This is a genomic window from Nocardioides panacisoli, assembly GCF_019448235.1.
In the GTDB taxonomy this organism is placed as follows: Bacteria; Actinomycetota; Actinomycetes; order Propionibacteriales; family Nocardioidaceae; genus Nocardioides; species Nocardioides panacisoli_A.
This window is the reverse complement of record NZ_CP080409.1, coordinates 2,033,170-2,485,125: the sequence shown is the minus strand read 5'-3', so window position 1 is coordinate 2,485,125 and position 451,956 is coordinate 2,033,170. Positions and strand designations below refer to the sequence as shown.

The window sequence follows — 451,956 nt, the reverse complement described above, 5'->3', positions numbered from 1 at the left end:
CAGCTCGTCGGCGAAGCGACCCTCGTCGTGGGCGGCGCCGGCGCGCTGCTGCGAACGCACCGCGAGCTCGTCCTGCTCCTCGCGGGCGATGTCGTACTCCGCGCGCAGGTTCTCCGCGGTCTCCAGCATGCCGCCGGGCACCGGGTGGTGACGGCCGCCCGCCGTGGTGCGGGCGCGGTCCAGGCGGTCCATCAGGTCGACGCCACCCTGCTTCACTCCCGAGCGCAGGCCCAGCGCGTAGTGCTCGACCTGCGACATCGACTCCGCGCCCCCGGCCACGACGAGGCGTGCCGCTCCGGTCGCGACCTGGCCGGCGGCGTACAGCACGGCCTGGAGGCCGGATCCGCAGCGCCGGTCGATCTGGATGCCCGGGACGCCGGTGCCGAGGCCCGCGTCGAGGGCGGCGATCCTGCCGATGGCGGGGTTCTCCCCGCTGGGGTAGCAGTTGCCGAGGATGACGTCGTCGACGTCGCCCTCGCCCAGCCCGGTCCGGTGGACCAGCTCGCGCAGCAGCCCACCGGCGAGGTCCACGGCGGACACCGCGGCGAGCTCGCCGCCGAACCGGCCGACCGGGGTGCGGAGGGGTTCGCAGATCACCACGTCAGTCATGTCGTCCACGGTAGGGACGCGCAGCGATACTGTGAAATACTCAGTTCGTGCGGATTGGGACGTCACAGATATCACTGGGTGAGGACGCCTGATGGAGCTCCGCCACCTGCGCTACTTCCGGGCCGTCGCCGAGGAGAAGCACTTCGGCCGCGCCGCCGAGCGGCTGCACATGGCCCAGCCGCCGCTGTCGCAGCAGATCCGTCAGCTGGAGGACGAGCTGGGGGTGCGGCTGCTGGACCGCACCACCCGCCGCGTGGAGCTGACCGCCGCCGGCCGCGCGTACCTCGACCGCGTCCGGGTGGTGCTGGGCGAGGTGGAGGCCGCCGGCGACGAGGCACGTCGGATCGCCAGCGGTGTGGAGGGACGCCTGGTCATCGGGTGCGTCGGCTCGGCGACCTACAGCCTGCTTCCCGCCCTGGTGGTCGCGTTGCGTCGCGAGTTCCCGCTGCTGGACGTGGCCGTGCGCGGCGAGATGCTGGTGCCGGACCAGGTCGCGGAGCTGATGGCCCACCGCCTCGACGTCGCGTTGCTGCGGCCGCCCGTCGAGGAGCTGGGGGTGCGGCTCACCACGCTGCGCCGCGACGGCCTGATCGTGCTCCTTCCCGACACCCACCCGCTCGCCTCGCGGCGCCGCCTCCGGGTCGAGGACCTGCGGGGTCAGGACATGGTCGTGCACGCCTCACGCCGCTCGGTGATGCACGGCGCCGTGGTGTCGCTGTGCCGCGAGGCCGGCTTCGAGCCGCACGTGCGCCACGAGGTCGAGGAGACCTCGACGCTGGTCACCTTCGTCGCCGCGGGCCTGGGCATCGCCGTGGTGCCCGAGCCCGTGGCGGCACTGGGCGTCGACGGCGTCACGCACCGGCCGCTCGCCTCGCCGTCGGCGTACGTCGACCTCGCGGCGGCCGTGCGGGCCGAGGACGACCGGCCGGCACCGGCACGAGCCCTGCAGGTGCTCGCGACGGTCCTGGCGCAGACCTAGGGCGCCGCCCCGCCTCAGTCCTGGTCCGGGAGGCCGAACCGGGCGCGCTCGCCGCGGGGGACGAGGTCGAGGTAGCGGTCGGGGTGGTCGGCGATCGTCTTGCGGACGAAGGGGCAGACCGGGACGACCTCGTGGCCGCGCTGCGCGGCGTCGTCGAGCTGCGCGCGAACCAAGTGACTGGCCAGGCCCCGGCCGCCGTGGGCGGGGTCGACCTCGACGTGCGCCAGGGTGACCCGGCGGTCCGCCAGCTGGTAGGCGGAGAACCCGACGACCTCGTCGGCCAGCAGGATCTCGTAGCGGCTCCGGTCGGGGTTGTCGCGCACGGCGACGTCGGTGCTCGTCTCGCTCATCGAAGGGATCCTCCGGCTCAGTGCCACGGGGTCTTGGTCGCGCTGGGGTCGTCCACGAGGGGCAGCACCATGGCGACCTCCTCCTGCGGGGTGGCGGCCTCGGTGGCCGGCGCCGTACGACGCTGGGAGGTCGGCCGGAAGCCGAAGGTGCTCGCGAAGGCGACCGCCGCGCCACTGTCGGAGGCGACCCAGAAGAAGAGCTGCGTGCGGCCCTGGTCGCGGGCACGATCAGTCGCTGCGGCCACCAGCTCCCACGCGATGCGGCTGCCGCGCATCGTGGGCGCGACCCACAGGCCGAGGACCTCCGCGACGTCGGGGTCGTCCGGCGCGGGGTGCAGTCCGACGATGCCCACGGCCTGGCCGTCGCGCTCGGCGACGAACCGTGGCTCCTCGCGCAACAGGTCGCGCCAGAATGCCTCGTCGTGGTCGGACTCGGCCTCCCGGCTGCCGACCACGCTGTCAGGGGACTCGCGGAGTGCCTCGAGACGGAGGTCTCGATAGATCCGCCAGTCCGACTCGTCCAGGACCCGAACCCTGCTGTCGCTCACTCATCAATGGTGACACGTGTGTCCACACGCCCGACTTGCCCCATCTGAAGGATGCCCCGCGCCGGGCGTACGCCGCACCGTGGAGTGGTGGACCCCCATCCTCCCGCGCCGGAGAGCCGGCAGGGCTCCCGCCCGATCCGTTCCCGCGCCGACACGACCGCTCGTGGGCGTCGCGGTGGCACGCCCCGGTGGCAACGGCGTGCTTCGATGCAGTGCGACCACGGACCTCGCGACTGCCGCCGGGGTCCCGTTGCTCCCCGGATCGAGGTCAGGCCCCTGCCCGTGCATGCCAGCGAGATGGCAATTGTGCCAACGGGTGTGAAAAGCATCGCGGCCCCCGGTACCCGTACCGGGGGCCACGCCACTGCGTGTCATGGGGCATTCCGTGCGCTGGGGGGTGCGCTGGAAATCCGTGGACACTCGCGCTGGGAACTTCACGGGGGGGACGGACAACGGTGGGGACGGATCCGAAGGTCTTTCGGCTCCATCCCCGAGATTGTCCTAGCAAAGTGCCAAGCGCTTGTGACAGATTGTGCCACAGTACGTCCGTTGGGCAAAACCCCTTTCACGAAGGTGAGAAGAAAATGACGAAGCGCATGAAGCTCGCGATGGTGTCGATGGCTGCCGTGGCCGCGATGGGTCTGGGTGCGGTCACCCCCGCCGAGCCCGAGGGGACGATCTCCGCCGGCCGCGACGCCTGGTGCTGCTGACCGAACCACGACGTACCCGTCGTACCCCGTCATGAACGGGGTGAGCTGACGAGGCAAGCGGGCAACCCCGCCGGTGGCCTCGTCGGTGGACCTCAGTCCGCCGAGACGTCCGCCGTCTCGACCTCGGTGATGGCGCTGGGGATGTGGACGCCCCGTCCGGTGTTGAGGTGCGCCCGCGTGCGCAGTCCGCTCGCGGCAGTGGCGCTGCGGAAGGCGGCGATGGCGGCCTCGGTGTCACCGAGGCCGTTGAGCAGCTCGCCGAGCTCGAGCCACAGCTGTGCGGCTCCCCGGTCCGAGCCGGCTGCCGAGAGCAGGTGGACAGCCCGCTGGTAGGCGGACTTGGCCTCGGTCTCGCGACCCCGCGCTGCCTCGGCCTGCCCGAGGATCACCAGCGCCTCGGCTCGCACCATCGAGGCCTCCTCGGGGGCGTTGTCGAAGGCCTGGTGCGCGATCTCGGCCGCCGCGTCGGGGTCGCCGTTGATCACGTGGGCCTGGGCGAGGGACACGTCACTCAACGAGACGTCCACGACGCTCGCGCTCGAGGAGCCGAAGTCGGTCCGTGCGCGGGTGATGTGCTCGACCGCCTCGGCGATGTCCGGCTCGGGGGCGGAGAGGTGGAGTCGACCGAGCGTGAGGCGCAGCCGGGAGAGGTTGCGCTCGTCGGTGCCCTCGGCGAGCAGGGCCAGGGCGCGCTTGGCCAGCGGGATCGCGTCGCTCACCTCGCCCCGGCGGGCGTAGAGGATGCTGGCGTTCCAGTAGGCGGCACTGCGGGCCTGGGGTGAGGAGACGGTCTCGGCGCGACGCACGGCGTCGGCGCAGATCCGGGTCGCGCGGGCGACGTCGCCGCGCTCGGCGTACGCCGCCGCGACGGTGACCGCGAGCCGCACCGCTTCGTCGGTGTTGCCCAGGTCGGCGTCTTCGATGACCCGCTTGAGGCGTTCGCCGACCTCGATGGCCAGCGCCAGGTCGCCGGACTCGCGGTAGCACCGGCTCAGGGCGATCCCGGCCTGGAGTGCGAGCAGTCCGGTGGCGGACTCGAGCGCCTTCTCGTAGTCCAGGATCGCGTCGTTGAGCGATCCCAGGGACTCCAGCGCGCGGGCGTGCAGCAGGCGCGCCCGCAGGGCGAGGTCGGCCTGCGAGGCCGCCTGGGCACGCTGCAGTCCGCTGCTCGCGCGGGCGTGGGCGTCGCTCGCCTCGCCGGACTCGAGCGCGATCTCGGCGAAGTCCAGGTCGAGCCGGATCTCGTCGTAGGCCGCGGCCGACATGCCGCGGAGCAACTGGTCCACCGACGTGGACAGGCGCAGGGCGATGTCCTGGAGCACGGGCAGTGCGGGACGTCGCGCGCCGTTCTCGATGCGCGAGAGGTAGCCGGCGGACAGGTCCGCTCCGCCCAGCTGCTGCTGGGTCAGGCCGCGTGCCTCGCGTGCGGCCCGGATGCGGCCCCCGAGGACGCGTGGGTCCATCGCGCGCAGCAATTCGGCATGACCGACCTCTGTGACGTCCAATGTGCCCATTTGTGCCTCCTGCGGTCGATTATAGGCACAGTCGACGCTGTGGCGCGCCGAGGTTGCGACAGGGCTGTCGGTGGGCTGCTGCCAGCGGGTCGGGTGCGACCGCCGAGTCGCGCGTCGCGTGGCGGACGACGAGTGATGGATGACGCCGGTGGGGATCGAGACCTCACGCGAGGGCTGCACGGGCAGCTGGCACCTCGTGCGGCGACGGTCGCGGCCGCACCCCATGTGGTGGCCGCAGTGCACCCGCCGTCCCCCCAGGTCGATGGGGACACTACGGCCGCCGAGCGGTCGGACTGAGCAGGGCTCGGGCGACGCCGCCCGAACAGCTGGTCCCAACCTAGTCGGGACGGAGTGGCGCCGGACCCGATGATCGGGTGGTGGGCATGGTCCGAAAGGACCGGAAGGAGCCACCCGCCCCAGGGGGGAGGAGACGGGTGGCTCCATCGCGGCACCGCGTGCGGGACGCGGTCCACCGTGACACTACGGGTGGGGTGGTGGAGTGATGTCGCATCACCGTCGACGAGCGGCGCCGGGCCCATGAAGAAGGTGCTCCGGGCCGAGCCCCGGAGCACCGATGGTCACCAACTGCCGTGAATTCTCATCGGGTGGGTGTTCCCCCTCATGTCGTTCCGTGCTCGCCGCCGTCCCCCCGGGGCCGAGCACATGGTGCAACTCCGACTCACGTTACGGGCCCCCAGGTCGCAGGGCGCATCCACGACGCCGTGAGCCCGGTCACCCTGCGCTGGATGGGACCATGGCGGCAGCCGAGCACCGAGGGGTGAGCCGACCGTGGCGAGGGAACGCGACCGCAACGCGCAGGGCCGTGCCGAGCAGGCGAGGCCGCGCGACCGCCTCGGCCGCCCGCTGCCCTACGGGGTCGAGGGCGTCGAGCCGATCTCCGAGGAGCCCCTGCCGCCGGCGGAGACGCTCGCCTACGCCCGCCAGCTGCTCGACGCGGGGCGCCCGTTCGCCGCGCACGAGGCGCTCGAGGTCCGGTGGAAGTCCTGCCCGGAGGAGGAACGCCCCCTGTGGCAGGGGCTCGCCCAGGTGTGTGTGGGCCTGACCCACCACGAGCGCGGCAATGCCGTCGGGGCCGAGCGCCTCGTCGAACGTGCCGCCGGCCAGCTCGAGGCGTACGCCGCCACCGCGGCCCCGGCGTACGGGCTCGACCTCGCGGGCCTCGTCGACTGCGCCCGCGCCCGGCTGCGGGGCGACGCCGCGCCCTGCTGAACCGTCCCCTGTCACTGTCGAGACCTACCGAACTCGACGGTCCAGTCATGGCAATTGACCTCGTGTCCGGATGCGGCGGTTCCTCCCTACCTTGAAGCACCACTGTCGCTTCGACACCCGAGGAATCCGCCATGAGCACGACTGCCACCCCGCTGCGCTACGGGCCCGACGACCGCCCGCCGCTGCGCACCGCCGTCCCGCTGGGGCTCCAGCACGTGATGGTCATGATGGCCAGCAACGTGACCATCCCGGTGATCCTGGCCAGTGCGATCGGGTCCAGTCCCGAGGACACCGCGTTCCTGGTCCAGATGGCGCTGCTGGTGGCCGGCATCGCCACGCTGATCCAGACCGTCGGCATCGGTCCGGTCGGTGCGCGACTGCCGATCGTGCAGGGCACCAGCTTCGGCTTCCTCGTGGTGGCCATTCCGCTCGCCCAGGAGTACGGCCTGGCGGCCGTGTTCGGCGGTGCCCTCTTCGCCGGCGCAGTCCAGATCACCTTCGGTGCGGTCTTCACCAGGATCCGTCACCTCTTCCCGCCGCTCGTGGCCGGCGTGGTGGTACTGGTGATCGGCATCGGGCTGATCCCGACCGGCATCCTGCTCTTCGCCGGTGGGGCCGGCAGCGATGACCTCGGCTCGCTGCGCAACCTCGGCGTGGCGACCTTCGTGCTCGTCGCGATCCTGCTGATCTACCGCTTCGGCAAGGGCTTCGTCGGTGCCGCCGCCGTCCTCTTCGGCCTGGCGCTGGGCTACCTGCTGGCCACCACGCTCGGGATGGTCGACTGGGGTCGCGTCGCCGACGAGCGCTGGGTGGCCGCGCCGCAGCCGTTGGAGTTCGGACTGGAGTTCCCCGCCGCCGCGCTGATCGCCATGGGCGCCATGGCCGTCGCCACCTCCATCGAGACCGTCGGCGACATCTCGGCGCTGACCAAGACCGGCGACGGTCGCGAGCCCACGCCGCGCGAGATGCGGGGCGGCCTGATGGGTGACGGCCTCGGCACCGCGGTCGCGGCGCTGTTCAGCGCCCTGCCCAACACCTCGTTCTCCCAGAACGTCGGCCTGGTCGCGTTCACCGGCGTGATGAGCCGCTTCGTGGTCACCATCGGTGGCTGCTTCCTCATCATCTGCGGGTTCGTGCCCAAGCTGGCCGTGGTGATCGCCGTCGTCCCGGCGCCGGTCATCGGCGGTGCCGCGGTCGTGATGTTCGGCATGATCATCTCGGCCGGCATCAGCCTGATCACCACCAACCCGCTGACCCACAACGACCTGATCATCATCGCGGTCTCCGTCGTCGTCGGCCAGGGCTTCGCGCTGCGCCCCGAGGTCGCTGCCCAGCTGCCCGACAACCTCGCGGCGCTGTTCACCTCCGGCATCGTGCCGGCCGCGGTCATCGCCGCCGGCCTGTACTGGATGAAGCCCAAGCACGAGCGCGATGCCGACCGGCCCGTGGGCGCCGAGGGCCACGGCTGACCGGCGGGCCGCGTCGTACGCCGAACCGCGCCGAGAACCCGACACCGAGAGCAAGGAGCAACCACGTGCCCCGCATCGACCCCCTGGACCGTGCCGACCTCCCCGAGCACGAGCCGACGTTCGCCTCGGTCGAGCGGGCCCTGGGCGTGCTGCCCAACAGCACGCTGACCATGGCCCGCTGGCCCGAGCTGATGGAGGCCTTCGCCCGGCTCAACGCGGTGGTGATGGCCGAGCGCGGCGTCAGCGGCGTCCTGAAGCAGATGGTGGCGGCGATGGTGTCCTCCGCCGCCGGCTGCACCTACTGCCAGGCCCACACCTCCCACGTCGCCGAGCAGCGGGGGGCCGATGCGGACAAGCTCGCCGCGATGTACGAGTTCGAGACCAGTCCGCTCTTCGACGAGGCCGAGCGGGCCGCGCTCCGGGTGGCCCACGGTGCCGGCTGCATCCCCAACGCCGTGACCGACGAGCAGATGGCCGACCTGCGACGCCACTTCTCCGACGAGCAGGTGGTCGAGCTGGTCGCGGTCATGGCGAACTTCGGGTTCCTCAACCGCTGGAACGACACCATGGCGACCGAGCTCGAGCAGTCGCCCTTCACCTGGGCCCGCGAGCACCTCACCGGCGCCGGCTGGGAGGCCGGCTCCCACGCACCGCAGGACTGAGCCACTCCGTCGCCGCCGGTGCGCCCGGCGTGCTCAGAAACCGATGGGGAGCCCGGCGTAGTTCTCCGCCAGGCCGGCGGCGCCGGCGCGACTGGAGGTGATCCAGTCCAGCTGCGAGACCTGGAGCTGGTGGTTGAACGGGTCCCCGTCGGTGTGCAGCATCGTGGTCATCCACCAGGAGAAGTGGGTGCAGCGCCACACCCGCCGCTGGGCGGTCGCGGAGTAGGCATCGGCCAGCGTCGCGTCGTTCTTGCCCAGCAGCGCGGCGAGCGCGGGGGCGAGGAGTGCGACGTCGGCCACGGCCAGGTTGAGCCCCTTCGCCCCGGTGGGCGGCACGATGTGCGCCGCGTCCCCGGCGAGGAACAGGCGGCCGTGGCGCATCGGGCTCATCACGAACGACCGCATCGGCAGCACGCTCTTCTCGGTGATCGGTCCGGTGGCCAGGGTCCAGCCGTCGCGGTCGTGGCCCAGCCGGGTCGCCAGCGCCTCCCAGATCCGGTCCTCGGGCCAGTCGGCCAGGTCGGTCTCGTTGGGCACCTGCAGGTAGAACCGGCTGACCTCGCGCGAGCGCATCGAGTGCAGGGCGAAGCCGTCGGGATGGCGGGCGTAGATCAGCTCGTCGGTCGAGGGGGCGACGTCGGCGAGCACGCCGAGCCACGAGAACGGGTAGGACCGCTCCCACCGGCGGCGTACGCCGTCCGGCACCGTCGCGCGGGACGGGCCGAAGGAGCCGTCGCAGCCGGCGATCACGTCGGCGTCGAGCCGGCAGGGCCGGCCGGCGGCGTCGACGTACTCCACCCACGGGTGGTCGGTCTCGACGTCGTGCAGCGTGGTGCCGCTGACCTCGTAGTGGATCTCCTGGCCGTCGCGGTGGCGGGCGGCGACGAGGTCCTTCTGCACCTCGGTCTGGCCGTAGAGCCACACGGAGCGGCCGATCAGCTCGGCGAAGTCGAGGTGGCGCCGCTCGTGGGGCCACTGGAGGTGGATGCCGTGGTGCTCCTCGCCCTCGCGCTCCAGCCGGTCGGCGAGGCCGAGGTCGCGCAGCAGGTCGACCGTGGACTGCTCCAGGATGCCGGCGCGGATGCGGGAGGCGACGTACTCCTCCGAGCGGGTCTCGAGCACCACCGACTCGATGCCCTCCAGGGAGAGCAGGTGGGAGAGAAGCATGCCGGCGGGTCCGGCGCCGATGATGGCTACCTGTGTCCTCACCCGCACCATCCAAGGGGCCCGGGGCCGTCCGGGCTAGGTGGGGTTTCCGTTCACCGAAAGCGGCGACAGGGCGCGGCCGATGCTGCGCGCCGAGACCTGCATCGCCGAGGCCAACTGGGCCTGCTGCTGCAGGTTCGGCACCACCACGCCCAGGGAGGCGACGACCTCGGTGCCGCGACGGATCGGCACCGCGATCGAGCACGCACCGAGGGTCATCTCCTCGGTCGTCGTGGCGATGTCCTCCTCCAGTACCCGGTCCAGCTGCCGCTGCAGGAGCCCGGGCTGGGTGATGGTGTACGGCGTGTGCCGGCGCAGGTGGGCGAGCACCTCGGTGCGCACCTCCGGCGGTGCGTGGGCGAGCAGCACCTTGCCGACGCCGGTGGTGGACAGCGGCAGCCGCACCCCGATCTCGCTGATGACGGGCACGGAGGCGTGGCCGGCGAGCCGGTCGAGGTAGAGCGCCTGGGTGCCGTCGCGGACGGCGAGGTGCACCGTGGCGCGGGTCGCGCCGTAGAGGTCGTGCAGGAACGGGGAGGCGAGCTCGCGCAGTCCCGTCTCCACGGGGGCGAGCAGGCCGACGCTCCACAGCCGGCGCCCGATCACGTAGTCCCCGGAGTCGCGCCGCTTCACCGCGCCCCACGCCGCCAGCTCCCCGAGCAGGCGGTGCGTCGTGGCCACCGGGAGGTCCGCCCGGCGGGCCAGTTCGCTCAGCGTGAGCGCGCGGTGGCGGGTGTCGAAGGCGGCGAGGATCGACAGCGCTCGCGCGGTCACGCTGCGGGTCGACGCGACCGATCCCACGGCCTCGACGTTCCTTCCGCTCACCGGAAAACCGTACTGCCGACGTGGTCGTCGTCACTCCTAGGGTCGCGGCCACGGTGAGACCGGCGTCACGCACGCCGCCTCGCGATCGACCAGACGACCGGCGTACGCCGGGCCCGGGCCAGGCGCTCCACGCGCCGGGAGGAGAGAACGACATGACTCGATGGGGATGGACGCTGCGGGCGTCCGCAGCCGCCGTGATCGCTGCCGCCGCGCTGGCCGGGTGCGGCGCCGGCGGCGGTGGCGGGGAGGTCCAGCAGAACGAGGCCGGCCTGGACGAGGTGTCGGTGGGCGTGATCCCGATCCTCGATGTCGCCCCCATCTATCTCGGGCAGGAGCAGGGCTTCTTCGAGGACCAGGAGATCGAGCTGGAGCTCGAGACCGGACAGGGCGGCGCCGCCATCGTGCCCGGCGTCGAGTCCGGACAGTTCCAGTTCGGCTTCTCCAACAACACCTCCCTGCTGCTGGCCAAGGAGCAGGGCCTCGACGTGCAGATCGTCGCCGCCGGCAACAGCTCCAACGGTGAGGTCGGCTCCGACTTCGGCGCCGTCGTGGTGCCGAAGGGCAGCGACATCAAGGAGCCGGCCGACCTCGCCGGCGCCCGCGTCGCGGTCAACACGCTCAACAACATCGGCAGCACCACGATCAACAAGGTGGTCCGCGACGACGGCGGCGACCCGACCGCCATCGACTACGTCGAGCTCGGCTTCCCCGACATGCCCGCTGCCGTCGCGCAGGGCCAGGTCGACGCCGCGTGGGTGGTCGAGCCGTTCGTCTCCATCGCGACCGGTCAGGGTGCGACGCCGATCATGTCCAACTTCGCCGAGACCGACCCCGAGCTGATGGTGGCCAGCTACTTCACCTCGGGCGCGACCGCCGAGGCCAACCCGGAGCTCGTGGAGCGCTTCACGACCGCCATGAACGAGTCCCTCGAGTACGCCGAGGAGAACCCCAACGAGGTGCGTCGCATCGTGCAGAGCTACACCGAGCTCGACGCGGCGACCGCGGAGCAGGTCGCGCTGCCCGCGTGGCCCACCGAGATCAACACCGACTCGCTGGACCTGCTGGCCGACCTCGCCGTCGAGGACGGCGCCATGGAGGAGAAGCCCGACATCGAGGCGATGCTTCCGTGACCTCGGCGGTACTCACGACCCGGCGGCGGGGGACCATGGGGGGATCCCCCGCCGTCCTGGGTGGCCTGGGCGTGCTCGGGTTCCTCGCGATCCTCGAGGTCGTCCCGCGCATCGGCCTGGTCGACGCCCGGTTCTTCCCGCCCTTCAGCGAGATGGCGGTCGCCCTCGGTGAGCAGCTGGGCACCGCCGGCTTCTGGACCGACCTGCTCGCCACGCTGCGCGGCTGGTTCCTGGGCCTGGCGATCGCCGCCGGCGCCGCCGTCCTGATCGGCATCGCCATCGGGTCCAGCACGCTGTTGCGCACCTACACCGCGTCCACGATCGAGTTCCTGCGGCCGATCCCCTCGGTCGCGCTCATCCCGCTGGCCGTGCTGCTCTACGGCACCGGCATGGAGGCGACCCTGCTGCTGGTGGTCTACGCCAGCTTCTGGCAGATGCTGGTCCAGGTGCTCTACGGCGCCCAGGACGTCGACCCGGTCACCCGCGACACCGCGCGGTCGTTCCGCTTCAGCACCTGGCGGCGCATCCGGTCGGTGCTGTGGCCGACCGCGCTGCCCTACGTCATCACCGGCTTCCGGCTCGCCGCCTCGGTCGCGCTGGTGCTGGAGGTCTCCGGCGAGCTCATCATCGGCAGTCCCGGCATCGGCAACCGCCTCGCGGCCGCCCAGACCGCCGGTGCCGTCGACACCCTCTACGCCCTCGTCATCGTCACCGGCGTCCTCGGCGTGCTGGTCAACCTGCTCGCCCGGTTCACCGAGCGCCGCGTCCTGCGGTGGCACCCCTCCCAACGACAGGAGGCCACCTCATGACCGCCCTCAGCCGCGCCGCCCAGGTCCTCGCGCTGCCGGTGCTCCTCGTGCTGGCGTGGTGGTTCGCCACCGCCAACAGCACCAGCTTCTACTGGCCGCCGCTGAGCGAGATCCTCGGCTCGGTCCACGGCACCTGGTTCGAGGGCCGGCTGACCACCGACGTGCTGCCGAGCCTGGGCCGACTGCTCGCCGGGTACGCCGTCGCGGTGGTCCTCGGTGTCGGGCTCGGCGTGCTCGCCGGGTCCTCGCGCACCTTCCGCGCGATCGCCGAGCCGCCGCTGGAGTTCCTGCGCGCCATCCCGCCGCCGGTGCTGGTGCCCATCCTGATCCTGCTCGCCGGCGTCGGTGACCAGATGAAGATCCTGGTCATCGCCACCGGGTGCCTGTGGCCCATCCTGCTCAACACCATCGAGGGCGTCCGCGCCGTCGACCCCGTGCTGCGCGACGCCGCGGCGGCGTACCGCCTCTCCCTGCCCACGCGGGTGCGGACGGTCATCCTGCGCGGTGCCAGCCCGCAGATCGCCGCGGGGTGCCGCCAGGCGCTCTCCATCGGCCTGATCCTGATGGTGATCAGCGAGATGTTCGCCGCCACCAACGGCCTGGGCTTCACCACCATCCAGTTCCAACGCAGCTTCGCCATCCCGGAGATGTGGAGCGGGATCATCCTGCTCGGCGTCATCGGGGTGCTCCTCGCCCTGGTGTTCCGGCTGGTCGAGGGCTGGCTGCTGGGCTGGTACCACGCGCTGCGCGCTGCCGAGAGGAAGGGCTGACCGTGCCGACCCCCGCCCCTGACGCGATCGAGGAGACCGCCGTGACCGAGGCCGCCACCGACCCGGTGCTCGCCGTCGAAGGACTGCAGAAGACCTACCGCGGGAAGGGCCGCGACGTGGAGGCCATCCGCGACCTCACCTTCTCCGTGGACCGAGGGGGGTTCGTCTGCATCGTCGGCCCTTCCGGTGCCGGCAAGACCACCCTGCTGCGCTGCATCGGCGGCCTGCTCGCACCGACCGACGGCACCGTCACGTTGGACGGCACCACCGTCGACGGCCCGCCCGCCGACATGGCGGTGGTCTTCCAGGAGTACGGCCGCAGTCTCTTCCCGTGGCTGACGGTCGCGCAGAACGTCGAGCTGCCGCTGAAGGAGAAGGGCCTGTCCAAGGACCGCCGGCGCACGCTGGTCGAGGAGTCCCTCGACGCGGTCGGCCTGGCCGACTTCGCCGCGGCGCACCCCTACCAGCTCTCCGGCGGCATGCAGCAGCGCGTCGCGATCGCCCGGGCGGTCGCCTACGAGCCGAAGGTGCTGATGATGGACGAGCCGTTCGCGGCCGTCGACGCCCAGACCCGCGCCGAGCTGGAGGACCTGGTCCGGTCCCTGTGGTCGCGGCTGGGCATCACCGTCCTCTTCGTCACCCACGACATCGACGAGTCGGTCTACATCGCCGAGCGGGTCATCGTGCTCTCCGGCAGCCCGACGGTCGTGCTCGGTGAGGTGCACGTCGACCTGCCGGCCGAGCGCGACCAGCTCGCGACCCGGTCCTCGACCCGGTTCGGCGAGCTGCGCTCGGAGGTCTACGGGCTGGTCCAGGACGCCAAGCGCGGAGTCCGCCCCGACGCGTCGTGATCCCCGCCGGCCGCCACCCGGGGGGACGTGCGTGGCCGGCGGCCCTCCGGGGGCGTCAGCGCGCGCGTGTCAGCGGCCTCCCGGCCCTCCCCGGGCGGAGCGGTTTCGGGGAAGTGACAGGTGCCTCGCGTGAATGCCCCGACACGCCCCTGTGAGGCGCTTGTCCGCGCGGACGACCCGTGGTGGGTACCCCGGTTTTCCTGAGGTAGCGTGCCCTCGTTCCCTGACGGATCCCGAAAGGCTGGCAGGCATGGCCGACGTGACCAAGGCGCTCGATGACGCCGGGTTGACCAACACCCATGTTCGTGAGTACGTCGCACACTGGGCTGAGGTGACCGGCGCCGACCGCGTCGAGGTGGTCAGCGCGGCCGATGACGCACGACTGATCGACGAGGCCCTCGAGGCCGGGGAGCTGCTCCCCGTGGGTGAGGGGCGCTACTACTCGCGCTCCTACCACAAGGACACCGCCCGCGCCGAGGAGCGCACGATCGTCGCCACCAACGACGAGTCCGACCGCGGCGTCTACAACAACTGGCGTCCCGCCGAGGAGATGAAGCCGCTCCTCACCGGCCTGATGCAGGGAGCCTCGGCCGGCAAGACCATGTACGTCATCCCCTACCTGATGGCGCCCAAGGGATCCCCGCTGGAGAAGTTCGCCGCCGGCGTGGAGCTGACCGACAACCGCAACGTCGTACTGCAGATGATCCGCATGGCCCGCGTGGGTGCGGAGTTCGTCAACGACCTGGGTGACTCCTTCGTGCGCGCCGTCCACGTCACCGGAGACCTGGAGAACCTCGGCCAGGGCACCGAGGACGACAAGCGCTACTTCGTGACCGTGGCCGACGAGCGCACGATCCTGCACTTCGGCTCCTCCTACGGCGGCAACGCGCTGCTGGGCAAGATCGCCCACGGCCTGCGCCAGGGCTCCTACGACGGCTGGAAGAACGGCTTCCTGGTCGAGCAGTTCATGCTGCTGGGCATCGTGGACAAGGAGACCGGCAAGAAGTACCACATCTGCGGTGGCTTCCCGAGCGCCTCGGGCAAGACCAACCTCGCGATGACGCTGGCCCCCGACGCCCTCGGCGACCGTTACTACGTCGAGTTCTACGGCGACGACATCGCGTGGCTGTGGGTCGGCGACGACGGCAAGCTCTACGGGATGAACCCCGAGTTCGGCGTCTTCGGTGTCGCCAAGGACACCAACGAGAAGACCAACCCGACCGCGATCGACTCGATCGTCCCCGGGACCGGCTCGATCTTCACCAACGTCGCCTACAACCCGGAGACCCAGGAGGTCTGGTGGGAGGGCAAGACCAAGCAGAAGCCCACCGACGAGGGCTGGCTGGACTGGAAGGGCGAGCCGATCGCGGACCGGAGTCCCGAGGACGCCGACCTCCCGTGGGCCCACCCCAACAGCCGCTTCACCACCACGCTGGACAACGTGCCCAACGTCGCCGAGGACTTCGAGGCCCCGGCCGGCGTCCCGATCGACGGGATCATCTTCGGTGGCCGCACCAGCGACCGTGAGCCCCTGATCCGCGCCATCGACGACATCGCCGAGGGCGTCTACGACGGCCTCACGCTCGGCGCCGAGGCGACCTTCGCCGCCGACGGCCTCGAGGGCGTGCTGCGCTACGACCCGATGTCGATGCGCCCGTTCATGTCCTACCCCGAGGGCGCGTACGCCGAGCACTGGCTGAAGGTGGTCGGCGCGGCGACGGAGAAGCCGCAGTTCGCCCACGTCAACTGGTTCCAGAAGGACCCCGAGGACGGGCACTTCCTGTGGCCGGGCTTCCGGGAGAACCTGCGTGCGCTGGTGTGGATGATGCAGTACAAGAACGGCGAGGTGAAGGGCGTCGACACCCCCGTCGGCGTCATCCCGGCCAAGGACGAGCTGCTCCTGGACGGCATGGACCCGCAGGCGCTGGCCGACCTGGACCGGATCCTCACCATCGACATCACCCGCTGGAAGCAGGAGATGGGCTTCCGCGAGGAGCACCTCAACCACTTCCACAACCTGCCCGACGCGATCTGGGACGCCCACCGCCGGGTGTCCGAGGCCATCGACGCCGCGGAGTAGTCACTCCTCGCACTCGCTCCGGACCGGCCCCGTGGACCTGACCACGGGGCCGGTTGCGTTGTTCTAGGGTCGGCCCATGCGGGCGGTCACGTGTCACCAGGGCCAGTTGCAGGTCACCGAGGTCGCCGACCTCGACCCGGGCCCCGGGCAGGTGCTGCTCGACGTCGAGCGCTGCGGCATCTGCGGCTCCGACCTCCACGCGCGCGTCCACGCGGACGCGACGGCCGACGACGTCGCCGAACTCGGCTACCCCGACTTCATGCGGTCGACCCACACCGTGGTCATGGGCCACGAGTTCGTCGGCACGGTGGCGGCGTACGGTCCGAAGTGCCGGGAGGCGTGGCCGATCGGCACCCGCGTGGTGGCACTGCCGATGCTGCGGCAGGACGGCGAGATCCAGCTGACCGGGCTCTCGGAGAAGGCGCCGGGCGGGTACGCCGAGCAGGTGCTGGTCGCCGAGGCGATGGCGATGTCGGTGCCGGACGGTGTCAGCGCCGAGGACGCGGCACTCACCGAACCCCTCGCGGTCGCCCTGCACGCGGTCCGCAAGGGTGCGGCGGGGCGGCGTGACACCGCGGTGGTCATCGGCTGCGGCCCGATCGGGCTGGCGGTGATCGCGATGCTCAAGGCGACCGGGGTGAAGCGCGTGGTCGCCAGCGACCTGTCCGCCGGCCGCCGCCGTCTCGCCGAGGCCTGTGGCGCCGACGTCGTGGTCGACCCGCGCGAGGACCCGCCGTGGGACCACCTGGGCCGCCGCTACCTCACCGAGGCGACGGCGCTCGCCGACACCGGGCTCGCCGCGATGGAGAAGCTGCGACGCGTGCCGAAGCTGCCCTGGTGGCAGGCGATCCGTGCCGCGGAGCGGGCCGGGGCGACCCCGCGGGGCCCGGTCGTGTTCGAGTGCGTCGGCGTACCGGGCATGATCGAGCAGATCGTCACCGACGCGCCGCTGCTCTCGCGGGTGGTCGTGGTCGGGGTCTGCATGGACGCCGACTCCTTCCGCCCGTCGATGGCGATCAACAAGGAGCTGGAGCTGCGCTTCGCGTTCGCCTACGACCCGGCCGAGTTCCACCAGACCCTGCAGTGGATCGCCGCGGGCAAGGTCGACGTCTCGCCCTTCGTCACCGGCACCGTCGGCCTGGCCGGCGTCGCCGACGCCTTCGCCGACCTCGCCGACCCCGAACGCCACGCGAAGATCCTCATCGACCCCCGCCGCTGACCCAGGAGTGTTGAGTGCTCACTTGTTGCGGTCGAGTCTGCAGAAGTTGACGGTTGAGTCGGCACTTCCTGCGCCGAGGGCGCGAACAAGTGCTGACTCGACGCGCAAGAACTCACGACTCGACGCGCAAGAAGTGAGCACTCAACGGCGGGGGACGGCCAGGGGTGTCGGGTCGGAGCGGCCGCGGAGGACGGTCTCGCCCTGCTGGCACCAGTGGGCCGCCTCGGCGTCGTTGGCGGCGCAGACGGCGTCCCAGGTGGCCAGCAGGTGGCCGTCGACCTGCTTGGCGAGCTCGGTGAGCCGCGCGGCGGAGTTCACGCTGTCGCCGATCACGGTGTACTCGAAACGCTGCTCGTGACCCACGTTGCCGGCCACCACGGTGCCGGTCGCGACGCCGATCCCCGCACCGACCTCGGTGACCTCCTCGGTCAGTCGCGACGCGACTGACCGGGCCGTGGCCAGGGCCGCCCCGGCGTGGTCGGGCAGCTCGACCGGGGCGCCGAAGATCGCCAGCACCGCGTCGCCGACGAACTTGTTGACCAGCCCGTGGTGCCGGTCGACCTCGTCCACCACCACGCCGAAGAACCGGTTGAGCACGTCGACCACCTCGACCGGCGTGTGCTCGGTGGCGTACGTCGTGGAGCCGATCAGGTCGACGAAGAGCACCGACACCGTCTGCACCGAGCCGCCGAGCGCGACCCCGCCGGTCTCGTCGAGTGCGGCGGAGGCGACCTCGTCGCCCACGTGGCGTCCGAAGAGGTCGCGGATCTGCTCGCGCTCGCGCAGCCCCTGGACCATGTGGTTGAAGCCGGACTGGAGCAGCCCCAGTTCGGTGCCGTCGTACACCACGATGTCGGCGTCGAACTGGCCACGGCGCACCTCGGCCATCGCATCACGCACCGAGAGCACCGGAGCGACCACCGCACGAGCGTTGAGCGCGGTCACGAAGAGGCCGATCAGCAGCACCACGCCGCACACGACGATCGTCACCACGGCCAGCTCGGTCAGGCTGGTCTCGTCGTCGACGAGCGCGATGAGCCCGGTCACCATCAGCCCGGCCAGCGGGGCCGCGGTGCCCAGCATCCAGAAGATCACCATGCGTCCGCCGACCCCGACGCCGCGCACCCGCACCGTCGCCGGGGCGTCCGCCATCGCACGCGCGGCCACCGGGCGGAGCGTGAACTCGGTCAGCAGGAAGGAGATGCAGCAGACGACGACGGCGGCGATGCCGACCGTGAGGCCGGTGGCGACTGCCCGGGACGGCTGGATGATCACCGCCAGCAGCGTGAACACCACGGTCGCGAGCAGCCACAGCGCCAGCTGCATCGCCGTCAGCTGGAGCGGCACCTTCAACGCGCGGCGCCGCTCCCGCAACGTCGGTGCCCCGCGCGCGGGATCGGTCGCCCACTGCAGGGCGTGCAGCGACTGGGTGGTGCCCCACACGACGCCGACCACGATCGCCACGCCGAGGTAGGTCGGCACGGCGATCGACCAGGCGATCCACGTCTCCCGGCTCGGCGCCGGGGTCGGCACCACGAATTGCGAGATCACGAACACCACGACCGCGCCGGCCAGGTTGGTGGTGATCAGGAAGACGGTCAGCAGCAGCTGCACGCGCACCCGCAGCCGCCGCAGCGACTGGTCGGCCGATCCCAGGATCCGGGCCCCGAACGGCGCGCGGCGGCGTCGGGTCTCGGAGCGGCGGGCCATGGTCGGGAGCGTAGTGGCCCGCCGCGGCCGCGACGGTCAGTTCCGCGCAGCGGCGAGTACGCCGTCGCGCACCGAGCGCTCCTGCTGCACCGCCCAGCCGATGCCGGAGAGCCACAGCGCCGCGATCACCGACGCCAGCGCGAGCACCGTCGTGCCGGCGGCGCCCGAGGCCTGGGCGATCGTCACGGTGTTGGTGAGCACGATGAGGCCACCGGCGGCCACGCCCAGGACGCGGGCCGGGAGCCGGCGGACCAGCCACGCCGCGATCGGCGCGGCGACCACGCCGCCGGCGAGCAGGGCGCCGGCGTACCCCCACGGGATCTCGGTGTGGGCCAGGGCGAGCAGGAAGCCGAGCGAGCCGCCGACCGCGACCACGAACTCGGAGGTGTCGATCGACCCGACCACCTTGCGGGGCTCGAGACGACCCGAGGAGAGCAGTGTGGTGGTGCCGACCGGGCCCCAGCCGCCGCCCCCGATCGCGTCCAGCGTGCCGCCGGCGAGGCCGATCGGCACCAGGAAGCGAGCCGAGGGGCGTGCGGCGAACGTGGGACGGCGGCCGCCGAGGACCAGGAAGCGCCAGATGACGTAGCAGCCGAGCGCGAGCAGGATGCCCGCGACCCAGGGCTTCGCGGTCGCGGCGTCGAGGCTGACCAGGAACGTCGCGCCCGCGAAGGCGCCCACGAAGCCGGGGCCCGCGAGGATCCCGACGGTGCGCCAGTCGACGTTGCCCAACTTGTGGTGGGAGAAGCCCGAGACCAGCGAGGTGCCGATCTCGGAGAGGTGCACCGCCGCGGAGGACGCGGCCGGGGCGACGCCGACCGCCAGCAGCAGCGTGGAGGACGTGACGCCGTACGCCATGCCGAGCGAGCCGTCGATGAGTTGGGCGAGGAGCCCGACGAAGCCGAGGACGAGGAGTTGGCGCACCGGACGCCCCTTTCTGTGCAAACCCAATTGACATTACAAACTCTAGTGAGTTGCTAGAGATTAGACGGTGGTGCTGCGCTGCGCAACCTGATGGGATCGACGGCGTGTCCTTCAGCGCCGCCGAGATCACCGACGCCTACGCCGCCTTCCACGACCGTGTCGCCGGATTCGTCGCGTCCCGCGACTGGCACGGGTACGCCGACCTGTTCACGCCCGACGCCACCTACGTCGAGCACGCCATGGGCACCTTCGTCGGCCGCGAGGAGATCCGCGCGTGGGCGGTCCGGACGATGGGCAGCTACCCGGGCAGGGTGATGACCGGGTTCCCGGTGTCGTGGCAAGTGGTCGACCCCGACGAGGGACGGCTCGTGTGCGAGGTGCGCAACCCGATGCCGGACCCCGGCGACGGCACCCTGCTGGAGGAGCCCAACATCACGATCATGACCTACGCCGGCGACGGCCTGTTCTCCCGCGAGGAGGACGTCTACAACCCCTTGCGGTTCCACGCCCTGGCGGTGCGGTGGGCCCGCCTCGCGGTCGCGCACGGGCACCCGGACGCGGAAGCGGACGACGTACGCGCGTTCCTCGAGAAGTTCGACCGCTAGCCGCCCGCGTGTTGGCAACGTCTGACAGGCTCGCCCCATGAACGTCCCCGGCGGTGGCGCCGCCAAACGACTCGTCCTCGAGGTCGTCGGCTGGGTGATGCTGGTGGTCGGGATCGCGGCCCTGTTCCTGCCGGGGCCGGGGCTGCTGCTGATGTTCGGTGGTCTCGCCGTGCTGTCCCAGCAGTACGACTGGGCCGCGCGCTGGGTCGACCCGGTGCGGCTGCGTGCCCTGCGCGGAGCGGCTGAGGGCGTCGAGACGTGGCCACGGATCCTGATGTCCAGCACGCTCGCGGTCGCCCTGATCGGGTTCGGCGTGCTCTGGGTCGTGGGTCCGGCCGCCCCCGGCTGGTGGCCGGTGAGTGACGCGTGGTGGCTGCCCGGTGGCGCCTGGACCGGCGTCACCCAGATCGTGTCCGGGATCATCGCCGGCCTGCTGATCGTCTACTCCTACCGCCGCTTCCACGACAACCCCGCCGCGGTCGCCGCGCTCGAGGGCGACATCGACGACGCCGACGACGACCTGCCCTGGCACGAGGATGAGGACGCCGACGCCGACGCCGACGCCGAGGGTGGAGGGTTGTCGGGCACTCGCTGACCTTGTCTGGCACTGCAGTGCCGGACAAGGTGGGTGATCCCCGGTCGGCCGGGGATCGCTCCCCGCGATCTGTCGACCCCGACGGATAGGGTCGGGCCCGCCATGGGACTCCACCTGCACCGCGCGACGCGGACCGACCACCTCGCCGACGGGCTGGGTGCGGTGTTGGCCGAGCCGCTGGCGGATCCGTTCGCGAGCGAGGTGGTCGTGGTGCCGGCCAAGGGGGTCGAGCGGTGGCTCTCGCAGCGACTCTCGCACCGCCTGGACCCCGACGGCCGTGACGGGATCTGCGCCGGGGTCGACTTCCGGTCGCCGCGCTGGCTGGCGCGCGAGCTGCTCGGCATCGGCGAGGACGACCCGTGGGACCCCGAGGCCCTGACCTGGCCGCTGCTGGCGGTCATCGACGCCAGCCTCGACGAGCCGTGGGCGGCGACGCTCGCCACCCACCTCGGCCACCACCACAGCGGCGAGGAGGCCGAGCTGCGACGCGGTCGCCGGTTCGCCACCGCACAGCGCCTCGCCCGCCTCCTGGCGTCGTACGCCGTCCAGCGGCCCCGGCTGCTCGCCGACTGGTCCGCGGGGCGCGACACCGACGGCCTCGACCGCGACCTGCCCGCGGACCTCGCCTGGCAGCCCGAGCTGTGGCGCCGCCTGGTCGCGGCGGTGGGGGAGCCGGACCCCGTGCAGCGCCACGCCGAGGCCGTGCGTCGATTGCGGGAGGGCGCCGCCGCGGTCGACCTGCCCGAGCGGATCTCGCTGTTCGGCCACACCCGGCTGCCCCGCACCGAGATCGAGCTGCTCGACGCCCTCGCCACGCAGCGCGAGGTGCACCTGTGGCTGCCGCATCCCTCGCCCGCGCTCTGGTCCGCGCTCGCCGGTGTCGACACGGCGGTCCCCCGTGCGGAGGACCGCAGCCACGAGGCCGTCGGGCACCCGTTGTTGGCCTCGCTGGGGCGGGACGTCCGCGAGCTCCAGCGCACCCTCGGGACGGTCGGGGCGGATGCCCCCGATGAGTCCGGACGGGCTCGACCACCGGTGGTCGAGCCGGTCGAGACGCTGCTCGGTTGGCTGCAGGCGGACCTGCGGGCCAACGCCGTCGGCGACGCGACCGCGCGGCCGTTGGACCGCGAGCGTGACCGGTCGGTGCAGGTCCACGCCTGCCACGGTCCGGCGCGCCAGGTCGAGGTGCTGCGCGAGTCGCTGCTCGGCCTGTTCGAGGACGACCCCACCCTGGAGCCGCGCGACGTGGTCGTCATGTGCCCCGACATCGAGACCTACGCGCCGCTGCTCGCGGCCGGGTTCGGGCTCGGCGAGGTCGTCGGCGACGACGGCCACCCCGCCCACCAGCTGCGACTCAAGCTCGCCGACCGCGCCCTGGACCGCACCAACCCGTTGCTCGCCATCGCCCTGCGCCTGCTCGACCTCGCCGGCGGACGGGCCGGGGTCGGCGACGTGCTCGACCTCGCCCACGCCGACCCGGTACGCCGCCGCTTCGGCTTCCGCGACGACGACCTGCAGCTGCTCACCACGTGGGCCGCCGAGGCCGGGGTCCGGTGGGGCTTCGACGCCGCCCACCGCGCGGAGTACGGCCTCGAGGCCTACGTCGCCAACACGTGGCAGTTCGGGCTGGACCGGATGCTCGCCGGAGCCGCCATGTCGGCCGACACCGGCACCTGGCTCGACCGCACGCTGCCGCTGGACGACGTCGGGTCGGGGGAGGTGGAGCTGGTGGGCCGCCTCACCGAGTTCGTCCACCGGCTCCGCGAGGTGACCGACCTGCTCACCGGTGCCCACCCCCGTGAGCACTGGGTCCACCACCTCCACGAGGGCATCGTCGCGCTGGCGTCGGTGCCGCCACGCGACCACTGGCAGCTGGCCCAGGTCCAGCGCGAGCTGGCGCGCGGCACCCGGGAGCGCGCCACCGAGGGAGCCGAGGCGACCGAGCTGCGGCTGCCCGACGTCCGGGCGATGCTGGGCGACCGGCTCCAGGGGCGGCCCACGCGCGCCAACTTCCGCACCGGCGCGATGACGGTGTGCACCATGACCCCGATGCGGTCGGTGCCCCACCGTGTCGTCGCGCTGCTCGGCCTCGACGACGGCGTTTTCCCCCGGGTCGGCATCACCGACGGCGACGACGTGCTCGCCCGCGACCCCGTCACCGGCGAGCGCGACGTCCGCAACGAGGACCGCCAGCTCCTGCTCGACGCGATCGCCGCGGCGACCGACCACCTGGTCATCACCTACACCGGCGCCAACGAGTACAGCGGTCAGGAGCGGCCGCCGGCCCCGCCGCTGGGGGAGCTGCTCGACGCCCTCGACGCGACCGCCCACCACCCCGAGGGCACGGTCTCCCGCGCCGTCACCGCCCGCCACCCGCTGCAGCCCTTCGACCGCCGCAACCTGCTGCCCGGCGCGCTCGTGCCCGGGGAGGCGTTCAGCTTCGACCGCGCCGCCCTGCGCGGCGCCCGCGCCGCCGCCGGGCCCCGGGTGCAGCCGCCGCGGCTGCTCGCCGGGCCGCTGCCGCCGGCACCGCCCGAGGACGTCGCACTGGAGGACCTCCTCGCGTTCTTCCGCTCCCCGGTGCGCGGCTTCCTGCGCGACCGGCTCGACCTCACCCTCCCGCGTGAGGAGGAGCGCCTCGACGACGCGCTGCCCGTCGAGGTCGACGCGCTGGTCAAGTGGGCCGTCGGCGACCGGGTCGTGCGTGACCTGCTGGGTGGGCTCGACCCCGAGCAGGCCAAGCAGCAGGAGTGGCGGCGCGGCGTACTCCCCCCGCGTCAGCTGGGGTGGCGCATCCTCGGCGAGGTGCTCGGGCAGGCGCGCCCGATCGCGGCGGAGGGGCTGCGGCTGCGCACCCGGCAGGCGACGGCCGTCGACGTCGAGGTGGACCTCGGCGGCGGCCGGATGCTGCGCGGCACGGTGCCGGAGGTCTTCGGCGACCGGCTGGTGCCGGTCCACTTCGGCCGTCTCAACGCCGGCCACCGGCTCCAGTCGTGGATCCAGCTGCTCGCCCTCGCGGCCGGCGACGAGGACCGCGCCTGGACCGCGTGCACCGTCGGTCGTGCCGGGGGCCGTGCGGAGTCCCCGGTGACCACCTCCCTGCTGGGGCCGCTGGACCACACCGCGCGCGACCTGCTGCGCGACCTGGTCGAGCTGCGCGACCGCGGGCTGCGCGAGCCGTTGCCGCTACCGCTGAAGACCTCGCTCGCCTACGCCCGCAAGCGGCGTACGCGCGTCGATGCGCCGCAGGCGCTCTCCGACGTGACGCGGTTCGAGTGGAGTGACGGTCGGTTCCCCGGCGAGCAGTCCCAGGACGAGCACGTCCGCGTGTGGGGTCCGCGCGCCGACCTGCCCGGCGCCGACCGGGCGCCGGAGCCGGGGGAGGAGCAGCCCGCGGAGGAGACCCGCTTCGGCGCCCTCGCGCTCCGGTTGTGGGGCCCGTTGCTGACCAGCGAGCAGGGGAGCTGGTGACCGGCATGGAGGACCCCGTGACGACGTCCACGCCGACACCGCAGCCCTTCGACCTCGCGGGCCCGCTGCCCGAGGGCACCACGCTGCTCGAGGCCAGCGCCGGCACCGGCAAGACCTTCACCCTCGGCGCCCTGGTCACCCGGTACGTCGCCGAGGGCCACGCGCGCCTGGAGGAGATGCTCGTCATCACCTTCGGTCGCGCCGCCACCCAGGAGATGCGCGAACGGGTGCGATCGGCGATGGTGGGTGCCGAGCGGGCGCTGGCCGACCCGGCCACGGCCGACCCCGACAACACCCTGCTCACCCACCTGCTCGACGCCGACGAGGCCGAGCGCGCGCGGCGCCGTCGTCGGCTCCGTGACGCGCTCGCCTCCTTCGACGGCGCGACCATCGCGACCATCCACCAGTTCTGCCAGCTGGTGCTGCGCTCGCTCGGGGTGGCCGGTGACTCCGACACGACCGCCGACCTGGTGGAGTCGCTGGACGACCTGGTGGTCGAGGTGGTCGACGACCTCTACCTGCAGACCTACGGCGACCACCGGGGCACCCCGCCGTTCGACCGGGCGGCCGCCCTCGCCCTCGCCCGCAAGGTGGTCGACGACGCGCAGGCGGACCTCGCCGAGCCCGACGAGGGCAACACCGCCGCCGAGGCCCGCGTCGGCTTCGCGCGCGCCGTCCGCACCGAGGTCGAACGACGCAAGCGACGCCGCGGCGTCCTCTCCTTCAACGACCTGCTCAGCCGGCTCGCGACCGCGCTCGAGCAGGCGGACGGGCCGGCCCGCGCCCGGATGCGGGCGCGGTGGCGGATCGTGCTGGTCGACGAGTTCCAGGACACCGACCCGGTGCAGTGGCAGGTGCTGGACCGGGCCTTCACCGGGCACGCCGCGATGGTGCTCATCGGCGACCCCAAGCAGGCGATCTACGCCTTCCGCGGCGGCGACGTCGAGACCTACCTCCGGGCCGCCGCCACCACGACGACCCACGCCACGCTCGGCACCAACTGGCGCACCGACGCCGACCTGCTCGACCGGCTGCAGGTGGTGCTGCGCGGCGCTGGGCTGGGCCACACCGAGATCGTGGTGCGCGACGTCGCCGCCCGCCACGCGGGCACCCGGCTGGCCGGGGCGCCGTACCCCGCCCCCTTCCGGGTCCGACAGGTACGCCGCGACGGGTTCCGGTTGAGTCGCTACGGCGAGATCTTCGCCGGTGACGCGCGCAGCTTCATCGCCGACGACTGTGCGGCCGACATCGCCGGGCTGCTCGGCTCGGGGGCGACCTGGGACGGCCGGGAGGTGCGTGCGGGCGACATCGCGGTGATCGTCGCCGAGCGCGCCCACGGCCACCTGGTGCAGCGTGCATTGGCTCGCCTCGGCGTCAATGCGGTGCTGCCCGGCGGCGACCTCTTCGCCACGCCGGCCGCGGACGAGTGGCACGCCCTGCTGACGGCGCTCGCCGCACCCCACCGGTCCGGACTGGTGCGGGCCGCGGCGCTGACCCACTTCTTCGGCCTCACCGCCGAGCAGCTCGACGCGGAGGGGGAGGATGTCACCGCGCGCGTCGCGGACGTGCTGCGCGGCTGGGCGGTGCTGCTGCGCGGGCGAGGCGTCGCCGCGCTGGTCGAGGCCGCCGAGGAGCGCGGTCTCGGCGCGCGCGCCCTGGGCGAGGTCGACGGCGAGCGCTTCCTCACCGACGCCCGCCATCTCGGCCACCTGCTCCACGACGTCGCGGTGCGCGGCGACCTCGGCCTCACGGCGCTGCTGGACTGGTTCCACGACGAACGCACCCGCACCGCCCACCGGGGCGAGCGGCCGCGACGCCTGGACTCGGACGCGGCCGCGGTGCAGATCGTGACGATCCACGGCAGCAAGGGGCTGGAGTACCCGATCTGCTACGTGCCCTTCGCCTACCAGTACAACGTCCGCGAGCCCGACGCCGCGCTGTTCCACGGCGAGCACGGCCGCACCCTCGACGTCAGCGGATCCGGCCGCGGTTGGCGGGCCAGCGTGGCGCGCCACCGCTCCGAGGACCTCGGCGAGGAGTTGCGCGACCTCTACGTCGCCCTGACCCGCGCCCAGTCCCAGGTCGTCACGTGGTGGGCGCCGACCGCGATCACCAGCACCGGTCCGCTGCACCGGGTCCTCTTCGGTCGCCAGCCCGGCACCGCGGAGGTCCCCGACGAGCAGGACCTCGTCGACGACGACCGGGTGGGTGAGATCCTCGGCCTCATCGAGCAGCTGGGCGGTCCGGCTGCCGAGGTCGCCCGGGTCGCGGCGCCGGCGCCGCTGGCCGCGGAGGAGTCGCGTCGCGACGTCACGGTGCGGGAGTTCACCCGCGACATCGACCACGGGTGGCGCCGCACCTCCTACTCCGGCCTCATCCGGGTCGAGGAGGCTGCGCCCGGCCCGGTCGACCTGACCGCGCCCGACGGGGCCATGGTGGCCAGTGAGCCGGAGACCACGGGCCGCGACGACGAGGAGGTCGTCGACGAGCCGCCGCAGGCGGTGGTCCCGTCCCCCGGGTCCGACGAGGTGCCCGTCTCGCCGATGGCCGACCTGCCCGCCGGGGCGACGTTCGGGTCGCTGGTCCACGCGGTGCTCGAGCACGCCGACCCCGACGCCGAGGACCTGCGCGCCGAGCTGCTCACCCACGTCCACGAGCAGTTGCGCTGGTGGTCGGTCGACGCGGCCCCCGGCGACCTCGCCGACGCCTTGGTGCCGCTGCACCACACCTCGCTGGGCCCGCTGACCGGGGGACTCACGCTGGCCGGGATCCCGCTGCGCGACCGGCTGTGCGAGCTCGACTTCGAGTTCCCGCTGGCCGGCGGCGACCTCGGCGACCGTGACGCCGCACGTCGGGCGGAGCCACGGCTGCGCGACCTGGCCCCGCTGCTGCGCCGCCACCTGCCCGACGGCGACCCGATCGCGGCGTACGCCGACCGCCTCGAGCAACCGGTGCTGGGCGACCAGCCGCTGCGGGGCTACCTCTCGGGGTCGGTCGACGTCGTGCTGCGGCTGCCGTCGGGGCGCTTCGTGGTGGTGGACTACAAGACCAACCGGCTCGAGAGCGCCGAGGACGACGCGCCGGCGACGGCCGCCGACTACGCGCCGGACCGGCTCGCCGAGGCGATGCTGCACTCGCACTACCCGCTGCAGGCGATGCTCTACTCCGTCGTCCTCCACCGCTACCTGCGGTGGCGGCTGCCCGGCTACGACCCGGCCACGCACCTGGGCGGCGTGCTCTACCTCTACGTGCGCGGCATGTGCGGGCCCGACACCCCCGAGACCGACGGCCACCCGGCCGGCGTCTTCAGCTGGCACCCGCCCGCCGAGTTCGTGGTCGCACTGTCGGACCTGCTCGCCGGAGGTGGTGCCTGATGCTGGAGCGCTGGGAGTCCGAGGACCCCGCCGACGCCCGGCTCGCGCGGGAGGCGACCGGCGTGCTGGCCGCCTTCAACGCCGCGGGCGTGCTCACCGCCGCGGACGTCCACGTCGCGGGGCGGCTGGCCGAGCTCGTGGGGGAGGCGGGTGACGACGTACGCCTCGCGGTTGCGCTGGCCGTGCGTGCGGTGCGGCACGGCTCGGTGTGCGTCGACCTCGCCGCGCTCGTCGCCGACGAGGCCGACGCCGACCTGCCCTGGCCCGAGGCGGACGGCTGGCTCGACCGCGTCGCCGCGAGCCCGTACGCCGCCCGGTCGGTGGTGCAGGTCGAGGACGGCCTGCTCTACCTCGACCGCTACTGGCGCGAGGAGACCCAGGTCCATGCCGACCTGCTCACGCGCCTGGACCATCCCGTTCCGACCGTGGCCGACCGCGACGGGGTCACGACGGACGCCGAGCGACTCTTCCCGGGCCCCGGCTACGACGAGCAGCGCGCGGCCGCGCTGACCGCGGTGACACAGTCCACCACGCTGCTCACCGGCGGCCCCGGCACGGGCAAGACCACCACGGTGGCGGGCCTGCTCGCGCTGCTGGCGGCGGATGCCCGGTCACCGCTCCGCATCGCGTTGACCGCGCCGACCGGCAAGGCGGCCGCGCGGCTGCAGGAGACGGTGGAGTCGGCGCAGCAGGGGGTCGGCTTCGAGGAGGCCGACCGTGCGCGCCTGCGCGGGCTGAGCGCCTCGACGCTGCACCGCCTGCTCGGCTGGCGGCCGGGTTCGCGCACGCGCTTCAAGCACCACCGCGGCAACCGGCTGCCCCACGACGTGATCGTGGTCGACGAGACCTCGATGGTGTCGCTGACGATGATGGCGCGGCTGCTCGAGGCGGTGCGACCCTCGACCCGGCTCATCCTGGTGGGCGACCCCGACCAGCTGGCCTCGGTCGAGGCCGGCGCCGTGCTCTCCGACCTCGTCGGCGGGTTGGCCACGCGGGCGCCGGCGGCGGTGGCCGCGCTGGCGACGACGCACCGCTACGGCAGCACCATCGGGCAGGTCGCCGAGGCGCTGCGCGACCGCGACGCCGACCGGGTGCTCGACCTGCTCCGTGCCGGTGCCGACGGGGTCTCGCTGGTGGACCCCGACGACGCCGCGGCGATGGAGCACGTCCGCGCCACGCTCGTCGACCACGCGGTCGCGGTCCGGGAGGTCGCGGCCCGCGGCGAGCGCGACGACGCGCTGGACGCCGTCGAGCGGCACCGGCTGCTGTGCGCCCACCGGGAGGGGCCGTGGGGGGTGCAGCACTGGAACCGCCAGGTCGAGCGGTGGCTCGGCGAGGAGACCGGCGCCGCGATCGGCGCCGGCTGGGGCCAGGAGTGGTACGTCGGTCGGCCGGTCCTGGTGACCGCCAACGACTACGGCCTCGGGCTGTTCAACGGCGACTCGGGCGTGGTGGTCGCCGAGGGCGAGCAGTTGCGGGCGGTCATTGCCAGCGGTGAGACCCGTTCGTTCGCGCCGTCGCGGCTCAGCGACATCGAGACGCTGCACGCGATGACGGTGCACAAGTCGCAGGGATCGCAGGCCGACGCGGTGACCGTGCTGCTGCCGCCGGAGGACTCACCACTGTTGACTCGGGAGCTGTTCTACACCGCCGTGACCCGCGCGCGGACCTCGTTGCGGGTGGTCGGCTCCGAGGCGGCCGTGCGTGCGGCCGTGACCACGACGGCCGGGCGGGCGACCGGGCTCAAGCGTCGGCTGGGCACGGAGCGGTGACTCTCGTTTCGTTCGGCGATCCGGCAATCTCGGCGCAACCAACGGCGACTACGCTCCGAGGCATGCCTTACTTGATGCGGGTGGAGCTCCCCGACGTACCCGGTTCGCTGGGTCGCGTGGCCACCGCGATCGGTGTCGCGGGCGGTGACATCGAGGCGATCGAGATCGTCGAGAAGACCGGCGACGGCACCGCTGTCGACGACGTCCTGCTCGAGGTCGAGGACGGCACGATGCCCGACTCGATCGTCTCGGCCTGCAACCAGCTCGACGGCGTACGGGTCCTGTTCATCAGCCGCTACGCCACGGGCGGCAACGTGGTGCTCGACCTGGAGGCCGTCGAGGAGCTCACCGGCGACCCCCGCGCGGCGATGGACAAGCTCATCGACCTGCTGCCGATCACCTTCCGCACCGACTGGGCGATGCGGATCCACCGCGCCAAGGGCGTCACCTACCGCACGCCCGCGGCCCCGGACGACTTCGAGTTCGTCGAGATGGAGGGGGCGTCCCGGCTGGAGATCGCCGAGGACGACGTCACCCTCTATGCGGCGTCGCGGATCGACGGCAACGAGATCGCCGTCGTCGGGCGCCGTGGCGGGCCGGAGTTCGTCGACTCCGAGGTGGCCCGGATGGGTCACCTCTGCGGGCTCGCGGTGACGATCTCCCAGCAGTAGCCCGCAGAGGCGTCCGGAAGGGCGCTACTCGATCGGCTCGAGCAGGAAGACCGGGATCTCGCGGTCGGTCTTCTCCTGGTACTCCGCGTACGTCGGCCAGGTGGCGACGGCGTGGTCCCACCACTCCGCGCGCTCCTCGCCGGTGACGAGACGGGCACGGTAGGTGCGCTTGTCAGCGCCGTCCTGCAGGTCGACCTCGGGGTGGGCGACGAAGTTGTGGTACCAGCTCGGGTGCTCCGGGGCGCCGCCCTTGGAGGCGACGGCGACGTACTTGCCGTCCTTCTCCACCCGCATCACCGGGTTCTTGCGGAGCTTGTCGCTGGAGGCGCCGACGGAGGTGATGACCACGATCGGGTCGTCACTCTCGCCGAGGGTGTTGGCGCGGGCGCCGTCGGAGGCCTCGTACTCGGCCACCTGGTTGCGGACCCACTCCCACTGGCTGGGCTCGTACTCTCCGGTGAGTGTCATGCCCAGCACAACGGGCAGCCGCGTCCGGTTGTTCCTCGAGGCGTTAGCCTCGGCGACCATGAGTGCGATCGCAGGCGTGTCGGACACCTTCGACCCCGAGCAGTGGGACGAGGTGCCGGGGTTCGAGGACCTCACCGACCTCACCTACCACCGGGCCCGGGCACACGGGACGGTGCGCATCGGGTTCGACCGGCCCGACGTGCTCAACGCCTTCCGGCCCCACACCGTCGACGAGTTGCTCCGCACGCTCGAGCACGCGCGCACCACCGGTGACGTCGGCTGCGTGATCCTCACCGGCAACGGTCCGAGCGCCAAGCACGGCAAGTGGTCCTTCTGCACCGGCGGTGACCAGCGGATCCGCGGCAAGGCCGGCTACCAGTACGAGTCCGGTGACGCCGGCGGTAGTGACACCGGCGGCGAGGAGCCGAGCCCGATCGACAAGGCCCGCCTGGGACGGCTGCACATCCTGGAGGTGCAGCGCCTGATCCGCTTCATGCCCAAGGTCGTCATCTGCGTCGTGCCCGGCTGGGCGGCCGGCGGCGGCCACAGCCTCCACGTGGTCTGCGACCTCACCCTCGCCTCGACCGAGCACGCCCGCTTCAAGCAGACCGACGCCGACGTGGGCAGCTTCGACGGCGGCTTCGGGTCGGCGTACCTCGCCCGCCAGGTGGGCCAGAAGTTCGCCCGCGAGATCTTCTTCCTCGCCGAGGAGTACGACGCCGAGGACGGCATGCGCATGGGCACGGTCAACCGTGCGGTCCCGCACGCCGAGCTCGAGGCCACCGCCCTGGAGTGGGGCCGCCGGATCAACGGCAAGAGCCCGACCGCGCAGCGGATGCTCAAGTACTCCTTCAACGCCATCGACGACGGCCTGGTGGGCCAGCAGCTCTTCGCCGGAGAGACGACGCGGCTGGCCTACATGACCGACGAGGCACAGGAGGGGCGCGACCAGTTCCTGGAGAAGCGCGACCCCGACTGGTCGCCCTTCCCCTGGTACTACTGAGGTCGGTGCGCAGGTTGCTCTCCCTCGTGCTCCGTTCGCTGGCCGCGCTGCTGTTGCTGAGTGCCGTGACGGGCTGCAGTGACGACGCCCCCGCTGCCGAGCCGTCGGTGCCGGAGGGGTGGAGCACGACCGGTGCCGCCACCGCGGGTGCGCCGACCTCCCTCGCACGGGCGGACCTGGTGGACCAGCTCACCGACGCGCTGCCCGTCGACGCGCCACTCGGCTCCTTCGACGTGACGTGTGAGGGCGACCTGGCCGGCGTGGTGGGGGCACGACAGGTCTGCACCATCGAGCGCGACGGTGGGCGCACCGGTGCGCTGGTCGAGACGATCGCCGTCGACGGCGACACGGTGCAGTGGGAGGAGCAGTACTTCGTTCACGCCGCCGACCTGGAGGAGGCGCTGCCCGGTCGGATCCGCGAGCGCGGCGGGGACGTCGACACGGTCACCTGTCCCTCGTCGCTGCCGGGCGAGGTGGGTGCGGAGATGACCTGCACTGCCACCGGTGGCATCCGCGAGGTGGCCCTGACGGTTCGGTCGATCGACGGCCTGCGGGTCGACTTCGACTTCGAGGCCCGCTGACTCCGAGGGACCGACCGATGTCGGTGGTCCCTGCCTGACTGCGGGTATGGCCATCGCAGCAAGCATCGCTCCGGACCCCGGCGTGGGGGAGCGGATTGCTGCGGTGCGGCGCGAGGTGATGGCCGCTGCTGCGGAGCCTGCCGGTCGTCTCGACGATGCTGAGCTGACCGACGCAGTGGCGTCGTTGGCGCGGTTGGAGTCGCAGGTGCAGGCGTGGCAGCTCGAGCTCGCCGCGGAGGCGGACCGGCGGCGGGTGGCCGAGACCGCAGCGGAGACGGGCACGGATGCGTGGTTGGCGCGGTTGACGGGGATGCGTCGGGAGATGCTCAGGGGGGGCTGGTGCTGGCCCAGCAGCTGGAGTCGACCTACCCCACGACGCTGGCCGCGTTGGCTCAGGGCCGGATCCGGCTCGAGCAGGCCCGGGTGATCGTGCAGAGCCTGGAGGTCACCGAGGACACCGCGAGTGATGCTCAGCGCGAGGCGGCCCAGGAGCTGCTGATCGGCAGGGCCACCGGCGAGGGCACCCGCTCCGGGGTCCCGATGTCGGCCACCCAGCTGCGGCGGGCCGCGCGTCGGGTCTACCGCACCATCGACACCGACCTGCACCAGCACCACATCGCGGCGACGGTGCGGACCAACCAGCACCGTGGTGAGACCGACACCTGGCTGACCCTCCACGACCAGGGCGACGGCCGCTACGTGGGCCGGTTCAGCCTGCCCGAGCGGCACGGCCACCTGCTCACCACGATCCTGCACAACCTCTCCACGCCCCGGCGCTACGGCACCGACACCCGCGGCGTGGCGCGCTACGACGACACCGTCGGTGGTCGTGGCGGTGAGCTCGGCTGGGCCGACCGGCTCGGCATCGCCTTCTGCGAACTGCTCGAACACGTCCCCACCGACCACCTGCCCCGCTCCGCGATCAGCCTGCTGGTCCACCTCGACCTCGCCACCCTGCGCGAGGACCTGACCGGCGTCGGGGTCGCGTCGATGTCCACCGGGGCCGACCTCACCCCGGGCGAGGTCCGTCGGATGGCGTGCGAGGCCGGCATCATCCCCGCCGTCCTCGGCACCGGCTCGGTGCCGCTGGACCTGGGCCGCAGCAGCCGACTCCACTCGGACAAGCAACGCCAGGCCCTCGCCATCACCCACGACACCTGCGCCATCGCCACCTGCGACCGGCCCTTCTCCTGGACCGAGATCCACCACCCCCACGCCTGGGCCACCGGCGGCACCACCAGCCTGGCCAACGCCCTCCCACTGTGCTGGCACCACCACCGCGCCGCCCACGACGACCGCTACCACCTCACCCGACTCAGCCGCACCGAGTGGGAACTCCGATCACGCCGACGACCACCGCCGTCGTAGGGCGTCGCCGCCACTAGGCTGGCGGCGTGAGGATCGTCGTACTGACCGGAGCCGGGGTCTCCGCGGAGAGCGGGGTGCCCACCTTCCGCGACGCCGACGGACTCTGGGAGGGCCATCGCGTCGAGGAGGTCGCCACGCCGGAGGCGTTCGAGGCCGACGCGGCGCTGGTGCACCAATTCTACGACGCCAGGCGCGCGGCCCTCGACACCGTCGAGCCCAACCCGGCCCATCGTGCGCTCGCCGAGCTCGAGCAGCACCTGGGCGAGGACCTGCTCGTCGTCACCCAGAACATCGACGACCTCCACGAGCGTGCGGGGTCGCGACGCGTCCTCCACATGCACGGCGAGCTGCGGAACGCCCTCTGTGCGGGCTGCCGACAGCGGACGCCGTGGCAGGGCAGCCTGTCCGGCGACCACGCCTGCGCCCACTGCGGCGCCAGTGCGCTGCGACCCGACGTGGTGTGGTTCGGCGAGATCCCCTACCGGATGGACGAGATCGACGACGCCCTCGCGGCCGCCGACCTCTTCGTCTCCATCGGCACCTCCGGGGCGGTCTACCCCGCGGCCGGGTTCGTCACCGCCGCCCGTGCGTACGGCGCCCGCACCCTCGAGCTCAACCTCGAGCCCAGTCAGGGCTCGCACCTCTTCGACGAGACGCGACACGGGTCTGCCAGTAGCATCGTGCCCGCCTGGGTCGACGAGTTGCTCCCGACTGACTCGTAGCGCCTGTCTTCTGCTCCACCGGTCCGACCCGTTCTCGGGGGGCCGGTCGCGCGATCGCGCGACCGTCGCGGCGCGCTGCGCCCTGCCCGAAGGGGACGACAGATGAAGATGCAGGAACGACTCACCTTCGCCAACGTGGTGTCGGTGCTGGCGTTGATCGTGGCGCTGGCCGGGACCGGGGGTGGGGTGGCCTACGCCCACGGCAAGATCGGCTCGGCGCAGCTGAAGACCAATGCGGTGAAGTCCCACCACATCAAGAACGGCCAGGTGAAGGGCGGCGACCTGAAGAGCGACGCCGTCGGCAGCGGCAAGGTCAAGAACAATAGCATCGGTTCGGGCGACCTCAAGGACAACAGCATCGGCTCGCGGGACGTGCGCAACGGCAGCCTGACCGAGGCCGACCTCGCCACGAGCACCGACGGTGTCGCCCTCGCCGGTGCTGCGGTTCACCTGACGTCAGTGGACCACCAGTTCAATCGATTGGGTGGTCAGATCAGTCTCGTCAGGGTCGGCCCAGGCAAGTACGACCTCCGGGTGCCGGGTGCGCGCTTCGCAGAGTACGGGCAGCAGATTCTGGCCTCGGTCAGCAACGCTCGCGAGGCCATCTGCTCGGTGGCGGGCCGCACCGTCGCCGACACGATCCAGGTGCGGTGCTACGACTCCGAGGGGGCCTTTCGTGACGCGTCGTTCCAGATCTTCCTGTTCGACGACGACGCCACCACCCCGTGATCGTCACCCGTTAGCTGAGGTCCCGAGGTATCAACCCGGGCGGTCGCAGCTCTTGGGGGTCGGTGGCGCACCGAGCGCCACCGACCGGGCGCGGAGCGCCCTCGAACCCAAGGGGGAAGACATGCAGTTCCAGGAGCGACTCACGTTCGCGAACGTGGTCTCCGTGCTGGCGTTGATCGTGGCGCTGGCCGGGACCGGGGGTGGGGTGGCCTACGCCCACGGCAAGATCGGCTCGGCGCAGCTGAAGACCAATGCGGTGAAGTCCCACCACATCAAGAACGGCCAGGTGAAGGGCGGCGACCTGAAGAACAACGCCGTCGGCAGCGGCAAGGTCAAGAACAACAGCATTCGTTCCGGCGACGTCAAGAACCGCAGCCTGACCCACGCCGACATCTCCACCGGCGCCGACGGCGTCGCTCTCGCCTCCGTGTCCGTCGTCGGCACCGCGGTCCCGCACCAGTTCAACCGCCTCGGCGGTCCGATCACCGTCACGAACCCCTCGCCGGGCAACTTCGACGTCAAGGTCCCCGGGGCCGACTTCGACTCCTGGCAGACCGTGTTGGCCGACCTGAACGCGGTGTCGGGCAACTGCTGGATCAACTTCGTCGCCAACGCCGCACCGGACACGCTCGAGGTCCGGTGCGACAACGCGGCCGGCGCTGCGGCCAACCGGTACTTCAAGCTGACCGTCTTCGATGACAGCCCGAACGGCGCCTCGCCGCGCGTGTCGCTGCGGCCGGCCGACCGCAACTGAACGGATCGCACCGCAGGACCAGCGGCGGGCTCGGCGACGGGGGGTACGTCGAGTCCGCCGCTTCCGCGCGCCCGTCGCCGGTGGCGTGCGGCGCCGGTCAGTAGTCCTGGTCAGGAGCTGGTCGCGGCGATCCCGATGTCCCCGTCGCGGAACGCCTCGACGAAGGCGGCGTGGTCGGCACGCACCTGGTCGGCGTACCGCAGGCCGAAGTCGACGACCCAGTCGCGGAACTCCGAGCGGCGCCCCTCGAGCGTCGCGCGGATCGCGTCCTCGACCTGGAACTCCACCAGGTCGTGCTCGGAGTCCTCGTCCGCGGCGCAGTGGACCTTCGCCGTCGCGCGCCCCAGCAGCCCGACGACCGCGGCCATCTCCTCGGGCTCGGTCAGGTCCGACCAGTCCAGGTCGACCTCGAACGGCGACACCTCGTGCACCACGAACCCGGCACCGTCCATCCGGGTGTGGCCCAGCAGCGGGTCGGTGTGCACCTGCAACGCGCGTTGGCTGACCACGGTGCGCTGGCCCTCGTGGACGAAGTAGTCCTCGATCGCGGCCGCGTCCACGTAGCGGCTGACGGCCGGGACGTTGCCCTGCTTCATCGAGAGCAGGACGTCGTTCTCGAACGCCTGGCTGTAGCCCTCGACGAGGATGTTGTACGCCGGCAGCCCGGCGCTCCCGATGCCGAAGCCGGACTTGCCCACCACGTCGAGCACGTCGTAGAAGACGTCGCGGTCGAAGCGCTTGTCCTCGGGGATCGTGCCGAGGTACTCCTCGAAGGCGGCGAGTACGGTGGCGCGCTCGTCCTCGTCCAGGCGCCGGACGGTCGGGTCGTCACGGAAGCGACGGTGGCCCTCGACGATGTCGGTGTTGGCGTCGAGGAGGTCGCTGCGACGCTGCGCCCGCGCCTCCCCGAGGGCCGCGCGGATGGGTCCGTCGGTGTTGCCCAGGTGCAGGGCGAAGTCCTCGTCGTGGGCGGTGTCGGCGTAGGCGTCGACCTGGTCCAGGTAGGCGTCGAGGTAGCGGTGCAGCAGGTCGACCACGGCGTCCCGCGGCAGCGCCTTCTGCCAGCCGAGGAGGGCGAGTGAGGCCGCGAAGCGCTGCAGGTCCCAGGTGAAGCGGCCCAGGTAGGCCTCGTCGAAGTCGTTGACGTCGAAGACCAGCAGTCCGTCGGAGTTGAGGTAGGTGCCGAAGTTCTCCACGTGCAGGTCGCCGTGGACCCAGATCCGGCCGCTCTCGCCGGTGGCGAACGGGTCCTCGGCCGGCACGACGTCGGCGTAGAACAGGCAGGCGGTGCCGCGGTAGAAGGAGTGCGGGTCGGCGGCCATCTTGCGGAACTTGGTGCGGAAGGCGGCCGGGTCCCGCTCCATCAGGTCGGCGAAGGCGTCGTCCAGGACGGCGACGATCTGGTCCCTGCGGTCGGTCGACGGTTGCGGCATGCCTGCCACTGTGCCACCGCAGCACGAACCCGCGGCGTGGCTCAGGCGGCAGCCAACTCGGCGTCCAGGATCTCCACCAGCCGCTCCTGCTCCTGGGCCAGGCCGAGCGGCGCGAGCCAGTCGATCAGTGTGGCGCGGAAGAGCGCCCCGCTGGCGATGACGCGTGGATCGCAGTGGCCGGTCGACTCGAGCGTGACGACGCCGTACAGCGCCGACCAGGAGCGCATGTAGATCCAGAGCAGGCCGCGGTGCTCGGTGGCGATGTGGTCGGACTTGGCGGGCAGCAGCGGATCCAGGACCGCCTCGCCCACGCCCGGCGGCAGGTCCTCCACCGCCGGCACCGGGTACCCGTAGCGCTCCCAGACCTCGTAGAGGAGGTCGGTGAAGAAGTGGCCCGAGGTGGAGACCGTCAGCAGGTCGCGCCGCGCGGTGTCACCCTCCGCGACCGGGTTGGCGAAGACCAGGTGGAACTCCCGTGGCTTGGCCAGCGCCCACCGACGGAACGCCACGCACCCGACCGTCAGCCGGGCTGCGGGGTCATCCGCCGGGTACCGCTCGGCCGCGGCGGCGAAGCCCTCGGTCGCCATCCGGTCGAGCTCGAAGGCCACCAGGTCGACCAGCTCCTGGTAGTTCGCCACGTAGCGGTAGAGCGCGGGTGCGGTCATCCCCATCCGGCCCGCCACGGCGCGCAGCGAGAGCTCCGCACCCTCGTCGAGGAGCTGGGCGGCCACCCGCACGATCTCGTCGTAGGTCTCCTCGCGTCGACGCTCGCGACGGTTGGGCGCTCGCAGGTGGGCCACGTGTCTCCTCGGTCGGGTCTTGACCAGCGCAGTTTACGCCGTTTACTGTTTACAGCGTTCACCGCAATGATACCTGTTCACGATGGAGTCTCCCATGGTCGATCGCTGGGGCCGGCTGATCGCCCGCCGGGCGCGTCTCGTCCTCGTCGTCGGGGTGCTCCTGGTCGCCGGGGCCGCGGCGTACGGCGTGGGGGTCTTCGGCGCGTTGAGCCAGGGTGGCTTCGACACCCCCGGGTCGGAGTCGGCCCGCGCGCTCGAGATGGAGCGTGAGGCGTTCGGCAATCGGGGCGCCGACGTGGTCGCGATCTACTCCGACGACGACCTCGCCGCCGACGATCCGGAGTTCCGTGAGGCGGTCGCCGAGGTGGTCCAAGGCCTGCCCGCCGACGCGGTGGCCCAGGTGACGCCGTACTACGAGGCCCCGCCGGAGGCGGGTCTGGTGACCGCGGACGGCCACGCCGCCCAGGTCGTCATCGCGCTCGACGGCGCCTCGCAGGACGACTTCCTCGTCTCCTACGAGGAGGTCGAGCCCCTGCTGGAGGCCGACGGCCTGCGCACCGACGTCGCCGGCTCCTACGCCGTCTACAGCGACGTGAACCACCAGACCGAGGAGGACCTTCAGCGCGCGGAGCTGATCTCGCTGCCGCTGGTCATCCTGCTCGCGCTGGTGATCTTCGGCAGTGCGGTCGCCGCCTCGATGCCGGCCATGGTCGGCGTCATCGCGCTCGTGGGCGGCCTCGGGGTGGTTCGGCTCCTCACGACCGTCACCGACGTGAGCGTGTTCTCGATCAACGTCGTCTCGGTGCTCGGCATCGGACTCGCGATCGACTACGCCCTGTTCGTCGTGAGCCGGTTCCGCGAGGAGCTCGCCCGGCTGCCCGAGGACGACCCGGACGCGTCCCGCACGGCCATCCGCATCACCCTGGCCACCGCGGGACGCACCGTCCTCTTCTCCGGCCTCACCGTCGCCGCCTCGCTCGCCAGTCTGCTGCTCTTCCCGCAGATGTTCCTCAAGTCGATGGGGTACGGCGGCGTCGCGGCCGTGCTGATCGCGATGCTGGCCGCGCTCACCATCCTGCCCGCCACCCTGGTCCTGCTGGGCCGTCGCATCGACGGTGGTCGGATGCCCTGGCGCCGTGGCCGCCCGGTCTCGGTCGAGGACGACCACGGCCGGTGGGCGGCTCTCGCTCGCGGTGTCATGCGCCGTCCGGTCACCGTCCTCGCGCTGACCGTCGTGCTTCTCCTCGTGGTCGCCTCACCGTTCCTCGGTGTGAAGTGGGGCAGCGTCGACCACCGGGTGCTGCCCGACGACTCGCCGTCCTACATCGCGGCGGAGAAGCTCGCCGACTTCGGCGGCGAGACCTCCCGGGCAGGTGTCGTCCTCACCGGCGTCGACGACGCCGCGGTGCAGTCCTACGTCGCCGACGCCGCCGCGGTCACCCCGGACGCGGCGGCCGAGGTCACCGCGCGCGACGGCGACACCGCCCTGGTGGGCGTCACCTGGCCGGGCAGCTCCCAGGCAGAGGCGTCACTGGACCTCGTCCGCGACCTGCAGGCCATCGAGCCAGCCGCGGGGGAGGCGCTGGTCGGCGGCATCACCGCGGAGACCGTCGACCTGCTTGCCTCCGTCGGCGACCACCTGCCCTGGATGGGCGCGGTCGTGGTGCTGGTCATGTTCGTGCTGCTCTTCGTCGCGTTCGGGTCGCTGGTGCTCCCGCTCAAGGCGGTGGTGATGAACGTCTTCTCCATCACCGCCAGCTTCGGGGTGGTGACCTGGATCTTCAGCGACGGCAACCTGTCGGGCCTGCTCGACTTCGAGCCACAGGGCTTCCTCGACGCCACCAACCCGATCCTGATGCTCGCCATCATCTTCGGGCTCTCGATGGACTACGAGGTCTTCCTGCTCTCCCGGGTCCGCGAGCAGTGGGACGCCACCGGGAGCAACGACGTGGCGGTCGCGACCGGCGTACAGAAGACCGGCCGGATCATCACCAGCGCCGCGCTGCTGCTGGGTGTGGTCATCGGCGCCTTCTCCACCAGTGGCGTGGTCTTCATGAAGATGCTCGGCGTCGGCATGCTCGTCGCCCTGCTCATCGACGCGACCATCGTCCGTGCGCTGATGGTGCCGGCCACGATGAAGCTGCTCGGCCGCTGGAACTGGTGGGCGCCCGCACCGATGGTGCGCTGGTGGGAGCGGTACGGCTTCCGTGAGGAGATCGCCGAGCCCGCGGTCCAGCGCCAGCCGGAACGGGTCCCCTGAGCCCGGTCCGGTTGGGCGTCACCACCATCGTGCCAGTCGATCGTTGTGCTGGCTGCCCATGATCGGGGCGGCTACCAGCGAGTAGAGTCGGGCCCATGAAGCGCGAGATCTACGACGAGGACCACGAAGCCTTCCGCTCCTCGGTGCGGGAGTTCCTGGAGCGGTCGGTCATCCCCGACGTCGAGCAGTACGCCGTGGACAAGGCCATTCCGCGGGACTTCTGGATCGAGGGTGGCAAGAACGGCTTCTGGGGCCTGGAGATCCCCGAGGAGTACGGCGGCGTCGGGGCCGGCGACTACCGGTTCAACGCCGTCCTCATGGAGGAGCTCAACAAGGTCAACGCGGCGCTGGGGTCGTGTGCCGGGATCCACGCCGACATCACCGCGCCCTACATCGTCGAGCTCGGCACCGAGGAGCAGAAGCAGCGCTGGCTGCCCGGCGTCGCCTCGGGCGAGACGCTGCTCGCGATCGGCATGACCGAGCCCTCCGGTGGCTCCGACCTGGCTGCGCTGAAGACCACGGCCGTGCGCGACGGCGACGAGTGGGTCATCAACGGGTCCAAGACCTTCATCACCAACGGCTACTCCGCCGACCTGGTGATCACCGCGGTCCGCACCGACCCGGAGAAGGGCCCGAAGGGCATCACGCTGTTCGCGATCGAGACCAGCTCGGAGGGCTTCAGCCGCGGCCGCAAGCTCGACAAGGTCGGTCAGGACGAGTCCGACACCGCCGAGCTGTTCTTCGAGAACGTCCGCGTCACCGACGCCGAGATCATCGGCGAGGTCGACCAGGGCTTCATCCACATGATGCAGAAGCTGCCGCAGGAGCGGCTCGGCTGCGCGATCTCCAACGTCGCACACGCCAAGCAGATCCTCGACGAGACGCTGCAGTACACCAAGGACCGCAAGGCCTTCGGGCAGTCGATCGGACAGTTCCAGCACAACAAGTTCCTGCTGGCCGACATCTACACCCGCATCGACGTGACGCAGGCCTACATCGACCAGTGCGTCGTGGCCCACGACAAGGGCGAGCTGACCGCGATCGACGCCGCGAAGGCCAAGTGGTGGTCCTCGCAGGTGCAGAACGAGGTGCTCGACCACTGCGTGCAGCTGCACGGCGGCTACGGCTTCATGAACGAGTACCGCGTCGCCCGTGCGTGGCGCGACGCCCGCGTCTCGAAGATCTGGGCGGGCTCGAACGAGATCATGAAGGAACTGATCGGTCGCGACCTGGGGTTGTGACCCCGACCGGTGGACCGACGAAGCATCGGCAGGGTCGCCCGGGTCGGTTGCACACCGATCAAGGGGTGCCAGCACACGTCCTCGGACGAGCTGGTCCTCGACGAGGACGGGCCACGCGGTGACCGTGCGTGGTGCCTGGTGCCGCCCGAGGGTGGACGGGTGCTGCGCACCATCGACCAGCCCCGACTCGTCGGTGTCCGGGCACGCTGGGACGGCCACGCCCTCGACGTCGTACTCCCCGGAGGCGCGGCGGCGACGGGGGCACCCGAGCAGGCCGGTGCCTCCCTCGCGGTCGACTACTGGGGACGGACCATCGACGCCGTGCCGTACGACGGCCCGCACGCGCGGCTGCTCTCGGACTTCCTCGGCCGGCCCGTGCGCCTGGCGCGGGTCGCGCCCGGCGCGGCGGTGTACGGCGCCCCGGTGAGCCTGGTGAGCACGGCCTCGGTCGTCGACGCCGCCACCCGTGCCGGACGCCCCGACCTGGCCGACCAACCCGAGCGCTACCGCGCCACCGTCGTCGTCGAGGCCGACGAGCCCTACATCGAGGACCAGTGGGTCGGGCACGACGTCGCGATCGGCGACGCCGTGGTGCGGGTCCACGGTCGGATGGGCCGGTGCGGGGTCGTGAACCTCGCTCCGTCGACCGGCGACGCGGACGCCAGCCTGCTGCGCTCACTGGCCGACCACCGGCCCCAGAACTCCCGCGGCGAGCCGCTCCTGGCGGTCGACGCGACCGTCGTCGCACCCGGATCCGTACGGTGGGGGGACACGTTGCAGCTCCACAACGACTCGCGACGTACTGCAGGGTAATGCTGGACGCCATCACCGTTGACTGGCACGATTTCAAGGATCGAGCCGGTGGCCGCGTCGGTCGTCCGGCACCGTGGACAGCCCAGAGGAGATGCCATGGCGGACGGCACACCAACCACCCAGGGTGACGAACGGATCAACGAGGGCAAGCTCGGCGAGCTGGCCCGTGGGCTCGGTCTGCGCACCGACCCGATCATCTTCTTCGTCGCTGCCGGCCTCATGGTGGTCTTCCTGATCACGCTGCTGATCTGGCCGACCCAGATCGGCGATGCCTTCGCCGACGGCCGCACGTGGGTGGTCACCAACCTGGGCTGGTTCTTCATCCTCGGTGTCTCGTCCTGGCTGGCGTTCCTGATCTGGGTGGCGATCAGCAAGTACGGCAGCATCCGCCTCGGCGGCGACCAGGAGCGGCCGGCGTACAGCAACATCTCCTGGTTCACGATGCTCTTCGCCGGTGGCATCGGCACGGTCCTGATGTTCTGGGGCGTCGCGGAGCCGATCTTCCACTTCGAGACCCCGCCGCGGGGCGAGGCGCCGTTCTCCTCGGGCGCCGCGAACGACGCGATGAGCATCGCGATCTACCACCTCGGCCTGCACACGTGGGCGATCTTCACCCTGCCGGGCCTGGCGTTCGGCTACTTCATCTACCGCTACGACCTGCCGTTCCGCGTCAGCTCGGTGTTCTACCCGTTCCTGGGCGAGAAGATCCACGGCCCCATCGGTCGCACCATCGACATCTTCGCGGTGCTGGGCACCCTCTTCGGTGTCGCGGTCTCCATCGGCCTGGGCACCAACCAGATCAACTCCGGCCTGACGCGGCTCTTCGACGTGCCCAACACGGTCCTGCCCAAGGTGCTGATCATCGCCGTCCTCACCGCCGTCGCGGTGACCTCGATCGTGGTCGGCCTGGACAAGGGCGTGAAGGTCCTGTCCAACGTCAACATCGGCATGGCCGTGGGCCTGATGATCTTCGTGCTCGTCGTCGGCCCGACGGTCTTCCTCTTCCGCGAGATGATCGAGACGCTGGGCCTCTACCTGCGCAACCTCGTGCCGCTGGCGCTGTGGAACGACTCCATGGCCTACGTCGACGGCGGAGCGTACGGCGAGGGCTGGGGCTGGCAGGGCGGCTGGACCGTCTTCTACTGGGCCTGGACGGTGACGTGGGCGCCCTTCATGGGTGTCTTCCTCGCCCGCATCTCCAAGGGCCGCACGATCCGTGAGTTCATCGGCGGCGTGATGGTGGCGCCCTCCCTGTTCACGTTGGTCTGGTTCGTGATCTTCGGGTGGACCGCGATGCGCCTGGACGGGATCGGCAGCAGCCCCGATGCGGCGCACCCGATCACCGAGGCGGTCACCGGCGAGGGTGGTGGTGCGGAGTTCGCGATGTTCGCGTTCTTCGAGTCGCTGTTGTCCAACGACGCGTTGATCACCTTCATCTCCGGCTTCGTCGTGGTGATCGTGGCGATCTTCTTCGCCACGTCCTCCGACTCCGCCTCGCTGGTGGTGGACATGCTCTGCACCGGCACCGAGGACCCGGGCCCGACCCGGCAGCGGGTCTTCTGGGGTGTCTCCGAGGGCGCCCTGGCGATGATGCTGATCGTGCTCGCCGGCGACGAGGGACTCGACGCACTGCAACAGGTGATCACCGTGATCGGGCTCCCGATCTTCATCCTGATGTTCCTGGCGATGGTCTCGCTCTACAAGGGACTGCGCACGGAGAAGTTCGTGATGGTCAAGGTGCCCGTCGCCGGATCCCAGGAGCCGCCACGGGAGGACGCGGCGGTCGACTGACCCGCACGGCGTGCCGGCCCGGGCGGCGCAGGGCATCATCGGAGCATGACTGCCCCTGTGCGCCGACCCGGTCCGCACGCCGACGAGCCGCACCGTGGTGGCCTCAACGACCGGCTCAACTCGCTGCGGGCCGGCGTACTCGGTGCCAACGACGGGATCGTCAGCACCGCCGGCATCGTGGTCGGTGTCGCGGGAGCCACCACCGAGCGCTCGGCGATCCTGGTCGCCGGTGTCGCCGGGCTCGTTGCCGGCGCGATGAGCATGGGCGCCGGGGAGTACGTCTCGGTCAGCACGCAGCGTGACTCCGAGGAGGCGCTCCTCGCCCGGGAGCGCCGCGAGCTGGCCGAGGACCCCGAGGACGAGCTGGCCGAGCTCGCCGGCCTCTACGTCGAGAAGGGGCTCGACCCCGACGTCGCGCTGGAGGTGGCGGGGCAGCTCACCGCCCGCGACGCGCTCGGCGCGCACGCCGAGGCCGAGCTGGGCATCGACCCCGACGACCTGACGAGTCCGTGGCGTGCGGCGCTGGCCTCGATGACGGCGTTCACCGTCGGGGCGCTGCTCCCGCTGTTGACGATCCTGTTGGTCGCCGCGCAGGCACGGGTCTGGGTGACGATGGCCGCGGTGACCGCCGCGCTGGCGCTGACCGGTTGGGCCTCGGCCCGGTTCGGCTACGGGCCGGTGCGACGGGCGGTGGTCCGCAACGTGGCGGGCGGCCTGTTCGCGATGGCCGTCACCTACGCGGTCGGGTCGGCGCTCGGCACCCAGCTCTGAGGTGCCGCCTCAGCCGCGACCGACGGTGGACTCGCGCACGACCAGTTCCGGCTCGAGCACCACGTGGCGTGCCGGCGCCGACGGCGCGGACATCACCTCCAGCAGGATGCGCGCGGCCTCGCGGCCGAGCTGCTCGCGGGGCTGGCGCACGCTGGAGAGCGGCACCGCGGCCGAGGCGGCGAAGTCGATGTCGTCGTAGCCGATCAGCGCGACCTCGTCCGGTACGCCGACCCGCAGCTGGGTGAGCGCCTGGAGCACACCGAGAGCGACCAGGTCGTTGGCGGCGAAGACCGCGTCGGGCCGCTGGTCCGCCGGTCGTTCCCACAGTGCCTCCACGGCGCGACGACCCGCGGTCGCCTCCATCGCGTCGGTCTCGACCAGCTCGGCGGTGGCGCCGGTGACGCCGGCCACGGCCTCCTGGGTCGCCGCCCACCGGTCGCGGACCTGGGTGAGGTGGGCGGGGCCGCCGATGAAGGCGAGGTGCCGCCGCCCGGCGTCGAGCAGGTGCCGCGCGGCGAGGGTGCCGCCGAGGTGGTCGTCGACGGAGACGGAGGAGAAGTCGGCGGAGTCGATGATCCGGTCGACCAGCACCACGGCCACGCCCCGCTCGCGGAGCTGGTGCAGGCGCGTGAGGACGTCGCCGACGGGGGTGAGCAGCATGCCCTCGACCCGCTGCTCCTCGAACAGGTCGAGGTAGGACGCCTCCCGACGCGCGTCCTGGGCGGAGTTGGCCAGGATCAGCGGGCGGGCCTCCGCGGCGAGCTGGTCCTCGACGCTGTGGGCGACGTCGGTGAAGAACGGGTTCGCGACGTCGAGCACGATCATCGCCACGGCCCGGTTGCTGCCGGCGCGGAGCTGTCGCGCGGCGTCGTTGCGCACGAACCCGAGCTCGTCGATGACGGTCTGGATCCGTTCCCGCGTCGCGGGGGAGACCTTGTCGGGGCGGTTGAGCACGTTGGAGACGGTGCCGACGGAGACGCCGGCCGCGGCGGCGACCTCCTTGACCGAGACCCGTCGCCCGGTCGCGCGCTCCGTCGTCATGCGTTTCCTCCTCGTCAGCGGCACCCTAGCCGGTCGGGACCAGCGCGACCCGCGGGATTGAAATGTTTCAAGTTCTTTGCGGGACCTGTTGACCCTGTGATGGCCGTCACCTAGTCTGGCGCAATCATTGAAACCTTTCAATGACCAGTGGGACCGCCCCGGAAGGAGACCGATGACCACCGCAGCCGACACCACCCCGGTGCTCGAGATGCGCGGCGTGGCCAAGAGCTTCGGACCCGTCGCCGCGGTCCGCTCCGGCGAGCTGAGCGTGCAGGCCGGATCCGTCCACGCCTTCGTCGGGGAGAACGGCGCCGGCAAGTCCACGCTCGTCAAGGTGATCGCCGGCGTACACCGGCGCGACGCCGGCACCTTCCGGTTCCGCGGCGAGGACGTCGACTTCTCCTCCACCGCGGAGTCCAAGGACGCCGGCATCGCGGTGATCTACCAGGAGCCGACGCTCTTCCCGGACCTGTCGGTGACCGAGAACATCTTCATGGGGCGCCAGCCCACCCGCTCGGGGCGTCGCATCGACTACGCCGCGATGTACGCCGAGGCCGAGGAGATCTTCACCCGCCTCGGGGTGGCCGTCGACCCCCGGCGCATCGCCGAGGGCCTCTCCATCGCCGACCAGCAGGTCATCGAGATCGCCAAGGCGATCTCGCTCGACGCGACCCTGCTGGTCATGGACGAGCCCACCGCGGCGCTGAGTGGCGTCGAGGTCGAGCGGCTGTTCACCATCGCCCGCAGCCTGCGCGACGAGGGCCGTGCCCTGGTCTTCATCTCCCACCGCCTCGACGAGGTCTTCGACCTGTGCGACACCGTCACCGTCATGCGCGACGGGGAGTACGTCGCCACCCGGCCCATCGCGGAGACCTCCCAGGAGGACGTGGTCTCGCTGATGGTCGGCCGCGAGGTGGCCGACCTCTTCCCCAAGGGGGAGTCCGAGATCGGTGAGGTCGTCCTCGACGTCGCGGGGCTGTCCTCCACCGGCGTCTTCCACGACGTCAGCTTCCAGGTGCGCGCGGGCGAGATCGTCGGTCTGGCCGGCCTCGTCGGTGCGGGACGCAGCGAGATCGCACGAGCCGTCTTCGGCATCGACGGCTACGACTCCGGCACCGTCACGCTCCACGGCGAGCGCGTGCCGCCGCGCAGCCCGCAGGCGGCCATCCGCGCCGGCGCCGCACTCGTCCCCGAGGACCGACGCCAACAGGGCTTGGTGATCGAGCAGTCGGTCGCGCGCAACGTCGCCTCGGTCATCCGCCGTCGGCTGACGGGCCTGGGCCTGCTGACCTCCCGCGCGGAGAACATCGCCGCGGGCCCGTGGGCCGGACGCCTCGAGGTCAAGACCAGCGCGTTGGACATGGACGCCAGCACCATGAGTGGCGGCAACCAGCAGAAGGTCGCCATCGCCAAGTGGCTGGCCACCGAGCCGCGGCTGCTCATCATCGACGAGCCCACGCGCGGCATCGACGTCGGCACCAAGAGCGAGGTCCACCGGCTCCTCTCGGACCTGGCGGCTCGTGGCATGGCGGTGCTGATGATCTCCTCCGAGCTGCCCGAGGTCCTCGGCATGGCCGACCGGGTCGTCGTCGTGTGCGAGGGCCGCGTGACCGCCGAGATCGACCGCGCCGACGCCACCCCGGAGAACGTCATGCACGCCGCGACCCACGTCGGCGACCGGGAGGCCGGCGCCACTCACGACGACGCGGCACGAGCCGAGGAGGTGTCGGCGTGACGCAGACACTTGTGCGACCCAGTGCCGAGACCCGGGCGCAGCGACTGCTGAGCGGGGCCCTGCGGTCCCGTGAGATCGCCGTGTTCGCGGTCCTGGTGGCGCTGATCGTGGTCGCCACGCTGTCCAGCCCGTCCTTCCTCTTCGGCAGCGACGGCTGGCGCAACCTGCTGGTGACGCCGTCGATCCTGCTGCTGCTCGCGGTCGGCCAGACGATGGTCATCATCACCCGCAACGTCGACCTGTCGGTCGGCTCGACGCTCGGGCTGACGGCGTACCTCGTGGGGCGGCTCTTCGTCGACCAGCCCGGCATCCCGATCGTGGTGGTCTTCGTGCTCGGCGCGCTGTTCGGGGCCTTCCTCGGCCTGATCAACGGCGCGCTCGTCGCCTTCGGCCGGGTGCCGGCACTCGTGGTCACCCTCGGCACGATGTACGTCTACCGCGGCGTCTTCCTCGAGTGGGCCGGCAGTGACCGCATCAACGCCGGCGACATGCCCCGCGACTTCCTCCGCCTGGGCACCGAGCAGGTCCTCTTCGTCCCGGTGCTGACGCTGATCGCGCTCGTCGTGCTCGGGGTCGCCGGCTACTACCTGCGCTCGATGCGCTCGGGCCGCGAGCTCTACGCCATCGGCTCCGACCCCGCCGCCGCCCGGCTCTACGGGCTGCCGGTGACGCGTCGGGTGCTGACGGCGTTCGTGATCTGCGGCGCCCTCGCGGGCCTGGCCGGTGTCTTCTACGCCGCCCGCTACGGCACCGTCAGCTCCGGCGCGGGCCGCAACATGGAGCTGGAGGCGGTCGCCGCCGCCGTCATCGGCGGCGTCGCGATCTTCGGCGGCAGCGGCACCGTGTGGGGTGCCGCCATCGGCGCCTTCCTGCTGGTCACCATCGACCGGGTGCTGCCGCTGCTGGGCATCTCCAGCTTCTGGCAGCGGGCCGTCGTGGGTGCGCTCATCATCGCCGCCGTCGCGCTGGACCGCATCCTGCAGAAACGGCGCGAACGACGGCTCCGACAAGCCCGCGACGAGGCGAGGAGTGGGTCATGACCGAGACCATCGAGCACGCCGTCGACGAGCGGACGTACGCCGCCTGGTCCCGCCCGCTGTGGTGGCGGGTCGTGATGACCCGCGAGTTCGCGATGATCGCGCTGCTGGGCATCGTCTACGCCTGGGCGACGGGCAACGTCGACAACTTCGACAACCCGCTCACGCTGTACTACCTGTTCCTGGACGTGGCGCCGATCCTGATGATCGCGCTGCCGATGACGCTGGTGATCATCACCGGCGGCATCGACCTCTCGGTCGCCAGCGTCATGGGCCTGTCCAGCGTGCTGCTGGGCATCTTCCACGTCGACCTCGGGATGTCGTTGCCGGTCGCGGCGCTGTTCGCGATCGCGGCGGGCGTCCTGTGCGGCTGCTTCAACGGCTTCCTCGTGGGCTACGTCGGCCTGCCGCCGCTCGCGGTCACCATCGGAAGCCTCGCCCTCTTCCGCGGGATCGCCGTCGGCCTGCTCGGCACCGAGGCGATCACCGACTTCCCCGACCGGTGGTCCGACCTCGCGCGGGAGCGGATCGTCGAGGGGTCCAGCTACCCCGTGGTGCTGGCCCCGATCGTGGTGCTGATCGTGGCCTTCGCGCTGCTGCTGCACTACTCGCCCTTCGGGCGCGGGATCTACGAGATCGGCCTCAACGAGCAGGCCGCCCGGTTCTCCGGAGTCGACGTGCAGCGCACCAAGCTCATCCTCTACGCCCTCTCCGGTGCCGTCGCGGCCTTCGCCGGCATCTACTACACGCTGCGCTACGGCAGCGCCCGCGGCGACAACGCCGAGTACCTCGAGCTCCAGATCGTCGCGGCCGTGCTGCTCGGCGGGGTGTCGATCTTCGGTGGCCGCGGCGCGCTGCACGGCGTGATCGCCGGCGTACTCCTCATCGGCGTGCTGCAGAGCGCGCTGCGTCTGGAGTCGGTGTCGAGCAACGTCATCAACATCGTGATCGGGGTGCTGCTCGTGCTCTCCGTGATCTCCACCAGTTTCCTCTCGTGGGTCTCGGGCCTGCGCGCCACGCGGAGGAGGTCGCCGGCGGGGGCCGCGCGACCGGACGGGTCGCCGGGCGACCGCGGTCCGACCAACCCAGCCGGATGAATCCAGGGATCGAAAGGTTGAAACGATGAAGTTCCAGAATCGGCGCATGGCCGCCGTGGCGGCACTCACGCTCGTCGCGGGCCTCGGGCTCAGCGCGTGTGGCAGCGACTCCGAGGGCGGAGGCGGCAGCGACGGCGAGGCCAGCATCACGCTGCTGCCCAAGAACCTCGGCAACCCATACTTCGACGCGTCCCGCACCGGTGCGCAGAACGCCGCCGAGGAGTTCGGTGGCGCGGTCGAGGAGGTCGGTCCCGAGACCGCCACCCCCGACTCGCAGGTGTCGTTCATCAACACCGCCGCCCAGCAGGGCGTGGACAGCCTCGTGGTCTCGGCCAATGACCCGACCGCGATCTGTGACGCCCTGACCGAGGCCAGCGACGCCGGCGTCGGCGTGGTCACCTTCGACTCCGACACCGACGCCGAGTGCCGCGACGTGTTCGTCAGCCAGGCCGACGCGCAGGGCATCGCCACCAAGCAGGTCGAGCTGATCGCGGACCAGATCGGCGGCAAGGGCAAGATCGCCATCCTCAGCGCGGCGGCCAACGCCACGAACCAGAACGCCTGGATCGAGCTGATGGAGCAGGACCTCGCGGACAACTACCCCGACATCGAGCTCGTCGACACCGTCTACGGCGACGACGACGACCAGAAGTCCTTCGACGAGACCGAAGCGCTGCTGCAGCGCCACTCCGACCTGGCCGGCATCGTCTCGCCGACCACGGTGGGCATCGCGGCGGCCGCGCGCTACCTGTCCTCCTCGCAGTACCAGGGCAAGGTCGCACTGACCGGGCTGGGCACGCCGAACCAGATGCGGCCCTACATCGAGGACGGCACCGTGACGGCGTTCGCGCTGTGGAACCCGCAGGACCTGGGCTACCTGGCGGCCTACACCGCCAACGCGCTGGCCGCGGGGGACATCTCCGGCGAGGAGGGCGACACCTTCACCGCCGGTGACCTCGGTGAGTACACCGTCGGCGAGGACGGCGTCGTGCTGTTGGGCGACCCGTTCGTCTTCGACGAGAGCAACATCGACGACTTCGACTTCTGATCGCCGTCAGTCGTCGAGCAACCGTCCGATCGACCGCAGGAACAGGGACATGCGCTACTGCTTCGAGCTCCGGGTCCGGCCCGACCGGATCCCGGAGTACGTCGCCCGGCACCGGGAGGTGTGGCCGGAGATGCTCCGGGCACTCGCCGAGTCCGGGTGGCGCAACTACTCCCTGTTCCTGCGGGACGACGGACTCCTGATCGGCTACGTCGAGGCCGACGACCTCGCCGCCGCGCAGGCCGCCATGGACCGCACCGAGGTCAACCAGCGGTGGCAGGCGGAGATGGCGGAGTTCTTCGTCGACCTCGACGGGGCCGCTCCGGACCGGGGCTTCCACCTCCTCGAGGAGGTCTTCCACCTCGAGGACCAACTCGACCGCATCGCACCCACTGACGAAGGCAGCTGACCCACCATGCACACATTCGCGCAGATCGCTCCGTTGCTCGAGGGCCAGGCGATCGAGGTCCCCTCGTGGGCGTACGGCAACTCGGGCACCCGGTTCAAGGTGTTCGGCTCGCCGGGCACGCCGCGCACCGTGGAGGAGAAGGTCGCCGACGCCGCGACGGTCCACCGTTTCACCGGGCTCGCGCCCAAGGTCGCGCTGCACATCCCGTGGGACATGGTCGACGACTTCGGTGCACTGCGCCGCCACGCCGAGGACCTGGGCGTCGCGCTCGGCACCATCAACTCCAACACCTTCCAGGACGAGGACTACAAGTTCGGCGGCCTGACCCACAGCGACCCGAAGATCCGGCAGAAGGCCATCGACCACCACTTCGAGTGCATCGACGTGATGCATCGGACCGGGTCCCAGGACCTCAAGATCTGGCTCGCCGACGGTTCCAACTACCCCGGCCAGGCCGACATCCGTGGCCGCCAGGACCGGCTGGCCGACAGCCTCGCCACGATCTACGAGCGCCTCGACGAGAGCCAGCGACTGGTGCTGGAGTACAAGTTCTTCGAGCCGGCGTTCTACCACACCGACGTCCCCGACTGGGGTACGTCGTACGCCCAGGTGGCCGCGCTCGGCGAGCGGGCGGTGGTGTGCCTGGACACCGGGCACCACGCTCCGGGCACCAACATCGAGTTCATCGTCGCCCAGCTGCTGCGGTTGGGGAAGCTCGGCTCGTTCGACTTCAACAGCCGCTTCTACGCCGACGACGACCTGATCGTCGGCGCCGCGGACCCGTTCCAGCTGTTCCGCATCCTCTTCGAGGTCGTGCGCGGCGGCGGCTACGGCCCCGCGAACCCCGACGGCACGAGCGAGGTCGCCTTCATGCTCGACCAGTGCCACAACATCGAGCAGAAGATCCCCGGCCAGATCCGCTCGGTGCTCAACGTGCAGGAGATGCTCGCCCGCGCCCTGCTGGTCGACCTCGACGAGCTCGGCGCCGCCCAGGTCGCCGGCGACGTGCTCGGCGCCCACCAGGTCTTCATGGACGCCTTCTACACCGACGTCCGCGCCGACCTCGCCGCCTGGCGCGAGGAGCGGGGACTGCCCGGCGACCCGATGCGCGCCTACGACGAGTCCGGCCACCAGGCCGAGATCGAGGCCGCGCGCGTCGGCGGCTCCCAGATGTCGTGGACCTGACCCGACGCGACACCGACCCCTGCGAAGGAAAGCAACTCATGACCAACCCGGCCGTGGCCGACCTGATCGCCCGCTCCAACAAGCTGGGCGCCGACCCCAAGAACACCAACTACGCCGGCGGCAACGCCTCGGCCAAGGGTGCCGAGACCGACCCGGTCACCGGTGAGCCGGTCGACCTGATGTGGGTCAAGGGCTCCGGAGGCGACCTGGGCACGCTGACCGAGCAGGGACTGGCCGTGCTGCGGCTGGACCGGATGCGTGCGCTGGTCGACGTCTACCTGGGCGTGGACCGCGAGGACGAGATGGTGGCGGCGTTCGACTACTGCCTGCACGGCAAGGGCGGCGCGGCGCCGTCGATCGACACCGCCATGCACGGCCTGGTCGACGCCCCCCACGTCGACCACCTCCACCCCGACTCCGGCATCGCGATCGCCACCGCCGCCGACGGCGAGGCGCTGACCGAGAAGGTCTTCGGCGACAAGGTCGTCTGGGTCCCGTGGCGCCGGCCCGGGTTCCAGCTCGGACTCGACATCGCCGCCATCAAGGAGCAGAACCCGCAGTCCATCGGCTGCATCCTCGGCGGCCACGGCATCACCGCCTGGGGCGACACCTCCGAGGCGTGCCGCAAGAACTCGCTGTGGATCATCCGCACCGCCGAGGCCCACATCAAGAAGCACTCCAAGAAGGAGCCGTTCGGCCCGCCGGTCAAGAAGTACGCGCCGCTGACCCGCGCCAAGCGTCGCCAGCGCGCCGCCGAGATCGCGCCGCTGCTGCGTGGCGTCGCCTCCCACGACAAGCCGATGGTCGGGCACTTCACCGACGACAGGGCCGTCCTGGACTTCCTCGGTGCCCGCAACCACCGCAAGCTCGCCGAGCTCGGCACCTCCTGCCCGGACCACTTCCTGCGCACCAAGGTCAAGCCGATGGTGCTCGACCTGCCGGCCGATGCGCCGCTGGAGAAGGTGCACCAGCGGGTCGCCGACCTGCACGAGGCCTACCGTGCGGACTACGCGGCGTACTACGACCGGCACGCGACCGCCGACAGCCCGGCCATGCGCGGGGCCGACCCGCTGATCATCCTGGTGCCCGGCGTCGGGATGTTCTCCTACGGCAAGGACAAGCAGACCGCGCGCGTGGCGGGGGAGTTCTACCTCAACGCCATCAACGTGATGCGCGGCGCCGAGGGGCTCTCGACGTACCAGCCGATCGACGAGGCGGAGAAGTTCCGCATCGAGTACTGGGCGCTGGAGGAGGCCAAGCTGCAGCGGATGCCGAAGCCGAAGCCGCTGGCCACCCGCATCGCGCTGGTGACCGGTGGTGCGTCCGGCATCGGCAGGGCGACCGCCGAGCGACTGGCCGCCGAGGGCGCCTGCGTCGTGGTCGCCGACCTCGACCTGGCCAAGGCCGAGGCGGTCGCCGCCGAGATCGGCGGCCCCGACGTCGCCGTCGGCGTGCAGGCCGACGTGTCGGACGAGAAGCAGGTGCAGGCCGCCGTCGACGCGGCCGTGCTGGCCTTCGGTGGACTGGACCTGGTCGTCAACAACGCCGGACTCTCGTTGTCGAAGTCGCTGCTGGAGACCACCGAACGCGACTGGGACCTGCAGCACGACGTGATGGCCAAGGGGTCCTTCCTGGTCTCCCGCGCGGCCGCGCACGTGCTCATCGACCAACAGCTCGGCGGGGACATCGTCTACATCTCCTCGAAGAACTCCCTCTTCGCCGGACCCAACAACGTCGCCTACGGCGCGGCCAAGGCCGACCAGGCCCACCAGGTCCGGCTGCTGGCCGCGGAGCTCGGCGAGCACGGGGTGAAGGTCAACGGCATCAACCCCGACGGCGTCGTCCAGGGGTCGGGCATCTTCGCCGGCGGCTGGGGCGCGAAGCGCGCCGAGGTCTACGGCGTCAAGGAGGAGGACCTGGGCAAGTTCTACGCCCAGCGGACCCTGCTCAAGCGGGAGGTGCTGCCCGAGACCATCGCGAACGCCGTCTTCGTGCTGTGCAGCCCCGACCTGACCCACACCACCGGCCTCCACGTGCCTGTGGACGCCGGCGTCCCCGCCGCGTTCCTGCGATGAGCGCGACGCCCACCTCGCTGCGCGTCGCGGCCGTCGACCTCGGCGCCACGAGCGGTCGCGTGATGGCCGGTCGGGTCAGTGGCCGCGGGATCGAGCTCGAGGAGCTCCACCGGTTCCCGACCGGCGGCGTACGCGTGGCGGGCTCGCTGCAGTGGGACGTCCTGGGCATCCACCGGGAGGTCCTCGCCGGCATCGCCCGCGTCGCCGCGACCGGGCCACTGGACGGCATCGGGATCGACTCGTGGGCCGTCGACTACGGACTGCTGGACCGCGACGGGCAGCTGGTCGGCAACCCCTTCAGCCACCGCGACTCCCGGACCGACGGCGTGGCCGTGCGCGTGCTCGAGCAGGTCCCGGCCAGCGACCTCTACGCCGTCACCGGGCTCCAGCAGCTGCCGTTCAACACGCTCTACCAGCTCGTCGCGGCTCGGGGGAGTGCCGCACTGGAGTCCGCCGCGACGCTGTTGCTGCTGCCCGACCTGCTGGCGTACTGGCTCACCGGCCGCATCGGTGCCGAGCGCACCAACGCCTCCACCACGCAGCTCTACGACGTCCGCACCCGCGAATGGGCCACCGACCTGCTGGGCAAGCTCGACCTGCCGGCCGGGATCCTGCCGCCGCTGCGCGACCCGGGCACCGTCATCGGGCCGCTGGCGCCCGACCTCGCCCGGGAGTTCGGCGTCAGCGACCTGCCGGTGGTCGCGGTGGGCTCCCACGACACCGCCTCCGCCGTGGTGGGGGTCCCCGCCGAGGCGCGCGACTTCGCCTACATCTCCTCGGGCACCTGGTCCCTGGTCGGCCTGGAGCTCGACCAGCCGGTCCTGACCGAGGAGGCCCGCGAGGCTGACTTCACCAACGAGGGCGGCGTCGACGGCACCGTGCGCTTCCTCAAGAACGTGATGGGCCTGTGGGTGCTCTCGGAGTCGGTGCGGACCTGGCAGGGGCGGCGGCTGCGCAACGCCGACCTGGCCTCCCTGCTCGCCGCCGCGGCCGACTTCGAGCCGCTGCGCACCGTGGTCGACATCAACGACCCGCGGTTGCTCGCGCCCGGCACCGTCGAGGACCCGATGCCCGAGCGGGTCGCGGCGCTGGCGGCGGAGGCCGGCGAGGTGGTGCCCCGCTCACCCGTCGCCATCACCCGCTGCATCCTCGACAGCCTCGCCATCGCCTACCGGCGCCAGGTCCGCACCGCCGCCGCGCTGGCGGGACGTGACCCCGAGGTGGTCCACGTGGTCGGCGGCGGGACGCAGAACGAGCTGCTGTGCCAGCTCACCGCCGACGCCTGCGGCCTGCCCGTGCTCGCCGGGCCGACCGAGGCCGCGGCGCTGGGCAACGTCCTGGTCCAGGCACGAGCCCTCGGCGCCGACCTGCCGGACCTCGCGGCCATGCGGGCACTGGCGCGGGCGTCGTTCGACGTGCGCCGGCACGACCCGCGCACCGACCTGGACTGGGACGCGGCCGAGGCCCGTGCGACCCGATGAGGCGACGAACCCACCCGCCCGACGATCCCGGTCGGGCGCCGCGGCGAGCGGACCCGCGGTGCCGCCGGAGTCGCTCGACGTGCTCCGGCTGCTCGCCGAGGGCCACACCACGACACGGATCGCCCGACAGTTGGGGCTGTCCGAACGCACCGTGCGCCGACGGCTGCGCGTCGCTTCCGACGCGCTCGGCGGTGACTCCACGATCGAGACCGTGGTGCGCGCCGTACGCCGCGGCGTCATCTGAGACGGCCGCCCACCGACGTACCGTGGCGGTCTGAAGGGAGGGAGTCGATGCGGGTCGCGCTGATGGTCACCTGTGTCAACGACGCGATGTTCCCCGGCACGGGGGCCGCCGTGGTGCGGCTGCTGCGCCGGCTCGGGGTCGAGGTCGACTTCCCCGAGGCGCAGACGTGTTGCGGCCAGCCGATGGTCAACACCGGCTATCTGGACGAGGCGGTCCCGGCGGTCCGGTCGTTCGTGTCGGCCTTCGAGGGGTACGACGCGATCGTGACGCCGTCGGGCTCGTGCGCCGGCTCGGCGCGCCACCAGCACGGGCTGGTCGCCCGCCGCTCCGGGGACGCAGCCCTCGGGATGGCCGTGGCCGAGGTGTCGCCGCGGACGTATGAGCTCTCCGAGTTCCTGGTCGACGTGCTGGGCGTGACCGACGTGGGCGCCTACTTCCCGCACCGCGTGACCTACCACCCGACGTGCCACTCGCTGCGGATGCTCGGCGTGGGCGACCGCCCGCAGCGGCTGCTGTCGGCGGTGCGGGGGCTGCAGCTCACCGAGCTCCCGGCAGCGGACCAGTGCTGTGGCTTCGGTGGGACCTTCGCCCTGAAGAACACCGACACCTCGGTCGCGATGGGCGCGGACAAGGCCCGTCACGTGGCCCAGACCGGCGCCGAGGTCCTCGTCGCCGGCGACAACTCCTGCCTGATGCACGTCGGCGGCCTGCTGTCGCGCCAGCGTTCGGGGATCCGGGTGATGCACCTCGCCGAGGTGCTGGCCGCGACGGAGGACGAGCGATGACCGGCACCTTCGTCGGGATGCCGGCGTTCCCCGAGGCGGCCCGTGCCGCGCTGGCCGACACCCAGCTGCGCCACAACCTGGCCCACGCCACCGCCACCATCCGCGGCAAGCGGGCCGCGGTGGTCGGTGAGGTCGAGGACTGGGAGTCGCTGCGACTGGCCGGTGCCGCGGTCAAGGACCGCGCCCTGCGCGACCTGGACCAGCAGCTGGTGACCCTGGAGGAGCAGCTCACCGCCCGGGGCGCGACGGTGCACTGGGCGCGCGACGCCGCCGAGGCCAACGCGATCGTGGCCGACGTCGCCCGCGCGCACGCGGTCGAGGAGGTCGTGAAGGTCAAGTCGATGGTCACCCAGGAGATCGGCCTCAACGAGGCGCTCGAGGCCGAGGGCATCGCCGCGTGGGAGACCGACCTCGCCGAGCTCATCGTGCAGCTGGGTGAGGACCTGCCCAGCCACATCCTGGTCCCGGCCATCCACCGCAACCGGGCAGAGATCCGCGACATCTTCCGCCGCCGCATGGCGACGGCGGGACGGCCGGCGCCGGCCGACCTCACCGACGAGCCCGCCGTCCTGGCGGCGGCCGCCCGGGAGCACCTGCGGGAGAAGTTCCTGCGCGCCAAGATGGCGGTCTCGGGGGCCAACTTCGCCGTCGCCGACACCGGGACGCTGGTCGTCGTCGAGTCCGAGGGCAACGGCCGGATGTGCCTGACCCTGCCCGAGGTGCTGGTCAGTGTCGTCGGCATCGAGAAGGTCGTGCCGACGTGGGCCGAGCTGGACCCGCTGCTGCGGCTGCTGCCGCGTTCCTCCACCGGTGAGCGGATGAACCCCTACACCTCCACCTGGAGCGGCGTCACGCCCGGCGACGGGCCCCAGGAGGTCCACGTCGTGCTGCTGGACAACGGCCGCTCCCGGGCACTGGCCGACGATGTCGGGCGACAGGCACTGCGCTGCATCCGCTGCTCGGCGTGCCTCAACGTCTGCCCGGTCTACGAGCGCACCGGCGGCCACGCCTACGGCTCGGTCTACCCCGGCCCCATCGGCGCCATCCTCAACCCGCTGCTGAAGGGGACCGGCGTCGACGAGCAGACCGACGCGCTGCCCTACGCGTCCTCGCTGTGCGGCGCCTGCTTCGAGGCGTGCCCCGTCCGCATCGACATCCCGGAGGTGCTGGTCGAGCTGCGCTCGCAGGTGGTCGACTCCCACCGCGAGGACCGGGTGCCCAAGCCCGAGACGGCTGCCATGCGGGGCGCCGGATGGATGTTCGGTGACGCCGCGCGCTGGGCGCGACTGGGGCGGGTGTCCGGCCTGGTCGGCCGCGTCCTCGGCCGCGTCGGCGGCCGCGCAGGGCCGGGTGGACGGCGTACGCTCTCGCGGCTGCCGGGACCGGCCGCCGCCTGGACCGACGCCCGGGACCTGCCGGCGCCCCCACGGGAGTCGTTCCGTGCCTGGTGGCGCCGCACCGACGGCCGGCTCGACGAGGAGGATCAGGGCCGATGAGCGCGCGTGACGAGATCCTGCGGCGCGTGCGTGAAGCGGTGGCGGGCCTCGACCCGGACCCCGATCCGGTCGTCGCGCCCGTCGGTGCCACCACCGCGGACCCGGTCGCCCACTTCGCCGAGCGGGTGGCCGACTACCGGGCGGTCGTCGTGCGCGTCGTCGCCCAAGGGCTGGCGCAGGCGGTTGCCGAGGCGATCCCGGCAGGGGAGCGCGTGGTCGTGCCGCCCGGGTTGGCCGAGGAGGTGCGCGCCGGCGTCCCCGAGGCGATCGTCGACGACGGGCTCACCGCGGCCGACCTCGACGCCGTCGACGCCGTCGTGACCGCCTGCCGCGTCGGCATCGCCGAGACCGGCACGCTCGTGCTCGACCACACCGAGGACCAGGGACGTCGCGCCCTGACGCTGGTGCCCGACCGGCACGTCTGTGTCGTGCGCGCCGACCAGGTCGTCGCCGACGTGCCCGACGCGGTCGCGCTGCTCGACCCCGACCGGCCGTTGACCTGGATCAGCGGCCCCAGCGCGACCAGCGACATCGAGCTCGACCGCGTGGAGGGCGTCCACGGCCCCCGGCAGCTCCACGTGATCGTCGTCGACACCGAGGGGTGACCGGAACCGGTCAGGGTGTTGCCCCGGTGGTGTGACCGTCGCCACAATGCGGATGAATCGTTTCACGACGGGCCACCGATCGAAGGAGCACTCCGTGCGCCAGTACCTCGCCGGCATCCTCGCCGCAGCGGTCGTGACCGCCGCGGCACCCGCCGCCACCGCGGCGACCCCGACGGCGGCGCGCGGGAGCGCGCCCTCCCCGGTGTCGGTGGGTGAGCTCCGGGTCAACCACCTCGCCGAGCCGCTCGGCATCGAGGTGGCCGACCCCGTCCTCGGGTGGCAGCTCGACGCCGACCGGCGCGGCGTGGGCCAGCAGGCCTACGAGGTGCACGTCGCGACCTCGGCCGGCGCGCTGGACGACCCCGACGTGTGGGACAGCGGCAAGGTCACCTCGGCCCGCTCAGTCGACGTCGCCTACGACGGCCCCGACCTCACCGCCGGCACCGAGTACGCCTGGTCGGTACGGGTCTGGGACGACCGCGGCACCGCCTCCGGCTGGAGCGAGCCCGCCCGCTTCGGCACCGGGCTCGGCCACGAGGGCTGGACGGGTGAGTGGATCGGCGCCGACACCGACGGTCCCGGTGCCGAGTGGACCGACTACACGATCGCCTTCACCGCCTCCGACATCAGCGGCGCCCTCGGCGTCTACTTCCGCGGGGAGGACACCGAGCACGCCTACATGTGGCAGCTCAGCGAGGCCGACCACGCGCTCCGTCCGCACGTGAAGAACGGCGGGTACAGCGTGCTGGACCCGACCGGGTTCCCCGACGGCTTCGACTTCGCCGCCGAGCACGACTACGAGATCACCGTCGACGGCGCCACCATCACCACCCGCGTCGACGACGAGGTCCTCGACCAGCGCACTGACACCACCTTCGGTGGCTCCGGCACGATGGGTTTCCGCACCAACGGCGAGGAGCGCGGACTCGTCCACGACCTGACCGTCACCAGCGCCGACGGGACCAGCCTGGTCAGCAGCGACTTCGCCGGGGGTGACCAGACCTTCGTCGCCGGTGAGGTGACGGACGACGGCCTCGACGTCAGCGGCGACAGCGAGGCCTGGCTGCGCACCGACGACTCCGTCCCGCTGCTGCGCACCGAGGTCGACCTGGCCGAGAAGGAGGTCGTGAGCGCCCGCGTCTACGCCTCGGCGCGCGGTGTCTACGAGCTGCGACTCAACGGCGAGCGCGTCGGCGACGCCGAGCTGGCACCCGGCTGGACGGCGTACGACGAGCGCATCGACTACCAGGCCTACGACGTCACCGACCAGGTCCGTGCCGGCGCCAACGTGCTCGGCGCCGAGGTGGCGCCCGGGTGGTACACCGGCAAGGTCGCGATGTTCGGCACCGACGTATACGGCACCGACACCTCCGTGATCGCCGAGATGCACGTCGAGTACGCCGACGGTACGACCGCCGTGATCGGCACCGACGACACCTGGCGCAGCACCGACGGCCCCACCCGCGAGGCCGACCTCCTCGACGGTGAGTCCTACGACGCCCGCCGCGCCGCCGAGGTCGAGGGCTGGGACGAGCCCGGCTACGACGCCGATGGCTGGAGCGGCGTCGCGGTCCGCGACGAGCCGACCGACGTGCTCGAGCCGCAGACCGCGGTCGACGTGCGCGTCACCGAGGAGCTCGAGACCGCCGAGCAGATCGACTCGCCGACCGAGGGCACCTACCTCTACGACCTCGGCCAGAACATGGTCGGCCACGTGCGGCTGACGCTCCGCGGCGAGCCCGGCCAGACCGTCACCGTCCGCCACGGCGAGGTGCTCAACCCCGACGGCACCCTCTACACCGCCAACCTCCGCACGGCGAAGGCCACCGACCGCTACACCTTCGTCAGCGACGAGCCGGAGACCTTCGAGCCCTCCTTCACCTTCCACGGCTTCCGCTACGTCGAGATCTCCGGGGTCGACGAGGCGCCGGACGCCGAGGACCTGGTCGGCGTCGTGGTCGGCACCGACGGCGACCTCACCAGCGAGCTGGACACCAGCTCGGACCTGGTCGACCAGCTGCACAGCAACATCGTGTGGGGCATGCGGGGCAACTTCCTCTCCATCCCGACCGACACCCCCGCACGGGACGAGCGCATGGGCTGGACCGGGGACATCAACGTCTTCGCCCGCACCGCCGTCTACAACATGGACTCGCAGTCCTTCCTGACCAAGTGGCTGCAGGACCTGCGCGACACCCAGCGCCCCAACGGTTCACTGCCCGGCGTGGCACCCGTCGTGCCCGGCCGCTTCGACGGTGGATACGAGTCCGCCGGTTGGATGGACGCCGGCGTGCACGTGCCGTGGACGCTGTGGCAGGCCTACGGCGACACCGACGTCATCCGCGAGAACTACGACATGATGCGGCGCTACGTCGACTTCCTCGAGGCCGACTCGACCGACCACATCCGCTCCGCCGGTGGCTACCTGGACTGGCTCAACCTCGACGACCCCACTCCGGCCGACGTGCTCGACACCGCCTTCGTGGCCAAGAGCACTCGTGAGCTGGCACAGATGGCGGCCGCGATCGGCCGCGACGGCGAGGCCGCCGAGCTGACCCAGCGCTACGAGGCGATCCGGGCGGCATACCAGGACGCCTTCATCGGTGGCGACGGCACCGTCAAGGGCGACAGCCAGACGTCCTACATCCTCACCCTCACCAACGACCTCGCACCCGAGGACGAGCGCGACGCCGTGGTCGACCAGTTCGTCGAGACCCTCGAGCGCCGCGACTACCACCTGTCCACCGGCTTCCTCGGCGTCGACGGGCTGCTGCCGGCGTTGACCGAGGCCGGCCGCTCCGACATCGCCTACCGCCTGCTGCAGAACGAGGACTACCCGTCCTGGGGTTATGAGATCGGCAAGGGCGCGACCACGGTCTGGGAGCGCTGGAACTCCATCAACCCCGACGGCTCGTTCAACAACGTCGGCATGAACTCCTTCAACCACTACGCCTACGGCGCGGTCGGGGAGTGGATGTACCGCACGATGGCTGGCGTCTCGGCCGCCGAGCCCGGCTACGAGAAGGTCCTCGTCGACCCCGAGCCCGGGGACGGCATCGACCAGGTCGACTTCAGCCACGAGACGCCGTACGGCACCGTGCGCAGCGCCTGGGACACCAGCGACGGGCCGATGCGCCTGGACCTGACGATCCCGGCCAACACCACCGCGGAGGTGCGGATCCCCGCCCCGAACCAGTGGGCCGTCACCGAGGGCGGTACGCCGATCGGCGACGTCGACGACGTCCGCTACGTCGAGCAGGCGGACGGCGACGTGGTGCTCGAGGTCGGCTCGGGCGACTACACCTTCGCCGTCGACCGGGTGCTGGGTGACCTGGGCGCGGCACGGGCGCAGGCAGCGGCGTTCGCCGATGCCGTCGACGCGCTCGAGGTGCGTGGCCTCGGCAAGATCGCCCGGCGCCACCTCGCGCTCCGCACCAAGCTGATGCGGGGCGAGATCGGGGCCGCGTGGCGACTCCACGAGCGCGGCGCCCGCGACGAACTCACCGCGGCTGCCGTCCACCGGGCGTTGGCCAGCGCGGCCGACCTCGACCGCTGGGCCACGACCTACGCGGACCGGGGTGCGATCGACGAGGCCGCGGCGGAGTCGCTGCGCAACGCCCTCGCCGGCATCGAGCGCAAGCTCTCACGCGCCTCGTCGCGGCTCATCGGCGCGGTGGCCGGGATGGAGGTGACCGGGGAGGAGATCCTGCCCGGCGACGTGGTCCGGGTCCGCATCTCACTGGAGAACGCCGGGAAGCGACCGCTGACGGGGGTGGAGTCCACCCTGGAGGTGCCCGAGGGGTGGTCGGTCGAGCCCGTCGGTCGCCACCGCTCGACGGTCAAGGGCAGCGCGACCCAGTCCCACGCGTACGACGTCTCGGTGCCGGCCGGCGCCGAGGCCAGCACCGCAGAGCTGACCGGCGAGGTGAGCTATCGCTACGTCGGCGGGTCGGCGCGACTCCCGGTCTCGGCAGCCCTGATGGTCGCACCCGGTGTCGGTATCGACGACGTGTCCACGACCCCGGACGCGGTCGAGGGCGGAGAGAGCGCCAGCGTGACGACGACCCTGACCAACCGGACCGACGTCGAGCAGACCGGACAGGTCACGCTCACCGTGCCCGAGGGCTGGGAGGCGCCGGCGCCCGTCGATTACCGGCTCGAGCCCGGTGGAACAACCACGGTGTCGGCCGACGTCGCCGTGCCCCGCACGGTCGCCGACGGCCAGGCCGCGGTGACCGTCGCGACCGGCCCGACCGACGCCGAGCAGGCCACCGGCACGATCCGTGTCGACCTCCCGACGCCGCCGGAGGACCCGACCGACCACGTCGACCTCGGGGACGGCGCGTCGGAGTCCGACCACGGGCTCACGGCCTCCGAGCACTCCGGCATCAACACCGAGGCCGGGCTGACCCGTCGCTACACCCACTCGTCCTACCCGGGCGGCTGGTTCGAGTTCGACGTCGCCGTGCCGACCGACGGTGCCTTCGTGGTGCGGGTCGTCGAGACCTTCGACGGCGCCACCCGCAAGACCTACGAGGTCCGGACGGACGGCGAGGTCGTCCACGAGGTCGACGTGTCCCGTTCCGAGGGCGGCGCCGGCGCACGCACCCACCAGTTCGTGGTCGAGCCCTCGGCGGCCACCGCCGACGGCACCGTCCGGATGCGGTTCCAGGACGTCGACGGCGACTACGACCCCTCCGTCGCCGACGTCTGGGTCGTGCCGACCGATTGACCTGCGACTGAGCCTGCCCCACCCACCCGTTCCCGCCTCACCCCCGACGGAGCACCCATGCATCTCGCACCCCGCCACCGCGCCGCGGCACTGGTCGGCACCTTGGCCCTGGTGGCCGGCCTGTTCTCCCTCGCCGCCCCGACGTCCGCGGCCCCCGGCAGCCCCATGCCGGACGGGCTGACCATCGGCCAGCGGACGGCGCCCGCCGACCTCGACGACACCGACGCCCCGCTGCTGGGGTGGCGGGTCGGTGCCGAGGCGCAGTCGGCGTACCAGGTGCAGGTCGCCCAGACCCGGCCCGGGCTGATGTCGGGGAAGGACCTCCACTGGGACTCCGGCCGGACTGTCGGGGCGCAGAGCACCAACGTGCCCTACGCCGGCCCGCAGTTGGAGCGCGGTGAACACTACCTGTGGCGGGTCCGCACCTGGACCGAGGACGGCAAGCGGTCCCCGTGGTCGCGCGTCGCGGAGTTCGGCACCGCGTTGGGCGGGGACTGGGGCAACAGCGAGCCGATCTGGCTCGGATCCCCGGCGGTGCTGGACTGGCAGGACTACACACTGGAGACGACGTTCCGGATCACCACCCAGAACGCCACCATCCTCTTCAACGCCCAGGACGCCGAGAACTACCTGATGTGGCAGTTCCGTGGGGACGGCGTCAACCAGCTCGCACCCCACCAGCGGGTCAACGGGTCGTACGCGGTGCTCAAGACCGTGCCGCTCGACGTCGACCTCCAGCGGGACACCGACTACCGGCTGCGGCTGGAGGTCGAGGGAGCCACGGTGCGCACCTACCTCAACGACGCGCTGGTCGACACCACCGAGGACGTCCGGTTCAACAGCGGCACCGTCGGGTTCCGCACCGGCGGGTCCGAGCGCAACGCGTGGGACGACCTGCGGCTCACCTCCGCCGACGGCCGCACCCTCTACGACAACGACTTCGAGGATCCCTCCACCGACTTCTCCTGCGGCACGGTCGAGGACGGGTGGCTCCGGGTCGGCACCGGGCAGAACTGCGTCCACGGCCTCAGCGGGACCGACTGGGCCTTCCTGCGCGGCGAGTTCGCCACCGCGGCCGACAAGGAGATCGCCTGGGCCAGCGTCTTCGCCACCGGGTCCTCTCCCGAACCGGGCCGGCAGTACGTCTACAAGCTCTGGCTCAACGGCGAGTTCGTCGGGCTCGGCCCGGTCCGCTCGATCGCGGGGGAGACCCGCTACGACGGCTACGATGTGACCGACCTCGTCCGTGAGGGCGGGGCCAACGCCCTCGGCGCACTGTCCTGGACCCGCCAGGACCAGCGCTTCCAGGCACAGCTCGTCGTCGAGTACGCCGACGGCAGCCAGCAGACCTTCGGGACCGGTGAGGAGTGGTCCTCCATGGCCGGCGGCGAGGTCTACCCCTGGGCCGGGTCGATCGGCACCAACTACTTCACCGCCCCCAAGGAGGACCTCCAGGCCGCCGCCTACCCGGTCGGCTTCGACGAGCCGGGCTTCGACGACACCGGGTGGACCGCGGCCACGCCGCAGTCGGCGTACGACGACCTCGTCGCGACGCCGACCGACAAGGTCGGCCAGCGGCTGGAGTACCCCGCCGAGGTCGTGGAGAAGGAGCCGGGGCGCTACTTCATCGACTACGGCCGCACGTGGATCGGCGGGGTGCGCCTCGCGCTGGACGGTGAGGCCGGCCAAGAGGTCGAGCTGCGCTTCGGTGAGGAGCTGTGGGGTCCGCAGGAGGTGCGCTCCAACATGCGCACCGGCAACCAGTACCAGGACCACTGGACACTCACCGACGAGCCGCTCGAGCTCGAGACGTGGGGGATGCGCGTGTTCCGCTACGTCGAGGTGCTCGGCGCGCCGACCGGGCTCGGCGCCGAGGACTTCCCGGCACTGGCGCAGGTCTACCCCTTCGACGTCGACGGCGCCGTCTTCGACTCCTCCGACGAGTCGCTCAACCAGGTCTGGCAGCTGTCCAAGGACACCGTGGAGACCACCAACCACAACCTCTACGTGGACTCCTGGACCCGGGAGCGGGAGCCCTACGAGGCCGACAGCTACCTGCAGATGATGGCCAACTTCTTCACCTCCTCCGACCCCACGCTGGGCAACTACTCCATCGACTACCTGCTCACGCGGCGTACGTGGCCGACCGAGTGGCCGCTCTACACGATCCTCGCCATGCACGACAGCTACGAGCAGACCGGTGACGTCGCCCAGCTGGCACGCAGCTACGACCAGCTGGTCGACAAGCTGCCGACCCAGTGGATCGAGGAGGAGACCGGGCTGATCCGCAAGGACTTCCGCTCCAACGGGTGCAACAGCCAGACCGACTGCGACATCGTCGACTGGCCCTCCACCGAACGTGACGGCTACGTCTTCGGTCCCTACAACACCGTGATCAATTCACTGGCCTACCGGACCTTCATGGACATGGCGACGATCGCGGAAGCGCTTGGCAAGGACGACGACGCCGCGTCGTACGCCGCCACCGGCGAGCGCCTGCGCGCCGCGATCAACGAGTACCTCTGGGACGACGAGGTCGGCGCCTACCGCGACGGGTTGCGGGGCGACCGGACGCCGGTCGACCACCACGCGGTGCACGCCAGCAGCTTCGCGAGTGCCTTCGGGGTGCCCGACGAGGAGCGTGCCGCCGAGGCGGCCGAGTACCTGGGTAGCCGCGGCATGCAGTGCAGCGTCTACTGCGCGGCGTTCCTGGTGGAGGCGCTCTACAACGGCGACCGCTCCGACCTCGCCCACGAGTTACTGACGGGCACCGGCCGCCGCAGCTGGCACAACATGATCGCCAACGGCGCCGGCGCGACGACCGAGGCCTGGGACGCCTCGCTGAAGGGCAACATGACCTACTCCCACCCGTGGGCGGCCTCCCCGGCGTTCAACGTGCCGCAGGGCATGTTCGGCATCCGGCCGACGACGCCCGGCTACGCGACGTACGACGTGCGGCCGCAGCCGGGGGCCATCGACTGGGCACACGTCACGCGGCCGACCCTGCGCGGGTCGATCGGTGCGGCCTTCCACACCGTCGGGGACCGCACCGACGTCGGGGTGCACGTGCCGGGCAACTCGGTGGCGACGGTCCACGTCCCCGTGGGCGATGCCGACCGCGACGTCGTCTACGTCGACGGCCGCGCGCGGGACGCGGTGCGGGAGCGTGGCTACCTCCGAGTCGAGGGCGTGACGCAGGGCTGCCACGTGCTCAGCACCCAGCGGGGTGGGGCGCCGAAGGACGACCCGCGGCTGACTGCTGCCTGCGAGTGAGGCCATGGTGGTAGGCAGGGCCCATGAGGCTGTTCGCTGCGCTGGTGCCGCCGCCGGAGGCGGTGGCGGACCTCGAGGAGTTCCTCACTCCGCGGCGTGCGGCGGCGGACTTCCGGTGGGCGCCTGCTGAGCAGTTCCACGTGACGCTGGCCTTTGTGGCCGACGCCGCGGAGTCGCGGGCCGACGAGTGGCTCGAGCGCCTCCCGGAGGCGCTCGAGCCGGTGCCGGTCGTCCGCGTCCGGTTGGCGGGGCCGGTGGCGTTCCCGGATCCGGCGCGGGCGCGGGTCCTCGCCACCGGCGTGGACGCCGAGGACGAGGCGGCGGGTGCCGAGCCGGTGCTCCCGCGGTTGGCGCGGCGTACGCGCACGGCGGCGGTGCGCAGCGGACTCGAGGTCGACGGTCAGCGCTTCCGGCCGCACCTGACGATCGCTCGGATGCGCCGCCCGACCGAGGTCAGTGACTGGGTGCGGTTGCTGGATACCTACGAGGGGCCGTGGTGGCCGGCGGACCGTGTCGCGGTGGTCGCCTCCCACCTCGGCGAGGGCCCACGTGGACGGCCGCGCCACGAGACGGTGGCCGAGGTGCCGGTCGGGACGTGAGCCGCGGGCGCGGGGTGTGGTTCACTCACTCCCGCCATGGTCCTCATCGTCCTCGACCTCGCCGGTGTCGCGGTGTTCGCCGTCTCCGGGGGGCTCCTCGCCGTACGCCGCCAGCTCGACGTGGTCGGCGTGCTCGTGCTGGCCGTGGTGACCGGCCTGGGTGGTGGGGTGATCCGCGACGTGCTGATCGGCGACGTCCCACCGCCGGGGTTCGCTGACTGGCGCTATCTCCTCACCGCGGTGACCGCGGGCGTGGTGGCGTTCTGGTTCCACCCGGCGCTGGAGCGCACCATCCGGATGGTCAACGTCTTCGACGCCTTCGGCATGGGCCTGTTCGCCACCGCCGGCGCGATCAAGGCGGTGGAGCACGGTCTCGGTCCGGTGCCCGCGGCGCTGCTGGGCATGGTGACCGCCGTCGGGGGCGGCATGATCCGCGACGTCCTCGCCGACCGCGTCCCACAGGTGCTGGTCAGCAACGAGCTCTACGCCATCCCCGCGCTCACCGGCGCCGCCCTGGTGGTGCTGGGGCTGGAGCTGGGACTGCCCGCGGTGGCGGTCGCCGTACCGGCTGCACTGGCCGTGATCGTGTGGCGGCTGCTGGCGATCTGGCGCGGTTGGACCGCGCCGTCGCCGCGCTCGCCCCGCTGACGAGCCCGGGGGTTGTCGGGCATTCGCCTACCTTGTCCGGCGTTGCAGTGCCCGACAAGGTAGGCGATCCCCGGCCGACCGGGGATCGCTCCCCGCCCCCGCCAGCACCCTCAGTCGGTCGCGAGCCCCGGGAGCCGGTCGGCGCCCCAGGTGCGCTCGACGGCGGCGATGACCCGGGAGACCTCGGCGGCGTCGACGGAGTCGCCAGAGCCGAGCTCGAGCGGGTCGAAGTGGAAGATGTAGAGCCGGGAGGCGAACTCCTCGAAGGGCAGTGACGCCTCGCCGAAGCGCTCGCCGTTGCCGGCGGTGCTGACGACGACGCCGTCGCCCCAGTCCTGGCCACTGTCGTTGTTGGGGTTGTAGAAGTAGACGCGCATCGTGCCGGAGGGGTCCAGGGCGACGCGGAGCACGGTGATGGCGTGCCAGCCGATGAAGCGTCCCGAGGTGTCGGTGACGGCGATGCCGGCCGGCTGCGGGTGGATCAGGGGCTGGTTGCCGTTGTGCAGCGGGTGGTAGCCGGCGTAGAAGTCGCGGACGAAGCCCTCGAGGTCGGCCAGCTTGCCGGTGGCGACGTCGACGTTGATGCGGAACCCGCGACCGGACCACCAGCCGTGGAACTCCGGGTTGACCCAGCGGTGCGGGTCGTCGCCGCGGTCGGCGCAGCGTCGGCCCATCTCGGCGTAGATCCGGTCCAGGTGGGGTACGACGAGCAGCGACACAGCATCCAGGTCGACCGGCAGCGTCGTGGCCAGGCCGGCGCCGGACTCCCGCGAGGAGACCGTCTGCCCCTCGAAGTGCATGACGACCTCGTCGTCACGTGCTGCCCACGCGATCGTCTGCAGCAGGTAGTCGGGGTCGTTGTAGGCCCACATCGACAGGGCGCGTGCCGACTGGCAGGTCGGGTTGTCGCCCTGCCCCACGCCGAGCGGCAGCCCGAGCATCGACAGCGTGCCGGCCAGCAGCCAGACCCGGGCCTCGTGGGCGGGACCGAACGCGAGCTCCAGACGCTCCTTGGCGTGGTCGGACAGGGGGAGCGCCAGCTGGCGCCAGAGGCCGGGCGCGACGGGCGGCTCGAAGAGCACGCCCCGCTCCAGCAGCAGCGCGAGGCCGTAGATGCTCTGCGCCGTCTCGGGGTGCACCGTGGCATCGATGAGCTCATCGACCAGGTCGCGGAAGCACAGCAGGCTCTCCCGACCGGTGCTGGACAGCCCCAGCGCCTCACTGAGCAGGAAGTCACCGCGGTCGCGCAGGAAGCGCAGCAGCACCGCGTGGTACGGCGACACCAGTCCGGTGTCGTGCATGGACCGGGCGAAGCCGGTCGCCTCGGACTGCAGCGCACCGTCGTCCATCGAGGCCAGCCGCTCCAGGTAGGCGTCGACGCCGGGGTCCTCACGAGAGGCCTCGGTGGCGCCGAAGAGGCTGCTGACGAGCCGGTCGACCCCGACGCCGCCGTTGCCGGTGGCGATCGCGGGGTCGCTGTGGGCCACGGCGATCTGCGTGATGGTCGCCTTGACCTGGTCGACCTGGATGGGACGTTGCCGCAGGATCCGCCAGATCTCCTCGACCACCTGGTCGATGACGCCGTCGTACCCCAGCTGGTCGACGATGTGGCGCATCGCGGCGCGCGAGACGTGGGCCATGCGACCCAGCTGCTCGCGCTCGGCCTCCGAGGGGGCGGAGAACAGCAGGTCCGCGTTGAGGGCGAGCACCTGCATCACGTGCTCGCGGGCGTCCTCCGCGGAGATCTCGGGGTGGGCGCACTCGCCGAGGGCGATGGCCAGCAGCCGCAGGTCGCTGACGATCTCGAGTACGACGGTGTCGGCGTCACTGCTGCGCAGCGAGCCGCGGCTCAGCGCCGGGGCCAGGGAGTCCGGGGTGGCCCAGTCGGTGCCCTCGAAGATGCCGCAGGCCTCGAGGTCGGCCGCGCGCGCCTGAACCGCCGCGGGGCCGCCCGGCTGCCGCAGCACCAGGCGCAGGCCGTCGAGGACCCGTCGCAGGCCGCTGGGCCGACCGAGGTCCCCGGCCTGGCCCAACGCCTCGATCCCACGGGTCAGGGTCGCCAGTCGCTTTTCCAGCACCGACCCATCATCGTGCACCGATGTCACCTCCGAGTGGTGCGGCTCGCAGAGTGTGCCGATCCGACGTGCCCTCGGACACACCCTGCGAGCCGTGACTGCGCTGCGCTCACACGTAGAAGTCGAGGTCCTCCTGCCGCTTGAGCAGTGTGCGCATCTCGAACGGGTCGTCGCCGAAGAAGTACACCAGGCCCCAGTGGGTGCCGAACGCCGTGCGCTTGGTGACGGTCTCCTCCATCGGCGCGGTCAGCTCGTGGGACTCGAAGTACTCGTGGTCCTCGGTCTCCTCAGGCATCTCGAGGGTGTTGACCACGCGGCGGCGCGGGTAGACGCCGAAGCAGCCGGCGAACCCGGTCGCGTCCTCCACCTCGGTCGGGAAGAAGGCCTCGATCTCCTCCTCGGTGGTCTTCGGGTCGAAGGCCAGCACGAGCGCCTGGTAGGCGTTGAAGCCGTACGAGCGCTCCAGCAGCTCGAAGACCTTGAAGCCCGGGGGCCGGTAGGCGACCTCGCCGAAGTACATCTCGCCGTCGCTGGTGACGAAGTACTCCGGGTGGACGAAGCCGAACTCGATGTCGAAGGTCTTGATGAGCTTCTCGAGCTGACGGGTGATCTCCGGGCGGTACTTCTCCAACTCCGGCGAGGCCGGCACGAACACCGAGTAGCCGAGCGTGACGTACTCGGAGATGTTGAGGAACCGGATCTTGCCGTTGTGCACCCACGCCTCGACGGCGAACTCCCAGCCGTCCAGGTGGGACTCCATCAGGACCGGGAACTCCTCCTCGGGGATGGAGTCGACCTCGTCGGGCGTCCGGATGATGCGGTGGCCCAGGCAGCCGGCCTTGTCCAGCGCCTTGAGGTGGATCGGGTCGTTGGGGTCACCGTCGAGCTTGAGCAGGGTCTGGTTGACCCGCTTGAGGAAGCGGATCACGTCCTCCTGCTCGAAGGCCTCCTCGAAGATGCCCACGCGGATGCCGCCGAGCTGGGCGCGACGCTTCATCAGCGCCTTGTCGCGCAGCAGCAGGGCCTGGCCGAACAGCTTGGGGTCCTCCATCAGGACCGCGTTGATGGCGCCGGCCCACTCCACCGTCTCCTCGAACAGCGGGATGGCGACGTCGACACCGAGGTCCTGCAGCGTCTCGGCGATCTCCATCGAGCGGTCGTTGAGTCGCTCGAAGTTCCACGGGATGTAGGGCAGGCCGTGCTCGCGGCAGTAGTCCTCGGCCCAGTCCGGCGCCACGATCACGAAGCGGCGGTCGAACTTCTCGACGGCCTCGATCGCGCCCGGGCTCCAGCCCAGCAGCGCCACGAACCCCTTGTTCGGGTCGCGCCGCTCCGGGTTGGGATCGGTCACCGCGGGGGTGTCCTTGGTCGTGCGGTCGTTGGCCGTGTCCGTGGTCGGAGTCAAGGCCCCTACCTCCTGCCGTGCTGCGGGATGTACGGGCCGCACGATCGGCGTGACCGCGGCCCCGCTTACCTCGCCCACACTACAGACGGAGAGCGAGAACGCCACCGGCCCGCAGTCCGCTCCTCCGTTCGGACTACGGGCCGGTGGGACGCGGCCTCGCGGGTGCTTCTCAGGCGTTGACCGAGGTCAGTGCCGACTCGATCTCCTCGACCTTGGCCTTGGCGTCGCCGAAGAGCATCCGGGTGTTGTCGCGGAAGAACAACGGGTTCTGCACGCCGGCGTACCCGGGGTTCATCGAGCGCTTGAACACGATGACGTCCTTGGCGTTCCACACCTCCAGCACCGGCATGCCGGCGATGGGGGAGGCGGGGTCCTCGGCGGCGGCCGGGTTGACGGTGTCGTTGGCGCCGATGACCAGGACGACGTCGGTCTCGCCGAAGTCGTCGTTGATCTCGTCCATCTCCAGCACGATGTCGTAGGGCACCTTCGCCTCGGCCAGCAGCACGTTCATGTGGCCGGGGAGGCGGCCCGCGACGGGGTGGATGCCGAACCGGACGTCGACGCCCTTGGCGCGCAGCTTCGAGGTCAGCTCGGCGACGGGGTACTGCGCCTGGGCGACGGCCATGCCGTAGCCCGGCGTGATGATCACCGAGCTGGCGTCGGCCAGCAGCTCCGCGGCCTCGTCGGCCTGGATCTCGCGGTGCTCGCCGTAGTCGGTGTCGCCGCCCGAGCTGGCCTCCATGCCGAAGCCACCGGCGATCACGGAGATGAAGGAGCGGTTCATGCCCTTGCACATGATGTAGGACAGGAACGCACCCGAGGAGCCCACCAGGGCGCCGACGATGATCAGCAGGTCGTTGCGCAGCAGGAAGCCCAGTGCCGCGGCGGCCCAGCCCGAGTAGCTGTTGAGCATCGACACCACGACCGGCATGTCACCGCCGCCGATGGAGGCGACCAGGTGCCAGCCCAGCGCGAGCGCCAGCGCGGTCACGATGATCAGCAGCCACAGCGACGGGGCGATGACGAACCACACGGTGAGCGCGACGAAGCCGACCAGGGCACCGATGTTGAGGAAGTTCTTGCCCGGCAGCATCATCGGCGAGGAGCTGATGTGGCCGGCCAGCTTGCCGAACGCCACGATCGAGCCGGTCAGCGTGACCGCACCGATGAAGACGCTGATGGTGACCTCGGCGGCGTGGATCCCGAGGAGGCCCGCCGCGTCGAGCTCGCGGGCGGCGTACCCGTCGGGGTGGGCCTCGACGTGGAAGTAGCGGTTCCAGCCGACCATGACCGCGGCGGCACCGATGAAGCTGTGCAGCAGCGCGATCAGCTCGGGCATGCCGGTCATCTCGACCACGCGGGCCCGCCACAGGCCGATCGCGGCACCGATGCCGACACCGGCCACGAGCAGCACCAGCGGCAGCGCGTCGATGCCGTCGTCGATGACGACCGACGTGGTCGCGACCAGCGCGACGGCCATGCCCAGGATGCCGAACACGTTGCCGGCCTTGGCCGTCTCGTGCTTGGAGAGCCCGGCCAGGGCGAGGATGAACAGCAGCGCGGCGACGACGTACGCCGCGGAGACAGCGGTCTCGAGAGTAAACATGTGGATCAGCCCTTCCTCACGACCGCGAGAACATGGCGAGCATGCGGCGCGTCACCGCGAAGCCACCGAAGATGTTGATGCTGGCGAGCAGCACGGCCACGAACGAGATGACCGTGATGATGGTGTCGTCGCTGCCGATCTGCAGCAGGGCGCCGACGATGATGATGCTCGAGATGGCGTTGGTGACGCTCATCAAGGGCGTGTGCAGCGCGTGGTGCACGTTGCCGATGACGTAGACGCCGACCACCACGGCGAGTGCGAACACCACCAGGTGGCGCTGGAGCGCGGCCGGTGAGATCGCGATCAGTGCGAACAGTGCCGCGGCCGCCGAGGCCACGAGGGTGATGCGGCCCTGCTCGGTGAGCTTCGCACGCTCCTTGCGCGGCTCGGCGGGCTCGGCCTGTTGCAACTGCTCCGGTGCCGGCGCGGCCGACACCTTCACCTCCGGCGGCGGCCACGTCGACTCCCCGTCGCGCACCACGGTGATGCCGCGCTGCACGACGTCGTCGAAGTCCAGCGTCAGCTCACCGTCCTTCTCCGGGGTGAGCAGCTTGAACAGGTTCACGATGTTGGTGCCGTACAGCTGCGAGGTCTGCGCCGCCAGGCGGCTGGACAGGTCGGTGTAGCCGAGCACCGTCACGCCCGACTCGCTCACCACCCGCTGGTCGGCCTCGGTCAGCTCGCAGTTGCCGCCGTTGGCGGCGGCCATGTCCACGATCACGCTGCCGTTGGACATGCCGGCGACGGTGTCGGCGGTGATCAGCTCCGGCGCCGGGCGGCCCGGGATCAGCGCGGTGGTGATGACGATGTCGGCCTTGCGGGCCTCCTCGTCGTACATCGCCGCGGTCGCCCGCTGCTGCTCCTCGGTCATCTCCTTGGCATAGCCGTCGGAAGACTTCTCCGACTCCATCTCGACATGGACGAACTCGGCGCCCATCGACTCGACCTGCTCGGCCACCTCGGGCCGCACGTCGAAGGCCCGCACGACCGCGCCCATCGAGGACGCGGCACCGATCGCGGCCAGCCCGGCGACACCGGCGCCGACCACGAACACCCGCGCCGGCGGCACCTTGCCCGCCGCGGTCACCTGACCGGTGAACTGGCGGCCGAAGACGTGGGCGGCCTCGATCACCGCGCGATAGCCTGCGACGTTGGCCATCGAGGACAGCACGTCCATCGACTGCGCCCGCGAGATGCGGGGGACGGCGTCCATCGCCAGCCCGGTCACGCCCTGGGCCTGCAGCTGCTCCAGCAGCTCCGGCGACCGCCCCGGTGCCATCATCGACACCACGGTGGCGCCCTTCTTCAGCCGCGAGACCTCCTCCGAGGTCGGCGGGTTGACCTTCACCACCGCGTCGGCGGCCCAGACCTCCTCCGCGGAGCCGATCTGCGCCTCGGCGCCACGGAAGGCCTCATCAGAGACGTCGGCCGCCTCGCCGGCGCCGGACTCCACGATGACGTCGTAGCCGAGCTTGCGCAGTTGTTCGGTCGTCTTCGCGGTCGCAGCGACGAGTGTCTCGCCTGCCTTGGACTCGCGGGGAATGCCGATCAGCACGGGGGTACTCCTGCAGTTCGAGGGGGTACAGCGGAGCACAAGTTACCCCGGTCGCCCCCCGTGGACCCCCGGTGTCCACCGACGGGGAAGGCGGTGTGAGCCAGATCGCTCCCAGTCCTTCTCCCCATGACTGGGCGGCGGCGCGTCGCTCAGTCGTTCGCGATCCCGTAGAGCCGGTCACCGGCGTCACCCAGGCCCGGCACGATGTAGCCGTGCTCGTTGAGCCGCTCGTCGACGGCGGCCGTCACCACGGTGACCGGCACGTCGACGCCCTCGAGGTAGCGCTCGAGCGCGTCGCAGCCCTCCGGTGCCGCCAGCAGGCAGACGGCGGTGATGTCGTCGGCGCCGCGCGCGACCAGGAACTTGATCGCCGCCGCCAGCGTGCCGCCGGTGGCCAGCATCGGGTCCACCACGTAGCACTGCCGCCCGGACAGGTCGCTGGGCAGCCGCTCGGCGTACGTCGACGCCTCGAGGGTGTCCTCGTTGCGCACCATCCCGAGGAACCCGACCTCGGCGGTCGGGAGCAGCCGGACCATGCCGTCGAGCATGCCCAGGCCCGCCCGCAGGATCGGCACCACCAGCGGCTTGGGGTCGGCCAGGCGCACGCCCGTGGTCGGTGCGACCGGCGTCTCGATCCCGTGCTCCTCGACCCGGACGTCGCGCGTCGCCTCGTAGGCGAGCAGCGTCACGAGCTCATCGGTCAGGGACCGGAACGTCGCCGAGTGCGTCTCGTGGGAACGCAACTTGGTGAGCTTGTGGGCCACGAGCGGATGGTCGACGACTTCGATGCGCATGGCGGGAGCCTAGGACGTCGACGCCCGCTCACGCACAAATGCCCTTCCGCAGGGGCCCGGCACGTGTCACGCTGGTGCCGGAGTCATCCGCAACCGCGGGTGCCGAGCGTGGGAGGTACGCCGATGGCCGGTCCCGAGGCGATCGACTTCGCCGTCGCGGCCTACCGCGAGGAAGGCGTGTGGCAGGTCGCCGAGCTGACCCTCGACCACGTGGTCGACGTCGACACCCTCGCCGACGCGCTCCGGCGGTTCCCCGGTGACCACGGCTCGGTCGGCCTCGTCGCCGTCGACGAGGACTTCTTCCTCATCGTGCACGTGGTCGGGCAGCGCGCCCGCGTCCTGCTCTCCGACATCACCGCCGCCACCGAGTGGGAGATCGCGGCCTCGGCCGTGGAGTTCCTCGGACTGCCCACGCCCGACGACGAGGACGACGAGCCCGAGCCGGCCGGTGAGCTGGACCTCCTCGACGACCTCGGCGTCGGCGCGATGGACCTCGGCATGTTGCTCGACGACCCGGACTACTACCCCGACGAGCTGCTCTCGGAGGTGGCGCGGCGCATCGGCTTCGGCGAGGCGTTCGACGAGGTCGTCGGCCTGACCTCTGCATGAGGCGCGCATTCCCGGGCCACCGTGGGGTGGCGGGATGAGGCCGTCGCAGCAGTGGGAGCCCGCCATGCGGATCGCCCTGGAGCAGGGGCGCACCGCACTGGCGACCGGCGACGTGCCCATCGGTGCCGTCGTGGTCGACGGGGACGGCGACGTCGTCGGCGCCGGTCGCAACGTCCGCGAGGTCGACGCCGACCCGACCGGCCACGCCGAGGTCGTCGCACTCCGGGAGGCGGCCCGTCACCGCGGCGAGTGGCGGTTGTCCGGCTGCACGCTGGTGGTCACCCTCGAGCCCTGCACCATGTGCGCGGGTGCGAGTGTGCTGGCGCGGGTGGACCGCGTCGTCTTCGCAGCCCACGACGAGAAGGCCGGCGCGGTCGGCTCGCTGTGGGACGTCGTACGTGACCGGAGGCTCAACCACCGCCCGGAGGTCGTCGCCGGCGTGCTGGCCGAGGAGTCCACCGCGATGCTCGAGGAGTTCTTCGCGAGTCGGCGCGGCTAGCCGGGACCACGATTTCGACGCGTCCGCGACGCTCCGGTAACGTGCGGAGCGGTGGCGTGTCCGAGCGGCCGAAGGAGAACGCCTCGAAAGCGTTTGAGGGGAGACCCTCCGTGGGTTCAAATCCCACCGCCACCGCCAATGTGATGCCAGACAGGCATCCCCGACGTCCGGGTCCCTCCCAGGGGCCCGGACGTCGTCGTCCGAGGCGGGCTGGTGCGCGTCGGTATCGTCCTGAGCGGGAACGACCGACGACCCCGACCGAGGACCCATCGATGACCGACGCGACCGCTGCGAGCCCGGATCCGACCCGGGCGCGCACCGTGCTGATCACCGGCGCCACCGACGGGATCGGCCTCGGCGCCGCCCGCCGCCTGGCCGAACTGGGCCACCGGCTCGTCCTGCACGGCCGGGACGAGACGCGGGTCGCCGCTGCCCGTGAGGCCGTCGACGCCGCCCGGTCGGGCGCCGTGCTCGACACCGTGCTGGCCGACCTCGCCGACACCGATGACGTCGACCGCCTCGGCGAGGCCGTCGCCACCCTCGACGTCGACGTGCTGGTCAACAACGCCGGGGTCTTCAGCGCCGAGGAGCCGGTGACCGACCGCGGCCTGGACGTGCGGTTCGTGGTCAACACGCTCGCCCCCTACCGACTTGCCCTCGGTGCGCTCGCGGCCATGCCGCCCACCGGCCGCGTGGTCAACCTCTCCTCGGCGGCCCAGACCACCGTCGACCTCGACGCACTCGCCGGCCGGACCCGGTTGCCGGACAGCGCGGCGTACGCCCAGAGCAAGCTGGCCTTGACGATGTGGACCCGGCACCTCGCCGACCAGGTGGGTCCGGACGCGCCGGTCATCGTCGCGGTCAACCCCGGGTCGCTGCTGGCCACCAAGATGGTGCGCGACGCCTACGGCATCGACGGGAACGACGTGGCGATCGGCATCGACGTGCTGGTGCGCGCCGCGGTCGGTGAGGAGTTCGCCGACGCCTCGGGGCGCTACTACGACAACGACGCCGGGACGTTCGCCGACCCGCACGCTGACGCCCTGGACCCGACGAAGAACGCCGCCCTCGTGGCTGCCCTCGACGAGATGATCGGCTGACCCGACGCTCAGCGCGCGCCGAGGCAGACCGCGACCAGCGTGCCGGGCGCGTCACCGGTGAAGGACGCCCACCCGCGGTCGAAGCTGACCAGCTCGGTGGTGCCGTCCTCCTGTCGCAGGATGGCCTGCGAGGGCACCATCCCGTCGCCGAACCCCGTCGCCGAGCACTGGTGCTCGGCCATCAGCCGGGCCTCGCCCGGATCGAGGGCCACCAGCGGGTCCAGTGGTGCGTCGGGCGTGGTGACGCCCAGGCCGCTGAGTCCGCCGAAGCCGACCAGCATGCCGAGGGCGGCCACGGTGAGCGACCGTCGGAGCACGGTCACCACGCGAACTGCCTGTCTGTGCGCCTCGCCGTCGACCATGCGTTCCCCCTTGCGTGCGGACGACGTTCCAACGACGCGCCCGCCGGTGAGGTCACGTCGCGGACCGCCGGCCGACCGGGGCGGCCCGGCACCCGGCGTACCGCGAACGCCGTGACAGGGCAGGATGGGGGAATGACGTGGTTCGACGATCCCTCCGCCGCGGCCGCGCGGCTCGCCGAGGTCGGCTACCTCGCCGACGGCGCCACCGCGACCACCACCTATCTCGCCGGGGCGCTGGGCAAGCCGCTGCTGCTCGAGGGGCCTGCCGGCGTCGGCAAGACCGAGCTCGCGAAGGCGGTCGCCCGCGCCACGGGGAGCGACCTCGTGCGGCTGCAGTGCTACGAGGGCCTCGACGAGGCGCGCGCGCTCTACGAGTGGAACTACAAGAAGCAGCTGCTGCGCATCCAGGCCGCTGGTTCGGACCAGGGGTGGGAGGAGACCCACGACGACATCTTCTCCGAGGAGTTCCTCCTCACCCGGCCGTTGCTGACCGCCATCCGCCGCGAGGAGCCGACCGTGCTGCTCATCGACGAGGTCGACAAGACCGACGTCGAGGTCGAGGGCCTGCTGCTGGAGGTGCTCTCGGACTTTCAGGTCACCATCCCCGAGCTCGGCACCGTGACCGCCACGCGTCGCCCGTACGTCGTCCTCACCTCCAACGCCACCCGGGAGCTCTCCGAGGCGGTCAAGCGGCGCTGCCTCTACCTCCACCTGGACTACCCGAGCGTCGAGCGGGAGCACGAGATCCTCGCCAGCCAGGTCGACGGGCTCGACGACCGCATCGCCGAGCAGTTGGTCGCGACCGTCGCCCGGCTCCGTGAGCTGGACCTGAAGAAGGCGCCGTCCATCGCCGAGTCCGTCGACTGGGCACGGACCCTCATCGCCCTGGAGATCCGCGACCTGGACGAGGAGGCGATCGCCGCCACCCTCGGTGTCGTGCTCAAGCACGCCTCGGACCACGAGCGCGCCGTGAAGGAACTCAAGCTCAACCGGAGCTGACCACCATGGCCGATGATCGCCAGTCCTCCGGACTGCTGGACCGCCACCTCGCCTTCGTCGAGGCCCTGCGCGGCGCCGGGCTGTCGGTGTCGTTGGCCGAGGACCTCGACTCCGTGGCCGGGCTCGGATCGGTCGGCTGGGGCGACCGCGAGCAGGTGCGCCAGGTCCTCGCCGCCACCCTGGCGAAGCGACAGACCCAGCGTCCGACCTTCGACGCACTCTTCGACGTCTACTACCCCGCACTGGTGGGGGACGGGGTCTCGACAGGCTCGACCAACGACGACGGCTCGACCGACGAGGGCGATGCCGAGGAGTCGCCGACGTCGAGCACGGCCGATGCCCAGGCGCTGCAGGACTTCCGCGACGAGCTGGCCGAGGCGCTCCGCAGCGGCGACGAGCAGGAGCTGCGGCGCCTCGCCGCGCAGATGGTGGGCCGCTTCGGCGCCATGCCCGGCCGCGGCCCGGGCCTGTCCTCCTGGTCGGCCTACACCGCGCTCCAGCGCGTTGCCCCGCAGCAGCTCGTCGACCAGGTCGTGCAGGGCCTCCTCGACGAGGGCATGGACGAGGAGTCCGCCGGCCGCCGGGCCAACCGCCGCGTCGGTGCCTTCACCGCCCTCGTCGAGGGCGACGCCCGCCGGCGCATCGCTGAGGAGAAGGGGCCCGACCACGTCGCCGACGTCGCGGTTCGCCCGACCATCGAGCAGCTCGCCTTCACCTCCGCCCGCCGTGCCGACCTCGACGAGATGCGGCGCCAGGTCTTCCCGCTCGCCCGGCGGCTCGCCACGCGCCTCACCCAGGAGCACCACGCCAGGCGGCGAGGCCCGCTGGACTTCCGGCGTACGGTCCGCGCGTCGGTGGCGACCGGTGGCGTCCCGATCACCACGCACCACCGGCCCAAGCGGCCGCACCGCACCGACCTGGTCGTGCTCTGCGACGTCAGCGGCTCGGTCGCGAACTTCGCCAACTTCACACTGCTCTTCGTCTTCGCCCTGCGCGAGGTATTCCAGAGCATGCGGGCGTTCACCTTCATCGACCACGTCCACGAGGTCACCGACCACTTCCGCCCCGGGGCCGACCCCGCCCAGGTCATGGCGGACCTGTCGGCGGCCACGGCCCACGCCGCGCTCTTCGGGCGCACCAACTACGGTCGCGCCTTCGACAAGTTCGAGCAGTCCTACCCCGACGCCCTCGGCCCGCGGACCACCCTGCTCATCCTCGGCGACGCCCGGTCGAACTACTCCGACCTCCACGAGGACACCCTGCGCCGGCTCGCCGGGTCCGTGCGCCAGTCGTGGTGGCTCAACCCCGAGCACCAGCGCAACTGGGGCACCGGCGACTCCGCCGCCCCCGCCTACGGCGCCATCGTCGACATGGTCGAGTGCCGCAACCTCACCCAGCTGTCGGAGTTCGTGCACGACCTCGCCGGCTGAGCATCACCCGCGGAGCAGCCCCGACCCCTCCAGCCGGTCCAGCGCCTCGGTGATCTCCTCGGCGGTGCCGGCGAAGCTGAACCGAAGGAAGCGGTCGCCCGCCGCGGTGTCGAAGTCGATGCCCGAAGCGATCGCGACACCGGTCGCCGCGAGCACCTGTCGGGCAAATCCCATCGAGTCCTCGGTGAGGTGGCCGACGTCGGCGTAGGCGTAGAAGGCGCCATCGGCCGGGGCGAGGCGGGTGAGGCCGAGCCGCCCGAGCCCGTCGAGCAGCACGTCGCGGTTGTGCGCGTAGCGCTGCACGTGGCCGTCCAGCTCGGCGTACGCCGCATCGGTGAAGGCGGCGAGGGCGACGTGCTGCGCGAGCACGGGCGGGCAGATGGAGAAGTTGCCGGCCAGCACGTCCACGGCCCGCCTCAGTCGCGGCGGGGCCAGCATCCACCCCAGTCGCCAGCCGGTCATCGAGAAGTACTTGGAGAAGGACCCGAAGACGACGGCCTCCCGGCTGGTCTCCCAGGCGCAGCGTGCCGCGCCGGCGTCGACGTACTCGATCCCGTGGTAGATCTCGTCCGAGATCAGCTGCACGCCGGCGCCCTCGCACCAGGCGGCGATCGCGGCGAGCTCCTCGGGCAGCAGCATGGTCCCGGTCGGGTTGGCGGGGCTGGCGACGACCAGGCCGCGGATCGGATGCCGCGCATGGAGGTCGGCCAGCTGCTCGACGGTGGGCTGGAAGCGGCTCTCGGGGCCGGCGTCGACCTCGACGACCTCGCAGCCCAGTGCGGCGAGCACGTTGCGGTAGCAGGGGTAGCCGGGGCGCGCGATCGCCACCCGGTCGCCGACCTCGAACGCCGCCAGGAAGCTGAGCAGGAAGCCGCCGCTGGAGCCGGTGGTGACCACCACGTCCTCTGCGGAGACGTCGATGCCGTAGCGGCGACGGTGATGGGTGGCGATGGCCTCACGCAGGTCCAGGATGCCGGTCGCGGGCGTGTAGCCGAGCGGGTCGCCGGACCCCAGGAGGGCGATCGCGGCGTCACGGACCGGCGCGGGGGCACCCGTGCTCGGTTGGCCGGCCAGCAGGTTGACCAGGTCGCCGTGGCTGCGGGACCGGTCGGTCGAGGCCTGCAGCAGGTCCATGACGTGGAACGGCGGGACGTTCGCACGTCGCGCCGCGGCGAGGCGGTCGATCACGTGCCTACTGTGCCAGCCCGGCCGCGTGCCGCCCGGCGCGACGACCGAAGAACGACCCCTCCCCGAGCTGGGTGCCGGAGCAGTAGCCCGCACCGTCCTGCGCGATGTTGGACGCGCAGGCGCCCGCGGCGTAGAGCCCGGCGATCGCGGAGCGGTCCTCACGCAGCACCCGGCCGTCCAGGTCGGTGCGCATGCCGCCGAGGGTGAAGCCGGCGTACAACGCGGTGCCGAGCGAGAGGTCGAACACGCCCCACGGTCCGGTGGTCTGGGGAGCGAGCCAGTCGGGGTGCTTGTGGAAGTCGGGATCCTCGCCACGGGCGGCGTACTCGTCGTAGCGGGCCAGGGTCGCGGCGAGGGAGCCTGCCGGCAGGTCGAGCGCGGCCTCCATCTCCCCGACCGTCTCGTAGCCGTCCTTCAGCGGCACCAGCGGCATGCGTTGCTCGCCCATGTGGTCGCTGTCGGCGATGAGGTACGCCGTCGCCCCGGGCTCGCGCAGCACGGCCGCCGACGTGCGGGCGTGGTAGGAGTCCTCGGCGACGAAACGCTCGCCGCGACGGTTGACGATGACGCCCTTCACCAGCGACGAGGGTGGGTAGAACGGCGCGGTGATGAACGGCTCCTCCATGTGCTCGAGTGCGGCGTCGACGGACTGGCCGAGCCGGATCCCGAGACCGTCGTCGTAGGTGGAGCCGAGCGTGAACAGCTTCTCGGTCAGCGCCGGCGTGTACTCCTCGAGCATGTCGGTGTTCATCACGAAGCCGCCGGCGGCGATGACGACCCCGGCGGCGCACACTGCACCGGTGTGCTCGAAGGAGCGCCAGGCCACGCCGGCCACGTCGCCGGACTCGGTGACGACCAGGTGGGTCGCGCCGGTCTCGTAGCGCACCTCGACGCCGGCCTCGGTCACGCGGTCGCGGAGCAGGTCCATGACCAGCTTGGTGCCCTCGGTGTCACCGGGGACGGGCACCTTGTGGCCGCGCGGGGCCGGGGCGATGTCGTCGCGGAACGGCCACACCTTCTCGTTGCCGGTGAACATCAACCCCTCAGTGCCGGGCTGGATCACCGCCTTGCCGGGGAAGTAGCTGCGCTCGAACTCGAAACCCAGCGCCTCCAGCCAGTCGAAGTGGGCGACGGAGCCGTCGGCGTAGCAGCGGATCTTGGTCTCGTCGGGGTCCTTGGTGGAGGCGATGAGGTAGCGCGCCATCTCCTCGGCGGAGTCCTCGTGACCGGTGGCCTGCTGCACGGCGGTCCCGCCGCCGAGGTAGAAGTGGCCGCCGGACATCGAGGAGGTGCCGCCGTGCACCGCCGCCCGCTCCAGCAGCAGCACGCGGGCGCCGGCCCGGGCCGCCTCGAGTGCCGCGCAGCCGCCGGCGATGCCGAACCCGACCACGACGACGTCGTACTGCTCGGTGTCGGCGGGCAGGGACGAGACCGGGACGGTCTCGGGGACGGTGAGTCCGGAGCGTTCGGTCGCCATGCCCACCAATGTAGAACACGTTCCACTTTGCTGGGTAGTCGTCCGCGCGCGGGCGGGGCCGCGCCCCTCGATAGACTGCGCTCCCAGACGCCCAGGAGCCAGAAGGTGCCATGACTTTCGACGTCAACCAGCTCGACACGTTCGTGCTGGTCGGGGCCGGGGTCACCCTGCTGGCGGTGCTGGCGGTGCGCGCCTCGACCCGGTTGGGGCTGCCCTCGCTGCTGTTCTACCTGCTCATCGGCGTGATTCTCGGCGAGGCCGTCGTGGGCATCCCGTTCGAGGACGCCCAGCTCGCGCAGGCACTCGCCTCCGGAGCGCTCGGGATCATCCTCGCCGAGGGTGGCCTGAGCACCGACTGGCGCCAGGTGCGCTCGTCGATGCGGCTCGGGGTCTCCCTGGCGACGGTGGGCGTGGCGATCTCCGTCGCGATCGTCGCGCTCGGCGGCCACTACGTCCTCGGGCTGTCCTGGGAGCTCTCCCTGCTGCTCGGTGCGGCGACGTCCTCCACCGACGCCGCGGCGGTGTTCTCGGTGCTGCGGCAGGTGCCGCTGCCCAAGCGGGTCATCGGCGCCCTCGAGGCCGAGTCGGGGCTCAACGACGCCCCCACCGTCGTCCTGGTGACCCTCATCTCCACCGGCGCGGCACTCGACCACGGCGTGCCCGCGATGCTCGGCATCATCGCCTACCAGCTCGCGGCCGGGGTCCTCATCGGCCTCGCGGTCGGTGCCGGCGGCGCCTGGATCATGCGGCGCGTCGCCCTGCCCGCCTCGGGCCTCTACCCGATCGCGGTCATCTGCCTCGCGCTCTTCGCCTACGGCGCCGGCCCCGCGCTGGGCGCCAGCGGCTTCGCCGCGGTGTACGTCGCCGCCCTGGTCCTGGGCAACTCCGAGCTCCCGCACCGCATGGCCAGCCGCTCCTTCTCCGAGGGGCTCGCCTGGCTCGCCCAGATCGGGCTCTTCGTGATGCTCGGGTTGCTGCTCTCGCCGTCCCGGCTCACGTGGGAGACCCTGGGCATGGCGGTGGTCGCCGGGCTGGTGCTCACCTTCGTCGCCCGCCCGCTGTCGGTGCTGGTCAGCTCCGTCGTGCGGCCCATGCCGTGGCGGGAGTCGGCCTTCGTGTCCTGGGCGGGGCTGCGCGGCGCCGTGCCGATCGTGTTCTGCACCATCCCGCTCGCCGAGGGCGTCGAGGGCGCCGACCAGCTCTTCGACATGGTCTTCGTGCTGGTGGTGGTCTACACCTTGGTCACCGGACCGACGCTGCCCGCGGCGGCTCGGGTGCTCCGGGTCGCGCGGCGCTCCGAGCCGCGCACCATGGACCTCGAGGCCGCGCCGCTGGACCGGATCGCCGCCGACCTGCTGCAGGTGACGATCAGTCCCCGGTCGCGGATGCACGGCGTCGAGGTGGGTGAGCTGCGCCTGCCGGTCGGGGCGTCGGTCTCGCTGATCGTGCGGGAGGGGCACACCATGGTGCCCGAGCGGCGTACGGTGCTCCGCCACGGTGACGACCTGCTCGTCGTCACGCCCCGGCGCGAGCGGGAGGCGACCGAACGCCGGCTCCGGACCGTGAGCGGTGGGGGGCGGCTCGCGCAGTGGCTCGCCGAGGACTGACGCAGCGGTCGGGTCAGTTCGGGACGCACACGGTCGTGTCGTTGTTGGCGGTCACCTGCTGGCGGCCCTTGCTGAGGCCGGCGAAGTCGGCGCCGAGCACGACGGTGATGCCCGGGTAGGAGGACGGCTGGTCGACGATCTCGACCTTGCCGCCGAGGTGGGAGGCGACGAGCCAGGCGCCGGCGTCCTTGCGGCTGGCCCACACGACGGCTCCGGCGTCGACGGAGTTGGTGCGTGCGTTGGCGAGCTCGCCCTCACCGAACCCGCGGTTGACCAGGCCGGCCATCGTGCGCCCCGCGAGGCCGCCACGGTCGCTGGCGTTGAGCACGCTGACCGTGACCTGCGCGGGCCTCACCTTCTCCCCGGCCGCGATCGACTGGTCGGTGCAGGGGCCGGCGTCCTCGGTGGGCGTGGGCAGCGTGCCCGTGACCTGGGACCACCCCCAGCCGACGGCGGCGACGAGCGCGACGGCCAGCACGACAAGGGTGAGGGCGGACCTGCTGCGCGCCCCCGGGTCGACCATTGCCTCAGTCTTCCACCTTGATGACCCGGGCGTGCAACACCGTGCGCTGTTGCAGGGCCGCCCGGAGGGCCCGGTGGAGGCCGTCCTCGAGGTAGTAGTCGCCGCGCCAGTAGACGACGTGGGCGAAGAGGTCCCCGAAGAAGGTCGAGTCGGCGTCGAGCAGCTTGGTCAGGTCCAGCGTGCTGGTGATGGTGACCAACTGGTCGAGTCGGATCTGGCGGGGCGGCACCGCGGCCCACTGCTTGGGCGTCAGTCCGTGCGCAGGGTAGGGCCGCTCGTTGCCCACCCGCTTGAAGATCACGGCGGGGAGTCTAGCCAGCCGGATCCACGCCGTTGGCCCCGCATCCGGGTGCCCCGGTCATGACGAGCGTCGAGTCGGCGCGAACTCGGCTGACCCGCGCCGACTCGACCCGGGCGAGTGCCGAGTTGGCGCCGACTCGACGGTCTGCTCAGGCGCCCCAGCGGACGGAGTCGTCGACGAAGTCGGCCAGGGCGTGGACGCCGCGCAGGTCGCCCCGCTCGGTCATCAATCGGGTCAGTCCCTGGGAGTGGCGGTCGCGCAGCGAGGCTCGACGTGCGCGCTGGCGCTCGAGCGCCTCGGCGTGGGCCTCGAGCGGGGTCGGGGTCGGGTGCAGGGGAGCGTGGGTGTCGTGGTCCATGGCGTTGATTCTTCGAGCCGCTCGTCGCGCGGACGTTGACGAACGGTTACGGATCGATGTCGCGGCACCGTGATCTGCGCGACACTGCCCGACGGGTGCCCGGATCGCCCCGTCGGCCGGCCCGGATCGCGCCCGGATCGCGACGCTACGGCGCTCTCAGCCGGCCGAGGGGCCGAGCAGGTCGTGGGCCTCGACCATCGCCGGCCCGTACCAGGTGAGCAGGCGCCCGGAGACGAGCTGCGTGGGCACGCGGGTGAACGCCTCGGGGCCGTCCTCGGCGGTGAAGGCGTAGGGCTCGTCGGGCAGGAGCACCAGGTCGACGTCGTCGCGGTCGAGGTCGGCCAACTCGGCGTGGGGGTAGCGGTCGGCCGCGGTGGCGAAGACGTGCTCGTACCCCAGCCGCTGCAGCACGTCGCCGGTGTAGGTACGCGAGCCGACGACCATCCACGGGTCGCGCCAGATCGGCGCCACCACCCGGCCGCGGCGGGCCGGCGGCGGCGCCGACCACTGGTCGTGGGCCCGGGCGAGCCAGTCCGGCCGCTCCCAGCCGAGCCCCTCGCGCCAGAGTCGGTCGAGCGAGGACAGGGCCTGCGGCACGGTCTCGATCTCGGTCACCCAGACCGGGACGCCCCGCTCGCGCAGCCGGCGTACGTCGAGCTCGCGGTTCTCCTCGCGGTTGGCGACCACCAGGTCCGGCGTCAGGTCGGCGATCGCCCGCACGTCGGGGTTCTTGGTGCCCCGCACCCGTGGCACGGCGAGGTCGGCGGGGTGGGTGCACCACTCGGTCGCGCCGACGAGCGCGTCGCGGTGGTCGACCGCGATCGCCTCGGTGAGGGAGGGCACCAGCGAGACGACACGGGTCGCGACGGCGGGGCCGTCGTAGGGGTGGCCGAGGTCGTCCTGCACCCGGCCGACCCTACGCGGCCCCGCGCCGTCGGCGATGGTCGGTCAGAACAGGTCGGGGACCGTCCAGCCGTCCAGGTCGTACTCACCGAGGAACTCCTCCGCGAGACCCTTCATCGACTCCACCCCGCCCCGGTTCTGGGCGGCGAAGAGCAGCTCCGCCTTCACGTTCTCGTGGTTGCCGGAGTAGTTGCGCTCGTAGAGCTCGTGGCGGCCGCCGAACTCCGATCCGATGGAGTCCCACAGCGCCTTCATGACCTTGACCCGTTCCACCGCGGTCATGCCGTTGGAGCCGCGCACGTACTTGTCCAGGTAGGGACGCACCTCGGGGCTCTTGAAGTCCGCGGCGCCCGAGGGCAGGTAGATCAGGCCCGAGGCGACGTCCTGCTCGATGATCTCCTTCACCCGCGGGTAGCCGTGGATCATGAACATCCGGTAGGTCAGGCCGTACTCCAGCTTCGGGATCACCGCGTCGCCGATCCATGGCTCGGGGTCGCGTGCCATGGACTCGGTGAGGGACCAGAAGAGGTTGCGCCAGCCGATGACCTCGCCCACCCGGGTCTGCACCCCGCGGAAGCCGCCGGAGCCGGTTGCGTCGAGCGCCTTGAGCAGCAGGCCCGCGAGGAAGTCGAGCTTCACCGCGAGGCGGGTGCAGCCCTGGAAGGTGAACCGGGGCAGGAAGCCCGACTGCGGGAAGAACGCGTTGATCCGGTCCACGTCGCCGTACATGAACACGTTCTCCCAGGGCACGAGCACCTTGTCGAAGACGAAGATGGTGTCGTTCTCGTCCATCCGGCTCGACAGCGGGTAGTCGAACGGGGTGCCGTTCTTCGCCGCCTGCTCGGTGTAGGACGGCCGGCAGATGAGCTTGATGCCGGGCGCGTCCATCGGCACCGTGCAGATCAGGGCGAACTGCTTCTTGCGGATCGGCAGCCCGTAGTGGGCGATGAAGTTGTAGTTGGTGATCGCCGAACCGGTGGCGACGACCTTCGCGCCGGAGACCACCAGGCCGGCGTCGGTCTCCTTCTCCACCTTCATGTAGACGTCGCCGACCTCGTCGGGCGGGAGGTCGCGGTCCACGGGCGGGTTGATGATGGCGTGGTTCCAGTACAGGACCTTCTCCTGCGACTCGCGGTACCAGCGCTCGGCGTTGTCCTCGAACGGCGCGTAGAGCTCCTTGTTGGCGTGGAGGGTGCCGAGGAAGCTGGCCTTGTAGTCCGGCGACCGGCCCATCCAGCCGTAGCTCATCCGCGCCCACCGGGCGATCGCGTCGCGCTCCTTGAGCAGGTCCGCGCTCGAGGTCGGCGTCTTGAAGAAGGGCATGGTGACGCCGCCGTTGCCGGTGTCGGTCGGCACCGTCAGCTCGTCGACGTGCGGCCCGGTGTGGAGGGCGTCGTAGAGCCGTGCGGTCATCCGGATCGGGTTGCGGAAGGCCGGGTGCGTGGTCACGTCGGCCACGCGCTCGCCGTGCAGGTAGATCTCGCGGCCGTCCTTGAGGCTCTCGATGTACTCGTCGCCGGTCATCGGGCGCGAGGCGAAGTTCTTCTGCTGGTTGGCCGGGGCGTCGGCCGCCGGGTTGCTGGTGGGCGGGGCGTCGCTGGTGCGTGGGGCCAGGGTCTCGGTCATCGTGGGTCTCCTCAGTAGTGGGTGTCGGCCGGCATGGCGTACGCCGGCGCGGGGATGGGGGTGAAGCTCGCGGTCTCGTCGAACCAGCCGCGGTGCGGGTCGTCCTGGCAGCCGAACCAGACCGTCTCCGAGGACTGCGCGCCGATCTCGTGGAAGGCGCTGTCGTGGAAGAGCAGCGGCGCTCGCGTGGAGGTGGTGACCTCCACGATCTCGCCGAGGTGCAGCAGGTGGTCCCCGCCGGCGTCGGTCCGCCACGGGCGGCACGAGATGGTGGCGGCGGTGCCGGCCAGCACCGGTGCGGTCGGCCCCTCGCGCCAGGGGAGCGGGTCCTCGCCCGGGCGTCCGGCGAAGTGCATCGCCAGGTCGCGCTGGTCGGCGGCGAGCACGTTCACCGCGAACGGCGCGTCGGCCAGGTACTGGCACGCCTTCGACCTGCGGGTCAGTGCGACCTGGACCAGGGGCGGGTCGAGCGAGATCGGCGTGAAGGCGGTGACGGTGGCGCCGTGGGCCCCACCGTCGGGTGCCCGGCAGGTGATCACGGTGACGCCGGTCGCGAAGCGGCCGAAGGCCGATCGCAGGCTCTGCGGGTCCATGTCTGCTCCTCCTCAGGTGTGGCGGTGGTCACGTGGTCGAGGACGTTATGGCCGGTCGCGGGCCCGCGCGATCCGCTCTGCGCAGCACCTGGCCGCGATGCGCAACGTTCTGTGCGACGGCGGTCGTGCCGCGGCGGGTGGCCGGTAGTGTGATGGGCGTCACCGCGGCCGAGGAGGTGGAGCATGAGCAGCGGATCGGCGCAGCGGGTCACCGCGCGAGGCGGCGACCTCGGTGAGTTCTCCACGGCCGTGGGGGACGCCTACTTCCCGCACCGGCTCGACGTGCGCGGCCGCCCCGAGGTGGGCGCGGACCTGCGCGCGGTGGACCTCGGCCCCGTCCGGCTCGCGCGCATCGGCTGGGGCTCGGAGGTCTCGGTGACCTCCGACCACCCCGGCGCCTGGGCGGTCAACGTGCCGCGCAGCGGCGTCCTCGAGGCGCAGGTGTCCGGCGCGCACGTGTTGTCGCTGGACGGTCAGGCGACGGTGTGCCCGCCCGACGAGCCGACCCGGATGATCCGGTGGTCGGCGGACTGCGCGATCGTCGGCATGCGCATCGACCGCAGCTACCTGGCCGACGACGTGACCGCGCTCGTCGGTCTCGCGGCCGACTCGATGCCGCGCCAGCTCGACCTGCGCTCGGCCGAGGGGCAGGCGTGGTGGGGACTCCTGGCCACCCTGGGCTCGGAGGCGCTGCGCAACCCGGACCTGGTGGCGAACCCGACCGTGGCCCGACGCATGGCGGCCACCCTCACGGCGGCCCTGGTGACCGCCTGCTTCCCCGACGAGCCGGGGTGCGGCGAGGCCCGGCCGCGCATCGTCTCGCGCGTGTACGACGCGATGGAGGCCGACCCCTCACGGGACTGGACGGCCGCGGAGATGGCGCGGGAGGCCGGAGTCGGCATCCGGCGCCTGCAGCAGGGCTTCCGGCGCTACGCCGGCACCACCCCGACCCACGCGCTGCAGGAGATCCGGCTGGCGCGCGTCCACGACGACCTGCTCGCCGGCGCCACCGACACGGTCGCGGACGCCGCCTACCGGTGGGGCTTCACCCACCTGGGCCGGTTCGCGGCCGCCTACCGGGCGGCGTACGGCGTCCCGCCCTCGGCGACCCTGCGAGGGGCGGGCCGCTCCTAGGGTGCGCGGTCAGCGCAGCGCGACCGAGCCCGACAGCACGGGCTCCCAGCCGATCGCGGCGTCCTCGGCGACCCGCTCGTCCATCCGGGTCGCCACCGCCGAGGGCCACGGCACCGTGCGGCGCTCGTCGAGTTGCACGCACAGCATGATCTCCTCGAACACGCAGGCCAGCCGCTCCTCGGTGTCGTCGAGGACGTAGACGATCGCGTGGGCCGCACGCTCGGCCCGCCCGAGCAGTCGTACCCGGATCGACATCCGGTCGCCGGTGCGCAGCTCGTGCAGGTAGGTCACGTGGTGCTCGGCCGCCAGGCACGCCAGCCCCGAGATGATCGGCCAGTTCTGCGGGATGCCCACCGAGTGCAACGACTCGTCCAGGCCCTCGCTGCCGATGCCGAGGTAGTGGCGCACGTTGAGGAACCCGTTGGCGTCCTCGAACGCCATCGGCACCGGCTGGACGGCGTACGCCGGGAGGCCCTCGAGCTGCTCGTAGGTCGGCTGGTTGCTCATGCCGGGACCCTACTGCGTTCGGTACTCATGCTCGGTTCCCCGTAGGTCTCGGCACGGCGGTCGCAAGCGTTCGCAGGCTCACGCTCGCGCGCCTGCTCGACCTCGTCGGCCACGGCAGCCTGCTCGTCCCTCGCAGCCTGCCCGGCCTCAGACGTTCCGCCGGTACTGGCCGCCCACCTCGAAGAAGGCCTCGGTGATCTGGCCCAGCGAGCACACGCGGGCCGCGTCCATCAGCGCGGCGAAGACGTTGCCGTCCTCCATCGCCGTCTGCTTCAGCCGCGCCAGTGCCTCGGCGGCGTCGTCGCGGTGCCGCGTCTGGAAGTCGGCCAGCCGCGTCAGCTGCGACTGCTTCTCCTCCTCGGTCGCCCGGGCGAGCTCGACGTGGTCCGGCGTCCCGTCGTCGTCGGTGTTGCGGAAGGTGTTGACGCCGATGATCGGCAGGGAGCCGTCGTGCTTGCGGTGCTCATAAGTCATCGACTCGTCCTGGATCCGGCCGCGCTGGTAGCCGGTCTCCATCGCGCCGAGGACGCCGCCGCGCTCGGAGATGCGGTCGAACTCCTTCAGCACCGCCTCCTCGACCAGGTCGGTCAGCTCGTCGATGATGAACGACCCCTGGAGCGGGTTCTCGTTCATCGCCAGGCCCCACTCCTTGTTGATGATGAGCTGGATGGCCATGGCGCGGCGTACCGACTCCGCCGAGGGGGTCGTGACGGCCTCGTCGAAGGCGTTGGTGTGCAGGCTGTTGGCGTTGTCGTAGATCGCGATGAGCGCCTGCAGCGTGGTGCGGATGTCGTTGAAGTCCATCTCCTGGGCGTGCAGCGACCGCCCGGAGGTCTGCACGTGGTACTTCAGCTTCTGCGAGCGCTCGTTCGCGCCGTACTTCTCCTGCATCGCGACCGCCCAGATCCGGCGGGCGACCCGGCCGATGACGGAGTACTCGGGGTCCATGCCGTTGGAGAAGAAGAAGGACAGGTTCGGCGCGAAGTCGTCGATGTCCATGCCGCGCGCGAGGTAGGACTCGACGTAGGTGAAGCCGTTGGCCAGCGTGAACGCGAGCTGGCTGATGGGGTTCGCCCCGGCCTCGGCGATGTGGTAGCCCGAGATCGAGACCGAGTAGAAGTTGCGCACGTCGTTGTCGATGAACCACTCGGCGATGTCGGCCATGCAGCGCAGCGAGAACTCGGTGGAGAACAGGCAGGTGTTCTGCCCCTGGTCCTCCTTGAGGATGTCGGCCTGCACGGTGCCGCGCACGGTCGACAACGCCGTCGCACGGTCCACGCCGCGCTCGTCGGCCTGGTCCAGGACGGTGTTGAGGAAGAACGCCAGCACCGTCGGCGCCGGGCCGTTGATCGTCATCGACACCGACGTGGTCGGGTCGAGCAGGTCGAAGCCGTCGTAGAGCGCCTTCATGTCCTCCAGCGTCGCCACGGAGACGCCGGAGGTGCCGACCTTGCCGTAGATGTCGGGACGCTCGTCGGGGTCGCGACCGTAGAGGGTGACCGAGTCGAACGCCGTCGACAGCCGCGTCGCGGGCAGTCCCTCGGAGAGCAGCTTGAAGCGCCGGTTGGTGCGGAAGGGGTCGCCCTCGCCGGCGAACATCCGCGCCGGGTCCTCGGCGTCGCGCTTGAACTTGAAGACCCCGGCGGTGAAGGGGAAGAAGCCCGGGAGGTTCTCCCGCCGCCAGAAGCGCACCAGCTCGCCGTGGTCGTCGTACGACGGCAGCGCGACCCGGGGGATCCGGGAGCCGCTGAGCGATTCGCGGGTGAGCTGGGTGTGGATCTCCTTGTCGCGGACGGTGACGACCTGCTCCTCGCCGGAGTAGGACTCGACGACGTCGGGCCAGTTCGCGACCTGGTCCGCCACCTCGCGCGGCAGGTCCCGCTCGGCGGACTCGAGGAGCTCGTCGAGGTCGGTGGTCCCGGCACCCCGACCGTCCAGCTCCTCGCGCACGGCGAGGATCCGCTGCACCCGCTGCGCCGTCCGGGCGAGGTCCTCGGTCCGGGCGTGGTAGTCCCGCACCGTGCCGGCGATCTCGGAGAGGTAGCGGACCCGCTCGGCGGGCAGCACCTGCTGGATCCGGGTCGAGGTCTTGCCGCTGACGGCGGGCAGCCGGCCCTCGCCGACGGCGAGGCCGTGCTCGGTCAGGGCGTCGCGCAGGAACTGGTAGAGCGCGGTGACGCCGTCGTCGTCGAAGGTCGCCGCCGAGGTGCCGTAGACCGGCATGTCGTCGGGGCTGGAGCCGAACGCCTCGCGGTTGCGGACGAGCTGGCGCGCGACGTCGCGCATCGCGTCCTCGGCGCCGCGGCGCTCGAACTTGTTGATCGCGACCGCGTCGGCGAAGTCGAGCATGTCGATCTTCTCCAGCTGCGAGGCGGCACCGAACTCGGGCGTCATGACGTAGAGCGCGGTGTCGACGTAGGGCACGACCGCGGCGTCACCCTGGCCGATGCCGGGCGTCTCGATGACGACGAGGTCGAAGCCGGCCGCCTTGATGACGGTCAGCACGTCCTCGAGGTGCTCGGGCAGCTCGTGGGCGCCGCGGGTCGCCAGGCTCCGGAAGTACACCTGGTCCCGGCCGAGCGCGTCGCTCTCCAGGTCGAGGCTGTTCATCCGGATGCGGTCGCCGAGCAGCGCGCCACCGCCCTTGCGGCGGGTGGGGTCGACGGCGATGACCGCGACGCGGAGCTTGTCCTCCTGGTCGATGCGCAGCCGGCGGACGAGCTCGTCGGTGAGGCTGGACTTGCCGGAGCCGCCGGTGCCGGTGAGGCCGAGGACCGGCACGGGGCGGGAGGCGACCGCGTCGCGGAGGCGCGCCATCTCGTCCTCGGCGAACCGGCCGGTCTCCACGCCGGTGATGGCGCGCGCCAGCGTGGTCCGGTCGCCGGCGAGCACCTGGTCGGCGGTGACCGACGAGGTCGACCACAGGTCGTGGTCGCAGTCGGCGACGACGGAGTTGACCATGCCGGGCAGTCCCATGGACTGGCCGTCCTCGGGGGAGAAGATGGTGACGCCGGAGTTGCGCAGCCGGGCGATCTCGTCGTGCACGATGACGCCCCCGCCACCGCCGACGACCTTGATGTGCCCGGCGCCGCGCTCGCGCAGCAACTGGACGAGGTACTCGAAGTACTCCACGTGGCCGCCCTGGTAGGAGGACACGGCGATGCCCTGCACGTCCTCCTCGATGGCGGCCTCGACGATCTCCTGCACCGACCGGTTGTGGCCCAGGTGGATGACCTCGCAGCCCTGGGACTGGAAGATCCGCCGCATGATGTTGATCGAGGCGTCGTGGCCGTCGAAGAGGCTGGCCGCGGTCACGATCCGGACCGGGTACTGGGGCTGGTGCAGGCTGCTCATCGCGTACTCCGCAGGAGAGAAGGTTGGACGTCCGACTAAATAGTAGGACGTCCAAGTAAATTGCGCCAGCCGTGGTCACCGCGCCAGCTGTGCCACCAGCTCCTCGCAGGTGCGCTCCACCATCGCCAGGACGTCGGTGAAGCCGTCGTGTCCGCCGAAGTAGGGGTCGGGGACGTCCTCGCCGGTGCCGACCGGGTCGAAGTCGCGGAACTTGCGCAGCCGGCCCTCCGGAGTGTCCCCGAGGGTCACCACGTCGTGGAGGTTCGACTCGTCCATCATCAACAGCACGTCGTGGGACGAGAGCCACGACGGGTCGATCTGCTGCGCGGTGTGGTCGACGGCGTAGCCGGCCGCGGAGAGCGTCGCGGCAGCGCGGTCGTCCATGGGGCGCCCGACGTGCCAGTCGCCGGTGCCGCAACTGGTCACCGCGACCCGGTCCTCCAGTCCCGCGCGGGCGAGGCGCTCGCGCATCACCGCGGCCGCGATGGGGGACCGGCAGATGTTGCCCAGGCACACCATGGCGATCCGGTACGTCGCCCCGTCGCGTGGCGCGGGGAGCACCGCCGTCGGCGCGGGGTCGTCGGGCAGGTCGGATCCCATGGTGCCTCCGTCGGGTCGGTCGGGTGTCCGTCGCGGTCAGCCCGGGACGGTGTCCAGCAGCCTATGGGCCGTGGCGGCGGCGTCGGCGTCGCCCAGCGTCGCGTTCTCGTACAGGCGCGTCGCCATGTCCAGCGTGTGCAGGACCCGGACCGTGCGGGCCGCGGGTCCGCGACCGTCGTGCAGGTCCCGCTGGCGCGCCACCACGCGCGGTGCCGGGACGCCGCGGATCGTGGTGGCGACCGCGTAGTCCCAGTGCAGCTCGTCCAGGCCGCGCGGCGCCCGAGGATGGCCGAACTCCCAGTCCCACAGGGCGACGCGACCCGAGGAGGGCAGGTGCGCCATGTTCCAGAACGACCAGTCACCGTGGCCGACGTCGTGGGGGAGGACGACGTCACCGGCCAGGTCGACGACCCGGTCGATGCCGGCGGTGACGCGCTCACGGTCCGCTGGAGCCACGTGGCCCGCCCGCCGGCGCAGCGAGTGCAGCCACGGGGAGTCGCCGACGGCGTGGGGGATCCGCTCGGTGGTCAGCGAGGCGAGTGCGCGCGCGGTGTAGCCCGCGTCGCGGGGGCGCAGCGGCTCGACCTCGCGGGGCAGCGGCTCGACGGCCAACAGTGCGTGCCCGTTCCAGTGCCGCCAGAAGGCCGGCGCCGGGGTGTGGAACCCGGGCAGCCGCCGGTCCGCGAGGGCGCCCAGCATCTCGTACTCGTTGCGCAGTCGTCGCTGGTGCAGCGCGGTCCCGGCCAGCTTCACGAAGAGCAGGGGGCGTCCGCGCCGATCGGCCACGGTGACGATCGGGCGGGCGATGCCGTGCGCGACACGTACGCCGCAGGCGAGGGCGATGGTGTGCGGGTCACGGCCCAGCTCGCGGGCGAGGAACCCGCGCAGGCCGGTGTCGTCGAGGTCGCGGTGGTGCACCTGGACCCGGCGCGACGACGTACCGGCGCTCCAGCCGAGGCCGGCCAGCAGTGCGAGGCCCGCCCGGGCCAGCCGCGGTCCCGTGGCGCGGAGCGAGTTGTACTCCCGCAGCAGCCGCGACGTCGCGGTCGGGCCGAGGTCGGCCGACACCAGGAACCGTGGCCGCTGCGCCGAGGGCACGGCGACGTACTGCTCGTCGTGCACCTGGCAGTGGGCGCCCGGCGGGGGCGGGCCGACGGCGATGTCGGCGTCCCCCCACAGGCTGGCGCCGACGGTGCGGAGGTCCTCCAGCGGGTCCATGGTCAGTAGGCCCCCCGTCCCTTGACCACCGCCGGCACGGTGCGGGCCAGCACCGAGAGGTCCAGCCCGATCGACTGGTGCTCGACGTAGTGCAGGTCCAGCGCGATGGCCTCCTCCCACGGCAGGTCGCTGCGTCCGCTGACCTGCCAGAGCCCGGTCATGCCGGGCTTGACCCACAGTCGCCGGTGCACGTCGGCGGGGTACTGCTCGACCTCGTGGGGCAGGGCCGGTCGCGGGCCGACGAGGGACATCGAGCCCCGGGCGACGTTGATCAGCTGCGGCAACTCGTCCAGCGACGTACGCCGCAGCCAGCGACCCACGCGTGTGATGCGGGGATCGCGACGCATCTTGAACAGCGGACCGGCCGCCACCTCGTTGTGCGACTCCAGCGGCGCACGCATGCGCTCGGCGTCGGCCACCATCGACCGGAACTTGTAGACCCGGATCCGTCGGCCACCCTGACCGATCCGCTCCTGCCGGAAGAGGGCGGGGCCGCGGGTGTCCAGGCGCACCAGGGCGGCGATGAGGACCAGCAGCGGGGCGAGGCCCACCAGCAGCGTCCACGCGACGCTGACGTCGAGCCCCCGCTTCAGGCGCTCGTGCCGGACACGTCGTGGCTCGGGTGGTGCGGTGGTCGGCGGTGGCACCGGCACCGGTGTCGACGGCGGGTGGACGCTGGGATCGGCGGTCATCGCGACACTCCTCGTCCGGGGGGCGCATCGCCGCTCCCCGGTTCGGTGAGCGGGGAGCCGGCTCCGGGGACGTCGATCGCGGCGCGTGCGCGACGCGCCATGTCCTTCAGGGTCGCCGCGACCGTGTCGGCCTCGTCCAGGCGCGAGGTGAGCACGTCGAGTCCGACGGCACGCACCTGGTCGGCCTGGTCGTGGGCGGCGCGGATGATGTCACTGGCCTCGTCCTGGGCCTCCGCGATCCGCCCGGCGGCGAGGCGCATCACCGTCGTACGCAGTCGCCGTGCCTCGTCGTCGACGAGGCGCAGCAGGCGCTCGGCGTCACCGGGCTCGGTGCGCTCCTCCTCGAGGCGTTGGAGCAACGCGTCGATCTCCAGGTGGGGGAAGCGCAACGGCCACGGCGCCCCCGACACCTGGTCGGTGTGGTGGCTGTCGTCGGCGTTCTGCTCGGTCAATGCAGCGGGCTCTCCGGTCGTTCCGGCGAGGCAGGTGGCCTGCGCTCGCGGTGAGCCGACGGCTCACTACACCACCAGTGCGCCCGAGCAGGGTTTTGATTCGTTCGGGGTGAACTTTTCTCCTCGTCCGCCCCGAGGGGTCACCAGGAGCCGTGGACCCTCATCGTGGTCGACGGACCGCCGGTGAAGGTGCCCGACGAGTCCTGCACCTCGCTGGTGGTCGTGTCGTCCTCGGGGGCCGGCTTGGCCTTCTTGGCGGTGGCCGGGTCGGCGACGCCCCACTGGAGGACGAGGGCGATGAACAGGGAGCAGACGAAAGCGCAGGCACGGCGCATGGGATGAACCTTCCGGTCAGGAGCAGAAATAGCGGAACGGTGCCCAGTGGTAGGGGTGGGGGAAGGCTCGCCGGACGTCGCGACGCGCGAGGTCGACCGCCTGGGCCAACCCCGCACCGCTCCCGAGATGTACGTGCAGCGATTTCATGAACAGTGCCGTTGATCCGTCGTCGACGGACCAATTGCATGCCACCACTGAGCGGGCCCCGGCCACGAAGAGTGACCAGGTGAATCCGAGCGCCTCGGTGTGGACGTCGGAGGCCCGACCGAGGTCACAGCAGCTGAGGATGACATCACTGTCGGTGAGGTCCAGTCCCGTCATCTCAGCACCGGTGACCCATCGGTCGGCCATCCGGACCCGCGAGAACACCGGATGGGGATCGTGGAACTCGCCGTGGCAGGCGAGGTGGAGCAGCCCTCCGCGGAGGTCGCTGCTCAGGAGGGTGTCGGCGGTTGCTGCCTCGCCGACGTGGACCGCAGCGCCCGGGGCGCCGTCGGCGATGGCTCGCGCCTCGGCCCCGATCTCGGGGGCCACGTCGTCGGGCACCGCGAGCACCCGGGGGGACCGGCGGTCCGGGGCCGTCGCGTCGCCGCCGTGGGCGGACCGGCCGGGGGAGAACCACAGCGCCACCGTGTCGCCGAGGGTGGCACCGTCGAAGGGGAGCGCCTCGAACGGCACGGCGTGCAGGTGGCGGTGCGGGTTGACCTGGAGGGCCTCGCCCTCGAGGTCGGCCAGCAGGTCCCGCAACGGCTCGAGGAGCACCTCGCCGAAGGCACGCAGCAACGCGTCGACGTCGGCGCTCTCCGCCGGCGAGTCACGATGCTCGGTGACCGCCGCCATGCGGGCGCACTCCGAACGCCACTGGCGCACGAGGTCGCGGCACTCCTCCGCGGCCCCGGTGAGGATCCGTGCGTCGGCGTACCCGTCGCGCAGCACGAACGCGATGACATCGGCGCCGGTCACGTGGAAGTGGAGGACCGGGTACTCCGGCACCGGCGCCACCGCGGGGTCCGGATTGGGTGGCACCTGCAGCTGCAGCAGGTAGTGGCGGATGGTGCGGTGCTGCAGGTCCCGGATGCGGCCGCCCAGGACCTCGCGTCGGGACTCGTGTGCGGCGTACTCGTCGTAGAGGTCGGAGAGCTTGTGCCACACCTCGGTGGCCGGGCCGTCCGGCCCCTGGGCCGAGGTGGTGGCGCGCGCCTCGGCGGAAATGCTGCCCAGGCGGGTGAGCAGCGAGCGACTGGCACGGGTGGCGAATTGCCAGGCGCGGATCGTGTCGGCGTCGGTGCCCGACCGGACCAGGACGTGGATCAGCTGGTCGACGATCTGGCTGAGCCCGGTGCTGGCGCGCAGGTAGAGCTCGTGGCCGCCGGCGCTGACCAGCTCGCTGCGCTGGTGCGCGAACGCGGTCTCCAGGATCCGTGCGGCCTCGGTGAGGTCGCCGCGCTGTGCCGCCAGGTGGGCGGCGACGAGGTCGCGCCGCAACCCGAGGAGCGGGAGGTCGAGGCGGTCGATGATCGCGCTCGCCGACGCGAGGTGCTCGGCCGCTTCGTCCGGGTCGAGGGCGTGGTGGGCGAGGTAGAGGTGGGCCTCGGCGGTGTCGGCTCCCTGCTCGGTGGTGAGGAACCGCGACAACGCGCGCTCACCGAGGGTGCGGGCCTCCTGGTCGCGTCCGTTGACGGCAGCGAGATGGCCCTGGAGCAGCCACGTCCGCGCGAGGCTGCTCTTGTCGTTGGCGGCGTTGGAGAGGCGCTCGGCGGTGCTGAGCTCGGACGCGGCGGTCTCCCGGTCCTGGAGCTCGAGCGCCATCAGGCCGGCGAGGCGCGCCGCCTCCCCGCCCTCGGCGAGCATGTTCAGGGCCCGGAAGGTGTCGGCCGCGGCGTGCGCCTGGCGGTGGGCGTCGTCGCGGAGCCCCATCTCGCTGAGCGCCTGGGCACGCACCAGCTGGAGCCGGGCCAGCTCCGGGACGGCATGGAGCTGCTCGAGCTCCGCCTCGGCCTCGACCAGCGTGCGGTTGGCCTCGAAGGGCTGGCCGAGCAGCAGTTGTGCCTCGGCGAGATCGGGCAACGTCTTCGCGGCGGCGAGGTTGTGCTCGAGGTCCAGCAGCACCTCGCGTGCGCGCCGCAGCTGGGCCACCGCGCGGTGGGCCATCCCGAGCTTGATCATCGCGATCGCGCCGTTGGCATCCATCTGCGCCTGCATCTCGGTGCGCCCGAGCGCGGCGAAGAGGTTGGCCGCGACGTCGTAGTTCTGCAGCGACAGTCGGTGGTTGCCCATCAGCGTGTGCGCGTTGCCGATGTTGCCGTGGGCGCCGGCCACGATGGTGCGGCGCAGCGTGGGGTCGCTGCCGGGGGCGGCGTCGAGGGACTCCAGCAGCCGCTCGGAGACGTCGATGGCCTGCTGGTGGTCGCCGACCTCGATCAGCACGGTGCCCGTGCCGAGGTCGGTGCGCAGCGCCTCGAGTTCGTTGCCGGCGACGAGCCAGTCACGACGAGCGGTGCGGATCGCACCCAGTGCCTCGTCGTAGTGCCCCTGGTCGGAGAGCAACCGGGCACGCAGGTAGGAGGCGCGGGCGGCCGTGGCGGGCTCGGAGCGCCGCATCAACGGGGTGATCGCCTCCTCCAACAGGGTGAGTGCCGCGACCGGGTCCGTCCAGGCGGCCTCCTCGGCGCCGGTGACCAGGTCGCGTGGTGACGGGGCGGCCGTCTCCGCCCGGTCACTCCCCGCGGTCACGATCCGTCCCGGACCGTCAGCCGAGCGCGGATGACGCCGCCGCCGGCCACGACGCGCAGCTCGTCGACCTCGACCGGCACACGCGTGGCGAAGTGCCCGCGTCGGTCGACCGGCACGGTGGCGAGCTCCTCGCCGGCGGCCAGGAACACCACGGCGACCGGCCGTGACGTGCGCGACGCGTCCGCGTCCGCACCCCGGATCGCGCCGTCGACGTCGAGGTGGGTCTCGTCGACCCGGGTGAGGTCGACACTCACCGTGAGGCCGTGGCCCTCGAGGTCGAGGTGGAACGAGGCGGGTGCGGTGCCCGTGGTGCGGATGCCGGCGGCGGGGGCCAGCCGGGAGTCGAAGCGCACCGTGAACCACCGCGGGTCGACGCCCCGCGGGGTGCGCAGCTGGCGGAAGGCGTCGCGTGCGGCCTCGCCGACCTCGGGAGGCGGTGCCTGGAGCGGCAGGAGGCCCGCCGCCTGCTTGAACTCACGCAGCCATGCCACGGCGTCGCGGGTGTCCGCGTCGCCGCTCGCGACGTACGCCGCCACCGTGGCGGCGCGCTCGTCGTCGAGTCGACCGTCGATCCAGTCGGCGAGCTCGCGGAAGGTGGGCTCGGTCATCGGACGTCCTCCCCGACGATCTTGCGCAGCCGGAGCAGGCAGCGGCCGCGGAGCGGTCCGATGCTGCCGATGGAGCGGCCCATGCGGTCGGCGATCTCGGCGTAGCTGGGCTCGTCGGGATCGAAGTAGAGGGCGTGGAGGAGGTCGCGGCACTTGCCGCCGAGCTCGGCGAGCGCGTCGTGGAGCGTGGTGAGGGTGCCCCAGTCGGAGAACGGGTCCTCGGACTCCTCGGGGAGGGAGTCGCTCGGCTGCACGCGCCGGAGCCGGGTGCGCAGCTGCCAGGCCTGGCGGCGGGCGACGGTCATCAGCCACGACGCCAGCTTGTCGTCGTCGCGGAAGCGGTCGAGGGCGTCGACGAGCTCCACGAAGGTGGTCTGGGTGATGTCGGCGGCGTCGTCGCCGGAGAGTCCGTTGCGCAGGGCGACGGAGTAGATGAGGCGTTGGTAGCGCTCGACGACCTGGTCCCACGCTGCGGCGTCGCCGGCCCGGCAGGCCTCCAGCAACTCGGCGTCGGACGGAGGTCGGAACTCCGCCAACCCTGGTCGCAGCGGGGTCACCGTCGCGTGTCCCGTCCCCGGGGACACGTCGGTCCCGCTATGGCTCACTTGCTCCCCCAGAAGAAAGTATGGTGCGAGGTCGTTCGGACCCCACGAGTTGTCCCCCGGCCGGGGGTCTCCCGGCCACCCTGCTCAACGCAGGTCGGTGGCCGACGTTACGCGTCCCAGACAAAAACTCTCCACCGTGTTCGTGGCGTGGGCACTTGACACGCGGGCCGGGCAGGGTGGTGCCACCGAAACTTTTTCCAGATCCGCTGGATCAAACCGGCCCCGGGCGGCACTAGAGGGGCATGTTCAAACGGCACAAGCCCTACGACGCCTCGCCCGGCGACTCGTGGCGCACGGAGATGAAGAAGTGGTCCGACCAGCACGGCGCGGCCGAGACCGCCGAGGACGCCGCGGCGTCCCCCGTGCACCCCAGTCCCGGGGCGGAGCCCTTCTCGGGGTCGACGGGCACCGGCGGCACGACCACGCCCTCGGAGTCGCCCGCCCGCGACACGGTGGACGAGATGCTCGCGCGACTCGGGTCGCTCAGCTCCGAGGAGCCGGTGGAACGCCCCGAGGTGTGGCACGAGGTCACCGAGGAGGCGACCAGCCACAGCGAGGCGCTGAAGTCGGCGCTCCAGGCCCAGCAGCAGGCGCAGGCCATGCTCGAGCTGGCCGCACGCGAACGCGCCGACGCCACCTCCCAGGGTGAGCAGATCCTCCTCGAGGCACGGGCCATGGCCAACCGCCTGGCCGAGGAGGCCGAGGGTCACGTCCAGCGCTCCCGCGCCGAGACCAAGGCCTGGGCCGCCGACCAGCGTCGGGCGGTCTCCGAGCTCGTGGCGAACCTCGAGGTGACGGCTCGCGACGACGCGGAGGAGATCCGCCTCGAGGCGCGTCGTACCGCCCGCATCGAGGCCGAGGAGGAGGCCGCACGCTACGTCGCGCGCGTCACTGCCGCCGGTGCCAAGGACGCCGAGATCCTCCGGGCCCGCGCGAGCGACCTGCTCGCCCAGTCGACCACCCTGCTCGCCGACGCGCGGGCCAGCGTCGCGGAGTTCGCCGACGCCGCCGGCTCCTTCGTGGTCGGCCTCCAGCGCCGCGTGGAGGAGATGGAGGCCATGCTGGTCGAGCACCGCACCGCCGACGCCGCCGCGACGACCGCGCCCGAGGACCTGACCGACGACGAGGTCGACGCCCTGCTCAGCGACGCCGGCCTGGACGCGATCCGGCCCGAGGGCACCGACGAGGACGCGGGCGGGGCCACCGACTCCGCGAGCGACCCCGAGGACGACCCGGAGTCGGCGGCCGACACCGAGGACGCGGGGGACGACGCCGAGGAGTCCGCGACCGAGTCGACGATGATCGGCGGCACCGACCACGGCGAGCGGGGCCGGTAACCCGTCATGGCCTTCCTGCACACCGGGGAGGTGCGTCTCCGCGCGGCAGCCCCGCCGCGGCCCGACGTCCTCCTCGTCACCAGCCAGGGCGGACACCTCGCCCAGCTGCTCACGTTGCGTGAGTGGTGGGGCACCCGGCGCCGCCTGTGGGTCGCCCCGCCGACGCCGGACGTGCAGGACCGCCTCGAGCGCGAGGTCGTGATCAACTCCCACTTCCCGACCACCCGCAACGCGCGCAACGCGCTGCGCAACGTCGTCCTGGCCTGGCGCGTGCTGCGCCGCCACCGGCCGCGGCTCGTGGTCAGCGCCGGTGCCGGCGTCACCGCACCCTTCTTCGTCGTGGCGTGGCTGCTGCGCATCCCGACGGTGTTCATCGAGGTCTACGACCGCGTCGACAGCGCCACCCTCACCGGCCGGCTCGTGGGTCCCTTCACCACGCGCCAGGTGGTGCAGTGGGAGAGCCAGCTCGCGGCGTACCCGGATGCCACAGTGGTGGGGCCGCTGCTGTGAGTGGCCTGATCGTCGCCTCCCTCGGCACCGACCACCACCCCTTCGACCGTCTCGTGGGGTGGCTCGATGCGCTCGCCGCCGACCTCGGCGCCGACCGGGTGTTCGTCCAGCACGGCCACTCCGCGGCGCCGGCGGTCGCCGGCGCACGGCCGTTCGTGCCCCACGCCGAGCTCCTCGACCTGATGGTGCGGGCGGAGGTCGTCGTGTGCCACGGCGGCCCCGGCACCCTGATGGACGCCCGCCATGCCGGGCACGTCCCGGTGCTGGTGCCGCGGGACCCCCAGCACGGCGAGCACGTCGACCATCACCAGCAGCGCTTCGCGGCCGCGGTGCGCGACGGCGGCCTGGCCGAGGTCGCCGAGGACCGGTCGACGCTGGAGCGGCTCGTCCGCGCCCGCCTGGCCACGACGCCGGCCGCCCGGGAGACCCGCACCGCCACGATCGCCGAGCCGGCCGGCCTGCGGGCCCTGGTCGCCGAGTTGGAGCAACTTCCGGCCCACCCCCACCGCCGCACCCCGATGCTGCGGTCCGTACGCCGGGCGGTGCAGCGATGAGTCGCCCCACGACCTCCCTCGTGTCCCGACTGCTGGCCGCCGCCGGCCTCGACCTGGGCATCGCGGTGCGCCACGTCGTGCTCAACGTGGTCGCCGGGTCCGTCCTGCTGCCCCGCCCGCTGCGCCGGCTGGTCTACCTGCTCGCCGGCGTGGATGCGCGGACCTCCAACGTCTTCCCCGGTGTGCGCCTCACCGGCACCGCGCTGAGCCTGGGCGAGCAGACGTTCCTCAACCACGACTGCTACCTCGACGTCGGCAAGGGCCGCATCGACATCGGTGCGCGCTGCCACCTGGCACCGGCCGTGATGGTGCTGACCGCCACCCACGACCTGGCCGCGGCGGACCGCCGCGCCGAGCGCTACCTCACCACCACCATCGAGGACGACGTGTGGCTCGGTGCCCGCGCGACCGTGCTGCCGGGCGTCACCATCGGCCGCGGCTGCGTCGTCGCCGCCGGCGCGGTCGTCACCGAGGACTGCGCGCCCGGCGGCCTGTACGCCGGCGTGCCGGCCCGACGGGTCCGCGACCTGGCGCCAGCCGCGCCGTCCGCTCCGTCCGAGGCCGTCCTCGCGGGGGGCCGCGCATGAGCACCCTGCAGAAGAAGGTCCGCCCGCTGTGGTGGTCCGCGCTGCCCCTGGTCATGTGGTGGGTCGCGCTGCCGGTGTGGTGGGCGCTGGGCATCCAGCGCGCCGCCGCGCCGTTGGCGGCCGTCCCGCTCGGGCTGTGGCTGCTGTCGCGGTGGCGACGGGTGGAGGTGCCCGCGCCGTTCGTGCTGTTCGCCGGCTTCCTCGCCTGGGTGCTGCTCTCGGCGGTCGCCCTCACCACGATGCGCTACGGGGCGTCGTACGCGATGCGGCTGACGATGTACGTCGCCGCCTTCGTCATCGGTCTCTACGTGTGGAACGCGCTGCGCCGCGGACTCACCCCGCGGCTGCTGATCTGGCCGATCGTCGCGATGTGGGCCAGCGCCCTGGTGCTCGCCCTGCCCGGCGTCATCGTGCCCGGGCTGACCTTCACCAGCCCGATGGACTGGCTGATGCAGCACGCCGGCATCGGCAACTCCTTCCTGCGTGACAGCGCCCGGCCGCAGTTCTCCGAGTGGGACCAGGTCTATGGCATCGCCCGCCCCAGCCCGCTGTTCGCCTACACCAACGAGTGGGGGGCCGCGGTCGGGATCACCACCCCGATCGCGATCTACGCCCTGGTGACGACCCGCCGGGTCGCGCTCCGAGTGGCCCTGGTCGCGCTGCTGGTCATCGGGGCGATCCCGGTGATCATCTCGCTCAACCGCGGCTGCTGGATCTCCATCGGCCTCGCGGTCGCCTACGTGCTGGTGCGGCGTGCCCTCGCCGGCGACTTCCGGCCCCTGGTCGCCGTGGTGACCACGGCCGTCGTCGGGACGTTCGCGGTGCTGCTCTCGCCGCTCTCCGAGCTCATCGCGGACCGGTTCGCCTACTCCAACACCTCCACCCGCGCCACGCTGTACGACGCCTCGCTCGGCCTCGCGATGAAGTCGCCGCTGGTCGGCTACGCCTCGCCGCAGTCCTCGGCCGGACTGGCCGACAGCAACGACGTGGCCGTCGGCACGCACGGCCAGATCTGGACCCTGCTGGTCTCCCAGGGGTTCATCGGTGCCGCGCTCTTCGTGCTCGCGCTGCTCGCGGCCCTGTGGGCCTGGCGTCCTCGCGAGGGCCGTGCGCCCGAGGTGTGGCTGCACGCGGTGGGCTTCGTCCTGCTGGCCCAGCTGGTCTTCTACGAGGTCGTGCCCGACGGCCTCGCGGTCGCCTTCGTCGCCCTCGCCGTGTGCGCCACCACCGCCGGTCGCCACCGGCCCGATCCCCCAGACCCCCGCGACACCTCGTCGCCGTCTCGCCAAGGAACCCCCGATGAGCTCCCGATCCCACGCTGAAGGACCCCGCATGCGCGCTGCCGAGATCATGTACGTGCCCCAACTGACCGTCGCGCTCCGTGCGCGCCGCTGGCTGGTCGCCGTGGGCGTCGTCGTCGGCCTGCTCGGCGGACTGCTGCTCGCGAGCCAGATGCCGACGCAGTACTCCGCGACCGCCACCGTGAAGCTCGGTCCGGGCTTCGCGCCGGCCGGCCAGGTCTCCGACGACACCCGTGCCGGTGACACGGAGGCACAGATCGCGGCGCTGCAGCCCCAGGTCGACGAGGTCGCCCGGATCCTGGAGGTCGAGCCCGACGCCGTGGCCGAGAACCTGCGGGTCGCCAACCGGTCGGGGACCTCGCTGGTCGACTTCACCTACGACGCCGAGACCGACGAGCGGGCCGAGCGCGGTGCCGCCGTGGCCGCCCAGGTCTACCTCGACCGCGCGATGCAGACCGCCCGCGACGAGATCGACGGCCGCATGGCGTTGCTGCGTCAGCAGGCGACGGTGACGGCGCCGGACAACCGCGACGCGGTCGCCTCGGAGCTGCGCAACCTCGAGCTCACCGTCGTGGAGCCCGGCAGCATCGTGCGCGACCCCGCCGACTCCGCGGAGCAGTCGGTGCTGCGGCCGGCCACCTACGTCGCGGTGGGCCTGGTCGGGGGCGCGATCCTCGGTGCCCTGCTCGCGCTGCTCGTCGAGGCCGCGGCGCCCCGGATCCGTGCCGGCGTTCCGATCCCCGGCCTGCGGCTGCTCGGTCGCATCACCGAGGAGGTGCGACCCCGCCAGGCGCACCGGATGTTCCTCCCGGCCATGGTCGGCTCCGACGCCCGCGTGCTGCTGGTGCCGATCGGGCGCTGCGCCGACGCGGTCGCCGAGCTGCTCACCCGGACGCTGCCGGACGTGGCGACGATGGACCACGCGGACCGCGACGACCTCGAGGAGGCGGCGGCCGGTGGCCAGGTGGTGCTGCTGGTGCTCGAGGACCAGCCCGTGAGCGACGTGCGGGCGCTGGTGGAGCGGCTCGCCATGGTCGAGGTCGCGCCGGCCGGCATGGTCACGGTGACCGAGCAGGCCACCGAGCTGGCGATGCAGGTCCTCGTCGAGGCCGAGACGGACGCCGCTGGACGCGAGGAGTCCACGGGCACTGCCTCGTCCTCGCAGCTCGACGCCCTGCTGGAGTCGCTGCGATGACCACCACGGGCCCGACCGCCGGGACCGCGCAGCCCGACGTCACGGTCCTGATCTCCACCCGCGACCGGCTCGCGCTGCTGCGGGAGGCACTCGCCTCGCTGTGGGCACAGGACTACGCCGGGGACGTCCACGTCATCTGCGTCTTCGACGGCCCGATCCCGGCCGACGCCGACCTGCCGGCGCCGCCCCGTCCCACGTGGTCCCTGCGTGTCGAGGACAACGAGGAGCACCCGGGTCTGGCCCGCGCCCGCAACAAGGGCCTGGCGCTGGTCGGCACCGGGCTGGTCGCCCTGTGCGACGACGACGACCGGTGGCTGCCGGGCAAGCTGCGCGCGCAGGTCGCCCTGCTCCAGCAGCGTCCGGACGCGGTGTGCGCCGGCGGCGGCATCCGCGTGCTCAGCGGCGACCGGACGGTGGAGCGGCCGGCGCCGGCCGACGTGGTGAACCACTCCGACCTGTTGCGCGACCGGATCATGGAGCTGCACCCCTCGACCCTGCTGATGCGGACCGGGGCCCTGCGCGAGGTCGGGGGGTGGGACGAGCACCTGCCCGGCGGCTACGCCGAGGACTACGACCTGCTGCTGCGGCTCGCCCGCGCGGGCAGCATCGTGCTCGTCGAGGAGATCGTGGCCGAGATCGTCTGGGCGGGCCAGTCGCACTACTTCAGCAAGTGGCCGATGATCGCGGCCGCGCTGGACCACCTGCTCGCCAAGCACCCCGAGTTCGCGACGTCGCCGCGTGGTCGTGCCCGCATCGAGGGCCAGATCGCGTTCGCGCTGTCCGCCTCGGGTCGCCACGCCGAGGCGAAGTCCCGCCTGCGCCGGGTACGCCGCGACAACCCGTGGGAGCCGCGCGCTGTCCTGGCGCGCCTGGTGGGCGGGAGTCCGGCTCGCGCCGAGTTCGTGCAACGGAGGCTGCACGCGTATGGCCGCGGCATCTGAGGCCCCCGTGGTGACCCCGCTCCGTCCCGGCGCGGGGGAGTCCTCGGCCGACAAGCAGACCATCGCGCGCGGCGGGCTGCTCACGATGGCGGGCTCGATGTACGCCGGGGTCGCCGGCTTCGCGCTCACGCTGCTCGTGGGGAGCCTCTTCGGCGCCCACCAGGCCGGCATCTTCTTCGAGGCGGTCGCGATCTGGACCATCCTCAACGGCATCGCCGTGCTCGGTGCCGACACCGGGCTGCTGCGGATGGTCTCGGGACGGCGCTCGCTGCACGCGCACGAGGACGTCTGGGCGACGGTGCGGGTCACGGCCGTGCCCGTGCTGGTGTGGAGCGCGCTGCTCGGCACCGCCCTGTGGCTGGCCTCGGGCCCGGTCGCCTCGGCGCTGCTCGCCGACGACGCCGAGGTGCTGCAGACCCACCTGCGGGTCGTCGCGGTGACCCTGGTCTTCTCGGCCTTCGGCCAGGCGGCGCTGGTCGGCTCGCGCGGCTTCGGCGACCTGCGCCCCTACATCCTCGCCTACCAGGTGGGCCTGTCCACCGCGCGCGTGGCGCTGATCGCCGCGATGGCGCTCGCCACCGGCGGCAACGGCGGCCTGCTGGTCCTCGTGTGGGCCCTGCCGCTGGTCGTGATGGACCTCGGCGTCGTCTGGTACGTCGTCCGGCGGGCCGCCGACGAGCGCACCCGCTGCGCCGAGCCGCTCCCGCCCACCCCGGCGCGGCAGCTGGCCGGCGAGGTGTGGCGCTTCAACGTCCCGCGCGGGTTCGCCTCCTTCTTCGAGACCTGCATCGTGTGGGTCGACGTGCTGATCGTCGGCTACTTCCTGGGTCCCGCCATGGCCGGTGCGTACGCCGCCGCCAGCCGGTTCGTGACCACCGGCACCATGGCGATGGAGGCCATGCGGGTCGGGTCCGCCCCGACCATCGCGGCGGCGTACGCGCAGCAGGCGCACGGCCGTGCCAACCGGGCCTACCAGCTGTCCTCGATCTGGCTGGTGCTGCTGTCGTGGCCATGGTTCTTCCTGCTCGCGACCTTCGCGCCGCTGGTGCTCGGCTGGATCGGCGAGGACTTCGTGGTCGCGGCCGACGGACTGTCGGTGATGGCGCTGGGCATCCTGTTCTACCTGCTGATGGGCAACATCAACGCAGTCGTGCTGATGGCCGGCCACAGCGGCCTCACCGCCACCAACACCTTCTTCACGCTGCTGGTCAACATCGGCCTCAACCTGGTGCTGGTGCCGGCGTACGGCCTGGTCGGTGCGGCGATCGCGTGGTCGTTCTCGCTGGGCCTGGACTCGGTGCTGTGCCTGGTGCGCGGCCACCGCCACACCGGAGCGGTGCCGCCCTACCGCGGACTGCTGGTGGCCGCCGCCGTGTGCGCCGGCTCCTTCGGCCTGCTGGGCCTGGTGGTCCGCCTGGTCGGGGAGCAGTCGATCGGCTGGCTGGCGCTCCACGCACTGGCCGGGGTCGCGGCCTACGTCGGCCTGATCTGGGCCAACCGCCGTGCGCTCCACCTGGAGGACCTGCCCGAGATGATCGGAGGACGACGATGAGTACGACGGACCCGGCCGCGGTGCGGCTGCTCAAGCGTGGCCTGCCCCGGGGCGCGAAGGACACCGTCGAACGCGGCATCCGGTGGGGCACGACGGCCACCGCCGCGTTCCGCCCGGGACCGGACTTCCTGGTCGTGGGCACCAAGCGCGGCGGCACGACGACGTTGTGGAACGCGCTCGCGGACCACCCACAGGTGCAGTCGATGGTGCCGGCGGCCAAGCACCTCAAGAGCCCCCACTTCTTCTCCCAGTACTACGTGCGAGGCCCGGCCTGGTACCGCGGCCACTTCCCGACGACGGTGGCCCGCCGCCGCCACGCCCGCGCCCACGGCGCGTCGCTGGTGGGGGACGCGTGCCCGACCTACCTCTTCGACCCCCGGGTCCCGGCCCGGGCGGCCGAGCTCTTCCCCGAGGTGAAGGTGCTGATCTCGCTGCGCGACCCGGTCGAGCGGGCGTACTCGCACTGGAAGGAGCGGGTGAAGGAGGGCACCGAGGACCTCGACTTCGCCGCCGCGCTGGCGGCCGAGCCGGCACGTCTTGCGGGGGAGCTCGACCGCATGCTCGCCGACCCCGACCACGACTCCCGTGCCCGGGACTGGTTCTCCTACCGCTCGCGCGGTGAGTACGCCGACCAGGTGGCCGGGTGGCTGGCACACTTCGACCGGTCGCAGGTCCTCGTGGTGCGTGCGGAGGACCTCTACCGCGACCAGCCCGGAGTCCTCGGCACCGTCCACGACTTCCTCGGCCTCGCCGATCACGAGGGTGATCCGCGCTGGCGCAACCACATGCCGAGCTCGCCCATGGCGGCCGAGGTGCGGCGTGACCTCGAGGAGCACTACGCGCCGCACAACCGCCGCCTCGCCGACGTCCTCGGGGACCCCACCTGGACCGACGCCTGGTCCGCCCCCGCCACCCCGACACCCGAACCCCTCCTGGGAGGAGCCCGATGAACACCCCCTCGCTGCTGCGTCGTACGACGGCAGCCCTCGCCGGCCTGGCGATGACCACCGTCGCGTTGGCGGTGGCGACGCCACCTGCCGTCGCGTTCGACGACACCCACACCCTGATGCAGGGCAGCGCCACCGCCATGGGGCAGACCAACGGCCCGGTGTGGGACGTCGAGGTCGCCGGTGACCGCATCTACGCCGGCGGCGGCTTCACCTCGACCCGACCCCACGGCGCCGCTCGCGGCAGCCAGGAGACCGGACAGGCCTACCTCGCGGCGTTCGACGCCCAGACCGGAGCGCCGATCGCCTCGTTCACCCCCGAGCTGGTCAACACCTGGAGCTCGGCGCCGCCGATCGTGCGGGCGCTGGAGCTCTCGCCCGACGGGGAGACCCTCTACGTCGGTGGTGACTTCAACCAGATCGACGGCGAGCGCACCGAGCACGTGGCGAAGTTCGACACCGCCACCGGCGACTTCCTCGGCGTCGTCGGCTGGAACGGCACCGACGGTTTCGTCGACGCGCTGGCCGCCTCCAACGACGGCGAGACGCTCTACGTCGGTGGCGCCTTCACCCGCGCCAACTGGTCCACGCGCAACGACCTGGCCGCCTTCGACCTCACCGACAACTCGCTGCGGTCCTGGGCGCCGCGGATCTCCAACCGGATCGACGGCGAGTCGCTGCGCGTGGTGGACCTCGCGGTCTCCAGCGACGACTCCCAGGTGTTCGCCGCGGGGCCGTTCCGCGCGATGAACGGGCAGGCGACGCAGGGCTTCGCGGCGGTCTCCGCCCAGACCGGTGCCAACGTGTCCTTCTACGACAGCGAGTACCTCTACTCACCGACCAGCTGGGGCACCTCACTCGCCGTCCAGGACGACACCGTCTACGTCGGCGGTCGTGACGACCGCGCGTCCACCTCGCGGCGTACCGAGGGCGTCTTCGCCATCGACACCAGCAACGGCAACGAGCGGTGGTACGCCAAGTGCTACGGCGACACCTTCGGCGTCCTGCCCATCGGCGACGACGTCTACGTCGCCAGCCACGCCCACGACTGCGCCGACGCGGGCGGCATGCCCGAGCAGTCGCCGCGGGTGAACCTGGCGATCCACGCGCTGGACAAGGACACCGGGACGGTGCGTCCCTACTTCGTGCAGACCGGCGGCACCAGCGCCAACCCGGACTCGCGGCTGCTGTCCCGCGCGCTCGCCACCGACGGCGAGCAGCTCGTGATGGGTGGTGGCTACGACACCCTCAACGGCAGCGCCCAGACCAACATCAGCCGGTTCGGTGTCGGCTCGTCCGCCCCCGAACGTGCGGCCTGGCCCTCGGGCAGCACCTGTGACGGCTGCGCGCGGGTCAACCTCCGGGTCCTGGAGGCCTCCGACCGCGACGACGTCGACCTGACCTACGAGGTCTATCGCGACTGGCACACCACCAACCCGATCGCGGTCGTCGACTCCGAGACGGTTCCCTACGAGCTGGACACCTTCGACGTGGTCGACACCGGCGTGACGCGTGGCCAGCGGGTCTACTACCGCGTGTTGGTCAAGGACCCGGCCGGCAACCAGGTCTGGTCGGTGCGCACGCCCACCTTCGTGGTCGGAGACACGGCGGCGACCCGGGCGCAGGCGGCCTCCTCCAGTGGCACCGCGACGACCTCGAGCCTGGTGTGGACGGGCGGACCGTCGGGTGCGGCAACCGCCACGCGTGGTGGTCGGGGCGCACCGAAGCCGACCGTGGAGCCCCGTACGGCGGCCCAGCGCGCGGCCGAGGACGCCGCGGAGCGCCTGGGCCTGCGACACAACGGCCGGGTGGTTCCGCCGAAGGTCAAGGAGAAGGTGCTCAAGCCGGTCCTGGACGACCAGAGCGTGCCGACCACCATCCGCGAGCTGCGTCGCTGGCTGCCCGACCGCAAGGACGTGCGGGGCCTGGTGAAGGGCTTGGGCGGCAAGCGCTGAGCGGGCACTGACCCGGACTGATCGGCACCGGGGCGGGGCGAGTGATGCCCCGTCCCGGTGCCGTCGGGCTCCGGCTCCTCAGTCCTCGCCCACCAGGGCGTCGAGGATCCAGGTGGTGAGGCTGATGATGATCGCGCCGCCCACTGCCGGCCAGAAGCCGTCCACGTGGAAGCCGATGCCGACCTGCTCCGAGAGCCACCCGGTGAACATCAGCATCAGTGCGTTGATCACCAGCAGGAAGATCCCCAACGTCAGCAGGATCAGCGGCAGCGACAGCAGCTTCACGACCGGCTTCACGAAGGCCGTGACGGCTCCGGAGATGGCGGCCACCAGTAGCAACGGGACGAGCTTGTCCTGGATCTCCTGCTGGCCGGAGTCCGCCCCGTCGAACCAGATGCCGTCGAGGAAGTGCGCGGCCACGGCCAGCGAGATCGCCGTGATGGCCCACCGCACGAGGAGGTTGGTCATGGACCTCAGTGTGTCAGCACCGCGCCGTCGGCGGGGTGACTCCCGGCCGCGTCGGGTCCGGCGTGGAAGGATCGCGGCGTACGGTGCCCACCGCAGGACCGAGGCGACGAGGAGCGCGCATGAGTGAGGACACTCCGGCCCCCGGCTGGTACGTCGACGGGGACGGCAACCAGCGGTGGTGGGACGGCACCGGGTGGACCGAGCGCACCCTGCCGCCGCCCGGCGCGGGGCCGACCGAGCCCGGGCCGCCCCCGGCCGCCACGGCCACCGGCGGCGCCGCCAAGCCGTTGCTGGTCACCGCGCTCGTCCTCGGCGTCATCGCGTTGCTGGCCCTGCTCGGCATCAACGCCGCGCTGCTGGCCTCCTGACCCGCCGGGTCTCGACACGGTCGCTGGCGCCCGTGAGTGCTTGGGACTCCTTGGTGGTCGAGCCGCCCGTGAGGGACGAGCGGGCGTGTCGAGACCCCCTCGAGCCGGTCTCCCTCCCCGAGCCCACGCGTCGGCAGGAACGCCCTTTTCTCATCGACCCGCTAATGTGGTTGACATGGGAACCAAACCGTTCGAGCGCGACATGAACTACGTCCCCGACCGCATCACCAAGGACGCCCGCACCCCCGAGCACGGCGAGGTGGCGGGTGAGCTGTGGCCGGTCGAGCCGGGGCGCTACCGCCTGATCGCCGCCGCGGCGTGCCCCTGGGCCAACCGCGCGATCATCATCCGCAAGCTGCTCGGCCTCGAGGACGTCATCTCGCTGGGCATGCCGGGCCCGACCCACGACGAGCGCAGCTGGACCTTCGACCTCGACCCGGGGGGCAAGGACCCCGTCCTGGGCATCGAGCGGCTGCAGGAGGCCTACTTCGCCCGGATCCCCGACTACCCGCGCGGCATCACCGTGCCCGCGATGGTCGAGGAGTCCACCGGCAAGCTCGTCACCAACGACTTCCCGTGGATCACCCACGACTTCTCCTTCGAGTGGCGTGAGTTCCACAAGCCCGACGCGCCGGACCTGTGGCCCGACCACCTCCGCGAGGAGATGGAGGAGGTCATGCACCGGGTCTTCACCGAGGTCAACAACGGCGTCTACCGCTGCGGCTTCGCCGGCGACCAGAGCTCCTACGAGGAGGCCTACGACCGGCTGTTCGCCGCGCTGGACTGGCTCGAGGAGCGGCTGACGGACCGCCGGTACCTGATGGGCGACGCGATCACCGAGGCCGACGTACGCCTCTTCACCACGCTGGCCCGCTTCGACGCCGTCTACCACGGCCACTTCAAGTGCAACCGCAACAAGCTCACCGAGATGCCGGCGCTGTGGGGCTATGCCCGCGACCTCTACCAGACGCCCGGCTTCGGCGAGACGATCGACTTCGACCAGATCAAGGCGCACTACTACGTGGTGCACGACTTCATCAACCCGACCGGGGTCGTTCCCAAGGGTCCGGACCTCTCGGTCTGGGACGAGCCGCACGGTCGCGGCTGACGCGGCGCGCTCGCGCGGGATCGGCGGTCGCGCCTGCGACCGCCGACCCGCGGCGACTCAGTCGGCCTGGAACTCGCCGAGCCGGTCCCACTCGGCGGGCTGGCCCTGGATGTTGCGGATGAGCGGCGTCTCCTGGACGTACTGCGGCAGGTCCTGACGCGCCTTCTGGAAGTGGTCGGAGGTCACGTGCGCCTCGGCCGCGTCGTCGTCGAACGCCTCGAGCAGCACGTACTCGTTGGGGTCCGCCAGGCTGCGCGACCACTCGAAGAAGTGGTTGCCCGGCTCAGCGCGCGTCGCCTCGGTGAACTCGCGCGTGATCTCCGGCCACGCCTCGGCGTGCTCGGGCTTCACCTTCCACTTCACACAGATCAGGATCATGCCCTTCAGGCTACGGCGCGGCCGGGTGCGACTCATCGGCTCCGCGACGGGGTGCGCGGCGGATTGGCGTCGGTGGTGCGGCGCGGTACGTTGTGACCCACGAGATGTGGGCCGGGTCACAGCCGCCACCCATGCGGTTGTCCGGCACGCCTCTCAGCCTGAGCAAGCCTGACTGCCCGAGCACGGAGACCCCGTTCGGCGGCGAGAAGAGGAGTGGCGCAGCGATGACCGACGACGTCGTACCCGACCTGGCGGAGTCCTACGGACCCGTCCAGCTGAGCCGGGCCGAGGAGGACGGCGGGCCGGAGCTGGTCCAGCTCCTCACCCCCGAGGGCGAGCGGGTGGAGCACCCCGACTTCGCCATGGGCTTCACCGCCGAGCAGATCCGCGGCTTCTACCGCGACATGGTGCTCGTACGCCGACTCGACACCGAGGCGACCGCGCTGCAGCGCCACGGCGAGCTGGGCATCTGGGCGCAGCTGCTGGGCCAGGAGGCCGCGCAGATCGGCGCCGGCCGCGCACTGCGCTCGCAGGACCACGTCTTCCCGACCTACCGCGAGCACGGTCTCGCGTGGTGCCGCGGCATCGACCCGGCCAAGCTGCTGGGCCTGTTCCGGGGCACCGACTACGGCGACTGGGATCCCGTCGAGCACCACTTCCACTACTACACGATCGTGATCGGCGCGCAGATGCTGCACGCGACCGGCTACGCGATGGGGATGCAGCGCGACGGCAACGTCGGCACCGGCGAGTACGGCCGCGACAGCGCCGTGCTGGCGCACTTCGGTGACGGTGCGTCCTCCCAGGGCGACGTCAACGAGGCCTTCGTCTTCGCCGCCTCCTACAACGCACCCGTGGTGTTCTTCTGCCAGAACAACCAGTGGGCGATCTCGGAGCCCATCGAGCGCCAGTCGCGCATCCCGCTCTACCAGCGTGCCCTCGGGTTCGGCTTCCCCGGCGTGCGCGTCGACGGCAACGACGTCCTCGCGACGTACGCCGTCACCCAGGCCGCGCTCAAGCACGCCCGGGAGGGCCAGGGCCCGACGCTGATCGAGGCCTACACCTACCGGATGGGCGCCCACACCACGACCGACGACCCGACCCGCTACCGGCTCGGCAGCGACGTGGACCACTGGAAGCTCAAGGACCCGATCGCCCGCGTCGAGGCGCACCTCAAGCGCAAGGGGCTGGCCGAGCAGTCCTTCTTCGAGGACGTGGACCAGGAGGCGAACGACCTCGGCGAGCGGATGCGCAAGGTCTGCAAGGAGCTGGCCGACCCCTCGCCGCTCTCACCGTTCGACAACACCTACGCCGAGCAGACCGAGGAGCTGGCCGCGCAGCGCGACGCCTACGCGCAGTACCTCGACTCGTTCGCGCCGGCCGAGGGAGGTGCCCGATGACGACGATGACCCTGGCCAAGGCCCTCAACGCGGGGTTGCGCCGTGCGATGGACGACGACCCCAAGGTCCTCATCATGGGTGAGGACGTCGGCCAGCTCGGCGGCGTCTTCCGCATCACCGACGGGTTGCAGAAGGACTTCGGCGAGGACCGCGTGATCGACTCGCCGCTGGCCGAGTCCGGCATCGTCGGCACGGCCGTCGGCATGGCGCTGCGCGGCTACCGCCCCGTGGTGGAGATCCAGTTCGACGGTTTCGTCTACCCCGCCTACGACCAGATCGTGTGCCAGGTCGCGAAGATGCACGCCCGCAGCGGCGGCCGGCTCGCGATGCCGATGGTCATCCGCATCCCGTTCGGTGGCGGCATCGGCGCGGTCGAGCACCACAGCGAGTCCCCCGAGGCGCAGTTCGCGCACACCCCGGGACTGAAGGTGGTCGCCTGCTCCAACCCCGAGGACGGCTACTGGATGATCCAGCAGGCCATCGCCTCCGACGACCCGGTGATCTTCCTCGAGCCCAAGCGGCTCTACCACGGCGCCAAGGCCGACGTGGACGAGACGGCCTCGCCGGCGTCGCTGTGGGAGTCCCGCGTGGTCCAGTCCGGCGACGACCTGACGCTGCTGGCCTACGGGCCGACGGTGAGCACCTGCCGTGACGCCGCCAAGGTCGCCGCCGACGAGGGGCGCTCGCTGGAGGTCATCGACCTGCGCACGCTGTCCCCGCTGGACATGGGCCCGGTCGTGGAGTCGGTGCGCCGCACCGGCCGCGCGGTCGTGGTCCACGAGGCGCACGTCAACCTCGGCATGGGCTCCGAGCTCGCCGCCCGGATCACCGAGTCCTGCTTCTACTCCCTCGAGGCCCCGGTGCTGCGTGTCGGCGGGTTCGACACGCCGTACCCGCCGGCCCGGATCGAGCACGACTGGTTGCCCGACCTGGACCGAGTGCTGGACGCCGTCGACCGCTCGCTGAGCTTCTGAGAGGGACCCGAGACACCGTGGCTGAGTACAAGCTGCCCGACGTGGGCGAAGGACTGACCGAGGCCGAGATCGTCACCTGGCGCGTCGCCGTCGGTGACACCGTGGCCGTCAACGACATCATCGTCGAGATCGAGACCGCGAAGTCGATCGTGGAGCTGCCCTCGCCCTACGCCGGCGAGATCACCGCACTGCTGGTCGAGGAGGGCGAGACCATCCCGGTCGGCACCCCGATCATCGACATCGGCGAGCCCGGTGCTGCCGCAGCGGCACCGGCCGAGCCCGCACCCGAGCAGGCCGCCGAGCCGGCTGCCGAGGCCGAGCAGGGGTCCGGGGCCGAGGACGTGCCGGTCCCCGAGACCACCGAGACGCCGCAGCCGCCGGCCGCCTCGGAGCCGATCGACACCAACGTCCCGCCGGAGGGCAACCCGACGCTGGTCGGCTACGGCCCGAAGGAGACCAGCCTCAAGCGCCGCGCCCGGGTCAGCCCCGGCGGCGAGGAGGCGGCCGGCAGCAGCGGCAACGGCGTGCTCGCCAAGCCCCCGGTCCGCAAGCTGGCCCAGGACCTCGGCGTCGACCTCGCCGACGTCGCGCCCACCGGTGACGGTGGCGTGGTCACCCGCGAGGACGTGGAGCAGGCGGCGGGCGGCGGTGGCGCCGCTGGCGCGCCGGCCGCGGGCAGCCATCGCGCCGCGAGCCCGGTGGTCTCCGGCGAGGAGGTCCGCGAGCCCATCAAGGGCGTCCGCAAGCACATGGCGGCCGCGATGGTGTCCTCGGCGTTCACCGCGCCCCACGTCACCGAGTGGGTCACCGTCGACGCGACGCCGACGGTGGAGCTGGTGCGGCGACTGCAGCAGCACCGCGACTTCCGGGACCTCAAGCTCTCGCCGATGCTCGTGGTCGCGCGCGCCGTCACGCTGGCGATGCGGCGTACGCCGATCATCAACTCCTTCTGGGACTCCGACGCCCAGGAGGTCGTGATCAAGCCGACCGTCAACCTGGGCATCGCCGCGGCGACGCCACGCGGACTGGTGGTGCCCAACATCAAGGGCGCCGACCAGCTCGGGCTGCGCGACCTGGCGGCCGAGATCAACCAGCTGACGGCCACCGCCCGCGAGGGACGCACCCAGCCGGCCGCCCAGGCCGGCGGCTCGTTCTCCATCACCAACGTGGGCGTCTTCGGTGTCGACGCCGGCACGCCCATCATCAACCCCGGTGAGTCGGCGATCCTGTGCCTGGGGGCGATCCGTCGCGAGCCGTGGGTGGTCACCGACGAGACGGGCGCGGAGCGCGTCGAGCCCCGCGACGTGGTGACCCTGGCGCTGTCCTTCGACCACCGCCACATCGACGGTGCGGCGGGATCGACGTTCCTCGCCGACGTCGCGGGCATGGTGTCCGACCCCGGCACCGCGATGATGTTCTGAGCCCTGCGCGTCCCGGGGGCCGCGCAGGCCCCCGGACGCTCAGGTGGCGTCGCCGAGCAGCCACCCCTCGAAGAAGTCGGTGAGCTCCGCGCCGGTCTGCTCCTCGACCCAGGCGACGTACTCGTCGCGGTCGCGCGCGGAGTTGGCCATCTCCTCCGGCCAGGCCCGCAGCATCTCGCGGAAGGCCTCCTCGCCGATGCGCTGGCGCAGCTCGTGCCACATGATCGCGGGGATGAAGTAGATGTTGGACTGTCCGAAGTTGTCCGGGTCGTACGCCGCGGGCGGGCCGGCGAGGCTGCGCATGTCGGGGACCTGCTGGCGGGCGCCGGTGACGATCTCCTCCAGGGTGAGGTCGCCGTGCTCGGCCTCCCACCACCACTGCAGGTACATCGTCATGCCCTCGTTCATCCACACGTCGCTCCAGTCGGCCGGCGAGACCGTGTTGCCGTACCACTGGTGCACGACCTCGTGGACCACGACGGGCCGCGACGTGGGATAGGCCGCATCGCCCAGGGTCATCATCGTCTGGGTCTCCATCGCCGAGGCGCTGTCGACGATCACGGCGCCGAGGGTGTCGAAGGGGTAGGGGCCCAACAGGTCCTCGGCCCAGTCGAGTGCCTCGGCGGTGTAGCCGGTCTCGCCCAGCGGCTGGTCGCCGGTGCCGCGGCCGGTGGGGGACCACACGGTGACCGGGACGCCGGACTCGGACTCGGACTCGTACGCCGTGTAGTCGCCGAACGCGACGGTGGTGAGGTACGACGACGCCGGCTCGGACAGGTGCCAGGTGGTGGTCCGCCGGCCGTCCTGCTCGGTGGTCCCGGTCAGCTCGCCGTTGGCGATGCCGGTCCACGGCGCCGGGACGGTGAGGGTGAAGTCGTAGAGGGCCTTGTCGGCCGGCTGGTCGTTGACGGCGTACCAGGTGTGGGCGCCGTAGGGCTCCTGCATCGTCCAGGTCTCGCCGGAGTCGGTGACGTGCCAGCCGAGCCCGTCGAAGTCGCTGCGCTCGGTCGGTGCCGTGGCCGGTCGGGGCGTGCCTTCATAGGCGAGCTGGACGACGTAGCGCTCGTCGCGCTCGACGGGGCGGTGGATGCGCAGGTCGTGCTTGCCCTGGGTCCAGTCGGTGTCGCGGCCGTCGACCCGGACCGCGGTCACGGTGAGGGCGTCGCTGAGGTCGAGGCGGAGCTCGCGGGCGTCCTCGGTGGCCCGCAGGGTCACCTCCTCGACCGCGTCGAGGTGGCGACGCTTCGGCTGCCAGGTGAGGTCGAGCCGGTAGTGCAGTGCGTCGACGCCGGGGTCGCCCGACTCGGGGTAGACCGAGTCCTCGCGCGGCTCGCTGAGGGCCACGGCCAGCTCGTCGTCGGCACCGTCCTCGGTCGCCTGACCGGCCGACGCGCTCGCGCTGGGGTCGGTGGGGGAGGCCTCTTCCGAGGCCGAGGTGCTGCAGGCGGCGAGCAGCACCAGCGCAGCGGTCCCGAGGGCGGTGGAGCGGAGGCGGGCGCGGACGAGCACCCCTCCATGATGCCTGCCGGGCCCCGACGGGCCTCGGCGCCGGCGGCGGGACCCGGCCGCCGTTGCCTCGTTGGAGGGACATGGGCACCGGGCGAAGCACGCGCACGACCACCCGCCACCTCGCGATCACCGGGGCCGCCGCGGCCGCGGTGATCGCCGTCGCGGTGATCGCCCCCGGCGGGGGAGGGTCGGTCGTCGCGGCCGACGCGCAGCTGCTCGCCGACGCACCGTCGGGCCACGCGCACCTCCCCGGCACCCCGGACCACGACCACAGTGACCCGGCCACCAAGAACTCGGTCTCCCGCGCGGCGGTCACCGGAGAGGACACCGTCGACCCCACCACGGCCGCGGAACGGGACGACGCCGAGCAGTTCGTCGCCGCCGAGCGCGACCTGCCCGACCCTGAGCTCACCACCGCCTCCTTCGCCCGCGAGCGGTCGAGCGTGCCCGCCGACCGCTACGAGATGGCCGGCGGCTGCTACACGGTCCGCGCACCGGACGGCCGCTTCCTCGCCACCACCGGCACTCGCGTGCAGCTGTCCGACACCCCCACGCCCTTCCGCTTCCAGGCGACCGACCTGGGCAGCTACCTGCTGCACACCGCCGACGGGGAGCTCGCCTGGGCGGTGGTCACCTCGTGGGCCAAGCTGGTCGCGCAGCCCAACCCCCGCGCCGACTGGGCACTGACGCCACGCGGTGACGGCTTCGTGCTCGCCGCCGACGGCAAGGAGCTCGCCGTCCGTGGCAACCGCGTCGTCGCCCGTCCGGCCGGCGCCGTCTTCCGGCTCCGGCTCGCCGAGGGGTGCGACCCCTTCCCCGAGGCCGACGTCAACGTCACCGGTGACCCGCACGCAGGAGTGACGCCGTACCAGGAGGTCCGGGGGTACGTCGACGCCCACACCCACGGGATGGCGTTCGAGTTCCTCGGCGGACGCGTCCACTGCGGCCGGCCCTGGCACCGCTACGGGGCGCCGACCGCCCTCCAGGACTGCCCGGACCACACCGCCACCCTCGGCCTGGGAGGCGTGCTGGAGTCGGCGCTGTCCGGCGAGCCGTACCACGACCCCGTCGGCTGGCCGACCTTCAAGGACTGGCCCGCCCCGAACTCGCTGACCCACGAGGGCACCTACTGGAAGTGGCTCGAGCGCGCCTGGCGCGGCGGCGAGCGGCTCTTCGTCAACCTGTTGGTGGAGAACAACAAGCTCTGCCAGCTCTACCCGTTGAAGAAGAACTCGTGCGACGACATGGACTCGCTGCGGCTCCAGGCCCAGCGGATGTATGAGCTGCAGGACTACGTCGACGCCCAGTACGGCGGCCCCGGCCGCGGGTTCTACCGCATCGTGACCGACCCGTTCGAGGCGCGCGAGGTGATCAACGCCGGCAAGCTCGCGGTCGTGATGGGCATCGAGACGAGCGTGCCGTTCGGGTGCACCTTCAAGCAGGTCGGCGGCCGCGACGTGGCCGCCTGCGACCCCGCCGACATCGACGCCCAGCTCGACGAGATGCACGACCTCGGGGTCCGGCAGATGGAGCTGGTCAACAAGTTCGACAACGCACTGGCCGGGGTCGCCGGTGACGCCGGCGAGGTGGGCGTGGCCGTCAACGCCGCCAACTTCCTCGAGACCGGCACGTTCTGGGACATGGAGCACTGCGAGCCGGCCGACGGTGAGAGCCACGACAACCCGCAGTTGACGTTGCCCGACATCTCGGCCGGCCAGCAGGACGCGCTCTTCGGCGCGATCGGCAAGGTCTTCGGCGACGTGCTGCCGGCGGTGCCGCTCTACCAGCAGCCCGCCCACTGCAACCGGCGCGGCCTGACCGACCTCGGCACCCACACCATCGAGGCCCTGGCCGACCGGGACATGATCTTCGACCCCGACCACCTCAGCGTGAAGGCCCGTGCCACCGCGATGGACACCATCGAGGACCTGGGCCACCAGGGCGTCATCTCCTCCCACTCCTGGTCCACGCCCGACACCTACCCGCGCATCTACGAGGCGGGCGGGTTCATCACGCCCTACGCCGGTGACGCCGAGGGGTTCGTGCAGAAGTGGCGTCGCCATCTCGGGTGGGCCGACGACCGCTACTACTTCGGGTTCGGCTTCGGCGCCGACATCAACGGCCTCGGTGCCCAGGGCGACCCGCGCGGCGCCGACGTGCCGAACCCGGTGACCTACCCGTTCACGGGTCTGGGTGGCGTTGAGATCGATCGGCAGACCGCCGGTGAGCGGACCTGGGACATCAACGTCGACGGGGTCGCGCAGTACGGCCTCTACCCGGACTGGATCGAGGACCTGCGCCGGATCGCGGACCGCCAGAACGGCGACGGCGACGCCATCGTCGAGGACATGACCCGCGGCGCCGAGGCCTACCTGCAGATGTGGGAGCGGGCGACCGGCATCGCGCCGGACTCGTGCCGCAACCCGGACCGGCGCCTCACGCCGGCCGCGGTCCGCCGCGAGGTCCGGCCGGGCATGGGAACCCGCGAGGTGCTGCAGGCGGTGGGCCAGCCCCACCAACGACTCGGGGACGCCTTCGAGATCTGTGCCGAGCGCGGCAACGGCGACGAGGTCCGGCTGCGGATCGCGTTCGACGCCGGGGGCAACGTGGTCCGTGTCTCACGCTGACCGGTCGTCGGCGGAACCACCGGCGCGGTAAGTTACCCGACGGTAGGATCGAGGAACCCCGACCGTAGTAAGGCTTCCCTTGCAGCGCGGACGGGGGGAGTGGGGCCTAGGCTCACCCGCAGGCCCGCGTCCTGAGCCGAGGAGCGTTAGAGAAAATGTTGCAGATCTTCGCGATCGTGGTCTCGTTCGCACTCACTGCGGTCGCAGTGGTGCTCACGGCGAACGCGGTGACGTCCATGCTCGGTGTCATCCGGGTGGGCCAGCCGGCCCGCCGCACCGACCAGCCGGTGCAGCGCACGCTCACCATGCTCAAGGAGACCTTCCTCCACACGCGCATGCTGCAGTGGACCTGGGTCGGCATCATGCACTGGTTCGTTTACGCGGCGTTCCTCTTCCTCTCCACCGCGGTGCTCGGCGCCTACTTCCAGCTCTTCGACCCCGAGTGGGTCTGGCCGGTCTTCGGCCACTGGTACCCCTACGAGTGGTTCGCCGAGTTCATCGGCCTGCTGAGCAGCATCGGCATCATCTTCCTGATCATCTACCGGCAGAAGCACCACCCGCGCACCGAGGGACGCGACAGCCGGTTCTACGGCTCCACGCAGTGGCAGGCCTACTTCGTGGAGTACCTCGCCCTGCTCGAGGGTGGCGCGATCCTGTTCATCCGCGCCGCGGAGTACAACCTCGGCGTCGCCGAGGGCCACACCGACGTCGCCACCCGCGCCCACTTCCCGCTGGCCTCCTGGCTCGCGGAGATCTACCCCAGCAGCGCCGGTGCCAACGAGCAGATCATCTACTTCATCGCGATGTTCAAGATCGCGCTGGCGATGGTCTGGCTCATGGTCATCGCCCGCAACCTCACCATGGGCATCGCGTGGCACCGGTTCACCGCCTGGTTCAACATCTGGTTCAAGCGCGAGGGCGACGGCGGCACCGCGCTGGGCGCGGTCAAGCCGATGATGATGAACGGCGAGCCGGTCGGCCTGGACGACCTCGAGGAGATGGACGAGGACTCCACCCTCGGCGCCGGGTCCATCCAGGACTTCTCCTGGAAGGGCATCCTCGACTTCACCACCTGCACCGAGTGCGGCCGCTGCCAGTCGCAGTGCCCGGCCTGGAACACCGAGAAGCCCCTCTCGCCGAAGCTGCTGATGATGGGCCTGCGCGAGCACGCCTATGCCAACGCCGGCGGCGACGGGGAGAAGGCGCTGGTCGGCAAGGCCGGCGACAACACCGAGGACGTCGCGTGGAGCGACTGGTTCTACAACCCCGAGGACGGCGACTTCGTCATCGACGAGGACGTGCTGTGGTCCTGCACCAACTGCGGCGCCTGCGTGCAGCAGTGCCCCGTTGACATCGAGCACGTCGACCACATCATCGACATGCGTCGCTACCAGACGCTGGTCGAGTCCAACTTCCCCTCCGAGCTCAACGGCCTCTTCAAGGGCATGGAGAACAAGGGCAACCCGTGGAACATGTCCGCCAGTGCCCGGCTGGACTGGACCCAGGGCCTCGACGTCGACGTCAAGGTCGTCGGCAAGGACATCGAGTCCCTCGACGAGGTCGACTGGCTGTTCTGGGTCGGCTGCGCGGGTGCCTATGAGGACCGTGCCAAGAAGACCACCCGGGCCGTGGCCGAGCTGCTGGACATGGCCGGTGTCTCCTTCGGTGTGCTCGGCAACGGCGAGACCTGCACCGGCGACGCCGCCCGTCGCGCGGGCAACGAGTTCGTCTACCAGGGGCTCGCGCAGCAGAACGTCGAGACCTTCAAGGAGTACAAGGTCAAGAAGGTCGTCTCGACCTGCGCCCACTGCTTCAACACCCTGCGCAACGAGTACAAGGACCTCGGCGTCGAGCTCGAGGTCGTCCACCACACCCAGCTGCTCAACCAGCTGGTGCGCGAGGGCAAGCTCACCCCGGTGGCCGACGGTGCCGGGGCCCACCAGCGGTCCATCACCTACCACGACCCGTGCTTCATCGGGCGCCACAACCAGGTCTACGAGCCGCCCCGCGAGCTGCTGCAGATCATGCCCGGCGCGGAGTACAAGGAGATGGAGCGCTCGGGCGAGCGGTCCTTCTGCTGCGGTGCCGGTGGTGCCCGCATGTGGATGGAGGAGAAGCTCGGCTCGCGGATCAACCTCAACCGCACCGACGAGGCCGTCGGGACCGGCGCGGACCAGATCGCCGTCGGCTGCCCCTTCTGCCGCGTGATGCTCTCCGACGGCCTGACCAAGATGCAGGCCGACGGTGGTGCCCGCGAGGAGGTCGAGGTCCTCGACGTCGCGCAGATGCTGCTGGCCTCGGTCAAGGGCACCCAGGCCACGAAGCTCGCGCCGGGCGAGGGCGCGCCGGCGGGCGCGGCCGTGGCCACCGAGGAGAAGGCCGAGCCCGAGGCCGGGGACGCCACGATCACCGAGGACACGGTCACCGACACCGAGGACGTCGGGGCCAACGCGAAGGCCTCCGGCGGTACGTCGATGTTCGACGACCCGAGCTCGATGTTCGATGACGCCGACGCCGAGCCCGCCTCGACGCCGGCACCGTCCTCGGGCGGTTCCCTCTTCGACACGCCCGCCGAGGAGCCGGCCGGGGACACCGCGTCGGCCCCCGAGAAGTCCGGCGGCGAGGACGGCTCGCTCTTCGACGAGGGCGGTTCACTCTTCGACACCCCGGCCGAGTCCACCCAGGCCAAGGCCGAGCCTGCGGATGCCACGGCCGAGCCCGAGGACAAGGCGCCGGAGAAGCCGGCCGAGCCCGAGGCCGACCTCGGGTCCGGTGGCTCCCTCTTCGACGTCGCGCCGACGCAGGAGGCGGAGAAGCCGGCACCGGCGGAGCCTGCTGCCGACACCGCGTCCGCCGAGCCTGCCGCGGCCGAGAAGGCACCCGAGGCAGAGAAGCCCGCCGAGCCGGCCGCCGAGGAGTCGCCCGCGCCCGCCACCGAGATCGGGTCGGGGTCGTTGTTCGACATCGAGGCGCCCGAGCCCGCGCCCGCCGCGAAGGCGCCCGAGCCGGAGCCGGAGCCCGCGTCGGAGCCGGCGGCCGAGGAGCAGGACACCGGTCAGGACACCGCGCCGACCGAGGAGCCCACCGCGAGCGCGGCGAGCGCCCCGGCGGAGCCGGCGACCGAGATCGGGTCGGGGTCGTTGTTCGACATCGAGGCGCCCGAGCCCGCGCCCGCCGCGAAGGCGCCCGAGCCCGAGCCCGAGGCGAAGTCGCCCGAGCCCGAGGAGTCGAAGGAGCCCGCGCAGGACGAGGCGGCGCAGGACGACGAGTCCGGGGACGCGCCGGACGAGACCGAGCAGGTCGAGTCCGAGGAGGAGCCGGAGCAGGAGAAGCCGGCACCGAAGTCCTCCGGGCCCGCCCACCAGCCCCGCACCGACGCCGACATCAGCGGATCGGACTCCCTGTTCGACCTGTGATCCCGTGGGGCGGGTGGCATCACCCGCCCCCGGGGTCCACGATGGTCCGATGGAGTCCTACGCCGCCGGAGAGACCACGACGCCCCTGCTCGAGGAGACCATCGGGGCGAACCTCGAACGCACCGTCGCGGCGTACCCCGACGAGGAGGCGCTCGTCGAGGTCGCCACGGGACGCCGGTGGACCTACCGCGAGTTCGACCACGCCGTCGACGAGGTGGCCCGCGGCCTGATCGCGCTCGGCATCGCCCAGGGTGACCGGGTCGGGATCTGGGCACCGAACTGCGCGGAGTGGACGATCACGCAGTACGCCACCGCCAAGGCGGGCGCGATCCTGGTCAACGTCAACCCGTCCTACCGGACCCACGAGTTTGCCTACGCCGTCAACCACTCCGGGATGCGGCTCCTGCTCGCGACGACGTCGTTCCGGACCAGCGACTACCGGGCGATGGTCGAGGAGACCGCGAGCCAGTGCCCGACGCTCGAGCGGACGATCTACGTCGACACCGACGACTGGGACGACCTCGTCGCCGCCGGCCGCGAGCAGCCGGCCGACGTCCTCACGCAGCGGGCACGGGACCTGCGGCCGGAGGACCCGATCAACATCCAGTACACCTCGGGGACGACCGGCTACCCCAAGGGCGCCACGCTGAGCCACCGCAACATCCTCAACAACGGCTACTTCGTCACCGAGACCATCGCGTTCACCGCCGCCGACCGGCTCTGCATCCCGGTGCCCTTCTACCACTGCTTCGGAATGGTGATGGGCAACCTCGGCTGCACCACCCACGGCGCGACCATGGTGATCCCCGCGCCGGGCTTCGACCCCGCGATCACGCTGCAGGCCGTGCAGGACGAGCGGTGCACCGGGGTCTACGGCGTCCCGACGATGTTCATCGCGATGCAGCACCACCCCGACTTCGACGGCTTCGACCTCGGGTCGCTGCGCACCGGCATCATGGCCGGCTCGATCTGCCCGGTCGAGGTCATGAAGCGCTGCGTCAACGACATGCACATGGCCGAGGTCTCGATCGCCTACGGCATGACCGAGACCTCCCCGGTGAGCTGCCAGACCCGCGTCGACGACGACCTCGAACGGCGTACCGAGACCATCGGTCGGGCGGCCGCCCACGTGGAGATCAAGGTCGTGGACCCGGTGACGGGGGAGACGGTGCCGCGCGGCGAGGCGGGCGAGTTCTGCACCCGCGGCTACTCGGTGATGCTCGGCTACTGGGACGACGAGGAGCGCACGGCGGAGTCCATCGACGCCGACGGCTGGATGCACACCGGCGACCTCGCCGTGATGCGCGAGGACGGCTACTGCAACATCGTCGGCCGCATCAAGGACATGGTCATCCGCGGCGGGGAGAACATCTATCCCCGCGAGGTGGAGGAGTTCCTCTACACCCATCCCGACGTCGAGGACGCCCAGGTGATCGGCGTCCCGGACGAGAAGTACGGCGAGGAGCTGTGTGCCTGGATCCGGGTCAAGGCCGGGGCGGCGCCCCTGGATGCCGACGGCGTCCGCGAGTTCGCCACCGGCAGGCTCGCCCACTACAAGATCCCGCGCTACGTGATGGTCGTCGAGGAGTTCCCGATGACCGTGACCGGCAAGGTCCGCAAGGTCGAGATGCGCGAGCGCGCCGCCGCCGAGCTGGGCCTCGGAGAGGGTTGAGTGCTCACTTCCCTCCGCCGAGTGCTCACTTCTTGCCGGTCGAGTCGGCAGTTGTCGTCGCTCAGGAGCGCATGGCGACGCCCTCGCGCCAGTAGCCCATGAAGGCGACCTGGCGGCGGTCGATGCCCAGGTCCTTGACCAGCTGTCGGCGCAGGCCGGTGACGACCTTCGACTCGCCGGCGATCCACGCATACAGCCCGGCGTACGGCGTCCCCTCGCTCGGGACCGCCGTCGAGGTGGCCGTGTCCTCGCCGGAGGAGGAGTAGACCGGGGTCTCCCAGAGGTTGGGGTCGATGGCGTCGTCGGGCACGCCCGTGTCGTAGGTGGCATCGGCGGCGCCACCGGTGAGGTGGGCGATGGCGGCGGCGTGCAGGTCCTCGCCGCGCGGGCGGCCGTTGCGTGGCAGCCAGGTGACCTCGACGCCGTCAGGGCCCGGCATGTCGTCGTAGACGTCGGCATCGGTCACGGTCTCGAGGAACACCGCGCCACGCGCGTCGGCGGGAAGGTCGCGCAGGACGCCGCGGATCGCGGGGGCAGCGGTCTCGTCGCCGACGATGAGCAGGCGTGAGGCGTCGCCGGGTGCCCACTCGATGCCGCCGAACTCGTGGCCGCGCCGCGGGCAGATGATGACCAGCTGGTCGCCGGCGTTCGCGCGGAGCGCCCAGGCATTGCCCGCTCCCTCGGGCCCGCCACTGGTGGGCTCGTGGACGACGATGTCGACCACGAGGCGGGTGTCGGTGCCGCTGCCGAGGACGTCGCGGATGGTGTAGGTGCGCATCGAGCCGCGCTCCTCCTCGGGCAGCTCCAGCCACGTGCTCCACCAGGACTCGTCCATCCCCTCGAAGGAGGGGAGGGTGCCGGCGGCGCCGGGGAAGACCAGCTTGATGCGCTGGTCGTGGACGTCACCGGGGACGCCGAACTCGGCGAGGCAGTCGCCGGCCAGCTCGATGCGCACGACCGAGGGGCTGACCCGCTGCACCGAACGGGCGGTGACGCGGTCCAGCACCATGGGCAGGCTGGCGACGTAGGTGTTGCTGGAGGTGGTCATGCCGGCGAGCCTAACTGAGGGTTGCCTAACCTGACCAACGCGGCCGGTGTGCGGTCAGATCTGCGTGCGGTGGAATCCCTGGTAGGAGCGCGACGGCGTCGGGCCCCGCTGGCCCTGGTAGCGCGACCCGTACTTCGCCGAGCCGTAGGGGTGCTCGGAGGCCGAGGTGAGTCGGAAGAAGCAGAACTGCCCGATCTTCATCCCCGGGTAGAGCTTGATCGGCAGCGTCGCCACGTTCGCCAGCTCCAGGGTCACGTGACCGGAGAAGCCCGGGTCGACGAACCCCGCGGTCGCGTGGGTGAGCAGGCCGAGCCGTCCCAGCGAGGACTTGCCCTCCACGCGGGCCGCGATGTCGTCGGGCAGGCTGACGACCTCGTACGTCGACCCCAGCACGAACTCTCCCGGGTGCAGGATGAACGGGTCGTCGGCGTCGGTCTCGATCATCCGCGTCAGGTCGGACTGGTCCGCCGCCGGGTCGATGTGGGGGTACTTGTGGTTCTCGAAGACGCGGAAGAACCGGTCCAGGCGCACGTCGATCGACGACGGCTGCAGCATCTCCGGGTCCCACGGCTCCATCGCGACCCGTCCGGAGTCGATCTCGGCCAGGATGTCGCGGTCACTGAGCAGCACGTGGGCACCCTACCGGCCGGCCGGCACGTCGTGGGCGACACAATGCCCACATGTCCGTGGACGCGCTGATCCCCTCGCACTTCCGCCGCTACGTCGCCCTCGGCGACTCCTTCACCGAGGGCGTCGGCGACGCCGACCCCACGCGCCCCAACGGCGTCCGCGGGTGGGCCGACCGGGTCGCGGAGCAGCTCGCCGGCAACGTCCCCGACTTCGGCTACGCCAACCTCGCCATCCGCGGCCGCAAGCTGCGCCCCATCCTCGACGAGCAGGTCGAGGCCGGCATCGCACTGGGGCCCGACCTGGTGACGATCCACGGCGGCGGCAACGACGTGATGCGCCCGCGCGTGGACCTCGACGACCTCGCCGCGGCGTACGCCGACGCCGTACGCCGCCTGCGCGCCACCGGCGCCACCGTCGTCATGTTCACCCTGGCCGACCCGGGGATGAACCCGGTGATCAAGGTCGTGCGCGGCCGCACGGCGATCTTCAACGAGTGGGTGCGCCAGATCGCCGACGACCACGGCGCCATGGTGGTCGACATGTGGCGCATGCGGGACTGGAAGGTCGAGGAGGTCCTCGACGCCGACCGGCTCCACCTCAATCCCGTCGGCCACCAGTCGATCGCCATCGCAGTGCTCGACGCCCTGCGGATCCGGCACGACCTGGCGCCGCTCGCCCCGGCGCCCGTGCCGGTGCGCACCCGCCGCGAGCGGTGGCAGGAGGACCGCGCGTGGGCGCGGACCCACCTCGCCCCGTGGGTGAAGCGACGGATGACCGGGCGCTCCTCCGGCGACGGGGTCAGCCCGAAGCGACCGACCCTGCAGCCCATCGGGTAGCATCCTCACCGCCGGTGCGGTGGACCCCGTCGCCCGGCACGCGGATGTAGCTCAGTTGGTAGAGCGCGACCTTCCCAAGGTCGATGTCGCGAGTTCGAGCCTCGTCATCCGCTCTTGACCTTCACCGGCTTCCCCGTCGCCGCGCTCGACTTCTACGACGACCTCGAGGTGGAGAACACCAAGTCGTTCTGGGACGCCCACAAGCAGACCTACCGCGACCAGGTCCGCGCCCCGATGCTGGAGCTGACGGCGGCGCTGGCCGACGAGTTCGGTGAGGCGAAGGTGTTCCGGCCCCACCGCGACGTCCGCTTCAGCAAGGACAAGACGCCCTACAAGACCCACCAGGGCGCCTTCGTCGGCGTGGGGCCCGCCACCGGCTGGTACGTCGAGATCGCGGCTCCCGGCGTACGCATCGGCGGCGGGGTGTACCACGCGGCGGGCGACCAGCTGGCGGCGCTGCGCGAGGGCATGGCCGAGGACGACGACGGCGCCCTGCTGCTCAAGATCCTCGCCGACCTGGAGCGCGGTGGCTTCCGGATCGAGGGCGAGCAGCTCAAGACCGCCCCGCGCGGCTATCCCAAGGACCATCCGCGGATCGAGCTGCTGCGCCACAAGACCCTGTTGGGGATGAAGTCCTACGGGTTCGAGGAGTTCATCCACACCCCCGAGCTGCTCGACCGCGTCCGTGACGACTGGCGCCGGCTCCGGCCGCTGGTCAACTGGCTGGCCGACCAGGTCGATAGTCCCTGACGAAAAGCACCCGAACAGGTTCGATTCAGGTGCTTTTAGTCAGGGACTATCGCGTCGGGTCACGCCGGGGTGAAGGTCGCCATCGTCCGCTCGGGCTCCCAGAAGGCCTTCATCGACGTCACGCGGCCGTCGTCGTCGACGACGTAGACCATCACCAGGTCGGTGGTGGTGTGGCTGCCGTCGGGGAACGCGGTGCGGATGCGGCCGACGTTGGCGCAGGTGTTGGATCCCGGATTGGCGAAGGAGTCGTTGATCTCGAACTCGAAGGTCGCGATGGGGGCGATCGCGGCCTCCCAGAACGCCCGGATGCCGTCGTGGCCGCGGTGGCCGCGGCCCTCGGAGTCGAACATCGACGGCCCGACCGGGTCCTCGAGCACCGCGTCCTCGGCGTAGACGGTGAGCCACTCCGCCAGGTCTCCCCGGGCGACCGCGGAGTAGGACCGCTGGGACGCCGCCCGCGCGGGGTGGGGGGCGTCGGGCGCGTTCCAGGTGATGGCGTCGCTGGTGATCATGCCGCGATCGTAGGCCGAAACGAGAACACGTTCTAGCCCCTCGGGCATCGGTCACGCACGGCTGCGCGGCCGTCGACGAGCGTGTCCTCGGCCGTCGTACGCCGTTCACCCGCCGCTCACCGGCATCGGCCACGCTCGCACCATGGCCACGAAGCGCAAGGCGTTCATCCACGTCGGGATGCCGGGTGTCGGCGACGTCCTCGGCCCCGCCCTGGCCCACCACCGCGACGCGCTGGTCGAGCTCGGGATCAACGCACCCGCCAAGCACGCCCAGGAGTCCTTCCGTGCCGCGGTCGAGGTCACCCGCAGCCACCGCACCTGGGGCATCCGCCGCAAGCACGTCGAGGGCACCTGGGCCGACGTCTACCGTCGCGCCGGCAAGGGCCGCGACACCGTCGCGTTCAGTGCGCCCCTGCTCGCCACCGCGGAGCCGGACCAGATCGACCTCTTCGTCGACGGCCTGTCCCGGTTCGAGGTTCACGTCGTCGTGACGGCCTCCGCGCCCCATGCCTTCACCGTGCTCGGTGAGCCCGACGCCGACCTCGGCGTGGTGCTCGAGCGGTGGGGACGCGCCGTGCGGAGCCCCGAACGGATCCACGTCGTCCTCGCCGACGGCGACCCGACCCGCCACGGCGACGAGCAGGCCCGGATCTGGCGCACCTTCGGCGACATCGTCGGATTCGGCACCGCCTCGCTGGGCCTCGAGGAGGTCCCGCAGCCGGTCGCCGCCCGTGCGGCCTGGCTGGTGCCGACTGCGCCGATGGCCCGCGCCGGTGTGCTCGACGCGATCGCGCGGTCCTGGGTCGACCACCTCCACGCGCAGCCGTACGACGTCCACGGCGACCCCACGGCTGACCTCACCCCGCGCACCGAGGAGGCCTCGGCGCGCGAGGAGCACCTCGACCAGGTGCTGGAGGAGGCGATCCGCGAGATCGAGCGGCTCACCCGCCGCAACGAGGCGCTCGCCGCAGAACTGGCGACGGCCCCGCCGCGCCGCTTCGGTGCGCTGCGCCCCACGGCCTGATCGCAGGGGCCCCGACCCGGAGGCGGACCCGTCGGCGAGGAAGCCTCAGTGGGACTGCCAGGCGTCCTCGTGGGCCGTGCGGGCCGTGACGGCATCGGGCAGGTCGCCGCTGGCGAGCTGGGCGAGCGTGACCTCCTCGAAGACCTCGCGGAGGGCGACGCGGGCGGCGATCCACACGTGTTGCAGCACCTCGGCCGAGGCCTGGTAGCGCACCGACTCCGGCCGCATGTCGTAGACCGAGACCAGGGGGCCGTCGACGGCGCGGATCACGTCGGCCACCGACACCGCGGTCGGCTCCGTCGCCAGGCGCCAGCCGCCGGACTGCCCGCGCTGGGAGCGGACGATGCCGGCGCGGCGGAGGTCGGCGAGGATCGCCTGGAGGAAGCCGGAGGGGACCTCCTGGGCGCGACCGAGCTCCTCGGCGCTGACGGCGCGCTCCGCGGTGCGGTTCGTCATCTCGATCAGGGCCCGGAGGGCGTAGTCCGACTTGGCGGAGACGCGCATAGGTCAAGTGTGTCAGATAAGTCGATCATCTCACTCGAGGATGGGGTCACATCCCGGTTTGCTTGCACGGTGTTAGCGCCCGCCGTATGATTGAAGTTACTGATGAGTAGGTAGCCGGACCGGCTGCCCTGGAGACGAGAAACGGTGGGGACAAGTGAGCCACTACAAGAGCAATCTGCGCGACATCGAGTTCAACCTGTTCGAGGTGCTCGGCCGGGACCAGGTGCTGGGCACCGGCCCGTTCGCCGAGGTGGACGCGGAGACGGCGAAGGAGATCCTCGCCGAGGTGGACCGCATGGCCCGCGAGGACCTCGCAGCCTCCTACGAGGACAGCGACCGCAACCCGCCCGTGTTCGACCCCGCGACGCACACCGCGCCGCTGGCGGAGTCGTTCAAGAAGAGCTACCAGGCGTGGATGGACGCCGAGTTCTGGCGCCTGTCGGTCAACGAGGAGCTCGGCGGTACGCCGGCGCCCTCGACCCTGAACTGGGCCATCGGCGAGATGGTGCTGGGCTCCAACGCCCCGATCCACATGTACGCCGCGGGCGCGCCGTTCGCACAGGTGCTGTGGAACAACGGCACCGACCGCGACAAGAAGGTCGCCGAGATCATGGCCGAGCGTCAGTGGGGCTGCACCATGGTGCTGACCGAGCCCGACGCCGGCTCCGACGTGGGCGCGGGCCGCACCAAGGCCACGCCGAACGAGGACGGCTCCTGGAACATCGAGGGCGTCAAGCGCTTCATCACCAGCGCCGAGTCGGACCTGCAGGAGAACATCATGCACCTGGTGCTCGCGCGCCCCGAGGGCGTCGAGGGCGCCGGCGGGCCGGGCACCAAGGGCCTCTCCCTGTTCTGGATGCCCAAGGAGCACTTCGACCACGAGACCGGTGAGCTGACCGGCGAGCGCAACGGCGTCTACGTCACCGGTGTCGAGCACAAGATGGGCCTGAAGGTCTCCAACACCTGCGAGGTCACCTTCGGCGACCCGCAGGTCGGCGGCGGCGAGCCCGCGAAGGGCTGGCTGGTCGGCGAGGTGCACGAGGGCATCGCGCAGATGTTCGACGTCATCGAGAACGCCCGCATGATGGTCGGCACCAAGGCCATCGCGACGCTGTCCACGGGCTACCTCAACGCGCTGGAGTACGCCAAGTCGCGCGTGCAGGGTCCCGACCTGACCCAAGCCTCGGACAAGACCGCGCCGCGGGTGACGATCACCCACCACCCCGACGTACGCCGTTCGCTGATGACGCAGAAGTCCTTCGCCGAGGCGATGCGCGCGCTGGTGCTCTACACCGCCACCTGGCAGGACGACGTCATGGTGGCCGAGCACGAGGGGCGGGCGGACAGTGACGAGAACAAGCTGGCGGTCGCGGTCAACGACCTGCTGCTGCCCATCGTGAAGGGCTACGGCTCGGAGCGCTCGTGGGTGCTGCTGGGCACCGAGTCGCTGCAGACCTTCGGTGGCTCCGGCTTCCTGGCCGAGTACCCGATCGAGCAGTACGTCCGTGACGCCAAGATCGACACCCTCTACGAGGGCACGACGGCGATCCAGGGCCAGGACTTCTTCTTCCGCAAGATCGTCAAGGACCAGGGCAAGGCGCTGGGCCACGTCGCGGGCGAGATCAAGTCCTTCCTCGAGGCGGAGAGCGGCAACGGCCGGCTCAAGAACGAGCGCGAGCTGCTGACCAACGCGCTCGCCGACGCCGAGGCGATGGTCGGGCTGATGATCAACGACCTGATGTCGGCCGACGAGAGCTCCGGTGGCGAGCTGCGCAACATCTACAAGGTGGGCCTCAACACCACCCGCCTGCTGATGGTGCTCGGTGACGTCGTCTGCTCGTGGCTGCTGCTGCGCCAGGCCGAGGTCGCGCTGGGCAAGCTCGACGGGGAGCCGGGCAAGGACAAGTCCTTCTACGAAGGCAAGGTCGCGGCCGCGCAGTACTTCGCACAGAGCGTGCTGCCCAAGGTCGCCGCCGAGCGTGCCATGGCCGAGGCGACCGACCTCGCGATCATGGACCTCGACGAGGACGCCTTCTGATCCGCTGAACCATCGCACGACCCGCGGGGGTCCGGCACCGCACGGTGCCGGACCCCCGCGTCGTCGTGTGGGGGTTTGATCGGTGTTGGACGTGGGTACCGGCCCAGCCCTAGGGTCGACACATCGCACCGCCGGGACCGACCGGCGGGCAGAGGGGACGGAGCAACCATGGGTATCGGACTGGGGATCGTGCTGCTGCTGGCCGGTCTCATCCTTGCGCTCGACGTGGTCAACGTCGGCACCGAGTTCGTCGACGAGGGCGCCCTGGGGTGGATCCTCATCCTCGTCGGCGTGCTGTCGATCGTGCTCGCGCTGGTGATGAACCGGCAGCGTGCCCCCCGCGGCGGCGGTGGCGCCGGCACGGTGGTCGACCAGCGCCAGCCCCCGCCGCAGCAGCCCCCGCAGCAGCCGCCGCCGCAGGACCCTCCGCGCGGCTGAACCACGTCCTCTAGGCTCGCGGCCATGAGCGACCGCGAGCTGCTGGCCACCTACGTCGAGGCCTGGTGGACCTCCGTCGGGGACTTCGTGGACCTGCTGGAGGAGGTGCCCGAGGACGAGTGGGGCACCCCCACCGACCTCCCCGGATGGGACGTCAAGGCCTGCGCCTCCCACACCGCCCACCTGGAGTCGATCCTCGCGGGGCGTCCGGAGGAGACCGCCGACGTCGGCGAGCCACCCCACGTGGCGGGCCTGATGGGGCTCTACACCGAGATCGGCGTGGTGAACCGGCGCGACCGCAGTCCCGCGGACATCGTCGAGGAGATCCGCACCGTCACCGCCGAGCGTCACGCTTGGCTGCTGGAGCACATGCCCGAGGACGCTGCGGCACAGCCGGAGACCACCTTCGGCGGGGTGCCGTGGAACTGGGGCACGCTCCTGCGCAACCGACCCCTGGACGTGTGGATGCACGAGCAGGACGTACGCCGGGCGGTCGGCCGCCCCGGCCACCTGGACACCCTCGGGGCCCAGCACACCGCCGACTACCTCAGCGAGGGCTTCGGCTACGTCGTCGGCAAGCGCGTCGCGCCGCCGGCCGGCACCACCGCGGTCCTCGACGTGGAGGGGTCACCCACCCAGGCCGTCGAGGTCGACGACGACGGACGCGCCCAGCGGCTCTCCGCGCCGCCCGAGGAGCCCACCGTGGGCCTGGCGATGGACCGCGGCACCTTCATCGTGCTCGCCGGCGGGCGCCGTACGGTCTCCCCGGACGCGGTCACCGTCACCGGCGACGCCGCGCTCGCACAGCAGGTCCTGGCGAACCTGGGGACCACCCCGTGAGCTCGACCGAGGCGATGTTGGCCGGTCGGCCGTGGGAACTGGCCGACATGCCCGACCAGGGCGGCCGCACGATCGTCGTGACGGGCCCGACGCTGGGCGGACTGGGACACCACACGGCGCGGGAGCTGGCCCAGCGGGGCGCCCGGGTGGTGCTCGCGGGACGCAGCCCGGGCAAGATCGACGAGACCCGTGAGGCGATCCTGGCGACGTCGCCGGAGGCCCAGGTCGAGGCCCTGGTCGTCGACCTCGCCGACCTCGACTCGGTGCGGCACGCGGCCGGCGTCGCGGCACGGATCGGCGCGATCGACGCGCTGGTCAACAACGCCGGCGTCATGGCGCCGCCCCACCGCCGGACCGGCGACGGGCTGGAGCTGCAGCTGGCCACCAACCACTTCGGGCCCTTCCTGCTGACCGGGCTGCTGTTCCCACAGCTGGTGCAGAGCAGCGACGGCCGGGTGGTGACGGTGTCCTCGCAGTACCACCGCATGGCACGCCGCGTCCCCCTGGGGGACCCGCGCCAGCAGCACGGTCGCTACCGCCGCTGGACGGCGTACGCCGAGTCCAAGCTGGCCAACCTGCTCTTCGTCGGCGAGCTCGATCGACGCTGCCGCGCCGAGGGACTCCCGGTGCGCGCACTGGCCGCGCACCCGGGGTTCGCGGGCACGCACCTGGCCGCCAACGGCCAGTACGGCCGCTCCTCCGGCGGCGTCGCCAGCATCCTGGACGGCGCGATCAAGGCGGTGTCCCAGTCGGCGGCCCACGGGGCCCTCCCGACGCTGATGGCCACCACCGCCGAGCTGCCCGGCGACACCTACTGCGGCCCCAGTGGGCCGGGGCAGATGTCGGGCCCGCCCCGCGTGGTGGGCCGGACCCGGCTGGCGCGCGACGAGGCCGCGGCCCGCCGGCTGTGGGAGCTCAGCGAGGAGATCACCGGGATCGCCTACCCCTGACCGGGGGCCGACAGCGGCTCAGCGCCGCCGCGGACCGAAGACCGGCGGCACCTTCTTCGCCAGGGCCGAGCGCAGGATCTTGGTGTTCTCCGCGAACAGCAGCGGCAGCTGCTCCATCCGCTCCTTGGCGAACGTACGCCGCGGCGAGGCGTCCCAGCTCTCGTTGAAGAGCCGCTTGCCGGCGGCGAGGGCGTCGGGGGACTTCTCGGCCAGTCGCTCGGCGAACGCGGTGGCCGCGGCGACCGGGTCGGCGTCGAGCTCGGTGACCAGGCCGAGGTCCTTGGCCTCCTTGCCGGAGACCATCTCGGCGGTCATGGTGAGCCGCTTGGCCTGGTCGATGCCGACCAGCTCCTTGAGCGCCTGGACGCCGGACATGTCGGGGATCAGGCCCCACTTGCCCTCCAGGACGGAGATGGTGGCGTCCGGGGTGGCGAACCGGAAGTCCGCGGCCAGGGCGATCTGGATGCCGCCGCCGAGGCAGTGGCCGTGCACCGCCGCGATCACCGGCACCGGGATGCGTCGCAGCGACCACGGCGCCTCCTGGAAGAGGTTGGTGCCCGTGAACGGCGAGGGCACGAAGGCCTTGGCGATCCCGGCCGGGTTCTTCATGACGGTCGCGAAGTCGAGGCCGGCACAGAAGGCGTCGCCCTCGCCGGCGATCACCACGGCGCGCAGCGTCTTGTCGCGCCGCAGCTCGCGCGCGACCGAGCGCAGCTCGGCCAGCAGCGGCAACGTCAGGGCGTTGAGCTTGTCGGGCCGGTTCAACCGGACCTGGGCAATGCCGTTCTCGACCTGACACGTCACCAGACTCATGGTCCGAGTGTAGGCGGCGACCCGCCTCAGCGGGCCCCCGGCGGGGGACCGGCGGCGCCCACGGCCGCCTCGGCGGCCCGGTCCACCCAGCGCGGCCGGTCGCCGTACCGCTGGCTCGGGACGAGCTCGCCGGCGGCGCAGCACTCGATGAGCTGCGCCATCCGGCGTTCGCGGGTGGCCTCCTGCTTGGCCGAGGTCACCCAGACCGTGCACACCCGGCGGTACGTCGCGGTCGCGGCCTCCCAGAAGGCCGTCGCGGCCGGTGAGTCGGCCAGGCGCGCGGCGAAGGGCGCCGGGAGGGTCGCCTCGTCCCCGCGGCCGTACGGCGCGACGTCGGTGCGTCGCTGCGCCCAGATCGCCTCACCGCTGGGCTGCATCCGCCCCTCGGCACGCAGCTGCTCGACGAGGTCGAGGTTGACCCGGCTCCACTGCGAGGTCGGCTTGCGGGGCGTCCACCGCTGCCGCCGGGAGTCACCGTCGATGCGTTGGACCAGGGAGTCGATCCAGCCCCAGCACAGCGCCTCGGGGACCGCCTGCTCCCAGGTCAGGCCGCGGTCGGGAACGTGCTTGCGGTGCAGGCCCATCCACAGTTCGGTCTCGGTGTCGTGGTGGAGCGCCAGCCACGCCGCGAACTCCTCGGGACCGGCGAAGAAGCGCGCCGGCCGCTCCGGAGTCCCGCCGAGGCGGCCGGGGACCTCGTCCGCTGCCATGGCGCCAGCCTGCCACCGCCCACCGACAGTGTCGGCCGACGTCGCTCAGGCCGCGGTGTCGGCGTACTCCTCCGGCTGCGCGGCGGCACGGGCCTCCAGTGCCTTCAGCTCGCGCCGGCGCGTACGACGGTCGGCCCGGGCCAGCTTCGCGAGCAGCTTGAGCTGGCTGGGGAGGTTCTTGCGGTTGGTCGTCTCCAGCCAGCCGTTGGGCAGCGAGAGGCGCACCACCTTGTGCCAGGCCGAGTAGACCTGCGGCACCAGCGGACGGGTGCAGTAGGCCAGGTCGTACTTCTCGAACAGCTCCTGCACCCGCGGCGCGATCTCGGCGTAGCGGTTGCTGGGCAGGTCGGGGAAGAGGTGGTGCTCGATCTGGTGGGAGAGGTTGCCGGTCATGACGTGCATGGCCGGCGAGCCCGAGATGTTGGCCGAGCCCAGCATCTGGCGCAGGTACCACTCGCCGCGGGTCTCGTCGTCGGGGATCGAGTTGAGCTCGAAGGTCTCCACGCCCTCGGGGAAGTGGCCGCACATGATCACCGAGTGCGACCAGATGTTGCGGGTGAGGTTGGCGACGGCGTTGGCGGCCAGCGTGGGCAGCAGCGACCCGGTCGGCAGCGCGAGCAGCGGGTGCACGACGTAGTCCTTGGTCGCCTGGCGGCGGATCTTGCGCAGCGTGGCGCGGGCAGCCTTCTTGAAGCCCTCGGGCCGCTCGTCCTTGGGCTTGGTGAGGTTCTTGCCCAGCTCGAGGTCGTAGGCGGCGATGCCGTACTCGAAGAAGCAGGCGTTGAGGAAGTTCCACAGCGGCTGGGCGAGGTACATCGGGATCCAGCGCTGCTCCTCGTCCACGCGCATGATGCCGTAGCCGAGGTCGTTGTCCTTGCCGACGATGTTGGTGTAGGTGTGGTGCACCTCGTTGTGGGAGTGCTTCCAGCCGTCGGCGGTGGAGGCGTTGTCCCACTCCCAGGTGGTGGAGTGGATCTTGGGGTCACGCATCCAGTCCCACTGGCCGTGCATGACGTTGTGGCCGATCTCCATGTTCTCCAGGATCTTGGAGATCGACAGGCCGACGGTGCCCAGCAGCCAGGCCGGCGGCAGCACGCTGAAGAGCAGGACGGCGCGCGAGCCGAGCTCGAGGTTGCGCTGCACCGTCACCATGCGACGGATGTAGGCCGCATCGCTCTCGCCGCGCTGGTCGATGATGTCCTGGCGGATCGCGTCGAGCTCGGCGCCGAGCTGCTCGACCTGCTCGGGCGTGAGGTGGGCGGTCGGGTCGACGGGCTTGTTCGTGATGGTGGTCAACGCGCTTCCTTTCGGTCGGTCGCGGGAGGTGCGTCAGTGGTCGAGGTGGCAGTCGCCGGCGGCGGTGTTGATGCAGGTCTGGACGGGTACGCCGCCCGGCCCGGTCTCGCCGGGCACGGCGACGGTGAGCTCGCCGGTGCGGAGGTCGCGCACGGCGCCCTCGGTCATCGGCAGCACGCAGCCCATGCAGATGCCCATGCGACAGCCGCTGGGCATCAGGACGCCGGCGTCCTCGGCCGCGTCCAGGATCGGGGTGGTGCCGTCGACGGCGACCTCGTCGCCGGCGGCGGCGAAGGAGACGGTGCCGCCCTCGCCGTCGGTGAGGACGGTCGCGGCGCGGAACCGCTCGGTGGTGAGGTCGAGGTCGTGCTCGGCGCAGTAGTCCTCGAGCGCGTCCAGGAGTCCCGCCGGCCCGCAGGCGTACGCCGTGCGCTCGGCCAGGTCGGGGACGAGCGTGGGCAGCGTGGCCACGTCGAGGAGGCCGTCGCGGTCGTCGAAGTGCTCGATGAGGCGGATGCGGTCGGCCGCGGCGTGGCGGCGCAGCTCGTCCTTGAAGATGGAGTCGGGCTCGGTCGCGTTGACGTGGAGCAGCGTGATGTCCAGCGACGGCGCCTCGGCGGGGGAGAAGAGGTTGCGCAGCATGCCGATGACCGGCGTGATGCCCGAGCCGGCGGTGACGAGCAGCAGCTTCGGCGGGTGGGGGTCACCCAGGACGAAGTCGCCGGCTGCCTGCTGCAGGTGCACCAGCTGCCCGGGGCGGGCGCGGTGCACCAGGTGCGGCGAGACGATGCCGCCGGCGATGGCCTTGACGGTGATGGAGATGTGGCCGTCGCGGCGGGGGCCGTGGGTGAGGGAGTAGCTGCGGAACCGGCGGGTGCCGTCGACGTCGATGCCGACCTGGACGTACTGCCCGGGGCGGTGGCCGGCCCAGTCGCGGCCCGGCTTGATGACCACGGTCGCGGCGTCGGCGGTCTCGCGGCGTACCTCGACGATCCGGCCGCGCAGGTCGGTGTTGCGGCGCAGCGGGTGGAAGTGGTCCAGCACGTCGTCGAGGTCCAGCGGCGTGACGGCGGCGTCGGCCACCGAGCGCAGGCGCTGGCGCAGCGTCGCCCCCAGGCCGGGGCCGGCGGTGCGGGTGGTGGCGCTCGTCGTGCTCACGGCTCCCAGTCTCCCGGGCAAGGGAGGTAAAGTCATGACCGTCAGTGGTGAACCGAGCGTAGGTTTTTGTTCACAGCGAACAAATACGGAGATGACATGGCCCAGTCGGAGCAGACCGACCTCATCACCCTCCCGCCCGACGTCGCCGCCGGCATCCGCGCCGAGCTGCCGCACGCGGCCGACGAGGTGGTCAACGCCATCATCGAGGAGGTCCCCAGCTACGAGGACGCCTTCTCCGGGCCGATGGGCCGCACCATCCGCAACGCCGTCGAGGTCGCCCTCGACGGCTTCCTCGCCCTGCTCGGCGAGAACCGCGGCGCCGACGCCCCCATCTCCCGGGCCGCCGCCGTCGACGGCGCCTACCAGCTCGGCCGCGGCGAGGCCCGCAGCGGCCGCACCACCGACGCCCTGCTCTCGGCCTACCGCATCGGCGCCCGCGTCGCCTGGCAGCAGATGGCCGGCGAGGCGGTCCACCAGGGACTCGACGCGACCACGCTGGCCGCCTTCGCGCAGCTGGTCTTCACCTACATCGACGAGATGTCCGCCGCCAGCGTCGCCGGCCACGCCGACGAGTCGGCCAGTTCGAGCCGGTTGCGCCAGCAGCGCCTCGAGCGCATCTCCCGCCACCTGCTCGCCGAGTCACCCCCCGCGACCGTGGTCGACGCCGCCGAGCGGGCCGAGTGGTCCGCGCCGGAGACGCTGACCGCCGTCGTCGTGCCCGAGGCACAGGTGGCCCCCCTGCTGCAGCGGCTGCCCGCCCGCACCCTGCAGGCCGCCGACCTGCCCGAGCTGGAGGAGCGGACGCTGCTGCTCGTGCCCGACATGCACGGCGCGGCCCGGCCGCGGCTGCTGCGCGACGCGGCGGACCGCGGGTGCCTGGTCGGGCCGGCCCGCCCGTGGCTGCGGGTGCGGGCGTCGTACGACCGGGTGCTGCGCGCCGACGCGCTCGGCCTCACCGAGGACACCGAGGCCCACCTCCCGGCCCTGGTGGTCGCCGCCGACGCCGACGCGCTGGCCGACCTCCGGGAGCAGGCCCTCGCGCCGCTGGAGGGACTGCGGCCCGCCACGATCGAGAAGCTCACCCAGACGCTGCGCGCCTGGCTGCTGCACCAGGGGCGCCGCGACGACGTGGCGGCGGCACTGTTCGTGCACCCCCAGACCGTGCGCTACCGCATGGGGCAGCTGCGCGAGGCGTACGGCGACGCGCTGGCCGACCCGGGGACCGTGCTGGCGCTGACGATCGCGTTGGGGGCCGATGCCTAGGCTGCCTCCCGTGCGCTGGTGGGTCCTGCTCCTGTTGCTCCCGCTGGCACTGTCGGCCTGCGGCCGGGCCGCGGAGGACAGTGCCTGGGCGGGACTGGACTACGTCGCGCTCGGGGACTCCTACACCGCCGCCCCCGGCACCGGCGTCGACTTGGGCGAGGCCTGCTACCAGTCCGCCCGCAACTACCCGCGGCTCGTGGCCTCGGCGCTGCAACTGGACCTCACCGACGCCAGCTGCGGTGGCGCCCGCATCGGCGACCTCACCGGCGTGCAGCGGCGTACGGCGGCCCCGCCCCAGTTCCGCGCGCTGTCGGTGGACACCGACCTGGTGACGCTGCGGATCGGTGCCAACAACTCCTCGCTCTACGCCCGCACGGCGTACCAGTGCCCGCAGCTGGCCCGGCAGGCGCCGCACGGTGCGCCGTGCGCCGACGAGCTGGGTGGCGCGGCGTTCCTCGACGCGGTGGCGACCGAGATCCGGACCGAGCTGGAGGAGGCGCTGGCGCGCATCGAGCGGCTCGCGCCGAGCGCCCGCATCGTGGTGGTGGGCTACCCCGAGTGGGCCCCGCCCGCGACGACCCGCGGCTGTGACGAGCTGCCGCTCGCCGACGGCGACCACGCCTTCGTGCGCCGCGCCAACGAGGTCATGGTCACCGAGCTCCGCGACGCCGCGCTGGCGGCCGAGGTGGCCTACGTCGACGTCTGGGCCGCGACCGAGGGCCACCACATGTGCGCTCCCGACCCGTGGATCGCCGGCGTGACGCCCCGGTCGACCGCCGCCGCCCTGCACCCCTACCCGCGCGAGCAGGCGGTCACCGCCGACCTGGTCGAGGAGCTGCTGCGCTCGGAGGAGATGTCGCCCGCCGCGGCCGGTGCCGGGGACGACGGGGCCGCGACCGTAGGCTGAGGCCATGCGCTGGGTTGCCGCTGCGGCGGTGCTGCTCCCCCTCCTGGCGGCCTGCGGCGAGGATGACCCCCGCTGGGGCGGCCTGGAGTACGTCGCGCTCGGCGACTCCTCCACGGTGGCGCCGGGCACGGGGGCGGACGACGGCGAGGCCTGCTTCCAGTCCGAGCGCAACTACCCCCGGCTCGTCGCCGACCGGCTCGACCTGGACCTGACCGACATGAGCTGCGGCGGCGCACGCACGCAGCACCTCACCGAGGAGCAGCCGCCCTTCGGCAACCCGCCGCAGCTGGACGCCCTCTCGGCCGACACCGCCCTGGTGACGATGCGCATCGGCGCCAACGACGCCTCGCTGTTCGCCCACTCGGTGATCAACTGTGGCAAGGTCGCCGACCGCGACCCGGACGGCAGTCCGTGCGCGGAGGAGTTCGGGGCCGACTACTTCGACGACGCGGTCGCCGACACCCGTGAGGCGCTCGACGAGGCCCTCGCGGAGATCGCCCGACGCGCACCCGAGGCCCGGGTCGTCGTGCTGGGCTACCCCGAGTGGGCACCGCCGGAGGCCCCCGAGGACTGCGACCAGCTCGACCTCGCGCGCGGCGACTACGCCTACGCGCGTCGTGCCAACGAGCTCATCGTCGAGACCGTCGCGGCGGCCGCCGCTGCCGCGGAGGTGGACTACGTCGACGAGTGGGCGGCCACCGAGGGCCACCACATGTGCGCCGAGGAGCCCTGGATCGCCGGAGCCAGCCCCAACGGCCGCGCCGCCCCGTTCCACCCCTACCGGCGCGAGCAGCTGGTCGCGGCCGACCTCCTCGTCGCACTGCTCGACGAGCGCGGTCCGCTCGGCCCATGATCCGGCACCCCCGCCGTGACGTCGGCGCCCGCTCGTAGGCTCACCCCCATGCGGTCGAGGGCAGTCGTGGGGATGCTCGCCGTGGCACTGGGGGCCGTGGCGATGCTCACCGCCTGCAACGACCCGGCCGCCGGCGAGGGCGAGTCCGCACTGGCGGGCCAGTCCTACGTCGCGCTGGGCGACTCCTACACCGCGGCGCCCGGCACCGGGCTCAACCGTGGCGAAGAGTGCTACCAGTCCGCCATCAACTATCCGCGGCTCATCGCGCTCGAGCTCGACCTCGCCCTCACCGACGCCAGCTGCAACGGCGCCCAGCTGGGCAACCTCACCGAGGTCCAGCAGCCCAGCGGCAACCCACCCCAGCTCGACGCACTCGGCGAGGACACCGACCTGGTGACCATCCGGCTCGGCGCCAACGACACCTCGCTCTACGCACTCAGCGTCATCCGGTGCGCCCAGCTGGCCTCCCGCGACCCGGCGGGGTCGCCGTGCACCGACCAGCTCGGTGAGCAGTACCTCGCCACTGCTGCCGAGCAGATCCGCACCCGCTTCGACCGGGCGCTGGAGGAGATCGCCGACCGTGCCCCGAACGCGCGGATCGTCGTGGTCGGCTACCCCGAATGGGCACCGCCCACGGCCGAGCAGGGCTGCGAGGTCTTCCGGCTCGCCGAGGGCGACTACGCCTACACCCGCCGCGCCAACGAGATCCTCGTGACCACCCTGGCCGATGCCGCCGCAGCCGCCGACGTCGACTACGTCGACACCTTCGCCGTCGCCGAGGGCCACCACATGTGCGCCGACGACCCGTGGATCGTCGGACTGGAGCGCACGCCCAACGCCGCGGCGGTCCACCCGTTCCCGGCCGAGCAGCAGGCCGTCGCCGACCTCGTCGTGGACCTGCTCCGCTCCTGAGCCCGCCTCAGCCGGCGGTGTGGATGAGCCGCCCGGCCACGGCCGTCAGCGCCACCGGCGGTGACGGGACGTCCTCGCGCAGCGGGTCCGCGTCGAGCAGCACCAGGTCGCCCCGCGACCCCGGCCGCACCATCGGCTGGCCGTCCACGGAGGCCGCCAGCGCCTCGGCGCGTGTCAGGGCCTGCTCGGGGTGCCACGGGGCGTCGTCGGCGGCGGCGCGGCGTACGGCGGCGTCGATGGCGAGCCACGGGTCCAGCGGCGCCACCGGGGCGTCGGAGCCGAGCCGGATCGGCACGCCCGCGTCGTGGATCCAGCGCAGCGCGAAGCACCGGTCGGTGCGGCCCGGCCACACCTCCTCGCTCAGGTGACGGTCGTCGAGCAGGTGCGAGGGCTGCATGCTCGCCCGCAGGCCCAGCGCGGCCATCGTGGCGGCGTGGTCACGCTCGACCAGCTGCGCGTGCTCGATCGAGCCCTGCGCTCCCGTGGCGGCGTACGCCGCGAGCGCGGCGCCGACCGCGGCGTCGCCGATCGCGTGGGTCGCCACCTCCAGACCCGCGCCGTGGGCCGTGCGCAGCAGCGCGGTGAGCTCCTCGGGGGAGAGGTTCGGGGCGCCGGTGGGGCCGTCGGGCCCGGGAATCGCGTACGGCTCGTGGCACCACGCGGTGCGGGTGTTGAGTGAGCCGTCGCTGATGATCTTCAGCGGGCCCATCGTGAGGCGGTCGTCGCCGGGCACCAGCGGGTCGCCGGTGCGCAGCGCCACCGACAGCGCCTGGTCGACGTCGTCGGGGTAGAGCGCCACCCGGACGCGGATCCGGTCGCACCCGTCCGCCCAGCGCTCCTGCCAGCGGTAGAGGGAGTTGCCGAACTCGAAGTCGGTCAGCCCGACCACCCCGAGCGACGCGGCGTGGTCCAGCGTGGCCCGGTAGGCCGCCGGGGAGGTGCCGTCCTCGCCCGCGAGCTCGAGCACGTGGTCCTGGATCGCGAACCACTCGTTCTCCGCGACCATGCCCTCGCGCACCGGGAGGCCGAAGCGCTGCTGGGCGGTGGTGTTGAGCCAGGCGTGGTGGGCGTCGCCGGCGATGAGGACCACCGGGACGTCGCGGGCGAGCGCATCGAGCTGCGCGACCGTCGGCTGCTCGGTCCACGCGCCCGGACGGTGGCCGTAGCCGACGACCGGGCCGTCGGGAGCGGCCTCGATCCAGTCGGCGACCTTGGCGAGCACGTCCGCGGGGGAGGCGGCGTCGCTGGTGTCGATGCGCTGGGCGTTGAGCGTCCACTGGCCGAGGTGCACGTGGGCGTCCCACAGCCCCGGCACCAGCCACCGGCCGTCCGCGTCGTGCTCGGGCACGGCGGTGTCGGGCTGCGCGAGGTCGGGCCCGACGTCGGTGACCACGCCGTCGCGGACCAGCACGTCGACCGGCCCGGCCGGCGCGACGTCGTACGCCGTGATCGGGACGAGGCGCGCGCGGCGGATCAGCAGGCTGGACACGTGGACACCGTACGGGGGTCGAGTCGGCGTGAACTCGGCGGTGGCTCGACCCCGGAGGCCGAGTTCACGCCGACTCGGCGGGTCCGGGAGCCGAGTTCGCGCCGACTCGGCGGGTCGTCAGTCGTCGCCCAGGGCGGCGATGGCCTCGGCCATGGTGAGCGTGCGGCGTGCGGAGTCGACGTGGAGGTTCTCCACCATCTTGCCGTTGTGGGTGACCACGCCGGTGCCGGCCGCCTCCCACGCCTCGATCAGGCCGCGGGCGTCGGCGACGGCCTCCTCCGACGGGGCGAAGGCGGTGTTGGCGCCCTCGACCTGGCCGGGGTGGATCAGCGTCTTGCCGTCGAAGCCCAGCTGCGCGCCCTGGCGGCACTCGGCGAGGAAGCCGTCGGTGTCCTTCACGTCGTTGTAGACGCCGTCGATGATCGCGATGCCGGCGGCACGGGCCGCGAGCAACGCCTGGTGCAGGCTCGGCAGCAGCGGCTCGCGACCGGGCACGTGCTCGGCGTAGAGCTCCTTGACCAGGTCGTTGGTGCCCATCACGAACGCCGTGAGCCGCTCGCTCGCGCGGGCGATGGGCAGGGCGTCGAGGATCGCGATCGGCGTCTCGATCATCGCCCACAGCGTGGTGTGGTCGGGAGCACCGGCCGCCTCCATGGCGGCCACCAGCTGGGCCACCTCCTCGGCGGAGTTGACCTTGGGCACGACGATCGCGTCGGGACCGGCCTGCGCCGCCGCGGCGAGGTCGGCCTCGTGCCACTCGGTGCCGATGCCGTTGACGCGGATCGTCAGCTCGCGGCGGCCGTACTCACCCGACTGCACCGCCGCGCACGCGGCGTCGCGCGCCTCGGGCTTGGCATCGGGGGCCACGGCGTCCTCGAGGTCGAAGATGATGCCGTCCGCGGCGATCGTCTTCGCCTTCTCCAGGGCCCGCTCGTTGGAGCTGGGCATGTAGAGCACCGAGCGGCGGGGGCGGAACTTCTCCTCGGTGCTCGCGTCGGCACCGGCGGTCGAGTCGTGCGCGGCCATCACGCATCCACCTCGATCGCGTCGTACGCCGCCTTCAGGTCCGGGTCGATCGCGGCCAGCCGGTCGGCCAGCTCGACCATCACCAGGCACTGCTTGAGCGAGGCGTCGTCCTCCATCTTGCCGTCCAGCATCACCGCGCCGGTGCCGTCACCCATCGCTGCGACGACCCGCTTGGCGTGGGTGACGTCCTCGACGCTGGGGGAGAAGACCTTCTTGGCGATCGCGACCTGCTTGGGGTGCAGGCTCCAGGCGCCCACGCAGCCGAGCAGGAAGGCGTTGCGGAACTGGTCCTCGCACGCCACCGTGTCGGCGATGTCGCCGAACGGGCCGTAGTAGGGGTAGATCCCGTGCATCGCGCACGCGTCGACCATCCGCGCGACCGTGTAGTGCCACAGGTCCTGCTGGTAGGAGGTCCGCTGTCCGTCGATGTCGCCGTCCACCGGGTCCTGGCGCACCAGGTAGCCGGGGTGGCCCCCGCCGACACGGGTGGTCTTCATCCGCCGGTCGGCGGCCAGGTCGGCGGGGCCGAGGGAGAGGCCCTGCATGCGGGGACTGGCGCCACAGATCTCCTCGACGTTCGCCACACCGCGCGCGGTCTCGAGGATCGCGTGGACCAGGATCGGCTCGCTCAGGCCGGCCTTGGCCTCGAGCTGGGCGAGGATGCGGTCGACGTAGTGGATGTCCTCGGCGCCCTCGACCTTGGGCACCATGATCACGTCGAGCTTGTCGCCGATGGCCGGGACCAGCGTCGTGAGGTCGTCGAGCACCCAGGGGCTGTCGAGCGCGTTGATGCGCGTCCACAACTGGGTCGGGCCGCTGCGTCCACCGATATTGGCGGTGGCCTGCGCGATCTCGACCAGTCCGTTGCGGGCGGCCTCCTTGTTGTCTGCCTTGACCGCGTCCTCGAGGTTGCCCAGCAGCACGTCGACGGTGCCGACCATGTCGGGCACCTTCGCCGCCATCTTGGGGTTGCTCGGGTCGAAGAAGTGGATCGCGCGACTCGGCCTGGCCGGGATCTCGGCCACCGGGGTCGGCGCACCGACCGCGAGCGGCCGGAAGAAGTCCTTGGGGCTCTTGCTACTCGCCATGTCCCGGAACCTATCGCGGAGCCCACGACCCGGGTATGGCGCACGTCTCGCGGAGCGGTCGGGACGCTCAGCCCCGGCGGCGCTGCCACCACCGGCGTCGGGGCGGCGCGGGTGCGGCAGCGGCCGTCGTACGCCGTGCCGCGCGGCGCTCCCGCCAGGCCGCGACCGTCTCCTCCACCTCGCGCGGCATCGTGATCAGCGGCGGGCCCTCGGGCGGCCGGTAGCGGGCGGCGATGACGCGGTCGTTGAAGTCCTCGACCGTCGCGCGGACCTCCCGCTCGGCGCCGAGCCGGTCGAGCTCGTCGTCGAGCTCGGCGTCCTCCTTGCGCAGCTGCAGCGACGGCGGCAGCACGGCGATCTGCTCCCGTTCGACGAGCTGCTTGACCCACCACTCGGGGTCGTGGGTGGCGCCGAGTCCCTTGATCGGCTCGCCCTGCCCCGGGAGGTCGTCGAACTCCCCGCGATCCATGGCGGCCTTCACCTGCATGTCCACCCACCGGTGCTGCTGCGCCATCCGCGCGGCGGCGGCCGACTTGCCGGTCAGCCGGTCGCGGGCGCGCGCCGGGCGCTGCTCCTCGCGTCCCTCGTGCTCCTCGTCGGACATCGTGCTCACCTCGTCGTCTCGATAGTCCCTGACGAAAAGCACCTGGATCGGCTGGTTCGGGGTGCTTTTCGTCAGGGACTACCTCACCTCGCTCACAACGGTACGTCGGCCCGCCGCCCGGCGTCGTCCCCGCCGGTGTCGCGGGAGAACTGCTCGAGGTGGAGACGAGCGTAGAGGCCGTGCGGGTCCTCGAGGAGCTCGTCGTGGGTGCCGCGCTCGACGACGCGGCCGCTCTCCAGCCCGAAGATCACGTCGGCGGAGCGGATCGTGGAGAGCCGGTGGGCGATCGCGATGGTGGTCCGCTGCGAGGTCGCGCGCTCCAGGGCCTCGCGGACGAGCCGCTCCGTCGCGCTGTCCAGGGAGGAGGTGGCCTCGTCGAGGATCAGGATCGGCGGGTCCTTCAGCAGCACCCGCGCGAGTGCCAGCCGTTGCTTCTCCCCGCCGGAGAGCCGGTAGCCGCGCTCGCCGGTGACGGTGTCGTAGCGGTCGGGGAACTCCATGATCGCGTCGTGGATGTTGGCGGCCCGGGCGGCGTCCTCGATCTCGGCGTCGGTGGCACCGTCGCGGGCGTAGGCGAGGTTCTCCCGGATCGTGCCGTGGAAGAGGTAGGGCTCCTGGGTGACCACACCGACGGCGTCGGCCAGCGAGGAGAGCGTCAGGTCGCGGACGTCGTACCCGTCGATGAGGACGGTGCCCTCGGTGGCGTCGTAGAAGCGGGGGACGAGGTAGGTCGCGGTCGTCTTGCCCGCCCCGGACGGGCCCACGACGGCGGCGAGCTGACCCGGCTCCACGAGCAGGTCGACCTCGCGCAGCGCCCAGGACTCCTCGGTGGTCGAGCCCGTCGAGACCCCGTCGGCCGGCGGCGCGGGCTCGCCGGGCTGGCGGGCACGGGGGTAGGCGAACCACACGCCGCGGAACTCGATGCGGCCGACCACCTGCTCCCGGTCCAGCACCACCGCGTCCGGTCGCTCGGTGATGGCCGGCTCGAGGTCGAGGTATTCGAAGATCCGCCGGAAGAGGGCAAGTGAGGTCTGCACGTCGAGCGTGACGCGCATCAGGGCCAGCAGCGGCATCTGCAGCCGTCCCTGCAGCGTGGTGAAGGCGACCAGCGTGCCGGCGGTCAGCGCGTCGGCACCGATCGGGAGCGATCCGGTGATGATGAGGCCCGCCGCGAGGTAGATCAGGGCCGGCGTGATGGCGAAGAAGGTCTGCACCACCGCGAAGAACGCGCGGCCGGTCATCGCCTGCCGCACCTGCAGCTCGGTCTGCACCCGGTTGGCCTCGCGGTAGCGCGCGACCTCGGCCTCGGACCGGTTGAAGACCTTCGCCAGCAGGATCCCCGAGACGCTGAGCGCCTCCTCGGTGATGGCCGTCATCTCCGAGAGCGACTCCTGGGTGCGGCGCGCCAGCCGCTGCCGGCGCCGCCCGACCCGCAGCTGCAGCCACACGAACAGCGGCATCAGCACCAGCGTCAGCACGGTCAGCTGCCAGGACAGGATCACCATCGCCACGAACGCTGCCGAGACCGTGACGGTGTTCTGCACGATCGTCGTCGCGGTGTCGGTCAGCACGGTGCGGACCCCCGCGACGTCGTTGGCCAGTCGCGACTGGATCGCGCCCGTCTTCGTCGCAGTGAAGAACGCCAGCTCCATGCGCTGCAGGTGCGCGAAGAGGTCGCCGCGCAGGTCGGCCATCGCGGAGTTCCCGATGGTCGAGGTCAGCCAGTTCTGGCCCAGGCCGATGAACGCCGTCACGATCGGGATCGCGCACATCCCGGCTACCAGCCAGCCCAGCAGGTCCAGCCGCGGCTCGCCGCCGTCGAGCGGGAACAGCGCGTCGTCGAAGACCGCCCGGGTCAGGAACGGCACCAGCGAGGTCAATGCCGCCGCGGACACGACCGCGACCAGCACCAGCCCGATGCGGCGGCGGTAGGGACGCAGCAGGCGCGCGATGCGGGGCAGTACCGGCTCGGACCGACGCAGGTCCTCCGCGGAGAGGTGGGTCGCCACCAACGGGGGACGGGGCATCGGGCCTACCCGGGGGACTCGTCGGTCGAGCGGAGCCCGCTGGTCGAGCGGGACCCGTCGGTCGAGCGGGACCCGTTGGTCGAGCGGGACCCGTTGGTCGAGCGGGACCCGTTGGTCGAGCCTGTCGAGACCCACCCCGCGCCGTAGCGCCCGCGGTGCGCGACCTGCTGCCACGGCGTACGCCGCCGACGGGTGGGGGAGCCCTGCGCGCCCTCACGGCGTGGTGCGGGGTGGCCCAGGGTGATCGCACCGATCGGGTGGGGGGCGTCGGCCCCGGTGAGGCCCAGCGCCTCCCGCACGGCGTCGATCCGGTCGGGCACGATGCCGAAGAAGCAGGACCCCAGACCGGCGTCGGTCGCCGTCTGCAGCACCAGCAGCGAGGCCATCGCGGTGTCGAGGTCCCAGAACGGCATCGGCCACCGCGCCTCGTCACGGTCGCTCCAGCCCTTGTCCGGCTGCGCGTAGCGGTCCAGGTACGCCGCCTTGACGCTGCACGGCACGATCACCACCGGCGCCCGCATCATGCCCGCCAGCCACGTGTCGGGGTCGTCGACGTCGTCGGAGGAGGCGCTCCAGAAGCGGCGGACGTCGGCCGGGGTGTCGAGCACGACGAAGGCCCACCCCTGGCTGAAGCCCGCGCTCGGTGCACGCGTCGCGTGCGCCAGTGCCTGCTCGACGACGGCCGGGTCGACCGGGTCGGTGGTGTAGTTCCGCGTCATGCGGCGACGGCGTACGACCTCGCTGAACTCCATGGCCCCATCCAACCCCACGGCGGGTGGCACGATCGCCGCGCCCGACCCCGCCGATCTCCTACCGTGGTCGGATCCGGCACCGGTGACCGACGAGTAGCGTCAGGCAGATGACGACCACGCACGGCGCCCCCGACGACACCGCAGCCCTGACCCGGCGCCGGCTGGAGCGGATGAGCGGGCTGTCGGAGGACGGCAGCCTCCCACCCGTCCCGCAGCAGGACCTGCCGCCGGGGCCGCGGTGGCCCGCGCTGGTGCAGACGATCGCGTTGTTCCGGTTCCGCCACCGGCTCCACGCGTGGGCACGCCGTCGCTACGGCGACACCTTCACCCTGCGGCTCGTGCCCAAGGGGCGGCCGCTGGTGATGGTCACCCGGCCCGAGGACACCAAGGAGGTCTTCACCGGCGACCCGGAGCACTTCCTCGCCGGCAAGGGCAACTCGGTGCTCGGCCCCATCATGGGCGAGCACTCCCTGCTGCTGCAGGACCGCGACGAGCACAAGCGGGCCCGCAAGCTGCTGATGCCGGCATTCAACGGGCAGGCGCTGCGCAGCTACCGGTCACTGGTGGCCGAGGTCGCCCGCGACGAGGTCGGTGGCTGGCGCTCCGGGGCGGAGTTCCGCTCGCTGGACCGGATGAACGCCCTCACCCTGGAGGTGATCCTGCGGGTCGTCTTCGGCGTCACCGACGAGGAGCGCCTCGCCCGGCTGCGGCCGCGGGTGACCGCCACGGTGGAGATCAGCCCGGTCGTGCTCATGGGCTGGGCCTACCCGTGGCTGCAGCGGTTCGGCCCGTGGCGGCGCACCATCGAGAACCAGGTCGAGCTCGACCGACTCATCTACGCCGAGATCCGCGAGCGCCGGCAGGCGGGCGACCTCGCGGAGCGGCGCGACGTACTCTCCCGGCTGCTGCTGGTCGGCGAGGGCGATGACGCCGACGCCACCGGTGACGGCGGCGGGCTGGACGACACCGAGCTGCGCGACCAGCTGGTGACGCTGCTGCTGGCAGGCCACGAGACGACCGCCAGTGCACTGGCCTGGGCCCTGCACGAGGTGGGCAGTGACCCGGAGCTGCTCGCGCGCACCCAGCGAGCCGCGGACGAGGGCGATGACGCGTTCCTCGAGGCGGTGATGAAGGAGTCGATGCGACTGCACCCGATCATCCCGATGGTGGTGCGCACGCTGACCCGTCCCGCCGTCATCGGTGGGCGCGAGCTGCCGGCCGGCACCACCGTCGGGCCGTCGATCATCGTCTCCCACGCCCGCGCCGACAACCATGAACGGCCCGAGGAGTTCCGCCCCGAGCGGTTCCTGGACGGCAATGCCCCCGAGCCCAACACCTGGATCCCCTTCGGGGGCGGCGTACGCCGCTGCATCGGTGCCGGCTTCGCCCAGATGGAGGGCACCGAGATCCTGCGCGAGGTCTTCTCCTCCTACGCCGTCACTGCCCTCGGCGAGGACCGGCCGAAGGTCCGCAACATCACCAGCGTCCCCCGCCAAGGTGCCCGCGTCCGCCTCACCGCCCGCTGAGCGCACCAGCAGCTGGTCGAGTGCTCACGTGTTGCGGGTTGAATGCTCACTTCCTGCCGTTCAATCAGCAGTCGTCGGTGAGGAAGTGCCGACTCGACCCGCAAGAAGTGAGCATTCGACGGGAGGAAGTGAGCACTCGACCCTCACGTCGCGTCAGCGAGCGAAGGCGGCGTGGACCTGGTCCTCGGTGAGGCCGTAGTCGGCGAGGTCGTAGGAGTGGGAGGGCCGGGCGCGGCCGGAGCGGGACTCGGCGTCGATGCGCTCGACCTCGGCGCGGGCGGCGTCGCTCCACGTGAGGCCGAAGGCGTCGTGGATGCCGCCGACGGTGCCCACGGGGTCGGCCACGAACTCGCGGTAGTCGACGTCGACGAACTGGGTCGCGTCGTACCGCTCCCGGGCGTCCCAGAAGGCGTGCCAGGAGCGGGCCAGCATCTCCAGCTGGGTGCGTCCTATGGTCTCGCCCACGAACGTCGTCGACGTGCCGGCGGTGGCCTCGGACGACAGCGAGCAGGCCGAGGCGATCGAGGTCACCGGGTCGCGCCGGGTCATCACCACCAGCGCGTCGGGGTAGACCGTCATCAGCTCGTCCAGCGCGGCCAAGTGGGAGGGGTTCTTCAGCACCCACCGCTTCTCGGGGTCGTTGAGCCCGATCAGCTGCAGGTTGCGCCGGTGCCGCTGGTAGGCATCGGTCCAGTCCTGCTTCGCCAGCCAGGCGGAGTAGCGCGGCACGTGCGCCAACGACTCGAAACCGATCGACTTGCCGGTCTGGCGCAGCAGCCGCCAGCACTCCTCCGGCGAGGTGGCATCCATGTAGTGGATGCCCATGAACTCCGGGTTGGTGACGTGGTGCTCGGAGAACGCCGCCTGCATGGCCGCGAAGACCGGGTCGTCCTCCCACGTCTCCCGCGGCGGCCGGGGCTGGGGGAACTCCGTCAGCCATGCCTCCAGGCCCTGGTTGGCGGGGTCCGCGCACAGCAGCCGGTGCAGTGCGGTCGTGCCGGTGCGGGGGAGGCCGAGCACGAAGATCGGCCGCTGGATGGGGACGTCGCGGTGCTGCGGGAACTCGGTGAAGCGCGCCTGGGTCAGGAGCCGCCCGACCAGGGCGCTCTTCACCTGCGCGCGCTGGAAGTAGTTCCCGACCGGTGTCAGGCCCGCCTCGGGCGAGGCGAGGTCCTCGACCAGGAGCCGCAGCCCCTCCTCGTGCTCGCGCTCGTCGGGGCCACCGAAGTCGTCGAGGCCGGTGGTGCGCGACGCGGCCGCGCAGATGTCCTCGAACGTGCCGACGTCCGCGCGCTGCCGCGGCGGGGGCGGAGCCCCCGGAGCCTCAGCTGCCATGGAACTCACCGCAGTCGACGTTGAGCAGCTGCCCGGTCACCGCGGAGGCCAGGTCACTGGCGAAGAAGAGCGCGGCGCGGGCCACCTCGTCGGGGGTGGCCAGTCGCTTGAGGTCGTTGAGGTCGGCCTTCTCGGCGTACACCTCCTCGTGGGTGCGTCCCGACTCCTGCGCGAGGTAGTCGAAGTAGGCCTTGTTGACGTCCTCGTAGATGTAGGACGGCGCGATGGAGTTCACCCGGATGCCGCGCGGCCCCAGCTCGGTCGCCAGTGACGAGGCCAGGTGGGCGAGCGTGCCCTTGGAGAGCTTGTAGCCGGCGAATTCGGGCTGGCTCTGGTGGAGCACGCACGAGTTGACCATCAGGATCGAGCCCCCGGTCGCCGCGAGCGCGTCCGCGAACAGGCTCGAGAGCCGCAGCGGGGCGAACACGTTGGTCTCCTGCGCGCTGCGCAGCACGTCGAGCCCCAGCGTGCTGATCGGCGCCATCGGGGGGATCCCGAAGGCGTTGTTGACCAGGCAGTCGACCCGGCCGAACTCGGCCAGGGCGGCCTCGGCCAGGTTCGCGCGGTCCTCCTCGTCGGTGATGTCGGTCGGGCAGACGAGCGCACGGCGGCCGTGCCCACGCACGACCTCGGCCATCTTCTCCAGGCGTTCGGGGGTGCGGCTGGCCAGCACCAGGTCCGCGCCCGCCTTCGCCGCCTCCTCGCCCAGGGAGCGGCCCAGCCCGGGGCCGACCCCGGAGAGGACGACGACCTTGCCGTCGAGCAGTCCGGTCACGAGAGCATCCTTCGGTTGACGGCACGCTGCCGCGCGGCGATCCGGGCGGCGTACTCCTCGTCGGTGAGGGCGTGGTGGTGCGGCACCAGGGTCGGTATTTCGGCCAGCGGCACACGCTCGATGGTGGGGCCGTCGGCCTCGGTCAGGTCACGTTCGAGGCGCTGCCAGCGCAGCATCATCGGCCCGGTGGCGTGACCGGTGGTCTCGAGCCAGTTGGCGACCGGCGCCGGCGACCCGTCCGGGCCGGGCGGCGGTTGCTCGGCGATCACGAAGCGCATCACCCCGTCGGGGTCGGTGACGGCCTGGGCCTTGGTCAGCGAGGTCTGGTGGGTCTCGTAGTCGGTGGAGGCGTACCAGTCCGAGCCGATCTGGATGGCCTGGTAGCTGCAGTCGTGGCACTCGGGCACGCTGACGACCAGCGCCTCGCCGGGCTCCAGTGCGTAGTGGCCGATGGAGGAGAACTGGGAGGCCAGGCCGCCCGGGGTGGCCTTCGGGACGGTGAGGGTGTTGACCGGCTCCCGGTACTGGAAGAAGTGGGGGAAGGCGAACCACGTCTGCACCGAGCCCACGAGCGATCGTGCGGCGACGTCGTACCTCTTCTCCAGCAGGGCGCGGGTCAGCGGCTGCTTCGGGCGGCCGAGGGTGTCGGGCCGCTCGATCCAGTGGCTGCCGCGCTCCTCGGAGTCCCAGTCGTTGAAGACCTCCCGCACGATCATCGTCTTCGCGCCCGGCTCGGCGAGGTAGCGGAACTCGTAGCTGCCGTCCTCGGCGACGTCGAGCTCGCGGTCGTCGAAGGCCATCAGGCTGGTGGCGGCCGAGTCGGCGGAGTAGGTGCCGCCCATGACCTGGAAGGAGAGGTCGGCCGAGGTGCCGCGGCGCCCGCGTACGACGTACTCGACGCCCTCGCGCAGGTAGGCGTGGAAGTAGATGGCGTCGGGGTTGTCCAGGCCCTGGCGGGAGAACTGGTGGGTGGGGTTGATGAAGAGGGGGTGCTCGAGGTCGTAGTCGAACGCCGTCTGCACCGCCATCCGGATCCGGCCGGCGAGGTAGTCGTAGCCCTCCAGCAGGTCCTGCTCGGTGCGGATGAAGTCGGCGGACTCGATGAGCTGCTCCGCCTCCGCGATCGCGTCCTGGAACGGCTTGCTGATCACGGGTGCACCTGGGCGATCACGTTCTCGGCGTACTGCTCCAGGTGCTTGACCTTCGTCTCCAGCGGCTCGGTGTCGGGCCCCTTGATGTAGGGGACCCGGAAGCCGACGATGCAGTCGGTGACGCCCTTGTCGGCGAGCCGCTTCACGCCGTCGGGGGTGTAGGCGTCGTAGGAGATCACGTGGACCTCGAACTGCGAGGAGTCGCGGGTGTCGCCCTCCTCCCGGCGGATCTCGGCGAGCCGGGTCAGCAGCCGGTCGAGCTCCTCGCCGTCGCCGCCGGCGTGCATCCAGCCGTCGCCCTTGCGCACGGCGCGGCGCAGCGCGGCGTCGGAGTGACCGCCCACCAGGAGGGGGACGGGCTCGGTCGGGGCGGGACACTGCTGCAGCGGCTCGAAGGAGTGGAAGTCGCCGTCGTAGCCGAAGAACTCACCGCTGGTGAGGCCGCGGAGGATGTCCATGCACTCATCCATCCGCTTGCCCCGCTTGGCCCAGGGCACGCCCAGCGCGGCGAAGTCCTCCGGCCAGGGGGAGAGGCCGACGCCGAGGCCGAGCCGGTTGCCGGACAGGTACGCCAGCGAGGACGCCTGCTTGGCCACCAGCACCGGGGGCCGCACCGGCAGCTTGAGCACGAACGGCGTGAGCCGCAGCGTCTCGGTCACCGCGAAGAGGTGGGCGCAGAGCACCATCGTCTCGATGAACTCCTTGCCCTGCAGGAACTCCCGGTCGCCGGTGTCGGTGTAGGGATAGGTCGAGTCGGACTCCTCGGGGTAGATGAGGCTGTCCGCGACCGTCATCGAGGTGTAGCCCGCGGCCTCGGCCGCGCGGGCCAGCGGGGCGTAGTACTCGGCGTGGGTCATCGCCTCGGCGTAGGTGAACCGCATGACGCCACAGTAGAACGTGTTCTAGATTTCTGCCACCGCCGTCTGCCAGAGTGCTGCCATGGCGATGCCCTCCGAGAAGCCCAAGGGACTGGACTCCCCGGTCACCGCGAAGCTCATCAAGTACGGCGCGAGGCTCAACGTCGCCGCCTTCCGCGCCACCAACGGCCGCCTCGGCGCGAAATGGCGCATCGGTGCGGGATGGAAGAAGCCGGTCCCGGTACTGCTGCTCGACCACGTGGGCCGCAAGAGCGGGCAGCGGTTCACGACGCCGCTGCTCTTCCTCGACGACGGCGACCAGTACGTCGTCGTCGCCTCCCAGGGCGGGCTGCCCCGGCACCCCCAGTGGTACCACAACCTGCGGGCGAACCCCGAGACCGAGATCCACCTGCCCCGCCGCGGCCGCCACCCCGTGCGTGCCCGGGTCACCGAGCCGGCCGAGCGGGCGGCACTCTGGCCCCGGCTGGTCGAGCTGTACGCCGACTTCGACAACTACGCGGCCTGGACCGACCGGGAGATCCCCGTCGTCGTCCTCGAGTCCCGGGCCTGAGCAGATGGACCTCGCCGAGCTCGCCGACCGGGCCGAGATCAACGACCTGCTCGCGCGGTACACGCTTGCGGTGGACGCCCAGGAGTGGGACCGGCTCGACACGGTCTTCACGTCCGACGCCCACGTCGACTACACCGAGTCCGGGGGCATCGCCGACGCCTACCCGGTCGTCAAGGAGTGGCTGGCCGCCAACCTCCCGCTCTTCTCCCAGCGCTACCTGCACACGCTGGGCCAGGTCGTGGTCGAGTTCCCCGAGGGCGGGAGTCGCGACGAGGCCGTCGTGACGGCGTACTTCCACAACCCGATGCGGGTGGTCGACGGTGATGCCGAGCGAGTCGTCGAGGTCGGCGGGCGCTACCACCACCGCCTGGTCCGTACGCCGCAGGGCTGGCGCTCACGCCGGCTGCGCGAGGAAGTCGTCTGGACCCGGGGCTTCTGAGGATTTCGCCGGTTTGGCGGTCTCATCAACAATGTCGACATGAGTGACCTCGACGAGCGCCCGCAGCGAGCCGTCCGCAACGGCTTGGTCGCGCTCGTGGCCGTCTCGGTCGCCGTGGGGCTCGTGCTGGCCGTCGTGGCCTTCGTCGGCCTGCAGTTCCTCGGCTTCGGTGGTGGCGACGACGACGGTGGCTCCACGGCGCAGCAGGAGCGGCTCTCCATCCCGCCGATCCAGGCGACCGACGGGCCGAGCGGGCCCGCCATCACGCTGTTCTCCCCGCCGGCCGAGGACGGGTCCAGCTCGGCCTCCGCATCGGCGTCGGAGGAGTCCTCCGAACCGACGGAGGAGGAGAGCGACAAGGACGGCGAGATCTCGCTCTCGGCCGGTCAGACCCAGGTCGGCAACTTCGACCGGATCGACCTCACCGGCGTCTATCCCGGCGGTGAAGGGGTCGTGCTCCAGGTGCAGCGCTTCGAGAACGGGTCGTGGCAGGACTTCCCCGTCACCGCGGCGGTGTCGAACGAGACGTTCTCCACCTACGTGCAGACCGGGGTCAACGGCCCCAACCGGTTCCGGATGGTCGATCGGAAGGCGGACGTCACCTCGAACCCGGTCAAGGTCACCGTCGGGAACTGACGCGGGGCCGAGCGGGCCGGTGGCCCGCCCGACCCCGGGCGTCGTCCTGGCGTGTCAGCCTCGGCCTCAGTCGGGGATCCAGTCCATCGTGTCCGGGTCCGGACCGATGCGCCCCTCGGCGCCCTGGTCGAGGCCGTCGATGGTGGCCATCTGGTCGGCGCTGAGCTCGAAGTCGAAGACGTCGAAGTTCTGCGCCGCCCGCTCGGCCGACATCGTCTTCGGGAACACGATGTCGCCGCGCTGCAGGTGCCACCGCAGGGTCACCTGCGAAGCGGACTTGCCGGTCTCCTCGGCGACCTTCGCGATCGTCGGGTCGTCGAGGACCTTGCCCTGCGCGATCGGCGCCCAGGCCTCGACGCGGGCGTCGACCGCGGCCGAACCGGACCGTGCCGCCTCGTTGGCGAAGAAGGGGTGCACCTCGATCTGGTTGACCACCGGCGCGGTGCCGGTCGCCTCGACGATCCGCTCCAGGTGCGCCGGCTGGAAGTTCGAGACGCCGGCGGAGCGGAGGCGACCGTCCTCGCGCAACGCGAGCATGGCCTCCCAGGTCGAGACGTAGTCACCGTCGTAGCGGGTCGGCAGCGGCCAGTGGATGAGGAACAGGTCCACGTGGTCCAGGCCGAGCTTGGCCAGCGACTCGTCGAAGGTGCGGCGTACGTCGTCGGTGGCGTGGGAGTTGTTGTTGAGCTTGGTCGTGACGTACAGCTCGTCGCGCGGGATCCCGGACGCGGCGATGGCCGCGCCGACCTCGGCCTCGTTGCCGTACATCTGGGCGGTGTCGATGTGGCGGTAGCCGGCCTCGAGGGCCGCGGTCACCACCTTCTCGGTGTCCTCCGGCGGGACCTGGAAGGTGCCGAAGCCGAGCTGGGGGATGGACGTGCCGTCGTTCAGGGGAATCGAAGGAACAGTCATACCCACAGCCAACACCGGGGGTGGTGACACCATTCCTGCGCTCCGCAGGCGCCGACGCGACAACGTTGAGCGCGTCGGGAACAACCCGGGTTGGTCCGCCGTTGTGCCCAGTGGCAGACTTGAGTGCACACCACTCAACAAACTTGTGAGTCACCCCGGAACCTTTCGGAAAGGAAGTTCATCCCATGGCACGTGCAGTCGGTATCGACCTGGGTACCACCAACTCCGTGGTCTCCGTCCTCGAGGGCGGCGAGCCCACCGTGATCGCCAACGCGGAGGGTGCCCGTACGACGCCGTCCGTCGTGGCCTTCTCCAAGAGCGGCGAGGTGCTGGTCGGCGAGGTCGCCAAGCGCCAGGCCGTCACCAACGTCGACCGGACCATCCGCTCGGTCAAGCGCCACATGGGCACCGACTGGAAGACCGAGATCGACGACAAGGACTTCACCCCGCAGCAGATCAGCGCCTTCGTGCTGCAGAAGCTGAAGCGGGATGCCGAGGCCTACCTCGGCGAGGACGTCACCGACGCGGTCATCACCGTCCCGGCGTACTTCTCCGACGCCCAGCGGCAGGCCACCAAGGAGGCCGGCGAGATCGCGGGCCTCAACGTCTCGCGCATCGTCAACGAGCCGACCGCGGCCGCCCTGGCCTACGGCCTGGACAAGGGCGACGACCAGACCATCCTGGTCTTCGACCTCGGTGGCGGCACCTTCGACGTGTCGCTGCTCGAGATCGGCGAGGGCGTCGTCGAGGTCAAGGCGACCTCCGGTGACAACCACCTCGGTGGTGACGACTGGGACAACGCGGTCGTCGAGTGGATGGTCAAGAAGTTCAAGGACAACAACGGCGTCGACCTCGCCGCGGACAAGATCGCCGCGCAGCGCCTTCAGGAGGCCGCCGAGAAGGCCAAGATCGAGCTGTCCTCCTCCTCGGAGACCACGATCCACCTGCCCTACATCACCCACGGCGAGTCCGGCCCGCTCCACTTCGAGGAGAAGCTGACCCGCGCGGAGTTCCAGCGCCTCACCGAGTCGCTGCTCGACCGCACCAAGGCGCCGTTCCAGAGCGTTCTGAAGGACGCCGGCGTCAAGGTCGGCGAGATCGACCACGTGGTCCTCGTGGGTGGTTCCACCCGCATGCCGGCCGTCACCGAGACGGTCAAGGAGCTGCTGGGTGGTCAGGAGCCCAACAAGGGCGTCAACCCCGACGAGGTCGTGGCGGTCGGTGCCGCGCTGCAGGCCGGTGTCCTCAAGGGTGAGGTCAAGGACGTGCTGCTCCTCGACGTCACCCCGCTGAGCCTGGGCATCGAGACCAAGGGTGGCGTGATGACCACGCTGATCGAGCGCAACACCACGATCCCGACCAAGCGGAGCGAGATCTTCTCCACCGCCGACGACAACCAGCCGTCGGTCGAGATCAAGGTGGCGCAGGGCGAGCGCCCGATGTGGGCCCAGAACCAGCCCCTGGGCAACTTCGAGCTCACCGGGCTGCCCCCGGCGCCGCGTGGTGTGCCGAAGATCGAGGTCACCTTCGACATCGACGCCAACGGCATCGTCCACGTGACCGCGAAGGACCAGGCCTCGGAGAAGGAGCAGTCGATGACCATCTCCGGTGGCTCGGCGCTCGGCAAGGACGAGATCGACCGGATGGTCAAGGAGGCCGAGGAGTACGCCGCCGAGGACGCCGCCCGCAAGGAGGCCGTCGAGGCGCGCAACTCCGCCGACCAGCTCGTCTACTCCACCGAGAAGTTCCTCGAGGACAACGGTGACAAGCTGCCCGAGGACGTCAAGACCGAGGTCGGCGCCGACGTCGAGGAGCTGAAGAAGACGCTGGAGAACGAGGACGCCACCGCCGAGGACATCAACGCCGGCGTGAGCAAGCTCGGGGAGTCCAGCCAGAAGATGGGCGCCGCGATGTACGCCGCCGCCGAGGCCGACGAGTCCGCCGCCGGCGGGACGACCGGGGCCACCGGTGAGGGCGACGAGGACGTCGTGGACGCCGAGATCGTGGACGAGGAGGACACCTCGTCCGAGAGCGAGGACAAGTGACCGACGCCGAGCAGGAGCCCACGTCGCCGGGCCCGGACCACCCGGGCACCAGCGGCGTGGACGACATGGTCGAGGAAGGCGCCCCGGTCGAGCCGCAGGACGTCGCGGCGGTCGAGGAGGACCAGCCCGCCGGCGGCGACCCGGTGACCGAGGCCGAGCAGGCGCTCGCCGAGCGCACCGCGGACCTCCAGCGGCTCCAGGCGGAGTACGCCAACTACCGCCGCCGGGTCGAGCGTGACCGGGAGCAGGTCCGGGAGAACGCCACGTTCGCCGCGCTCACTCCGATCGTCGAGGTGCTCGACACCATCGACCGGGCGCGTGAGCACGGTGAGCTGGAGGGCGGCTTCAAGGCCGTGGCCGACCAGCTCGAGCGGATCGTGGCCGACCGGGGCCTGGAGCGGTTCGGCACCGTCGGGGACGAGTTCGACCCGACGCTGCACGAGGCGTTGTCCCACATCGGCACCGACCCGGAAGTCAGTGTCACCACCTGCAAGGTGATCGCCAAGAGCGGCTACCGCATCGGCGACCGTGTCGTGCGGGCCGCGCAGGTGCTGGTGGTGGATCCTGAGGAGGGTGACCAGCCGGCCCCGGCGCAGTCGCCGTCCGGAGAGTCCACCCAGCCGGAGGAGCCGGCCGAGGAAGTCGTCGAGAACGAGGAGTGAGGGGAGGCGCGCGTGAGCCAGGACCAGGAGATCCGTCCCGAGTGGGCGCACAAGGACTACTACGCCGACCTGGGCGTGGCGAAGTCGGCCTCCCAGGACGAGATCAAGAAGGCCTACCGCAAGCTCGCGCGCGCCAACCACCCCGACTCCAACCCCGACGACACCGCCAAGCACGACAAGTTCAAGGCGGTCGCCGAGGCGTACGACGTCGTCGGTGACCCCGCCAAGCGCAAGAAGTACGACGAGGCGAAGGAGCTCTTCGCCAGCGGCGGCTACCCCGGCGGTGGCTTCGGCGGCGGTGCCGGCGGGGTCAACTTCGAGGACATGATGCGCCAGCAGGGCGGCGGGGCCGGTGGCTTCGGCGACCTGTTCGGCGACCTCTTCGGCGGGTTCGGGGGCGGCGGCGGTGCCCGTCGCCGCCCGCGGCCCGCCCGGGGTGCGGACCTGGAGACCTCCACGACGATCGGGTTCACCGACGCGCTGGACGGTGTGACGGTCTCGCTGCGGATCTCCTCCGACGGCCCGTGCGCGACGTGTTCGGGGTCCGGCGGCAAGCCGGGCAGCAGTCCGCACACGTGCCCCACCTGTGAGGGGAGCGGGTACGTCGTCGCCTCGCTGGGCGGCGCGTTCTCGATGAACGAGCCGTGCCCGGCGTGTGGCGGTCGCCAGTTCGTCTACGACGAGGCGTGCCCGACCTGCTTCGGATCCGGCCGTGGCAAGAACACCCGCACCATCCAGGCCAAGATCCCCGCCGGGGTCAAGGACGGCCAGCGCATCCGGCTGCGCGGCAAGGGCGCGCCGGGGGAGAACGGCGGCCCGTCCGGCGACCTGTTCGTCACCGTCAAGGTCGCCACCCACCGGGTCTTCGGTCGCAAGGGCGACCACCTGACGGTCGAGGTGCCGATCTCCTTCCCCGAGGCGGCGCTCGGTGCCGAGATCAAGGTGCCGACACTCGGCGGCACCCCGGTCACGGTCAAGGTGCCCGCCGGCACGCCCACCGGCCGCACGTTCCGGGTGCGCGGTCGGGGCGCGAAGAAGCCCGACGGCAGTCGCGGCGACCTGCTCGCCACCGTGGAGGTGCAGGTGCCCGGCTCGCTCACCGACGATGCCCGCCAGGCGCTCGAGGCGTACGCCGCCACGACGGCCGACGCGCGGCTGCGCGGCAACCTCTTCGCCGAGGGTGAGCAGTGATGGTCGGCCCGCGCGGACCGGTGGACCCGGCCCCGGACGCCGCCGTCTTCGTGATCAGTGTGGCCGCCGAGCTCAGCGGCCTCCACCCGCAGACGCTGCGCACGTACGAGCGCATGGGGCTCATCACGCCCCGTCGCACCGGTGGCGGTGGTCGCCGCTACTCCTCGACCGACGTCGAGCTGCTGCGCAGCATCGCCGAGCTCACCTCGTCCGGCATCGGCATCGAGGGCGTGCGCCGCATCCTGGAGCTGGAGCACACGGTGGCGGCGCTGCGGGCGCAGAACGCCGAGCTCGCCGCGGAGCTCGACGCCGCCAAGGAGGTGCTGCGCCAGACGATGAGCACCCGTCCGGCGAGCGCCCCGAACACCCTGCCGGTGCTGCGGACCGCGGCGCCGAGCCAGTCATTGGTGGTCTGGCGCCGCGGCCGCTCCTAGTGCTCCTGCCGGCTCACTCCAGCCGCAGGAAGGCCAGGTGCTGCTCGTACTGGTCCAGGCAGTCGTGGATCACCTGGGTCTCGGTGTAGCCCATGACGTCGTAGTCCTGGCCGCCATCGCCCAGGTGCACCTCGAGCCGGCCGTACCGGTCGCGGTCTCCCAGCACGCGGCCGCCGTACGTCGGCACCGGCGCCACGTCGAGCTGCACCCGGTAGACGAACGGGTGGGTGTCGGCGTCGCTGCGCAGCTCCACCCACGGCGAGCCGTCCTCGGCGTCGCCGGTGGTGACACTCGCGGTCACCGACCGCTCGGTGAGTTCCACGGCCACGGCCTCCAGGGCGGGGTGGATCACCGTGGTCAGATGCCGCGTGGCGTCCTCGGGGGCCACGAAGCTGACCGCTCGGGCGAGGCGGGTGCGCCAGGCACCGCGCCCTCCCTCGTGCTCGGACCGTGCCGAGAGCAGCGCCGGCAGGTGGTGGTCGGCGGAGTCCGCCCGCCGTCCCTCGACGCGGAGTGCGCGGGCCAGTCCCCACATCACCAGGATCAGCACGATCGCGAACGGCACCGCGAAGATGATCGTGGCGTACTGCAGCGCCAGGATCCCGCCGACCAGCAGCATCGAGATGGTGAGTACGCCGGTGACCGAGGCCCACACGATCCGCATCCACGGGGCGGCGTCGTCGTGCACCGACCGCAGGTCCGAGCTCAGGTTGCCCGTCACCAGCGCGCCGGAGTCGGCGGAGGTGACGTAGAACAGCAGCCCGACCATGAAGGCGAGCGTGATGACCACGCCCGAGGCGGGGTACTGCTGGAGCAGCGTGTAGAAGCCGGCGCCGTCGTACTGCTGCGCCTCCTCGGCGAAGCTCGTGTCGCCACCGCGGACGCGGTCGATGGCGGCGTTGCCGAAAATGCTGATCCACATCACGATGTAGGTGAAGGGGATGATCATCGTCCCGGCCACGAACTGCCGGATGGTGCGGCCCCGCGAGATCCGGGCCAGGAAGAGGCCCACGAAGGACGCCCAGGCGATCCACCACGCCCAGAAGAACAGCGTCCACAGCGACATCCACTCGGCGTTGTCGACGAAGGCGAACGTCTCGGTCGTCTTCGCGGGGAAGGTGCGCACGAAGTCGCCCACGTTCATCACGATGGCGTTGAGGATGAACGTCGTCTTGCCGGTGAGCAGCACCCAGCCGGCCAGGCCGAGCGCGAGGATCACGTTGAGCTGGGACAGCATCCGGATGCCCTTGTCGACGCCCGTCGTCGCCGACACGGCGGCCATGCCGACGGCGAGTGCGGCGAGCGCGATCTGCGCGCCGGTGCCGACGCCGATCCCGAACAGCACGTTGAGGCCGACGTTGAGGAAGACCACGCCGATGCCGAGGCTCGTGGCGACGCCGAAGACGGTGCCGAGCACGGCGGCGGTGTCCACGGCGTGCCCGATCGGCCCGTTGATCTTCGACCCGAGGATCGGGTGGAGCGCGGAGCGGACGGCGAGCGGCAGGTTGAGCCGGTAGGCGAAGTACGCCAGTGCCAGCCCCATCAGCGCATACATCGCCCAGCCGGTGATCCCGTAGTGGAACAGCGTCCACACCGTCGCCTCGCGGGCCGCCTCGACCGACTCGGCCTCGGCCCCGCCCGACGGGGGAGCGACGTACTGCGTCACCGGCTCGACGACGGAGAAGAACATCACGTCGGTGCCGATGCCGGCCGCGAAGAGCATCGAGGCCCAGGCGAAGGTCGAGTACTCCGGGCGCGAGTGGTCAGGACCGAGCCGGACGTGCCCGTAGCGGGAGATGCCCAGGAACAGCACGAAGCCCAGGATCACCGTCGCGAGCAGGATGTAGAACCAGCCGAACCCGGTGGTCACCTTGTCCACGACGGTGAAGATCGTGCTCTCGGCGTTGCCCGGCGCCACGATCGCCCAGATCGCCATCAGGCTGATCCCGACGACCGAGGACAGGAAGACCGGCCATCGCGCCGGTGGCCCGCCGCTGTGGTCGTCGCGGCTCGCCGCGCGTGGTTCGACGGGGTCGGTGTCGATGCTCATGACGTCTCTCCTGTCCTGTGCGCGGCCTCGGCGGCTGCTGCACTCGGTGGTTCGGTCGTCGCGTCCCAGGCGTCGTTGCGGGGATCACCGGGCGGGTACGGCGGGTCGCCCCGGCCGTGGCGGTACCACGGCACGTCGGGCAGCGGCGGCAGTGGCGTGTTGCCGGCGATCAGGTCCGCCGCCTTCTCCGCGACCATCATCACGGGGGCGTAGATGTTGCCGTTGGTGACGTAGGGGAACACGGAGGCGTCCACGACGCGCAATCCCTGGGTCCCGTGCACCCGCATCGTCTCCGGGTCGACGACCGCGTCCTCGCCGGTGCCCATCTTCGCGGTGCACGAGGGGTGCAGTGCCGTCTCGGCGTCGCGCGCCACCCAGTCGAGGATCTCCTCGTCGGTGGACACTTCGGGCCCGGGGGAGATCTCGCCGCCGCTGAAGGCGGCGAACGCCGGCTGCTCCAGGATGGTGCGTGCGGCGCGCACCATCTCGACCCACTCGCGGCGGTCGTTCTCGGTGGAGAGGTAGTTGAACTGGATCGCCGGGTGCTCGCGCGGATCGTTGGAGCGGATGCGCAGCGAGCCGCGGGTGTCGGCGTACATCGGGCCGATGTGGACCTGGTAGCCGTGGATGCCGTGGTCGCTCTCGGCGGGCTTGCTGCCGTCGTAGCGGATCGCGATCGGCAGGAAGTGGAACATCAGGTTCGGCCAGCCGACCTCGTCGTTGCTCCGGATGAAGCCACCGGCCTCGAAGTGGTTCGACGCCCCGACGCCGCGGCGACCGAATAGCCACTCCGCGCCGATCCGCGGCTTGTGGTGGTGCGCCAACCAGGGGGCGATCGAGACGGGCTGCCGTGCCGCGTGCTGCACGTACACCTCGAGGTGGTCCTGCAGGTTCGCGCCCACGCCGGGCAGGTCGAGCCGGGGAGCGACGCCGACGCTCGCCAGGTGCTCGGCGTCGCCGATGCCGGCGAGCTGCAGCAGCTGCGGGCTGTTGAAGGCACCGCCGCACAGGATCACCTCACCCGCGGTGACCGAGCGCTCCAGCTTGCCCGCGCGCACGTAGTCGACACCGGTGCAGCGCGTGCCCTCCATCCGCAGCCCGGTGACGAAGGCACGGGTCTCGACGTCGAGGTTCTTGCGGTGCTCCACCGGGTGGAGGTAGGCCCGCGCGGCGGAGAGCCGCCGCCCGCGGTGGACGTTGCGGTCGAACTTGGCGAAGCCCTCCTGCCGGTAGCCGTTGACGTCGTCGGTCAACGGGTAGCCCGCCTCCTGCACGGCCTCCAGGAAGGCGCCGAACAGCGGCGACGTCGCGGGCCCGCGCTCGAGCACGAGCGGGCCGGAGCCGCCGCGCCAGGCGTCCGGACCGGCGAGGCAGGTCTCCATCCGCCGGAAGTAGGGCAGGCAGTGGGCGTAGTCCCAGTGCTCCATGCCGGCGTCGCCGGCCCACCGCTCGAAGTCCATCGGGTTGCCCCGCTGGAAGATCATGCCGTTGATCGAGCTGGAGCCGCCGAGCACCTTGCCGCGGGCGTGGTAGACCCGGCGGCCGCCCATGTGGGGCTCGGGCTCGGACTCGTACTTCCAGTCGTACAGCCGGTTGCCGATCGGGTAGGGAAGCGCTGCCGGCATGTGGATGAACGGGTCGAGGATCGAGTCGTTGCGGCCCGCCTCGAGCACCAGCACGCTGGTGTGCGGGTCGGACGACAGCCGGTTGGCCAGGGCGGACCCGGCCGAGCCGCCGCCGACGATCACGACGTCGTAGGACTTCATCGTGCTCCTCCTCTGCGGTCGACGAACCAGTCAGCCGGCGCGGGACGGGTGTTGTGCCACACGTGCTTGGTCTCGCGGTACTCCTCCAGCCCGGCCACGCCGAGCTCGCGGCCGACCCCGGACTGCTTGAAGCCGCCCCACTCGGCGCCGGCCACGTAGGGGTGGAAGTCGTTGATCCAGATCGTGCCGTGCCGCATCCGGGCCGCCACCCGTTCGGCCCGTCCGGCGTTCTCGGTCCACACGGCGCCCGCCAGGCCGTAGATGGTGTCGTTGGCCAGGCTGACCGCAGCCTCCTCGGCGCGGTCACCGTCGGCACCCTCGAAGGTCTCCACCGTCAGCACCGGGCCGAAGGACTCCTCCTGCACGCACCGCATGTCGGCGGCGCAGTGGTCCAGGATCGTGGGCAGGTAGTAGAAGCCGTCGTCGTACTCCGCCCCCTCGGGTGGGCCACCGCCGCAGCGCAGGTCGGCCCCGTCCTCGACGGCGTCGGCGACGTACTGCGCGACCTTGTCCCGGTGCTCGGCGCTGATGAGCGGGCCTGCCTCGGCCTGGTCGTCGAACGGCGCGCCCAGCCGGATGCCGCGTGCGCGCTCGACCAGCTCGTCCACCACCCGGTCGTGGATGCTGGACTCCACGATGAGCCGGGTGCCGGCGGAGCAGACCTGGCCCGAGTCCAGGAACACTGCGGTGAGGGCGTTGTCGATCGCGGCCGGCAGGTCGGCGTCGGCGAAGATCACGTTGGGGTTCTTGCCGCCCAGCTCCAGGGCGACCTTCTTCACCGTCGCCGCGGCGCTGGCCATGATCACCCGGCCGGTGTGGAGCCCGCCGGTGAAGGAGACGAGATCGACGGCCGGGTCCTCGACGAGGGCCGCGCCGACCTCGGCGCCGGTCCCCAGCACCAGGTTGCCCACCCCGTCGGGCAGGCCCAGGTCGGCGAGGGTCCGCAGCAGCCAGATGCAGGTGCTGGGGGTCAGCTCGCTGGGCTTGAGGACGAAGGTGTTGCCCGCCGCGAGGCACGGCGCGACCTTCCAGGCCGTCTGCAGCAGCGGGAAGTTCCACGGGGTGATCAGGGTGCAGACCCCGACCGGCTCGTGGACCACGCGGCTGCGTACCTCGGGCACCCCGGTGTCGACGACCCGGCCGGCGTCGTTCGCGGCGAGGTCGGCGAAGTGCCGGAAGACGCTGATGATGTCGTCCATGTCGATCTGCGCCTCGACGAAGCGCTTGCCGGTGTCGAGTGACTCCAGCTCCGCGACGTGGTCCTTCTCCGCCTCGAGCCGGTCGGCGAGGCGACGCAGCAGGTCCGCCCGGTCGGCCGTGGGCGTGTGCGGCCACGGCCCGTCGTCGAAGGCCGAGCGCGCCGCGGCGACCGCCGCACGCGCATCGGCCGCCGTTCCCTCCGCCACCGTCGCGACCTCGCGACCGTCGGCGGGGCAACGGATGGTCCTGGTCCCCGAGTCGTCTGCCGGCCGCCAGGTGCCGGCGATGAAGATCGTGTCCATGGGCCCCTCTGAGGTTGTGATTGTCATCTTGCCCCGCGGGCGCCGGTCCGTCCACCGTCGACGGCGTCGCGTGCCCCGTGGGGTCGACGCGTCGTCCGCGGTCCGTACGGCGGATCGCTGTCCCCGGCGCTCCGCGCGGCACTAACCTCGCACTGTCCCGTTGTTGGTGTGACATGGGGTGACGGGCGAGGCGAAGGGGATGTGACGTGGACGCAGTGCTGGGGTGGCTGGCCGACTGGGCGGCGCACGTCGACTGGTTCGCGTTCGCATCGATCCCGGTCTTCACCGGCGTCGTCGGCTGGCTGATCAACTGGTCGGGACTCTGGATGCTCTTCAGCCCGATCCGGTTCTACGGCGTCGCGATCCCCGGCTGGCGTGAGGCGGTCACGCTGTTCCCGCGCAAGCTGCAGGAGGTCCCCGGCTGGCCCGAGGGGCGTCTCGGCTGGCAGGGCATCGTGCCGGCGCGCGCCGCGAAGATGGGCAGCATCGCCGTCGACAAGGTCATCGCCAAGCTCGGCACGCCGGCGGAGTTCTACCAGCAGCTCGAGCCCGACCAGATCGCCGAGCACATCGTGGCGATGTTCCGCCCCGAGCTGCCCGACATCGTCGACGAGGTGATGCGTGAGGAACACCCGCGGCTGTGGCGCGACCTGCCGCCGGCGGCCAAGCAGGCCATCATCGACCGGGTCCAGGCCCAGCTCCCCGAGCTCATCGGACGCATCACCGACGAGATCGGCGTCCACATCGACCAGCTGCTCGACCCGAAGATCATGGTCATCGACCACTTCCGCAACAACCCCGAGCTGGTGGTCCGCGTCTTCCGCGACGTCGGTCAGCGCGAGCTCAACCTGATGGTCGCGTTCGGCTTCATCTTCGGCTTCGCGCTCGGCATCCCGGTGGCGATCGTCGACCAGACCTGGCACATCTGGTGGCTGCTGCCCATCCTCGGCGTGGTGGTCGGCTGGATCACCAACCTGCTGGGGATGTGGCTGATCTTCGACCCGCCCGAGCCCAAGCGCATCCTGGGCATCAAGGTGCAGGGCCTGTTCCTGCGCCGCCAGGACCAGTGCGCCGAGGTCTATGCGCGGATCATCGCCGACGACGTCATCACCCTGGAGCGGATCGGTGACTTCTTGATGGACGGTCCTCGCGGCGACCGCACGCGCCAGATGCTCGCCGACGCCCTGCGGCCGGCCATCGATCGGGCGGCCGGCCCGATGCGGGGCGCGGTCCGTGTGGCGCTGGGCGGGGAGCGCTTCGACAACATCCGCGAGGGCGTCACCCGGCAGGCCGTCGGGCGCACCATCACCCCCTTCAAGGACCCGGAGTTCTCCGCGCGGCAGTCGGACAAGATCCAGGGCCTGCTGGCGCGGCGTACCAAGGAGCTGCCGCCGCGGGACTTCGTGGAGATGATGCGCGCCGCCATCAAGGAGGACGAGTGGATGCTCTACGCCCACGGTGCCGTCATGGGGGCCGCCGGTGGCTTCCTCCACGTCGCCATCTACAACTGGGGGCTGATCCCGGGGTTCCCGCCGTGAGAGAGGGGCAGGCGTCATGAGCGAGGACGAGTACGGCGACCCGTCGCGGCTGCCCGCCGTCCGGGAGTACAACGTGGTCGACTCCGTGCCCGGGCTGGCCCGCGTCGCCGGCGCCGCCGCCCTGCACACCGCGGAGTGGGGCCTGCGCACCACGGCCAGGAGCTGGTTCCGCGTCGGCAAGGCGGTCACGGACCGCAACGAGGCGGCCTCGCTGGTCCACGACGTCGGGCAGTACGTCGGCACCGTCGGCGACCTCGCCCGTCAGGTCGCGGACGGTACGCCAGTCGCGAAGGCACTCCTCAACGCCGGCGAGGCACTCGGCGCGGTCTCCGACCGTCCGGTGGCCGTCAACGGTGAGGTCCTGGCCAACCGGCCGCAGACGCTGCGTGAACGGGGCGAGGACCTGCTGCACCGCTCGCGCGACGTGTGGAGCACCGACGACCGGCACCCCGCCTTCGACCGGATCCTCGACGAGCTCGCGCCCGACGAGGGGCGGATCCTGCTCCTCCTGCTGCGCGGCGGCCCCCAACCCAGTGTCGACATCCGCACCGGTGGACTGACCGGGATGGTCAGCAGCCAGCTCATCGCGCCGGGGCTCCAGATGATCGGCCCCCGTGCCGGGGTGCGCTACCTCGAGCACGTGCCGTCCTACCTGCACAACCTCTTCCGACTCGGGCTGGTCTGGTTCTCCCGGGAGCCCGTGACCGACCACCAGGAGTACCAGGTGTTGGAGGCGCAGCCGGACGTGCTCGACGCCCTGCACTCGGTCAAGTTCGCCAAGGTCGTGCGCCGCAGCCTCCACCTGACGCCGTTCGGCGAGGAGTTCTGCCGACTGGCCCTGGTCGACGCCGAGGAGGCCGCGAGCGACCTGCCCGAGCACGCCGCGCCGCCGGATGCGGACGGCAAGGACCGACCCCGCCCCTGACCTGCAGAAATCGATGTCTCTCGACACCGAGAATTCACTGCACGTGACGCTTATCCGGTGTTAATCTCTATGCCCGACTCGGGCGCCGGGGTTGTCCCCCACGGGATCAAGCCGGTGGCTGTGCCGTTGCCATGACGACCTACTCGTACTGGGGGACACAAGGTGTTGCGATCGAGGCGTGCTTCGCGGGCCGTGAGGATGCTCGTCTCGGGCGCCCTGATGGTGAGCGTGGCGCTCGTCGCCGTGCCCGCGCTGGCCACCGAGCAGGGTCCGACCACCGTGACCTTCAACGGCACGACCGGCACGACCACCGAGACCATGCCCTCGGGGCTGACGGTCAACTCCAGTTTCGCCGAGACCGGCGGCGGCATCGACGTCGCCGGTGGCGTGACGATGTCGGCCAAGAACGCGACCAACGCCCTCTACACGCCCGACCTCGACCTCAACGAGTCCGCGACCGACCTGGACATCTCCGCCAGTGACGGCTTCGGTGGCAGCAACTGCACGGCACCGGCCTTCAACGGTGCGGTGACGACGTGCACCAACCGGGGGACGATGCAGGTCAACTTCGGTCAACCGGTCCGCAACCCGGTCCTCCACCTCACCGGTCTCGGTGGCTGGAGCGGCAACGGCAACCGACGGGTCGCGGCCACTGCGGTCCTGCGCCTCACCGGCGGTCCGCAGTTCGGAGCCGTGCAGCCGGGCAGCACCAACCTGGTCTCCACGGGCGACACGGTCGAGACCGTCAACGCCCTCGCGGGTTCGGTCTGCAACACCGGCAACAATCCGAACGGCGGGAGCACGGCGGGGTGCGGCTCGGTCGTCGTCCCCGGCACGTTCACGTCCCTGTCGCTGCGCCTGGACGTCAAGCTCCACTGTTCGCGCGGCTTCGGTCAGGACTGCCAGGACGCGATCGACACCAGCAACCTCGTCGACGAGATCCACTACACCTGGACCACCGGCCAGGACTTCGGCGACGCCCCGACCAGCTACCAGGGCCCGGTGGCCCCGCAGCACACCGTCGGTGACCTGCAGCTGGGCGCCTTGGTCGACATCGACGACGCCGACACCGACGGCGTCAACACGACCACCTCGCCGTACGCCGTGGCCGCGGGCTCCTCGGCCAACCTCCCGGCCGGTGACGGCGCCGACGAGGATGCCTTCCTCGGTGGCCTGCCCTCCATCACCCAGGGCAGCGCCTACAGCCTCACCGTCCCGATCTCGGGAGCGAGCAAGGCCGGCACGGTGGCCGGCTGGATCGACACCAACCGCAACGGCAGCTTCGACGCAGGCGAACGCGCCTCGGCGAACTTCGCCGCCGGTGCGACCTCTGTGCAGCTCAACTGGCCGGCCACGGCCACGGCAGGCGCGAGCCCGGGGGCGACCTATGCCCGGTTCCGGACCTCCTACGTCGGGAGCCAGGTCACCAGCCCGACCGGCCGCGCCACCTCCGGTGAGGTCGAGGACTACAGCGTCCAGATCGTCCCCGAGGCGCCCGCGATGACGCTCACCAAGACCGCGGGCACCGTGCAGGACACCAACAACGACGGGATCGTCTCGGCCGGCGACCGGCTGCCCTACACCTTCACCGTGCGCAACACGGGCAACGTCCCGCTGACCGGGCTGACCGTCACCGACAACAAGATCGCCTCGGTCACCTGTGCCAACCCGACCGTCGCGGTGGGTGGGTCCACGACCTGCACCGGCACCTACACGCTGACCCAGGCCGACATCACCGCCGGCCAGGTCGACAACACCGCGACCGCACGGGCGACCTCCAGCGGTGGCGCGACCGTCCAAGCCCAGGGCAGCGTCAGCAAGCCGCTGGAGCAGACCCCCCGGATCCGCGTGGTCAAGAGCGCGGGCACCTTCAACGACGCCAACGGCAACAACCGACCGGACGCGGGCGAGACGCTGCCGTACTCCTTCGAGGTGACCAACACCGGCAACGTGCCGCTCACCTCGGTCGGCGTCACCGACCCCAAGACCGGTCCGGTCTCCTGCCCGGCGAGCCCCGCCACGCTCAACCCGGGCCAGTCGAAGACCTGTTCGGCGACCTACACGCTGACCCAGGCCGACATCAACGGCGGCGCGGTCGACAACACCGCGACGGCGACCGGCACCCCGCCCTCCGGTGACCCGGTGACCGGCACCGACACCGTCTCCTCGCCCCTGACGCGCGCCAACTCCCTGGCGATGACCAAGGAGGTCGTCCCGGGCTTCCCCCAGGACACCAACGGCAACGGCATCACTGACGCCGGCGACACGATCCGCTGGCGCTTCCAGGTGACCAACACCGGCAACACGACGCTCACCAACCTCGCCATCAACGACCCGAAGGCGGGGACGACGACCTGCGCGGCGACCACCCTCGCTCCCGGCGCCTCGACCACCTGCACGTCCGGCGACGTCACGATCACCGCCAGCGACTACCCGACGCTGACCAACACCGCGACCGCCCGTGCACGGAACCCGCAGAACACGCTGATCACCTCGCCCTCCTCGAGCACCAGCACCGACCTCACCCGGCCGAACCCGACGCTCAGCCTGGACAAGCAGGCCGGTACGCCGACCGACGCCAACGGGTCCGGGCTGACCGACGCCGGCGACACCATCGACTACACCTTCGTGGTCGAGAACACCGGCAACGTGCCGATCGCGAGCGTGGAGATCAACGACGCGACCATCGGCGACGTCGCCTGCCCCGCGACGTCGCTGGCGCCGGGCGAGGACACCACCTGTACGGCGACGTACACCATCACCACCGCCGACGAGGACGACGGCGCCGTCCAGAACACCGCCACCGCCTCGGGCTCGGCCAACGGGACCGAGGTCACCTCCAACACCGACACCACCTCGACCCCGGTGCAGACACCGGACCCCGAACTGACCATCACCAAGTCGCAGTCGGCCCCCGACGACGTCAACGGCTCCGGGCTGACCGACGCCGGTGACACCATCACCTACGACTTCGAGATCGAGAACACCGGCAACGTCCCGGTCTCCGCGATCACCGTCGACGACCCCAAGCTCGCGCCGACCACGATCACCTGCGACCCGACCACCCTGGCGCCGGGCGAGACGACCACCAGCTGCACGAGCGTCGTCTACACGATCACCGAGAACGACCAGGCCAGCGGCCGCGTGGTCAACACCGCCACCGCACGCGGCACCGCGCCCAGCGGCGCCCAGGTCAACTCCGCGCCGTCCGCGGTCACCACGCCGGTGCAGACCCCGGCCCCGGCGCTGGAGCTGGAGAAGGAGGCCGGGACCCCGGTCGACGAGGACGGCAGCGGCGACGTCGGCACCGGCGACACGATCCCCTACACGTTCACCATCACCAACGCCGGCAACGTCCCGCTGGCCGGTGTCGAGGTCGACGACCCGAAGATCGGTCCGGTCGACGACTGCACGCCGGCCACGCCCGCAGACCTTGCTGTCGGCGCGACCATCGAGTGCACGGCGGACTACACGATCACCGCCCAGGACCAGGGTGACGGCGCGGTGGTCAACAACGCGACCGCGACGGGCATCGACCCCGACGGAGGCGATGTCGAGTCCGACGTGGCGCAGACGATCACCCCGGTCAGCGAGGCCAATCCGTCCCTGGTGATCGACAAGCAGGCCGGGGACCCCGTCGACGTCAACCAGAACGGCATCATCGACGCTGGCGACACCATCCCCTACACCTTCGTGGTGAGCAACAACGGCAACACCACCGTCGACCAGGTCGGTGTCGTCGACGACCGCGTCGCCACCGTGGACTGCGACGTGACGACCCTCGCGCCCGGTGAGGACACCACCTGCGAGGCGAGCTACACCATCGTCGTGGCCGACCAGACCGCGGGCGAGGTCGTCAACACCGCGAGTGCCGAGGGTCAGGACACCGTCGGTGGCGGCGAGGTGACCTCGCCCGAGGACAGCACCACCACGACGCCGGTGGACGCTCCCGCACCCCGGCTCCGCCTCGACAAGCGGGCCGCCGCCCCGATCGACGCCAACGGCGACGGCATCACCGACGCCGGTGACACGATCAGCTACACCTTCGAGGTCACCAACACGGGCAACACCATCATCAACGACGTCGCCGTGGCCGACCCCAAGGTCGGGCCCGTGACCTGTGACCCGACCAGTCTGGCGCCCGGGGCGAGCGTGGTCTGCACCGCGGCGCCGTACACGATCACGGCCGCGGACGAGACCAGCGGAGCGGTGGACAACCAGGCCCGGGCGACCGGACTGTCCGGCTCGGGCGACGACCCCGCCGGCACCACGGTCCAGTCCGCCCCGGACACCACCTCCACCCCGACGACCGCCCCGGAGCCGGTCATCGACCTCGACAAGCGGGTGGCCGCCCCGGTCGACGCCAACAACGACGGGATCACCGACGCCGGTGACACGGTCAGCTACTCCTTCGTGGTCACCAACACCGGCAACGTGCCGCTGGGCGACGTCACGCTGACCGACCCCAAGCTGGGTGCGGTGACCTGTGCGGCCACCAGCCTCGCCGTCGACGCCCGGACCACGTGTACGCCGGTCACCAACCCGTACACGATCACCGCCGCCGACCAGGCGAACGGCTCGGTCGACAACGACGCCGAGGTCGCGGGCACCTCGCCCACCGGCCAGACCGTCACCGACGGGGACTCCACCTCCACCCCGACGCAGGCCCCGGCGCCGGCCCTGTCGCTGCAGAAGAGCATCGCCTCCTACAGCGACGTCAACAACGACGGCCTCGCCGACACCGGCGACACGCTGACCTACAACTTCACGGTCCGCAACACCGGCAACGTGCCGCTGGACGAGATCGCCGTCGCCGACCCGACGCTGGCCGGCGCGACGCCGGCCGCGACGATCTCCTGCCCGGTGACCACGCTCGCGCCCGGCGCCACCACGACCTGCACCTCGACCGCGTACACGATCACCGACGACGACGTCGCCGCGGGCAGCGTGGACAACACCGCGACCCCGTCCGGCACGCGTCGCGACAACGGTGCGACCGTCACCGGAACGCCGGGCGACAACAGCTACCCGACCACCGCCCCGGCCCCCGCGATCACCCTGGACAAGCAGGCTGCCGAGCCCACCGACGTCAACGACAGCGGACTGGTCGACGCCGGCGACACGATCTCCTACACCTTCCTGGTGCGGAACTCCGGCAACGTGCCGCTCGACGACGTCAGCGTCGACGACAACCACGTCGACACCGTCACCTGCCCCGGCAGCCCGGTCACCCTCGCGGCCGGCGCAGCGGTGACCTGCACCGCCACCTACACCGTGACCGAGGACGACGAGGCCGCCGGCTCGGTGCCCAACACCGCCACGGCCACCGGCACGCCGCGCAGTGACGACCCGGCACCCGAGGCCACCGACGCCACCTCGACCACGGTGGACCAGCCCGCTCCGTCGCTGGTACTCACCAAGCGCGCCGGCACGCCGACCGACCAGAACGGGGACGACCTGGTCAACGCCGGTGACACGATCCGCTACACCTTCAACGTGCGCAACAACGGCAACGTGCCGTTGGACGCGGTGACCATCAACGACGCCAAGATCACCGGCGACATCACCTGTGACGCCACCACGCTGGCCCCCGGCACCGCCACCACGTGTGCGACGACGTACACCATCACCGCCGACGACGAGGCGCTCGGCACGGTCGACAACACCGCGACCGCGAGCGCGGCCGACCCCGACGCCGACCCGGTGACCTCGGCCCCGAGCGGCACCTCCACGCCGGTGACCGTCGCCCAGCCCGGCATCGAGATCCTCAAGCGCGCCGAGACGCCCACCGACGTCAACGACTCCGGCCTCACCGACGCCGGTGACACGATCCAGTACTCCTTCACCGTGGAGAACAACGGCAACGTGGTCCTGACCGACGTTGCAGTCGACGACGACCTCGTCGGGCCGGTCACCTGCCTGAGCGAGAGCATCGAGCCCGGCGGCAGCACCGAGTGCGCCGCGGACGACGTCTACACCGTCACCGAGGCCGACGAGACCGAGGGCACCGTCGAGAACACCGCGACGGCTACCGGCCTCCCGCCCGACGGCGAGGCGATCACCTCCGCGCCCGACGGCACCTCCACCCCGGTGCAGACCCCGGCGCCCGAGCTGTCGCTGGACAAGCAGGCCGGTACGCCGGTCGACACCAACGGTGACGGCCTCACCGACGCCGGCGACCGGATCAGCTACACCTTCGTGGTGACCAACACCGGCAACGTGCCGGTGACGGCGCTGCGGATCGTGGACGCCAAGGTCGGTCCGACCACCTGTGCGGACCAGACGCTGGGCGTGGACGAGCAGACCACCTGCACCACCAACACGCCCTACACCATCACCACGGCCGACCAGAGCGCCGGCGCGGTGCAGAACGTCGCCGAGGCGCGGGCCAACGACCCCGACGGCGACGGCGTGGTCTCCAACTCCGACACCACCTCGACCCCGGTGCGGACCCCCGCGCCGCGGCTGACCATCGACAAGAGCGCGGACGCGCCGGTCGACGTGAACGGTGACGACATCACCGACGCGGGCGACACCATCATCTTCCGGTTCGTCGTGACCAACACCGGTGACGTGCCGGTGCGCAACCTGGTCGTCATCGACCCGAAGGTCGGCCTGACCAGCTGCGAGGTCTCCGAGCTCGCGGTGGGCGAGTCCACCACCTGCGCGACGCGGCAGCCCTACGAGATCACCACCGACGACCAGGCCGCCGGCACGGTGCAGAACTCCGCGACCGCGCGGGCCGTCGACCTCCAGGACACCCGGGTGGTCTCCGCGCCCGACACCACCTCCACCCCGGTGGAGGCGCCGGCCCCGGCGATCGAGCTGGACAAGGAGGCCGCCCCGGCGGTCGACGAGAACGGCGACGGGATCATCGACCGCGGCGACACGATCCTCTACACCTTCCAGGTGACCAACGCGGGCAACGTCGCCCTCGACGACATCCGCATCGACGACGACCTCGTCCCCGGCGTCACGTGTGAGCAGACCTCGCTCGAGCCCGGTGCGTCCACGACCTGTACCGCGGACGACGACTACGTCATCACCCAGGCCGACACCGTCCGGGGCCAGGTCGTCAACACCGCGACCGCGGCCGGTGACGCCCGCAGCGGCGGGACCGTCACCTCCGAGGACGACAGCACCGAGACCCCGGTGGAGCAGGCCCTGCCCGCGCTGGAGATCGAGAAGACCGCCGGCGAGCCGATCGACAACAACGACAGCGGCATCACCGACGTCGGTGACGGCATCCCCTACACCTTCGTCGTCTCCAACCCGGGCAACGTGCCGATCGACGTCATCGGCGTCATCGACGAGACCGTCGGCACCATCAGCTGCGACATCGAGATCCTGCAGCCGGGTGGGTCCACGAACTGTGCCACCGACGAGCCCTACCTGATCACCGAGGACGACCTCCCGGACGGTTCGACGTCGGGCACCATCAACAACACCGCGACGGCGATCGGCCAGGACCCCTACGACAACCCAGTGGAGTCCGACCCCGACACGACCTCCACGCCGATCACGGCCAGCAGCCCCGCACTGGTCATCGACAAGGAGGCCGCCGAGCCGGTCGACGTCAACGGCGACGGGATCACCGACCGCGGTGACACCGTCGAGTACACCTTCACGGTGTCCAACACCGGCAACGTGCCCGTGACCCTCGACCCCGCCAGCCAGTACGGCATCGTCGACGACCTGGTCACCATCGAGGCCGCCGACTGCGACGTCTCGGCGCTGGACGACCAGAACCGACTGGCCGTGGGTGACGCGATCGAGTGCACCGCGGTCTACACCATCACCGCCGAGGACGAGGCGGCCGGCGAGGCGGTCAACACGGCGTACGCCGTCGGCGAGAGCCCGGACGGTGAGGAGGTGCGCTCGCCCACCGACGCGACCACCACCGCACCCGTCGACGCCCCGTCCGCCGCGCTGAGCCTCACCAAGACCGCCGGTACGCCGGTCGACGTCAACAGCGACGGTCTCATCGACGCCGGTGACACCGTGCGCTACACCTTCCGGCTCCAGAACACCGGCAACGTGCCGGTCCGGGAGATCACCGTCGACGACCCGATGCTCGGCGAGGTCACCTGCACGCCCGACGTCAACACCACCGCCGGGCTGGCGGCCGGCGCGGTCGCCACCTGCAGCGCGCCGGTCTACACGATCACCGAGGACGACCAGGGCGGCACGCTGACCAACACGGCGACCGCCTCGGGCACCGATGACTACGACCAGCCGGTGAGCGACGTCGACGACGCCTCGATCGTGGTCGAGACGCCGCGTCCGTCCCTGGCCTTCACCAAGACCGCCGGTACGCCGACCGACGTCAACGACGACGGCCTGGTCGATGCCGGCGACACCATCCGCTACCGGTTCAACGTGACCAATGACGGCAACGTGCCGCTGGACCTGCTCAACGTGCTCGACCCGCTGGTCGGCCCCGTCAGCTGCATCCTGGACAACCTCGAGCCCGGGGAGAGCACCTTCTGCCGTGCCGACCTCCTCTACACGATCACCGCCGAGGACGAGGCCGCCGGCACGGTGGAGAACACCGCCCGCGCCCAGGCCGTGGACGGCTACGACGACACGATCGTGTCCAACCCGGCCTCCACCTCGACCGCGGTCGCGACGCCCGAGCCGGCGCTGACCCTGGTCAAGGAGGCCGCGACCCCGGAGGACGTCAACGAGAGCGGCCTCACCGACGCCGGTGACACCGTCGCCTACACCTTCACCGTCACCAACTCCGGCAACGTCCCCGTGGACGGCGTCGCCATCGTCGACGACCGGATCAGCGGCGCGACGTGTGAGGAGACCACGCTGGCGCCGGACGAGTCGACGGTGTGCGAGGCCGACGAGCCGTACGTGATCACCGAGGCCGACGAGGCCGAGGGCGCGGCGGAGAACGTCGCGACCGCGGCCGGCGTCGACCGTGACGGTGACGAGGTCACCTCCAACGAGGGCAGCACCCGGACGCCAGTCCAGACGCCGAACCCCCAGCTGCTCCTGGACAAGCGCGCCGCCGACCCGGTGGACGTCAACGGGTCGGGGATCACCGACGCCGGCGACACGATCGCCTACACCTTCACCGTCACCAACAACGGCAACGTGCCCATCACCGACGTCGCCATCGAGGACGAGACCGTCGGCGTGGTCACCTGTGACCCGACCACCCTCGCCCCGGGCGAGGAGGCCGAGTGCGCGGCGGAGGAGACCTACGTCATCTCCGGCACCGACCAGGGACTCGGCGAGGTCCGCAACACCGCGATCGCCACCGGGCTCGACCCCGACGACGACGAGACGACCTCGCTGCCCGACAGCACGGTGACCCCGGTGACCACCCCGGCGCCGTCGCTCACCCTGGACAAGCAGGCGGCCGACCCGGTCGACGTCAACAACGACGGCCTGACCGCTGCCGGTGACACGATCGCCTACACCTTCACCGTCACCAACAACGGCAACGTGCCCATCACCGGGCTCAGCATCGACGACCCGGTCGCGGGCGCCGTCACCTGTGACCAGACCTCGCTCGAGGTGGGCGAGGACACCAGTTGCGCCGCGGACGCGCCGTACGTGATCACCGACGCGGACGAGACCGCCGGCGAGGTCCTCAACACCGCGGTCGCGGCCGGTCTGGACCCCGACGACAACGACGTCGAGAGCACCGAGGCGCAGACCCGCACCCCGGTCGACGTCCCGGCGCCGTCGCTGTCGCTGGACAAGCAGGCCGCCGAGCCGGTCGACGTCAACGGAAGCGGGCTGACCGACGCCGGCGACACGATCGTCTACACCTTCACCGTCACCAACAACGGCAACGTCCCGCTCCGGGCCGTCGCCGTGGACGACCCGAAGGTCGGTGACGTCGCCTGCGACGTCACCCAGCTCGACCCGGGTGAGGACACCACGTGCCAGACCGTCGTGCCCTACACGGTCACCAGCGGCGACGTGGACAACGGATCGGTCGACAACGTCGCCACGGTCGCCGGACTGACCAATGACGACGAGGAGGTCGTCTCGGACCCGTCGCGGACCTCGACGCCGACGACGACGCCGGAGCCGTCGCTGACCCTGGACAAGCAGGCGGGTACGCCCACCGACGTCAACGGGTCCGGCATCACCGATGCCGGCGACACCGTGGCCTTCACCTTCGTGGTCGGCAACAGCGGCAACGTGCCGGTGCGTTCGATCGAGATCCTCGACCCCAGCGTCGGCGCGGTCACCTGTGACGCGACCACGTTGGCCCCGACCGAGGAGACGACCTGCCGCACCGACGAGCCCTACGAGCTGACCGAGGCGGACGAGGAGAACGGCTCCTTCGACAACACCGCCCGCGCCAGCGGACTCGACCCGGACGACGGCACGGTGCTCTCCGAGCCCGACTCCACGACCACGCCGGTCGACACGCCTGCCCCGAGCCTGTCGCTGGACAAGCAGGCGGGGACGCCCACCGACGTCAACGACGACGGTCTCGTCGACGCGGGTGACACGATCGTCTACACCTTCTCGGTGACCAACACCGGCAACGTCCCCGTCCAGGGCCTGGTGATCGGCGACGACATGCTCGCCGCGGCCGACCCGGCCGTCACCATCACCTGTGAGGCGACGACCCTCGGGCCCAACGAGGACACGACGTGCACGGCGACGGCGTACGAGATCACCGACGCCGACACGCTGGCCGGCCAGGTGGTGAACTCGGCGACGGCGTTCGGCACCGACCCCGACGGCGGCGACGTGGCGTCGAACGAGGACGGCACCACCACTGCGGTGCAGCGCTCCGAGCCGGAGCTGAGCATCGAGAAGCGCGCCGGCAACCCCGTCGACGAGAACGACTCCGGGATCACCGACATCGGTGACACGATCCAGTTCAGCTTCGAGGTCACCAACACCGGCAACGTCCCGGTGAGTGGGATCGCGGTGGCGGACGACATGCTCTCCGCGCTCGACCCCGCGATCGACATCACCTGTCCCGAGACGACGCTCGCGCCGAACGCGGCCACGCTGTGCACCGCTGACACGCCGTACGAGATCACCAGCGACGACACCGACACCGGCGTCGTGGAGAACAGCGCCGCCGCGACGGGCACCGACCCCGACGGCGGATCGGTGACCTCCGACCCGGACCAGACGGTGACGCCGGTGACCGCCCAGGCGCCCGCGCTCACGCTGGACAAGCAGGCCGCGGACCCGGTCGACGAGAACAACGACGGGATCATCGCCCGCGGCGACACCATCCAATACACCTTCCGGGTGACCAACGAGGGCAACGTCCCGCTGCGCAACGTGCGCATCGACGACGACGTGCTCTCGGGTGCCAGCCCCGCCGTCGCGGTGACGTGCCCGGCGGGCGTGCTGCCGGTCGGTGAGTCCCTGGAGTGCACCGCGGACGCGCCGTACGTGATCACCGAGGCCGACCAGACGGCGGGCGAGGTGCTCAACACGGCGACGGCGCTCGCCACCGACCCCGACGACGCCGACGCGGAGTCCCAGGAGGACACGACCACCACGCCGGTCGACACCCCCGTCACCGAGCTGGTGCTGGACAAGCAGGTCGCCGAGCCGGTCGACGAGAACAACGACGGGCTGACCGACGCCGGTGACACGCTGGCCTTCACCTTCGTGGTGACCAACGAGTCCAACGTGCCGCTGACCGGGGTCGGCGTCACCGACGACACCGTCGGCGACGTCACCTGCCCGCGCGACGAGCTCGGCCCGGGCGAGTCGATGACCTGCTCGGCGGAGACCTACACGATCACCGGAGGCGACGAGTCCGCCGGAGCCGTGCAGAACACCGCGCGGGCCAGCGGCCTCGACGGGTACGGCGACACCGTGGACGCCGTGGAGGACTCGACCTCGACGCCGGTGCAGACCCCGGCGCCGGCGCTGGGCCTGACCAAGACCGCCGGCGACCCGGTCGACGTCAACGACGACGGCATCATCGATCGCGGTGACACCGTCGACTACACCTACGTCGTCACCAACGAGGGCAACGTGCCCGTCGACGGCGTCGCGGTGACCGACGACCGGATCGCGGACGTGACCTGCGACCGCGACACGCTCGAGGTCGGCCAGTCGGCGACGTGCTCGGGCACCTACACCTTCGAGCCCGACGACGAGGGGACGACCGTCACCAACGTCGCGACGGCCGCCGGTGTGGACCGTGACGGCGAGGACGTGGAGTCGAACGAGGACACCGCGGACGTCGGCGTCGACGAGCCGCAGCCCGCGCTGAGCCTGGACAAGCAGGCCGCCGAGCCGGTCGAGGCCACCGGGGACGACTTCATCGGCGCCGGTGACACCATCGACTACACCTTCACCGTCACCAACACCGGCAACGTGCCGGTGGACGAGGTCACCATCGACGACGAGTTGGTCGGTCCGGTCGCCTGCGACCCGACCACGCTCGGGGTGGGCGACGTCGCCGAGTGCAGCGCGACGTACAGCATCACCCAGGACGACGTCGAGGGCGGCACGGCCGACAACGTCGCGACCGCCGTGGCCGAGGGACCGTTCGACACTCCGGTGGAGTCCAACGCCGACCAGACCTCGACGCCGATCGAGGCGGTGCCCGCCCTGGTGCTGGAGAAGGTCGCGGAGCTGCAGGACGCCAACGGCAACGAGGTCGCCGACGTGGGTGAGGTCATCGACTACACCTTCACGCTGACCAACACCGGCAACCGGGGGCTGACCGAGCTCGCGGTGGACGACCCGAAGGTGGGTGCGGTCACCTGCGAGGCCACCGAGCTCGCACCGGGCGACGACACGACCTGCGCCCCCGACGTCGCCTACGAAGTGACCCAGGCCGACGTCGACAACGGGTCGGTCGACAACGTGGCGACCGCGACCGGACTGACGGGCGACGACGACACCGTCAGCTCCGAGCAGGCAGCCACCTCGACGCCCGTGCCCGAGGCGGCCCCGGAGCTCACGCTCGACAAGCAGGCCGGTGCGCCGGACGACGTGAACGACAACGGCATCACCGACGCCGGTGACACCGTCGACTTCACCTTCACCGTGACCAACACCGGCAACGTGACGATCGACTCGATCGCCATCGACGACCCGAGCGTGGGGGCCGTCAGCTGTGACGACGCCACCCTGGCGCCGGGTGACGACACGACCTGCCGCACCGACGCGCCGTACGAGCTCACCGCCGCCGACGAGGAGAACGGCAGCTTCGAGAACACAGCGAGCGCCACCGGTGTCGACCCCGACGAGGCGCCGGTGCGGTCGGCAACCGACTCGACGACCACGCCGGTGGAGGCACCGGACCCGAGCCTGTCGCTGGAGAAGGTCGGCGAACTGCAGGACGCCAACGACAACGGCATCGCCGACGTGGGTGAGGTCATCGCCTACACCTTCACGGTGACCAACACCGGCAACCTGGCACTGGCGCAGGTCGAGGTGCAGGACCCGAAGGTGGGTGCGGTCACCTGCGAGGCCACCGAGCTCGCACCGGGCGACGACACGACCTGCGCCCCGAACGTCGCCTACGAAGTGACCCAGGCCGACGTCGACAACAGGTCCGTGGACAACGTCGCGACCGCCCTGGGCGTGGCGTCGGTCGACGGCACCCCGGTCGAGGTCTCCGACGAGGACGAGGTCTCGACCCCGACCCGCGCCGAGCCGGGGATCGCGCTGGAGAAGACCGCCGAGCTGCGCGACGAGGACGGCGACGACCTCGCCGACGCCGGTGAGCAGGTCGAGTTCTCCTTCGCGGTCACCAACACCGGGTCGGTCACCCTGACCGATGTCGGCGTCGACGACCCGATGTTGAGCGCCGCCGGGGTCGACGTCACCTGCCCCGACGGCGACCTGACGCCCGGGGAGACGGTCACCTGCACGGCGACGTACGTCGCCACGGCCGCCGATGCGCAGGCCGGCGAGATCCTCAACACGGCCACCGCGACCGCGATGTACGACGGGGAGGCAGTCGGCAGCGTCGACGACACCGCGGCGGTCGAGGCCGACGTGCCCGAGGAGCCGGGACCGGGCGGTCCGGACGGCACCGGTGACGCCGGGGACTCCGGAGACACCCAGTCCGGTGCCGAGGAGGGCGACGGTGGCGGCCTGCTGCCCGACACCGGCGGTCCCGCCGCGCTGATCGGCCTGGTCGGACTGCTGCTCGTCGGACTCGGCGGGTTGCTGCTGGTGGCCCGACGCCGGACGGACCGGTCCTGACCGCCAGCACCCTCGGTCCCATGTGTCACCCTGATCGCGAACGTCACACCAGCCAAGGAGTGCCTGCCATGCTGTCTCGGTCCCGTTCCCTCCGCTCCGCCGGCATCGCCGTCGCCGCCCTCGCCCTGCTGGCGAGTGGGTGCACCGGCGACGGTTCCGGGGACGGCGACGAGCAGGGCAACGGCGCGGACGCCACGGTGAGCGCGACCCCGCGCGAGAACGGGGTCTCGCCCACGGACCTGCCCACGGTGCCGCAGCTGAAGCAGGCCAAGGGCGTGGCGAGTGACGTCGAGCAGGACGGCGAGTGCACCACGGATGCGGGCAAGCAGGAGGTCGCCGGCACGTTGACCAACTCCGGCGGGCGACCGCGGGACTTCGTCATCACGGTGAGCTGGATCAACGACACCAGCGACGTGCTCGGCCGCGGCGTGGCCGTCGTCAAGGGCGTGCCGCCCAAGGAGTCCCGCGACTGGAAGGCCTCGGCCCGGGTGGTCGAGGGCGCGACGCAGTGCACCCTCAACGCCCAGGCCGGCAAGGTCGGCGGCTGAGACCCGTCGTCCCTCCCGGCGACGGGCCTCAGAAGAGGCCCACGGTCCGGCCGTCGGCGTCGATGTCGATCGACTCGGCCGCCGGGGCCGACCCGAGGCCCGGCATGGTCTGCATGTCCCCGCAGATGGCGTAGACGTAACCCGCGCCCGCCGAGAGGCGGACCTCGCGGACCGGGAGCCGCCAGCCCCTCGGCGCCCCGGTGAGCGTGGGGTCGGAGGAGAGCGACAGGTGGGTCTTGGCCATGCAGACCCCGAGGTCGCCGTACCCCGCGTCCTCGTAGGCCGCGAGGGAGCGCGCGGCGGTGGGGGCCACGTCGATCCCGTCGGCGCCGTACACCTGGGTCGCGATGGTCTCGATCTTGTCCCGCAGCGAGGCCTCGGTGGGGTGGAGGAAACAGAAGCGGGAGGGGCCGGCCGCCGCCTCGGCCACGGCCTCGGCCAGCTCGGTCGCGCCCGCCCCACCGTCGGTGAAGTGGGTGCAGACCGCGCAGCGGACGTCGGCGGTCGCCGCGATCTCGCGGACGGCGTCGAGCTCGGACCGGTGGTCGCCGGGGAAGGCGTTGACCGCCACGACCGGTGTGACGCCGTGCCGGCGCACGATCTCGATCTGTGCGAGCAGGTTCGCTGCCCCCGCCCGGACGTCGTCGGGGTTCTCGGCGAGCAGCTCCTCGGGCAACGGCCGTCCCGCGACCACCCGGTGACGGCCCGAGTGGACCTTGAGCGCCCGCACGGTCGCGACCACCACGGCGGCGTCGGGCGCCAGCCCGGATACGCGGCACTTGAGGTTGCAGAAGCGCTCGAAGCCCATGTCGGCGGCGAAGCCGGCCTCGGTGACGAGGAACTCGCCGGTGTGGATGCCGATCAGGTCGGCGACGACCGAGGAGTTGCCGGTCGCGATGTTGCCGAACGGTCCGCAGTGCACCAGGGCCGGCGTGTTCTCCAGGGTCTGCAGCAGGTTGGGCTGGATGGCCTCACGCAGCAGCACGGTCATGGCGCCGGCGCCGCGGACGTCCTCGGCCGTCACCGGTGCACCCGCTGTGGTCTGGCCCACCACGATCCGCCCCAGCCGCGCCCGGAGGTCGGACAGCGAGGTGGTCAGCGCCAGGGTCGCCATCACCTCCGAGGCGGCCGTGATGTCGAAGCCCGACTGCCGGGTCGGGCCGTCCAGCGCGCCGCCGAGGCCGGTCACCACGTTGCGGAGCCCGCGGTCGTTGACGTCGAGCACGCGACGCCACGTCACGCGGCTCGGGTCCAGGCCGGACGGGCTGCCGCGGAAGAGGTGGTTGTCGACCATCGCCGCGAGCTGGTTGTGGGCCGCCGTCACCGCGTGCAGGTCACCGGTCAGGTGGAGGTTGAGCCGCTCCATCGGGATCACCTGGCTCATGCCGCCGCCCGCGCCGCCGCCCTTGATGCCCAGCGTCGGCCCCATCGAGGGCTGGCGCACCGCGATCGTCGCGGCCCGACCGATCCGGTTGAGGCCCTGGCCGAGGCCCACGGTCGTGGTCGTCTTGCCCTCACCGAGCGGGGTCGGGGTGATCGCGGTGACGACGACGTACTTCGCCCGCGGCCGGTCGCCCAGCTCCTCGATCGCGGCGAGGTCGAGCTTCGCGACGCCCCGGCCGTGGTGCTCCAACATGTGGGGGCCGATCCCCATGGCGCCGGCCACGTCCTCGATCGGCTTCGGCGTGGCCGACCGTGCGATCGACAGGTTCGTGGTGTTCATGCGGCGTCCTCGGCGAGGTCGGCGAGCACACCGAGCCGCCACTGCTCGGTGTCGGCGACGGCGTTGAAGGTGTAGAGGTGCACGCCGGCCACGAGGTCGCCGCCGGGCTCGGCCACGTCGCCCAGCAACGGCAACGGGTCGAAGGCTCCCGGCCGCAGGACGCGCAGCATGCCGGCGTTGCCGGTGAGGAAGCGCAGCGAGGCGCCGACACCGATCCGCTGGCCGACGCGGAGCAGCCGGGTGGTCGGCACCGGCCCGGGCAGGCCGAGCAGGACCGGCAGCCCGATGCCACGGATGCGGAGCCCCGCCACCCACGCCCGCACGACGTGGGCGTCGAAGCAGACCTGGGTGACGACGTACGCCGCGTGGTCGCGCTTGTCCCACAGCGCCCGGCTCGCGACGTCGTCGGGGATCCGGGGGTGCGTCTCGGGGTAGCCGGCCACGCCCACACGCAGGTGGGGCGCGAGCCGGGAGAGCGCCGTCACCACCTCGAGCGCGCCCTCGAAGCTGCCCGCGGGCTCCGGGGCGTCGCCCGCCACGACGAAGGCATCACCGATGCCGTGCCGGGTGAGGCGGTCGACCACCTCGGCCAGCTCCGCCTCGTCGTGCAGCAGCCGCGCCGCGAGGTGCGGCACGACGCGGTGCCCCTGCGCGGAGAGGTGCTCGGCGACCTCGAGGGTGGCCGCCGTCCCGTGGGTGGGTGAGGCCGTCACGGTGAGGGTGGTCGGCGAGGGGAGGGCTGCCGCGACCTCGTCGACGATGCCGGGTAGCGGCAGCACCTCGTAGCGGGGCTGCTCCAGCCAGTGGCGCAGGGTGCGCCGGACCTCGGGGTCAGCCGGTCGAGTGCGGGACGACATCGGAGCGCTCCGCTTCCTGCCCGGCGGTGAGGTCGACCAGGTCCTGCTTGGGCACGTCCTTGGTCGGGTCCACGAACGGCTTGGGCACCACCACCGCGCCCACCCGGCCCGCGGGCGTGGTGACCTCCACCCGGGTGCCGAGCTCGGTCAGCTCGATCGGCAGCATCGCGTAGCCGATGTTGCGCTCCAGCCGCGGCGAGAAGCAGGCCGAGGTGACGGTGCCGACCTCGTCGTCCCCGTGGTGGACCGGGAAGGGCTCGATCATCGAACCGTCGTTGAAGGTGCCCAGCGGCTCGCCGCCGATCTCCACGCCGGCCAGGCGGCGGCGTACGCCCTGCTCCTTGATGCGGCGCAGCGCGGCCTTGCCGATGAAGTCGGCCTCCTGGTCCAGGCTGACCATCCAGTCATAGCCCATGCCGACCTCGAACGGGTTGGTCTCGAAGGTGATGTCGCAGCCCTGGGCGAGGATGCCGGCCTCGATGCGCCGCAGGTGGCAGGGCCCGATCACCTTCATGCCGAAGGGTTCCCCGGCGGCCCACACCGTCTCCCAGAGCCGGACGCCGTCGCGGCTGGCGTTGCGGACGTAGATCTCGAAGCCGACCTCGGCGGTGTAGCCGGTGCGGGACACCACGACGTCCATGCCGTCGAGCTGGTACTCGGCGAGGCGGTAGTAACCGATGTCCAGCACGCTCGGGCCGAACACCTCGCGCATCACCGCGGCCGAGTGCGGCCCCTGCACCTGGACGGGGCCGACGTCGGCCTCCCGGATGTGGACGTCGTACCCGAGCCCGTGGGCGACGCCGCGGGCCCAGAGCAGGATGTCGCTGTCGGCCAGGGAGAGCCAGAAGTGGTTCTCGCCCAGGCGCAGCAGGACCGGGTCGTTGAGGATGCCGCCGTCGTCGTCGGTGAGGAAGACGTACTTGCACTGGCCGACCTCGCACTTGGTCAGGTCGCGGGTGACCAGCAGGTTGGTGAAGTCGAAGGCGTCCGGCCCGGTGATCTCCACCTGGCGCTCGACGCCGGTGTCCCACAGGGTGACGCCGGTCAGCAGTGCCCAGTACTCCGCGACCGGATCGCCGTAGTGCCGCGGATGGTAGGTGCGGTTGTAGACGCTGTACATCGCCACGCCGTGCTGGCGCGAGGCGTGGAAGAACGGAGACTTGCGGATCCGCGGGTAGAGAAGGACGCGCGGGTCGGGGATCACGGTCATGGCTGCCTCCAACGGCCACCGGTGCTGATCGGTCCTGTATAGCGCTGCTCTGCGCACAACGCAATATGTTGCGTATGGCGCAACACACCGAGCGTCGATAGGATCGCCCCATGACCGAGGACCTGGGGCGACAGGCCGGTGCGCCGGTGCGATCGGTGGACCGGGCGCTGCAGGTGCTGGACATCCTCGCCCGCGACGGCGAGACCACCCTGGGGTCGCTGTCCCGGGAGCTGGGGGTGCACAAGTCGACGGTCTCCCGCCTCGTGGACGTGCTGGCTCGACACGACCTGGTCGCCGTCCCCGACGGCGTGGGCGGCTACCGCTTGGGTGTCGGTTGTCTGCGGCTGGCGTCGGCGACCGCGGGCGGCCTGAGCGTCAGCGCGGTCGCGCAGTCGGTCTGCGACGAGCTCGCGGCCGACCTGGACGAGACCTGCAACGTCGCCATCCTCAGTGAGCGCATGGCGGTCAACGTGTGCCAGGCCGAGGGGACCACGACGATCGCCATGCGGAACTGGATCGGCCAGAGCACCTCGCCCCACGCCACGTCCAACGGCAAGGTCCTGCTGGCCCACCTGACCGATGCGGAGCTGCGCGAGGTCGTGGTCGGTCGGCTCCCGCGCTTCACGGCCCGCACCATCGCCACCCGCGACGAGCTCCGCAGGGAGCTGGCCGCCATCCGCACGCAGGGATACGCCTATGCGCGCGAGGAGTACGAGGAGGGCCTGCAGGCCGTGGCCGCGCCGATCCGGGACCACACCGGCCGGGTCGTCGCCGCGCTCAGTGCGGCCGGCCCGGTCTACCGCCTCAGCGACGCGGAGTTCCCCCGTGTCCGCGACGCCGTCATCCGCGCCGCCGACGAGGTCTCCCGCCGCCTCGGCCACCGCCCGTCCGTGGCCGGCTGAGCCGTCTCGCGGCCGCCGTTGGTCGAGCCCGTCGGCGTCAACGCAGGCGCGTGCGCGCCTCAGGGCGCGTCCCGGCGGCGGCGGATCTCCTCGATGACGGCGGGGACGACCTCGTGCAGGTCGCCGATGACGGCGTAGTGCGCCCGGGTGACCATCGGCGCCTCGGGGTCGGTGTTGATCGCCACGATCGTCCGCGCGCTCGCGCAGCCGGCCCAGTGCTGGATCGCGCCAGAGATGCCGCAGGCGAGGTAGAGGTCGGGGGAGATGCGGCTGCCCGTCTGGCCGACCTGCTCGTGGTGCGGACGCCAGCCGTTGCCGGTCACGACCCGGGAGACGCCGAGTGCGCCGCCCACCAGGTCGGTCAGTTCCAGGAGGTCGGCGAACCCGTCCGCACTGCCCACGCCCCGGCCGCCGCCGACCACCACGCGGGCCGAGGTCAGGTCGCCGGAGAGGTCCGGCGGGGGCGGCTCGGCGGAGACCACCCGCGCGACCAGGTCGGCCCCGGGCACCTCGGGTCGGCAGGGCACCAGCCGTCCGGCGCCCGGCTCCGCCGCGGGGCGAGCCTCGACCGCGTGGCCGGCGACGGTGAGGATCGCCGGGTCCTCGTCCAGGACCATGTCCTCGAGCACCGCCCCGTTCATCACCTGCCGGGTCACGGTCAACGGCCCCGATCCCTCCGCGGCGACCACGTTGGCCGCCATGGCCACGCCGCCACGCGCCGCGACGTGGGCCAGTACCTCCATGCCGCGCGGGGTCCCGGCCGCGACGACGACGCCAGCGCCGGTGTCGCGGCATACGGCCTCGACCGCGGTGGCCCACACGGCGCCGCCGTAGGCGTCGAAGGCCTCGCCGGTGGCGTGGTGCAGGTCGCGGACGCCGTACGCCGCCGCCTGCTCGACCGCGGTGTCGGCAGGACACGACGGGGCGCCGACCAGGACGGCATCGACCGGGGCGCCTCCGCTCTCGCCGGCGAGGCCACGGGCGAGGGTCAGCGCCTCGCGCGAGGTCTCGGTCAGTCCGTCGGGCTCGGTCTCGAGGAACACCAGGATCACCGCAGCACCCCCAGCTGTTCGAGGAGGTCGACGAGTGCGGGCGCAGCGCCGGGGCCGTCGCCGAGCACCTGCACCTCGCTCGGTTGGGGCGGGGGGAGCCGCAGCCGCACCCGACTCGCGCCACCGAAGTCGGTGACCGGCTTGCGGTCCTCGACCTCCACCTTCCGGGCCCGCATGCGGCCCGGCACCGACGGGTACCGCGGCTCGACGCCGCCCTCGAGGACCGTCACCACGGCCGGCAGGGGGACGCGGTAGGTCTCGTGGCCGCTGGAGGCATGGACGCGCGCGACCACGTCGTCGTCCTCGACCTCGACGGTGACGGCGCCGTTGACCACCGGCCACCCGAGCTCGTGGGCGAGCCGGATGCCGACCTGGAAGTCGCCGCTGTCGGCCGCGTCGTTGCCGAGCAGCACGAGGTCGTGGGGTCGACCCGCTGCCGTGTGGGCGCGCACCACCTCGGCGAGCTCGGCCGCCACGTCCCGCGGACCGTAGGTCGTCGGGTCGGCGTGGACGTGGGTCGCGGCGGTGCACCCGACCGAGAGGGCCGCCCGGAGCTGGTCGACCGCGTCGTCGCTGCCGACCGTCACGACGGTCGCCGTCCCGGTCGTGGCGTGGGCGGCACGCACGGCGAGCTCGACGGCGCACTCCTCGTGGGCGCTGACGGTGAACCCGGCGTGGCGACCGTCGACAGCCTGCGCGTCCTCGGTGAGGACGACCTCGCCGGTCGCGTCGGCGACGCGCTTGATGCAGACCAGGACGTCGGTCATCGGATGCGCTCGTTGTCGGGGTCGAACAGCGCGGTGGCGTCGATCGAGCGCACCGTCACCGGGTAGTGCTCCTCCATGTAGGAGACGAGCAGCTCGTTGCCGATCACGGCCTCGGCCGGTGGTAGGTAGGCCAGCAACACGTGTCGCCCCAGCGACGGTGCCGACCCGGCCGAGGTCGCGTAGGGGTGGCGCCCGTGGCCGTCGGTCAGCGGGCTGCCGTCGCGGGCGAGGATGGGCTCGCCGCCGAGCATGTAGCGCTCGGTCCCCGACCTCGAGGTGTGGTCCTCGACGGTGAGGGTGCACAGCACGGTGCGCGGCGCCTCGTCGCGCTGGCGCAGGTAGGGCTCCTTGCCCACGAAGTCCGCGGCCTTCACCTTCGGGCGCTGCATGCCGGCCTCGACGACGGTCCGCTCGGAGTCGAGCTCGGCGCCGTAGGCGCGGTAGCCCTTCTCGATCCGACCGGTCGTGCCGTAGACGCCGATGCCGACCGGGCGGGCGTCGTACGCCGCCCCCTCCTCGAGCAGGGCGTCCCACACCGCGGCGGCGCCGCCACGGGGCGCGTGGAGCTCCCAGCCGAGCTCGCCGACGTAGGAGATCCGCGAGGCCAGCACGGGTACCTCGGCCGCGCCGGTTGCGACGGCGATCTCGCGGCAGGTGAGCATGCCGAAGCCCTCGTGGGACACGTCGTCGCTGGTGAGCGCGGCCAGGATGTCGCGTGCCCGGGGACCCCACAGCCCGATCGTGGAGATCTCGTCCGTGCGGTCGGTCAACACGGTGTCGAGGATCGCCGTTGGTCGAGCCTGTCGAGACCGTGTCGCCGCCACGGTCACCGCATCGCGGAACCACTGCATGTCCGCCCGTCCGTGGGCGGCACCGGTGACGACGCGGAAGGTGTCCTCGGCGAGGCGCATGACGGTGAGGTCGGCCTTGAACCCGCCGGCGGCGTCGAGGACGGGGGTGTAGACGACCTTGCCGACCGGGACGTCGCACCTGGCCACGCAGGTGTGCTCGACCGTGGCGAGCGCGTCGGGTCCGGTGAGGTCGAAGACCTGGAAGGCGCTGAGGTCGATGACGCCGGCGGCCTCGCGCATCCGCAGGTGCTCGGCGTTGATGACCGGGCTCCACCAGCGCGCGTCCCACTCGTGCTCGCGCGGCATGACCGCGGCGCCGTACGTCGCGAGCAGGTCGGCGTTGGACTCGTACCAGTGGGGGCGCTCCCAGCCGCCGGCCTCGAAGAACACCGCGCCGAGCTTCTGCTGCGACTCGTGCATGGGGGAGAGGCGTCGGTCCCGGTCGGACTCGTACTGCTCGGCGGGGTGCACGATCCCGTAGGTCTTGATGAAGGACTCGCCGGCCCGCAGCCGGGTGTGTTCGCGGCGGAACTGGTGGGGGTGGAAGCGGGCGATGTCGCTGCCGTGGAGGTCGATCTCGCTGTGGCCGTGGGTGAGCCACTCCGCGACGGCGCGGCCGACGCCGGGGCCCTCCTTGATCCAGACCGCGGCGGCGGTCCAGAGTCCCTTGACCGGGCTCTCGCCGAGGATGGGGGAGCCGTCGGCGGTGAGGGAGAGCAGGCCGTTGATGGCGTAGCGCAGCTCCGCACCGTCGGCGCCGAGCAGGTCGGGCATCAGCTCGAAGGCCTGCTCGAGCTGGGGGTCGAAGTCGTCGGAGGTGAAGGGCATCTCGGTGGGGGAGAGCTTGGCCCGGTCGATGGAGGGGATGTCCTCGGGCTCGTGGAGGATCGCCCGGTGGGCATACGACCCGACCTCGACGTCGGCGCCGTGCTGGCGTTCGTAGCAGTAGTTGTCCATGTCGCGGATGATCGGGAAGTTGATCTCCCCGGGGCGCTCGGCGAACTGTGGGCACGGGCCGATGCTGACCATCTGGTGCACGGTCGGGGTGAGCGGGATGCTGACGCCGGCCATGTCGCCGATCTTCGGGCTCCAGACGCCGCAGGCGATGACGACGTACGCCGTCTCGATGTCGCCGCGGTCGGTGCGGACGCGACGGACCCGACCGTCCTCGACGTCGAGTCCGGTGACCTCGACGTTGGGCGCGACGGTGAGGGCGCCGGCCTCGATCGCCGCGTCGCGCATCAGGGTGCCGGCCTGCAACGAGTCGACGACGCCGACGCCCGGCGTCCAGAAGGCGCCGAGGAACTGGTCGGTCTCGACGTAGGGCACCAGCTCCCGGACGAGTTCCGGCGACACGAGCTCGGCCTCGATGCCCCAGGCGCGGGCGCTGGACATCCGTCGTCGCAGTTCCTCCATGCGTTCCTCGGTGCGGGCGAGCTCGAAGCCGCCGGACCGGGTGAACACGCCGAGCTCGCGGTACTGCCGCACCGAGTCGAGCGTCAGGTCGGTGATCTCGCGGGAGTGGTCGACGGGGAAGATGAAGTTCGAGGCGTGGCCGGTCGAACCGCCCGGGTTGGGCAGCGGTCCCTTGTCGACGAGGACGACGTCGCGCCACCCCAGGCGCGCCAAGTGGTGCACCAGCGAGTTGCCGACGATGCCGGCGCCGATCACGACGATGTCGGCCGAGGCGGGGACCTGGGTCATGGGACCTCCCGGTGCAGTTGCGCATCACGCAACGGGATGCGTAGAGCGCGTCAGTTCTAGAATCGCGCGCGTTCACAGGGGTGTCAACGGATCCGTGTGCCACGATGTCGGTACACGGACGCGTTCGGGTGTGCACGACTGGAGGGGAGTCCCATGGTTCAGCAGCCGAAGAGGAAGCCCGGCGACCCGAACCCGACGCCCCGGCCCGTCACCAACACCGACTGGCACGCCGGTGGGCGTGGCCACGACTACGGGATCGCCCGCGCCCTCGGTGCATTCCTCGACTGGCGCAAGCGCCGCAAGGACGTCAAGGCCCGGGGACGCGACTCCGAGCGCTAGGTCGGCGGGCGGGGGGCGGCCCGGTGTCAGCTGCGCGTGCGGAGCATCTCGAGGAGGCCGGGGTCGAGGACCAGGGCGCCTGCGGAGACGGCCGCCACGGCGACGGCCGCGATCGCGGCACGTACGAGGTGACGGTGGCGCCGCGACGACGGCGTCGAGGGCGCCACGTCGGCGAGGGTGCCGCGCAGGGACGACCAGACCTCGCGCGCCTCCGAGGTCGAGAGCACCGGTGCGGCGGCGATCACGACGTCCTCGAGGGTGCCCGGCGAGACGACCAGCACTCCGCTGACCTCTTCGGCCACGTCGCCGATGTTGCGCAGGCACAGCACGGGGCGGACGTGGCGGCGGTAGCGCGCCGGGAGCATCGCGCCGACCGCGGCCGCGTCGGTCGTGCAGGCGGCCAGGGTGGCGTCGAGCTGGCGGTCGTGCGCGTCGCGGATGGCGGGAGCCGGCAGACCGGGCGAGGTCGGCAGGTAGCGGATCACGTACGCGCCACTGGGGCCGACCAGCACGTGGTCGAGGACCAGTGTCGCCGGCTCGGTCGCGTGGACGTGGTGCAGGTGCCACCAGTATCGCTGTGGCAGTCCCTCGAGATCCCGGCCGCGCGCCGGTGTCGCCCCCCTCATGGGGCTGAGGGTAGGTGTCCGCGGGGGAGAGTGGAGGCGGATTCGCAGGATTGCCCCCGTGCGCGGCGCCGCGTCGCCGATCACACTCAGACTTGATGGGAACAGACTCAAGTTTCCTTACGTTATGTCTGGCGAGAGCCCGCCGTGGCGACCGCTCCCATCGGGTCGGTGGACGGTCGCGGGGCGGGCACGACACCACCAGGGACGCGCGTCAGGAAGGGACCGTCGATGAGCCAGTTCTCGGCCGAGAAGTTCACCACCCGCAGCCGTGAGGCGATCGAGGCTGCCCAGCTCGCCGCCACCACGAGCGGCCACTCCCACACCGAACCCGTCCACCTCCTCGCCACCCTCCTGGGGCAGGCCGAGGGCACCGCGCGGGCGCTGGTGACCAAGGCCGGCGTCGACGCCGACGCCCTCACCCGCCGCGCCGACGAGGCCGTGCGCGCCCTCCCCAGCGCGAGCGGCACGACCGTCGCCCAGCCCACCGCCTCGGCCGCCCTCACCCGCGTGCTCGCCGCAGCCCTGGAGTCGGCGACCTCGCTCAAGGACGACTACGTCGCCACCGAGCACCTGCTCATCGCGTTGGCCGGCGTCGAGTCCGGCGCCCAGCAGCTGCTCACCGACGCCGGCCTCAGCGAGTCCGGCCTCCGCGACGGCCTCACCTCCGTGCGCGGCAACCGTCGCGTCACCAGCCCCGACGCCGAGTCCACCTACGAGGCGCTGGAGAAGTACTCCGTCGACCTCACCGAGGCGGCCGAGGCCGGGCGCCTCGACCCGGTGATCGGCCGCGACGCCGAGATCCGCCGCGTCGTGCAGGTGCTGAGCCGACGCACCAAGAACAACCCCGTCCTCATCGGCGACCCCGGCGTCGGCAAGACCGCCGTCGTCGAGGGCCTCGCGCAGCGTGTCGTCGACGGCGACGTCCCCGACAGCCTCAAGGGCCGCCGGGTGCTGGCGCTCGACCTCGCCGCGATGGTGGCCGGCGCGAAGTACCGCGGTGAGTTCGAGGAGCGGCTCAAGGCCGTGCTGGAGGAGATCAAGGACGCCGGCGGCCGGGTCATCACCTTCATCGACGAGCTGCACACCGTCGTCGGTGCCGGCGCCTCGGGCGAGGGCGCCATGGACGCCGGCAACATGCTCAAGCCCATGCTGGCGCGCGGCGAGCTGCACATGATCGGTGCCACGACGCTGGACGAGTACCGCGAGAACATCGAGAAGGACGCCGCGCTCGAGCGCCGCTTCCAGCAGGTCCTGGTCGGCGAGCCCAGCGTCGAGGACACCGTGCAGATCCTGCGCGGCATCCAGGAGAAGTACGAGGCCCACCACGGAGTCCGCATCACCGACGCCGCGCTGGTCGCCGCCGCCACGCTGTCCGACCGCTACATCACCGGCCGCCAGCTCCCCGACAAGGCCATCGACCTCGTCGACGAGGCCGCCAGCCGGCTGCGCATGGAGATCGAGTCCTCCCCCGAGGAGATCGACCAGCTCCGCCGCCAGGTCGACCGGATGAAGATGGAGGAGTTCTCGCTGGCCAAGGAGGAGGACGACGCCTCCCTCGAGCGGTTGGCGACCCTCCGCGGCGAGCTCGCCGACCGCGAGGAGGAGCTCCGCGCGCTGGAGGTCCGCTGGGAGCAGGAGAAGGCCACCCTCGAGGGCGAGGGCGAGCTCCGTCGTCAGCTCGACCAGCTGCGCAGCGAGGCCGAGAAGCTGCAGCGCGAGGGTGACCTCGGCAAGGCCAGCGAGATCCTCTACGGCCAGATCCCGCAGCTGGAGAAGCAACTCGCAGAGGTCTCGACAGGCTCGACCAACGGGCAGTCGGTGGTTGAACCTGTCGAAACCCCCCTGGTCGGCGAGGAGGTCGGCGCCGAGCAGGTCGCCGAGGTCATCGAGGCCTGGACCGGCATCCCCACCGGTCGCATGCTGCAGGGCGAGACCGCCAAGCTGCTGGAGATGGAGTCGGTCCTGGGCGAGCGGCTCATCGGCCAGCGGCGCGCCGTCGCGGCCGTCAGCGACGCCGTACGCCGTGCCCGGGCGGGGATCTCCGACCCGGACCGGCCGACGGGATCGTTCCTCTTCCTCGGCCCCACAGGCGTCGGCAAGACCGAGCTGGCCAAGTCGCTGGCCGACTTCCTCTTCGACGACGACCGCGCGATCGTGCGCATCGACATGAGCGAGTATGCCGAGAAGCACTCGGTGGCGCGCCTGGTCGGCGCACCCCCGGGCTACGTCGGCCACGACGAGGGCGGCCAGCTCACCGAGGCGGTGCGACGCCGCCCCTACAGCGTCGTGCTGCTCGACGAGGTCGAGAAGGCCCACCCCGAGGTGTTCGACATCCTGCTGCAGGTCCTCGACGACGGCCGGTTGACCGACGGGCAGGGCCGCACCGTCGACTTCCGCAACACGCTGCTGATCCTCACCAGCAACCTCGGCTCGCACCACCTGGTCGACCCGACGACGACTGCGGAGCAGAAGCAGGAGTCGGTGATGGCGACGGTGCGGCAGAGCTTCAAGCCGGAGTTCCTCAACCGCCTCGACGAGATCGTCACCTTCGACGCGCTCGACAAGGACGACCTCGGCGAGATCGTGCGCCTGCAGCTCGCGCTGCTCGAGCGGCGACTGGCCGTGCGTCGGATCAGCATCGAGGTCACCGACGCCGCGCGCGACTGGCTCGCCGAGACCGGCTACGACCCGGCGTACGGCGCCCGCCCGCTGCGACGCCTCATCCAGACCGCCATCGGGGACCCGCTGGCGCGGATGCTGCTCTCCGGTGAGGTCGGCGACGGCGGTGCGGTCACCGTGGAGCGTGGCGAGGACGGGCTCACGCTGAAGGTGTGAATCCGGCGCCGCGGCCCGGTCCGGGGGTTGTCCCTCGGGCCGGGGCGTCGCCAGTGATCTGGTGGAATGGCGTCCATGAGTCAGGACGCGAAGGCAACCCGTCCCGGTCAGGCGACCTTCGCCGGGTGGCTGATCCTCGGCGGGTCGGTCATCGTGGTGATCACCGCGTGGCAGCGGATCTCGGGCCTGACCTCGATGGAGACGCGGGAGAACCTGCAGTCACTGCTCACCGAACCGCCGCTGGCCGGCACGGGCATGGAGCTGGGCGACCTCACCATGCTGGTGCGCATCGGCTGCATGGCCGCGGCCGCGGCGGCCACCGCCGCCGCCATCCTCGGCTTCCACGCGCTGCGCCGCTCCACCAGCGCCCGGCTCGCGCTGAGCTTCCTCGCGCCCGTGCTGCTCGTCGGCGGGTTTGCCACGGCGGGCTTCTTCGCGCCGATCGTGGTCGCGGGCATCGTCATGCTCTGGCTCACGCCGTCCCGGGAGTGGTTCGCCGGCCAGCCGTGGCGCCACAAGGTCACCCCGCCGCAGCGGACCCCCACGGGCAGCACCCCCAACCAGCAGCGTGTCGACCCCGGGTTGCCCGATCCCTTCACCAAGCCCGAGCAGGACGCCGAGCAGGGCAACGAGCCGGCCGGCGGCCACGGCGCCCCGCAGCAGCAGCCTACCACCCCCTCCGCGCCGGCCGCGGTGAGCGGGTTCGGCTCCACGCAGACCGCGCAGGCGCCGTACGCCGCCCCGCCGGCCCCGCGGCGCAGCCGCCCGATGGCGCTGGTGTGGGCCTGCGCCGTCGTGTGGTCGATGAGCGCCCTGGTGAGCGCGATGATGCTGCTGCTCACCGGTGTCCTCCTGGTCGCGCGGGAGGAGTTCTTCGCCGAGGTCGAGCGCCAGCAGCCCGACTTCGACTTCCAGGGCTTCGGTCGCGACGAGATCGCGACCGGTGTCTTCTCACTGACCGCGTTCGTGGTGGTCTGGAGTGCGATCGCGATCGTCCTCGCCGTGCTCGCCTTCCGCGGCAGCAACGGGGCCCGGGTGGCGCTGATCGCCTCGACGGTCGGCGTGGGTGTCGTGTGCCTGGCGACCGTGCTGGCCAGTCCGCCGTCGCTGGTGGTGGTGGCCGCGGCCGCCGCGACCACGTGGCTGCTGCTGCGGCCCGACGTCGTCGGCTGGTTCCGCGACCGGTAGGTCACCCGCGGGCGACCATCAGGCGCTGAGGTCGGCCGCCGCCAGCTTGTCCGCGGCGCGGTCGATGACCTCGGCCTCCTTGCAGAACGCCCACCGCACCAGCTGGCGCCCGGCGCCCGGCGCGTCGGGGTCGTCGTAGAAGACCTCCGCGGGCACGGCGACCACGCCCGCCCGCTCGGGCAGGGCGAGGCAGAAGTCCATCCCGCTGTCCCAGCCCAGGTGTGACACGTCGGTCGTCGCGAAGTACGTCCCCTGTGGCACGTACGCCGTCAGCCCGGCCCGCGAGAGGCCGTCGACCAGCAGGTCGCGTCGCTGCTGGAGGCTGTCGGCCAGCTGGCGCGGGAAGTCGGGGTGCTCGTCCAGGGCCAGCGCGATCGCCGGCTGCAGCGGTGCGCCGGAGGTGAAGGTCAGCCACTGCTTGGCACCGATGAGGGCACGCACCAGCGGTGCGGGCCCGGTGGCCCAGCCGACCTTCCAGCCGGTGAAGGAGTAGGACTTGCCGGCGCTGGACAGCGTCAGGGTGCGGTCGCGCATCCCCGGCAGCGTCGAGAGCGGCACGTGCTCGGCGTCGTCGAAGGTGAGGTGCTCGTAGACCTCGTCGGTGACCACGAGCAGGTCGTGCTCGATCGCGAGGCGCGCGACCGCCTCGAGCTCGTCGCGGCCCAGCACCGTGCCGGTCGGGTTGTGCGGCGTGTTGAGCAGGATCATCCGCGTCCGGTCCGTGACCGCGCCGGCGAGCTCGTCGACGTCGAGCCGGAAGTGCGGCGGCCGCAGGGTGACCGGGCGGCGTACGGCGCCGGCGAACTGGAGCATCGCGGGGTAGGAGTCGTAGTAGGGCTCCATGACGATGACCTCGTCGCCGGGGTCGACCAGGCCCAGGATCGCGGCGGCGATACCCTCGGTGCAGCCGGTCGTGGCGACCACTTCGGTGTCGGGGTCGAGCTCGATGCCGTAGTGCCGCTGCTGGTGGCGCGCGACCGCCTCGCGCAGGGCCGGCACCCCGACGCCGGGGGCGTACTGGTTGGCGCCGTCCTGCAACGCCGCGACCGCGCGGGCGACGACCTCGGGCGGCCCGTCCACGTCGGGGAAGCCCTGCCCGATGTTGATGGCTCCGGTCCGCACGGCGAGTGCGGACATCTCGGCGAAGATGGTCGGCGGGATGCCGTCGAGGCGGCGGGCTCCGATGCGCACCTCACCGACCCTAGCCGGGATCGCCTCGCTAGCCTGAGACCGTGACCGCGACCGACCCGGACCTCGCCGCCGACATCGACGCCGCCTGCCGCCTGACCGGTGAGTTCACCCTCCGCTCGGGCCAGGTCAGCCACGAGTACTTCGACAAGTACCTCTTCGAGGCCGACCCGTTGCTCCTCGCGCGGGTCGCCCGTGAGGTCGCCCAGCTGCTGCCGCACGACACCGAGCTGCTCGGTGGGCTGGAGATGGGCGGCATCCCCATCGCCACGGCGGTGAGCCAGCTGCTCGGCCTGCCGACGCTGTTCGTGCGCAAGGAGGCCAAGCAGTACGGCACCTGCAAGCTCGCCGAGGGGCCGGCGTACGACGGCAAGCGGGTGACGCTGGTCGAGGACGTGATCACCACCGGCGGGGCCGTGCGGGACGCGACGCGCGAGCTGCGTGCCGGCGGCGCCGTCGTCGACCACGTCGTGTGCGCCATCGACCGCAGCCCCGAGGGCGAGAACCCGCTGGCCGACGTGGAGCTCACCGTGCACTCGGTGCTGACCAAGGCCGACCTGGACGCCGCACGTGGCTGAGCCCGCTGCCGCGCCCGCACGGTCGCGGCTGCTGCTGCCGCTGGACCTGCTGCGCGGCTTCCTCATCGGGCTCGCCGAGCTCGTCCCCGGTGTCTCCGGCGGCACCGTCGCGCTGGTGACGGGGGTCTACGAGCAGCTCATCGGGTCCGCCTCCCACGCGCTGGTGGCGCTGAAGCGGCTCGCGCTCGGTCCGGACCGGCTCGCGGGCTTCCGTGCGGAGGTACGCCGTACCGACTGGTGGCTCGTGGTGCCGGTGCTGCTGGGCATGGCGACCGCCGTGGCCACCGTGGCCGGCACGATGGAGGGCTTCGTCACCGACCACCCCGAGCACGCCCGGGGTCTCTTCTTCGGCCTGGTCGCGGCCAGCGTCGCCGTCCCGCTGCGGATGCTGGGCGGGCCGCCGGCCACCGTGGCCGAGCAGATCCGTGAGGCGGCCGTCGTCGTCGGCGCCGCCGTGCTGGCCTACCTGTTGATCGGGCTCGCCGTCGGTGGCGACGCCGGCTCGCCGCCGATGTGGGTGGTGTTCCTCGCGGCGGCGGTCGCGATCTGCGCCCTGGCGGTGCCCGGCGTGTCCGGGTCGTTCTTCCTGCTCGCGGTCGGCCTCTACACCACGACCCTCACCGCGGTCGACGAGCGCGACCTCGGCTACCTGGCCGTCTTCGCTGCCGGCGCACTGATCGGTCTGGGCTCGTTCGTGCAGCTGCTGCGCTACCTGCTGGAGCGGCACCGCCGCGTGACGCTGCTGGCGATGGCGGGCCTGATGGTCGGTTCGCTGCGCGCCCTGTGGCCGTGGCAGTCCGTCGCCGAGGGAGCTGCGGAGGAGGCGCACGGCCCGGGGGAGCTGCTGGCGCCGTACCCGCCCACCGCGGGCCCGGTGCTGCTGGTCGCGATCGGCGTCGCCGTGGTCGTCGCGCTGATCGTGGTGGAGTCGCGGGCGTCGCGCCGTCACGCCGAGCGCTGACGCCGCGGTGCGCTAGTGCGTCTCGTGGGCGTGCTTGCGGTTGCGGAAGTACTCCCACACCATCGGGATCGCGAAGAGCACCATGATGAGGATCAGGGCGAGCTCGAGGTGCTCACCGAGCTGGGGGAACCGGCGGCCCAGGTTGTAGCCGAGCAGTGTCAGCGTCACGACCCACAGCACCGCCCCCACGAGGCTCCACACGTAGAACCGGCGGCGCGGCATGTCGGTGGCCCCGGCGACGACGGTGATGTAGGTGCGCACCACGGCGAAGAACCGGCCGATCACCAGCGCGAGCGGACCGTGGCGCTGGAAGAACTGGTGGGTGAGGTCGAAGTACTTGCGCTTGACGATGCGCCCGTCGCGCTCGTAGATCACCGGCCCGATCTTGCGCCCGATCTCGTAGCCGGTGACGTTGCCCGCGAAGGCCGCTGCCGCCATCGCCACCACCGCTGCGGTGATCTCGACCAGTGGGGGACCGGGGACGACGTCGATGTTCTCGAGGGCGATGAAGAGCCCCATCGCGAACAGCAGGATGTCGCCGGGCAGGAAGGGGAAGAAGAGCCCGCACTCGATGAAGAGGATGACGAGGCTGACCCAGATCAGGTGCTCGCCGAACTGGTCCAGCAGCCAGTCGGGATCGAGCCAGTCCATGCCGAGCAGCGCCGGAAGCACGGCGAGGATCTCAGGCACCCCTCGACACTATCCGACGGCTCCGACCGAGGTACGGCGAGGCTTGCGTAGCCTGCGTGCGTGGAGGAGCAGCCTGCAGCCAGCGAGGAGCGGCGCGCGCCGTACGACCCGATGCCGCACGGGCCGCCCGAGGTCGGCGTCGGCCCCTGGGAGGGCGAGTGGCCCACCGGTGAGCAGTACGACGCCGAGCTGCTCGCGCACGGCGACCGGCGCAACGTCGTGGACCGCTACCGCTACTGGTCGATGCCGGCCATCGTCGCCGACCTCGACGCCCGGCGGCACGACTTCCACGTCGCGATCGAGAACTGGCAGCACGACTTCAACATCGGCACCATCGTCCGTTCGGCGAACGCCTTCCTCGCCCGGGAGGTGCACATCGTCGGCAACCGACGGTGGAACAAGCGCGGCGCGATGGTGACCGACCGCTACCAGCACGTGCGGCACCACCCGACCGTCGGCGACCTGCGCGAGCACCTCGCCTCGCTGCCGGACGGGCCGGTGCCGCTGCTGGGCGTGGACAACCTGCCCGGCTCGGCGCACCTGGAGACCATGGACCTGCCGCGGTCGGTGTGCTTCCTCTTCGGCCAGGAGGGTCCGGGACTCTCCGCGTCCGCACGCGAGGCGTGCGAGGGCACCTTCTCCATCGCCCAGTTCGGCTCCACCCGCTCGATCAACGCCTCCGCGGCCGCGGCCATCGCGATGCACGCATGGGTGCGCCAGCACGCCGACCTCTCCGGCGACGCCGCCTGGCGGGGGTGAGTCCCGCCGCTCGGCTGCAGCTCAGTCCCCGCGGAGCGAACCGATCAGGTGGCGGAAGGTGAGCTCGGTGACGGCCTCGCGGGCCGGCAGGTCGGCGACCAGGTAGCCACGACCGAGGGCGCCGGCAGGCGTGAACGCGATGCTCATCCGGACCGTCGCGGCCGTCCCGTCCGGGCCGTGTGGGGTGACGGTGGCCTCGAGCCGGACCTCGCCGGGTGCGCGGACGCGCGCCGTGAGCGCGAGCACGCGTTCGTCGGCGTCGACCCCGTCGACCTGCCACAGGCCGACCGGGTCGCCCGGTGCGAGCAACGGGCGACCCGGTGGCGGATGGTGGCGGGCAGGACCGCGCACCACCCGGTCCAGGAGGCCCCGGATGCGCAACGGCGCCGCGTCGGCGTACCACTGCGGACCGTGCGCACCCGAGGCCACGACCTGCCAGGCCACCTCCGGCGCCAACGCGACGTGCGCCGAACGCCAGGAGGTGTGCAGGGTGCGGCCTCGATGCATGGGACAACGATGCCGCACCCTCGTGGTTCCGGTCAGTCGCGCTCGTAGCAGACGAAGTGCGTCAGGCCGGCCTTCCACCACGTTCGCGGGGGGAACTCGTAGACGGCGAGCTTCCGCCCGAGACGATTGCCACAGCGACGCTCCGCGTCCCGCTCGATGTTCTTGCGGCCGGGGTAACGGTCGTAGCGCGTCTTGATCACCCGCGTCGCCTTGACCTGGTGGCCGGCGTTGCAGGTCGTGTAGTAGTAGGTTCCCTTGATCGACTTCAGGCACCGGGCGATGTTGTCCGCGAGCGGCGGACGACCCAGCGGCGGGTTGCCGTTGCCGGGCAGCGGCGGCATCCAACGCGGCCGCGGCAGCGCGATGTCACACCGCACCCAGTTGGCACCGGCGTTCCGCTGGCGCCACTTGGGGATGAAGTTGTAGACCATGTAGCCGGAGAGCTGGATCCGCTTGGTGCGGCCGTCGAAGTACTTCACCAGTCCGCGCATGCACTTCTTGCTGATCTTGCGGTTCATCTTCGGCCCGAGGCTCCAGTCGGGGTTGCTGAACCGAGCGATCTTGATGGTGAGCGTCGTGTGCCGGCTGTCGCAGTCGACGGCGGGCTTGCCGTCCGCGCGTCGGCGTGCCTCCTTCGACGTCAGGTTGTGGCAGCTCCCGACCGCCGGCGGCGAGGTGTCGACCGCGGGAGCAGTCGCCGATGCGGTGTCCAGAGCGGACGAACTCGTCGGCGCGGCCATCGCCAACGTGGCGCCGAGAAGTGCGGTCAGGATGGCCAGTACGAGCGGTCGTCGCATACGTCCCCCAGCTCGGGAACCTGTCCCGAGAGTTGTGTGGTTGTCGGATTGTCACGCCCTGCCACACACGGTGCGCTGGAGGGCGCGGTGCCGGACGCTACCAGCGGTCCTCGCCGTTGACAGCAGATCGGTGAAGACGAGTGGTTCCACTAGGGTGGCGGCGTACCGATCCCTTGCCCAGGAGCGCCGAAACCATGCCGATCGCCACCCCCGAGAAGTACGCCGAGATGCTGGACGCCGCGAAGTCCGGCGCCTATGCCTTCCCCGCGATCAACGTCTCGTCCTCGCAGACGCTCAACGCGGCCCTGAAGGGGTTCGCGGATGCCGGCTCGGACGGGATCATCCAGGTCTCCACCGGTGGTGCGGAGTACCTCTCCGGCCCGACGGTGAAGGACATGGTCACCGGCTCGGTCGCGTTCGCGGCGTACGCCGCCGAGGTGGCGAAGAACTACCCGGTCAACATCGCGCTCCACACCGACCACTGCCCCAAGGACAAGCTCGACGGCTTCGTGCGGCCGCTGATCGACCTCTCCGCCGAGCGGGTCAAGCGCGGCGAGGGGCCGCTGTTCCAGTCCCACATGTGGGACGGCTCGGCCGTGCCGCTGGACGAGAACCTGCACATCGCCGAGGAGCTGCTGGAGAAGTGCGCCGCGGCCAACATCGTCCTCGAGATCGAGGTCGGTGTCGTCGGTGGCGAGGAGGACGGCGTCGAGAACGAGATCAACGAGAAGCTCTACTCCACGCCCGAGGACGCCATCGCCACCGCCCGCGCGCTCGGCCACGGCGACCGCGGGTACTACATGACCGCGCTGACCTTCGGCAACGTGCACGGCGTCTACAAGCCCGGCAACGTCAAGCTCCGCCCGGAGGTGCTCAAGCAGGCCCAGGAGGCCGTCGTGGGCGAGTTCGGCCTCGAATCAGGCTCCAAGCCGTTCCACCTGGTCTTCCACGGTGGCTCGGGCTCCACGCCGCAGGAGATCGGCGACGCGGTCGACTACGGCGTGGTGAAGATGAACGTCGACACCGACACCCAGTACGCCTTCACCCGCCCCGTGGCGGACCACATGTTCAGCAACTACACCGGCGTGCTGAAGGTCGACGGCGACGTCGGCGACAAGAAGAAGTACGACCCGCGGTCGTGGGGCAAGGCCGCCGAGGCCAACATGGCCGCGCGCGTCGTCGAGGCCTGCGAGAACCTGCGCTCGGCAGGGAAGGGGATCAACTGAGATGAGCTTCACCGGCAACGACCTGATGGCCGGGCCGCCGCCCGTCGAACTGCCCGTCGACCCCGCCAGCGAGGCGCTGGACTCGGGCGAGGCGCCCGCCGACGTGGTGCGCACCTTCCCGGCCTCGCCGGCCGCCTGGGCGGCGATGGCGGGCCAGGCGCAGGCCGACCAGGCCATCGACGTCACCGTCTACGCCTACGCGCGCGTGGGCTACCACCGCTCGCTGGACATGCTGCGCCGCAACGGCTGGAAGGGCCACGGCCCGGTGCCGTGGGAGCACGAGCCCAACCGCGGCTTCCTCACCTGCCTGGCGCTGCTGGCGACCACCGCCCGCGCCATCGGCGAGACCGACGAGTGGGAGCGCTGCTCGGAGTTCCTCCGCGAGACCAGCCCCGCGGCGTACGACGCCCTGCTGGGCTGACTCCCTCGCCGAGTCGGCGCCAACTCGGCTCCGGAAAGGGGCGAGTCGGCGCCAACTCGGCACTGCTCGCGCCGGAGCCGCCAGGAGTGAGCCGAGTTCGCGCCGACTCGGCACTCCTGTGAGCCGAGTTCACGCCGACTCGGCACTCCTGTGAGCCGAGTTCACGCCGACTCGGCGGGTCAGCGCGTCAGCAGCGTGCGGATCCGGTCGGGGCCCAGGGCGGCGAACAGCGTCGGGAGCCGCGGGCCGCGCTCGGCGTCCACCAGGAGGCCGTAGAGCAGCTTGAAGAACTCCTTCTGGTCCGCCTTGACCTCCTCGGTCGGCTTGTCCTCGAGCGCGAGCCCGCGGGCGACCTTGGGTACGCCGTAGATCACCGACGTCAGCGCCTCGGAGTCGTCGAAGTCCGCGGGGAGCGAGAGCAGCAGCAGCCGCAGCCACTCACCCTCCTGGTCGCTCAGCGCGGCCAGCTGGTCGGTCGCGGGGGTCTCGCGCACCGTGGTGCGGTCCTCGGGGGCGACGTACTCGTTCGTCCACGTCATCGCCTTGGTCAGCCGCGGCTCGAGCTCCTCGACCGAGGAGTGCGCGTGGCCGACCTGGCGGATCGTGGCCGAGATCAGGTCCGCGGACTCGGCGGTCACGTCGGCGACCGAGGACAGCATCCGGAACGGGACGACGACCTCCGGCGTGCGCAGGCGCCCCGCGCTGCCGGTCGAGGCGGCCCGCTCCCAGGCCAGCACCGCCGCGTCGCGCTTGTCCGGGTCGGTGGCCTTGCGACCCAGCGCGTCCCACTCGTCATAGAGGCGCAGCACCTCGGCGCCGAAGTCGACGTTGAAGGCCTGCTTGGGCTGGCGGCGTACGTAGAGCCACCGCAGGATCGGCGCCTCCAGGATCCGCAGCGCGTCCGACGCGGTCGGCACACCGCCCTTGGAGGAGGACATCTTCGGCATGCCGGCCACGCCGACGAAGGAGTAGGCGACGAACGAGGGCGCGCTGCCGCCGAAGATCGGACCGACCAGGTCCTTGCCGACGGTGTAGGAGGACCCCGGCGTCGCGTGGTCGACGCCGCCGGGCTCGAAGTGGACGCCCTCGTGGGTCCACCGCATCGGCCAGTCGACCTTCCAGACCAGCTTGCCCTCGTCCTCGGTCGCGACGTTGGTGACGTGCGCCTCGCCGCAGGTGTCGCAGGTGTAGGACAGGTCGGTGGTCTCGTCGTCGTACGCCGTCAGCGTGACGGTGTCGCGGCCGCAGCCCTTGCAGTAGGGCTTGTAGGGGAACCGTGCGAGCGAGCCGGCGATGCTGCCCTCGGTGTCGTCGTCGGTGTCCCCGTTGCCCTTCTTGGTGCGGTAGGAGGCCATGACCGCCTCGATCTCGTCGCGCTTGCGGATCGCGGTGAGGATCTGGTCGCGGTAGGCGCCGCTGCGGTACATCGCGGTCTGGTCGACCTCGACCATCTCGCAGCCCATCTCGGCGAGCGCCGCGCGCAGCGGGGCCTTGAACCGCTCGGCCCAGCTGTCGTACTCACCGGTCGGGTCCGGCACCGCCGACAGGGGGCGACCGATGTGCTCGCTCCACGACTCGTCGGTGCCGGCGGGCACCTTGCGGAACCGGTCGTAGTCGTCCCAGCTGTGCAGGTGGCGCACGTTGATGCCGCGCCCGCGGATCTCCTCGGCGACGAAGTGCACGGTGAGGAACTCGCGCAGGTTGCCCAGGTGGATCGGCCCCGAGGGACTGATGCCCGAGGCGCAGGTGATGAGCTCGGGCAGCTCGCCGTCGTCGGTCGTCGACTGTGCGTGCCGCAGCGCCATGTCGGCGGTGCGGGTGACCCAGTCGGTCGGCGGTCCGGTGTTCTTGCGTCGTGCCACGTCGGGCAACTCTAGGGCGTCCGGGGCCGGCGGCGTACGTCGTGGTGCGCCGTACCCCTTCCTGTGATAGAGACGGGAGTGATGGACACCCAGCAGAGTGATCTCGTCGAGCGGCTGCGTGCCGCACTCACCCACGAGCCCTCCACCACCGAGGGCGAGATGCAGGGAGGCGTGTCCTTCCTCGTCCGTGACGAGGTGGTCGCGGTCGTCCGCCCGCGCGGTGACCTGCTCGTGTCGGTGGACCCGTCCCGGTTCGCCGAGCTCGCCACCCGCGCCGGCGCCGCGCCCGCGGAGTCCGACGGTCGCGCGATGGGGCCGAGCTGGATCAGCGTCGCCGAGGACGACCTCGGTCGCGAGGCGCAGCTGCACTTCTGGGTCGAGGTGGCGTTGGAGCACAACGCCCACACGACCGGCTCCTGACTAGCGCGCCGGCACCGCCAGGGCGTACGCCGCCTGCTCGAGCCGCCAGGTGCGGCTGCGGACCGGCCCGGAGAGCTCGCCGTCGGCGCTGCAGGTGAAGGTGCCGCCGTTCACGGCGACCTCCCGGGCACGCAGTGTCGTCACGTTCTCGTGCTCGGGGTGGCGGCGCAGCGCGACCCCGGCGGCGTAGCGCAGGGTGGCGGAGAAGCTCTCGGGGGAGGCGACGAGCACGTCGATGTGCCCGTCGGAGGGGTTGGCGCCGGGAGCGAGTTCGGTGCCGCCGCCGACCGAGGAGCCGTTCGCGAGCACGACCATGAGGACCGGACGGTCCAGGTCGGTCACGACGTCGCCGTCGGCGGTGACGCGCACCCGGACGGTGGTGGGCTTCACCGCCGCGACGGCCGCGCCGATGGGGTAGCCGAGCTTGCCGAGGTTGACCTTGCCGACGCCGACCCGGCCCAGGCGTTGCTTCCACCGGGCGCCGTGCTCGCCCGCCGTGGCGCCAGCACCGAAGTGGACGCTGTTGACCACGATGCCGCCGGCGTCGTCGAGCAGCACGTCCATCGGCCGGTCGGTGCCCTCCAGCACGGTCCTCGCCGCGAGGTCGGCGTCCAGCGGGATGCCCAGCGAGCGGGCGAGGTCGTTGCCGGTGCCCAGCGGCAGCAGGCCCAGCGTGGCGCCGCGCAGCTCGCCGCGACGGTGCAGCGCAGCGACCACCGCGTGCATGCTGCCGTCGCCGCCGGCCACGACGATGCGCCGCGAGCCCGCCGAGGCGAGCACGTCGTCGAGCTCCTCGGGTGTCGCGGTGGCGCAGAGCTCGACCTCGGCCTGCTCGCGCAGGATCGCGACGGCCCCGCGGACGGTCTCCTGGTCGGCGGTGCCGGCGTCGGCGTTGGTGATGACGAGCATCGGGGTCACCGCGCCACTGTAGAGGTGCCGCGAGCGGGGTCCGTCAGGACCGGACCATGTCCTCGGTGGACCAGTAGGCACGCATGCTGGTGATCCGTCCCTCGTCGTCGAAACTCATCACGTCGATGGGCGCCAGGGTGAAGGTGCGGCCGCCTGCCTGCGTCACCAGTTCGAAGCCGAACGCCGCCTCGTTGCCGGCGATGCGGACCTCGCCGAGCCGGCTCCGTTGCTCCAGCGGCTCGACCGCCGCGTAGAACTCGGCGATGGCCGCCGGGGTGTCGAGCACACCGCTGCCGACGGGGTCCTCGATGGTCGCGCCGTCGGCGTACAACGCCACGACCTCGTCGGCAGTGCCGGTCGCGACGAGGTCCACGTAGCGCTGGATGGTCCCGAGAATGGTCTGCCGGTCGGCGGTCACGTGTCCTCCTGTGCGTCGGGGCCCGGAGCGCGGCCCGCCGCAGAACTTACAACGATCGTGGCGAGTCCGGGACCCGGCGGGACGTGGTGAGGGACGGGATGTCAGGCAGGCGGTGCCGACGGCAGGACAATCTGTCCCTCCTCGCACCCGCCGGACTCTGGTGATCTGGGTCTCATCCGACGAGCGACCACGAAAGGGACGGTCATGACGAACCCGACCGACGAGGCCCACCTGCGGGTGGCGATCGACCAGGCCCGGCAGGGCTGGGACGAGGGAGGCGTGCCCATCGGGGCCGCCCTGGTGCGTGACGGCGAGGTGGTCGCGGTCGGCCGCAACCGGCGGATCCAGCTCGGCAGCGCGATCCGGCACGGCGAGACCGACTGCATCGAGAACGCCGGCCGGCTGCCCGCCTCGGTCTACCGCGAGTGCGTCCTCTACACCACGCTCTCGCCGTGCTTCATGTGCGCGGGCACGGCGCTGCTCTACCGCATCCCCCGCATCGTGGTGGGGGAGAACCACTCCTTCGAGGCCTCCGAGGACTGGTTGCGCTCCCACGGCGTGCAGGTCGACGTGCTCGACGACCCCGAGTGCCGGGCGCTGATGGAGCGCATGATGACCGAGCGGGCCGAGATCTGGTTCGAGGACATCGGCGAGATCGGGGAGCGGGCATGAGCGAGGAGCGCACCACCGGCGTCGAGGACGCCGTCATCGACCCCGACTACCCGCTGGACCCGGTGCCGCCGCACGCCCGGCGCGGCCTCCTGCCGCTGTCCCTGGTGCTGCTCGGGTTCACCTTCTTCACGCCGACGATGCTGGTGGGGGCCCAGGTCGGTGCGGCGTTCACGCTCGGCGACTTCCTGCTGGTGATGCTCCTGGGCAGCGCCGTGCTCGGGGTGTACGTCGCGATGCTCGCCCTGGTCGGCGCCCGCACCCGGCTCACCACGGTGATGCTGAGCCGCTACACGCTCGGCACGCAGGGCTCGAAGCTCGCCTCGCTGCTGCTGGGCTTCACCCAGATCGGCTGGTACGGCGTCGGCGTGGCCACGCTGGGCAACCTGATCGCCGAGGCGCTGGGCTGGGGCAGCGCCGGCGCCACGCTGTGGATGGTGGTGGGCACCGTCGTCATGGGCACGACCGCCTACTTCGGCTTCCGGGGCCTGTTCTGGCTCTCCGCGGTGAGTGTGCCGCTGATGTTCCTACTGGCCGCCTGGGTGGTGCTCCGCTCGGTGGAGGAGGTCGGCGGCTGGGACGCCATGGCCGCGATCGAGCCCACCGACCAGATGTCCACGACCCTGGCGCTGACCCTCATCGTCGGCACCTTCGTCAGCGGCGGCACCCAGGTCTCGAACTGGACCCGCTTCGCCCGCAACGGCCGCCAGGCCTTCGGCGCCGGGCTGATCGCCTTCATGGTGGGCAACGGGCTGATGCTGTTCTTCGGCGCCATCGGTGCGATCGCGTTCGGCGAGGCCGACTTCGTCCTGGTGCTCTACAACCTGGGCCTGATCGTGTGGGGCGTGGTGCTGCTCATCGGCAACATCTGGACCACGAACGACAACACCGCCTACGCCTTCAGCGTCGCGGGTGCCGAGATCGCCAACTGGCCCTCGAAGAAGCCGTTCGTCGTGGGCGGCGTCGCGATCGGCGGCCTGCTGGCGATCACCGGTATCTACGACAGCCTCATCAGCTACCTGGTCTGGCTCAGCATCCTGATCCCGCCGCTGGGTGGCACGCTGATCGGCGACTGGTGGTGCCGCTGGCGCCACGGCGTGCCGGAGCGGGCGGCGTACGCGTTCCGCACCGTGGAGTGGCGCTGCCTGGCGGCGTACGCCGTCGGCGTGGCTGCCGCCTTCACCGCCGACCAGCAGGGCTGGGGCCTGCCGGCGGTGATCGGGATCCTGGTCGCCCTCGCCGCCGCGGTCGCGCTCAACCCCGCGTGGCAGCGGCGCGAGGAGGTCGCGGACGCGGACGGGTTGCCGCAGCGCACCCCGTGAGCAAGGGTGATCCGGGTGCAGATCCCCCTGTCCGAGATCCTCGCCCTCCCCTCGGTGCGCCGCGGTGCGCCCCACGTCGAGCACGCGGGCACCGGGGAGTGCTGGATCCGCCGGGTGCACTCCTCGGAGGTCTTCGAGATGGGGCCGCTGTTGCGCGGTGGTGAGCTGCTGCTCACCACCGGGCTGGGCCTGAAGGGGCTCTCGCCGACCCGCCTGGAGGCCTACGTCGACGCGCTGGCCGACGCCGGCCTCTCAGCGCTGGCCGTGGAGCTCGGTCGCACCTTCGCCGCGCTGCCGCCGCCGCTGGTGGTGGCGGCGCGGCGGCGCGACCTGGTGCTGCTGACCTTCCGGGAGGTGGTGCCCTTCGAGGAGGTCGTCGAGGCGTTCCACGACCTGGTCAAGGAGCGGGAGTTCGGTGACCTGCGCGCCGGCGAGCGCATCTGGCAGCACCTGCTCGACTGCGTCCTGGCCGAGCAGGGGCTGCCCGAGCTGCTGCGCCGGATCGCCGCCCTGGCCGACGGCGAGGCCCACCTGCTCGCCAACGACGGCCGGGTCGTCGCGGCGAGCACCACCACGGGCCGGGCGGCGGCGCCCGAACCGGGTGGCCACCACCGCTCGGTCGAGCTCGCCGACACCCACTGGGGGTCGCTGGTGGTCACCGGTGCCCGGGCCGAGGACCTCGAGGCCGTGCTGGACCGAGGCGTCGTGGCCGTCCGGCTGGAGCTGCTGCGGGCCGGGTCCGCGCAGGAGCCGGCCATGCTCGACAGCGCGCTGCTGCGCGACATCGTCGAGGACCGGGTGCCGTCCACCGAGGAGCTGCACTCCCGCTTCGAGGTCGCCGGCCTCGCGGTCGACGCCGAGACCGCCGTGGTGGGGCTCGCGGTCGCGGGTGACCGGCGTACGCCGAAGGCCTCCCTGGTCGCGGCGACCCGCCGCGTCTGCCGCGCACACCTGGGTGCCTGCGTCGTCGGGCCCGTCGGCGACGAGGTCCTGGCGCTCGCCCGGGCGCCCCGGGGCGGTGACGCCGGCCTGCGCGAGCAGCTGGCCTCCATGTGCGCCTCACTCACGGTGGAGGAGACCGGTGGCCACGGCATCGTCGCGGTGGCCGGTGGCGAGCCGGCGACCGGCCTGGACGGCGTGACCGCGTCGCTCGGGCAGGCGCGCAGCGTCGCGACCATCGCCCGGCGGCTCGGGCTGCGGGCCGAGCCCATGCTGGCGCGCGACTGGGGGATCTACCGGCTGCTGGCGCACCTGACCGGTACGCCGGAGCTCACCGAGTTCCTGCGCGAGCAGGTCGGCCCACTGCTGGACAACGATGCCGAGCACGGCACCGACCTGGTGCGCACCCTGGACACCTACCTGCAGCAGGGGCTCGGCAAGACCGAGACCGCCAAGGCGCTCGGCATCCGCCGCCAGACGCTCTACAACCGCCTGGACCGGATCAACCAGGTGCTCGGGCGCGATGCCTTCGACGGGCACGAGAGCAGGACCGCGCTCGGGCTCGCCCTGCACGCGTGGCGGCTCCGGACCGGTGTGGACCCGGGGCGGGCCCACACCTGATCCGGGCGGGAGAGGCCGCGGAAGATGCGGCTCAGGCCTCGCTCATCGCGCGCAGGTGGGCGCCCACCTCGGCGACGACCGCGAGCGCCAGCTGCTCGGTGGTGTCGCCCTCCGGCTCGGCGATGATCGCGTCGAGGTTGCCCTGCCGCAGCAGCGCGAGCGCACCGACCTCCTGGTCCTGGGCCATCTCCGCGGCGTGGGAGGTGTCGCCGTGGACGATGACGCTGGCGCCCTCGGGCGGCAGCGGCGAGAGCCAGCCGTGCTCGGTGGCCAGCACCACCCGGGCCGGGAGGAGTGCCAGGGCACCGCCACCGCAGCCCTCGCCGAGGATGACCGACACCGACGGCACCGGGAGGGTGACCATGGTGGCGATGCAACGGGCGATCTCGCCCGCGATGGCCTTCTCCTCGGCCTCCGGCGACAGCTCGGCACCGGGGGTGTCGATGATCGTCACCAGTGGCAGCCTCAGGTCGGCGGCCAGCCGCATCGCACGCCGCGCCTCGCGCAGTGCGCCGGGCCCCATCGGGGTCGCGGCACTCTGGCGGGAGCGGTCCTGCCCCACGACGACGCACGGCTGGCCGTCCAGTCGCGTCAGCGCCACGATCACGGTCTCGTCGCGCTCGCCCTCGTCGGTGCCGCGCAGCCGCAGCGTGTGGTCGGCACCGAGCCGGAGCAGGTCGCGCACCCCGACCCGGTCGGCGTCACGCGTCCGGGTGATGGAGTCCCACACCGGTGCGTGGTCCTCCAGCGGCAGCTTCGGCCGGCGGGTCAGCCGGCTCGGGGTCGCCGGCGAGGTCAGCACCTCGAGGGCGTTGGAGACCAGCTCGGGCAGCTCCTCCGGCGGGACGACGGCGTCGATGACGCCCTTCGCGGCGAGGTTCTCCGCCGTCTGCACGCCCTCGGGGAACTCCTCCCCGTTGAGGGCCTCGAACACCTTCGGGCCGAGGAAGCCGACCATCGCGCCGGGCTCGGCAACGGTGACGTGCCCGAGCGACCCCCACGAGGCGTAGACGCCGCCGGTGGTCGGGTGCCGCAGGTGCACCAGGTAGGGCAGCCCGGCCGCACGGTGGTCCATCAGCGCCCGCGAGATGTCGACCATCCGGATGAAGGCACGCGTGCCCTCCTGCATCCGCGTGCCCCCGGAGGACGTGCTCGCCAGCACCGGCAGCCCCTCGGCCGTGGCGCGGCGTACGGCGCTGGTGATGCGTTCGGCCGCCGCGGTCCCGATCGAGCCCGCCAGGAAGCGGAACTCGTTGACCACGAACGCCACCGGGCGGCCCCGCACCGTGCCCCGCCCGGTGAGCACCGACTCGTCGGTGCCGGCGCGCTCCGTGGCCGCCTCCAGCTGTGCGCGGTACTCCGCCGGGTGGGCGCTGGTGTCGACCGGCGTGTCCCAGGACTCGTACGAGCCCTCGTCCAGCACCAGGTCGATCAGCTCCCGGGCGCCCCATCGCCGCTGCTTGCTCATGGGCACAGATCCCACCACACGCCTCAGCCGAGCCGCGTGCGCGCTCGGGTGGCGAGCTCGGCCAGCGCGGCCGGGAAGATCTCGGCCGGCGGCGTCACCAGTCCGGCCCCCACCTGTCCGACACCGGCGAGCTTGCCGGCCATGCCGGTGTTGATCTGCGGCAGGATGCCGGTGCGGCACACCCGGCTGACGTCGATGCCCGTCGGCGCGCCCCGGAAGTCCAGCACCGGGATCTGCCAGCGCGGGTTCTCGCCCAGGGTGATCTCACCCATCCGCTCGGTGGTGGCGAACGCGTCGGGCACCGTCCCGCCCACGAACCGCACGATCGCCGGCGCCGTGGCCATGGAGAAGCCACCCAGCCCGGACGTCTCGGTGATCGCGGAGTCGCCGATGTCGGGGTTGGCGTCGTCGGGACCGAAGTCACCGAGGAAGAGGCCGTCGGCCAGCTGGGCCGGACCGGTGAACCACTGGTCGCCGGTGCCGGCGACCTGGATGCCGAACTCCGTGCCGTTGCGGGCCATCGCGACCACCATCGTCGAGCCCTCGATGCCGCGGGCGGCGTCGAGCGCCAGCTTGCAGGCCGGCATCGCGAGGTTGAGGAAGAAGTGGTCGTTGCCGCCGATGAAGCGCAGCACCTCGGCCACGTCGGTGGAGGGGTGCTCGGAGGCGGCCATGGCCGGACCGAGGTCGCGCAGCAGCATCAGCGTGCCGGCGCGGTTGCGGTTGTGGGCCTCGTCGCCCATCTGCAGCATCTGCGACAGGATCGCGGTGATGTCGACCGGGCCGGCCGCGCGTACGGCGTCGCGCAGCACGGGGCCGAGCACGTCGGCCATCCAGCGCAGCTTGTCCAGCACCTCGGGTGCGTAGGCGCCGTAGCGGAGCACCTTGCCCAGGCCCTCGTTGAGCGAGCAGAACGTACGCCGTCCGCTCTCGGGGTCCTCCAGCACGAACATCCACATCGAGGGCGACACGACACCGGCCATCGGGCCCACGGCGGCGTGGTGGTGGCACGGCTCGAGCGTCCAGGTGCCGTCGGCCAGGTGCGGCTCGGCGTCCTCGGGGGTGTCGACCAGACCCTCGAAGGCGGCCGCGCCCAGCAGCGCACCGCGCAGCGGACCGGAGGCGTGCTCCCAGGTGATCGGCGGCCCGGCGTGCAGGAACTGGCCGGGCTCGAGGCCGAGCACCTCGCGGGCCGGCGCCACGTCGACCAGGTGGGCGTTCGTGGCGAGCATCGCCGCGAGGGCGCGCTCGTTGGCCTCGCGGCGCAGCGGGTCCGCGGCGACGGCGGCGAGGTCGCCCTCGGTGTCGGCCATCGGCGGCTGCCAGTCGACCCGGGTCACGGGCACGGCCTGGTCGGCCACGGCGTCGGCGAACAGGCCGGCGCCGACGGCGACGACCCCGGTCGGGGGAGTGGTGGGGTTGGTCATCACTGGCCTCACTTCACGAGCTCGACCGCCCGGCGCGTGGCCTGGGCGTTGGACAGGTACACCTCGGCGCCGGCGTCGGCGAGCGCGGCCGCCTGGGCCTCCAGGCGCTGCGGGTCGCCGGCGGTGCCGACACAGGCGACGACGACGGGGATCTCCCGCTGGGCACGGGCCTCGCGGATCGCCGGGGCGAGCGACGCGGCCGGGTCCGACTCCGCGCCGTGGCCGAGCACCACGTCGAGCAGCAGGACGCCGGTCTCGGGGTCGGCGGCGGCGCGGGAGAGGTGCTCCAGCCGCAGCGTCGGGTCGATCATCGGGTGCGCGCGGCCCTGGGTCAGGCCGTCGTCGCCGAAGTCGACCATGGTGTGGCCGGCGTGCTGCAACGAGGAGTCGAGCGCCAGCGACGGGTCGAGCGGGATGTTGGACCGCACCTCGCCGAGCTCCTCGCTGGCGATGAGCATGGCCTCGTCGCACAGCGTGCCGCCCACGAAGAGACCGCGGACGAAGGAGCCGCCGGCGGACGTGGCCGGCGTGCCCCAGTGCGGCCAGGCCGGTACGTCGTGACCGGCGCTGCCCAGCACCTGCTCGGCAGCGGTGGTCAGGTCGGGCTGGCCCGGGCCGAGCAGGGCGAGCTCGACCGGCGTCGAGAGCTCCTCGGCCAGGCGGCGTACCTCCTCGGCGACCTCCGGGCTGGGGGGCTTGGAGACGACGACGATCTGCTCGATGGTCGGGTCCGCGTCCAGGCGGCGCAGCGCCGCCTTGGTGGAGAGGCCGCCCACGTCGGACTTCGGGTCGCGACCGCCGACGCCGAGGGCGGCGGAGACGCCGACGCCCGCCGCGTCGAGCAGGCACAGCAGCTGCTGGCAGCCCGTGCCGGACGCGGCGACGATGCCGACCGGACCCGGGTTGACGACGTTGGCGAAGCCCAGGCCCAGGCCGCCGACGACGGCGGTGCCGCAGTCGGGGCCCATGACCAGCAGGTCGCGCTCGGCCGCGACCTGCTTGAGGCGCACCTCCTGCTCGACCGGCACGTTGTCGCTGAAGAGCATCACGTCGTGGCCGGCGTCGAGGGCGTCCATCGCCTCGACGAACGCGTTCGCACCGGGCACCGACACCAGCGCCAGGTCGCCCCGGCCGAGGGTGAAGGCGGAGCCGGTCGTGCGCGGCGGCGCCTCCTCGGCGGTGCCACCACCGGAGGGACGCGAGCGGATCGCCGCGAGGGCGGCGTCCACCGCCGCCAGTGCGGTGTCGCGGGCGTCCTCGTCGTCGAGCCGGAGCGCGACGACCATGTCGTTGGGCGTCGCCTCGGGGATGTCGAAGCCCATCTGCTCGAGCACCTCGAGGTTGAGGGGGGTCGCCATGGCGACCTGCGCCGCGGCGACGCCGGACGTCGTGGCGACGTCCCGGCTCACCTGCAGCAGGCTCACCGAGTCGGCGTACGCGCCGGCTCGGAGCTCCACGTGGGTCACGGTCATCGGTTGGTCCTTCCGCTGTGGATGGGTGCGAGCGTCAGTCCGAGGGCGAGGCCGGCCCCGGAGGTGTGGCCGACCGCCACCAGTGCTGCCAGGGCTGCGGTGGCGCGGCCGGGGTCGGGGAGGCTGCGGACGAGGGCGGCGAACTCGGGGAGCACGTCGCCGTCCACCGCGCAGGCGAGCAGCTGTGCCGACAGCGCCGTCGTACGCCGGTGCGCGAGATGGGTGATCTCCTCGGCGACCGCGGTGGTGGCCGCGGCGTTGCCGGCCGCGACCGCGGTGGCGAGGTAGCCGCAGAGCACGTCGTCGCCGACCGGCGTCAGGCCCGAGCCGCGCCCGAGCAGGTCCGCCACGCAGGCGGGGTCGCCCTCGCGGAGGGCGGCCAGTGCCGCGGCGGGCAGCTCGTCGGCCACGGCGCGGACCGCGGGGTGGTCGGTGATGGTCGGGAGGCCGTCGGTGGCGTCGGACGGGAGGGCGGGGACGCCGGCGTCGACGTAGCGACCGACCCGGAGCTCCAGGTCGGCAATCCTGAGGGTGTCGGACCCGACGATGCCGACGGCGCCGTGGGGGAGGTCCAGGGTGGTGAGCGCGGTGCGCAGCCCGCAGGGCACCGCGCGGGCGTGGACGCCCAGCACCGCGAGGCAGCCGCCGTCACTGAGGTGGAGGTACGCCGCGTCCGCTCCGCTGTGGACCACGGTGCCGGAGCGCTCCGGGCCGGCCAGCATCGCCGCCGTCGCCGGCGTCGCGGCCGCCATGAGGCGGCGGCGTTCGTCCGCGACCCCACGTGCGTCGGCGCTGGCTGGGTTGGCGGGCATACCGGGACGGTAGTGACTCCGCTAGGCTGCATTGAATGGTGAGTGTTGCCAACCCTGACTCGGCAGGCGACCAAGAATTGCCAAGCGGTCCGGTGACCGAGCAGGCGGCGCGCGCCGATGCGCTGCACACCACGCTGTCGAAGCTGGTGCTCTCGGGGGCCGACGTCGACCGGATCGGCAGCGAGGTCTCGCGGATGCTGGGCATCGGCATCGTGGTCACCTCCACCGACGGCCGCGAGCGCGGCGGAGCCCTGACCGACGAGCAGCGCGAGGGCCTCGCCGAGCAGGGGCTGGTCGACGAGACCGGGCGGCTCCGCGTCGAGCGCATCAGCCCGTCCTGCCCCCACCGCGATGGCGAGGTGCGCGTGCTCAGCGTGCCCTCCGGGGGGCCCGACCTGGCGCGGCTCATCTGCATCAGCCCCGACCACGAGCTCGAGGTCGCCGACATCCAGGCCCTGGAGCGGACCGCGATCGTGGTCGCCCTGCTGGTGACGCGGCAGCGTGCGGTGGCGCTGGTGGAGAACAAGTACCGCGGCGACTTCCTGCGCGACGTGTTCCTCGGTCGCGGCGGTGACGCGGCCGTGCTGGTCGAGCACGCCCACACGGTCGGCTGGGAGCTGGACCGTCCCGCCGTGGTGATCTCCGCCGAACTCGACCCGATCCCGGCCGGCGAGGAGCCCGTCGACGCGCCGACCCAGGGCCTGTGGCAGGAGCGCTTCGCCGCCGCCTGGGGCCAGGTGTGCGAGTCGCGCGACCCCTCGATCCCGACTGCCGACTTCTTCACCGAGGTCGTCACCCTCTTCCCGGTGCCCGAGAAGCCCGAGGACCTGCACGCCGCCGTGAAGTCCGTGGTCGCCGCCGTCGCGGGCGACCGCGGCGGTGGTCGGCGCCCGTTCTCGGTAGGGGTCAGCCGGGTCGCGGCTCGCGTCGAGGACCTGCCCGCGGCGTACGCCCAGGCGCGGCGCGCCAACCGGGTCGGTCGCCGCCTCTCCGGCGGTACGGCGACCACCTGGTTCGACGACCTCGGCATCCACCGCCTCATCGCGCTCGTGCCGGACCCGGGCGAGGTGGAGTCGTTCGTCAGCGACGTGCTGGGCCCGCTCGCGGAGGACACCACCGAGGCAGCCGACCTGCGCACGACGCTGCGGGTGCTGCTCGACACCAACCTCAACGTCGCCGAGGCCGCCCGGCAGCAGTTCTTCCACTACAACACCCTGCGCTACCGCATCACCAAGCTCGAGGGTGTGCTCGGCGCGTTCACCACCGACCCGGCCCTGCGCCTGGACATCGCCGTCGCCCTCCGCGCCCTCGAGCTCACCGACTGACACGCGCGGCCGACCGTGCCGGCGCGGGTGGTCTCGACACGGCCTCGATGGCGCTCGGCCGGCTCGACCACCAAGGCCAGCGCAGGCGCGGCTGGCAAGCCTCGCCAGCCCTTTCGTGATCTGTTTGGCATCTCTGGCCCATGCCGGGCGTGATCCGCACCACTAGCGTCGACCCATCGTCACGAGACTCGGGCGGACTCAGGAGGACTCAGCACATGTCGATGTTCAAGTGGGAAGTGGTGCACGGCGGGAAGACCCCGCCGCCCGGAGCGGCCGTCGGCCCGATGGAACGGCTCAGTTGGGGCCGCACCGTCGGCCTCGGTGCGCAGCACATCGTCGCGATGTTCGGCGCGACGTTCGTGTTCCCGATCATCATGGGGCTCGACCCCAACCTCGCGATCCTGTTCTCGGGTGTCTGCACGATCCTGTTCCTGCTGATCGTGAAGAACAAGGTGCCCAGCTACCTCGGCACGAGCGCCTCGTTCGTCGCTGCCGTGGTCGCGATCCGAGCCCAGGGCGGTGACTCCGCCGACGTCACCGGCGCGATCCTGGTGGCGGGCCTCGTGCTCGCCGCGGTCGGCCTGCTGGTGCACTTCGCCGGCGCCCGGCTGATCCATACGATCCTGCCGCCGGCGGTCACCGGCGCGGTGGTCATGCTGATCGGGTTCAACCTCGCGCCGGTCGTGGCCGACGCCTACTGGCCCCAGGACCAGTGGATCGCGCTGCTCACCGCCACCTTCATGGTCGCGGCCGCCGTCATGCTGCCGGGCTTCTGGTCCCGCATCGCGGTGCTGCTGGCGCTGGTGTTCGGTTACCTCGTCTCGTGGGCCGCCGACGGCGTCTTCGGCCCCATCACCTCCCCGGACGCGACCGGCGAGGTCGTCACCCGTGACCGCGTCTCGTGGGCCGGTGTCGAGTCGGCCGACTGGTTCGGCCTCCCCAGCGGCCAGCTCGCCGACGGTGTCTCGGCCGTCCACGGCCCGTCGTTCTCGCTCAGCTTCATCCTGCTGGTGCTGCCCGGTGTCATCGCACTGATCGCGGAGAACACCGGCCACGTCAAGGCGGTCGCCGAGATGACCGGCGACGACCTCGACCCCTACATGGGGCGTGCGATCGGCGCCGACGGCCTCGCCACCTCACTCGCGAGCCTCTTCGGCGGCTCGCCGACGACGACGTACGCCGAGAACATCGGTGTCATGAGCGCCACCCGCGTCTACTCCACGGCGGCGTACTACGCCGCGGCGATGTTCGCGATCATCCTGGGCCTGTGCCCGAAGTTCGGCGCGATCATCAACGCGGTCCCCGGTGGCGTGCTCGGCGGCATCACGGTCGTGCTCTACGGCATGATCGGCCTCGTCGGCGCCAAGATCTGGGTGGAGAACCGGGTCGACTTCGGCAACCCCGTCAACCTGGTCGGCCTGGCCGCGGGCATCATCGCCGGTGTCGGCGGCGTCACGCTGCAGGTCACCGACGACTTCGAGCTCGGTGGCATCGCGCTCGGCACCATCCTGGTGATCGCCTACTTCCACCTGGTCAAGAGCCGTCGCGAAGAGCTCGGCACCGAGACGCCGGCGACCACCACCTGAGGATGATGTCCCTGTGAAACCCGCACCGTTCTCCTACGCCCGACCGACCACGCTGGAGGAGGCCCTGGAGGTCCTCGGCACCAGCGGGGACGCGAAGGTGCTGGCCGGTGGGCAGAGCCTGGTGCCGCTGCTGTCGATGCGGCTCGCGGCACCGGGACTCCTCGTGGACATCAACGGCCTCCCCGGGCTGTCGCAGGTCGACTGCGACAGCCGGGGGGTCCGGTTCGGGGCGCTGGTGCGCCACGCCGAGCTGATGGCCGACGCCGATGCTGCCCGCGTCCAGCCCCTGCTGGCCAAGGCGCTCGGCCTGGTGGCGCACGGCACGATCCGCAACCGCGGTACGACGGTCGGTTCGATCGTTCACGCGGACCCGGCCGCGGAGATGCCGATGGTGCTGCGCCTGCTGGGCGGCAGCATCACGGTCGCCTCGACGGGCGGCACCCGTGAGATCGGGGCCGAGGAGTTCTTCCCCGGGCCGATGGAGTCGAGCGTGCGGACCGATGAACTGGCGGTCTCCGCCTGGGTGCCCGCCCTCGCGGACGGGGCCGGCGTGGCCGTCGACGAGGTGGCCCGCCGCCACGGCGACTACGCCCTGTGCGGCGTCGCCGCCGTCGTCGGCACCGAGGGCGGCCGGATCACCTCGGTGCGGGCCGGCTACCTGTCGGTCTGCGAGGTCCCCACCGTCGTCGACCTGTCCGAGGCCTTCGCCGCCGGCACCGCCGACGAGGAGTCGTTGGACGCGGCCGCCGACCTCGCCCTGGGGGCCCTGGAGCCGGAGGACGACATCCACGCCAGCGCGGCCTACCGGACCCAGCTGGCCCGCACCCTGACCCGCCGCGTGATCCGCGCGGCCCACGACGACGCGCTCGACCGGGCCGGCAAGGAGGGCCCCACCCCATGACGAACGACACCGAGGAGCTGCACGACCTGCGACTCGTCGTCAACGGGACGCCGTACGAGATCTCGGTCCCGGCCCGGCGGCTGCTCAGCGACGCGCTGCGCCACGACATCGGCCTCACCGGCACCCACGTCGGCTGCGAGCACGGGGTCTGCGGCGCCTGCACCATCCGGATGGACGGCAAGCCGATCCGCTCCTGCCTGCTCTTCGCCGTCTCGGCGCAGGGCGCTGAGATCACCACCGTCGAGGGCCTGACCCGGTCCGACGGTGAGCTGGGCCCGGTCCAGCAGGCCTTCAAGGAGTGCCACGGCCTGCAGTGCGGGTTCTGCACCCCCGGCTTCCTGACCACCATCACCGCCGGGCTGGAGGAGAACCCCAGGCCCACGCGGGAGGAGGCCGTCGACATGATCGCCGGCAACCTGTGCCGCTGCACCGGCTACCAGAACATCGTCGACGCCGTGCTGCGTGCCTCGGAGATCGCCGACGAGCAGGGAGGCGAGGTCTCGGCATGACCACCAAGCTGATCGGGGAGAAGGTCCAGCGCGTCGAGGACGAGCGGCTGCTGCGCGGTCTCGGGCAGTACGCCGACGACCTGGTGCCCGGCGCCCTCGAGGCCGCCGTCCTTCGAAGCCCGCACGCCCACGCCCGCATCGTCGACATCGACGTCTCCGGTGTCCTCGACATCGAGGGCGTGCACGCGGTCTACACCTACGACGACCTCACCGGCGCGATGGCCGACCCGCTGCCGCTGCTCATCCCGCACCCCTCGCTCACCCAGGGCCGTACCCAGTACGCCCTGGCCAAGGACGAGGTCCGCTACGTCGGTGAGGCGATCGCGTTCGTCGTGGCCGACAACCGCTACCTCGCCGAGGACGCGGTCGCGCGGATCCAGGTGAGGTTCGAGCACCTCCCCGCGGTGGTCGGCATCGATGCCGCCCGCGAGGCGTCGAACGCGGTCCACGACGACGTCCCCGACAACATCGCCGCGCGGTTCGAGCAACGCGTGGGCGACCCGGCCTCGGCGATCGCCTCGGCCCCGCACTCGCTCGAGCTCGACCTCCACGTCGAGCGGAGCGCCTCGATGCCGATGGAGGGCCGCGCCACCGTCGCGCGGTGGGACAACGACACCCACCGGCTGCAGGTGTGGAGCTCCACGCAGACCTCGACCGGCCTGCGGGCGGCGGTCGCGGCCAAGCTCGGCCTCGACCTCGCCCAGGTCGACGTGATGACCCCCGACGTGGGGGGCGGCTTCGGCGTCAAGATCGTGCACCCGTGGCCCGAGGAGGTGCTGGTGCCGCTGGCGGCCCGGACGCTGGGCCGGCCGGTGAAGTTCACCGAGGACCGGCGCGAGCACTTCATCTCCTCCGCGCACGAGCGCGGCCAGGACCACCACGTCCAGGTCGGCTTCGACGACGACGGTCGTGTGCTGGGCCTCTCGGTCCGGTTCTGGCACGACCACGGCGCGTACACGCCGTACGGCCTGATCGTCCCGATCATCACCTCCACCCAGCTGCTGGGGCCCTACAAGCCGGGCAGCTACGAGGTGACCTTCGACTCGCTCTACACCAACACGGTGATCGTCACGCCCTACCGCGGCGCCGGGCGACCGCAGGGCGTCTACGTCATGGAGCGCACGATGGACGCCATCGCGCAGCGGCTCGGCAAGGACCGGACCGAGGTGCGGGCGGCGAACTTCATCCAGCCCGACGAGTTCCCCTACGACCACGGGATGACCTTCCAGGACGGGCGTCCGCTGATCTATGACTCCGGCGACTACCCGGGGCTGCTGACCAAGCTCAAGGACCTCGTCGGCTGGGACGACTTCGAGTCCTACCGCGACAACGCGCGGGCCGAGGGACGCCGCGTCGGCGTCGGCCTGGCCTGCTACGTCGAGGGCACCGGCGTCGGCCCCTACGAGGGTGCCCACATCCAGGTCGAGACCAGTGGCCGGGTGAAGGTCGCGATCGGCCTCACCTCCCAGGGGCAGGGCCACCAGACCGCCTTCGCCCAGATCGTGGCCGAGGAGCTGGGTGTCCCGTTCGAGGACGTCGAGCTGGTCTCCGGTGACACCCGCGGCATGCCCTACGCCGTGGGCACCTTCGCCTCCCGTGCTGCCGTGATGAGCGGCTCCGCGGTCGCGCTGACGGCCCGGATGGTGCGGGAGAAGGCGCTGCGGATCGCGGCGGAGGCACTGGAGTGCTCCGTGGACGACCTCGACATCAACGACGGCGTCATCGGTGTCAAGGGTGCACCGGACAGCACCATCGCCCTCGGGACGGTCGCGGTGCTGTCCAACCCGTTGCGCTACGCCTTCGACGAGGCCTCCCAGGCCGCGACCCAGTTCTCGGTCGGTGACCCCGGCAAGCCGCCGGTCGCCGAGGACGACGAGCCGGGCCTGGAGGGCCGCGACTTCTACTCGCCGGAGCGCTCGACGTTCGCTGCCGGCATGCACGCCGTCATCGTCGAGACCGACCCGGAGACCGCCGAGATCTCGATCCTGAAGTACGCCGTGGTCCACGACTGCGGCACGCTGATCAACCCGATGATCGTGCAGGGCCAGATCCACGGCGGCGTCGCCCAGGGCGTCGGTGGGGCGCTGTACGAGCGGATGGAGTACGACGAGTCGGGCCAGCTGGTCAACGCCTCGTTCATGGACTTCCTGATGCCCTACGTCACCGAGGTGCCGACCAGCATCGAGATCGACCACCTCGAGACCCCCTCACCCCTCAACCCCCTCGGCATCAAGGGCGCCGGCGAGGCCGGCGTGATCCCCTCCTCGGCACTCTTCGCGTCCGCGATCGAGGACGCCGAGGGCTTCCCGATCACCTCGATGCCCATTTCCCCTTCCGAGCTGTTTGCCCTGAGGAGCACCCATGAAGATCGCCGGTGAAGCCACCCTGAACGCCCCCGTCGAGCGCGTCTGGGACGCCATGCTCGACCCGAACGTGCTGGTGCGGACCATCCCCGGCTGCGAGCAGCTGCAGACGACCGGTGAGCACACCTACGCCATGACGGTCACGGCGGGCGTCGCCGCGATCAAGGGCTCGTACGCCGGCACCTGCTCGCTGCGCAACCTGCAGGAGCACTCCTCGCTGGTGCTGACCGCCGAGGGCGCCGGTGCACCCGGCACCATCGCGACTGACGTGGACGTGTCCTTCGCGCCGGGCCAGGACGGCACCACGACGATCAGCTACGAGGCCGACGCGGTCGTGGGCGGCATGATCGCCGGCGTCGGGCAGCGGATGCTGGCCTCGGTGAGCAAGCGCATGGCGGCGGAGTTCTTCGGCAACGTCGAGAAGGCGCTGACCGGTGCCGCGGAGCCGGTCGAGCAGGCCGTCACGGCCGCGGTCCCCGACAGTGGCGACGCCGCGGCCCCGGGCGCGGTCTTCACCGCCTCCGGCGGTGGCGGTGCGGTCGCATCGGCCGGCAGCGCCGAGGACTTCCTCAAGGGCACCGCGGTCGGTGCGGGCCTGGTGCTGCTCGGCGTCGTCGTCGGCGCCGTGGCGGCGCGTCGCCGCTGAGCGCTCACGGGTCCCGGCACTCCCTCCTCGGGGTGCCGGGACCTCGTCGTTTTCCTGTGCTCGCGAGCTCCGGGGCACATGGCAACAGTTGCCCATCGAATCCGGTTTCGGTGGCAGAATCTGCCGTGGTCGCCGCGGGGGTCCGCCGGGTTGAATCGTCGCCATGAGTGAGACCAGCCACACCGCCCCCGGCAGCATCCGGGTCGGCATCGACACCGGCGGCACGTTCACCGACGTGGTCGCCTTCGACCAGCGGTCCGGCCGCCTGGTGACGACCAAGACGCCGAGCACCCCGTCCGACCCGGCCGAGGGCTTCCTCGCCGGCATCGCCAAGATCCTCGACACGATGGAGGTCGCCGAGGCCGACCGTGCCGAGGCGATCGAGGCGGTCAGCCACGGCACGACGGTGGCGACCAACCAGCTGCTGGAGGGCAAGGTCGGCAAGCTCGGGTTCATCACCACCGAGGGCTACGACGCGATGCTCGAGATCGCGCGGCAGTCGGTGCCCGACGGCTACGGCAACTCCTACTTCTGGGTGAAGCCGGACCGGATCGTGCCGCGCGACCTGGTGCGCTCGGTGGGCGGCCGGCTCGACCACACCGGTGCGGAGATCCGCCCCTTCGACGAGCAGCAGGCCCGCGAGGTCGCCCGCTGGTTCCGCGACCAGGGCATCGACACCCTCGGCGTCTGCTTCCTGCACGCCTACGCCAACCCCGACCACGAGGAGCGGATGCGGGCGATCCTCGCCGAGGAGCACCCCGACGCGATCGTGTCGGTCTCGAGCGAGGTGCTGCGCGAGTACCGCGAGTACGAGCGGTCGATGACCACGCTGGTCGACGCCGCGGTGAAGCCGAAGCTCTCCCGCTACGTCAACAACATCAAGGACCGGCTCGCGACCTACCGCGACGGCCTGCCCTTCTACGTCATGAAGAGCAACGGCGGTGTCCTCAGCGCCGAGGAGGTCGTGCACCAGCCGATCACCACCGTGCTCTCCGGCCCGGCCGCGGGCGCCCTGGGCGCCGCACTCATCGCCCGGACCGCCGGCTACGACAAGGTGCTCACCTGCGACGGCGGCGGCACCTCGACCGACGTCACCGTCGTGGTCGACGGCGAGCCCACGCTGACCACCGAGGGCAGCGTCGGCGTCTACCCGAGCAAGATCCCGATGATCGACGTCGTCACCGTCGGTGCGGGCGGCGGCTCGGTCGCCTGGCTCTCGCCCGAGGGCACCCTGAAGGTCGGCCCGCACTCGGCCGGCGCCGACCCGGGCCCGCTGTGCTACGGCAAGGGCGGCGCCGACGTCGCCATCACCGACGCCCACGTCGTCCTCGGCCGGATCCCACCCCACCTGCTCGGTGGCGAGATCCCGCTCGACGCCGACGCCGCCCGCTCGGGCATCACCGAGCTGGCCGGCAAGCTCGGCCTCGGCGTCGAGGAGTGCGCCGCCGGCATCCTGGAGATCAGTGCCTGGAACCAGGCCAACGCGCTGCGGCAGATCACCGTCCAGCGCGGACTGGACGTCCGTGACTTCGCGCTGACCACCTTCGGTGGCTCCGGCTCGCTGCTGCTGTGCCGCCTGGTCGACATCCTCGACGTACCGACCGTGCTGGTGCCGCCGGACCCGGGCAACGTCTCGGCGTTCGGCCTGCTGACCGTGGACGTGAAGAACGACTACGTCCGCACCCATGTGCAGCTGCACGACCAGCTCACCGCCGACGACGTCGCCGGCGTGTACGACGCCCTCACCGTCCAGGCGCGCCACGCGCTCTCGGGTGAGGGCTTCCCCGAGGAGCGCCACCGCTACGACCGCACCGCCGACCTGCGCTACTTCGGGCAGGCCTACGAGGTGCGGGTGCCGGTGCCCGAGGGCCCGGTCGACCGGGCCCTGCTGGACCGGGTCGCGGACCGGTTCCACGCCGAGCACCGCGCGCTGTACGGCTACGACTTCTCCCACGACGAGGACCAGCAGGTCGAGTGGGTCAACCTGCGCGTGTCCGGTGTCGGCCCGATCGAGCGTCCGGACCTGCCGGCGCACGAGGTCCCGGCGGACCCGGGCGAGCCGACGCCGCGCAGCCGTCGCGACGTCTGCTTCGACCCCAAGGTCGGCTACGTCGACACCCCGGTGTTCTGGCGTCCCGACGTGCAGCCCGGCCAGGTCGTCACCGGCCCGGCCATCCTCGAGGAGTTCGGCTCGACCGTGCCGCTCCACCCCGGCTTCACGGCACGGGTCGATGCCCACCTCAACCTGATCGTTCGGCGCGCGGAGGAGTCCTGATGAGTCGTCGTGTCCCCACTGATTTCCCCTACGAGATGCTCACCGCCGACGGCGGTGCGTCGGCCGACCCGGTGCTGGTCGAGATCGTCCAGGGCAGCCTGGCCTCGGTCGAGCAGGAGGTCGAGACCGCGATCGCGCGGACCTCGCGCAGCCCGATGATCCGGGACGCGCACGACTTCCGTGCCGGCATCCACGACCGCCACCTGCGCAAGCTGACCGGCCGCTCGTACAGCGCGCTGGTGCACCCGGTGGCACGGGACTTCCCGCTGGAGGAGATGCGTCCCGGCGACGTGTTCTTCCACAACGACGTCTACCGGTCCGAGGGCGGCATCGGCCACCTCCCGGACCTGTGCGTCACCGTCCCGGTGTTCAGCGGTGACGAGGTCGTCTGCTTCGTGCAGGCCTTCGGCCACCACGACGACATCGGCGGCGCGGTCCCCGGCTCGATGCCGAGCCAGGCCACCACGGTCTACGAGGAGGGCCTGATGGTGCCTCCGATCAAGCTGTGGGACGCCGGGGTGCCCAACCGGTCCGCGCTGGCGATCATGACCCGCAACTCGCGGATGCCCGACTCGCTGGCCGCCGACCTGGACGCCGAGTGCTCGGCGTGCCTGATGGGCGCCCGCCGTCTCGGGGAGCTCTTCGAGCGCTACGGCCGCGACGAGGTCGAGGCCTGCTTCGACGCGATCCTCGCCCGCACCACCGAGACCTACCGTCGCGAGATCCTGGACAAGATCCCGGTCGGCAGCTGGACGTGGGAGGACTACGCCGAGCACGACGGCGTGGAGGACCCGCAACTGCACACGCAGCGCATCACCCTGACGCGCACCGCTCCGGACGACCCGGAGGGGGAGCGGCTGGTGCTGGACTTCGACGGCACCGCGCCGCAGGCCAAGGGGCCGATCAACCACTGCGGTGACTACTCCGACGGCGTCTTCCTCAAGAAGTGGCTCGCGCCGATCCTGCGCAACCTGGCCGACACCCCCGAGCGCATGGCCGAGCTCGACGTCAACGAGGGCGTCGTACCGCTGATCGACATGCGGTTCCCCGAGCCGGGCACGCTGCTGACGCCGGTCTTCCCGGCGCCGACCAACGCCCGCACGTTCGTCATCCTGCGGCTGCTCGGCGTGCTGTCCGGCGTGATCGCCAAGGCGGTCGACGGGCGGATGCCGGCCGACCAAGAGACCATCCGCTACACCGGTGTCTACGGCACCGACGCGGAGGGCCGCTCCTACCTGATGCGCGAGGTGCTCGGCGGTGGCTCCGGTGGCCGCTACTACGCCGACGGCGAGGACACCATCCACGTGGTGCCGGACTCGCGGAACCTCCCGACCGAGTTCACCGAGTCCCGGTTCCCCTTCATCGTCGAGTCGCTCTCGCTCGCGGTCGACTCCGGCGGCCCGGGCCAGTACCGCGGTGGGCTCGGCTACGAGAAGAGCATCCGGATGCTGCGCGACGCGGACTTCATGTCCATCGCCGACCGCTCGATCCTGGCCTGCTGGGGCGTCAAGGGCGGCAAGGCCGGGCGGCCCTTCGAGGTCACCGTCGACCCGGGTGGTCCCAACGAGCGCGACGTCGACGCCCTGGCCGACTCCGAGCCGGTGGCTGCCGGCGAGGTGATCCGCATCCGCACCACCGGTGGCGGCGGTTGGGGTGACCCGCTGGTGCGGGACCCCGAGCTCGTCGTCCGCGACGTGCGGTGGCACAAGGTCTCCCCGGAGGGGGCGCTCGCCGACTACGGCGTCGTCCTGACCGGCGTGCCCGCCGAGGTCAGCCCCGGCGTCCCGCTGGACGAGGTTGGGTACGACGTCGACGCCACCACGACGAGGCGTGCCGAGCTGGTCGCCGCCCGTGGCGACGAGGCGTTCTTCGACCGTGGCCCCGGCTACGCGACGCTCGCCGCCGGCGCCACCAGCGCCGAGGTCGACTGGCAGTGAGCGAGCCGACCCACCGCCGATGAGTGAGCACATCGAGGTCGCCGTCCTCGGCGGCACCGGCAAGACGGGGCGGGCGGTCGTCGCGGCCCTCGAGGCACGCGGCGCCACCGCTCGTCCCCTCGGCCGGGAGGCGTACGCCGACCCGGCGGCCGCCGTCGCGGGCTGCGGCGCGGCGTACCTCATCGCGCCGAACCTGTATCCCGACGAGCCGGAGCTGGTGCGCGACGTCGTTGCGGGCCTGCGGGGGGCCGGGGTCGAGCGGGTCGTCTACCACTCGGTGGCGGCGCCGTACGAGCCGTCGATGCCGCACCACCTCGGCAAGGCGGAGGGGGAGCGGATCGTGCGGGCCTCCGGCCTCGCCTGGACCCTGCTGCAGCCCTGCGCCTACGTGGACAACCTGCTGCCGCAGCTGCGTCCCGACGGCGACCGGCTGCCGGACGAACTCACCGTTCCCTACGACGTGACCACGCCGTTCGGCATGGTCGGCCTGGCCGACGTCGGCGAGGCCGCCGCGACGGTGCTCACCGAGCCCGGCCACGTCGGTGCCACCTACGAGCTGGGTGGACCGGAGCTGGTGTCGGTGGCCGACGTCGCTGCGGCCGCGTCGGTGCACCTGGGCCGTCCGGTGACCGCCCGCCGCGTGCCGGCGCCGGCCGACGTCCACCCCTGGCTGGCGGCGATGTTCGCCTACTACGACGCCCACGGGCTCCCGACCGGCCCCGGGCCGCTGCGGGGCCTGCTCGGCCGCGAGCCCGAGGGCGTCGCGGCGGTGCTGGCGCGCGCCTAGAGTGAGGCCATGCAGCCCGGCGCCTTCTCGATCAGCCTCCCGGTCGCGGACCTGGCGGCCTCCCACGACTTCTACGCCACTCTCGGCTTCGAGCCCGTCGGTGGCTCGACCGACGAGGGCTACCTGATCCTGCGCAACGGCGTCGCGGTCGTCGGGCTGTTCTGCTTCGAGGGCATGGACTTCGACGCCCCGATGCTCACCTTCAACCCGGGCATGGACGCCACGCTCGGCGAGACCGACGACTTCACCGACGTCCGCGAGGTCGCCCGGGCGCTGCACGGCGCCGGCGCGGACGTCGTCGCCGACCCGGAGCCGGGCACCGGGCCGGCCCACCTCGTCGTCCGCGATCCCGACGGGCACCGCATCCTGGTCGACCAGTTCCGGGACGCTCCCGCGGACTGACCGCGGCGGTTGGTAACACCTGCCAACGCTTCGTCGTGCCGTTGGAAGGTCTTGCCGGTGTCCCGCGTCACGTCGATCACTAGTTTCGACTGCATGCGGATCGTGATCGCACTGGGCGGCAACGCCATGACAGCACCGGACGGCAGCGCCGGCCCCGACGACCAGCGGGCAGCCATCGCGCGCGCCGCCGAGCCGATCGCGGACCTGGTCGCCGAGGGCCACCAGGTCCTGCTCACCCACGGCAACGGCCCCCAGGTCGGCAACCTGCTGCGCAAGAACGAGCTGGCCGCATCCGTCGTCCCGCCGGTCCCGCTGGACTGGTGCGTGGCCTCCACCCAGGCGACCGTCGGCGTGACCGTGATGGACGCCCTCGACGTGGCCCTGGCGCAGCGTGAGGTCGCCCAGCGCACCGCCGCGCTGGTGTCCCGCACCGTCGTCGACATCGACGACCCGGGCTTCGACGCGCCGACCAAGCCGATCGGCCGCCACCTGACGCGCGACGACGCGCAGAAGATGATCGAGCACGGCCAGCAGTTCGTCGAGGTGCCGGGCAAGGGGTGGCGCCGCGTGACCGCCTCGCCCGAGCCCCGGGTGTGCCTGGACGCCGCGGCCGCCGACACCCTGCTCGCGGCCGGGTTCGTCGTCGTCTGCTCCGGCGGCGGCGGGATCCCGACCGCGCAGACCGAGGACGGCACCCTCATCGGCGTCGAGGCCGTCATCGACAAGGACCTCACCGCTGCCCTCATCGCCGACCACATCGAGGCCGACCTGCTGGTCATCGCCACCGACGTCGACGCGGTGATCACCGGCTACGGCACCGACCACGAGGCGCCGGTGGGGGAGACCCCCGCCGCCGAGATGCGCGCGATCGCCGAGCGCGAGCGCTTCGCGGCCGGCTCCATGGGCCCCAAGGTCGAGTCCGTCGTCCGCTTCGCCGAGCGCGGCGGCACCGGCCTGATCACCTCCCTGGCCCGCATCAGCGAGGCCGTCGCCGGCGGCGCCGGCACCCGCGTCGTACCCGACCGCGGTGGCGACGCCACCACCGCCTGACCGACCCACGCACGAACGTAGGAAACCCCCGAGGAAGGAACCACCGTGCCCCAGCCCATCGAAGTCCGGAAGATCCCGATCCACTCCGTCGCCGACGCCAGTGAGCTCACCAAGCTCATCGAGGACGGCGTGCTCGAGGCCGACCGCGTCATCGCCATCATCGGCAAGACCGAAGGCAACGGCGGCGTCAACGACTACACCCGCATCATCGCCGACCGCGCCTTCCGTGAGGCCCTCATCGCCAAGGGTGCTCCCGAGGCGCAGGTCAAGGAGATCCCGATCGTGTGGTCGGGCGGCACCGACGGCGTGATCAGCCCCCACGCCACGATCTTCGCCACCACCGACGCCGAGCCCACCGAGGAGCCGCGCCTCACCGTCGGCTTCGCGATGAGCGAGGAGCTCGCGCCCGAGGACATCGGCCGCACCTCGATGGTCTCCAAGGTCTCCGACGCGGTGAAGGTCGCCATGGAGCGCGCCGGCATCGAGGACCCCGCCGACGTGCACTACGTGCAGACCAAGACCCCGCTGCTGACCATCCACACCATCCGCGACGCCAAGAGCCGCGGCAAGACGGTGTGGACCGAGCACACCCACGAGTCGATGGACCTCTCCAACGGCTGCACCGCACTCGGCATCGCCGTGGCGCTGGGCGAGATCGACATGCCCACCGACGAGGACGTCATGCACAGCCGCGAGCTGTACTCCGCGGTCGCGTCCTGCTCCTCGGGTGTCGAGCTGGACCAGGCCCAGGTCGTCGTGGTCGGCAACGCCCCGAACGTCGGTGGCCGCTACCGCATCGGCCACTCGGTCATGAACGACGCGCTGGACCAGGACGGCCTCTGGAACGCCATCCGCGACGCCGGCCTGGAGCTGCCCGAGCGGCCGCACACCAGCGACCTCGGTGGCCGCCTGGTCAACCTGTTCCTCAAGTGCGAGGCCAGCCAGGACGGCGAGGTCCGCGGGCGCCGCAACGCGATGCTCGACGACTCCGACGTCCACTGGCACCGCCAGATCAAGGCGTGCGTCGGCGGCGTGACCGCTGCCGTCACCGGCGACCCGGCGGTCTTCGTGTCCGTCTCGGCCGCCCACCAGGGCCCCGAGGGCGGCGGCCCCGTCGCCGCGATCGTGGACCTGGGTGACGAGCCGACGGGCTACCCGGCTCCGTGATGCTCCACTGACGTCGGGGCCCGGGCCGCTGTGCCCGGGCCCCGACGTCGCTCCAACGACGAAGGACGACACCTGATGACCGAGGACCTGTGCCTGCGCTCGGCGACGGAGCTCTCCGCGATGCTGCGGGCCAAGGAGGTCTCCGCACGCGAGGTGCTGGCGGCCCACCTGTCGCGCATCGAGCGGATCAACCCGCGCATCAACGCGATCGTGACGCTCACGCCCGAGGAGGCCGAACGCCGCGCCCGGGCCTGTGACGACGCGCTCGCCGCCGGTGAGCCGGTCGGTCCGCTGCACGGACTGCCGGTCGCGCACAAGGACCTCGTCGACACCGCCGGGATCCGCACGACCTACGGCTCCACGGCGTACCGCCAGCACGTGCCGACCACCGACCACGTGGTCGCGCAGCGGGTCCGGGAGGCCGGCGGCGTCCTCGTCGGCAAGACCAACACCCCCGAGTGGGGCACCGGGTCGCACACCGAGAACGAGGTCTTCGGGCTGACCCGCAACCCGTGGGACACCGAACGCACCGCCGGCGGCAGCAGCGGTGGCGCCGCCGCCGCGCTCGCCGCGCGCCTGGTGCCGTTGGCCGACGGCACCGACATGGGCGGCTCGCTGCGCAACCCCGCGAGCTTCTGCAACGTCGTCGGGCTGCGGCCCTCGATCGGCCGTGTGCCCGCGTGGCCGGCCGCCGACGCCTGGTTCACCCAGTCGGTGTCGGGCCCGATGGCGCGCACGGCCGAGGACCTGGCGCTCTACCTCTCCGTCCTGGGGCTGCCCGACGCGCGCTCGCCGCTGACGCAGTCCACCCCGGTGGAGGCCTTTCGTGCCCCGCTGGACCGCGACTTCTCCGGCGTCCGCGTCGCCTGGAGTCCCGACCTCGGCGGCCTGGCCGTCGACGAGGACGTCGTCGCCGCGATGGCGCCGGGGCGCGACGTACTCCGTGACCTCGGCTGCGAGGTCGCCGACCGCGACCCCGACCTGACCGACGCCGACGACGTCTTCCGCACCTGGCGGGCGTGGTGGTACGCCCTCGCACTGGGCGACCTCTACCGCGAGCGGCCCGACGACTTCGGCGAGTCCGCCGCCTGGAACATCACCCAGGGCCTGGAGCTCACCGGCGAGCAGTTGCTCGACGCCGGCCGGCGCCGAACCGTGCTCTACCACCGGCTGCGCAGCTTCCTGGACGAGCACGAGTTCCTGGTGACGCTGGTGTCGCCTGTGACACCGTTCCCGGGCACGCAGCGCTACCCGTTCGAGGTCGGCGGCCGGCCGACCGAGACCTACCTGGACTGGATGCGGGGCTGCTACTGGATCTCGGCCACCGGCATGCCGGCCGCGTCGGTGCCGCTGGCCTTCACCCCCGCCGGGCTGCCCGTCGGGCTGCAGGTCGTGGGCCGCCCCGGCGACGACCTCGGCGTGCTGCAGCTGGCCCACGCCATCGAGAAGAGCACCACGACCGGCACCCGCGTGCCGAACCTGGAGGAGACCCGATGACCGAGTCCGAGACCGCTGCCGGCCCGCTGTCGGGTGTCCTGGTCGTCGACCTGTCCCGCGCCCTGGCCGGACCGCACGCCACGATGATCATGGGCGACCTCGGCGCCCGCGTGATCAAGGTCGAGGCGCCGGGCCGTGGCGACGACAGCCGCGGCTGGGGTCCGCCGTTCGCCTCGCCGGAGGGCGAGGGGGCCGACGAGGCGACGTACTTCCTCTCGGCCAACCGCAACAAGGAGTCCGTGGCGCTCGACCTCAAGGCCGAGGACGACGTCGCCCTGCTGCGCGACCTCGTACGCCGCGCCGACGTCTTCGTGGAGAACTTCCGTCCCGGCGTGCTCGACCGCCTCGGCCTCGGGTTCGAGGACCTGCACGCGATCAACCCGCGGCTGGTCGTCCTCTCCATCACCGGCTTCGGGCACGACGGCCCGGAGAGCGCCCGCGCCGGCTACGACCAGATCGCGCAGGGCGAGACCGGCCTGATGTCGATCACCGGGCCCTCGCCCGAGGAGCCGCAGCGGGTCGGCACCCCGATCTGCGACCTGCTCGCCGGCATGAACGGCGCGCACGGCGTGCTCGCCGCGCTCTACGACCGTGAGCGCACCGGTCAGGGCACCGTGGTGCGCACCTCGCTGCTGGCCGCCGGCGTCAGCGTCCACGCCTTCAACGGCACCAAGTGGACCGTCGCCGGGGAGGTCAGCCGCGCGAGTGGCAACCACCACCCCTCGATCGCGCCGTACGGGCTGTTCCACTGCCGCGACGGTGCGGTGCAGATCGCGGTGGGCAGCGAGCAGCTGTGGCAGAAGTTCTGCGCCGCCTTCGACCTGGACCCGGCCGCGGAGGGCCTCGCGACGAACGCCGAGCGCGTCGCCCACCGCGAGCGGCTGGTGGGCCTGGTGGAGGAGACCTTCGCGCCGTTCGGGCCCGACGAGCTCTTCGCCAAGCTCGACGAGGCCGGCATCCCGGCCGGTCGGGTGCGCCCGATCGACCAGGTGTATGAGTGGGAGCAGGCGCGCAGCCAGGGCCTGCTGGTCGACGTCGACCACCAGACGCTGGGCAGCGTCACGCTCCCGGGTCCGCCGCTGCGGTTCTTCGACACCGGCGGTGCCGAGGTCACCAAGACCGCCCACAAGGCACCGCCGGTGCTCGGCGCGGACCGCGAACGCCTGGAGGAGTGGCTCCGCAAGGACGGTTGAGGAGTGGCCCAGCCGCCCACGGTGGTTGAGGTGCGAAGGCCGCCAAGGCCTGAGCCTCGAAACCCCCCGAACGGCCACCCTTTGGTAACGTGTCATCGCAAGGAGCCCCAGCCTGAGCGCTGGGGCCTTTGCATTGCTGGTCCTTCAAGCGTTAGGAGCGAGCGATGCCCGCGATCGTGATCGTCGGCGCCCAGTGGGGCGACGAGGGCAAGGGCAAGGCGACCGACCACCTGGGCAGCCGGGTCGACCACGTGGTGAAGTTCAACGGCGGCAACAACGCCGGCCACACCGTCGTCATCGGCCAGGAGAAGTACGCACTGCACCTGCTGCCCAGCGGCATCCTCACGCCGGGGTGCTCGCCGGTCATCGGCAACGGTGTCGTGGTCGACCTCGACGTGCTCTTCAGCGAGATCGACGGCCTCGAGGCGCGCGGCATCGACACCAGCGGCCTGCGGGTCAGCGCGAGCGCGCACGTCATCGCCGACTACAACCGGCAGCTGGACAAGGTCACCGAGCGGTTCCTGGGCTCGCGCAAAATCGGCACGACCGGGCGCGGCATCGGCCCGACGTACGCCGACAAGATGAACCGCATCGGCATCCGCGTGCAGGACCTCTTCGACGAGAAGATCCTGACCCAGAAGGTGCAGGGCGCCCTGGAGCTCAAGAGCCAGGTGCTGACCAAGATCTACAACCGCCGCGCCCCCTCGGTCGAGCGCACCGTGGAGGAGCTGCTGGGCCACGCCGAGCGGCTCGCGCCGTACGTCTGCGACACCTCGCTGCTGCTCGGTGAGGCGCTGGACCGTGGCGAGACGGTGCTGCTCGAGGCCGGACAGGCCACCCTGCTCGACGTCGACCACGGCACCTACCCGTTCGTGACCTCGTCCTCGGCGACGGCCGGCGGCGCCTGCACCGGCTCGGGCATCCCGCCGACCCGCATCGACCAGGTCATCGGCATCGTGAAGGCCTACACGACCCGCGTGGGGGAGGGGCCCTTCCCGACCGAACTGGACGACGCCAACGGCGACTTCCTCCGCGAGGCCGGCCACGAGTTCGGCACGACGACCGGGCGTCCCCGCCGCTGCGGCTGGTACGACGCGGTGATCGCGCGCTACGCCGCCCGCATCAACGGCGTCACCGACTTCGTGCTCACCAAGCTCGACTGCCTCACCGGCCTGGAGGAAGTGCCGGTCTGCGTCGCGTACGACGTCGACGGCGTACGCCACGACGAGATGCCGGTCAACCAGAGCGACTTCCACCACGCCGTGCCGGTCTATGAGTACTTCCCCGGCTGGAGCGAGGACATCTCGGGCTGCCGCGACTTCGACGACCTGCCCGTGAACGCCCAGGCCTACGTCCGCGCTATCGAGAAGATGTCCGGCGCCCGCATGTCGGTCCTCGGCGTCGGACCCGAGCGCGAGCAGTCCGTGGTGATCCACCCCCTCGTCTGACCGCGCCCCTGCTTGGCGGTCGACCGGGTATTGGTGGTCGAGCCGGCGCGAGCGCAATGCCTTGCTGGTCGAGCCGGAGCGAGCGCCGCCGCAGGTCCGAGCGCGACGTGGCCTTGGTGGTCGAGCCGGAGCGAGCGCAGCGAGCGACGTGTCGAGACCATCCACAGGGTCCCCGCGACCGCATCCGGATGTCGGTGGCCACCACTATCATCGAACACATGTTCGAACTGCTCGAGAAGGTCCACGAGACCCGGGAGACGCTGGCCGACCGCGCCGGCACCCCGCTGCCCGGGCAGCTCTCGGAGTCCGAACTGATCGACCTGGTCCGTGAGTTGGAGGACCTGAAGTCCACCGCCGCGGCGTTGCAGGCTCGCGCCACGGTGGACTTCGCCGACCAGCGCGAGGCCGCCGAGGAGTGCCTCGGCGTGCCCGCGTCCCAACGCGGCCGGGGCGTCGGGGCTGAGATCGCGCTGGCTCGCCGCGAGTCACCCACCCGCGGTGGACGACACCTCGGGCTGGCGAAGGCACTCGTCGACGAGCTCCCGCACAGTTTCACCGCACTGCGGGAGGGGTCGTTGAGTGAGTGGCGTGCCACCCTGATCGCCCGCGAGACCGCCTGCCTGGGTCGTGGCGACCGGGCCGAGGTCGACCGACAGCTCAACGGCCCCGAGGCGGCCGGCTGGGGTGACCGGCGACTGGTCGCCGAAGCCCGCCGACTGGTCTACCGCATCGACCCCCACGGCCTGGTCGACCGGGCCCGCAAGGCCGCCGCCGACCGGCACGTCTCCATCCGTCCCGCCCCCGACACCATGGTCCGGTTCTCCGCACTGCTCCCGGTGGCGGACGGGGTGGCCTGCTACGCCGCCCTCAAGGGAGCCGCCGATACCGCCCGCAGCACTGGGGATGAGCGGTCCCGTGGCCAGGTGATGGCCGACGCCATGGTCGAACGACTCACCGGCCGCTCACCGGCGGTGGGGCCGGACGTGGCGGTCAAGCTGGTGCTGACCGACCGCACCCTCTTCCAAGGCAACAGTGAGCCGGCCCACCTGGAGGGTTACGACACCGTCCCCGCCCAGTGGGCCCGCGACCTCATCACCCACGCCACCAACAGTGCCGTCGGGCTGTGGTTCCAGCAGCTCTACACCCACCCCGGCACCGGAGCCCTGGTCGCCCAGACCTCCCGCAGCCGGACCGCACCAGCCGGGCTCGCGGACTTCATCGCCACCCGCGACCAGACCTGCCGCACCCCCTACTGCGACGCACCCATCCGCCACACCGACCACGTCCACGCCGTCGCCACCGGCGGCCCCACGACGACCGAGAACACCCAAGCCCTGTGTGAGGCCTGCAACTACGCCAAACAAGCCCCCGGCTGGGTCGCCCGCGCCGGACCCGGCCCACGACACACGGTCCACACCCGCACCCCGACCGGCCACCACCACCGATCCACAGCCCCACCCACGCCCGGCCACCAGCGTGAGCGAACAACCAGCTGACGGTGGCGCGCCGCAGGCAATCGTGGATACCGTGGGCGTCACATGCTGACGAGCGTGCAGGCCTGACTCAGTACGGTGTGCGCCAATGTGGGCCGACTACCTAGAACACCCGAGTCCCACGGGACGGTTTCAAGATGGCCGCCTCGTGCCGGTCAGCGAAGCCGATGCCGCTGATACGACGGTGTGGTGCGCGCTGCCTCCCGAGGGCGGCCGACAGGTCTGGGAAGGACTGCGCGCCGCAACGCAGCCGGACGGCTCGTTCTTGCTGTGCGCAGTGCCACTCTTCGCCTACGACCTGAACTTCGGGGACCAGGTCGCGGCCATCGCGTCTGCCGAGGGTCCACTGGTGGCCACTGATGTTCTGGCCGACGGTGGCCAGTCCACCTTCCGTGTGGCCCTGCACGAGGGCGGGACCACCTTGCCGGAAGTCGTAGAGACCTTCGGAGCGATGGGTTGCCTCATCGAGGGCTGGAGCGACGCGCTCCTCGGGTTGGGGTGCGACACCACTCGAGCGCGGGAGATAGCCAACAGGTTGGCCCTTGAAGAACGTGCAGAACATCTGGCCTACGAGACCGGCCGTCAGCGCACAACCTGACAGCATGCATGCCGCGATGCGGGCTTGTCTGTCCCGCCTGCCGCCCCCCAGGACGACCGGCTCTCGTTCGGTCTGCGGGGCGCCCACGCCGCCGATCGGCGGCCGTATGGTTGTCACTGTCCTACGATCTGCCCGTGAATGTCGTGGCTTCGTCGCCGATCACTGGAGGCTACGTATTGGTCCGCGCGGCGGCACCGCCACCGGGTAATCGGTCGGTCCCCGCCGAGATCATCACGATCAGCGACTGCATTCAGGACAAGCTGCCTCGGCCAGACCACTGGGACTGGTTTCAAGACCTTGCCGAGGCGCATCACGCGCAATCGATGTGTGCCGACGCTCAGTTGGTCGCTGTCGGGCTCAAGCCGGATGAAGCGAGCCGACTGATCGAGAACATGGGCGGCCCGGAGCAGCCGTGGTTCGCCCTCCTGGGCCGCAAGGAACCAGCCGCAGGGACGCTCCTCGGGTACGAACTGTTGGGTGCCGAAGACTCCCTTGATTTCCACTCGTGGCACTGTCACTCCTACGCCGATGACCTCGCGAGTGCAACCGGGATCAGTCTCAACGGCTTTGGCCTGTTCTCGAACATGGCGGACGCCCGAGCGGCGCTCGAATGGATGACCTCACTGCCTTCCGAAGAGGCGCCCGCGCCTGTCCCCTGGTGCGTGGCTGCCCTCACCGCGGCGCCGTCTGCATGGGATCAAAGGGACGCACGTCCGAGCGGGTGAGCGGACGACTTGGTAGCCGATGCTCTTGCGGCGACGATGCCTCATTCCGAGGGCACGCTGCGACAGGCCGGGGGTTGGTTGGGAACAGCCTGTGCGGGGTGCTCCCACGGAAGTGCCCGGGGAGCGCATCCGTGGGACGCCGGGGCTCAGCAGAAACGTCGAGCACATTGCAGATGGCGGAGTGCCGAGGTGCTCGGATGCGGCGGTAAGGATCTCGATCCGGCCGGCGTTGGTCAGTGGCCGTCGGCCAATCGTTCAGTACCTGAGTGAAGCACTGCAACGTTGTCTGCGGATGGCACGAGGAGGCCGTTCTCGGCGTCCCCCATCACGATCTCGACACGGCCACTCTCGCCGCGCACCGTGATGCGTGGGCACCACAGACTTCCGGTCTCCTCGTCCCAGGGCTCGTAGTGAAGGTCGACGCCGGTGATTCGTCGTCCGACCAGCAACCGCCACGCAGGTGTGCGCGCACCCACGTCCCAGATGCCCACTCCCGCGTCGCGGTGGACACCGCTGCCGAGCATTGCGACGCGCTGTAGGCCGATCCCCTCGCGCTCGCCCGGTGGATCCCACGTGAGGGAGAAGACAGCACCTGACTCGGTGGCGATCTCGAGTCCGAACTCGATCGCGTCAAAACCCTCGTGGAGCCACGGCGGATCGAGCCACTCCGAATTGGCCTCGATGATGCGGGGACCGTCGTCGATCAGCTCCGGATGCACGTCCTGCCGTCGATAGTCGATCGTGAAGTAGTGGACGGACCGGAGGTACTCCCCGACCAACTCGTGCGCGTCGCGGCGGCGTGCCTCGGCCTCGGCCCCAGACGCAGCCCACGACCACACTCGTTCGACACCTCGAGCTCCGTGGTCCACCACGCCAGTCTCGTGCCTTTCAGTCGTCCCAATTGCGTTGACCCGCACCGCGTGTTGAATCAGGCCTCCGCCAAGTTCCGCACGCCGCGCTGGGGGAGCAGGCAGGCCCTGAGCAGCCAGTGGGCCGCGGTGGGTTCGTTGACACCCGCCCCGCGTAGGCTGAGCGCCCGTGACGACTGAACTCACCGTCCTCGTCGTCGGCACCGGCGGCCGGGAGCACGCGCTGGTCCGCGCGCTCGCTGCGGACCCGGCGGTGACCGCGCTGCACGCGGCTCCGGGCAATCCGGGCATGGCCACCGACGCCACGCTGCACGCCGTCGATCCGCTCGACGGGGGAGCGCTGGTCGCGCTCGCGCAGCAGGTTGGGGCCGACCTGGTCGTCATCGGCCCCGAGGCGCCGCTGGTGGCCGGCGTCGCCGACGACCTCCGCGGTGCCGGGATCGCGGTCTTCGGGCCCGATCGTGCCGCGGCAGAGCTGGAGGGCTCCAAGGCGTTCGCCAAGGAGGTCATGGCAGCCGCCGGCGTACCCACCGCCCGTGCTCGCACCTGCCACGACCCGGAGGAGACCGCCGCAGCGTTGGACGAGTTCGGCACGCCGTACGTCGTCAAGGACGACGCGCTGGCCGCCGGCAAGGGCGTCGTGGTCACCAGCGACCGCGACGAGGCCCTCGCCCACGCGGAGGCGTGCGGCCGCGTCGTGGTGGAGGAGTTCCTCCACGGCCCCGAGGTCTCGCTGTTCGCGGTCTGCGACGGCACCACGGCATACGCACTGCAGCCGGCGCAGGACTTCAAACGCATCTTCGACGGCGGCCGCGGCCCCAACACCGGCGGCATGGGCTCCTACAGCCCGCTGCCGTGGGCGCCGCAGGACCTCGCCACGACGGTGATCGACGACATCGTGCAGCCGACGCTGGACGAGATGCGCACCCGCGGCGCACCGTTCATCGGCTGCCTCTACGTCGGCCTCGCGCTCACCGACGCCGGTCCGCGCGTCATCGAGTTCAACGCCCGGTTCGGCGACCCCGACGTGCAGCCCGTCCTGGCGCTGCTCGACTCCCCACTGGGCCAACTGCTCCACGCCGCCGCCCACGGCCGGCTCGCCGAGGTCCCGGCACCGCGCTTCCGTGACGGCGCGGCCGTCAGCGTCGTGCTCGCCTCCGCCGGCTACCCCGAGTCCTCCTCCAAGGGCGACGTCATCACCGGCGTCGGCCGCGCGAACGGCGTCAGCGACGTCGACGTCATTCACGCCGGCACCGCGCTGACGGGGAGCGACGACTCGCAGCAACTGGTCACCGCCGGCGGGCGCGTGCTCTCCGTCCGCGCCGTCGGGTACGACGTCGCCGACGCCCGCACCCGCGCGTACGCCGCCGCGGACCTCATCGCCTTCGACGGCCTGCAGCGCCGCACCGACATCGCCGCCGAACCACTCGGCGTCGTCGAGGGCGCGGCAGCGCTGGAGCCCTGAGCCCGTGCAGGTCCGACCCGCGACCGAGGCCGACGTCGACGCCATCGGCACGATCTACGCCCATCACGTGCGCACCGGCCACGCCACCTTCGAGCTCGAGCCACCGCCGCGCGAGCGCTGGCTCGACAAGCTCACCAGCGACCACCCCGGCGACCACTTCCTCCTCGCCGAAGAGGGCCAGGACCTGCTCGGCTACGCCTACTCCGGCGCCTACCGCGACCGGGCGGCGTACACGAACACCCGCGAGACGACCGTCTACCTCGCCCCGGACGCGACCGGCCGCGGCGTCGGGCGCGCGTTGTACGACGCCCTGCTCGCCGAGCTCGAACGCGCCGGCGTCCACACGGCCCTGGCCGGCGTCGCGCTGCCCAACGACGCCAGCGAGGCCCTGCATCGCGCCTGCGGCTTCGAACGGCTCGGCGTGATGCGCGCGGTCGGCCGCAAGTTCGACCGGTGGATCGACGTCGCCTGGTGGCAGCGCATGCTCGGCGACGACGCGACCCGCGTGGGGGAGTGACGGTGTCCGCACCTGCCCTGCCCGCGGCGATCACCACCCAGCGCCTCGCCCTGCCGCTGTGGGACGCGGCCACCGTCACCGCCCTGCGCGAGGGCGGCCGCCTCGACCACTGGCACCCGGAGTTCCCGCGCCGCGAGGACGTCGACGCCGCCGGCCTGTGGCGCGAGGGTGACCCCTGGGGCCCGCGCTCGGTGGTGTCGCTGCGCACCGGCGCCGTCATGGGATCGGTCGGCTTCTTCGGCCCGCCCGAGCCGGCCGCGGACGACGTACCCGAGGTCGAGGTCGGGTTCGGCCTGGTCCCGACCGCACGCGGACACGGCGCGATGACCGAGGCGCTCGCCGCGCTGCTGCCGCTGGCCGATGCGGCCGGCGTACGTGTCCCTGCCCGGGTGCGGCCCGAGAACCGCGTGGCGCTGCGGCTGCTGACGGTGCGCGGCTTCACCGACGTCCGCGCCTCCGGCGACGACGACACCCTGGTGCTGGTCCGTCCACGCGGGTGATCCCCGACGGCGGCCCGTCGGCGCCGTGGGCCTCGATACGCGCGTCGCTGCTTCGCAAGCTCAGCAGCGGCACTACTCGACCTCCCAGCCTGATCCGACCCGGCGCTCGTTCCTCGCGCCGGGTCGGGGCGTGGGAGAATCGGGCACCGTGACTGTGCCCAACGTCCTCGCCACTCGCTACGCCGGAGCCGACCTCGCCGAGATCTGGTCGCCCGAGCACAAGATCGTCCTCGAGCGACAGCTGTGGATCGCGGTGCTGCGCGCCCAGCGCGACCTCGGCATCGACGTCCCCGACGGCGTCATCGATGCCTACGAGAAGGTCGTCGACCGCGTCGACCTCGACTCGATCGCCGAGCGGGAGCGCGTCACCCGGCACGACGTGAAGGCGCGCATCGAGGAGTTCAGCGCCCTCGCCGGCCACGAGCACATCCACAAGGGCATGACCTCGCGCGACCTCACCGAGAACGTCGAGCAGCTCCAGGTCAAGCAGTCCCTCGAACTCCTGCGCGTCCGCGCCATCGCGACCCTGGCGCGCCTGGCGCGGCTCGCCGCGGAGCACGAGACGACCGTCATGGCCGGCCGCTCGCACAATGTCGCCGCCCAGGCCACCACGCTCGGCAAGCGCTTCGCGGGCGTGGCCGACGAGCTGCTGCTCGGGCTCGAGCGCCTCGACGACCTGCTCGGCCGCTACCCGCTGCGCGGCATCAAGGGACCGATGGGCACCGCCCAGGACATGCTCGACCTGCTCGGCGGCGACGAGGACAAGCTCGCCGACCTCGAGCAGCGCGTCGCCACCCACCTCGGCTTCGACCGCGTGCTGACCAGCGTCGGCCAGGTCTACCCGCGCTCGATCGACTTCGACGCCCTCTCCGCGCTGGTGCAGCTGGTCGCGGCCCCCTCCAACCTCGCCACGACGATCCGCCTGATGGCGGGCAACGAGATCGTCACCGAGGGCTTCAAGGAGGGCCAGGTCGGCTCCTCGGCGATGCCGCACAAGATGAACACCCGCTCGTGCGAACGCGTCAACGGCCTGGCCGTCATCACTCGCGGCTATCTGTCCATGGTCGGCGAGCTCGCGGGCGACCAGTGGAACGAGGGCGACGTCTCGTGCTCCGTCGTACGCCGCGTCGCGCTGCCGGACGCCTTCTTCGCCGTCGACGGGCTGTTCCAGACCTTCCTCACCGTGCTCGACGAATTCGGCGCGTTCCCCGCCGTCATCCAGCGCGAGCTCGACCGCTACCTGCCGTTCCTGGCGACCACCAAGGTGCTCATGGCCGCGGTGCGCAACGGCGTCGGCCGCGAGACCGCGCACGAGGCCATCAAGGAGGCCGCGGTCGGCACGGCGTTGGCGATGCGGCAGGGCCAGGCCGAGAACGACGTCTTCGCCCAGCTCGCCGCCGACGAGCGACTCGGGCTCACCGAGGAGCAGCTCGCCAGCCTGGTGGCCGAGCCGCTCACCTTCACCGGAGCGGCGGTCGCGCAGACCCGTGAGGTCTGTCGTCGCGTGGCCGAACTCGTGGCCGCCGAACCGGACGCGGCGACGTACGAGCCCGGCGCGATCCTCTGACGCAACCCCGGCGCGCGTCGTTGTGCGGAGGGTGACATCGACGTCCGCAAACAGTGTGCGAGATGTCACACATGGCCCCACGCTGAGCCGCTACATTCTCCCCCACTTGTGAGGCCGATCACAGGAATGAGGGAGACAACTGATGCTCGCGGTCGAGAACCTCGAGGTCGTCTACGACGACGTCGTGCCGGCCCTGCGTGGGGTGAGCCTCGAGGTGCCCGACGGCCAGATCGTGGCGCTCCTGGGCGCCAACGGTGGTGGCAAGTCGACGCTGCTCAGGACGCTGTCGGGACTGCTCGACATCCACAACGGAGCCATCGAGAAGGGCACCGTCACGCTCGACGACGCCGAGGTGGGCGGCCTGAAGGCAGCCGCCTGGGCGCGCAAGGGCGTCAAGCACGTGCTGGAGGGACGGCGGGTCTTCAAGGAGCTCACCGTCGAGGAGAACCTCCGCGTCGGTGGGTACGCCGACCGGCGCAACCTGCGCTCCAACATGGCGCGCGTCTTCGAGCTCTTCCCCGTGCTGGCCGACCGCAAGGACGGCCAGGCGGGCCTGCTCTCCGGCGGTGAGCAGCAGATGCTGGCGATGGGCCGGGCGCTGATGTCCGACCCGCGCTACCTGCTGCTCGACGAGCCGTCGCTGGGCCTTGCGCCGCTGATCGTGGAGCAGATCCGCGACATCATCGTCGAGATCAACAACCAGGGCACCGGGATCCTCCTGGTCGAGCAGAACGCCACCATGGCGCTCTCGATCGCCCACCACGGCTACGTGATCGAGAACGGCCGCATCGTGATGGACCGGCCTGCCGCGGAGCTCCTCGAGGACGACGACGTCCGCGAGTTCTATCTCGGGCTCGGAGCGGAGGGTGAGGCTGCCAAGTCCTTCCGGGACGTCAAGCACTACAAGCGTCGGAAGCGGTGGGCATCATGAGTACGCAGCGAGTCCTGGAGTTCGACGACGTCCACCTCTCCTTCGGAGCGGTCACGGCGGTCAACGGCGTCAGCTTCCACGTCGACTCCCACGAACTCTTCGCCGTCATCGGCCCCAACGGGGCCGGCAAGACGAGCATCTTCAACGTCATCTCCGGCGTCTACCGGCCCCAGCAGGGACGCGTCGAGCTCGAGGGACGTGACCTGCTCGGCCTCGCCACCCACAAGGTGGCACGCCGCGGCGTCGCCCGGACGTTCCAGAACATCGAGCTGTTCGCCAACCTGACCATCATCGACAACCTGATGCTGGGCCGGCACCAGCACATCGGCTACGGCACGATGGCCGCGCTCGCCTGGCTCGGGCCGGCCCGCCGCGAGGAGTTGGCCCACCGCCGTCGGGTCGAGGAGATCATCGACTTCCTCGAGCTCGAGCAGTGGCGCAAGATGCCGGTCGGCCTGCTGCCCTACGGCGTGCAGAAGCGGGTCGAGCTCGGCCGCGCACTCGCGATGGACCCCAAGCTGCTGCTGCTGGACGAGCCCGTCGCCGGCATGAACCTCGAGGAGACCGAGGACATGGCGCGGTTCATCCTCGAGATCCGCGACGAGCTCGGCATCCCGATGATCATGGTCGAGCACGACATGGGCCTGGTGATGGACATCGCCGACCGCGTCCTGGTCGTCGACTTCGGTACGCCGGTCGCGACCGGCGTACCCGCGGAAGTGCAGCAGCACCCCGAGGTGATCCGCGCCTACCTCGGCGGGGAGCTGGCGACGAGCGAGGGAGACGCATGAGCATCCGCACCGTCGTGACCCGCGTGCGCGAGCGGGCCGAGACGATGCCCGACGCGATCGCGATGCGCGAGAAGCAGCTGGGGCTGTGGCGCGAGATCACCTGGGCGCAGTACTGGGACACCGTGCAGGACGTGGGCCACGCCCTGCTGGCGCTCGGCGTCGAGCCCGGCGACCGGGTCGGCATCCAGAGTGAGAACCGCCCCGAGTGGCTGTTCCTGGACATGGCGACCGTCGCGGTGCGCGCCACCGCGGTGGGGATGTACCCCACGAACCCGACCGCCGAGACCGGCTACCTGCTCTCGCACAGCGGCACCAGCATCCACCTCGCCGAGGACCAGGAGCAGGTCGACAAGGCGCTCGACGTGCCCGAGGAGCTGCCCGAGCTGCGGCGGATCATCCACGTCGAGGACCGCGGCCTGAAGAAGTACGACGACCCGCGGCTGCTCTCGTGGGCCGACCTGCTCGACCTGGGGCGCGAGCACCGCGCGGCCAACCCCGGCGCCGTCGAGGCACGGATGGCCGAGGCGTCGCCGGACGACGTCATGACGCTGGTCTACACCTCCGGCACGACCGGGCCGCCCAAGGGCGCGATGCTCACCGTGAGCAACGTCGAGTTCGCCCTCGAGACGGTTCTGGAGCGCAGCGCATTCTCCGACCCGCCGCCGGGCCCGCACGACCTGACGCTGTCCTACCTACCGCTGTGCCACGTCGCCGAGCGGGTGCTCACGACCTGGTACAACGCCGGGATCGGCACGCAGGTCAACTTCGCCGAGTCCATCGACACGGTGCCGCAGAACCTGCGCGAGGTGCAGCCGACGCTGTTCTTCGCGGTCCCGCGGATCTGGGAGAAGCTGCTGGCCGGCGCTCGCATCCGGCTCGAGTCGGCCACCTGGCTGAAGCGGACGTGGTCCGGCTTCTGGCTCAAGCGCGCCGAACGCATCGGCGCCACGCTGGTGCGCACCGGTGGCAACCACACCGCCGGCACCCGCATCGTCTACGCGATCGGCTGGATCTGCTTCTTCCGCGCGCTGCGCGACCGGCTCGGGCTGCGCAAGGTCCGCCACGGCAGCAGCGGCGCTGCCCCGATCGCCCCGGAGGTGCTGGAGTTCTTCATGGGGATCGGCGTACCCATGCACGAGCTGTACGGCATGACCGAGAACACCGCGATCGCGACCGCGAACCGGCCGGGACGGGTCAGGCTCGGCACGGTCGGGGAGGCCCACGAGGGCATCGAGGTGAAGCTCGACGAGCAGACCGGCGAGATCCTCACCCGGCACGGCGCGAACTTCGTCGGCTACTGGCGCAACCCGGAGGCGACGGCCGAGACGATCGACGCCGACGGCTGGCTGCACACCGGTGACGTGGGGGTGTGGGTCGAGGGCACGCACCTGAAGATCACCGACCGGATGAAGGACATCATCATCACCGCCGGCGGCAAGAACGTGTCGCCCTCGGAGATCGAGAACAGTCTCAAGGCCTCGCCGTACGTCAAGGAGGCGGTCGTCATGGGCGACGGCCGCAAGTTCCTCACCGCGCTCATCGGCATCGAGCTGGAGACGGTCGGGGCGTGGGCGCAGCAGCGCAACCTCGCCTTCACGACCTACCGCGACCTCTCGGAGAAGCCGGAGGTGCACAAGCTCGTGCAGGGCGTGGTCGACGAGGTGAACACCCATTTCAACCCGGTGGAGCAGGTGAAGGCATTCCGCATGCTGCCCAAGGAGCTCGACCACGAGGACGGGGAGTTGACGGCGACACAGAAGGTCAAGCGGTCCGCGATCGATGCGAGGTACCACGAGCTGGTCGCCGAGATGTACGCCGGAGGTCGGGCATGAGTGACCTCCTCGGCTCCATCGCCGGCGGCCTGGGCCAGGGCTCCATCTACGCCCTGCTCGCGGTCGGCTTCGTGATGATCTACAAGGCGATGGGGGTGATCAGCTTCGCCCAGCCGGCGTTCATGATGGCCGGCGCGCTGCTGGTGACCTACCTCGCGCCCGAGATCGGCTTCTTCCTCGCCGTTCCCGTCGCGGCGATCGCGATCGCCGGGGTGTCGCTGGTCGTCGAGCGGGTCGCGATCCGCCCGATGGTGGGCAAGGCGGTCTTCGTCATCGCCATCATCACCATCGGCATCGACGTCATCGTCCGCACCGTCGCGGGTGCCTTCATCGGTCGCGACCCGCGCCCGATCGGCGACCCGTGGGGCAACGCCACCGTCTCGATCGGCAGCGTGACCGTCTACGAGCGCCACATCGCGGCGTTCATCGTGGCGGCCGTGCTGGTCGCCGCACTCTTCGCGTTCTTCCGCTGGACCCCGATCGGCCTGGCGATGCGGGCCTCGGCGCTGGACCAGGAGGCCGCGATGGCCCAGGGCGTCAGCGTGGGCGCGGTCTTCGCGGTGTCCTGGGGACTGGCCGGGGCGCTGGCGACCGTCGCGGGCGTCTTCGCCGCCTCCAACACCGGCGGCACGATGGACCGCAACCTGTGGCTGGTCGCGCTGGCGGCGCTGCCGGTGATCATCCTCGGCGGCCTGGACTCCTTCGGGGGTGCCGTGCTCGGCGGGCTGATCATCGGTGTCGTCCAGCGCGTGGTGGGTGACTACCACCGCGAGTGGTTCCCCTTCCTGGACACCAACCTGTTCCTGATCACGCCCTACCTGGTGATGTTCGTGGTGTTGCTGGTGCGGCCCTACGGACTCTTCGGCACCAAGGAGGTGGAGCGGGTATGAGGCCACCGTGGGGACGTCCGGAGCTCTACTCCGACTACAAGCAGGACATGGCGCTGTTCGACACCCGGTCGAAGGCGCTGGGCACGGCAGTGCTCCTGGTGGTGGCCGCGCTGCTGCCGCTGATGACCCCGGATGACCTGCTGGCCATCCTCTACACCGGGCTGGTGCTCGCGATCGGTGCGATCGGGTTGAACCTGGTCACCGGGTACGCCGGCCAGGTGTCGCTGGGCCACGCCTTCTTCGTGGGCGTCGGTGCCTACACCGCCGCAGTGATCTCCGGCGACCCCGACGCCCGCCGGCTGGGCTACGGCATCGAGTTCGTCCCGCTGTGGCTGCTCGGTGCGGGCGCCGTGGCTGCCGTCTTCGGCGCGATCGTGGCGCCGCTGGCCACCCGACTGCGCGGGCTCTACCTGGCCGTGGTCACCCTCGGCCTGGTGTTCATCGGGCAGTACTTCTTCCGTGAATTCCGTGAGATGAGCGGTGGTGCCGAGCAGAGCCGCGGCGCGGCCGAGCCGGTGTTGTTCGGGATGAACCTGACCGACGGTGGCGCGTTCACCGAGGAGCAGAAGCTGTTCTGGTTCGGTCTCGTGCTGCTGGTGATCTTCGGCGTGCTCGCCCGCAACATCGCCCGGTCCCGCGTCGGCCGCGCGTTCCAGGCGATCCGCGACCGTGATGTCGCGGCCGGCGTGATGGGCGTGAACCTGACCCGTTACAAGGTCATCGCGTTCACCATCTCCTCCTTCTACGCCGGTGTCTGCGGTGCCCTGCTCTACGCCGGGATCGGCAGCTTCACCCCCGAGGAGTTCGGGCTGCTGATGTCGATCCAGTTCATCGCGATCGTGCTGATCGGTGGCGTGGCGACGATCTCCGGGACGATCATGGGGGCCATGCTCATCGCGATGCTGCCGCGGATCGCCGAGGAGCTGCCCGCCTTCGTGCCGTTCCTGTCGACCTCGGCGAGCGAGTCGCCCAACGTCTTCCAGTTCCAGGAGGTGATGTACGGCGTGCTGATCGTCGCGTTCCTGCTCTTCGAGCCGCGCGGCCTCTTCGGCATCTGGCACCGCATCCGCATCTACTGGAAGAGCTTCCCCTTCTCCTACTGACCGAACGAATCCCACCGACCCCCAACCGTGTGCAGGGGGACTGCACCACCAACCACAGGAGGAACTGTGAAAAGGAACAAGATGAGGGCCAGCGCGCTGGCCGGTGTGCTGGCGATGAGCCTCGCGGTCTCCGCCTGTGGCCGTGGTGACGACGGTGGCGACGCCGGCGTCAGCGACGGTGACGGCGAGGGCGGCACCATCGCGCTCGGCACGATCACCGACCTGACTGGACCGTTCGCCGGCGTCGGCGAGCCGTTCACCGCCGGGCAGGCGGCGTTCTGGGAGCAGATCAACTCCGAGGGCGGCCTCGAGGGTGGCTGGGAGGTCGACGTCACCAGCCACGTCGAGGACAGCGGCTACGACGTGACCGCCCACGCGGACGCGTTCAACAAGATCAAGGACGACGTGCTGGCGATCTCGCAGTCGCTCGGCACAGCGCACACCAACGCGATCCTGGGCGACGCCACCGACGAGAGCATGATCGTCGGTCCGGCCTCGCTCGGCTCGAACTGGATCTGGGACGAGGCCGCCATCCAGGTCGGCACCAGCTACTGCGCCGAGGGCATGAACGTCGTGGACTACGCCGCGGAGCAGGGCGCCAAGAGCGTCGCCGTGGTGCACCTGCCCGGTGACTACGGCGACGACGCCATGGTCGGCGCGCGCATCGCCGCCGAGGAGAACGGACTGGACTTCACCGCCATCGAGACCGGCACCGTCGGCGCCGGTGACGACCAGTCCGCCGCGATCGGTGCGGTGCTCAAGGCCAAGCCGGACCTGGTGCTGGTCGCGACCACGCCGCAGGAGCTGGCGACGGTGGTCGGCGGCGTGGCCGCGCAGAAGTTCCAGACCATGTTCGTGGGCTCGATCCCGACCTGGAACACCGCCCTGCTGGAGTCGCCGGCAGCCCCGGCGCTGGAGGCGATGTACATGCAGGCGACGTCGTTCCCCGTCTGGGACGCCGACTTCCCGGGCATGGAGCGGATGCGGGAGACGGCCGGTGACATGGCCCCGAACGACTGGTACTCCATCGGCTACGCCAGCGGCTACGTCATGAAGGCCATTCTCGAGGAGGCGATCGCCAACGACGACGTCACCCGCGAGGGCGTCTACGAGGCGGCGCAGAGCCTGACCGGCGTGGACGGCGAGGGCACCCTGCCCGAGGGCACCGGCAACTACTCCGCCGAGCCCAACGACCAGGCGGTCCGCGAGACCCAGCTCAACGCGGTCGACCCCGCGGCCGACTCCAAGCTCAAGGTCGCTGCGGAGCCGTTCGTCGGCCCCACTGCGGAGAGCTACGAGTTCACCGAGACGCCGTGCTACGAGATGAAGTGATCCACCCCGGCTGAGTCGAGCTGACCCAGCCACCGACAGCGCCGAGTCGGCGTGAACTCGACGAGTTCGCGCCGACTCGGCCCGTTTTCGAGCCGAGTTCGCGCCGACTCGGCGGTCCTCAGGCCGGCTTCACGTCCAGGACGACGTCGAACTCCAGCAGGTCGGCACCGGTGGCGACGGGCTTCTTGGGCTCCTCGCCCGGGGCGTCGGCGTGGGCGGCCTTGGCGTCACCGTCGCGCCACGCGGCGAACGACTCCTCGTCGGCCCAGTGGGTCACCACGAAGTAGCGGTCGTCGCCGGCGGTGGGGCGCAGCAGCTGGAACCCGAGGAACCCGGGTGACTTGTCCACGCTCCCGGCCCGGGCGGCGAACCGCTTCTCCAGCTCCTCGCCGGCGCCCTCGGGCACGTGGATGGCGTTGATCTTCACGACCGACATGGCGTCCTCCCGGACTTCAGGCGCGTGCGTCCCCGCCCCAGTTGGCGAGCTTGAGCGCGATGGTGTGCAGGTCCTCGCGCCAGACCTTCTCCGACCCGGGCGGGATCATCAGGTTCCACTCGGTGGCCAGCGGGCCGAGGACGTTGGTGAGGCCCTCGGTGCGGGCGAAGAACCAGACCTGCAGGTGCGAGGTCGAGTCGCCCCACCGGTGCACGTGGACCCGACCGATGTGCGGCAGGTTCTCGATGATGCGCACGAGACGGTTCATGATCCGCCCCATCTCCGAGGCGAGGTCGTCGCTGAGGACGCCGGAGTCGACGCGCACCTTCGGCGTCAGGGTGAGGACGACGGGCAGCCCGGTCGGGCGGCCGGGGTGGCTCAGCGTCCAGTGCTCGTCCTCCCAGACCAGCCGGTCGGCGTCGACCTCGGCGTCCTCCGCGAACGGATGCGCGTCGTCGTCGCCCTTGCGCACCGCCTCCGTGCCCGGCGGCGGGATGACCTTCGGGACGATCTCGCCGTCGACGACCTCCCACGGGAAGATGTTCCACTGGCTCTGCAGCGGCATCGGCAGGCGCCCGTCCGGACCGACGGTCTCCTGGATCCGGGCGTAGACCTCATCTGCGGACTCCGGCATGGCCTCACCATGCCACTCGGCCCGACACTGTCCGCCGCCGCCCCCCGCCTGAGCGGGCTCTACGCTGTGGGCGTGTCGATGCCCAACATCCCTCCCGCACCGGACCTGCCCGGCGCCCGCCACCTGCACTCGGGCAAGGTGCGCGACCTCTACGAGATGACCGAGGGCGCGTACGCCGGCCACCTGCTGATGGTGGCCAGCGACCGGTTGTCGATCTTCGACTTCGTGCTCGACACCACGATCCCCGACAAGGGCGAGATCCTGACGCGGATGTCGCTGTGGTGGTTCGACCAGCTCGCCGACCTGGTGCCGCACCACGTCCTCTCCGCCGCGGACGCCGACGTACCCGAGGCCGTGCGCGGCCGCGCGGTGATCTGCGAGCGGCTGGACATGTATCCGGTGGAGTGCGTCGCTCGCGGCTACCTGACCGGCTCGGGGCTGTCGGACTACCGCGCCACGGGCGAGGTGTGCGGCAACCCGCTGCCGGACGGGCTGGAGGACGGCAGTCGGCTGCCCGGGCCGATCTTCACGCCCGCGACCAAGGCCGAGCTCGGCGACCACGACGAGAACGTCGACTTCGACGCCGTCGTCGCCACCGTCGGGCGCGAGGTCGCCGACCGGCTGCGCGACCTGACGCTGTCGGTCTACCGGCGTGCCGAGGAGATGGCCCGCGACCGCGGCATCATCCTCGCCGACACCAAGCTCGAGTTCGGCCTGGCGCCGGGGGAGTCGGGTGCGATCGTGCTGGCCGACGAGGTGCTGACCCCGGACTCCTCGCGCTACTGGCCGGCCGACCAGTGGCAGCCCGGCCGCGCCCAGCCGTCGTACGACAAGCAGATCGTGCGCAACTGGGCGCTGTCGGCCGAGTCCGGCTGGGACCGCGCCTCGGGTGAGGCGCCGCCGTCGCTGCCGCCGGAGGTGGTGGCCCACACCCGGGCGCAGTACGTCGAGGCCTACGAGCGGCTCACCGGCGAGACCTTCTGAGGAGTCGGTGGCGCCGGTTGTGCGCTGCCACCAATCCAGCGCTGGGAATCAGTGCACGGTGCTGGTGACGACGGACACAACCGGCCAGTAGTTTGTCGCCCATGACCAATCTTGCTGCCCTGCTCGAAGACAGCGCCCAGGAGTACGCCGACCGCGAGGCGATCGTGCTGGGGGACACCCGGCTCACCTACGCCCAGGTCAACGGCGCCGCCAACCAGGTGGCCAACCTGCTGGTCTCGCGCGGGATCCAGCCCGGCGACAAGGTCGCGCTGAGCTGCCCGAACCTGCCCTACTTCTCCATCGTCTACTTCGGCATCCTCAAGGCCGGCGCCACCGTCGTCCCGCTCAACGTGCTGCTCAAGGCCCGCGAGGTCACCTACCACCTGGGGGACTCCGACGCGAAGGCCTACTTCTGCTTCGAGGGCACCGCCGACCTGCCGATCGGGCAGGAGGGCCACGCCGGCTTCGTCGACGCCGAGGCCTGCGAGCACTTCTTCATGATCACCGTCGACCCGACCGCCGCGTCGCCGGTCGAGGGCACCGAGACGCTGGGCCAGGGCATCGCCGAGCAGCCCCCGACCTTCGACACCGTCGCCACCGATGACGACGACACCGCGGTGATCCTCTACACCTCCGGCACCACCGGCCAGCCCAAGGGCGCGGAGCTGATGCACCGCAACATGCGGGACAACGCCCAGTCCGGCGAGGCCCTCTTCGGGGCCGACGCGGCCAACCCCGACACCTACCTGTGCGTCCTGCCGCTGTTCCACTCCTTCGGCCAGTCGGTCATCCAGAACGGCGCCTTCGCCTACGGCGGCACCGTGGTCATGCTGCCCCGCTTCGAGCCCGAGCCCGCCCTGGGCCTGATGGTCAAGGAGAAGGTCACCTTCTTCGGCGGCGTGCCCACGATGTACTGGGGCCTCCTCGGCGCACTGGACGACCAGGCCAAGGCCGACGCGGTCCGGGAGAACCTCCGTGTCGCCGTCGCCGGCGGCTCGGCGCTGCCGACCGAGGTCCACCGCGAGGTGGAGCAGCGCTTCGGCGTGACGATCCTGGAGGGCTACGGCCTCTCGGAGACTTCGCCGGTGGCGAGCTTCTCGCGGTTCGGTGAGCCGCCCCGCGTCGGCTCGATCGGTACGCCGATCCCCGGTGTGGAGATGAAGCTGCTCGACCCCGAGTCCTGGGAGGAGATCTCCGATGAGCTCCAGGACGACGGCAAGACCGGCGTCGGCGAGATCGCCATCAAGGGCCACAACATCATGAAGGGCTACCACGACCGTCCCGAGGCGACCGCCGAGGTGCTCCAGGACGGCTGGTTCCGCTCCGGTGACCTGGCCCGCAAGGACGCCGACGGCTGGTACTACATCGTCGACCGCTCCAAGGACATGATCATCCGCGGCGGCTACAACGTGTACCCGCGTGAGCTGGAGGAGGTCCTGCTCAGCCACCCGGAGGTCTCGCTGGCCGCCGTGATCGGCGTACCCCACGAGAGCCACGGCGAGGAGATCAAGGCGTTCCTGATCCTCCACGACGGTGCGACCAGCACCCCGGAGGACCTCGTGGCCTGGTGCAAGGAGCAGATGGCGGCCTACAAGTACCCCCGGATCATCGAGATCGTCGAGGACCTGCCGATGACGGCCACCGGCAAGATCCTCAAGCGCGAGCTCAGCTGAGGAGCTTGCGCCGACTCGGCGACCGAGCGGCGATCCGGCACCCGTAGGATCGACCCGTGCCTCGAGTCGTCGTAGCAGTCATGCCGAAGCCGGAGATCCTCGACCCGCAGGGGAAGGCAGTGCACGGCGCGCTGCCGCGCCTGGGGTTCACCGGGGTCAGCGACGTCCGCCAGGGCAAGCGCTTCGAGCTCCAGGTCGACGGTGAGGTCACCGACGCCGTGCTCGCCGAGGTGCACCAGATGGCGGAGAAGCTGCTCTCCAACCCGGTGATCGAGGACTACTCCGTCCACGTCGAGGACGCCTGATGCGGGTCGGGGTCGTCACCTTCCCCGGCTCGCTGGACGACGCCGACGCCCGGCGCGCCGTGCGGATCGGCGGCCACGAGGCCGTCGCACTGTGGCACGGCGACGCCGACCTGCACGGTGTCGACGCGGTGGTGCTGCCGGGCGGCTTCTCCTACGGCGACTACCTGCGCTGCGGTGCGATCTCGCGTTTCGCGCCGGTGATGTCCCAGGTGATCGAGGCCGCCGGCAAGGGCATGCCGGTGCTCGGCATCTGCAACGGCTTCCAGGTGCTGTGCGAGTCGCACCTGCTGCCCGGTGCGCTGATCCGCAACGACCACCGCAAGTTCGTCTGCCGCGACCAGCGGCTCCGGGTCGAGAATGCGCGCACCGCGTGGACCCACACCTACGACGAGGGCGCGGAGATCACGATCGTGCTCAAGAACGGCGAGGGCGGCTTCGTCGCCGACGCCGCGACCCTGGAGCGGATCGAGGGGGAGGGGCAGGTGGTCGTGCGCTACCTGGGCAACCCCAACGGCTCGATGAACGACATCGCCGGCATCACCAACGCGGCCGGCAACGTCGTTGGCCTGATGCCCCATCCGGAGCACTCGGTGGAGGCGCTCACCGGCTCCGGCACCGACGGCCTGGGATTCTTCGCCTCGCTGGCCGAGCGGACCCTCGCATGAGCCCGCGGCTGCTGTTCCGTGGCGTCGCGATCGCCGAGGCCTGCACCTGGGCGGGCCTGTTGACGGGGATGTACCTCAAGTACGTTCCCGAGAGCACCGAGGTCGGCGTCAGCGTGTTCGGCCCGTTGCACGGCGTCGCCTTCATCGCCTACTGCCTCGTCACGGTCGTGGTGGGGACCGACCAGCGATGGTCGGCGCGCCGGGTCCTGCTCGGCCTGGTGAGCGCGATCCCGCCCTTCGCCACGCTCGCCTTCGAGTGGTACGCCGAGCGGCAGGCACTGCTCGCCGGCTCCTGGCGACTCGCCTCGGAGGGGCCGACCACGGTGCCCGAGCGGGTCACCGCCTGGCTGGTGCGCCGTCCCGGTCAGGGCCTGCTGGCCGGCGTCGCCGCGGTCGCGGTCCTCACAGTGGGTGCCCTGCTGGCCGGTCCGCCGGTCGGCTGAGCCGACCGACGGACCCAGCCGTCACTTCTTGCCGCGCTGGAGCTGCTTCCACGTGCCCCAGTGCAGGATCTCCGAGCTGCCCTGGCCGACCTTCTTGCGGTAGCGCTCCACCGCGTTGCCGAGGGACTTGGTGTAGCGCCCGTCGACGGGGCCCTGGAGGTTCCAGAAGGCGGCGTTGAGCGCGCGCTGGGCGCGGCGTACGTCGCTGCCGGCAGAGCCGAACTTCAGCGGGTTCCGGTTGCCCTGCGAGAGCAGGGCCACCCAGTGGTAGCGCCAGAAGTTGCCGGTGACCTTCAGGTTCTGGTCGCGCTGCCAGGCCTTGACGGCCTTGCGCGTCGGCGGCCAGTAGTGCCCGTTGATGTTGCGGTCGTAGTAGCCCTTCTCCTTCAGCAGGCACTGCAGGGCCTTGGTCTGGACGGGGCGCTGGGCGGACCCGGTCCACTTCGGGCGGACGGGGCGGTAGCGGCTGAGGTCGATGTCGACGCCGCCGCAGTGCTTCTCCGAGCCGGCGTGCATCCCGCGGCCGAGGTCGACGTAGTTGGAGTCGATGTTGATCGTCGTGCCGCCGTAGGTCTCGTTGTGACCACCGAGGTACTGCTTCAGGCGGCCACCGGGGCGCCAGCCCTGCTCACCGATGTAGGTGGTGGAGGTGTTGGCCTTGCCGTCCCAGCGGGCGATCCAGATCTGGTCGGGCATGCGGTGGGTGCCGGCCTTGCGGGCGTTGTCGAGGGCCTTGATGCCCGACCCGGCGCTGGAGTAGACGCCGGAGAGGTAGCCGAGGCTCTTGACCTTGACCGTCCATGCGTTGAGGAAGGCCAGCGCGGACTCGCGGCAGTCGCGATTGCTGATGTCGAAGCCCTCGAGGTCGTAGAACAGCGTGCTGCGCTTGACGATGCCGAGGCGCTGCGCGACCGCGACGGCGTTCTTCGCCTCCTCGCGGCCCTGCTGGCGCGCCCACCAGTAGTTGCCCTTCTTGCCCGGCCACGGGGTGATCGACTTGCCGCCCCACCGGGGGAACCGCGGCTGGCAGGAGGCCTGCGGCCCGAGGATGATCGGCAGCAGCTTCCACCCCTTGTTCAGCTGGGTGCTGATCCACTTCGGGGTGATGTTGGCCTGCTCGCGGCAGAACCGCTGGTCGCCGGCGATGTAGATCCCCACCCCGAGGTACGGCGAGTGGTTGAGCCAGGTGTTCATCGTCTTCTGCGACGGCGCCTCGCACTGGTCGAAGGCGTAGCCGTTGAAGTTGCCGGGGGTCACCGGGTTGTTGGTGCCCACGAGCTGGAGTCGGTCCTCGGCCTCGCTCGCGCCGGAGCCTCCGGCACGGTCGCCCGCGTTGCCGGGCAGCAGGGAGACCGCCAGGGCCGCGGCGGCAGCGGTGGCCACGGTCGAACGGACGACGGCGCGGGTCCACGTGCGGGGACGGGCAGACCGACCGAGTCGATCGGGCCGGGCAGGCAGAGCAGGCATGGTGGGGAAGCTCCAAGGTGGGGAATGCGATCGGAAGCGAAAGCACAATAACCCCAGAAATCACACGGGTAACAGACAATCGCGGCAACTACACGCCTGTAATTCACAAGCGGCCGGTCGCTGCTGGCGCGAGACTGTACGCATGTATAAGATGTTGTACGTGCGTACAACCACCGATGACCTCGCGGCCCCCGCCCGGATCCGCGCGGCCGCGATCCGGCTCTTCGCGGAGTCCGGGTTCGAGATCGGGCTGCGGGCGATCGCCGACGAGGCCGGTGTCTCCCTCGGGTTGATCCGTCACCACTTCGGCTCCAAGGCGGGCCTGCGCGAGGCCTGCGACACCTGGGTGCTCGACGACCTGCTGCGTGCCCAGGAGGAGCACGCCGGGCCCGAGGCGCGCGGACTGCTCGAGCAGTTCGGCGCGATGGAGGAGTACGGCCCGCTCGTCCAGTACGTCATGCAGGCCCTGCGTGCCGGCGGGCCCACGGCGCGCGCGTTCTGGCACCGGATGCTCGCCGACGGCGAGACCTACCTCGAGCAGGGCGTCGCCGACGGCACCGTCAAGCCCAGCCGGGACCCCGCGGGCCGTGCCCGGGTGCTCACCCTCATGGAGCTCGGTGCGCTCCTGCTCGAGCTCGCCCTGGCGCCCGAGGGCGAGGAGTTCGCCGTCACCTGGCGCCGCTACCTCGACGGCTTCACCCTCCCCGGCCTGGAGCTGTTCACCCAGGGCCTCCTGGCCGACGACACCATCCTCGACTCCTACCTCGCCCATCTCGACGCCCCGACCACCCAGGAGCAGCCATGACCGCCGTCATCGACATCGCCGGCCTCACCAAGACCTTCGGGGCCGTCCGTGCACTCGACGCCTTCGACATGACCGTGGCGCCCGGCGAGGTCGCCGGCTTCCTCGGCCCCAACGGCGCCGGCAAGTCCACCACCGTCCGCGTCCTCCTCGGCATGCTGCGCGCCGACTCGGGCCGGGTCGAGGTGCTCGGCGGCGACCCCTGGCGCGACGCGGTCGAACTGCACCGGCGCATCGCCTACGTACCCGGCGACGTCAGCCTCTGGCCCAACCTGACCGGTGGGGAGGTGATCGATCTCCTCGGCCGGATGAACGGCGGCCTCGACGAGCGCCGCCGGGCCGAGCTGCTGGACCGCTTCGAGCTCGACCCCGCGAAGAAGTCCCGCACCTACTCCAAGGGCAACCGGCAGAAGGTGGCACTGGTGGCCGCCCTCGCGGGTCGTGCTGACCTCTACATCTTCGACGAGCCGACCTCCGGCCTCGACCCCCTGATGGAGGCGGTCTTCCAGGAGTGCGTGGCCGAGCTCAAGGCCGACGGGGCCACGGTCCTGCTCTCCAGCCACATCCTCGCCGAGGTCGAGGCGCTGTGCGACCGGGTCACCATCATCCGTGCCGGCGCCTCGGTGCTGTCGGGCACGCTCGACGAGCTGCGCCACCTCACCCGCACCACCGTGGTGGCCGAGACCGAGCGACCCGCGGACCTGTCGGGGATCGGCAGCGTCCACGGGGTCGAGCAGCAGGACGGGCGCGTCACCTTCGAGGTCGACTCCGACCAGCTCCAGGGCGCCCTGACCGCGCTCACCGCTGCCGGTGTCCGGTCGCTGCAGGCGCACCCGCCCACGCTCGAGGAGCTCTTCCTGCGCCAGTACGCCGACGACCGCGTCGAGGCGACCTCATGAGCGCCGTCCGCGCCCAGACGGCGGGCACCGGCCACCTCGTGCGGTTGATCCTGCGGCGCGACCGAATCCGCCTCCTGGTGTGGGTGCTCGGGTTCGGGGCCCTGACGAGTGTCTCCGCGCTCTCGAGCAAGGCGCTCTACGACACCCCGCGCAAGATCGCCGGCTACGGGGAGACCGTCAGCAGCAGCGCGGCGGGGCGCTTCATGAACGGTCGTCCCTACGACGTGGACAACCTCAGCGGCATCGTGTCCTACGAGCTCTCGTCGGCCGCGGCGGTGGTGACGGGCCTGATGGTGGTCTTCCTCGTGGTCCGCCACACCCGCGCCGAGGAGGAGAGCGGCCGCGCCGAGCTGCTGCGCGGCGGTGTGCTCGGCCGCCACGCCCACACCGTCTCGGCGGTGTCGGTCGCCGTGGCCGCCTCGCTGGCCTTCGGCGTCGTCGACGCCGGGCTGCTCATCGCCACCGGCCTCGATCCGGGCGGCTCGGTGCTCCACGGGGCCTCGGTGACCGGCATCGGCCTGGTGTTCACCGGCGTCGCGGCGCTCGCCGCCCAGCTGACCTCCTCGGCCCGCGGCGCGCTCGGCATCGCCGGCGGCACCCTCGGGGTGTTCTTCGCCATCCGTGGTGTCGGTGACGTCAACGGCACGTTCTGGACCTGGCTGTCGCCGCTGGGCTGGGCCCAGGCGATCCGGCCCTACGGCGACCCGCAGTGGTGGCCGGTCCTCGCCCTGCTCGGGCTCGCGGGCGCCGTCCTGCTCGGTGCGGGCGTCCTGACCGCCCACCGCGACGAGGGGTCGGGCCTGTGGCAGGCCCGCCCCGGCAGGCCGCGTGCCCGTGCCGGCCTGGGGACCAGCGTCGGCCTCGCGCTGCGACTGCAGCGTGGCCTGGTGCTGGGCTGGCTGGTCTTCCTCGTCGGCATGTCCGCGCTGTTCGGTTCCTTCGCGGGCGAGGTCGAGTCGCTGGTCGAGGACAACCCGGAGATGGCCGAGATCTTCGCGGCGCAGTCCGGGACCCTGGTCGATGGCTTCTTCGCCTACACCGTCGGGTTCATGGCGGTGATCACCTCCGCCTTCACGCTGGCCTCGGCGTTGCGGCTGCGCAGCGAGGAGAACGACGGCCGGGCCGAGATCGTGCTGGCCCGTGGCCAGTCGCGCGTCGGCTGGGCCGTCGGTTCGCTGGTCGTGACCGTGCTCGCCACCCTCGTGGCGTTCGCGCTCACCGGGTTCGCCAGTGGGGCGGCGCACTGGCTGGTGACGGGGGAGTCGGACCGGATGGCCTCGCTCACCGGGGCCGCGCTCGCCCAGGCGCCCGCGGCCCTGCTCGTGGGGGCGATCGGCGTACTGCTCCACGGGGCCGTGCCGCGGTGGGCACTGCTCGCGTGGGTCGTGTTCGGGTTCGCGATGCTGCAGAACTACCTCGGTGGGCTGCTGCAGCTGCCCGACGCGGTGGCCGGGCTGTCGCCGTTCTGGCACCAGCCCCAGCTGCCCGTCGAGGAGCTCGCGCTGGCGCCGGGCGGCGTACTGCTCGCCCTGGCGCTGCTCGCCGCTGCTGCCGGCCTCTGGCGCTTCCGGGAGCGGGACCTCGTCGCCCACTGACGCGGCGCCCGACTCGGTGGGCCGGCGGGGACGCCGATAGATTGTGCGCGTGGTCGACTCCAGCACCGACAGCGTCCCCACCGGCCTCGACACCGTCGCCGCGGCGACGGGCGACCCCGACCGGGACCAGCCCTGGGCCGACCTGGGGCTGAAGGAGGACGAGTACCAGCGGATCCGCGAGATCCTCGGCCGCCGCCCGACCAGCTCGGAGCTGGCGATGTACTCGGTGATGTGGAGCGAGCACTGCTCCTACAAGTCCTCCAAGGTGCACCTGAAGCAGTTCTCCGAGATCCCCCAGGAGACGCCGGTGGGCAAGATGCTCGCCGGCATCGGCGAGAACGCCGGCGTCCTCGACATCGGCCAGGGGTACGCCGTCACCTTCAAGGTCGAGTCGCACAACCACCCCTCCTACGTCGAGCCGCACCAGGGCGCGGCCACCGGCGTCGGCGGCATCGTCCGCGACATCCTCGCCATGGGCGCGCGTCCGGTCGCCGTCATGGACCCGCTGCGCTTCGGGCCCCTCGACGCCGAGGACACCCACCGCGTGCTGCCCGGCATCGTCGCGGGCGTGGGGGGCTACGGCAACTGCCTGGGCCTGCCCAACATCGGCGGCGAGGCGGTCTTCGACGAGACCTACCTGGGCAACCCGCTGGTCAACGCGCTGTGCGTCGGCGTCCTCAAGCACGAGGACCTGCACCTGGCCAAGGCGTCGGGGGCCGGCAACAAGGTCATCCTCTACGGCGCCAAGACCGGCGGTGACGGCATCGGTGGCGTCTCGGTCCTCGCCAGTGAGACCTTCGACGCGGACGGCCCCGCCAAGCGGCCCAGCGTGCAGGTCGGCGACCCGTTCATGGAGAAGCTCCTCATCGAGTGCACCCTCGAGCTCTTCGGCGCCGGCCTGATCGCCGGCATCCAGGACCTCGGCGGCGCGGGGCTGTCCTGCGCCACCTCCGAGCTCGCCAGTGCCGGCGACGGCGGCATGCACGTCGACCTCGACCTCGTGCCGCTGCGCGACGCCACGCTGTCGCCCGAGGAGATCCTGATGAGCGAGAGCCAGGAGCGGATGATGGCCGTCGTCGAGCCCGGCGACGTCGACGCGTTCCTGGCCACCTGCGCCAAGTGGGAGGTCGACGCGGCGGTGATCGGCGAGGTCACCGACGGCGACCGGCTGGTCGTGGACTGGCACGGCGCGACCGTGGTCGACGTACCGCCCGGCACCGTCGCCCACGAGGGGCCGACCTACGAGCGCCCCTTCTCCCGGCCGGAGTGGCTGGACGAGCTCCGGGCCGACGCCGCCGAGGCGCTGCCGCGGCCGACGTCGGGGGAGGAGCTCCGCGACACCCTGCTGCGCCTGGTCGCCAGCCCGAACCTGTGCGACAAGTCCTGGATCACCGACCAGTACGACCGCTACGTGCTGGGCAACACCGTGCTCGCGCAGCCCGCTGACTCGGGGATGGTGCGGGTCGACGAGGAGACCCACCTCGGCGTCTCGGTCGCGACCGACTGCAACGGCCGGTTCGCCAAGCTCGACCCCTACACCGGCGCCCAGCTCGCCCTGGCCGAGGCGCACCGCAACGTCGCCACCGGCGGGGCCCGCCCGCTCGCGGTCAGTGACTGCCTCAACTTCGGCTCCCCGGAGGACCCGGGGGTGATGTGGCAGTTCGCCGAGGCCTGCCGCGGCCTCAAGGACGCCTGCCTCGCGCTGGGCATCCCCGTCACCGGCGGCAACGTCAGCCTCTACAACCAGACCGGTGACACCGCCATCCTCCCCACGCCCGTGGTGGCGGTGCTCGGCGTCATCGACGACGTACGCCGCCGCACCCCGAGCGCGTTCGTCGCGCCCGCCGACCGGGTCTTCGTGCTCGGCGAGACCCGTGAGGAGCTGTCGGGCTCGGAGTGGGCCCACACCGTCCACGGCCACCTCGGTGGCCGGCCGCCCGTGGTCGACCTGGCCGCCGAGCAGGCGCTGGGTGCGCTGCTGGCCGACCTGGTCGGCGTCGCGACGTCGGCCCACGACCTCGCCGACGGCGGCCTCGCGCAGGCGCTGGCGGAGGCGTCGATGCAGTCGGGCATCGGGGCCCGGGTGGCGGTGGCGGACGACCCGTTCGTGTCGCTGTTCAGCGAGTCGGCCGGGCGCGTCCTGGTCACCACGCACCTGCACGACGGCCAGCATTTGGTCGACCTCGCGGCCCGGCACGGCGTCACGGTGACCGAGATCGGCGTCACCGGCGGGGACGTGCTCGCCGTGGAGGGCCAGTTCGAGGTCCCGGTCGAGGAGCTGCGCACCGCGTGGAGCGCGACGCTCCCCGCGGCGCTCGAGGGCTGACTCACGCCGGTACCGCGCTCGGCACCTCCCCGGTCCGCCACCGGTCGGGGCGGGGCAGCGTCCGCACGGTGCGGGCGCAGGTGGGGATCAGCGCGCTGGCGGCGGTGAGTGCCGCCAGGGCGAGGACCGCGTCGCGGCCGCCGAGGATGGCGAGCAGGCCGCCGGCGACGATCGGGGCGAGCGGCATCGCCAGCATCGACACGAACTGCATCGCCGACTGGACCCGGCCGAGCAGCTCGGGCGGGGTGATCGCCATCCGGTAGGCGCCGATCCCGGCGTTGCCCGCGGGGTTGAGGAAGAGTCCGATCGAGGCGGCGCCGGCCATCGCGATCGGGTGGTTCCACAGGGCCAGGGGCACGGCGAGCGGCACGAAGCTCCAGGCGACGAGGACCGTGAGGTGCCCGGTCGGCAGTCGCTCGATCAGCCAGGGGGCGGCGAGGGCGCCGAGGATGCCGCAGCAGCCGATGACCGCCTCGACGAGCCCGATCTGCCAGGCGGGGAAGCCGGCGGAGATCAGCCGCAGCAGCGCGACGAAGAACAGCGCGTTGACGGTGAGGTTGACCAGCGGGGTCCACAGCAGCAGCACCCGGAACAGCGGGTGGTGCCAGGTGAACCGCACGCCCTCGCGCAGGTCCCGCACCGGCCGGGCGTCGGAGCGCCGCGGGGCGGCGAGGTCGGCGCGGATGCGGCCCAGCAGTAGCCAGCCCGCGGCGTACGAGATCGCGTCGCCGGCGAACGGCGCCCAGCGCGCGATGCCGAACAGCGCGCCGCCCAACGGCCCGCCGAGGAGGCCCGCGACGTGCTTGCGGGCCTGCTGCTGGCTGAGCGCGGTCGGCAGCTCCTCGGTCGAGACGACGGTGCGGATGGCCGAGGTCTCGGCGGGTTGGAAGAGCCCGGCCGCGAGGCCGGTGAGCAGCGCCGCGCCCAGCAGGTGGGGGAGGGTCAGCGACCCGAGGACGCCGGCGACGACCAGCGAGGCGTAGACCACGGCCCCGGTGCCGTGGGACGCGCGCATCAGCAGGCGCCGGTCGCAGCGGTCCGCGAGGACGCCTGCCGGGAGCAGGGTGAGGAGGAGACCGCCGAGGTAGACGGCTTCGGCGGTCGCGGCCCAGAAGGCCGAGCCCGTCATGGCATAGGCGACCAGGGGCATCGCGAAGGTGGAGACCCGGGAGCCGAGCTCGGAGACCGTGGCGCCGATCCAGAGTGCGGTGAAGTCGCGGTTGTGCGCCAGCGAGCGGTAGGTGGGCATGTGTGCAAGATATGATGCGCACTAAACATTGCGCAATGGTTCTTGCGCAACAATGTGTGCGCAACTCGGCTAGGCTGCCGCCATGGCCACCTACGACGACCCGCGGGTGCTGCGGGCCATCGCCCACCCGACCCGCAACCGGGTGCTGCACGAGCTCTCCGCCGCCGGGTCCCTGCGAGCGGCCGACATCGCACGCCTGCTGGACATCCCCGCCAACCAGGCGAGCTTCCACCTGCGCCAGCTCGCGAAGTACGAGCTGGTCGAGGAGGACCCCGAGGCGGCGCGCGACAGGCGCGACCGGGTGTGGCGTCTCGTCGACCGTGAAGGCATCAGTTTCCGGACCGAGGACATGCTCGCGCAGCCGGGTGGCAAGGCGGCGTACACCGTGTTCCGGCGTAGTGCGGTGGCCTGGGGTCACCACCTCGTCGAGCAGGCCTTCTCCCGCCCCGAGGGGGACCGAGTGGAGCGCAAGAACGTCTCCGAGCACTCACTGCGGCTCACCCCCGAGGAGGCCGACGAGCTCGCGACCGAGCTCAACGACGTCATCGGTCGCTGGCGTGACCGCAACGCCACGGCGCGGGGGAGCGACGAGCCCGACGACCGCGAGACCTATTCGCTCCTCCAGCTCCTCCAGCCCTACCCGGGGCTGCCGGAGGCCACCGAGGAGTGATCAGTCCAGCCCGAGCGTGGCGGTCGCGGTGACCGTGCGCTGCCGCTTGGGCGTGAAGCCGCCGTACGTCGGCCCGCGCAGCAGGTGGTACTCGTGGGTGACCTCGAGCGCCTCCGGTGGGTCGTCGGCGACCTCGAAGGTCGCGATCGCGGCGTACCCGCACTCCTTGGTGGTCGCCGTGGGGCACTCGCCCGCCGGGATCCGCAGCGACCGCACGGTCTCGGGGCCCTCGCCGCCGGCACGGAGCGTCGTCGTCACCTCGTCGGCCGCCCAGTAGGCTCCGCCGCCACCGGTCGGCGCCGCCTGCGCCATCCGGGTCAGCGTGGTCCGCAGGTCGACCACCAGCCACTGCGACCCCGCCGGTGCCCACGCGCCCGCGGCGTAGGGCAGCAGCAGCGGGCCCGTCAGGCGGCAGTCGTACTCCGCGACACCGCGGGGCAGGTCGAACTCGGCGGCGTCGCTGCATCGCGACGTGTCCGGTGCCAGCTTCTTCGGGAGCCGGTAGAGCGCCCGCGCCTCGCCGGGCTCGCGATCGCCGGTGCGCAGGTCGAGGCTCTGGGCGACCCCGTCGAAGGTGACGCGCAGCCGGGCGTCGGGCGCCTCATCCGCGAGCACGTAGAAGGAGCGGAACTCCCCGTTGCGGTTCGGTGGCGGCAGGCGGTAGCTGTCCTCGCCGACGAGCAGGTCGACCACCGGCACGGCCTCGGTGTCGACGTAGTCGGCCACCTTGCCGAAGCGGCCGGCGCGCAGCCGCCACGCGATCGGGACGTACGCCGTGCCCGCGGGGGCGTCGTACTCCCGACGCTCGCGGGTCTCGTCCGGCGCCAGCGTGTCGACGGCGTCGCCGGTGAAGACCTGCAGGATCCCGGTGGGGACCAGCAGCGTCGCCCTGGTGCCGTCGGTGAGCTGCTCGTCGCCCTGGGCAGCGATCACCTGGCCCGGCGGTGCGGCCTCCTCCTCGCCGCACCCGGCGACGCCCAGCGCCACGACGAGGGCGAGGCAGGTCGCGAACGGCGCGCGGCGGGGGAGCATGCGGCCATTGTCACCGATCGAGGCGTCCCGTGGGTCCCGTAGGCTCGCCGGGTGCCCGCGCGTCTCCGTATCGCCGACCCCGCCGACGTCGCCTCCGCGCTCGGCCGTGTCGGGGACGGCGGGGCCGAGCGGGCCGACCTGAAGCTGCTCACCAAGCACTTCCTGGCCGTGCTCGCCGACCGGGCGCCCGGCCGCGCGGTGGAGGTGCGGGTGCCGCCGTACGCCGCGGCGCAGGTGATCGAGGGCGTGCGCCACACCCGGGGCACGCCGCCGGCCGTGGTCGAGACCGACGCGGCGACCTGGATCGCGCTCGCGACCGGGGCGCTCGGCTGGGACGCGGCGCTCGCCGAGGGCCGGGTCGTGGCCAGTGGCGAGCGCACCGACCTCGCGGCCTACCTCCCGCTGGTGAACGGCCGCTAACCTGCGGTCATGAGCGACCTGCGTGCCACCATCACCGACCTGCTGCCCGGTCTCCGCAAGGACCTCGAGGACCTCGTCCGCATCGAGTCCGTGAGTGCCGACCCCGCCCGCCACGGCGAGGTCGAGCGCAGTGCGCAGGCCACCGCGGACCTCTTCGCCGCCGAGGGCGTGGACGTGGAGATCGTGCGCGCCTTCGACGGCGCCCCGCCGGCCGTCATCGGTGAGAAGAAGGGACCGGAGGGCGCCCCCACGGTGCTGCTCTACGCCCACCACGACGTGCAGCCCGAGAACGACCCCGCCGACTGGGACAGCGCGCCGTACGAGCCCACCGAGCGCGACGGCCGGCTCTTCGGTCGCGGTGCCGCCGACGACAAGGCCGGCATCGTCACCCACCTCGCTGCGATCCGCGCCTTCGGTGACGACCTCCCCGTCACGGTCCGCCTCTTCATCGAGGGCGAGGAGGAGGTCGCGAGCGCGACGCTGCCGGACCTGCTCGAGCAGTACGAGGACCGGCTGCGCTCCGACGTCATCGTCATCGCCGACTCGGGCAACTGGGACATCGGCGTGCCCGCCCTGACCACCGGCCTGCGCGGCATGGTGCGGATGGACGTCGAGCTGCGCACGCTGACCCACGCGGTCCACTCCGGCATGTGGGGCGGGCTGCAGCCCGACGCGCTGATGGCGATGGTGCGCCTGCTGGACTCGCTGTGGGACGCCGACGGCACGCCGGCCATCGAGGGCCTCACCAGCGGTCCGGCCGCCGACGTGGAGTACCCCGAGGAGCGGCTGCGCGCCGAGTCCGGCGCGATCGCGGGCCTGGAGTGGATCGGCACCGGCTCGGTGGTCGAGCGGCTGTGGACCAAGCCGGCCGTCACCGTCACCGGCATCGACGCCCCCAAGGTCGACGGCGCCTCCAACACCCTCACGCCCAGCTCCCGGGCGCGCATCACCGTCCGCATCGCGCCCGGTGACAGCGCCGACAACGCCATCGCCTGCCTCGAGCGCCACCTCGCCGAGCACGCGCCGTGGGGTGCGGAGGTGTCCACCACCCTGCTCGACCGCGGCGAGCCGATCGCGATCGACGCGGAGGGTCCGGCGTACGACGCGGCGCGGGCGGCGTTCACCGAGGCCTGGGACGGCACCGAGCCGATCGACATGGGCGTGGGCGGGTCGATCCCGTTCATCGCCGAGTTCCTGGAGTCCTTCCCGCAGGCCAGCGTGCTCGTCACCGGCGTCGAGGACCCCGACACCCGCGCCCACGGCGCCAACGAGGGCCTCCACCTCGCCGAGTGGGAGAAGGTCCTCCACGCCGAGGCCCTGCTGCTGCGCAATCTCGGTTCCTGACGCACCACGGTCTGTGCCGGTCGGGCCAGGGCTGGCTCGGTGGAGCATCGCCGGAGACACGCGCGGTGCGTCACCGGCGGTTCGGCCGACCGAACGTGCCGTGCGTGGCGCAGGGGCTCTGCGGCTCCGAGCCAGCCCTGGCCCGACCGGCACAGGTTGGTCGATGCGGTCGTGACGCCCCACCGCCGGTAGGCTGCCACCCGTGTGCGGAGTCTTCGGCGTCTGGGCGCCCGGCGAGGACGTGGCCAAGCTGACCTACTTCGGTCTGTACGCGCTGCAGCACCGCGGCCAGGAATCGGCCGGCATCGCGGTGAGCAACGGCCGACAGATCCTGGTCTACAAGGAGATGGGCCTGGTCTCCCAGGTCTTCGACGAGGCCACCCTCGACTCCTTCGCCGGCCACGTGGCGATCGGCCACTGCCGCTACTCCACGACCGGGGCCAGCACGTGGACCAACGCGCAGCCGACGTTCCGGCCGACCGGCCACGGCTCGCTCGCGCTGGGACACAACGGCAACCTGGTCAACACCCACGAGCTCGCCGAGCAGGTCGCGGCGCTGCCCAGTGACGACGGCGAGCTCGACATCCACGCCCACAGCCTGGAGTCCTCCACCAACGACACCAGCCTGGTCACGGCGCTGCTGGCGCACCACCCCGACACCTCGCTCGAGCAGCGCGCCCTGGAGGTCCTCGGCCAGCTCAGCGGCGCGTTCTGCTTCACCTGGATGGACGAGGACACCCTGTACGCCGCCCGCGACCCGCAGGGGTTCCGGCCGCTGGTGCTCGGCCGGCTCGAGCGCGGCTGGGTCGTCGCCAGCGAGGAGGCCGCCCTGGCCACCATCGGCGCGAGCGTGGTCCGCGAGGTCGAGCCCGGCGAGATGATCGTCATCGACGCCGACGGCCTGCGCTCCCACCAGTTCGCCGAGCCCCGGCCCCGTGGCTGCGTCTTCGAGTACGTCTACCTCGCCCGCCCCGACGAGCGCATCAACGAGCGCAGCGTCCACGAAGCGCGCGTGGAGATGGGTCGCGAGCTGGCCCGGGAGTACCCCGTCGAGGCCGACCTGGTGATCCCGGTGCCCGAGTCGGGGATCCCCGCCGCCACCGGCTACTCCTTCGAGAGCGGCATCCCCTTCGGCCAGGGGTTCGTGAAGAACGCCTACGTCGGCCGCACCTTCATCCAGCCCAGCCAGTCGCTGCGCCAGCTCGGCATCCGGCTCAAGCTCAACCCGCTGGAGCACATGATCCGCGGCAAGCGGATCGTGGTCGTCGACGACTCGATCGTGCGCGGCAACACCCAGCGCGCGCAGGTGCGCATGCTGCGCGAGGCGGGTGCGCTCGAGGTGCACGTGCGGATCTCCAGTCCGCCGATCAAGTGGCCCTGCTTCTTCGGCATCGACTTCGCCACTCGTGCCGAGCTCATCGCCAACGGCCTCGACGCCGAGGAGATCGCCGCCAGCGTGGGCGCCGACAGCCTCGGCTACATCTCGCTGGACGGCATGGTGCAGGCCACCGGCCAGGAGGCCTCGACCCTGTGCACCGCCTGCTTCACCGGTGACTACCCCGTCGACCTGCCCGACGAGAGCATGCTGGGCAAGCACCTGCTCGAGGTGAGCCTGCAGGGTCCCGGCACCCACCGGTCCCTGCCCGTCGTCAACAACCCCTGAAGGACGTCCGCACGTGGCTGACCCCGTCGACAACGCTGCCGAGAACGCCTACGCCCGCGCCGGCGTCGACATCGCCGCCGCCGACACGGCCGTGGACCTGATGAAGGAGTGGGTGGAGAAGGCCCGCCGCCCCGAGATGCTGGGCGGTCTGGGCGGCTTCGCCGGGCTCTTCGACGCGACCGCGCTGACGGCGTACCGCCGCCCGCTGCTGGCGACCTCCACCGACGGCGTGGGCACCAAGGTCGCGGTCGCGCAACTGATGGACGTCCACGACACCATCGGCTACGACCTGGTCGGCATGGTCGTCGACGACCTGGTCGTGTGCGGTGCCGAGCCGCTGTTCATGACCGACTACATCGCCACCGGCAAGGTCGTGCCCGAGCGGATCGCCGCCATCGTCAAGGGCATCGCCGAGGCCTGCGTCGCCGCCGGCTGCGCGCTGGTCGGCGGCGAGACCGCCGAGCACCCGGGCCTGCTCTCGCCCCACGAGTACGACGTCGCCGGCGCCACCACCGGTGTCGTCGAGGCCGACGACCTGCTCGGCCCGGGGCGCGTGCGCCCCGGCGACGTGGCGATCGCGATGGCCTCCAGCGGCCTGCACTCCAACGGCTACTCCCTGGCCCGCGACGTCTTCTTCAACCAGGCCGGGTGGGCCGTCGACCGCGACGTGGCCGAGTTCGGCCGGACGCTGGGCGAGGAGCTGCTCGAGCCGACGGTGGTCTACGCCAAGGCCGCGCTGGCGCTCGCCCGCGAGACCGAGACCCACGCCATGGCCCACGTGACCGGCGGGGGACTGGCGGCGAACCTCGCCCGCGTCATGCCGACCGAGCTCGGCGCCACGCTCGACCGCGCCAGCTGGACGCCGCAGCCGATCTTCGACCTCGTACGCCGGGTCGGCGGGGTCGAGCAGGCCGACCTGGAGGCCACGCTCAACTGCGGTGTCGGCATGGTCGCGCTCACCGCTCCGGAGTCCGTCGACGCCGCCCTGGCGGTGCTCGCCGCCCACGAGATCGAGGCGTGGGTCGCCGGCGAGGTCGCCGTCGACCCCGAGCAGGCCGGCACCGTCTCGCTCACCGGTCAGCACCCCGGTTGGTGACCCTCCGCGCCCCCCTCTCGCGGTGCTCGCGGCACGCACACGAAAATCGGCACCGGAAGTGCGGGAACAGCCATCGAACAGGTAGCGTTGCACCCACGAGAGAGATGACGACCTAGCCCGGGACCCGTGCCGGTCCCGGCCAAAGTGTGCGAGGGGGCTGGACCCAATGGGCCGCGGCCGAGCGAAAGCCAAGCAGACCAAGGTTGCCCGCGATCTGAAGTACCGCACTCACGACACGGACTTCGACGCGCTGGCACGTGAACTCCACGGCGATGCCGACCAGCAGCCGCCGCCGGTGGACGAGGACGACGACGAACTCGAGAAGTGGGCCGAGTTCGCCGACCCCAGTTCGCCGAACCCGCGCGATTGACCTGCGGCCTCGGGGCCCGGTCCGGCCGGACCCCGAGGCATCGGCTCACGGGAGCCAGACGTTGCGCAGGCGTCCCACCTCACGCATCCGCTGCTCGGCCAGTCGGTCGGCGGCGATCGCCGGCGGTACGCCGTCACTCGCCGCGCGCTGCAGCACCATCCGCGTGGTGTCGTAGATGCCGCTCGCGCGCTGCTGCGCGCGGTCGAAGGAGAAGCCCTCCAGCTCGTCGGCGACCTGGATCAGTCCGCCCGCGTTGACCATGTAGTCGGGCGCGTAGACGATGCCGCGCTCGACCAGCAGCTTCTCCACGCCGGGGTGGGCGAGCTGGTTGTTGGCGCCGCCGCAGACGAGCTTGGCGCTGAGCTGCTCGACCACGGGGTCGGTCAGCGCGTTGCCCAGCGCGCACGGCGCGTAGACGTCGAGTTGCTCGGCCACCAGCGTCTCGGTGGACCCGCTGACGCGCACCTCGGGGTACTCGTCGCACACGCGGGAGACGGCCTCGGTGTCGACGTCGGCGATGATCACCTGTGCGCCGGCCTCCACGAGGTGCCCGACGAGGTGGCGGCCGACCTTGCCGACGCCGGACACGCCGACCACGCGGCCGGCCAGCACGTCGGGTGACTCGCCCCAGACCGACTCGGCCGCGGCACGCATGCCGCAGAAGACGCCGTACGCCGTCAGCACCGAGCTGTCCCCGGCGCCGCCGTGGGCGACGGTGCGGCCGGTGACGTGGTGGCACTCGCGGGCGATGTGGTCCATGTCGACGGAGTAGGTGCCCACGTCGCAGGCGGTGACGTAGCGACCGCCGAGGGACTCCACGTGGCGCCCGTAGGCGCGCAGCAGGGCCTCGGACTTGTCGGTGTCGGGGTCGCCGATGATCACGGCCTTGCCGCCGCCGAGGTCGAGCCCGGCGAGCGCGGCCTTGTAGGACATGCCACGGGAGAGCGCGAGCACGTCCTGCAGCGCCTCGGCGGTGGAGGCGTAGGGGTGGAAGCGCGTGCCGCCGAGCGCGGGGCCCAGGGCGGTGGAGTGGATCGCGATCAGGGCGCGGAGCCCGGTCGACGGATCGTTGGCGATGACGACCTGCTCGTGTGGCAGGTCCTCGAGCAGGTCGGTGGAACGGGGTGCTGCAGCAGCCATGGGTGGTGTCGCTTTCGGTCGTGCCACGCGGGTGGGTGGCGGGGTGTCCCGGGCCGCGAGGGGTGGTGCGACCCGTTCTGGTCCGAGCCTAACGCCACGTGGGCCGGATCACACCTTGCCGAGTCGGCGCCAACTCGGCTCCGGACACCGCCGAGTCGGCGTGAACTCGCCGAGTTCACGCCGACTCGTCACCGGGCTACGGCGTGAGGAGTCCCTCCAGGTCGGAGACGTCGACGAGCGGGTCGTCGAGGTCGACCACGATCCGGGAGTGGGCCATCAGCCGGGCGCGACCGGTGATGGTCGAGTGCAGTGCGGCGTACTCGCCGACCTGCGCGTCCTCCATCACCGTGCCGACGAACCGGTTGCCGCGCGGTGAGATCGTCTCCAGCGAGTCGCCCTCACCGATCTCGCCCCGGCGCGCCATCAGCGCCAACCGGGCCGAGGTGCCGGTGCCGGTGGGGCTGCGGCAGATCACGCCCGGGTGGACGTACGTCGCCGACGGCGACTCCAGCCGCCCCTCGCCGAGCGTGCGCACCGGCCCCATGAAGTGGGCGAACGGCAGCGGTCCGACGTCGCCGAGCTCGGGGTGCTCCTGGAGCAGTCCCGGACGCGCCGCACGCACGAACGCGTCGCCGAACGCGGCGAGCGCGATCTCCTCCGAGGCCATGATGGTGAAGCCGTGGCGCGACGCGTCGACCATCGCGAAGTAGGCGCCGCTCCACACCAGGTCGAACTCGACGCGGCCGTAGTGCGGCACCTCGACCGAGAGCCCCTCCTCGGCGACGTACGCCGGCTCGCCCTGGGTCGTGATCGACTCGACGCGCCCGTTGGTCACCTTGGCCTTGATCCGTGCGAGGCCGGCCGGGGACTCCAGGACGACGTCCTGCAGGCCCTCCCGCATCTCGATCGCGCCGCTCTGCAGTAGTGCGGTGGCGGTGCAGATCGTGTTGGAGCCGGAGTACATCGGGTACCCCATCGCCTCCATGATGATGTAGCCCGCCTGCGCCTCCGGGTGCCCCGGCTCGACGATGAGGTCCACCGACATGGCCGGGTCGCCGTAGGGCTCGGAGAGCAGCAGGCGCCGCAGGCCGTCGCCCTCGGACTGGATGTAGCGCAGCTTCTCCAGCACGCTCGTGCCCGGCAGGGGGCCGATGCCCGAGGTGACGATCCGGCTGACGTCGCCGCCGGACTGGGTGTCGATCAGCTCGAGGATGCGCTCACGATCCGACATGCGGCGCCCCCACGGTGTCCCAGTGCTGGTCCGGCACGACCACGAGCTTGCCGATGTAGGACTTGGCCATGAAGTTGCGCTGGGCCTCGTGGAAGTCCGAGAGCCGGTAGGTCCGGTCCAGCAGCGGCTTGATGTCGCCGTCGGTGATGTAGCGCACCAGGCGGCGGAACGCCGTGCGCGTGCCCTGGGACGAGCCGTGGATCTCCAGCTGCTTGAGGTACATCGTGCGCAGGTCGAAGTCGACGACCGGACCGCCGATGGCACCGGCGGTGGTGTAGCGGCCCTCGGGGCGCAGGATGCGCAGCAGGTCGTTGAACATCGGTCCCGCGACCAGGTCGGCCGCGACGTCGACGGGGCCGTCGACGACCCGCTCGACCTCGGCGACCAGGTCATCGGTGTCGCGCAGGATGACGCCCTCGGCACCGATCTCGCGGAGTGCGTCCTCCTTGCCGGCGCTGGAGACGGCGTACGGTATCGCGCCGCGCACGCGGGCGAGCTGGATGATCGCGGAGCCGACGCCGCCGGACGCGCCGGTGACCAGCACGCGCTCGCCCTCGGCGAGCCGGGCGCGGTCGAGCATCTGCTCGGCGGTGAGGTAGGCGCAGCAGAACGTCGCCAACCCCGCGTCGCTGATGTCGGAGGCGACCTCGTGGGCGTTCTCGGTCGGCACGGTCGTGTACTCGGCGTACCCGCCGTCGCGACCGTGGCCGATGTAGTCGATGTCGGCCAGGCTCTCGTCGCCCTCGGGCCGGTTGTAGATGCTGAAGTCGACCATCACGCGCTGGCCGATCCGCTCCTCGGGGACGCCGTCACCGACGGCGACGATGCGCCCGACGGTGTCGGTGCCCTGGATGCGGGGGAACTCCAGCGTGGAGCGCCCGCGACGCCAGGTCGAGACCGACGCGGGGTCGGTCTCGGTGCCGTAGGCACCCTCCCGGACCCAGACGTCGGTGTTGTTCATGCCGCAGGCGGTGACCTCGATGAGGACCTCGCCGGCGGCGGGGCGAGGCGTGGGCACGTCCTCGCGGTAGACCAGCTGGTCGAGTCCGCCGTGGCCGACCAGTTGCACTGCCTTCATGGTGGTGGGAATCGCCGACACCGGCTTCACCTCCCGCTCGATCTTTCCCACGACACCCGTGGGACCGAAAAGACTAGGGGGTGGTGGATGAAAGGACCACAACGTCGCCGTGGGTCCCGTAGCCGGCCAGCCGACCACCGGCCGGGGTGCCGTCGAAGGTCACCATCAGCCAGTCCGGCTGACCCGGTCCCGGCGGCACCAGCGTGGGCCAGCCGATGTTGCTGAGGTAGGGCGCGTCGAGCGTGCCGACCTCGCGCAGGTCGCGGTCCAGGACGGGGTGGCGGCGGCGCAGGCGGCGCGGGTTGCGTGGCCCGTCGCTGGCCAGCACCCGTACGCCGTCCGCGGTCGGCACGAGCGTGGTGCCCTCGGTCTCGCGCCGGTCGGTGACCGCACCGACCAGCGACAGCGCGTCGAGGTCGGGCCCGGCGGCGAGTGCGGGGTGGAACTCGAAGTACTTCCGGGCGCTCACGAAGCCCACCAGCCACCCCTCCGCGGTCCGCAGCAGGTGGGGGTCCCACACCCCCACCGACGTCAGTCCGTCGGTGGGCAGCGGCAGCGGCGTGGTCGTCAGCACGTGGGTGCCCGCGGCGAGGTCGCCACCGGACCGGGCCAGCGTCACGTCGACCCACGGCTTGCCGTGCTGGTCGGGCCGCCGCCCCGGCAGCGCGAAGTCGCCCCACGTGCTCGTCGCGACGAGCCACTCCTCACCGTCGCGCACCACGTGGCTGGCGTGGTCGCCGTACACCCCCGGCCGGTCGGGTCGGGTGAACCACAGGTCGCTGCGGTGCGTCAGCGCGTGGGTCGTGGTGTCGAGGTGCCACAGCGAGGTGTGGGCGGTGTCGAAGAAGCCCGGGCCGGCGCTGGTCGCCGAGAGCAGCACCCCGGTGTCGTCGCGGTACGCCGTCCCGTTGGCGTGGGTGACCAGGCGCAGGTCCCGCAGGCCCAGCTGGCCGAAGACACCGGCGCGCCAGCCGTGCACCGTGCCGGGGTCGGCCGACCAGCCGCTGACCAGGCCCGCCAGCCAGGCCGGGTCGTGGGGCACCAGGCGTCGGGCGAGGTCGACGCGGGCACGCGCGATCCAACGCCCCTGCTCGCGGGTGAGTGCGGTGAGGTGGCGACCGGTCAGCGTGAGCGCGAGCGCCTCGGGTCGCCGAGCACGGCCGTGGCGCCGACTGTGGTGGTCCGTCGTGCGGTCGGTGGCGATCCTCAGGCCGATCCGGCCGTCGCGCAGGTGCGCGGTGAGCCGGGCGCCGCGGGCGTCGGTGAGGTGGGCCGCGACCTCGCCCCGGCGTGCCGCGTCGGTGAGGTCGAGCTCGATCGCGGCCGACGGGGCGGCGTACGCCGTGGGGCGCGAGGCCGTGTCCGTGGCGATGGTCGGGCAGTCGGCGACCGGGGCGACGGGGCGGTGGCGCGCGACCTCGGTGAAGCGTCCCGTCGGTAGGTGCACGGGCTGAGTGAACCAGAACCCGCGCCGCGTCGGCATCGCGGCCGGAAAAGCGAACGCCCCCGCCGGCGGGCGGGGGCGTCCGTGCTCGTGGGCAGGGGCGGGGTCGAACCGCCGACCTTCCACTTTTCAGGCGGACGCTCGTACCAACTGAGCTACCTGCCCGAGCGGTCGGAACCTTACCGGAGACGGTCCCGAATCCCGAAAGCGACCTCCCGGCCCCTATGCTGGGGCGCGGTCCAGCCCCCGTCGTCTAGTGGCCCAGGACCCCGCCCTTTCACGGCGGTAGCGCCGGTTCGAATCCGGTCGGGGGTGCTCCAGGAGCGGGAGGGCCTCCCGATTGGTTCCGGCCACCGGGCATGGGCTAGAGTTCCTCCCGCTTCACATGGCCCCGTAGCGCAGTTGGTTAGCGCGCCGCCCTGTCACGGCGGAGGCCGCGGGTTCGAGTCCCGTCGGGGTCGCCAGCACGCCCGGACCACACGGTCCGGGCGTCGTTGTTTTTCCGCCACGACCGCTCCGCGGGTCAGGTGTGACCGGCCCCGGCACAATGGGGGCGTGCCGGTCGAGATGGATGCCGAACGCTTCGACGAGGTCGTCGAGCGCGCCCTGGACGAGATCCCCGACGAGCTCGCCGCGCGGGTGCGCAACCTCGCCGTCCTGGTGGAGGACGAGCCGCCCGCCGACCAGCCGGCGGACCTGCTCGGGCTCTACGACGGCGTCGCGCTCACCGAGGGCGACGCGTGGGCACCGCCGGGCCTGCCCAACCAGGTCTTCATCTTCCGCAACCCGCTGCTGGACTTCTGCCGCGACGAGGACGAGCTCGTCGAGCAGATCCGCATCACCGTCGTGCACGAGATCGCCCACCACTTCGGCATCGACGACGACCGGCTGCACGAGCTCGGCTACGGCTGACCCGGCTCCGGTCGGGTCAGCGGGCGAGGAGGAACCCGCCCGTGCACGCCAGCAGTCCCAACGCGACCGTGGTGGCGGCGTACGCGACAGCGGTGCGCAGCGGCAGGTCGCGCACCTGCACGGCGAAGGAGGAGTACGTCGTCAGGCCGCCGCAGAAGCCCACCGCGACCAGCGCCACCGCGGCACCGTCCAGCGACCAGCCCACCGTCATGCCCAGCAGCAGCGAGCCGAGCGTGTTGGCCACCAGCGTGCCGCGGTGGAACCGCCCGTCGAGCCACTGCCCGAGCGCGTAGCGCAACGGCGCCCCGACGGCCGCACCCAGCGCCACCCACAGCCACGTCATCGCTCGTCCTCCTCGGGCAGCGGCGGGGCGAGTCGCCCCACCAGCGTCACCGCGACGAGGCAGGCGCCCAGCGTCCCGAGCAGGTACGCCGCCGCGAGGGCCGGGTCACCCTGCGCCAGCAGTGCACGTCCCTGCTCGGAGGTGGCCGAGAAGGTGGTGAAGCCGCCGAGCAGTCCGGGCCCCAGGCCGGCCGCCACGGTGCGCGAACGCCGCGCCGGTGCCAGCAGCTCCAGCCCCGCGAGCAGGGCGGCGCCGAGCAGGTTGACCGCGAAGGTGGTCCACGGGACACCGTCGCCCTCGGGAAGGACCTCGCCCGCGGCGTACCGCAGCACCGCACCGGCAGCGCCACCCGCGGCGACGGCGAGGAGCAGGCGCGGCGGGATCACCCGCCGATCGTAGGCGTCGCGCGGGCCGGAGCCGCGGCGCCGTCGGCGGAGCAGTCAATCTCACACCGCCGACGATTGCTGCCCGGGGCGGTGTCGGCGGAATACTGGCGATGTCGGCGGTCCGCGCCACCCGCGCGGGCCCGGCCGACGCACCAGGCTCGAGGATCTCGTCCGCCGCAGGAGGCAGTTCAACATGGCAGCCAAGGACAACGCCGGCGCCGACCAGCGTGACCAGGGCAACCGGGCAGACCGCATGGCCCACCAGCGATCGGACCGCCACCAGGTGGTCGTGATCGGCTCGGGCTTCGGTGGCCTGTTCGGCACCAAGGAGCTGCGCAACGCCGACGTCGAGGTGACGATGATCGCCAAGACGACCCACCACCTCTTCCAGCCGCTGCTCTACCAGGTCGCGACCGGCATCCTCTCCGAGGGCGAGATCGCGCCGCCGACCCGTGAGGTGCTCGCCGGCCAGAAGAACGCCCAGGTCCTGCTGGGCGAGGTCACCGACATCGACCTGGACAAGCAGCACGTCGTCTCGCACGTGCTGGGCCGCGAGCTCGTCACGCCGTACGACTCGCTGATCGTGGCTGCCGGCGCGGGCCAGTCCTACTTCGGCAACGACCACTTCGCCGAGCACGCGCCCGGCATGAAGAGCGTCGACGACGCCCTCGAGCTGCGCGGCCGCATCTTCGGTGCCTTCGAGATGGCCGAGCTCGCCGCCAAGCGTGGCGAGTCCACCGACCACCTGCTCACCTTCGTCGTCGTGGGTGCCGGCCCGACCGGCGTGGAGATGGCCGGCCAGATCGCCGAGCTCGCCCACCGCACGCTGAAGAAGGACTTCCGCTCCATCAGCAGCAAGCAGGCGCGGGTCATCCTCGTCGACGCGGCGCCGCAGGTGCTGCCGCCGTTCGGCAAGAAGCTCGGCGACTGGACCGAGGACAAGCTCAGCGGCCTCGGTGTCGAGGTCAAGCTCGGCGCGATGGTGACCGACGTCGACGAGCGCGGCCTGGTCGTGAAGTACAAGGACGACACCGAGGAGCGCATCGACGCCATCACCAAGGTGTGGGCCGCCGGTGTGCAGGCCAGCCCGCTCGGCAAGACGCTCTCGGAGCAGTCCGGCGCCGGCCTGGACCGAGCCGGTCGCATCTCGGTCAACCCCGACCTGACGCTGCCGGGCCACCCGGAGGTGTTCGTGGTCGGCGACATGATCTCGTTGGACAACCTCCCCGGTGTCGCACAGGTCGCGATCCAGGGCGCGAAGTACGCCGCCAAGGAGATCGACGGTCGGGTCAAGGGCAAGCCCGCCCAGGAGCCGTTCAAGTACTTCGACAAGGGTTCGATGGCCATCATCAGCCGGTTCCGGGCCGTCGCGATGGTCGGCAAGCTGCGGCTCACCGGCGTCATCGCCTGGCTGATGTGGCTGGTCGTGCACCTCTTCTACATCACCGGCTTCAAGAACCGTGTGACCGCGGTGATGCACTGGTTCATCTCCTTCATCGGCCGCGACCGGTCCGAGCGCACCACCACCGAGCAGCAGATCTTCGCCCGGGTGGCGTTGCAGCGGCTCGAGCGCGGGGCGAGCGACCTGGTCTCCGACCCGGGGCAGTTCGACGCCGACGCCGAGCACCGCCGCCGCGAGGAGCTCGAGGCGCAGGCCGCCGAGGAGTCGCGGCTCTCCGACGCCAACGAGCGCGGCGTCCACATCGGCGCCTGAGGCGTCTCCCGGCGCTACTCGAAGTAGGAGACGTGCTCGGCCTCGGGGAGGTCGCGCGCCCAGCGGGGCAGGATGAACACGCCCTCGGCCTCGGCGGTGACCTCGCCGTCGCCGTCGAGCAGGCGGCCGCGGCCCCAGGTCTTGATGCCGTCGCGGTGCTCGATCCAGGCCTCGCCGCGCAGGGGACCCAACGGCGTACCGCGGCGGTAGGTGAGCGTGAGCGTCCCCGTCATCCCGGGTCGTCCGCCCGAGCTGACGGCCTGGCCGAGGAGCTGGTCGAGCACGAGTGCGACGACGCCGCCGTGGACCAGCCCGGGCGGACCCTCGTACGCCGCGCCGAGCTCGACGTCGGTCGCGACCCGGCCGGCCTCGAGCTTCTCCACCACCAGTGGGGGAGCGATCGGGTTGCGCAGCCCCATCACCGCGTTGCCCCACGGACGTCCGTGGCCGTCCTCGCGGAACTTCACGCCGTAGGAGCCGGGGAGCTGCTCGGCCCGCAGCCGGGCGGTGATCGCCTCGACCTCGGCCTGCGCGCGCCGGATCTCGTCGGGGGCGACGAGGGTGCGGATCGTGGCGTCGACGAGGTCGCGGACCGCGTCGGTGAAGGGGCCGTAGAGGGCCTCCTCCCGGGCGATCTCCTCGTCGGTGGCCTCGTCGATCTGGAACCGGCTCATGCGCCAACCCTAGAACAGGTTCTCCTGTCGGAATCGGTTCGCTCACGCGACCGCCGCGTGGTGGGATGCCGCCCATGACCACGACGCGCTCCACGTCGCCGACCGCCCTGGTCCGGCCCGACGTCCGGCTGCACCAGAGCTGGGCCGCGACCGTGCTCGACTTCCGCCACCCCGGGGCCATGCACGGCTCGGGGGAGTGGCACATGCCCGAGGTCGTGGCCACCGAGGCCGGCTGTGGCGACTTCGTCGCCGCCCAGCTGGCCGCCGAGTCGGCCGACCCGGCCGGGACGCGCGTCGCCTCCACCTACTACTGGATCGCCGACGGCGCATCGGGGGAGGTGCTCGGCTTCTTCCACCTGCGCCACGAGCTCAACGAGTGGCTGCTCGACCAGGGCGGCCACATCGGCTACTCGGTGCGGCCCTCCCGGCGGCGCGAGGGCCATGCGCGCCGGGCGCTGGCGGCCGGCGTACGCCGTGCCGGTGCGTTGGGCATCGAGCGCGTCCTGGTGACCTGCGATGCCGAGAACGCCGCGTCACGCGGCACCATCCGCGCGGCCGGCGGCGTGCTGGAGGACGTGCGCGGCACCAAGGAGCGCTACTGGATCACGGTAGGATGAGAACCAGTCTCAACCACCGTCGTGTGACGACGCCGACCCCGGGAGGACACCGTGGCCGCCACGCCTGCGACCCGTCCGACGCGCCAGCGGCGGGCGATCACCGACGCCCTGGAGCGTGCCGAGGACTTCCAGAGTGCCCAGGAGATCCACGACGAGATCCGAAACGTCGGTGACAAGGTCGGGCTCGCGACGGTCTACCGCGCGCTGCAGTCGATGGCCGACGGTGGCGAGGTCGACGTCCTGCACACCGAGCACGGCGAGGCGACCTACCGCCGGTGCAGCCCGCACCATCACCACCACTTGGTGTGCCGCAGCTGCGGACGCACCGTCGAGATCGCCGCTCCGACCGTCGAGCAGTGGACCCGATCCATCGCCGACGACCACGACTTCACCGACGTGAGCCACACCATCGAGCTCTTCGGCGTCTGCGCGAGCTGTCGATGAGCGTCCAGCTGCGGGTGCTGGGGTTCGACGAGCTCGACGTCCGCACGGCGTACGAGGTCTGGCGGTTGCGGCAGGACGTCTTCGTCGTCGAGCAGGAGTGCCCCTACCCCGACCTGGACGGGCGCGACCTCGAGCCCGGCACCCGCCACGTGGTGCTGTGGCGCGGCGACGACGTCGGTGGCTGCGTCCGGCTCCTCGAGGAGGCCGACGGCACCGTACGCATCGGCCGGGTCGTGCTCGCCGCGACGCTGCGCGGGCAGGGCCTCGCCGAGGAGATGATGCAGGAGGCACTGGCCAGCGCGGGCGAGCGGCCGACGGTCCTCGACGCCCAGTCGCCGCTGACCGGGTGGTACGCCGGCTTCGGCTTCACCGTCGACGGCCCGGAGTTCCTCGAGGACGGCATCCCGCACCGCCCGATGCGGCGCGAGGCGGGCCCGCCCGTGTGAGCGGCCGAGCGTCGGGTGCCCCCGGTAGGAGTCGAACCTACGACCTTTCGCTTAGGAGGCGGCTGCTCTATCCACTGAGCTACGGGGGCCGCGCGCACATCTTCGCAGGCGCCGTGTGCCCGGTGCGAAACCGCCCGGGCGCGGTGGATTCGCCGATCCTTGGCGCCGCCCGTCACAATGAGCGGTCAGGAAGCGCGTGCCGCGAACGGCCGGGCGACACAGAGCAGGGGACCAGATGAGCGAGCACGTGAACCGGGGAGCGGGGGCGCGCGCTGCACGCCGCACCGGCCACAGTCTCCGCTCGCGTCAACCGCGCTCGGCCCGGGGCAAGCGGCGGGGCCGCAACGATCGCCACACCGTGGTGAAGGTGATCGGCGCGTCGCTACTGACGCTGGCCATCGCCACCGCAGGCACCGTCGTCGCGGTCTACAACCACCTCAACGGCAACCTCGACGTCGTCGAGGTGTCGGGCCAGCTGACCGACCGCCCGCCCAAGGGCCCCGAGGGGCCGCTGAACGTGCTGGTGATGGGCTCGGACAGCCGCGAGGGCGCCAACAACATCGACGGCCTCAAGGGTGGGGGTGCCCGGTCGGACACCACGATCCTGCTGCACCTCTCCGCCGACCGTGAGCGCGCCTACGGCATCAGCATCCCGCGCGACACCCTGGTCGACCGGCCCACCTGCTACGGCGAGGACGGCGAGGAGATCCCCGGCGAGGAGCAGACCATCTGGAACGCCGCCTTCTCCCTGGGCGGCCCGGCCTGCACCATCCAACAGTTCGAGCAGGTCAGCGGCGTACGCGTCGACAACTACGCCGTCGTCGACTTCACCGGCTTCAAGGGCATGGTCGACGCGCTGGGCGGCGTCGAGGTGTGCATCCCCGAGGACATCGAGGACCCCTCGGCCAACATCTTCCTCGAGGCCGGCACCCGCTCGATCAAGGGCGACGAGGCGCTGGCCTACGTCCGCGTCCGCAAGGGCGTCTCCGGCGGCGACGGCAGCGACCCGCAGCGGATCAAGCGGCAGCAGGCGTTCATGGCCGCGACCATGAACAAGGCCATCTCCGGCGGGATGCTGTCGCGCCCCGACAAGATGGTGTCCTTCCTCAGCGCCGCCACCGACTCGCTGCAGACCGACGCCGAGAACATCAGCAAGCTCGCCGCCCTCGGCGCGGAGTTCCAGGGCGTGGGTCTGGGCAACATCCGCTTCGTGACCACCCCGTGGGTCTACTCCACGGCGCAGCCGGGCCGCGTCGAGTGGACCGACGACGTCGAGCGGCTCTGGCGCGTCGTACGCCGCGACTCCTCGCTGCCCGGGGAGTTCCTCGACCAGTCCATCAGCGCCGCCGACAACCCCGACGGCTCCACCTCGGCTCCCGGCAACGCCTCGGGCCAGGGCAACGGGTCCGCGACGCCGGAGACCTCGGAGCCGACCGAGTCCGAGTCGACCGAGCCCACCGACTCGCCCTCGCAGGGGGGCGGCTCCGGCCTCTCCGACGAGGCCCGACAGGACGCCGGGTTGTGCGCATGAGCGACGACCGCGAGTGGGAGCGGCGTCGGCGCCGCGCCGAGGTGTTCGGTGAGGTGCTGCCCGACACCACCAGCGACGAGCGCGAGCCGGGTGACGGCGTACGCCGCGAGTCGGCCGGCGACCAGTGGCTCCGGGACCAGGTGCCGCCCCACCACGGCGGCTGAGACCCGACCCGCGTCGTACGACCGCGTCCGGCAGGCGTGGGGTTGTCCTTCGTTCGCCCACCTTGTCCAGCGTTGCAGTGCCCGACAAGGTAGGCGATCCCCGGCCGACCGGGGATCGCTCCCGTCCCCGCCCACACACGACGAGACCCCCACCGCCGCGACGGTGGGGGCCTCGTGTGCGTGGGTGAGTGGGTCAGCCCTGCTGCGACTTCAGGGCGTCGCGGATCTCGATGAGGAGCTCGGTCTCGGACGGGCCGGTGGCCTCCTCGGGGAAGAACCGCTCCTTGGCCTTGGTGTAGGGCGTGACGATGAGGAAGTAGACGACGGCGCCGAGGATGACGAAGGCGACGACCGCGTTCAGGAACGCACCGAAGCTGTTGGGGTCGTTGCTGAAGATGTTGTCGACGCTGTCCGGCATCTGGGCGGTGAGCCAGGCGACGAAGGTGTTGACGACCTCGGCGAAGGACAGGGCGATGATCAGGCCGACGGCGATCTCGATGAGGTTGCCGCGGAGCAGGAAGTTCTTGAACCCGGACATTGAGTTGTCTCCTTGTGTGCTTCCGAGAGGACACACTCGACGTGGACGCGAGCGTTCAGGGTGAAATTTAGACCGGTACCCACGCGAATGTCACGTATTTCGCCACGGTGGCGGCGGTGACCGGTGCGACTGCCGCGTCGGGCATCCCCAGGACCACCACCCGTCCGGCCGTCGCGCCGCCAGCGCCCGCGGTGGCGTCCGCGGGCAGGCCGAGGACGGTGACATCGGTGGCCACGGTCGCCGTCGTGCCCTGCTGGGGGTCCGTGGCGAGGAGGTCGATGCGCATCCCGACCCGCAACAGGTCGGCCTGGGCGGCGTCGCCGATCCGGACCGGCACCGCGGTCCGTCCCGGCGCCGCGGCGGTGAGGTCGGATCCGAGCACGCGCTGGGCGGTCAGCGGCTCGCCGGCGCCCATCGGCCCGGCCAGTGTGGCACCCACCGGGTCGGTCACGGGTGCCGCGGGCGCGGCGGCCGGCGGCATCCGGACCGTGGTGACGTCGTCCTGTGCCAGCACCGTGCCCGCGGGAAGGGGGCCGGCAGTGACCGTGACCGCGACGGTCTCCGGCGCAGGCGGCGCGGTGGCGCTGAGGCCGGCCCCGACGGCGACCACGGTGAGCAGCACCGCGAGGGCACGTCGTCGCCGCAGCACGAGGCGGCGTACGCCGATCGCGCGGTTGCGCAGGCCGGTCAGGGGCGGCGTGGTCGCATCCATGGCCCGCACGCTAGGCGGGTCCGGCGGGGCCCGCGTGCGTCATCCACAGGCCCGCCGCCGACGCCGACGTGGGCGCCCGGCGCGGGAAGAATCAGTCGGCGGAGGAGGCCGCGGACTTGCCGGCCGAACCGCCCGAGGAGCTGCTCGTCGAGCCGTTGGACGAGCCCGAGGAGGAGCTCGACGAGGACGAGGAGCCCGAGGACTCCGAGGAGGAGCTGGACGAGGAGCTCGAGGAGGACGAGCCCGAGGACTCACCGGAGCCCTTGCGGCTGTCGGTGCGGTAGAACCCGGAGCCCTTGAACACCACGCCGACCGCGTTGAAGACCTTGCGCAGCCGGCCCTCGCACTCGGGGCAGACGGTCAGGGCGTCGTCGGAGAAGCTCTGGACCTCCTCGAAGGCGTGGTCGCAGGCGGTGCAGGCGTACTGGTAGGTCGGCATCGAAGCTCCGTGGATCGGGGCGGACTCTCACTTAGCACTCGTCCGCTCTGAGTGCCAGTTTAGGTCACCGGTGGCGAGCAGCGAATTCCGGTCCGCTCCGGCGGTGGCGGCCGCTGCATCGCGACACGGCACAATGGTCCCACCATGGCTGAAGACACCGAGACCCCTCGACCTCGCCGTCGGTTCCGGTCGCTGCCGGGTCCGGTGCGCTGGAGCACCTACGTCGGCGTCGTCGTGGTCCTCGCGATCATCGCCGGGCTCGTCGCGGGCGTGGTCGTCGTACGCCGCTCCTTCCCCGACGCCTCCGGCACGCTCGAGGCGCGCGGCCTGGAGAGCGAGGTGGACGTCGTGCGCGACGAGCACGGCGTCCCGCAGATCTATGCCGACTCCATGCACGACCTGATGCTGGCGCAGGGCTTCGTCCACGCGCAGGAGCGGTTCTTCGAGATGGACGTCCGTCGCCACGCCACCGCCGGCCGCCTCGCGGAGATGTTCGGCGAGGCCGGGCTGGAGAGCGACATGGTCGTGCGCACCCTCGGTTGGCGCCGGGTCGCCGAGCAGGAGCTGTCGCTGCTGGAGCCCGAGACCCGGGACCTGCTCGACGCCTATGCGGAGGGCGTCAACGCCTACCTCTCCGACCGGTCGCCGTCGCAGGTCTCCCTGGAGTACACCGTGCTGGGGCTCGGCGGCCTCGACTACACCATCGAGGACTGGACCGCGGTCGACTCGGTGGCGTGGCTGAAGGCCATGGCGTGGGACCTGCGGGGCAACCTGGACGACGAGATCGGGCGCGCCCTGAGCACGGCCGCGGTCGGCGAGGGTCGCGCCGCGGACCTCTATCCCTCCTACCCGTTCCAGGCCCACCAGCCGATCGTCACCCAGGGCGCGGTGGTCGACGACGTCTTCGAGCAGGATGCGGTCACCGGCGGCACCCGCCTGCCGCAGCGGCCGCCCCTCGGTGACGGCGCGGCGGCGGCCCTGGCGCGCACCAGCGGCGTCGTCGACGCGGTCCCCGAGCTGCTCGGCCGCGGTGACGGCGTGGGCAGCAACGGCTGGGTCATCGGCGGCGAGCGCAGCGAGACCGGTGCCCCGATCCTGGCCAACGACCCCCACCTGGGGGTGTCGCTCCCCGGCGTGTGGATGCAGGTCGGGCTCCACTGCCGGAACGTCGACGCGGACTGCCCGATGGACGTCGCCGGCTTCAGCTTCTCCGGCGTCCCCGGCGTGGTCATCGGCCACAACGCCGACATCGCGTGGGGCTTCACCAACCTCGGCGCCGACGTGACCGACCTCTACGTGGAGCGGATCGAGGGCGACACCTGGCGCAGCGGGCGCGAGTCGTTGCCGCTGCGCTCCCGGAGCGAGCGCATCGACGTCCACGGCGGCGACCCGGTCGAGATCACCGTGCGGTCCACCGACCACGGCCCGATCCTGTCCGACCTCGCCGACGACGTGGGCCTGGGCGACAACACCGAGGGCGTCCTGGACTCCGGGGTGGTGCCCACCGAGGGCTCGTGGGAGTACGCCGTCTCCCTTGCCTGGACCGCGCTGGAGCCCCGACCGACGATGGACGCGCTCTTCGAGCTCAACACGGCCACCGGCTGGCAGTCCTTCCGCAGTGCCCTGTCGGGGTTCGCGGTGCCCGGGCAGAACGTCGTCTACGCCGACACCGAGGGCCACATCGGCTACCAGGCCACCGGACGGGTCCCGATCCGCAAGTCCGGCACGCAGGGCCTGGTCCCGGCCGCCGGCTGGCGGCCGGAGAACGACTGGACCGGCCAGTACGTCCCCTTCGACGCGCTGCCGCGGCTGCTGGATCCGGACTCCGGCGTCATCGTGACCGCCAACCAGGCCGTCATCGGGCCCGACTACCCCTACTACCTGACCGAGGACTGGTCGCGCGGCTACCGCTCCTCGCGGATCAACGGCCTCGTCGGCGGCGACGAGACGCTGGGCGTCGAGGACATGCACCAGGTGCAGCTGGACGAGGAGCACCCGCTGCGCGACGTCCTGGTGCCCTACCTGCTCGAGCCGCGGCTCGGCAACGACTACTACCGCGACGCCCAGGAGCTGCTGCGCGACTGGGACGGCCAGGCCAGCGCCGACAGCGCAGCGGCGGCGTACTTCAACGCGGTGTGGGACCAGCTGCTCGAGCGGACCTTCCACGACGAGCTGCCCGAGGGGCTCCGCCCCGACGGCGGCCAGCGGTGGTACGCCGTCGTGAGCAACCTGCTGCGCGATGCCGACGCCCCGTGGTGGGACGACGTCTCGACCCCGTCGGTGGAGGGGCGTGACCAGGTGATCGCCGACGCGATGCGAGCCGCGCGCGACGAGCTCACCGCCCGGCTCTCGCCCAACGTCGACGAGTGGGAGTGGGGCCAGCTGCACGAGCTGGACCTGCGCTCGGCGACCCTCGGCGAGTCCGGAGTCGACCTGGTGGAGCGGATGTTCAACCGCGGCGGCTGGGAGGTGGGCGGCGGCACGTCGCTGGTCAACGCCCTGGCCTGGGACGCCGCCGAGGGCTTCGAGGTCACCACCGGCCCCTCGATGCGGATGGTGGTCGACCTCGACGACCTCGACGCGTCGCGGTGGGTCAACCTCACCGGCGTCTCCGGCCACGCCTTCCACCCGCACTACACCGACCAGACTGACCTGTTCGCACGCGGCGACAACCTGCCGTGGGCGTTCTCGCGGGAGGCGGTCGACGCGGCGGCGGAGGACACCCTCACGCTCCAGCCGGAGTGAGGGGAGGCGAGGCGGCGCCGTGCCCGACCACGCGCTCGAGCTGACCCTGGCCGCGACGTCGGCCGACGCCGTCACCGGGCTGTGGCAAGTGCTGCGCGACGCAGGGTTGCCGTCGCTGGCCGACCACCGCGGCACCACCAACGCCCCGCACCTGACGCTGGCCGCGGCCCCCGACCTCACCGAGGCAGTGGTGGCCCCGGCGGCGATCCCCGTCGCGCCGCTGCTGCCCGCCGACCTCGCGGTGCGGGGCCTCGTGGTCCTCGGCACCGGCCGGCGCGTCGCCCTGGCGCTGCTCGTCGAGCCCGAGGCGGGGTTCGCCGCGGCCGTGGCCGACCTGCGGCGCCGGGTGCCCGACCTGCGGCACCCGGGGTGGGTGCCGCACGTCAGCCTCGCGCTGCGACTGCCACGCGAGTTCGTGCCGCAGGCGTGGACGGTGCTGGAGGCGCACGCGCCACCGGCCACGCTGCGTGCCGACCGGCTGCGGTGGTGGGACCCCGACCGCGGACGGGTGCGGTGGCTCGGCGGTGCCCCCGGTGCGCAGTGAGCCGGGTCAGCCGTGGCGGAAGCGCACCACGCCCGACGGGGTGGCCGCGGCGTCGACCGGGCGGTCGTGCGGCTCGGCCGGCACGTCGTGGCCGGTCTCGCCCTCGTGCAGCAGCACGCAGGTCCAGGTGCCGGGGTGCAGCCGTGCCAGCGCCCGGTCGTAGGAGCCGCCACCGCGCCCCAGCCGCATGCCGGCCGGCGAGGCGGCGAGCCCCGGCAGCAGTACGACGTCGGCGGTGCCGATCGCGTCCGGTCCGAGCGGTCGGGTGACCGGTTCGAGCAGGCCCAAGCGCGCCGACGCGAGTGAGGCGGGGCCGGCGTAGAGCGCCCAGTCGAGGTCGTTGTCCCGCTGCAGCACGGGCAGCAGCACCCGCTTGCCGGCCGTGCGGAGGTCGTCGAGCAGCAGCGAGGTGCCGGGCTCGGTGCCGACGGAGACGTAGCAGCCGATGGTGGCCGCGCGGCGTACCTCCGCACTCGCGAGGAGGTGGTCCGCGATCGCGCGGGAGGCCGCCCCGATCCCGGCGGGGGAGAGGCGGTTGCGGGCGGTGAGCAGCTGGTCCCGCAGGGCCGTCTTGGCGGCACTTGGCTCGGGGCGATGTGAAGGCGCCACGAAGTCAGCCTACGATCGAGGTATGGGTGCACCTGGATTGCAAGCCGCCCGCGCCAAGATGGCCGCGGCCGGCGTGCCTGAGGTCGCGATCGAGACGTTCGCGCACTACTACCGGCTGCTGCAGCACGGCGAGACCGGCATGATCCCCGAGTCGAGCATCGAGCCGGTCGACATCCCGCGCCTGGAGGACGTCGAGGTCACCGAGGAGGCCGCCACCGAGGCGCTGCGGCGTACGGCGGTGATCAAGCTCAACGGCGGGCTCGGCACCTCCATGGGCATGGACCGCGCGAAGTCGCTGCTGTGCGTGCGCCGCGGGCTCAGCTTCCTCGACATCATCGCGCGGCAGGCGCTCCACCTGCGCTCGGCGTACGGCGCCACGCTGCCGCTGATGTTCATGAACTCCTTCCGCACCTCCGCCGACACCCTCGACGCGCTGGGCCGCTACGACGACCTCCCCGTCGAGGGGCTGCCGCTGGAGTTCCTGCAGAACAAGGAGCCCAAGCTCCTGGCCGAGGACCTCACGCCGGTCTCGTGGCCCGACGACCCGGACCTGGAGTGGTGTCCGCCCGGCCATGGTGATGTCTACACGGCGCTGCGCGGCACCGGCCTGCTGGACGACCTGATCGAGCAGGGCTACCGCCACGTCTTCATCTCCAACTCCGACAACCTCGCCGCCGTGCCGGACCCGAAGGTGGCCGGCTGGTTCGCCCAGAGCGGGGCGCCGTTCGCGATCGAGGCGGTCCAGCGCATGCCCTCGGACAAGAAGGGCGGCCACTTCGCCCGCCGCAAGTCCGACGGCCGGCTGGTGCTCCGTGAGACCGCGCAGACGCTGCCCGAGGACCAGGAGGCGCTGGCCGACCTGGACCGCCACCGCTACATGTCGACCAACAACCTGTGGTTCGACACCGTGGCGATGAAGGAGGTCCTCGACCACCGCGACGGCATCCTCGGCCTGCCGCTGATCCGCAACGTCAAGACCGTCGACCCCGGCGACAAGTCCACCCCCGAGGTCATCCAGATCGAGTCGGCGATGGGTGCGGCGATCGAGGTCTTCGACGGTGCCGCGCTGATCGAGGTCGGCCGCGACCGGTTCGTGCCGGTCAAGACCACCAACGACCTGCTGGTGCTGCGCTCGGACGTCTACGAGATCGGCCAGGACTTCCGGCTCACCCAGGTCGCCACCGACCTGCCCTACGTCGACCTCGACGCCGACCACTACAAGATGGTCGGCGACTTCGACCAGCGGTTCCCCGAGGGGGCGCCGTCGCTGGCGAAGGCCTCCTCGCTGCGCGTCGAGGGCGACTGGACCTTCGGTCACGGGGTGTCGGTGATCGGCGACGTCGACCTGGAGTCCGACCAGCCGCAGCGCGTCGCCCCGGGCGAGACCCTCGGCAACGGCTGACCGCGCGATGGCCGACTCCGTCGCGGCCCACCGCGCGCGGGTCCTCGGCGCGCTCGGGCCCGTGCCGACGGTCGCGGTGCCACTCGCCGCGGCCGCCGGGTGCGTGACCGCCGCGGACGCGGTGGCGGCCCTGGCCGTGCCGCGCTTCGACAACGCCGCCATGGACGGGTACGCCGTCCGCGCCCGTGACGTCGCCGGCCCCGCCACGCTCCCGGTCGCCGGCGTGGTCGCCGCCGGCGCCGCGTGGGAGGGACCGCTTCCCGAGGGTGCCGCGGTCCGGATCATGACCGGTGCGCCGGTCCCGGCCGACGCCGACGCCGTCGTGCCCTTCGAGTGGACCGACCGCGGCGCCGACCGCGTGCGCATCGACCGCGCCGTCGCCGCCGACCAGCACGTCCGCCGCGCCGGTGAGGACGTCACCGCCGGCGCCGTCGCCGTGCCGGCCGGCACCCTGCTGCGGCCGGCCCACCTCGGGCTGCTGGCCGCCACCGGGTGCCGGGAGGTCGTCGTACGCCGCCGCCCGCGGGTGGCCGTGCTCGCCACCGGCGCCGAGCTGGGTGGTGCGTCGCCACAAGCGATTCTGTCGTCGTCGGCGTCCGCGGACGACAGAATCGCTTGTGACGACGACCTGCCGCCGGGCCACCTGCCCGACAGCAACTCGGTCACGATCGCGGCGGCGGTGCGGGCCGCCGGGGGCGAGGCGACCGTCTGGGGTCCGGCGCCGGACGAGACCGACGCGTTCCTCGCCCTGCTCGCGCGGGCAGCGGCCGATGCGGACCTGGTCCTCACCACCGGCGGCATCTCCGCCGGCGACCATGACGTGGTCAAGGCCGCGCTGGCCGACCACGCCGACACCTGGTTCGGGTCGGTGGCGGTCAAGCCGGGACGACCGCAGGGTGCCGGCGTCCTCCACGTCGACGGCCGCGACGTGCCGCTGGTGTGCCTGCCGGGGACCCCGGTGGCGGCGTACACCTCGTTCCGGCTCTTCGTCGAGCCCGCCCTGGCCGCGCTCCGGGGAACGGCGACGCCACGCGAGATGCGGACGCTGGCCGCGCCGGCCACGACCTCGCCCGAGCGCACGGTCGTCCTGCCGGCGCGGCTGGCACCGGACGGCCGGGTCCGGCTGCTGCCCGGCCACGCGGGCCACTCCCAGCAGCTGCTCGCCGACGCCGACGTACTGCTCGTCCTCCCGCCGGGGCCGTCGCTGGTGGCGGGCGAGACGGTCGAGGTGCTCCCGCTCTAGTCTGGTCGCACCATGAGTGACGAACTGACCCACGTGGATGCCAGCGGGGCCGCCCGGATGGTCGACGTGTCCGCCAAGGACGTGACGGCCCGGACGGCGGTCGCCTCCGGCCGTGTCCTCGTCTCGCCCGAGGTCGTGCGCCTGCTGCGGGGCGACGGCGTACCCAAGGGCGACGCGCTCGCCGTCGCCCGCATCGCCGGCATCCAGGCCGCCAAGCAGACCCCGCAGCTGGTCCCGCTGTGCCATCCGCTCGCGATCTCCGGGGTGACGGTCGACCTCGAGGTCGCCGACGACGCCGTGGAGATCACCGCCAGCGTGCGCACCACCGACCGCACCGGCGTGGAGATGGAGGCGCTCACGGCCGTCTCGGTCGCCGGGCTGACCGTGGTCGACATGGTCAAGGCCGTCGACAAGGGCGCGGTCATCACCGACGTCCGCGTCGAGTCCAAGTCCGGTGGCAAGTCCGGGGACTGGCAGCGATGAGCCTGCCCGCAGCCGTGGTCGTCGCCTCCAACCGCGCAGCCGCCGGCGTGTACGACGACACCACCGGTCCGCTGATCGTCGACGCCCTGCGGGACTGGGGCTTCGCCTGCGAGGCCCCGGCCGTGTGTCCCGACGGCGACCCGGTCGGGGAGGCGATCGCCGCCGCCGTGGCCGCGGGCGCCCGCGTCGTGCTCACCACCGGCGGCACCGGCCTGACCCCGACCGACCGCACGCCCGAGGCGACCCGGCAGTTGCTGGACCGCGAGGTGCCCGGCATCGCGGAGGCCATCCGCGCGGCAGGTGTCGCGAAGGGCATCCCCACCGCGGTGCTCTCGCGCGGCCTCGCCGGCGTCGCGGGCCAGTGCCTGGTGGTCAACCTGCCCGGCTCGCGCGGCGGGGTGAAGGACGCCCTCGAGGTGCTCGAGCCGATCCTCGGCCACGCGGTCGAACAGATCGTGGGGAGCGACCATTGAGCCACTCCTCACGTTCTCGGGAGCGGATGATCGTCCAACGCCCGGGGCGTGCGTGGCCCAACCGGCTGATCTCGGGCAGCGACCCGGTGGTCACGCTGCGCCCGCTCCGGCGCACCGATGCGCGTGCCTGGCGCGCGATCCGCAAGCGTGACCTCGCGTGGTTCAGTCGCTGGGACGCGACCATGCCGCCCGGTGGGGAGCAGCGCCCGTCGAGCTTCGGAGGGATGGTGCGCCGGCTCTCCCGCGCGGCGCGGCAGGGGACGACGTACCCCTTCGCGCTGGAGGTCGACGGCCGGTTCGTGGGCCAGGTGACGGTCAACAACATCGTGCGCGGGTCGGCGCAGTTCGGCTCGATCGGCTACTGGCTGGCCCAGGAGCACGCCGGCCGCGGGATCGTGCCGCGCGCCGTCGCGATGGTCGTCGACCACTGCTTCTTCCATGCCGGGCTGCACCGGCTGGAGGTCTGCATCCGGCCGGAGAACACCAACTCGCTGCGCGTGGTGGAGAAGCTCGGCATCACCGAGGTCGGCTACGCCCCGAAGTTCCTCCACATCGACGGCGAGTGGCGCGACCACAAGATCTTCGCCATCACCAAGGAGGACGTGCCCCGCGGCCTGCTCGCCCGCTGGGAGGAGGGTCCGGTCGGCTGAACCCAACCGAAACCCCATCCGTCCCACAGGTCAATCTGTGACACACCGGTAGACATGCGCCTCGCCGTGCGGTACCGGTCATAGCCTCTGCGGTGTGGACCTGAGCGCACTGATCTTCATCGCCCTCGCCGGCGCGTGGGCCGTCTACCTGATCCCGAAGGCGCTCACTGCCCACGAGGCCGACGAGGAGACTCGCTCGGTCGAGGACTTCTCCGACCGCATGCGTGTGCTCGCCCGCCGCGAGGCCGGCGACACCGGCGATGCCTCGCTCGTCGTCACCGGTCGTACGCCGCGCGTCGAGCCCCCGCCCGTCCCCGAGCCGTCGGTGGCGGAGTCGGAGGGCACCCCCGAGATCGAGACGCCCGTAGCGACCCGGGGTGCGGCCGCCCGTGCCGCGGCTCGACGGCGCCGCGTGCTCGGCGTCGTCCTGGTCGCCCTGGCCGGCACCGCGATCACGGCCGGCATCGGCACGATCGGCTGGGCCTGGGTCGCGATCCCGGCCACGCTGCTGGGGGCGTGGCTGGTGGCCTGCCGCCTGATGGTCAAGCAGGAGCGGGCCGTCCGCGCCTCGCAGCGGGTCCGCAAGCCGCGGCGTACCCTCGCCGACGAGGTCATCGCCGAGGAGGACGCCGCCGACGGCCCCGGCACCGAGGAGATCCCCGCGATCGCGCCGGAGGCGCCGCCGGCCGCCGAGCGCGGCTGGGACCCGGTCCCGATCACGCTGCCGACGTATGTCGAGAAGGCGCCGGCCGGTCGCACGGTCCGCACCATCGACCTGGACTCGACCGGCGTGTGGAGCTCGGGTCGCAACGAGGCCGACTCCCAGCTCGCGCGGGAGGCCGAGCAGGCCCAGCAGGCGCAGCGCGAGGAGGGCTCGGAGGCCCACCGCCGCGCCTCCGGGGACTGACCACCTCGATTCGAACCGGCCGCGGGCCGGGTGCTAACGTTCCTACTGCTCTGGGGCTGTGGCGCAGTTGGTAGCGCGTCTCGTTCGCAATGAGAAGGTCAGGGGTTCGAATCCCCTCAGCTCCACCATGTGTTTCTCGGGGACACCCGCTGTCCCCTTCGCGCGAGAGCGGGATCATGGCGAGAGGATGCAGGCATGAGTGAACAGCCGCCCCCACCGCCGCCGGAGTCGCCGCAGGAGCCTGCCGTCGAGCAGCAGCAGCCCGCCGAGGACCCGCTGCGGCAGTCGCGCACCGGCCAGTTCTGGGTCGGGCTGACCGGCTTCGGCGTCGTCCTGGTCCTGCTGATCATCTTCATCGCACAGAACACCCAGAGTGTCCGGGTGTCGTTCCTGTCGTGGAGTGGTCAGGCACCGCTGGCCGTCGTCCTGCTGGCCGCCGTCGCCGGCGCGATCCTCGCCTGCGCGATCGCCGGCACGCTGCGCATCCTCCAGCTGCGCCGTCGCGTACGCCGCGCGGCCAAGGACGCCAAGAACGCCGGCTGACCGCCCGTGTCAGGGCGCGGTGCCGAGGTGGTCGGCGATGTCCGCGGCGGTGTCGCGGGCGGGCCGACCGACACCGATCAGGGTCGCCGACGCCGGACCGCACCAGTCGCCGTAGCCGACGAACCACAGCGACCGGCGGTCCGCGGACCGCACCGCGTGCGGTGACCCGGCGGGGGCGACGGTCGCCGGACGCCCTGACCGCCACTGCAGCCCGAGCCCGTGGAGGTGGGCCAGGGCCGGACGGAACCCCGTGGCCCACACCACCGCGTCCAGCGGTGCCGTGCTGCCGTCCGGCCACCGGGCACCGTCGGGGGTGAGTGCCGCGACCATCGGCTCGGCCACCAAGTCACCCCGATCCCGTGCGGCCCGCACCGGTGGGACGGCGACGATGTCGCCCAACGACGCCACACCCCGGGCCTCCCGCCCCGCCGCGCGGTCGCGCACCGCCTGCGTCGCGGTCTCGAAGAGCACCCGTCCGTCCACGTCGTCGGGCAGGTAGCGCGGCGGCTCCCGCGTCACCCAGTGGACCCGGACCGCCGAGCCGACCAGGTCGGCCGCGACCTGCGCGCCGGAGTTGCCGCCGCCCACCACCAGCACACGGTCCCCGTCCAGGTCGCGCGGGCCGCGGTAGTCGTGCGTGTGCAGCTGGCGGCCGCGGAAGTCGCCGATGCCGCGCACCGCGGGCCAGAACGGCCGGTCCCACGTGCCCGTCGCGTTGACCACCGTCCTCGCCCGCACGGTCCCGTGATCGGTGTGCACCACCCACGACTCCGCCGCCGACGGGTCCGCCGCGACCTCCCGCACCCGGACCGGGCGGCGTACGTCGATCGCGTAGCGGTGCTCGTAGTCGGTCAGGTAGTCGACGACGTGGGCCGCGTCCGGGTTGCTGCCGCCGTCGGGCCGGGGCATCAGTCGTCCGGGCAGCGAGCTGTAGCCGGCGGGGGAGAAGAGCGTCAGGCTGGGCCACGCGTCGCGCCACGCGCCGCCCGGCGCCGCGCGCCCGTCCAGCACCACCACCGTCGGCCGTCGCGCCGTACGCCGGTGCAGCCGCTGCAGGTGGTAGGCCACCGCGAGGCCCGACTGGCCGCCGCCGACGATGCACACGTCGGCGGTGTTGGGCAGGTCGGGCAGGGCGCGCAGGTCGGCCGTACCCCGGCTCACGCGTCGTCGGCGCGGCGGCGCTCAAGCAGCACCGTGTCGCGCCACTCGCCGTCGAGGCGGGCGATGCGTGAGCGCACCGCGAGCGTCTCGTAGCCCGCACTGCGGTGCAGTGCCAGGCTCGCGCGGTTCTCCGGGAACACGTGCGCCTGGAGGGTCCACAGGCCGCCCGCGTCGGCCTCGGTGACCTGTCGGTGCAGCAGTGCGGTGCCGACGCCGCGGCCGCGCGCGTGCTCGGCGACGTGCACGGTCGTCTCGCCGACGCCGGCGTAGCAGGCACGCGGCGAGGTCGGTGCGATGCCGGTGAAGCCGACCACCTCGCCGTCGAGCTCCGCGACCCAGCGGTGGCCCGGCAGCCACTTCTCCCGCAGCGCGGCACGGGTCGGCGCCTCGGTCTCGAAGGTGGCCTGGCGCGCGCCGATCGCGGCGGCGTAGATCTCGCGCACGCGGGGCAGGTCGGCGTCGGTCATCGCGCGCGTGGTGACGTCGGTCGGCAGGTCCTCGGGGCAGCACGGGCGGGCCGCGAGCGTCCCCATGACGACGTCGGCGGCGTGGGGGAGGCCGGTGCAGCAGGCGGCGTTGACCGAGACGACGCTGGCAGTGCCGACCTTGTCGACCACCACGAAGCCGACGTCGGCGAGGCGGCGGACGTGGTGGGAGCAGGTCGCCTGGCTGATGTCGAGCGCGGTGGCGAGGTCGCCCACCCGCATGCCGCCGGTGGGGCTGGCGGCGACGGCGTGCAACAGGCGCACGCGGGTGGGGTCGGCGAGCGTGGCGAACCACTCGGCGTACGTCGCCGCCGTGTCGGGTTCGAGGGCGGCTGCGGTGGGCGCGGTGTCCGGCGGGGCAGCGGTGTCGATGACGTCCACGCTCCGAGCCTAGCCGATCATCGATGTCGATCGATGGTTGTGTGCATCGATCCGCGTCGATAGAGTGTCCATCGACAACGCTCGATGAAGTGCCACCCAGGAGACCTGCCATGACGCTCACCCCCACCGCCGACCAGCCGCTCGTGATCGTGGGCGCGGGGCCGATCGGACTCGCCGCCGCGGCCCACGCCCACCGACGCGGCCTGCCCGTGGTCGTGCTCGAGGCCGGCGAGGTCGGCCACGCCGTCGCCGACTGGGGGCACGTCCGACTCTTCTCGCCGTGGTCGGAGCTCGTCGACCCGGTGGCCGGCGAGCTCCTCGCGGGCACCGGCTGGCAGGCGCCGGATCCCCAGCAGCTCCCCGACGGCGCCGAGTGGGTGACGTCCTACCTCCGTCCGCTCGCCGGAGCGCTGGCCGACGCGGGCGTCGACCTCCGCACCGGGCACCGCGTCGTCGGCCTCGCCCGCGAGGGTCGCGACCGCCTCGTCGCCAACGGGCGCGACGAGGTGCCCTTCGCGGTGCACGTCCGCGGCCCGCGCGGCCACGAGGTGCTCCGGGCAGCGGCCGTGATCGACGCCTCCGGCACCTGGGGCCAGCCCGGCCCGCTGGGCACCGACGGCTATCCCGCGATCGGCGAGACCGACCACGCCGCGGCGATCAGCTACGCGGTGCCCGACGTCGACGACCGGGCCGTGCGGGAGCGGTACGCCGGGCGCCACGTCGCCGTCGCCGGTGCCGGCGCCTCGGCACAGAACACCCTCGTCGCACTGGGCCGGCTCGCCGACGAGGCGGGCACCCGCGTCACCTGGCTGCTGCGCCGCGGCGAGACCGGCAACGCCTTCGGCGGTGGCGACAACGACGAGCTCGCGGCGCGCGGTGCGCTGGGCAACCGTGCCCGGCAGGTCGCGTCCTCCGACGCCGTCGCCACCGTCACCGGCTTCCGCACGGCCGCCGTCGCCCGGGGAGCCGACGACCGCCTGGTGCTGACCGCCACCGACGGCCGGGAGGTCACCGGGGTCGACGAGGTCGTGGCCGTCACCGGCTTCCGGCCCGACCTGTCCTGGCTGGCCGAGGTCCACCTCGACCTGGACGGCGAGCTCTCCTCGCCGAGCCGGTTGGCCCCCGAGATCCACCCGGCCCACCACTCCTGCGGCACGGTCAGCCCCCACGGCGCCGACCTGCTGCGCCAGCCCGAGCAGGGCCTGTACCTCGCCGGCATGAAGTCCTACGGCCGTGCGCCGTCCTTCCTCGCCCTGACCGGGTTCGAGCAGGTCCGCTCGATCGTCGCCGAGGTCGCCGGGGACCACGCGTCCGCCGCCCGGGTGGAGCTGACGCTGCCCGAGACCGGCGTGTGCGGTGCCGGGCCGGCGTACGACGACACCGCGGGCGGGTGCTGCGGGGCGCCGGAGCCGCTGACGGTCGGGACCGCCGCGACCGCTCGCTAGGGCCGAGGGGCCGCGGGCCCGCCCGCCTCAGAGCTGGTGGCGGACCCCGGCCTCCTTGGCGATGCCCTCGACCTGCTCCTCCATGTCGTCGTGCAGGGGCTTGGCGCCGGCGCCTCGCCGCAGCAGCGGGAGTCGCATGCGTCCCTCGACCTCCTCCTGCTCGAAGCCGAAGGCGGCGTAGAGCGCGAGCAGGGCGAGCAGGATGCCGAGGGCGCCGGCCGCGGTCTCCCAGCCGCTGGACCCGGTGAGCTCGGCCATGCCGGTGGTCGCGAAGCGCACGGCCGATCCCGCGAGCACCGCACCGGCGACCAGCTTGCCGTGGGCCGCAGCCGCCGGGACCAGGATCGCCACCGCGGCGGTCAGCAGCATGACGCCCACGGCCCGGCTCGAGGTGTCGGGTGGTGAGGTGAGGGTGCTGGTGGCGAGCAGGGCCCACACGCCCGAGACCATCGCCATGCCGGTGCCGGCGATGGGGTCGCGGGCGCCGAACCCGAGCACCGACGAGAACGCCTGGAGCGGGACGGTGAGCACGAGGACGCCCAGGGCGATGGTCTTCTCCTCGCCGGGGCCGACCACGCCCAGCTGGACGGAGCTGAACCCGACGGTCGCCACGGCGAGCGCCATGAACGCCAGTGGCAGGGGGTTGCCGGTCGGGCGCAGGACGATCCGGGTCATCGCCAGGTGCTCGCTCTGGCGGCGGTCGGCAGCGCTGTGCTCACTCATCCCTGCACGATGGCACGCCGGCGGTGAGTGACCCGGCTCGCGGCCGGTCCTACGCCGGCTGTGGCCGGTCGCGCCGGTCCCCGAGGTCGACGGTGACGTCGTCGGGGAAGCAGTAGGCCCAGCCCTCGCCGGGCTCGGCGCTGCCGGCGACCGCGTGGCCACTGGTCTCGTGGTGGACCCGGGCGTGGCGCCCGGGCGAGGAGTCGCAGCAGCCCACGTGCCCACAGCCCAGGCACACCCGCAGGTGGACCCACTGCTCACCCTCGCGCAGGCAGTCCAGGCAGCCGGCCGACGCGGGCAGCACCGGACGCGACTGGTCGCCGTGGTCGCACCCGGCATCGGCGGGGATCGGCACGTGCATCAGCCGCGTGGTGTCCGCCCAGGTGCGGTCGCCCGACCCCGGCGGCGGGATCGCCGGCCGGGGGAGGGCGAGACGGTCCAGCATCGCCTGGAAGAGGCGGCCACGGCTGGCCGCCGCGGGGTCGACGACGTGGTCCACGCCGGCCTCGGCGAACGCCGCGAGGTCGGCCGCCCCATGGGCGCGCACCATCACCGGAGCGCCCGTGAGGCCGCGGACCACGGTCGCGATGCGGGCCGCCTGCTCCGGCTCGTCCTCGGCGATCACGACCATGCGGGCGTGCGACAGCCCGGCGCGGTCGAGCACCGCGGCCCGGGTGGAGTCGCCGGTGACGACGGGGATGCCCGCCTCCTCGGCGGCGGTGATGCCGGCGGGGTTGAGGGTGGTCATGCCCACGGGCACGCCCCGCCCCTGCAGCTCGCGTGCGAGGGCGATGGTGTCGCTGCCCCAGCCCAGCAGGAGGACGTGGTCGACCCAGTGGTCCTCGTCCGCCGGCGGCTCCGGCGTGGCGAGGTCGGTGGTGGGCTGTCCGCGCAGGAGGCGGTCGCCGGCGGCTGCCAGCCCCGGCGTGGCGATCATCAGCAGCACGGTGGTGGCGACCAGCGCCTGGAAGCCGTCCTCGCCCAGTCCGGCCGGGCTCAGCCCGGCGTCGTCGCCGACGGTGAGCAGCACGAAGGAGAACTCACCCACCTGGCCGAGCAGCAGTGCCGCGGCCACCGCCTGCCGCCACCCGACGCCGATCGGGAGCAGCGCCAGCGTGGTGGTGGCGGCCTTGAGCAGCAGGATGCCGACGGTGAGGCCGAGCACCAGCGGCAGGTTGGCGAACAGGAAGCCGACGTCGAGCAGCATGCCGACGGAGACGAAGAAGACGGCCGAGAAGATGATCTGCAGCGGCAGCACCTCCGCGAGCGCCTGCGTGCTCTGGCGGGACTCGCTCACCACCAGGCCGGCCAGGAACGCGCCGAGGGAGACGCTGACCCCCGCCAGGGCGGTGAGGTACGCCGTACCGAAGCAGATCGCGACCACGGCCAGCAGGAACACCTCGGGTGAGCAGAGCGCGGCCACGCGGTCCAGCAGCGGGGGCATCAGGCGACGCGCCACGACGAGCACCCCGGCGACGACGGCGAGGGCCGTGCCCAGTGCGCGCGCGAGCGAGGCACCGCCGCCCTCGGCGTCCGCGCCCAGCAGGGGCACGACGACCACCATGGCGACCACGGCGAGGTCCTGCAGGATCAGCACCGACAGCGCCAGCTGCCCCCGCACCGTCGAGGTCTGGCGACGGTCGGCGAGGATCGTCAGCACGATCGCGGTCGAGGACAGGGCGACGACGAACCCGGTGAACAGGCCGACCCGCCAGTCATCGGTCAGCAGGCCGACGACGACGGCGGTGCTCGTGGTCGCCAGCAGGACCTGACCGCCTCCGCCCAGCGCGATCCAGCGCCAGACGCGTGCGAGCCGCTCCAGGGAGAACTCGATCCCGATGGTGAACAGCAGCAGGATGACGCCGACCTCGGCGGCCGCGTCGACCGCCTCGGTGGAGGCGACCAGGCCGAGCTGGGCGGGACCGATCAGCACCCCGGCCAGCAGGAATCCCACGATGGGGACCACGCGGGCGCGGACGCTGAGGTAGCCCACGGCTGCCGCGGCCACGACCAGTGCGGCTGCGGGCGCGAGGTAGGCCGGCACCTCGCTCGCCGCCCACACCGTCATCGCGGTCCCTCCTCGCCGTGACGGACGCCGCCCCGGACGTCGAGGAGCCTAGGCCATCCGAGGGTCGTCCCGGGATGGTCGAGCGGGACGGAGGGCGGCCATACTGGCGCGATGGAGGTTCTCAGCACCCCGAGTGAACGGTTCCAGCACGTCGAGGGATTCCCCCACGAACCACGACTGCTCGAGGTGGATGACGGACTGCGGATGGCCTGCGTCGACGAGGGCCCGGCCGATGCGCCCGTCGTCGTGCTGGTGCACGGCGAGCCGACGTGGGGCTACCTCTACCGCGACGTGATGGCGCCCCTGCTCGCCGGTGGGCTCCGCGTGGTGGTGCCCGACCTGATCGGGTTCGGCCGGTCCGACAAGCCGACCCGTCGCGAGAACTACACCTACGCCCGACACGTCGAGTGGGTCCGCACCGCGCTGTTCGACGTGCTCGACCTGCATCGGGTGCACTACGTCGGCCAGGACTGGGGCGGCCTGGTCGGCATGCGGCTCCTCGCCGAGCACCCCGACCGGTTCGCCGGTGCGGTGATGGCCAACACCGGGCTGCCCACCGGCGACGTACCCATGCCCGACGCCTGGCAGCGCTTCCGCGAGATGGTGCAGGGGGCCGAGCGCCTCGACGTGGGCCGGATGGTCGACGCGGGCTGCCTGCGCTCGCTCACCGAGGCCGAGCGGGCGGCGTACCGCGCGCCGTTCCCCGACGAGGAGTACTGCGCCGGCGTGCGGTCGTTCCCGGGCTTGGTGCCGAACACCCCCGACGACCCGGCCGCGCCCGCCAACCGTGCGGCGTGGGAACGCCTCGCGACGCTCGAGCTGCCGTTCCGGTGCGCGTTCAGCGACAGCGACCCGATCACCCGCGGCGGCGACCGGTGGATGCGTTCACGGATCCCCGGCGCGGCGGACCAGCCCCACACCACGATCGAGGGGGCCGCCCACTTCCTGCAGGAGGACCGGCCCGAGCGTCTCGCCGAGGTCGTCGCCGCGTTCGTCGGTGAGGTCTCCGGAGGCGGCTGAGCCCGGTGGTGCCGCGGCCCGCGGAGGTCGAGCGCGGTGTCGGGCGCAAGGCCGTGTGTCGTAATATCCGGGCGTCGGGAAGCGGCTGTCGAAGGGGAGGACGGACACCACGATGAGCGACGCGGAGTCGTTGTCGAGCGCCGGAGCCGACGAGGGGCGCCCCGTCGAGTCATCGGCGGTCTTCGCTGCGTTGGCCGACCTCGTCTACGCACCCGACGACGTCGAACACATCTACCAGGAGCTGTGCCGTGCCGCCCCGCTGGTGATCGCGGGCTGCGACCACGCCAGCCTGATGCTGCGGCAGGGTGATCGGTTCGTCACCGCCGCTGCGAGCGACGAGATCGCGCGCCGCATCGACCGCGCCGAGATGGAGCTCGACGACGGTCCCTGCGTGGACGCGATCACCGAGGAGGCGGCGCAGGTCGACGGGGACCTGCGTCACGCGAGCGAGTGGCCCGAACTGGCCGAGTGGATCCTCGAGCACACGCCCGTCCGCGGGGCGATGGCGTTCCGCATCGTCATCGACGACCGCAAGGTCGGTGCGTTGAACCTGTTCTCCGACACCCCCGATGCCCTCGTCGACTCGGTCGACGAGGCGGCCGTCTTCGCGGCGTTCGCCTCGGTGACGGCATCGGCGGCCCACCACAACGAGCGCGCGATGACGCTCCGGGAGGGGCTGGACAGCAACCGCGAGATCGGCAAGGCGGTGGGCCTGCTGATGGCATTCCACAAGGTCAGCGACGACGCGGCGTTCCAGATGCTCCGCAAGACCTCCCAGGACCTCAACATCAAGCTCTCCGAGGTCGCGCGCGAGCTGATCGACTACCACCGCGACCGGTAGGGCCCCGGCTCGCAGCGTCCGGCGGCCGATGACTCAGGCGGCCGGGTTCGACGGCGCCTGCTCCCGCGCCCGTCGGGCGGACGCGACGTCGTCGACCACGACGGCGATGTGGCGCACGCTGGTGATGAGCGAGCCGTAGATCGGCCAGAGGTCGTCGCGGATGCCGTCCTGTGCCGCGAACCGCGCGGCGAGGTCGTTGAGTCGGTCATAGACCGGCTCGACCTCGGCGTCGGGGTCCTGGATCGCGCGGCCGGCGTCGCGCACGATCTGGACCCACCGCGTCCGGAAGTCCTCGTCCCAGTCGTCGTGCTCGACGGTGCCCTCGCGGATGGTGCGGGCGAGGTGGCGCAGGTGGGAGACGCCCTCGGCGACGCGGGCGAGGATGTCCTCGTAGCTGGCGGACTGCTGGCCCCGCGGCTGGTCGGGGCGGTTCCGGGGCCGGCGCGGCACGGGCACCAGGCGTCGGGGGTTGAGCATCTCGCTCTCCCGGGCGAAGCGCACCGTCTGCCACGCGGACTCGACCTCGTGGTCGATCGAGACCGTCTCGTCCATCCACGCCTCGGCGCGTTCGGTGTGCCAGGAGCGCCCGAGGTCGTCGGCCATGCTGATCATGACCTCGCCCATGCGGCGGTTGATGCTGTCGACGTACCGCGCGGCCTGCTGCGCGCGCAGCGGCGGGATCACCGCGAGGTTGACGGCGACGCCGACGCCCACCCCGATGGCGACCTCGAGCATCCGGTCGCCCAGCAGGGGCGCCTGCTCGCCGAACCCGCTGCCGAGGACGAACACGGCCGTCGTCGCGATCGAGACTCCCTCGTCGCGCAACCAGGTGACCCGGGAGCCGACCAGACCGACCAGCATCGCGAGAGCGAAGGTCCACAGGTTCACGCCGAGCACCGCACCGATCACGAACGACAGCCCGACGCCGACCGCGGAGGCGACCGTGGTCTGGGTGCCGCGCGACAGCGACCGGTAGACGGTGGCGTGCACGGTGAGCAGTGCCGTCCACGGGGCGAGGAACGGCAGCTGGGAGTCCAGTACGCCGATCGAGAGCCACCACGCCAGCGTGGCGGCCACGGTCGACTTCAGGATCTGCAGCGCGTCGGTGAGCACTTCCGGGCGCCGCACCACGTCGCGGAGCTGCTCGCGGCGCGTCATGCCCTCGGTGCCGAAGCGGTGGGTGATGGACAGCATGGGTGGGTGCCTCTCGCGGGTCGGCGGGAAGGGACGGTACGCACGAGGAGCCCGTGGCCGTCCGGGCCCGGATCGGCGGGCCGGCGGGCGTGCCACGAGCTCCGTGCTCGTCGCCGTGTCAGCGGCGTCGGTCGCTGTGGTGCGGGATCAGCCCGCAGGGGTGAAGTCCCGCGCACCGACGAAGCTCGGCCGCGGCTTGGGCGCCGCGAAGGGCTCGGTGCAGGCGTTCTCCACGCTGTTGAACACCAGGAAGACGTTCGAGCGCGGGAACGGTGTGATGTTGCCGTTCGAGCCGTGCATGCAGTTGCAGTCGAACATGATGGCGCTGCCCGCGTCGCCGGTCAGCACGTCGATGCCGTGCGCGTCGGCGAACTTCTCCAGGCTCTCCTCGTCGGGAGTGCCGGCACCCTGCATCACCAGCGAGGACTGGTAGTTGTCCTCGGGCGTCTCGCCCTCGCAGGAGACGTAGGTGCGGTGCGAGCCGGGCATGATCATCAGCGGGCCGTTGAAGGTGTCGTTGTCGGTGAGCGAGATCGACATGCTCACCGCCCGCATCCGCGGCATGCCGTCCTCGGCGTGCCAGGTCTCGAAGTCGGAGTGCCAGTAGAAGTCACCGCCGCCGAAGCCGGGCTTGAAGTTCACCCGGCTCTGGTGGATGTAGACGTCCGAACCCAGGATCTGCCGGGCCCGGTTGACCACTCGGGGGTCGTTGGCAATGCGGGCGAACACGTCACTGACGGTGTGCACCTCGAAGATCGAGCGGACCTCCTGGGTCTCCTTCTCGATCACCGTGCGCTCGTCGGCACGGACCGCCGGGTCCTGCGAGAGGCGCTCCAGCTCCTCGCGGAAGGACTGGACCTCGGCAGGGGTGACCAGGTCCGGCTCCATGAGGTAGCCGCGACGGTCGAAGCCGTCGAGGGTCGATGCGTCGAACGGGCCGTCCGTGGCGTTGCCCCAGACGACGGGGTCCTGGCGCGGGATCGCGGAGAAACCCTCGCTGACGCGGGTGGGATAGACGTCCTGGTGTCGTTCGAGCACCTCAGTCATGTCGTCTCCTTCCCTCGGTGTTGGGTGGGTGGCACCGGTCGGGGCCTGGGCTCACTCGGCGCTCAGCGCCTCGACCAGGTCGCCCACGGCCGGGTCGGGCAGGGCGCGGGCGACGTCGGCGAGTGCGACCATCCCGACCAGCTTGTCCTGGTCGATGACGGGCAGCCGGCGCACCTGGTGCCGGGTCATCGTGACCAGCGCGTCCTCGACCGGGTCGTCGGCGCCGATCGTCACCGCCTCGGCCTGGTTCAGGTCGCCGGCGGGGAACGAGCCGAGATCACGGCCCGGGGCCACCACCTTGACGATGAGGTCGCGGTCGGTCAACACACCCTTGACCTTGTCGTCGGGTCCGCAGATGGGCAGGGCGCCCACCCCGAGGTCGGCCATCCGACGGGCAGCGTCGGCAGCCGTCTCCTTGGTGCCGATGCAGTCGGTGCCGGGCGTCATGATGTCGCGTGCAGTCGTCATGGCTGTCTCCTTGATCAGTCAGTCGTGAGTCGGCGCGGATTGCTCTGTTGGCCTGGCGGGCGACGCGCTCACTGCCGAACGCTGCCGACTCACGGGACCGATACCCATCCGCGGCGAGGTTGAAACAGCCCGTGTGCCTGTTAGCGTGGCAAACGTCTTCGGAAAGACACGTGGTCCAGCCAGAGCGCCACAGCCGGCAATCTCGGCAAGGAGGTCTTTCCTTGACCACGACGTTGCACAGCGACATCGACCACGGCGTGACCGTCGACCACACGACGCCCGCCACCACCCACGACACCGGTCAGACCCGTGCCGAGCGTTCCCGTCGTACGGCGGTCGCCCTCGAGCGGGCCTCCCACGTGAAGGGTCAGGACCGACAGCTGCTGCTGGACGAGGCGATCTGGCTCAACCTGCCGGTCGCCCGGTCCCTTGCCGCGCGCTATCGCGATCGCGGCCAGCCGCGTGAGGACCTGGAGCAGGTCGCCTTCCTCGCCCTGACCCGCGCGGCACAGGGCTTCGAGCCCGCCCAGGGCAAGAACTTCCTGGTCTACGCCGTGCCCACGATCACCGGCGAGCTCAAGCGGCACTTCCGCGACGCCACGTGGGCCGTGCGCCCGCCGCGGCGCCTGCAGGAGATGCAGGGCACGCTTGCCGGTACGCGGCAGGAGCTCACCCAGGAGTTGGGGCGTACGCCGTCCGCGGGCGAGTTGGCGCGCCGCATCGGCTGCACGACGGCCGAGGCCGTCGAGGCCCTGGGCACCGACGACTGCTACCGCCCCGCGTCACTGGAGGACCGCGGCGTCGACGGTGACGGGCCGGCGCTCGGTGACGCGCTGGGCGCCGAGGAACGGGGGTATGAGCGAGCGGAGGCGATCGCGATGCTGGGTCCGGTGTGCCGCCACCTGGGGCCGCGGGACCGCCGGATCGTCTTCCTCCGGTTCTACGAGCAGTGGTCACAGCAGCGCATCGCCGAGGAGATCGGCGTGACGCAGATGCAGGTGTCTCGACTGCTGACCCGGATCCTGGGCACCCTGCGCGAGCAGCTCGAGCCGGCCGAGCCCACGCCGGACCCGGGCCTCACCGCGGCGTGACGGGGTGCCTCAGCGTGCGCCCGCGATGCCCAGTGCCAGGCCCTTGAGCACGTTGGCGGTGGCGAAGTGGTCGTGCCAGTCGGTGATCAGCCCGTCGGCGAGGGTGAACGTGCCGCACACCCAGAACCGGGACCGCAGCGCCCGCCACCCCAGGACGTCCCACCGGTCGGTGAGGACGATCCCGTCGTCGGTCTGGGCGATGTGGTTCATCTCCACCGCGAAGTCGATGCCGCGCTGCTCCATCTCGGCCAGCATCGCGTGGACGCGGTGCCCGCGCACGGTGGGCAGGCCGGTGTTGCGCCACGTCACGTCGTCGGCGAGCAGGGCGGTCGCCTCCGCGGTCCGTCCGTCGGCCAGGGCGTCGAGGAACCCCTCCACGATCGGTCGGTTGTCGGTCATCACTCCTCCTCCTGACGCCGGGATGCGCCGGCGTCCCGCGCCGCGGCGTACGCCGCCGCGAGGTTGGCATCGTCCCACGTGCAGGTGAGGCCCTCGCGCGCTCCGAACTTCTCCAGGTGGCCGGCCACGATGCCCATGGCCCGCAGCACGTGGTCGCGCTCGGTGCCGGAGAGTGCGACGTCGAGGCTCGCCGCGGTGGTGGTGAGGTGCACGGTCACGTCCTCGTAGGTGATGCGTCCCGACGTGGCGTCGTACTCCACCGCGAGCTTCTCGCCCAGGTGCGAGCACAGCTGCTTCAGGTAGCGCGGGGCGCGGTCGGTGCGGGCACGGCCGGTGAGGGTGATGGTCATGGGTGCTCCTCCTGGGGACGGGTTCAGCGGAAATAGGTGGCGATGCGGTCCGGCCCGAGCCGGTGCACCGCGAACGGCATGCCGTAGACGTCCTCGAGCACCTCGGCGTCGATGACCAGCTCCGGCGGGCCGTCGTGGACGACCACGCCGTCGCGCATGGCGATGATGCGGTCGGCATGGACGCTGGCGTAGTTGATGTCGTGCAGGACGAGCACGATGGACTTGCCGCGCTCGTCGGCGAGGCGCCGCAACAGCCGCATGACCCCCGTCGCGTGGGCCATGTCGAGGTTGTTGAGTGGTTCGTCGAGGAGGACGTAGTGGGTGTCCTGCGCGAGCACCATCGCCACGTGGGCCCGCTGCCGCTGTCCGCCGGAGAGCTGGTGGATCGGGCGGTCGGCCAGGTCGCCGAGGTCGCAGTAGTCCAGTGCCTCGGCGACCGCCGCTCGGCACGTCGGGGTGAGCCGGCCCCGCGAGTGGGGGAAGCGGCCGAACTCGACGAGCTCACGCACGGTGATGCGGGCCGTCGTGTGGTGCTCCTGACGCAGGATCGAGAGCTTCCGCGCCACCTGGCGCGACGGACTGCCGAACACGTCGAGCTCGTCGGCGTGGACCCGGCCGGCGTCGGCGCCGAGGATCCGGCTGATCAGCGACACGAGCGTGGACTTGCCGGCGCCGTTGGGCCCGATCACGGCCGTGACGCCGCTCTCGGGCAGCGTCAACGTCAGGTCCGCGACGACCGGGCGGTCGCCGTAGGACTTGCGCAGGGCTTCGACGGTGATCACGACCGGGACTCCTTGACGAGCAGGGCGACGAAATGGGCGCCGCCGACGAGGTTGATGATGGACGGGAGCGTCGCGGTGAACCCGAGCACGTGCTCGAGGACGCCCTGGCCCAGGACCAGGGCGATGACGGCCACCAGCGAGGCCGCCGCGAGGTTCACCAGGTGCCGGTGGGTGCGGGTCAGCTGGTAGGCGAGGTTCGCCACGAGGAGCCCGAGGAAGACGATCGGGCCGACGAGTGCGGTCGAGGTGGCGACCAGGACCGTGACGACCATCAGCATCAGCGTCAGCTCCCGCCGGTGGTCGATGCCGAGGGCGATCGCACGTTCGCGTCCCAGGGTCAGCACGTCGAGGGTGGCGTGGCGCGAGAACACCACGATCGTCGCCGGCACGAGCAGTGCAGCAGCGACCCAGAGCACCTCGGTGTCGATGCGGTTGAAGCCGGCGTAGAGGTCGCTGAGCAGTACGTCGTACTCGTTGGGGTCCATGACCCGGTAGAGGAAGTCGCTCAGTGACCCGAAGAGCGTGCCGGCGATGACGCCCACCAGCACCAGCGTGTAGAGGCCTCGGCTGCCGTCGCCGAGGACCCACCGGTACAGCAGCGTGGCAGCGCCCACCAGCAGTGCGGTCGTCAGGCCGAACATCGTCAGGTCCGACATCGTGGCGACCTCGGTGCCGCCCAGGAAGAAGACCAAGCTTGTCGCGAGCAGCACGTAGAGGGCGTCGAAGCCCATGATCGACGGGGTGAGGATCCGGTTCTGCGTCAGGGTGTGGAAGACCACGGTCGAGACCGCGACGGCGACGCCCACGACGGCGAGTGCTGCGAGCTGTTCAGCGCGGCGGGGGAGCGCGAACTCCCAGTAGCCGCCCACGTCCCAGGTCAGGAAGAGGACGACCGCCCCCACCAGCACGGCGCCGAGGGCGGTGAGGACGACGACCTCCCGCGCCGGTCGGCTGCGTGCGGCGGCGTCGACCGTGGTTGCGCCGGAGTGCGGCGGTGCGTCAGGCCGCGGCATAGCGGTTCCCCCGTCGCATGAGGATGGCCAGGAAGACCGCGGACCCCACGACGCCGACGATGGTGCCCACCGCGATCTCGTAGGGATGGATCAGGAGGCGGCCCACGATGTCGCACCCGAGCACCAGCGCCGCTCCCAGGAGCGCGGTCACCGGCAGCACCCGCCGCAGGTTGTCGCCCAGCAGCAGCGTGGCGACGTTGGGCACGATGAGGCCGAGGAAGGGGATCGCGCCGACGGTGACGACCACGACCGCGGTGCTCATCGCGGCGATGGTGAGGCCGGTCGCCATGATCGCGCGGTAGTTCACGCCCACGTTGGTCGCGAACGCCTCACCCATGCCGGTGGCGGTGAAGAGGTTGGCGAACGCGTACGCCGTCCCGGCGGCGGCCGCGGCGAGCCACAGGGTCTCGTAGCGGCCCTCGATGATGCCGGAGAAGTCGGCGTTGAACCACGTGTTGAGCGCCTGCGTGAGGTTGTTGCGGTAGGCGAAGAACTCGGCCCCGGCCCGGTAGACACCACCCAGCACGAGTCCGATCAGCGGCACCAGGAGCACGTCCTTGTACTGCACGCGCTGGATCAGCCAGATGAACAGGGCGGTGCCGGCGAGTGAGAAGACGAGTGCGATGAGCACCTTGCCCATGACGGCGATGCCGGGCACGACGAGGACGGCGACGAGCAGCCCGACCGCGGCAGCGTCGACGGTGCCGGCCGTCGTGGGCGCCACGAACCGGTTGCGCGCGAGGTGCTGCATGATCAGCCCGGCGACGGCCAGGGAGGCGCCGGAGAGGACCAGGGCGAGGGTCCGGGGGACGCGGCTGACCACGAACACCTCGCGCACCTCCGGGTCGGACCAGAGGGCGCGCACGTCCGACTCGGCCGCGCCGACCAGCATCGAGACGACGGCCAGGCAGAGCACGGCCGCGGCCGCCACCCAGGGGGTGGCGGCCGTGGTCGCGGTGCGTGGGGCCCGGGTCACGCTCACTCGACGAGCGAGCCGACCTCGTCGACGATCGTCTCCATCGCCGAGAGGCCGCCGAAGGACAGGTACCACTTGGCGGTGTCGGCGTAGACGACCTGGTCGTCGGTCGCCGCCGTGGTGCTGTTGACCAGGTCGTTGTCCAGGATGGCGGCCGCACTCTCGCCCTCGGCGCCGATCGCGGCGTCGCGGTCGAGGACGATCATCATCTCCGGGTCGGTCTCGGCGAGGAACTCGAACGAGATCGCGTCGCCGTGGGTGTCGATCGCGACCTGGTCGGCGGCCGGCTGGACGCCGAGGACGTTGTAGACGAAGTCGTAGCGTCCCTCCTCCGACGGGCCGTACGCCGACAGCTCACCGCCGCTGGTCATGACCACCAGGCCGGTGCCGTCGTCCTGGGCCGCGGCCGACACCTCACCGGCCCGCTGGTTGAGCTGGTCCAGGGCGGCCGTTGCCTCGTCCTCGACGCCGAAGACCTGGCCGAGTGCGACGGTGTTGGTCTGCAGCGAGTCCAGGAAGGGCTGCGAGCCCCAGTCCATGGTGACGTCGATGGTGGGGGCGATGTCGGCCAGGTCCGCCACCACGGCCTGGGAACGGCCTCCGGCGACGATGAGGTCCGGTTCGAGGGCGTTGATGGCCTCGAAGTCGGGCTCGAAGAGGTTGCCGACGTTCTCGGCCGACTCCTCATAGCCCGCGAGGTAGTCCGGGGCGGGAGTGGCGGACGGGATGCCGACGACCCGGTCGCCGAACCCCAGCGCGTCGATGGTGTCCAACGCGGCGTAGTCGAAGACGACGACCTTCTCGGGGTCCAGCGGAACGGTGGTCTCGCCGCCGTGGGTCGTGGTGACGGTGACCTCCTCGCCGGCCGCGTCGGCGGCGTCGTCGGATCCGGAGGCGGATCCGCAGGCGGCGAGGAGCAGGACGGCCGCCCCGGCGGCGGTGCCGCTGCGGAGCGTGCGAGCGAGCTTCATGGCTCTCCTTGGGACTGATCTGCGGGTGACAACCGCAGTAGGTTAGGCTCGCCTAAGTCATTGGGGGTACGCCGAGGGGGACCGGAAATGTCGATCACAGGACAGATGTCCCGCGGGGCTCGTGCCCCGGGACTGCGGGTCGACGGACTGGCGACGGGCGAGGTCGAGGTCGAGGAGTACGGCTACGGGCTCGGGCCGCCGACCGGGCTGATGGTGCTGCACTACCCGCGGCAGGCGGCGGTCCCGGACTTCCCGAACTCGCGCAACGACTTCACCCACCAGCTCTACTGGTCCCCCGACGGGGTGCTGGCCGCGACGCGGGGCTCGCGCACCGCCTTCGCCGGACCCGACCGGGCCGTGTGGGCGCGTCGTGGTGCGGTGGTCGAGGTCGCAGCGCTCGGGCGCCAACGGGTGCTCCGCTGCTGCCTGCGGCAGGCGCCACCCGCGGTGGCGGACCAGGCGTCGGCCGTCGTCGGGCTCTCGCCGCGGACGGCCGAGGGCCTGCTGGAGATCGTGCGCCCCGGGGTCACCGAGGCCCGCGGCCTCGCGGTCCGGGAGGTCCTCATGGCGGACCTGTCGGTCGCCGAGGTCGCGCCTCTCGACTTCGCCGCCGTCGAGGACGGGCCGGCGCGCGCGGTGGCGAGCGCGCTGCTGCGCGACCCGGCGGACCCGACCTCCCTCGCCGACTGGGCGCGCCGGCTCCACGTCAGCGCCAAGACCCTGCAGCGCTGCTTCGAGCGCGACTACGGCTGCTCGTTCAGCCAGTGGCGCACGCGGACCCGGCTGGCGCTGTCGATCGCACTGCTGCGGCGCCACACCGTGACGGAGACCGCGCACCTGGTCGGCTACGCGACGGCGTCGGCGTACGTCGCCGCCTTCCGGCGTGCGTACGGGGTCACGCCCGCCCGGTACGTCGCGACGGCGCCGGTCACGTGCGAGGACGTGCTCGAGGAGCGTCGCAGCGGCTGAGGTCCGCGGCGGTGCTCAGGCCAGCGCCAGGAAGAGCTTCTCCATCTTGGCCCGGCTCTCGGCATCCACGCCGTTCTCGTCGGTGAGGCAGTGTTCGAGGCCGGTGGCGACGATCGCGTAGCCGGAACGGGAGAGTGCCTTGTTGACTGCTGCGAGCTGGGTCAGCACCGACTCGCAGTCCGAGCCCTCCTCCATCATCCGGATCACGCTGCCGAGGTGACCGTGCGCGCGCTTCATGCGCGTGATGATCGCCTTGATCTCGGTCGGTTCCAGGTCCATTCCTCGACCCCTCCTGTCGTGCGCCGCCGCCCGTCGTGCTGCGTCGCCATGCTGCTCCGTCCTCGCCATCTTACATCCCCCCGGGGGGTTGTGCTACGGTCGGCGACGTAACCCCCCGGGGGGATCGAGTTCCCGGACACCAGAAAGGAAGCACCGTGCGCGAGATCGACATCGACGCCCTGGCCACCGCCCTCGACGAGGGCGCCGTCCTGGTGGACGTGCGCGAGCCCGGCGAGTACGCCGAGGGCCACGTCCCCGCTGCGGTCAACATCCCGATGGGCCAGTTGCCGCGGCGGACCGACGAGCTCGACAGCGACCTTCCCGTCCACGTCATCTGCGCCTCGGGCAACCGCAGCTCGGCGATGACCGACGTCCTCGCCGGCGCCGGCTTCGCCGCGGTCAACGTGCGCGGTGGCACCCAGGCGTGGGCCGACTCCGGACGCCCGGTGGAGAGGAGCTGACATGACCGACCACCAGCACCCGACGCCCGCGCTCACCGTGCGGACCATCGAGACGCCGACGCTGGGTGACCGCAGCTACGTGGTCCACGACGGCTCGGTCGCCCTCGTGGTCGACCCGCAGCGCGACATCGACCGGATCCTGGCGATCCTGGCCGAGGACGACGTCCGTCTCACCCACGTGTTCGAGACCCATGTCCACAACGACTACGTCACCGGGGGGCTCGCGCTGGTCGAGGAGACCGGCGCCGCCTACCACCTCCACGCGGAGGACGACGTCGCCTTCGACCGCACCCCGGTGCGTGACGGCGACGTCGTCGAGGTCAGCGAGCGGATGCAGGTCCGGGTCCGGGCGACGCCCGGCCACACCTTCCACCACCTGTCCTACGTCGTCACCGACGGCGACGACCCGGCGGGCGTCTTCACCGGCGGCTCGTTGCTCTACGGGGCGACCGGCCGGCCCGACCTGCTGGGGGAGGAGCACGCCGACACGCTCGCGCGCCACCAGCACGCGTCGGCACACGCGTTGGCGGCGGAGCTGCCCGATGAGGTGGCGATCTACCCCACGCACGGCTTCGGGTCGTTCTGCTCGACCGGCTCGGGCGAGGTCGACTCCTCGACGATCGGGGAGGAGAAGCGGGCCAACCCGGTGCTGCGGCAGTCCGAGGACGACTTCGTCCGCGAGCTGCTCGAGGGGCTCGGCGACTGGCCCGCCTACTACGCGCACGTCGCACCGAGGAACCTCGCAGGTCCCGCGGCTCCCGACCTCCGCCCGCCCGAGCAGGCCGACGCTGGTGAGTTGCGCCGACGCATCGACGCGGGCGAGTGGGTCGTCGACCTCCGCACCCGCACGGCCTTCGCTGCCGGGCACGCACCCGGCACGCTCAACTTCGGCCTGGACGGCGCCCTCGCCACCTATCTCGGATGGCTGATCCCGTGGGGCACGCCGGTGACCCTGCTGGGCGAGACCCCCGACGACGTCGCTGCGGCACAACGCGAGCTGGTGCGCATCGGCATCGACCGCCCCGCGGCCCAGCGGACCGGCGGTCCGCAGGACTGGACCGAGGGCGAGGTCGCGCAGTTCCCCACGGCAAGCTTCGAGGAGCTGCTGCAGGTGCGCCACCACCGCCCCGTGGTCGTCCTCGACGTCCGACGCAACGACGAGTACCACGCCGCACATGTCGACGGGGCCGTCAACGTGCCGCTCCACGAGCTCCCGCAGCGACTGGACGACGTCCCCGTCGGCGAGGTCTGGGTGCACTGTGCCAGTGGCTACCGCGCGTCGGTGGGGGCATCGGTCCTCGACGCCGCGGGTCGGAGCGTGGTCCTCGTCGACGACGCCTTCGACGCCAGCCGCGTGTGATGACCCTCGTCGTCGCGGTCGCCGCCGGGGTCCTCGTCGGCCTCTCGCTGGGCACGCTGGGCGGTGGCGGCTCGATCCTGGCCGTGCCCGTCCTTGTGCACCTGCTGGGTCAGTCGGCGCCCCAGGCCACGAGCGGATCCCTGGTCGTGGTCGGCGTCACCGCCCTCGCCGGTGCCGTGGCGGCGTACCGCGCCGGCAACGTGCAGGTCCTGCGCGGTGTCGGCTTCGGCGTCGTCGCCGTCGGCGGTGCGTACGCCGGGGCGCAGGCCTCCGTGCTGGTGCGGCCAGCCGTGCTGCTGGCCGCGTTCGCGGGGCTGATGGTCGTCGTCGCCGCAGTGATGGCGGTGCGCCAGTGGCGTGCTCGCGCCGGCGACGGGCACGTGCCGGGGCACGCGACTCGTCCCGCGTTGGACGACCCGATCCTCACGTTCAGTCCCGAGTTCGCGTGCGCGTGCCCGCGGGCGCTGAAGCTGGTCGTGCTGGCGACGCTGGTCGGCCTGCTGACCGGCTTCCTCGGGGTCGGCGGTGGCTTCCTCGTCGTCCCTGCCCTCCTGCTGGCCTTCTCGATGCCGCTGGAGGAGGCGGTGGGGACCTCCTTGGTCGTCATCGCCGTCACCAGTGCCGCCGCGCTGGGCGTGCGCGCCGGCATCGGCGCGACGCCCGAATGGGGCCCGGTCATCGTGCTAACCGTGGCGTCCTCGCTCGCCGCCGTCGCCGGCGCCCGACTGGCCGACCGCCTCCCGCAACACCGGCTGCAGGGCGGCTTCATCGCCCTCGTCCTCGCCGTGGGCGCCTACACCGGTGCCCGCGCCCTGCCCGACCTACTCTGACAACCGACCACGAGGAGATGGATCCCATGTGCCGAGCAGTGACCTGCAAGACCTGCGGCAAGACCACCTGGGCCGGCTGCGGCCAGCATGTCGCCGACGTGAAGGCCGGCGTGCCGGCGGGCCAGTGGTGCGCCGGGCACCCGAAGGAGGCGTCCGGCGGTCTGCTGCGGCGCCTGTTCGGACGCTAGTGCGCTGCCGCGTGGGCCAGCGCTGACTCCGAGCGGCAGCTCACGATCGCGGGCGCCTCCTGGATCAGTGTGTCGTTTGCGAGTGCCTCGACCATGAACAGGGCGAAGTCGATGCGGCGCGTGCGGTTGCTGGCCAGCACCGGGTCCCCCACGTGCCGCGACCAGACGGGGAGGCCCTCGGAGGGACCCTCCTCGAGGTCGCTGCCCCGCACCACCGTCCACCAGGTCTCGCTGGCGAAGATCTGATCGCAGGCCCGCACCTGGTCGTCGATGTCGACCAGGCGGGCGAGGCGGGCCAGCACGGTCGCGACCCGCACCGTCGCCAGGAACCGCCGCGAGTAGCGGTCGCGGCCGTCCCGGGTGATGTGCCAGCCGCACGAGAACACCAGGCGGGCGTCGGGCTCGGCGTGGTCCAGGACGGCCCGGGCGGTCCCGGTGGCGTAGCCGTGGACGCCGTAGGGCACGAGCACGGTCAGGACGCCGTCGCACCCGGCGACGGCCGGCCCGACCACGGCGGGATCGTCGGGACGGCCGGCGACGATCGTGATCCGGTCGGCGACGTCGGCGAGCTTGTCCACGCTCTTGGGGCGGCACACCACGACGACCTCGATGCCGCGGTCCAGGCAGTGCTGGACGAGGTAGCGGCCGAGCTTGCCCGCGCCGCCGATGATGCACACCCGTCGGGGCGGGGTGCCGGGGCCTGTGTTCTTACGCATGTAAGGCACGATAGCCCGCCAACCTTACGTATGTAAAGTGAGGGCCATGCCACGCCGCAGGGAACCGCTGACCCGTGACCGGATCCTCGATGCTGCGATCGCGGTCGCCGACCGTGACGGACGCGACGCCCTGAGCATGCGCAACGTCGGCAAGCAACTCGGCGTGGAGGCGATGTCGCTCTACCACCACGTCTCGGGCAAGGAGGCCCTTCTCGATGCCGTGGTCGACCGCATCTTCGCCGGCATCGCGCTGCCGGAACCGGACGAGGACTGGCGGGAGGCCATGTGGCGGCGCGCGTCGTCGGCGCGGGACCAGCTCGCCGCCCACCCGTGGGCGCTCGGCCTGATCGAGTCGCGGCGTACGCCGGGGGAGGCGCTGTTGCGTCACCACGACGCCGTGCTGGGCAGCCTCCGCCGCGGCGGGTTCTCGGTCGCCGGTGCGGCCCACGCCTTCTCGGTCATCGACGCCTACGTCTACGGCTTCGTGCTCACCGAGGCCAACCTGCCCTTCGAGGCGCCCGAGGAGGTCGGTGAGGTGGCCGGTGACCTGATGGCCCAGCTGCCGCAGGATGCCTTCCCCCACCTCGCCGAGATGGTCGTCGAGCACGCGCTGCTGCCGGGCTATGACTACCGCGAGGAGTTCGGCCACGGCCTCGAGCTGGTGCTCGACGGACTTGCGAGGTGGCGATGACACTCGCTCCGCTCCTGGCCGAGATCGCCGCGTGCCGCATCTGTGCCGACGCGCTGCCGCACCAGCCCCGCCCGGTGGTCCGCGCCGGTGCCGCCGCGCGCCTGCTGCTCGTCGGCCAGGCGCCCGGCCGGCGCGTCCACGAGTCCGGGGTGCCGTGGGACGACCCGAGTGGACGGCGCCTGCGCGAGTGGCTCGACCTCGACCCTGCCGACTTCTACGACCCCGAGCAGGTCGCGCTGGTCCCCATGGGCTTCTGCTTCCCGGGGTCGGCGCGTTCGGGCGACCTGCCGCCCCGACCCGAGTGTGCCCCGACGTGGCATCCGCCCCTGCTCGCCGCGATGCCGGACGTCGGCCTGCGGGTCCTGATCGGTCGCCACGCGGTCGGCCGGTACTGGTCCGGTGCCCAGCGCGCGCTGGCCGAGGCGGTGGGGGCGGCGGCCGAGGCCGACGGCGACACCCTCGTGCTGCCCCATCCCTCCCCGCGCAACCAGCGCTGGCTCGCGCAGCACCCGTGGTTCGTGGCCGAGGTGCTGCCGCTCGTGCGCCGGCGGGTCCACGCCGCGCTCGCACATTCTTGACTCGTTCCAAACAACTGGGCAGACTGGCCCCATGGCCACCACCGACTTCGTCCACCAGTTGCGGGACGCCGCGCTGCGGGTGACGCGGCCGCGGCTGGCCGTCCTGGGTGCCGTCGAGGCGCACCCCCACGCCGACACCGGCACGGTGATCGGCGCCGTACGCCGCGACCTGCCCGACGTGTCCCACCAGGCCGTCTACGACTCGCTGGAGAAGCTCACGGCCGCCGGCCTGGTGCGACGCATCCAGCCCAACGGCTCGGTCGCCCGCTACGAGACCCGCACCGGCGACAACCACCACCACGTGGTGTGCCGCACCTGTGGTGCGATCTCCGACGTCGACTGCGCGGTGGGGGAGGCGCCCTGCCTCACCGCCGCCGAGGACAACGGCTTCGCCATCGACGAGGCCGAGGTCATCTACTGGGGCACCTGCCCCAGTTGTGCTGCCACGACTTCCTGAAACCCGCCCAACACTGGAAGGAACACATGTCCGAGAACACCGCTGCCGAGGGTGGCTGCCCCGTCGCCCACGACATGCCGCACCCCACCCAGGGAGTGCAGAACACCCACTGGTGGCCCAACCGGCTCAACCTGAAGATCCTCGCGAAGCACACCGACGTCATCGACCCGATGGACGAGGACTTCGACTACGCGACCGAGTTCGCCAAGCTCGACCTCGCCGAGGTCAAGCGGGACATCGAGGACGTGCTCACCACCTCCCAGCCCTGGTGGCCGGCCGACTTCGGGCACTACGGCCCCTTCATGATCCGGATGGCCTGGCACTCGGCCGGGACCTACCGCGTCACCGACGGCCGCGGCGGCGCCGGTGAGGGCCAGCAGCGGTTCGCACCGCTGAACTCCTGGCCCGACAACGGCAACCTCGACAAGGCGCGCCGCCTGCTGTGGCCGGTGAAGAAGAAGTACGGCAAGCAGATCTCCTGGGCCGACCTGATGATCCTCACCGGCAACGTGGCCCTGGAGTCGATGGGGTTCGAGACCTTCGGCTTCGCCGGCGGCCGCCAGGACGTCTGGGAGCCCGAGGACGAGGTCTACTGGGGTGCCGAGACCGAGTGGTTGGGCAGCGAGAAGCGCATCACCACCGCTGATGGCAAGCGTGAGCTCGAGCGCCAGCTGGGCGCCACCCACATGGGCCTGATCTACGTGAACCCCGAGGGCCCGGAGGGCGAGCCGGACCCGGTCAAGGCCGCGCACGACATCCGCACCACCTTCGGTCGGATGGCGATGAACGACGAGGAGACCGCCGCGCTGATCGTCGGCGGCCACACGTTCGGCAAGACCCACGGCGCCCACCCCGAGGACCAGCAGGGCCCCGACCCCGAGGCCGCCCCGCTCGAGGCCCAGGGCCTGGGTTGGACCAACGGCTACGGCTCCGGCCACGGCATGGACGCCCTCACCTCCGGCCTCGAGGTCACCTGGACCTCCACGCCCATCCGGTGGGGCCACGAGTTCCTCAAGAACCTCTACGGCTACGAGTGGGAGCTGATGCAGAGCCCCGCCGGCGCCCACCAGTGGGTCGCCAAGGACGCCGAGGAGACCGTGCCCGACGCGCACCGCGAGGGCGTCAAGCACCGGCCGACCATGCTGACGACCGACCTGTCGCTGCGCATGGACCCGGCGTACGCCGAGATCACCAAGCGGTGGCTGGACAACCCCGCCGAGCTCGAGGACGCCTTCGCTCGTGCGTGGTACAAGCTCACCCACCGCGACATGGGCCCGATCCAGAACTACCTCGGCCCCGAGGTCCCGGCCGAGGAGCTGCTCTGGCAGGACCCGCTGCCCGACCGCGGTGACTACTGGCTCACCGACGAGGACGTCGCCACGCTGAAGGAGCAGATCCTGGCGAGCGACCTGACCGTGTCGCAGCTGGTCTCGGTCGCCTGGGCCTCGGCCTCCACCCACCGTGTGAGCGACATGCGCGGTGGCGCCAACGGTGCGCGCATCGCCCTGGAGCCGCAGGTCGGCTGGGAGGTCAACAACCCCGACCAGCTCGCCACCGTGCTGTCGGCGCTGCGTGGCATCAAGGACGGGTTCGGCAAGCAGGTCTCGCTGGCCGACCTCATCGTGCTGGGCGGCACGGCTGCGGTCGAGAAGGCCGCGGCCGACGCCGGTGTCACCGTCACGGTGCCGTTCACGCCGGGCCGGGTCGACGCCACGCAGGAGAAGACCGACGTGGAGTCCTTCGCCTGGCTCGAGCCGATCGCCGACGGGTTCCGCAACTACGTCGGCAAGGGTGCCGAGCTGCCCGCGGAGTACCACCTCATCGACCGCGCCAACCTGCTCTCGCTCAGTGCACCGCAGATGACGGCCCTGGTGGGTGGCATGCGCGTGCTGGGCACCAACCACGACGGGTCCGCGGACGGCGTCTGGACCGACCGTCCCGGCCAGCTGACCAACGACTTCTTCGTCAACCTGCTCGAGCTGGGCAACACGTGGAAGCCGCTGGACGGCGAGGGCGACGAGGCCACGCGCTACGAGTGCCACGGCCCCGACGGTGAGAAGCTGTGGACCGGCAGCCGCGTGGACCTGGTCTTCGGCGCCAACTCCGAGCTGCGTGCGGTCGCCGAGGTCTACGGTGCCGACGACGCCCACCAGAAGTTCGTCTCGGACTTCGCCACGGCCTGGGCCAAGGTCATGGACCTGGACCGCTACGACATCTGAGTCGGGTCCTGATCGAGTGCCGAGTCGGCGCGAACTCGACGAGTTCGCGCCGACTCGGCCTTTTTCGGGGGAGTCCCGTCCCGGCCCGGTTCAGCGCTCGAGCAGGGCCTTGAGCCGGGCCAGGTCCTTGGCCATCGCGCGCCGCATCGCGGCCGCGACCAGCGGCGCCGACAGTGCGCCGAACCCCCGCGGGGCCCCGTCGTTGCGCAGCGTCATCCGCGTCCCGTCGCGGGTGGCCTCCCAGGCGTAGGTGGTGCGCATGGGGAACGGCCCGTCGGTGGTCTCCATCACCAGCCGCTCGCCCGGCACCAGGTCCACCACGCGGTAGGTGTAGGCGAGCCGCCGCCGAAGGAAGTGGGCGACGAAGTCCAGCTCGGAGCCGAGGCGCACCGGCGGCTCGGTCCGCCACTCGACCGAGGAGATGTTGGCGTACCACTCCGGCGCGTTGGTGGGGTCGCCCGCGTAGTCGGCCACGACCGCGACCTCCCGCTCGATCACGGTCTCCACCTGCACCTCGACGACCATGGCCGGATCCTAGGCGTCGCCGCAGCGGCGATGACAGGTGTCACCCCGGATCGGTGACCGCGCCCGATGGTCACTCCGGCGCCCGCGGGCGAGGCTGCTGCCATGAGCGAGCCAGCACTGCGGGTCGAGGACCTCCACAAGACCTTCCGCCGGCCCGGGTCCGGTCCCGTGCACGCCGTCGCCGGCATCGACCTCACGGTCGAGCGCGGCGAGGTGGTCGCGGTCCTCGGGCCCAACGGGGCCGGCAAGACGACCACCCTGGACATGGTGCTCGGGCTGACCGAGCCCACCAGCGGCACCGTGCGGGTGCTCGGGACGCCGCCGCGGCAGGCAGTGGCCGAGGGCCGCATCTCGGCGGTGCTCCAGACCGGCGGGCTGCTGCGCGACCTGACGGTCCGCGAGACCGTGCAGATGATCGCCTCCACCTTCGCCACCCCGGCCGACGTCGACGCGGTGCTCGACCGGGCCGGTCTCGCCGCGCTCGCCCGGCAGCGGGTCTCGAAGTGCTCCGGCGGCGAGCAGCAGCGACTCCGGTTCGCCCTCGCGCTGGTGCCCGACCCGGACCTGCTGGTGCTCGACGAGCCCACTGCCGGGATGGACGTCACCGCACGCCGGGAGTTCTGGGCGACCATGCACGCCGAGGCCGACCGCGGCCGCACCGTCCTCTTCGCCACCCACTACCTCACCGAGGCCGACGACTTCGCCGAGCGCATCGTGGTGGTCGACCGCGGCCGGATCGTCGCCGACGGCACCACGAGCGAGATTCGCCGGCACGCGGCCGACCGCACCGTCAGCGCCGTGCTCCCGGGCGACGTCGGCGACCTCCCCGGCGCGGTCGACGTACGCCGCGACGGCGACCGGGTGCTGGTCCGCGCGACCGACTCCGACGCGGTCGCCGCCGCACTGCTCGCGCGCGGCGGCCACGACCTGCTGATCGCCGAGGCCGACCTGGAGGACGCGTTCGTCGCGCTCACCGAGCCCGGGGAGGTCGTGGCGTGAACACCACCTACCTCGCACTCGAGACCCGGCGGGTCGCGCGGGACCTCGCCGGCCTGTTCTTCATCGTCGGCCTCCCGGCCTTCCTGTACCTGATCTTCGGCGCCGGGCAGGAGTGGGGCGACGTCCAGCTGGAGCACGGCAACGTGGCGATGTACGTCATGGTCGGGATGGCGGCGTACGGCGCCGTCACCGCGACCACCGGGGTCGGCGGGTCGGCGGCGGTCGAGCGGATGCAGGGCTGGGGCCGGCAGCTGGGCCTGACCCCGCTGAGCGATCGCCACTACGTCGCCCTGAAGGCCGTGGTCGCGGTGGCCATCGCCGCGCTCCCCGTGCTGCTCATCTTCGGCCTCGGCTGGGTCACCGGAGCGCAGGCGGAGGCCTGGGTCTGGGTCGTGTGCGCGCTGGCGGTCCTGCTCGGGGCGACCACCTTCGCGCTCTACGGACTCGCCATCGGCCTGGCCTTCCGCAGCGAGTCCGCGGTGAGCGTGGCGGGCGGCAGCCTCGTCATCCTGGGGTTCCTCGGCAACCTGTTCTTCCCGCTGACGGGCACGATGCTGACGATCGCCAAGTTCACGCCGCTGTACGGGTACGCCGCCCTCGCCCGGTTCCCGATCGCCGAGGGCGGCTACACCGACGCCGACGGCGGGCTCGGGAGCGACCCGTTGTGGTTGCCGATCACTAACGTGGTGGTGTGGACGTTGATCTTCGCGGCGGTGGCGACGCTCGTCGTACGCCGCAGCCGGGGCCGGCAGTGACCGACAGCCCCCACCTGCCACCGAGCCCGTGGGCACGGTGGGGCTGGGCGATGAGCGCGGTCTGGTTGATCTTCCTGGCGTTCCCCGTCGTGGAGGTCCTGACCGGCGACCTCGCCGCGTGGCAGCAGGTCGTCGGGCTCGTCCTGCTAGTGAGCTTTGCAGGCGTCTACCTGCACGCCTTCACCGAGCACCCGCCCGGCAAGCCGGGGCGGCTCGACCTGTCCGCGTCGGCGCACCTGGGTCTCCTGGTGGCGCACACCGCCGGGCTGGTCGTGCTCGACCCGGCCGTGGGTGTGGGGACGCTGCCCTTCCTCGGGGCGATCGCGGTCTTCACGATGAGGGCCCTGCCGGCCGGCGTCGTCGTGGTCGCCGCGATGGCCACGCCGCCGACCCTCGCTGCGGCAGGTGTCGCCGACTGGGGCGCCCTCATCCTCACCGTCATCACCGGCTGCGTGGCGATCGTGTGCACCATCGTGCGGGTCATCGACTCCCGCGACGACGTCTGGCGACAGGCCCGACGCGACTACGACATCGTCGCCGAACGCGAGCGGGTCGCCCGCGACGTCCACGACGTGCTGGGCCACAGCCTCACCGTGCTGGCGGTCAAGGCCGAGCTCGCCGAGCGGATGCTCGACCGCGATCCGGAGCGGACCCGCCACGAGCTGCAGCAGATCCAGTCGCTCACCCGCGAGTCGATGGCCGAGATCCGGGCCACGGTCGCCGGGCTGCGGGTGGCGCGGCTGGCCGACGAGCTGGTGGCGGCCCGCGCCGCACTCGCCGACGCCGGCATCGACGCCGAGGTGCCGACCGCGACCGATGCCGTCGACCCCCGCCACCGACTGGTGCTCGCCTGGGTGGTGCGCGAGGCGGTCACCAACGTGGTGCGCCACTCCGGGGCGCAGCGGTGCGAGGTGGTGCTGGCCAGCAACGGCCTCCGGGTGGTCGACGACGGCGTCGGACCCGCCGGCAGTGTCGAGGGCACCGGACTGCGTGGCCTGCGCGAGCGCGTCGCCGCGGCGGGCGGTCGCGTCGACATCGGCGCCGGCGACCAGCGGGGCACCGTGGTGGAGGTGGAGCTGTGAGTGACGTGATCCGGGTGCTGCTGGCCGATGACCAGGCCATGGTGCGGGGCGCGCTCGCGGCGCTGCTCGACCTCGAGCCCGACATCGAGGTCGTCGCCCAGGTCGGCAGCGGCGACGAGGTGGTCGAGGCGGCCCGCGGGGCCACCGTCGACGTGTGCGTGCTCGACATCGAGATGCCCGGGTCCGACGGCATCGCCGCCGCGGCGCAGGTGCGTGACGAGCTGCCCGGCGTACGCAGCGTCATCGTGACCACCTTCGGCCGACCGGGCTACCTGCGGCGCGCGCTCGAGGCGGGCGCCGACGGGTTCCTGGTCAAGGACACCCCGGCGACCGAGTTGGCCGAGGCCGTCCGGCGGATCCACGCCGGGCTGCGGGTGGTCGACCCCGCACTGGCGGCCGAGTCGCTCGCCGAGGGCGCGAACCCGCTCACCGAGCGGGAGCGGGAGGTCCTTCGCTGCGCCCGCGAGGGGCTGCGGGTGGCCGAGATCGCGACGCGCGTGCACCTCTCCCCGGGCACGGTGCGCAACTACCTGTCCTCGGCGATCGGCAAGACCGGCGCCGCCACCAGCACCCAGGCGGCCCAGGCCGCGGACGCCCGCGGCTGGCTGTGACCCGTCGGGTCAGGCCGGGCAGTTGGTGTCGAGGTAGCTGCTGAACGCAGCCTCCTCGTCGGCCTCGGCGGGGTACGCCGTCGGCGCGTAGGACGGGTCGAGCTCGCCCTCGATGCGGTCCAGGCTCGCCAGCAGGCCCGCCCGTGCGGCGCCCGACATCGCCTCGGGGAAGCCGAGGTCGCGGACCCGCACCAGTGCGTCGCGGGTGTCGCCGGGGCCGTCGGTCGCCTCGGTGGCGCGGTCGGCCGAGGCCGTGGTCGACAGGGTGCCCCACGCGGCGCAGAACTGAAGGTCGGTCGGGGCGTCGGCGGACGCGGTCGCCTCGGGGGCGGCCTGGTCGGTGCCGGCGACCTGCTCGAGGATGAAGGCGAGGAGGACCACCAGGGCGACGATGCCGAGTCCCATCCCGATCCGTGCGCCGGCGCTCTCAGCCATCTGCCTGTCGTCCCTCTTCTTCCTCGCGTCCCCCCAGACAGCGTTGCACAGTGTCACACAGTCAGATCCAGCGGCTGAACCAGATCCTGGCCAGCCACTCGCCGTGGGTCAGCAGTCCGTTGGTCCAGATCGGCCAGAACCAGGCGAAGTTGATCAGTACCAGTATCACGTATGCCCCGGAGACCACCACACCCGCCGTCCGGGCCGGCCCGGCGACGGTGCCGGCGCCCAGCAGCCGCCCGATCAGCAGTGTCAGGGCGATGACCAGGAACGGCAGCATCCCGATCGCGTAGAACAAGAAGATCGGCCGGTCGTCGTAGAGCAGCCACGGCAGCCACGTCACGAGGCCGCCGACCACGGCCACCCCGAACCGCCAGTCGCGGGTGCCCAGCCACAGGGCGCCGGCGACGAGCAGCGCCAGCGAGCCGCCCCACCACAGCACCGGCGTACCGATGAGGAGGACCTGCCGGATGCAGTCGCTGTCCGGGGCGGCGTCACAGCCCTGCTCCCCGGGCGGGATGTCGTTGGTGACGGCGACGCCGACGGGGCGGTTGAGCAGCGGCCAGCCCAGGGGATCGGACTCGTAGGTGTGGGTCGAGCAGTTCAGGAAGTTGGCGTGGAAGGTGTAGACGTCCTGGTGGTAGTACCAGAGCGAGCGCAACGACTGCCACGCCTCCGCCGGGCCGGTGGCGTCGGGCTCGGTCGCGGTGGGCCAGCGGGCTGTCTCGTCGAGGTCATCGGCGACGAAGGAGTCCTCGTCCTCGGCGCAGTGGCCGGCGCCGGTGAACTGGGTGTACTGCGTGGAGGAGAGGTGTTCCTCGTACTCCGGGGCGTGGGCGAGCCAGCCGCCCCACGTGGCGACGTAGGTCAGCGCCGCCACCACCACGAGCTGGCCGAACGCGGGCAGACCGTCGGCGAGCGCCGAGCGCAGGACCGGCTGCCGTACGCCGAGGGACCGGCGCGCTCCCGCACTCCAGAACCACACCAGCAGCCCGAACCCCGCGAGTGGCCAGATCGCGCCCCACTTGGTGCCGCAGGCGAGTCCGAACATCACGCCACCGGTCAGCAGCCACGGCCGGTACAGCACCGCCCGGACCGGTCCCCAGCGGCCGGCCCGGTGGCCGCCGTCGCCGAACGACCGGGCCAGTCGTCGGCGGTACCAGTCGCGGTCGGCGACCACGCACGCCACGCCACACAGCAGGAACAGCGCGTAGAAGATGTCCAGCAGCGCCAGCCGGGACAGCACGAAGTGCAGGCCGTCGAGCATCAGCAGCACGCCCGCGACGCAGCCCAGCAGCGTGGAGCCGGTCATGCGGCGTACGAGGCGGATGAGCACGAGCACCATCAGGGCACCCGCGACCGCGGACATGATCCGCCAGCCGAACGGGTCCATCCCGAACAGCGTCTCGCCGAGTCCGATGAGCCACTTGCCGACGTCGGGGTGGACCGTCAGCGACGGGTCGCCGGTCCACAGCCCGGTCGTGGTGCCGTCGAGGATGTCGGCGTTGAGGTCGGTGTCGGGGTTGCCGTCGGCGTCGTCCTTGTGGTCGCGGACGTAGCCGTTGCGCCACAGCGACCAACCGTCCTTGGCGTAGTAGGTCTCGTCGAAGGCGAACCTCGCCGGGTTGCCGAGGCCGACCAGGCGCAGCGCGAAGGCGATCAGCGTGATCAGGACCGGCGCCAGCCACCCCACGAGCCGGTCGTGGCGGCTGAGCCCGGACAGGGCGCCGCGGGCCCGGTCGGCGGCCGAGGGGACCAGCCGCCCGGTCGCGGTGCGGGACAGCATGGCCGTGCTCGCCGACGGTTCGCGCTCGGGGCGGTCGTCGACGGCGGTCACGAGGGCACTCTAGTGAGAGGTCGGTGAGCGATGGCTGCGATGATCGGGCGCGTGACGGACTCCCCGGGCGTGCTGGTGCTCGCCGCGACGCCGATCGGCCACGCGGCCGACGCGCCGCCGCGGCTGGCGACCGAGCTCGCCGCCGCCGACGTCGTCGCCGCCGAGGACACCCGCCGGCTGCGGCGGCTGGCGAGTGACCTGGGGGTGACCGTCGCGGGACGGGTCACCTCCTACTTCGAGGGCAACGAGGCGGCCCGGACGCCCCAGCTCCTGGAGGCGCTGCAGCGGGGCGAGCGCGTGGTGCTGGTGACCGATGCGGGCATGCCCAGCGTGTCGGACCCGGGCTACCGGCTCGTGACGGCCGCGGTGGCTGCGGACGTCCCGATCACCTCGGTGCCCGGGCCGTCGGCGGTCCTGACGGCACTCGCGGTCTCGGGCCTGCCGGTCGACCGGTTCTGCTTCGAGGGCTTCCTGCCGCGCAAGGCGGGGGAGCGCACGCGACGCCTCGCGGCGCTGGCCGCCGAGCAGCGCACGATGGTCTTCTTCGAGGCGCCCCACCGCACCGCGGCTGCCCTCGCGGCGATGGCCGAGGTCTTCGGACCGGACCGGGCCGGTGCGGTCTGCCGCGAGCTCACCAAGACCCACGAGGAGGTACGCCGCGGGCCGCTCGGCGAGCTCGTCGACTGGGCCGCCGACGGCGTACGCGGCGAGGTCACCGTGGTCGTGGCCGGCGCCGACGACACCGCCCAGGTGTCCAACGACCCGGACAGCCTGCGCGCAGCCGTCGCCGAACTGGAAGAGTCCGGGATGCGGCGCAAGGATGCGATCGCGGCGGTCGCCGACCAGGCGGGCCTGCCCAAGCGAGAGGTGTACCAAGCGGTGCACGTCGGCTGACGCCGTACGGCGGCGCGGCGGCACCGACCCACCGAGCGAGGAACGAGCGAGCGACATGGCGACCAACACCCGCATCGAGACGGTGACCCGCGACGGGCTGGAGTTCCCCGTCATCGACGACGGTCCGCTGGACGGCGAGCCCATCGTGCTGCTGCACGGGTTCCCCGAGCGCGCCACCTCGTGGCGCTACGTCGCGCCGCTGCTGCACGCTGACGGCTACCGCACCCTGGCGATGGACCAGCGCGGCTACGCGCCGCACGCGCGACCGGGGCGCCGTCGTGACCACCGGGTGCCCGACCTCGTCGACGACGTCGTCGCACTCGTCGACCGGGTCGGTGGCAGCGCCCACGTCGTCGGCCACGACTGGGGAGCGGTGGTGGCGTGGTCGTTGGCCGCCGAGCACCCCGACCGCGTCCGCAGCCTCACCGCGGTCTCGGTGCCCCACCCGCAGGCGTTCCTGCGGTCCTGGCTGACCTCGCGGCAGGGCCTGAAGTCCTGGTACATGCTGGCCTTCCAGCTGCCCCGCGTGCCCGAGTGGATGGGCCGCACCGGCCGGATGACGCCGATGCTGCGCCAGATGGGGATGACCGACGAGGACGTCGCCCGCTTCGAGGCCGAGATCCTCGACGACGGCGCCCTGCGGGGCGGGCTGATGTGGTACCGCGGCCTCCCGCTCACCGACCTGCGCCGCTCCGCCGGCCGGATCCGCGTCCCGACCACGCTGGTGTGGAGCGACGACGACGGCGCCATCGCCCGCGCCCCCGTCGACCGCACGCCGCGCTGGGTGACCGCCCCCTACGAGCTGGTCGTGCTCGAGGGCGTCACCCACTGGATCCCGACCCAGGCGCCCGAGGCGCTCGCCGACGCGGTGCTCGCACGGGTGCAGGGCGACGGGTGACCGCGGTGGTCGGGCCGGTCGAGGCCTCCGGCACCCCCTACGGTGGTCGCCATGGCTGAGGAGCGTCCCCCGGCACCGGAGCCGCTGCCGCACCCGGTGGTCGACAACCACTGCCACCTCGACATCAAGCGGGTCGACGCGCGCGACACCGACCCCCACCTCCACCCCGGCGGTGGCGACGACGTCGACCGGGCGCTCGCGGACGCGGCAGCGGTCGGCGTACGCCGCATCGTGCAGATCGGGTGCGACCTCTCCGGCGCGCGGTGGGCGGTCGAGGCGGCCCGCACCCACGAGGAGCTGGTCGCCGGTGTCGCGCTGCACCCCAACGAGGCGCCGCGGCTCGAGGCGGCCGGCGAGCTCGAGGCGGCGTGGGAGGAGATCGAGCGCCTGGCCGCGGACCCGGTCGTGCGTGCGGTGGGGGAGACCGGCGTCGACCACTTCCGCACCGGCGAGGAGGGCCGGCCCGCGCAGCTGCGGTCCTTCGCCTGGCACGTCGACCTGGCCAAGCGGTTGGGCAAGACGCTGGTCATCCACGACCGCGAGGCCCACCAGGACGTGCTCGACGTCATCGACGGCGAGGGCGCACCCGAGCGGTGGGTGATGCACTGCTTCTCCGGCGACGGCGACTTCGCCCGGGAGTGCCTGGACCGCGGTGCCCACCTCTCCTTCGCGGGCACGGTCACCTTCAAGAACGCCGAGGCGGTGCGCGAGGGACTGCGCCTCGCACCGCAGGACCGGGTGCTCGTCGAGACCGATGCGCCCTACCTGACGCCGACGCCGTTCCGCGGCCGGACCAACGCCTCCTACCTCGTCCCGCTCACCGTGCGGCGCATGGCCGAGGAGCGGGGGGAGGACCTCACCGAGCTCTGCGCCGCCATCGAGGCGAACACCTTCGCCGCCTTCGGGGGCGCCTGGTGACGCGTGTGACGGGCGATCACGGTCAACCGCGTTGACCTTGTGAATCCGGTCACGACATCCGCCTGACGCGGCCCCGCAGAGTTGCAATCGCCGGTCGGGCTTGTTTCCGTGGGGCACGAACGCCGGGATCGGACGATCCCGAGCCAGCACCGGGAGGCCCTGCTTCCCGGGGGCGCGTGGGACGTATGAGGTCCCATGACCACCCGTCTGGGACGCTGGCCGGGACCGAGGACCGGGACCACGACCAACGGAGCACCGTGCCCGCCAACGAGCACAGGAACGCCATGTCTACTCTCATCAGCCGCCTGGCCGCGAGCCGGGCCGTCATCGTCGCCACCGTCGCCGCCGTGCTGCTCGCCGTGGCCGGCGCCAGCTACGGCTACACCGCCCTCACCACCACCGTCACCCTGTCGGTGGACGGCGAGGAGCGCGAGGTCAGCGTCTTCGGCGGCGACACCGTCGACGACGTGCTCGAGGCCGAGGGCCTCGAGGTCAGCGACCGCGACGTCGTCTCGCCCGCGCTCGACTCCAGCGTCGACGACGGCAGCACGGTCGCCGTGCGCTACAGCCGCCCGCTGGACCTGACCGTCGACGGCAAGGACACCACCCACTGGGTGACCGCCACCAGCGTCGACGCGGCACTGGACCAGATCGGCCGTTCCTTCGACCGCGGCAAGCTCTCGGTCAGCCGCAGCGCCGACATCGACCGCGAGGGCCTCGAGCTTGACGTGGTGACGTCGAAGAAGATCACCGTCGAGCTCGCCGGCGACAAGCCCAAGAAGGTCCGCGTCGCCGCCCGCACCGTCGAGGGTGCGCTCGACGAGCTCGGTGCGAAGGTCGGCAAGCGCGACGAGGTCAAGCCCGGCCGCGACAAGCAGCTCAAGGACGGCATGACCGTCGTGTTCAACGACAAGCAGGTCAAGAAGGTCTCCGTCGAGGGTGAGTCCTACGAGGTCGACACCGTCACCCGCGAGAACGACTCGATGACCGAGGGCACCGAGAAGGTCGTCGACGAGGGCAGCGCCGGCACCCGAGACGCGACGTACCGCGTCGTCCGTGTCAACGGCGACGTCACCGAGCGCAAGCTGCTCAACGCCGACGTGGTCACCAAGGCCCAGCCGCGCATCGTCGAGGTCGGCACCAAGCCCGAGGTCGCCCCGGCCACCGGCCCGGTCAACCTCAGCGGTGTCTGGGCCCGCCTCGCGCAGTGCGAGTCCGGTGGCAACCCGGGCGCGGTCAACCCCGCCGGCCCGTACTACGGCCTCTACCAGTTCACCGCCTCCACCTGGCGCAGCGTCGGCGGCAGCGGACTGCCGCACCAGGCCAGCCCCGCCGAGCAGACCAAGCGGGCGCAGATCCTGCAGCAGCGCTCGGGCTGGGGCCAGTGGCCGGCCTGCGCCTCCAAGCTGGGGCTGCGCTGAGCCACCCCCGGAGCAGGCGGGCCGATGCCCTAGCCTGCTGCGCATGACGACACCGACCGACGGGCCGAGGCTTCTCGGCCCGTCGGAGGTGCGTGCGCTGGCCGATCGGCTCGGCCTGCGGCCGACCAAGCAGCGCGGCCAGAACTTCGTCATCGACGCCAACACCGTGCGACGCATCGTGCGCGAGTCCGGTGTCGACTCCTCCGACACCGTGGTCGAGGTCGGTCCCGGCCTCGGCTCGCTGACGCTGGCACTGCTCGAGACCGGTGCCGCGGTCACGGCCATCGAGGTCGACCCGCTGCTGGCCGGTGAACTGCCCGCCACCGTCGCGGCGTACGCCCCGGACGCGGGGGAGCGGTTCCGCATGGTCGAGGCCGACGCGCTGCGCGTCGTCGACGTCCCGGGGCCTGCGCCGACCGCGCTGGTCGCCAACCTGCCCTACAACGTCTCCGTGCCGGTGCTGCTGCACCTGCTGGGACTGCTGCCGAGCCTCGAGCACGGCCTGGTGATGGTGCAGGCCGAGGTCGCTGACCGGCTGGCCGCCACCCCCGGCTCCAAGGTGTACGGCGTGCCGTCGCTGAAGGCGGCCTGGTTCGCCGACGTACGCCGCGCCGGTGCCGTCGGGCGCAACGTCTTCTGGCCCGCCCCCAACGTCGACTCCGGCCTCGTGGCGTGGACCCGCCGGGACCCGCCGACCACGGCAGTGCCGCGCGAACGGGTGTTCGCCGTGATCGACGCGGCCTTCGCCCAGCGCCGCAAGGCCCTGCGCGGGGCGCTGCGCACCCTGGCCGGCGGCCCCGAGGCCGCGACCGCCGCCCTGGAGGCCGCCGGGGTCGACCCCATGGCCCGGGGCGAGTCCCTGGGACTGGAAGAGTTCGTCGCGATCACCGTCGCGATGGAGGAGGCATGACCGACGCGGGTGGCCCGGAAGGTTCGTCGCCACAAGCGAATTCGTCGTCCTTCGGCGGCAGCGACGACATGATCGCTGGTGACGACGCGACCCGCGCGAGCGTCACGGTGCGCGCACCGGCCAAGATCAACCTCCACCTGGGCGTGGGGGCGCTCGGCGCCGGCGGGTTCCACCCGCTCGCGACCGTCTACCAGGCGATCGGGCTCTACGAGGACGTCACGGTCAGCGACCAGCAGGACTGGTCGGTGCACCTCACCGGCGAGGCGGACCTCGACCTGGCCGACGTGCCGGTCGACGAGAGCAACCTCGCCGTGCGCGCGGCGCGGGCGCTGTGCGTCCACCACGGCCTGACCGACCATGCCGCCCGCATCGAGATCCGCAAGGGCATCCCCGTCGCGGGCGGACTCGCCGGCGGTTCGGCCGACGCCGCCGCCACCCTGCTGGCGCTCGACCGGCTCTGGGACCTGCGGACCTCCGACGAGGACCTGCTCCGGCTGGGCGCCGACCTCGGCAGCGACGTCCCCTTCGCCCTCCTCGGCGGTACGGCGACCGGGCTGGGCCGCGGCGAGGAGGTGGCGCCGCTGGAGGACGGCGGTGACTGGTGGTGGTGCGTCGTGCCCCACGCCGAGGGCCTCTCGACCCCGGCGGTCTACCGCCACTTCGACGAGCTCAGCGGTGACGGCGTACCCCCGCCGGCGGTGCCCGACGAGCTGCGCCGCGCCCTGGCCTCGGGCGACCCCGAGCGCCTGGCGGCCCAGCTGCACAACGACCTGCAGGCACCCGCCCTGGACCTGCGGCCCGAGCTCCGGCGTACCTTCGACGACGGCGTCGCGGCCGGCGCGCTGGCCGCACTGCTGTCCGGCTCCGGTCCGACCGTGCTGCTGCTGTGTGCCGACCAGGCCGGCGTCCACGAGGTGCGCCGCGCGATGGTCGAGGCCGGCCACGAGCGTGCCGTGGTGGCCCCGGGCCCGGTGCCCGGGGTGCACGAGGTCGTCTACGAGAACGCCCCCGACACGAGGAACCTGCGCTAGTGCCCAACCTGCTCAACCTGGAACGGGTGTCGAAGGCCTACGGCATCCGACCGCTGCTCGACGACGTCTCGCTCGGCGTCAACGCCGGGGAGCGCATCGGCATCGTCGGCCGCAACGGCGACGGCAAGACGACGCTGCTGCGGGTCATGACCGGCGACGAGCCTCCCGACGACGGCCGGGTGTCGCAGCAGCGTGGCACCCGCATCGGCTACCTGCGCCAGCGCGACGACTTCCACGACGACCACACGGTGCGCGACGTCGTCCTCGGCGGGATGGCCGACCATGAGTGGGCGGCCGATGCGCGGTCGCGCGAGGTCGTCGACGAGCTGCTGGTCGGCATCGACCTCGACCGGGTCGTCGACGGTCTCTCCGGCGGCGAGCGGCGCCGCTGCGCGCTGGCCGGCCTGCTGCTGGGCGACCATGACCTGGTCGTCCTGGACGAGCCCACCAACCACCTCGACGTGGAGGCCGTCGACTGGCTGGCCCGCCACCTCGCCACGCGCTCCTCGGCGCTCGTGGTCGTCACCCACGACCGGTGGTTCCTCGACGCGGTGTGCCAGCGGACCTGGGAGGTCCACGACGGCGCGGTCGACGCCTACGAGGGCGGGTACGCCGCGTTCGTCCTGGCCAAGGCCGAGCGCCAGCGCCAGGCCGCGGCCAGCGAGGCGCGGCGCCAGAACCTGGTCCGCAAGGAGCTGGCCTGGCTGCGTCGTGGTGCCCCGGCGCGGACGTCGAAGCCGAAGTTCCGCGTGGACGCCGCCAACGCCCTGATCGACGACGTGCCGCCGCCGCGCGATCGGCTGGAGCTGGAGCGGTTCGCGACGCAGCGCCTGGGCAAGGACGTCGTGGACCTGGAGGACGTCGACTTCTCGCGCGGGGAGAAGTCGCTGCTGCACCACGCCACGTGGCGGCTGGGGCCGGGGGAGCGGATCGGGCTGATCGGCGTCAACGGTTCGGGCAAGACCTCGGTGCTGTCGCTGCTGTCGGGGGAGTTCACCCCCGACGTGGGGCGGGTCCGGCACGGTCGGACGGTGTCGTTGGCGCAGCTGGGGCAGCACGTGGACTTCGTCGATCCGGAGGAGCGGGTGCTCGACGCGATCGAGTCGATCCAGCGCGTTACCCGCACCCGGGACGGTGACGTGAGCGCCTCGGCGATGCTGGAGCGCTTCGGCTTCACCGGTGAGAAGCTCACCGCGCGACTGGGGGACCTGTCCGGTGGCGAGCGTCGCCGGTTCCAGATGCTGCGGCTGCTGCTCGGCGAACCCAACGTGCTGCTGCTCGACGAGCCCACCAACGACTTGGACATCGAGACGCTCACGGTGCTGGAGGACTTCCTCGACACCTGGCCCGGCACCCTCGTCGTCGTCTCCCACGACCGCTACTTCCTCGAGCGCGTCTGCGACTCGGTCTGGGCGCTGCTGGGCGACGGCAAGGTCTCCATGCTTCCCCGCGGCGTCGAGGAGTACCTCGAGCACCGCCGGAGGGTTGAGTCTGCACTTGTTGACACTCGAGTCGGCACTTCTTCACCGTCGGGTGCCGACTCGACCGGGAACACGTCACGACTCGACGCGCAACAAGTGCCGACTCAACCTGCGCGTGGGTCGGCCGAGGAGCGGGCCGCGCGCAAGGAGGTCGCCAAGCTGGACAAGAAGCTCGAGCGGGTGGCGTCACGGGAGGCCGAGCTGGAGGAGGCGATGGCCGCGGCGGCCACCGATCCGGACCGGCTCGCCGAGCTCGGTCGCGAGCACGCAGAGGTGCTCGCGGAGAAGGACGACCTCGAGGCGCAGTGGCTCGAGGCGGCAGAGCTCCTCGACGGATAGTCCCTGACCAAAAGCACCGGCTTCATGCCGATCTGGGTGCTCTTCGTCAGGGACTATCCCGAGAAGGGGCTGAGCAGCTGCCGGAGCAGGCCCTCGAGGTCGGCGCGCTCCGCCTCGGAGAGGCCGACCAGCAGGTCCTGCTCGGCGTCCAGGAGGGCCGCGAACGCCCCGTCGACTGCCTGCTTCCCCTCCGGCGTCAGTCGCACCAGGACCCCGCGCCGGTCGCCGGGGTCGGGATGGCGCTCCACCAGGCCCCGCGCCGCCAACCGGTCGACCCGGTTGGTCATCGTCCCGCTGGTGACCAGCGTCTCGCGCAGCAGTTTGCCCGGCGACAGCTCGTACGGCGTACCGGCGCGGCGCAGCGCGGCCAGGACGTCGAACTCCCAGGACTCGATGGCGTGCGCGGTGAAGGCCTGCTTGCGGGCACGGTCGACGTGGTGGGCCAATCGGGCGATGCGGCTGAAGACCGCCACCGGGCCCAGGTCGAGGTCGGCGCGTTCGCGCGCCCAGGCCTCCAGCAGGGCGTCGACCTCGTCGCGTACCTCGGACATGCGCACAGGCTAACGCAAGATCGAGAATCTTGACATCAAGACAGGCGAGCGTAGGGTGGCGATCGTGGACCACCTGGAGGACCGATGACCCATCGTTGGGACCCCGACCGCTACCTCGCCTACGCCGACGAGCGTGGCCGTCCCTACGTCGACTTGCTCGCCCGGGTCGGCGCCACCGACCCGGCCCACGTGGTCGACCTCGGCTGCGGGCCGGGCAACCTCACCTCCCTGCTCGCCGACCGCTGGCCGGACGCCACGGTCGTCGGCATCGACAGCAGTGCAGAGATGGTGGCAGCCGCCACCGACACCCGGATCGACTTCCGCGTCGGCGACCTGCGCGACTGGGTGTCCTCTGGCGCTGCCGCCGGTGGGGTCGACGTGGTCGTCTCCAACGCCACCCTGCAGTGGCTGCCCGACCACCTCGACCTGCTGCCGGACCTCGTCGCGGCGGTGGCTCCCGGCGGCTGGCTCGCGTTCCAGGTGCCCGCGAACTTCCACGAGCCCAGCCACACGCTGTGCCGCGAGCTCGCCGCCGAGGCGCCGTACGCCGCGCACACCGCCGACGCGCAGCTCCCGGACTCCCACGAGCCCGCCACCTACCTCTCGGCGCTGGCGGCGCTCGGGTGCGAGGTCGACGCGTGGGAGACGACCTACCTGCACGTCCTCGCCGGGCAGGACCCCGTCTTCGCCTGGGTGTCGGGTACGGGTGCGCGCCCGATCCTGCAGGCGCTCCCCGCGGACCTGCGGGCCTCGTTCGAGGAGGAATTCCGGCGGCGGCTGCGGGCGGCGTACCCGCCACAGCCGCACGGCGTGGTGATGCCGTTCCGGCGCGCCTTCGTCGTCGCTCGGGTTCCCAGTTGGTCGTCGGTCGAGCCTGTCGAGACCGTCCGGGAGGAGCGATGAGGCTGCACCACGTCCAGGTCGCCTGCCCGCCGGGCGGTGAGGCCGAGGCGCGCCGGTTCTACGCCGACGGACTCGGGATGAGCGAGGTCGCCAAGCCGGCAGCGCTGGCGGCCCGCGGCGGCGCCTGGTTCCGGGCGTACGACGCCACGGGCGCCGTCACCGCGGAGCTGCACGTCGGCGTGGAGGACCCGTTCCGTCCGGCCCGCAAGGCCCACCCTGCCCTCGTGTTCGACGACGTCGCCGCGCTCGAGGCGACGGGGGAGCGGTTGGCCGCGGCCGGCTTCGAGGTGGACTGGAGCCAGCGTCACTCCTTCGACGGCCACGAGCGGTGCCACGCGTTCGACGGTGCCGGCAACCGAGTCGAGGTGCTGGCGCCGGTTACTCATGAGTAGCATGTGTCCATGAGTCCCGTCCTGAACCTCTGGAAGCGCACCACCGGACTGCCCCTGGTCGGCGAGTCGGTCGGCAAGCGCCTGTTCTCCCTCGGCTTCGCCCAGAAGGCGCCGTACTTCGCCACGATCCGTCCCCGGTTCGTCGAGGTGCGGCCCAACTACGCCGAGCTGGTCATCCCCAAGCGCCGCGGTGTGCACAACCACATCGGCACGGTGCACGCGATCGCGCTGTGCAACGGCCTCGAGGCCGTGATGGGGGCGCTCGCCGAGGTCACCATCCCGAAGGACAAGCGCTGGATCCCCAAGGGGATGGAGGTCGCCTACACCGCGAAGGCGACCAGCGACATCACCTGCACCGCCGAGACCACCCAGGAGCAGTGGGAAACCGCCGACGGTGACCTGCTCGTGGCCGTCAAGGGTGTGCGCGACGACGGCACGGTCGTCATCGACGGCACGATCCGACTCTGGGTGACGCCGAAGAAGTAGCGCCTCAGACCGCGGCGCCGCCACCGCCGCCCATGTCGTACCGACCGCCACCAGCGGCCGCCTCGATGTCGACGCCCTTCTTCTTGCCGCCCAGCAACCGCTTCTGGAGCCACGTCGCGAACGCGGTCAGGATCAGGTTGACCACGATGTAGAGGCTGGCGACCACGAAGATGGTGGGGATGCGGTTGTCGAACTCGAGGAAGATCTGGTTGGAGACCTTGGTGAGTCCGGGCGCCAGGATGTACTGACCCAGTGCAGTGTCCTTCAGCGCGACTACGCACTGGCTGATGATCGCCGGCAGCATCACCTTCACTGCCTGGGGCATCAGCACCAGGTTCATCACCTGCGTCTTGCGCATGCCGACGGCGTACGCCGCCTCGCCCTGCCCCTTGGGGATCGAGTTCACACCGGCGCGGAAGACCTCCGCGAGCACCGAGCCGTTGTAGAGCATCAAGGCGATGACGACGCCCCAGTACGAAGCTCCGGAGGTGTTGATGCCGATCAGGAACCACACGAAGACCATCAGCAGCAGCACGGGGATGGCGCGGAAGAACTCGACGACGGCCCAGGACGGCCAGCGCACCCACGCATGGTCGGACATCTTGCCGACGCCGAAGAGGAAGCCGAAGAGCACCGCCGCCACGATCGCGGTGCCCGCCATCTGGAGCGTCTGCAACAGGCCGTCGACGAGGATGACCTCGAGGTACCGCGGGGTGAGGAAGACCTCCCACTTGTCGTAGGTGAACTGACCCTCCACGTAGAGACGCCACAGCGCCCACAGCAGGAACCCGAGGACGGCGGCGCCGGCAACGACGGTGTAGATGCGGTGCCGGGCAACGGTCTTGGGGCCCGGGGCATCGAAAAGGACGCTCGTGCTCATCAGGCCACCCTCCAGCGACGCTCGAGTCGGTTGGACAGGAACGACGTCACCTCGACGATGATGATGTAGCCGATGGCGAAGGCGATGAAGATCTCGTTCAGCTGGGACGGGAAGTCACGAGTGAGTGAGCGCATCTGATAGACGGCCTCCGCCACGCCGAAGACGGCGGCGACCGAGGTGTTCTTGATCAACGCGATCTGCACGCTCGCGAGCGGCGGCAGGGAGGCCCGGAAGGCCTGCGGCAGCACGACGTTGGTCATCACCCCGCCGAACGGCAGTCCGATCGCCCGGGCCGCCTCGGCCTGGCCGATGTCCACGGAGTTCACGCCGGACCGCAGCGCCTCGCAGACGAAGGTGCTGGTGTAGAGCGTGAGTGCGATGACGGCGGTCGCGAAGAACTGGTTGAACTGGAACTGCCCGATGGAGATGTCGAGGCGGTCGAACCAGCGGAAGTTGAGGGCGCTCCACAAGGTGGGAGCGGTGAACTGGAAGGTGGCGAAGACGATCACCAAGGGGGTGTTGCGCACGACGGTCACGTACGTGGCCGCGGCGCTACGGAGAACGGCGACGGGACCGACGCGCAGGGCCACCAGGAACGTGCCCAGGATCAGCGACAGGACGCCGGAGATGAGAAAGAGCCAGAGGGTGAATCCGAACGCCCTCAGGTAAGCATCAAAGTCGTTGAGGACTGCGTCCACGGCAGCCTTCTCCTCTCTGGCGAACGCCGGGGCGGCGCTGCTCGCGCCGCCCCGGCCGGTCGTCCACTACGTGGTGGCTCAGAACGTCTGGCAGTCGTCGAGCTCCGGGGGCTCCGGGGTCTCGACGCCCGACGGGCCGAGGGTGCCCTCGAAGGCCTCCGCCCAGGTGCCCTCGTCGTACGCGGTGGTCAGCGTCTCGTTGATCCACTCGCACGTCTCGGTGTTGCCGGGCTGGTAGCCGACGCCGATGCGCTCCTCGGAGAACTCGTCCCCGACGACGCTCAGCTCACCCTCGTTCTCGGCAGCGAAGCCGGCCAGGATCGAGCCGTCGGTGGACATGCCGTCGACGGTGCCGTCCATGACCTTCTGCACGCACTCGGAGTAGGAGTCGAAGCCGACGCCCTTGGCGCCCTTCTCGTTGATCCGGTCGATGGAGGTCGACCCGGTCACCGAGCAGACCTCCTGACCCTGCAGCTCGTCGATCGACTCGATGTCGGAGTCGGCCGGGACGAGCAGCTGCTGGCCGGTGATCATGTACGGACCGGTCTGACCGACGACCGAGCGGCGGTCGTCGGTGATGGAGTAGGACGCCAGCACCAGGCCGACGCGCTCCTGTTGGAGGAACGGCTCGCGGTTGTCGGAGACGGTCTCCACCCACTCGACGCCGTCGCCCTGCGGGTCGATGCACAGGTCGGCCACCAGGATCTTGGCGACCTCGACGTCGAAGCCCTTCGGGATGTCGTCCGCGGCACCCTTGAAGCCGAGGCCGGGCTGGTCGTACTTGACGCCGACGCTGATCTCGCCGGAGTCGGCCCACTGGGCCATCTGGGTGCCGTCGTCGAACTTGCCCTCGCAGTCGTCCGCGGCCTCGACGTCCGCGCCACCGCCCTCGGTGCCGGCCTCACCGCACGCAGCGAGCGAGAACGCGAGCCCGATGCCGGCGAAGGCGGCCAGGCTTCTCTTGAACCTCATCTGTCTTCCTTCCGTGTGGGCGGACTGGTGTCCGTCGCTCTTCAGTGCTTGAGGATCTTGCCGAGGAAGTCCTTGGCGCGATCGCTCTGCGGGTTGGTGAAGAAGGACTCGGGGTCGGTCTCCTCGACGATGGCGCCGTCGGCCATGAAGCAGACCCGGTGGGCGGCCGTGCGGGCGAAGCCCATCTCGTGGGTGACCACGATCATCGTCATGCCGCCCTCGGCGAGCTCGACCATGACGTCGAGGACTTCCTTGATCATCTCGGGGTCCAACGCGGAGGTGGGCTCGTCGAAGAGCATCACCTTCGGGTCCATCGCGAGCGCCCGCGCGATGGCGACGCGCTGCTGCTGACCACCGGACAGCTGGGCGGGATACTTCTCGGCCTGGTGGGCGATGCCCACGCGATCCAGCAGCTCGTGGGCCCGCTTCTCCGCCTCGGCCTTGGACTTCTTGCGCACCTTGATCGGCCCCAGCGTGACGTTCTCGAGGATCGTCTTGTGGGCGAACAGGTTGAAGCTCTGGAAGACCATGCCGACGTCGGCGCGGTGGTGCGCCAGGGCCTTGCCCTCCTCGGGCAGTCGCTCACCGTCGATCAGGATCTCGCCGGAGTCGATCGTCTCCAGGCGGTTGATCGTGCGGCACAGCGTGGACTTGCCCGAACCCGACGGCCCGATCACCACGACGACCTCGCCGCGCTTGACCGTGAGGTCGATGTCCTGCAACACGTGCAGCTTGCCGAACCATTTCTGTACGTCGCGCATCACGACGAGGCCATCGGCCCCGGATGCCGGCGGCTGTGCCGCGACGTCCTCCTGCACCGTCATGCGGGTGACGCTAGCGGTGTCGCGGGTCCCGCGGCTAGTACGCAACGCCCCCCGAAACCATTCCGTGATTGACTTGGAACGCCGTGGGCGTGACGCGAACGCACCGGTGGCCCCGCTCGCAGGTCTGCGGGGCCACCGGCATTCGGGGAAACGCTAGGGACGTGAACGCTCCATCCGACGGTGCTGGCGAGCCACCTCGCTCCTGCTCAAGTCGTCGTCGAAGAACATCAGACCGTCCAGGCGGCAGTTGCAGGGATTGCGCTCGGAGCCGTCCTGGGGGAACGAGCCACCGATCTTGATCCCCTTCGGATCCGAGGCGGTGGTGCCGGTCCCGTCGACCTGCCACGGATCCCCGTCCTTGGTGTAGAACCCGCTCAACGCGCGCCCGTTGCGATACAGGGCCATCTCTCCGGTGGTGTAGTCGAAGGTGGCCGCCAGGTGGACCCACTCGCCGTCCGGGAGCAGGTCCTCCCAGTCGGTCGAGGCGGCGAAGGTCTGCGACTCCCCGCCGTCGAGGCGCCGACCCAGGGCCACCAGTCGCAGTTCCCCGTCGACCTGGATCAGCTCTAGCAGCGCACGCACGTTGTGCCCTTCGGAGTCGCCGCTGAGTACGCCGGTCAGTCCGATCGCGTTGTAGCCCGGCGTCGGGTTCTGGCCGGTCATCTTCACCCAACCCATCACGGTGATGCCCTCGGCGCCGTTGAACGCACCCAGCGACTCGGCGCCGTCCCTGTCCCAGACGCCGGCCTTCCATGCCTCACCGGTCGGCGATTCGGCAGCGCTGTGGATCTGGAGCGAGTTGTTGGATCCGGGGTGGGCGCCGTCGTCGACGCGCATGTCCTCCTCGCCGTTGACGAGTTGGATCAGGGTCTTGGACAGGCCCTGGTCCTCCTCGCGGTCGTCACGCGCGGCGAAGGGGTGCTCGAAGTCGTAGCTCGCCACGAGTTCGTCGGCGATCGCGGGCTCGACCGGCTTCGGCACCGGGGCGCGCTTGGTGTCGGCCACCTTCCAGACCGTGCCGTTGCCCTTGGCCAGCAGGTAGAGGTTGTCCTCGGCATCGGTGCCGAAACGCAGGTCGGCGCGGCCGTCGCCGACGAGATCGGGCATGCGCATCCGGGTACCGCCCTCGTCGTAGAGCGCCAGTTCGTGGATCGGCGCCTCGGCGTCGCCGTCGTCGACCATTTCGGGCAGGTCGCTGAAGTACACGCGCCCCTCCACGAGGTCGCCGAAGACGTACTTGCCCCTCAGGCCGGGCAGGTCACCCCGGTGGACGAGCCCACCGGAGATCGCGTGTCCGGAGTCGCTGTTGCACGACCAGTTGGCCGGCTTGTCGTGGTCATAGGACGTGACCGGGTAGTCGTATCCGGCCTGCTCCATCTCCGCGGTCAGCGGGTACAGGTAGCACTGGTTCTCGTTGCGGTACGCCAGTCGCCCCTCGATGACGGGCCAACCGAAGTTGTCACCGGCGTCGACGTCGTAGATGCCCTCGATGGCGTGCTGGCCGATGTGGCCGAGGAACATCCGGTGCTCGCCGCCGGCGTCCCAGCTGAAGCGGTGTGGGTCCCGCATGCCGACGGCGTAGATCTCGCCGAGTGCGTCCTCGCGGTCCACGAATGGGTTGCTGGCCGGGATGCCGTACTGACCGTTGGGGGCATCGTCGCCGGACGGGTCGATACGGAGGATCTTGCCGGCAGGTGTCCCCATGTCCTGCGGCACGTCGGTGCTGACGCCGATGCCCCCGTCCCCGACGGCGAGGTAGAGCAGGCCGTAGTCCTCGTCGCCGGGCTCGGCGGTCGGATTGAAGTCGATCTGCTGGATCGCGTGGATCTGCGTCCGGAACCGGAACCGGAAGACTTCGCGGTGGGTGCCGCGGAAGACGTCGGCCGACGGGTCATCTGCCGTCCACTCCGTCACCACGCTCTGCACGCCGCCGGTGCTGTAGGGCTGTGGTTCGTACGTCGACTCACCCGGTGCGTCCGGCGTCTCGGTGTGGACGGTGTAGAAGGTTCCGTTGTCCTCGAATTCCGGGTGGAATGCGACGAAGCCGAACCCGGAACCCAAGCCGCGCCAGGAGAGGAAGTCGGGGAACTCCTCGGCGAAGTCGAGGTAGGTGTGGCGGCTGTCCCCGTCCAGCAGGTGCAGTGGGCCGTTGAGGTCGGGGAGGTACTTGCGGCCCGAACCGTCGGGCACCTCGCCGATGTAGTTGATCCGGTTGTGGCGGCTGCTGATGCGGTCGTCGGTGACCGGTCCGTTCGGTTCGGAGGCCGGTAGCTCGGCGTACTCCTCGAGGACCAGCCCGAGGGTCGATGGTTGCGGTGACGTGGGCACGGGGTCGGTGATGGGGGTGTCGTCGTCAGCGCTGGCTGGCGATCCGAGAGGGGTCAGTGAGGCCGCTAGCACGGATGCCGCCGCAGCACCGACCCACCAGTTGCGTGTGCGCATGGGGGATGGTTCCTTCACTATGGGATTGGTTGGTGACAACTGCTGGCGGCTGCCACCGCCAGCCCTCGTGGGCCCCGAGTTGCTCGGGGCCCACGGGGATCAGGAGGCGGCGGGCGTACCCGTCACCCGGAACTGCCGCGTGCGGCCGTGGTTGTCGAAGGACCCGAAGCCCACTCGGCCCCCGGCGAAGCTGGTGTCGGTGGCCGTCATCAGGGGCTGCTCGCTCCCGTCGACGTGGACCGCCACCTCGCCGGTGGCAGCGTCGTAGTCGAGACGGACGTCGTGCCAATCGGTGTCGTCGATCGCGGGCGGTGCACCCACGGCTCCGTCCCGCTGGTCGTCGATGCGGACCCGATCGGCATCGTCGACCTTGAAGATGCCGTTGTGGGGATAGATCGTGTTGTCCTGCGACAGGTGGGCGTAGTAGAAGCGCGTCGGTGACTGGTAGTTCCACACCAGGATGACGTCCCGGTTGTTCACCGCCACGGGTTCGTCGATGCGGACCTGGGTCGAGATCTCCACCGAGGCGAGTTCAGGACCCGCCGAGACGATGGCGTACTCGAACGGTCGACGTGGTCCACCCGGGCTCGTGCCCGGCTCGGTGAGCACCACCTGCCCGCGTTCGAACGACCAGAGGGCCTCGGTGAGCGGGTCCCAGTGCTGCGGCGTGGGAGCGGCGTACACGCGGTGCTCTGGAGGTGCCCCAGGGGGCTGTCCGCCGTGCGCAGTGCTCATGGGCGCCAGGATGAGGGCCGACAGGGCGAGGGCTGCCGCGGCCGCCCGTCGTCGCGAGGGGGGGGTCGCGGTTGTCGATGGGGTTGGTGCTGCATGGCGTTTCCCTTCCGTACCGAGGTTGGTTGGTGTCACGACTGCAGTCGGGGTCGCTAGAGGTGCGGCTCCACGAGCTCGGCGTAGCGGCGCGCCACGGTGTCGATGACGGCGTCACCGTCAGCGGCCCAGACGTCGGCGTTGAAGATCTCGACCTCGACGTCGCCGCGGTAGCCGGCGGCGACGACGCAGCGCGTGAGGTGGGCGAAGTCGATGTGGCCGTCGCCCATCATCCCGCGGGAGAGGAGTGCGTCGGGCGGGAGCGGGGTGATCCACTCACACACCTGGTAGGACGCGACGCGGTCACCGGCGCGCGCGATCTGTTCCTCGACGCCGGGCTCCCACCACACGTGGAAGGTGTCGACGACGATGCCGACTGCCTCCGGCGGCATCGGGTCGGCGATGTCGAGTGCTTGTCGCAGAGTGGAGACAACGCCCCGGTCGGCTGCGAAGATCGGATGCATCGGCTCGATCGCGAGCCGTACGCCGACCTCCAATGCATGGGGCACCAACCGCTCGATCGCCTCAGCAGCCCGGGATCGGGCCGACCGCAGGTCCCGATCACCGTCGGGTAGGCCCCCTGGCACCAGGACCAGGCAGGGCGCTCCGAGGGACGCTGCCTCGTCGAGGGCGCGTCGGTTGTCATCGTGCGCGCGCTCCTGCTCGCGCCCCGCGGGCACGGTGAAGAATCCACCGCGGCACAGTGAGGAGACCCGCAGTCCGGCATCGGCGATCATCGCGGCACCGTCGCGCACCCCGACGTCCGCGAGCGGCTCGCGCCACACCCCGAGTGCGGGCAGGCCGTGACGAACGCAGCCCTCGACCGCACGGCGCAGGGACCACCCGTTCACGGTCTTCTGGTTCAGTGACAGTCGCGCCAGTCGCGGATCTCCCACCGTGGGGGTGTCCAGCCGTGCCGGATCCAGGGAGGGCACGTCGAGCGTCGTCATCGGACCACCCCGGCACCGGCGAGCCACGTGCGCATGCGGTGGGCAGCGAGGTCAGGGTCCGGGAGGAGGCGTGCATCGTTGGCGAGGGCGAAGAGCCGCCCCAGGTGCACCACACTCCGCGAGGACTGGAGCCCCCCGACCATGGCGAATCCGGGCTGGTGCCCGCACAGCCAGGACAGGAACGCGATCCCGGCCTTGTAGTGCCATGTCGGCGCCTCGAACACGTGGCGTGCGAGTGGCAGGGTCGGTGCCATCTCCGCGTCATAGGTCGCCAGGTCGTCACGATCGAGTGCTGCCAGCGCCGCCGAGGCTGCCGGTGCGATTGCCGCGAAGGCGCCCAGCAGTGCGTCGGAGTAGCGCACCCCGTCGCCCCGGATGAGGCCCGGGTAGTTGAAGTCGTCGCCGGTGTAGAGGCGAACGTCAGCGGGAAGGCGTGCCCGGAGCTCGGTCTCGTGGTCCGCGGAGAGCAGCGACACCTTCACGCCGTCGACATGGTCCGCATGGGCCTTGATCAGGTCCAGGAAGGTGTCGGTCGCGATGTCGACGTCCGTGGATCCCCAGTAGCCGCGCAGGTGCGGGTCGAACGCCTCGCCGAGCCAGTGGAGGATGACGGGCCGGTCGACCTCGTCGAGCACGGCGTCGTACACGGCGAGGTAGTCGTCGGCCCCCGCGGCGACCGCCGCGAGCTGGCGCGAGGCCATCACGATCACCTGCGAGCCGGTGGACTCCACGAAGCCGACCTGCTCGCGGTACGCCTCGCGCACGTCGGCCGGGGTGCGCAACTCGGCTCGATGGTCGGTGCCGGCACCTGATGCGATCCGCGCCCCGACTTCCGCGGCCTGCGCGGCACTGCGTCGTACGAGCTCCTGCACGGCGGGCCAGTCGAGGCCCATGTTGCGCTGGGCGGTGTCCATCGCCTCGGCGACACCGAAACCGTGGCGGAAGAGGTGCCGGCGGAAGGCGAGGGTGGACTCCCAGTCGATCGTCGCCGGCGAGCCAGGGACGTTCTCGCCACGGGGATCGGCAACGACGTGGGCGGCCGCGAACGCAACCCGGCTGGAGAATGGTTCGGGGTGCTCGGGCCAGTCACGAGGTTCGGTCAGCGCGACCTCCTCCCACCCGCCGTCGGCGAGGGGGATCGCGACGTCGGCCCCGGGCGAGGTCATCGCCCCGCACCGGCCATCGGGATGCGGCGCCCCTCTGCCGAAGAGCGGAGCCCGGCGTCGACGAGCTCGAGTCCGCGCACGCCTGCGGCGAAGTCATAGGGGTGAGGGCGACCGTGGTGGACGTCGAGCAGGAACTCCTCCCACTGCGCCCGGAAGCCGTTGCCGAACGTGTCGTTGTCGGGCACCGGCGACCACTGGGACCGGAAGTCCTCGGTCGTGGGCAGGTCCGGGTTCCAGACCGGCATCGGGGTCAGGTCCCGTGGCTGCACCCGACACTCGAAGAGCCCGGCGACGGCCGACCCCAGGGTCCCGTCGACCTGGAACTCCACCAGCTCCTTGCGCTCGACCCGCACCGCCCAAGACGAGTTGACCTGGGCGATGATGCCCCCGGCCAGCTCGAAGATGGCGTACGCCGCGTCGTCGGCCGTCGCGTCGTACCGTTCGCCGCGTTCGTCCCAGCGCTCGGGGATGTGGGTGACGGCCCTGGCGGTCACGGCCTCCACCGAACCGAAGAGGTTCTCCAGGACGTAGTTCCAGTGGCAGAACATGTCCAACACCACGCCGCCGCCGTCCTCGGCGCGGTAGTTCCAGCTCGGACGTTGCGCGGGGACCCCGTCGCCCTCGAAGACCCAATAGCCGAATTCGCCACGGACCGACAGGATGCGACCGAAGAAGCCGCTGTCCACGAGGCGCTTCAGCTTCAACAGGCCTGGCAGGTACAACTTGTCGTGGACGACCCCGTTGATGATGCCGTGCTGGCTGGCAGAGTCGACGAGTTCCTGCCCTTCGGCGACGGACTCGGCCGTGGGCTTCTCGGTGTAGACGTGCTTGCCGGCAGCAGCCGCCTTGAGGATCGCCTTGCGGCGCTCCCCGGTGACCTGTGCATCGAAGTAAACGGTGGCGGGATCCTCGGCGAGCGCGGAGTCCAGGTCGGTCGTCCAGTCCGCGACATCGTGCTGAGCCGCCAGCCGACGCAGCTTGTCGGCGTTGCGACCGACGAGCACTGGCTCGACCTGGAGTCGACCGCCGTCGGGCAGGGGAATCCCGCCGTCATCGCGGATCGCCAGGACCGATCGCAGCAGGTGCTGGCGATACCCCATGCGTCCGGTGACGCCGTTCATCAGGATGCGGATGGTCGTGTCAGGCATGTCGGTCCTTCGGGTAGCAGCGGCGTCGTCTCACGCGGTGGTCGAGGAGGCATCGGAACGGCCGGTCGGTTGACCGCCCAGGTAGAGCTCGGCGAGCTGGGGGTCGGCGAGGAGGTCGTCGGCGGGCCCGGAGATGTGGACCCGGCCGAGGTCGAGGACGCAGCCGAGGTCCGCCGTCTGCAGCGCGCGGCGGGCGTTCTGCTCCACGAGCAGGACGGCGGTGCCCGCGTCCCGCATCCGCACCACCTGCTCGAACACGGTGCCGGTGGCCTTGGGGTCCAGCCCCATGGACGGCTCGTCCAACAGGACGACCTGTGGGCTCACCATGAGGGAGCGGGCGAACTCGACCTGTTTCTGCTGCCCACCGGACAGTGCGCCGGCGAGGGCTCCCCAGCGCTCGGCGACGACCGGGAACAGGTCCTTGACGAATCCCACGCGTTCGTCGATCTCGCGTCGGTCGCTGAGCGAGTAGGCGCCGAGCAACACGTTCTCCGCGACCGACATCTCCTTGAACACGCTGTGTCCCTGCAGGACATGTGAGAGGCCGGCGCCCAGCATCTGCTGCGGGTTGTTGCGCGTGACGTCGCGGCCCGCGACACGAATGGTGCCCGACCGGGGGGTGAGCATGCCGCTGGCGACCTTCAGCACGGTCGACTTGCCGGCGCCGTTGGGGCCGACGAGGCAGACGACGGTCGCCGGAGGGACCTTCACGGTCAGTCCACGCAGGACCAGGGCGGCACGGCCGTATGCGGCCTCGATGTCGTCGAGCTCGAGCAGGTATTCAGACGCCAAGGTAGGCCTCCAGGACTCGGGGGTCGTGCTGGACGACCGACGGCGGACCCTCCGCGATGGGCCGACCACGGTCGAAGACGACGACGTGGTCGGAGAGACTCATCACCAGGTCCATGTTGTGTTCGACGACGATGAAGGTCCGGCCCTCGGCGTTCAGGGAGCGGACCAGGCCGGCGATCCGGTCGATGAGCGCCGGATTCACGCCGCCGGCTGGCTCGTCGAGCATGATCGTCTCCGGGTCCGCCATCAGGACGCCGGCGAGCTCGAGCAGCTTCTGCTGGCCGTAGGAGAGGTCGCGGGCCTCGACGTCCTCGAGGTGTTCGATGCCCACGCGGGCCAGCAGCGACCGGGCGCGTTCGATGTCGCCGTGGTGCCGGGAGGGCGCGAGCAGGAGCATCGGACTGGGCGGCCGCACCGCCGCCAGGATGTTCTCGAGCACCGTCATCCTCGGGAAGATCCGACACAGCTGGAAACTGCGTCCGATGCCCGCACGAGCGATGCGGTGCGGCGGCTTGCCGCTGATGTCGCGGCCGGCGTACGTCACCCGGCCCGCGTCGGGCCGGATCATCCCGGTGACGCAATTGAAGAACGTGGTCTTGCCCGAGCCGTTGGGCCCGATGAGCGCGTTGACCTTGCCGTGGTGGAACCCCACGGATGCGCCGTCGACGGCACGGACGCCACCGAAGGACTTGGCAAGTCCCTCCGTGGCGAGCCCGATGGTCGCCTCGCCGGTCGGACCGGTGGCCTGCTCCGCTGCGGTGGTCATCGTGATGCTCCTTCCGTGACCTGCTCCTCGCGACGCTGCTCGGCGAGCTCGGCTTGGGAGACCTCGCGGATCGAGGAGGACTGGGGGCGGAACCGTCGAACGAGGCTCTGGACCGCCGGGATGATCCCCTCCGGCATGAACAGCACGACCACGCCGAGCAGGAGCCCCATCGCCACCAGGTGGAACTGGGAGTCGCCGTACTCGCTCTTGAAGAACTCCACCGCGTACCCGACGATCACCGCGCCCAGCAGCGGGCCGAACAGTGACCGGATCCCGCCGAGGAGGCTCATCAGGACCATGTAGGCACCGACGAGGATCGAGAACTGGAAGATCGGGTCCAGGAAGCCGAACCAGAGCGCATAGAGGCCGCCGCCGATCGCGGTGACGAAGGCGGACATCACGAAGGCCGCGAGTTTGTAGTTGAAGGTGGGCACACCCAGCGCCTGTGCCTTGTCCTCGTCCTCGCGGATGGCCTTCAGGCCGATGCCGAACCGGGACCGGTCGATCAGCCACCAGGCCAGAAGCGCTGCGGCGAGCGCGGCGGCGTGGAGATAGAAGAAGCGTTCGTGCTGCTCGGGCCGCAGCACGTCGTCGGCGAACGGACGGGGGATCCGCAGGCCGTTCGAGCCGCCGGTGACCGAGCTCCAGGATTGGAAGGCCAGCATCAGGATCAGCACGAAGGCGATCGAGACGATCACGAAGGACGCTCCGCGTACGCGGAGACTGGCGATGCCGATGGGCACGGCGACGATCGCCACGATCACGGCTCCGGCGACGAGGGCGCCCCACGGGTTGATGCCGGTGTGGATGACCAGCAGCCCGGTCGCGTAGCCACCGAGGCCGGAGTACGCCGCGTGCCCGAGCGAGATGTAGCCGGTGAAACCACCGACGAAGTTCCATCCCGTCGCGAGGAGGGCGTAGCTCATGATGACGACCCCGACCGAGAGGATGAACGGGTTCGCCGCCACCGTCGGGAACGAGAGCACCGCTGCGGCCAGCAGTGCGACACCGACGAGCTTGGCCACGCCGGCTCGCGAGGGCGTCGTGCGCGTGTCAGAAGCGTTGGGCAAGACGACCTCCGAAGAAACCCTGGGGCCGGACCATCAGGGTCGCGAACAGTGCGACGTAGAAGATCGTCTGGGCCCAGGTCGTGCTGAACGGGATCTGCAACAGGGACTGGCCGATGCCGAGCACCATCGCCGCGATCGCGGCTCCGGGGATGCTGCCCAGGCCGCCGACGACAATGATCGCCATCAGCGGCCCGATCCAGTGCCAGTGCAGTGACGGATAGATCGTGGAGTCGAGCGACAGGGCGGTCCCGCCGATCGCCGCGGTGGCGAGGCCGATGCCGAACCCGTAGCCGGCAACCCGCTCGGTGTTGATACCCACGAGCTGCGCCGCCTCGGGGTGCTGGATCGTTGCGCGAAGGGCTTGGCCGAACTTGGTCCTGGTGAGCAGCAGGTACAGGCCGAGCAGCGACAGCGCGGCCAAGCCGAAGGCGATCAGCTTGACGACGGCGATGTTCGCCCCGAACACCTCGAGGTTCGCCCCGCCGTACGACAGCTGGATGCGGCGCTGGGTGCCGGTGAAGACGAACCCGAGCATGCCCTCGATGACCAGGGCGATCGCGAACGTGAGCAGCACCGACATCATGGTGAGCGTCGCCGGGCGCAACCGCTTGATGAGGACACGCTGGATGCCGACGCCGAGGAGGAAGAACAACGGCACGGTGCCGAGCAGCGAGACGAGGGGGTCGATGCCGGTCTGGGTGGTGAAGAACCACGCCAAGTATGCCGCGAGGATGAGGAACGCCGAGTGGGCGATCATCACCACGCGCATCACGCCGAAGTAGAGCGTGAGGCCGGCGGCCAGGAGGGCATAGAGCCCACCGAGCAGGACTCCGAGCACGAGGCTCTGGAACAGCAGGGACATCGCTTTGCTACTCCTTCGTCACCAGGCCGGCTTGGCGGGGATGATGTCGGCCTCGGCGAGGTCCTCGGGCAGGACGATCTGGATCTCGCCATCGACGTACTGCTGGATCATGTGGGCGCCCTGGGGGCGGCCGGCCTCGTCCCAGGACAGCGGTCCGACGACGGTGTCGACCTCGTTCTCGTGAAGCCAGTCGGTGAGCTGCTGCTGGCACTCGGGGTCCGGGTCCGCGCACTCGACCGCCTCGACCGCCGCTGCCACGACCTGACCGGTCGTCCAGGCATTCGCCTCGTCCTCACCCGGCGGGTTGCCGTGGATCTCGCTGTAGAACTCGACGAACTCCTGGTTGGACGGGTAGGAGGCCTCGGGCGTGTAGCCGGTGGGGGAGAGGATCCCCTCGGTCTTGTCACCGATCGCCTCGGGGAACTCGGGGTTCGTCGGCGCCGTCGAGAAGGCCGCCATCTTCGGCTGATAGTTGAGTTGCTGCAGGGCGATGATCAGGTTGACCGCGTCCTGGTATTGCGTGCCTCCGACGACGATGTCGGCGCCGCTGTCCTCGATCTTGGCGGCGATGCTGCTGAAGTCGGTCGTGTTCGGGGGATAGACCTCGTCGGCAACCGTCCGCACGCCCATCTCCTCCAGCCGGCCCTTCAGTCCGTAGGCGGTGCCCTGTGCGAACGGGTCGTCCATCGTCGCGTACGCAGCGGTCTTCGGGCGCTGGCCGCGCGGCATCTGCTCGATGTGGTCGGCGAGGTAGTCGTAGTGGTCGTCGGCGACGGCGGGCGCGGCGTAGAAGAGGTTCTCGAAGCCCTGCTCGAAGACCTCGGGTGCCGCTCCTGCCGGTTCCACGAAGGTGAAGCCGTAGTCCTTCGCGACCTGGGCGGCCGGGATCACCAAGCGAGTCGAGAAAGGGCCGAAGACCAGGTCGACGCCGTCCTGGTTGATCAGCTTCTCGTAGTCGGCGGCGACGCGGTCGGCGTTGGACTGGTCGTCGAGGATCTCCAGCTCGACGTCGCGCCCGAGCAGGCCGCCGTTCTCGTTGACGTACTCAGCCCATGCCTCATAGCCGCGCTGGACTCCCTTCCCCGGTTCGGAGAAGTCACCGGTGAGGGGGAGTGAGATGCCGATGGTGATGGTGTCGTCGCTGCCGCCGTCGCTGCTCCCCGAGAGACAGCCAGTGAGGGCGAGACTGCTCACGACGGCGAGAGCGGAGATGCGGAGAGTGCTCGGGACCTTCATGATGCTCCTCGTCGGGTGGTCGTAAGCGCTTTCGTAAGCGCTTTCAGGTACTGTAGGCACACGGCCGCCGATGTGGCAAGAGTCACAGGCGGCCGATCCGTGCCAGCGGCACCGGGACGAGAGGAGCCTCGTAGTGGCGAAGGAGCGGGCGACCCTGCGATTGCAGGACGTGGCGGAGGAAGCGGGCGTCTCCATCGCGACGGCATCCCGCAGCCTCTCCGGGGCGACAGGCGTCAGTGACTCCGTCGCCGCCCACGTCCGAGCCGTGGCGGCGCGACTGGGGTACGTCGCCAACGTGCACGCACGCAGCCTCGCCGCGGGTACGTCGCGATCCGTCGGCCTGGTCGTGCACGAGATCGGGGACCCGTACTTCGCCGAGATCGCCAGCGGCGTACTCCGGCTCGGTGCGGAGGAAGGCCTCACCGTCCAGATCTGTCACACCGGCCGGGACCCACGACGTGAGGTCGAGCAGATCCGGGAACTGGTGGCCCAACGCGTGGGTGCCATCATCATTGCCGGGTCGGGGTTCGTCGACCCCGCCCAACAGTGGGATGCCAAGACAGCACTGCAGGCCTACCAAGCCGCCGGCGGCCGTGTGGCTGTGATCGGTCGGCACCACCTCGGCGCCGACGCGGTGCTCCCGGAGAACACCAAGGGCGGGCGCGCGGTCGCCGACCACCTGATCGGACTCGGGCACCGCCGGATCGCTGTCATCACCGGGTCGCTGGGGCTGACGACGGTCGCTGACCGCATGGTGGGCGTCCGGGAGGCACACGAGGCTGCCGGGCTGGCCTTCGACCACCTTCCGGTCCTCGAGGCGCCCTTCACCCGCGACGGCGGCAAGCAGGCCACGGCACGGCTCCTGGAGGAGGGCCACGACGTCACGGCAGTGCTGGCCCTGAACGACGACATGGCCATCGGAGCGCTCTCCGTGCTCCGCTCGCGCGGCATCGCAGTGCCCGAGCAGATCTCGGTTTCGGGCTTCGACGACGTTGCGGTGGCCGGTGACCTCGCTCCGTCGTTGACGACCGTTCGGCTCCCGATGGCCGATATGGGCGAGCAGGCCCTCGGGTTGGCGTTGCTCGACCGCGGGAGCCGCCCGCGGCGACGCACCGCCGGTCACGAGCTCGTGATCAGGGACTCGACTGGGGTGCCGGGCGCATGAGCTCCCCGCGGGTCGTCGTCGCGCCCGACAAGTTCAAGGGATCTGCGACGGCGGTCGAGGTGGCCGACGCCGTCGGTCGCGGCGTCGTCACCGAGCGCCCCGACGCCGAGGTCGCACGAGTCCCGATCGCCGACGGCGGGGACGGCACGCTCGCCGCCGCGGTCGCCGCCGGCTTCCATCTGGTCCCGGTGACCGTGTCTGGTCCCACGGGTCACCCGGTCAGGACTGCCTACGCCCGCCGTGGGGACACCGCCGTGGTGGAGATGGCCGATGCCTGCGGACTCGCCCGGTTGCCCAGCGGCGTACCCGCGCCGCGCGAGGCGTCCTCGCGGGGGCTCGGCGAGGTGCTGGCCGCTGCACTCGACGCGTCGTGCACCGAGATCGTGCTCGGCATCGGCGGCAGTGCCAGCACCGATGGCGGTGCTGGCATGCTCTGCGCGCTGGGCGCGCGGATCCTCGGTCGTGACGGCGAACCACTCGGCGAGGGTGGTGCGGTGCTGGAGTCGGTGGCGGCCCTGGACCTCACCGGCCTACACCCCCGACTCGCCGAGGCGTCGACGGTCGTGGCCTGCGACGTCGACAATCCGCTGACGGGTCCGGGCGGCGCCGCCGCCGTCTACGGACCGCAGAAGGGAGCCGACGACACGACCGTCGCAGTCCTGGATGCCGGACTGCAGCGGTGGGCCGACGGTGTGGCCACGGCGGTCGGGTTCGACGTGAGAAACATGCCGGGGGCTGGTGCCGCAGGCGGTGTCGGGTTCGCCGCCCTGGCCGTCCTCGATGCCGTGCTGCGGCCGGGGATCGATCTCGTCCTTGATCTCGCGGGATTCGACGAGCAGGTGGCGGGCAGCGACCTTGTGATCACCGGCGAGGGGTCCCTGGACGCCCAGAGCCTGCGGGGCAAGGCCCCGGTCGGTGTCGCTGCGAGGGCGGCCGAGCACGGCGCCCGGACGATCGCGGTGTGTGGACGGCGCGACCTGTCCGACGACGACCTCCGTGCCGGTGGGATCCACGGTGCGCTGGCGCTCCTCGACCTGGAGGCCGACGTCGAACGCTGCCTGCGGGCTCCCTTGCCACTGTTGGAGCAGTTGGGACGGGAGATCGCACGGCGTCACATGTAGTGCGACGGCTAGCCGGAGCAGGGTGTCGTCGCACTCAGTGCGGGATCGGCCGCTGGTCGTCCTCGAGGTACACCCAGCCGCAGGGGACGTAGTCGCCGTACTCGGCGAAGCCGTCGCCTGCGCCACGGCTGGCGGGCAGGAAGTGGATGAGCATCCAGTTCTCCCGGTACAGCCACAGGTGGTCCCACACGTCGACCTCGGCGAACTTCGTGACCACCGAGGCGTCCAACGTGCCCGTCTCCTCGCGTGGTCCGGGGTGCACGGGGATGCCCTCGAGGTCGAACAGCGCGTCGGTGCCCTGGGGCTGGGGGCAGATGCCGCCGTGGCCGCCCTGTCCGGTCGTCAGCACCGGCCAGTTGTCCTCCAGGCGCACGCTGCGCTGGACCTTGATCGGCGGTGTCGCCGCGCAGTCGGGCAGGTCCTGGCCCTGGAAGCGCAGCCGCTCGGTGATGGTGAAGGCGCCGTCGCCGCCGGCCACCTTCTCGACGGCGTCGCCGCAGCGGAACTCGCGTGCGATGGGGTTCTCGACCTGGACGGCCTTCTCCTTCGCGGCGTCCCAGGTCCAGATGTAGAAGATCTGCTCGTAGCCGTTGCCGTCGGTGATCTCGAGGCCGACGAGGGCGTCGTCGTGCCCGTCGTCGTTGACGTCGGCGTACGCCGTGTCGCCGACCGCGAAGACCCGACCGACGTCGTCGGTGCCGATCCGACGGAACTCGCCCGCGACCGCCTCACGCCACCGCACGGTGCCGAAGTCGAAGTCCCGGATCGTGGCCTCCGGCTCCTCCGTCGTGGCCGGGGCCGACGGTGACTCCGCGACGACCTCGGAGGCAGGTGCGTCGTCGGTGGCCTCTTCGGCACTTCCCGCGCCGGTACCGGCCGAACTGCACGCGGCTGCCAACGCGAGCACTGATCCCAGCAGAGCAAGCCGACGCACCATTGTCGTCCCCCATCGCGCGGTAGTGCTCGGAATCTACACGGACCGGTGCCCGAGGAGCCATGGATTCGGGCCAGCCGCGGTGGCGCCGTACGATTTTCGGGTCATGACGCGCACGTACGAGGTCCGCACCTACGGGTGCCAGATGAACGTCCACGACTCCGAGCGGCTCTCCGGGCTGTTGGAGGACGCGGGCTACGTCGCCGCGCCCGAGGAGACGCAGGCCGACGTGGTCGTGTTCAACACCTGCGCCGTGCGGGAGAACGCCGACAACCGGCTCTACGGCAACCTCGGCCACCTCGCGCCCATCAAGGAGGCGCACCCCGGGCTCCAGATCGCCGTGGGCGGCTGCCTGGCGCAGAAGGACCGCGACACCATCACCGAGCGCGCCCCGTGGGTCGACGTCGTCTTCGGCACCCACAACATCGGCTCGCTGCCCGCCCTGCTGGAGCGCGCGCGGGTGCAGGACGAGGCCCAGGTGGAGATCCTGGAGTCGCTGGAGGTCTTCCCCTCCACGCTGCCCACCAAGCGGGAGTCGGCGTACGCCGCCTGGGTGTCGGTGAGCGTGGGCTGCAACAACACCTGCACCTTCTGCATCGTCCCCGCGCTGCGCGGCAAGGAGAAGGACCGCCGGCCGGGCGACATCCTCGCCGAGATCGAGGCGCTCGTCGCCGACGGCGTCACCGAGGTCACCCTGCTGGGCCAGAACGTCAACGCCTACGGCGTGGAGTTCGGCGACCGGCAGGCGTTCTCGAAGCTGCTGCGTGCCTGCGGCGAGATCGAGGGCCTCGAGCGCGTGCGCTTCACCTCGCCGCACCCGGCGGAGTTCACCGACGACGTCATCGAGGCGATGGCCGAGACGCCCAACGTCATGCCGCAGCTCCACATGCCGCTGCAGTCGGGCTCGGACAAGGTCCTCAAGGACATGCGTCGCGCCTACCGGCAGCGCAAGTTCCTCGGCATCATCGAGCGGGTGCGCGCGGCCATGCCGGACGCGGCCATCACCACCGACATCATCGTCGGCTTCCCCGGCGAGACCGAGGAGGACTTCCGGGCCACGCTCGACGTCGTGCGCGAGGCGCGCTTCTCGGGCGCGTTCACCTTCCAGTACTCCAAGCGCCCCGGTACGCCGGCCGCGGACCTGCCCGACCAGGTCGACCCGGCCGTGGTCAAGGACCGCTACCAGCGGCTCGTCGAAGTCGTCAACGAGATCGCCTGGGAGGAGAACCAGGCGCTCGTCGGCCGCGAGGTCGAGCTGCTCGTCGCCGAGGGCGAGGGCCGCAAGAACGCCGAGACCCACCGGCTCTCCGGCCGCGGCCCGGACAACCGGCTGGTCCACTTCGAGGCCGACTTCTCCGCCACCGCCGGCGAGCCCCGCCCCGGCGACGTCGTCACGGTCCAGATCACGCGCGCCGCGCCCCACTACCTGGTGGCGGACGGCCCCGTGCGGGCGTTGCGGCGTACGCGCTCCGGCGACGCGTGGGAGCGGCGGGTCTCGACAGGCTCGACCAACGGTGGCCCGGCCGTCGGGCTCGGCATGCCGTCCGTCGGCGTCCCCGACCCTTTGCCCGAGGCACCCACCTGCGGGTGAGCCACCGCCGGTGACAGCATCGGCGCATGGCAGCTGACACTCCGACGATCCTGGCGACCTCCGGCGGGAGGATCGCTGGCACCCGGACCGCCTGGTCCGCCGGCCCGTTGACCCACCACGCCGTCGACCTCGCCGGTGTGAACGGCCGCGCGCCGCGGGTGTGCTTCGTCCCCACCGCCTGCGGCGACGACGCGCGACTGGTCCGCGAGTTCTACGACGCGGCGCACGAGGCGGGCTGGCACGGCTCGCACCTGCAGCTCTTCCCGATGCCCAACGTGCCCGACATCGCCGCGCACCTGCGTGATCAGGACGTCGTCTGGGTCTGGGGCGGCAGCGTGGCCGGCCTGCTGGCGATGTGGGAGCTGCACGGTGTCGGCGAGGCGATGCGCGCCGCGTGGGAGGCGGGTGTCGTGCTGACCGGCGTGTCCGCTGGCTCGCTGTGCTGGCACGTCGGCGGCACCACCGACTCGTTCGGACCGGAGCTGCGGCCGGTCACCAACGGCCTCGCGCTGCTGCCGTGGTCTAACGGCGTCCACTACGACTCCGAGGCGCAGCGGCGACCGCTGTTCCAGTCGCTGGTCGCCGACGGCACGCTGCCGGCCGGCTACGCCACCGACGACGGTGCCGGACTGCTCTACCGCGGCACCGACATGGTCGAGGCGCTCACGGAGGTCCTGGGCAAGGCGGCGTACTTCGTCGAGCGGGACGAGGCCGGCTCGGCCGTCGAGACGCCCATCGAGGCACGGCTCCTGACCTGATCTCTGGTCGTCGCACACCGACGTACCGAACGGCCCGCGCGACCGTGGTTTGGGGCCCGTGGGCGGGGCGGTGGCGCCGTTGAGTACGTCCGGGTGCGGTGCCTGTGGATGAGCACAGTGGGATCGATGGCAATCCGGCACCGTGCTTGCCATGTCCGTCGTCGATGAACTCCAGCGCTCGGGTGGGATTGCCGCCCGCGGCGACCTGGTGCGCCGGACCTCCCGACGTGAACTCGACGCCGCGCGCGTTTCGGGTGAGGTGGTGCGCGTCGCACGGGGACGCTACGGGCTGCCCTCGATCAGCGACGGCCTCGCTGCCGCGCACGCGCTGACCGGCGTCCTTTGCCTGGAGAGCGCAGCCCTGCACTGGGGATGGGCGGTGAAGTTCCCGCCGGGCCGCCCGCAGGTGGCACTGCCACCGAACCGGAAGGTGGTCGCAGAGCAGACGGCGAGGGTCGAGCTGCGGCGACTGCGGTTCGGTCCTGACGACGTGAGCGACGGCGTCACCAGCCCCGATCGGACGCTCGTCGACTGTCTGCGCATGTTGGATCCGGACCGAGCGCTGGCCGTCGCCGACTCGGCCCTGCGCGAGGGCTACGCGCTGCGTCGACTCCAGGCGCTCGCGCGGGACGCCCGTGGTCCCGGAGCACGCCAGGTGCGGTGGGTCGCCGCACACGCCGACGGCCGCGCCGCCAACCCCTTCGAGACGACGGCGCGCTACTTGACCGAGCAGGTGGAGGGGCTGCGGGTGAGGCCGCAGGTTCCGCTGTGGGGCAGTGAATTTCTCGGGCGGCCGGACCTGGTCGACGTCGACCTACAGATCGTGATCGAGGCCGACTCGTTCGAGTGGCACGGCGACCGTGTCGCGTTGCGCAACGACGCGCGCCGCTACAACGGCATGGTCGTCCACGGTTGGCTGGTGCTCCGGTTCAGCTGGGAGGACGTGATGCTCCATCCCGCCCAGGTACTGGCAATCCTGCGGGCAGCCGTACGGGAACGTACCGAACGATGCGGTGCGTGTCGGGCTCACGCCTGAGGAGTGGCAACAACCGGCCCTGACGCGTCAGTCGGTACGTTCGCCGACGAAGCTGAGGTAGTGCTGCATCTCGGCGATGGACTCCTCGATGTCGGCGAGGGCGCGGTGGGCGCCGGCCTTGGCGAAGCGCTCGTCGTACTTGCCCTCGAAGACGACCTTCCACGCCGAGACGTCGAGCATCCGGTAGTGCAGCCGCGAGTCCAGCCGCGGCCACTCGTTCGCGATGAACTTGCGGTCCTGGTGGATGGAGTTGCCGGCGAGCACGACTTTCGTCGCGCCGTCGCCGAAGTGCTCGTCGACGAAGTCGAGCAGCTCGTTCTCCACGGTCCGGCCGTTCTTGCCGTGCTCGTTCTGCTCCAGCAGGGCCTCGCGCACCGCGGCGTTCGCCTCCCAGAAGTCGCCCACCATGCGCTTCTTCATCAGGGCCGGGCCGCACTGCTTGACGGCCTCGTAGGTGTCGAGCGTGGTGAAGTCCCAGTCGGTGGCGATCGCGGCCACCTCCAGGATCCGGTCCTCGACCGGGTCCAAGCCGGTCATCTCCAGGTCCACCCACAGCAGCGCAGCGCTCATGGCCGCAGCGTAGCCACCGGTGCGGACCCCGCCCGAACTCAGCCGAAGCCGTGGGTGGTGTACGCCGCCACGCCGCCGGTGCGGATGCCCTCGAGCACGACCAGCTCGTGCGGCACCACCGGGTCGGGCAGGGCGTCGAGGGCGAACCACTGCAGGTCGGCGCACTTGTCGGGTTCGGTGATGCGGGGTTCACCCCGCCAGTCGCGGGCGGTGAAGAAGAAGTCGATGCGCTCGTCGATCGCCGGTCCGCCGGCGGTGCGCTGCATCGAGGTGAGGAACTCCAGGGCCAGCCCGTCGACGGCGATCTCCTCGTGCGCCTCCCGCTGCGCGGCGTCGTACGCCGTCTCGCCGGCCTCGACGTGGCCCGCGGCGGCCGCTGCCCAGTGGCCGTCCATGAAGCCGGTGTGCTGGCGCAATTGCAGGAGCACCTCGGTGGACCCGACCGCCGTCTCCCGCAGAAGGAAGACGTAGGCGGCGGGGACGACGGCGAACCGAACCTTGCCGGTCGTGTCGTCCCTGATGGTCACCGAGGTGCTCTGCCCGTCCGTCGTTCGTGCGCCGCCCGAGGGCGGCGTCACGAGCTCAGTTCTGGATGTCGTCGTCCTTGCCGTCGAGCTTGTCGAGGGCGTCCTTGGCCTTGTCCGTGCCCTGCTGGATCTTGTCGTCGTACTTGCCGCCGGTCTTCTCGCTCAGCTTGGCCGCGCCCTTGTCGATGCCGTCGCTGATCTTGTCGCCGTGGTCGTCGACGGCTTTGGTCAGCTTGTCCTTGGCCTTGCTGAAGAAACCCACGAGACTTCTCTCCTCCAGAGGGGGGGTGTGCGTGACGCCAGCCTAGCCAGAACGCCACACTGGCACCATGGTCACCGCCGCCGAGCGTCGCGCACAGCCGGCCGTGGTGGCGGTCGTGGGCCCCACGGCCTCGGGCAAGACCGGCCTCTCGCTCGACCTCGCGGAGGCGTTGGGCGGCGAGGTGGTCAACACCGACGCGATGCAGGTCTACCGCGGCATGGACGTCGGCACCGCGAAGCTGCCGCCCGCCGAGCGTCGGGGGATCCCGCACCACCTGCTGGACACCCACGAGGTGCGCGACCCGGCGACGGTGGCGCAGTTCCAGGGATGGGCGCGCGACGCGATCGCGGAGATCCGCGGGCGCGGCCGCTCGCCGGTGCTGGTGGGCGGCTCGGCGCTCTACACCCGTGCGATCCTCGACCACTTCGACTTCCCGGGCACCGATGCCGCGCTGCGGGAGGCCTGGGAGGCGGAGCTGGCCGAGCGCGGGTCCCACGCGTTGCACGCACTGCTGGCCGAGCGCGACCCGGCGGCGGCCGAGCGCATCGTGCCCGACAACGGTCGCCGCATCGTGCGCGCGCTCGAGGTCATCGAGCTGACCGGTCGACCCTTCTCGGCCAGCCTGCCGCGGCAGGAGTACGTCGACCCCACGACCGTGCAGGTCGGTATCGAGATCGACCGGGCGGTGCTCGACGAGCGCATCGAGCTCCGCGTGGACCGGATGTTCGACGAGGGCCTCGTGGCCGAGGTGGAACGGCTGGTCGGGGCGGGCCTGCGTGAGGGACGCACGGCGTCCCGTGCGATCGGCTACCGCGAGGTCCTGGCGCACCTGGATGGAGAGATGACGCTGGCGCAGGCCCGTGACCGGATCGTCGTGGCGACGCGGCAGTTCTCGCGCCGCCAGATGGCGTGGTGGCGCAAGGACCCGCGCATCCACTGGGTGGCCCACGACGACCCGCACCGGATCGACCGTGCGCTGTCGGTGGTCGGCGAGAGGGTGGCCCCATGAACGATCGGCGGCCCACCCTGACCTACTACACCGCGACCAGTCTCGACGGCTTCATCGCCGACGCGGAGGACTCCCTCGCATGGCTCTTCGGCAACGACCAGGACCACGAGGGTCTGCTCAACTACGACGCGTTCTTCGCCGACATCGGTGCGATCGTGATGGGGGCGACGACGTACGAATGGGTGCTCGCCCACAGCGCCGACGTCGTCGAGGAGGTCGGGTCGCCGTGGCCCTATGACCTGCCGGCGTTCGTGATGACCCATCGCGACCTCTCCGCCGAGCCCGGCCGCGACATCCGGTTCGCCTCCGGTGAGGTGCGTGCCGTGCACGACGCCATGGTGGCCGCCGCCGACGGCAAGGACCTGTGGGTGGTGGGTGGTGGTGACCTCGCCGGCCAGTTCGCCGACGCCGGGCTGCTCGACGAGGTCATCACCTACGTCGCGCCGGTGACGCTGGGTTCGGGGCGTCCGCTGCTGCCGCGTCGTCTCGCACTCGAGCTGGTGGAGACGGGACGCAACCGGGACTTCACCTGCCACCGTTACCGCGTGCGGGGACCGGGGGAGTGGTGAGACCGACGTAGCCTCGGTGCCATGACGCTTCCTGCTCCCAGCCCGAGCACTGCCGCCCTGGTCACCGGCGCCTCGTCCGGCATCGGTGCCGCCATCGCCCGCGAGCTCGCGACCCGCGGTCACCGCGTCGTGTTGGTCGCGCGCAGCGAGGACAAGCTCCGCGAGGTCGCCGACCAGGTCGTCGCCGCCGGCGGGACCGCCGACGTCCTGCCCACCGACCTGGCCGACCGCGCCGCCCGGGCCGAGCTCCTGGACCGGGTCGCGGACCTCGGTGTCACCGTGGACGTGCTGGTCAACAACGCCGGCTTCTCCACCACCGGCCCCGTGGCCGACGCCGACGTGGAGCGTGAGCTGGACCAGGTCGAGGTCGACGTCGCCTCGGTGGTCGACCTGACCACCCGCTGGCTGCCCGGCGCCACGCAGCGGGGCCGGGGCGCCCTGCTCAACGTCGCCTCGACGATCGCCTTCCAGCCCTTCCCCGGCCAGGCGGGGTACGGCGCCGCGAAGGCCCACGTGCTCTCCTACACCCAGGCGCTCGCCGCCGAGACCAAGGGGACGGGCGTCACCGTGACCGCCCTGTGCCCGGGCCCGGTCGACACCGGCTTCGTGGCGGCAGCCGGCTTCACCGAGGAGGAGGCCCACGGGTCGGTGCCGCGGGCGATGTGGGTCAGCGCACCGGCCGTGGCCCGGGCCGGGATCGACGGCCTCGCCAAGGGCCGCACGGTCGTCGTGCCCGGCGCCCCCAACCGGATCGGCGCGATGCTCGCGCCGCTGGTCCCGCGCTCGGCGCTGCTGCCGCTGATCGCCAGGGGCCACCCGGCGCTGCGGCGCGGTCGCCCGACCCGGTGACCCGGGGCCCAACTAGGCTGGGAACGTGAGCGACGCCTACCCCTTCGCGAAGGGCCACGGCACCGAGAACGACTTCGTGCTGCTGCCCGACCCCGACGGCACGGTCCACGTCGACCTGACCGCCGGCCGGGTGCGTGCGCTCACCGATCGCCGCGCCGGACTCGGTGGTGACGGCGTACTCCGCGTCGTGCGGACCGAGGCCGTCGACGAGGCGCGCGGGCAGGACGCCGAGTGGTTCATGGACTACCGCAACGCCGACGGCTCGCTGTCGGAGATGTGCGGCAACGGCATCCGCGTCTTCGGGCGCTACCTGGTCGAGGAGGGGTGGGCCGACCCGACGCGGCCGCTGCCGATCGCGACCCGCGACGGCGTCAAGACGCTGCGCTTCGACGGCCCCGACATCACCGTCGACATGGGCGCGCCGCGGCTGCTGGGCGAGACCGTCATCGGCGTCGGCGGCTGGGAGTGGTCCGCCCGCCACGTCGACATGGGCAACCCCCACGCCGTCGCCTTCGTGGAGGACCTCGACGACGCGGGCCCGCTGCGCGAGGCACCGCTGCACGACCCGGCGACCTATCCGCACGGGGTCAATGTCGAGTTCGTCCAGCGGCGTGCGCCGCACCACGTCGCGATGCGGGTCCACGAGCGTGGCTCGGGCGAGACCCGCTCCTGCGGCACGGGCGCGTGCGCGGTCATGGTCGCCACCGCGGTCGCCGACGACGCCGAGCGCGGTACGCCGTACCGCATCGACCTGCCCGGCGGCACGCTGCGCGTCACCTGGACCACCGAGGACCGGGTGCTGATGACGGGGCCGGCCGTGATCGTCGGCCGCGGCACGACCTCGCTCTAGGGGTCCTCGCCGGCCCGGTTAGTCTCCGAACATGGAACTCTCCGGATCTTCAGCCATCGTCACCGGCGGCGCCTCGGGCATCGGCGCCGCGGCCGCCCGCCAGCTCGCCGCCAAGGGCGCGACCGTCGTCGTCGCGGACCTGCAGGCCGACCGCGGTGAGGCACTCGCCGACGAGATCAAGGGCGTCTTCGCGCAGGTCGACGTCACCGACACCGACCAGATCGGTGCGGCAGTGACGGCCGCCGCCGACATCGCCCCGTTGCGCGCCGTCGTCAACTCCGCCGGCATCGGCTGGGCCCAGCGCACCATCGGCCGCGACGGCCAGGTCGAGTCCGCCCACGACCTGGCCGCCTTCACCAAGGTCATCGCCATCAACCTGATCGGCACCTTCGACATGGTCCGCCAGGCCGCGACCGCCATGAGCCAGAACGAGCCCGACGCGGACAACTGCCGGGGTGCGATCGTCAACCTCGCCAGCGTCGCGGCCTTCGACGGCCAGATCGGCCAGGCGTCGTACTCCGCCTCCAAGGGTGGCGTCGTCGGCATGACGCTCCCCGTCGCGCGGGACCTCTCCGCCGCCGGCATCCGCCTCAACACCGTCGCCCCCGGCCTGATCGACACCCCGATCTACGGCGAGGGCGAGCAGGCCGAGGAGTTCAAGGCCCGGCTCGGCCAGAGCGTGCTGTTCCCCAAGCGTCTCGGCGTCCCCGACGAGTTGGCCAGCATGGTCCTGGAGTGCCTGACCAACTCCTACATGAACGGTGAGGTGATCCGGGTCGACGGCGGCATCCGCATGCCCCCGAAGTGACCGACGACTTCATCGCCCCCTCGGCACAGGGGGGCGATGAGGTGCTCTACCGGCGGACGCTCGAGCCCGAGACGTCCTGATCGGCCTGCGCGGCCAGCTCCTCCTCGATCGGGGCGGAGCGGATCGCCACCGACCCGGCGACGGCCATGACGCCGGTGAGCACGATCAGCATGCCGATCGGCACGCCCCAGGTGTCAGTGGCGTCGTGCAGCAGGCCCACCGAGAACGTCGCGGTCGCCGCGAGCAGGTAGCCGGTGCCCTGGGCGAAGGACGAGAGCTGCGCGCTGCCCTGCGGCGTGCGGGCACGCAGGCCGATCAGCGCCAGGCACCAAGTGAAGGCCGAGCCGCCGGTGCCCAGCAGCAGGCCCCACAACCAGCCGCCGAGGAAGAGCGGGGCGGTCGCCACACCGAGCCAGCCGGCAGCGGTGATGGCGGCGAAGCTGATCGGTACGGCGACCGAGGTGCCGGCGTACCGCATCAGCACCGGCAGGGAGAGCGTGATCGGGATGCCGACGGCGATCGTCACGCCGAGGATCGCGCCGGCGCGGGTCGCGTCGACGCCGGCGTCGGAGAAGATGTCGCTCCAGTACCCGAACTGGGCGTAGGCCTGCGAGGACTGGGCACCGAAGAGGAGCGCGAGCGCCCACGCCACGCGGGTGCGAGCCACGCGGGCCAGCGAGATCGTCGCCCGGGTGCGGGCCGCGCGGCGCTCGTGCCGCGGCGGCCGCTCGGCGATGGCGGTGGGCAGCCACACCGCGAGGCCCACCAGCGCCAGCAGCGACCAGGTGGCCAGCGCCACGCGCCAGGAGTCGAAGGCGTCCGCGATGGGGGCCGAGGTGCCGGCCGCGACCGCCGCACCGGTCAGCAGCGTGCCGCCGTACAACGCACTGACCAACGGGACCCGGTTGGGGAAGTGCTGGCGGGTCAGCGGCGGGAGGACGACGTTGCCCAGGGCCGCACCGAACATCGCCACCGTGGTGGCCAGCAGGAACCCCCACGCCGAGTCGGTCACCGCGCGGGCCAGCAGGCCGACGACGATGGCGGTCAGCAGCAGCACCGTCACGCGGTGCACGCCCAGCCGCATGATCACCGCGCCGGCGCCCAGGCCGACGACGGCGAAGCACCACACCGGCAGCGAGGTCAGCAGGCTCACCGTCGTGGCGTCCATGCCCAGGCCCTCGCGGAGCTCGGGCAGCAGCACGCCGATGCTGGTGACGCCGGCACGCAGCGAGCTCGCCAGCATCACGATGCCCAGCCCCAGCACCAGTGCGGTCCACGGCAGGGTGCGGGCGGGGCGGCGTACGTCGGTCACCGGACGAGTCTCGCAGGGGGAGCGGCGGGGTCCGGCATCGACGACGGTGCGAGAGGGAACACGTCGCGTCGTGGGGTCACGGACGTCGGAGGACCTAATCGGATCGCGCTCCGTGCGGCGCCGCCGTACGCTGGAGGCACCCATGACGAACGCATCTGAATTCTCCCTCGACGACGAGCTGGCCGAGACCGCCGGCTGGGACGACGAGGACGACGCCACCGGCCGCGGGGACAGCCCCCGCAGCGGCACCACGTCCGCCACCTCCCGCGCGGGGGCCCCGGACGCGACACCCACGACCGGCGACCTCGACCTCGACGCCCGCCAGACGCTGCGGCGCGTCGCTGCGCTGCGCACCGACCTGGAGGACATCTCCATGGTCGAGTACCGCCAGCTCCGCCTGGAGCGGGTGGTGCTCGTCGGTGTGTGGACCGAGGGCACCGTGCAGGACGCCGAGAACTCCATGGCCGAGCTCGCGCTGCTCGCCGAGACCGCCGGCTCGGAGATCCTCGAGGCCGTCTACCAGCGCCGGCAGGCACCCGACCCCGCGACCTACATCGGCCGCGGCAAGGTCGAGGAGGTGCGCGACATCGTCAAGGCGACCGGCGCCGACACCGTGATCTGCGACGGCGAGCTCGCGCCCTCCCAACTGCGCAACCTCGAGGACCGCATCCACGTCAAGGTGGTCGACCGGACCGCCCTGATCCTCGACATCTTCGCCCAGCACGCCAAGTCCAAGGAGGGCAAGGCGCAGGTCGAGCTGGCGCAGCTGAACTACATGAAGCAGCGCCTGCGCGGGTGGGGCGGCAACCTCTCCCGGCAGGCCGGTGGCCAGGCGGCCGGTGGTGAGGGCATCGGTGGTCGCGGCCCCGGTGAGACCAAGATCGAGACCGACCGGCGCCGCATCAACGACAAGATCGCCAAGCTCCGCCGCGAGCTGAAGCAGATGGCCGGCACGCGACGCACCAAGCGCCAGGAGCGGCAGCGCAACCAGGTGCCCAGCGTCGCCATCGCCGGCTACACCAACGCCGGCAAGTCCTCGCTGCTCAACCGGCTGACCGGCGCCGGCGTGCTGGTCGAGGACGCGCTCTTCGCCACCCTGGACCCGACCACGCGGCGTACGCAGACCGCCGACGGGCGGGTCTACACCATGAGTGACACCGTCGGGTTCGTCCGGCACCTGCCCCACCAGCTGGTCGAGGCATTCCGCTCCACGTTGGAGGAGGTCGCCGACGCCGACCTGCTGGTGCACGTCGTGGACGGCTCGCACCCCGATCCCGAGGGACAGCTCTCCGCGGTGCGGGAGGTGCTCGCCGACATCGAGGCCGGCGACATCCCCGAGATCGTGATGGTCAACAAGGCCGACCTGGCCGACCCGCTGGTGCTCTCCCGCCTGCGGCGCAGCGAACCCCATGCGGTGGTCGTGTCGGCGAAGACCGGTGCCGGCATCGAGGAGGCGGTCGCCGCCATCGAGGCGGACCTGCCACGCCCCGACGTGGAGTTCTCCGCGCTGGTGCCCTATGCCCGCGGGGACCTCATCGACCGGCTGCACCGCGACGGTGAGATCACCTCGCTCGAGCACACCGCCGAGGGCACCCGCATCACCGGCCGCACGACCGACGCGCTGGCCGGTGAGCTGGCGGCGTACGCCGTCTGAACGACCTGTCGTCGACCCCGTCTAGGGTTGCCGCCATGTCCGGGGTCGAGGGTGCGCAGGTGCGAGAGGCGTTGGCGGCTGCCGTCGCGGCCGTCGGTGGTCAGGAGCGTGCCGGGCAGGTCGACATGGCCGAGGCCGTCGCCACCGCGATCGCCCGTTCCCAGCACCTGCTGGTCCAGGCCGGCACCGGCACGGGCAAGTCGCTGGGCTACCTGGTCCCGGCCCTGCTGCACGACCAGCGCGTCGTCGTGGCGACCGCCACCCTGGCCCTGCAGCACCAGCTCGTGGAGCGCGACATCCCGCGACTCATGGAGGCGCTGAAGGACCGCGACGACGTCGACACCTCCTTCGCCGTCCTCAAGGGCCGGTCCAACTACGCCTGCCTCCACCGGGTCCGCGAGGGCGTGCCCGACGACCAGGGGTCGCTGGTGGACCTGCCCGAGGGGTCGATGGGCGCCAAGGTGCTCGAGCTGCGCGAGTGGGTCGAGTCCGAGGCGGAGTCCGGCGGCACCGGTGAACGGGACGGGGCGCCGCGGCACACCGACAAGGAGTGGCGCCAGGTCAGCGTGAGTGCCCGGGAGTGCGTGGGTGCGGCCCGGTGCCCCTTCGGCGCGGAGTGCTTCGCCGAGCTGGCCAAGGAGCGAGCCCAGCGGTCCCACCTGGTGGTGACCAACCACTCGCTGCTGGCCATCGATGCGATCGAGCAGATCCCGATGATCCCCGACTACGACGTGGTCGTCGTCGACGAGGCCCACGAGCTGACCGCCCGGGTGACGCAGGCCGCCACCGACGAGCTGTGGGCGGCCGACGTCGAGCGGGCAGCGAAGCGCAGCGTGCGCCACGTCGAGGGCGACGAGGCCGACGACCTGACTGATGCCGCCGAGGCATTGCGTGACGCCGTCACCGTCGCCGAGCCCGGCCGGATCGACCGGTTGCCCCAGGACCTCTCCGACGCGCTGGAGCTGGTCCGCGACGCCGCACGCGCCTGCGCCTCGGCGTTCCCCAGGTCGTCCGGGGACGAGCCCGACGCCGCCATGAGCCAGGCCAAGGCGAGCGTGCAGGAGCTCTTCGCCACCGCCGAGCGGATGGCGGCGCTGGGTGAGTCCGACGTCCTGTGGCGCACCGAGGGCACCGAGCGGATGCCGCCCCGGCTCTGCATCGCACCGCTCCAGGTGTGGGGCCAACTACGCGACAAGCTGCTGGCGGAGAAGACCGCCGTGATGACCTCGGCGACCCTCAAGCTCGGCGGCGACTTCACCGCGGTCGCGACCAGCGTCGGCCTGAAGCCCTCCGAGCAGGTGGCGGTCGGCACCGACGGCCCGGACACCCGGCCGTCGGGCGCCGACGCGGACGGTTCCCCCGAGGGCCACGACGAGGCACAGCCCTGGGTCGGCCTCGACGTCGGCAGCCCGTTCGACTACGGCAAGCAGGCCATCCGGTACGTCGCCCGACACCTCCCGCCACCGGGGCGCGACGGCCTCGGCAGACCGCAGCTGGACGAGATCGCCGAGCTCATCGACGCCGCCGACGGTCGCACGCTCGGCCTGTTCTCCTCACGCCGCGCGGCGGACGCCGCCGCCGAGGCGATGCGGGAGCGGTTGCCGCACCTCACCACGCTCGCCCAGGGCGACGCCCAGCTGCCCGAGCTCGCCCGGCAGTTCACCGACGACCCGCACACCGTGCTCTTCGGCACCCTCGGCCTGTGGCAGGGGTTGGACGTCCCGGGGGAGACGTGCCAGCTGGTCATCATCGACCGGATCCCGTTCCCGCGGCCCGACGACCCGCTCCTCAGCGCGCGCCAGCGCGCCGTTCAGGCGGCGGGTGGCAACGGGTTCATGCAGGTCGCGGCCACCCATGCCGCCCTCCTGCTCGCGCAGGGGACCGGCCGGCTGATCCGCACCTCCAGCGACCGCGGCGTGGTCGCGGTCCTCGACCCGCGACTGGCCACGGCCCGCTACGGGTCGTTCCTGGCCGCGAGCCTGCCGCCGATGTGGCCGACGACCGACCCGACCGTCGTACGGCAGGCCCTGGCGCGACTGGCCGCTGGCTAGCTGTAGTGCTAGCGGACCGCCTTGGTGGCGATCCAGAAGTTCTCGTTCTCGTCCTGCGGTACGCCGTCGCAGGTGTTGTCCGGTCGGTCCTGGTTGCACCGGTAGCGGGTGCTGGCGTTGACGACGGTGAACTCGATCCAGTTCACCTTCGACTTCCCGTAGGGCAGCTTCTTGACCTGCTTGCCGTCGCCGCCGAGGTAGAAGAACACGCGCTTGATGCCGCCGCCCTTCTTGTTGATCTCGGCCATCGCGTAGCCGCCCTTGCCGTGGGGGAGGCCGTGGACGCGCACCCGGAGACGCCAGCCGTAGCGCAGCTTGCCGGCGGGGATGTAGCGGTAGGTCGCGCTGGAGAGGTGGGACCGCTTCACGGCCATGGTGCGCTTGCGGTTGTCCTTGAAGTGGCGGAACCGGGTCTTGAGCGGCGCGGCCGGGTAGTTCTGCGCGCTGCCCTCCTGGTAGGCCCGCCCGGGACGGCGGTTGTCCATCGCGAAGTTGGCGAAGTCCACCGTCCAGTTGCCGCCCACGCCGTAGTCCACCGCGCCCTGGAGTGCCTTGAGGGAGTAGTGGTCCTTGGGGTTGCGGCTGCCGTCGTAGCCGCGCCACGCGTCTGCCTTCTGCCACGCCTTGCGGACCACCTTGGCGCCGTAGCGCTCGGAGAGGTTCCGGAAGAGGATCCAGTTGGCGTAGGGGTTCGCGTCGGGGGCGTCGATCGGGACCCGCGGGGTCTGCAGGGCGCTCGGGCTGGAGTAGAGGAAGTTGACGTTGTCGTTGACGTCGTCGAAGACCTCGTCCTCGATCCAGGTCGCGGTCGCCTCCATGAACCACACGTCCTCGGCGTAGTCGTAGGCGAACTGGACGACGTGGAAGTACTCGTGCGCGGCGGTGGCCCGCATCAGCCGGTCCGCCGTGCCGGCGCCGCAACCGCCGGAGCAGAATTCCGAGAAGTTGTTGTCGAGGACCACGTATCCGCCCGCGCCGCGACCCCAGAGCGCGTTCTTGCGGTCCGCGACGGCGTAGCCGAAGACGCCGACGTCACGGCCGATGTCGGCCAGGTAGACGTCGGGGCGGTTGTCGCCGCCCCGGCCGGCGTCGTTGAGCGGGCCCCGGAAGCCACGTCCCCGGATGCGCTGGTGCGCGGTGGTCACCGCACGGCGTACGTCGACCGCGAAGGAGCGGCTGGCGGCGTGGCGGCCGCCCGTGACGTAGTGCACGCACACCGCCGAGCTGCAGGTGCGCCGGGAGGCCCCGTCGGGATACTTGGGCTCGTACGCCGGCCCACTGCCGTCGGTGGGGCGCGCCAGCAGCGAGTCGGCACGCTCCTGCTCCTTGCCCGAGAGCGCGTCGCGGGTCAGGAAGAGGTCGCGCATGGCCATCGTGAGGTCGACACCCTGCTGGCGGGAGTCGTCGGGACGGCTGCTGCCGCGGCCGATGTTGCCCGAGAGGATGCCCTCCACCATGGCGAGCGCCTCCTGGGCGCGACCGCGCTTGTCGTCCTTGTCCTTGGCGACGGCGCTGGTCGGGGCCAGCAGGGCGGCAGCGAGCGTGAGGACGATGGCCGGCAGTGCAACGAGGCGCGCGCCCCGCAGACGGGGGTGGTTCATGACGTGCTGCTCCCAGGGGGAAGACGGAAGGGCCGGGCCAGCCTACGGCAGTGATGCCGCCCCGTGGGGCAACGCCGAGCCTCAGATGCTGCGCATCACGGCGGTGACCTTGCCCAGGATCGTGGCGTGGGTGCCGTCGATGGGCTCGAATGCGTCGTTGTGGGGCAACAGCCAGACCTGCCCGTCCTTGCGCTGGAAGGTCTTCACCGTCGCCTCGCCGTCGATCATCGCGGCGACGATGTCACCGTTGTCGGCATCGGGCTGCTGGCGGATCACGACGAAGTCGCCGTCGCAGATCGCGGCGTCGATCATCGACTCGCCCGAGACCTCGAGCAGGAACAGCTGTCCCTCGCCCACGATCTGCTTGGGCAGCGGCATGACCTCCTCGATGCGCTCCTCGGCCAGGATCGGGCCGCCCGCGGCGATACGGCCCACGAGGGGGACGTAGCTGGCTGCGGGGGAGGCGTCACCGGCGCCGGTCTCGTCGTAGCTGGACTCCTCGGCGGCGGAGAGCGACTTGCGGGCCTTCATCACCTCGGGGAGGAAGACCTCGAGGGCGCGCGGCCGGTTGGGGTCGCGCTTGATGAAGCCCTTGTCCTCGAGCGTGCGCAGCTGGTGGGCGACGCTGGAGGTGCTGGTCAGGCCGACCGCGCTGCCGATCTCGCGCATGCTGGGCGGGTAGCCACGGTTCTCGATGCTGTCCTTGATGGTGGCCAGCACGCGCTGCTGTCGCGGGGTCAGCCCGGTGGCGTCCGGCGGCCCGTCGGGGAACTCGGCAACCTTCTTCAAGCCTGCCTTCTGCTTGCCGGCCATGGCGTCCTCCTGCGCAGCGGTGATCGAGTGCCTTGACGGTAGTCCTCCCAGCGCACGGTTTCAAACAACTGTTCGAACCGCGCGTGTCGCGACACGCCTCGAACAAGGATTCGAACAGGTCCTTGACTTCGTTCGAACAGGTGATCTAACCTCGCACATGTGTTCGATCGAACGTCTGATCGATCCGCTGGCCCGATCGCCGTACGGCGAAGTGTCGGCGGTCCCGACTAGACATCGCATCGCACGCACGACCCCCGCCGATCACCGGATCGACACTTCCCCCTGGAGGTCCCCATGAGCACGATCGCCCTTGCCCCGCAGGTCTCCTACGACGCGCGCCGTCCGGCGCCGGTCCGCCTCACTCGTCGCGGCCGGGTGGCCGTCATGGTGCTCGGGCTGCTGCTCGCGCTGGGCGCCGCCGTCTGGCTCGCTGCCGGATCCGTCGCCTCCGACGAGGCCGGCGTGGTGCAGGTCGAGGTCGTGACCGTCGACCACGGGGAGACGCTGTGGGACATCGCGGCCGACGCCGCCGCGGGTGGCGACGTGCTGACCATGATGGATCGCATCCGCGACCTCAACACCTTCGAGGGCAACCTGCTCCAGGCGGGTCAAGAGCTGCGCGTTCCGCTCGACTGAGCGCGCGCACGGACTACTCGCCGACCTCGACCCCCGGCGAGTGGTGGGGAAGACGAGGGCGGGACCGCGACGGTCCCGCCCTCGACGCATTCGGGCGACCTCACTCCTTGCGGGGGAGGAGTGCCAGGCCGAGCCCGGCGACGGCCCACGTGCACAGCACGAGGACTGGCGCCAGGGCGCCGGCGCCGTCGAAGTACGACGTGCTGCGCAGCGCGCTCCCCACGGCGCCCGGCGGGAAGAGCTGCCCCAGCGAGCCGAGAGGGATCAGGTGGGGACTCGTGGCGACACCCGACAGTGGGTTGCCGATGAGCATGACCGCGAGCGCCACCACGCCGATGCCCGCCGGGCCGATGAGGTGGCGCAGGCCGATGATCGGCAGTGCGACTGCAAGCACGCCGAGTGCGATGACGCCGGCGTTGGCGGCGTAGGACCCCGCGACGGCGTCGAGGCCGAACTGCAGCAGTGCGGCGAGGCCGAGTGCGCCGAGCGCTGCGGCGAGGGCGGCGGCGAGGAGTCGGTCACGGATGCGGGGCAGCGCCAGGGACGTGACGGCGCCGATGAGGATGCCGCCGATGGCGAGGGGGAGTGCGCCCGCGGCGAAGACGCTGCCGCGGGGGTCGCCATCGGCCGTCGGTACGACGTCGGTGACGGTGGGAGCCGACCCGGTGGCGCCGGCCACCTGGGTGCCGACCTGGGTCACGAACTGCGCAGGCGCCGCTCCGGCCCCCGTGGCGGTCAGCACCTCGGTGCTCCCGGCCCCGACGACGAGGGCGCCGTACGCCGACCGGTCCTCGATGGCCGCGACCGCGGCAGCGCGGTCGGCCACGGTGGTGACGTCGATCGCGTCCTCGCCGAGCGTTGCGGCGAGTCGCTGCTCGATGCCGGCGGTGGCGTCGGGTGGGCCCGCAACGGCGAGGGGGAAGTCGCGGGGCTCGTACTCGCTGGCGGGCCACGCGAAGGCGGCGAGGAGCACGGTGAGCAGGGCGGCGAGGCCGACGGCGGCTCCGATCACGGATCGCCAGGGTGTGGCCGCGGACGTCGCGGCGGCGGGTGCGGCGTGGCTCGGCGAGGTCGGGCTGGTCATGGCGAGACTCCAAACAGAATGAACATTCGGTTTTGACAAGGATGGAGACGCCGGCCGCTCCTGTCAAGAACGGGCGTTCGTTTTCTGTGGCAGGATGGCGGTATGCCGAAGGTGACCGAGGAGCACCGCGCTGCGCGGCGCGAGCAGATCGTCCGCGCGATGCTGCGGTGCGTTGCCCAGGACGGGTTCCACCGCACGACGATGGCCGCCGTGATCCGGGAGTCGGGGCTGTCCGCGGGAGCGGTGTACCTCTACTTCCGCAACAAGCAGGACCTGATCCGGGCCATCGCCGAGACCGCGATCGCCGATGTCGCGGTGGTGGTCGAGGAGGCCGCGGAGGCGGAGGAACTGCCGGACCCCGAGCGCGTCGTGCTCGACCTGACCCAACGCATCGTCGATCTGGGCGAGGCGCACGGGGTGGAGCTCCATCGGGTGGCACTCCAGACGTGGGCCGAGGCCGTGCGTGACCCCGAGGTCCTCGAGATCGCCCGCGGCGAGGCCGGACGCATCGCGGCCGCCTGGGTGACCTACGCCCGGCGCGCGATCGAGGCCGGCTTCCTGCCTGCCGACGCCGAGCCCACGCGTGTCGCCCGTGCCCTGATGGGCCTGCTGCCGGGGTTCATGCTGCAGCGGCTGGTGTTCCCGGACGTCACGCCCGCGGCGTACGCCGCCGGGTTGGGCGACCTGCTGCGCCACTGACGGCGGAGGGTTGTCGGCCTTTCGCCCACCTTGTCCGGCGTTGCAGTGCCCGACAAGGTGGGCGATCCCCGGCCGACCGGGGATCGCGTCCCCGCCTCAGCGCTTGGCCCGCTTGCCGCCCTTCGGTGCACCGGGGGAGCGACGAGGGGTCGGTTCGGGGAAAAGGCCGATGGCCTGGAGCAGGCGGGTGAGCAGCAGGAAGGCGAGGAACAGGCAGGCGACCGCGCCGATGCCGGCCACGGCGAGGAGGCCCCAGGCGGCGCCGTTGCCGTCGCGACGGGCCTCGGCGCCGAAGTCGATCGCGATGTAGACCAGGTATCCCCAAGCCAGCAGGCAGGCGGTGATGCCGGCGGCGAGACCCAGCAGTCGGGGCAGCACGCGGCCCCGCTGCTCGGTGGGTCCCATGCGCTTGCCGCTGCTCACGGGCGTCATTGTCGCGCATTGCTTCAACAATGGTGACCGGGCCCGCCGACGAGGGCGACACACCGATGTCCGGAAGCGATTTTCGGGGGCCTGTTTCCGCGGTGACCTGCGAAAACGCTGTGCCCGTGGCGGGAGGTCGAAACCAACTCTCCGGTTCGCTTGCGAGCGCCTTGGGTGGCGGCGTACGGTTGCCACTACATCTAGTACTTACACGGATGTAGTTCTCCACATCTAGTTCCACAACTCAGGCGTGGCGATCCACATCGCGAGGCTGGATGTCCACCGCGACAGCAGACTTTTCCACAGGCCACGACGCAGCGAAGGAGGCTCGGGATGCACTGTCCGTTCTGCCGGCACACCGACACCCGGGTGCTCGACTCCCGCGTGGCCGACGACGGTGCGGGCATCCGCCGCCGGCGAGTCTGCCAGTCGTGCGAGAAGCGCTTCACCACCGTCGAGGCGATGCAGCTGACGGTGCTGAAGAAGTCCGGAGCCAGCGAGCCCTTCCGGCGCGACAAGGCGGTCTCCGGTGCCCGCAAGGCCTGCAAGGGACGCCCGGTCACCGAGGACCAGCTGGCCTGCCTGGGCCAGGAGGTCGAGGACAGCCTGCGGCAGGCGGGTTCGCCCGAGATCGCCGCCCACGAGGTCGGCCTGGCGATCCTGGCGCCGCTGCGCAAGCTCGACGAGGTCGCCTACCTGCGCTTCGCGAGCGTCTACCGCGGGTTCGACTCCGTGGAGGACTTCGCCGACGAGATCGCGATGTTGAAGGCCGAGCGGGGGATCCCTGATTCCCCGGCGGTCCTGGACCGGTCGCAGGTGACGGCCGACAGCACAGCCAACACGGGCTGACACAGACCGCCCGGCAGGTAGTGGGGAAGCTGCCTGCCGGGCTTCCAACCCGCGCGACGCACCGGCAGTGTCGGTGCCTCGCGGGACACTTCCGACACAGCACCACCCACCGCAGCACCAGCACCAACAGTTCGCTCGAGAGCAGCAGGGGACAAGGAGAGTCATGACAGAGACGGTTGACCCGCAGGCAGCCACCACGGCCGGCACGGGACTGGAGATCGAGCGGGTCTTCAGCACCGAGGGGGTGCACCCCTACGACGAGGTCACCTGGGAGCGCCGTGACGTCGTCCAGAAGAACTGGAAGACCGACGAGACCGTCTTCGAGCAGCTCGGCGTGGAGTTCCCCGAGACCTGGTCGCTCAACGCCTCCACGATCGTGACGACGAAGTACTTCCGCGGCGCCGTGGGCACCCCGGCGCGCGAGACGAGCCTCAAGCAGCTCATCGACCGCGTCGTGCACACCTACGTCAAGGCCGGACTCGAGCACGGCTACTTCGCGACCACCGCCGACGCGGAGGTCTTCGAGCACGAGATGACCTGGCTGCTGCTGCACCAGTACTTCTCCTTCAACTCCCCGGTCTGGTTCAACGTCGGCACGAAGTCCCCGCAGCAGGTGTCGGCCTGCTTCATCCTCTCCGTCGACGACTCCATGGACTCGATCCTGAACTGGTACAAGGAGGAGGGATTCATCTTCAAGGGCGGCTCCGGCGCCGGCCTGAACCTCTCCCGCATCCGCTCCTCCAAGGAGCTGCTCTCCTCCGGCGGCACCGCATCGGGGCCCGTCTCGTTCATGCGCGGCGCGGACGCCTCGGCCGGCACCATCAAGTCCGGCGGTGCGACGCGCCGTGCGGCCAAGATGGTCGTGCTCGACGTGGACCACCCCGACATCGAGGAGTTCGTCGAGACCAAGGCGCGTGAGGAGCACAAGATCCGTGCGCTGCGCGACGCCGGGTTCGACATGGACCTCGGTGGCCATGACATCACCTCGGTGCAGTACCAGAACGCCAACAACTCGGTGCGCGTGAGCGACGAGTTCATGCGCGCGGTCGAGGAGGGCACTGAGTTCGGCCTCAAGGCCCGCGGCACCGGCGAGGTCATCGAGCACGTCGACGCCCGTGAGCTGTTCAAGAAGATCAGCGAGGCGGCCTGGTCCTGCGCCGACCCGGGCGTCCAGTACGACGACACCATCAACGACTGGCACACCAACCCCGAGACCGGCCGGATCACCGCGTCCAACCCGTGCTCGGAGTACATGTCGCTGGACAACTCCTCGTGCAACCTGGCGAGCCTGAACCTGCTGAAGTTCCTCAAGGACGACGACACCTTCGACTCCGAGACCTTCACCAAGGCCGTCGAGCTGATCATCACCGCGATGGACATCTCGATCTGCTTCGCGGACTTCCCGACCGACCCGATCGGCGACACCACCCGCGACTACCGCCAGCTCGGCATCGGCTACGCCAACCTCGGCGCGATGCTGATGGCGATGGGCCTGGGCTACGACTCCGAGGGTGGCCGTGCGATGGCCGCCTCCATCACCAGCCTGATGACCGGCACGTCCTACCGCCGCTCGGCCGAGCTCGCCGGCATCGTCGGCCCGTACGCCGGTTACGCCCGCAACGCTGAGCCGCACCAGCGGGTGATGCGCAAGCACCAGGCCGCCAACGACGCCCTGCGCCCGATCCACGCCGTCGACGGCGACGTCCGCGAGGCCGCGGCCAGCGAGTGGCAGCGTGTGGTCGACCTGGGCAAGGAGAACGGCTTCCGCAACGCGCAGGCCTCCGTGCTCGCGCCGACCGGGACGATCGGCTTCATGATGGACTGCGACACCACCGGCATCGAGCCGGACTTCTCGCTGGTCAAGTTCAAGAAGCTGGTCGGTGGCGGCTCGATGCAGATCGTCAACCAGACGGTGCCGCGCGCTCTGAAGAACCTCGGCTACCAGGCCGAGCAGAGCGAGGCGATCGTGGACTACATCGCCGAGCACGGCCACGTGATCGACGCCCCGGGCCTCAAGCCCGAGCACTACGAGGTCTTCGACTGCGCGATGGGTGCCCGGGCGCTGAAGCCGATGGGTCACGTCAAGATGATGGCGGCCTGCCAGCCGTTCCTCTCCGGTGCGATCTCCAAGACCGTCAACCTCCCCGAGGAGGCCTCGGTCGAGGACATCGAGGACATCTACCTGCAGAGCTGGAAGCTCGGTCTCAAGGCGACCGCGATTTACCGCGACAACTGCAAGGTGGGCCAGCCGCTGGCTGACGCCAAGGCGAAGAAGAAGGACGTCGAGGAGTCCTCCGACAAGGAGGTCGAGGTCGTCGAGAAGGTCGTCTACGCGCCGACCCGCAAGCGGCTGCCGAAGTCGCGCCAGGCGCTCACGACCAGCTTCACCGTCGGTGGTGCCGAGGGCTACATGATCTCCGGTGCCCACGAGGACGGCGACCTGGGCGAGCTGTTCCTGAAGCTCGGCAAGCAGGGCTCGACCCTGGCCGGGGTGATGGACGCGTTCTCGATCGCGGTCAGCATCGGCCTGCAGTACGGCGTCCCGCTGGAGACCTACGTCTCGAAGTTCACCAACCTGCGCTTCGAGCCGGCCGGTCTCACCGACGACCCGGACGTGCGGATGAGCCAGTCGCTGATGGACTACGTGTTCCGTCGGCTCGCGCTGGACTACCTGTCCTTCGACAAGCGTTCCGCGCTGGGCATCTACTCCGCCGAGGAGCGCCAGCGTCACCTCGAGACCGGCTCGTACGAGCCGCTGGAGGAGACCGGCACCGCCGAGGAGATCGTCGACGGTCCGCCGACCGAGCCGAAGGCCAAGCGTGCCCCGGCCGAGGACGCGACGGAGGCCACCGAGGCCGTCGAGACGCCGCAGGACACCCCGTCCACGGCCAAGACCTCGGCCGAGCTCCTGGAGGAGCTGACCGGCGGCGCGGTCGACAGCCCGCTGTGCATGACGTGTGGCACCAAGATGCGGCCCGCGGGCAGCTGCCACGTCTGCGAGGGCTGCGGCAGCACCTCCGGCTGCAGCTGAGGCATCACGCCACTGTGCGGTGGATCGGAGTCACCAGGTGACTCCGATCCACCGCACTGGTGGTTTTCGAGGCGGCGTACGCCGCGGCGCGGGTGAGCGGGTCGGCTCAGCTGCAGTTGTCGCAGACGCCGGTCGCCGGGAGCGCCATGAAGCAGCTGGGGCAGACCGCCGGCGTGGGCTCCGGTCGCGCTGACCGCTTCGGCTCGGCCTTGGGCTTGCGCGCGGGACGCTCCTGGCTGCCCGCGGTGCGTGTCGCGCGGGATCGTGCGGAGCTCACCGTGGGCGTGGGCTCAGGAGCGAGCTCCTCGGGCGGCTCCCATCCGGGCGGCGCCGGATCGGCGATGTCGAAGCCCGCCAGGACCTCCCGCGCCGCATCGGTGGGCTGGTGCTTGGGACGGGTCACGATGTCGAAGCGCGACGCGGCGCCGTCGAGGAAGGTCGGGGCGTCGGGTGCCATGCGGCCGGGCAGCTGCCGGTGGCGCCAGCGGCGCGGGGTGGTGCCCTTCTGGACGATCGCGACCAGGTCAGGTCGCCGCCACACGACGAGTGCCCAGTCCTCGCGCGGCGTGACCGCCCACACGGCGGTGGGCTCGTCGCCGGCGTGGGCGGCTGCGGTGAGCGCGATGCGCTCGGGGTTGGAGAACCGTCCCGTCACGTGCAGGGCGCCGGGCAGCGGCTGCGTGACGACGTACTCCTCGGATTGCAGGTGCTCGATGGTCGCGGTGAGGTGGTCGTCAGTCCCGGTCACGGGACCATTCTGCTCCGAGCGCGTCCTCCGCGATCTGGCGGGTCGAGGGCTCCTTGGGCGACGGCAGCTCGCCGCTGCCGTAGGCGCGCTCGGCGCGGAACCGGACGACGAGGCGCTGCTCGTCGACCATCGCCCGGCGGTAGGCGTCCCAGTCGTCGTGGTCGCCCCCGATCGCGCGGTAGACGGCGACCAGCTCGTCGACGACCGCATCGTCGGGCTCGGCCGCCACCTCGGACAGCTCGGCCTCACCCTCCATCACGGCGTAGCTGAAGAACGTCTCGCCGTTGACGTGGAGCGCGGCCCAGGGGTCGCGCTCGAGGTTGTGGGCCTTGGCGCGGTTGGCGGTCGTCGAGATGCGGGTGACGCCGTCGTCGTCGGTGTGGTGCAGGACGTTGGACAGCTGGGGCCGGCCGTCCCGCTTGATCGTGGTCAGGACGGACTGGTTCGTCGCACGAGCGGCCGCGAGGGCTTCGGTGAGTTCCATGGACCCACACTAGGTCGCCGTCCAGCACCGGTGGGGTCGTCGGACTAGACCAGTTGCCGGCGTACGTGCTCGATCAGCACCGGACGGGCCGCGCGGCCCTCGGGGACCGGCAGCAGCGGGTGGACGTGGAGTGCGTCCGGCTCCTCGTGGTAGGTGACGGGACCGTGCTCTGCGATCGCGGCGCGCAGCAGTCGGGCGTCGGGGAGCGAGATGTCGCGGGTGCCGATCCAGACGTCGACCGGCGGGAGCGCCTCGAAGGTGCCCCGGAGTGGCGAGATCGTCGGGTCGGTCAGCGAAGTGCCGTCGGCCCACACCTCGGCGACGTGGTGCAACGCGGCCCGCGCCAGCCACGGGTCGTGCGGCTCCAATGCGTCGATCTCGGGGTTGGACATCGTGAGGTCGAGCCACGGTGCCATCACCGTCACGCCGCGCAGGCCCGTGACGCGGCCGCGGGCGCGTTGGGCGCCGACGAGCGCGAGGTTGCCGCCGGCGGAGTCGCCGATGAGGTACGACGCCCGGCCGGCACGATCGGCCTCGGCGAGGAGGTCGGCCACCAGGTCGTGTGCCTCCGCGGCGTGGTGGTCGGGCGCGAGGCCGTAGATCGGCACCCGGACGACAGCGTCCAGCTCCCGTGCCAGGTCGGCGACCAGTTGCCAGTGCTGCGTGACGATCTCGGCGTAGAACGCCCCGCCGTGCAGGTAGACCACCACCGGCGCAGCCGGATCGTCGACCACCTCGGGCCGGGCGACGTCGTACACGGTGACGTCGTGCCCGCCGGGTGCCCTCCGCTCGGTGACGGCAAGGCCGCGCACCGCTCGCGGCGGGGGCGTCGTCGGCCCCTTGGGCTGCGCCAACAGCGCCGGGCCGCCGTCCGGCGCCGCGTACTTCCGCTTGCGGGTGAGGCGCATGTACGCCCCCACGACCTTCATCTGCCAGGACACGGCGCCATCCTCACAGACGGATCGCGGTGTACGGCGATCGTTACTCAGTCGTCCGAGATCAGCTGGCTCGGGTCGTCGGGCACGTCGACGGCGTTCGCCTCGAGGAGATCGAGCGCGATGACGTCCAGCGCGCGCTGGCTCGTCGAGGCCAGGACCACCGGCGGCGCCACCCCGTGCTGCTCCGCCTGAAGCCACCGTTCGGCGACGACGCACCACCGGTCGCCGGGCTTGAGTCCGGGGAAGTGCCACTCCGGGCGCGCGGTGGAGAGGTCGTTGCCGACCGCCTTCTGGTGCGCCAGGAACTCCTCGGTCACGACCGCACAGACCGCGTGGCGACCCACGTCATCCGGGCCGCACTCACACATCCCGTTGCGGTAGTAGCCGGTCATCGGATCGGTGCTGCACGGCTCCAACGGCTCGCCGAGGACATTGAGCTCCGCCATGCCCCCGAGTTTTCCACGCCACGGCAACCGCGTCATCAGGCACCATGTCCCTCGCCACCGAACCCGAGGAGAGCGCGATGACCGAGGCCGTCCGATTCGACAGCGTCCGCGGGCCCCAGCTCGCCGGCGCGCTCGACGAGCCCGAGGGCGAGGCCCGCGGCTGGGGGCTCTTCGTCCACGGCTTCACCCTCGGCAAGGACTCGCCCGCCGCCTTCCGCATCGCTCGGGGCCTCGCTGCCGAGGGCATCGGCATGCTCCGCTACGACAACCTCGGGCTCGGCGACTCCGACGGCGACTGGGGCGACGGTTCGTTCACCGTCAAGGTCGAGGACACCATCCGTGCCGCCGAGTGCTTGGCCGACCGCGGCACCCCGCCGTCGCTGGTCGTCGGCCACTCCTGGGGCGGCGCCGCCGCCATCGTGGCCGCGCAGCGCATCCCCAGCGTCAAGGCCGTCGTCACCATCGGCGCCCCGTCCGAACCCGCCGAGGTCGAACGCCACTACGACGCCGTCATCGACCGCGCTCTCGCCGACGGCAGCGCAGAGTGGCTCGTCGGTGGCCGCGCGCTGACCCTCAAGCGCGACTTCGTCGAGGACGTACGCCGTGCCGAGCTCATCGGCCAGGTGCGCCTGCTCGGGCGGCCCCTCCTGGTCATGCACTCGCCGACCGACGAGACGGTCGACATCCACAACGCCAGCGACATCTTCATGGCCGCCGAGCACCCCCGCAGCTTCGTGTCGCTCGAGGGCTCGGACCACTTCCTCACCGTCGACGGGCAGGCCGAGCGCGCCGCGCGGATCATCAGCGCGTGGGTCGACCAGTACCTGGGGGCGGTCAGCCCTTGAGGGCCGTGGCGAGGTCGGCCACCTGGTCCAGCGGCGCGTCGTACCCGGGGAAGTAGCAGCACACCCGCTCGGCCACGTCGCCGAAGCGCCGCCGGATCTCGGCCGCGCACTCCTCGGGTGTGCCGCGCACCCCGATGGTGGTGACCATCTCGTCGGTCACCAGCTCCATCATCGCCGCGACCTCGCCCTGCTTGGAGAGCGCGTTGAGCTCGGGTTGCAGGTCCTCCCAGCCCTCCACCTCCAGCACCGGTCGGTAGGCCGGCGTCGAGCCGTAGAACACCAACAGCCCACGTACGCCGGCCGTCGCGGCTGCGAGCTCGGCCTCGGTGCGGCCCATCGCCACGATCGCCTGCGGGTGGAGCGCGAACTCGTCCCGCCCGGCGCGGTCCATGCCCTCCTGCACCGCGGGCAGCGTCCGCTCACGGAAGTGGCGGTGGGAGTGGAACGGCATGACGAGCAGTCCGTCGGCAACCTCGGCGGCGGTGCGGGTCATGAGCGGGCCGAGTGCTCCCAACAGCACCGGGGGAGCGCCGTATGGGTTGGGCCCGGGCACGAACGTCGGCGGCATGAGCGTGTGCTGGGTCCACTCGCCACGGAAGTCGAGACGGGTGCCGTCCTGCCAGGACGCGAGGACGGCCTTGGTCGCGCGCACGATCTCGCGCATCCGTGCGGCCGGCGGTGACCACGTGGCGCCGTACCGCTTCTCGATGTGCGGCCGGATCTGCGAGCCGAGCCCGAGGCGGAACCGGCCGCCGCTCATCACCTGCAGGTCCCAGGCCGCGTGCGCGAGGTGCACCGGGCTGCGTGGCATCGCGATCGCCACGTTGGTCATCAGGTCGGCCTCGACCCGGCCCGCCGCGGCCGCCAGCGGGAGGAAGACGTCGTGCGGACCCTCGAAGGTGAACAGTCCGTCAGCGCCGGCGGCGACGAGCGCAGCGGCTCGCTCGGCGACCCGGTCGGGCGGGGCATCGAGTTGCAGGTCCAGCAGCATGCCGCTCATCCAACCGCATCCGCACCTGGGCGGCGGTGCACCTCACCAGATCTGCGCGGCGTACTCGGGGTGGTCGATGAAGGGGTTCCGGTTGCCCTGCCAGTCCTCGAAGATCACCTCGTTGCGCCGCTCCTCCGCGGCCGAGACGGGGTCCTGGGCATGCCAGTCGAGGAGGACCGAGAGCCGCCCGTGGCGTGGCGCCGAGCCGTTGCCGACCGCGTCGTTGAGCTCGAGGTCCGGGTGTCCGTCGTCGCCCTCGTAGCGCACCGCCATGTAGAAGATCATCCGCGCAACGTCACCCTTGACGACGTCGGGAGGCTCGAAGGAGTCGCCGTCCACGCCGCAGGCGCCGCACTGGTGGACGCCGGACCCGCCGTTGTCGAAGTCGAGGTTGCTGCGCGCACCGTTGACGGTGACGTCGGTCGGCCGCAGGTGGTGCAGGTCCGTGCCCGGTCCCTGGCTGGTGCCGAAGTCGCCGTGGCTCTTGGCCCAGACGTGCTCGCGGTTCCAGTCGTCGACGTTGCCGCCGTTGTCGTACTTCGAGATCGAGCGCCGCGAGTAGAGCTCCACCACGTTGCTGCTGTTGCCCGGGTCCTCGTCGGTCTCGCGCAACGCGGCCCACACCGTGCTGTAGGAGACCTCCGTGTGGTCGTCGATGATGTCGTGCAGGGCGCCCTTGAGTGCCGTGCCGCTCAGGCCCGCCGCGCTGTCGTAGTACCCCGCGGGGCCACCGTCGCCCGGGTCACCGGGGTCACCCGGGTCGCTGCCGCCGTCACCCATCGCGAAGGCCGAGGGCGACTTCAGCCCCGGGTGCGGGGAGAAGTACGGCGTCAGGGTGCCGGTCACCTCGACCTGCTCGCCCAGGAGCCCCGGGTTGCTCTGCAGGCCCCAGTCGGCGCGGAAGCCACTGCTCACCTGCACGTAGAGCATGTCGTCGGTGTCGGTCTCGTCCGCGGTGTCGGCCAGCGCGAGCGCGTAGTCGTTGGGGAACCCCGACGTCACCACCGACGACTGTGAGGTGGGCTGGCCGACGACGTAGCCGGTGACGGTGGCCGTCGATCCACCCTGGTCGGCGATCGCGGCCGAGACCGACAACGTGGCGGCGCTGGCCGGTGCGACGAGGGCGGTCGTCAGGCTGGTGGTGAACAGGGCACTGAGGAGCGTGACGAGGAGCAGCACACGCGGCCTGCGCCTCCCGAGAGAGCGGTGCATGCGCACGATCCTCGCGGTGGACGTGACCGATGGCAAGGACCCCCGGGTGAACGTTCGCCCAGCCCCGGGTGACCGCCGCGCTCAGCGCGTACGACGTCCCAGCGCCAGCGCGCCGACGGCCAGGCAGACCCCCGCGAGCGTGAGGGCCGCGCCGCGGAACGCCGCCCCGTCGCCGCCGTACGCCGCCACGAGCGCGACGCTGAGCGCGGAACCGACCGAGAACCCGAGGTAGCGCAGCAGCTGGTTGAAGGCCATCGCGCTGCCGGTCTCCTCGTGCGGGACGTGGGGCACGATCAGCATCGCCATCGAGGAGAACGAGAAGCCGCTGCCCAGGCCGCCGAGCGCCATCGCGAGGAGCACCTGCCAGAGCGTGTCGTGTGCGAGGCCCAGGGAGAGCAGGGAGGAGGCGAACACCGCAGCGCCGATGGGCAGCAGCAGCCGGGGTCCGTGGCGGTGGGAGACCCACAGCGCCACCCGGCTGCCGCCGACGCTGACGAGCGCGTAGGGGACCAGGACCAGTCCGGCGGCGGCGACGCCGCGGTCGAGGCCGAAGCCGGCGGTCCCGTCGGCCCGCACCACGAGCACCGCGAACGTCAGCAGCGCGTACATCCCCACGCCGATGCCGAAGGCGACCGTGTTGGGGCCGACCACGCCCGGCCGCGCCGCGAGCGCGAGGTCGACCAGCGGGCGTCGTCCGTGTGCGAGGCGGCGACGGGTCCACGCGATCCAGGCGCCGACCAGCAGCGTGCCCGCGACGCCGAGCCCCAGCACCCGGGCGGAGGACCAGCCCCACGCGCCGCCCTGGCTGATCGCCAGCAGCACGGACACCGATCCGCCCGAGAGCAGCACGACGCCGACCAGGTCGACGGGCTGCGGCTCACCCTCGGTCGAGCCGGGCAGGAACCGCGCTGCCAGCAGCAGCGTCGCGCCCAGCAGCGAGGTGCCGAACCAGTATGCGCCGGTCACGCCCACCAGTTCGGCCACGAGCCCCGTCACCGGGTAGCCGAGCCCCGCCCCGGCGACGGTGGTCACCGACAGCAGCCCGAGGCGTGAGGCGAGCAGCCGCCCCTCCCAGAGGTCACGCGCCACCGCGAGCACCAGCGGCACGAGCCCCAGGCCGACGCCCTGCAGCGCGCGGCCGGCGATCAGCGCACCGAGGCCGAGGGGGAGTGCCGCCATGACCGTGCCGGCCAGCACCGTCGCCAGCGCGCCGAGGACCACGGGGCGGCGCAGGCGCCCGCTGCCCCAACGCCCCAGCACCGGCGTCACCACGGCGCCGCCGACGAGGGTCGCGGTCAGCACCCACTGTGCGGCACTCAGCGAGACGTCGTACGCCGCCGCGATGCTGGGCACCAGCGGTGCGCCGAGGCTGCTCACGACCGCCGCGACGGTCGTGATGGTGGCCAGGGTCGCGAACCGCCAGCGGTCCAGGGCGGTCGAGGTCAGCCCGCTCACCTCCGTGCGACTCCAGCGATCGGGACGCGTCCGCGTCCGGGTCGCCGTCCGGAACGGTCGGGACCACCGGTGATGTTCCCACGCGGCCGGGACGGTGGAGGAATCCACGATTCGATATCGGGGAATCCGGGATATCGCCCGGGATATCGAATCCGGTCCGGAGAATGTTCACCGAGATAGTCGCGCGCAATTGCTGCAGACTGGGTTGTTCACGTCGTAGATTCTGCTGCCATGAGTGACAACGCACCGCCGCCGCCGAGCGGCCCGCCGAATCCGCCTCCGCCCTCCGGTCCCAACCCGCCCGGGGGCGCGCCTCCGCCGTCCCAGCCGCCCATGGGGGGCGCGCCGTCCTACAGCGTGGGCGATGCGTTCAACTACGGGTGGACCAAGTTCCAGGCCAACATCGGCACGATCATCATCGGCGTGCTGGCCATCTTCGGCATTTTCCTGGTGCTCTCCATCATCGGATTCGTGATCACCGCCGCCGGTGCGGAGAGTTCGATCGGCGAGTACAACCCGAACACCGGTGAGTTCGAGACCTCGGGGGGAGGATTCGGATTCCTCGCCTCGATGCTGATCTCGACGCTGCTGTTCTTCGTCGGATTCCTGCTGACCTTCGTGATCTACGTCGGCATCATCCGGGCGTCGCTGGACATCACCTACGGTCGGCCGGTCGCCGTCGGGACGATCTTCCGCTTCGACAACCTGGCGCAACTGCTCCTGGCAGCGCTCCTGGTGGGCATCATGGTCTCCGTCGGCAGCCTGCTGTGCTACATCCCCGGGCTGATCGTGGCGTTCTTCACCCAGTACACCGCCCACTTCATGGTGGACAAGCAGATGAACGCCCTGGACGGCATCAAGGCGAGCTTCGGTTTCGTCAACAAGAACCTGGGCACGCTGATCGGCTTCTACATCGCCTCGGTCATCGCGATGTTCATCGGCTCGCTGGTGTGCGGCATCGGCCTGCTGCTGGCGATGCCGGTCGTGATCATCGCGTCCGCCTACACCTACCGCACGCTGCAGGGCGAGCAGGTCGCCGCCTGAGGTGAGCAACCCCGTTCCGGGCTGGTACCCCGATCCCACCGGCGACTTCCGGGAGCGCTGGTGGGACGGGGCCGCCTGGTCCACGACGGTGCGGACCGGTCACCACCAGACCGAGGCCGGCTTCGAGGACGTGCCGGTCCCCGCCAACGAGTCCGAGTTGTGGCGGGGTGGGCGGCAGGTGCTCACCACCCACGCCGCCTACCTCCCCGACGGCCGTCAGGTCGTGACGGTGCCGTGGTGGGCCGTCGCCGACGTCACCGTGCGTGGCGGATGGGGTGCCACCGGAGCGGTGGTGCTGCGGATCAACTACCCCGGCTACACCGACCGCGCCGAGCGGCCCATCACCGGCTGCCCGGATCCGCATGCCCTCGCCGCCACCTGCTTCACGTGGAGCCGCCGGCACCGCCGCGCGGCCGGCTACTCCTGACCACGGGCGGCTGCGGGACTCACCGGCCCGGTCGGCTCACTTGGCCTCGCGCCGGGCGCGCGCCGCGATCTTGGCGCGCTCGTGCTGGTCGAGGTTCACCTTGCGGATCCGGATCGAGTCCGCGGTGATCTCCACGCACTCGTCGGAGCGGCAGAACTCCAGGCACTGCTCCAGCGACAGCTTCTTCGGCGGGATGAGCTTCTCGAAGCTGTCCGAGGTCGCGGACCGGATGTTGGTCTGCTGCTTCTCCTTGGTGATGTTGACGTCCATGTCCTCGGCGCGGGAGTTCTCGCCGACGACCATGCCCTCGTAGACCTCGGTCGTGGGGTCGACGAACAGCACGCCGCGCTCCTGCAGCGAGGTCATGGCGTACGCCGACGCGGAACCCGCGCGGTCGGCCACCAGCGAGCCGGAGTTGCGCGAGCGGATCTCGCCCGCCCAGTCGTCGTACCCCTCGGAGATGTGGTGGGCGATGCCCGTGCCGCGGGTCTCGGTGAGGAACTCGGTGCGGAACCCGATCAGGCCCCGGGCGGGGATGATGAACTCCATCCGGATCCAACCGGTGGTGCCGTGGTTGGTCATGCCCTCCATGCGGCCCTTGCGGGTGGCCAGCAGCTCGGTGATCGCGCCCAGGTGCTCCTCGGGGGCGTCGATGGTCAGGCGCTCGTAGGGCTCCTGCACCTTGCCGTCGACCTCGCGGGTGACCACCTGCGGCTTGCCGACGGTGAGCTCGAAGCCCTCGCGGCGCATCTGCTCGACGAGGATCGCCAGCGCCAGCTCGCCGCGGCCCTGCACCTCCCACGCGTCCGGCCGGTCCGTGGGCAGCACGCGCATCGACACGTTGCCGACCAGCTCCGCGTCCAGCCGGTCCTTGACCAGGCGCGCGGTGACCTTCGCCCCCTTGGCGCCCTTGCCGACCAGCGGCGAGGTGTTGGTGCCGATGGTCATCGAGATGGCGGGCTCGTCGATGTGGATCAGCGGCAGCGCGACCGGGTTCTCCGGGTCGGCCAGGGTCTCGCCGATGGTGATGTCCTCGATGCCGGCGACCGCGACGATGTCACCCGGCCCCGCCTCGGTGCCGGGCTGGCGCTCGAGGCCCTGGGTGATGAGGAGCTCGGTGATCTTGACGTTCTGCTTCGAACCGTCCCGGCGCATCCACGCCACCTGCTGGCCCTTGCGCAGGGTGCCCTGCACGATCCGCAGCAGCGCGAGCCGACCCAGGAACGGTGAAGCATCGAGGTTGGTGACGTGGGCCTGCAGGGGTGCGCCCTCGTCGTACGTCGGCGCGGGGACGGTCTCCAGGATGGTGCGGAAGAGCGGCTCGAGGTTGTCGCCGTCCGGGACGTCGCCGTCGGCGGGCTGCTCCAGCGAAGCGATGCCGGCCTTGGCCGAGGCGTAGATGATCGGGAAGTCCAGCGCGTCCTGGTCGTGACTCTCGTCGAGCAGGTCCATGAAGAGCTCGTAGGTCTCGTCCACCACGGCGGAGATCCGGGCGTCCCCGCGGTCGACCTTGTTGACCACCAGCACGACCGGGAGGTCGGCGTTGAGCGCCTTGCGCAGCACGAACCGGGTCTGGGGGAGCGGCCCCTCGGAGGCGTCGACGAGGAGCACGATGCCGTCGACCATCGACAGGCCGCGCTCGACCTCGCCGCCGAAGTCGGCGTGGCCGGGGGTGTCGATGATGTTGATGGTGACCTCGCCGCCCACGAGCTCCTGCGCCGAGGTGCCGGCATAGGAGACGGCGGTGTTCTTGGCGAGGATGGTGATGCCCTTCTCGCGCTCGAGGTCGCCGGAGTCCATGACGCGTTCGGCCACGCCCTCGGCCTGGTGGGCCGTGAACGCGCCGGACTGGTGGAGCATGGCGTCCACGAGCGTCGTCTTGCCGTGGTCGACGTGCGCCACGATGGCGACGTTGCGGAGGTCGGTGCGGGTGGTCTGTCCAGACATGCGGGAACGGCGTCGCTTTCAGTCGCGTGGATGGCCGGTTCCGGCCGCGTGGATCCTACCGACGCCGCAGGTCGAACAACGATTCGAGCAGCCGGTGGACCCTCGGTGGCAGGCGCTCAGCCGGCGAGCGAGCCGCCGAAGATCTGCCAGGCGAGGGCGCTCTTGGCCACCAGGCTGAGCACGAGGTAGGCCTTCTCGCCGAAGGCGTAGGAGCGCCACGGGCCGACCTGCCGGTACTGCAGCCACTGGTTGAGGCCGAAGCTCATGAAGAAGACGAACAGCGACACGACGATGCCGTAGACGAACCCGGGCACGGTGTCGGCGCCGACGGTGTTGACGACGATCGCGACCCACGGCGCGAGCCCGGCGAAGGTGCCGAACCAGAAGGGCAGCATCGTGGTGCGGTCGCGTCCGGGTGGGTTCATGAGCTCCTGGACCCAGCCGAGGAGGATCATCGCGACGTTCGCGCCGATGATCGCGACGATCGCTGCCACGTCGGTGATGCCGTTGTAGAAGGCGATCAGGACGATCATCACGGTCGCGCTGACCGAGTACTCGACCCAGCGGAAACGGTTGATCCCACGCTGCAGGCCGCGGTCGTAGCGGCGGCGCAACACCGTCCCGGTCAGGCCGTGGTCGACGGCGGCGAGCAGCAGGAACGCGGCGATCGCCCACCCGATGCGCACGTCGAACAGTGCCTCCGGTGCCGGCGGCTCGCTCCCGGGTGGGCCCTGCGGGAAGGTCGCGGTGACCGCGATGGCGAAGTCGGTCGCGAGGACCAGGACGACCACCGCCTGCAGCGCATGGAGGACGGTGAGGCCGAGGTTCCAGCGTCGGAGCGACGCGAGTGCGTCGCGGTCGACACCGGACGCCGTGACGGGGGAGGACATGGCCGGGACCTCTCGGTTCGTGGTTCGGAGCGACAGCCGCTCGTTGCTCCCCCAGCAGCAGGGGGGAGCACCGAGTGTAGGCAGCGGTCGGCGTACGTCGCCCTCCCTGCACCTGTTGGTCCGTAGGCTCGAGTCATGGTCACCCTCGCCCGCGCCGATCGCGTCGACCGCGACGGCCTGCTCGACTTCGTCCGTACCCGCCACCAGTTGACCCTGATCACCCACCGGCAGAGCGGCGGACTGCAGGTCTCGCCGGTCACCGGCGGCGTCGACGAGCAGGGGCGGATCGTGGTCTCGACCTACCCGGACCGGGCCAAGGCCGCCAACCTGCGCCGTGACCCGACCGTGACGGTGCTGGTCCACTCCGAGGACTGGGACGGCCCCTACGTCCAGGTCGACGGTCGCGCCGAGGTGCTGGACATGCCCGACCGAGAGGCCGAGGACGGCCTGGTCGACTACTTCCGCTGCATCTCCGGTGAGCACCCCGACTGGGACGAGTACCGCGACGCGATGCGCAAGCAGGGCAAGTCGCTGCTGCGCATCACCGTCGAGGACTGGGGTCCGGTCGCCCGCGGCGGCTTCCCGCCCGACCGCGCGCCGAGCTGAGCCGGCCTCAGCGTCGCGCCCGGTACCAGACCAGGGCGAGGAAGTAGGCCATCCCGCCGAGCCCGGCGAGCTGGAAGTACGGCGAGCCGTCCTGCCCACGGGCGATCTCGACCACGAACATCACCAGCGCCGCCATCACCACCGTCATGCCGCCGACCAGTGAGGCGTCGCGGTCGATCGCCGCGATGCGTTCGTCGCGGTGGTCCAGCAGGCCGCGAGTGGTCTCGCTGGTGCGTGCCATCAGCAGCAGGACCCCGGCGATGGCCGTCATCAGGAGCAGCCCACCGACGCCCCACCACGGCTCGCCGGCCAGGACGCCCGCGCCGAGGTAGACCAGGCCGATCCCGACGGCCACGCCGGGCACCACCCACTGCGAACGGGCGGGTGTCTCAGTCGTCGACATCGAAGACCTCTTCCACGGTCGTCTCGAAGAATCTCGCGATCTGCAGCGCCAACGGCAGCGAGGGCAGGTAGCGCGCGGTCTCGATCGAGTTCACGGTCTGCCGTGACACCCCCAGTGCCGATCCGAGTGCTGCCTGGGACAGGTCGCGCTCGGTGCGGAGGCGGCGTACGGCGTTCTTCACAATGTCAAGCGTGCTTGACATTGTGGGCGATGTCAAGTGACCTTGACACCCTGGGTCGGTGCCGCGGGTCGGGTTGGACCCAGCGGCGGAGTACGCGAAACTGCCGCCATGCAGACCATCGGACTCGTCGGCGGCATGAGCTGGGAATCCAGTGCGGCGTACTACGAGGCGCTCAACCGCGGCGTCGAGGAACGACTCGGCGGCCTGCACTCGGCCAAGACGGTGATGTCCTCGGTGGAGTTCGCCGAGGTCACCGCCATGCAGGAGACCGAGGACTGGGACGGCGTCGCCAAGGTCCTGGCCGAGGCGGCGACCGGCGTCGACCGTGCCGGCGCGGACTTCCTGATGCTGTGCACCACCACCTTCCACCGCGTCGCCGAGCAGGTGCAGGACGCGGTCGACATCCCGCTGCTGCACCTGGGCGACGTGGTCGCGCAGGCCTGCGTCTCCGCCGGGGTGGAGAAGGTCGCGCTGCTGGGCACGCAGTTCGCGATGTCGCGCACCTTCTTCACCGAGCGCATCGCCCGGCACGGCCTCGAGGTGATCGTGCCCGAGGAGCACCGCCACGCCGAGCTCGACCGGATCATCTACGAGGAGCTCGTCCACTACCAGGTGGTCGACGACTCCCGACGCAAGGTCGTCGCGCTCATCGAGGAGCTCTGGGACGCTGGGGCCGGTGGCGTCATCCTCGGCTGCTCCGAGCTGGAACTGCTGGTCAAGCAGGCCGACTCCGAGCTGCCGGTCTTCGGCTGCACCTCGCTGCACGTCGAGGCCGCCCTCGACCGCGCGCTCGGCTGAGGAGCGTTGTCACAAGCGATCTTGTAGCGACGGCGGGCGGGTCCGTCACGACAAGAACGCTTGTGGCGACGCCCCGCCCCGGCTCACTCCCGGTGCACCTTGTGCTGCGCGGCCTGCGCGCGGGGCTTGATGACGAGCTCGTCGATGTTGACGTGCGCGGGGCGGGTGGCCACCCAGGAGATCGCGTCGGCGACGTCCTCGGCGGTCAGCGGGTCCCGGACGCCGGCGTAGACGGCGTCGGCCTTCGCCTGGTCGCCGCCGAAGCGGACGAGGGAGAACTCCTCGGTGTGGACCATGCCCGGCGCGACCTCGCTGATGCGCACCGGCTGGTCGTAGAGCTCCAACCGCAGGGTCTCGGTCACGACCTGGGTGCCGTGCTTGGCGGCGGTGTAGCCCGCGCCGCCCTCGTAGGCGATGCGACCGGCCGTGGAGCCGACGTTGACGACGACGCCGTCGCCGCTGGCGATGAGCGCGGGCAGCAGCGCTCGGGTCACCTGCATCAGGCCGAGCACGTTGACCTCGTACATCTGGCGCCACTGCTCGCTGTCGGCCTCCGCGATCGGCGTCAGGCCGAAGGCGCCGCCGGCGTTGTTGACCAACACCCGCAGCTCGTCGCCGACCTCGGCGGCCAGCTCGGCCACCGAGTCCTCCGAGGTCACGTCGCAGGCCACCGCGCGGCCGTCGATCTCCGCGGCGAGCGCCTCGATCCGTTCGGTACGCCGTGCGGCGCAGATGACCTCGAACCCGGCCCCGGCGAGGGTACGGGCGGTGGCGGCGCCGATGCCGCTGCTGGCTCCGGTGACGACGGCGAGGGGGCGTTGGTTGCTCATGGGGCCAGTGTGCCGGGTCGGGGAATGTCTCGCCGAGCTCGGTGGTTGTGCCCGCTGACCACCCACAGGTGTGCAGGGAGAGGAGAGGCATGGCGGACCCGATTCGTCGCGTGGCGATGATCTCGCTGCACACCTCCCCGTTGGACCAGCCCGGGACCGGCGACGCCGGTGGCATGAACGTCTACGTCACCGAGGTCGCCCGGCGGCTCGCGGCCCGCGGCATCGAGGTCGACATCTTCACCCGCGCGACCAGTTCCGCGCTCGAGCCCGAGGTCGCGGTGTGCGACGGCGTCACCGTCAAGCACGTGCACGCGGGGCCGTTCGAGGGGATGACCAAGCACGAGCTGCCCGGACAGCTCTGCATCTTCGCCCGGGAGGTCCTGCGCGCCGAGGCGGCGCACCCCCTCGGTCACTACGACGCCCTGCACTCCCACTACTGGCTCTCGGGCCAGGTGGCGGTGCTGGCGCGCGACCGGTGGGGCGTGCCGCTGGTGCACTCGATGCACACCATGGCCAAGGTCAAGAACGACGCCCTCGCCGACGGCGACAGCCCCGAGCCGCTGGCGCGGGTCGTGGGGGAGGAGGAGGTCGTCGGTGCGGCCGACGTCCTCGTCGCCAACACCGACCTCGAGGCCAAGCAGCTGATCAACGCCTACGACGCCGACCCCGGCCGCGTCGAGGTGGTCTACCCCGGCGTCGACACCGACGTCTTCCGGCCGACCGACCGGGCGGCCGCGCGTGCTGCCCGTGACCTGCCGGCCGACGCCCACGTCGTGCTCTTCGCGGGCCGCATCCAGCCGCTCAAGGCTCCCGACGTGCTGCTCCGTGCGGTCGCGTCCCTGCTGGCGCGGCGACCCGAGCTCCGCTCCCGGCTGGTCGTGCCGATCGTGGGTGGTCCCTCGGGTTCCGGCCTGGCCGAACCCACCTCGCTGGTGCGCCTGGCCGAGGAGCTCGGCATCGCCGGCGTCGTCCGCTTCGTCCCGCCGGTGCCGCAGGACGAGCTCGCCGGGTGGTACGCCGCCGCCTCCGTGGTCGCGGTCCCCTCCTACAACGAGTCCTTCGGCCTCGTCGCGGCCGAGGCGCAGGCGTGCGGCGCGCCGGTCGTCGCCGCCGCCGTGGGCGGGCTGACCACCGTCGTCCGCGACGGCCACAGCGGCCTGCTCCTCGACGACCACGAGCCGGCGTCGTGGGGGCGCGCCCTGGAGCGCGTGATCACCGAGCCCGGCCTGCGCGACCGGCTCGCCGCCGGCGCGCTGGCGCAGTCCGAGCAGTTCTCCTGGGACGCCACCGCCGAGTCGACCCTGGCCGTCTACGAACGAGCACGCAGCATGATGGAGGAGACCGTGTGAGCGCAGCCGAGGACCACGCGACCCGCGTCGACGCCGTACGCCGCCACCTCGCGGCGGAGGAGATCGAGTTCGACGAGACCGAGGAGGGGGTCTTCTCCTTCTCGCTGCCGGGGGAGCGCAAGCTGCAGACCCCGGTGCGGATCGACGTCGGCTCCCACGCGCTGGGCGTGCACGCCTTCGTGTGCCGCCGGCCCGACGAGGAGTTCGAGCGCACCTACCGCTGGCTGCTGGAGCGCAACCTGCGGATGTATGCGGTCTCGTTCGCGCTCGACCGGCACGGCGACATCTACCTCGACGCGCGGCTGCCGCTCTCCGCGGTGACCCCGGAGGACCTCGACGGGATCCTGGGGGCGGTGCTGACCTACGCCGACGAGTCGTTCAACTCCATCCTCGAGCTCGGCTTCGAGTCCTCCATCCGCAAGGAGTGGCAGTGGCGCCGGGACCGGGGGGAGTCGACGAAGAACCTGGAGGCGTTCCGCGGCTGGCTGGAGCACGGCCCCGCGGGCGAGGAATAAGAAACGCTACCGTTTCGTTTCGTATCGGCGTAGCGTGGCGCCCGGCGGCGCCACCCCGCCGTACGGATCGAACGGAGTCGCATGTCCCCCACGGAGCACGAGGTCACCGGCCACCCACGCCGCTGGCTCATCCTCGGTGTCCTGGTCGTCAGCCTGATCGTGGCCGTCCTGGACAACACCGTCCTCAACGTCGCCCTCAAGACCCTCGCGGACCCGCAGGAGGGCCTCGGCGCCACCCAGAGCCAGCTGGCCTGGATGATCAACTCCTACACGCTGGTCTTCGCCGGCCTGCTCTTCGCCTTCGGTGTCATCGGCGACCGGGTCGGCCGCAAGCGGATGCTCCTGGGTGGGCTGGTCGTGTTCGGCATCGCCTCGCTGCTCTCGGCGTTCTCCCAGAGCCCGGAGCAGCTCATCGGCTACCGCGCACTCATGGGTGCCGGTGCCGCGGCGATGATGCCGGCGACGCAGGCGCTGGTGCGGGCGCTCTTCCCCGACGACGAGTTCCCGCGGGCGCTGGGCATCTACATGGGTGCCGTGGGCGTCGGCGGCGCCCTCGGGCCCATCGTGGGCGGCAGCCTGCTGGAGCACTTCTGGTGGGGCTCGGTCTTCCTGATCAACGTGCCGATCGTCATCTTCGGCATCGTCATGATCGCCACGCTGGCCCCCGAGTCGCGCGGCGTGACCAAGCGCCCCGACCTCGGCGGCATGGCGCTCTCGGTGCTCGCCCTGGTGACCTTCACCTACGGCATCATCGAGGCCGGTGACTCCGGCTCGTGGACCGGCATCGGGGTCTGGGGCACCATCGCGCTCGGCGTCGCCGGGCTGGTGGCGTTCGTGTGGTGGGAGCTGCGCACGCCGCACGCCTCGCTGGACGTGCGGCTGTTCCGCAACCCGCGCTTCGCGTCGGCGTCGGCGATCATCGCGCTCGTCTTCTTCGCGATGCTCGGCCTGTTCTTCTTCATGACCTTCTACATCCAGCTGGTGCGCGACCGTACGCCGTTCCAGGCGGGCCTGCTGTTCCTCGCCTTCGGGTCGGGCATGGTGATCTTCGCGCCGCTGTCCAACACGCTCGTGGAGCGGTTCGGCACCCGTCGGCTCGGGCTGGCGGCGCTGACGCTGATCGTGGGCGTCTTCCTGGCCTTCACCCGGTTCGACGAGACCACGCCGCTGTGGCTGCTGGCGGTGCTGTTCTTCGTGCAGTCGATGGGCATGGCCAACCTGATGCCGCCGGCGATGACGACGCTGATGTCGACCGTGCCGCGCCACCAGGCCGGGGTCGCCTCGGCGCTGGGCAACACGCTGCGCCAGGTCGGCGGCGCGCTCGGTGTGGCCGTGCTCGGCACCGTGATGGCGCAGTCCTACCAGGGGCGCATCGGCCCCACGCTGTCCCAGCTGCCCGACGAGGCCACCCTGTCGCTGTCGGCCACCTACGGCGCCGTCGAGCGTGGCGGGCTCCCCGCCGACCAGGCGGCCGAGCTGCTCGCCGCGGCCGACCGGGCCTTCGTCGGCGCGATGCACACCACCGCCTCGGTGTCGGCGGCCATCGCGGTGCTCGGCATGGTGATCGTCGCGCGGTACTTCCCGCGGCCCGAGCCGCGCCGTACCGCCGGTGACCGCGAGGAGGACCCCACCACCGCGCCCGCGGCGGTGGAGCAGTGAGCCAGGGGCGGCCGCGCAGCGAGTCGGCCAGTCGCGCGATCCTCGCCGCGACGCTGGACCTGATCGCCGAGCACGGCGCGACCGGGGCGGTGACAGTGGAGGCGGTCGCCGCCCGGTCGGGGGCGTCGAAGGCGACGATCTACCGCCGCTGGTCCTCGCGCGAGGAGCTCATCGCGGCGGCGGTCGAGAGCATCAAGTCCCCGCCGGTGCACGACCTGCCGCACGAGTCGCTGCGCGACGACCTGGTGCGGCTGGGGCGGGCCATCCGCACCGACGTGAGCAGCAAGGAACGCCGGGTGCTCAAGTGCATCATGGTCGAGTCCGACACCAACCCCGAGCTGCGCCAGCAGCAGGAGCGCCTCATGGCACGCCGCCGGGAGGCCACCATCGAGGTGTTCGCCCACTGGCAGCGGGAGGGCGTGCTCGCCGCGGACGTGGACCCGCAGCTGGCGGCGGCCATGCTGGTGAGCCCGATCCTCACGATCATGGTCTACGGGCACTACCCGTCGCTGCGTTCGGACCACCTGGTCGAGCAGGTCGTCGACCAGCTCGTCGCCGGCCTCACCGGCGCTGGTTGAGCCGTGCCGCCTGCAGCGTGAGGTGGTCCCGCTCGGCCTGGTTGTCGGCCCGCGCCGCAGCCGCTGCGTAGTGGGCCGCGGCCAGGTCGCGCTCACCCGCCCGCTCGTGGAGGTGGGCCGCCACCGCGTCCCACCGCGGCAGCCCGGGGTCGAGCTCCCGCAGCGCCGCGAGCCCGGCGCGCGGCCCGTCCACCTCGCCCACGGCCACGGCACGGTTGAGCCGCGCCACCGGACTGTCCGCGAGCCGCACCAGCTCGTCGTACCACTCCAGGACCTGCGGCCAGTCGGTCTCCGCGGCCGTGGGGGCGTCGTCGTGCAGCGCCGCGATCGCCGCCTGGACCTGGTACTCGCCGAGCCGGTCGCGCGCCAGGGCCGCCTGGAGCAGGTCCACGCCCTCGGCGATCGAGGCGTGGTGCCAGCGGGAGCGGTCCTGGTCGGCGAGCGCCACGACCGCACCGGACGGCGTACGCCGCGCCGGGCGACGGGCGTGGTGCAGCAGCATCAGCGCGAGCAGCCCGTCGACCTCCGGGTCGTCGGTGGCCGCCGCGAGCTGTCGGGTGAGCCGGATGGCCTCTTCGGCGAGGTCGACCGAGCCGGTGAACCCCTCGTTGAAGACCAGGTAGAGCACCCGCAGCACCGCGGTCACGTCGCCCGCGGTGTCGAACCGTGCGCCGCTGACGGTGCGCTTGGCCCGCGAGATCCGCTGGGCCATGGTCGGCTCGGGCACCAGGAAGGCCTGGGCGATCTGCGCGGTGGTCAGTCCACCCACTGCCCGCAGCGTCAGGGCGACGGCGGACCCCGGCGTGAGCGCCGGATGGCAGCAGCGGCTGAGCAGCAGCAGGGTGTCGTCGACCTGCTCGGTCGGTCCCGGTGGCGGCTCCTGGTGGTCGCGCCGTTCGCGCCGGCGACGTGACGCCTCCGAGCGCTGGGCGTCGACGAGCTTGCGGCCCGCCACGGTGACCAGCCACGCCAGCGGGTCCGAGGGCATCGCGTCGGGCCAGTGGCGGACCGCCTCGACCAGTGCGTCCTGGACCGCGTCCTCGGCCGCCGCGAAGTCGTTCCCGCGGCGGACGAGGACTCCCAGCACCTGCGGCGCCAGGTCGCGCAGCAGTTGGTCGTTCACTCCGAGACCGACGGGGGCGGGCCCATGAAGGGGCGCACCTCGATCCACTCCCGGATCGGTCGACCACCGGGGCCCGGGGCCGACGAGCCGTACGCCGCGATCTCGTGTGCCCGTTCCCGGGACTCGACGTCGACGATCCACCACCCGGCGATCAGGTCCTTGGTCTCCGCGAACGGGCCGTCGGTCACCGGCGGGCGGCCGTCGCCGTCGTAGCGCACGAAGGTGCCCTCGGGAGAGAGTCCCTGGGCGTCGACGAACTCGCCGCTCGCCTCGAGCTCCGCGTTGAGCCGATGCATGAAGGCGATGTGGGCCTCGACCTCGTCGGGCTGCCACTGGTCCATGGGTGGGATGTCCTCCGCCGCGATCGCGTGGTCGCTGCGGTAGTGCTTGAGCAACAGGTACTTCGCCATGGTGATCTCCTCGGATCGAGGCGGCGCCGTTCGCCGCCTGCAACCCTAGGACGGAGCCCGGCCGGGATCCTCGACATCGGTCACCAGTGATCAGTCCTGTGGTCTCGCCGGGCGAGGCCGCCGCCGCGTCAGCAGGACGCCGACGATCGCCAGTGCACCGCCGACCAGGGACAGCACCGGCGGCACCTCGGCCAGCAGCAGCCACGCCATCACCGTCGCGATCAGTGGCACCAGGAACGTGGTCAGGGCCAGCGCGCCGGCGTCGGTGTGGCTCAGTGCGTAGGCCCACGTGGAGAAGGCCACCGCGGTCGGGAAGATCCCCAGGTAGACGATCCACCAGGTCGTGGCCGCCGACCCGTCGCGTACGACGGCCAGCAGGTCCCCGGCCCACGGCAGGCAGACGAGGGCACCGATGACGCAGGCGAGGAAGGTGATCTCCAGCGGCGCGAGCCGCGCCACCAGCGGCTTCTGCGAGAGCACGCCGATGGCGTAGGTGAGCGCGGCCAGCAGTGCCAGTGCCACCCCGACACCGTCCAGGCGTGCCGCGGACGCCGACCCCTGGGCGATCAGCGCGACCCCGGCGAAGCCGACCGCCATGCCGACCACCAGCCAGCGGTGCAGCGGCTCGGCGAGGAACACCGCCGCCAGCACGGCCACCACCAGCGGCCCCACCTGGATCACCAGGGCGGCCGTGCCCGCGTCGATGCGCTGCTCGGCCGCGTTGAGGCTGATGTTGTAGATGCCGAACCAGCTGACGCCGCACAGCAGCAGGAGTGGCCAGTCCCGGCTGCCGGGCCGGGTCAGCGTCGCGCCACGCGCGGCCCGCAGGGCCAGCAGGCCCCCGAGTACGACGGCCGCCACGACCAGCCGTCCCAGCGACAGCGCCCCGGCGCCGACGTCCTCGCCGAGGTGGCGGATCGCGACGAATGCCGAGGCCCACAGCACCAGCGTCGTCGCCGCCGCGACCAGCGGCAGCACCGGTGCCGTGCGGGTCGGGGTGGCGTCGTGGCGGGCGTCGGGACGGGTCTGGGTCACCCCGCCACGCTAGGAGCGATCAGGACGGCGTACGAGCGGTTTTCGGACGGGGCAGCCGGATATCCGGTCAGTCGCGGATCGCTGGCCTCACGGGTCTCGACACGTCCGCACGGGTTCGCAGGCTCACCCGTGCGGACACTCGACCTCTTCGGCCGACGCCGGCCGCTCGCACGCTCGCGGCCGGCTGGCCTCAGACGTCCATCTTGTAGCCCAGGCCCCGCACGGTGACGAGGAACTTCGGGTCGCTCGGGGTGGGTTCGAGCTTCGCCCGCAGGCGCTTGACGTGCACGTCGAGGGTCTTGGTGTCGCCGACGTAGTCCGAGCCCCACACGCGGTCGATCAGCTGGCCCCGGGTCAGCACGCGGCCCGGGTTGCGCAGGAACATCTCCAGCAGTTCGAACTCCTTCAGCGGCAGCCGCTGCTCGGAGCCGTCCACGGTCACCACGTGGCGCTCGACGTCCATCCGGACCGGGCCGGCCTCGAGCACGTCGTCGACGTCGTACTCGGTCTCGGACTGGCCGCGCCGCATGACCGCGCGGATCCGGGCGGTGAGCTCGCGGGGGGAGTAGGGCTTGGTGACGTAGTCGTCGGCCCCGAGCTCGAGGCCCACCACCTTGTCGACCTCGTCGTCCTTGGCGCTGACCATGATCACCGGCACGCTCGAGGTCTGCCGGATGGTGCGGCACACCTCGGTGCCGGGGATGCCGGGCAGCATCAGGTCCAGCAGCACGATGTCGGCGCCGTTGCGCTCGAACTCCTCCAGCGCGGTGTTGCCATCGGCGGCGATGGCGACCTCGAAGCCCTCCTTGCGCAGCATGTAGGCGAGCGCCTCGCTGTAGCTCTCTTCGTCCTCGACGACAAGTACCCGGGTCACCGGCGTTCCTCCTGCTGTGTTGGGTGGGGCGGGGGTGCGTGCTGGGGGAGGGAGAGGGTGAACGTCGACCCCTGCCCCTCCACCGACCACACCCGGACGTCGCCACCGTGGGTGGCCGCGACGTGCTTGACGATGGACAGGCCGAGGCCGGTGCCGCCGGTGGACCGGTGGCGGGCCGGGTCGACCCGGTAGAACCGCTCGAAGATGCGGTCGATGTCGGACTGGGGGATGCCGATGCCCTGGTCCACGACCGAGATCTCGATGAACCCCTCCGTCGCCCGGGGGGCCACCAGCACCTTCGCGCCGGGATCGGAGTAGTGGACGGCGTTGGCGACCAGGTTCGCCACGGCCGCGGTGACCTGCTCCTCGTTGCCGAGCACTTTCAGGCCCTCGTCGCCGTCGGTCACCACGGTGATGTGCTTGGCGTCGGCGTCGATGGCGCAGGTGTCGATCGCGACGTCGACGGCGTGGTCGACCGACACCGGGACCGGGGCGTCGATCGGCTCGTCGCCCTGGAGCCGGGACAGCTCGATGACCTGCTGCACCAGCTGGGAGAGCCGGTCGGACTCGGTCAGCATCCGGCTGGCGAAGCGCTCCACGGCCTCGGGGTCGTCGGGGGCGGCGAGGATCGTCTCGGCGAGCACCCGGATCGCACCGACGGGCGTCTTGAGCTCGTGGCTCACGTTGGCGACGAAGTCGCGCCGCACCGCCTCGACCCGGCGCTCCCGGGTGCGGTCCTCGACCAGCGCCAGCACCAACCGGGGGCCGAGCGGCGCGATGCGCGCGATGACGGTCCGGTCGGGGCCGTTGGTGCGGGGCACGAACATCTCGATCTCGCGGATCTGGCCGTCCCGGCGTACCTCCGCGACGGTGTCGGCGAGGTCGGTGGAGCTGAGCCCCGTGCCGCGCACCAGGCCCATGGCGTACGCCGGCGCCGAGGCCTGCACGACCTTGTCGCTCTGGTCGACCACGACGGCACTGCTGCGCAGCACCGAGAGCACTGCGGCGACGCCCGGCGGCAGCACGGGAGCCGGTGCCGTCGGTTGCTGGGTCTGCTGGCGGTCGCTGAGGTGCCAGGCCAGCACGGCACCACCCGCGACCGCGGCCCCGAGCAACGCGGCCAGGAACGCCTGCGTTGCTGGATCCATGCTCCGATGCTACGACTCTGCGCAGTTCAGCCTGCGAATTCGGACAGCCGACCTACCCGATGTTCACCGCGCGTTCACCGCTGCCATGGTGAGCGGATTCCCGGCTGGCCTACCGTATGGCCCATGCGTGAGGCCTACCAGACCGAGCTCGACGGCATCTTCCTCGACCTCGCGGCGATGTGCCGCAAGGTCGAGCGCGCCGTCGCCGATGCCACGACCGCCCTGACCGACGCCGACGCCTCCGTCGCCGAACGCGTCATCTCGGCCGACGTCGAGATCGACGAGGCGCGCGACATCATCGAGGACAAGGCCTTCAACCTCATCGCCCAGCAGCAGCCCGTCGCCACCGACCTGCGGATCGTCGTCGCGGCGCTGCGGATGGTCAGCGAGCTGGAGCGGATGGGCGACCTGTCGGTCCACGTGGCGAAGATCGCGCGCCTGCGCGTGCCCCAGAACGCCGTCCCCGCGCCGCTCGCCGGGCTCTTCGGGTCGATGTCGGAGGTCGCCAAGGACATGACCGAGCGGGTGCGCCAGGTGATCCTCACCCAGGACGTCGAGGCCGCGATCGCACTCGGCAAGGACGACGAGGAGATGGACCGCCTCCGGCGGCAGAGCTTCGCCGAGCTGCTCGAGGGTGAGTGGGAGCACGGTGTCGAGTCCGCGGTGGACGTGGCCCTGCTCGGCCGCTACTACGAGCGGATCTCCGACCACGCGGTCTCGGTGGCCAACCGCGTCGTGTTCGTGGTCACCGGCCACTACCCGGAGGCGGCGAACGCCTGAGCCCGCCGCCGGGACGAACCCGGGCGGGGCCGGTGCCTACCGGCCCTGGCTGGCGACCGCGGCAGCGGCCTCGGCGGCCGCGTCGGGGTCGAGGTAGCGACCACCGGGCTGGGTGGGGCGCAGGTCGTCGTCGAGCTCGTAGACCAGCGGCATCCCGGTGGGGATGTTCAGTCCCGCGATGTCGGTGTCGCTGATCTGGTCCAGGTGCTTGACGATGGCGCGCAGGCTGTTGCCGTGCGCGGCGACGAGCACGGTGTGCCCGGCGCGGAGGTCGGGCACGATGCCGGACTCCCAGTGCGGCAGCAGGCGGGTGATGACGTCGGCCAGGCACTCGGTGCGCGGCAGCTCCTCGCCGAGGTCGGCGTAGCGCGGGTCGGCCACCTGGGAGTACTGGTCGTCATCGGCCAGCACGGGGGGAGGGGTGTCGAAGGAGCGGCGCCAGAGCATGAACTGCTCCTCGCCGTACTCCTCCAGCGTCTGCTTCTTGTCCTTGCCCTGCAGCGCGCCGTAGTGCCGCTCGTTGAGTCGCCAGGTCCGCCGGACCGGGATCCAGTGCCGGTCGGCGACGTCGAGGGCGAGGCCGGCGGTGGTGATCGCTCGGCGCAGCAGCGAGGTGTGCAGCACCGTGGGCAGCACCCCGGCCCCGGTCAGCTGTCGGCCGGCGCCGGCGCCCTCGGCGCGTCCCTTGTCGGTGAGGTCGACGTCGACCCACCCGGTGAAGAGGTTCTCGGCGTTCCACTCGCTCTCGCCGTGGCGGAGCAGCACCAGGGTGTGGGTCATCGTGGCCTCCCGGCTCAGTGGTCCTCGTCGTCGTGCGGGTGCTCGCAGAGGTACGTCGCGTCGCCCTCGGGCGTCTCCTCGCCCGAGGAGCCGAGGTCGACGACGGGCTCGGGGATCTGGGTGTACTGGCCGCAGTACTTGACCACGGGCACGTCCAGGGTGACCGTCTCGCCGGTGTCGAAGGCCAGGTCGAGGGTGAGGACCTGGCCGGCGGCGAACTCGCCCGTGAGCAGGACCGGTGCCGGTACGTCGCTGGCGAGGTTCAGGCCGGCGGACCCCGCCACGGTGACGGGCCGGAAGCGGGCGAGGCTGATGCCCTCGCCGCTCACGTCGGTCAGTGCGGCCTCGTCGCCGGTGTTGTTGGCCAGCGAGCCGATCAGGCGGCCCTCGCCGGCGCGGGCGGACAGGACGCGGATGCCGAGGGCGTCGACCTGGGCGCTGCGCTCGTTCGAGCCGGCCGCGATGGTGTTGATGCGGTCGGTCGGTGCGTCGAACCCGCACGCGGAGAGGGCACCGCCCAGGAGCAGGGCGAGTACGGCAACGGGCGCGGTCGCTCGTCGGTGGGGCATTCGGCGGGCCTCCGCTGCGATCATGGGCTGTTTCCTCGGACGTGATCGACGTTTCCGTGTGCTCTCCGGGAGCGGCCACACTCTAGCGTCAGCGTGCCGGCCACTCGAAGGCAGTCTGGCCGTCGGCGCGATCGAGGCGCGATCAGCGCGCGATGCCCACCTGGCTGGCGACCACGACGGTGACCACCGCCATGACGCCCAGGTAGACCGAGGACAGCATCAGCAGTCGCGTCGCGCCGAGCTTGAGTCCGACCTTCAGCGGCAGCGAGTTCCAGCCGTCCTGGTGGTCGCCGACCAGTCCCCACACCGAGCGCAGGAAGTGGACGCCGACACCGATGAGGGCGGCGAGCACCGTGATCGCGGTCTCCGGCGGGGCGCCGGTCGCCTGGCCGCCCCAGCCGCCGTAGGTGAGGTAGGCCGGCAGCATCGCGTAGGAGGCGGCCCAGGACCACCACGACAGCGGAGTGGTGCGGAACAGCACGTTGCCCAGCATCCCGACGGCGACCGAGGCCAGGTAGATCATGCCGGCGGTGATGCCGGTCGTGATCGACAGCGGCAGCAGCAGGAGCGCTGCCAGGATCAGGGCGAACCAGGTGTTGGCCGGTGAGAGCCGGCCGTCGGCGAGGGGCTTGCCCGTTGCCTCGTGGGCGCGGTCGCGTCGACGGTCGACGAGGTCGTTGTGCCAGCCCAGGATCGCCTGACCGGTGAGCACCGTCGCCAGGATCACCCCTGCCTCGCGGGCCGGGCGCCCGGCCAGGACCGCGACGCCGAACACGACGGCCGCGGTGAGGGCGCCCTGCTTGGGGTGCGCGGCCCGCACCAGCAGCAGGGCCGGGGAGTCCAGCAGCGAGCCACTCGGGGAGTCCGCGGACTGGGTGGTGGCGGCGTCACGGTGCGGGGAGCGGTCCGGGGCGCCGGCGGAAGGGGGTGCCGGGCGTGGGCGCGCGTCCTCCTCGGTGGCGGGGTCGCGGCGCCGCCAGCGCTGCATGATCGCCATGCGGTGCAGTATTGACCACCGGCGCCGTGCGGCGCAGCCGATTGTGCAGCGATTCGCGCGGAAACCTCGTGACCGCTGGGTCCGCCGATGCGGCGTGGACCACACCGATGGCCTTCTGTCAAGCCCGCGAATGCCGCTCTGACCTGCGAAAACACCGTCCGAGAGCACCGTCTGGGCATGGTATGATGAAGCCCTAGGAAGGGGATCGCCACATATGACTTTCACCGTTGGAGAAACGGTCGTCTACCCCAATCACGGGGCCGCAGTCATCGAGGACATCGAGATGCGGACGATCAAGGGAGAGGAGCGTCAGTACCTCGTCCTGAGGATCGTCGCACAGCAGGACCTGGTGGTGAGGGTGCCGGCGTGCAACCTCGACCTGGTCGGCGTCCGCGATGTCGTCGACAAGGAGGGGCTGGACAAGGTTTTCGGCATCCTGCGTGCCGAGCACGTCGAGGAGCCGACCAACTGGTCGCGCCGCTACAAGGCCAACCTCGAGAAGCTCCACAGCGGAGACGTCATGAAGGTGTCCGAGGTCGTGCGTGACCTGTGGCGCCGCGAGCGCGACCGCGGCCTGTCCGCCGGTGAGAAGCGGATGCTGGCCAAGGCGCGCCAGATCCTGGTCTCCGAGCTCGCGCTCGCCGAGAACACCAACGAGGACAAGGCCGAGACCATCCTCGACGAGGTCCTCGCGTCCTGACGCCGGAGGAGGCAGCGGCCGTCGGACTCGTCTGTGACGAGGACCGGGGGTCGCTGCCCTACCGCCTGATCCACGGCGAGGCGCTGGTCGCCGTCGCCGCGTGGGCGCTGCAGGAGGCGGAGGTCGAGATCGTCGACCAGGGCGTGCCCTGGTCCAACGTCATCGCCCACGGGGGCCCGGTCGTGCTCCACGACCCGCTGTGCCCCATGACGCCGCCGGACTGGATCGCCCACTGCATCGCGGAGTCGGTCGAGCACGACGCGGTCGTGGTCGGCGTACGCCCCGTCACCGACACCGTCAAGCAGCTCGTCGAGGCCGACCTCGGCGCCACCGTGGACCGCTCCGGCCTGGTGGGTGTCTGCTCGCCGATCGTGCTGCCCGCCGCCGTGGTCGCCGACCTCGTCGACGGGCCGCCGACCACGGACTTCGCCGCCCTCGTCGGCCAGCTGCGGCGCGACCACGAGACGCGCCTCCTCGAGGCGCCTCCCAGTGCCCGCCGCGTCGCGTCAGTCGAGGACCTGCGGGTCCTCGCCGCCCTCACCGCCGAGCACCAGTAGGGCCTCCGCGGTCGCGACGTCCTCGGGCCAGGTGACCTTCAGGTTGTCCGGCCCGCTCGGCACGGCCCGCACCGTCACCTCGGCGTCGTACGCCGCGAGGCAGGCGGCCGTGTCGGTGCCCTCGAACCCGTCGGAGCGCGCGGCGTCGAACGCCGCGAGCAGGGGCGCGGCCCGGAACGCCTGCGGGGTCTGGACGCCGACCAGCGTGCCCGACGCGGTGGCGCCCGGGTCCCGTGACAGCAGGCCGGGCAGGGTCACGGTGGGAACGGCGCCGCCGTGCTCCCTGGCGATCCGGATCGTGCGGGCGAAGAGCGCGGTGGCGGCGAGCGGGCGGGCGCCGTCGTGGATCGCGACCACGTCGACCTCGCCGGCCTCGATGCGTGGCCGCAGCACCCGCAGGGCCCGGTCCTCGGACTCGTGGCGCGTGCTCCCGCCGTCGACCAGCAGGACCTCGCGCTCGCCGAGCAGGGGCGCGACGGCCTGCTCCGTCGCGGCACGGTCGGCCGGCCGGCACACGAGCACGAGGGGGTCGACATCGGGCACGGCGAGCGCCGCGAGCAGCGACCACCCGATGACGGGCCGGCCGTGCAGGGGCAGCAACACCTTGTTCACCTCGGCGCCGACACGGGTCCCCGATCCCGCGGCGAGGACGACGACGGCGGCATTGGCAGGCACGACGGCGAGACTAGTGGTGCGGCCGCGCGCGTGGCGTTTTCACGACCGTTACATCCGCGTAGGACAACGCGAACACGACGTCCCTAGCGTCGGCGTCCATGACGGCCAGCACGGCTCCGCGGGAGTGGCAGCGCGCCTGCCCGGTCGACGAGCTCGAGGTCGGCCGTGGGGTGACCGTGCTGGCGCACGGCCAGGCCATCGCGGTGTTCCGTGTCGACGACGGCACCGTGCACGCCCTGGGCAACCACGACCCCTTCGCCCACAGTGCTTCGGGAGGGCTGGCGAAGGGGATCGTGGGCCGTCGTGACGGCCACTGGTTCGTCGGGTCGCCGGCGCACCGGCACGGCTTCGACCTACGGACCGGCCGGTGCCTGGACGACCCGCACGTCGCCGTCCCGGTCTACCGGGTGAAGGTCGCGCGGGGCACGGTCCTGATCGGCTCGCGCCGGCGCCGCTGAGACACGGGCGCCGCGCGTCGCCAGGGCGCTGTCGATGAGCCGGCACAGCTCGGTGGAGACCAGTTCGTCGCGTTCCAGGGGCAGCATGTGGCCGGCCTCCGGCGCGACCAGCAGCCGCGCGCCGGGCAGGTGGCGGGCCAACCGTCGGGCGTGCGGCGGCGGCGTCAGCAGGTCGCGGGTGCCGACGAGCACGGTCGCCGGGATGCCGGCGTACGCCGCGAGCCCGGCCGCACGCTCGTGGGTCATGAAGTCGTGGACGAACCCCGACATGGTGGCGGGCGGGCAGTTGATCAGCTGGTCCACGACGAGGCCGGTGTCGCGCAGGCGTCGTGGGCGCCCGAAGAGGAAGTGGCGCACCACCCGGCGTTCGGTGACGGGCTGGCTCAGGCGCTTGGAGCGGCTCAGGATGCGCGCCCGGGTGGCGAGCATGCGGGGCAGCTGGGCGCGGACGAGGGGCGCCGTGGCCTCGGGGAACCCGAGCGTCACGCCGTCGAGCTCGCCCGCGGAGGTGGAGACGAACAGGAGGCCCCGGATCCGTGGGACGAGGTCGGGTCGCTCCTCGGGGATGGCGGTCATGACCATGCCGCCGATCGAGTGGCCGGCCACGAGCAGCGGGCCGGTGGGGGCGAATGCGTCGACCACGGCGCCGAGGTCGCGCGTGAGGTGGGCGATGGTGCACGCCGCCTCCGGGGCGGCCTCGGACCGACCGTGCCCACGGTGGTCCCAGGTGAGGAGGCGGATGCCGTGGCCGTAGCGGCTCAGCACGGCCCGGGTCTGGTAGTGCCAGTCGTCCTCGTCCGCGGTCCAGCAGTGCGCCAGCAGCACGGTGAGGGGAGCATCGGCGGGGCCGTGGACGCTGACGTGGAGCTCCAGGTCGTCGGCGGTCCGCAGTCGGTGGGTGGTCATCGGGGCGCTTCCTCCCGGTCGGGGGGCTCGGCGGTGAGCAGGGCGGTGGCGATGGCCGCGACACCCTCGCCGCGTCCGGTGAGGCCGAGGCCGTCGGTGGTCGTGGCCGACACCGTCACCGGAGCCCCGACCACGTCGGAGAGCACCCGTTGGGCCTCGTCCCGCCGCGGCCCGAGCTTGGGCCGGTTGCCGATCACCTGTAACGCCACGTTACAGATACTGAACCCTGCTGCGTGCACCCGCCGGACCGTCTCAGCCAGCAGTACGGCGCCCGCTGCGCCTGCCCACTCCGGCTCTGCGGTGCCGAAGTTGCTGCCGAGGTCTCCCAGGCCCGCTGCCGAGAGCAGCGCGTCACACGCGGCGTGCGCCGCGACGTCGGCGTCGGAGTGGCCCTCGAGCCGGTGTCCCTCGTCGGGCCAGGTCAGCCCGGCCAGCGCCATCGGCGCGTCGTCGCTCTCACGGGGGACCAGGCGGTGGACGTCGGCGCCGAGGCCGACCCGGGGAGACAGCACGCCCCGATCATGCCTCAGCCCCACCCTCGCGGGGGCGCGCTACCCGCCGTCTGGCCTTCTGGGCCACAATCGAGGGGTGAGCACGTTCCGAGGCTGGTGGTGGTCCGCGGGTGTCGCCGCGGGCGCACTCGGTGTCACCACCAGCTACCTCGCCGCCGGCATCCTCCGGGTGCGCGAGGCTCCCGTCGTCGCCGTCGGGGAGGGAGCGGTCGCCCTCACCCCCGGCCCCGTCGTGGACTGGGCGATCGCCACCTTCGGCGAGAGCGACAAGCTCGCCCTGGGTGTGGGCATGGCCGTCGTGCTCGGCCTCCTCTTCGGCTGGTTCGGGCAGCTGGCCCAGGAGCGGTGGTGGGCAGCCGTCACCGGGTTCTGCGTGCTGGCCGCTGTCGGTGCCGTCGCGGTCGCCGCCAAGCCGGGCACCCAGTTGGTCGACTTCGCCCCGATCGCCGTCGGCCTGGTGGTGTGGCTGCTCGCCCTGGCCGTCGCCGCCGAGCGCCTGCGCCACTGGGAGGTCGCCGACGTCGGCGACGAGGAGTCCGAGCAGGCCACCCACTCCCGCCGCCGCTTCCTCGGCGCGGTCGGGCTCGTCGGCGTGGCCGCGGTCGCCACCGCCGTCCTGGGCAAGGTCGCCGCCGGCGGCCGGCGCGCGGCGGAGGAGAGCCGCAACCTGCTGCGCCTCAACAGCGTCACCAAGCCACCCAGTCCGGTGGGTGTGGGAGTCGGTGTCGAGGGCGTGACGCCGTGGCGCACCAACGCCGAGGACTTCTACCTGATCGACACCGCGCTCATCAAGCCGACCATCGAGGCGGCCGACTGGCGACTGCGGATCCACGGCATGGTCGAGCAGGAGATCGAGCTCGACTTCGACGACCTCGTCTCCGACGACCGCGAGATCACCCAGGACTGGATCACGCTCAACTGCGTGTCCAACGAGGTCGGCGGCGACCTGATCGGCAACGCCTGGTGGAGCGGCTACCGACTCGCCTCGCTGCTCGCCGAGGCGGGACCGCTCGAGGGGGCCGACGCGGTGCTGCAGACCTCCGAGGACGGGTGGACCTGCGGCACCCCGCTGGCCGCGCTGATGGACGAGCGCAACGCGATGCTGGCGGTGGCGATGAACGGCGAGCCCCTCGAGATCGAGCACGGCTTCCCCGTCCGCACCATCGTGCCGGGCCTCTACGGCTACGTCTCGGCCTGCAAGTGGGTCGTCGACATGGAGGTGACCCGGTTCGAGGACATCACCGCCTACTGGAGCGACAAGGGCTGGTCGGAGATGGGCCCGGTCAAGATGTCCTCCCGCATCGACGTCCCGTCCGGCAGCGACGAGCTCACCGAGGGCTCGATCCTCTGCGCCGGCATGGCCTGGGCCCAGCACACCGGCATCTCCGGTGTCGAGGTCTCCCTGGACGGCGGCGCCTGGCAACCGGCCGACCTCGCCGAGGTCCCCAACGTCGACACCTGGGTGCAGTGGCGCGCCACGGTCGACGCCCCGGCGGGTGACCACCGGCTCCGCGTCCGGGCGATCGACGCCGACGGCACCGTGCAGACCGGCGCGGTGACCGGCGTACGTCCCGACGGCGCGACGGGGTGGCACACGGTCGACTTCACCGTCGGCGCATGAGCGAGGCCGACTTCGCCGGGATGCCCGGCGGTGCGCTCGTGGTGGGTGGCTCCGGTGGGCTGGGCCGCGCGATCGCCGAGCTGCTGACCGAGCGCGGCGCCCGGGTCGTGGTCACCCACCGCCGCCGGGCGGCCGAGGTCGGCGAGGCGTCCCACGAGCTCGACCTGACCGACCGTGCCGCGGTCGCCGACGTCGTGGCACGCGCCTCGGAGGAGCTGGGCGGCCTCCACACCGTGGTGTACGCCGCGGGCCCCCACGTGCCCATGCAGCACCTCTCGACGGTGGCACCGGACGCCATGGCCGACCAGTTGGCCGCGGACTCCGCCGGCTTCTTCGCCGTGGCCCACGCTGCGTTGCCGTCGCTGCGCGCCAGCCACGGGTCCCTGGTCGCCGTCACCACGGCGGCCACCACGCGCTACCCGGTCCGTGACGGACTCTCCTCGGCACCCAAGGCGGCGGTCGAGGCGCTGGTGCGTGCGCTCGCGGCGGAGGAAGGCCGGTTCGGGGTGCGGGTCAACGCCGTGGGGCCGGGCATGCTCACCGACGGCATGGCCGCCCGGCTCATCGACAGCGGCGAGCTCGATGCCGATGCCCTGGCGGTCGCCCGCGGCCACATCGCCCTGCGCCGCTTCGGCACGGCGGCCGACGTGGCCGAGGCGGTCTGCTTCCTCGCCTCGCCGCGGGCGGGGTTCATCAGCGGCCAGAAGCTCGACGTCGACGGTGGTTATGGCGTCTGAACGCCGGGAGCGAGGGACGAGCGGGTCGGCGTGAAGCGCCGATGGTGGCGTCTGAACGCCGGGAGCGAGGGACGAGCGGGTCGGCGTGAACTGGGCCCGGAACAGCACCGTCCGGCCCCCGCGCTGCCGAGTTGGCACCGACTCGGCACGCCTGCGCCCGAGTTCGCGCCGACTCGGCAGTGGCGCTGGGATGCCGGTCGGCCTCGCCGAGGCTCCTACACTGGCGCGCGTGACTCTGAGGCTGTACGACACCAGGACCCGCGAGGTACGTGACTTCGCGCCGCTGCGCGAGGGCGAAGTGGGTCTGTACGTGTGTGGCCTCACCGTGCAGAGTGAGCCCCACGTGGGTCACGTGCGGTCGGCGGTGAACTTCGACGTGCTGCAGCGCTGGCTGCGCCACGAGGGGTACGCCGTCACCTTCATCCGCAACATCACCGACATCGACGACAAGATCCTCACCAAGGCCGAGGACGCGGGCCGCCCGTGGTACGCCCACGCGCAGGCCATGCACCGCGCCCTCACCGCGGCGTACGCCGCCTTGAACGTGGCGCCGCCGACGTACGAGCCCGCGGCCACCGGCCACGTGCCGGAGATGGTCGAGCTCATCGGTGAGCTGGTCGAGCGCGGGCACGCCTACCCGGCCGGCGACGGGTCCGGGGACGTCTACTTCGACGTGCGTTCCTGGGCCGACTACGGCGAGCTGACCCACCAGGGCATCGACGACATGGAGCCCGCCGAGGACGCCGATCCGCGGGGCAAGCGGGACCCGCGGGACTTCGCCCTGTGGAAGGGCTGGAAGTCCGACTCCGAGCCGCGCACCGCCTCCTGGCCGTCCCCGTGGGGCCGCGGTCGTCCGGGGTGGCACATCGAGTGCTCGGCGATGGCGGGCAAGTACCTCGGTGGCGCGTTCGACATCCACGGTGGCGGCGTCGACCTGCGCTTCCCCCACCACGAGAACGAGATCGCGCAGTCCCGTGCCGCGGGGAGCGACTTCGCGTCGTACTGGATGCACAACGCGTGGATCACCACTGCGGGCGAGAAGATGTCGAAGTCGCTGGGCAACACGCTGAGCATCCCAGCCATCCTGGAGCGCTACCGCGGCATCGAGCTGCGCTACTACATCGTCGCCGCGCACTACCGCTCCCACGTCGAGTTCAGCTTCGAGGCGCTCGACGAGGCGGTCACCGCCTTCGGGCGCATCGAGCACTTCCTCGACCGCTCCGCGAGGACCCTGGGCGGAGCGGTCGACCCGGGCGTGCCCTGCGCGGACTTCGTCGCTGCGATGGGGGACGACCTCGGGACGCCCGCCGCGGTCGCAGCACTGCACGAGGTGGTGCGCGAGGGCAACAAGCTCCTGGAGGGCGGCGACCACGCCGCGCTCCGGGGAGCTGCGGGGGCCGTGCGTGCCATGCTCGACGTGCTGGGCCTCGACCCGGCCGACCCGGCGTGGGGCGACCAGGGCTCGGACGAGGCCGACCGGCTGACCGCGGCCGTCGACGCGCTGGTCCACGGCCTGCTGGAGGAGCGCGCCCGCGCCCGCGCGGAGAAGGACTTCGCGACCGCTGATGCCATCCGCGACCGCATCAAGGCCGCCGGCGTCGAGGTGACCGACACCCCGTCGGGTCCGCAGTGGACGGTCTCGTGACCACGGAAGGAACCCCCACCCATGGCCGGTAACTCCAAGCGCAAGGGTGCGGTCCGCAAGGACAGCAACAAGGCCCGGACCGCAGGCTCGGGTGGCCGCGTACGCCGCGGCCTGGCCGGCAAGGGCCCGACGCCCAAGGCCGAGGACCGCGTCTACCACAAGGCGCACAAGCGCAAGCAGGCCGCGAGCAGCGGCGGCTCCAAGCCGCCCGCCAAGCGCCGCAGCGGCGCCGAGACCGAGTGGATCGCCGGACGCAACGCCGTCGTCGAGGCGCTGCGCGAGGGCGTCCCGGTGAGCACGGTCTACGTCGCCGACGGCGCCGAGCGCGACAACCGCATCAAGGAGGTCTTCCGCATCGCCGCCGACCGCGGCGTCGGGCTCTCCGAGGTCGGTCGCGGCGAGCTCGACCGGCTCACCGGCGGTGCCGTCCACCAGGGCGTCGCCGCGCGCATCCCCGCCTACGAGTACGCCACGCCGATGTCGCTGGTGGAGCGTGCCCACGACGCGGGGCAGGCGCCCCTGATCGTGGTGCTCGACCAGGTCACCGACCCGCGCAACCTGGGCGCCATCGTCCGCAGCGCTGCGGCGTTCGGCGCCCACGGCGTGCTGATCGGGGAGCGGCGTACGGCGCGGATGACGGCCGCCGCGTGGAAGACCTCGGCGGGAGCGGCCGCGCGGACCCCCGTCGCGCAGGCGGTCAACCTGACCCGCCAGCTCAAGGAGTACCAGGAGGCGGGCTGCTTCGTCGTCGGACTGGCCGCGGACGGCGACCTCTCGCTGCCCGACCTCGCCGCCGACCCCGACCTCGCCACGGACCCGTTGGTGGTGGTCGTGGGCGCCGAGGGTGGTGGTCTCTCCCGGCTGGTCAGCGAGACCTGTGACCGGCTCGTCGGCGTGCCGATGGCCACCACGGTCGAGTCCCTGAACGCGGGCGTCGCCGCATCGGTGGCGCTCTACGCGATCGCGGAGGCGCGATCGTCCCGGTGAGGACGCGTGTGCTGAGGTCCGCCCTGGTCGTCGTGGTCCACCTGGTGGTGTGGCTGCTGGTCAGTGCCGTCGCCGGGTTGGCGTTCTTCCTGACCTCCGAACGCAGCGTCGACGTCGCCAGCCACACCGCGACGCTGCGTCCCGACTTCTCCGGCTACGCCGTGGTCCGCACCGGCCCGGTCTTCCCCGACTTCCGGCTCGACACCGACACCCCCGTCGGGGTGACGATCACGCTGGGCGACACCACGGCGAGCTCGTTGCCCGAGCTCGGTCGCCGGTACGCCGCCATCGGCAGCAACCCCGACGGCCAGATCGACGCCGTACGCCGCTCCCTGACCGACATGGCCGTCGACTCGGGCGTCCGGGGGCTCGCCGTCGGACTGCTCCCGTTGATCGGCTGGCACGTCGTCGGCCGGGAGCGCCGCCGCCAGCTGTGGCGGCGCCTGCCGACGCGGGCCGGCCTCGTCGGGGCGGGCGCCGTCGTGCTCGTCGGCGCCGGCCTGACCCAGCCGTGGGAGTCCGACCCTCCCGCGGCCGACCCGGGAACGCCTCGTGCCTGGCAGCCGCTGTCGGCGTTCGTCGGACCCGGCGTGCCGTTGCCCGGCGACCTCGACGGGGTGGAGGCCGCCGGCGGTGCCGCGGCGCAGCAGACCCGGCGGCTGGTCCAGAGCGCACTGAGCACGTATGAGAAGAGCCAGGCGTTCTACGACGTCGCCGCCGCCGACGCCACGATGCTCGACCTGCGCCAGCCGCGGGAGGACGAGACGGTCGCCCTGCTGGTCTCCGACCGTCACGACAACGTCGGCATGGACCGGGTCGCCCGCGCCATCGGTGACCGCGCCGGCGCGACCGCGGTGCTCAACGCCGGCGACGACACCTCGACCGGCCAGTCGTGGGAGGCGTTCTCACTGGACTCCCTCAACGCCGCGTTCGACGACGTGTCCGGCCGGTGGGCGGTCGCCGGCAACCACGACCACGGCGGCTTCGTCCGGGACCGGCTCTCCGGCCTGGGGTGGACCTACTTCGACGACGAGGTCGTCGACGGCCCCGGCGACTCACGGATCCTGGGGATCGACGACCCCCGCGCCAGCGGACTGGGGGACTGGCGGCAGGAGTCCGGCCTGTCCTTCGACGAGGTCCGCCAGCGGCTGGCCGACGCGGCGTGCGAGGCCGACGAACGGGGCGACCGGGTCAACACGCTCCTGGTCCACGACGCGAACCTCGGACGTGCGGCGCTGACCCGCGGTTGCGTCGACCTGGTGCTGGGCGGACACACGCACGTGCAGGCCGGGCCGACCGAGGTGATCGGCACCGACGGCACCACCGGCTACACCTACACGGTCGGGACCACCGGGGGAGCGGCGTACGCGATCGCGACCGGGAGCAAGCCCCGTCGCCAGGCCGGTGTCGCCCTGGTGACCTACCGTGACGGGCGTCCGGTCGGCATCCAGTCCGTCGGACTGGAGACCAACGGCGCCTACGTCGTCGGTGACTACGAGCGGCTGACCTACGCGGACGAGGCGGAGGAGGAGCCCGCGTCCTAGGGTGGCGCCATGGGTACGCAGGTGGAGCGGCTGTTGCCGAGTGAGGAGTCCGAGGAGCTGCTCGGACTGGCCCGGGAGATCGCGACCAAGGAGCTCGCGCCCCAGGTCGCCGAGGCCGAGGAGCGGGCCGAGTTCCCCGAGGAGGCCTACCGGCTGCTGGGACGCACCGGGCTGCTCAGCCTGCCCTTCCCCGAGGAGTACGGCGGCGGTGCGCAGCCCTACGAGGTCTACCTGCAGGTGATCGAGGAGATCGCCACCGCCTGGCCGAGCGTGGGCGTCGGCACCAGCGTCCACTCGCTCACCGCCACCGTGGTGTGGGCCAACGGGTCCCAGGAGCTCAAGGACACCTGGCTGCCCCGGATGCTGGGTGGCGACTGGCTCGGCGCCTACTGCCTCTCCGAGCCGCAGGCCGGCTCCGACGTGAGCGGCATCCGCACCGCGGCCCGTCGGGACGGCGACGAGTACGCCGTGTCCGGCACCAAGCAGTGGATCTCCAACGGCTCGTGCGCGGACTACTACATCCTCTTCGCACGCACCAGCGAGGACCCCAAGCGGGGACTGTCCGCATTCGTGGTGCCCGACGGCACCGAGGGGATGTCCTTCGGCGCACCGGAGAAGAAGATGGGGCTCGCCTGCGACGTCACCACCCAGGTGCTCTTCGACGACGCGCGGGTCTCCGCGGCGCAGCTGATCGGCGAGGAGGGCCGCGGCATGCCGGTGGCCCTGTCGGCCCTGGACGCGGGCCGGCTCGGGATCGCTGCCGTCGCCACCGGCATCGCCCAGGCGGCGCTCGCGCACGCGGTCGAGTACGCCGGCGAGCGGGAGCAGTTCGGCCAGCCCATCGGGCGGTTCCAGGGGATGCAGTTCCTGCTGGCCGACATGGCCACCGAGGTCGAGCGCGCCCGCGCGACGTACCTGCACGCCGCGCGCCTCAAGGACGCCGGCAAGCCCTACGGGCGACAGGCCAGCATCGCCAAGCTGACCGCCACCGATGCCGCGATGCGGGTGACCACCGATGCGGTGCAGGTGCTGGCCGGCAACGGCTACACCCGGGAGTACCCCGTGGAGCGGCTCTTCCGCGACGCGAAGGTCACCCAGATCTTCGAGGGCACCAACCAGATCCAGCGGATGGTCGTGGGGCGGGACCTGCTCTCCTGAGGCGCGGTGCGGCGCCGCGCAGTCTCAGGCCAGCGGGGCCGGCGGCGCCGTGATCGGCGACCACTGGGGGGCGCGGGATACGAGCCCGGTGGATGCCGCCGCGCTGCGGTAGGCATGCCGCGCCGCGGTCTCCTCGCCGACGCCCTCGAGCAGCTCGGCGAGCTCGAACCACAGCTGGGCCGCGGAACGGTCGGCGCCGGCGCCGGTGAGGAGCGTGACGCCCTCGCGGTAGGCCGCGCTGGCCTCCTCGGACCGGCCCAGGGCGGTCAACGCCTGGCCGCGGATGACGAGGGCCTCGACCTGGAGCTGGGCGGCGCGGTCGCCCGCGGCCTCCCGGGCCTCGTCGGTGAGGTGGAGTGCGAGCTCGGGCTCACCGGTGACCAGGTGCGCGTGGGCCATGACCATCCCGGCCCGGGCCCGCTCGATGCGGGAGGCGCTGGAATCGGTCTGTTCGGCGCGCACGGCGGTGAGGTCGGCGATGACCGAGGCCGCCTGCGACGGGTCCTCGCGCAGGCGCAGCGACGCCACCTGGACCCGCAGTCGGACCAGGTTGCGCCGGTCCTGTCCCTCGGAGAGCAACGCCAGGGCGCGGGAGGCGAGCCGGGTGGCCGTGGACAGGTCGCCGCGGTGGGAGTGCACGATGCTGGCCTGCCAGGCCGCGCTCGCCCGGGCCTTCGGGGTGGCGACCTCCTCGGCGCGGGAGAGGGCGGCGTCGCAGATGCGCATCGCGCGGTGCAGGTCGCCCCGCTCGACGTACGCCGAGGCCGTCGTGGCGGCCAGCTGGACCGCCTCGTCGGTGTGGGCCAGGCCGGACTCGTCCAGGCCCGCGAGCACGGCCTCGCCGGACTCGATGGCGAGCGTGAAGTCACCGGTCTCGCGCAGGCAGCGGCACAGGGCGATCGCCGCCTCGAGGACCACCAGGCCAGAGCCTTGGGCGACCACGTCCTCCTGGCCGGTGATTGCGGCGTCGACGTCGCCGAGCGCCTCCAGGGCGCGGGCGTGGAGGTAGGTGGCGCGGTGGGCGAGGTCCGCGGAGTCGATCTCTGCCGCACGGGCGCGCAGGGTGCGGGCCTGTTGCTCGGCCTCGCGGGACTCGCCGGTCTCCAGCGCGAGCTGAACGTAGTCGAGGCCGAGGCGGATCTCCTCGCGGTCCTGGGCGCCCGCGTCGTGGAGCAGGTCGTCCAGCCGGGCGTCGAGGCGCTCGGCGAGCGTGGTGAGGACGTCGAGCTTGGGACGCCGGTCGCCGGTCTCGATCCGGGAGACGTAGCCCACGGAGATGTCCTCGCCGGCCAGCTCGGTCTGGGTCAATCCGCTCGCCAACCGTGCTCGGCGCAGGCGTGAGCCGAGTTCTCCCGAGTCGATCGTGCGCAGGCGATCGGCGTGACTGACGCGCATGGACCAGATTGTGACACAACCACAGGCAAGTTTGTCAAATGTTCATCCAACTGGAGATGGCCCCCGCTCCGGCGGGGGGTGCCGGAGGCCTGGGGGCCATCTGCCCGGGACTTGGGGGGACTTCCCGGGATGCTGCAGGGGCGGGCGCTCCGACGCGACATGAGGGAGACATCGTCCTCGCGCTTTTGCCTCTACAACTGAGCACCAAGAATAGGTACACTGATCGGGATTTGACAACTAGGCAAGCCGAAATGTGACATAGTCCTTGTCGGTTCCCGGGTCGGCACCAGCCTCACACAACTCAGGAGTGGAACCGTGACCAAGACCAAGTTGGCAGTGGCAGCAATGGCCGTGGCGTTCGTGACAGCGGTGGCTCCGGTTTCGCCGGCCGCGGCGGCGCCCGTCGTGAAGACCAACACGACCGAGCACTGCTGCTAGAGGGCTCGTCTCTCGGTCCGGTCGGCCGCAAGCTCGGGGCGGCCGACCGGACCGAGAGCCGTCAATGATCGGGCGGGGCAGATCGACTGCCCCCCCCGACCCATGTCCAGGGCCCGACTCACGTCTAGGGTTGGTGAGCGATCCCCGGTTGGTCTGTCGGCAGGGCCCGCCTGACTTTGAATCAGGACAAGCGACGTAGGTTCGACTCCTACCCGGGGAGCCATGCCGGCCGACAGCCGTGGCGAGAAGGATGGGGAAGCGTGACGAGCGACCAGTTGACCGTCATCGTGTTGGCCGCCGGGGGCGGCACGCGGATGAAGTCCAAGACGCCCAAGGTGCTCCACTCCTTGGCCGGTCGCAGCATGATCGGGCACGTCCTGGCGGCGGTGCGCAGCGCCCGACCCGCGCGGGTCGTCGCCGTGGTGGGCCACCAGCGCGAGCTGGTCGGTGACCACATCCGCGACCTGCACGACGACGTCGTGCTCGCGGTCCAGGAGGAGCAGCACGGCACCGGGGACGCGGTCCGCGCCGCACTCGCCGCCCTCGCCGACGCCGACGACCTGCCCGAGGAGGGCACCGTCCTGGTCGCCACCGGCGACACTCCGCTGCTCACCGGCGCCAGCCTCACGCGCTTCGCCGCCGAGCACCACGCCGCCCAGGCCGCGGTGAGCATCCTCTCCGGTGTCGTTCCCGACCCGTTCGGCTACGGCCGCATCGTCCGGGACGGCGAGGACGAGGTGCTGGCCATCGTGGAGGAGAAGGACGCCACGGCCGAGCAGCGCGCGATCTGCGAGATCAACTCCGGGATCCTCGCCTTCGAGGCCGGCTTCCTGCGTGAGGTGATCGAGCGCATCGGCAACGACAACGCCAAGGGCGAGTACTACCTCACCGACGCGGTGCAGCTCGCGCGCGACGACGGCCAGACCGTCACCGCCCATCCGATCGACGACGTCGGCCAGACCGAGGGGGCCAATGACCGGGTCCAGCTCGCCGAGCTCGGCCGCCAGCTCAACCGCCGCATCCTCGAGGACTGGATGCGGGAGGGCGTCACGGTCATGGATCCCACCACCACGTGGATCGACGCCGACGTCGAGCTCGCCGCCGACGTCACGATCCTCCCCGGCACCCAGCTCCTCGGCGCCACCAGCGTCGCCGAGGACGCCGTGATCGGTCCCGACACCACGCTGGAGGACTGCGAGATCGGCAGCGGTGCGCGCGTCGTACGCACGCACGGCCAGCTGGCCGTCATCGGCGCCGGGGCCACCGTCGGCCCGTTCTCCTACCTGCGCCCGGGCACCCGGCTGGGCGACGGCGGCAAGATCGGCGCGTTCGTGGAGACCAAGGCCGCCGACATCGGCCCCGGCGCGAAGGTGCCCCACCTGTCCTACGTCGGCGACGCCGAGATCGGGGAGGGCACCAACATCGGCGCCGGCACGATCTTCGCCAACTACGACGGCGTGGCCAAGCACCGGACCACGGTCGGTCGTCACGCGCGCACGGCCTCGAACAACACCTTCGTCGCACCGGTCCACATCGGCGACGGTGCGGGCACCGGGGCGGGCGCAGTGATCCGCAACGACGTCCCGCCCGGCGCGCTCGGGCTCAGCGCCGCGCGCCAGCGCAACCTCGAGGGCTGGGCCGAGCGCAAGCGGGCCGACACCCCGCAGGGCGACGCGGCGCGCGCCGCCCGGGAGGCCGGCGAAAACGGTCCCCACGGCGCCGACGGGTCCGCGGACTGACCCGGACTTGGGCAACGCCGTCCCGAGGCGGCAGAATCGACCGACGACGACGGCGGCCGGCGACACCAGGAGTCACGCGTGACGGGAATCCAGCGCACCACCGAGAAGAATCTGATGGTCTTCACGGGCCGCGCACACCCCGAACTGGCCGACGAGGTCGCCGAGATCCTCGGCACCCCCCTCGTGCCGACGTCTGCCTATGACTTCGCCAACTCCGAGATCTACGTCCGCTACGAGGAGTCGGTGCGCGGCTGCGACGCGTTCGTCATCCAGAGCCACACCGCGCCGATCAACCAGTGGATCATGGAGCACCTGATCATGGTCGACGCGCTCAAGCGTGCCTCGGCCAAGCGCATCACCGTCGTGATGCCGTTCTGGGGCTACAGCCGCCAGGACAAGAAGCACCGCGGCCGTGAGCCCATCTCGGGCCGACTGATGGCGGACCTGTTCAAGACCGCCGGTGCCGACCGGGTGATCTCGGTGGACCTCCACGCCGACCAGCTGCAGGGCTACTTCGACGGACCCGTCGACCACCTGATGGCGCTGCCGCTGCTCACCGACTACATCCAGGACAAGTACGGCAGCCAGCCGCTCGCCGTCGTCTCGCCCGACGCCGGCCGGATCAAGGTGGCCGAGCGCTGGTCGGCGCGCCTGGGCGGCGTACCGCTGGCCTTCATCCACAAGACCCGCGACATCGACCGGCCCAACGAGACCGTCGCCAACCGCGTCGTCGGCGAGGTCGAGGGCCGCATCTGCATCCTCACCGACGACATGATCGACACCGGCGGCACCATCGTGAAGGCCGCCGAGGCGCTCATGGCCGAGGGCGCGGCCGGCGTGATCATCGCCGCCACCCACGCGATCTTCTCCGACCCCGCGGTGGACCGGCTCAAGAACAGCGCGGCGCAGGAGGTCGTCATCACCAACACCCTCCCGCTGCCGGCCGACAAGCAGTTCGACAAGCTCACCACCCTCTCGATCGCGCCGATGCTCGCCCGCGCGATCCGCGAGGTCTTCGAGGACGGCTCGGTGACCTCGATGTTCGACGGCCACGCCTGACCTGCCGCACCGCCGCCGCGATTGGCATGATCCGGCCGGGCCGCCGTAGAGTTGTCGGGTTGCCTCGGCGAGGGAGCACTGCTGTGACTCCGTGATCGACTGGGCCCGCGTTCGACGTACGACGCCGCGCGCCTGCCCGATGACGGACACGGCCGCGGCGTTTCCTCGTCCCGGGCCCCATCGACCACCACCAGAGGAGCAATCGCCATGGCGACCGAGCGCATCAAGGCAGAAGTCCGCACCGAGTTCGGCAAGGGCGCGGCCCGCCGCATCCGCCGCGAGGGCAAGATCCCGGCCGTCGTCTACGGCCACGGCAACGACCCCGTCCACCTGACCCTGCCCGGCCACGACACCCAGATGGCGCTCAAGCACGGCGGCGCGAACGCCCTGCTCGAGATCGAGATCGAGGGCAAGGACCAGCTCGCGCTGACCAAGCAGGTGCAGGCCTCGCCGATCCTGCGCATCATCGAGCACATCGACTTCGTCACCGTGAAGCGTGGCCAGAAGGTCCACGTCGACGTCCCGATCCACGTCGTGGGCGAGGTCGCCGAGGCCGAGGGCGTCGCGATGGCCGAGGTGCAGGCCGTGGAGATCGAGGCCGAGGCGACCCACATCCCCGAGTACATCGAGGTCGACGTCGAGGGTGCCGAGATCGGTGCCCAGATCTTCGCCCGCGACCTGGTGCTGCCCGAGGGCTCGACCCTCTACACCGACCCCGACGACCTCATCGTGCACGTCACCGAGGTCTACGAGGAGCCGGAGCCCGAGCCCGAGGAGGGCGAGGAGGGCGCCGAGGACGCCGCCGACGAGGAGTCCGAGGGTGGCGACTCCGAGGGCGGCGACGACTCCGAGGGCGGCGACAACGAGTGAGCTTCGCCGGCCGGCTCCGGTGGTTCCTGGGTCGGTTGATATCCCCCGCACGCGGTGCGGGGGATGTCGCTCCTCCTGCCCGACCGCCGCGCCCTGACACCAGCGACGGGGCCGACGGCTCCGCCGCGGACGACGGCTCCGAGGAGGGGCGCGATGACTGAGGAGGTCTGGCTCGTGGTGGGCCTGGGCAACCCCGGCCCCGGGTACGCCGGTCATCGCCACAACATCGGCCACATGGTCGTCGACGAGCTCGCCCAGCGCATGGGCGGCTCCTTCCGTGCCCACAAGTCCCGGCGTGCCGAGGTGGTCGAGGGCCGCCTCGGCGCACCGGGCGTCCCGGGCCCCCGGGTGGTGCTGGCCAGGTCCCGTGGCTACATGAACACCGTCGGCGGCCCGATCAAGGAGCTGGCCGGCTTCTACAAGGTCGACCCGGACCACCTGGTCGCGATCCACGACGAGATCGACATCGACTTCGGCACGCTCCGGATCAAGCTCGGCGGCGGCGACAACGGCCACAACGGGCTGCGCTCGCTGCGGTCCTCCTTCGGCACCGGCGACTTCTACCGCGTGCGCGCCGGCGTGGGGCGGCCGCCCGGTCGGCAGGACGTGGCCGACTTCGTGCTCTCGGACTACTCCAAGGTCGAACGCAAGGAGCTCCCCTTCCAGGTCGACAGTGCGGCCGACGCCGTCGAGTCGCTCGTCGCCGAGGGCCTCCCCACCACCCAGCAGCGCTTCAACTCCTGACGCGCGGGTGCGCGGCGCGGACTTCGCCGCCGAGCGTCCCCACCGGCTCGATAGGGTGCGGTCCGTGACTTTCGATCCCGGAACCCCCGCGCCCGACGTCGTCGCCGACGACCACCGTCTCGCCGTCTGGCTCGCCGAGGCGGCCGGTCAGCGCTTGCTGGAGGTCCGTGAGCAGGGCCTGGCGGGCAAGGAGCTCAAGGACGCCGGCGACGCCGCCGCCCACGAGCTGCTGATGCGCCTGCTGGGCGAGCACCGGCCCTCGGACGCGGTGCTGTCCGAGGAGGCGCTGGAGAGTGCTGCCGACAAGGACCTCAGGCTCGATGCGGAGCGGGTGTGGATCGTGGACCCGCTGGACGGCACCCGCGAGTTCTCCGAACCGCCACGCGATGACTGGGCGGTCCACGTCGGACTGTGGCAGGGCGGCGACATGGTCGCCGGCGCCGTCGGCCAGCCCGCGCTGGGCGAGACGTTCAACACCGGCCAACCACCCGTCGTACCAGGCCTGGACGGGAGCGAGCACCGCGCGGGCCAGCCGCCCCGCATCGCGGTCTCCCGCAGCCGGCCGCCCGCCTTCGTCGAGGCGCTCGCCGAGGAGCTGGGCGCCGAGCTGGTCCCGATGGGCTCGGCCGGCGTGAAGGTCATGTCGGTGGTGCGCGACGTCGCCGACGCCTACGTCCACGCCGGCGGGCAGTACGAGTGGGACTCCGCCGCCCCGGTGGCGGTGGCGCGTGCGGCGGGCCTGCACACCTCACGGGTGGACGGCGCGCCGCTGCGCTACAACCAGTCCGAGGTGTACCTCCCCGACCTCATCGTGTGCCGCCCGGAGCTGGCGCGGCCGATCCTGGACTTCGTCGCCGCCCACGGCACCGACTGACCCGCGTGGGCCCACGGTGCGGGGTCAGAACACGTTGAACGGGCGGAACTGCACCGAGATCCGCGGCCCGGCGCCGGCGACCTTCGGGACGGCGTGCTCCCAGGTGCGTTGGCAGCTGCCCCCCATCACCACCAGGTCCCCGTGGCCCATCTCGACCGAGAGGGCGTCCCCGCCGCCACGTGGCCGCAGGGCCAGGCGGCGCGGGTCGCCGATGGAGACGATCGCGACCATCGTGTTGTGCGTGGCGCCCCGCCCGATGGTGTCGCCGTGCCAGGCGACGCTGTCGCGACCGTCGCGGTAGTAGCAGCACCCTGCGGTGCGGAACCGCTCGCCCAGGCGGGACTCGTAGTGGTCCGAGAGCGCCTCGCGCGCGTCCTCCAGGCCGGCGTGGGGGAGCGGCTCGCCGATCATGTAGGTGTAGGTGAGCCGCGGGACGTCGACCACCCGGTCATACATCTGCCGACGCTCCGTGCGCCACGGCACGTCCCGCTCCAGGGTCGCGAAGACCTCGTCCGCCTCCGGCAGCCAGTCGCGCACGACCTCCAGCCAGGCGCCGTCCCCGAGGTCGCGGTGCTCCACCTCGGCGAAGGACAGGTCGCGGCAGTCGGTGTCGGCGAAGAGCGTGCTCTGGAAGTCCACCCCGTCAGCCTAGGACCCCTTCGAACAGGTGTTCGTACGACGCGCCGCGGGGTCGGCGTACGGCGGCTGTCCACAGGCACGCGTCCGGTCGGTTGCCGGCGGCCGTCGCACGGGGCACGGTGAGCCTCCCGTCCGCTCCACTGAGGAGGCACCGATGCCCGACACCGCCACCACTGCGCTCGCCGACGCCGCCGCCGGGGTCGTCACCGACGGCGTCATCGACGTGACGTCCTGGACCGACCTCGCCGGCCTGCGCGAGGACATGGCCGCGCTCGACGAGCAGTTCCGCCGCCTGGGCGACCACGCCCGCACCTGGGCGTGCAACAAGGACGGCTTCGCGCCCAGCCCGGTCTGCCTGCTCCAGCCGCTGGGGGAGTTCCTCGACTGGCTGGAGGAGGCGATCGGGGCCGCCGAGGGGCTCGTCCACCGGGAGTGGGACGACCTCGCCGCCGCGGTCACCGCGGTCACCGGTGAGATGCAGGCACTGGACCAGCGGGTGGCCGACGCGCTCCCCGTGGTGGCCTGAGGTGGCCGAGCCGCACCTCCTGGCCACCGCCACCGGTCGCGGCGGCCTGCTGGACGCGGAGCCACTCACCCTGGCCACGCCCGCCCGCGGTGATGCCGTGCTGCGCCACGACGCAGAGTTCGTGGCACTCGATGCGGGCCTCTCCACGTTGCGTGACGGCATCAACCTCGGCATCGACGCGCTCAACCACGTCGGCGCCGGGCTGCGGCGCCTGCCCGAGGGCAGTCTCGAGGAGCTGCTGGTCATGCCGCTCACCGGCGACTACCTCACGATCCGGCAGAACGCCGCTGCGGTCCGCCAGATGCGCGACTGCCTCGCGACCTACGCCGGGAACGTCGCCCGGCTCTCGCTCGCCGTCGACCCGCGCTGGGGCGGTGCGGCCGCGACGGCGTACCTCCTGCGGCTCAACGCCCACGCCGCGATCGCACGCGGCGCCGGGGAGCTGATCGCGCACGGCGACGTCGTCTTCACCGAGATCGCCGAGTACAGCGAACGGCTCGCGATCGAGGTCGAGGAGCTCGTGATGGAGCTCTGCGAGCGCGGCCGGTGGCTGCTCACCAAGCTGCTCGCGCGCGTCTGCGGACCCATCGGGGCGGCGGCCTTCGCCACCGACTTCCTGCTGCACGGCTTCGACGCGGTGACCGACATCATCGACGACGTGCAACGCGTGCTGGAGATCGTGGACTTCCTGCTCTCGGTGCAGGGCGACGTCCGCGGCTGGGTGGCCGAGCAGCGGGCGCGCCTGGAGGACCTGCTGGAGTTCGCGGACCTGTTCTCCGATGCCGCGCGTGCCCACGCCCTAGGCTCGGGGCCGTGATCCTCATCGACCCGCCGCACACCGAGGGATACGGGCGCCTGTGGTCGCACCTGGCCAGTGACAGCGACTACGAGGAGCTGCACCTCTTCGCCGAGCGGCTCGCCATCCCCGCGCGCGGGTTCGACCGGGACCACTACGACATCCCCGCCGAGTGGTACGACGCCGTGGTCGCCGCCGGCGCCGAGCCGGTCAGCTCCCGCGAGCTCGTCGCGCGGCTCCGGGAGGCCGGACTACGCCGTCGCCGCGGTGCGACCTGACAGCTCGCGCTCCAGGTTCTCCCGCGCCGGGGCCTCCCAGCGGGCCGTCGCGTGCGCGGTGTGGAAGAGCCGCGGCTTCTCGGCCAGCGAGCGCAGCACGTCCGCCCGGCCACGGTTGAACACCTCGTCGGGCAGGTCGGCGTACTCGGTCCGGACCGCCGCCACGTAGGCGTCGTACTGCTCGCGCGGGGCCGCCAGGATCGCCAGGTCCGCGTCGGAGAGCGCGCAGCCGTTGGCGTCGTCCTCGGCCGGCCGGTGCTCCTCGGTCACTCGCACCAGGCGGGCCACCTCCGCGACCGTGGCCTCGTCCACCAGCCCCGGCAGCGCCTCCTCGGCCCAGGCGGCCGACCGCTCCTCGGCATCCCGCTCCCCGTCGTACACCGCGTCGTGGAACCACGCCGCGAGCCGCACCGGCAGGTCGTCGTACGCCGTCCCGGCGGCGGCCAGCTCGTCGAGCCGGGCGAGCACGGCGGTCAGGTGGGCGAGGTCGTGGTAGCCGCGGTGCTCGTCGCGCCACGCGGCGAGCAGTTCCTCGTGCAGCCCCTCTCCGTCGGAGAGGGGCCAGGGCGGCGGAGGTTGGTCAGCCATCGGACCATTGAAACCCATCGCGTCCGCGGGCCGGGAGGGGGTCGCCCCGACGCAGCGGCATCGGGGAGGATGGGACCCGTGACTGACGACGCCCGTGCCGAGCTGCTCGCGCTGCGCGCCAGCATCGACAACCTCGACGCCGCCCTGGTGCACCTGCTCGCCGAACGGTTCAAGTGCACCGAGCAGGTCGGTCGCCTGAAGGCGCGGGCGGGCATGCCACCGGCCGACCCCGACCGCGAGGCCGTGCAGATCGAGCGCCTGCGCTCCATGGCCGAGACGTCCGGACTCGACCCGCACTTCGCCGAGCAGATCCTCAACGTGATCATCGCCGAGGTCATCCGCAACCACCAGCAGTTCACCAGCTCCGGCGACTGAGGATCGCGCGAAACGACCACCGGGCGGAGCCCGCTCTGGAATGATCGGCGCCATGCGTTCACGGGCCGCCGGTGTCGCCCTCGTGGGCATCCTGCTCTTCGTCACCGGCCTGCTCGGGTGGCGCGGCATCGCCACCGAGGCCACCGATGCCGTCCGCGTGGACGCCAGCGTGCCGCGGTGCGGCGGCACGGAGGTCGGCACGGCCAGCTGGGCCGGTTCCCGGTTGCCCGCGATCCCGCTCGAGGCCGGCATGGAGTGCCGCCTCGCCTACCGCCTGCACAACACCGGCGACACCGACCTGACGCTCACCGGGTTCCACCAGGCCATCTCCGGTCCCGAGGGCGGCGCCGCCTTCCGCGTCGACGCCATCAACGGCGGCGACCCCGAGCAGACCGGCGACGTCGAGGCCCGCTGGACCGGGGAGGTCGCACTGCCGGCCGGTGACAGCACCTCACTGCGGATCCGGGTCGTCTTCCGGCCCGCCGGGTGCACCGCTCGCGGGAGCGTGCTGTGGGCGGGCAGCTTCGCCACCGTGCGTGCCTGGGGCCGCGACCGTGACATCGCGCTCCCCACCGCCACGCTCTACCGCGGCACAGCCGACAGCCACTGTCCCGCCGCGACGGGCTGACCGGACGCCTCGGCGTTACCCGCTCGTACCTCGCTCCAGCGCCTCGGCGTCAGTGATCTGGTAGGCATACCCCTGCTCCGCCAGGAACCGCTGTCGGTGCTGGGCGAAGTCGGCATCGACGGTGTCGCGGGCGACCACGGTGTAGAAGTGCGCGACCTTGCGGTCCTCGCCCGGGCGCGGCTCGCCCGGCCGCAACAGGCGCCCCAGCCGCTGCGCCTCCTCCTGGCGGGAGCCGAACGAGCCCGAGATCTGGATCGCGACCTCGGCACTGGGCAGGTCGATGGAGAAGTTGGCCACCTTGCTCACCACGAGCAGGCCGAGCTCCCCGGAGCGGAAGGCGTCGAAGAGCCGCTGACGCTCCCGGACCGTGGTGTCGCCGGTGATGACCGGCGCGTCGAACTCCTCGCCCAGCTCGGTGAGCTGGTCCAGGTACTGCCCGATCACCAGCGTCGGCTGGTCGGCGTGGTGCGCCACCAGCCGGCGTACGACGTCGACCTTCTCCCGCGTGCAGGCCGCGAGCCGGTAGCGCTCCTCGGGCTCGGCGGTGGCGTAGGTGATCCGGGAGGACTCCGGCAGCGTCACCCGCACCTCGACGCAGTCGGCCGGCGCGATCCAGCCCTGCGCCTCGATGTCCTTCCACGGTGCGTCGTAGCGCTTGGGGCCGATGAGGGAGAACACGTCGCCCTCGCGGCCGTCCTCGCGCACCAGAGTGGCGGTGAGCCCGATGCGGCGCCGGGCCTGCAGGTCCGCGGTCATGCGGAAGATCGGCGCCGGCAGCAGGTGCACCTCGTCGTAGACGATGAGGCCCCAGTCGCGGGCGTCGAAGAGCTCCAGGTGCGGGTAGACGCCCTTCCGCTTGGTCGTGATGACCTGGTAGGTGGCGATCGTGACCGGGCGGATCTGCTTCACCGCGCCGGAGTACTCGCCGATCTCGTCCTCGGTGAGCGACGTACGCCGCACCAGCTCGTCCTTCCACTGCCGGGCGCTCACGGTGTTGGTCACCAGGATCAGCGTCGTCGCCCGGGCGTGGGCCATCGCGGCCGCACCGACCAGGGTCTTGCCCGCGCCGCACGGCAGCACCACCACGCCGGAGCCGCCGTGCCAGAAGGACTCGGCCGCCTCGGCCTGGTAGTCGCGCAGCGACCAGTCGGCCTGGTCCAGGTCGATGGGGTGGGCCTCCCCGTCGACGTACCCGGCGTAGTCCTCGGCCGGCCAGCCGAGCTTGAGCAGTGCCTGCTTGAGGTTGCCCCGCTCGCTGGGGTGCACCGCCACGGTGTCGTCGTCGATGCGGGCACCGAGCATCCCGGCGATCTTCTTGGCGCGCAGGACCTCCTCGAGCACCGGTCGATCGGTGCTGGCGAGCACCAGGCCGTGGGTGGGGTGCTTCTCCAGCCGCAGTCGCCCGTAGCGCGCCATCGTGTCCGCGACGTCGACCAGCAGTGCGTTCGGCACCGGGTAGCGGCTGTAGGTCAGCAGGGTGTCGACGACCTGCTCGGCGTCGTGCCCCGCGGCCCGCGCGTTCCAGAGCCCGAGCGGCGTCAGCCGGTAGGTGTGGATGTGCTCGGGGGAGCGCTCCAGCTCGGCGAACGGCGCGATGGCGCGACGACACTCACCTGCCTGCTCGTGGTCGACCTCGAGCAGCAGGGACTTGTCCGATTGCACGATCAGGGGTCCGCCGGTCACCGAACCAGCCTACGGTTCGGGCGGCTGCACGACGGCTTCGGCGTCACCGGGACGGCGCCCGTCGGTGCGGTGGCGGCGTGCGGTAGACAGGCGCCATGGACGCACGCACCGCCAAGCGCACGGCCCGCACCCTGGAGCCCCTGCACGCACTGGGCTACTTCAGCCCCGACGTCGACGCGGCGATGGGAGAGCTCGGCCTGCGCGGCAGGGCGCGCTACTTCGTTTCCCGCTCCGCGCCGATGGGTGCGGTGGGCGCAGGCACCGTGACGGCCACGTTCCACAACTTCCACCCGGGGCTCGTCGCCCACGCCATGACCGGGGTGTGGGAGGCCACCACCCCCGGAGCAGCAGTCGCCGCGCGCTTCGCCGGCATCGACGCTTCCTACCGCCGCCTGCTCGGCGAGGAGGTCCTGGCCTCCGAGTCACTGGCCGAGGCGGCCGACCTCGCGCGGCGGGCGACCGAGGCCTGCCGCCCCGAGGGGCGACCGTTGTACGCCGGCCACGCCGACCTCGACTGGCCCGACGAGCCGCACCTGGTGTTCTGGCACGCCCTCTCACTGCTGCGTGAGCACCGCGGCGACGGCCATGTGGCGACCCTGCTCCGTGCGGGCCTCAGCGGCCTGGAGTCGCTCATCACCCACACGGCGACCGGCAAGGGCTTCCGACTGGAGGCGGCGAAGAAGTCGCGCGGCTACTCTGACGAGGAGTGGGCGGTGGGCGAGGCCGCACTGGTCGACCGCGGCCTGCTCGACACCGACGGGGCGCTGACCGAGCAGGGCCGCGAGCTGCGTCGCGACATCGAGGTGGCGACCGACGAGCTCGACCTCGCCCCGTGGGCTCACCTCGGGGACGAGGGCCTGGCGCGGCTCCACGAGCTGGCCACGCCCCTGGTCCAGCAGGTGCTCGAGCAGGACGCCCTGCCGGCCGCGGTCTTCGCCTCCGGCTGACGCCCGCGGCTCACTCCGCCGGTCGGACCGACCGGATGCGGTGCACCGCGAAGGACCGGGTGTCGTCCGCAGCCCGGTCGTACGCCGTCAGCTGGCCGCCCTCGACGCGCTCGGGCTCGACGACGCGCTCGCCGATGACGCCCTGGTGGTCGGTGAAGTCGATGACGACCGTGCTGCCCCGCTCGACGGCGTCCCGCAGCGCTGAGAGGGCGCCGCCGGGCGTGACGGCGCGTGCCGGCTCGGTGCGGGCGGCGACCTCGCCGGCCCGGACGGCCCGCACGGCCGCGGCGACACGGCTGGCCTCCCGGGCGCGCGCGGAGCCGGGAGCCCGGTCCCGCGGCGTACGGGCGCGCAGCGCCTCGACCCGGCCCACCCGCAGGGTGCCGTCGGGCGCCTCGACCACCGGGGCGAGTCCCAGGTCGCGCAGCCGGGGCAGCAGCACGTCGACCGGGGTGGTGCTGATGACCACCGTGGGGGCGATCCGCCGCAGCCCGAGCGCGTCGGCCTGCGGGTGGTGCACCAGCTCGACCAGGGCGGCCTCGTCGTCGGAGCGGATGAAGGCGTCGGCGTGCCCCACCCGCAGCCGGCCGAACGTGCGGGTGGCGTCGTCGACGAGGTAGCGCAGCGGCTGCGGCACCGGGGTCGCCGAGACCGAGTCGAGGAAGTCGTGGATTTCCGCTGCCGACCAGCCCTCGTCGAGCGCACGGCGTACGGAAGCGGCGGTGAAGCGGTAGACCGTCGCCCCACCGCGGGACTCGACGTCGGCGAGCACCTGCAGGGCCGGCGCCACGTCCGGGGCCAGCGGTCCCGGTGCGACCGCGGTGAGGTCGGCTTGGATCACCACCTCGGTCACCGGCGGCGGCAGCTGGTCGGTGAGGGCCGCTCCGACGTCCTCGCCGGCCACCAGCGCCCGGCCCTGGCTGCTCAGCACCCCGCGGCCGAGGAGACCGAGCGCCTCGGCCTCCTGCAGGGTCCACGCCACCTCGTCGGCCCGCCCACGCGGTCGGCGGGGACGCTGCCACCGCAGCCGTTCCAGCAGGCTGTTGCCGCCGGTGCCGGCCGCGAGGCCGACGCCGTCGGGCAGGTCCGCGAGCTCGCTCAGCGCCATGGCGCGGGTCTCGGCGACCGTGGCCGAGGCCAGGTCAGGCAGCAGGGCGTTGCGGGCACGACCGTCCTCGTCGCGTTCACCCACCAGGGCCGGCACGCGTGACGTCGTCCACCACGCGTGGACCAAGCGGGACCACTGGTCCGCCACCGGAGCCGCGGCCCAGGTGTCGAACGCGTCGGTCGGCACCCACACCGGGTTGCCCTCGCCGTCGGCCCGGCTGGCCGCCAGCCCGGCGGCGACCACCACCTCCACCACCAGGGCGGCCTCGGCCTCGGTCACGCCGAGATGGGTGGCAGCAGCGCGCAGGTCGCGGACCCCGAGCCCGCCCGAGCGCAGCGCGGCCGGTGGGCGGTGGCTCCAGGTCTCGAGCAGGACGCCGGCGCGGCGCACGAACTCGGTGGCTGCCGCCACCGCCACGTTGGCGGCCAACCTCGCGTTCGTGTCGTCGGTGGCGAGGTCAGGGGGTACGTCGACCGGTGCCGTGGTCGTGGTGCCGCCGCGCAGCGACATCCCGACCTCGCCGGGCACCACGAGCAGCTCCTCGCCGTCGGCCACCAGCAGGTCGTGGGCCAGGAGCTCCTCGGCCGGGCTCTCGGCGGCCGCGGGACGGACGTTGCGCCGTGCGCGGCCCGCGGTGGCGGTGCCGCCCTCACCGACGACGTGCTCGAGCAGGCCGCGCGCAGCGGGGGAGAGGGCAGCGAGCCGGTCGGCGACCACCGCGGCGCCGGGGTCACGGGTGGAGCGGGGATGCAGTCCGCTGACGCCGCCGTCCTCGCCGCCGGCGAGGCAGTCGGTGACCATGCTGAGTGCGCGGAGGCCCTCCGGCGACTCCCACACCACCGCGAGCTGCACCAGCCGCGCGAGGGCAGCGTCGACGAAGTCCGGTGCGGCCGCCACCAGGGAGCGCAGCTCCGCAGCCGTCGTGGTCCGGGCAACGGTGACGGCGTCGAGGACGAAGAGCTCTCCGCGGTTGAGCCCGTCCAGCGCCCGCGCGATCGAGCTGCGCACGGCGGCGCGGGAGGCGAGCTGGCTGCAGTCCCGCGGCGCGGGGGAGGCCAGGTCGGGCCGGGCGGTCAGCAGGGCGGCGAGGCGGTCATCGGACCACTGCCGCAACTGGTCGGCCAGCGATCTGTGGCCCGTCCCCTCCGACACCCGACCACCGTACTCAGCCCGCTCCCCCGAGGATCGGGGTGGGCGCATCGGGATGTGGTGGGATGGGGCGCGATGAGCACCGACAGCCTGCAGTGGTCCTACCGTCCGGGACCCTGGTACGCGGTCCTCGGTGACGCGATCACGATCGCGCTGCCGGTCCCGGACCACGCGCTGGTGGCCGAGGTGTGGCGCCGTGTCGAGGGTGGTGCCACCGTCGAGGACGTGCTCGACGGCCTCCTGGCCGACGGCCTCGCCCGGTGTCCGTCCTTCGCGCTCGTCGAGCGCTCCGAGGACCTGACCCGGGTGGTCGTGCGGGGCGAAGGACTCGCCGTGCGCGCGGCCGGTGACACCGACGAGGTCCGCATCGAGGGGCCCGACGACGCGATCTGGGCCGAACGCCGCCTCTCCGGCGTCACCTCGCTCACCGTCGACCTGCCCGCGCGTGGCCGTGCGGCCGAGCCCGACGCCGACCGCGAGTACGCCGTCCGCACCGGCCTGGTGCGGGTCAGTCGCGTCGAGGCGCACCCCACCACGCCGATCACCGCGGAGCGGGGGACCGGCGGCGGCGCGCACCTCGCCGCGGTGCCCGACGCGCCCGCGGTCGCCGTATCGAGCGCCGCGGCTGCGGCCGACGCGGTGCCGACCGGCGCGGTGCCGGTCGACACGGCGCCGGCCGATCCCGCCCCGGCGCCGATGCTGCGCAGCTCTGATGGCCAGAGCGTCGCGATCGACCGGGTGGTGCTGATCGGGCGCGCACCCCGGCCGCGTGACGACGCCGAGGAGGCGACGCTGCTCAGCGTGCCCAGCCGGTTGCAGGAGATCTCCTCCACCCACGCCGAGGTGCGTCCGGGAGGAGCCGGCGAGGCCGTGGCGATGCTCACCGACATGGGCTCGACCAACGGCACCGTCCTCACCGCTCCCGGCGAGGAGCCGCGCGACCTGCGGCCGGGCATCGCTGTCCCGCTGGTGGTCGGCGCGGTGATCGACCTCGGTGACGGCGTCAGCGTCGAGGTGCTGGGGCCCGGAGGCTCCTGAGCCCGGCGGGGAGGGTCCTGCTGGTCCTCAGCGCCCGGAGACGACCGTCAAGCGCGTGCGCTCGCCGTCCTCGGTGCTCCAGGTGACCGTGCCGCGCTCCACTGCGGTGTCCTCGGGCAGCGTCACCATGAAGGTGAGGGCATCGCCCGGCGCCAGCTCCGCCCAGGAGGGGAAGACCCGCACCGGATCGGTGAAGCCCTCGGTGGAGGCCTGCACGCGCACGATGCGGTCGCTGGTGTTGGTGAGGGTGCGCTCGACCTGCGACTGGCTGCCGTTGAGCAGCGCGTGGGGCTGGTTGACCGTCGTCCGGTCGCCCTCGAGCCAGGTGCGGTAGTGACGCTCGGGCACGAGGTACGACACCGGAGGCAGCGCGCCACCCGTGGCCGAGCCGGCGCCCGCCTTGCTCACGCCGGCGTCGCGGACCGGGCGCGCCATGGTGACCAGCGCCGAGCGGACCTGCTGCGGGTCCGACGCCGGCCGTGCGAGCAGGCGTGCGGCGAGGCCGCTGACGTGGGCCGCCGAGGCCGAGGTGCCGGTCGCGAGGTCCCAGCCGCCGGGGACGGCGGCCATCACCTCCGACCCGGGCGCGACCAGGTCGGGCTTGAGCAGGGACAGGCGCGGGTTGCCGGCGCTGCTGAACCCGGTGACCTGCGGCGTACGCCGCACGGTGCCGCGCGCCTCGAGGTCGATCCGGGCGTCCTTGCTCGAGCGCACCCAGCGGGACAGGGTCCGGCCGGCGCTCTCGCGCAGGTGCACGGTGGGGACGGCGTGCAGGTCGGCGTTGACCGAGCCGGTCCCCTTGTTGACCAGCACCATGCCGACGCCGTCGGCCCGCTCGACCGCCTCGGACTTCGCGACGCGGGCCGTGGCGCCCCGCTCGCAGATGACCACGGCGCCGGCGACTTCACTGGCGTCGAGGCTGCCGTCGCGGCAGACCCGCGCGTCACGGACGCTCGCGCCGGGGGCCGCGACGTCGGCGGCGTGCACGACGCGGGCACCTGTGACCGACGTCCCCGAGGCCATCCGGCCGTGGAGGGTGTGCGGTCCGGCCTCGACCACTCCGGCACGGACGTCGCCGGAGGTGGCGCCGACGGTGAGGACCCACGGTGCGGGGTGGGCGGCGTAGGCGTCGTCGCCGTCGTTGCCGGCTGCGCCGACCACGACGACCTCTGCCTCGGCTGCGCCGAGCAGTGCGCGCTCGACGGTGTCGATCTTGCCGGGGCCGGCGACCGCGAGGTTGAGCACGTCGACCCGGTCGGCGGTGGCGCGGTCGATGGCGGCGACCAGGTCGGCGGTCGCGCAGCCGTCGTCGTCGGGGTCGGGGGCGCTCCAGCAGGCCTTGTACGCCGCGATGCGGGCCCGCGGGGCGGCGCCGGACCGGCGTCCCATCCCGTCTCCGTCGACCCGGACCGGGACTTGGGAGTTGCCGGCCGCGATCGAGGCCATCTGGGTGCCGTGGCCGGCGGTGTCGCGGGGGGAGAGCGAGTCGCCGGAGCGGACGCCGTCGGCACCGAAGCCGTCGACGAAGTACTGCGCGCCGACCAGCTTCGCGCCGCAGGCGGTGGCCTTCCAGGAGCCGTCCTCCGCCGCGCCGGTGCACTCACCGCGGTAGCGGGGGTCCGGCCCGAGCGGGGCGACGTCGGAGAAGGCGCGGTTGCCGGGGTCGATGCCGGAGTCGACGAAGCCGATGACGGTGCCGGCGCCGCCGGGGGCCGGTGCGGCGGACGTTGCTGCGGCGGTGGCGTGGGAGGAGGACAGCGCCGTGAGGGAGCGCACCTCGTTCTCCTCCACGAGCGCGACCCGCGGATTGCCGGCGAGGGTCCGGGCCTGCTCGGCGTCGAGTTCGACGGCGAAGCCGTTGAGGGCATCGGTCCAGCGGTAGACCGGCGTGGGGGCGTCGACGGCCGCGAGCAGCTGGTCCTGGTCACGCCGCATGCGCTGCCGGGCGTCGTCGGCGGACTCCTCGCCGTCGAGCCCGGCCAGACCGGGACCGGTCAGGGTCACCAGCGTCAGCGAGGGCTCGTCGCCTGCGTGCGGGGCGGCGCCCCCGGCCTGGGCCGGGAGGAGTCCGACCGCCAGCAGCGCCACGAGCACCGAGGCGAGGGCGGGCCACGGCATGGTCCGCGTGCGGCGCGCGAGCGCGCGCGTGCCCGGGCTGCGCGTCATGGTCCTCCCCGTTCGTCTGGTCCCCACGAGCCATCCATTGTGACGCATGGGACGGGGGAGTGCACAAGATCCCCACAACAGCCGGCCGGAAACGCGTTCGGCGGCGTCACCGGCGATGACCTACGATGCGCGTTCGGGCCGCCCGGAGCCGCCGGGCGCCGTCGCAGACGAAGGGTTGGAGCCGTGCCGGTTGGCAAGGTGAAGTGGTACGACGCGGAGAAGGGCTTCGGATTCCTCTCCCAGGCCGAGGGACCGGACGTCTACGTCCGGTCCGACGCGCTGCCCGACGGCGTCACCGCCCTCAAGTCCGGCACGCGTGTCGAGTTCGGCATCGCCCAGGGCCGCCGCGGTGACCAGGCGCTCCAGGTGCGGCTCCTGGACAAGCCGGCGTCGGTCGCCCGCAACCAGGACCGCGCGAAGCGGAAGAAGCCCGAGGAGATGGTCACCATCGTCGAGGACCTGATCAAGCTCCTCGACGACGTCGAGGGCACCTACCGCCGGGGTCGTCACCCCGAGACGCGCACGGCCAAGCCGACCGCGAAGCTGCTCCGGGCCCTCGCCGACCAGCTCGAGCTCTGACCCGACCGGCCCTCAGCGTGCGGGTGGGGGCGGCGGCGGAGGTGGCGGCGTACCGCCGTTGGCGGGACGCGGCGTGGTGTCGGTGCCGGCGGGCTCGGTGTGCTGCCCGGGCCGGTGTCCGGGGCCGTCCGCGTCCGGGCCGGTCCCGCGGGGACGGGTGCGCAGCACGTAGACCGCCCATCCGGCGAGCAGTAGGGCAGCGATGCCGAGACCGACCCGCGGGATCAACGGCATCACGATGCCGACGAAGCCACCCACGACCCACGCCAGCTGCAGCGTGGTGTCGCCACGCGCGAAGGCACTCGCGTGGGACCGGTGCGGGATCTCGGTCTGGATCGTGGCGTCGAGCGAGACCTTCGCGAGGTACTGCGCCAGCCCGGCGGTGAGCCCCAGCAGCACCACCGGCAGCAGGCCGTAGAGCACGCCGGCGACCACGACCACGCCGACGTCGAGGAGCATCATGGCCACCAGCGTCACCGTGGGCGAGATCCGACGGGCGAGTGAGGCGGTGAGGATGCCCAGGGCGTTGCCGAGGCCGGCGGCGCCGACCACGAGCCCGAGCAGCAGGGTGCCGCGTTCCTCCCACCCGTCGATGGGGTTGTCGCGCAGGAGGAAGGCCATGTACATCGTCAGGAAGCCCGACAGCCAGCGCGGACCGCAGTTGGCGCGCAGCGCGAAGGCGACGCTGGGCGGGTTGATGGCGCGTCGGGGCTGCTCACCGGCAGGGGCGTCGGCTGCCCGGGAGTCCACCTGGGCCGGGAGGACGATGGCGGCGATGGTGCCGAGCACGAAGACCAGGAACGCGTAGCGCAGCGCCCAGTCGGAGCCGAAGTACGACGCCGCACCCGCCAGGGGTGCCGACACCGACGCACCGACGACGCCGGCCAGGGAGACGCGGCCGTTGGCCTTGGGCAGCTCCATCCCCTCGGGCTTGAGGCGGGGGATGGCCGAGGCGCGCGTGACGCCGTAGGCCTTGGAGGAGACCAGTACGCCGAGGGCGGCGGGGTACATCCAGACCGACTCGACCGCCACGAGGCCGGCCAGCACCCAGCAGAGGAACCCGCGGATCGCGAAGGTGCCGCCGATGGCCCAGCGACGACCGTGGCTGAAGCGGTCCAGGAACGGACCGATCAACGGCGCGACGACCGCGAACGGCAGCATGGTCAGCACCAGGAAGAGCGCGACCTGGGTGCGCGCCTCACTGGTGGCCCCGGAGAAGAAGATGGTGCCGGCCAGCGCGATCGCGACCGCGGTGTCGCCGGCGGCGTTGCACACGTGGAGCTCGATCAGCCGGTTCAGGCCCGACCGGTCGGCGCCCTCGGCGTTCGCGGCGCGGCGGGCGCGGTGCATCGTCGTACGCCCTGCCCGGCCGGTGACCCGTCCGGCCGCGGCCAGGCCGCGTGCCGTCGCCTTCGCGCCGTCACCGAGTGCTCGCGTCCGCGACGGTCCCGAGCCGGCCGACCCGGACCCGGCCGGCCGGTCCGTGGACGAGGAGGGCGGGGGAGGGGCGCCGGGCGGCGGTCCGCCCGGGGCATCGTTCCTGTGGTCCCGTCCTTCGCTCACGGGCCCCATCTTGCCGGGTGGCACCGCAGCGACACGCGGGGTGCACCGGTGCGGACCCGGAATCGACCCCTCCGACACCGATGGGTGATGATGGGGCGCATGACCGTTGCTGCCCGCCACCGCGTGGACACTGCCGCCGCGGCCGCCGTCGACCAGGCGCACGCCGCACTGGTCGAGGAGGTGCCTGCCGCCGACGTCGGTCCCCACCTCGGGACGGTCGGCGAGGGCCAGCGCGTCGTGACCCATCGTTTCGCCTGTGAGCGGGCCGGGTACACCGGCTGGCACTGGGCGGTCACCGTCACCCGCGCCTCCCGTCAGCGGCGCGTGACGGTGGACGAGGTCGTGCTGCTGCCCGGCGAGGACGCCATCACCGCGCCCGACTGGGTGCCCTACCGGGACCGCATCCAGCCCGGGGACCTCTCGCCGGGCGACCTGCTGCCGGTGGCCGACGACGACCCCCGGCTCGTGCCGACCTACTCCTTCGGTGACGACCCGCTCGACGCCGACGACAAGGCACAGATCCGCACCGTGGCCAAGGACCTCGGCCTCGGGCGCGTGCGCACGATGTCGCCCGAGGGGCGGGCGGGCACCGCGGAGCGGTGGCTGGCCAACAACGCCGGCCCCGACGCGCCCCTGGCGCGCTCCGCTCCGGAGAGCTGCCACTCCTGTGGCTTCCTCGTCCGGCTCGCCGGACCGCTGGCGGATCGCTTCGGCGTCTGCGCCAACGGTGACGCCAACGACGACGGCAAGGTCGTCGCCTTCGACCACGGCTGCGGCGCGCACTCCGAGGTGCGCCTGGCCAAGAAGCACCGTGCCCGGCCGCTGCCCGAGCACGTCTTCGACACCCTCACCCTCGACGAGCTCGAGCTCTTCTGAGCCCCGGCGTGCAGTCCGGGGTCGACGCGCGTTCGGTCGCGCCGGTGCGACGCCGCGCCGGGATCGCGCTCGTCGTGGTCGGGAGCCTCCTGGCAGTCGCGGCCCTGGGTGGTGCGTCCTGGGCGCTGGTCGACGCCTACGACGGAGCACGGGCCGAACGCGGCCCGGCCGCAGCCGACGTCACGTTCCCGGTGAGCCGCGGGTCCGCAGCGGCGGGACCCACCGAAGAAGAGCGGTCGAGCGCTCGGCGGTTCGCGGACCTGGCGCTGTCCGAGATCGCCGGCCTGGAGCGCAACGGTGCCGATCGTGACGACGCAGCCGCGGCCCGGCTGATGACCGACGCCTACGCCGAGGACTACCGCAGCACCGTCCAGGAGATTCGTTCCTCGATGCCCCCGGGCACGGTGCGGACCGTGCTGACGGTGGAGGAGACCGCGGTGGCCGGAGGCACGCCGGACCGGATGTCGGTGCTCGTCCTTGCGAACTCGGTGCGGGTCGAGGCCGACGGCGATCGGTCCGACCCGTTCCGCCAGTGGGTGGTCGTGGATCTCGTACGCGACGGCGAGGGATGGCTCGTGGACGACCTCGCCTTCGACCGCGGGACCCAGGTCTCGGAATCGGACCCAGCGCGGCGCGCGGCCATGTCCAGGGCGACCGAGTTCGCGACGACGCTGCTCAACGTCGACCACCGCTCCATGGGGCGACGTCAGGAGCGACTCCAGAACCTGGTCACCGAGAGCCTCGGGGCGCAGTACGAGCGGGAGTACGACGACCTGCGCCGCAGAGCCCGCCGGGACGGATCGGTCCTCGACATCGACGTCGAGGCCGTCGGCGTCACGATCTTCCTCCCCACCGCGGCGCAACTGCTCGTCGCGGCCTCGGGCACGGTGACCAGCAACCGCAGCGGGGAGCGTGTGGAGGCGACCTATCTGCTCGAGGTGACGCTGAACATCGTCGATGGCGAATGGCTCGCCGCCGAAGCGGTGCTCGAGCAGGTGACGTGATCCGGCGTCACTGCGCCGCACCGGAGAGCACCCACACGGCGTACTCGTCATCGACCGGACGCAGGTCGTAGCCACCGAACCGGTGCTGGACGGTGAGCCCCGCGCGGGTCGCGTCGGCCATGAAGTCCTCGGGGGCGTAGGACCGAGCCGAGGCCGGACCGCCCCGCAGGTGGAAGCCGAGCAGGATGCGGCCCCCCGGAGCCAGCAGGGACGCCAGCCGTTCCAGGACCGCCACCTCGGTGTCCTTGGCCACGAAGGTCATCACGTTGCCCACCACCACGACGAGGTCGAAGGCGGTCGGCTGGCCGGCCCCGGCCAGCACCTCGGGCGTGAGTTCGAGGATCTCGTGGGGGAGCACCGGCAGGTCGGGGTAGGTCGTTCGGGACTGTGCCACGAGCGTGGGGTCCGGCTCGGCGGCGACCACCCGGTGCCCGGCCGCCTGCAGGTACGCCGCGACCCGGCCCATGCCCGATCCCGCGTCGAGGATGCGTGCCCCGCGCTCGGCGAGGGCGTCGGCCAGTCGGGCCTCGCCGGCGACGTCCTTGCCATCGGCGATCATCTCGGCGAACCGCTCGCCGTAGCCGGCGTTGCGGTGCCCGCCGAGCGCCCACCGGGTCGGCGGCAGGCCGGTCACGACGCCTCGCGGGCGGCGCGGTGGTTGCGGCGACGGCGGCAGTACTCCGCCCCCAGCAGTCCGAGCCCGACCCCGGCCAGGCACATCCACAGCACCCAGGTCTGGTCGCGCTCCTCGAGCCGGCCGTAGAAGGGCAGCAGCCCGACGAAGGCCACGAAGAACAGCAGGGTGCCCACCTGGACCGTGCGGACGCCGTCGACGTCCAGCGGCTCCACGGGGGCGATGAAGTAGGTGCGGTTGCCGATCTCGTGCCGGTCCGGCTCCTCCTCGCTCAGGTCCACGGCGCCATCGTAGACAGCGTGCCAGTCGCGGCCGTGGGGCGCCGCGGGAATGTCGGGACGGTCGCCGGTGTTGACCCCATCGTCCGCGCGCGTCCGGAGGAGGCACCACGAGTCCCACGTTCCGATCCCTGTCCCACCCGAACTACCGGCTGTACCTCGCCGGGAGCGTCGTCTCCAACATCGGAACCTGGATGCAGCGCATCGCGCAGGACTGGCTGGTCCTCAGCATCCCCGGCAACGGCGGGTCCGAGCTCGGCATCACCACCGGGCTCCAGTTCCTGCCCATCCTGCTCCTCTCGCCCTACGCCGGCGTCGTGGCCGACCTCTTCCCCAAGCGGCGACTGCTCCAGGTCACCCAGGCCGCGATGGCCCTGGCGGCGGCGGTGCTCGCCGTCATCGCGATCCTCGGCGCGGCCCAGACCTGGCACGTCTACGTGCTCGCCTTCGCCTTCGGCACCGGCGCGGCGTTCGACGCCCCGGCTCGGCAGGCGTTCGTCTCCGAGCTGGTCGGGCCCGACGACGTCCCCAACGCGATCGGCCTCAACTCCGCCGCGTTCAACACCGCGCGGCTGGTCGGTCCCGCCCTCGCGGGGCTGCTGATCGGCACCCTCGGTGGCGGCATGGTGGCGACCGGTTGGGTGATCGGCCTCAACGCCGTCTCCTACCTGGCCGTCATCGGCCAGCTGCACCGGATGGATCCGGGTCGGTTGCTCTCGACGCGCCCGTCGAGCCGCAGGCGCGGCATGCTGCGCGACGGCCTCGTGTACCTCCGCGGGCAGCCGAAGATGCTGATGATCCTGGTGCTGGTGTTCTTCGTCGGCACCTTCGGCATGAACTTCACCATCACCTCCGCCCTGATGGCGACCGAGGTCTACGGCAAGGGCGCCAGTGAGTTCGGGGTGCTCGGTTCCGCGCTGGCGGTCGGCTCCCTGGGCGGTGCGTTGCTGGCCGCCCGCCGCACGCGAGTGCGCCTCCGGCTGCTCTTCGTGGCCGCGATCGGCTTCGGGCTCGCACTGATCGCGGCCGCGGTCCAGCCCACCTACCTGCTGTTCGTGCTGTTCTGCCCGTTGCTGGGCCTGGCCACGATCACCCTGCTGAACTCGGCCAACGCCACCCTGCAGATCGAGTCCGACCCCGACCTGCGGGGACGGGTGATGGCGATCTACATGACGATCCTGATGGGCGGCACCCCGCTCGGGGCCCCGGTCATCGGCTGGATCGGTGAGCAGTGGGGTGCCCGCTGGACGCTGGTGGTCGGCGGCGTGCTCGTGCTGCTCGGCGTGCTCCTCGCGCTGCTGGTCCACGAGGCGACCCGGCGGCGTACGCCGACCCACGAGCGGGTGCCGGCCGTCACCGCTGCCTGACGCGGGTCGAGGGGCCACGTCTGTGGGCGGGCAGGACATGCGATGCTGCGGCTCGTGAACTCGGCCCAGCCTGCTGCTCTCGACCGCTTCTTCCAGGTGACCGAACGCGGCTCCACCCTCGCTCGTGAGGTCCGTGGCGGCGTGGTGACCTTCTTCACCATGGCCTACATCGTGGTGCTGAACCCGCTGATCCTGGGCTTCATCGCCGATCTCGACGGGGAGTTCCTCGCCGGGGGCAGCGAGCCCAACCTGGCCGCGATCGCTGCCGGCACCGCGCTCGTCGCCGGTGTCCTCTCGATCCTCATGGGGGTGGTCGCGAACTTCCCGCTGGCCGTCGCCACCGGACTCGGCCTCAATGCGTTCCTGGCAGCGATCGTCGCCAGCCAGCAGATGACCTGGGCCGACGCCATGGGCCTGGTCGTCATGGAGGGCGTGATCATCCTGGTGCTGGTGCTGACCGGCTTCCGGACCGCGGTGTTCCGCGCGATCCCGCGCCAGCTCAAGGTGGCCATCTCGGTCGGGATCGGCCTCTTCCTCGCGCTGGTGGGGCTGGTGGGAGCCGGCGTCGTCACCCGCGTCCCCGACGCGGCCCAGACCACCGTGCCGGTCCAGCTCGGCGACGACGGCACCCTCAGCGGCTGGCCGATCGTGGTCTTCATGGTCGGCCTGCTGCTGGTCTTCGCGCTGTGGACCCGCGGCGTCCGGGGAGCGATCCTGGTCTCGATCCTGGCGATGACCGTCGTGGCCATCGCGATCGAGGCCGCCGCCGACCTCGGGGACGCCTGGGCGCTCACCGTGCCGGCGGTGCCCGAGGACCCGTGGCGCACGCCCGACTTCGGCACACTGGGCCAGTTCAGCCTGCTGGGGTCGTGGCAGAACGCCGGCTTCATCGCCGTCGTGCTGCTGGTGTTCTCGCTGTTGCTGGCCGACTTCTTCGACACGATGGGCACGATGACCGCGATCGGTGCGGAGGCGGGCCTGCTCGACGAGCAGGGCATGCCGCCGCGCACGCAGCGCATCCTGGTCGTCGACTCCCTCGCCGCCGTCGCCGGCGGCGCCGCCGGCGTCTCGTCCAACACCGCCTACATCGAGTCCGCCTCCGGCGTGGGGGAGGGCGCCCGCACGGGCCTGTCCTCGGTCGTCACCGGCGTGCTCTTCCTCGCCACCATCGTGCTCGCGCCGTTCGTGGCGATGATCCCGTCCGAGGCGGCGGTGCCCGCGCTCGTGCTGGTCGGGTTCTTGATGATGCAGCAGATCACCGACATCGACTGGCAGGACGTGGAGATCGCGATCCCGGCCTTCCTCACCGTGATCCTGATGCCGTTCACCTACTCCATCACCGCCGGCATCGGCGCCGGATTCCTGGCCTTCACCTTCCTCAAGGTCGTCCGCGGGAAGGCCGGGACCGTCCACCCGTTGCTGTGGCTGATCTCGGCACTGTTCGTGGTGTACTTCGCCATCGACCCGATCACCGCGTGGCTGACCTGACGCCCCAGCGTGCTCGGGCCTCGACACCCGGCGTCGCGACCTCGTGCCTCGGTCGCGGCCGCGGCTCGACCTCCTCGCAGATGCGCAGGGTGCTCGGATTTTGACCGCGACGGGCGGGCGAGTAATCTCGACTCTCGTGCCTGACTCGTCGGGCACGTTGCGCATGCCCTCAACAGGGCGGGCCACCATGGCACGAAGACCACAGCAGTACTCCCGTGTCCGGCAGATCGTCGGGCACTGAGACCAGACCGAAAGGGAACCACCAGGTGCCCACCATTCAGCAGTTGGTCCGCAAGGGCCGCCACGACAAGGTGGCGAAGAACAAGACGCCAGCCCTCAAGGGCTCCCCGCAGCGCCGCGGCGTCTGCACCCGCGTCTACACCACCACCCCGAAGAAGCCGAACTCTGCCCTCCGCAAGGTCGCCCGTGTGCGCCTGTCGAGCGGCATCGAGGTCACCGCTTACATCCCGGGTGAGGGCCACAACCTCCAGGAGCACTCGATCGTGCTCGTCCGCGGCGGCCGTGTGAAGGACCTGCCCGGTGTTCGCTACAAGGTCGTCCGCGGTTCGCTGGACACCCAGGCCGTCAAGGGCCGTCAGCAGGCGCGCAGCCGCTACGGCGCGAAGAAGGAGAAGTAATGCCGCGCAAGGGCCCCGCACCGAAGCGTCCGATCGACGTCGACCCCGTCTACGGCTCCCAGCTCGTCACCCAGCTGGTGTCGAAGGTGCTGCAGGACGGCAAGAAGCAGGTCGCGCAGCGCATCGTCTACTCCGCCATGGAGGGCTGCCGCGAGAAGACCGGCACCGACCCGGTCGTCACCCTCAAGCGTGCGCTGGACAACGTCCGGCCCGCCATCGAGGTCAAGTCCCGCCGCGTCGGCGGTGCGACCTACCAGGTCCCCGTCGAGGTCAAGGGCAACCGCGGTACGACGCTGGCGCTGCGCTGGCTGGTCGGCTACTCCCAGGCGCGCCGTGAGAAGAGCATGCACGAGCGCCTCATGAACGAGATCCTCGACGCCAGCAACGGCCTCGGTGCCGCGGTGAAGAAGCGCGAGGACACCCACAAGATGGCCGAGTCCAACAAGGCCTTCGCCCACTACCGCTGGTGACCAGCGGTACCCGAGAGCCGACCCCGGCCCCGTCACATCCTCGACCCCCGAAGGAACACTGACTCAAAGTGGCAGTCGACATCACCACGGACCTGACCAAGGTCCGCAACATCGGCATCATGGCGCACATCGATGCCGGCAAGACCACCACCACCGAGCGGATCCTGTTCTACACCGGCATCTCCCACAAGATCGGTGAGGTCCACGACGGTGCCGCCGTCATGGACTGGATGGAGCAGGAGCAGGAGCGCGGCATCACCATCACGTCCGCCGCGACGACCTGCTGGTGGAAGGACCGCCAGATCAACATCATCGACACCCCCGGGCACGTCGACTTCACCGTCGAGGTGGAGCGGTCGCTGCGCGTGCTCGATGGTGCGGTCGCGGTCTTCGACGGCGTGGCCGGTGTCGAGCCGCAGTCGATGACGGTGTGGCGCCAGGCCAACAAGTACTCCGTGCCGCGGATGTGCTTCGTCAACAAGCTGGACCGCACCGGCGCGGACTTCTTCTACTGCGTCGACTCCATGGTCGAGCGGCTCAACGCCACCCCGCTGGTGCTGCAGCTGCCGATCGGTGCCGAGAGCGACTTCATCGGCGTGGTCGACCTGGTGGAGATGAACGCCAAGGTGTGGCGCGGTGAGACCGGCCTCGGTGAGCAGTACGAGACCGAGGAGATCCCGGCCGACCTCGCCGAGCAGGCCGCGGAGTACCGCGAGAAGCTGCTCGAGACCCTGGCCGAGGCCGACGACGACATCATGGAGAAGTACCTCGAGGGCGAGGACATCTCCGTCGACGAGCTGCACGCCGCGATCCGTCGCGCGACGATCGCCGACAAGGTCAACCCGGTCCTGTGCGGCACCGCGTTCAAGAACAAGGGCGTGCAGACCCTGCTCGACGCGGTCATCAACTACCTGCCCTCGCCGTTGGACGTCGAGGGCATCGTGGGCCACGACCCCAAGGACGAAGAGGTCGAGGTCGTCCGCAAGCCCAGCGACAAGGAGCCGCTCGCGGCCCTGGCGTACAAGATCGCCGCCGACCAGCACCTCGGTCAGCTGATCTACGTCCGCGTCTACTCCGGCGTCATGGAGGCCGGTGGCCAGGTCCTGAACCCGGTCAGCGGCAAGCGTGAGCGGATCGGCAAGATCTACCAGATGCACTCCAACAAGCGCGAGGAGATCGCGTCGGTGGGTGCGGGGCAGATCGTCGCCGTCATGGGCCTGAAGCAGACCAAGACCGGTCACACGCTGTGCGACCAGTCCAACCCGGTCGTGCTGGAGTCCATGACGTTCCCGGACCCGGTGATCCAGGTCGCCATCGAGCCCAAGACCAAGGGCGACCAGGAGAAGTTGAGCATCGCGATCCAGCGACTCTCGGACGAGGACCCGACCTTCACCGTCGCGACCGACGAGGAGACCGGCCAGACCATCATCGGTGGCATGGGCGAGCTCCACCTCGACATCCTGGTCGACCGCATGAAGCGGGAGTTCAAGGTCGAGGCGACCGTCGGTGCGCCGCAGGTCGCCTACCGCGAGACGCTGCGCCGGAAGGTCGAGAACCACAGCTACACGCACAAGAAGCAGACCGGTGGTTCGGGCCAGTTCGCGAAGGTCATCATGACCCTCGAGCCGAGCATCGACGAGGAGACCGGCGCGGGCGCGGGCTACGAGTTCGTCAACAACGTGACCGGTGGCCGCGTGCCCAAGGAGTACATCCCGTCCGTGGACGAGGGTGCACAGGAGGCCATGGAGTTCGGCATCCTCGCCGGCTACCCGATGGTCGACGTGAAGGTGTCGTTGGAGGACGGTCAGTTCCACGACGTCGACTCCTCCGAGCTCGCCTTCAAGATCGCTGGCAACCAGGCCTTCAAGGAGGCCGCACGCCAGGCCAAGCCCGTCCTGCTCGAGCCGATGTTCGCCGTCGAGGTGACCTGCCCCGAGGACTACCTCGGCACGGTCATCGGTGACATCAACGCTCGACGTGGTCAGGTCCAGGCACAGGAAGAGCGCCACGGCGACATGGTCGTCGACGCTCTGGTGCCGCTGTCCGAGATGTTCGGGTACGTTGGCGACCTGAGGTCGAAGACCTCGGGGCAGGCTTCGTACTCGATGGAGTTCGACTCGTACGCCGAGGTTCCTCAGAACATCGCCGACGAGATCATCAAGAAGGTTCGGGGCGAGTAGCCACCCGGCTGGTCGCCTGGACCCTCGGCATCACCACCGAAGCAAGTACGAGTCCAGTAGGAAATCACATCAGGAGGAGCCCCAGTGGCTAAGGCGAAGTTCGAGCGGACCAAGCCGCACGTGAACATCGGCACCATCGGTCACATCGACCACGGCAAGACCACGCTGACCGCGGCGATCTCGAAGGTGCTGCACACCAAGCACCCCGAGCTCAACGAGGAGTCGCCGTTCGAGGACATCGACAAGGCTCCCGAGGAGCGCCAGCGCGGTATCACGATCTCGATCGCTCACATCGAGTACCAGACCGAGAACCGCCACTACGCGCACGTCGACTGCCCGGGTCACGCGGACTACATCAAGAACATGATCACCGGTGCCGCGCAGATGGACGGTGCGATCCTCGTGGTCGCCGCCACCGACGGCCCGATGCCGCAGACCCGTGAGCACGTGCTGCTCGCGCGCCAGGTCGGCGTGCCCTCGATCGTCGTCGCGCTGAACAAGTGCGACATGGTCGACGACGCCGAGCTCATCGAGCTCGTCGAGATGGAGGTCCGTGACCTCCTGACCGAGTACGACTTCCCGGGCGACGACCTGCCGGTCGTGCAGGTCTCGGCGTTCCAGGCCCTGCAGGGCGAGCAGAAGTGGGTCGACTCGATCGCGGAGCTCATGGACCGCGTCGACGAGTACATCCCCGAGCCGCAGCGTGACCTCGACAAGCCGTTCCTGATGCCGGTGGAGGACGTCTTCACCATCACCGGTCGCGGCACCGTCGTCACCGGCCGTATCGAGCGTGGCGTCGTCAAGGTCAACGAAGAGGTCGAGATCCTCGGCATCAAGGAGCAGGCGCAGAAGACCACCATCACCGGGGTCGAGATGTTCCGCAAGCTCCTCGACGAGGGCCAGGCCGGTGAGAACGTCGGTCTGCTGCTGCGCGGTACCAAGCGCGAGGAGGTCGAGCGCGGCCAGGTCGTGTGCAAGCCGGGTTCCATCACCCCGCACACCGACTTCGAGGCGCGCGTCTACATCCTGAGCAAGGAGGAGGGCGGCCGTCACACGCCGTTCTTCAACAACTACCGCCCGCAGTTCTACTTCCGCACCACCGACGTGACCGGCGTCGTGACCCTCCCCGAGGGCACCGAGATGGTCATGCCGGGCGACAACACCGACATGAGCGTCGAGCTGATCCAGCCCGTCGCCATGGAGGAGGAGCTCACCTTCAACATCCGTGAGGGTGGCCGCACGGTGGGCGCGGGCCGCGTCACCAAGATCACCAAGTGATCGACTGAACGCAGTCGGAGGACCCCCGAGCCGCACGGCTCGGGGGTCCTTTGCGTTTCCGGGCCGTCCGCTCGCCGTACGACGGTCTCGGAGTGCCGAGTTTGCGCCGACTCGGCACGGCGCCGGAGAATGCGCGGGTGAGTGAGCAGCCGCCGCAGAACCCCTACCAGCCGCCGGCGGGGCCCGGCGGTCCGTGGGGACCGCCGCCCTCGGAGCACCCGCAGGCGACGCTGATCCTGGTCCTGGGGGTCCTCGGCATCACGCTGTGCCAGCTCCTGGGGCCGGTCGCGCTGGTCATGGGTGGGCGCGCCCGCAAGGAGATCGAGGCCGCACAGGGCACCATCGGCGGCAGCACCCAGGTGACCGTCGGCTGGGCGCTCGGCATCGCCGGCACCATCATCCTCGCGATCACCGTGCTCGTGTTCGCCGCCGCCATCGTCATCGTCGGTGTGGCCGGGTTCGGCACCATGGCCGCCACCGGTCGCTGAGCCGCCGTGAGCCACGACCCGATCCCACCCGCGCGTCCGCACCACCGCCTCACCGAGGACGGTCGGCGGCGCCGTGAGGTCCTCAGCTACGCACGCCGCGGGGACCGGATGACCTCCGGGCAGGCCGCGGCGTGGCAGGCCCACCACGCGCGCTGGGTGATCCCCGACGAGGCCCTGGAGGACGCCGGTTTCGACCTCGCCGACTGGTTCGGCCGTGGTCCGGCAGACCGGGACGGGCTGATCGTGGAGATCGGCTCCGGCATCGGGGAGGCGACCGCGGCCCTGGCCGCCGCACGGCCCGGCCACGACGTGCTCGCCTTCGAGGTGTGGCGGCCGGGCATGGCCGCCACGATGGGCCGGCTCGCCGACGTCGGCGCCGAGAACGTCCGGCTGTGCGGGGTCGACGCCGCCTGGGCCTTCCGGCACGTCCTCGCGCCGGACAGCGTCGAGGAGCTCTGGACGTTCTTCCCCGACCCCTGGCGCAAGACCCGCCACCACAAGCGACGCCTGGTCCAGCCGGGGTTCGCCGAGGTCGTCGCGTCCCGGCTGGTGCCGGGCGGGCGATGGCGCCTGGCCACGGACTGGGCCGACTACGCCGACCACATGCACCAGGTCCTGGACGCGGAACCGTCCCTGGCGGGCGGGATCGTCCCTCGGTGGGACGAGCGTCCGGTGACCAAGTTCGAGCGCCGCGGCGTCGCGGCGGGGCGCGCGATCACCGACTTCACCTACCGCCGCGTCACCTGACGTTCACAACGGGGTATCCGCGTGTCGCCGCAAACGGTTGGCTTCGCGGCGTAACTTCACCATCAGTGGCGGGTGGGGAAGCTCGCCATCATCGGGAAGGCCCGTTCGTTGACCAACGACCACGACGCCCTCGAGAGGGCGGACAGGCGCCGGCACTCCGGCGTTCGGGCAGGCTGCTGCGCCAGCCACGACCACGGTTCCCGGTCCATCCACGCGCAGAAGGGCCGCGCGTGGGTGCGCGCACGGTCCGGTGAGGTGCACCATGACCAACTCCAGTCCTGACCGCGCGAGCACCCCGGTCACCGAACGCCGTACCTACGTGCTCGACACCAGCGTCCTGCTCGCCGACCCGTCCGCCCTCCGGCGGTTCGCCGAGCACGAGGTCGTGCTGCCGGTCGTGGTCATCACCGAGCTCGAGGGCAAGCGCCACCACCCCGAGCTGGGGTACTTCGCCCGCACCGCCCTGCGGTCGCTGGACGAGCTGCGTGTCGCCCACGGGCGCCTCGACACCGCGGTGCCGATCGGTGACGCCGGCGGCACCATCCGCGTGGAGCTGAACCACACCGACGCCGAGACCCTGCCCTCGGGGTTCCGGCTGGGGGACAACGACACCCGCATCCTCGCCGTCGCGCACAACCTCTCCCGGGAGGGCCACGACGTCACGCTGGTCTCCAAGGACCTCCCGCTGCGGATCAAGGCCTCCGCCGTCGGGCTCTCCGCCGAGGAGTACCGGGGTGAGGCCGGCAAGGACGCCGACCCCGCCACGGGCTACACCGGCATGGCCGAGATGGACGTGACCGCGGACCAGCTCGACGAGCTCTACGAGGACGGCTCGCTGGACCTGGAGGAAGCACGCGACCTCAACTGCCACCACGGGCTCGTCCTGCTCTCCGACCGGGGCACCGCACTGGGACGGATCGGTCCCGACAAGCAGGTCCACCTGGTCCGCGGGGACCGTGAGGCGTTCGGCATCCACGGCCGCAGCGCCGAGCAGCGCATCGCCCTGGAGCTGCTGCTCGACCCCGACGTCGGCATCGTCTCGCTCGGCGGGCGGGCCGGCACCGGCAAGTCGGCGCTCGCGATGTGCGCCGGGCTGGAGGCCGTGCTGGAGCGCCAGCAGCACCAGAAGGTCGTCGTCTTCCGCCCGCTGTTCGCCGTGGGCGGTCAGGAGTTGGGCTACCTGCCGGGCTCGGAGTCGGAGAAGATGTCGCCCTGGGCGCAGGCGGTGTTCGACACCCTCGGTGCCCTGACCTCGCGGCACGTGATCGAGGAGATCCTCGACCGCGGCATGCTGGAGGTCCTCCCGCTGACCCA

The 451,956-nt window shown here is 71.7% G+C and carries 421 protein-coding genes and 8 tRNA genes (2 of these 429 cut by a window edge); 257 read left to right on the top strand and 172 right to left on the bottom strand.

All coding sequences use genetic code 11. The annotated features are described in order from the left end of the window. A protein-coding gene (locus tag KUV85_RS12055; RefSeq protein ID WP_219960139.1) for an acetyl-CoA C-acetyltransferase crosses the window boundary here: on the bottom strand, positions 1 to 609 show its 5' portion. Its footprint begins 606 nt before the window's first position; only the first 609 of its 1,215 coding nucleotides appear in the window; its start codon is at positions 607 to 609; its stop codon lies beyond the left edge, outside the window. Between the two features lie 91 nt (positions 610 to 700). On the opposite strand from KUV85_RS12055, the gene KUV85_RS12050 reads away from it, so the two are divergent. Beyond that, complete coding sequence (locus KUV85_RS12050; RefSeq protein ID WP_219960138.1) at positions 701 to 1,588, top strand: LysR substrate-binding domain-containing protein; 888 nt, start codon at positions 701 to 703, stop codon at positions 1,586 to 1,588. Positions 1,589 to 1,602: 14 nt separating this feature from the next. Here the strand turns inward: KUV85_RS12050 and KUV85_RS12045 are convergent, their stop codons facing one another. Further along, a complete protein-coding gene (locus KUV85_RS12045) occupies positions 1,603 to 1,938 on the bottom strand; it encodes a GNAT family N-acetyltransferase (protein WP_219960137.1) in 336 nt (111 codons plus the stop codon). 17 nt (positions 1,939 to 1,955) lie between these two features. Continuing rightward, entirely contained in the window at positions 1,956 to 2,486 is a 531-nt protein-coding gene (locus KUV85_RS12040; RefSeq protein ID WP_219960136.1) for a GNAT family N-acetyltransferase, read from the bottom strand. A gap of 584 nt (positions 2,487 to 3,070) precedes the next feature. On the opposite strand from KUV85_RS12040, the gene KUV85_RS17640 reads away from it, so the two are divergent. Next, the gene (locus KUV85_RS17640) at positions 3,071 to 3,196 is read left to right on the top strand and encodes a hypothetical protein (RefSeq protein WP_273543986.1); all 126 of its coding nucleotides are present in this window, start codon (positions 3,071 to 3,073) and stop codon (positions 3,194 to 3,196) included. A 92-nt stretch (positions 3,197 to 3,288) separates the two neighbouring features. Here KUV85_RS17640 and KUV85_RS12035 read toward each other — a convergent pair whose 3' ends face one another. Beyond that, positions 3,289 to 4,710: a helix-turn-helix domain-containing protein gene (locus KUV85_RS12035; protein ID WP_219960135.1), complete on the bottom strand. Its 1,422-nt coding sequence runs from the start codon at positions 4,708 to 4,710 to the stop codon at positions 3,289 to 3,291. A 789-nt stretch (positions 4,711 to 5,499) separates the two neighbouring features. Here KUV85_RS12035 and KUV85_RS12030 point away from each other — a divergent pair. From KUV85_RS12030 to KUV85_RS12020, 3 genes are all read left to right on the top strand, one after another. Continuing rightward, the gene (locus tag KUV85_RS12030; protein WP_219960134.1) at positions 5,500 to 5,940 is read left to right on the top strand and encodes a DUF309 domain-containing protein; all 441 of its coding nucleotides are present in this window, start codon (positions 5,500 to 5,502) and stop codon (positions 5,938 to 5,940) included. A gap of 131 nt (positions 5,941 to 6,071) precedes the next feature. Next, positions 6,072 to 7,409 (top strand): uracil-xanthine permease family protein, encoded by a 1,338-nt coding sequence (locus tag KUV85_RS12025; protein ID WP_219960133.1) that lies wholly within the window; start codon positions 6,072 to 6,074, stop codon positions 7,407 to 7,409. A 65-nt stretch (positions 7,410 to 7,474) separates the two neighbouring features. Continuing rightward, positions 7,475 to 8,071, top strand: coding sequence for a carboxymuconolactone decarboxylase family protein (locus tag KUV85_RS12020; RefSeq protein WP_219960132.1), 597 nt, complete (start codon positions 7,475 to 7,477; stop codon positions 8,069 to 8,071). A 33-nt stretch (positions 8,072 to 8,104) separates the two neighbouring features. On the opposite strand, the gene KUV85_RS12015 is transcribed toward KUV85_RS12020, so the two are convergent. Both KUV85_RS12015 and KUV85_RS12010 read right to left on the bottom strand, forming a co-directional pair. Beyond that, on the bottom strand, positions 8,105 to 9,289 hold the full coding sequence (locus KUV85_RS12015; protein ID WP_237690134.1) for a 4-hydroxybenzoate 3-monooxygenase: 1,185 nt from the start codon (positions 9,287 to 9,289) through the stop codon (positions 8,105 to 8,107). Between the two features lie 24 nt (positions 9,290 to 9,313). Next, complete coding sequence (locus KUV85_RS12010; RefSeq protein ID WP_219960130.1) at positions 9,314 to 10,102, bottom strand: IclR family transcriptional regulator; 789 nt, start codon at positions 10,100 to 10,102, stop codon at positions 9,314 to 9,316. Between the two features lie 152 nt (positions 10,103 to 10,254). Here KUV85_RS12010 and KUV85_RS12005 point away from each other — a divergent pair, with 152 nt between their 5' ends. The 6 genes from KUV85_RS12005 to KUV85_RS11980 all read left to right on the top strand — a co-directional run bounded on the left by KUV85_RS12005 (position 10,255) and on the right by KUV85_RS11980 (position 16,961). Continuing rightward, complete coding sequence (locus KUV85_RS12005; RefSeq protein WP_219960129.1) at positions 10,255 to 11,232, top strand: ABC transporter substrate-binding protein; 978 nt, start codon at positions 10,255 to 10,257, stop codon at positions 11,230 to 11,232. A 35-nt stretch (positions 11,233 to 11,267) separates the two neighbouring features. Next, positions 11,268 to 12,041 carry an ABC transporter permease gene (locus tag KUV85_RS12000; protein WP_219960128.1) on the top strand — a complete coding sequence of 258 codons (774 nt, stop codon included), beginning with the start codon at positions 11,268 to 11,270 and terminating at the stop codon, positions 12,039 to 12,041. Continuing rightward, positions 12,038 to 12,811: an ABC transporter permease gene (locus KUV85_RS11995; protein WP_219960127.1), complete on the top strand. Its 774-nt coding sequence runs from the start codon at positions 12,038 to 12,040 to the stop codon at positions 12,809 to 12,811. The genes KUV85_RS12000 and KUV85_RS11995 overlap by 4 nt, the downstream gene beginning before the upstream one ends. 2 nt (positions 12,812 to 12,813) lie before the next feature. Beyond that, the gene (locus KUV85_RS11990; RefSeq protein WP_219960126.1) at positions 12,814 to 13,662 is read left to right on the top strand and encodes an ABC transporter ATP-binding protein; all 849 of its coding nucleotides are present in this window, start codon (positions 12,814 to 12,816) and stop codon (positions 13,660 to 13,662) included. A gap of 250 nt (positions 13,663 to 13,912) precedes the next feature. Further along, entirely contained in the window at positions 13,913 to 15,742 is a 1,830-nt protein-coding gene (locus KUV85_RS11985; protein WP_219960125.1) for a phosphoenolpyruvate carboxykinase (GTP), read from the top strand. A gap of 76 nt (positions 15,743 to 15,818) precedes the next feature. Next, positions 15,819 to 16,961: a zinc-binding dehydrogenase gene (locus KUV85_RS11980; RefSeq protein WP_219960124.1), complete on the top strand. Its 1,143-nt coding sequence runs from the start codon at positions 15,819 to 15,821 to the stop codon at positions 16,959 to 16,961. Positions 16,962 to 17,102: 141 nt separating this feature from the next. Here the strand turns inward: KUV85_RS11980 and KUV85_RS11975 are convergent, their stop codons facing one another. Together KUV85_RS11975 and KUV85_RS11970 are read right to left on the bottom strand one after the other, a co-directional pair. Continuing rightward, positions 17,103 to 18,671, bottom strand: a complete 1,569-nt coding sequence (locus tag KUV85_RS11975; RefSeq protein ID WP_219960123.1) for an adenylate/guanylate cyclase domain-containing protein — start codon at positions 18,669 to 18,671, stop codon at positions 17,103 to 17,105. A gap of 36 nt (positions 18,672 to 18,707) precedes the next feature. Next, positions 18,708 to 19,595 carry a sulfite exporter TauE/SafE family protein gene (locus KUV85_RS11970; protein WP_219960122.1) on the bottom strand — a complete coding sequence of 296 codons (888 nt, stop codon included), beginning with the start codon at positions 19,593 to 19,595 and terminating at the stop codon, positions 18,708 to 18,710. A gap of 104 nt (positions 19,596 to 19,699) precedes the next feature. On the opposite strand from KUV85_RS11970, the gene KUV85_RS11965 reads away from it, so the two are divergent. The 6 genes from KUV85_RS11965 to KUV85_RS11940 all read left to right on the top strand — a co-directional run bounded on the left by KUV85_RS11965 (position 19,700) and on the right by KUV85_RS11940 (position 30,083). After that, complete coding sequence (locus tag KUV85_RS11965; protein ID WP_219960121.1) at positions 19,700 to 20,200, top strand: nuclear transport factor 2 family protein; 501 nt, start codon at positions 19,700 to 19,702, stop codon at positions 20,198 to 20,200. Between the two features lie 37 nt (positions 20,201 to 20,237). Beyond that, positions 20,238 to 20,795 (top strand): PGPGW domain-containing protein, encoded by a 558-nt coding sequence (locus tag KUV85_RS11960; protein WP_219960120.1) that lies wholly within the window; start codon positions 20,238 to 20,240, stop codon positions 20,793 to 20,795. 102 nt (positions 20,796 to 20,897) lie between these two features. Next, a complete protein-coding gene (gene recC / locus KUV85_RS11955; protein WP_219960119.1) occupies positions 20,898 to 24,266 on the top strand; it encodes an exodeoxyribonuclease V subunit gamma in 3,369 nt (1,122 codons plus the stop codon). A gap of 5 nt (positions 24,267 to 24,271) precedes the next feature. Next, on the top strand, positions 24,272 to 27,640 hold the full coding sequence (locus tag KUV85_RS11950) for a UvrD-helicase domain-containing protein (RefSeq protein WP_237690285.1): 3,369 nt from the start codon (positions 24,272 to 24,274) through the stop codon (positions 27,638 to 27,640). Continuing rightward, positions 27,640 to 29,412, top strand: coding sequence for an exodeoxyribonuclease V subunit alpha (recD, locus tag KUV85_RS11945; protein WP_219960117.1), 1,773 nt, complete (start codon positions 27,640 to 27,642; stop codon positions 29,410 to 29,412). The genes KUV85_RS11950 and recD overlap by 1 nt, the downstream gene beginning before the upstream one ends. Positions 29,413 to 29,474: 62 nt before the next feature. Beyond that, the gene (locus KUV85_RS11940; RefSeq protein ID WP_219960116.1) at positions 29,475 to 30,083 is read left to right on the top strand and encodes a hypothetical protein; all 609 of its coding nucleotides are present in this window, start codon (positions 29,475 to 29,477) and stop codon (positions 30,081 to 30,083) included. Positions 30,084 to 30,107: 24 nt separating this feature from the next. Here KUV85_RS11940 and KUV85_RS11935 read toward each other — a convergent pair whose 3' ends face one another. Then, complete coding sequence (locus tag KUV85_RS11935; protein ID WP_219960115.1) at positions 30,108 to 30,551, bottom strand: nitroreductase family deazaflavin-dependent oxidoreductase; 444 nt, start codon at positions 30,549 to 30,551, stop codon at positions 30,108 to 30,110. 58 nt (positions 30,552 to 30,609) lie between these two features. Here KUV85_RS11935 and KUV85_RS11930 point away from each other — a divergent pair, with 58 nt between their 5' ends. The 6 genes from KUV85_RS11930 to KUV85_RS11905 all read left to right on the top strand — a co-directional run bounded on the left by KUV85_RS11930 (position 30,610) and on the right by KUV85_RS11905 (position 35,708). Further along, positions 30,610 to 31,554, top strand: a complete 945-nt coding sequence (locus KUV85_RS11930) for a 1,4-dihydroxy-2-naphthoyl-CoA synthase (protein WP_219960114.1) — start codon at positions 30,610 to 30,612, stop codon at positions 31,552 to 31,554. Positions 31,555 to 31,559: 5 nt separating this feature from the next. Further along, positions 31,560 to 32,135: a DUF4333 domain-containing protein gene (locus tag KUV85_RS11925; RefSeq protein ID WP_219960113.1), complete on the top strand. Its 576-nt coding sequence runs from the start codon at positions 31,560 to 31,562 to the stop codon at positions 32,133 to 32,135. A gap of 213 nt (positions 32,136 to 32,348) precedes the next feature. Further along, positions 32,349 to 33,503 (top strand): DUF222 domain-containing protein, encoded by a 1,155-nt coding sequence (locus KUV85_RS11920; RefSeq protein WP_425299344.1) that lies wholly within the window; start codon positions 32,349 to 32,351, stop codon positions 33,501 to 33,503. 26 nt (positions 33,504 to 33,529) lie between these two features. Next, on the top strand, positions 33,530 to 34,225 hold the full coding sequence (locus KUV85_RS11915; RefSeq protein ID WP_219960111.1) for an NAD-dependent deacylase: 696 nt from the start codon (positions 33,530 to 33,532) through the stop codon (positions 34,223 to 34,225). A 102-nt stretch (positions 34,226 to 34,327) separates the two neighbouring features. Then, positions 34,328 to 34,954, top strand: coding sequence for a hypothetical protein (locus KUV85_RS11910; protein ID WP_219960110.1), 627 nt, complete (start codon positions 34,328 to 34,330; stop codon positions 34,952 to 34,954). Between the two features lie 121 nt (positions 34,955 to 35,075). Next, positions 35,076 to 35,708: a hypothetical protein gene (locus KUV85_RS11905; protein ID WP_219960109.1), complete on the top strand. Its 633-nt coding sequence runs from the start codon at positions 35,076 to 35,078 to the stop codon at positions 35,706 to 35,708. A 110-nt stretch (positions 35,709 to 35,818) separates the two neighbouring features. On the opposite strand, the gene KUV85_RS11900 is transcribed toward KUV85_RS11905, so the two are convergent. After that, positions 35,819 to 37,141: a DUF2252 domain-containing protein gene (locus KUV85_RS11900; protein ID WP_219960108.1), complete on the bottom strand. Its 1,323-nt coding sequence runs from the start codon at positions 37,139 to 37,141 to the stop codon at positions 35,819 to 35,821. Positions 37,142 to 37,182: 41 nt separating this feature from the next. Next, positions 37,183 to 37,941 (bottom strand): TetR/AcrR family transcriptional regulator, encoded by a 759-nt coding sequence (locus tag KUV85_RS11895; RefSeq protein ID WP_219960107.1) that lies wholly within the window; start codon positions 37,939 to 37,941, stop codon positions 37,183 to 37,185. Positions 37,942 to 38,035: 94 nt separating this feature from the next. Between KUV85_RS11895 and KUV85_RS11890 the strand changes: the two genes are divergently transcribed. The 5 genes from KUV85_RS11890 to KUV85_RS11870 all read left to right on the top strand — a co-directional run bounded on the left by KUV85_RS11890 (position 38,036) and on the right by KUV85_RS11870 (position 44,817). Further along, positions 38,036 to 40,201 carry an MMPL family transporter gene (locus KUV85_RS11890; protein WP_219960106.1) on the top strand — a complete coding sequence of 722 codons (2,166 nt, stop codon included), beginning with the start codon at positions 38,036 to 38,038 and terminating at the stop codon, positions 40,199 to 40,201. Positions 40,202 to 40,296: 95 nt separating this feature from the next. Beyond that, positions 40,297 to 41,442, top strand: a complete 1,146-nt coding sequence (locus KUV85_RS11885; protein ID WP_219960105.1) for an acyl-CoA dehydrogenase family protein — start codon at positions 40,297 to 40,299, stop codon at positions 41,440 to 41,442. Between the two features lie 9 nt (positions 41,443 to 41,451). Further along, a complete protein-coding gene (locus tag KUV85_RS11880) occupies positions 41,452 to 42,255 on the top strand; it encodes an MOSC domain-containing protein (RefSeq protein ID WP_219960104.1) in 804 nt (267 codons plus the stop codon). Between the two features lie 96 nt (positions 42,256 to 42,351). Then, positions 42,352 to 44,046 (top strand): BCCT family transporter, encoded by a 1,695-nt coding sequence (locus tag KUV85_RS11875; RefSeq protein ID WP_219960103.1) that lies wholly within the window; start codon positions 42,352 to 42,354, stop codon positions 44,044 to 44,046. 45 nt (positions 44,047 to 44,091) lie between these two features. Then, positions 44,092 to 44,817, top strand: a complete 726-nt coding sequence (locus KUV85_RS11870) for a VIT1/CCC1 transporter family protein (protein ID WP_219960102.1) — start codon at positions 44,092 to 44,094, stop codon at positions 44,815 to 44,817. Positions 44,818 to 44,826: 9 nt separating this feature from the next. On the opposite strand, the gene KUV85_RS11865 is transcribed toward KUV85_RS11870, so the two are convergent. Beyond that, the gene (locus KUV85_RS11865; RefSeq protein WP_219960101.1) at positions 44,827 to 45,858 is read right to left on the bottom strand and encodes a LacI family DNA-binding transcriptional regulator; all 1,032 of its coding nucleotides are present in this window, start codon (positions 45,856 to 45,858) and stop codon (positions 44,827 to 44,829) included. A 172-nt stretch (positions 45,859 to 46,030) separates the two neighbouring features. Between KUV85_RS11865 and KUV85_RS11860 the strand changes: the two genes are divergently transcribed. From KUV85_RS11860 to KUV85_RS11785, 16 genes are all read left to right on the top strand, one after another. Then, positions 46,031 to 47,593 carry a sugar ABC transporter ATP-binding protein gene (locus tag KUV85_RS11860; RefSeq protein ID WP_219960100.1) on the top strand — a complete coding sequence of 521 codons (1,563 nt, stop codon included), beginning with the start codon at positions 46,031 to 46,033 and terminating at the stop codon, positions 47,591 to 47,593. After that, positions 47,590 to 48,633 (top strand): ABC transporter permease, encoded by a 1,044-nt coding sequence (locus tag KUV85_RS11855; RefSeq protein WP_219960099.1) that lies wholly within the window; start codon positions 47,590 to 47,592, stop codon positions 48,631 to 48,633. The genes KUV85_RS11860 and KUV85_RS11855 overlap by 4 nt, the downstream gene beginning before the upstream one ends. Then, entirely contained in the window at positions 48,630 to 49,727 is a 1,098-nt protein-coding gene (locus KUV85_RS11850; protein ID WP_219960098.1) for an ABC transporter permease, read from the top strand. The genes KUV85_RS11855 and KUV85_RS11850 overlap by 4 nt, the downstream gene beginning before the upstream one ends. A gap of 25 nt (positions 49,728 to 49,752) precedes the next feature. Further along, a complete protein-coding gene (gene rhaS, locus KUV85_RS11845) occupies positions 49,753 to 50,775 on the top strand; it encodes a rhamnose ABC transporter substrate-binding protein (protein WP_219960097.1) in 1,023 nt (340 codons plus the stop codon). Between the two features lie 49 nt (positions 50,776 to 50,824). Beyond that, entirely contained in the window at positions 50,825 to 51,181 is a 357-nt protein-coding gene (locus tag KUV85_RS11840; RefSeq protein WP_219960096.1) for an L-rhamnose mutarotase, read from the top strand. 6 nt (positions 51,182 to 51,187) lie between these two features. Continuing rightward, positions 51,188 to 52,366 carry an L-rhamnose isomerase gene (gene rhaI, locus KUV85_RS11835; RefSeq protein WP_219960095.1) on the top strand — a complete coding sequence of 393 codons (1,179 nt, stop codon included), beginning with the start codon at positions 51,188 to 51,190 and terminating at the stop codon, positions 52,364 to 52,366. A gap of 38 nt (positions 52,367 to 52,404) precedes the next feature. Next, positions 52,405 to 54,441, top strand: a complete 2,037-nt coding sequence (locus tag KUV85_RS11830) for a bifunctional aldolase/short-chain dehydrogenase (protein ID WP_219960094.1) — start codon at positions 52,405 to 52,407, stop codon at positions 54,439 to 54,441. Next, entirely contained in the window at positions 54,438 to 55,922 is a 1,485-nt protein-coding gene (locus KUV85_RS11825; RefSeq protein WP_219960093.1) for a rhamnulokinase, read from the top strand. The genes KUV85_RS11830 and KUV85_RS11825 overlap by 4 nt, the downstream gene beginning before the upstream one ends. Before the next feature lie 58 nt (positions 55,923 to 55,980). Beyond that, positions 55,981 to 56,166 carry a helix-turn-helix domain-containing protein gene (locus KUV85_RS11820; RefSeq protein WP_219960092.1) on the top strand — a complete coding sequence of 62 codons (186 nt, stop codon included), beginning with the start codon at positions 55,981 to 55,983 and terminating at the stop codon, positions 56,164 to 56,166. Between the two features lie 47 nt (positions 56,167 to 56,213). Then, entirely contained in the window at positions 56,214 to 56,951 is a 738-nt protein-coding gene (locus KUV85_RS11815) for a (Fe-S)-binding protein (protein WP_219960091.1), read from the top strand. Next, a complete protein-coding gene (locus tag KUV85_RS11810; RefSeq protein WP_219960090.1) occupies positions 56,948 to 58,447 on the top strand; it encodes a lactate utilization protein B in 1,500 nt (499 codons plus the stop codon). Before KUV85_RS11815 ends, KUV85_RS11810 begins: the two co-directional genes overlap by 4 nt. Then, positions 58,444 to 59,052, top strand: a complete 609-nt coding sequence (locus KUV85_RS11805; RefSeq protein ID WP_219960089.1) for a LutC/YkgG family protein — start codon at positions 58,444 to 58,446, stop codon at positions 59,050 to 59,052. Before KUV85_RS11810 ends, KUV85_RS11805 begins: the two co-directional genes overlap by 4 nt. Positions 59,053 to 59,146: 94 nt before the next feature. Continuing rightward, on the top strand, positions 59,147 to 63,784 hold the full coding sequence (locus tag KUV85_RS11800) for a family 78 glycoside hydrolase catalytic domain (RefSeq protein WP_219960088.1): 4,638 nt from the start codon (positions 59,147 to 59,149) through the stop codon (positions 63,782 to 63,784). 57 nt (positions 63,785 to 63,841) lie between these two features. Beyond that, on the top strand, positions 63,842 to 67,057 hold the full coding sequence (locus KUV85_RS11795; protein ID WP_219960087.1) for a family 78 glycoside hydrolase catalytic domain: 3,216 nt from the start codon (positions 63,842 to 63,844) through the stop codon (positions 67,055 to 67,057). A 23-nt stretch (positions 67,058 to 67,080) separates the two neighbouring features. Next, positions 67,081 to 67,656, top strand: a complete 576-nt coding sequence (thpR, locus tag KUV85_RS11790) for an RNA 2',3'-cyclic phosphodiesterase (RefSeq protein WP_219960086.1) — start codon at positions 67,081 to 67,083, stop codon at positions 67,654 to 67,656. A gap of 36 nt (positions 67,657 to 67,692) precedes the next feature. Beyond that, a complete protein-coding gene (locus KUV85_RS11785) occupies positions 67,693 to 68,304 on the top strand; it encodes a trimeric intracellular cation channel family protein (RefSeq protein ID WP_219960085.1) in 612 nt (203 codons plus the stop codon). A gap of 110 nt (positions 68,305 to 68,414) precedes the next feature. On the opposite strand, the gene KUV85_RS11780 is transcribed toward KUV85_RS11785, so the two are convergent. The 5 genes from KUV85_RS11780 to upp all read right to left on the bottom strand — a co-directional run bounded on the left by KUV85_RS11780 (position 68,415) and on the right by upp (position 75,739). Beyond that, positions 68,415 to 70,382 carry a hypothetical protein gene (locus KUV85_RS11780; RefSeq protein WP_237690133.1) on the bottom strand — a complete coding sequence of 656 codons (1,968 nt, stop codon included), beginning with the start codon at positions 70,380 to 70,382 and terminating at the stop codon, positions 68,415 to 68,417. A 106-nt stretch (positions 70,383 to 70,488) separates the two neighbouring features. After that, positions 70,489 to 71,784: an ATP-grasp domain-containing protein gene (locus KUV85_RS11775; protein WP_237690132.1), complete on the bottom strand. Its 1,296-nt coding sequence runs from the start codon at positions 71,782 to 71,784 to the stop codon at positions 70,489 to 70,491. 169 nt (positions 71,785 to 71,953) lie between these two features. Continuing rightward, the gene (pntB, locus tag KUV85_RS11770) at positions 71,954 to 73,390 is read right to left on the bottom strand and encodes a Re/Si-specific NAD(P)(+) transhydrogenase subunit beta (RefSeq protein ID WP_219960083.1); all 1,437 of its coding nucleotides are present in this window, start codon (positions 73,388 to 73,390) and stop codon (positions 71,954 to 71,956) included. Positions 73,391 to 73,406: 16 nt separating this feature from the next. Continuing rightward, on the bottom strand, positions 73,407 to 74,945 hold the full coding sequence (locus KUV85_RS11765; protein ID WP_219960082.1) for a Re/Si-specific NAD(P)(+) transhydrogenase subunit alpha: 1,539 nt from the start codon (positions 74,943 to 74,945) through the stop codon (positions 73,407 to 73,409). A gap of 149 nt (positions 74,946 to 75,094) precedes the next feature. Then, a complete protein-coding gene (gene upp / locus KUV85_RS11760) occupies positions 75,095 to 75,739 on the bottom strand; it encodes a uracil phosphoribosyltransferase (protein WP_219960081.1) in 645 nt (214 codons plus the stop codon). A gap of 123 nt (positions 75,740 to 75,862) precedes the next feature. Between upp and KUV85_RS11755 the strand changes: the two genes are divergently transcribed. The 4 genes from KUV85_RS11755 (at position 75,863) to KUV85_RS11740 (ending at position 77,947) form a co-directional block, all read left to right on the top strand. Next, positions 75,863 to 76,348: a tRNA adenosine deaminase-associated protein gene (locus tag KUV85_RS11755; protein WP_219960080.1), complete on the top strand. Its 486-nt coding sequence runs from the start codon at positions 75,863 to 75,865 to the stop codon at positions 76,346 to 76,348. A 34-nt stretch (positions 76,349 to 76,382) separates the two neighbouring features. Next, positions 76,383 to 76,847, top strand: a complete 465-nt coding sequence (locus KUV85_RS11750; RefSeq protein ID WP_237690131.1) for a nucleoside deaminase — start codon at positions 76,383 to 76,385, stop codon at positions 76,845 to 76,847. Between the two features lie 50 nt (positions 76,848 to 76,897). After that, positions 76,898 to 76,985: transfer RNA gene (locus KUV85_RS11745), tRNA-Ser, on the top strand. A gap of 134 nt (positions 76,986 to 77,119) precedes the next feature. Continuing rightward, on the top strand, positions 77,120 to 77,947 hold the full coding sequence (locus KUV85_RS11740; protein ID WP_219960079.1) for an SDR family NAD(P)-dependent oxidoreductase: 828 nt from the start codon (positions 77,120 to 77,122) through the stop codon (positions 77,945 to 77,947). A gap of 8 nt (positions 77,948 to 77,955) precedes the next feature. On the opposite strand, the gene KUV85_RS11735 is transcribed toward KUV85_RS11740, so the two are convergent. Continuing rightward, on the bottom strand, positions 77,956 to 78,273 hold the full coding sequence (locus KUV85_RS11735; RefSeq protein WP_219960078.1) for a hypothetical protein: 318 nt from the start codon (positions 78,271 to 78,273) through the stop codon (positions 77,956 to 77,958). 168 nt (positions 78,274 to 78,441) lie between these two features. On the opposite strand from KUV85_RS11735, the gene KUV85_RS11730 reads away from it, so the two are divergent. Together KUV85_RS11730 and KUV85_RS11725 are read left to right on the top strand one after the other, a co-directional pair. Then, entirely contained in the window at positions 78,442 to 79,308 is an 867-nt protein-coding gene (locus KUV85_RS11730; RefSeq protein WP_219960077.1) for an AAA family ATPase, read from the top strand. A 5-nt stretch (positions 79,309 to 79,313) separates the two neighbouring features. Continuing rightward, the gene (locus tag KUV85_RS11725; protein WP_219960076.1) at positions 79,314 to 80,738 is read left to right on the top strand and encodes a vWA domain-containing protein; all 1,425 of its coding nucleotides are present in this window, start codon (positions 79,314 to 79,316) and stop codon (positions 80,736 to 80,738) included. Positions 80,739 to 80,741: 3 nt separating this feature from the next. On the opposite strand, the gene KUV85_RS11720 is transcribed toward KUV85_RS11725, so the two are convergent. Together KUV85_RS11720 and KUV85_RS11715 are read right to left on the bottom strand one after the other, a co-directional pair. Continuing rightward, the gene (locus tag KUV85_RS11720) at positions 80,742 to 81,926 is read right to left on the bottom strand and encodes a pyridoxal phosphate-dependent aminotransferase (RefSeq protein ID WP_219960075.1); all 1,185 of its coding nucleotides are present in this window, start codon (positions 81,924 to 81,926) and stop codon (positions 80,742 to 80,744) included. Between the two features lie 4 nt (positions 81,927 to 81,930). Then, positions 81,931 to 83,403, bottom strand: a complete 1,473-nt coding sequence (locus tag KUV85_RS11715; protein ID WP_219960074.1) for an FAD-binding protein — start codon at positions 83,401 to 83,403, stop codon at positions 81,931 to 81,933. A 110-nt stretch (positions 83,404 to 83,513) separates the two neighbouring features. Here KUV85_RS11715 and KUV85_RS11710 point away from each other — a divergent pair, with 110 nt between their 5' ends. Continuing rightward, entirely contained in the window at positions 83,514 to 85,010 is a 1,497-nt protein-coding gene (locus tag KUV85_RS11710) for a potassium/proton antiporter (RefSeq protein WP_219960073.1), read from the top strand. Between the two features lie 13 nt (positions 85,011 to 85,023). Here KUV85_RS11710 and KUV85_RS11705 read toward each other — a convergent pair whose 3' ends face one another. The 6 genes from KUV85_RS11705 to KUV85_RS11680 form a co-directional block, all read right to left on the bottom strand. Continuing rightward, positions 85,024 to 85,533, bottom strand: a complete 510-nt coding sequence (locus KUV85_RS11705) for a LytR C-terminal domain-containing protein (RefSeq protein ID WP_219960072.1) — start codon at positions 85,531 to 85,533, stop codon at positions 85,024 to 85,026. Positions 85,534 to 85,537: 4 nt separating this feature from the next. After that, the gene (locus tag KUV85_RS11700) at positions 85,538 to 85,834 is read right to left on the bottom strand and encodes a type II toxin-antitoxin system VapB family antitoxin (RefSeq protein ID WP_219960071.1); all 297 of its coding nucleotides are present in this window, start codon (positions 85,832 to 85,834) and stop codon (positions 85,538 to 85,540) included. 148 nt (positions 85,835 to 85,982) lie between these two features. Continuing rightward, positions 85,983 to 86,192, bottom strand: coding sequence for a hypothetical protein (locus KUV85_RS11695; RefSeq protein ID WP_219960070.1), 210 nt, complete (start codon positions 86,190 to 86,192; stop codon positions 85,983 to 85,985). A gap of 156 nt (positions 86,193 to 86,348) precedes the next feature. After that, complete coding sequence (locus KUV85_RS11690) at positions 86,349 to 87,098, bottom strand: helical backbone metal receptor (protein ID WP_219960069.1); 750 nt, start codon at positions 87,096 to 87,098, stop codon at positions 86,349 to 86,351. A gap of 42 nt (positions 87,099 to 87,140) precedes the next feature. Further along, positions 87,141 to 88,721 carry a 4-hydroxyphenylacetate 3-hydroxylase family protein gene (locus KUV85_RS11685; RefSeq protein ID WP_219960068.1) on the bottom strand — a complete coding sequence of 527 codons (1,581 nt, stop codon included), beginning with the start codon at positions 88,719 to 88,721 and terminating at the stop codon, positions 87,141 to 87,143. An 11-nt stretch (positions 88,722 to 88,732) separates the two neighbouring features. Then, positions 88,733 to 89,314 (bottom strand): flavin reductase family protein, encoded by a 582-nt coding sequence (locus KUV85_RS11680; protein WP_219960067.1) that lies wholly within the window; start codon positions 89,312 to 89,314, stop codon positions 88,733 to 88,735. A gap of 183 nt (positions 89,315 to 89,497) precedes the next feature. On the opposite strand from KUV85_RS11680, the gene KUV85_RS11675 reads away from it, so the two are divergent. After that, a complete protein-coding gene (locus KUV85_RS11675) occupies positions 89,498 to 90,448 on the top strand; it encodes an AraC family transcriptional regulator (protein ID WP_219960066.1) in 951 nt (316 codons plus the stop codon). A gap of 9 nt (positions 90,449 to 90,457) precedes the next feature. On the opposite strand, the gene KUV85_RS11670 is transcribed toward KUV85_RS11675, so the two are convergent. The 10 genes from KUV85_RS11670 to KUV85_RS11625 form a co-directional block, all read right to left on the bottom strand. After that, positions 90,458 to 90,955: a thioesterase family protein gene (locus tag KUV85_RS11670; protein WP_219960065.1), complete on the bottom strand. Its 498-nt coding sequence runs from the start codon at positions 90,953 to 90,955 to the stop codon at positions 90,458 to 90,460. A 147-nt stretch (positions 90,956 to 91,102) separates the two neighbouring features. Continuing rightward, positions 91,103 to 94,309 (bottom strand): fused isobutyryl-CoA mutase/GTPase IcmF, encoded by a 3,207-nt coding sequence (gene icmF, locus KUV85_RS11665; RefSeq protein ID WP_219960064.1) that lies wholly within the window; start codon positions 94,307 to 94,309, stop codon positions 91,103 to 91,105. Positions 94,310 to 94,384: 75 nt separating this feature from the next. Continuing rightward, on the bottom strand, positions 94,385 to 94,909 hold the full coding sequence (locus KUV85_RS11660; RefSeq protein ID WP_237690130.1) for a low molecular weight protein-tyrosine-phosphatase: 525 nt from the start codon (positions 94,907 to 94,909) through the stop codon (positions 94,385 to 94,387). A gap of 36 nt (positions 94,910 to 94,945) precedes the next feature. Next, a complete protein-coding gene (locus KUV85_RS11655; RefSeq protein WP_219960063.1) occupies positions 94,946 to 96,127 on the bottom strand; it encodes a hypothetical protein in 1,182 nt (393 codons plus the stop codon). A gap of 2 nt (positions 96,128 to 96,129) precedes the next feature. Next, the gene (locus tag KUV85_RS11650; RefSeq protein WP_219960062.1) at positions 96,130 to 96,819 is read right to left on the bottom strand and encodes a sugar transferase; all 690 of its coding nucleotides are present in this window, start codon (positions 96,817 to 96,819) and stop codon (positions 96,130 to 96,132) included. Beyond that, complete coding sequence (locus KUV85_RS11645) at positions 96,816 to 97,271, bottom strand: hypothetical protein (RefSeq protein WP_219960061.1); 456 nt, start codon at positions 97,269 to 97,271, stop codon at positions 96,816 to 96,818. The genes KUV85_RS11650 and KUV85_RS11645 overlap by 4 nt, the downstream gene beginning before the upstream one ends. Positions 97,272 to 97,411: 140 nt before the next feature. Then, positions 97,412 to 97,606: a hypothetical protein gene (locus KUV85_RS11640; RefSeq protein WP_219960060.1), complete on the bottom strand. Its 195-nt coding sequence runs from the start codon at positions 97,604 to 97,606 to the stop codon at positions 97,412 to 97,414. 16 nt (positions 97,607 to 97,622) lie between these two features. Next, a complete protein-coding gene (locus KUV85_RS11635) occupies positions 97,623 to 100,340 on the bottom strand; it encodes a CHAT domain-containing protein (RefSeq protein WP_219960059.1) in 2,718 nt (905 codons plus the stop codon). Continuing rightward, a complete protein-coding gene (locus KUV85_RS11630) occupies positions 100,337 to 100,948 on the bottom strand; it encodes a hypothetical protein (RefSeq protein ID WP_219960058.1) in 612 nt (203 codons plus the stop codon). Before KUV85_RS11630 ends, KUV85_RS11635 begins: the two co-directional genes overlap by 4 nt. Further along, complete coding sequence (locus tag KUV85_RS11625; protein ID WP_219960057.1) at positions 100,945 to 101,532, bottom strand: RNA polymerase sigma factor; 588 nt, start codon at positions 101,530 to 101,532, stop codon at positions 100,945 to 100,947. The genes KUV85_RS11630 and KUV85_RS11625 overlap by 4 nt, the downstream gene beginning before the upstream one ends. Before the next feature lie 263 nt (positions 101,533 to 101,795). On the opposite strand from KUV85_RS11625, the gene KUV85_RS11620 reads away from it, so the two are divergent. From KUV85_RS11620 to KUV85_RS11575, 10 genes are read left to right on the top strand one after another with little or no spacing between them, the layout of a single operon-like run. After that, entirely contained in the window at positions 101,796 to 102,890 is a 1,095-nt protein-coding gene (locus KUV85_RS11620; protein WP_219960056.1) for a hypothetical protein, read from the top strand. Positions 102,891 to 102,896: 6 nt separating this feature from the next. Beyond that, positions 102,897 to 103,400, top strand: a complete 504-nt coding sequence (locus KUV85_RS11615) for a hypothetical protein (RefSeq protein WP_219960055.1) — start codon at positions 102,897 to 102,899, stop codon at positions 103,398 to 103,400. Then, on the top strand, positions 103,397 to 103,954 hold the full coding sequence (locus KUV85_RS11610) for a glycosyltransferase (protein ID WP_219960054.1): 558 nt from the start codon (positions 103,397 to 103,399) through the stop codon (positions 103,952 to 103,954). The genes KUV85_RS11615 and KUV85_RS11610 overlap by 4 nt, the downstream gene beginning before the upstream one ends. Then, complete coding sequence (locus KUV85_RS11605) at positions 103,951 to 104,541, top strand: acyltransferase (RefSeq protein ID WP_219960053.1); 591 nt, start codon at positions 103,951 to 103,953, stop codon at positions 104,539 to 104,541. Before KUV85_RS11610 ends, KUV85_RS11605 begins: the two co-directional genes overlap by 4 nt. Then, the gene (locus tag KUV85_RS11600) at positions 104,538 to 105,863 is read left to right on the top strand and encodes an O-antigen ligase family protein (protein ID WP_219960052.1); all 1,326 of its coding nucleotides are present in this window, start codon (positions 104,538 to 104,540) and stop codon (positions 105,861 to 105,863) included. Before KUV85_RS11605 ends, KUV85_RS11600 begins: the two co-directional genes overlap by 4 nt. 10 nt (positions 105,864 to 105,873) lie before the next feature. Further along, positions 105,874 to 107,037, top strand: a complete 1,164-nt coding sequence (locus KUV85_RS11595; RefSeq protein WP_219960051.1) for a hypothetical protein — start codon at positions 105,874 to 105,876, stop codon at positions 107,035 to 107,037. Next, positions 107,034 to 107,978, top strand: coding sequence for a glycosyltransferase family 2 protein (locus KUV85_RS11590; protein WP_219960050.1), 945 nt, complete (start codon positions 107,034 to 107,036; stop codon positions 107,976 to 107,978). The genes KUV85_RS11595 and KUV85_RS11590 overlap by 4 nt, the downstream gene beginning before the upstream one ends. Continuing rightward, the gene (locus KUV85_RS11585; RefSeq protein ID WP_219960049.1) at positions 107,962 to 109,530 is read left to right on the top strand and encodes a polysaccharide biosynthesis C-terminal domain-containing protein; all 1,569 of its coding nucleotides are present in this window, start codon (positions 107,962 to 107,964) and stop codon (positions 109,528 to 109,530) included. The genes KUV85_RS11590 and KUV85_RS11585 overlap by 17 nt, the downstream gene beginning before the upstream one ends. Further along, on the top strand, positions 109,527 to 110,480 hold the full coding sequence (locus KUV85_RS11580; protein WP_219960048.1) for a sulfotransferase domain-containing protein: 954 nt from the start codon (positions 109,527 to 109,529) through the stop codon (positions 110,478 to 110,480). Before KUV85_RS11585 ends, KUV85_RS11580 begins: the two co-directional genes overlap by 4 nt. Then, positions 110,477 to 112,432, top strand: a complete 1,956-nt coding sequence (locus KUV85_RS11575) for a PQQ-like beta-propeller repeat protein (protein ID WP_219960047.1) — start codon at positions 110,477 to 110,479, stop codon at positions 112,430 to 112,432. Before KUV85_RS11580 ends, KUV85_RS11575 begins: the two co-directional genes overlap by 4 nt. A 78-nt stretch (positions 112,433 to 112,510) precedes the next feature. Here KUV85_RS11575 and KUV85_RS11570 read toward each other — a convergent pair whose 3' ends face one another. Then, positions 112,511 to 112,900, bottom strand: coding sequence for a phage holin family protein (locus KUV85_RS11570; RefSeq protein ID WP_219960046.1), 390 nt, complete (start codon positions 112,898 to 112,900; stop codon positions 112,511 to 112,513). Positions 112,901 to 113,019: 119 nt separating this feature from the next. Between KUV85_RS11570 and KUV85_RS11565 the strand changes: the two genes are divergently transcribed. Both KUV85_RS11565 and KUV85_RS11560 read left to right on the top strand, forming a co-directional pair. After that, positions 113,020 to 113,268 (top strand): DUF2510 domain-containing protein, encoded by a 249-nt coding sequence (locus KUV85_RS11565; RefSeq protein WP_219960045.1) that lies wholly within the window; start codon positions 113,020 to 113,022, stop codon positions 113,266 to 113,268. Positions 113,269 to 113,443: 175 nt separating this feature from the next. After that, entirely contained in the window at positions 113,444 to 114,376 is a 933-nt protein-coding gene (locus KUV85_RS11560; protein ID WP_219960044.1) for a glutathione S-transferase family protein, read from the top strand. A gap of 57 nt (positions 114,377 to 114,433) precedes the next feature. Here the strand turns inward: KUV85_RS11560 and KUV85_RS11555 are convergent, their stop codons facing one another. After that, positions 114,434 to 114,754: a putative quinol monooxygenase gene (locus KUV85_RS11555; protein WP_219960043.1), complete on the bottom strand. Its 321-nt coding sequence runs from the start codon at positions 114,752 to 114,754 to the stop codon at positions 114,434 to 114,436. A 224-nt stretch (positions 114,755 to 114,978) separates the two neighbouring features. On the opposite strand from KUV85_RS11555, the gene pdhA reads away from it, so the two are divergent. From pdhA to KUV85_RS11540, 3 genes are read left to right on the top strand one after another with little or no spacing between them, the layout of a single operon-like run. Next, positions 114,979 to 116,154 carry a pyruvate dehydrogenase (acetyl-transferring) E1 component subunit alpha gene (gene pdhA / locus KUV85_RS11550; protein ID WP_219960042.1) on the top strand — a complete coding sequence of 392 codons (1,176 nt, stop codon included), beginning with the start codon at positions 114,979 to 114,981 and terminating at the stop codon, positions 116,152 to 116,154. Next, positions 116,151 to 117,128, top strand: coding sequence for an alpha-ketoacid dehydrogenase subunit beta (locus tag KUV85_RS11545; protein WP_219960041.1), 978 nt, complete (start codon positions 116,151 to 116,153; stop codon positions 117,126 to 117,128). Before pdhA ends, KUV85_RS11545 begins: the two co-directional genes overlap by 4 nt. A 17-nt stretch (positions 117,129 to 117,145) precedes the next feature. After that, a complete protein-coding gene (locus tag KUV85_RS11540; protein WP_219960040.1) occupies positions 117,146 to 118,549 on the top strand; it encodes a dihydrolipoamide acetyltransferase family protein in 1,404 nt (467 codons plus the stop codon). 39 nt (positions 118,550 to 118,588) lie between these two features. Here the strand turns inward: KUV85_RS11540 and KUV85_RS11535 are convergent, their stop codons facing one another. Continuing rightward, complete coding sequence (locus tag KUV85_RS11535) at positions 118,589 to 120,058, bottom strand: M1 family metallopeptidase (RefSeq protein WP_219960039.1); 1,470 nt, start codon at positions 120,056 to 120,058, stop codon at positions 118,589 to 118,591. Between the two features lie 80 nt (positions 120,059 to 120,138). On the opposite strand from KUV85_RS11535, the gene KUV85_RS11530 reads away from it, so the two are divergent. The 3 genes from KUV85_RS11530 to KUV85_RS11520 all read left to right on the top strand — a co-directional run bounded on the left by KUV85_RS11530 (position 120,139) and on the right by KUV85_RS11520 (position 127,773). After that, complete coding sequence (locus tag KUV85_RS11530; RefSeq protein WP_219960038.1) at positions 120,139 to 122,685, top strand: hypothetical protein; 2,547 nt, start codon at positions 120,139 to 120,141, stop codon at positions 122,683 to 122,685. 155 nt (positions 122,686 to 122,840) lie between these two features. Further along, positions 122,841 to 126,101: a heterodisulfide reductase-related iron-sulfur binding cluster gene (locus KUV85_RS11525; RefSeq protein ID WP_219960037.1), complete on the top strand. Its 3,261-nt coding sequence runs from the start codon at positions 122,841 to 122,843 to the stop codon at positions 126,099 to 126,101. A 49-nt stretch (positions 126,102 to 126,150) separates the two neighbouring features. Further along, positions 126,151 to 127,773 carry an AMP-binding protein gene (locus KUV85_RS11520; RefSeq protein ID WP_219960036.1) on the top strand — a complete coding sequence of 541 codons (1,623 nt, stop codon included), beginning with the start codon at positions 126,151 to 126,153 and terminating at the stop codon, positions 127,771 to 127,773. 61 nt (positions 127,774 to 127,834) lie between these two features. Here KUV85_RS11520 and KUV85_RS11515 read toward each other — a convergent pair whose 3' ends face one another. Both KUV85_RS11515 and dcd read right to left on the bottom strand, forming a co-directional pair. Further along, positions 127,835 to 128,821: a siderophore-interacting protein gene (locus KUV85_RS11515; protein ID WP_219960035.1), complete on the bottom strand. Its 987-nt coding sequence runs from the start codon at positions 128,819 to 128,821 to the stop codon at positions 127,835 to 127,837. A gap of 54 nt (positions 128,822 to 128,875) precedes the next feature. Next, entirely contained in the window at positions 128,876 to 129,451 is a 576-nt protein-coding gene (gene dcd / locus KUV85_RS11510) for a dCTP deaminase (protein WP_219960034.1), read from the bottom strand. Between the two features lie 50 nt (positions 129,452 to 129,501). Here dcd and KUV85_RS11505 point away from each other — a divergent pair, with 50 nt between their 5' ends. The 3 genes from KUV85_RS11505 (at position 129,502) to KUV85_RS11495 (ending at position 131,037) form a co-directional block, all read left to right on the top strand. Further along, positions 129,502 to 130,287 carry an SGNH/GDSL hydrolase family protein gene (locus tag KUV85_RS11505; protein WP_219960033.1) on the top strand — a complete coding sequence of 262 codons (786 nt, stop codon included), beginning with the start codon at positions 129,502 to 129,504 and terminating at the stop codon, positions 130,285 to 130,287. Positions 130,288 to 130,327: 40 nt separating this feature from the next. Further along, a tRNA-Gly gene (locus KUV85_RS11500) sits at positions 130,328 to 130,400 on the top strand. A gap of 1 nt (position 130,401) precedes the next feature. Further along, positions 130,402 to 131,037 (top strand): DUF2461 domain-containing protein, encoded by a 636-nt coding sequence (locus KUV85_RS11495; RefSeq protein WP_219960032.1) that lies wholly within the window; start codon positions 130,402 to 130,404, stop codon positions 131,035 to 131,037. A gap of 59 nt (positions 131,038 to 131,096) precedes the next feature. On the opposite strand, the gene KUV85_RS11490 is transcribed toward KUV85_RS11495, so the two are convergent. Next, positions 131,097 to 131,549, bottom strand: coding sequence for a nuclear transport factor 2 family protein (locus KUV85_RS11490; protein WP_219960031.1), 453 nt, complete (start codon positions 131,547 to 131,549; stop codon positions 131,097 to 131,099). 142 nt (positions 131,550 to 131,691) lie between these two features. On the opposite strand from KUV85_RS11490, the gene KUV85_RS11485 reads away from it, so the two are divergent. Beyond that, a complete protein-coding gene (locus KUV85_RS11485; protein ID WP_219960030.1) occupies positions 131,692 to 132,573 on the top strand; it encodes a hypothetical protein in 882 nt (293 codons plus the stop codon). 45 nt (positions 132,574 to 132,618) lie between these two features. On the opposite strand, the gene KUV85_RS11480 is transcribed toward KUV85_RS11485, so the two are convergent. Beyond that, positions 132,619 to 133,077 carry an RrF2 family transcriptional regulator gene (locus tag KUV85_RS11480; protein WP_219960029.1) on the bottom strand — a complete coding sequence of 153 codons (459 nt, stop codon included), beginning with the start codon at positions 133,075 to 133,077 and terminating at the stop codon, positions 132,619 to 132,621. A gap of 154 nt (positions 133,078 to 133,231) precedes the next feature. Here KUV85_RS11480 and KUV85_RS11475 point away from each other — a divergent pair, with 154 nt between their 5' ends. From KUV85_RS11475 to KUV85_RS11460, 4 genes are all read left to right on the top strand, one after another. Continuing rightward, positions 133,232 to 135,115 (top strand): acyl-CoA dehydrogenase, encoded by a 1,884-nt coding sequence (locus KUV85_RS11475; protein WP_219960028.1) that lies wholly within the window; start codon positions 133,232 to 133,234, stop codon positions 135,113 to 135,115. 168 nt (positions 135,116 to 135,283) lie between these two features. Continuing rightward, positions 135,284 to 135,553 carry a DUF6458 family protein gene (locus tag KUV85_RS11470; RefSeq protein ID WP_219960027.1) on the top strand — a complete coding sequence of 90 codons (270 nt, stop codon included), beginning with the start codon at positions 135,284 to 135,286 and terminating at the stop codon, positions 135,551 to 135,553. Between the two features lie 24 nt (positions 135,554 to 135,577). Continuing rightward, the gene (locus KUV85_RS11465) at positions 135,578 to 136,393 is read left to right on the top strand and encodes a maleylpyruvate isomerase family mycothiol-dependent enzyme (protein WP_219960026.1); all 816 of its coding nucleotides are present in this window, start codon (positions 135,578 to 135,580) and stop codon (positions 136,391 to 136,393) included. Then, a complete protein-coding gene (locus KUV85_RS11460) occupies positions 136,390 to 137,343 on the top strand; it encodes an oxidoreductase (RefSeq protein WP_219960025.1) in 954 nt (317 codons plus the stop codon). The genes KUV85_RS11465 and KUV85_RS11460 overlap by 4 nt, the downstream gene beginning before the upstream one ends. Positions 137,344 to 137,361: 18 nt before the next feature. Here KUV85_RS11460 and KUV85_RS11455 read toward each other — a convergent pair whose 3' ends face one another. From KUV85_RS11455 to KUV85_RS11440, 4 genes are read right to left on the bottom strand one after another with little or no spacing between them, the layout of a single operon-like run. Continuing rightward, the gene (locus KUV85_RS11455; RefSeq protein WP_219960024.1) at positions 137,362 to 138,156 is read right to left on the bottom strand and encodes a crotonase/enoyl-CoA hydratase family protein; all 795 of its coding nucleotides are present in this window, start codon (positions 138,154 to 138,156) and stop codon (positions 137,362 to 137,364) included. 26 nt (positions 138,157 to 138,182) lie between these two features. Beyond that, positions 138,183 to 138,866 carry a YdeI/OmpD-associated family protein gene (locus tag KUV85_RS11450; RefSeq protein ID WP_219960023.1) on the bottom strand — a complete coding sequence of 228 codons (684 nt, stop codon included), beginning with the start codon at positions 138,864 to 138,866 and terminating at the stop codon, positions 138,183 to 138,185. Between the two features lie 45 nt (positions 138,867 to 138,911). After that, positions 138,912 to 140,162 carry a fatty acid desaturase family protein gene (locus KUV85_RS11445; RefSeq protein ID WP_237690129.1) on the bottom strand — a complete coding sequence of 417 codons (1,251 nt, stop codon included), beginning with the start codon at positions 140,160 to 140,162 and terminating at the stop codon, positions 138,912 to 138,914. Between the two features lie 33 nt (positions 140,163 to 140,195). Continuing rightward, the gene (locus KUV85_RS11440) at positions 140,196 to 141,320 is read right to left on the bottom strand and encodes a ferredoxin reductase (RefSeq protein ID WP_219960022.1); all 1,125 of its coding nucleotides are present in this window, start codon (positions 141,318 to 141,320) and stop codon (positions 140,196 to 140,198) included. Between the two features lie 96 nt (positions 141,321 to 141,416). On the opposite strand from KUV85_RS11440, the gene KUV85_RS11435 reads away from it, so the two are divergent. The 4 genes from KUV85_RS11435 to KUV85_RS11420 are packed head-to-tail and all read left to right on the top strand — an operon-like array spanning position 141,417 to position 145,255. Then, positions 141,417 to 142,583, top strand: a complete 1,167-nt coding sequence (locus KUV85_RS11435) for a helix-turn-helix domain-containing protein (RefSeq protein ID WP_219960021.1) — start codon at positions 141,417 to 141,419, stop codon at positions 142,581 to 142,583. A 10-nt stretch (positions 142,584 to 142,593) separates the two neighbouring features. Next, on the top strand, positions 142,594 to 143,490 hold the full coding sequence (locus tag KUV85_RS11430) for an SGNH/GDSL hydrolase family protein (RefSeq protein ID WP_219960020.1): 897 nt from the start codon (positions 142,594 to 142,596) through the stop codon (positions 143,488 to 143,490). 4 nt (positions 143,491 to 143,494) lie between these two features. Further along, positions 143,495 to 144,343: an SGNH/GDSL hydrolase family protein gene (locus KUV85_RS11425; RefSeq protein ID WP_219960019.1), complete on the top strand. Its 849-nt coding sequence runs from the start codon at positions 143,495 to 143,497 to the stop codon at positions 144,341 to 144,343. Positions 144,344 to 144,391: 48 nt separating this feature from the next. After that, positions 144,392 to 145,255: an SGNH/GDSL hydrolase family protein gene (locus KUV85_RS11420; RefSeq protein ID WP_219960018.1), complete on the top strand. Its 864-nt coding sequence runs from the start codon at positions 144,392 to 144,394 to the stop codon at positions 145,253 to 145,255. Between the two features lie 7 nt (positions 145,256 to 145,262). On the opposite strand, the gene KUV85_RS11415 is transcribed toward KUV85_RS11420, so the two are convergent. From KUV85_RS11415 to KUV85_RS11390, 6 genes are all read right to left on the bottom strand, one after another. Continuing rightward, the gene (locus KUV85_RS11415) at positions 145,263 to 146,744 is read right to left on the bottom strand and encodes an amidohydrolase (protein ID WP_219960017.1); all 1,482 of its coding nucleotides are present in this window, start codon (positions 146,742 to 146,744) and stop codon (positions 145,263 to 145,265) included. Positions 146,745 to 146,861: 117 nt separating this feature from the next. After that, entirely contained in the window at positions 146,862 to 147,770 is a 909-nt protein-coding gene (locus KUV85_RS11410) for an HpcH/HpaI aldolase/citrate lyase family protein (protein ID WP_219960016.1), read from the bottom strand. Next, positions 147,770 to 148,858: an HpcH/HpaI aldolase/citrate lyase family protein gene (locus KUV85_RS11405; protein ID WP_219960015.1), complete on the bottom strand. Its 1,089-nt coding sequence runs from the start codon at positions 148,856 to 148,858 to the stop codon at positions 147,770 to 147,772. The genes KUV85_RS11410 and KUV85_RS11405 overlap by 1 nt, the downstream gene beginning before the upstream one ends. Before the next feature lie 67 nt (positions 148,859 to 148,925). Next, entirely contained in the window at positions 148,926 to 149,462 is a 537-nt protein-coding gene (locus KUV85_RS11400) for a DUF1992 domain-containing protein (protein ID WP_237690284.1), read from the bottom strand. Between the two features lie 92 nt (positions 149,463 to 149,554). Next, positions 149,555 to 151,489, bottom strand: a complete 1,935-nt coding sequence (locus KUV85_RS11395; protein ID WP_219960013.1) for an ABC transporter ATP-binding protein — start codon at positions 151,487 to 151,489, stop codon at positions 149,555 to 149,557. A gap of 5 nt (positions 151,490 to 151,494) precedes the next feature. Further along, the gene (locus tag KUV85_RS11390; RefSeq protein WP_219960012.1) at positions 151,495 to 152,241 is read right to left on the bottom strand and encodes a nitroreductase family protein; all 747 of its coding nucleotides are present in this window, start codon (positions 152,239 to 152,241) and stop codon (positions 151,495 to 151,497) included. 107 nt (positions 152,242 to 152,348) lie between these two features. Between KUV85_RS11390 and KUV85_RS11385 the strand changes: the two genes are divergently transcribed. After that, positions 152,349 to 153,767 (top strand): cytochrome P450, encoded by a 1,419-nt coding sequence (locus KUV85_RS11385; RefSeq protein WP_219960011.1) that lies wholly within the window; start codon positions 152,349 to 152,351, stop codon positions 153,765 to 153,767. A gap of 153 nt (positions 153,768 to 153,920) precedes the next feature. Here KUV85_RS11385 and KUV85_RS11380 read toward each other — a convergent pair whose 3' ends face one another. From KUV85_RS11380 to KUV85_RS11365, 4 genes are read right to left on the bottom strand one after another with little or no spacing between them, the layout of a single operon-like run. After that, positions 153,921 to 155,102 (bottom strand): sulfotransferase family protein, encoded by a 1,182-nt coding sequence (locus KUV85_RS11380; protein ID WP_219960010.1) that lies wholly within the window; start codon positions 155,100 to 155,102, stop codon positions 153,921 to 153,923. Beyond that, entirely contained in the window at positions 155,092 to 155,877 is a 786-nt protein-coding gene (locus tag KUV85_RS11375; protein WP_219960009.1) for an SDR family oxidoreductase, read from the bottom strand. Before KUV85_RS11375 ends, KUV85_RS11380 begins: the two co-directional genes overlap by 11 nt. After that, entirely contained in the window at positions 155,874 to 157,028 is a 1,155-nt protein-coding gene (locus KUV85_RS11370; protein ID WP_219960008.1) for a hypothetical protein, read from the bottom strand. Before KUV85_RS11370 ends, KUV85_RS11375 begins: the two co-directional genes overlap by 4 nt. Beyond that, positions 157,025 to 157,909 carry a TIGR03619 family F420-dependent LLM class oxidoreductase gene (locus KUV85_RS11365; protein ID WP_219960007.1) on the bottom strand — a complete coding sequence of 295 codons (885 nt, stop codon included), beginning with the start codon at positions 157,907 to 157,909 and terminating at the stop codon, positions 157,025 to 157,027. Before KUV85_RS11365 ends, KUV85_RS11370 begins: the two co-directional genes overlap by 4 nt. Before the next feature lie 58 nt (positions 157,910 to 157,967). Between KUV85_RS11365 and KUV85_RS11360 the strand changes: the two genes are divergently transcribed. From KUV85_RS11360 to KUV85_RS11350, 3 genes are read left to right on the top strand one after another with little or no spacing between them, the layout of a single operon-like run. Next, positions 157,968 to 158,456, top strand: a complete 489-nt coding sequence (locus KUV85_RS11360; RefSeq protein WP_219960006.1) for a nitroreductase family deazaflavin-dependent oxidoreductase — start codon at positions 157,968 to 157,970, stop codon at positions 158,454 to 158,456. 4 nt (positions 158,457 to 158,460) lie between these two features. Next, complete coding sequence (locus tag KUV85_RS11355; RefSeq protein ID WP_219960005.1) at positions 158,461 to 158,895, top strand: nuclear transport factor 2 family protein; 435 nt, start codon at positions 158,461 to 158,463, stop codon at positions 158,893 to 158,895. A 39-nt stretch (positions 158,896 to 158,934) separates the two neighbouring features. After that, positions 158,935 to 159,531: a hypothetical protein gene (locus tag KUV85_RS11350; protein WP_219960004.1), complete on the top strand. Its 597-nt coding sequence runs from the start codon at positions 158,935 to 158,937 to the stop codon at positions 159,529 to 159,531. Positions 159,532 to 159,597: 66 nt separating this feature from the next. Here KUV85_RS11350 and KUV85_RS11345 read toward each other — a convergent pair whose 3' ends face one another. Next, positions 159,598 to 160,443: an aldo/keto reductase gene (locus KUV85_RS11345; protein WP_219960003.1), complete on the bottom strand. Its 846-nt coding sequence runs from the start codon at positions 160,441 to 160,443 to the stop codon at positions 159,598 to 159,600. Between the two features lie 185 nt (positions 160,444 to 160,628). Here KUV85_RS11345 and dnaK point away from each other — a divergent pair, with 185 nt between their 5' ends. The 4 genes from dnaK to KUV85_RS11325 are packed head-to-tail and all read left to right on the top strand — an operon-like array spanning position 160,629 to position 164,775. Beyond that, complete coding sequence (gene dnaK / locus KUV85_RS11340) at positions 160,629 to 162,488, top strand: molecular chaperone DnaK (protein WP_219960002.1); 1,860 nt, start codon at positions 160,629 to 160,631, stop codon at positions 162,486 to 162,488. Beyond that, on the top strand, positions 162,485 to 163,150 hold the full coding sequence (gene grpE, locus KUV85_RS11335; protein ID WP_219960001.1) for a nucleotide exchange factor GrpE: 666 nt from the start codon (positions 162,485 to 162,487) through the stop codon (positions 163,148 to 163,150). Before dnaK ends, grpE begins: the two co-directional genes overlap by 4 nt. Positions 163,151 to 163,162: 12 nt before the next feature. Beyond that, positions 163,163 to 164,341, top strand: a complete 1,179-nt coding sequence (gene dnaJ / locus KUV85_RS11330) for a molecular chaperone DnaJ (protein ID WP_237690128.1) — start codon at positions 163,163 to 163,165, stop codon at positions 164,339 to 164,341. Further along, positions 164,341 to 164,775 carry a heat shock protein transcriptional repressor HspR gene (locus tag KUV85_RS11325; RefSeq protein WP_219960000.1) on the top strand — a complete coding sequence of 145 codons (435 nt, stop codon included), beginning with the start codon at positions 164,341 to 164,343 and terminating at the stop codon, positions 164,773 to 164,775. Before dnaJ ends, KUV85_RS11325 begins: the two co-directional genes overlap by 1 nt. A gap of 13 nt (positions 164,776 to 164,788) precedes the next feature. On the opposite strand, the gene betT is transcribed toward KUV85_RS11325, so the two are convergent. Genes betT through KUV85_RS11310 form a run of 3 tightly spaced genes read right to left on the bottom strand, consistent with a single transcriptional unit; the run spans position 164,789 to position 170,093 of the window. Then, positions 164,789 to 166,825 carry a choline BCCT transporter BetT gene (gene betT / locus KUV85_RS11320; protein WP_219959999.1) on the bottom strand — a complete coding sequence of 679 codons (2,037 nt, stop codon included), beginning with the start codon at positions 166,823 to 166,825 and terminating at the stop codon, positions 164,789 to 164,791. Beyond that, positions 166,822 to 168,591 carry a choline dehydrogenase gene (gene betA, locus KUV85_RS11315; protein ID WP_219959998.1) on the bottom strand — a complete coding sequence of 590 codons (1,770 nt, stop codon included), beginning with the start codon at positions 168,589 to 168,591 and terminating at the stop codon, positions 166,822 to 166,824. The genes betT and betA overlap by 4 nt, the downstream gene beginning before the upstream one ends. After that, complete coding sequence (locus KUV85_RS11310; protein WP_219959997.1) at positions 168,588 to 170,093, bottom strand: aldehyde dehydrogenase family protein; 1,506 nt, start codon at positions 170,091 to 170,093, stop codon at positions 168,588 to 168,590. The genes betA and KUV85_RS11310 overlap by 4 nt, the downstream gene beginning before the upstream one ends. 206 nt (positions 170,094 to 170,299) lie before the next feature. On the opposite strand from KUV85_RS11310, the gene KUV85_RS11305 reads away from it, so the two are divergent. The 4 genes from KUV85_RS11305 (at position 170,300) to KUV85_RS11290 (ending at position 187,279) form a co-directional block, all read left to right on the top strand. Beyond that, positions 170,300 to 171,631, top strand: coding sequence for a hypothetical protein (locus KUV85_RS11305; protein WP_219959996.1), 1,332 nt, complete (start codon positions 170,300 to 170,302; stop codon positions 171,629 to 171,631). A 16-nt stretch (positions 171,632 to 171,647) separates the two neighbouring features. Continuing rightward, positions 171,648 to 172,556 (top strand): Abi-alpha family protein, encoded by a 909-nt coding sequence (locus KUV85_RS11300; RefSeq protein WP_219959995.1) that lies wholly within the window; start codon positions 171,648 to 171,650, stop codon positions 172,554 to 172,556. Between the two features lie 198 nt (positions 172,557 to 172,754). Further along, complete coding sequence (locus KUV85_RS11295; protein WP_237690283.1) at positions 172,755 to 186,731, top strand: DUF7507 domain-containing protein; 13,977 nt, start codon at positions 172,755 to 172,757, stop codon at positions 186,729 to 186,731. 68 nt (positions 186,732 to 186,799) lie between these two features. Further along, positions 186,800 to 187,279 carry an FxLYD domain-containing protein gene (locus KUV85_RS11290; protein WP_219959993.1) on the top strand — a complete coding sequence of 160 codons (480 nt, stop codon included), beginning with the start codon at positions 186,800 to 186,802 and terminating at the stop codon, positions 187,277 to 187,279. Between the two features lie 28 nt (positions 187,280 to 187,307). Here the strand turns inward: KUV85_RS11290 and KUV85_RS11285 are convergent, their stop codons facing one another. From KUV85_RS11285 to KUV85_RS11275, 3 genes are read right to left on the bottom strand one after another with little or no spacing between them, the layout of a single operon-like run. After that, positions 187,308 to 189,002 (bottom strand): formate--tetrahydrofolate ligase, encoded by a 1,695-nt coding sequence (locus KUV85_RS11285; protein WP_219959992.1) that lies wholly within the window; start codon positions 189,000 to 189,002, stop codon positions 187,308 to 187,310. Next, complete coding sequence (locus tag KUV85_RS11280) at positions 188,999 to 189,859, bottom strand: methylenetetrahydrofolate reductase (RefSeq protein ID WP_219959991.1); 861 nt, start codon at positions 189,857 to 189,859, stop codon at positions 188,999 to 189,001. Before KUV85_RS11280 ends, KUV85_RS11285 begins: the two co-directional genes overlap by 4 nt. Beyond that, the gene (locus tag KUV85_RS11275; RefSeq protein ID WP_219959990.1) at positions 189,834 to 191,069 is read right to left on the bottom strand and encodes a glycine cleavage T C-terminal barrel domain-containing protein; all 1,236 of its coding nucleotides are present in this window, start codon (positions 191,067 to 191,069) and stop codon (positions 189,834 to 189,836) included. The genes KUV85_RS11280 and KUV85_RS11275 overlap by 26 nt, the downstream gene beginning before the upstream one ends. Before the next feature lie 110 nt (positions 191,070 to 191,179). On the opposite strand from KUV85_RS11275, the gene KUV85_RS11270 reads away from it, so the two are divergent. Beyond that, positions 191,180 to 191,971: an IclR family transcriptional regulator gene (locus tag KUV85_RS11270; protein ID WP_219959989.1), complete on the top strand. Its 792-nt coding sequence runs from the start codon at positions 191,180 to 191,182 to the stop codon at positions 191,969 to 191,971. A gap of 59 nt (positions 191,972 to 192,030) precedes the next feature. Here the strand turns inward: KUV85_RS11270 and KUV85_RS11265 are convergent, their stop codons facing one another. From KUV85_RS11265 to KUV85_RS11255, 3 genes are read right to left on the bottom strand one after another with little or no spacing between them, the layout of a single operon-like run. Then, positions 192,031 to 193,023 carry an electron transfer flavoprotein subunit alpha/FixB family protein gene (locus KUV85_RS11265; RefSeq protein ID WP_219959988.1) on the bottom strand — a complete coding sequence of 331 codons (993 nt, stop codon included), beginning with the start codon at positions 193,021 to 193,023 and terminating at the stop codon, positions 192,031 to 192,033. Further along, the gene (locus tag KUV85_RS11260) at positions 193,020 to 193,790 is read right to left on the bottom strand and encodes an electron transfer flavoprotein subunit beta/FixA family protein (RefSeq protein WP_219959987.1); all 771 of its coding nucleotides are present in this window, start codon (positions 193,788 to 193,790) and stop codon (positions 193,020 to 193,022) included. The genes KUV85_RS11265 and KUV85_RS11260 overlap by 4 nt, the downstream gene beginning before the upstream one ends. After that, on the bottom strand, positions 193,787 to 196,345 hold the full coding sequence (locus KUV85_RS11255; RefSeq protein WP_219959986.1) for a GcvT family protein: 2,559 nt from the start codon (positions 196,343 to 196,345) through the stop codon (positions 193,787 to 193,789). The genes KUV85_RS11260 and KUV85_RS11255 overlap by 4 nt, the downstream gene beginning before the upstream one ends. A gap of 153 nt (positions 196,346 to 196,498) precedes the next feature. Between KUV85_RS11255 and KUV85_RS11250 the strand changes: the two genes are divergently transcribed. Then, entirely contained in the window at positions 196,499 to 196,684 is a 186-nt protein-coding gene (locus KUV85_RS11250; RefSeq protein ID WP_219959985.1) for a hypothetical protein, read from the top strand. 26 nt (positions 196,685 to 196,710) lie between these two features. On the opposite strand, the gene KUV85_RS11245 is transcribed toward KUV85_RS11250, so the two are convergent. Continuing rightward, positions 196,711 to 197,310, bottom strand: coding sequence for a hypothetical protein (locus tag KUV85_RS11245; protein ID WP_219959984.1), 600 nt, complete (start codon positions 197,308 to 197,310; stop codon positions 196,711 to 196,713). A gap of 228 nt (positions 197,311 to 197,538) precedes the next feature. Here KUV85_RS11245 and clpB point away from each other — a divergent pair, with 228 nt between their 5' ends. Both clpB and KUV85_RS11235 read left to right on the top strand, forming a co-directional pair. Beyond that, positions 197,539 to 200,145 (top strand): ATP-dependent chaperone ClpB, encoded by a 2,607-nt coding sequence (clpB, locus tag KUV85_RS11240; protein ID WP_219959983.1) that lies wholly within the window; start codon positions 197,539 to 197,541, stop codon positions 200,143 to 200,145. A gap of 75 nt (positions 200,146 to 200,220) precedes the next feature. Continuing rightward, positions 200,221 to 201,333 carry a hypothetical protein gene (locus KUV85_RS11235; protein WP_219959982.1) on the top strand — a complete coding sequence of 371 codons (1,113 nt, stop codon included), beginning with the start codon at positions 200,221 to 200,223 and terminating at the stop codon, positions 201,331 to 201,333. 18 nt (positions 201,334 to 201,351) lie between these two features. Here the strand turns inward: KUV85_RS11235 and KUV85_RS11230 are convergent, their stop codons facing one another. Further along, on the bottom strand, positions 201,352 to 202,524 hold the full coding sequence (locus tag KUV85_RS11230) for a pyridoxal phosphate-dependent aminotransferase (RefSeq protein ID WP_219959981.1): 1,173 nt from the start codon (positions 202,522 to 202,524) through the stop codon (positions 201,352 to 201,354). A gap of 41 nt (positions 202,525 to 202,565) precedes the next feature. Between KUV85_RS11230 and pyrE the strand changes: the two genes are divergently transcribed. Together pyrE and KUV85_RS11220 are read left to right on the top strand one after the other, a co-directional pair. Next, on the top strand, positions 202,566 to 203,099 hold the full coding sequence (pyrE, locus tag KUV85_RS11225) for an orotate phosphoribosyltransferase (RefSeq protein WP_219959980.1): 534 nt from the start codon (positions 202,566 to 202,568) through the stop codon (positions 203,097 to 203,099). Then, positions 203,092 to 204,060, top strand: a complete 969-nt coding sequence (locus KUV85_RS11220; protein WP_219959979.1) for a DUF368 domain-containing protein — start codon at positions 203,092 to 203,094, stop codon at positions 204,058 to 204,060. The genes pyrE and KUV85_RS11220 overlap by 8 nt, the downstream gene beginning before the upstream one ends. Positions 204,061 to 204,072: 12 nt before the next feature. Here KUV85_RS11220 and KUV85_RS11215 read toward each other — a convergent pair whose 3' ends face one another. Continuing rightward, positions 204,073 to 204,750, bottom strand: a complete 678-nt coding sequence (locus tag KUV85_RS11215) for a DedA family protein (RefSeq protein ID WP_219959978.1) — start codon at positions 204,748 to 204,750, stop codon at positions 204,073 to 204,075. 111 nt (positions 204,751 to 204,861) lie between these two features. On the opposite strand from KUV85_RS11215, the gene KUV85_RS11210 reads away from it, so the two are divergent. Continuing rightward, positions 204,862 to 205,509, top strand: a complete 648-nt coding sequence (locus KUV85_RS11210) for a TrmH family RNA methyltransferase (RefSeq protein ID WP_237690281.1) — start codon at positions 204,862 to 204,864, stop codon at positions 205,507 to 205,509. Between the two features lie 21 nt (positions 205,510 to 205,530). Here the strand turns inward: KUV85_RS11210 and KUV85_RS11205 are convergent, their stop codons facing one another. Both KUV85_RS11205 and KUV85_RS11200 read right to left on the bottom strand, forming a co-directional pair. Further along, positions 205,531 to 206,016 (bottom strand): DUF2867 domain-containing protein, encoded by a 486-nt coding sequence (locus KUV85_RS11205; RefSeq protein ID WP_219959976.1) that lies wholly within the window; start codon positions 206,014 to 206,016, stop codon positions 205,531 to 205,533. Positions 206,017 to 206,048: 32 nt separating this feature from the next. Further along, the gene (locus KUV85_RS11200) at positions 206,049 to 206,813 is read right to left on the bottom strand and encodes a hypothetical protein (protein WP_219959975.1); all 765 of its coding nucleotides are present in this window, start codon (positions 206,811 to 206,813) and stop codon (positions 206,049 to 206,051) included. 194 nt (positions 206,814 to 207,007) lie between these two features. On the opposite strand from KUV85_RS11200, the gene fbaA reads away from it, so the two are divergent. Both fbaA and KUV85_RS11190 read left to right on the top strand, forming a co-directional pair. Beyond that, positions 207,008 to 208,039: a class II fructose-bisphosphate aldolase gene (gene fbaA, locus KUV85_RS11195; RefSeq protein ID WP_219959974.1), complete on the top strand. Its 1,032-nt coding sequence runs from the start codon at positions 207,008 to 207,010 to the stop codon at positions 208,037 to 208,039. Position 208,040: 1 nt separating this feature from the next. Beyond that, the gene (locus KUV85_RS11190; RefSeq protein ID WP_219959973.1) at positions 208,041 to 208,460 is read left to right on the top strand and encodes a DUF3151 domain-containing protein; all 420 of its coding nucleotides are present in this window, start codon (positions 208,041 to 208,043) and stop codon (positions 208,458 to 208,460) included. Between the two features lie 179 nt (positions 208,461 to 208,639). Here the strand turns inward: KUV85_RS11190 and lysS are convergent, their stop codons facing one another. Further along, positions 208,640 to 210,322 (bottom strand): lysine--tRNA ligase, encoded by a 1,683-nt coding sequence (gene lysS / locus KUV85_RS11185; RefSeq protein WP_219959972.1) that lies wholly within the window; start codon positions 210,320 to 210,322, stop codon positions 208,640 to 208,642. Between the two features lie 81 nt (positions 210,323 to 210,403). Here lysS and KUV85_RS11180 point away from each other — a divergent pair, with 81 nt between their 5' ends. Continuing rightward, on the top strand, positions 210,404 to 210,742 hold the full coding sequence (locus KUV85_RS11180; protein WP_219959971.1) for a hypothetical protein: 339 nt from the start codon (positions 210,404 to 210,406) through the stop codon (positions 210,740 to 210,742). Here KUV85_RS11180 and KUV85_RS11175 read toward each other — a convergent pair whose 3' ends face one another. Continuing rightward, complete coding sequence (locus tag KUV85_RS11175; RefSeq protein ID WP_237690280.1) at positions 210,743 to 211,651, bottom strand: diacylglycerol/lipid kinase family protein; 909 nt, start codon at positions 211,649 to 211,651, stop codon at positions 210,743 to 210,745. A gap of 43 nt (positions 211,652 to 211,694) precedes the next feature. Then, on the bottom strand, positions 211,695 to 212,069 hold the full coding sequence (locus KUV85_RS11170) for a nuclear transport factor 2 family protein (RefSeq protein ID WP_219959969.1): 375 nt from the start codon (positions 212,067 to 212,069) through the stop codon (positions 211,695 to 211,697). A gap of 204 nt (positions 212,070 to 212,273) precedes the next feature. On the opposite strand from KUV85_RS11170, the gene KUV85_RS11165 reads away from it, so the two are divergent. Genes KUV85_RS11165 through KUV85_RS11155 form a run of 3 tightly spaced genes read left to right on the top strand, consistent with a single transcriptional unit; the run spans position 212,274 to position 215,620 of the window. Further along, a complete protein-coding gene (locus tag KUV85_RS11165; RefSeq protein WP_219959968.1) occupies positions 212,274 to 212,741 on the top strand; it encodes a nucleoside deaminase in 468 nt (155 codons plus the stop codon). Continuing rightward, complete coding sequence (gene codB, locus KUV85_RS11160; RefSeq protein ID WP_219959967.1) at positions 212,738 to 214,060, top strand: cytosine permease; 1,323 nt, start codon at positions 212,738 to 212,740, stop codon at positions 214,058 to 214,060. Before KUV85_RS11165 ends, codB begins: the two co-directional genes overlap by 4 nt. Before the next feature lie 15 nt (positions 214,061 to 214,075). After that, positions 214,076 to 215,620, top strand: a complete 1,545-nt coding sequence (locus KUV85_RS11155) for a helix-turn-helix domain-containing protein (RefSeq protein WP_219959966.1) — start codon at positions 214,076 to 214,078, stop codon at positions 215,618 to 215,620. A 31-nt stretch (positions 215,621 to 215,651) separates the two neighbouring features. On the opposite strand, the gene KUV85_RS11150 is transcribed toward KUV85_RS11155, so the two are convergent. Genes KUV85_RS11150 through KUV85_RS11135 form a run of 4 tightly spaced genes read right to left on the bottom strand, consistent with a single transcriptional unit; the run spans position 215,652 to position 220,799 of the window. Further along, positions 215,652 to 217,088 (bottom strand): carboxyl transferase domain-containing protein, encoded by a 1,437-nt coding sequence (locus KUV85_RS11150; protein WP_219959965.1) that lies wholly within the window; start codon positions 217,086 to 217,088, stop codon positions 215,652 to 215,654. 23 nt (positions 217,089 to 217,111) lie between these two features. Then, positions 217,112 to 218,515, bottom strand: coding sequence for a DUF1116 domain-containing protein (locus tag KUV85_RS11145; RefSeq protein ID WP_219959964.1), 1,404 nt, complete (start codon positions 218,513 to 218,515; stop codon positions 217,112 to 217,114). Between the two features lie 8 nt (positions 218,516 to 218,523). Then, positions 218,524 to 219,987: a hypothetical protein gene (locus KUV85_RS11140; RefSeq protein WP_219959963.1), complete on the bottom strand. Its 1,464-nt coding sequence runs from the start codon at positions 219,985 to 219,987 to the stop codon at positions 218,524 to 218,526. Next, complete coding sequence (locus KUV85_RS11135) at positions 219,984 to 220,799, bottom strand: DUF2877 domain-containing protein (protein WP_219959962.1); 816 nt, start codon at positions 220,797 to 220,799, stop codon at positions 219,984 to 219,986. The genes KUV85_RS11140 and KUV85_RS11135 overlap by 4 nt, the downstream gene beginning before the upstream one ends. A gap of 92 nt (positions 220,800 to 220,891) precedes the next feature. Here KUV85_RS11135 and KUV85_RS11130 point away from each other — a divergent pair, with 92 nt between their 5' ends. From KUV85_RS11130 to KUV85_RS11045, 18 genes are all read left to right on the top strand, one after another. Beyond that, positions 220,892 to 222,124 carry a PucR family transcriptional regulator gene (locus KUV85_RS11130; RefSeq protein ID WP_219959961.1) on the top strand — a complete coding sequence of 411 codons (1,233 nt, stop codon included), beginning with the start codon at positions 220,892 to 220,894 and terminating at the stop codon, positions 222,122 to 222,124. Between the two features lie 221 nt (positions 222,125 to 222,345). Further along, positions 222,346 to 223,710, top strand: a complete 1,365-nt coding sequence (locus tag KUV85_RS11125) for a uracil-xanthine permease family protein (RefSeq protein ID WP_425299406.1) — start codon at positions 222,346 to 222,348, stop codon at positions 223,708 to 223,710. 13 nt (positions 223,711 to 223,723) lie between these two features. Next, positions 223,724 to 224,611: an FAD binding domain-containing protein gene (locus KUV85_RS11120; protein WP_219959959.1), complete on the top strand. Its 888-nt coding sequence runs from the start codon at positions 223,724 to 223,726 to the stop codon at positions 224,609 to 224,611. Then, entirely contained in the window at positions 224,608 to 225,120 is a 513-nt protein-coding gene (locus KUV85_RS11115; RefSeq protein ID WP_219959958.1) for a (2Fe-2S)-binding protein, read from the top strand. Before KUV85_RS11120 ends, KUV85_RS11115 begins: the two co-directional genes overlap by 4 nt. Beyond that, positions 225,117 to 227,498, top strand: coding sequence for an aerobic carbon-monoxide dehydrogenase large subunit (cutA, locus tag KUV85_RS11110; protein WP_219959957.1), 2,382 nt, complete (start codon positions 225,117 to 225,119; stop codon positions 227,496 to 227,498). Before KUV85_RS11115 ends, cutA begins: the two co-directional genes overlap by 4 nt. After that, positions 227,482 to 228,129 (top strand): SRPBCC family protein, encoded by a 648-nt coding sequence (locus KUV85_RS11105; protein ID WP_219959956.1) that lies wholly within the window; start codon positions 227,482 to 227,484, stop codon positions 228,127 to 228,129. The genes cutA and KUV85_RS11105 overlap by 17 nt, the downstream gene beginning before the upstream one ends. A 163-nt stretch (positions 228,130 to 228,292) precedes the next feature. Beyond that, complete coding sequence (locus tag KUV85_RS11100) at positions 228,293 to 230,404, top strand: hydantoinase/oxoprolinase family protein (protein ID WP_219959955.1); 2,112 nt, start codon at positions 228,293 to 228,295, stop codon at positions 230,402 to 230,404. Beyond that, positions 230,404 to 232,341: a hydantoinase B/oxoprolinase family protein gene (locus KUV85_RS11095; protein WP_219959954.1), complete on the top strand. Its 1,938-nt coding sequence runs from the start codon at positions 230,404 to 230,406 to the stop codon at positions 232,339 to 232,341. The genes KUV85_RS11100 and KUV85_RS11095 overlap by 1 nt, the downstream gene beginning before the upstream one ends. Before the next feature lie 19 nt (positions 232,342 to 232,360). Next, complete coding sequence (locus KUV85_RS11090; RefSeq protein ID WP_219959953.1) at positions 232,361 to 233,128, top strand: SDR family oxidoreductase; 768 nt, start codon at positions 232,361 to 232,363, stop codon at positions 233,126 to 233,128. A 9-nt stretch (positions 233,129 to 233,137) separates the two neighbouring features. Beyond that, the gene (locus KUV85_RS11085; RefSeq protein ID WP_219959952.1) at positions 233,138 to 233,530 is read left to right on the top strand and encodes a VOC family protein; all 393 of its coding nucleotides are present in this window, start codon (positions 233,138 to 233,140) and stop codon (positions 233,528 to 233,530) included. A 93-nt stretch (positions 233,531 to 233,623) separates the two neighbouring features. Next, entirely contained in the window at positions 233,624 to 234,580 is a 957-nt protein-coding gene (locus KUV85_RS11080; protein WP_219959951.1) for a carbamate kinase, read from the top strand. Between the two features lie 45 nt (positions 234,581 to 234,625). Further along, positions 234,626 to 235,747 (top strand): ring-opening amidohydrolase, encoded by a 1,122-nt coding sequence (locus KUV85_RS11075; protein ID WP_219959950.1) that lies wholly within the window; start codon positions 234,626 to 234,628, stop codon positions 235,745 to 235,747. Between the two features lie 75 nt (positions 235,748 to 235,822). Beyond that, positions 235,823 to 237,244, top strand: a complete 1,422-nt coding sequence (locus tag KUV85_RS11070) for an amidase (RefSeq protein ID WP_219959949.1) — start codon at positions 235,823 to 235,825, stop codon at positions 237,242 to 237,244. Next, positions 237,241 to 238,437, top strand: a complete 1,197-nt coding sequence (locus KUV85_RS11065) for a CaiB/BaiF CoA transferase family protein (protein WP_219959948.1) — start codon at positions 237,241 to 237,243, stop codon at positions 238,435 to 238,437. The genes KUV85_RS11070 and KUV85_RS11065 overlap by 4 nt, the downstream gene beginning before the upstream one ends. Before the next feature lie 164 nt (positions 238,438 to 238,601). Continuing rightward, positions 238,602 to 239,885, top strand: a complete 1,284-nt coding sequence (locus KUV85_RS11060; protein ID WP_219959947.1) for an adenylosuccinate synthase — start codon at positions 238,602 to 238,604, stop codon at positions 239,883 to 239,885. Positions 239,886 to 240,103: 218 nt separating this feature from the next. After that, positions 240,104 to 241,381 carry an HNH endonuclease gene (locus KUV85_RS11055; RefSeq protein ID WP_219959946.1) on the top strand — a complete coding sequence of 426 codons (1,278 nt, stop codon included), beginning with the start codon at positions 240,104 to 240,106 and terminating at the stop codon, positions 241,379 to 241,381. A gap of 145 nt (positions 241,382 to 241,526) precedes the next feature. Continuing rightward, positions 241,527 to 241,976, top strand: a complete 450-nt coding sequence (locus KUV85_RS11050) for a DUF4265 domain-containing protein (protein ID WP_219959945.1) — start codon at positions 241,527 to 241,529, stop codon at positions 241,974 to 241,976. 134 nt (positions 241,977 to 242,110) lie between these two features. Then, positions 242,111 to 242,701: a hypothetical protein gene (locus tag KUV85_RS11045; protein WP_219959944.1), complete on the top strand. Its 591-nt coding sequence runs from the start codon at positions 242,111 to 242,113 to the stop codon at positions 242,699 to 242,701. A 233-nt stretch (positions 242,702 to 242,934) separates the two neighbouring features. On the opposite strand, the gene KUV85_RS11040 is transcribed toward KUV85_RS11045, so the two are convergent. Next, positions 242,935 to 243,570: a hypothetical protein gene (locus tag KUV85_RS11040; protein WP_219959943.1), complete on the bottom strand. Its 636-nt coding sequence runs from the start codon at positions 243,568 to 243,570 to the stop codon at positions 242,935 to 242,937. Positions 243,571 to 243,739: 169 nt separating this feature from the next. Between KUV85_RS11040 and purD the strand changes: the two genes are divergently transcribed. The 10 genes from purD (at position 243,740) to KUV85_RS10990 (ending at position 254,498) form a co-directional block, all read left to right on the top strand. Beyond that, positions 243,740 to 245,035 carry a phosphoribosylamine--glycine ligase gene (purD, locus tag KUV85_RS11035; RefSeq protein WP_219959942.1) on the top strand — a complete coding sequence of 432 codons (1,296 nt, stop codon included), beginning with the start codon at positions 243,740 to 243,742 and terminating at the stop codon, positions 245,033 to 245,035. 4 nt (positions 245,036 to 245,039) lie between these two features. Further along, a complete protein-coding gene (locus tag KUV85_RS11030; protein WP_219959941.1) occupies positions 245,040 to 245,552 on the top strand; it encodes a GNAT family N-acetyltransferase in 513 nt (170 codons plus the stop codon). A 2-nt stretch (positions 245,553 to 245,554) separates the two neighbouring features. Continuing rightward, complete coding sequence (locus tag KUV85_RS11025) at positions 245,555 to 246,052, top strand: GNAT family N-acetyltransferase (protein WP_219959940.1); 498 nt, start codon at positions 245,555 to 245,557, stop codon at positions 246,050 to 246,052. A 148-nt stretch (positions 246,053 to 246,200) separates the two neighbouring features. After that, positions 246,201 to 247,619, top strand: a complete 1,419-nt coding sequence (gene purB / locus KUV85_RS11020) for an adenylosuccinate lyase (RefSeq protein ID WP_219959939.1) — start codon at positions 246,201 to 246,203, stop codon at positions 247,617 to 247,619. Between the two features lie 142 nt (positions 247,620 to 247,761). Continuing rightward, positions 247,762 to 248,550 carry an ABC transporter ATP-binding protein gene (locus KUV85_RS11015; RefSeq protein ID WP_219959938.1) on the top strand — a complete coding sequence of 263 codons (789 nt, stop codon included), beginning with the start codon at positions 247,762 to 247,764 and terminating at the stop codon, positions 248,548 to 248,550. After that, entirely contained in the window at positions 248,547 to 249,341 is a 795-nt protein-coding gene (locus KUV85_RS11010) for an ABC transporter ATP-binding protein (protein ID WP_219959937.1), read from the top strand. The genes KUV85_RS11015 and KUV85_RS11010 overlap by 4 nt, the downstream gene beginning before the upstream one ends. Continuing rightward, positions 249,338 to 251,173 (top strand): AMP-dependent synthetase/ligase, encoded by a 1,836-nt coding sequence (locus tag KUV85_RS11005; RefSeq protein WP_219959936.1) that lies wholly within the window; start codon positions 249,338 to 249,340, stop codon positions 251,171 to 251,173. The genes KUV85_RS11010 and KUV85_RS11005 overlap by 4 nt, the downstream gene beginning before the upstream one ends. Next, positions 251,170 to 252,063 (top strand): branched-chain amino acid ABC transporter permease, encoded by an 894-nt coding sequence (locus tag KUV85_RS11000; protein WP_219959935.1) that lies wholly within the window; start codon positions 251,170 to 251,172, stop codon positions 252,061 to 252,063. Before KUV85_RS11005 ends, KUV85_RS11000 begins: the two co-directional genes overlap by 4 nt. Next, positions 252,060 to 253,166: a branched-chain amino acid ABC transporter permease gene (locus tag KUV85_RS10995; RefSeq protein WP_219959934.1), complete on the top strand. Its 1,107-nt coding sequence runs from the start codon at positions 252,060 to 252,062 to the stop codon at positions 253,164 to 253,166. Before KUV85_RS11000 ends, KUV85_RS10995 begins: the two co-directional genes overlap by 4 nt. An 81-nt stretch (positions 253,167 to 253,247) precedes the next feature. Continuing rightward, positions 253,248 to 254,498, top strand: a complete 1,251-nt coding sequence (locus tag KUV85_RS10990) for an ABC transporter substrate-binding protein (protein ID WP_219959933.1) — start codon at positions 253,248 to 253,250, stop codon at positions 254,496 to 254,498. A 118-nt stretch (positions 254,499 to 254,616) separates the two neighbouring features. On the opposite strand, the gene KUV85_RS10985 is transcribed toward KUV85_RS10990, so the two are convergent. Together KUV85_RS10985 and KUV85_RS10980 are read right to left on the bottom strand one after the other, a co-directional pair. Next, on the bottom strand, positions 254,617 to 254,934 hold the full coding sequence (locus KUV85_RS10985; protein ID WP_219959932.1) for an antibiotic biosynthesis monooxygenase family protein: 318 nt from the start codon (positions 254,932 to 254,934) through the stop codon (positions 254,617 to 254,619). A 16-nt stretch (positions 254,935 to 254,950) separates the two neighbouring features. Beyond that, on the bottom strand, positions 254,951 to 255,568 hold the full coding sequence (locus KUV85_RS10980) for a hypothetical protein (protein WP_219959931.1): 618 nt from the start codon (positions 255,566 to 255,568) through the stop codon (positions 254,951 to 254,953). Between the two features lie 78 nt (positions 255,569 to 255,646). Between KUV85_RS10980 and KUV85_RS10975 the strand changes: the two genes are divergently transcribed. From KUV85_RS10975 to KUV85_RS10955, 5 genes are all read left to right on the top strand, one after another. Then, positions 255,647 to 256,552 (top strand): phosphoribosylaminoimidazolesuccinocarboxamide synthase, encoded by a 906-nt coding sequence (locus tag KUV85_RS10975; RefSeq protein WP_219962894.1) that lies wholly within the window; start codon positions 255,647 to 255,649, stop codon positions 256,550 to 256,552. 101 nt (positions 256,553 to 256,653) lie between these two features. Continuing rightward, the gene (locus KUV85_RS10970; protein WP_219959930.1) at positions 256,654 to 258,225 is read left to right on the top strand and encodes a long-chain-fatty-acid--CoA ligase; all 1,572 of its coding nucleotides are present in this window, start codon (positions 256,654 to 256,656) and stop codon (positions 258,223 to 258,225) included. Positions 258,226 to 258,281: 56 nt separating this feature from the next. Beyond that, on the top strand, positions 258,282 to 258,530 hold the full coding sequence (purS, locus tag KUV85_RS10965; protein WP_219959929.1) for a phosphoribosylformylglycinamidine synthase subunit PurS: 249 nt from the start codon (positions 258,282 to 258,284) through the stop codon (positions 258,528 to 258,530). Further along, positions 258,530 to 259,195 (top strand): phosphoribosylformylglycinamidine synthase subunit PurQ, encoded by a 666-nt coding sequence (purQ, locus tag KUV85_RS10960; protein WP_219959928.1) that lies wholly within the window; start codon positions 258,530 to 258,532, stop codon positions 259,193 to 259,195. Before purS ends, purQ begins: the two co-directional genes overlap by 1 nt. Continuing rightward, positions 259,192 to 259,638 (top strand): DUF3817 domain-containing protein, encoded by a 447-nt coding sequence (locus KUV85_RS10955; protein WP_219959927.1) that lies wholly within the window; start codon positions 259,192 to 259,194, stop codon positions 259,636 to 259,638. The genes purQ and KUV85_RS10955 overlap by 4 nt, the downstream gene beginning before the upstream one ends. 21 nt (positions 259,639 to 259,659) lie before the next feature. On the opposite strand, the gene KUV85_RS10950 is transcribed toward KUV85_RS10955, so the two are convergent. After that, positions 259,660 to 261,021 carry a glycoside hydrolase domain-containing protein gene (locus tag KUV85_RS10950; RefSeq protein ID WP_219959926.1) on the bottom strand — a complete coding sequence of 454 codons (1,362 nt, stop codon included), beginning with the start codon at positions 261,019 to 261,021 and terminating at the stop codon, positions 259,660 to 259,662. 226 nt (positions 261,022 to 261,247) lie between these two features. Here KUV85_RS10950 and KUV85_RS10945 point away from each other — a divergent pair, with 226 nt between their 5' ends. Genes KUV85_RS10945 through purL form a run of 4 tightly spaced genes read left to right on the top strand, consistent with a single transcriptional unit; the run spans position 261,248 to position 266,727 of the window. Beyond that, complete coding sequence (locus KUV85_RS10945) at positions 261,248 to 261,910, top strand: TetR/AcrR family transcriptional regulator (RefSeq protein ID WP_219959925.1); 663 nt, start codon at positions 261,248 to 261,250, stop codon at positions 261,908 to 261,910. After that, positions 261,907 to 262,806 carry an ABC transporter ATP-binding protein gene (locus KUV85_RS10940; RefSeq protein WP_219959924.1) on the top strand — a complete coding sequence of 300 codons (900 nt, stop codon included), beginning with the start codon at positions 261,907 to 261,909 and terminating at the stop codon, positions 262,804 to 262,806. Before KUV85_RS10945 ends, KUV85_RS10940 begins: the two co-directional genes overlap by 4 nt. Further along, positions 262,803 to 264,401, top strand: coding sequence for an ABC transporter permease (locus tag KUV85_RS10935; RefSeq protein ID WP_219959923.1), 1,599 nt, complete (start codon positions 262,803 to 262,805; stop codon positions 264,399 to 264,401). Before KUV85_RS10940 ends, KUV85_RS10935 begins: the two co-directional genes overlap by 4 nt. A 49-nt stretch (positions 264,402 to 264,450) precedes the next feature. Beyond that, entirely contained in the window at positions 264,451 to 266,727 is a 2,277-nt protein-coding gene (purL, locus tag KUV85_RS10930) for a phosphoribosylformylglycinamidine synthase subunit PurL (RefSeq protein ID WP_219959922.1), read from the top strand. A gap of 1 nt (position 266,728) precedes the next feature. Here purL and KUV85_RS10925 read toward each other — a convergent pair whose 3' ends face one another. Continuing rightward, on the bottom strand, positions 266,729 to 267,976 hold the full coding sequence (locus KUV85_RS10925) for an MFS transporter (RefSeq protein WP_219959921.1): 1,248 nt from the start codon (positions 267,974 to 267,976) through the stop codon (positions 266,729 to 266,731). An 82-nt stretch (positions 267,977 to 268,058) separates the two neighbouring features. Between KUV85_RS10925 and KUV85_RS10920 the strand changes: the two genes are divergently transcribed. Continuing rightward, a complete protein-coding gene (locus tag KUV85_RS10920) occupies positions 268,059 to 268,646 on the top strand; it encodes a winged helix-turn-helix domain-containing protein (protein ID WP_219959920.1) in 588 nt (195 codons plus the stop codon). On the opposite strand, the gene KUV85_RS10915 is transcribed toward KUV85_RS10920, so the two are convergent. Then, positions 268,647 to 269,678, bottom strand: a complete 1,032-nt coding sequence (locus tag KUV85_RS10915; protein ID WP_219959919.1) for a hypothetical protein — start codon at positions 269,676 to 269,678, stop codon at positions 268,647 to 268,649. It lies immediately after the preceding gene. Between the two features lie 51 nt (positions 269,679 to 269,729). Between KUV85_RS10915 and KUV85_RS10910 the strand changes: the two genes are divergently transcribed. From KUV85_RS10910 to KUV85_RS10890, 5 genes are all read left to right on the top strand, one after another. Then, positions 269,730 to 270,098 (top strand): sterol carrier family protein, encoded by a 369-nt coding sequence (locus KUV85_RS10910; RefSeq protein WP_219959918.1) that lies wholly within the window; start codon positions 269,730 to 269,732, stop codon positions 270,096 to 270,098. Between the two features lie 9 nt (positions 270,099 to 270,107). Beyond that, complete coding sequence (locus tag KUV85_RS10905; protein ID WP_219959917.1) at positions 270,108 to 271,442, top strand: dipeptidase; 1,335 nt, start codon at positions 270,108 to 270,110, stop codon at positions 271,440 to 271,442. Between the two features lie 202 nt (positions 271,443 to 271,644). Next, a complete protein-coding gene (gene purF, locus KUV85_RS10900; RefSeq protein ID WP_219959916.1) occupies positions 271,645 to 273,105 on the top strand; it encodes an amidophosphoribosyltransferase in 1,461 nt (486 codons plus the stop codon). Positions 273,106 to 273,118: 13 nt separating this feature from the next. After that, on the top strand, positions 273,119 to 274,201 hold the full coding sequence (gene purM, locus KUV85_RS10895; protein ID WP_219959915.1) for a phosphoribosylformylglycinamidine cyclo-ligase: 1,083 nt from the start codon (positions 273,119 to 273,121) through the stop codon (positions 274,199 to 274,201). A 166-nt stretch (positions 274,202 to 274,367) separates the two neighbouring features. Continuing rightward, complete coding sequence (locus KUV85_RS10890) at positions 274,368 to 274,571, top strand: DUF3073 domain-containing protein (protein ID WP_219959914.1); 204 nt, start codon at positions 274,368 to 274,370, stop codon at positions 274,569 to 274,571. A 45-nt stretch (positions 274,572 to 274,616) separates the two neighbouring features. Here KUV85_RS10890 and KUV85_RS10885 read toward each other — a convergent pair whose 3' ends face one another. The 5 genes from KUV85_RS10885 to KUV85_RS10865 form a co-directional block, all read right to left on the bottom strand. Then, positions 274,617 to 275,711, bottom strand: a complete 1,095-nt coding sequence (locus tag KUV85_RS10885; RefSeq protein WP_219959913.1) for a Glu/Leu/Phe/Val family dehydrogenase — start codon at positions 275,709 to 275,711, stop codon at positions 274,617 to 274,619. Positions 275,712 to 275,907: 196 nt separating this feature from the next. Beyond that, on the bottom strand, positions 275,908 to 276,942 hold the full coding sequence (locus KUV85_RS10880; RefSeq protein WP_219959912.1) for a proline racemase family protein: 1,035 nt from the start codon (positions 276,940 to 276,942) through the stop codon (positions 275,908 to 275,910). Continuing rightward, a complete protein-coding gene (locus KUV85_RS10875) occupies positions 276,929 to 278,041 on the bottom strand; it encodes an alcohol dehydrogenase family protein (RefSeq protein ID WP_219959911.1) in 1,113 nt (370 codons plus the stop codon). The genes KUV85_RS10880 and KUV85_RS10875 overlap by 14 nt, the downstream gene beginning before the upstream one ends. 52 nt (positions 278,042 to 278,093) lie before the next feature. Then, positions 278,094 to 279,467, bottom strand: a complete 1,374-nt coding sequence (locus tag KUV85_RS10870; protein WP_219959910.1) for a hypothetical protein — start codon at positions 279,465 to 279,467, stop codon at positions 278,094 to 278,096. 88 nt (positions 279,468 to 279,555) lie between these two features. Beyond that, positions 279,556 to 279,629: transfer RNA gene (locus tag KUV85_RS10865), tRNA-Phe, on the bottom strand. Between the two features lie 77 nt (positions 279,630 to 279,706). Between KUV85_RS10865 and KUV85_RS10860 the strand changes: the two genes are divergently transcribed. From KUV85_RS10860 to KUV85_RS10850, 3 genes are all read left to right on the top strand, one after another. Then, positions 279,707 to 279,779, top strand: a tRNA-Glu gene (locus tag KUV85_RS10860). A gap of 72 nt (positions 279,780 to 279,851) precedes the next feature. Next, positions 279,852 to 279,928: transfer RNA gene (locus KUV85_RS10855), tRNA-Asp, on the top strand. 91 nt (positions 279,929 to 280,019) lie between these two features. Further along, on the top strand, positions 280,020 to 280,376 hold the full coding sequence (locus KUV85_RS10850) for a metallopeptidase family protein (protein ID WP_219959909.1): 357 nt from the start codon (positions 280,020 to 280,022) through the stop codon (positions 280,374 to 280,376). A gap of 16 nt (positions 280,377 to 280,392) precedes the next feature. Here the strand turns inward: KUV85_RS10850 and KUV85_RS10845 are convergent, their stop codons facing one another. Both KUV85_RS10845 and KUV85_RS10840 read right to left on the bottom strand, forming a co-directional pair. After that, entirely contained in the window at positions 280,393 to 280,719 is a 327-nt protein-coding gene (locus KUV85_RS10845) for a fluoride efflux transporter FluC (RefSeq protein ID WP_219959908.1), read from the bottom strand. Next, a complete protein-coding gene (locus KUV85_RS10840) occupies positions 280,716 to 281,105 on the bottom strand; it encodes a CrcB family protein (RefSeq protein WP_219959907.1) in 390 nt (129 codons plus the stop codon). Before KUV85_RS10840 ends, KUV85_RS10845 begins: the two co-directional genes overlap by 4 nt. Before the next feature lie 193 nt (positions 281,106 to 281,298). Here KUV85_RS10840 and KUV85_RS10835 point away from each other — a divergent pair, with 193 nt between their 5' ends. Continuing rightward, complete coding sequence (locus tag KUV85_RS10835; protein WP_237690127.1) at positions 281,299 to 282,819, top strand: NAD(P)/FAD-dependent oxidoreductase; 1,521 nt, start codon at positions 281,299 to 281,301, stop codon at positions 282,817 to 282,819. A 14-nt stretch (positions 282,820 to 282,833) separates the two neighbouring features. On the opposite strand, the gene KUV85_RS10830 is transcribed toward KUV85_RS10835, so the two are convergent. Further along, positions 282,834 to 283,493, bottom strand: a complete 660-nt coding sequence (locus tag KUV85_RS10830; RefSeq protein ID WP_219959906.1) for a PaaI family thioesterase — start codon at positions 283,491 to 283,493, stop codon at positions 282,834 to 282,836. A gap of 74 nt (positions 283,494 to 283,567) precedes the next feature. Between KUV85_RS10830 and KUV85_RS10825 the strand changes: the two genes are divergently transcribed. From KUV85_RS10825 to KUV85_RS10815, 3 genes are read left to right on the top strand one after another with little or no spacing between them, the layout of a single operon-like run. After that, on the top strand, positions 283,568 to 284,110 hold the full coding sequence (locus KUV85_RS10825) for a GNAT family N-acetyltransferase (protein WP_219959905.1): 543 nt from the start codon (positions 283,568 to 283,570) through the stop codon (positions 284,108 to 284,110). A 51-nt stretch (positions 284,111 to 284,161) separates the two neighbouring features. Then, positions 284,162 to 284,554: a Fur family transcriptional regulator gene (locus KUV85_RS10820; protein ID WP_219959904.1), complete on the top strand. Its 393-nt coding sequence runs from the start codon at positions 284,162 to 284,164 to the stop codon at positions 284,552 to 284,554. Beyond that, positions 284,551 to 285,000, top strand: coding sequence for a GNAT family N-acetyltransferase (locus KUV85_RS10815; RefSeq protein WP_219959903.1), 450 nt, complete (start codon positions 284,551 to 284,553; stop codon positions 284,998 to 285,000). The genes KUV85_RS10820 and KUV85_RS10815 overlap by 4 nt, the downstream gene beginning before the upstream one ends. A gap of 16 nt (positions 285,001 to 285,016) precedes the next feature. On the opposite strand, the gene KUV85_RS10810 is transcribed toward KUV85_RS10815, so the two are convergent. Next, positions 285,017 to 285,089: transfer RNA gene (locus tag KUV85_RS10810), tRNA-Arg, on the bottom strand. Positions 285,090 to 285,235: 146 nt separating this feature from the next. Here KUV85_RS10810 and KUV85_RS10805 point away from each other — a divergent pair. Together KUV85_RS10805 and KUV85_RS10800 are read left to right on the top strand one after the other, a co-directional pair. Further along, the gene (locus KUV85_RS10805; protein WP_219959902.1) at positions 285,236 to 286,531 is read left to right on the top strand and encodes an LCP family protein; all 1,296 of its coding nucleotides are present in this window, start codon (positions 285,236 to 285,238) and stop codon (positions 286,529 to 286,531) included. After that, positions 286,528 to 286,695 carry a hypothetical protein gene (locus tag KUV85_RS10800; RefSeq protein WP_219959901.1) on the top strand — a complete coding sequence of 56 codons (168 nt, stop codon included), beginning with the start codon at positions 286,528 to 286,530 and terminating at the stop codon, positions 286,693 to 286,695. Before KUV85_RS10805 ends, KUV85_RS10800 begins: the two co-directional genes overlap by 4 nt. A gap of 193 nt (positions 286,696 to 286,888) precedes the next feature. Here KUV85_RS10800 and KUV85_RS10795 read toward each other — a convergent pair whose 3' ends face one another. The 3 genes from KUV85_RS10795 to KUV85_RS10785 form a co-directional block, all read right to left on the bottom strand. Then, the gene (locus KUV85_RS10795; RefSeq protein WP_219959900.1) at positions 286,889 to 287,233 is read right to left on the bottom strand and encodes an MscL family protein; all 345 of its coding nucleotides are present in this window, start codon (positions 287,231 to 287,233) and stop codon (positions 286,889 to 286,891) included. A 67-nt stretch (positions 287,234 to 287,300) separates the two neighbouring features. Continuing rightward, a complete protein-coding gene (locus KUV85_RS10790; RefSeq protein WP_219959899.1) occupies positions 287,301 to 287,945 on the bottom strand; it encodes an SAF domain-containing protein in 645 nt (214 codons plus the stop codon). Between the two features lie 91 nt (positions 287,946 to 288,036). Beyond that, the gene (locus KUV85_RS10785; RefSeq protein ID WP_219959898.1) at positions 288,037 to 288,384 is read right to left on the bottom strand and encodes an FmdB family zinc ribbon protein; all 348 of its coding nucleotides are present in this window, start codon (positions 288,382 to 288,384) and stop codon (positions 288,037 to 288,039) included. Between the two features lie 144 nt (positions 288,385 to 288,528). Here KUV85_RS10785 and KUV85_RS10780 point away from each other — a divergent pair, with 144 nt between their 5' ends. After that, a complete protein-coding gene (locus KUV85_RS10780) occupies positions 288,529 to 291,129 on the top strand; it encodes a penicillin acylase family protein (protein ID WP_219959897.1) in 2,601 nt (866 codons plus the stop codon). 19 nt (positions 291,130 to 291,148) lie between these two features. Continuing rightward, positions 291,149 to 291,673, top strand: coding sequence for a 2'-5' RNA ligase family protein (locus tag KUV85_RS10775; protein ID WP_219959896.1), 525 nt, complete (start codon positions 291,149 to 291,151; stop codon positions 291,671 to 291,673). A 6-nt stretch (positions 291,674 to 291,679) separates the two neighbouring features. Here KUV85_RS10775 and KUV85_RS10770 read toward each other — a convergent pair whose 3' ends face one another. Continuing rightward, positions 291,680 to 292,282 (bottom strand): 5-formyltetrahydrofolate cyclo-ligase, encoded by a 603-nt coding sequence (locus KUV85_RS10770; RefSeq protein ID WP_219959895.1) that lies wholly within the window; start codon positions 292,280 to 292,282, stop codon positions 291,680 to 291,682. A 22-nt stretch (positions 292,283 to 292,304) separates the two neighbouring features. Here KUV85_RS10770 and KUV85_RS10765 point away from each other — a divergent pair, with 22 nt between their 5' ends. The 8 genes from KUV85_RS10765 to KUV85_RS10730 all read left to right on the top strand — a co-directional run bounded on the left by KUV85_RS10765 (position 292,305) and on the right by KUV85_RS10730 (position 297,983). Beyond that, entirely contained in the window at positions 292,305 to 293,684 is a 1,380-nt protein-coding gene (locus KUV85_RS10765) for a UTP--glucose-1-phosphate uridylyltransferase (protein WP_219959894.1), read from the top strand. A 7-nt stretch (positions 293,685 to 293,691) separates the two neighbouring features. Then, positions 293,692 to 294,927 (top strand): gephyrin-like molybdotransferase Glp, encoded by a 1,236-nt coding sequence (gene glp / locus KUV85_RS10760; protein WP_219959893.1) that lies wholly within the window; start codon positions 293,692 to 293,694, stop codon positions 294,925 to 294,927. Positions 294,928 to 294,939: 12 nt separating this feature from the next. Continuing rightward, positions 294,940 to 295,410, top strand: a complete 471-nt coding sequence (moaC, locus tag KUV85_RS10755) for a cyclic pyranopterin monophosphate synthase MoaC (RefSeq protein WP_219959892.1) — start codon at positions 294,940 to 294,942, stop codon at positions 295,408 to 295,410. Next, positions 295,407 to 295,883, top strand: a complete 477-nt coding sequence (locus tag KUV85_RS10750) for a MogA/MoaB family molybdenum cofactor biosynthesis protein (RefSeq protein ID WP_219959891.1) — start codon at positions 295,407 to 295,409, stop codon at positions 295,881 to 295,883. The genes moaC and KUV85_RS10750 overlap by 4 nt, the downstream gene beginning before the upstream one ends. Positions 295,884 to 295,909: 26 nt before the next feature. Then, a complete protein-coding gene (locus KUV85_RS10745; protein WP_219959890.1) occupies positions 295,910 to 296,533 on the top strand; it encodes a GNAT family N-acetyltransferase in 624 nt (207 codons plus the stop codon). 94 nt (positions 296,534 to 296,627) lie between these two features. Then, complete coding sequence (locus KUV85_RS10740) at positions 296,628 to 297,440, top strand: hypothetical protein (protein ID WP_219959889.1); 813 nt, start codon at positions 296,628 to 296,630, stop codon at positions 297,438 to 297,440. A gap of 52 nt (positions 297,441 to 297,492) precedes the next feature. After that, positions 297,493 to 297,568, top strand: a tRNA-Ala gene (locus KUV85_RS10735). 67 nt (positions 297,569 to 297,635) lie between these two features. Continuing rightward, a complete protein-coding gene (locus KUV85_RS10730) occupies positions 297,636 to 297,983 on the top strand; it encodes a lipopolysaccharide assembly protein LapA domain-containing protein (protein WP_219959888.1) in 348 nt (115 codons plus the stop codon). 9 nt (positions 297,984 to 297,992) lie between these two features. Here the strand turns inward: KUV85_RS10730 and KUV85_RS10725 are convergent, their stop codons facing one another. Together KUV85_RS10725 and KUV85_RS10720 are read right to left on the bottom strand one after the other, a co-directional pair. Further along, complete coding sequence (locus KUV85_RS10725) at positions 297,993 to 299,144, bottom strand: ArsO family NAD(P)H-dependent flavin-containing monooxygenase (protein ID WP_219959887.1); 1,152 nt, start codon at positions 299,142 to 299,144, stop codon at positions 297,993 to 297,995. Beyond that, positions 299,141 to 300,010, bottom strand: coding sequence for a helix-turn-helix domain-containing GNAT family N-acetyltransferase (locus tag KUV85_RS10720; RefSeq protein WP_219959886.1), 870 nt, complete (start codon positions 300,008 to 300,010; stop codon positions 299,141 to 299,143). Before KUV85_RS10720 ends, KUV85_RS10725 begins: the two co-directional genes overlap by 4 nt. 110 nt (positions 300,011 to 300,120) lie before the next feature. Here KUV85_RS10720 and KUV85_RS10715 point away from each other — a divergent pair, with 110 nt between their 5' ends. Then, positions 300,121 to 301,455, top strand: coding sequence for an NAD(P)-binding domain-containing protein (locus KUV85_RS10715; protein ID WP_219959885.1), 1,335 nt, complete (start codon positions 300,121 to 300,123; stop codon positions 301,453 to 301,455). A gap of 27 nt (positions 301,456 to 301,482) precedes the next feature. Here the strand turns inward: KUV85_RS10715 and KUV85_RS10710 are convergent, their stop codons facing one another. After that, entirely contained in the window at positions 301,483 to 302,178 is a 696-nt protein-coding gene (locus tag KUV85_RS10710) for a hypothetical protein (RefSeq protein ID WP_219959884.1), read from the bottom strand. A 49-nt stretch (positions 302,179 to 302,227) separates the two neighbouring features. Then, positions 302,228 to 304,246, bottom strand: coding sequence for a cation:proton antiporter (locus KUV85_RS10705; protein ID WP_219959883.1), 2,019 nt, complete (start codon positions 304,244 to 304,246; stop codon positions 302,228 to 302,230). 111 nt (positions 304,247 to 304,357) lie between these two features. Here KUV85_RS10705 and KUV85_RS10700 point away from each other — a divergent pair, with 111 nt between their 5' ends. Together KUV85_RS10700 and KUV85_RS10695 are read left to right on the top strand one after the other, a co-directional pair. Beyond that, the gene (locus KUV85_RS10700) at positions 304,358 to 305,266 is read left to right on the top strand and encodes a haloalkane dehalogenase (protein WP_219959882.1); all 909 of its coding nucleotides are present in this window, start codon (positions 304,358 to 304,360) and stop codon (positions 305,264 to 305,266) included. A 112-nt stretch (positions 305,267 to 305,378) separates the two neighbouring features. Beyond that, positions 305,379 to 306,107 (top strand): GAF and ANTAR domain-containing protein, encoded by a 729-nt coding sequence (locus tag KUV85_RS10695; protein WP_219959881.1) that lies wholly within the window; start codon positions 305,379 to 305,381, stop codon positions 306,105 to 306,107. 33 nt (positions 306,108 to 306,140) lie between these two features. Here the strand turns inward: KUV85_RS10695 and KUV85_RS10690 are convergent, their stop codons facing one another. The 3 genes from KUV85_RS10690 to KUV85_RS10680 form a co-directional block, all read right to left on the bottom strand. Then, positions 306,141 to 307,301, bottom strand: coding sequence for an FUSC family protein (locus KUV85_RS10690; protein ID WP_219959880.1), 1,161 nt, complete (start codon positions 307,299 to 307,301; stop codon positions 306,141 to 306,143). Positions 307,302 to 307,448: 147 nt separating this feature from the next. Further along, a complete protein-coding gene (gene thpD, locus KUV85_RS10685; protein WP_219959879.1) occupies positions 307,449 to 308,348 on the bottom strand; it encodes an ectoine hydroxylase in 900 nt (299 codons plus the stop codon). Positions 308,349 to 308,399: 51 nt separating this feature from the next. Beyond that, positions 308,400 to 308,816, bottom strand: a complete 417-nt coding sequence (locus KUV85_RS10680) for a CBS domain-containing protein (RefSeq protein ID WP_219959878.1) — start codon at positions 308,814 to 308,816, stop codon at positions 308,400 to 308,402. A gap of 221 nt (positions 308,817 to 309,037) precedes the next feature. Between KUV85_RS10680 and KUV85_RS10675 the strand changes: the two genes are divergently transcribed. Beyond that, a complete protein-coding gene (locus KUV85_RS10675) occupies positions 309,038 to 309,907 on the top strand; it encodes a sigma-70 family RNA polymerase sigma factor (protein WP_219959877.1) in 870 nt (289 codons plus the stop codon). A 9-nt stretch (positions 309,908 to 309,916) separates the two neighbouring features. On the opposite strand, the gene KUV85_RS10670 is transcribed toward KUV85_RS10675, so the two are convergent. Genes KUV85_RS10670 through KUV85_RS10645 form a run of 6 tightly spaced genes read right to left on the bottom strand, consistent with a single transcriptional unit; the run spans position 309,917 to position 314,398 of the window. Further along, positions 309,917 to 310,306, bottom strand: a complete 390-nt coding sequence (locus KUV85_RS10670) for a limonene-1,2-epoxide hydrolase family protein (protein WP_219959876.1) — start codon at positions 310,304 to 310,306, stop codon at positions 309,917 to 309,919. Beyond that, positions 310,306 to 310,656, bottom strand: a complete 351-nt coding sequence (locus KUV85_RS10665) for a DUF2218 domain-containing protein (RefSeq protein ID WP_219959875.1) — start codon at positions 310,654 to 310,656, stop codon at positions 310,306 to 310,308. The genes KUV85_RS10670 and KUV85_RS10665 overlap by 1 nt, the downstream gene beginning before the upstream one ends. Positions 310,657 to 310,679: 23 nt before the next feature. Then, positions 310,680 to 311,438, bottom strand: coding sequence for an ABC transporter ATP-binding protein (locus tag KUV85_RS10660; RefSeq protein WP_219959874.1), 759 nt, complete (start codon positions 311,436 to 311,438; stop codon positions 310,680 to 310,682). Further along, on the bottom strand, positions 311,435 to 312,451 hold the full coding sequence (locus tag KUV85_RS10655; RefSeq protein ID WP_219959873.1) for an iron chelate uptake ABC transporter family permease subunit: 1,017 nt from the start codon (positions 312,449 to 312,451) through the stop codon (positions 311,435 to 311,437). The genes KUV85_RS10660 and KUV85_RS10655 overlap by 4 nt, the downstream gene beginning before the upstream one ends. Then, the gene (locus KUV85_RS10650; RefSeq protein WP_219959872.1) at positions 312,438 to 313,427 is read right to left on the bottom strand and encodes an ABC transporter permease; all 990 of its coding nucleotides are present in this window, start codon (positions 313,425 to 313,427) and stop codon (positions 312,438 to 312,440) included. Before KUV85_RS10650 ends, KUV85_RS10655 begins: the two co-directional genes overlap by 14 nt. A 2-nt stretch (positions 313,428 to 313,429) precedes the next feature. Then, complete coding sequence (locus tag KUV85_RS10645) at positions 313,430 to 314,398, bottom strand: siderophore ABC transporter substrate-binding protein (protein WP_219959871.1); 969 nt, start codon at positions 314,396 to 314,398, stop codon at positions 313,430 to 313,432. Positions 314,399 to 314,485: 87 nt separating this feature from the next. Here KUV85_RS10645 and KUV85_RS10640 point away from each other — a divergent pair, with 87 nt between their 5' ends. Continuing rightward, positions 314,486 to 315,367 carry a helix-turn-helix transcriptional regulator gene (locus KUV85_RS10640; protein WP_219959870.1) on the top strand — a complete coding sequence of 294 codons (882 nt, stop codon included), beginning with the start codon at positions 314,486 to 314,488 and terminating at the stop codon, positions 315,365 to 315,367. A gap of 15 nt (positions 315,368 to 315,382) precedes the next feature. On the opposite strand, the gene KUV85_RS10635 is transcribed toward KUV85_RS10640, so the two are convergent. Next, positions 315,383 to 315,646 carry a metal-sensitive transcriptional regulator gene (locus tag KUV85_RS10635; RefSeq protein WP_219959869.1) on the bottom strand — a complete coding sequence of 88 codons (264 nt, stop codon included), beginning with the start codon at positions 315,644 to 315,646 and terminating at the stop codon, positions 315,383 to 315,385. A gap of 155 nt (positions 315,647 to 315,801) precedes the next feature. On the opposite strand from KUV85_RS10635, the gene KUV85_RS10630 reads away from it, so the two are divergent. Genes KUV85_RS10630 through KUV85_RS10615 form a run of 4 tightly spaced genes read left to right on the top strand, consistent with a single transcriptional unit; the run spans position 315,802 to position 318,485 of the window. Next, positions 315,802 to 316,107 carry a rhodanese-like domain-containing protein gene (locus KUV85_RS10630; RefSeq protein WP_219959868.1) on the top strand — a complete coding sequence of 102 codons (306 nt, stop codon included), beginning with the start codon at positions 315,802 to 315,804 and terminating at the stop codon, positions 316,105 to 316,107. Position 316,108: 1 nt separating this feature from the next. Continuing rightward, the gene (locus KUV85_RS10625; protein ID WP_219959867.1) at positions 316,109 to 317,467 is read left to right on the top strand and encodes an MBL fold metallo-hydrolase; all 1,359 of its coding nucleotides are present in this window, start codon (positions 316,109 to 316,111) and stop codon (positions 317,465 to 317,467) included. Continuing rightward, the gene (locus tag KUV85_RS10620) at positions 317,467 to 318,297 is read left to right on the top strand and encodes a sulfite exporter TauE/SafE family protein (RefSeq protein WP_219959866.1); all 831 of its coding nucleotides are present in this window, start codon (positions 317,467 to 317,469) and stop codon (positions 318,295 to 318,297) included. Before KUV85_RS10625 ends, KUV85_RS10620 begins: the two co-directional genes overlap by 1 nt. Before the next feature lie 26 nt (positions 318,298 to 318,323). After that, the gene (locus KUV85_RS10615; RefSeq protein ID WP_219959865.1) at positions 318,324 to 318,485 is read left to right on the top strand and encodes a hypothetical protein; all 162 of its coding nucleotides are present in this window, start codon (positions 318,324 to 318,326) and stop codon (positions 318,483 to 318,485) included. Here the strand turns inward: KUV85_RS10615 and KUV85_RS10610 are convergent. Then, positions 318,482 to 319,201 (bottom strand): NAD(P)-dependent oxidoreductase, encoded by a 720-nt coding sequence (locus KUV85_RS10610; RefSeq protein WP_219959864.1) that lies wholly within the window; start codon positions 319,199 to 319,201, stop codon positions 318,482 to 318,484. The two genes, KUV85_RS10615 and KUV85_RS10610, sit on opposite strands and share 4 nt — an antisense overlap. A 46-nt stretch (positions 319,202 to 319,247) precedes the next feature. Between KUV85_RS10610 and KUV85_RS10605 the strand changes: the two genes are divergently transcribed. From KUV85_RS10605 to katG, 4 genes are read left to right on the top strand one after another with little or no spacing between them, the layout of a single operon-like run. Beyond that, entirely contained in the window at positions 319,248 to 319,892 is a 645-nt protein-coding gene (locus KUV85_RS10605) for a TetR/AcrR family transcriptional regulator (RefSeq protein WP_219959863.1), read from the top strand. Beyond that, complete coding sequence (locus KUV85_RS10600) at positions 319,889 to 320,470, top strand: uracil-DNA glycosylase family protein (RefSeq protein ID WP_219959862.1); 582 nt, start codon at positions 319,889 to 319,891, stop codon at positions 320,468 to 320,470. Before KUV85_RS10605 ends, KUV85_RS10600 begins: the two co-directional genes overlap by 4 nt. Before the next feature lie 31 nt (positions 320,471 to 320,501). Beyond that, positions 320,502 to 320,927 (top strand): Fur family transcriptional regulator, encoded by a 426-nt coding sequence (locus tag KUV85_RS10595; RefSeq protein WP_219959861.1) that lies wholly within the window; start codon positions 320,502 to 320,504, stop codon positions 320,925 to 320,927. 26 nt (positions 320,928 to 320,953) lie between these two features. Further along, positions 320,954 to 323,146, top strand: a complete 2,193-nt coding sequence (gene katG / locus KUV85_RS10590; protein WP_219959860.1) for a catalase/peroxidase HPI — start codon at positions 320,954 to 320,956, stop codon at positions 323,144 to 323,146. A gap of 90 nt (positions 323,147 to 323,236) precedes the next feature. Here the strand turns inward: katG and KUV85_RS10585 are convergent, their stop codons facing one another. Next, the gene (locus KUV85_RS10585; protein ID WP_219959859.1) at positions 323,237 to 323,671 is read right to left on the bottom strand and encodes an SRPBCC family protein; all 435 of its coding nucleotides are present in this window, start codon (positions 323,669 to 323,671) and stop codon (positions 323,237 to 323,239) included. A 102-nt stretch (positions 323,672 to 323,773) separates the two neighbouring features. On the opposite strand from KUV85_RS10585, the gene KUV85_RS10580 reads away from it, so the two are divergent. The 4 genes from KUV85_RS10580 to KUV85_RS10565 are packed head-to-tail and all read left to right on the top strand — an operon-like array spanning position 323,774 to position 327,118. After that, complete coding sequence (locus KUV85_RS10580) at positions 323,774 to 324,670, top strand: ABC transporter ATP-binding protein (RefSeq protein ID WP_219959858.1); 897 nt, start codon at positions 323,774 to 323,776, stop codon at positions 324,668 to 324,670. Beyond that, the gene (locus tag KUV85_RS10575; RefSeq protein WP_219959857.1) at positions 324,667 to 325,425 is read left to right on the top strand and encodes an ABC transporter permease; all 759 of its coding nucleotides are present in this window, start codon (positions 324,667 to 324,669) and stop codon (positions 325,423 to 325,425) included. The genes KUV85_RS10580 and KUV85_RS10575 overlap by 4 nt, the downstream gene beginning before the upstream one ends. After that, positions 325,362 to 326,507 carry a sensor histidine kinase gene (locus KUV85_RS10570; RefSeq protein ID WP_219959856.1) on the top strand — a complete coding sequence of 382 codons (1,146 nt, stop codon included), beginning with the start codon at positions 325,362 to 325,364 and terminating at the stop codon, positions 326,505 to 326,507. Before KUV85_RS10575 ends, KUV85_RS10570 begins: the two co-directional genes overlap by 64 nt. Beyond that, positions 326,504 to 327,118 (top strand): response regulator transcription factor, encoded by a 615-nt coding sequence (locus KUV85_RS10565; protein ID WP_219959855.1) that lies wholly within the window; start codon positions 326,504 to 326,506, stop codon positions 327,116 to 327,118. The genes KUV85_RS10570 and KUV85_RS10565 overlap by 4 nt, the downstream gene beginning before the upstream one ends. Positions 327,119 to 327,127: 9 nt before the next feature. On the opposite strand, the gene KUV85_RS10560 is transcribed toward KUV85_RS10565, so the two are convergent. Then, on the bottom strand, positions 327,128 to 327,553 hold the full coding sequence (locus KUV85_RS10560) for a hypothetical protein (RefSeq protein WP_219959854.1): 426 nt from the start codon (positions 327,551 to 327,553) through the stop codon (positions 327,128 to 327,130). 61 nt (positions 327,554 to 327,614) lie between these two features. After that, the gene (locus KUV85_RS10555) at positions 327,615 to 329,390 is read right to left on the bottom strand and encodes a dolichyl-phosphate-mannose--protein mannosyltransferase (RefSeq protein ID WP_219959853.1); all 1,776 of its coding nucleotides are present in this window, start codon (positions 329,388 to 329,390) and stop codon (positions 327,615 to 327,617) included. Positions 329,391 to 329,429: 39 nt separating this feature from the next. Here KUV85_RS10555 and rsmI point away from each other — a divergent pair, with 39 nt between their 5' ends. From rsmI to KUV85_RS10520, 7 genes are all read left to right on the top strand, one after another. Further along, on the top strand, positions 329,430 to 330,284 hold the full coding sequence (gene rsmI / locus KUV85_RS10550; protein ID WP_425299405.1) for a 16S rRNA (cytidine(1402)-2'-O)-methyltransferase: 855 nt from the start codon (positions 329,430 to 329,432) through the stop codon (positions 330,282 to 330,284). Between the two features lie 55 nt (positions 330,285 to 330,339). Continuing rightward, positions 330,340 to 331,182, top strand: a complete 843-nt coding sequence (locus tag KUV85_RS10545) for an alpha/beta fold hydrolase (RefSeq protein ID WP_219959851.1) — start codon at positions 330,340 to 330,342, stop codon at positions 331,180 to 331,182. 51 nt (positions 331,183 to 331,233) lie between these two features. Then, a complete protein-coding gene (locus KUV85_RS10540) occupies positions 331,234 to 332,100 on the top strand; it encodes a TatD family hydrolase (protein WP_219959850.1) in 867 nt (288 codons plus the stop codon). Positions 332,101 to 332,384: 284 nt separating this feature from the next. Then, positions 332,385 to 333,521: a resuscitation-promoting factor gene (locus KUV85_RS10535; RefSeq protein ID WP_219959849.1), complete on the top strand. Its 1,137-nt coding sequence runs from the start codon at positions 332,385 to 332,387 to the stop codon at positions 333,519 to 333,521. A gap of 43 nt (positions 333,522 to 333,564) precedes the next feature. After that, entirely contained in the window at positions 333,565 to 334,431 is an 867-nt protein-coding gene (rsmA, locus tag KUV85_RS10530) for a 16S rRNA (adenine(1518)-N(6)/adenine(1519)-N(6))-dimethyltransferase RsmA (RefSeq protein WP_219959848.1), read from the top strand. 68 nt (positions 334,432 to 334,499) lie between these two features. Beyond that, positions 334,500 to 335,462 (top strand): 4-(cytidine 5'-diphospho)-2-C-methyl-D-erythritol kinase, encoded by a 963-nt coding sequence (locus tag KUV85_RS10525; RefSeq protein WP_219959847.1) that lies wholly within the window; start codon positions 334,500 to 334,502, stop codon positions 335,460 to 335,462. Further along, positions 335,462 to 337,282 carry an ABC-F family ATP-binding cassette domain-containing protein gene (locus KUV85_RS10520; protein ID WP_219959846.1) on the top strand — a complete coding sequence of 607 codons (1,821 nt, stop codon included), beginning with the start codon at positions 335,462 to 335,464 and terminating at the stop codon, positions 337,280 to 337,282. The genes KUV85_RS10525 and KUV85_RS10520 overlap by 1 nt, the downstream gene beginning before the upstream one ends. A gap of 53 nt (positions 337,283 to 337,335) precedes the next feature. Here KUV85_RS10520 and KUV85_RS10515 read toward each other — a convergent pair whose 3' ends face one another. Further along, positions 337,336 to 337,833: a MarR family winged helix-turn-helix transcriptional regulator gene (locus KUV85_RS10515; protein ID WP_219959845.1), complete on the bottom strand. Its 498-nt coding sequence runs from the start codon at positions 337,831 to 337,833 to the stop codon at positions 337,336 to 337,338. Between the two features lie 84 nt (positions 337,834 to 337,917). On the opposite strand from KUV85_RS10515, the gene KUV85_RS10510 reads away from it, so the two are divergent. Genes KUV85_RS10510 through KUV85_RS10500 form a run of 3 tightly spaced genes read left to right on the top strand, consistent with a single transcriptional unit; the run spans position 337,918 to position 339,614 of the window. Next, a complete protein-coding gene (locus KUV85_RS10510; RefSeq protein ID WP_219959844.1) occupies positions 337,918 to 338,736 on the top strand; it encodes a trans-aconitate 2-methyltransferase in 819 nt (272 codons plus the stop codon). Further along, positions 338,733 to 339,128 (top strand): VOC family protein, encoded by a 396-nt coding sequence (locus tag KUV85_RS10505; protein WP_219959843.1) that lies wholly within the window; start codon positions 338,733 to 338,735, stop codon positions 339,126 to 339,128. The genes KUV85_RS10510 and KUV85_RS10505 overlap by 4 nt, the downstream gene beginning before the upstream one ends. Positions 339,129 to 339,137: 9 nt before the next feature. After that, positions 339,138 to 339,614 carry a hotdog fold domain-containing protein gene (locus KUV85_RS10500; RefSeq protein ID WP_219959842.1) on the top strand — a complete coding sequence of 159 codons (477 nt, stop codon included), beginning with the start codon at positions 339,138 to 339,140 and terminating at the stop codon, positions 339,612 to 339,614. Between the two features lie 4 nt (positions 339,615 to 339,618). On the opposite strand, the gene KUV85_RS10495 is transcribed toward KUV85_RS10500, so the two are convergent. The 14 genes from KUV85_RS10495 to KUV85_RS10430 all read right to left on the bottom strand — a co-directional run bounded on the left by KUV85_RS10495 (position 339,619) and on the right by KUV85_RS10430 (position 354,248). Then, positions 339,619 to 340,494: an amino acid ABC transporter permease gene (locus tag KUV85_RS10495; RefSeq protein WP_219959841.1), complete on the bottom strand. Its 876-nt coding sequence runs from the start codon at positions 340,492 to 340,494 to the stop codon at positions 339,619 to 339,621. After that, the gene (locus tag KUV85_RS10490; RefSeq protein ID WP_219959840.1) at positions 340,494 to 341,192 is read right to left on the bottom strand and encodes an amino acid ABC transporter permease; all 699 of its coding nucleotides are present in this window, start codon (positions 341,190 to 341,192) and stop codon (positions 340,494 to 340,496) included. The genes KUV85_RS10495 and KUV85_RS10490 overlap by 1 nt, the downstream gene beginning before the upstream one ends. A 78-nt stretch (positions 341,193 to 341,270) precedes the next feature. After that, positions 341,271 to 342,164, bottom strand: coding sequence for a transporter substrate-binding domain-containing protein (locus KUV85_RS10485; RefSeq protein ID WP_219959839.1), 894 nt, complete (start codon positions 342,162 to 342,164; stop codon positions 341,271 to 341,273). Positions 342,165 to 342,205: 41 nt separating this feature from the next. Next, positions 342,206 to 342,925, bottom strand: a complete 720-nt coding sequence (locus KUV85_RS10480; protein ID WP_425299404.1) for an amino acid ABC transporter ATP-binding protein — start codon at positions 342,923 to 342,925, stop codon at positions 342,206 to 342,208. Positions 342,926 to 343,141: 216 nt separating this feature from the next. Continuing rightward, the gene (locus KUV85_RS10475; RefSeq protein WP_219959837.1) at positions 343,142 to 345,316 is read right to left on the bottom strand and encodes a PQQ-dependent sugar dehydrogenase; all 2,175 of its coding nucleotides are present in this window, start codon (positions 345,314 to 345,316) and stop codon (positions 343,142 to 343,144) included. 213 nt (positions 345,317 to 345,529) lie between these two features. Continuing rightward, positions 345,530 to 346,165, bottom strand: a complete 636-nt coding sequence (locus tag KUV85_RS10470; RefSeq protein WP_219959836.1) for a hypothetical protein — start codon at positions 346,163 to 346,165, stop codon at positions 345,530 to 345,532. Positions 346,166 to 346,314: 149 nt separating this feature from the next. Beyond that, positions 346,315 to 347,208, bottom strand: coding sequence for a sugar phosphate isomerase/epimerase family protein (locus KUV85_RS10465; RefSeq protein ID WP_219959835.1), 894 nt, complete (start codon positions 347,206 to 347,208; stop codon positions 346,315 to 346,317). After that, positions 347,205 to 348,374: a dihydrodipicolinate synthase family protein gene (locus tag KUV85_RS10460; RefSeq protein WP_219959834.1), complete on the bottom strand. Its 1,170-nt coding sequence runs from the start codon at positions 348,372 to 348,374 to the stop codon at positions 347,205 to 347,207. The genes KUV85_RS10465 and KUV85_RS10460 overlap by 4 nt, the downstream gene beginning before the upstream one ends. Further along, complete coding sequence (locus KUV85_RS10455) at positions 348,371 to 349,522, bottom strand: Gfo/Idh/MocA family protein (RefSeq protein WP_219959833.1); 1,152 nt, start codon at positions 349,520 to 349,522, stop codon at positions 348,371 to 348,373. Before KUV85_RS10455 ends, KUV85_RS10460 begins: the two co-directional genes overlap by 4 nt. 30 nt (positions 349,523 to 349,552) lie before the next feature. Further along, positions 349,553 to 350,314 carry an ABC transporter ATP-binding protein gene (locus KUV85_RS10450; RefSeq protein ID WP_219959832.1) on the bottom strand — a complete coding sequence of 254 codons (762 nt, stop codon included), beginning with the start codon at positions 350,312 to 350,314 and terminating at the stop codon, positions 349,553 to 349,555. After that, positions 350,304 to 351,080: an ABC transporter ATP-binding protein gene (locus tag KUV85_RS10445; protein WP_219962892.1), complete on the bottom strand. Its 777-nt coding sequence runs from the start codon at positions 351,078 to 351,080 to the stop codon at positions 350,304 to 350,306. The genes KUV85_RS10450 and KUV85_RS10445 overlap by 11 nt, the downstream gene beginning before the upstream one ends. Continuing rightward, positions 351,077 to 352,105 carry a branched-chain amino acid ABC transporter permease gene (locus tag KUV85_RS10440; protein WP_219959831.1) on the bottom strand — a complete coding sequence of 343 codons (1,029 nt, stop codon included), beginning with the start codon at positions 352,103 to 352,105 and terminating at the stop codon, positions 351,077 to 351,079. Before KUV85_RS10440 ends, KUV85_RS10445 begins: the two co-directional genes overlap by 4 nt. 28 nt (positions 352,106 to 352,133) lie before the next feature. Then, positions 352,134 to 353,012, bottom strand: coding sequence for a branched-chain amino acid ABC transporter permease (locus KUV85_RS10435; protein WP_219959830.1), 879 nt, complete (start codon positions 353,010 to 353,012; stop codon positions 352,134 to 352,136). A gap of 18 nt (positions 353,013 to 353,030) precedes the next feature. Continuing rightward, a complete protein-coding gene (locus KUV85_RS10430; RefSeq protein WP_219959829.1) occupies positions 353,031 to 354,248 on the bottom strand; it encodes an amino acid ABC transporter substrate-binding protein in 1,218 nt (405 codons plus the stop codon). A gap of 133 nt (positions 354,249 to 354,381) precedes the next feature. Between KUV85_RS10430 and KUV85_RS10425 the strand changes: the two genes are divergently transcribed. Continuing rightward, positions 354,382 to 355,413: a LacI family DNA-binding transcriptional regulator gene (locus KUV85_RS10425; RefSeq protein ID WP_219959828.1), complete on the top strand. Its 1,032-nt coding sequence runs from the start codon at positions 354,382 to 354,384 to the stop codon at positions 355,411 to 355,413. Then, positions 355,410 to 356,534, top strand: coding sequence for a glycerate kinase (locus KUV85_RS10420; RefSeq protein ID WP_219959827.1), 1,125 nt, complete (start codon positions 355,410 to 355,412; stop codon positions 356,532 to 356,534). The genes KUV85_RS10425 and KUV85_RS10420 overlap by 4 nt, the downstream gene beginning before the upstream one ends. Before the next feature lie 34 nt (positions 356,535 to 356,568). On the opposite strand, the gene KUV85_RS10415 is transcribed toward KUV85_RS10420, so the two are convergent. Further along, entirely contained in the window at positions 356,569 to 357,468 is a 900-nt protein-coding gene (locus KUV85_RS10415) for a hypothetical protein (protein WP_219959826.1), read from the bottom strand. Positions 357,469 to 357,574: 106 nt separating this feature from the next. Between KUV85_RS10415 and miaB the strand changes: the two genes are divergently transcribed. The 3 genes from miaB to KUV85_RS10400 all read left to right on the top strand — a co-directional run bounded on the left by miaB (position 357,575) and on the right by KUV85_RS10400 (position 360,853). Next, a complete protein-coding gene (miaB, locus tag KUV85_RS10410) occupies positions 357,575 to 359,059 on the top strand; it encodes a tRNA (N6-isopentenyl adenosine(37)-C2)-methylthiotransferase MiaB (RefSeq protein ID WP_219959825.1) in 1,485 nt (494 codons plus the stop codon). 26 nt (positions 359,060 to 359,085) lie between these two features. Continuing rightward, positions 359,086 to 359,817 (top strand): peptidase E, encoded by a 732-nt coding sequence (locus KUV85_RS10405; RefSeq protein WP_219959824.1) that lies wholly within the window; start codon positions 359,086 to 359,088, stop codon positions 359,815 to 359,817. A 151-nt stretch (positions 359,818 to 359,968) separates the two neighbouring features. Next, positions 359,969 to 360,853 carry a DUF559 domain-containing protein gene (locus KUV85_RS10400; protein ID WP_219959823.1) on the top strand — a complete coding sequence of 295 codons (885 nt, stop codon included), beginning with the start codon at positions 359,969 to 359,971 and terminating at the stop codon, positions 360,851 to 360,853. A gap of 27 nt (positions 360,854 to 360,880) precedes the next feature. Here KUV85_RS10400 and orn read toward each other — a convergent pair whose 3' ends face one another. The 3 genes from orn to KUV85_RS10385 are packed head-to-tail and all read right to left on the bottom strand — an operon-like array spanning position 360,881 to position 362,212. Then, on the bottom strand, positions 360,881 to 361,423 hold the full coding sequence (gene orn, locus KUV85_RS10395; RefSeq protein ID WP_219959822.1) for an oligoribonuclease: 543 nt from the start codon (positions 361,421 to 361,423) through the stop codon (positions 360,881 to 360,883). Positions 361,424 to 361,461: 38 nt separating this feature from the next. Further along, positions 361,462 to 361,950, bottom strand: coding sequence for an NUDIX domain-containing protein (locus KUV85_RS10390; RefSeq protein ID WP_219959821.1), 489 nt, complete (start codon positions 361,948 to 361,950; stop codon positions 361,462 to 361,464). A gap of 55 nt (positions 361,951 to 362,005) precedes the next feature. Next, positions 362,006 to 362,212, bottom strand: coding sequence for an antitoxin (locus tag KUV85_RS10385; protein ID WP_219959820.1), 207 nt, complete (start codon positions 362,210 to 362,212; stop codon positions 362,006 to 362,008). A gap of 67 nt (positions 362,213 to 362,279) precedes the next feature. Here KUV85_RS10385 and miaA point away from each other — a divergent pair, with 67 nt between their 5' ends. Genes miaA through KUV85_RS10360 form a run of 5 tightly spaced genes read left to right on the top strand, consistent with a single transcriptional unit; the run spans position 362,280 to position 366,297 of the window. Further along, complete coding sequence (gene miaA / locus KUV85_RS10380; RefSeq protein WP_219959819.1) at positions 362,280 to 363,221, top strand: tRNA (adenosine(37)-N6)-dimethylallyltransferase MiaA; 942 nt, start codon at positions 362,280 to 362,282, stop codon at positions 363,219 to 363,221. After that, positions 363,218 to 363,790, top strand: a complete 573-nt coding sequence (locus KUV85_RS10375; RefSeq protein WP_219959818.1) for a dihydrofolate reductase family protein — start codon at positions 363,218 to 363,220, stop codon at positions 363,788 to 363,790. The genes miaA and KUV85_RS10375 overlap by 4 nt, the downstream gene beginning before the upstream one ends. 21 nt (positions 363,791 to 363,811) lie before the next feature. Continuing rightward, positions 363,812 to 364,639 (top strand): SDR family NAD(P)-dependent oxidoreductase, encoded by an 828-nt coding sequence (locus tag KUV85_RS10370; RefSeq protein WP_219959817.1) that lies wholly within the window; start codon positions 363,812 to 363,814, stop codon positions 364,637 to 364,639. A 25-nt stretch (positions 364,640 to 364,664) separates the two neighbouring features. Continuing rightward, entirely contained in the window at positions 364,665 to 365,489 is an 825-nt protein-coding gene (gene dapF, locus KUV85_RS10365; RefSeq protein WP_219959816.1) for a diaminopimelate epimerase, read from the top strand. A gap of 31 nt (positions 365,490 to 365,520) precedes the next feature. Beyond that, positions 365,521 to 366,297, top strand: coding sequence for an SDR family NAD(P)-dependent oxidoreductase (locus tag KUV85_RS10360; RefSeq protein ID WP_219959815.1), 777 nt, complete (start codon positions 365,521 to 365,523; stop codon positions 366,295 to 366,297). Positions 366,298 to 366,343: 46 nt separating this feature from the next. On the opposite strand, the gene KUV85_RS10355 is transcribed toward KUV85_RS10360, so the two are convergent. Then, positions 366,344 to 367,609 carry an MFS transporter gene (locus KUV85_RS10355; RefSeq protein ID WP_219959814.1) on the bottom strand — a complete coding sequence of 422 codons (1,266 nt, stop codon included), beginning with the start codon at positions 367,607 to 367,609 and terminating at the stop codon, positions 366,344 to 366,346. A gap of 142 nt (positions 367,610 to 367,751) precedes the next feature. Here KUV85_RS10355 and hflX point away from each other — a divergent pair, with 142 nt between their 5' ends. Together hflX and KUV85_RS10345 are read left to right on the top strand one after the other, a co-directional pair. Continuing rightward, the gene (hflX, locus tag KUV85_RS10350) at positions 367,752 to 369,263 is read left to right on the top strand and encodes a GTPase HflX (RefSeq protein ID WP_219959813.1); all 1,512 of its coding nucleotides are present in this window, start codon (positions 367,752 to 367,754) and stop codon (positions 369,261 to 369,263) included. A 35-nt stretch (positions 369,264 to 369,298) separates the two neighbouring features. Continuing rightward, positions 369,299 to 371,314, top strand: coding sequence for an ATP-dependent DNA helicase (locus tag KUV85_RS10345; protein WP_219959812.1), 2,016 nt, complete (start codon positions 369,299 to 369,301; stop codon positions 371,312 to 371,314). An 8-nt stretch (positions 371,315 to 371,322) separates the two neighbouring features. Here KUV85_RS10345 and KUV85_RS10340 read toward each other — a convergent pair whose 3' ends face one another. Next, positions 371,323 to 372,915: an MXAN_6640 family putative metalloprotease gene (locus tag KUV85_RS10340; RefSeq protein ID WP_219959811.1), complete on the bottom strand. Its 1,593-nt coding sequence runs from the start codon at positions 372,913 to 372,915 to the stop codon at positions 371,323 to 371,325. An 81-nt stretch (positions 372,916 to 372,996) separates the two neighbouring features. Further along, positions 372,997 to 373,728 carry a transcriptional repressor LexA gene (lexA, locus tag KUV85_RS10335; RefSeq protein WP_219959810.1) on the bottom strand — a complete coding sequence of 244 codons (732 nt, stop codon included), beginning with the start codon at positions 373,726 to 373,728 and terminating at the stop codon, positions 372,997 to 372,999. Positions 373,729 to 374,022: 294 nt separating this feature from the next. On the opposite strand from lexA, the gene KUV85_RS10330 reads away from it, so the two are divergent. Further along, on the top strand, positions 374,023 to 374,364 hold the full coding sequence (locus KUV85_RS10330) for a LysM peptidoglycan-binding domain-containing protein (protein WP_219959809.1): 342 nt from the start codon (positions 374,023 to 374,025) through the stop codon (positions 374,362 to 374,364). Positions 374,365 to 374,464: 100 nt separating this feature from the next. On the opposite strand, the gene KUV85_RS10325 is transcribed toward KUV85_RS10330, so the two are convergent. Further along, positions 374,465 to 375,448 (bottom strand): hypothetical protein, encoded by a 984-nt coding sequence (locus KUV85_RS10325; RefSeq protein ID WP_219959808.1) that lies wholly within the window; start codon positions 375,446 to 375,448, stop codon positions 374,465 to 374,467. A 102-nt stretch (positions 375,449 to 375,550) separates the two neighbouring features. Between KUV85_RS10325 and KUV85_RS10320 the strand changes: the two genes are divergently transcribed. After that, positions 375,551 to 376,147, top strand: coding sequence for a TetR/AcrR family transcriptional regulator (locus tag KUV85_RS10320; RefSeq protein ID WP_219959807.1), 597 nt, complete (start codon positions 375,551 to 375,553; stop codon positions 376,145 to 376,147). Positions 376,148 to 376,243: 96 nt separating this feature from the next. On the opposite strand, the gene KUV85_RS10315 is transcribed toward KUV85_RS10320, so the two are convergent. Beyond that, positions 376,244 to 376,570, bottom strand: coding sequence for a hypothetical protein (locus tag KUV85_RS10315; RefSeq protein ID WP_219959806.1), 327 nt, complete (start codon positions 376,568 to 376,570; stop codon positions 376,244 to 376,246). A 333-nt stretch (positions 376,571 to 376,903) separates the two neighbouring features. Between KUV85_RS10315 and nrdR the strand changes: the two genes are divergently transcribed. Further along, positions 376,904 to 377,419 carry a transcriptional regulator NrdR gene (gene nrdR / locus KUV85_RS10310; protein WP_219959805.1) on the top strand — a complete coding sequence of 172 codons (516 nt, stop codon included), beginning with the start codon at positions 376,904 to 376,906 and terminating at the stop codon, positions 377,417 to 377,419. 163 nt (positions 377,420 to 377,582) lie between these two features. After that, a complete protein-coding gene (locus KUV85_RS10305) occupies positions 377,583 to 380,450 on the top strand; it encodes a vitamin B12-dependent ribonucleotide reductase (RefSeq protein ID WP_219959804.1) in 2,868 nt (955 codons plus the stop codon). 106 nt (positions 380,451 to 380,556) lie between these two features. On the opposite strand, the gene KUV85_RS10300 is transcribed toward KUV85_RS10305, so the two are convergent. Genes KUV85_RS10300 through KUV85_RS10285 form a run of 4 tightly spaced genes read right to left on the bottom strand, consistent with a single transcriptional unit; the run spans position 380,557 to position 383,066 of the window. Continuing rightward, the gene (locus tag KUV85_RS10300; RefSeq protein WP_219959803.1) at positions 380,557 to 381,198 is read right to left on the bottom strand and encodes a hypothetical protein; all 642 of its coding nucleotides are present in this window, start codon (positions 381,196 to 381,198) and stop codon (positions 380,557 to 380,559) included. Beyond that, positions 381,185 to 381,682 carry a PPOX class F420-dependent oxidoreductase gene (locus KUV85_RS10295; protein ID WP_219959802.1) on the bottom strand — a complete coding sequence of 166 codons (498 nt, stop codon included), beginning with the start codon at positions 381,680 to 381,682 and terminating at the stop codon, positions 381,185 to 381,187. The genes KUV85_RS10300 and KUV85_RS10295 overlap by 14 nt, the downstream gene beginning before the upstream one ends. Before the next feature lie 44 nt (positions 381,683 to 381,726). Next, entirely contained in the window at positions 381,727 to 382,623 is an 897-nt protein-coding gene (locus tag KUV85_RS10290; RefSeq protein WP_219959801.1) for an alpha/beta hydrolase fold domain-containing protein, read from the bottom strand. Positions 382,624 to 382,667: 44 nt separating this feature from the next. Further along, a complete protein-coding gene (locus KUV85_RS10285; RefSeq protein WP_219959800.1) occupies positions 382,668 to 383,066 on the bottom strand; it encodes a DUF2237 family protein in 399 nt (132 codons plus the stop codon). Between the two features lie 77 nt (positions 383,067 to 383,143). Between KUV85_RS10285 and KUV85_RS10280 the strand changes: the two genes are divergently transcribed. Then, positions 383,144 to 383,911 (top strand): alpha/beta hydrolase family protein, encoded by a 768-nt coding sequence (locus KUV85_RS10280; protein ID WP_219959799.1) that lies wholly within the window; start codon positions 383,144 to 383,146, stop codon positions 383,909 to 383,911. On the opposite strand, the gene KUV85_RS10275 is transcribed toward KUV85_RS10280, so the two are convergent. From KUV85_RS10275 to KUV85_RS10265, 3 genes are all read right to left on the bottom strand, one after another. Further along, positions 383,901 to 384,911 carry a TIGR03617 family F420-dependent LLM class oxidoreductase gene (locus KUV85_RS10275; RefSeq protein WP_219959798.1) on the bottom strand — a complete coding sequence of 337 codons (1,011 nt, stop codon included), beginning with the start codon at positions 384,909 to 384,911 and terminating at the stop codon, positions 383,901 to 383,903. The two genes, KUV85_RS10280 and KUV85_RS10275, sit on opposite strands and share 11 nt — an antisense overlap. A 33-nt stretch (positions 384,912 to 384,944) precedes the next feature. Continuing rightward, positions 384,945 to 386,114: an endonuclease gene (locus KUV85_RS10270; protein ID WP_219959797.1), complete on the bottom strand. Its 1,170-nt coding sequence runs from the start codon at positions 386,112 to 386,114 to the stop codon at positions 384,945 to 384,947. Positions 386,115 to 386,195: 81 nt separating this feature from the next. Continuing rightward, the gene (locus tag KUV85_RS10265) at positions 386,196 to 387,569 is read right to left on the bottom strand and encodes an MFS transporter (RefSeq protein WP_219959796.1); all 1,374 of its coding nucleotides are present in this window, start codon (positions 387,567 to 387,569) and stop codon (positions 386,196 to 386,198) included. Positions 387,570 to 387,902: 333 nt separating this feature from the next. Here KUV85_RS10265 and KUV85_RS10260 point away from each other — a divergent pair, with 333 nt between their 5' ends. Both KUV85_RS10260 and KUV85_RS10255 read left to right on the top strand, forming a co-directional pair. Beyond that, positions 387,903 to 388,613: a hypothetical protein gene (locus KUV85_RS10260; protein WP_219959795.1), complete on the top strand. Its 711-nt coding sequence runs from the start codon at positions 387,903 to 387,905 to the stop codon at positions 388,611 to 388,613. 1 nt (position 388,614) lies between these two features. Then, on the top strand, positions 388,615 to 389,040 hold the full coding sequence (locus KUV85_RS10255; protein ID WP_219959794.1) for a DUF2510 domain-containing protein: 426 nt from the start codon (positions 388,615 to 388,617) through the stop codon (positions 389,038 to 389,040). 36 nt (positions 389,041 to 389,076) lie between these two features. Here the strand turns inward: KUV85_RS10255 and typA are convergent, their stop codons facing one another. Together typA and heR are read right to left on the bottom strand one after the other, a co-directional pair. Further along, a complete protein-coding gene (gene typA, locus KUV85_RS10250) occupies positions 389,077 to 390,987 on the bottom strand; it encodes a translational GTPase TypA (RefSeq protein ID WP_219959793.1) in 1,911 nt (636 codons plus the stop codon). A 116-nt stretch (positions 390,988 to 391,103) separates the two neighbouring features. Beyond that, on the bottom strand, positions 391,104 to 391,877 hold the full coding sequence (gene heR / locus KUV85_RS10245) for a heliorhodopsin HeR (RefSeq protein WP_219959792.1): 774 nt from the start codon (positions 391,875 to 391,877) through the stop codon (positions 391,104 to 391,106). A 135-nt stretch (positions 391,878 to 392,012) separates the two neighbouring features. On the opposite strand from heR, the gene KUV85_RS10240 reads away from it, so the two are divergent. Continuing rightward, positions 392,013 to 392,483: a PPOX class F420-dependent oxidoreductase gene (locus tag KUV85_RS10240; protein ID WP_219959791.1), complete on the top strand. Its 471-nt coding sequence runs from the start codon at positions 392,013 to 392,015 to the stop codon at positions 392,481 to 392,483. 7 nt (positions 392,484 to 392,490) lie between these two features. Here KUV85_RS10240 and KUV85_RS10235 read toward each other — a convergent pair whose 3' ends face one another. Then, positions 392,491 to 392,886 carry a hypothetical protein gene (locus KUV85_RS10235; RefSeq protein WP_219959790.1) on the bottom strand — a complete coding sequence of 132 codons (396 nt, stop codon included), beginning with the start codon at positions 392,884 to 392,886 and terminating at the stop codon, positions 392,491 to 392,493. After that, the gene (locus KUV85_RS10230; protein ID WP_237690126.1) at positions 392,873 to 393,088 is read right to left on the bottom strand and encodes a helix-turn-helix transcriptional regulator; all 216 of its coding nucleotides are present in this window, start codon (positions 393,086 to 393,088) and stop codon (positions 392,873 to 392,875) included. Before KUV85_RS10230 ends, KUV85_RS10235 begins: the two co-directional genes overlap by 14 nt. An 87-nt stretch (positions 393,089 to 393,175) precedes the next feature. Between KUV85_RS10230 and KUV85_RS10225 the strand changes: the two genes are divergently transcribed. After that, positions 393,176 to 393,865, top strand: a complete 690-nt coding sequence (locus KUV85_RS10225) for an aspartate/glutamate racemase family protein (RefSeq protein ID WP_219959789.1) — start codon at positions 393,176 to 393,178, stop codon at positions 393,863 to 393,865. Between the two features lie 83 nt (positions 393,866 to 393,948). Here KUV85_RS10225 and KUV85_RS10220 read toward each other — a convergent pair whose 3' ends face one another. Continuing rightward, positions 393,949 to 394,695, bottom strand: a complete 747-nt coding sequence (locus KUV85_RS10220) for an SDR family NAD(P)-dependent oxidoreductase (RefSeq protein ID WP_219959788.1) — start codon at positions 394,693 to 394,695, stop codon at positions 393,949 to 393,951. 89 nt (positions 394,696 to 394,784) lie between these two features. On the opposite strand from KUV85_RS10220, the gene mshA reads away from it, so the two are divergent. From mshA to KUV85_RS10200, 4 genes are all read left to right on the top strand, one after another. Further along, positions 394,785 to 396,044: a D-inositol-3-phosphate glycosyltransferase gene (mshA, locus tag KUV85_RS10215; RefSeq protein ID WP_219959787.1), complete on the top strand. Its 1,260-nt coding sequence runs from the start codon at positions 394,785 to 394,787 to the stop codon at positions 396,042 to 396,044. After that, positions 396,041 to 396,559, top strand: coding sequence for a YbjN domain-containing protein (locus tag KUV85_RS10210; RefSeq protein WP_219959786.1), 519 nt, complete (start codon positions 396,041 to 396,043; stop codon positions 396,557 to 396,559). The genes mshA and KUV85_RS10210 overlap by 4 nt, the downstream gene beginning before the upstream one ends. An 81-nt stretch (positions 396,560 to 396,640) precedes the next feature. Continuing rightward, positions 396,641 to 398,218: an MFS transporter gene (locus KUV85_RS10205; RefSeq protein ID WP_219959785.1), complete on the top strand. Its 1,578-nt coding sequence runs from the start codon at positions 396,641 to 396,643 to the stop codon at positions 398,216 to 398,218. After that, entirely contained in the window at positions 398,215 to 398,796 is a 582-nt protein-coding gene (locus KUV85_RS10200) for a TetR/AcrR family transcriptional regulator (protein ID WP_219959784.1), read from the top strand. The genes KUV85_RS10205 and KUV85_RS10200 overlap by 4 nt, the downstream gene beginning before the upstream one ends. On the opposite strand, the gene KUV85_RS10195 is transcribed toward KUV85_RS10200, so the two are convergent. From KUV85_RS10195 to KUV85_RS10175, 5 genes are all read right to left on the bottom strand, one after another. After that, the gene (locus KUV85_RS10195; RefSeq protein ID WP_219959783.1) at positions 398,780 to 399,919 is read right to left on the bottom strand and encodes an RNA polymerase sigma factor; all 1,140 of its coding nucleotides are present in this window, start codon (positions 399,917 to 399,919) and stop codon (positions 398,780 to 398,782) included. The genes KUV85_RS10200 and KUV85_RS10195 overlap by 17 nt on opposite strands. Further along, positions 399,916 to 400,329 (bottom strand): YciI family protein, encoded by a 414-nt coding sequence (locus KUV85_RS10190; protein ID WP_219959782.1) that lies wholly within the window; start codon positions 400,327 to 400,329, stop codon positions 399,916 to 399,918. Before KUV85_RS10190 ends, KUV85_RS10195 begins: the two co-directional genes overlap by 4 nt. 90 nt (positions 400,330 to 400,419) lie before the next feature. Continuing rightward, entirely contained in the window at positions 400,420 to 401,364 is a 945-nt protein-coding gene (locus KUV85_RS10185) for a DMT family transporter (protein ID WP_219959781.1), read from the bottom strand. Positions 401,365 to 401,554: 190 nt separating this feature from the next. After that, positions 401,555 to 402,238, bottom strand: a complete 684-nt coding sequence (locus KUV85_RS10180; protein WP_219959780.1) for a response regulator transcription factor — start codon at positions 402,236 to 402,238, stop codon at positions 401,555 to 401,557. Further along, positions 402,235 to 403,386 (bottom strand): sensor histidine kinase, encoded by a 1,152-nt coding sequence (locus KUV85_RS10175; protein ID WP_219959779.1) that lies wholly within the window; start codon positions 403,384 to 403,386, stop codon positions 402,235 to 402,237. The genes KUV85_RS10180 and KUV85_RS10175 overlap by 4 nt, the downstream gene beginning before the upstream one ends. Before the next feature lie 123 nt (positions 403,387 to 403,509). On the opposite strand from KUV85_RS10175, the gene phoU reads away from it, so the two are divergent. Beyond that, positions 403,510 to 404,166, top strand: coding sequence for a phosphate signaling complex protein PhoU (gene phoU / locus KUV85_RS10170; RefSeq protein WP_219959778.1), 657 nt, complete (start codon positions 403,510 to 403,512; stop codon positions 404,164 to 404,166). Between the two features lie 36 nt (positions 404,167 to 404,202). Here phoU and KUV85_RS10165 read toward each other — a convergent pair whose 3' ends face one another. The 3 genes from KUV85_RS10165 to KUV85_RS10155 form a co-directional block, all read right to left on the bottom strand. Next, positions 404,203 to 404,946, bottom strand: coding sequence for a phosphoglyceromutase (locus KUV85_RS10165; RefSeq protein ID WP_219959777.1), 744 nt, complete (start codon positions 404,944 to 404,946; stop codon positions 404,203 to 404,205). A gap of 14 nt (positions 404,947 to 404,960) precedes the next feature. After that, on the bottom strand, positions 404,961 to 405,539 hold the full coding sequence (locus KUV85_RS10160) for a hypothetical protein (RefSeq protein WP_219959776.1): 579 nt from the start codon (positions 405,537 to 405,539) through the stop codon (positions 404,961 to 404,963). A gap of 118 nt (positions 405,540 to 405,657) precedes the next feature. Further along, positions 405,658 to 406,512, bottom strand: a complete 855-nt coding sequence (locus KUV85_RS10155) for a UbiA family prenyltransferase (protein ID WP_219959775.1) — start codon at positions 406,510 to 406,512, stop codon at positions 405,658 to 405,660. A gap of 214 nt (positions 406,513 to 406,726) precedes the next feature. Here KUV85_RS10155 and KUV85_RS10150 point away from each other — a divergent pair, with 214 nt between their 5' ends. Together KUV85_RS10150 and KUV85_RS10145 are read left to right on the top strand one after the other, a co-directional pair. Further along, positions 406,727 to 407,212: a CarD family transcriptional regulator gene (locus KUV85_RS10150; RefSeq protein WP_219959774.1), complete on the top strand. Its 486-nt coding sequence runs from the start codon at positions 406,727 to 406,729 to the stop codon at positions 407,210 to 407,212. A gap of 143 nt (positions 407,213 to 407,355) precedes the next feature. Next, positions 407,356 to 407,769 carry a 2-C-methyl-D-erythritol 4-phosphate cytidylyltransferase gene (locus KUV85_RS10145; protein WP_219959773.1) on the top strand — a complete coding sequence of 138 codons (414 nt, stop codon included), beginning with the start codon at positions 407,356 to 407,358 and terminating at the stop codon, positions 407,767 to 407,769. Here the strand turns inward: KUV85_RS10145 and KUV85_RS10140 are convergent. Continuing rightward, on the bottom strand, positions 407,719 to 408,444 hold the full coding sequence (locus tag KUV85_RS10140; RefSeq protein WP_219959772.1) for an IspD/TarI family cytidylyltransferase: 726 nt from the start codon (positions 408,442 to 408,444) through the stop codon (positions 407,719 to 407,721). The two genes, KUV85_RS10145 and KUV85_RS10140, sit on opposite strands and share 51 nt — an antisense overlap. 98 nt (positions 408,445 to 408,542) lie before the next feature. On the opposite strand from KUV85_RS10140, the gene nirD reads away from it, so the two are divergent. After that, positions 408,543 to 408,902, top strand: a complete 360-nt coding sequence (nirD, locus tag KUV85_RS10135) for a nitrite reductase small subunit NirD (RefSeq protein ID WP_219959771.1) — start codon at positions 408,543 to 408,545, stop codon at positions 408,900 to 408,902. Here nirD and KUV85_RS10130 read toward each other — a convergent pair. Continuing rightward, positions 408,798 to 409,808, bottom strand: coding sequence for an alpha/beta fold hydrolase (locus KUV85_RS10130; protein ID WP_219959770.1), 1,011 nt, complete (start codon positions 409,806 to 409,808; stop codon positions 408,798 to 408,800). The genes nirD and KUV85_RS10130 overlap by 105 nt on opposite strands. Then, positions 409,805 to 410,320 (bottom strand): 2-C-methyl-D-erythritol 2,4-cyclodiphosphate synthase, encoded by a 516-nt coding sequence (gene ispF, locus KUV85_RS10125; RefSeq protein ID WP_219959769.1) that lies wholly within the window; start codon positions 410,318 to 410,320, stop codon positions 409,805 to 409,807. The genes KUV85_RS10130 and ispF overlap by 4 nt, the downstream gene beginning before the upstream one ends. A 76-nt stretch (positions 410,321 to 410,396) precedes the next feature. Between ispF and KUV85_RS10120 the strand changes: the two genes are divergently transcribed. The 6 genes from KUV85_RS10120 to KUV85_RS10095 all read left to right on the top strand — a co-directional run bounded on the left by KUV85_RS10120 (position 410,397) and on the right by KUV85_RS10095 (position 418,012). Beyond that, a complete protein-coding gene (locus KUV85_RS10120) occupies positions 410,397 to 411,941 on the top strand; it encodes a molybdopterin-dependent oxidoreductase (RefSeq protein WP_219959768.1) in 1,545 nt (514 codons plus the stop codon). Then, positions 411,938 to 412,678 (top strand): SDR family oxidoreductase, encoded by a 741-nt coding sequence (locus KUV85_RS10115; protein ID WP_219959767.1) that lies wholly within the window; start codon positions 411,938 to 411,940, stop codon positions 412,676 to 412,678. Before KUV85_RS10120 ends, KUV85_RS10115 begins: the two co-directional genes overlap by 4 nt. 229 nt (positions 412,679 to 412,907) lie before the next feature. Next, entirely contained in the window at positions 412,908 to 414,323 is a 1,416-nt protein-coding gene (cysS, locus tag KUV85_RS10110) for a cysteine--tRNA ligase (protein WP_219959766.1), read from the top strand. 21 nt (positions 414,324 to 414,344) lie between these two features. Continuing rightward, positions 414,345 to 415,310, top strand: coding sequence for a 23S rRNA (guanosine(2251)-2'-O)-methyltransferase RlmB (rlmB, locus tag KUV85_RS10105; protein ID WP_219959765.1), 966 nt, complete (start codon positions 414,345 to 414,347; stop codon positions 415,308 to 415,310). An 8-nt stretch (positions 415,311 to 415,318) separates the two neighbouring features. Beyond that, positions 415,319 to 416,854: a metallophosphoesterase family protein gene (locus tag KUV85_RS10100; RefSeq protein WP_219959764.1), complete on the top strand. Its 1,536-nt coding sequence runs from the start codon at positions 415,319 to 415,321 to the stop codon at positions 416,852 to 416,854. Positions 416,855 to 416,863: 9 nt separating this feature from the next. Beyond that, the gene (locus KUV85_RS10095; RefSeq protein ID WP_219959763.1) at positions 416,864 to 418,012 is read left to right on the top strand and encodes an acyl-CoA dehydrogenase family protein; all 1,149 of its coding nucleotides are present in this window, start codon (positions 416,864 to 416,866) and stop codon (positions 418,010 to 418,012) included. A 24-nt stretch (positions 418,013 to 418,036) separates the two neighbouring features. On the opposite strand, the gene KUV85_RS10090 is transcribed toward KUV85_RS10095, so the two are convergent. Beyond that, positions 418,037 to 419,407, bottom strand: coding sequence for a helix-turn-helix domain-containing protein (locus tag KUV85_RS10090; protein WP_219959762.1), 1,371 nt, complete (start codon positions 419,405 to 419,407; stop codon positions 418,037 to 418,039). A gap of 315 nt (positions 419,408 to 419,722) precedes the next feature. On the opposite strand from KUV85_RS10090, the gene KUV85_RS17635 reads away from it, so the two are divergent. The 7 genes from KUV85_RS17635 (at position 419,723) to KUV85_RS10060 (ending at position 425,131) form a co-directional block, all read left to right on the top strand. Continuing rightward, positions 419,723 to 419,845, top strand: a complete 123-nt coding sequence (locus tag KUV85_RS17635; protein WP_273543985.1) for a hypothetical protein — start codon at positions 419,723 to 419,725, stop codon at positions 419,843 to 419,845. A 141-nt stretch (positions 419,846 to 419,986) separates the two neighbouring features. Continuing rightward, positions 419,987 to 420,068: transfer RNA gene (locus KUV85_RS10085), tRNA-Gln, on the top strand. A 37-nt stretch (positions 420,069 to 420,105) separates the two neighbouring features. Then, positions 420,106 to 421,584 (top strand): bifunctional UDP-N-acetylglucosamine diphosphorylase/glucosamine-1-phosphate N-acetyltransferase GlmU, encoded by a 1,479-nt coding sequence (glmU, locus tag KUV85_RS10080; RefSeq protein WP_219959761.1) that lies wholly within the window; start codon positions 420,106 to 420,108, stop codon positions 421,582 to 421,584. Between the two features lie 78 nt (positions 421,585 to 421,662). Next, entirely contained in the window at positions 421,663 to 422,643 is a 981-nt protein-coding gene (locus KUV85_RS10075; RefSeq protein WP_219959760.1) for a ribose-phosphate diphosphokinase, read from the top strand. A gap of 207 nt (positions 422,644 to 422,850) precedes the next feature. Further along, positions 422,851 to 423,513, top strand: coding sequence for a 50S ribosomal protein L25/general stress protein Ctc (locus KUV85_RS10070; RefSeq protein WP_219959759.1), 663 nt, complete (start codon positions 422,851 to 422,853; stop codon positions 423,511 to 423,513). Between the two features lie 153 nt (positions 423,514 to 423,666). After that, the gene (gene pth / locus KUV85_RS10065) at positions 423,667 to 424,257 is read left to right on the top strand and encodes an aminoacyl-tRNA hydrolase (protein WP_219959758.1); all 591 of its coding nucleotides are present in this window, start codon (positions 423,667 to 423,669) and stop codon (positions 424,255 to 424,257) included. Between the two features lie 64 nt (positions 424,258 to 424,321). Beyond that, positions 424,322 to 425,131 (top strand): 3'(2'),5'-bisphosphate nucleotidase CysQ, encoded by an 810-nt coding sequence (locus KUV85_RS10060; RefSeq protein WP_219959757.1) that lies wholly within the window; start codon positions 424,322 to 424,324, stop codon positions 425,129 to 425,131. A gap of 24 nt (positions 425,132 to 425,155) precedes the next feature. On the opposite strand, the gene KUV85_RS10055 is transcribed toward KUV85_RS10060, so the two are convergent. Further along, positions 425,156 to 425,770: an alpha-ketoglutarate-dependent dioxygenase AlkB gene (locus KUV85_RS10055; RefSeq protein ID WP_219959756.1), complete on the bottom strand. Its 615-nt coding sequence runs from the start codon at positions 425,768 to 425,770 to the stop codon at positions 425,156 to 425,158. A 154-nt stretch (positions 425,771 to 425,924) separates the two neighbouring features. On the opposite strand from KUV85_RS10055, the gene KUV85_RS10050 reads away from it, so the two are divergent. Genes KUV85_RS10050 through KUV85_RS10040 form a run of 3 tightly spaced genes read left to right on the top strand, consistent with a single transcriptional unit; the run spans position 425,925 to position 427,370 of the window. Beyond that, positions 425,925 to 426,296, top strand: coding sequence for a hypothetical protein (locus KUV85_RS10050; RefSeq protein ID WP_219959755.1), 372 nt, complete (start codon positions 425,925 to 425,927; stop codon positions 426,294 to 426,296). Between the two features lies 1 nt (position 426,297). Continuing rightward, positions 426,298 to 427,113 carry a hypothetical protein gene (locus KUV85_RS10045; protein WP_219959754.1) on the top strand — a complete coding sequence of 272 codons (816 nt, stop codon included), beginning with the start codon at positions 426,298 to 426,300 and terminating at the stop codon, positions 427,111 to 427,113. Beyond that, complete coding sequence (locus KUV85_RS10040; protein ID WP_219959753.1) at positions 427,110 to 427,370, top strand: DUF4031 domain-containing protein; 261 nt, start codon at positions 427,110 to 427,112, stop codon at positions 427,368 to 427,370. The genes KUV85_RS10045 and KUV85_RS10040 overlap by 4 nt, the downstream gene beginning before the upstream one ends. On the opposite strand, the gene KUV85_RS10035 is transcribed toward KUV85_RS10040, so the two are convergent. Next, positions 427,344 to 427,958, bottom strand: a complete 615-nt coding sequence (locus KUV85_RS10035; protein WP_219959752.1) for an HD domain-containing protein — start codon at positions 427,956 to 427,958, stop codon at positions 427,344 to 427,346. The two genes, KUV85_RS10040 and KUV85_RS10035, sit on opposite strands and share 27 nt — an antisense overlap. 78 nt (positions 427,959 to 428,036) lie before the next feature. Between KUV85_RS10035 and KUV85_RS10030 the strand changes: the two genes are divergently transcribed. Then, complete coding sequence (locus KUV85_RS10030) at positions 428,037 to 428,333, top strand: chorismate mutase (RefSeq protein ID WP_425299337.1); 297 nt, start codon at positions 428,037 to 428,039, stop codon at positions 428,331 to 428,333. A 52-nt stretch (positions 428,334 to 428,385) separates the two neighbouring features. Next, positions 428,386 to 428,961, top strand: coding sequence for a hypothetical protein (locus tag KUV85_RS10025; RefSeq protein ID WP_219959750.1), 576 nt, complete (start codon positions 428,386 to 428,388; stop codon positions 428,959 to 428,961). A 15-nt stretch (positions 428,962 to 428,976) separates the two neighbouring features. On the opposite strand, the gene KUV85_RS10020 is transcribed toward KUV85_RS10025, so the two are convergent. Continuing rightward, on the bottom strand, positions 428,977 to 430,644 hold the full coding sequence (locus tag KUV85_RS10020; RefSeq protein ID WP_219959749.1) for a DNA repair helicase XPB: 1,668 nt from the start codon (positions 430,642 to 430,644) through the stop codon (positions 428,977 to 428,979). Between the two features lie 95 nt (positions 430,645 to 430,739). On the opposite strand from KUV85_RS10020, the gene KUV85_RS10015 reads away from it, so the two are divergent. Further along, on the top strand, positions 430,740 to 431,591 hold the full coding sequence (locus KUV85_RS10015) for an SCO6745 family protein (protein ID WP_219959748.1): 852 nt from the start codon (positions 430,740 to 430,742) through the stop codon (positions 431,589 to 431,591). Positions 431,592 to 431,601: 10 nt separating this feature from the next. Here the strand turns inward: KUV85_RS10015 and KUV85_RS10010 are convergent, their stop codons facing one another. After that, entirely contained in the window at positions 431,602 to 433,851 is a 2,250-nt protein-coding gene (locus tag KUV85_RS10010) for a helicase-associated domain-containing protein (protein WP_219959747.1), read from the bottom strand. Between the two features lie 72 nt (positions 433,852 to 433,923). On the opposite strand from KUV85_RS10010, the gene KUV85_RS10005 reads away from it, so the two are divergent. Further along, the gene (locus KUV85_RS10005; RefSeq protein ID WP_219959746.1) at positions 433,924 to 434,886 is read left to right on the top strand and encodes an FHA domain-containing protein; all 963 of its coding nucleotides are present in this window, start codon (positions 433,924 to 433,926) and stop codon (positions 434,884 to 434,886) included. Between the two features lie 27 nt (positions 434,887 to 434,913). Here the strand turns inward: KUV85_RS10005 and KUV85_RS10000 are convergent, their stop codons facing one another. Further along, the gene (locus KUV85_RS10000) at positions 434,914 to 437,052 is read right to left on the bottom strand and encodes a S8 family serine peptidase (RefSeq protein WP_219959745.1); all 2,139 of its coding nucleotides are present in this window, start codon (positions 437,050 to 437,052) and stop codon (positions 434,914 to 434,916) included. Between the two features lie 183 nt (positions 437,053 to 437,235). On the opposite strand from KUV85_RS10000, the gene KUV85_RS09995 reads away from it, so the two are divergent. Continuing rightward, positions 437,236 to 437,631: a cold-shock protein gene (locus KUV85_RS09995; protein ID WP_219959744.1), complete on the top strand. Its 396-nt coding sequence runs from the start codon at positions 437,236 to 437,238 to the stop codon at positions 437,629 to 437,631. Positions 437,632 to 437,643: 12 nt separating this feature from the next. On the opposite strand, the gene KUV85_RS09990 is transcribed toward KUV85_RS09995, so the two are convergent. Continuing rightward, positions 437,644 to 439,194, bottom strand: a complete 1,551-nt coding sequence (locus KUV85_RS09990; RefSeq protein ID WP_219959743.1) for an MFS transporter — start codon at positions 439,192 to 439,194, stop codon at positions 437,644 to 437,646. Between the two features lie 99 nt (positions 439,195 to 439,293). Here KUV85_RS09990 and KUV85_RS09985 point away from each other — a divergent pair, with 99 nt between their 5' ends. Together KUV85_RS09985 and KUV85_RS09980 are read left to right on the top strand one after the other, a co-directional pair. Further along, positions 439,294 to 440,070 (top strand): DUF3027 domain-containing protein, encoded by a 777-nt coding sequence (locus KUV85_RS09985; protein WP_219959742.1) that lies wholly within the window; start codon positions 439,294 to 439,296, stop codon positions 440,068 to 440,070. Between the two features lie 8 nt (positions 440,071 to 440,078). Then, positions 440,079 to 441,074: a hypothetical protein gene (locus KUV85_RS09980; protein WP_219959741.1), complete on the top strand. Its 996-nt coding sequence runs from the start codon at positions 440,079 to 440,081 to the stop codon at positions 441,072 to 441,074. Positions 441,075 to 441,081: 7 nt separating this feature from the next. Here the strand turns inward: KUV85_RS09980 and KUV85_RS09975 are convergent, their stop codons facing one another. After that, positions 441,082 to 441,708: a class I SAM-dependent methyltransferase gene (locus KUV85_RS09975; protein ID WP_219959740.1), complete on the bottom strand. Its 627-nt coding sequence runs from the start codon at positions 441,706 to 441,708 to the stop codon at positions 441,082 to 441,084. Continuing rightward, positions 441,705 to 441,989, bottom strand: coding sequence for a DUF2530 domain-containing protein (locus KUV85_RS09970; RefSeq protein ID WP_219959739.1), 285 nt, complete (start codon positions 441,987 to 441,989; stop codon positions 441,705 to 441,707). The genes KUV85_RS09975 and KUV85_RS09970 overlap by 4 nt, the downstream gene beginning before the upstream one ends. A gap of 128 nt (positions 441,990 to 442,117) precedes the next feature. Between KUV85_RS09970 and KUV85_RS09965 the strand changes: the two genes are divergently transcribed. From KUV85_RS09965 to KUV85_RS09925, 9 genes are all read left to right on the top strand, one after another. Continuing rightward, on the top strand, positions 442,118 to 443,353 hold the full coding sequence (locus KUV85_RS09965) for an MFS transporter (protein WP_219962890.1): 1,236 nt from the start codon (positions 442,118 to 442,120) through the stop codon (positions 443,351 to 443,353). Between the two features lie 42 nt (positions 443,354 to 443,395). After that, complete coding sequence (locus KUV85_RS09960) at positions 443,396 to 444,841, top strand: NCS2 family permease (protein WP_219959738.1); 1,446 nt, start codon at positions 443,396 to 443,398, stop codon at positions 444,839 to 444,841. 266 nt (positions 444,842 to 445,107) lie between these two features. Beyond that, positions 445,108 to 445,479, top strand: a complete 372-nt coding sequence (gene rpsL, locus KUV85_RS09955; protein ID WP_219959737.1) for a 30S ribosomal protein S12 — start codon at positions 445,108 to 445,110, stop codon at positions 445,477 to 445,479. After that, on the top strand, positions 445,479 to 445,949 hold the full coding sequence (gene rpsG, locus KUV85_RS09950; protein ID WP_219959736.1) for a 30S ribosomal protein S7: 471 nt from the start codon (positions 445,479 to 445,481) through the stop codon (positions 445,947 to 445,949). The genes rpsL and rpsG overlap by 1 nt, the downstream gene beginning before the upstream one ends. A gap of 68 nt (positions 445,950 to 446,017) precedes the next feature. Further along, entirely contained in the window at positions 446,018 to 448,129 is a 2,112-nt protein-coding gene (gene fusA / locus KUV85_RS09945) for an elongation factor G (protein ID WP_425299336.1), read from the top strand. Between the two features lie 84 nt (positions 448,130 to 448,213). After that, positions 448,214 to 449,407: an elongation factor Tu gene (tuf, locus tag KUV85_RS09940; protein WP_219959735.1), complete on the top strand. Its 1,194-nt coding sequence runs from the start codon at positions 448,214 to 448,216 to the stop codon at positions 449,405 to 449,407. Positions 449,408 to 449,544: 137 nt separating this feature from the next. Then, on the top strand, positions 449,545 to 449,895 hold the full coding sequence (locus tag KUV85_RS09935; RefSeq protein WP_219959734.1) for a hypothetical protein: 351 nt from the start codon (positions 449,545 to 449,547) through the stop codon (positions 449,893 to 449,895). Between the two features lie 6 nt (positions 449,896 to 449,901). Beyond that, complete coding sequence (gene trmB, locus KUV85_RS09930) at positions 449,902 to 450,642, top strand: tRNA (guanine(46)-N(7))-methyltransferase TrmB (RefSeq protein WP_219959733.1); 741 nt, start codon at positions 449,902 to 449,904, stop codon at positions 450,640 to 450,642. A 262-nt stretch (positions 450,643 to 450,904) separates the two neighbouring features. Continuing rightward, positions 450,905 to 451,956 carry the 5' portion of a PhoH family protein gene (locus KUV85_RS09925; protein WP_219959732.1) on the top strand. 292 nt of this gene lie beyond the right edge of the window, so only the first 1,052 of its 1,344 coding nucleotides appear in the window; the start codon lies at positions 450,905 to 450,907; the stop codon falls past the right edge of the window.

Bases quoted from the DNA above. Each gene is read 5' to 3' on its own strand.
- KUV85_RS12050 (WP_219960138.1), top strand. From the start codon at position 701: ATGGAGCTCCGCCACCTGCGCTACTTCCGGGCCGTCGCCGAGGAGAAG.
- KUV85_RS12045 (WP_219960137.1), bottom strand. From the start codon at position 1,938: ATGAGCGAGACGAGCACCGACGTCGCCGTGCGCGACAACCCCGACCGG.
- KUV85_RS17640 (WP_273543986.1), top strand. From the start codon at position 3,071: ATGACGAAGCGCATGAAGCTCGCGATGGTGTCGATGGCTGCCGTGGCC.
- KUV85_RS12035 (WP_219960135.1), bottom strand. From the start codon at position 4,710: ATGGGCACATTGGACGTCACAGAGGTCGGTCATGCCGAATTGCTGCGC.
- KUV85_RS12025 (WP_219960133.1), top strand. From the start codon at position 6,072: ATGAGCACGACTGCCACCCCGCTGCGCTACGGGCCCGACGACCGCCCG.
- KUV85_RS12015 (WP_237690134.1), bottom strand. From the start codon at position 9,289: ATGGTGCGGGTGAGGACACAGGTAGCCATCATCGGCGCCGGACCCGCC.
- KUV85_RS12005 (WP_219960129.1), top strand. From the start codon at position 10,255: ATGACTCGATGGGGATGGACGCTGCGGGCGTCCGCAGCCGCCGTGATC.
- KUV85_RS12000 (WP_219960128.1), top strand. From the start codon at position 11,268: ATGGGGGGATCCCCCGCCGTCCTGGGTGGCCTGGGCGTGCTCGGGTTC.
- KUV85_RS11995 (WP_219960127.1), top strand. From the start codon at position 12,038: ATGACCGCCCTCAGCCGCGCCGCCCAGGTCCTCGCGCTGCCGGTGCTC.
- KUV85_RS11985 (WP_219960125.1), top strand. From the start codon at position 13,913: ATGGCCGACGTGACCAAGGCGCTCGATGACGCCGGGTTGACCAACACC.
- KUV85_RS11980 (WP_219960124.1), top strand. From the start codon at position 15,819: ATGCGGGCGGTCACGTGTCACCAGGGCCAGTTGCAGGTCACCGAGGTC.
- KUV85_RS11975 (WP_219960123.1), bottom strand. From the start codon at position 18,671: ATGGCCCGCCGCTCCGAGACCCGACGCCGCCGCGCGCCGTTCGGGGCC.
- KUV85_RS11960 (WP_219960120.1), top strand. From the start codon at position 20,238: ATGAACGTCCCCGGCGGTGGCGCCGCCAAACGACTCGTCCTCGAGGTC.
- recC (WP_219960119.1), top strand. From the start codon at position 20,898: ATGGGACTCCACCTGCACCGCGCGACGCGGACCGACCACCTCGCCGAC.
- KUV85_RS11950 (WP_237690285.1), top strand. From the start codon at position 24,272: ATGGAGGACCCCGTGACGACGTCCACGCCGACACCGCAGCCCTTCGAC.
- recD (WP_219960117.1), top strand. From the start codon at position 27,640: ATGCTGGAGCGCTGGGAGTCCGAGGACCCCGCCGACGCCCGGCTCGCG.
- KUV85_RS11940 (WP_219960116.1), top strand. From the start codon at position 29,475: ATGCCTTACTTGATGCGGGTGGAGCTCCCCGACGTACCCGGTTCGCTG.
- KUV85_RS11935 (WP_219960115.1), bottom strand. From the start codon at position 30,551: ATGACACTCACCGGAGAGTACGAGCCCAGCCAGTGGGAGTGGGTCCGC.
- KUV85_RS11930 (WP_219960114.1), top strand. From the start codon at position 30,610: ATGAGTGCGATCGCAGGCGTGTCGGACACCTTCGACCCCGAGCAGTGG.
- KUV85_RS11910 (WP_219960110.1), top strand. From the start codon at position 34,328: ATGAAGATGCAGGAACGACTCACCTTCGCCAACGTGGTGTCGGTGCTG.
- KUV85_RS11905 (WP_219960109.1), top strand. From the start codon at position 35,076: ATGCAGTTCCAGGAGCGACTCACGTTCGCGAACGTGGTCTCCGTGCTG.
- KUV85_RS11900 (WP_219960108.1), bottom strand. From the start codon at position 37,141: ATGCCGCAACCGTCGACCGACCGCAGGGACCAGATCGTCGCCGTCCTG.
- KUV85_RS11890 (WP_219960106.1), top strand. From the start codon at position 38,036: ATGGTCGATCGCTGGGGCCGGCTGATCGCCCGCCGGGCGCGTCTCGTC.
- KUV85_RS11885 (WP_219960105.1), top strand. From the start codon at position 40,297: ATGAAGCGCGAGATCTACGACGAGGACCACGAAGCCTTCCGCTCCTCG.
- KUV85_RS11875 (WP_219960103.1), top strand. From the start codon at position 42,352: ATGGCGGACGGCACACCAACCACCCAGGGTGACGAACGGATCAACGAG.
- KUV85_RS11870 (WP_219960102.1), top strand. From the start codon at position 44,092: ATGACTGCCCCTGTGCGCCGACCCGGTCCGCACGCCGACGAGCCGCAC.
- KUV85_RS11865 (WP_219960101.1), bottom strand. From the start codon at position 45,858: ATGACGACGGAGCGCGCGACCGGGCGACGGGTCTCGGTCAAGGAGGTC.
- KUV85_RS11860 (WP_219960100.1), top strand. From the start codon at position 46,031: ATGACCACCGCAGCCGACACCACCCCGGTGCTCGAGATGCGCGGCGTG.
- KUV85_RS11850 (WP_219960098.1), top strand. From the start codon at position 48,630: ATGACCGAGACCATCGAGCACGCCGTCGACGAGCGGACGTACGCCGCC.
- rhaS (WP_219960097.1), top strand. From the start codon at position 49,753: ATGAAGTTCCAGAATCGGCGCATGGCCGCCGTGGCGGCACTCACGCTC.
- KUV85_RS11840 (WP_219960096.1), top strand. From the start codon at position 50,825: ATGCGCTACTGCTTCGAGCTCCGGGTCCGGCCCGACCGGATCCCGGAG.
- rhaI (WP_219960095.1), top strand. From the start codon at position 51,188: ATGCACACATTCGCGCAGATCGCTCCGTTGCTCGAGGGCCAGGCGATC.
- KUV85_RS11830 (WP_219960094.1), top strand. From the start codon at position 52,405: ATGACCAACCCGGCCGTGGCCGACCTGATCGCCCGCTCCAACAAGCTG.
- KUV85_RS11825 (WP_219960093.1), top strand. From the start codon at position 54,438: ATGAGCGCGACGCCCACCTCGCTGCGCGTCGCGGCCGTCGACCTCGGC.
- KUV85_RS11815 (WP_219960091.1), top strand. From the start codon at position 56,214: ATGCGGGTCGCGCTGATGGTCACCTGTGTCAACGACGCGATGTTCCCC.
- KUV85_RS11810 (WP_219960090.1), top strand. From the start codon at position 56,948: ATGACCGGCACCTTCGTCGGGATGCCGGCGTTCCCCGAGGCGGCCCGT.
- KUV85_RS11805 (WP_219960089.1), top strand. From the start codon at position 58,444: ATGAGCGCGCGTGACGAGATCCTGCGGCGCGTGCGTGAAGCGGTGGCG.
- KUV85_RS11795 (WP_219960087.1), top strand. From the start codon at position 63,842: ATGCATCTCGCACCCCGCCACCGCGCCGCGGCACTGGTCGGCACCTTG.
- thpR (WP_219960086.1), top strand. From the start codon at position 67,081: ATGAGGCTGTTCGCTGCGCTGGTGCCGCCGCCGGAGGCGGTGGCGGAC.
- KUV85_RS11785 (WP_219960085.1), top strand. From the start codon at position 67,693: ATGGTCCTCATCGTCCTCGACCTCGCCGGTGTCGCGGTGTTCGCCGTC.
- pntB (WP_219960083.1), bottom strand. From the start codon at position 73,390: ATGTTTACTCTCGAGACCGCTGTCTCCGCGGCGTACGTCGTCGCCGCG.
- upp (WP_219960081.1), bottom strand. From the start codon at position 75,739: ATGCGCATCGAAGTCGTCGACCATCCGCTCGTGGCCCACAAGCTCACC.
- KUV85_RS11755 (WP_219960080.1), top strand. From the start codon at position 75,863: ATGGCCGGTCCCGAGGCGATCGACTTCGCCGTCGCGGCCTACCGCGAG.
- KUV85_RS11750 (WP_237690131.1), top strand. From the start codon at position 76,383: ATGAGGCCGTCGCAGCAGTGGGAGCCCGCCATGCGGATCGCCCTGGAG.
- KUV85_RS11740 (WP_219960079.1), top strand. From the start codon at position 77,120: ATGACCGACGCGACCGCTGCGAGCCCGGATCCGACCCGGGCGCGCACC.
- KUV85_RS11730 (WP_219960077.1), top strand. From the start codon at position 78,442: ATGACGTGGTTCGACGATCCCTCCGCCGCGGCCGCGCGGCTCGCCGAG.
- KUV85_RS11725 (WP_219960076.1), top strand. From the start codon at position 79,314: ATGGCCGATGATCGCCAGTCCTCCGGACTGCTGGACCGCCACCTCGCC.
- KUV85_RS11715 (WP_219960074.1), bottom strand. From the start codon at position 83,403: ATGGCGACCGAACGCTCCGGACTCACCGTCCCCGAGACCGTCCCGGTC.
- KUV85_RS11710 (WP_219960073.1), top strand. From the start codon at position 83,514: ATGACTTTCGACGTCAACCAGCTCGACACGTTCGTGCTGGTCGGGGCC.
- KUV85_RS11705 (WP_219960072.1), bottom strand. From the start codon at position 85,533: ATGGTCGACCCGGGGGCGCGCAGCAGGTCCGCCCTCACCCTTGTCGTG.
- KUV85_RS11695 (WP_219960070.1), bottom strand. From the start codon at position 86,192: ATGGACCACGACACCCACGCTCCCCTGCACCCGACCCCGACCCCGCTC.
- KUV85_RS11685 (WP_219960068.1), bottom strand. From the start codon at position 88,721: ATGACCGAGACCCTGGCCCCACGCACCAGCGACGCCCCGCCCACCAGC.
- KUV85_RS11680 (WP_219960067.1), bottom strand. From the start codon at position 89,314: ATGGACCCGCAGAGCCTGCGATCGGCCTTCGGCCGCTTCGCGACCGGC.
- KUV85_RS11675 (WP_219960066.1), top strand. From the start codon at position 89,498: ATGAGCAGCGGATCGGCGCAGCGGGTCACCGCGCGAGGCGGCGACCTC.
- KUV85_RS11670 (WP_219960065.1), bottom strand. From the start codon at position 90,955: ATGAGCAACCAGCCGACCTACGAGCAGCTCGAGGGCCTCCCGGCGTAC.
- icmF (WP_219960064.1), bottom strand. From the start codon at position 94,309: ATGAGCAGCCTGCACCAGCCCCAGTACCCGGTCCGGATCGTGACCGCG.
- KUV85_RS11660 (WP_237690130.1), bottom strand. From the start codon at position 94,909: ATGGGATCCGACCTGCCCGACGACCCCGCGCCGACGGCGGTGCTCCCC.
- KUV85_RS11655 (WP_219960063.1), bottom strand. From the start codon at position 96,127: ATGGACCCGCTGGAGGACCTCCGCACCGTCGGCGCCAGCCTGTGGGGG.
- KUV85_RS11650 (WP_219960062.1), bottom strand. From the start codon at position 96,819: ATGACCGCCGATCCCAGCGTCCACCCGCCGTCGACACCGGTGCCGGTG.
- KUV85_RS11640 (WP_219960060.1), bottom strand. From the start codon at position 97,606: ATGCGCCGTGCCTGCGCTTTCGTCTGCTCCCTGTTCATCGCCCTCGTC.
- KUV85_RS11630 (WP_219960058.1), bottom strand. From the start codon at position 100,948: ATGACCGAGCCCACCTTCCGCGAGCTCGCCGACTGGATCGACGGTCGA.
- KUV85_RS11620 (WP_219960056.1), top strand. From the start codon at position 101,796: ATGTTCAAACGGCACAAGCCCTACGACGCCTCGCCCGGCGACTCGTGG.
- KUV85_RS11615 (WP_219960055.1), top strand. From the start codon at position 102,897: ATGGCCTTCCTGCACACCGGGGAGGTGCGTCTCCGCGCGGCAGCCCCG.
- KUV85_RS11605 (WP_219960053.1), top strand. From the start codon at position 103,951: ATGAGTCGCCCCACGACCTCCCTCGTGTCCCGACTGCTGGCCGCCGCC.
- KUV85_RS11600 (WP_219960052.1), top strand. From the start codon at position 104,538: ATGAGCACCCTGCAGAAGAAGGTCCGCCCGCTGTGGTGGTCCGCGCTG.
- KUV85_RS11595 (WP_219960051.1), top strand. From the start codon at position 105,874: ATGCGCGCTGCCGAGATCATGTACGTGCCCCAACTGACCGTCGCGCTC.
- KUV85_RS11590 (WP_219960050.1), top strand. From the start codon at position 107,034: ATGACCACCACGGGCCCGACCGCCGGGACCGCGCAGCCCGACGTCACG.
- KUV85_RS11585 (WP_219960049.1), top strand. From the start codon at position 107,962: ATGGCCGCGGCATCTGAGGCCCCCGTGGTGACCCCGCTCCGTCCCGGC.
- KUV85_RS11580 (WP_219960048.1), top strand. From the start codon at position 109,527: ATGAGTACGACGGACCCGGCCGCGGTGCGGCTGCTCAAGCGTGGCCTG.
- KUV85_RS11575 (WP_219960047.1), top strand. From the start codon at position 110,477: ATGAACACCCCCTCGCTGCTGCGTCGTACGACGGCAGCCCTCGCCGGC.
- KUV85_RS11570 (WP_219960046.1), bottom strand. From the start codon at position 112,900: ATGACCAACCTCCTCGTGCGGTGGGCCATCACGGCGATCTCGCTGGCC.
- KUV85_RS11565 (WP_219960045.1), top strand. From the start codon at position 113,020: ATGAGTGAGGACACTCCGGCCCCCGGCTGGTACGTCGACGGGGACGGC.
- KUV85_RS11560 (WP_219960044.1), top strand. From the start codon at position 113,444: ATGGGAACCAAACCGTTCGAGCGCGACATGAACTACGTCCCCGACCGC.
- KUV85_RS11555 (WP_219960043.1), bottom strand. From the start codon at position 114,754: ATGATCCTGATCTGTGTGAAGTGGAAGGTGAAGCCCGAGCACGCCGAG.
- pdhA (WP_219960042.1), top strand. From the start codon at position 114,979: ATGACCGACGACGTCGTACCCGACCTGGCGGAGTCCTACGGACCCGTC.
- KUV85_RS11545 (WP_219960041.1), top strand. From the start codon at position 116,151: ATGACGACGATGACCCTGGCCAAGGCCCTCAACGCGGGGTTGCGCCGT.
- KUV85_RS11530 (WP_219960038.1), top strand. From the start codon at position 120,139: ATGGGCACCGGGCGAAGCACGCGCACGACCACCCGCCACCTCGCGATC.
- KUV85_RS11525 (WP_219960037.1), top strand. From the start codon at position 122,841: ATGTTGCAGATCTTCGCGATCGTGGTCTCGTTCGCACTCACTGCGGTC.
- KUV85_RS11520 (WP_219960036.1), top strand. From the start codon at position 126,151: ATGGAGTCCTACGCCGCCGGAGAGACCACGACGCCCCTGCTCGAGGAG.
- KUV85_RS11515 (WP_219960035.1), bottom strand. From the start codon at position 128,821: ATGACCACCTCCAGCAACACCTACGTCGCCAGCCTGCCCATGGTGCTG.
- KUV85_RS11505 (WP_219960033.1), top strand. From the start codon at position 129,502: ATGTCCGTGGACGCGCTGATCCCCTCGCACTTCCGCCGCTACGTCGCC.
- KUV85_RS11490 (WP_219960031.1), bottom strand. From the start codon at position 131,549: ATGATCACCAGCGACGCCATCACCTGGAACGCGCCCGACGCCCCCCAC.
- KUV85_RS11485 (WP_219960030.1), top strand. From the start codon at position 131,692: ATGGCCACGAAGCGCAAGGCGTTCATCCACGTCGGGATGCCGGGTGTC.
- KUV85_RS11480 (WP_219960029.1), bottom strand. From the start codon at position 133,077: ATGCGCGTCTCCGCCAAGTCGGACTACGCCCTCCGGGCCCTGATCGAG.
- KUV85_RS11470 (WP_219960027.1), top strand. From the start codon at position 135,284: ATGGGTATCGGACTGGGGATCGTGCTGCTGCTGGCCGGTCTCATCCTT.
- KUV85_RS11465 (WP_219960026.1), top strand. From the start codon at position 135,578: ATGAGCGACCGCGAGCTGCTGGCCACCTACGTCGAGGCCTGGTGGACC.
- KUV85_RS11455 (WP_219960024.1), bottom strand. From the start codon at position 138,156: ATGAGTCTGGTGACGTGTCAGGTCGAGAACGGCATTGCCCAGGTCCGG.
- KUV85_RS11450 (WP_219960023.1), bottom strand. From the start codon at position 138,866: ATGGCAGCGGACGAGGTCCCCGGCCGCCTCGGCGGGACTCCGGAGCGG.
- KUV85_RS11435 (WP_219960021.1), top strand. From the start codon at position 141,417: ATGGCCCAGTCGGAGCAGACCGACCTCATCACCCTCCCGCCCGACGTC.
- KUV85_RS11425 (WP_219960019.1), top strand. From the start codon at position 143,495: ATGCGCTGGGTTGCCGCTGCGGCGGTGCTGCTCCCCCTCCTGGCGGCC.
- KUV85_RS11420 (WP_219960018.1), top strand. From the start codon at position 144,392: ATGCGGTCGAGGGCAGTCGTGGGGATGCTCGCCGTGGCACTGGGGGCC.
- KUV85_RS11410 (WP_219960016.1), bottom strand. From the start codon at position 147,770: ATGGCCGCGCACGACTCGACCGCCGGTGCCGACGCGAGCACCGAGGAG.
- KUV85_RS11405 (WP_219960015.1), bottom strand. From the start codon at position 148,858: ATGGCGAGTAGCAAGAGCCCCAAGGACTTCTTCCGGCCGCTCGCGGTC.
- KUV85_RS11400 (WP_237690284.1), bottom strand. From the start codon at position 149,462: ATGTCCGACGAGGAGCACGAGGGACGCGAGGAGCAGCGCCCGGCGCGC.
- KUV85_RS11395 (WP_219960013.1), bottom strand. From the start codon at position 151,489: ATGCCCCGTCCCCCGTTGGTGGCGACCCACCTCTCCGCGGAGGACCTG.
- KUV85_RS11390 (WP_219960012.1), bottom strand. From the start codon at position 152,241: ATGGAGTTCAGCGAGGTCGTACGCCGTCGCCGCATGACGCGGAACTAC.
- KUV85_RS11385 (WP_219960011.1), top strand. From the start codon at position 152,349: ATGACGACCACGCACGGCGCCCCCGACGACACCGCAGCCCTGACCCGG.
- KUV85_RS11380 (WP_219960010.1), bottom strand. From the start codon at position 155,102: ATGGCAGCTGAGGCTCCGGGGGCTCCGCCCCCGCCGCGGCAGCGCGCG.
- KUV85_RS11365 (WP_219960007.1), bottom strand. From the start codon at position 157,909: ATGCGGTTCACCTACGCCGAGGCGATGACCCACGCCGAGTACTACGCC.
- KUV85_RS11360 (WP_219960006.1), top strand. From the start codon at position 157,968: ATGGCGATGCCCTCCGAGAAGCCCAAGGGACTGGACTCCCCGGTCACC.
- KUV85_RS11355 (WP_219960005.1), top strand. From the start codon at position 158,461: ATGGACCTCGCCGAGCTCGCCGACCGGGCCGAGATCAACGACCTGCTC.
- KUV85_RS11350 (WP_219960004.1), top strand. From the start codon at position 158,935: ATGAGTGACCTCGACGAGCGCCCGCAGCGAGCCGTCCGCAACGGCTTG.
- KUV85_RS11345 (WP_219960003.1), bottom strand. From the start codon at position 160,443: ATGACTGTTCCTTCGATTCCCCTGAACGACGGCACGTCCATCCCCCAG.
- dnaK (WP_219960002.1), top strand. From the start codon at position 160,629: ATGGCACGTGCAGTCGGTATCGACCTGGGTACCACCAACTCCGTGGTC.
- KUV85_RS11325 (WP_219960000.1), top strand. From the start codon at position 164,341: ATGGTCGGCCCGCGCGGACCGGTGGACCCGGCCCCGGACGCCGCCGTC.
- betT (WP_219959999.1), bottom strand. From the start codon at position 166,825: ATGAGCATCGACACCGACCCCGTCGAACCACGCGCGGCGAGCCGCGAC.
- betA (WP_219959998.1), bottom strand. From the start codon at position 168,591: ATGAAGTCCTACGACGTCGTGATCGTCGGCGGCGGCTCGGCCGGGTCC.
- KUV85_RS11310 (WP_219959997.1), bottom strand. From the start codon at position 170,093: ATGGACACGATCTTCATCGCCGGCACCTGGCGGCCGGCAGACGACTCG.
- KUV85_RS11300 (WP_219959995.1), top strand. From the start codon at position 171,648: ATGAGCGAGGACGAGTACGGCGACCCGTCGCGGCTGCCCGCCGTCCGG.
- KUV85_RS11295 (WP_237690283.1), top strand. From the start codon at position 172,755: ATGCTCGTCTCGGGCGCCCTGATGGTGAGCGTGGCGCTCGTCGCCGTG.
- KUV85_RS11290 (WP_219959993.1), top strand. From the start codon at position 186,800: ATGCTGTCTCGGTCCCGTTCCCTCCGCTCCGCCGGCATCGCCGTCGCC.
- KUV85_RS11285 (WP_219959992.1), bottom strand. From the start codon at position 189,002: ATGAACACCACGAACCTGTCGATCGCACGGTCGGCCACGCCGAAGCCG.
- KUV85_RS11280 (WP_219959991.1), bottom strand. From the start codon at position 189,859: ATGTCGTCCCGCACTCGACCGGCTGACCCCGAGGTCCGGCGCACCCTG.
- KUV85_RS11275 (WP_219959990.1), bottom strand. From the start codon at position 191,069: ATGACCGTGATCCCCGACCCGCGCGTCCTTCTCTACCCGCGGATCCGC.
- KUV85_RS11270 (WP_219959989.1), top strand. From the start codon at position 191,180: ATGACCGAGGACCTGGGGCGACAGGCCGGTGCGCCGGTGCGATCGGTG.
- KUV85_RS11260 (WP_219959987.1), bottom strand. From the start codon at position 193,790: ATGACCGACGTCCTGGTCTGCATCAAGCGCGTCGCCGACGCGACCGGC.
- KUV85_RS11255 (WP_219959986.1), bottom strand. From the start codon at position 196,345: ATGACCCAGGTCCCCGCCTCGGCCGACATCGTCGTGATCGGCGCCGGC.
- KUV85_RS11250 (WP_219959985.1), top strand. From the start codon at position 196,499: ATGGTTCAGCAGCCGAAGAGGAAGCCCGGCGACCCGAACCCGACGCCC.
- KUV85_RS11245 (WP_219959984.1), bottom strand. From the start codon at position 197,310: ATGAGGGGGGCGACACCGGCGCGCGGCCGGGATCTCGAGGGACTGCCA.
- clpB (WP_219959983.1), top strand. From the start codon at position 197,539: ATGAGCCAGTTCTCGGCCGAGAAGTTCACCACCCGCAGCCGTGAGGCG.
- KUV85_RS11235 (WP_219959982.1), top strand. From the start codon at position 200,221: ATGAGTCAGGACGCGAAGGCAACCCGTCCCGGTCAGGCGACCTTCGCC.
- KUV85_RS11210 (WP_237690281.1), top strand. From the start codon at position 204,862: ATGCCGCACGGGCCGCCCGAGGTCGGCGTCGGCCCCTGGGAGGGCGAG.
- KUV85_RS11205 (WP_219959976.1), bottom strand. From the start codon at position 206,016: ATGCATCGAGGCCGCACCCTGCACACCTCCTGGCGTTCGGCGCACGTC.
- KUV85_RS11200 (WP_219959975.1), bottom strand. From the start codon at position 206,813: ATGCGACGACCGCTCGTACTGGCCATCCTGACCGCACTTCTCGGCGCC.
- fbaA (WP_219959974.1), top strand. From the start codon at position 207,008: ATGCCGATCGCCACCCCCGAGAAGTACGCCGAGATGCTGGACGCCGCG.
- KUV85_RS11190 (WP_219959973.1), top strand. From the start codon at position 208,041: ATGAGCTTCACCGGCAACGACCTGATGGCCGGGCCGCCGCCCGTCGAA.
- KUV85_RS11180 (WP_219959971.1), top strand. From the start codon at position 210,404: ATGGACACCCAGCAGAGTGATCTCGTCGAGCGGCTGCGTGCCGCACTC.
- KUV85_RS11175 (WP_237690280.1), bottom strand. From the start codon at position 211,651: ATGCTCGTCATCACCAACGCCGACGCCGGCACCGCCGACCAGGAGACC.
- KUV85_RS11165 (WP_219959968.1), top strand. From the start codon at position 212,274: ATGACGAACCCGACCGACGAGGCCCACCTGCGGGTGGCGATCGACCAG.
- codB (WP_219959967.1), top strand. From the start codon at position 212,738: ATGAGCGAGGAGCGCACCACCGGCGTCGAGGACGCCGTCATCGACCCC.
- KUV85_RS11150 (WP_219959965.1), bottom strand. From the start codon at position 217,088: ATGAGCAAGCAGCGGCGATGGGGCGCCCGGGAGCTGATCGACCTGGTG.
- KUV85_RS11145 (WP_219959964.1), bottom strand. From the start codon at position 218,515: ATGACCAACCCCACCACTCCCCCGACCGGGGTCGTCGCCGTCGGCGCC.
- KUV85_RS11140 (WP_219959963.1), bottom strand. From the start codon at position 219,987: ATGACCGTGACCCACGTGGAGCTCCGAGCCGGCGCGTACGCCGACTCG.
- KUV85_RS11135 (WP_219959962.1), bottom strand. From the start codon at position 220,799: ATGCCCGCCAACCCAGCCAGCGCCGACGCACGTGGGGTCGCGGACGAA.
- KUV85_RS11125 (WP_425299406.1), top strand. From the start codon at position 222,346: ATGTTCAAGTGGGAAGTGGTGCACGGCGGGAAGACCCCGCCGCCCGGA.
- KUV85_RS11115 (WP_219959958.1), top strand. From the start codon at position 224,608: ATGACGAACGACACCGAGGAGCTGCACGACCTGCGACTCGTCGTCAAC.
- cutA (WP_219959957.1), top strand. From the start codon at position 225,117: ATGACCACCAAGCTGATCGGGGAGAAGGTCCAGCGCGTCGAGGACGAG.
- KUV85_RS11105 (WP_219959956.1), top strand. From the start codon at position 227,482: ATGAAGATCGCCGGTGAAGCCACCCTGAACGCCCCCGTCGAGCGCGTC.
- KUV85_RS11100 (WP_219959955.1), top strand. From the start codon at position 228,293: ATGAGTGAGACCAGCCACACCGCCCCCGGCAGCATCCGGGTCGGCATC.
- KUV85_RS11095 (WP_219959954.1), top strand. From the start codon at position 230,404: ATGAGTCGTCGTGTCCCCACTGATTTCCCCTACGAGATGCTCACCGCC.
- KUV85_RS11090 (WP_219959953.1), top strand. From the start codon at position 232,361: ATGAGTGAGCACATCGAGGTCGCCGTCCTCGGCGGCACCGGCAAGACG.
- KUV85_RS11085 (WP_219959952.1), top strand. From the start codon at position 233,138: ATGCAGCCCGGCGCCTTCTCGATCAGCCTCCCGGTCGCGGACCTGGCG.
- KUV85_RS11080 (WP_219959951.1), top strand. From the start codon at position 233,624: ATGCGGATCGTGATCGCACTGGGCGGCAACGCCATGACAGCACCGGAC.
- KUV85_RS11070 (WP_219959949.1), top strand. From the start codon at position 235,823: ATGACCGAGGACCTGTGCCTGCGCTCGGCGACGGAGCTCTCCGCGATG.
- KUV85_RS11065 (WP_219959948.1), top strand. From the start codon at position 237,241: ATGACCGAGTCCGAGACCGCTGCCGGCCCGCTGTCGGGTGTCCTGGTC.
- KUV85_RS11060 (WP_219959947.1), top strand. From the start codon at position 238,602: ATGCCCGCGATCGTGATCGTCGGCGCCCAGTGGGGCGACGAGGGCAAG.
- KUV85_RS11055 (WP_219959946.1), top strand. From the start codon at position 240,104: ATGTTCGAACTGCTCGAGAAGGTCCACGAGACCCGGGAGACGCTGGCC.
- KUV85_RS11015 (WP_219959938.1), top strand. From the start codon at position 247,762: ATGCTCGCGGTCGAGAACCTCGAGGTCGTCTACGACGACGTCGTGCCG.
- KUV85_RS11010 (WP_219959937.1), top strand. From the start codon at position 248,547: ATGAGTACGCAGCGAGTCCTGGAGTTCGACGACGTCCACCTCTCCTTC.
- KUV85_RS11005 (WP_219959936.1), top strand. From the start codon at position 249,338: ATGAGCATCCGCACCGTCGTGACCCGCGTGCGCGAGCGGGCCGAGACG.
- KUV85_RS11000 (WP_219959935.1), top strand. From the start codon at position 251,170: ATGAGTGACCTCCTCGGCTCCATCGCCGGCGGCCTGGGCCAGGGCTCC.
- KUV85_RS10995 (WP_219959934.1), top strand. From the start codon at position 252,060: ATGAGGCCACCGTGGGGACGTCCGGAGCTCTACTCCGACTACAAGCAG.
- KUV85_RS10990 (WP_219959933.1), top strand. From the start codon at position 253,248: ATGAGGGCCAGCGCGCTGGCCGGTGTGCTGGCGATGAGCCTCGCGGTC.
- KUV85_RS10985 (WP_219959932.1), bottom strand. From the start codon at position 254,934: ATGTCGGTCGTGAAGATCAACGCCATCCACGTGCCCGAGGGCGCCGGC.
- KUV85_RS10980 (WP_219959931.1), bottom strand. From the start codon at position 255,568: ATGCCGGAGTCCGCAGATGAGGTCTACGCCCGGATCCAGGAGACCGTC.
- KUV85_RS10975 (WP_219962894.1), top strand. From the start codon at position 255,647: ATGCCCAACATCCCTCCCGCACCGGACCTGCCCGGCGCCCGCCACCTG.
- KUV85_RS10970 (WP_219959930.1), top strand. From the start codon at position 256,654: ATGACCAATCTTGCTGCCCTGCTCGAAGACAGCGCCCAGGAGTACGCC.
- purQ (WP_219959928.1), top strand. From the start codon at position 258,530: ATGCGGGTCGGGGTCGTCACCTTCCCCGGCTCGCTGGACGACGCCGAC.
- KUV85_RS10955 (WP_219959927.1), top strand. From the start codon at position 259,192: ATGAGCCCGCGGCTGCTGTTCCGTGGCGTCGCGATCGCCGAGGCCTGC.
- KUV85_RS10945 (WP_219959925.1), top strand. From the start codon at position 261,248: ATGTATAAGATGTTGTACGTGCGTACAACCACCGATGACCTCGCGGCC.
- KUV85_RS10940 (WP_219959924.1), top strand. From the start codon at position 261,907: ATGACCGCCGTCATCGACATCGCCGGCCTCACCAAGACCTTCGGGGCC.
- KUV85_RS10935 (WP_219959923.1), top strand. From the start codon at position 262,803: ATGAGCGCCGTCCGCGCCCAGACGGCGGGCACCGGCCACCTCGTGCGG.
- KUV85_RS10925 (WP_219959921.1), bottom strand. From the start codon at position 267,976: ATGCCCACCTACCGCTCGCTGGCGCACAACCGCGACTTCACCGCACTC.
- KUV85_RS10920 (WP_219959920.1), top strand. From the start codon at position 268,059: ATGGCCACCTACGACGACCCGCGGGTGCTGCGGGCCATCGCCCACCCG.
- KUV85_RS10915 (WP_219959919.1), bottom strand. From the start codon at position 269,678: ATGCTCCCCCGCCGCGCGCCGTTCGCGACCTGCCTCGCCCTCGTCGTG.
- KUV85_RS10905 (WP_219959917.1), top strand. From the start codon at position 270,108: ATGAGCGACCTGCGTGCCACCATCACCGACCTGCTGCCCGGTCTCCGC.
- KUV85_RS10890 (WP_219959914.1), top strand. From the start codon at position 274,368: ATGGGCCGCGGCCGAGCGAAAGCCAAGCAGACCAAGGTTGCCCGCGAT.
- KUV85_RS10885 (WP_219959913.1), bottom strand. From the start codon at position 275,711: ATGGCTGCTGCAGCACCCCGTTCCACCGACCTGCTCGAGGACCTGCCA.
- KUV85_RS10880 (WP_219959912.1), bottom strand. From the start codon at position 276,942: ATGTCGGATCGTGAGCGCATCCTCGAGCTGATCGACACCCAGTCCGGC.
- KUV85_RS10845 (WP_219959908.1), bottom strand. From the start codon at position 280,719: ATGACGTGGCTGTGGGTGGCGCTGGGTGCGGCCGTCGGGGCGCCGTTG.
- KUV85_RS10835 (WP_237690127.1), top strand. From the start codon at position 281,299: ATGGCAGCCAAGGACAACGCCGGCGCCGACCAGCGTGACCAGGGCAAC.
- KUV85_RS10830 (WP_219959906.1), bottom strand. From the start codon at position 283,493: ATGAGCCGGTTCCAGATCGACGAGGCCACCGACGAGGAGATCGCCCGG.
- KUV85_RS10825 (WP_219959905.1), top strand. From the start codon at position 283,568: ATGACCACGACGCGCTCCACGTCGCCGACCGCCCTGGTCCGGCCCGAC.
- KUV85_RS10815 (WP_219959903.1), top strand. From the start codon at position 284,551: ATGAGCGTCCAGCTGCGGGTGCTGGGGTTCGACGAGCTCGACGTCCGC.
- KUV85_RS10805 (WP_219959902.1), top strand. From the start codon at position 285,236: ATGAGCGAGCACGTGAACCGGGGAGCGGGGGCGCGCGCTGCACGCCGC.
- KUV85_RS10800 (WP_219959901.1), top strand. From the start codon at position 286,528: ATGAGCGACGACCGCGAGTGGGAGCGGCGTCGGCGCCGCGCCGAGGTG.
- KUV85_RS10795 (WP_219959900.1), bottom strand. From the start codon at position 287,233: ATGTCCGGGTTCAAGAACTTCCTGCTCCGCGGCAACCTCATCGAGATC.
- KUV85_RS10790 (WP_219959899.1), bottom strand. From the start codon at position 287,945: ATGGATGCGACCACGCCGCCCCTGACCGGCCTGCGCAACCGCGCGATC.
- KUV85_RS10785 (WP_219959898.1), bottom strand. From the start codon at position 288,384: ATGCCGACCTACCAGTACGCCTGCACCGCCTGCGACCACGCCTTCGAG.
- KUV85_RS10780 (WP_219959897.1), top strand. From the start codon at position 288,529: ATGGCTGAAGACACCGAGACCCCTCGACCTCGCCGTCGGTTCCGGTCG.
- KUV85_RS10765 (WP_219959894.1), top strand. From the start codon at position 292,305: ATGGGTGCACCTGGATTGCAAGCCGCCCGCGCCAAGATGGCCGCGGCC.
- glp (WP_219959893.1), top strand. From the start codon at position 293,692: ATGGCCGACTCCGTCGCGGCCCACCGCGCGCGGGTCCTCGGCGCGCTC.
- moaC (WP_219959892.1), top strand. From the start codon at position 294,940: ATGAGTGACGAACTGACCCACGTGGATGCCAGCGGGGCCGCCCGGATG.
- KUV85_RS10750 (WP_219959891.1), top strand. From the start codon at position 295,407: ATGAGCCTGCCCGCAGCCGTGGTCGTCGCCTCCAACCGCGCAGCCGCC.
- KUV85_RS10745 (WP_219959890.1), top strand. From the start codon at position 295,910: ATGATCGTCCAACGCCCGGGGCGTGCGTGGCCCAACCGGCTGATCTCG.
- KUV85_RS10730 (WP_219959888.1), top strand. From the start codon at position 297,636: ATGAGTGAACAGCCGCCCCCACCGCCGCCGGAGTCGCCGCAGGAGCCT.
- KUV85_RS10715 (WP_219959885.1), top strand. From the start codon at position 300,121: ATGACGCTCACCCCCACCGCCGACCAGCCGCTCGTGATCGTGGGCGCG.
- KUV85_RS10710 (WP_219959884.1), bottom strand. From the start codon at position 302,178: ATGAGTGAGCACAGCGCTGCCGACCGCCGCCAGAGCGAGCACCTGGCG.
- KUV85_RS10705 (WP_219959883.1), bottom strand. From the start codon at position 304,246: ATGACGGTGTGGGCGGCGAGCGAGGTGCCGGCCTACCTCGCGCCCGCA.
- KUV85_RS10700 (WP_219959882.1), top strand. From the start codon at position 304,358: ATGGAGGTTCTCAGCACCCCGAGTGAACGGTTCCAGCACGTCGAGGGA.
- KUV85_RS10695 (WP_219959881.1), top strand. From the start codon at position 305,379: ATGAGCGACGCGGAGTCGTTGTCGAGCGCCGGAGCCGACGAGGGGCGC.
- KUV85_RS10690 (WP_219959880.1), bottom strand. From the start codon at position 307,301: ATGCTGTCCATCACCCACCGCTTCGGCACCGAGGGCATGACGCGCCGC.
- thpD (WP_219959879.1), bottom strand. From the start codon at position 308,348: ATGACTGAGGTGCTCGAACGACACCAGGACGTCTATCCCACCCGCGTC.
- KUV85_RS10680 (WP_219959878.1), bottom strand. From the start codon at position 308,816: ATGACGACTGCACGCGACATCATGACGCCCGGCACCGACTGCATCGGC.
- KUV85_RS10670 (WP_219959876.1), bottom strand. From the start codon at position 310,306: ATGACCGACAACCGACCGATCGTGGAGGGGTTCCTCGACGCCCTGGCC.
- KUV85_RS10665 (WP_219959875.1), bottom strand. From the start codon at position 310,656: ATGACCATCACCCTCACCGGCCGTGCCCGCACCGACCGCGCCCCGCGC.
- KUV85_RS10655 (WP_219959873.1), bottom strand. From the start codon at position 312,451: ATGCCGCGGCCTGACGCACCGCCGCACTCCGGCGCAACCACGGTCGAC.
- KUV85_RS10645 (WP_219959871.1), bottom strand. From the start codon at position 314,398: ATGAAGCTCGCTCGCACGCTCCGCAGCGGCACCGCCGCCGGGGCGGCC.
- KUV85_RS10640 (WP_219959870.1), top strand. From the start codon at position 314,486: ATGTCGATCACAGGACAGATGTCCCGCGGGGCTCGTGCCCCGGGACTG.
- KUV85_RS10635 (WP_219959869.1), bottom strand. From the start codon at position 315,646: ATGGACCTGGAACCGACCGAGATCAAGGCGATCATCACGCGCATGAAG.
- KUV85_RS10625 (WP_219959867.1), top strand. From the start codon at position 316,109: ATGACCGACCACCAGCACCCGACGCCCGCGCTCACCGTGCGGACCATC.
- KUV85_RS10620 (WP_219959866.1), top strand. From the start codon at position 317,467: ATGACCCTCGTCGTCGCGGTCGCCGCCGGGGTCCTCGTCGGCCTCTCG.
- KUV85_RS10615 (WP_219959865.1), top strand. From the start codon at position 318,324: ATGTGCCGAGCAGTGACCTGCAAGACCTGCGGCAAGACCACCTGGGCC.
- KUV85_RS10610 (WP_219959864.1), bottom strand. From the start codon at position 319,201: ATGCGTAAGAACACAGGCCCCGGCACCCCGCCCCGACGGGTGTGCATC.
- KUV85_RS10605 (WP_219959863.1), top strand. From the start codon at position 319,248: ATGCCACGCCGCAGGGAACCGCTGACCCGTGACCGGATCCTCGATGCT.
- KUV85_RS10600 (WP_219959862.1), top strand. From the start codon at position 319,889: ATGACACTCGCTCCGCTCCTGGCCGAGATCGCCGCGTGCCGCATCTGT.
- KUV85_RS10595 (WP_219959861.1), top strand. From the start codon at position 320,502: ATGGCCACCACCGACTTCGTCCACCAGTTGCGGGACGCCGCGCTGCGG.
- katG (WP_219959860.1), top strand. From the start codon at position 320,954: ATGTCCGAGAACACCGCTGCCGAGGGTGGCTGCCCCGTCGCCCACGAC.
- KUV85_RS10585 (WP_219959859.1), bottom strand. From the start codon at position 323,671: ATGGTCGTCGAGGTGCAGGTGGAGACCGTGATCGAGCGGGAGGTCGCG.
- KUV85_RS10580 (WP_219959858.1), top strand. From the start codon at position 323,774: ATGAGCGAGCCAGCACTGCGGGTCGAGGACCTCCACAAGACCTTCCGC.
- KUV85_RS10560 (WP_219959854.1), bottom strand. From the start codon at position 327,553: ATGGCTGAGAGCGCCGGCGCACGGATCGGGATGGGACTCGGCATCGTC.
- rsmI (WP_425299405.1), top strand. From the start codon at position 329,430: ATGATCGGGCGCGTGACGGACTCCCCGGGCGTGCTGGTGCTCGCCGCG.
- KUV85_RS10545 (WP_219959851.1), top strand. From the start codon at position 330,340: ATGGCGACCAACACCCGCATCGAGACGGTGACCCGCGACGGGCTGGAG.
- KUV85_RS10540 (WP_219959850.1), top strand. From the start codon at position 331,234: ATGGCTGAGGAGCGTCCCCCGGCACCGGAGCCGCTGCCGCACCCGGTG.
- KUV85_RS10535 (WP_219959849.1), top strand. From the start codon at position 332,385: ATGTCTACTCTCATCAGCCGCCTGGCCGCGAGCCGGGCCGTCATCGTC.
- rsmA (WP_219959848.1), top strand. From the start codon at position 333,565: ATGACGACACCGACCGACGGGCCGAGGCTTCTCGGCCCGTCGGAGGTG.
- KUV85_RS10525 (WP_219959847.1), top strand. From the start codon at position 334,500: ATGATCGCTGGTGACGACGCGACCCGCGCGAGCGTCACGGTGCGCGCA.
- KUV85_RS10515 (WP_219959845.1), bottom strand. From the start codon at position 337,833: ATGTCCGAGGTACGCGACGAGGTCGACGCCCTGCTGGAGGCCTGGGCG.
- KUV85_RS10510 (WP_219959844.1), top strand. From the start codon at position 337,918: ATGACCCATCGTTGGGACCCCGACCGCTACCTCGCCTACGCCGACGAG.
- KUV85_RS10505 (WP_219959843.1), top strand. From the start codon at position 338,733: ATGAGGCTGCACCACGTCCAGGTCGCCTGCCCGCCGGGCGGTGAGGCC.
- KUV85_RS10500 (WP_219959842.1), top strand. From the start codon at position 339,138: ATGAGTCCCGTCCTGAACCTCTGGAAGCGCACCACCGGACTGCCCCTG.
- KUV85_RS10495 (WP_219959841.1), bottom strand. From the start codon at position 340,494: ATGAGCACGAGCGTCCTTTTCGATGCCCCGGGCCCCAAGACCGTTGCC.
- KUV85_RS10485 (WP_219959839.1), bottom strand. From the start codon at position 342,164: ATGAGGTTCAAGAGAAGCCTGGCCGCCTTCGCCGGCATCGGGCTCGCG.
- KUV85_RS10480 (WP_425299404.1), bottom strand. From the start codon at position 342,925: ATGCGCGACGTACAGAAATGGTTCGGCAAGCTGCACGTGTTGCAGGAC.
- KUV85_RS10470 (WP_219959836.1), bottom strand. From the start codon at position 346,165: ATGAGCACTGCGCACGGCGGACAGCCCCCTGGGGCACCTCCAGAGCAC.
- KUV85_RS10465 (WP_219959835.1), bottom strand. From the start codon at position 347,208: ATGACGACGCTCGACGTGCCCTCCCTGGATCCGGCACGGCTGGACACC.
- KUV85_RS10460 (WP_219959834.1), bottom strand. From the start codon at position 348,374: ATGACCTCGCCCGGGGCCGACGTCGCGATCCCCCTCGCCGACGGCGGG.
- KUV85_RS10455 (WP_219959833.1), bottom strand. From the start codon at position 349,522: ATGCCTGACACGACCATCCGCATCCTGATGAACGGCGTCACCGGACGC.
- KUV85_RS10445 (WP_219962892.1), bottom strand. From the start codon at position 351,080: ATGACCACCGCAGCGGAGCAGGCCACCGGTCCGACCGGCGAGGCGACC.
- KUV85_RS10435 (WP_219959830.1), bottom strand. From the start codon at position 353,012: ATGTCCCTGCTGTTCCAGAGCCTCGTGCTCGGAGTCCTGCTCGGTGGG.
- KUV85_RS10430 (WP_219959829.1), bottom strand. From the start codon at position 354,248: ATGAAGGTCCCGAGCACTCTCCGCATCTCCGCTCTCGCCGTCGTGAGC.
- KUV85_RS10420 (WP_219959827.1), top strand. From the start codon at position 355,410: ATGAGCTCCCCGCGGGTCGTCGTCGCGCCCGACAAGTTCAAGGGATCT.
- miaB (WP_219959825.1), top strand. From the start codon at position 357,575: ATGACGCGCACGTACGAGGTCCGCACCTACGGGTGCCAGATGAACGTC.
- KUV85_RS10405 (WP_219959824.1), top strand. From the start codon at position 359,086: ATGGCAGCTGACACTCCGACGATCCTGGCGACCTCCGGCGGGAGGATC.
- KUV85_RS10400 (WP_219959823.1), top strand. From the start codon at position 359,969: ATGTCCGTCGTCGATGAACTCCAGCGCTCGGGTGGGATTGCCGCCCGC.
- orn (WP_219959822.1), bottom strand. From the start codon at position 361,423: ATGAGCGCTGCGCTGCTGTGGGTGGACCTGGAGATGACCGGCTTGGAC.
- miaA (WP_219959819.1), top strand. From the start codon at position 362,280: ATGGTCACCGCCGCCGAGCGTCGCGCACAGCCGGCCGTGGTGGCGGTC.
- KUV85_RS10375 (WP_219959818.1), top strand. From the start codon at position 363,218: ATGAACGATCGGCGGCCCACCCTGACCTACTACACCGCGACCAGTCTC.
- KUV85_RS10370 (WP_219959817.1), top strand. From the start codon at position 363,812: ATGACGCTTCCTGCTCCCAGCCCGAGCACTGCCGCCCTGGTCACCGGC.
- KUV85_RS10360 (WP_219959815.1), top strand. From the start codon at position 365,521: ATGGAACTCTCCGGATCTTCAGCCATCGTCACCGGCGGCGCCTCGGGC.
- hflX (WP_219959813.1), top strand. From the start codon at position 367,752: ATGACGAACGCATCTGAATTCTCCCTCGACGACGAGCTGGCCGAGACC.
- KUV85_RS10345 (WP_219959812.1), top strand. From the start codon at position 369,299: ATGTCCGGGGTCGAGGGTGCGCAGGTGCGAGAGGCGTTGGCGGCTGCC.
- KUV85_RS10340 (WP_219959811.1), bottom strand. From the start codon at position 372,915: ATGAACCACCCCCGTCTGCGGGGCGCGCGCCTCGTTGCACTGCCGGCC.
- lexA (WP_219959810.1), bottom strand. From the start codon at position 373,728: ATGGCCGGCAAGCAGAAGGCAGGCTTGAAGAAGGTTGCCGAGTTCCCC.
- KUV85_RS10330 (WP_219959809.1), top strand. From the start codon at position 374,023: ATGAGCACGATCGCCCTTGCCCCGCAGGTCTCCTACGACGCGCGCCGT.
- KUV85_RS10325 (WP_219959808.1), bottom strand. From the start codon at position 375,448: ATGACCAGCCCGACCTCGCCGAGCCACGCCGCACCCGCCGCCGCGACG.
- KUV85_RS10320 (WP_219959807.1), top strand. From the start codon at position 375,551: ATGCCGAAGGTGACCGAGGAGCACCGCGCTGCGCGGCGCGAGCAGATC.
- nrdR (WP_219959805.1), top strand. From the start codon at position 376,904: ATGCACTGTCCGTTCTGCCGGCACACCGACACCCGGGTGCTCGACTCC.
- KUV85_RS10305 (WP_219959804.1), top strand. From the start codon at position 377,583: ATGACAGAGACGGTTGACCCGCAGGCAGCCACCACGGCCGGCACGGGA.
- KUV85_RS10295 (WP_219959802.1), bottom strand. From the start codon at position 381,682: ATGGAACTCACCGAAGCCCTCGCGGCCGCTCGTGCGACGAACCAGTCC.
- KUV85_RS10285 (WP_219959800.1), bottom strand. From the start codon at position 383,066: ATGGCGGAGCTCAATGTCCTCGGCGAGCCGTTGGAGCCGTGCAGCACC.
- KUV85_RS10280 (WP_219959799.1), top strand. From the start codon at position 383,144: ATGACCGAGGCCGTCCGATTCGACAGCGTCCGCGGGCCCCAGCTCGCC.
- KUV85_RS10275 (WP_219959798.1), bottom strand. From the start codon at position 384,911: ATGAGCGGCATGCTGCTGGACCTGCAACTCGATGCCCCGCCCGACCGG.
- KUV85_RS10270 (WP_219959797.1), bottom strand. From the start codon at position 386,114: ATGCACCGCTCTCTCGGGAGGCGCAGGCCGCGTGTGCTGCTCCTCGTC.
- KUV85_RS10260 (WP_219959795.1), top strand. From the start codon at position 387,903: ATGGGGGGCGCGCCGTCCTACAGCGTGGGCGATGCGTTCAACTACGGG.
- typA (WP_219959793.1), bottom strand. From the start codon at position 390,987: ATGTCTGGACAGACCACCCGCACCGACCTCCGCAACGTCGCCATCGTG.
- heR (WP_219959792.1), bottom strand. From the start codon at position 391,877: ATGTCCTCCCCCGTCACGGCGTCCGGTGTCGACCGCGACGCACTCGCG.
- KUV85_RS10240 (WP_219959791.1), top strand. From the start codon at position 392,013: ATGGTCACCCTCGCCCGCGCCGATCGCGTCGACCGCGACGGCCTGCTC.
- KUV85_RS10235 (WP_219959790.1), bottom strand. From the start codon at position 392,886: ATGTCGACGACTGAGACACCCGCCCGTTCGCAGTGGGTGGTGCCCGGC.
- KUV85_RS10230 (WP_237690126.1), bottom strand. From the start codon at position 393,088: ATGTCAAGCACGCTTGACATTGTGAAGAACGCCGTACGCCGCCTCCGC.
- KUV85_RS10225 (WP_219959789.1), top strand. From the start codon at position 393,176: ATGCAGACCATCGGACTCGTCGGCGGCATGAGCTGGGAATCCAGTGCG.
- KUV85_RS10220 (WP_219959788.1), bottom strand. From the start codon at position 394,695: ATGAGCAACCAACGCCCCCTCGCCGTCGTCACCGGAGCCAGCAGCGGC.
- mshA (WP_219959787.1), top strand. From the start codon at position 394,785: ATGGCGGACCCGATTCGTCGCGTGGCGATGATCTCGCTGCACACCTCC.
- KUV85_RS10205 (WP_219959785.1), top strand. From the start codon at position 396,641: ATGTCCCCCACGGAGCACGAGGTCACCGGCCACCCACGCCGCTGGCTC.
- KUV85_RS10190 (WP_219959782.1), bottom strand. From the start codon at position 400,329: ATGGCGAAGTACCTGTTGCTCAAGCACTACCGCAGCGACCACGCGATC.
- KUV85_RS10175 (WP_219959779.1), bottom strand. From the start codon at position 403,386: ATGGATCCAGCAACGCAGGCGTTCCTGGCCGCGTTGCTCGGGGCCGCG.
- phoU (WP_219959778.1), top strand. From the start codon at position 403,510: ATGCGTGAGGCCTACCAGACCGAGCTCGACGGCATCTTCCTCGACCTC.
- KUV85_RS10165 (WP_219959777.1), bottom strand. From the start codon at position 404,946: ATGACCCACACCCTGGTGCTGCTCCGCCACGGCGAGAGCGAGTGGAAC.
- KUV85_RS10160 (WP_219959776.1), bottom strand. From the start codon at position 405,539: ATGATCGCAGCGGAGGCCCGCCGAATGCCCCACCGACGAGCGACCGCG.
- KUV85_RS10155 (WP_219959775.1), bottom strand. From the start codon at position 406,512: ATGGCGATCATGCAGCGCTGGCGGCGCCGCGACCCCGCCACCGAGGAG.
- KUV85_RS10150 (WP_219959774.1), top strand. From the start codon at position 406,727: ATGACTTTCACCGTTGGAGAAACGGTCGTCTACCCCAATCACGGGGCC.
- nirD (WP_219959771.1), top strand. From the start codon at position 408,543: ATGACGGCCAGCACGGCTCCGCGGGAGTGGCAGCGCGCCTGCCCGGTC.
- KUV85_RS10130 (WP_219959770.1), bottom strand. From the start codon at position 409,808: ATGACCACCCACCGACTGCGGACCGCCGACGACCTGGAGCTCCACGTC.
- KUV85_RS10115 (WP_219959767.1), top strand. From the start codon at position 411,938: ATGAGCGAGGCCGACTTCGCCGGGATGCCCGGCGGTGCGCTCGTGGTG.
- rlmB (WP_219959765.1), top strand. From the start codon at position 414,345: ATGGCCGGTAACTCCAAGCGCAAGGGTGCGGTCCGCAAGGACAGCAAC.
- KUV85_RS10095 (WP_219959763.1), top strand. From the start codon at position 416,864: ATGGGTACGCAGGTGGAGCGGCTGTTGCCGAGTGAGGAGTCCGAGGAG.
- KUV85_RS10090 (WP_219959762.1), bottom strand. From the start codon at position 419,407: ATGCGCGTCAGTCACGCCGATCGCCTGCGCACGATCGACTCGGGAGAA.
- KUV85_RS10070 (WP_219959759.1), top strand. From the start codon at position 422,851: ATGGCGACCGAGCGCATCAAGGCAGAAGTCCGCACCGAGTTCGGCAAG.
- pth (WP_219959758.1), top strand. From the start codon at position 423,667: ATGACTGAGGAGGTCTGGCTCGTGGTGGGCCTGGGCAACCCCGGCCCC.
- KUV85_RS10050 (WP_219959755.1), top strand. From the start codon at position 425,925: ATGCCCGACACCGCCACCACTGCGCTCGCCGACGCCGCCGCCGGGGTC.
- KUV85_RS10035 (WP_219959752.1), bottom strand. From the start codon at position 427,958: ATGGCTGACCAACCTCCGCCGCCCTGGCCCCTCTCCGACGGAGAGGGG.
- KUV85_RS10025 (WP_219959750.1), top strand. From the start codon at position 428,386: ATGCGTTCACGGGCCGCCGGTGTCGCCCTCGTGGGCATCCTGCTCTTC.
- KUV85_RS10015 (WP_219959748.1), top strand. From the start codon at position 430,740: ATGGACGCACGCACCGCCAAGCGCACGGCCCGCACCCTGGAGCCCCTG.
- KUV85_RS10005 (WP_219959746.1), top strand. From the start codon at position 433,924: ATGAGCACCGACAGCCTGCAGTGGTCCTACCGTCCGGGACCCTGGTAC.
- KUV85_RS10000 (WP_219959745.1), bottom strand. From the start codon at position 437,052: ATGACGCGCAGCCCGGGCACGCGCGCGCTCGCGCGCCGCACGCGGACC.
- KUV85_RS09985 (WP_219959742.1), top strand. From the start codon at position 439,294: ATGACCGTTGCTGCCCGCCACCGCGTGGACACTGCCGCCGCGGCCGCC.
- KUV85_RS09960 (WP_219959738.1), top strand. From the start codon at position 443,396: ATGCTGCGGCTCGTGAACTCGGCCCAGCCTGCTGCTCTCGACCGCTTC.
- rpsG (WP_219959736.1), top strand. From the start codon at position 445,479: ATGCCGCGCAAGGGCCCCGCACCGAAGCGTCCGATCGACGTCGACCCC.